Here is a 330,962-nt window from a genome sequence, read left to right as displayed (position 1 = left end):
CTCCCTCACCCTGCGGGAGAGGGCACCAGACCGCACCATTCCCCTCCTGGGCTTTCTCCGGAACTTACCTTGCTAACGAAATTTGTGATCTCTCTCGCAATGTTATTTATAACAAAATAATAACATTTAATTTACAAGGTATTGAGTTCCTTCAGAGCTCAACATGCCGTTGTTTATGGCAGGAGTATAATCATAATGACCGAAAGCATTACATCGAACGGGACGCTGGTTGCCAGTGATACCCGAAGAAGGGTATGGGCAATTGTTAGTGCCTCATCCGGTAACCTGGTTGAATGGTTCGACTTTTACGTCTACTCATTCTGTTCACTTTACTTCGCACATATTTTCTTCCCGTCAGGAAACACCACAACGCAGCTACTGCAAACGGCAGGTGTATTTGCAGCAGGATTCTTAATGCGACCGATTGGTGGCTGGTTATTTGGCCGTATCGCAGACCGTCGCGGGCGTAAAACCTCCATGCTGATCTCGGTCTGCATGATGTGTTTTGGTTCCCTTATCATCGCCTGTCTGCCGGGGTATGACGCTATTGGAACCTGGGCGCCCGCCCTTTTATTGCTGGCTCGTTTATTCCAGGGACTCTCCGTTGGGGGAGAGTACGGCACCAGCGCCACGTACATGAGTGAAATTGCACTTGAAGGTCGGAAGGGTTTTTACGCCTCTTTCCAGTATGTCACGCTCATCGGCGGTCAACTGCTGGCCATTCTGGTTGTCGTGATCCTGCAGCAGATCCTCACAGACAGCCAGCTTCATGAATGGGGATGGCGAATTCCTTTCGCGATGGGAGCTGCACTGGCGATCGTGGCGCTTTGGCTGCGCCGTCAGTTAGACGAAACCTCGCAAAAAGAGGTCAGGGCGCTGAAGGAAGCGGGATCGTTTAAAGGACTGTGGCGAAACCGCAAAGCTTTCCTGATGGTTCTCGGTTTCACCGCCGGTGGTTCACTCAGTTTTTATACTTTTACCACCTACATGCAAAAGTATCTGGTGAATACTACGGGAATGCACGCCAACGTCGCCAGCGTCATCATGACCGCCGCGCTCTTCGTCTTTATGCTGATACAGCCGCTAATCGGTGCGCTCTCAGATAAGATCGGCCGTCGCACATCAATGTTGATTTTTGGTGGTATGTCCGCCTTATGTACCGTCCCCATTTTAACCGCGCTTCAGCACGTCTCATCACCTTATGCCGCATTTGCTTTGGTGATGCTGGCGATGGTGATTGTGAGTTTCTACACTTCGATCAGCGGGATACTCAAGGCTGAGATGTTCCCGGCACAGGTGCGTGCTTTGGGAGTAGGGCTTTCTTATGCGGTCGCCAATGCCCTGTTTGGTGGTTCGGCGGAGTACGTTGCGCTGTCCCTGAAATCATGGGGAAGCGAAACGACATTCTTCTGGTATGTGACGATCATGGGGGCGCTGGCCTTTATCGTATCCCTGATGCTGCATCGCAAAGGGAAAGGTATTCGTCTTTAATAATGCGCCATCTGCCACACGGCATAGCCGGTCGTGGCACCGGCAACATCCCAGGCAAAATCTTTCCAGCTCCAGCCGCTCCCTGAGGGGCGGCTATCCCATAATTCTTTCGATGCCCCAAGGCTGACTGAGAACATCAGGCCGATTGCCGCACTACGATCCCGGCTATATCCCTGGTGCTGGGCGTACTCATTACCGGCAGCGGACAACATCGCGGATGCGAGGAAGTGTTGCGCTTTATCCTGGCCGGACCAACTATCGTTCGCCATATGGCTACAGCCGGTTAAACAGAGGGTCATGACTAACAGAGGAAGACGCATCAACAGCTCCATAAAAAAGCCCTGCGGGTGGCAGGGCCTGGATATTACAGAATACGGCTGATAAGACGATCGATACGGATGCGACGCAAACGGCGAATAAGCTTACGAACCTTCACCGGATAATCGGCAATGCTCTGTAGCTCGCGGTAATGACGAACAACCGTCGTATGTGTACGAATAAGTTCCAGTTCACGTTCACGCTGCGCGGCCAGCTCATGTTGTGGATCGTGGATCAGAATTGCGTTTTCCAGATCCAGACGCCAGGCACGAGGGTTCAGGTTGTTGCCGGTCAGCAGCATCCATTCATCATCAACCCACATTCCTTTGAGATGATAACTGTTATCTTCATCTTTCCAGAGACGCACCACCAGCTGGTCGGTGTTTACGTAATACTGTAAGCGACTGAGGAAACGACGCAGGTTAATCTCATAAAGGTAGGGCAGGGCGCCGATGATTTTGAAGGGTTGATCTTCTGGAATGAAAAAGTCATTTGCCGTTTTATCACCGACAATGATTTCCACTTTTTTACCGTCGCGCAGCAGCTGAATGATATTGCGCACCAGCACGGCGGGAAGGTTAAAGTACGGCGTACAGATAGTGAGCTTCTGCTCTGCGCACGGCATCAGATGGAAAATCGTTTTGTTCAGCAGGCTGGATTTGCCTAAGCCCACCAGAGGTGTAACGGACAGCTCTTCGTTGTTTGCATCGCCCTGGAAATGATAAACCGCATCTCGCAGTTCCTGGCGAAAAGCGCGAACGTCGTTTTTGATTTCCGGGCTTTTCGGGCGATGAGGATCGTCAAGGCGATTCACACCACGGCCATGTACCAGATGCTTATCCACCCAGTTAAACATGATGTCGGCCATCTGCGAATTACGGATCAGATGGTAGCGGTCGTAGCGATACTTATCGAGCTGATGAAGGTAAACATCATTCAGACTCGCGCCACTATAAAGCACGCTGTCATCGATGATGAACCCTTTGAAATGGAGTACGCCAAGCGCTTCACGGGTATTCACCGGCACCCCGTAAACAGGGACATCAACGCCAGGATTTTCCTGCGCCGTGCGGCAATACCAGTCTGCGTTTGTATTTGAAGCAGCAGCGCCAATACGGCCACGCTGAGCGCGGTGCCAGTCAACCAGCACGCGAACATCCAGTTCAGGACGCTGACGCTTGGCTTCGTAGAGCGCATTCAGGATCGCGCGGCCACCTTCATCTTGTTCAAGATAGAGTGCCACAATGCAAATGCGTCGCGTGGCGCTGGCAATCTTTTCCAGAAGCGTCTCCCGAAAATGAGCGGGAGCGTAAAAGAACTCTACATCATCAACTGACTGAGAAATCTTCGGTAGTTGAGCAAGGTGTTGTTGATGTTTATTACGCTTAAATTTTGACAACATCACAGTGCGTTTCTTCTCTGTTCATTGAAGGGTTGTCTGTACCATGCAAACAACATAAGCGGACAATGATACCACCAGTCCCGTCCAAAGTGGGTAACATTTCCAGTAGCTTACTCGGGTTTATCCGGCGATTTCAGAGTGAGGGAGAGGGCAACAATCCCCTCGTCCAGCTGAATATCAACGTCAAAACCGAGTTTTCGCGCCAGGGTCACCATACCGCGATTGTTTGGCATAGTAATGCCATTCAGGCGTAACAATCCGTGATCGCGCGTATAACTGATGAGTTTTTCCAGTAGCCGCCGCCCAAGGCCCAGGCCTTTAAGATCGGAGCGCACCAGTACGGCAAACTCCGCATCGACGTTATCCGGATCTGAAATAGCACGCGTCACGCCAAGGATCTCATCACCGTTTTCGGAACGACGAACGGCGACAAAGGCCATTTCTCGATCGTAGTCGATCTGGGTCATATTGGCTAAATCATCGTGGGTAAATTCGTTGATTTCGCTGAAGTAGCGATAGTAAAGATCCTCTTTCGTGACCTGAGAGATAAACGTCCGCAGTTGCGGTTCGTCTTCCGGCAAAATGGGGCGAAACAGCGAACGCTCACCGTTCTTCATCTCCACCCACTCTTCCAGTTGCAGAGGATAAGGACGGATCGCCAGACGGCTCTCTCTGTCGCCTTCGAATGGCGCGATATCCAGGGTGACGTCCAGCGCCGTGAACTCATTGCCGGAGGCGAGCAGAGGATGAATGTCCAGCCGCTGGATCTCCGCGCAATCGACTATCAGGTTAGAGACCTGCACCAGGAACTGGCTTAACCCCGCAATGTCGAGCGGACGCAGGGCGCTCCGGCCACGGATTTTTTTGCTTTTGATGGCCTGAATAATCAGATAGCGAGCAAGGTTCATGTTCAGCGGCGGTAAGGCCACCACGGCTTGTTCTTCAGGGCGCCATTCCACGCCACCTTCTCCCAGCATGATGAGCGGGCCAAAAACCGGATCGTGCTCAACAACCACCCGCAATTCCTGTGCGCCCGCGCGGTTCGCCATGCTTTGCACCAGCAGTCCGTGGATCCTGGCCTGAGGCCAGGCCATTTTTACGCGGTCGAAAATAGCATCTGCCGCTTGCTGAACTTCAGCCGCGGTTCGAAGATACAGCATTACCCCCTGCACATCGGACTTGTGGGGAATATCCGGTGAGCGAAGCTTAAGGGCGACCGGATAACCAATCTGTTCGGCAATATGTACCGCTTCCGCGCTGTCGCTGGCGATCCAGGTGGGCAGCGTCTGCATCCCATAGCTACCAAGAATGGGTTGCACTTCGTGAGTGTCCAGCGATGTCGCACCTTCATCGATAGCCTGCTGCAACAGCCGGTGAACGTCGACGGAATTTGCCGTCAGATTGCCGGGCAATGCTGGGGTTTCACGCAACTGTTTCTGGTTACGACGGTACTCCACCATATGCATAAAGGCGGTAATAGTCCCTTCCGGGGTGCGGTACGTTGGCAACCCCGCTTCGCTGAACAGTCGCCGCGCCTCCTGAGAGGAGAACTCACCGCACCAGTTGGTGAGCAGAGTGACGTATTTACCACGCGGATGGTTACGCACTGCTTCAATGAGGGCTCGCGCGCTCTCGCTGCCAGGAGCGACCGCGCTGGGGGAGTGGATAATCATCAGCGCATCGAAATCCTGACTATCCAGCAAAATAGAAATGGCTTTGATATAGCGATCGCTACTGGCATCATCGCGTAGATCAAGGGGATTCCCGGGGGCAACGCTGATGGGTAAAGCCTCTCTCAGGCGCTGAAGCGTCTCTTCACCGAGCGTGGCCAGCTTGCCATTACGTAACCACAGTTCGTCCAGCGCCAGCGCCGCCGGAGCTGCACCGTTACTGACGATCATTAATTTCTCTCCGCGCAACGGACGCATATGACTCAACGTCTCGACGGCGGAAAAAAGTTCGTGCGTGTCCTGTACCCGCAGTAAACCCGCGCGCTGGATAGCCGCATCCCAGGCGGGATCCATCCCGGAATGGGAATGCAGCAGGCTTTGTGCTGCAGGGCTGCGTCCGCTTTTGATGACCAGGATGGGTTTATTACGTGACGCGCTGCGCGATGCCGACACAAAACGACGGGCGTCGCTGAGGTGTTCAAGATAAAGCAGGATCGCACTGGTTTTGCTGTCACGCGCCAGAAAATCCAGCAGTTCATCCACGTCGATATCCAGGCTGTCACCCAGGGCGATGAAGTAGGAGAACCCCATCTCACGCTGCTGCGCCCAGTCAAGGATTGTGTTGGATACCGCAGCCGACTGCGAAATAAAAGCAAGTTTGCCTTTACGGATCGGCACTGGAGAAAAGCTGGCATTCAGTCCTTGCCAGGGGGCGAGCAGCCCCAGACTGTTCGGCCCGAGAATACGCATTTGATAGCGGCTGGCGCACGCCAGAAGCTCGGGCTGCTGTTCAGGAGGAGATGAGAGGATAATGCAGGTCTTACACCCTTTCTTGCCGAGCGATTCCAATAATTCCGGGTTACGTTTCGCATTTGTACAGAGTACGGCCAGATCGGGTACGAAAGGCAGGCTCTGAACATCAGGCCATGCAAGTACCCCCTGAACGGCCTTATAGGCCGGTGTAACGGGCATAACGGGGCCATTAAATCCGCCGGCCAGCAGGTTGCGCATCATCAGATAGCCAGCGCGATCCGGTTTCATTGATGCGCCGATAACGGCTATGGATTTAGGACGTAGTAGCGCTTCTAACCCTCGCTGGCTCATGCAGGCCTCCTGTGAATGCAAGCGACCTGATGATTTTAAACGTTTTCTGTCCCGGTTGCTGTGACACTGCCCTTATGAACGGTTTTTCCCGCCAGATAGCGTTCGCGAAAACGGGAGAAATGGCTGCCCAGCGCGGCAGCCGCCTCGGTATCACCCGCTAAATCCAGCAGTGCGATCGCCACTTCGGCGGTGCAGTATTGTCCCTCGGCATGGGCTTCACGTAAGCGGTAGGCCGATACGCGAGAGAGGTCGACAGAAATGATCGGCAGCGCGTCAAGGTAAGGACTTTTACGGAACATTTTCCGCGCTTCTGTCCAGGTGCCATCCAGCATAATAAACAGCGGTGGTTTTCCGGATGGTGGGGCTGACAGTACCTGACGGTCGGCGCCTGCATAGGAGGCGGGGAAAACGACCATCGGCTGATAGTCCGGGCTTGCCACTAAGTCGAGCAGGGCCTGAGGAGGCTCCGTTCGCGACCACTGAAACGCGGCCGTATCAGGCAGAATATCGGCGATCAGACGGCCCGTATTGCTGGGTTTCATCGGTTCGGTATCAAACATGACCAGGCAAAAACGGCTTTCCGCCGTGGCCGGTTCCAGCGTGTCGCACAGGCACACTTTTAACGGCAGCAGGCAGCGCTGGCAGCGACGGATGCGGTTGCCACGAGCGAGAAAAGGGCGAGTCGCGCGGGCAAGGCGTTCGGCGCGTAATTGAAGTACAGCGTTATCAGTCATGGGCGAAAGGACAGGAAAAACCCCATTTTCGCAGAGGCGGGAACGGGGCACAAGATGTGCCCCGTGAATGTTACAGCGACTCGTTCAACCAGCTCTCGAAAGGCGCTTTGGGTACTGCGCCGTTGAGCATGTCGATGACTTCACCATTTTTGAAAATCATGATGGTCGGAATGCTACGAATACGAAAACGGGCGCTGAGCTCGCGTTCTGCCTCCGTATTCACCTTCACAAAACGCATCTTCCCGCTGCGCTCTTCGGCGACATCTTCGAAGATTGGCGCGAAGTTACGGCACGGGCCACACCATGGTGCCCAGAAATCGACAACCACCGGGAGATCGTCCTTGAGGAGTTTGTCCAGCGTAGCACCTGTAGCGTTAATCACATCGCCATCAAACAACTCATGGCCACAACGCCCGCATTTCGCACCATCCTCGATCCGAGCGTCCGGAATGCGGTTAAGAGCCTGACAGTTGGCACATACGGTATTCATAACTAACCTCTGATAGAACCATGGGACAGCGGCAGTATGCCGATAATGTTTCTAATATGTTACATATTATCAATGAGCCTGTTTGAAACGACAATGCGTTTTATTCAATGAGAACAATAGTCACAGGCTTTTGTACGAAATTATGGCTATGCGCTTGCACATCGGGTAATCTGCGCGCTTCGCGCAGCGCTGGTGGAGAAAAGCATGAACGACGAAATGAAAAATAAAAGCGGCAAGGTCAAAGTGATGTATGTCCGCAGTGATGATGACTCTGATAAACGCACCCAAAATCCGCGTACCGGAAAAGGTGGCGGGCGTCCGGCGTCCTCTCGTGCAGACGGTGGCCGTCGCCCCGCCCGCGATGACAGAAACAACCGCGGCGATGACCGCAAACGTGATGACCGCAAGCGTGACGATCGCAAACGCGATGATTTTGCACGTGAGGGTTCGTCACCATGGCGTACCGTGTCCCGCGCGCCTGGCGATGAGACGCCTGAAAAAGCCGATCATGGCGGCATCAGCGGTAAAAGCTTTATCGATCCGGAAGTGCTGCGCCGTCAGCGTGCGGAAGAGACACGCGTGTATGGCGAAAACGCCTGTCAGGCTCTGTTCCAGAGCCGCCCTGAGTGTATCGTTCGTGCATGGTTTATCCAGAGCGTCACCCCTCGCTTCAAAGAAGCCCTGCGCTGGATGGCGGCAAACCGTAAAGCCTACCATGTGGTTGATGATGCTGAGTTGACGAAAGCGTCAGGCACCGAACACCACGGTGGTGTCTGCTTCCTGATCAAAAAACGCAACGGCACAACGGTGCAACAGTGGGTCAGCCAGGCCGGTGCCGATGACTGCGTGCTGGCGCTGGAAGATGTGGGTAACCCGCACAACCTGGGTGCGATGATGCGCAGCTGCGCGCACTTCGGCGTTAAAGGAGTACTGCTGCAGGATGCTGCGCTGCTGGAATCCGGTGCTGCGATCCGTACTGCGGAAGGCGGTGCCGAGCACGTTCAGCCGATCACCGGCGACAGCGTTCTGGATGCCATCGAGCAGTTCCGTAAAGCTGGCTATTCCATTGTGACGACCTCCAGCCATGCCGGTACGCCGCTGTTTAAAGCGACGCTGCCGCGCAAGATGGTGCTGGTGTTAGGTCAGGAACGTGATGGTCTGTCAGACGCGGCACTCTCAAGTGCGGATCTGAGCGTCTCTATTGACGGGACGGGCAATGTGGAAAGTCTGAACGTTTCCGTCGCGACCGGCGTACTGCTGGCGGAGTGGTGGCGTCAGAACAAAGCATAAGCTCTTTATGTGCCGGGCCAGCCCGGCACATTCATTTCTTACTCGCTTTCTGCCGGTAACACGGGCATCCAGTCAATCGGCGTTTCGCCACGTTTTTCCAGCCACTCATTCGCCAGAACAAAATGATTACAGCCAAAGAAACCACGATGGGCTGACAGCGGAGACGGGTGTGGTGCTTTCAACACGTGATGACGCTGACGGTCAATAATCGCCCCTTTCTTCTGCGCATGCGATCCCCAGAGTAAAAACACTACCCCCTCACGATGTTCATTGATAAGGCTGATGACTTTATCCGTAAAGGTTTCCCACCCAAGGCTGGCGTGAGAGTGCGCCTGACCTGCTCGTACGGTTAAGACAGTATTCAGTAACAGCACGCCCTGGCGCGCCCAGCTTTCCAGATAACCATGATTGGGCCGGGTAAAACCGGGGATCGTTCCTTCAAGCTCTTTATACATGTTCAGCAGAGAAGGGGGGATAGCCACGCCCGGGCGCACAGAGAAGGCCAGCCCATGAGCCTGACCAGGGCCGTGGTAAGGATCCTGACCCAGGATCACGACTTTGACATCGCTCAGTTCGGTATAGCGAAACGCGTTAAATACGTCTTTCTGGGGCGGATAAATCGTCTGGCCAGACTGCCGCTCTGCCGCAACGGTACTGAGAGTGTTGATAAAATAGGGCTGCTGTTTCTCTTCTGCCAGCACATCGTGCCATGTCAGCGGTGTCGTCATCTCGCTCTCCTGCGAATCTCATTCTGCGCCTAGCTTAACCGCTAAATCCTGCGGTGCAAAATTCCATGCGGAAATTAGCCCTAACTCCTTAAATTATGGTTGAAAAATTACAGATTGATTTGAATTGGTAAGGCTGGGAAATTGATCTGAAACAATAAAACCAGACCACACTCTTTGTGTGGTTGGTGATTTTGTTGATTTAAATCAATAAATCACTGGGGTGTGAATGATATATATACACACAAGAAACAATGGTTTTACCAATTGGCCGCGAAAGGCCGACACCAGTTAATGTAGCCTAAGGGAGGCAACACATGATTACAGGTATCCAGATTACTAAAGCTGCAAACGACGATCTGCTCAACTCTTTCTGGCTGCTGGACAGCGAGAAAAACGAAGCACGCTGTGTGGTAGCAAAAGCGGGTTTTGCGGAAGATGAAATCGTTCCAGTTAATAAGCTGGGCGAAATTGAATACCGCGAAATCCCAATGGAAGTGAAACCAGAAGTGCGTGTTGAAGGTGGTCAGCATCTGAACGTGAACGTACTGCGTCGCGAAACGCTGGAAGATGCGGTTAAGCATCCTGAAAAATACCCACAGCTGACTATTCGTGTGTCTGGCTACGCGGTGCGTTTCAACTCCTTGACCCCGGAACAGCAGCGCGACGTTATCGCGCGTACCTTTACTGAAAGCCTGTAAGGTTTTTAGCCACGGGGGTGGAACAAAAAGCCGGGATATTTCCCGGCTTTTTTTTACTCTTCAGTTTTCGCTTCTGACGCAGTACCGCTTGGCTTACGGCGTTTACCAATATTCTTGGTATCGCGATGACGCTGCTTCACGCGCGGCTTCTCTTTTTCTTTCTCTTTTCTCTCCGCACGTTTCGCCAGTGCTTTTTTAGACGGTTTGCCCGTCATTTTTTCACTCGGTGCACGCGTGCTTGGGCGCAGGCCATCGACAACGCGGGATTTCAGCGGCTCGTCGATATAGCGACCAATTTTCTGCAGCAGCAGATGGTCGTGCGCTTCAACCAGGGAGATCGCTGTACCTTTACGCCCGGCGCGGCCGGTACGGCCGATGCGGTGCAGATAGGTATCACCGCTGCGCGGCATATCGAAGTTGATCACGTGGCTGACGTCCGGAATGTCAATCCCGCGAGCAGCAACATCTGTTGCCACCAGCACGTTAACGCGGCCATCGGTCAGACGCTTAATGCCTTCGGTACGTTTGATCTGTGCCATCTCGCCTTCGAGGTAGCAGTTGTTAATCCCGGCATTACGCAGCATTTCAGCCAGCTCATGCACACGCTCGCGCTTACGCACAAAGACGATAGTGCGGGTGGCCTCTTCCTGCTTCAGCAGGTGCTTGAGCAATTCAACCTTGTGCTCAAGGTTGTCCGCGCGATAGTACCACTGATGGATCTTCTTGCGTTCACGGGTAGAAGGCGTTGCCGACACTTCCACCGGATCTTCCAGCAGGCGCTCTGCGAAGTCTTTGATCGCGTCCCCTTCGAGGGTGGCAGAGAAGAGCATTGTCTGGTTGCGCCAGCGCGTCTCGCCGGCGATGTGTTCGATATCCTGCGCGAAGCCCATGTCCAGCATACGGTCGGCTTCGTCCAGAATCAGGGTTTCTACCGCGCGGCAGTCAAAGTTCTCTTCTTTAATGTATTGCATCAGACGGCCTGTCGTCGCAACGACGATATCCTGGTTTTCGCTGAACACTTCGGCGTGGTTCATATACGCAACGCCGCCGGTGATTGTTGCGATATCCAGATGGGTATTCGCTGCCAGCTCGCGTGCGTGATCGGCAACCTGCATAGCCAGTTCACGGGTAGGCGTCAGGATCAAAATACGCGGCGGGCCTGATTTTTTACGAGGAAAATCGAGCAGGTGCTGCAACACAGGCAGCAAGTAGGCTGCTGTTTTCCCCGTGCCGGTTGGCGCAGAACCGAGCACATCGCGGCCCTCAAGTGCAGGCGGAATGGCCGCTGCCTGAATGGCGGTCGGGCGTGTAAAGCCTTTGCTCTCAAGTGCATTGAGCAGGCTTTCATCGAGTTCAAGTTCGGAAAAAGTCGTTACAGTCATGTTCTACCTCTGTGTGGGGCGCTGATTATAGACGTTACGGCTGTAATCTTCATCTGTTTGTATGGATATCGCTTTTCGGCCACTTCGCTTTCCCCTATGCTACTCCAGTTTCACTTAGAAGGTTGCTCTGACATGTCTCAACTCAAAGCGCAATTGCGCCGCGATGGTTTTACGTTTAAACAATTTTTTGTTGCTCACGATCGCTGTGCCATGAAAGTCGGTACAGACGGTATTCTACTGGGAGCGTGGGCGCCTGTCGCAGGGGTTAAGCGCATTCTGGATATTGGCACCGGCAGTGGTCTGCTGGCATTAATGCTGGCTCAGCGCACGGATGAACATGTCACCATTGATGCGGTTGAACTGGATGCACAGGCAGCAGGGCAGGCGAGTGAAAATGCGCTCGAATCCCCCTGGGCAACCCGAATAAAAGTTGAATGCGCGGACGTACTGGCCTGGGCGCCAGAGCAAACGGCGCGTTATGATTTGATTGTCAGTAACCCTCCCTACTACGCGCCCGGCGTGGAGTGCGGTACGCCTGAGCGCGAACAGGCTCGCTATACCGGTTCGCTCAATCATAAAGCCCTGTTAACCAGCGCGGCGAATTTAATTTCCGAAGAAGGGTTCTTCTGCGTGGTTCTTCCCGAAAGCACCGGCAATACCTTTATTGAGATCGCACGGGAGATGGGCTGGAACTTACGGCTGCGTACCGATATCTCGGATACGGAAGGGCGGTTACCACACAGGGTCTTGCTGGCGCTTTCGCCAAAAGAGGGTGAATGTTTTAACGACAGGATGGTTATCCGTGGGCCAGACCAGCGTTACTCCGAAGATTACACTGCGCTGACCCAGGCATTTTATCTGTTTATGTGACGCTGCGGGGAGAGAACCGACGGGCCGGATTCAGGCAGCGTGTCGGGATAGTCCAGGGTGTAATGTAAACCCCGACTCTCTTTACGCATCATCGCGCAGCGAACAATCAACTCGGCAACCTGCACCAGGTTACGCAGCTCCAGCAGATTGTTGGAAACGCGGAAATTGGCATAATACTCATCAATTTCCTGCTGCAGCATGGTGATACGGCGTAAGGCTCGCTCAAGACGCTTCGTCGTGCGTACAATGCCAACGTAGTCCCACATAAATAGCCGAAGCTCATGCCAGTTATGCTGGATCACAACCAGCTCATCCGGGTTTTCCACGCGGCTCTCATCCCAGGCTGGTAAGTGCTCAGCGTGGCGGGCATACGGCATGCGTTTGGTTATATCCACCGCTGCGGACCAGCCGTAAACCAGGCACTCCAGCAACGAGTTGGATGCCATGCGGTTCGCGCCATGCAGCCCGGTATAGCTCACCTCGCCGATCGCATACAGACCATCCACATCCGTACGCCCATGATCGTCAACCATGACGCCACCACAGGTATAGTGAGCGGCTGGCACAATCGGTACCGGGTCACGCGTCAGATCAATCCCAAGGCTGAGCAGCTTTTCATAAATCATCGGGAAATGCTGACGGACAAACTCAGCCGGTTTGTGGCTGATATCCAGATACATGCAATCCACGCCAAGACGTTTCATCTCGTGATCGATAGCGCGGGCGACGATATCACGCGGCGCGAGCTCGCCTCGCGGGTCAAAGTCCGGCATAAAACGTGAGCCGTCCGGGCGCTTCAGATACGCGCCTTCACCGCGCAGGGCTTCCGTCAGCAGGAAATTGCGCGCCTGCGGATGAAACAGCGCGGTCGGGTGAAACTGGTTGAACTCAAGATTGGCAACACGACACCCGGCGCGCCAGGCCATGGCGATACCATCACCAGAGGCAATGTCCGGGTTGGTGGTGTATTGATATACTTTGGAGGCGCCACCTGTTGCCAGCACCACGGCTTTCGCCTGACAGGTTTCGACCTTTTCTTTGTTACGATTCCAGACCCAGGCCCCCACCACCCGGCGCGTGCCTGGCAGGCCGATTTTGTCAGAAATAATCAGGTCAACGGCATTACTGCGCTCAAGCACCCGAATATTAGGATGGCTGAGCGCCTTGCTGACCAGGGTGGTTTCCACCGCTTTACCGGTGGCATCTGCAGCGTGCAGGATCCGGCGGTGGCTGTGTCCGCCTTCGCGGGTAAGGTGGTAACTCTCTTTGCCGTTTGGCTGAACCTGAGTATCAAAGAGTACACCCTGGTCAATAAGCCACTGGACGCAGTGACGCGCATTGCTGGCGACAAATTCCGCAGCATGTTCATCGACGATCCCGGCTCCGGCAATCAACGTATCTTCGACGTGTGACGCAATGCTGTCTGTTTCATCAAACACGGCGGCAATTCCGCCCTGGGCATAAAATGTGGAGCCTTCGCTCATCGGTCCTTTACTCAGAACAATTACGCTCTGATGCTCAGCCAGACGCAACGCCAGCGAGAGTCCTGCCGCGCCGCTACCGATGATCAGTACATCACAATGTAGTTCAGGTGTTGTGTTCATGATTTTTGTTTAATTTACTAAACAGTGTTTGGGCAGAATAGCACCTCAGTGCGAGATATCGCACGTTTTTTTTATTCTCAGTTGCAATGACTAAACGCGCATGCGCGGATTTCCGGCATGTAAAAGAAGGAAAATATTTTGCGAAGCAGGTCGTTAGCTTCAGATTTTGTGGTGAAATAAAGCCTGGGTTGCGTTACTCTTCTGACCGGATAAGAGATGTTTGAAGTCAGAAAGTGGGTATGTATCGTGAACAGACTTATAATGAGAGAAAATAAACAGTCTGTGACGCGATGAACAAAAACAAAGGCGTTACGGAACTTATTGAAGAATAGACACTCCAACTCGGTGCTTGCTCAAAAGTGCGGGATTTGTAGAGTGGCGTTTCGATAACGCGTGGAATTTTGGTTTGGGGAGACATTACCTCGGATGAGCGAGCAGTTAACGGACCAGGTCCTGGTTGAACGGGTCCAGAAGGGAGATCAGAAAGCCTTTAACCTACTGGTGGTGCGCTACCAGCATAAGGTGGCGAGTCTGGTTTCCCGCTATGTACCGTCAGGTGATGTGCCTGATGTTGTACAAGAGTCTTTTATTAAGGCCTATCGCGCGCTGGACTCGTTCCGGGGAGATAGTGCTTTTTATACCTGGCTGTACCGTATTGCGGTCAATACGGCAAAGAATTATCTGGTCGCTCAGGGCCGTCGTCCGCCTTCAAGTGATGTGGACGCAATCGACGCCGAAAACTTCGAAAGTGGCGGTGCGCTGAAAGAAATTTCGAACCCTGAGAACTTAATGTTGTCAGAAGAACTGAGACAAATTGTTTTTCGCACGATCGAGTCGCTCCCGGAAGATTTACGCATGGCAATTACGTTACGGGAGCTTGATGGTCTGAGCTATGAAGAGATAGCCGCTATCATGGATTGTCCGGTCGGCACGGTACGTTCACGAATTTTCCGTGCGCGAGAAGCTATTGATAATAAAGTTCAACCGCTTATCAGGCGTTGACGATAGCGGGATACTGGAAAAGGTATTAGGCATGCAGAAAGAAAAACTTTCCGCTTTAATGGATGGTGAAACGCTGGATAGTGAGCTGCTCAATGAGTTGTCTCATTCTCCCGAAATGCAAGAGACCTGGGAGAGTTACCATCTCATCCGTGACACCCTTCGTGGTGACACCAGCGAGGTTATCCATTTCGATATCTCAGCCCGCGTGATGGCGGCTATTGAGAATGAGCCTGTTCATCAGACCACTCCGCTGATTCCTGAAGCTCAACCTTCACCACACCAGTGGCAGAAAATGCCGTTCTGGCAGAAGGTGCGTCCGTGGGCCAGTCAACTTACCCAAATGGGTGTGGCGGCATGCGTATCGCTTGCAGTTATCGTTGGCGTCCAGCACTATAATACTCAGTCTGAAACTAATCAGCAGCCAGAAGCGCCAGTGTTCAATACACTGCCGATGATGGGCAAAGCCAGCCCGGTAAGTTTGGGTGTACCGGCTGATGCCTCCGCCAGTGGCGGTCAGCAACAGCAGGTTCAGGAGCAGCGCCGTCGCATTAATGCGATGTTGCAGGATTATGAGTTGCAGCGTCGTCTGCACTCAGAACAGCTTCAGTTTGAGCAGGCACAAACCCAGCAGGCTGCTGTGCAGGTGCCAGGAAACCAAACTTTAGGAACGCAATCGCAGTAATGAAGCAACTTTGGTTCGCCATGTCTCTGATGGCGGGTAGCCTGTTCTTCTCTGCCAACGCCTCGGCTGATGTTTCATCCGGGGCGTTGTTGCAGCAAATGAATCTGGCCAGCCAGTCACTCAATTACGAGTTGGCATTTATCAGCATCAATAAGCAGGGCGTCGAGTCGTTACGCTATCGCCATGCCCGTCTTGATAATCAGCCGCTCGCGCAACTTTTACAGATGGATGGCCCGCGTCGGGAAGTGGTTCAGCGTGGTAACGAAATCAGCTATTTCGAGCCAGGCCTTGAGCCTTTCACCCTCAATGGCGACTATATCGTTGATTCTCTGCCATCGCTCATCTACACCGACTTCAAGCGCCTTGCCCCTTACTACGATTTTATTTCGGTAGGGCGTACGCGCATCGCTGACAGATTGTGTGAAGTGATCCGCGTTGTCGCCCGCGACGGGACGCGTTACAGCTACATTGTCTGGATTGATGCCGAAACCAAGCTTCCAATGCGTGTAGACCTGCTTGATCGCGATGGCGAAACGCTGGAACAGTTCCGCGTTATCTCCTTTAGCGTCAATAATCAGGTGGGTAATAGCATGCAGAATCTGGCGAAAGCCAGCCTGCCGCCGCTGCTCTCCGTTCCGGCGGGAGATTCCGTGAATTTCAACTGGGTTCCTTCCTGGATCCCGCAAGGCTTTACGGAAGTATCAAGCAGCCGCCGACAACTGCCTACCATTGAAACGCCGGTTGAATCGCGCCTCTACTCCGATGGCTTGTTCAGCTTCTCGGTGAACATCAATCGCGCGACGGCAAACAGTGCCGAACAAATGCTGCGTACCGGACGTCGAACAGTCAGTACCACGGTACGCGACAACGCGGAGATCACCATCGTCGGCGAATTACCCCCGCAAACGGCGAAGCGTATTTCTGACAGCATCAAATTCAGGGCTGCACAATGATTAAAGAGTGGGCTACGGTTGTATCATGGCAGGACGGTGTTGCGCTGGTAAGCTGTGATGTTAAGGCCTCCTGTAACAGTTGTGCATCCCGGGCGGGTTGCGGCAGCCGCGTGCTAAATAAGCTCGGGCCGCAAACCTCGCACACGCTTTCCGTGCCAAGTGAGCAACCGCTGGTGGCAGGACAGAAGGTGGAACTGGGCATTGCCGAAGGCAGCCTGTTGGGTTCCGCAATGCTGGTTTATCTCTCCCCGCTGGTGGGGCTCTTTGTGATGGGCGGCGTGTTTCAGATGCTGTTTGGTACCGATGCGGCGGCTATGTGCGGCGCTGCATTGGGAGGTGTGGGTGGTTTCTGGCTTGCCAAAGGTTTCTCCCCAAGGCTCGCAGCCCGCGAAGCGTGGCAGCCTGTTATTCTCAGCGTAGGGCTGGCACCAGACCAACTTCGTGTTGAGACGCTCTCCTCTGAGGCCCGGTGATCCATCGGGCTTTATCATCATTTACATCTTAAAAAAGAAAACACCATTTCTTCACGCTATACCTGGCGCTAAGTGCATTTCCAGGTAACGGAGATGTAGTGTAGAATGCTGCGTTTTCGCACTGAAAAACGTCAGGCTAAGAACAGCGGCCTCCAGGAATTCGTAAGGCATAATTATTTAACTATATGAAGAACATACGTAACTTTTCGATCATTGCTCACATTGACCACGGTAAGTCGACGCTGTCTGACCGTATTATCCAGATTTGCGGTGGCCTGTCTGATCGTGAAATGGAAGCCCAGGTTCTGGACTCCATGGACCTGGAACGCGAACGTGGTATCACCATTAAAGCACAGAGCGTCACGCTCGATTACAAGGCGGCTGATGGTGAAACCTACCAACTGAACTTTATCGACACCCCAGGCCACGTTGACTTCTCCTATGAAGTTTCTCGCTCGCTGGCAGCCTGTGAAGGCGCGCTGCTGGTGGTGGATGCGGGGCAGGGCGTAGAAGCCCAGACCCTGGCAAACTGCTACACGGCGATGGAAATGGATCTTGAGGTGGTGCCGGTTCTGAACAAGATCGACCTGCCAGCCGCTGACCCTGAGCGCGTGGCGGAAGAGATTGAAGATATCGTCGGAATTGACGCGACCGATGCCGTGCGTTGCTCGGCCAAAACTGGCGTGGGCGTTACCGATGTGCTGGAACGTCTGGTGCGTGATATTCCGCCACCAGAAGGTGACCCGGATGCCCCACTGCAGGCGCTGATTATCGACTCCTGGTTCGATAACTATCTGGGCGTTGTCTCGCTGGTGCGTATTAAAAACGGCACCATGCGTAAAGGCGACAAAATTAAGGTGATGAGTACCGGCCAGGTCTATAACGCAGACCGTCTCGGGATCTTCACACCAAAACAGGTTGACCGTACCGAGCTGAAATGCGGCGAGGTGGGCTGGCTGGTTTGTGCCATTAAAGACATTCTCGGTGCGCCAGTGGGCGATACCCTGACCGGCGCGCGTAACCCGGCAGAAAAAGCGCTGCCAGGCTTTAAAAAGGTGAAACCACAGGTTTATGCCGGCCTGTTCCCGGTCAGCTCTGACGACTACGAGAACTTCCGTGATGCGCTCGGCAAGCTCAGCCTTAACGACGCCTCGCTGTTCTACGAGCCAGAAAGCTCCACGGCGCTCGGCTTCGGCTTCCGCTGCGGCTTCCTTGGTCTGCTGCACATGGAGATCATTCAGGAACGTCTGGAGCGTGAATACGATCTGGATCTGATCACCACCGCGCCGACCGTAGTGTACGAAGTGCAGACCACCAACAAAGAGATCGTCTACGTCGACAGCCCTTCCAAGCTGCCGCCGCTGAACAACATCGATGAGTTGCGTGAGCCAATCGCAGAGTGTCATATGCTGCTGCCGCAGGAATATCTGGGTAACGTTATCACGCTGTGCGTGGAGAAACGTGGCGTTCAGACCAACATGGTTTACCACGGTAACCAGGTCGCGCTGACCTACGAAATCCCAATGGCGGAAGTGGTTCTCGACTTCTTCGACCGTCTGAAGTCTACGTCTCGTGGCTATGCGTCACTGGATTACAACTTCAAACGCTTCCAGGCTTCGAACATGGTACGTGTGGACGTGCTGATCAACGGCGAACGTGTTGATGCGCTGGCCCTGATCACCCACAACGACAATGCCCCGTACCGTGGCCGTGAGCTGGTTGAGAAGATGAAAGATCTGATCCCGCGTCAGCAGTTTGATATCGCGATTCAGGCGGCCATCGGCAACCACATTATCGCCCGCTCTACCGTGAAACAGCTGCGTAAAAACGTTCTGGCGAAATGCTATGGCGGTGACGTCAGCCGTAAGAAAAAGCTGCTCCAGAAGCAGAAAGAAGGTAAGAAGCGTATGAAGCAGGTCGGTAACGTCGAACTGCCGCAGGAAGCATTCCTTGCCATTCTGCATGTTGGTAAAGACGGCAAATAACCCTAAGGAGTTGGCATGGCGAACATGTTTGCCCTGATCCTGGTCATCGCTACCCTGGTGACAGGTCTGTTGTGGTGTCTGGATAAGTTTATTTTCGCCCCAAAACGCCGTGAACGTCAGGCTGCCGCGCAGGCAGCCACAGGTGATGGGCTTGATGCGAAAACCCTGAAGAAAGTTGGCCCGAAACCGGGCTGGCTGGAGACCGGGGCATCGGTATTCCCGGTGCTGGCGATTGTGCTGGTGGTGCGTTCGTTTATTTACGAGCCGTTCCAGATCCCGTCAGGCTCCATGATGCCAACGCTGCTGATTGGTGATTTTATTCTGGTCGAGAAGTTTGCCTATGGCATTAAAGATCCGATCTACCAGAAAACGCTGATCGAAACGGGCCATCCGAAACGTGGCGACATTGTGGTGTTTAAATACCCGGACGATCCACGCCTTGACTACATCAAGCGCGCGGTGGGTCTGCCGGGTGATAAAGTCACCTACGATCCGGTTGCCAAAGAAGTGACCGTTCAGCCTGGCTGCAGCTCCGGTACCGCGTGTGAAAACGCGCTGCCAATCACCTACTCAAACGTTGAGCCAAGTGATTTTGTGCAGACCTTTGCCCGTCGTAACGGCGGCGAAGCGACCAACGGTTTCTTCCAGGTGCCGAAAGATGAAACCAAAGAGAACGGTATTCGTCTGGTCGAACGTAAAGAGACGCTGGGTGATGTGACGCACCGGATCCTGACCGTGCCAATTGCGCAGGATCAGGTCGGGATGTATTACAAACAGCCAGGTCAGCAGCTGGCCACCTGGATCGTACCGCCGGGACAGTACTTCATGATGGGCGATAACCGCGATAACTCCGCGGACAGCCGTTACTGGGGCTTTGTGCCGGAAGCGAATCTGGTGGGTAAAGCAACCGCAATCTGGATGAGTTTTGAGAAACAGGAAGGCGAATGGCCGACCGGGGTACGCCTGAATCGTATTGGCGGGATCCATTAATTCTCAATAATTGAACACGTAGTCGCTTTAATTAGCGGCTACGTGAATTATTTCAGCGATAAATCTCTTCGAACTAACGACATCCCCTGTCGTTGTGTATAGAATATTCCCCCGAAGTTTAAGGTTGGCCCTGCAAGGGTGCCACGGCACACGAAACCGCGTTGGTTTTCTCAGGTCGGTTTCGTGTGCTGCATTTTTGACGCATTCATTTATTGGTATCGCATGAACCCCATCGTAATTAATCGGCTTCAACGGAAGCTGGGCTACACTTTTCATCATCAGGAGCTGTTGCAACAGGCATTAACCCATCGCAGTGCCAGCAGCAAACACAATGAGCGCCTCGAATTTTTAGGTGACTCTATTTTGAGTTTCGTGATTGCTAATGCGCTTTATCATCGTTTCCCGCGTGTGGATGAAGGTGATATGAGCCGCATGCGCGCCACGCTGGTAAGGGGTAACACCCTTGCGGAAATCGCACGCGAATTTGAACTGGGCGAATGTCTGCGTCTTGGGCCGGGTGAACTGAAAAGCGGCGGCTTCCGTCGTGAATCTATTCTTGCCGATACGGTTGAGGCATTAATCGGTGGCGTGTTCCTGGACAGCGATATCCAGACCGTAGAAAAACTGATCCTGAACTGGTATCAGACCCGTCTGGATGAAATCAGTCCGGGCGATAAACAAAAAGATCCGAAAACGCGTTTGCAGGAATATTTGCAGGGTCGTCACCTCCCGCTGCCATCTTATCTGGTGGTGCAGGTGCGTGGTGAAGCGCACGATCAGGAATTTACCATCCATTGCCAGGTCAGTGGCCTGAGTGAACCGGTGGTGGGCACAGGTTCAAGCCGTCGTAAGGCTGAACAGGCTGCCGCCGAACAGGCGTTAAAAATGCTGGAGCTGGAATGAGCGAAGAAAAAACCTATTGCGGATTTATTGCCATCGTCGGACGTCCGAACGTGGGTAAATCCACCCTGCTGAATAATCTGCTTGGGCAGAAGATTTCGATCACCTCGCGTAAGGCACAGACCACACGTCACCGCATTGTCGGTATCCATACTGAAGGCGCGTATCAGGCGATCTACGTCGATACCCCTGGCCTGCACATGGAAGAGAAGCGTGCCATTAACCGTCTGATGAACAAAGCGGCGAGCAGCTCGATTGGTGACGTGGAGCTGGTTATTTTCGTTGTGGAAGGCACCCGCTGGACGCCGGACGACGAAATGGTCCTGAACAAGCTGCGTGACGGTAAAACGCCGGTGATCCTCGCGGTCAACAAAGTGGATAACGTACAGGAAAAAGCCGATCTGCTGCCGCACCTGCAGTGGCTGGGTAGCCAGATGAACTTCCTCGACATCGTTCCGCTGTCTGCAGAGACCGGTCTGAACGTGGATACCATCGCCGGTATCGTGCGTAAGCATCTGCCGGAAGCGACTCACCACTTCCCGGAAGATTACATCACCGATCGTTCTCAGCGCTTTATGGCTTCTGAAATCATCCGCGAAAAGCTGATGCGTTTCCTTGGCGCAGAATTGCCGTACTCCGTGACGGTCGAGATCGAGCGTTTCCAGAGTAACGAGCGTGGCGGTTACGACATCAATGGTCTGATCCTCGTTGAGCGTGAAGGGCAGAAGAAGATGGTCATTGGCAACAAAGGCGCCAAGATCAAAACCATCGGTATCGAAGCCCGTAAAGACATGCAGGAGATGTTTGAAGCACCGGTTCACCTGGAGCTGTGGGTGAAAGTGAAATCTGGCTGGGCCGATGATGAGCGTGCTCTGCGCAGCCTCGGTTACGGCGAAGATCAGTAAACCAAGACGACGCGCAAATGGAAGGCTGGCAGCGCGCTTTTGTTCTGCATAGTCGTCCCTGGAGCGAAACCAGCCTGATGCTGGACGTCTTCACGGAAGAGTCGGGTCGCGTGCGCCTTGTTGCAAAAGGCGCACGTTCCAAACGTTCCAACCTCAAAGGCGCCTTACAGCCCTTTACGCCGCTGCTGGTCCGCTTTGGCGGGCGTGGGGAAGTCAAAACCCTGCGCAGCGCTGAAGCCGTCTCTCTGGCGCTTCCCCTTTCTGGCATCACGCTTTACAGCGGTCTGTACGTCAATGAACTCATTTCACGCGTTCTTGAACATGAGACTCGCTTCTCTGAACTTTTCTTCGATTATCTGCACTGTATCCAGGCCCTTGCTGGCGCAACCGGTTCGCCTGAACCCGCCCTGCGCCGTTTCGAGCTGGCGCTGCTGGGGCACCTGGGATATGGCGTCGATTTTCTGCATTGTGCGGGGAGTGGAGACGAGGTCGAAGACGGGATGACCTACCGGTATCGGGAAGAAAAAGGGTTTATCGCCAGCGTCGTGATTGATAACAACACCTTTACCGGACGCCAGCTCCGGGCGCTGTATGAGCGCGAATTTCCGGACCAGGATACCCTTCGTGCAGCAAAACGCTTTACCCGGATTGCGCTCAAGCCGTATCTTGGGGGCAAACCCCTGAAGAGCCGCGAATTGTTCAGGCAGTTTATGCCGAAACGATAACGTTTTATCCCTCACCCCAGCCCTCTTCCGGAGGGAGAGAGGGAAGGAAAATGAATCAAAATACCGAGGATTGTCATGGCTGAATTACTGTTAGGCGTCAACATCGATCACATCGCCACGCTGCGTAATGCTCGCGGTACGGCTTACCCCGATCCGGTTCAGGCGGCGTTTATCGCTGAGCAAGCTGGCGCCGATGGCATTACCGTTCATCTGCGCGAAGACCGTCGCCACATCACTGACCGTGACGTGCGTATTCTGCGACAGACGCTGGATACCCGGATGAACCTGGAGATGGCGGTCACGGAAGAGATGCTGACGATTGCCTGTGACACCAAACCGCATTTCTGCTGCCTGGTACCGGAAAAGCGTCAGGAAGTGACCACCGAAGGCGGTCTGGACGTGGCGGGGCAGCGTGACAAAATGCGCGATGCCTGCAAACGCCTGGCGGACGCGGGTATCCTGGTTTCTCTGTTCATTGACGCTGATGCGGAGCAGATCAAAGCGGCGGCTGACGTGGGCGCACCGTATATTGAAATTCACACCGGCTGCTACGCCGATGCCAAAAACGATGCCGAGCAGGCTAAAGAGCTGGAGCGTATCGCGAAAGCGGCTACTTACGCCGCGAGCCTGGGTCTGAAGGTTAACGCAGGGCATGGGCTGACCTACCACAACGTTAAAGCCATCGCCGCCCTGCCGGAAATGCATGAGCTGAACATCGGCCACGCCATTATTGGCCGTGCGGTGATGAGTGGCCTGAAAGAGGCGGTTTCAGAAATGAAACGCCTGATGCTGGAAGCGCGTCAGTAATGGCTATTCTGGGCTTAGGTACCGACATCGTCGAGATGGCCCGCATTGAAGCGGTGATCGCCCGTAGTGGCGATCGCCTGGCAAGGCGCGTGCTGAGCGATAACGAATGGGCCATCTGGGAAGCGCATCAGCAGCCGGTACGTTTCCTGGCCAAGCGCTTTGCCGTTAAAGAGGCAGCGGCCAAAGCCTTTGGCACCGGTATTCGTAACGGTCTGGCGTTTAACCAGTTTGAAGTGTTTAACGATGAGCTGGGTAAGCCGCGCCTGCGTTTATGGGGCGAGGCCTTGAAGCTGGCAGAGAAACTCGGCGTGGCGCACATGCACGTGACAATCGCGGATGAACGGCACTATGCCAGCGCAACGGTGATTATCGAGAGTTAAAGTTTGTCCGCGTGATGCATCAGGACAAACTTATCCCACAGCTGCTCTTCGCTTTCGACGTGTGCCGGATCCTTCAGGATGGTATTGGGGATCGGGCACACCTTCTGGCAGGTCGGCGTTTCATAGTGGCCAATGCACTCGGTGCAACGGTCGCTGTTAATCTCATAAATGCTGTCGCCCATCGAAATGGCCTGGTTAGGGCATTCCGGTTCGCACATATCGCAGTTGATGCATTTTTTGGTGATTAACAGCGCCATCAGGAAATTCTCAGAAACAACACAAACAGGGCGGGCATTATACGCTCATTCGTTGTTCAAACCAGTTTTTTTACCAGCTCTTCGCTGTGACGAATCCGCTCAGGCGCATGCTCCAGATCCTGCTGCACCAGCGCCATAAACAGCAGATCCGTCAGCATCATTTGCGCGCTGGTGGACGAAATAGCCGCGCTGCGCGTGGCCTGCTCCTCGGCAATGGTATACAAACAGCGCGTTGCCCGCTGTTGCAGTGCATTGGGCGTAAAACCGGTAATAGCCAGAATTTTACCACCCACACGCAGGGCCTCGTCGGTGGCCATGTTGATTTCACGGCGTTCCCCGGTATAGGAGATCGCCAGCAGCAGATCGTCCGGATCCATGGCCTGCACTGTCGCCAGCAGGGCATGCATATCCTGTTCGACGATGGCGTTATACCCGATTTTCGTCAGCTTCCAGCCAAAATTACGCGCCACCAGCCCGGACGCGCCGATGCCGGTCAAAATGATCCGTCGTGCCGCACGCAGCATTGCCACGCTTTCCAGTAATTTTTCTTCAGTGTTGACATCGAGAGTGGCGTGCATGGCCGCGACGTTCTCTTTGATCAACTTCTCGCCCACCAGACGCATGGGATCATCGCCACGGATCTGATTATGCACTGGCATGGATTGCGGATTGGGGTTACTCGCCAGGGCTTCGCTGATTGCCAGTTTCAGTGCCGGGAAGCCCTTAAAGCCAATCTTCTGGGCAAACTTCACCACGCTGGACTGGCTCACACCCGCTTCACTTGCCAGCTGCTGAGAGCTGAGATGGCGGGCATGGTCGGGCTGAGAAAGCAAAAAATCCGCCAGCTTTTTGTCGCTTTGAGCAAAGCCTGCATAACGCTGGCGAATGCGAATTAAACAGTTCATACGTTCTCCTGGCGAAAATGTGATTGTCTGCGCAAATACGAATTTTGCTCGCCTGAATGAATTTTATATTCCATTATAGTGCGATTATTATGAATTAAAAATTCCAGAGGTAAAAAAGATGAATCTTGGCTCACTTGTATCAGAAACGCGTAACCCGCAAACCATGGATCTGGATGCTCTTTCCACCCTTGAGCTGGTTAACCGTTTTAATCAACAGGATACGCTGGTCGCACTGGCAGTGAAAGAGACATTACCAGAGGTGGCAAAGGCCGTCGATGCTGCGGCACAGGCGCTCAAGGCGGGGGGCCGCATTATTTATATGGGTGCCGGAACCAGCGGACGACTCGGCGTGCTGGATGCCTCTGAATGTCCGCCAACGTTCGGCGTTCCGCACGGGCTAGTGGTCGGTCTCATTGCCGGTGGGCCTGGCGCACTGCTGAAGGCGGTAGAAGGGGCGGAAGACAACAAACAGCTCGGTGAAGATGACCTGAAAGGGCTTAACCTCAACGCAAACGACCTGGTGGTCGGACTGGCCGCTTCCGGGCGCACACCTTACGTCATTGGTGGCCTGGAATATGCCAATCAGACGGGCTGCACTACCGTGGCTATCTCCTGTAATCCAGGCTCGCCCATTGCGCAGGTGGCCCACATCGCTATTTCGCCGGTTGTCGGGCCCGAAGCGCTCACCGGCTCCACGCGCCTTAAATCCGGGACCGCGCAAAAACTGGTGCTCAATATGATCTCCACCGGCGCGATGGTGAAGTTCGGTAAGGTGTATCAGAACCTGATGGTGGATATGCAGGCCACCAACGTCAAGCTGGTGGACCGGGCCTGTCGCATGGTAATGGAAGCGACCGGTGCGAGCCGCGAAGAGGCGGAAGCCGTACTCAAACAAACCGATCACGATGTGAAACCGGCCATTCTGATGATCCTGAGCGGGCTGGATGCCGCCGCCGCGCGAGCCAGGCTTGCCGAGCATAATGGATTCTTACGGGCGGCATTAGAAAACTAACACAGAGGCGTGTATGGAAAAAACAGCAGCGCTCGCCAGCCATATTTTGCAGGGGATCGGCGGAGAGAAGAACATTCAGCGTCTGGAAAACTGCATGACGCGTGTGCGCGTCGAGGTGCATGACGACGACCAGCTTGATATCGCGCACCTTAAGCAGCTTCCTGGCGTCAGCGGATACGTAAAGCAGGGGCAGCAGCATCAGCTGATCGTCGGGCCGGGAAAAGCGGCGCAGGTCGTTGATGCCATGCGCGCATTGATGGGCGGAGGGGCGGCCGTGCCGGTTGACGATGCCGAGCGCACCAAAGCGCAGGCAAAGGCCAAATACAAAGCCCCCATGAGCGATGCGCTGCGACAGCTGGCAAACGTCTTTATTCCACTTATTCCGGCGTTTATTGCCTCCGGGTTGATCACCGGGATCATCAATATCCTCAAGCGGCCGGATATTGTCGGCGATTTTGCCACGCACTATCCGAACCTGCTCGGCATTCTGGGGATCTTTGGTAGCGCTGTCTTCGCCATCATGAACATTCTGGTTGGGGTTAACACCGCCAAAGTGTTTGGCGGCTCAATGGCGATGGGCGGGGTGATGGCCGGTATTCTCTCCAGCCCGCAGCTTGCGCAGATAACCCTGTTTGGCGAGGCTCTCCAGCCCGGGCGCGGCGGGGTGATTGCGGTGCTGTTGGTGGTCATCCTGATGTGCTGGATTGAGAAAAAGCTGCGCGCCGCTCTGCCCGGTTCCATTGAGCTGATCCTCAATCCGCTGCTGACCACGCTTATCACCGGCTGTGTGGCGATTGTGGCCCTGCAGCCGCTGGGCGGCTGGATCTCTGAGGTGATTGCCCACGGCGCTTCTCTGGCTATCGATCGCGGCGGGTTATTAGTGGGCGCTGTGCTGTCAGGGACCTTCCTGCCGCTGGTGCTGACCGGCCTGCATCAGGGGCTGGTGCCGATCCACGTGGAGCTGGTGCAGGCTCATGGTTATAACGCGCTGCTGCCCATTCTGTCGATGGCGGGGGTAGGTCAGGTTGGTGCGGCGATTGCCGTGCTGATGAAAACCCGTAACGCGCGCCTGAAAAAAGTGATTAAAGGGGCGCTACCGGTTGGATTGCTGGGCATTGGCGAGCCGCTGATTTTTGGTGTCACGCTGCCGCTCGGTAAGCCTTTTCTCGCGGCCTGTCTGGGCGGGGCGGTGGGCGGGGCGCTAATCAGCTACTGGAAAGTTGCCACTGTTATCACCTTTGGTCTCTCCGGTTTACCGCTGGCGCTCACCATCGTGACCGGAAAAGTCATGCTCTATCTGTTAGGCTATCTGGTAGCGGTGATCGCCGGGTTCCTGTTTACCTGGCTGGCAGGATTCAACGACCCAGAGGAGTAAGGTTTGGCTAATCACGAGCGTCGTGTTGTCTTTTTCGACCTGGATGGAACGCTACATCAGCAGGATATGTTCGGTACGTTTATGCGCTACCTGCTGCGGCGTCAGCCCCTGAACGCACTGCTCGTCTTACCTTTGTTACCCCTGATTGGCCTTGCGCTGCTGGTGAAAGGCCGGGCAGCGCGCTGGCCAATGAGCCTGCTGCTCTGGGGCTGTACCTTCGGCCACAGTGAAGCCCGGCTCAAACAGCTTGAGCAAGACTTTGCGCACTGGTTTCGCGATCATGTGACGGCGTTTCCGGTTGTGCAGGCACGGCTGACCAGCTACCTCGATGCGAACGACGCCGATATCTGGTTGATTACCGGCTCGCCGCAGTCGCTGGTAGAGCAGGTCTATTTTGATACGCCGTGGTTGCCGAGAGTGAACCTGATCGCCACGCAGATCTCTCGTGGTTACGGCGGGTGGGTATTGAGCATGCGCTGTCTGGGGCATGAAAAGGTGGCCCAGCTGGAGATGCGCATTGGCACGCCGCTGCGCCTGTATAGCGGTTACAGTGACAGTAAGCAGGACAACCCGCTGCTCTATTTTTGCCAGCACCGCTGGCGCGTCACGCCTGCGGGTGAACTTCAGCAACTCGAATAGTTTTATCCATAGCGGGTGTGTATAATGCCGCCCGCTTTTCGACTGGAGTATCAACCGTTGTCCAACCCTGAATTCTCACACGAATACTGGATGCGCCATGCGCTCACCCTTGCCCGGCGCGCCTGGGACGAGGGAGAAGTGCCCGTGGGTGCGGTGCTTGTCCATAACAACCAGGTGATTGGAGAAGGGTGGAACCGCCCGATTGGTCGCCACGATCCTACCGCTCACGCAGAAATCATGGCGCTTCGTCAGGGTGGGCTGGTACTGCAAAACTACCGTCTGCTCGACACCACGCTGTATGTCACGCTTGAGCCATGCGTCATGTGTTCCGGCGCGATGGTGCACAGTCGTATCGGTACGCTGGTCTTTGGCGCGCGGGATGAAAAAACCGGTGCTGCGGGCTCGCTGATGGACGTGCTTGGACACCCGGGAATGAACCATCAGGTGAAGACTATCGGTGGGGTGCTTGCACCAGAGTGTTCGGGGCTATTAAGTGATTTCTTTCGAATGCGCCGTCAGCAGAAAAAGCAACAAAAGGCAGAATTGAAGTCGTCGGACGATTAATTTCGTCCGGTGCCACAACCGGATAGCTTTGCGCCAGCTGTTTCGCCTCTGTCGCCTCTTTTTCCTTCTCCAGCAGATACCCCACCAGGCTAATCTGATATTTACGAATATTTTCCACGTAGGCATAAGCCTCATGCCCGCGCGCATAGCCGTAGGTGAGCTTGTTGTACCACGGCTTCTGGCTCAGGAGCGGCAGACGCTGTTTTACGTCAGACCAACTGTCGGGGTTGCCTTTTGTTTTTGCCGTCAGGGCCCGGGCGTCGAGCATGTGGGCATAGCCCATGTTGTAGGCGGCCAGCGCGAACCAGATACGCTCTTCTTCCGGCACCGTCTCGGGCACTTTGGCCATCATATCCTGCAGGTAGCGCGCGCCGCCGCTGATGCTCTGTTCCGCATCGGTACGGTCGGTTAGCCCGAGGCTCTGCGCGGTATTTTTAGTCAGCATCATCAGGCCGCGCACGCCGGTGGGGGAGGTGGCCTGGGTGTCCCAGTGGGACTCCTGATACGAGATAGCCGCCAGCAGTTTCCAGTCAATCTCCTGCGCATATTTTTCGAACAGAGGCTGCAGGTCAGGCAGGACGCTGTCTACCGCGCGCAGGAAGCTGCGGGTGTCAACGTAGTCAAAGTCATCACCATGGCCGAGGTACTTCTCTTCCAGGCGTGCCAGGGTGCCGTCTTCATTAATGGTGTTATAAAAATCGAGCATGGCCGCAGAGAGGGTCTGATCGTCATCAAGATGGGTAAACCAGGTCACGGGCTGTTCGTCCGTCACGTCCAGCGCCACGGCGATTTCAGGATGCACGCGCTGGAACAGGCTGATCGCCACGGAGTCGGCGATGGTGTAAGGCAGTTTCTGATCTTTGACCTGGTCCAGCAGCTCGGTCGTGCCGAGTTTAGGGTCAACGGTCCAGCTCAGGTCAGGGTATTTCTTCTCCTTCAGCTCACGCAGATCGTCAATCACCACATGGCCAGGGGCAATCGTCAGTTGTTGAGCGTTGATCGAGGCCAGCGTACGCGGGCGCAGGCTACCGACGCGATAGACCAGCTGCTGTGAAACGGAGTAATAGGTCGGGCCCGGCTGGTAATTCTTGCTGCGCTCGCTGTTGTACACCAGCCCGGCGGCGAGGATATCGGCATCGTTGTTATCCAGGTCATCAAACAACTGGCTGATGTTCTGGCGCACGGTGATTTTGAGCTTCACGCCGAGGTAATCGGCAAACTGCTGAGCCAGCTCATAGTCCAGACCGATGGTTTTGCCGTTGATGTCGCTGTAAATCAGCGGAGAGTTAAGCGTGCTGACACGCAACTCCCCCCGCTCCTGAATGGCGGCGATACGGTTTTCGGCTTTGCCGAACCAGGGGATGGAAGGCCAGAGGGCCACTGCCAACAGCAACGTTACAATGCCGATGAGCAGATAATTAATCTTTAATTTTTTCAATTAGTTAATTCTCTGCGACGCCGGTTGCCTTAGTATGCTGTAGCCATGTTAAAAATAAGGTTTGCCATTGATTGAGCGGCATTTTGCGTAAAGTTACGCCACTTGGCAACAAATTAGAGAGAGAGGTCACATCTATTGTTAAACGATGCCGTCGATTTTATTTCGACGCAAACGGTTTCGTCGACGCTCAGGATTCTCTATAATGACGCCCGTTTTCCCCCCTTGCGCACACTGTAAGCGCCCCGGCGCTTCGAAGACGAGAGACTTATGATGGAAATTCTGCGTGGTTCGCCTGCACTGTCTGCCTTCCGTATTAACAAACTGCTGGCACGTTTTCAGGCAGCCGACCTTCCGGTAAGCAATATTTACGCTGAGTATGTCCATTTTGCTGACCTGAATGCCCCCCTGAATGCAGAGGAGCGCGTACAGCTGGAACGCCTGCTCAAGTATGGCCCAAGTCTGAGCAGCCATACCCCAACCGGTAAACTGATCCTTGCGACGCCTCGTCCAGGCACCATCTCCCCCTGGTCTTCCAAAGCGACTGACATCGCTCACAACTGTGGTCTGAACCAGATTAACCGTCTGGAACGCGGCGTGGCGTATTACGTTGAAGCCTCCACCCTGAGCGACGCCCAGTGGCAGGCGGTGGCCGCAAAGCTGCATGACCGCATGATGGAGAGCGTATTTGCTTCTCTGGATGATGCGCAGAAACTTTTCTCCCACCATCAGCCTGCGCCAGTACTGAGCGTGGATTTGCTGGGGCAGGGCCGTCAGGCGCTGATTGACGCTAACCTGCGTCTCGGCCTGGCACTGGCAGAAGACGAGATTGACTACCTGCAGGATGCGTTCGTTAAGCTGAACCGCAATCCGAACGACATCGAACTCTATATGTTCGCGCAGGCTAACTCTGAGCACTGCCGCCACAAGATTTTCAACGCCGACTGGATTATTGACGGTGAACAGCAGCCGAAGTCGCTGTTCAAAATGATCAAAAACACCATGGAGAAAACCCCTGACCACGTGCTGTCTGCTTATAAAGATAACGCCGCGGTGATGGAAGGTTCCGAGGTGGGCCGCTTCTTCGCCGATCGCGAAGCGGGGCGCTATGACTTCCATCAGGAGCCGGCGCATATCCTGATGAAGGTAGAAACTCACAACCACCCAACGGCGATCTCTCCGTGGCCGGGGGCGGCGACCGGTTCCGGCGGTGAAATCCGTGACGAAGGGGCGACGGGCCGTGGTGCGAAACCAAAAGCGGGCCTGGTCGGTTTCTCTGTTTCCAACCTGCGTATCCCGGGCTTTGAACAGCCGTGGGAAGAAGATTTCGGCAAGCCAGAGCGCATCGTGACCGCGCTGGACATCATGACCGAAGGTCCACTGGGCGGTGCGGCATTCAACAACGAATTTGGTCGTCCGGCGCTGAACGGTTACTTCCGTACCTATGAAGAGAAAGTGGACAGCCACAATGGCGAAGAGCTGCGCGGCTACCATAAACCGATCATGCTGGCGGGCGGGATCGGTAACATTCGCGCCGATCACGTGCAGAAAGGTGAGATCGTCGTCGGTGCGAAGCTGATCGTCCTCGGTGGACCGGCGATGAACATCGGCCTGGGCGGCGGTGCGGCCTCTTCAATGACATCCGGTCAGTCTGACGCCGATCTCGACTTTGCCTCCGTTCAGCGTGACAACCCGGAAATGGAGCGTCGTTGCCAGGAAGTGATCGACCGCTGCTGGCAGCTGGGTGATGCAAACCCAATCCTCTTTATTCACGACGTTGGCGCGGGCGGCCTGTCCAACGCCATGCCGGAGCTGGTGAGTGACGGTGGTCGCGGTGGTCGTTTCAACCTGCGCGACATTCTGAGCGATGAGCCGGGCATGAGCCCGCTGGAGATCTGGTGTAACGAATCTCAGGAGCGTTATGTGCTGGCCGTCGCAGCCGATCAGCTGCCGCTGTTTGACGAGCTGTGCCGCCGCGAGCGCGCGCCGTACGCGGTAATCGGTGAAGCGACCGAAGAGAAACATCTCACCCTGAGCGATACCCATTTCGACAACCAGCCAATCGACCTGCCGCTGGACGTGCTGCTCGGCAAAACGCCGAAGATGACCCGCGACGTGCAGACTTGCAAAGCGGCGGGCAACGCGCTGGATCGTCAGGGCATTACCGTAGCAGACGCGGTGAATCGCGTGATGCACCTGCCTGCAGTGGCGGAGAAAACCTTCCTGGTCACCATCGGCGACCGTACCGTGACCGGTATGGTCTCGCGCGATCAGATGGTGGGGCCATGGCAGATCCCGGTGGCGAACTGCGCCGTGACCACCGCGAGCCTCGACAGCTACTACGGTGAAGCGATGGCGCTGGGCGAACGTACCCCGGTAGCGCTGCTGGACTTCGCGGCCTCTGCTCGTCTGGCCGTCGGTGAAGCACTGACCAACATCGCCGCGACCCAGATTGGCGATATCAAACGTATCAAATTGTCCGCGAACTGGATGGCCGCTGCCGGTCACCCGGGCGAAGACGCGGGCCTGTATGAAGCTGTGAAAGCGGTGGGTGAAGAGCTCTGTCCTGCGCTCGGCCTGACCATTCCAGTGGGTAAAGACTCCATGTCGATGAAAACCCGCTGGCAGGAAGGCAACGAGCAGCGCGAAATGACTTCACCGCTGTCGCTGATCATCTCCGCGTTTGCCCGTGTGGAAGACGTGCGCCATACCGTGACCCCACAGCTCTCGACCGAAGACAACGCCCTGCTGCTGATTGACCTGGGTAAAGGTCACAACGCGCTGGGTGCCACTGCGCTGGCACAGGTTTACCGTCAGTTGGGTGATAAACCGGCGGACGTGCGTGATGTGGCCCAGTTAAAAGGCTTCTACGATGCCATTCAGGCGCTGGTGGCGCAGCGTAAACTGCTGGCCTACCACGACCGTTCCGACGGCGGCCTGCTGGTGACCCTGGCGGAGATGGCCTTCACCGGACATTGCGGTGTTGAAGCGAACATCGCGACGCTTGGCGAAGATCGTCTGGCGGCACTGTTTAACGAAGAACTCGGCGCGGTGATTCAGGTGCGCGCGGCCGATCGTGACGCGGTTGAAGCCCTGCTGGCTCAGCACGGCCTGGCAGACTGCGTACACTACCTGGGTAAAGCCGTTCAGGGTGACCGTTTCGTCATTGAAGCGGATGGCCATGCGGTGTTCAGCGAAAGCCGCACCACGCTGCGTATGTGGTGGGCCGAAACCACCTGGCAGATGCAGCGCCTGCGTGATAACCCGGACTGTGCCGATCAGGAACACAACGCCAAGGCCAACGACAACGATCCTGGCCTGAACGTGAAGCTCTCCTTCGACATCAACGAAGACATCGCTGCACCGTACATTGCGACCGGCGCGCGTCCGAAAGTCGCCGTGCTGCGTGAGCAGGGCGTCAACTCCCACGTTGAGATGGCCGCGGCCTTCCACCGTGCGGGCTTTGATGCCATCGACGTTCATATGAGTGACCTGCTGGCAGGTCGCACCGGTCTGGAAGATTTCCATGCGCTGGTGGCGTGCGGCGGTTTCTCCTACGGTGACGTGCTGGGTGCCGGTGAAGGCTGGGCGAAGTCCATTCTCTTCAACAACCGCGTGCGCGATGAGTTCGAAAGCTTCTTCCATCGTCCGCAAACCCTGGCGCTTGGCGTGTGTAACGGCTGCCAGATGATGTCTAACCTGCGCGAGCTGATCCCGGGCAGTGAAGCGTGGCCACGCTTTGTGCGTAACCAGTCCGACCGCTTTGAAGCACGTTTCAGCCTGGTAGAAGTGACTCAGAGCCCGTCTCTGCTGCTGCAGGGAATGGTAGGGTCGCAGATGCCAATCGCCGTTTCTCACGGTGAAGGTCAGGTAGAAGTGCGTGATGCCGCCCATCTGGCTCAGCTTGAGAGCAAAGGCCTGGTGGCGCTGCGCTTTGTTGATAACTTCGGTAAGGTGACGGAAACCTATCCGGCTAACCCGAACGGCTCAGTGAACGGGATCACGGCGGTCACCAGCGAAAGCGGCCGTGCGACCATCATGATGCCACACCCCGAGCGTGTGTTCCGCACCGTGAGCAACTCCTGGCACCCGGAAAACTGGGGCGAGGACAGCCCGTGGATGCGTATCTTCCGCAACGCACGTAAACAGTTGGGTTAATCGATATTGCCCTTTAAAGCCCGGTACGCGAAAGCGCTACCGGGCTTTTTTATGTGTGTCGCAATTTCGCGACAGACCCGTAATACCACTGTCTCCAAAAGGAGACATTTAACTCATTGATTTATATATGGCTGGGGCGGTTCCCGTTAAGGTGTTGCTGATTAGCGACACTTAGCCTGGAAATCATTCAGCGAGCAATTAACGGTGGAAACCCATAAATTACATAAATATCAATGCGATAATATATTTATTTGCATTCTGGCACATCTATTGCATAATATTAATCAGTGGCTCATTCACCTTCTTATGTCAGCCCCTTCGGGACGTGCTACATAAACTTCGAATGACGCACAAAAAGGTGCCTGCCGTCCAACTACTGATCATAGCGTTGCTTTATCAGGACAGGGCGAAACGTCGAGTTAGGCACCGCCTCATTCCATGACAAAGCCGGGTTTTTACCCGGCTTTGTTGTATCTGAAGGGCAGACTCAGTTACGCTCTCCTCAAACCCATTCAAAGAGAGTAATGCGTTGAAACGCTGGCCCGTTTTCCCCCGTTCCCTGCGTCAACTCGTAATGATGGCCTTTTTGCTGATCCTGCTGCCTTTACTGATCCTGGCCTGGCAGGCGTGGCAAAGCCTGAACGCGCTCAGTGCTCAGGCGGCACTGACTAACCGCACGACGCTCATTGACGCCAGACGCAGTGAGGCGATGACCAACGCCGCGCTGGAGATGGAGCGTAGCTATCGTCAGTATTGCGTGCTTGACGATCGCACGCTGGAAAAGGTCTACCAGAATCAGCGTAAACGCTATAGCGAGATGCTGGATGCGCATGCCGGCGTGTTGCCGGACGATAAGCTCTACCAGGCATTACGTCAGGATTTGAACGATCTGGCCCAGCTGCAGTGTAAGAACAGTGGCCCTGATGCCGCCGCAGCCGCGCGCCTTGAAGCTTTTGCCAATGCCAATGCTGAGATGGTGCAGTCTACCCGTGCGGTGATTTTCTCTCGCGGTCAGCAACTGCAGCAGGAGATTGCCGAACGCGGTCAGTTCTTTGGCTGGCAGGCGCTGGTGCTGTTCCTGGTCAGCCTCGCGCTGGTGTTACTTTTTACCCGAATGATCATCGGCCCGGTGAAGGGCATCCAGCGGATGATCAATCGTCTGGGGGAGGGGAAATCACTGGGCGATACGGTGGCCTTTAAAGGCCCGCGCGAGTTGCGTTCCGTGGGGCAGCGGATTATCTGGCTTTCGGAGCGCCTGTCGTGGCTGGAATCCCAGCGTCATCAGTTTTTACGTCATATTTCCCACGAGCTCAAAACGCCGCTGGCCAGCATGCGCGAAGGCACGGAATTGCTGGCAGACGAAGTGGCGGGGCCGCTGACGGTGGAGCAGAAAGAGATTGTTGAGATCCTCGACGCCAGCAGCCGCAATCTGCAGAAATTAATTGAGCAACTGCTCGATTACAACCGCAAGCTGGCGGATGGGGCGGTCGTCCTCGAAAATGTCGAGATTGAGCCGCTGGTGGATATGGTGATCTCTGCCCACAGCTTGCCTGCAAGAGCTAAAATGATGCATACCGGGGTGACGCTTAATGAGCCAACCTGCCTGGCTGAACCGATGTTATTGATGAGCGTTCTGGATAATCTTTATTCCAATGCGGTGCACTATGGTACTGAATCCGGTAACATTTATATCCGAAGCTATACGAATGGTTCACGGGTCTTTATTGATGTCGCCAACACCGGCACCCCGATCCCCGATGACGAAAGAGAGATGATATTTGAACCCTTCTTCCAGGGAAGTCATCAGCGAAAAGGTGCGGTTAAAGGAAGCGGTCTGGGGTTAAGTATCGCCCGGGACTGTATACGACGCATGCAGGGGGAGCTAAACATTGTCACGGATGAACGTTCCGATGTTTGCTTCCGTATCGAACTGCCCCTGAGCCGGAAAAACCAATAAAATGAAGCTATGTCTGGTGAGTATGTCACACGTCTTTTTCCGCGCCATACGCGCGGTGTTTTCCCGTAAAACGTTGCGCCTGAGTCTGCCTTGTTTATTGCTGGCGGGGTGTGTTTCCCATGTGCCAAAAAGTGCCATTAGCGATAAACAGGAAGATAAATGGCCAGAGAATCAGCTTGCAGATTTTCTCTCAACCCGCTGCGACGACATCTGGAACCTGTCGGGGCATGACGTCGAAACCAATCCTCTGTTCTGGCTACGCGGAATAGACTGCGCGCAGCGTCTGGCTCCGGTTGAAGCCCGCTCAAAAGCGGCGATGCTGGACGACGATACCTGGCAGGACGCCTTCAAGCGCGGAATATTGCTTGGAGATGCCAAAATTACCCCTGTCGAACGACGCACGAACGTCACGCGGCTCGACACCTTTGTCGCAACGCTTCCCGCTCAGGTACGCCCGATTTACCAGCTCTGGCGCGATGGGCAGACATTACAACTTCAGCTGTCTGAAGAGCGCTCCCGTTACAGCAAGCTGCAACAGTCAACCGACAGCGAGCTGGATACCCTGCGTCAGCAGCAACAACATTTGCGTACGCAACTGGATACCACGACCCGTAAGCTGGAGAACCTGACCGATATCGAAAGACAGCTCTCGTCGCGTAAATATCAGCCTGGGAGTTCATCTGCTGCACCGGACAGCGATACACCGAAACAAGAGGATGTGAAGCATGACGAGCCGTAAACCTGCCCATCTCCTGCTGGTGGATGACGATCCCGGTTTGCTCAAGCTGTTGGGAATGCGTCTGGTCAGTGAAGGCTACAGCGTCGTGACGGCTGAAAGCGGGCTGGAGGGGCTGAAAATTCTCGCCCGGGAGAAAATTGACCTGGTGATAAGCGACCTGCGGATGGATGAAATGGATGGCCTGCAGCTGTTCGCAGAGATCCAGAAGCAGCAGCCGGGCATGCCGGTGATTATCCTGACGGCGCACGGCTCGATCCCGGATGCCGTCGCGGCGACACAGCAGGGGGTTTTCAGCTTCCTGACCAAGCCGGTAGACAAAGACGCGCTGTATAAGGCCATCGACAGTGCGCTGGAACATGCTGCCCCGTCGAGCGATGAGGCGTGGCGGGAGCCGATTGTCACGCGTAGCCCCATCATGCTGCGTCTGCTGGAACAGGCCCGGATGGTGGCGCAGTCTGACGTCAGCGTCCTGATTAACGGGCAGAGTGGCACCGGGAAAGAGATCCTGGCACAGGCCATCCATAATGCCAGCCCACGCAGCAAAAACGCTTTTATTGCCATTAACTGCGGCGCACTGCCGGAACAACTGCTCGAATCTGAACTCTTCGGCCACGCCCGCGGTGCGTTCACCGGTGCAGTCAGCAGCCGGGAAGGCCTATTCCAGGCGGCGGAAGGCGGTACGCTTTTCCTGGACGAGATTGGCGACATGCCTGCGCCGCTGCAGGTCAAATTACTGCGCGTGCTGCAGGAGCGAAAAGTGCGCCCGTTGGGCAGCAACCGCGATATCGACATTAACGTGCGCATCATCTCCGCCACGCACCGTGATTTACCGAAGGTGATGGCGCGCAATGAGTTTCGTGAAGATCTTTACTACCGCCTGAACGTCGTGAACCTGAAAATTCCGGCGCTGGCCGAACGTGCGGAAGATATCCCTTTGCTGGCGAATCACCTGCTGCGCCAGTCTGCGGATCGCCACAAACCGTTTGTGCGGGCGTTTTCCACCGATGCGATGAAGCGGCTGATGGCCGCAAGCTGGCCGGGAAACGTGCGCCAGCTGGTCAACGTGATAGAGCAGTGCGTGGCGCTGACGTCGTCACCTGTCATCAGTGACGCGCTGGTGGAGCAGGCGCTGGAAGGCGAGAACACGGCACTGCCGACGTTTGCCGAAGCGCGTAACCAGTTCGAGCTAAACTATCTGCGTAAGCTGTTGCAGATCACCAAAGGTAATGTGACCCACGCGGCACGCATGGCCGGACGCAACCGCACCGAGTTCTATAAGCTGCTGTCACGCCATGAGCTGGAAGCCAACGATTTTAAAGAGTAGTACCGCAAACTTCGAATGAATATGATACTGTGAGCAATCGATTACGACGCAGCTTACAGGCAAGAGTTTAAGGACCCACCATGAAAAAGATTGATGCGATTATTAAACCTTTCAAACTGGATGATGTACGTGAAGCGCTGGCGGAAGTGGGCATCACCGGTATGACCGTGACCGAAGTGAAAGGTTTTGGTCGTCAGAAGGGCCACACCGAGCTTTACCGTGGTGCAGAGTACATGGTGGACTTTCTGCCGAAAGTGAAAATTGAAATCGTGGTAAGCGACGATATTGTCGATACCTGTGTGGATACCATTATTCGTACGGCGCAAACGGGTAAAATTGGCGACGGTAAAATTTTCGTCTTTGACGTGGCGCGCGTCATCCGTATCCGTACCGGCGAAGAAGACGACGCTGCGATTTAACATTGCCAGCGGTTTTGCAGACCGGGTCAGGCGCAGCCGCCATCCGGCAAAAAAAGCCCCTCGAACGAGGGGCTTTTTGTATTACAGCACTTTATGTGGACCAAAACATTCGTAATGGATGTTGTCTTTATTGACGCCCAGTTCAACCAGCTGTTTCGCGGCATACTGCATAAACGCCACCGGACCGCAGACGTAGAATTGCATCTCCGGCGCGCTGAACGCACCTTCATGCTGGCGTAAATCCATCAACCCTTCGCTGTCAAAGCGGGCCGCTGTACGATCGGCATCCGTTGGCAGACGATACCAGGTGTGCGCGGTGAAACGCGGCAGGGTAGCACCCAGCGTTTTCACCTCATCAGCAAAGGCGTGCACATCCCCGTTTTCAGCGGCGTGGAACCAGTTAACCTGCGCGCTGTGGCTGGATTTCGCCAGCGTGTCCAGCATCGCCAGCATTGGCGTTTGACCCACACCCGCAGAGATCAGCGTCACCGGGGTATTTGCCTCAACGGCCATAAAGAAATCGCCCGCCGGCGCAGCCAGATGAACCACGTCGCCCACGCTGGCTTCGTTATGCAGCCAGCTGGAAACCTGACCGCCGTCCTCGCGTTTCACCGCAATACGGTAGCCTTTGCCGTTTGGCTTACGGGTGAGGGAGTACTGGCGGATCTCCTGATGCGGGAAACCTTCAGGCTTCAGCCAGACGCCGAGATACTGCCCCGGCTGATAATCGGCAACGGGTTGACCATCCACTGGCTCGAACTTAAAACTGGTAATCAGCGCGCTACGCGGCGTTTTCTCAACAATGCGGAAGGCACGGGTCCCTTCCCAGCCACCGTTCTTGCTGGCGTTTTCGCTGTAGATCTGCGCTTCACGGTTGATAAAGACATTTGCCAGCACGCCGTAAGCTTTGCCCCAGGCGTCCAGTACCTCCTGGCCCGGGCTGAACATCTCGTCCAGCGTCGCCAGCAGGTGACCGCCCACAATGTTGTACTGCTCGGGTTTGATTTGGAAACTGGTATGCTTCTGCGCGATTTTCTCCACCGCAGGCAGCAGGGCTGGCAGATTTTCAATGTTGCTGGCGTAGGCCGCGATGGCATTGAAAAGCGCTTCCCGCTGATCGCCGTTACGCTGGTTACTCATGTTGAAAATCTCTTTCAACTCCGGGTTGTGCGCGAACATGCGGTCGTAGAAATGAGCGGTGAGCTTAGGGCCTGTCTCCACCAGCAGGGGAATGGTGGCTTTAACGGTAGCGATGGTTTGAGCGTCGAGCATGAGCGCGTCCTTCTGATGTGAACTTAATGATGTATTTTAAATGCATCTTATAAAAATAACCCTTCGATGTAAATGGTTCTTTGCAAGATGAAATATATGCATCACAAACCTGAAAAGAAATCCGTTGAAAATGACGAGGGCTTTATTCCTCAAACCCTTGCGTGGCGTGAAGGAAAACGTTTGCGTAAAATCGTTTGTCAAGACCTGTTATCACAGAACTATTCAGTTATACTGTTGCCCGTCGTCCAACAGGACTGCCTTTTCAGGCCAAATTTTACTTGTTAGCTGAGTCAGGAGATGCGGATGTTAAAGCGTGAAATGAACATTGCCGATTATGATGCCGAACTGTGGCAGGCTATGGAGCAGGAAAAAGTACGTCAGGAAGAGCACATCGAACTGATCGCCTCCGAGAACTACACCAGCCCGCGCGTCATGCAGGCGCAGGGTTCTCAGCTGACCAACAAATATGCTGAAGGTTACCCGGGCAAGCGCTACTACGGCGGTTGCGAGTACGTTGATATCGTTGAGCAACTGGCGATTGACCGTGCGAAAGAACTCTTTGGCGCTGACTACGCTAACGTCCAGCCGCATTCCGGCTCTCAGGCAAACTTCGCGGTCTACACCGCGCTGCTGCAGCCGGGCGATACCGTTCTGGGTATGAACCTGGCGCAGGGCGGTCACCTGACTCACGGCTCCCCGGTAAACTTCTCTGGCAAACTGTACAACATCATCCCTTACGGTATTGATGAGTCAGGCAAAATTGACTACGAAGACATGGCGAAGCAGGCTAAAGAGCACAAGCCGAAGATGATCATCGGTGGTTTCTCTGCTTACTCCGGTATCGTTGACTGGGCAAAAATGCGTGAAATCGCAGACAGCATCGGTGCTTACCTGTTCGTGGATATGGCGCACGTTGCCGGTCTTATCGCCGCGGGCGTTTACCCGAACCCGGTTCCTCATGCTCACGTTGTGACCACCACCACGCACAAAACCCTGGCGGGTCCACGCGGTGGCCTGATCCTGGCGAAAGGCGGCGATGAAGAGCTGTACAAAAAACTGAACTCCGCTGTGTTCCCAAGCGCACAGGGCGGCCCGCTGATGCACGTGATCGCGGCAAAAGCTGTCGCGCTGAAAGAAGCGATGGAGCCAGAGTTCAAAGTCTACCAGCAGCAGGTTGCCAAAAACGCCAAAGCGATGGTGGAAGTGTTCCTGAACCGTGGTTACAAAGTGGTGTCCGGCGGTACTGAAAACCACCTGTTCCTGCTGGATCTGGTTGATAAGAACCTGACCGGTAAAGAAGCTGACGCCGCCCTGGGCCGCGCCAACATCACCGTGAACAAAAACAGCGTACCAAACGATCCGAAGAGTCCGTTCGTGACCTCCGGTATCCGTATCGGTTCTCCGGCTGTTACTCGCCGCGGTTTCAAAGAAGCGGAAGTGAAAGAGCTGGCTGGCTGGATGTGTGACGTTCTGGACAACATCAATGACGAAGCGGTTATTGAGCGCGTAAAAGCGAAAGTTCTGGATATCTGCGCACGCTTCCCGGTATACGCATAATTCTTCTGCTTAGCAGAAATAAAAAGGCCGCGTTTGCGGCCTTTTTTTATGTCTTAACGTCGGTCGAGGGATATTGCTCCCGGTCCCACAATCGCCAACAGGATAAATGCGCCAGCAATACTGACGTTCTTGTAGAAATTAATCATATTCGGCACAACCGCATCCCCGGTCATGTCCCAGTAATGGTGACCAATAACTGCCGTGCCCAGCGTGTAGAACACAAACAATACGGCGAGAGGGCGGGTGAAAAAGCCCAGCACGATCAGGATGGCGGCAGGGACTTCCATCACCACGGCGATAATGGCCGCCAGCATGGGCATTGGCGCGCCAAGCGACGTCATATATTGTACGGTGCCGTTAAACCCCGTCAGTTTTGGATAGCCGAAGATAATAAAGAGTACGACAAGCGCGATGCGGGCAATCAACAACAACAGGTGGCGTGACTGACCGAAATCGAAATAGCGAAGTGAGTTCATGGCAGAAAACCTCTGCAAGTGGAGTAATTTAAACGTAATACACATTTTCGTTCCCTGCCATAAGCCAGACGATTGCACTGAATGTTAATTTTTCGTTAATTTATAGCAGGCTATCTACTTGCTTAATTTTTATATTCTCGCCAGACTATGGCCTCCATTTCGGGAGGGATTCATGGTCTTGCATTCCACGCGCTGGCTGGCGCTCAGCTATTTCACCTATTTCTTTAGTTACGGTATTTTTCTGCCTTTCTGGAGCGTCTGGCTCAAGGGCATTGGCCTTACTCCGGAAACCATCGGTGTCCTGCTGGGGGCGGGGCTGGTGGCGCGTTTCCTTGGCAGCCTGCTGATTGCACCGCGCGTCAGCGATCCCTCCTTACTCATCAAAGCGGTGCGTATTCTTGCCCTGTTAACGCTGGTCTTTGTGGCCTGCTTCTGGGTCAGCCATCAGTTTGCCTGGCTGATGGTGGTGATGGTCGGCTTTAACCTGTTCTTCTCCCTGCTGGTTCCCCTGACGGACGCCCTGGCAAACACCTGGCAAAAGCAGATCACCATGGACTACGGTCGCGTGCGCCTGTGGGGCTCCATTGCGTTTGTGATTGGCTCTGCGCTGGTGGGGAAACTGGTCAGCCTTTACGATTACCGCGCCATTCTTGCCCTGTTAAGCATCGGTATCGCCTCGATGTTGCTGGGCATGCTGCTGCGACCGTCTGTCATGCCGCAAGGCGAAAGTCGCCATCAGGAAAGCGCAGGCTGGCCCGCCTGGCGAAGCCTGGTGGCGCAAAGCTGGCGTTTTCTGGCCTGCGTCTGCCTGCTTCAGGGGGCGCACGCGGCGTATTACGGCTTCAGCGCAATTTACTGGCAGGGCGCCGGTTACTCTGCCTCTGCCGTGGGCTACCTGTGGTCGCTTGGCGTGGTGGCCGAAGTGATTATCTTTGCGCTCAGCAAGAAACTGTTTCGCCGCTTCGGCGCGCGCGACCTGCTGCTGCTCTCCGCCGTGTGTGGCGTGGCGCGGTGGGGCATTATGGGCTGGACGACCGAACTGCCCTGGCTGATCGTGGCGCAAATTCTGCACTGCGGCACCTTTACCGTCTGCCATCTGGCGGCCATGCGCTATATCGCCGCGCGTGAAGGCGGGGATGTGATTCGCTTGCAGGCGGTCTATTCTGCGGTGGCGATGGGCGGCAGCATTGCCGTGATGACGGTCTTTGCGGGCTTCCTGTATCAACATCTGGGACACGGCGTGTTCTGGGTAATGGCACTGGTCGCGCTACCGGCGATGTTTATTCGCCCGAAAGTGGCCGCGCGCGCCTGACTACGATTCCAGCATGGCGCGAATATGTTCTTGCTGCTGTGCGTTCAGCGATTCCACGGCGTGGATCAGCGGCGGCGAGAACAGGGGCAGGGCGGTGGGGTAGGGGGTAATGACCAGCGCCGCTTCGCGCGGAGCCCCCTCTTTCTGAAAAGCCTGCAGCGTCAGATAACGAATATTGAGCGGCAGCAGCGTTAGTTCGCGCAGCTGTTGTTCAATCACCTCTTCACAGGATTTGTCCTCTCCGGTTAATAACACCACCTGTTTTTCGTGCAGATCGGTCTCCTGCATCAGCCAGGCGCCAAAAATCACCGCCACCAGACTCATCTCTTCATCAGAAAAACGCAGGCCAAACTCCGCCTCCAGCTCAAACAACGCCTCCTTGGTGGTGCGTAACAGACGGGGGTAAAGGCGATGGATCTCTTCTGGCAGGCTGTTGTCGATGCCGATCTCAAACAGCGACCGGTCCAGCGCCTGTGCCAGATGAACGTAGAGCTGATCGGTCAGCCCTTGTTCATCGCTGAAGTTCATTCCTGTCTGGGCGCGAAAACGGGCAATCATCCGCACGATGGCCCGGCGCAGACGCTGATCCTGCTGATGTTTATCGAGCACCGGATCGGGCGTGCGCAGCATCATAAACAGCAGCGCGAGGAACAATTGTTCGTCGCTGTGGGTGCCCTGCGGCACGCGGCGTTTCCAGTGACGCACAATTTCCTGCGCCGTAAAGTATTCCCCTCGCGACTGTGTCCAGTTGCGCTGAACGGGGGAAAACTGCGGCGTATTGCCCAGGTGATGCTGGATCAGACAATACTGCAAGAAGAGCTGTAAAAATTGCACGTCACGGCAGTCAAAGGGGCGCTGTAGCTTTCGCGAACAGAAGCTGATCAACGCCCGCAGATTCGTATCGTCATAAAGCGGACGCGCGATGCCCTGCTGTTTAAGCGCGGTTTTAAGCGCCGGGGTAAACTGTTGCGAAACAAAATGTGGGCACAGGCGGAGCGCCCTGCGCAGCCAGTGCAGCAGACATAAACGCTGATTCAGGACCGTGCCTTCAATCCGGTAGCTGCCGTCATGGTGCGTGACAATGTCCAGCCGGTGATAGCGCTGGATTTCATCGCGCGTCTCGGCTATATCTTGCCGTGCCATGGCGTCGTCCACGCCGTTGGTTGCGATTATGCTCTGTGCGGTGACGGCAGCATCGGGCAGGTAAAGCATCAAAAGCACCTGGCAGCGGCGCTGCGAACTGGAAAGCACAGATGGAATTTCAAGCGTTGTCATCATCTGTTGGGTATCCAGTGTGAATGTCTGGTAAGAATAGCTAAAGGATCGACGCTGAAAAGCGTACCGGCAGCCCTTTCACTCAGGATTGCTGGCGAACATCACAGAATTTTTGACGTGAGGAATTGATGCAAACAGTTAAACACAGCGCGATGGCGTTATTTTTGGCGGTTATCACTTTCACCGCCGGCGCGCATCCTCACAGTTTTATCAGTCTCAAAACCGAGCTGGTGACTGACGGAACCCAGTTGAGCGGCCTGAAAATGCGCTGGACGATGGATGAAATCACCTCGGCCGATCTCCTGTATGACGCGGGAAATGCAAAGCCAGGCGATGAGATCTGGAAAAAGCTGGCGGCGGAGGTCATGGCCAACGTGCTGGGACAGCACTACTTCACCGAGTTCTGGCATAACGGACAAAAGGTGAAGTTTATGAATCGCCCGACGGAGTACGGCATGTCGCGCGACGGTCATCAGGCGGTGCTGACGTTTGTTCTCCCGCTGGCGCATCCTCAGCCGCTGGCAGGACAGACGTATACCTTTTCCACCTTCGACCCCACCTATTACGTCGATATGAGCTATGCGAAGGAGAGTGACGTGACGCTACCGACTACCCTGCAAAAATCCTGCAAACTCGCTGTTCATACGCCAAAACCCAGCGAAGAGACGCTCAACTTCGCCGTCTCTCTGGATAAAGAGGATGCCCCTCCTGAAGATATGGAACTGGGTAAACAGTTTGCACAGCAGGTGACGTTACAATGTCAGTGATCCCCTCTTCCGCCCGCAAACCACGTCGCTGGCTTCATCTCTGGCCGCTGGCGCTCTTTTTATTGTTGGCCGTGTGCGGCGCGCTGTGGTTATGGCAGGCCTGGCCGCAGGTTATGATGAAAAGCATTCTCTGGCAGCGTGACGTTAACCAGCAGATGAGCGGGTTACTCAAGGCGGTGGCGGATAACCCAACAAAAGCAGGTGGTTCCCTGCTGGCATTCAGTTTTGTCTACGGGGTGCTGCATGCGCTGGGGCCGGGGCACGGCAAGATTGTGATCACTACCTGGCTTGCCACGCATCCCTCGAAGCTGAAATCGAGCATCGGTCTGACACTGGCCTCTTCGCTGCTGCAGGGCGGCGTCGCTATCGGGCTGGTAGTGGTCGTCCTCTCGCTGTTACAGCTTCCCGCTCGTCAGCTGCACCTGAGCAGTTTCTGGCTGGAGAAGGGAAGTTATGCGCTGGTGGGCGTGCTGGGGGTGATCCTCTGCTGGCGGGCGCTGAAAAAATTGCGCGTCCTGCTGCAAAAGCCAACCTTCAAATCCTTTACGCCACATCATGTTCATGGTGCCCACTGCGGCTGCGGACATCAGCATCTGCCTACGCAGGCGCAGTTGCAGAGCGGCGACGACTGGCGTGCGCGGGTGATGATTGTTCTTTCAATGGGGATGCGACCATGTTCAGGCGCGATCATGGTGCTGCTGTTCAGCAAAGTGATTGGCGTATTCGGCTGGGGCATGCTCTCTGCGCTGGCTATGGCGGCAGGAACGTCCCTGACCATTTCGTCACTGGCATTACTGGTTCACAGCTTCCGTCAACTGGCGGTAAAACTCAGCGGCAATAAGACGCCGGTGCTGTGGCGACAGGTAGGCTGGACGACGCTCGCGCTGGCGGGCGGGGTGATTCTGCTGGTAGCGGCGGTGACGATGTGGATGAGTGCGGTGCCGGTGGGAAGGGGATTACGGCCGTTTTAGTAGGGTGCGGTCTGATGCCCTCACCCTGACCCTCTCCCACCGGGAGAGGGAATTACCGGGATTAACGCTTCAGCGCATCGCTCAGTTCATCACGCATGTTTGCCAGCATGGCTTTAACAACGCGTGGGTTACCTGCAACGATGTTGCCGGTAGACATATAGTTATGGCCGCCGGTGAAATCGCATACCAGTGCGCCTGCTTCACGCGCGATCAGCTCGCCCGCAGCAAAGTCCCACGGCTTCAGCGCCAGCTCGAAGTAACCGTCAACGCGGCCGGTCGCCACGTAGGCCAGATCCAGCGCGGCTGAGCCGGAGCGACGGAAGTCCGCGCATTCGGTGAACAGTTTGCCGAGGATATTCATGTAGGTGGTTGCGTGCTGTTTCGCCTTGAACGGGAAACCGGTCGCCAGAATGGTGCCGTCCAGATCGCGTGCATTGCTGCAGCGCAGACGGTAACCGTTCAGCTGCGCGCCCTGACCGCGGGTAGCGGTGAACAGTTCGTTACGCATTGGATCATAAACAACGGCAACTTCAGTACGGCCTTTAATGCGTACTGCGATAGACACAGAGAAGTGTGGCAGGCGTTTAACGAAGTTGGTGGTGCCATCCAGTGGATCGATAACCCATTGAACATCCTGATCGGTACCTTCATGTTCACCGCTTTCTTCGGTGATGATGGTATGCTGTGGGTAAGATTTGCGGATCGTTTCGATAATAATCGCTTCTGCGGCTTTATCGACGTTAGTCACGAAATCATTGCTGCCTTTCTGGCTGGTTTCTACGGAGTCTGGCGTTTCGTAGTGTTTGGCAATTACATTACCCGCCTTGCGCGCTGCGCGCACGGCGATGGTCAGCATCGGATGCATCGGTCTCTCTCACTGGATGTTAAAGAACAGGAAAATCGGCGCAGAGTATAGCAGCGGGATCGGAATATGTCTCTCGTTTATGATAATATGCCCGAATATTCTTTAGACACTGAATTCAGACATCCAAAACTATGCTGCAAAACATTCGAATCGTGCTGGTCGAAACATCGCATACCGGCAATATGGGCTCCGTTGCCCGCGCTATGAAAACTATGGGCTTAACGAATCTGTGGCTGGTTAATCCGCTGGTGAAACCGGACTCTCAGGCCATCGCACTGGCCGCCGGTGCCAGCGACGTGATTGGCAACGCGCAAATTGTTGATACCCTGGACGAAGCGCTGGCGGGTTGCAGCCTGGTCGTCGGTACCAGCGCACGTTCCCGTACGCTGCCGTGGCCAATGCTCGACCCGCGCGAATGCGGCCTGAAAAGTGTCTCAGAAGCGGAACAGGCGCCTGTGGCGCTGGTGTTTGGGCGTGAGCGCGTCGGCCTGACCAATGACGAACTGCAGAAGTGCCATTACCACGTCGCGATTGCGGCGAACCCGGAATACAGCTCGCTGAACCTGGCGATGGCGGTACAGGTCATTGCCTACGAAGTGCGGATGGCCTGGCTGGCGACCCAGGAGAAAGTGGCAGAACCGAAAGAAGAGACCGCCTATCCGCTGGTGGACGATCTGGAGCGCTTCTATGGTCACCTGGAGCAGACGCTGCTCTCTACCGGTTTTATCCGCGAAGGCCATCCGGGGCAGGTGATGAATAAGCTGCGTCGCCTGTTCACCCGTGCGCGCCCGGAAAGCCAGGAGCTAAACATCCTGCGTGGGATTCTGGCGTCGATTGAGCAGAAGAATAAAGAGTAGTGTCGTCTGTTCGCCGGGTGGCGCTGCGCTTACCCGGCCTACAAAACCCGTAGGCCCGTGCAAGCGCAGCGCCGCCGGGCAAAAGAATACGGCACGGAAGGTTAAATACCTGACTAAAACAGTCAAGTAAATAGTTGACCAATTTAGTCAGGAATGTCAGACTTGGCCCTGCTATGCAATACCCCATTTTACTATAAAAAACCCCGGGCAGGGGCGAGTTTGAGGTTAAGTAAGACATGAGACTGACATCTAAAGGGCGTTATGCCGTAACCGCGATGCTGGACGTTGCGCTCAACTCCGAAGCGGGCCCGGTTCCGTTGGCTGATATTTCTGAACGACAAGGGATCTCCCTCTCTTATCTGGAACAGCTGTTCTCCAGACTGCGTAAAAATGGACTGGTTTCCAGCGTTCGTGGCCCAGGCGGCGGTTATCTGCTGGGTAAAGACGCGGGCAGTATTGCGGTTGGCGAAGTCATTAGTGCGGTTGACGAATCCGTTGATGCGACCCGTTGCCAGGGTAAAGGTGGCTGCCAGGGCGGCGATAAGTGCCTGACCCACGCGCTGTGGCGCGATCTGAGCGACCGCCTGACCGGCTTCCTGAACAACATCACCCTCGGTGAACTGGTGAATAACCAGGAAGTTCTGGATGTATCGGGCCGTCAGCACAGCCAGGAATCTCAACGCAGCACCCGCGCGCAGGACGCTATCGACGTTAAATTACGCGCGTAATAAAAAGATAAGTATTTCAGAATCAGGCCGGGGCGAAGCTGCCCCGAGTACTCGGTCGTACATCCAGCCGGTTGCCTGATTCCTTGCATTGAAGCGATGTACGGAGTTTATAGAGCAATGAAATTACCGATTTATCTCGACTACTCCGCAACCACGCCGGTGGACCCGCGTGTTGCCGAGAAAATGATGCAGTGTCTGACCCTGGACGGAAATTTTGGTAACCCAGCTTCCCGTTCACACCGTTTTGGCTGGCATGCTGAAGAGGCGGTGGATATCGCCCGTAATCAGATTGCTGACCTGGTGGGTGCCGACCCGCGTGAGATTGTGTTCACCTCCGGTGCGACCGAATCCGACAACCTGGCGATCAAAGGTGCAGCCAACTTTTATCAGAAAAAAGGCAAGCACATCATCACCAGCAAAACCGAACATAAAGCTGTGCTGGACACCTGCCGTCAGCTCGAGCGTGAAGGCTTTGAAGTCACTTACCTGGCGCCACAGAGCAACGGTATTATTGACCTGAAAGAGCTCGAAGCGGCGATGCGTGATGACACCATCCTGGTTTCCATCATGCATGTAAACAACGAAATCGGCGTGGTGCAGGATATCGCGACCATCGGCGAAATGTGCCGTGCGCGCGGCATCATCTATCACGTTGATGCGACTCAGAGTGTGGGCAAACTGCCTATCGACCTGAGTCAGCTGAAAGTCGACCTGATGTCCTTCTCCGGCCACAAAATCTATGGCCCGAAAGGCATTGGCGCGCTGTACGTTCGTCGTAAGCCACGTATCCGCATTGAAGCGCAGATGCACGGTGGCGGACACGAGCGCGGCATGCGTTCCGGTACGCTGCCTGTTCACCAGATTGTGGGCATGGGCGAAGCTTACCGCATTGCGAAAGAAGAGATGGAAACCGAGATGGCGCGCCTGCGCACGCTCCGTAACCGTCTGTGGGACGGCGTGAAAGATATGGAAGAAGTGTATCTGAACGGCGATCTCGAGCAGGGCGCACCCAACATCCTCAACGTGAGCTTCAACTATGTTGAAGGCGAATCGCTGATCATGGCGCTGAAAGACCTGGCGGTCTCTTCCGGTTCTGCCTGTACGTCTGCAAGCCTGGAGCCATCCTACGTGCTGCGCGCGCTGGGTATGACTGACGAGCTGGCACACAGCTCTATCCGTTTCTCTTTAGGTCGTTTCACTACCGAAGAAGAGATTGACTACACCATCAAGCTGGTTCGCAACTCCATTGGCCGTCTGCGTGACCTTTCTCCACTGTGGGAAATGTTCAAGCAGGGCGTGGATCTGAACAGCATTGAATGGTCACATCACTAATCGGTACATAAGGAGAATTCAATCATGGCATACAGCGAAAAAGTTATCGATCATTACGAGAACCCGCGCAACGTTGGCTCTTTTGACAACAGCGACGAGAGCGTAGGTAGCGGTATGGTTGGCGCGCCAGCTTGTGGCGACGTGATGAAGTTGCAGATTAAAGTCAACAATGAAGGTATCATTGAAGACGCGCGCTTCAAGACCTACGGCTGCGGTTCTGCTATCGCGTCCAGCTCCCTGGTCACCGAGTGGGTGAAGGGCAAGTCTCTGGACGAGGCACAGGCAATCAAGAACACGGATATTGCTGAAGAACTCGAACTGCCACCGGTGAAAATTCACTGTTCTATCCTGGCAGAAGACGCGATCAAAGCCGCCATTGCGGATTACAAAAGCAAACGTGAAGCAAAATAATTGAGGTTTGAGTATGTCGATTACCCTTAGCGACAGCGCTGCCGCGCGAGTAAGCTCTTTTCTGGCGAACCGTGGTAAAGGCTTTGGCCTGCGACTGGGCGTACGTACCTCCGGCTGTTCTGGTATGGCTTACGTACTGGAGTTTGTTGACGAACCAGCGTCCGATGACACTGTGTTTGAAGACAAGGGCGTGAAGGTGGTGGTCGATGGCAAAAGCCTGCAATTCCTCAACGGCACTCAGCTGGACTTTGTAAAAGAAGGCCTGAACGAAGGGTTCAAATTCACGAACCCGAACGTCAAAGACGAGTGTGGTTGCGGCGAAAGCTTCCACGTTTAATCGCGCGTCATCCGAAACCCCACCGTGGCTTTATTTGCTACGCGTGGGGTTTGTTCTAACAGGCTACCCCTGAGATTGTTATGGATTACTTCACTCTCTTCGGTTTACCCGCTCAATACCCGATTGATCTCCAGGCGCTGACGATCCGTTTTCAGGACCTGCAGCGTCAGTATCATCCGGACAAATTCGCCAGCGGTACTCAGGCTGAACAACTGGCTGCGGTGTCGCAATCCGCGACCATCAACCAGGCCTGGCAGACGCTGCGCCATCCGCTGGCGCGTGCAGAATATCTGCTTTCGCTCCACGGCTTTGATCTGGCGAGCGAACAACACACCGTACGCGACACGGCGTTTCTGATGGAACAGCTTACGCTTCGCGAAGAGCTGGATGAGATTGAACAGGCCAAAGACGAAGCGCGTCTGGAAAGGTTCATCACGCGCGTGAAGGGCATGTTTGATACCCGCCATCAGCAGATGGTGGCGCAACTGAACAATGAGACCTGGGACGTGGCGGCAGACACTGTGCGCAAACTCCGTTTTCTCGATAAACTGCGAAGCAGTGCTGAACAACTCGAAGAAAAGCTGCTCGATTTTTAATTTCGGAAGCAATTATGGCCTTATTACAAATTAGTGAGCCTGGCTTAAGTGCCGCACCGCACCAGCGTCGTCTGGCGGTGGGTATTGATCTCGGCACCACCAATTCCCTCGTGGCAACCGTGCGTAGCGGCCAGGCGGAGACGCTGGCTGACGAGCAGGGCCGCCATCTGCTGCCTTCCGTGGTCCACTACCAGCAGCAGGGCCACGTGGTGGGCTTTGATGCCCGCGCTAACGCCGCGCGCGATCCGGCGAATACCATCAGCTCCGTTAAGCGGATGATGGGCCGCTCGCTGGCCGATATTCAGACCCGTTACCCGCATCTGCCGTATCAGCTGCAGGCCAGTGAAAACGGCCTGCCGATGATTGCGACTGCGGCCGGGCTGCTGAACCCAATTCGCGTATCCGCTGACATCCTAAAAGCGTTGGCGGAGCGTGCGACGGCAACGCTCGGCGGCGATTTAGACGGTGTGGTGATTACCGTTCCGGCTTACTTTGATGACGCACAGCGTCAGGGCACCAAAGACGCCGCGCGTCTGGCGGGCCTGCACGTGCTGCGCCTGCTGAACGAACCGACAGCGGCAGCGATTGCCTACGGCCTCGACTCCGGTCAGGAAGGGGTGATCGCGGTTTACGATCTCGGCGGCGGTACCTTTGATATCTCGATCCTGCGCTTAAGCCGTGGGGTGTTTGAAGTGCTGGCGACCGGCGGGGACTCCGCGCTGGGCGGCGATGACTTTGACCATCTGCTGGCGGATTACATTCGCGAGCAGGCGGGTATCAGCGATCGCAGCGATGCCCGCGTACAGCGTGAAGTGCTGGATGCGGCCATCGAGGCCAAAATTGCGCTAAGCGATGCTGAGTCAGTCAGTGTGAACGTGGCGGGCTGGCAGGGTGAGATCGCCCGTGAACAGTTTAACGATCTCATCGCCCCCCTGGTGAAACGCACGCTGTTAGCCTGCCGTCGTGCGCTGAAAGATGCCGGCGTTGAGGCGGATGAGGTGCTGGAAGTGGTCATGGTGGGTGGCTCCACCCGCGTACCGCTGGTGCGTGAGCGTGTAGGCGAATTCTTTGGCCGCACGCCGCTGACCTCCATTGATCCGGACAAAGTGGTTGCCGTGGGCGCGGCGATTCAGGCGGATATTCTGGTCGGCAACAAGCCGGACAGTGAAATGCTGCTGCTGGACGTTATCCCGCTGTCGCTGGGTTTAGAGACCATGGGCGGACTGGTGGAGAAAGTCATTCCGCGCAACACCACCATTCCGGTGGCACGTGCGCAGGAGTTCACTACCTTTAAAGACGGTCAGACGGCCATGTCCATTCACGTGATGCAGGGCGAACGCGAACTGGTGCAGGACTGCCGTTCTCTGGCGCGCTTTGCGCTGCGGGGCATTCCGGCGCTGCCTGCGGGCGGGGCGCATATTCGCGTCACCTTCCAGGTGGATGCGGACGGCCTGCTGAGCGTCACGGCGATGGAAAAATCGACTGGTGTCGAATCGTCCATTCAGGTGAAGCCGTCCTACGGCCTGACCGATGGCGAAATCGCCTCCATGATTCAGGACTCAATGAGCTACGCCGAGCAGGATGTGAAGGCGCGTATGCTGGCCGAACAAAAAGTGGAAGCCGCACGCGTGCTGGAAAGCCTGAACGGCGCGCTCGCTGCCGATGCCGCGCTGTTAAGCGCCGCTGAGCGTCAGGTGATTGACGAGGCTGCTGCGCACTTAAGCGTGGTCGCCCAGGGCAATGACGCTGATGCAATAGAAGAAGCCATTAAAAACGTTGATAAACAAACCCAGGACTTTGCTGCTCGCCGCATGGACAAATCTGTCCGCGTCGCGCTGAAAGGCCAGTCCGTGGACGAGGTTTAATATGCCAAAGATTGTTATTTTGCCTCATGCGGACCTCTGTCCGGATGGCGCTGTTCTGGAAGCGAAGACCGGTGAAACCATTCTCGATGTTGCCCTGCGTGCAGGTATCGAAGTGGAACACGCCTGTGAAAAATCCTGTGCCTGCACGACGTGCCACTGCATCGTGCGTGAAGGTTTCGACTCGCTCGCCGAGAGCACCGAAGACGAAGATGACATGCTGGATAAAGCATGGGGTCTGGAGCCCGACAGCCGCTTAAGCTGCCAGGCAGCGGTGACCGACGAGGATCTGGTCGTGGAGTTCCCACGCTACACCATCAACCACGCACGCGAGCATTAATATGGGACTGAAGTGGACAGACAGCCGTGAAATCGGCGAAGCGCTCTACGACGCTAACCCGGATCTCGATCCAAAAACCGTACGTTTCACCGATATGCATCAGTGGATCTGCGATTTAGAGGATTTTGACGACGATCCCAACGCATCCAATGAAAAAATTCTGGAGGCGATTCTGTTAGTCTGGTTAGATGAAGCAGAGTAAATCACGTAACGGGCTGCCTTCAGGCGGCCCGTTTGCTAATAAGGATAAATAAAATGACCGAAGCGATGAAGATTACGCTCTCTACGCAACCCGCCGATGCGCGTTGGGGCGAAAAAGCCACTTACAGTATCAACAACGACGGTATTACCCTGCATCTGACGGGCAACGACGATTTGGGCCTGATCCAGCGCGCCGCGCGTAAAATTGATGGGCTCGGCATTAAGCATGTCTCTCTGGCAGGCGAGGGCTGGGACACCGACCGCAGCTGGGCGTTCTGGGCCGGTTATAAAGGGCCAAAAGGCACCCGCAAAATTGAGTGGGCCAACCTTGACGAAGCCGGTCAAAAAGAGCTGGAAAGCCGCCTGACCATTATCGACTGGGTACGTGACACCATTAACGCACCGGCAGAAGAGCTGGGGCCGGAACAGCTGGCACAGCGCGCCGTTGACCTGCTGTGCGGCGTGGCTGGCGACAACATGTCTTATCGCATCACCAAAGGTGAAGACCTGCGCGAGCAGAACTACATGGGCATTCACACCGTGGGTCGTGGCTCTGAGCGTCCACCGGTGCTGCTGGCGCTGGACTACAACCCAACCGGCGATAAAGACGCGCCAGTGTTTGCCTGCCTGGTCGGGAAAGGTATCACCTTCGACACCGGTGGCTACAGCCTGAAGCAGAGCGCGTTCATGGACTCCATGAAATCCGACATGGGCGGGGCGGCAACCATCACTGGTGCGCTGGCGTTTGCGATTACCCGTGGCCTGAAAAAACGCGTGAAGCTGTACCTGTGCTGCGCGGACAACATGGTAAGCGGTAACGCCTTCAAGCTGGGCGACATCATTCGCTACCGCAACGGCAAAAATGTTGAAGTGATGAACACCGATGCAGAAGGCCGTCTGGTGCTGGCTGATGGCCTGATCGACGCTTCTGCCCAGAAGCCAGAGTTGATTATCGATATGGCCACCCTGACCGGCGCGGCAAAAACGGCGCTGGGTAACGACTACCATGCGCTGTTCAGCTTTGATGACAAGCTGGCGGCCCGCCTGCTGGCAAGCGCCGCGGCAGAAAACGAACCGTTCTGGCGTCTGCCGCTGGCGGAGTTCCACCGCAGCCAGCTGCCGTCTAATTTTGCCGAACTGAATAACACCGCGAGTGCGGCATACCCGGCGGGTGCAAGCACCGCAGCTGGCTTCCTGTCCCACTTCGTTGAGAACTATCACGAAGGCTGGCTGCATATCGACTGCTCCGCAACCTACCGTAAAGCGGCAGTTGAGCAGTGGTCTGCGGGCGCGACCGGCCTGGGCGTGCGTACCGTGGCGAACCTGCTGACGGCTGAATAATCGTCATTGCCCTCACCCTAACCCTCTCCCACGGGGAGAGGGGATGGTTTGCTCCCTCTCCCTTGAGGGAGAGGGCCGGGGTGAGGGGGGGAAATGCATTATCTGGAATTGTTATGTCCGAAACCAAAAACGAATTAGAAACCCTGCTGGAACAGGCGGCGACCGAGCCCGCCCACCGTCCGGCATTTTTCCGCACGCTGCTGGAATCCACCGTCTGGGTGCCAGGAACCGCGGCGGAAGGTGAGCAGGTTGTTGAAGATAGCGCGCTGGATCTGCTGCACTGGGAGAAAGACGACGGCACCTCGGTGATCCCGTTCTTTACCTCGCTTGAAGCGCTGCAGACCGCCGTTGAAGACGAACAGGCGTTCGTGGTGATGCCGGTGCGCACGCTGTTCGAAATGACGCTGGGCCAGACGCTGTTCCTTAATGCGAAACTGCCGACCGGGAAAGAGTTCACGCCGCGTGAAATCAGCCATCTGATTGGTGAAGAGGGTAACCCGCTCAGCACCCAGGAAGTGCTGGAAGGGGGCGAAACGCTGCTGCTCTCTGAAGTGGCCGAACCGCCAGCGCAGATGATCGATTCCCTGACCACGTTGTTCAAAACCCTGAAGCCGGTAAGACGCGCGTTCCTCTGTTCGATTAAAGAGCAAGCGGATGAACAGCCGGTACTGTTGATTGGTATTGAAGCTGACGGCGATATCGATGAAATCATCCAGGCGGCGGGCAGTGTGGCCACTGATACGTTGCCGGGCGATGAGCCAATTGATATCTGCCAGGTGAAGAACGGTGAGAAGGGCATCAGCCACTTTATTACCGAGCACATCACACCGTTTTATGAGCGTCGCTGGGGCGGTTTCCTGCGCGATCTCAAAACCAACCGCATCATCTGATTACAGCGGGGTGACTGTCACCCCGTTGCTTCCAGCAGCAGTAAATCCATCAGCAGTACCAGATTCGACTCAAACGACGTCACCCCTGCGGCTTCCGCGGCGTAATGCACCGCCTCGTCATAGAGAGCGAAGTGCACGTCCGCCATGCCCGCCAGGGTATTGGCCGAGGCGCGGGTAAACGCGACAATCGTCATCCCGACGTTTTTGGCGATCCGCGCTTTATCCAGCACCTGCTCTGTTTCGCCGCTGCGCGAGACGGCAATAAATACCTGATAACGGGCGGCGTTACTGAGAAAGATGTTCCGGCTGTCACCCGGCCCGGAGATAAACGCGGTTTTCCCCAGCACCTGCAGTTTTTTGGTCAGGTATTCGGCAAACAGATAGGAAAACCCGGCACCGTAGAGAAAGAAGCTCTCTTTGTGACGCAGCAGGTCGGCAAACTGCAGACGCTTCTCATCGGTCACCCACTGGAATGTCTGCTGATAGTTGGCAATAAACTGGCTGAACAGCGCGGGCAACTGCGGAAGGGCGTTTCCTTGCGTCGTAATATGCGGCGTGTCGGTGAGGAGCTGTTTGCAGTGCCAGATAAACTCGCTAAACCCGCTGAACCCCAGCTTCTGACACAGCCGCATAATCGTCGCGGTAGAGACAAATGTCGCCTGTGCCAGTTCCCGCACCGTGATGTTACCCACCAACAGCGGATGCTCCGTGAGGTGGGCGAGTACGCGATACTCCGCGCGGGTCAGCGATTCCCCGCGCGTTAACAGCGTGGCCAGGCGGTTATCCATTATTTCGCGGGTTCAACCGGCAGGTCGTCTCGCGCACCCCACTCACTCCAGGCGCCGTCGTACAGCGTGACGTCGTTTACGCCGAGCGTGGCGAGCGCCAGGATCACCACGCAGGCCGTTACGCCGGAACCGCAGCTGGCAATAATCGGACGGTGTAAATCCACGCCCTGACGATCAAAAATCGCGCGTAGCTCATCGGTGGTTTTCAGCTCGCCCTCAAACACCAGATCGCCCCACGGCACGTTCAACGCCCCCGGAATGTGTCCGCGTTTCAGGCCAGGGCGAGGTTCGTCCGCTTCAGCGTTAAAACGTGCGGCAGGACGCGCATCGACGATTTGAGCAGTGTTTTCATGGCTGACGACCAGCACGTCGGTCAGGCGTTTCACCACATTTGCGTCAAACGTCGCGTCAAAATCCCCCTCCGGCAGCGTCACATCTCCCTGCTGCAGCGGCAATTCGTCGCGCTTCCAGCCAGCCAGACCCCCCGCCAGAATCGAGACTTTCTCGACGCCGAAGTTTTTCAGCATCCACCACGCGCGCGGGGCAGAGAAGAGGTTACCTTCATCATAAACAACGAGGTGTTTGTCTTTGCTGATGCCCAGCTCGCGCATCGCTACGGAGAAGGCTTCCGGGCGCGGCAGCATGTGCGGCAGAGAGGAGGTGTGATCGGAGAGGGCTTCGATATCAAAAAATACCGCGCCCGGCAGGTGCCCTGCGCGGTATTCACCGGGAACGTCACGATGCTCCTGGCCCGGAGGAGCCATACGCGCGTCAATAATCTGCACTTCAGGATCGTCGCCGTGCTCAATCAGCCAGTCGGCGGCGACAAAATATGAGGTGGACATGGGTTGCCTCCATTCTTTTCCGTAAAAAAGGATTGTCGGTGTTTTTTCTGACACCGACAAGCAAACCACGTTCAACTCGCGAGCAAGCCCCTATTTTTTCACCGCTTCGCCGTTCTGCCAGGCTTTTTGCAGCGCAGGCCAGTACTCGCGGTTAGCCTCGATCATCTCATCCAGAATCGCTTTCGCGTGCTCCATGGTCGGCACGGTGCGATTCAGGGTAAATGCCTGCAGCGCTTTCTCATAGCTCCCTTCAATGGTTGCTTCCACCAGCAACTGTTCAGAGGCGAGCTGCTGTTGCAGCAGCGTCTGATGGAACAGCGGCACCTGGCCCACGCGGACAGGCTCTGGCCCCTCGGATGTGATATAAGCGGGAACCTCGACGACCGCATCGTACGGCAGATTGGTAATTGCCCCGCGGTTTTCCACCATCACCAGATGACGGCTCCGCAGGTTGAAGGCCAGCGAGCAGGCGACATCGACGATAAACTCGCCGTGAACGCCAACGTGGAAGGCGTCCGGCAGGATCCCGGTACGCTTATATTCTTCGGCTGCGGCAAACAGCTTTTTCTCACGCCCGTTCATCACTTCGTTAGCGCGAGTGTAGTCCGGGTTCTGATGCTCGACAATCTGGTTCGGCATCAGGTAGTACTGCAGATACGGGTTCGGCAGATACTCCGGGAAGTTATCCATGATCGGCTTGATGTTGCGCCAGGTTTTCACCCACGACGGATCGGAGTGCTGCGGGTCGGTTTTGGCGGCATCTTCCGTCAGCAGACCAAACTTCGCGATATGTTTACGCAGCTCCGGCAGCTTGTCCTCGCCGTCCACCAACACACGGGTAAACCAGCCGAAGTGATTCAGCCCAAAGTAGTCCACCTCCAGCTTGCGGCGATCGACCCCCAGAATGGCTCCCATGTTACGCATTGCAGCAACCGGCATATCGCAAATATTCAGCACGCGGGCGTTCGGTCGCAGGCGACGCACCCCCTCTGCGACGATTGCCGCCGGGTTGGAGTAGTTTACGATCCATGCTTTTTCATGCGCGTAGCGATCCACCAGATCGATAAGCTCGACCATTGGCAGGATCGTACGCAGCCCATAAGCCAGCCCGCCGGGGCCGCAGGTCTCCTGACCAACCACGCCGTGGCGCAGCGGGATCTTCTCATCCTGCTCGCGCATTTTATACTGGCCAACGCGCATCTGGGCGAAGACGAAGTGTGCGCCGCTGAAGGCCACTTCCGGGTCATTGGTGACGGTAAATTTGATGCTCTGGCTGTGGTCGCGGATCACTTTTTCCACCACCGGGGCAATCGTGTTCTGACGCGCCTCGTCGATGTCGTAGAGGCGGATTTCGGCCAGTGGGAAGTCCTGCAGACGCACCATCAGGCTTTTCACAATACCTGGCGTGTAGGTGCTACCGCCGCCAGCAATCGACAGAATGAATGGGGGTGTAAACATCTTTAGCTCCTTTCAGAGAAACGTCTCAACGGCTTCTCGCATTTTTTTGACATGCAGCCCGTAGACCACCTGAACGTTGTTACCTTGTTTGATAATCCCTTTTGCGCCGGTCGCTTTCAGGCGCGGCTCATCAATGATGGCGACATCCTTCACCGTCACACGTAAGCGGGTGTAGCAGTTATCCACCACTTCAATATTTTCCCGGCCGCCCAGACCGACGACGATGGATTCACCCAGCCCGTCGTTATTGCCCTTCGCCTGGTACTCCTGTTTGCTGTAAAGGCGCGTCTCCTGGTCCTCATCTTCACGGCCTGGCGTTTTCATGTTGAAACGCAGGATCAGGAAGCGGAACACCACGAAGTAGAGGGCAAACATGATCAGCCCGACCACGATGTACATCGGCCAGTTGGACTTCTCCGTGCCGAGCGGCAGGTTGTAGAGAATAAAATCGATAATCCCGTTAGCGCCGATGGCGTGAACACCCAGCAGGGAGAACAGCATCATCCCGATACCCGTCAGCACCGCGTGCACCACGAACAGCAGCGGGGCGACAAACAGGAAGGAGAACTCAATGGGCTCGGTGACGCCGACCAGCAGTGAAGTGAGCGCCGCCGGGATCAGAATCGCTTTTGCTGCCGCTTTACGCTCCGGCTTTGCGGTCATGTACATCGCCAGCGCCGCCGCCGGCAGGCCAAACATCTTGCTGATGCCGCGCGCATCCCATACCACCGTGCTGCTGAGCTGTTTCACCTCCGGGCAGGCCATTTCCGCGAAGTAAATGTTGCGCGCGCCCTGATAAACCGTACCGCACACCTCTTGCGTGCCGCCCAGTTCGGTATACAGGAACGGGGTATAGACCAGATGATGCAGGCCGGTGGGCACCAGAATGCGCTCAAGGAAGCCGTAGATCGCCACGCCGAACGGACCAGAACCTTTGATGGCAAGCGCCATTGCGCTAATGCCGTGCTGGGCAAACGGCCACAGCTCGCTCATCACTACGCCGAGCAGCATGGAAACGGGCAGCATCACAATGGCGACAAAACAGTGACCAGAGTAAATCGCCATCGCGCCGTTAAACTGTACGCCGGAGTATTTGTTGTACAGGTATCCGGAAAGCGCGCCGGTCAGGATCCCGGCGAACACGCCCATCTCCAGCACCTGAACGCCCAGCACCATGGTCTGCCCGGCGGCTTTCATCTGTGCTGCGGGTGCCAGTTCGCCCTGAAGCTGTAGCGTGACGTTCATGGCGTTGATAAACACCACAAACGTTACCAGCCCAATCAGCGCCGCGTAGCCTTTGTCCCGTGTTGCCAGACCAATCGGGATGCCGACGGCAAACACCAGGGCCAGGTTAACCAGCACCGACACGGCAGATTTGGCGATCAGCTGGCCGATATTCTGGATCAGCGGATGGCCGAGAAACGGCAGATACTCGGCCAGGTTGCCATTGCCCAGCACATTGCCAAAGGCGATAAACAGACCGACGATCGGTAAAATAAGTACCGGTCCGTACAATGATTTTCCGAAATTTTGTAGGGCGTTCACGGCTCGTTTCATGGCTTTCTCTCTTATTGAACCGCGCACTCGGGGTGCGTCTTGAGCTTAAAACTAGCAGGCTCCCGGCGAGCTTATCCAGCTATCTTCTTGTTTTAAAAACAAATGACGTGAAAGGTAACATGTGACGTTTGACGTTGTGATCGGCGTAACATCACCACGTTGACGATGCGAGCCGCCTTCCAGATCCTAAAAATGGACTTTTTGTATTAACGAAACTTGCGGATAATACTTATCCGGAAGACGACCAACAGGCTCCATGGGCCAGGGACAAAGGATGAAACCGTTTCGCTTAGCCGCGCTCTCTCTTGCGCTGCTCACCACGTTTACGCTTGTCGGCTGTGATAACAGCGACGATAAACCTCAGGCTGCGGCTCCCGCGGCATCTACAGCAACCACACCAAAAGCGGCGGAAAAGCCAGACGCTGACAAGCTGGCAAAACTGGCGGCACAAAGTCAGGGCAAAGCGCTCACTCTGCTTGATGCCTCTGAAGTGCAGCTGGACGGCGCCGCCACGCTGGTGCTGACATTCTCTGTTCCACTGAATCCGGATCAGGATTTCTCGAAAACCGTGCATGTCGTGGATAAGAAAAGCGGCAAGGTTGACGGGGCGTGGGAACTGGCGCCAAACCTGAAAGAGCTTCGTCTGCGCCATCTGGAGCCTAACCGCAATCTGGTCGTCACCGTGGAACGCGATCTGCAGGGGTTAAACAAAGCGACTTTTGGCATCGACTACGAAAAAGCCCTGACCACCCGGGATGTCGAGCCGACGGTCGGCTTCGCCAGCCGCGGGTCACTGCTGCCGGGTAAAGTGGTGGAAGGCTTGCCGGTCATGGCGCTCAACGTCAATAACGTGGACGTGAACTTCTATCGCGTGAAACCGGAGTCGCTGGCTTCATTCGTCAGCCAGTGGGAATACCGTAACTCGCTGACCAACTGGGAATCTGACAATCTGCTGAAGATGGCCGAGTTGGTTTATACCGGTCGTTTCGATCTTAACCCGGCACGCAACACGCGTGAAAAATTGCTGCTGCCGCTGAAAGATATCAAGCCGCTCCAGCAGTCGGGCGTCTATATCGCGGTGATGAATCAGGCAGGGCATTACAACTACAGCAATGCCGCCACGCTCTTCACCTTAAGCGATATTGGGCTGTCCGCTCACCGTTATCATAACCGTCTCGATATCTTCACCCAGAGCCTGGAAAACGGTGCGGCGCAATCCGGTGTAACCGTCACGCTGTTAAACGATAAAGGGCAGACCCTGGCTGAGGCGAACAGCGATGCCGACGGCCATGCAAAGCTCGAAACGGACAAAGAAGCCGCGCTGATCCTTGCCAGTAAAGATGGTCAGACTACGCTGCTTGACCTCAAGCTGCCGGCGCTCGATCTGGCGGAGTTCGACATTGCTGGTAGCCCGGGCTACAGCAAACAATTCTTTATGTTTGGCCCGCGTGACCTCTATCGCCCAGGCGAAACGGTGATCCTGAACGGCTTACTGCGCGACAGCGACGGTAAACCGCTGCCCGCGCAGCCGGTGAAGCTGGATGTGCTTCGTCCGGACGGGCAGGTAGCGCGTACCGTCGTCGTCCAGCCGGAGAACGGTCTCTATCGCTTTAACTATCCGCTGGACAGCGGGGGGCAAACCGGCATGTGGCATATCCGCGCCAATACGGGCGATAACCAGCAGCGTCTGTGGGACTTCCATGTCGAAGATTTTATGCCAGAGCGTATGGCGCTGAATCTGAGCGGACAAAAAATGCCGGTTTCACCGCAGGATAACGTCGACTTTAACGTGGTGGGATATTACCTGTACGGCGCACCGGCCAACGGTAATGCCCTGCAGGGGCAGCTCTTTTTGCGTCCACTGCGTGAAGCGGTTCCGGCGCTGCCTGGCTTCCAGTTTGGCGATATCGCCGAAGACAACCTGAGTCGCAGCCTGGATGAAGTGCAGCTTACGCTTGATGAACAGGGGCGTGGGCAGGTCTCTACAGAAAGCCAGTGGAAAGAGGTGCACTCTCCGCTTCAGCTGATCCTGCAGGCCAGCCTGCTGGAATCAGGCGGTCGTCCGGTGACGCGTCGTGCTGAACAGGCTATCTGGCCAGCAGCCGAATTAACGGGTATTCGTCCTCAGTTCGCCAGCAAGGCTGTGTATGACTACCGCACCGATACCACCGTTAACCAGCCTATCGTCGATGAAAACGGCAACGCCAGTTTCGACATTGTCTATGCCGATGCCAGTGGGGCGAAAAAGGCTGTTTCCGGGTTACAGGTGCGCCTGATCCGCGAACGCCGCGACTACTACTGGAACTGGTCAGAAAGCGATGGCTGGCAGTCTCAGTTTGATCAAAAAGATCTCATTGAAGGCGAGCAGGAGCTGACCCTCAAGGCCGATGAAACGGGTAAAGTGACGTTCCCGGTAGAGTGGGGCTCCTATCGTCTGGAAGTGAAAGCGCCTGATGACATGGTCAGCAGCGTACGTTTCTGGGCCGGGTACAGCTGGCAGGATAACAGTGACGGCACGGGAGCAGCGCGCCCCGACCGCGTGACCCTGAAACTGGATAAGCCTTCTTACCAGCCGGGTGACACCATCCAGCTGCATATCGCCGCACCTGCCGCGGGTAAAGGCTATGCGATGATCGAATCCAGCGAAGGGCCGCTGTGGTGGAAAGAGATCGACGTTCCGGCCAACGGACTGGATCTCTCTATTCCGGTAGACAAAGCCTGGAAACGCCACGACCTCTATCTCAGCACGCTGGTGGTTCGCCCTGGCGATAAATCCAAATCCGCCACGCCGAAGCGGGCGGTTGGCCTGCTGCATCTGCCGATGGGGGATGAAAATCGCCGTCTGAATATCGCGCTGGATAACCCGCAGAAAATGCGCCCTAACCAGACGCTTTCCGTGAAAGTAAAAGCCAGCGTGAAAGAGGGCCCGGTACCACAGAAAGTGAACGTGCTGGTCTCCGCGGTGGACAGCGGCGTGCTGAACATTACCGATTACGTCACGCCGGATCCGTGGCAGGCCTTCTTTGGTCAGAAGCGCTATGGCGCGGATATCTACGATATCTACGGCCAGGTGATTGAAGGCCAGGGACGTATGGCCGCGCTGCGTTTTGGTGGTGACGGCGATGAGCTTAAACGCGGCGGTAAGCCGCCGGTGAACCATGTCACCATTATCGCCCAGCAGGCACAGCCAGTGACGCTTGATGCGAATGGTGAAGGGTCCATCACCCTGCCAATTGGAGACTTCAACGGCGAGCTGCGTCTGATGGCGCAGGCCTGGACGGAAGAAGATTTCGGCAGCAGCGAAAGCAAAGTGATTGTGGCCGCGCCGGTCATTACCGAGCTTAATACGCCGCGCTTCCTGGCAAGCGGCGATACCTCACGGTTGACGCTGGATCTCACTAACCTGACCGATCAGCCGCAAACGCTAAATGTGGCCTTAACCACGACCGGCAAGCTGTCGCTGGAAGGGGCACAGCCGCAGCCTGTCAAACTGCCACCGGGTGCGCGCAGCACGCTGTTTATTCCGGTGCGTGCACTGGAAGGTTACGGTGACGGCGAAGTGACGGCGCAGGTAACAGGACTTCAGCTGCCTGGCGAGACCTTCGCTCCGCAGCAGAAGAGCTGGAAAATCGGCGTCCGTCCTGCGTTCCCGGCGCAGACGGTGAATACCGGGGCCATGCTGAACCCGGGTGAGTCCTGGACTGCGCCAGGGCAGCATATCAACGGCTTCTCTCCCGCTACATTGCAGGGACAACTGCTGCTTAGCGGCAAACCGCCGCTTAATCTGGCGCGCTATATCCGTGAGCTGCAGGCATATCCTTATGGCTGTCTTGAACAAACCACCAGTGGCCTGTTCCCGTCGCTCTATACCAACGCGTCACAACTGAAGGCGCTTGGCATTAAAGGCGACACGGACGACAAACGTCGTGCTGCCATTGATATTGGCATCTCCCGCCTTCTGCAGATGCAGCGTGATGACGGTGGTTTTGCGCTCTGGGATAAAAACGGTCCGGAAGAGTACTGGCTGACTGCCTATGTCACTGACTTCCTGGTGCGTGCCGGTGAGCAGGGCTACAGCGTGCCGACGGATGCGGTCAATAATGCCAATAGCCGACTGCTCCGCTACCTGCAGGATCCGGGCATGATGTCCATCCGCTACAGCGACAATACTCAGGCCAGCAAATTTGCCGTGCAGGCCTATGCCGCACTGGTACTGGCGCGCCAGCAAAAAGCCCCGCTGGGTGCGTTGCGTGAAATCTGGGATCGTCACGGGCAGGCGGCTTCCGGTCTGCCGCTGATGCAGCTCGGTATGGCACTCAAACTGATGGGGGATGCCCCGCGCAGCCAGCAGGCGCTGGATCTGGCCCTCAAAACACCGCGCAACGACAGCAGAAACTGGATGGCGGATTACGGTAGCGCGCTTCGTGATAACGCGCTGATGCTCTCCCTTCTGGAGGAGTACAAGCTGCTGCCGGATGCGCAAAATAGGCTGCTGAATGCCCTGTCTGAACAGGCCTTCAGCCAGCGCTGGCTGTCTACGCAGGAGAGTAACGCGCTGTTCCTGGCCGGACGTTCGCTACAAACTCTGTCCGGAGCATGGCAGGCGGAAACCTCACTCTCGGGTAGCGCATTGAGCGGTGACAAGGCGCTGGTGCAGAATATGAATGGCGATCAGCTTGGTGCGCTGCAGGTGACCAACACCGGCACGACACCGCTGTGGGTGCGTCTGGATAGCACCGGTTACCCGGACTCAGCCCCTCAGCCATCCTCGAATGTTCTACAGATTGAACGCCATATTCTGGCAACCGACGGCAGTTCGAAATCGCTCTCTTCGCTGAAGAGCGGTGAGCTGGTGCTGGTATGGCTGGAAGTGAAGGCCAGCCAGGACGTGCCGGATGCGCTGGTGGTGGATCTCCTCCCGGCGGGTCTGGAGCTGGAGAACCAGAACCTGGCGAGCAGCAGCGCCAGCCTGCAGGACAGCGGCAGCGAAGTGCAGAACCTGCTTAGCCAGATGCAGCAGGCGGATATTCAGCATATGGAGTTCCGCGACGACCGCTTTGTGGCCGCAGTGCCGGTAAACAAAGGGCAGCCGGTTACGCTGGTTTATCTGGCGCGCGCCGTGACGCCGGGAACGTACCAGGTACCGGTGCCGTTGGTGGAGTCCATGTATGTTCCGCAGTGGCGGGCAACGGGTGCGGCCAGTGGCCCGCTGATTGTTGTACCGTAATATGTCAGTTGCACGTCTGATACGCTCCCGCTGGCTGTGGCTGGCGGGGGCGCTTCTCATTTTATGGGGGCTGATTGTCGCCGCCGACCGCCTCTGGCCGTTGCCGCTGAAAGAGGTTAACCCCGCCCGGGTGGTGGTGGATGAGAAGGGCACGCCGCTCTGGCGTTTTGCCGACAGCGAAGGGATCTGGCGTTATCCGGTCACGATTGAAGAGGTCTCTCCTCGCTATCTTGAGGCCCTGATCCAGTATGAAGATCGCTGGTTCTGGGAGCATCCAGGCGTGAATCCTTTCTCTGTGCTGCGCGCTGCCTGGCAGGATCTGACGTCCGGTAAGGTGGTCTCCGGGGGCAGCACGCTGACCATGCAGGTTGCGCGTCTGCTGGATCCGCATCCGCGCACCTTTGGCGGTAAAATTCGTCAACTCTGGCGGGCGATGCAGCTTGAATGGCACCTCTCCAAGCGCGAGATCCTCACCCTATACCTTAACCGCGCCCCGTTTGGCGGGACGCTCCAGGGAATAGGTGCTGCAAGCTGGACCTATCTGGGTAAACCGCCATCACAGCTCAGCTATTCCGAAGCGGCCCTGCTGGCGGTGCTACCTCAGGCCCCCAGCCGTTTACGCCCGGACCGCTGGCCGGCGCGGGCGGAAGCGGCGCGCAACAAAGTGCTCGACCGGATGGTAACGCAGGGCGTCTGGTCAGCCCGACAGGTTAACGAATCCCGTGAAGAGCCTGTATGGCTGGCTCCCCGGCAGATGCCCCAGCTGGCGCCGCTCTTCGCACGCATGATGCTGGGAAAAAGCCGTGATACCAAAATTGTCACCACTCTGGATGCCGCCTTACAACGGCAGCTGGAAGAGCTGGCAATGAACTGGAAATCCCGCCTGCCGGCGCGCAGTTCGCTGGCGATGATCGTCGTGGATCATACCAATATGAAAGTGCGCGGCTGGGTCGGTTCGGTGGATATTAACGATGACACCCGCTTCAGCCATGTGGATATGGTGAATGCGATCCGATCCCCGGGATCGGTACTGAAACCTTTTATCTACGGTATGGCGCTCGACGATGGATTGATCCATCCCGCTTCGCTGCTTCAGGATGTCCCCAGGAAAACCGGTGATTATCGTCCCGGTAACTTTGACAGCGGATTCCATGGGCCGGTGAGCATGAGCGAAGCGCTGGTGCGCTCCCTTAATCTGCCTGCCGTGCAGGTGCTGGAGGCGTACGGGCCTAAGCGTTTTGCCGGCATGCTCAGCAACGCAGGGTTGCCGCTTATTTTGCCTGCGGGGGCGCAGCCAAATCTGTCGTTGATCCTGGGCGGGGCGGGAGCGCGGCTGGCTGATATTACTGCTGCCTACAGCGCTTTTGCCCGCCACGGTAAAGCGGGAAGGCTGCGCTTACAGCCAGGTGATGCGCTGGTTGAACGTCCGCTGTTGTCACCCGGCTCGGCCTGGATTATTCGCCGTATTCTGGCGAATGAAGCCCAACCGTTACCGGATAACGCACTGCCGCAGGTAGCGCCGCTGGCATGGAAAACGGGCACCAGCTACGGCTACCGCGATGCCTGGGCCATTGGCCTGAATGCGCGTTACGTGATTGGCATCTGGACCGGAAGGCCGGACGGCACGCCCGTGGCGGGACAGTTTGGTTTTGCCAGTGCCGTGCCGCTGTTAAATCAGGTGAATAACCTGCTTCAGTCGCGCTCAACGATAGACGAAGCGCGCCTGCCACGCGATCCGCGCCCGGAAAGCGTCGGGCGAGGCGTGATCTGCTGGCCTGGCGGGCAATCGTTGCCGGAGGGCAGTGAAAACTGCCGTCGACGCCTGTCGACCTGGCTGCTGGAAGGTAGTGAGCCGCCGACGCTGTTGCTGCCGGAGCAAGAGGGCATCCGCGGGATCCGTTTCCCGATCTGGCTGGATAAAACCGGCAAACGCGTGGCGGCAGATTGCCCGGATGCCATAGAGAAAGTGCTGGACGTCTGGCCGTTACCCCTGGAGCCGTGGCTGCCCGCAGCGGAAAAAAGAGCGGCACGTCTTCCCGCACCCTCAACGGTTTGTCCACCGCTGGATGATAACAATGCGGCACCGCTAATGATTTCGGGTGTCAGAGAGGGGGCGGTCATTAAGCGTCTTCCGGGTGAGGAAAAAGTGACAATTTCCGTCACGACCAGCGGGGGAGAAGGGCAGCGATGGTGGTTTTTAAATGGCGAGCCTCTTGAACATAAAAATCGGAATTTTTCAATGCAGTTATCTTTGCCCGGTAAATATCAATTAGTTGCAATGGATGAGGCCGGGAAATTGGCTACGCTTAATTTTGAATTAAGCCGCTAACCCCTACTCCCTATTAATTAGCTTGATAATAATCAATGTTCGTTCCTGCGAAAAAACGAGAATGCGTTTTTATTTGAAGGAATGAGCAATGACAAAAATAAAAAGCCAGGGAGACGGCCTTTTACCCGCTGTATCCCGACGTCAGTTTATCCAGGCCGGGTCGGCGCTTGCTGCCCTGCCGTTTGTCGCCCGCGTAGGCAAAGCAGAAGCGAGTGAAGGCACCGCCGCACAAGACGAGCCTGCGGAAAACATTATTCAGACCTGCAGCACATTTGACTGCGGGGGGAAGTGTGATATTCGGGCCCACGTCAACGATGGCGTAGTGACCCGAATTTCCACGCGCCCGGATAATGAGCTGGATCCGCAAATGCCAGTGATGCGCGCCTGCGTTCGTGGCCGGGCTTACCGGAAATTTGTTTACCATCCTGACCGTTTAAAATATCCGATGAAACGCGTGGGTAAGCGCGGTGAAGGAAAATTTGAACGTATTTCGTGGGATGAAGCTACCACGCTTATTGCCGAACGGTTAAAAACGATCACGCAACAATATGGCGCAGCCTCGCGCTATGTTCATGTGGGTACGGCGGTTTCCGGGGGCACCTTTTCCGGGGATAAGATGGTCCGTCGTTTGCTCAACTTAACCGGCGGATACCTTGAAAGCTATCATTCGGTCAGTATGGGCAATACAGCTGCCGCGACGCCTTACACCTACGGCACCGCCGCCAGCGGCAGTTCGCTGGATACACTGCAGGATACCCGGCTGGTGATCCTCTGGGGTCATAACCCAACGGAGACCATTTTTGGTCACAGCAACTACTATTTCCAGAGGATGAAGCAAAACGGCACGCGTTTTATCGTGGTTGATCCACGCTACTCAGATACCGTTTCATCCCTTGCCGATCAATGGATCCCCTTATTACCGACGACCGATAACGCGCTGATGGACGCGATGATGTACGTTATCGTCACGGAAAACCTGCACGATCGTGAATTTATTCAGCGCTATACGCTGGGCTTCGATGAAGCCTCAATGCCTGAAGGTGTGCCCGCCAACGAGTCTCTTGTCGCCTATCTGACCGGTGCGAAAGATGGAGTGGTGAAAACTCCCGAATGGGCAGAGCAAATTACCCATGTGCCAGCGCAGACCATCCGGCAGCTGGCACGCGACTATGCCACAACAAAACCTGCCGCGTTAATTCAGGGCTGGGGTCCACAGCGCCACAACTGCGGCGAACGCACTGCGCGTGGCTCTACGCTGCTGGCAACGCTGACGGGCAATGTTGGCGTAAAAGGTGGGTGGGCTGCAGGATATGGTGGTTGTGCCAACCGGAAATTTGCGGTCGGTCCTGACATGCCGGATAACCCGGTCAAAGCAAAAATATCGGTGATGAACTGGGTTCAGGCCGCTGACGATGCCTCACAGGTCACACCGGATGTCGGCCTGAAGGATGCTGAAAAGCTCGACAGTAATATCCGCATTCTGTTTTCTCTGGCGGGTAACTATCTTGCTAACCAGAACCCCGATCTGCACCAGGCGACACGGGTACTGGAAGACGAGTCGAAAATTCAGTTCATCGTTGCAAGCGATCTCTTCATGACGCCGAGTGCCCGCTATGCCGATCTTCTGCTGCCGGAAACCAGCTTTATGGAACGCTGGAATATCGGTGAAACCTGGGGGACCGCAAGCTATCTGATCCTGTCGGAAAAGCTGATCAAACCCGAATTTGAACGCCGTTCAGACTATGACTGGCTGCGCGAAGTAGCCGCTAAGCTGGGTATCGAACCGGCCTTCAGCCAGGGGTGGGATGAAAAGGCGTGGATTGAACACATATGGGAGCAGACACGCCTGGCGATGCCAGAGGAAAACTTGCCTGACTTCGCGACGCTGCAAAAGACGCGGCAACATCTCTTCAAAAGCGCACCGTATGTCGCTTTTGAGGACAATATTCGCGACCCGCAAAATCATCCCTTCCCGACGCCATCCGGAAAAATTGAGATCTTCTCGAAGCGTCTTTACGACATGCATCACCCGGAAATCCCTGCGCTGTCGCATTACGTGCCAGCCCATGAAGGACCGGAGGATGAACTGGCGAAGACGTTCCCGCTACAGCTCATTACCTGGAAGGGGAAAAACCGCGCCAACTCCACTCAGTATGCCAACCCATGGCTGATTGAGGTTCAACAGCAAAGGTTATGGATTAACCCACAGGACGCGCAAAAACGCGGTATTGCGCAGGGAGATACCGTGCGTATTCACAATGCACGGGGGATATGTGAAATCCCGGCCGAAGTCACGCCGCGCATCATGCCTGGCGTTGTTGCCATGCAGGCTGGCGCCTGGTGGCAGCCGGACGAGCGGGGCATTGATAAAGGTGGCTGCGCGAACGTGCTCAGCTCCGCCCGTATTACCGCACTTGCGAAAGGGAATTCTCATCAAACCATGCTGGTGGAGGTAGCAAAAGCATGAGTCAGTTTAAACACTACGCGCCGGTGAGCGACAAACAGCTGGGCTTCTATATCGACTCATCCCGCTGCTCGGGCTGCAAGGCCTGCCAGGTGGCATGCAAAGATAAAAACAACCTTGAACCCGGGCGTCGTTTCCGTCGCGTGTACGAAATCAACGGCGGGAATTTCATCCCAACCGGCCAGGGCGGCGTCAGCAATAACGTTTTTGCCTACACACTTTCTGTCTCCTGCAACCACTGTGCGGATCCTGTCTGCACCAAAAACTGCCCGACCACCGCGATGCATAAGCGTCCGGGTGACGGCATCGTGCGCGTCGATACGGATAAGTGCGTCGGCTGTGGATATTGTGCGTGGTCATGCCCCTATGGCGCGCCGCAGCTCAACGAGCAGACCGGGCAGATGTCCAAATGCGATTTTTGCGTGGATCTGCAGGCGAAAGGCGAACAGCCTGTCTGCGTGGCAACCTGTCCCCTTGAAGCAATCAAATTCGGGCCGATTGATGAACTTCGGGCGAAATACGGTGTGGTCTGTGACGTGAAGGGATTGCCTGATTCCTCCATCACCAAACCGAACCTGGTGATCAAAGCACATCAGGGCGCAGAGAAAGAGGGGACACGTCATGCATGAGTTACCGTTGCTGATTTTTACCCTGTTCCTTCAGGGATCGGTAGGCGTTACGCTCTGGCTGGTGCGCGGAGGCGCGCAGGCTTCGCCGCGTAACGCGCTGCTGCCTGCTGCCGGGGCATTCGTGCTGGCCTGCCTGGGGCTGCTCGCCTCGACGCTGCATATGGGCTACCCGCTCAATGCTCTTAACGCGCTGCGCCACGTATCCAGCTCCTGGCTGAGCCGTGAGATTGTATTTGCCAGCCTTTACCTTGCGGCGCTTGGTCTTGCGACGCTGCTGATGTTCGCGAAAAAACCAGGCTGGAAGCCGCTTCTGGCGGTGGCGGGTCTTGTCGGGCTGGTGGACGTGTTCTGCATGGCGCAGATTTATATCCATACGTCGGTTGTCACCTGGCAGCACATCAACACGCTGGTGCTGTTCATCGGCTCGGTGGGAATCATTGGCTCAGCCTGCGTGGCCGTTGGGGCGCCTTCCCGGATTAACCTGCGTGCGGCGGTTGTGATTATTACGCTGCTGGTGCTTGTGCGTCTGGTGATGCAGCCCGTCTGGCTGGCCGACATTACAGCCATGGACAACACCGTGGTGACATTCCCTCACGCTCCGTTACGGATGCTGGAGCAACTGCGCACGATGCATCTGCTGAGCTGGTGCGTTTCCGTTGCGGGCATGCTGTGTTTTGCCGCGGGCGGTCTGAAGGCCGCGCGAGGCCCGGTGCTGCTGGGCAGCGCATTACTGATTGTGGGTGAGCTAATGCTGCGCTTCGTTTTCTTCAGTATTGGCTGATGGACGGATTAACGCTTATCCCGGCGATGGACGTGACGCATGCGTGCGTTTGTCGCCGTTTCCGCCATGCCTCCTGCCACGCCTGTGCGGACGCTTGCCCTGTGCAGGCGTTCTCTTTTACGGACTCGGGCGTTCTGATTGATGACAGCCGTTGTATTGAATGCGGTGACTGCCTGTTTGTCTGCCCAGCCGGAGCCATTACCGGCATCGTACCGCGAAAACGCTTTTTGCGTGGAGATACGCTTGTCGGGCCGTTTACAAAACGCGCACCTGGAGTGAATGAGCTGCTACTGTGGCACGCGCAATACCGCGTTCGTTTTATCAGTATTGAGGTGGAGCACCATCCTGACTGGCTGCTGGCGCTTGCCCGGCTTAATCTTACGCTTCGCCGACGCGGTGAAGCGGCGTGGGCATTTAAGCTCATCCCGCACAACGAGGTGAATCTCGCCCGCCGTGCGCTAATGCACGTTCCCCGCGAGGATGTTCGTGCCTGTCGCGTCATGCCTGGCATGCGTGAGTTGCGAAGGGCTTTTCCCGCGTTTAGCGAGGCAGAGATCGCTCTCGACGCCGGAAAGTGCGTGCTGTGCGGGGCGTGCTGGCGAAGCTGTCAGGAAAAGGCGATTCGTTTTGAGAACGCCAGTCTGAGGGTGGAAACCGAATATTGCACCGGTTGCGGTGGTTGTGAAGCGGTTTGCCAGCATGCGGCGATAAAAGTGACACAAACAGAGGGAATAGCGAAAACGGTAACCATGCCCGCATATGAGGCCAATTGCCAGACGTGCCGCCGTCAGTTCTGGTCATTTACGCCGGAAGAAAAGCAGTGCCCGCTCTGTTTCCACCATCACTACGGGATGCGAAATCTGTCCTGTTGCTAATCTTCGTCTCATTTTAAAAAAATGTTATGTATAACCATAGGCAATGGCGCTATTGCTCTTTATAATCCGCGCCACACCATACTCAGGTATGCAAAAACAACAGAACATTTTACAGAGGTTATCAATGGCTATTGAACGTACTTTTTCCATCATCAAACCAAACGCGGTGGCAAAAAACGTTATTGGCAGCATCTTCGCTCGCTTTGAATCAGCAGGGTTTAAGATCGTTGGCACCAAAATGCTGCATCTGACCGTTGAGCAGGCTCGCGGTTTCTACGCTGAGCATGAAGGTCGCCCATTCTTTGACGGTCTGGTTGAGTTCATGACCTCTGGCCCGATCGTGGTATCCGTGCTGGAAGGCGAAAATGCGGTACAGCGTCACCGTGACCTGCTGGGTGCAACCAACCCGGATAACGCGCTGGCAGGTACGCTGCGCGCTGACTACGCTGACAGCTTCACCGAGAACGGCACCCACGGTTCTGACTCTGTTGAATCTGCAGCGCGCGAAATCGCTTTCTTCTTCGCAGAAGGCGAAGTGTGTCCACGTACCCGTTAATTTAACGGTTTCGTTTACACATTATTTTCGTAAATGCCACGTGCAAACGTGGCATCCCTGCGCCAGACTTTGTACAATGCAACGCCCCGGACGAGCAGAACGCTTTCCGGGGCGTTTCTTTTCAACCCTCCATGGGCCATAACGTGTAACAACGAGGCCGGAAAATATTATGTCTGAATTAGTGAATACCTCCGAAGTCGCCACGCCTGCGGTTCCAAATAAAAATGGAAAAATTAACCTGCTGGATCTGAACCGTCAGCAGATGCGCGAGTTCTTTAAAGAGTTGGGCGAGAAGCCGTTTCGTGCCGATCAGGTCATGAAATGGATGTACCACTATTGCAGCGACAACTTTGATGACATGACTGATATCAACAAAGTGCTGCGCAACAAGCTCAAAGAAGTGGCTGAAATCCGCGCACCGGAAGTGGTGGAAGAACAACGCTCTTCAGATGGCACCATCAAATGGGCGATTGCCGTTGGCGATCAGCGTGTTGAAACCGTGTATATCCCGGAAGACGATCGCGCCACGCTGTGCGTCTCTTCTCAGGTTGGCTGTGCGCTGGAGTGCAAATTCTGCTCAACCGCGCAGCAAGGTTTTAACCGTAACCTGCGTGTATCGGAAATCATTGGCCAGGTCTGGCGTGCCGCGAAAATCGTTGGCGCGGCGAAAGTGACCGGAACCCGCCCAATTACCAACGTGGTGATGATGGGGATGGGTGAACCGCTGCTGAACCTGACTAACGTGGTTCCGGCAATGGAAATCATGCTGGACGATTTCGGTTTTGGCCTCTCCAAACGTCGCGTGACGCTCTCTACGTCAGGCGTGGTTCCGGCTCTGGATAAGCTGGGCGACATGATTGATGTGGCGCTGGCCATCTCTCTGCATGCGCCAAACGATGAAATCCGCGACGAAATTGTGCCGATCAACAAAAAGTACAATATCGAAACCTTCCTTGCGGCGGTGCGTCGCTACCTGGAAAAATCCAACGCTAACCAGGGCCGCGTAACCATCGAGTACGTGATGCTCGACCACGTGAACGACGGTACCGAGCATGCGCATGAACTGGCTGCACTGCTGAAAGATACGCCGTGCAAAATTAACCTGATCCCATGGAACCCGTTCCCGGGAGCGCCGTATGGCCGCAGCTCGAACAGCCGTATCGACCGTTTCTCGAAGGTGTTGATGGAGTACGGTTTCACCACCATCGTGCGTAAAACCCGTGGTGATGATATCGATGCCGCATGCGGTCAGCTGGCGGGTGATGTGATTGACCGAACCAAACGTACCCTGCGTAAACGCATGCAGGGCGAGACGATTGCGGTCAAAGCTGTTTGATTATTATGCAATCACGGCGCATTATTGCGCCGTGAAGCATAATCTTACTGAATAATCAGTCAGATTCGTGATGACTGAGTAATAATTACGGTGCGTTTCATACGACTTTCGGGCAGTATGTAACGACGTAACAACAGTTTAGCTTCACGGGCAGGGCGCACTGTCATCTCCGGGCTGACAGTCTTATACTGACTGTTCAAGGTTAACTGACCAGAAGTTTCGCGGTGCGGGTGGCATTGTGACTCACCGGCACCTGAACCCTTATTTTTCACGTACCAGTAGTTGTAGCGAATGAATACTGAAGCCACTCACGACCAACATGAAGCACTCTCCACTGGCGTTCGTCTTCGCAACGCCCGTGAACAACTCGGACTCAGCCAGCAAGCCGTTGCAGAACGCTTGTGCCTGAAGGTTTCCACGGTTCGCGATATTGAAGAAGATAAGGCACCTGCCGATCTGGCTTCAACATTCTTGCGCGGGTATATCCGCTCTTACGCAAAACTGGTGCACATCCCCGAAGACGAATTACTGCCAATGATGGAGAAGCAGGCACCGGTTCGTGCAGCCAAAGTTGCACCGATGCAGAGCTTCTCTTTGGGCAAACGTCGTAAAAAACGTGATGGCTGGCTGATGAGCTTCACCTGGCTGGTGCTGTTTGTGGTGGTCGGCCTGACCGGCGCATGGTGGTGGCAAAACCACAAGGCGCAGCAGGAAGAGATCACCACGATGGCCGATCAATCCTCCGCCGAACTTAACCAGGCCGGAAACGGTAACGCGCAGAGCGTTCCACTGAGCACCGACAGCGCGGCAACGACCAGCGAACCACAAACCGCGACGACCGATACGCCAGCTACCGACGCTGCGCAGACCCCAGCGGCAACGGCTAACACGTCAGCGCCTCAGACGCAGGCTCCAGCGCAGGATCAAAACGCGGTGGTTGCACCTTCTCAGGCTCCTGTGGATACCGCAACGAACGCACCGGCGGCGAACACCGCTGCCTCCCTGCCGACCGATCAGGCCGGTGTCGCAACGCCCGCGGTTGACCCTAACGCGCTGGTGATGAATTTCACTGCAGACTGCTGGTTAGAAGTCACTGACGCAACAGGTAAAAAACTGTTCAGCGGCCTGCAGCGTAAAGATGGCACGTTAAACCTAACCGGTCAGGCACCGTATAAACTTAAAATCGGCGCTCCGGCAGCGGTACAGATCCAGTATCAAGGAAAACCTGTCGATCTGAGCCGCTTTATCAGAACTAACCAGGTTGCACGTCTTACCGTTAATGCCGAACAATCAGCAGCACAGTAACAGACGGGCTACGCGGGAGATTTTTCATGCATAACCAGGCTCCGATTCAACGTAGAAAATCAAAACGGATTTACGTTGGGAATGTGCCAATCGGCGATGGGGCGCCTATCGCCGTCCAGTCGATGACCAATACGCGCACCACGGATGTGGAAGCGACGGTCAACCAAATCAAAGCCTTAGAACGCGTAGGCGCGGACATTGTTCGCGTCTCCGTGCCGACCATGGACGCCGCAGAGGCGTTCAAACTGATCAAACAGCAGGTCAGTGTGCCGCTGGTTGCAGACATCCACTTCGACTACCGCATTGCGCTTAAAGTTGCCGAATACGGCGTCGACTGCCTGCGTATCAACCCAGGCAACATCGGTAACGAAGAGCGTATCCGCATGGTGGTGGACTGCGCACGCGATAAGAACATCCCCATCCGTATCGGCGTGAACGCCGGTTCTCTGGAAAAAGATCTGCAGGAAAAGTACGGCGAACCCACGCCGCAGGCGCTGCTTGAATCCGCGATGCGTCACGTTGATCATCTGGATCGTCTTAACTTCGATCAGTTCAAGGTCAGCGTAAAAGCCTCTGATGTCTTCCTGGCGGTAGAGTCCTATCGTCTGCTGGCGAAGCAGATCGAGCAGCCCCTGCACCTTGGGATCACCGAGGCGGGTGGCCTGCGCAGTGGCTCTGTCAAATCAGCCATCGGCCTGGGTCTGCTGCTCTCGGAAGGGATCGGCGACACCCTGCGCGTTTCGCTGGCGGCCGATCCGGTCGAAGAGATCAAAGTTGGCTTCGACATACTGAAATCACTGCGTATCCGCGCACGTGGGATCAACTTCATTGCCTGTCCAACCTGTTCACGTCAGGAGTTTGACGTCATCGGAACCGTGAATGCCCTGGAGCAACGTCTTGAAGACATCATCACCCCAATGGACGTCTCCATCATCGGTTGTGTGGTGAATGGCCCGGGTGAAGCGCTGGTGTCAACGCTGGGCGTCACCGGCGGTAACAAGAAAAGTGGTCTCTATGAAGATGGCGTTCGTAAAGATCGTCTGGATAATAGTGATATGATCGACCAGCTTGAAGCGCGCATTCGTGCCAAAGCGTCGATGATGGACGAAGCGCAGCGTATCAGCGTTCAGCAGGTTGAAAAATAACGTGATGGGAAGCGAAGTGCTTCCCATGTATGATTGAACCCATTCTTTGGGTTCTTTTTTGTATATAGAAAGAGAATAAACGTGGCAAAAAACATTCAAGCCATCCGCGGCATGAACGATTATCTGCCTGGCGAAACCGCCATCTGGCAGCGCATTGAAGGCACACTGAAACAGGTGCTCGGCAGCTACGGTTACAGCGAAATCCGTTTGCCGATTGTAGAGCAGACCCCGTTATTCAAACGCGCGATCGGCGAAGTGACCGACGTGGTTGAAAAAGAGATGTACACCTTTGAGGACCGCAACGGCGACAGCCTGACGCTGCGTCCTGAAGGTACGGCGGGCTGCGTACGCGCCGGCATCGAACATGGTCTCCTGTACAATCAGGAGCAGCGCCTGTGGTATATCGGCCCGATGTTCCGCCACGAACGTCCGCAGAAAGGTCGTTATCGCCAGTTCAACCAGCTGGGTGTGGAAGTGTTTGGCCTGCAAGGCCCCGACATTGACGCTGAGCTGATCATGCTGACCGCCCGCTGGTGGCGTGCGCTGGGCATCTCCGAGCACGTCTCTCTTGAGCTGAACTCTATCGGCTCTCTGGAAGCGCGTGCTAACTACCGCGATGCGCTGGTGGCGTTCCTTGAAGAGCACAAAGAGAAGCTGGACGAAGACTGCAAACGTCGCATGTACAGCAACCCGCTGCGCGTGCTTGATTCCAAAAATCCGGACGTGCAGGCGCTGCTGAACGATGCGCCTGCATTAGGCGATTATCTGGACGACGAGTCTCGCGAACACTTTGCTGGTCTTTGCAAACTGCTCGAAGCAGCAGGCATTGCCTATACCGTTAATCAGCGCCTGGTGCGCGGTCTGGACTACTATAACCGTACCGTGTTTGAGTGGGTTACCACCAGCCTCGGTTCGCAGGGCACCGTGTGTGCTGGCGGCCGTTATGACGGTCTGGTTGAGCAGCTTGGCGGCCGTGCCGCGCCTGCGGTTGGCTTCGCAATGGGCCTTGAGCGACTTGTTTTGCTGGTTCAGGCAGTTAATCCGGAATTTAAAGCAGATTCCGTTGTCGATATATACCTGGTGGCCTCAGGCGCGGAAACGCAGTCTGCGGCGATGCAGCTTGCTGAACGCGTGCGCGATGCACTGCCGGAGGTTAAGCTGATGACCAACCATGGCGGCGGCAACTTCAAAAAACAGTTTGCTCGTGCCGATAAGTGGGGCGCAAGTATTGCACTGGTGCTGGGTGAGTCCGAAGTGGCCAACGGCGAAGTGGTAGTGAAAGACCTGCGCTCTGGTGAGCAGACAACGGTAACGCAGGACGGCGTTGCGACGCACTTGCGCACTCTATTGGGCTAAGGAGAAGGACTGCGTGGAAATTTACGAGAACGAACACGACCAGGTCGACGCGATCAAACGCTTCTTTGCTGAAAACGGCAAAGCGCTGGTTGTTGGGGTTATTTTAGGTGTAGGTGCATTGATTGGCTGGCGCTACTGGAACAATCATCAGGCGGATTCCGCGCGCGGCGCGTCTCTGTCCTATGAAAATACCGTGAGCGCCATTCGTGCCGATCAGCCGCAAACGCTGACGGCAGCAGAGAAATTTGCCGCTGACAACAAAAACACCTACGGTGCGCTGGCCGCGCTGGAAGTGGCTCAGCAGTACATTGATAAGAACGAACTGGATAAAGCGGCTGCCCAGCTGTCGCAGGGGCTTGCGGCCGCCAGCGATGACAACCTGAAAGCGGTTATCAATCTGCGCCTGGCCCGTATCCAGGTTCAGCAGAAAAAAGCTGATGAAGCGCTGAAAACGCTCGATACCATCAAAGGCGAAGGTTTTGCTGCCATCGTTGCCGATCTGCGCGGTGAAGCACTGCTGAGCAAAGGTGATAAAGCGGGCGCGCGTAAAGCGTGGCAAGCTGGTGTAGATAGCAATGCATCCCCTGCGCTGAGCGAAATGATGCAGATGAAAATAAATAATTTGTCCGTCTGAGAGGGACCCGATGCAATTGCGTAAATTACTTCTGCCAGGACTGCTTTCTGTTACGTTATTGAGTGGCTGTTCACTGTTCAGTGGCGAAGAAGACGTTGTGAAAATGTCCCCGCTGCCGACGGTTGAAAACCAGTTTACCCCGTCAACCGCGTGGAGTACTTCCGTGGGCGATGGAATTGGTGATTTCTATTCCAACCTGCACCCGGCTTTTGCTGACAGCGTTATCTATGCGGCTGACCGTAAAGGTACCGTAAAAGCGCTTAACGCCGATGACGGAAAAGAAGTGTGGTCCGTTAACCTGGCGGAAAAAGACGGCTGGTTCTCCCGTAAACCTGCACTGCTGTCTGGCGGCCTGACCGTTGCCGGCGGTCACGTATATGTGGGAAGCGAAAAAGCACAGGTCTATGCCCTGAACACCAGCGACGGTTCTGTTGCCTGGCAAACCACGGTTGCCGGTGAGTCTCTGTCTCGTCCGGTGGTGAGCGACGGCCTTGTGCTGATCCACACCAGCAACGGCCAGCTGCAGGCGCTGAACGAAGCCGATGGTCTGGTGAAGTGGACCGTCAACCTGGATATGCCATCACTCTCCCTGCGCGGCGAATCTGCCCCGGCGACAGCCTTTGGTGCTGCCATTGTGGGTGGTGATAACGGTCGCGTGAGCGCAGTACTGATGCAGCAAGGTCAGATGATCTGGCAGCAGCGTATCTCTCAGGCGACGGGGTCAACTGAAATCGACCGTCTGAACGACGTCGACACGACGCCTGTTATTGTCAACGGTGTGGTTTATGCGCTGGCGTACAACGGCAACCTGACCGCGCTCGATCTGCGCAGTGGCCAGATCATGTGGAAACGTGAACTGGGCTCAGTGAATGATTTCATTGTTGATGGTAACCGCATCTATATGGTTGACCAGAACGACCGTCTGCTGGCGCTGAGCACCGATGGCGGCGTGACGCTGTGGACGCAAAGCGATCTGCTGCACCGTCTGCTGACCGCACCGGCGCTGTACAACGGTAGCCTGGTGGTGGGTGATAGCGAAGGCTACATGCACTGGATCGATCCGGAGACGGGCCGCTTTACTGCGCAGCAAAAAGTCGACAGCTCTGGCTTCCTCACCGACCCGGTTGTGGCTGACGGCAAACTGCTGATTCAGGCAAAAGACGGCACGCTGTACGCGATCACGCGTTAATTACCCGGCGGTTGTAGTATACTAAACGGCTCCTGTTCACTCAGGAGCCGTTTTGACATTTTTAAAAACGCTGCGAAAGCGACGTTATTTTGAATTTTATGAGGCTTCAAACATGGTACCTGTGGTCGCGCTTGTCGGGCGCCCTAACGTTGGAAAATCCACTCTTTTTAACCGTTTAACACGCACCCGTGATGCGCTGGTTGCGGATTTCCCGGGGCTGACGCGTGACCGTAAGTACGGTCGTGCAGAGGTGGAAGGACGCGAGTTCATCTGTATCGATACCGGTGGTATCGACGGGACAGAAGACGGCGTTGAAACCCGCATGGCGGAGCAGTCTCTGCTGGCAATCGAAGAGGCAGACGTGGTGCTGTTTATGGTGGATGCCCGTGCTGGCCTGATGCCTGCGGATTCCGCCATTGCTAAACATCTGCGTTCGCGTGAAAAACCGACCTTCCTGGTGGCGAACAAAACTGATGGTATCGATGCCGATCAGGCGATCGCCGATTTCTGGTCTTTAGGTCTGGGTGATATCTACCCGATCGCCGCATCGCATGGCCGCGGCGTGACCAGCCTGCTGGAAACCGTTCTGCTGCCGTGGGTTGACGAAGTGAACCCGCCGGAAGAGGTGGACGAAGACGCGGCATACTGGGCGCAGTTCGAAGACGGTGAAGAAGGCGAAGAAGAAGAGCCTGAAGAGACATTCAACCCGCAGGATCTGCCGATTAAGCTGGCCATTGTGGGGCGTCCAAACGTAGGTAAGTCTACGCTCACTAACCGTATTCTGGGCGAAGAGCGTGTGGTGGTATACGACATGCCGGGCACCACCCGCGACAGCATCTACATCCCGATGGAGCGTGATGAGCGTGAGTATGTACTCATCGACACCGCGGGCGTGCGTAAGCGCGGAAAAATCACCGATGTGGTGGAGAAATTCTCCGTCATTAAAACCCTTCAGGCGATTGAAGATGCCAACGTTGTGCTGCTGGTTATCGACGCGCGTGAAGGTATATCCGATCAGGACTTGTCGCTGCTCGGCTTTATCCTCAATAGTGGGCGCTCACTGGTTATCGTGGTGAACAAATGGGATGGCCTGAGCAATGAAGTTCGTGAGCAGGTGAAAGAGACGCTGGACTTCCGTCTGGGCTTCATCGATTTTGCTCGCGTGCACTTTATCTCTGCGCTGCACGGCAGCGGTGTGGGTAACCTGTTCGACTCCGTGCGTGAAGCGTATGATAGCTCCACCCGTCGTCAGAGCACCGCTATGCTGACCCGCATCATGAACATGGCAGCAGAAGACCATCAGCCGCCGCTGGTACGTGGCCGTCGCGTGAAGCTCAAATACGCCCACGCCGGTGGTTATAACCCGCCAATCGTGGTGATTCACGGCAACCAGGTGAAAGACCTGCCGGATTCCTACAAGCGTTATCTGATGAACTACTTCCGTAAATCGCTGGACGTGATGGGCACCCCTATCCGTATCCAGTTCAAGGAAGGGGATAACCCGTTTGCTAACAAGCGCAACACCCTTACGCCAAACCAGATGCGTAAGCGTAAGCGTTTGATTAAGCACATTAAGAAAAGCAAATAAACTTTGCCTGTCTCACGAAAACCCGCGCCTGTCGCGGGTTTTTTTCGCCCATACAAAACGCCTGCCTTCCTTGTGTGAAGTCAATCACTATTCGCTTTTAACCATGTTTAAATCTAAGAAAGTAGACAATCGTCGAATTTTCATCTTAAAGTCCAGGGTCTGGTACTAGACAAAACTAGCGCCTGGTTATCAAATGGTTAACTCATTTTTCGCCGCATGTAAAAAATCGGTCAGATACGTAACTGGCCGGCGTACGCGCGGTGCTTTCAGCACAACGACATACCTTTCGGGAGAATTATGCAATCCTCTGTTAATCAAAAAGAAAGCCGAACGTTCTTCGGCCATCCTTATCCGCTCGGTTCGCTGTTCTTTACCGAGATGTGGGAGCGTTTCTCGTTTTACGGCATTCGTCCGTTACTGATCCTCTTTATGGCCGCCACTGTCTATGACGGCGGCATGGGGCTGGCGCGTGAAAACGCCTCGGCGATTGTCGGTATCTTCGCCGGTACCATGTACCTGGCCGCGCTGCCGGGTGGCTGGCTGGCCGATAACTGGCTCGGCCAGCAGCGAGCCGTATGGTACGGTTCGATTCTGATTGCGCTCGGCCACCTGTCGATTGCGCTCTCGGCGGTGATGGGGAACAACCTGTTCTTTATCGGCCTGATGTTTATTGTGCTGGGATCGGGCCTGTTCAAGACCTGTATCTCCGTGATGGTCGGCACCCTGTATAAAAAAGGCGATGCGCGTCGTGACGGCGGATTCTCGCTGTTCTATATGGGCATCAACATGGGCTCGTTCATTGCGCCGCTGATTTCCGGCTGGTTGATTAAAACCCACGGCTGGCACTGGGGCTTTGGTATTGGCGGCATCGGGATGCTGGTGGCGCTGATTATCTTCCGCGTGTTTGCTGTCCCGTCCATGAAGCGCTACGACAGCGAAGTGGGCCTCGATTCCACCTGGAACAGCCCGGTGGTCAAACGCAACGGCGTGGGCCCGTGGCTGCTGGCGCTGGCGGTTGGGGTGGCGGTTTTCGTCACGCTGATCGCCCAGGGGGTCATTGTGATTAACCCGGTCGCGGTGGCCAGTATGCTGGTCTATGTGATTGCGGCATCCGTTGCGCTCTACTTCATTTATCTGTTCATCTTCGCGGGTCTGACCCGTAAAGAGCGCGCCAGACTGCTGGTCTGCTTTATCCTGCTGGTTTCCGCTGCGTTCTTCTGGTCCGCGTTTGAACAGAAACCGACTTCCTTTAACCTGTTTGCCAACGACTACACCAATCGCATGATCGGTGATTTCGAAATTCCGGCAGTATGGTTCCAGTCGATCAACGCCCTGTTCATCATTCTGCTGGCACCGGTATTCAGCTGGGCGTGGCCGAAGCTTGCCACCATGAACATTCGCCCGAGCAGTATCACCAAGTTTGTTATTGGTATTCTCTGTGCGGCGGCGGGCTTTGGCCTGATGATGCTGGCGGCGCAGAATGTGCTGGGCAACGGCGGGGCAGGCGTTTCGCCGTTCTGGCTGGTAGGCAGTATTTTGATGCTGACGCTGGGTGAGTTATGTCTGAGCCCGATTGGTCTGGCTACCATGACCCTGTTGGCACCAGAAAGAATGCGCGGTCAGATGATGGGGCTGTGGTTCTGCGCAAGTGCGTTGGGTAACCTGGCTGCCGGTCTGATTGGCGGCCACGTGAAGGCAGACCAGCTGGATATGTTGCCGGATCTCTTCGCGCGTTGCTCCATCGCGCTGCTGATTTGTGCTGCGGTACTGATCGTTCTCATTGTGCCGGTTCGTCGCATGCTGGAAAATGCCCGGACGAAACCTGCCACTGAGGCGGTATAATCGATCCGCCGGGGCGACCGCTTCGCCCCGGCAACCTGCTTAAGGAGTTACTATGTCGATCGCCTGTCCAACCTGCCATGCCGAGCTGGAGCCGCAAAACGGCGTGGCTTACTGCGAACACTGTCACAAAGATATTGCGCTCGAAGCCCGCTGCCCGGAGTGCCATCAGCCACTCCAGGTATTAAAGGCCTGCGGTGCGGTGGACTATTTCTGCCAGAACGGCCACGGCCTGATCTCTAAAAAACGCGTGGAGTTCGTCCCTGTCGGGGCTTAATCACACACGCAGCCTTCGCCTTTCTTCCAGAGTTCAACCAGCGATTCGGGCGCTTCCTGCTCCGGTACCAGCACAATAATATCGGTATACTGCGCTTCGTTGTGCCGGGTCCAGAAGATCTGGATACGAAAATAACGCTGGTCACCGCTGCCTGGTGACGACGTCTGACCAGGCGGTTGCCCACGCGGAATGGCTTGCTCCAGAATACTTACCACGCGCTGACGCTGCGCCTCATTGAGAGATGAGAGCGTGATGGTACGCTGGCCGCTCAGCCTGGGAATAAAAGCGACGCCGCCTTCCCGGGCCAGCTCAACCACGGCGTCATCCGTCAGTTCCGGAACCTGCATTTACAGCACTCCCACCTGTTCCCAGGCTTGTCTTATCGCCGCCCCGACGTCGCTGCCCGAGCGCTTTTCGCCGTGGGCTATCGTCAGTTTTGCGAAGGCATCAAAATCCGCATCTTGTGGCAGATTGCGATCGCAAACTGTGTCGTACCAGGCATAACCCGCTTTTTCCCAGGCATAGCCGCCGATTGCCGTTGCGGCCAGATAAAACGCCCGGTTGGGAATGCCTGAGTTCAGGTGGACGCCGCCGTTATCTTCACGCGTTTTGATGAAATCCTTCATGTGCGCCGGTTGCGGATCTTTACCGAGCAGAGGATCATCATAGGCGGTGCCCGGCTCCGACATGGAGCGCAGCCCTTTGCCGTTAATCCCTTTCGCCAGCAGACCTTCGCCAATCAGCCAGTCGGCCTGGTCGGCGGTTTGCTTCAGGTGATACTGTTTAACCAGCGAGCCAAACACGTCCGACAGGGACTCATTCAGCGCACCCGATTGTTCAAAATAGATCAGCCCGGCTTCGGTCTCGGTAACGCCATGGCTGAGTTCGTGCGCCACAACGTCGATGGCAATGGTAAAACGGTTAAATATTTCCCCGTCGCCATCGCCAAAGACCATCTGCTGACCGTTCCAGAAGGCGTTCTGGTATTCCCGGCCATAATGCACGGTGCCGGTGAGGATCAGCCCTTTATTATCGAGCGAGTCACGCTGGTATTCATTCCAGAAGAAATCGTGGGTGATGCCTAAATAGTCATAGGCTTCATCGACGGCCACATCCCCATTGGACGGCTGGCCTTCATAGCGCACCTGCGTGCCTGGCAGCTCCTGGGTCTGTTTCGCATCGTAGATATCACGCTCCAGTTGTCCGGCTTTGCTCACGTGCGGCGCGGCAGGTTTGCCAGGCATGTGGGCCATCAGCGTCTGAACATGGGTTAAAGTCTGGCGGGCGCAGCGCTGCTGCGGCTCTGAACCGCTTTCGATAATACGACGAAGAATATAGGGGGGGATCACGCTGTGAAGATGGGACATGCTGCTCTCCTTATTAAAAAAGGGAATAGCAGCAGTATAGTTTCTAACCGGCGAAGAATTATCCGTTTTTTCGCTGACGCGTCTTTTTAACAGGGGTAATGGCTTTCACTTCGCTTTCCACCCAGCCGTCCGACAGACGGGTGGTCAGCACGTCTCCGGCTTTCACCTGTATGGTTTGCTTCAGCACTTTGCCGTCAGTGGCGGTGGTAACGCTATAGCCGCGTGCCAGGGTAGAAAGTGGGCTAACCGCTTCAAGATGGGTCACCGCATTGCCAAAGCGTTCGCGGGTGGTGCTAAGTCGTGCCCGGACAGTTTCTGCCAGACGATACTCCAGCTGCTGAATGCGCGTTTGTGCGCGGTAAATTTTCGGCTGCGGGTTTTGCTGATTCAGGCGCTGCGTCACGCGCTGCTGACGCGACATAGCGCGCTTGAGCTGATTATCCAGCGCGAAGTTCATCCGCTGGCGCAGACGCTCCAGCACGGTTTGCTGACGCGCAAGGCGAAGCTGTGGATGCTGCTGCTGCAGGCGGTGATGAAGCTGGGTAAAGCGGCGGGTACGGTTAGCGAGGAAGTAGTCCATCGCCATCTCCAGGCGCTGCTGGCCGTTCTGGATCTGACGCAGCAGCTCCAGCTGATTGCGGCTCACCACTTCTGCCGCAGCAGACGGCGTAGGCGCGCGTAAATCCGCAACGAAATCGGCTATCGTCACATCCGTTTCATGCCCGACCGCACTCACGATGGGAATAGCGCTCGCAAAAATCGCCCGTGCCACGCGCTCGTCGTTGAAGCTCCACAAATCTTCCAGCGAGCCGCCGCCACGCCCAACGATTAATACGTCGCACTCCTGACGCGCGTTCGCCAGCTCAATGGCACGCACAATCTGGCCTGGCGCATCGTCACCCTGAACAGCGGTCGGGTAGATGATAACGGGCAGGGAAGGATCGCGACGCTTGAGGACGTGCAAAATATCGTGCAGTGCGGCACCGGTTTTCGAAGTGATTACCCCAACGCAGTGGGCTGGTGAGGGCAGGGGCTTTTTATACTGCTGGTCGAACAACCCCTCTTGCGAAAGCGCAGCCTTAAGCTGTTCATACTTCTGCTGGAGTAAGCCTTCGCCCGCAGGTTGCATGCTCTCGACGATGATCTGGTAGTCGCCGCGCGGTTCATACAGCGTAATATTGGCGCGCACCAGCACCTGCTGGCCATGCTGAGGACGAAACGTCACGCGGCGGTTGCTGTTGCGGAACATGGCGCAGCGCACCTGGGCGGTGTCGTCTTTTAAAGTAAAGTACCAGTGGCCGGAAGCGGGCTGCGTGAAGTTAGAGATCTCACCGCTGATCCAGACCTGCCCCATTTCCTGCTCAAGCAGCAAACGCACCGTCTGATTCAGGCGGCTGACAGTATAAATTGAGGGGGATTGAGAGGATAACATGTGAGCGGGATCAAATTCTAAATCAGCAAGTTATTCAGTCGATAGTAACCTGCTGAGAGGGGAGTGCAAGGTTTTTTTATAAAAAAGTGTGGATGCAATCGGTTACGCTCTGTATAATGCCACGGCAATATTTAACCACCCAGGTCAGAGATATTGCCCATGCTACGTATCGCTAAAGAAGCACTGACGTTTGATGACGTCCTCCTCGTTCCCGCTCACTCCACCGTTCTGCCGAATACTGCCGATCTCAGCACGCAGTTGACGAAAACCATTCGCCTGAACATTCCTATGCTCTCTGCGGCAATGGACACCGTGACTGAAGCGCGCCTGGCTATTGCCCTGGCACAGGAAGGTGGCATTGGCTTTATTCACAAAAACATGTCTATCGAGCGTCAGGCGGAAGAAGTTCGCCGCGTGAAGAAGCATGAATCCGGCATCGTATCCGATCCACAGACCGTTCTGCCAACCACCACCCTGCACGAAGTGAAAGCCCTGACCGAACGTAACGGCTTTGCCGGTTACCCGGTGGTGACCGAAGAGAACGAGCTGGTGGGTATCATCACCGGCCGTGACGTGCGTTTCGTGACCGACCTGAACCAGCCGGTTAGCGTATATATGACACCAAAAGAGCGTCTGGTGACCGTGCGTGAAGGTGAAGCGCGTGATGTCGTCTTCGCAAAAATGCACGAAAAACGCGTTGAGAAAGCGCTGGTTGTGGATGCGAACTTCCACCTGCGCGGTATGATCACCGTTAAAGACTTCCAGAAAGCAGAACGTAAACCTAACGCCTGTAAAGACGAGCATGGCCGTCTGCGCGTTGGCGCTGCGGTTGGCGCAGGTGCCGGTAACGAAGAGCGTGTTGATGCGCTGGTTGCCGCAGGCGTTGACGTGCTGCTGATTGACTCCTCCCACGGCCACTCCGAAGGCGTTCTGCAGCGTATTCGCGACACCCGTGCGAAATATCCTGATCTGCAGATCATCGGCGGTAACGTGGCGACGGGCGCAGGTGCTCGCGCGCTGGCTGACGCAGGTTGCAGCGCGGTGAAAGTGGGTATCGGCCCTGGCTCCATCTGTACAACCCGTATCGTGACCGGTGTAGGTGTTCCACAGATCACTGCGGTTTCTGACGCGGTTGAAGCGCTGGAAGGCACCGGTATTCCGGTCATCGCAGACGGCGGTATCCGCTTCTCTGGCGACATCGCTAAAGCGATCGCCGCAGGTGCTTCCGCGGTGATGGTTGGCTCCATGCTGGCAGGGACTGAAGAATCCCCGGGTGAAATCGAACTCTACCAGGGCCGTTCTTACAAATCTTACCGTGGTATGGGCTCTCTGGGCGCGATGTCTAAAGGTTCTTCTGACCGTTACTTCCAGACCGATAACGCCGCTGACAAACTGGTGCCGGAAGGTATCGAAGGGCGCGTTGCCTACAAAGGCCGTCTGAAAGAGATCATTCACCAGCAGATGGGCGGCCTGCGCTCCTGTATGGGTCTGACCGGCTGTGGTACCATTGACCTGCTGCGTACTAAAGCGGAATTCGTACGCATCAGCGGTGCGGGTATCCAGGAGAGCCACGTTCACGACGTGACGATCACCAAAGAGTCCCCGAACTACCGTCTGGGCTCCTGATAAGTTTCCGCGCCCGGCTCATGCCGGGCGCTCTGTTTTTGTTTCACTTGCCTCGGAATTAGCGTCAATGACGGAAAACATTCATAAACATCGCATTCTCATCCTGGACTTTGGTTCTCAGTACACTCAGCTGGTGGCGCGTCGCGTGCGTGAACTGGGCGTTTACTGTGAACTGTGGGCGTGGGATGTCACGGAAGCACAGATTCGCGAATTCAATCCTAGCGGCATTATCCTGTCCGGCGGCCCGGAAAGCACCACCGAAGAGAACAGCCCGCGCGCACCGCAGTACGTGTTCGAAGCGGGTGTGCCGGTATTCGGCGTCTGCTACGGTATGCAGACCATGGCAATGCAGCTGGGCGGCCATGTAGAAGGCTCTAACGAGCGTGAGTTTGGCTACGCACAGGTTGAAGTGGTGAACGACAGCGCGCTGGTGCGCGGTATCGAAGACTCTCTGACCGCAGACGGCAAACCGCTGTTGGACGTGTGGATGAGCCACGGCGATAAAGTGACCGCTATCCCGTCCGACTTCGTGACCGTTGCCAGCACCGAAAGCTGCCCGTTCGCGATTATGGCGAACGAAGAGAAACGCTTCTACGGCGTGCAGTTCCACCCGGAAGTGACCCACACCCGTCAGGGTATGCGCATGCTGGAGCGCTTCGTGCGCGATATCTGCCAGTGTGAAGCCCTGTGGACCCCGGCTAAAATCATCGACGACGCCGTTGAGCGTATCCGTCAGCAGGTTGGCGATGACAAAGTTATTCTCGGCCTGTCCGGTGGCGTTGACTCCTCCGTAACCGCGATGCTGCTGCACCGCGCTATCGGTAAAAACCTGACCTGCGTATTCGTGGACAACGGTCTGCTGCGTCTGAATGAAGCCCAGCAGGTCATGGACATGTTTGGTGACCACTTCGGTCTGAACATCGTTCACGTGGAAGGCGAACAGCGCTTCCTGGACGCGCTGGCCGGTGTCAACGATCCGGAAGCCAAACGTAAGATCATCGGCCGCGTCTTCGTGGAAGTGTTCGACGAAGAAGCGCTGAAGCTGGAAGACGTGAAGTGGCTGGCACAGGGCACAATCTACCCTGACGTGATCGAGTCTGCGGCATCCGCAACCGGTAAAGCACACGTCATCAAATCTCACCACAACGTTGGCGGCCTGCCGAAAGAGATGAAGATGGGTCTGGTTGAACCGCTGCGTGAGCTGTTCAAAGACGAAGTGCGTAAGATCGGTCTGGAACTGGGTCTGCCGTACGATATGCTCTACCGTCACCCGTTCCCGGGTCCGGGTCTGGGCGTGCGTGTGCTGGGCGAAGTGAAGAAAGAGTACTGCGACCTGCTGCGTCGCGCGGATGCTATCTTCATCGAAGAGCTGCACAAAGCTGACCTGTATAACAAAGTGAGCCAGGCGTTCACCGTGTTCCTGCCAGTTCGCTCCGTCGGCGTTATGGGCGATGGCCGTAAGTACGACTGGGTTGTTTCCCTGCGTGCGGTGGAAACCATCGACTTCATGACCGCGCACTGGGCGCACCTGCCGTATGACTTCTTAGGCCGCGTGTCTAACCGCATCATCAACGAAGTGAACGGTATTTCCCGCGTGGTGTATGACATCAGCGGTAAGCCGCCGGCTACGATTGAGTGGGAATAATCCCCCTCTGAGTTAACACCAAAACCCTCTGCCTGCGCAGGGGGTTTTTTATTTCCTTACTTCCCTTCACCCAACCTATACGCCAGCGCCACCACCAGCGACTGCACCAGGCACAGCGTTGCCGATTGAGATCGAAACGCATCCACCTGCGCCTCTTTCACCACAAAGCAGAGATCGCTAAACGTCGCCAGCGGGCTAATCTGGCTGTCCGTAATCACAATCTGCCGCGCGCCGACGCTGGCGGCGGTTTCGCTGACCATCACCGTCTCTTCCGCGTATGGGGAGAAGCTGATCGACACCACAATGTCGCGCGCCTTAATGCGGCTGATCTGCTCGCGCAGCATGCCGCCCATGCCGTCGAGCAGAATCGGGCGGCACTCCAGGTGGCTTAAAGCATAGGTGAGATAAGCAGCGACGCTAAAGGAGCGGCGCAGTCCGGCGATGTAGATGGTGTCCGCGTCGGCCAGAAGCTGTACGGCGCGCTCCAGCATCTCCGGTTCGGCGCGGGCGGCCAGCTGCTGCAGCGCCTGCGCGTTCGAGCGGGCAAACTCCTGCAGGATATCGAGCGGCGTTTCCGGCACGGCTTCGCTCTCCATTTCGCGGAACAGCCGCGCGCGATCGCTGTAGCTGGCGGTCTCCTCCACCAGGTTCATACGAAACAGCTGTTTCATCTCGTTGAAGCCGGTGAAGTCAAAGGCATTGGCAAAACGGATCAGCGTCGAGGGCGGCACATCGGCACGCTCGGCAATGACCGCAACCGTATCAAACGCCACACTGTTCGTATTATCCAGCACATAGCGGGAGACCTGCTGCAGCCTCTTGCTCAGGCTATCGTAGCGATCGCGGATTTGCTGCTGCAGTTCGTTCAGGCTGGTTGCTGTCGTCATGTTATCCCCCAAATACAGTCTTATGATTCTAAACGCAAAACCGCGTCTTTTAAATGTTGGCCATCCATCTGGCAGCAAAAATGAAACAGAAACTTCACACATTTCATCGCCTGAAAATCCTTAATAGCGCACGCTGCGTCAGTGTTGTTGGCTGTTAACATAAAAATCCATCCTTGATCACAATAATCATCATTTATTTTATTTCAACTTAAAATGGAATATTTGTTTCATATATAGTGTTCAGTACACAGTGTTCAGGTAACAGTCACGTATCAACAGCGAGAGGTTAAGGATGGAGACGGTAGCGAATTTTATTCACGGCGAATGTGTCACCGGTTCAGGCCAGCGCGTTCAGGCGATCTTCAACCCGGCCACCGGCGAGCAGATCCGTCAGGTGGTGATGAGTACGGCACAGGAAACGGAGCAGGCGATTGCCGCCGCGCAGCAGGCGTTTCCGGCGTGGGCGCGTCATTCTCCGCTTAAGCGCGCGCGTGTGATGTTCCGCTTCAAAGCGCTGCTGGAAGAGAATATGGAACGTCTGGCCCGTCTTATCAGCGAAGAGCACGGCAAGGTCTTCTCCGACGCGGTAGGCGAGCTGACCCGTGGCCTGGAAGTGGTGGAGTTCGCCTGTGGCATTCCGCATCTGCAAAAGGGTGAACACTCTGCCAACGTGGGCACCGGTGTGGACAGCCACTCGCTGATGCAGCCGCTCGGCGTCTGCGCCGGGATCACGCCGTTTAACTTCCCGGCGATGGTTCCGATGTGGATGTTCCCGATTGCGCTGGCGACCGGCAATACCTTCGTGCTGAAACCATCAGAAAAAGATCCCTCTCTGGCGCTCGCGCTGGCAAAACTGCTGAAAGAGGCCGGCCTGCCGGACGGCGTGTTTAACGTGGTGCAGGGGGATAAAGAATCCGTTGATGTGCTATTGACCGACCCGCGCGTGCAGGCCGTGAGCTTTGTTGGCTCTACGCCGATTGCGGAATACATCTACCAGACAGCGTCCGCCCACGGCAAACGCTGTCAGGCGCTGGGTGGGGCGAAAAACCACTGCATTTTAATGCCGGATGCCGACATGGAGATGGCAACCAACGCCATTATGGGCGCGGCCTACGGCGCGGCGGGGGAACGCTGTATGGCGCTTTCAGTTGTACTGGCGGTGGGCGATAAAACCGCCGATGACCTCTGCGCCCGTCTGGAAAAACAGATTGCCGCGCTGCGCGTTGGGCCAGGGCTGGACCAGACGCCAGAAAACGAAATGGGGCCGCTTATCTCCTCCGCGCACCGCAGCAAGGTGCTGGGCTACATCGACAGCGGGGAAGCGCAGGGGGCGAATCTGCGCGTGGACGGCCGCAGCTTTAGCGTGCAGGGTCACGAGAAGGGCTATTTTGTCGGGCCGACGCTGTTCGATAACGTCACCCCGGAGATGACGATCTATAAGGAAGAAATTTTCGGCCCGGTGCTTTCTGTGGTACGCGTAGCAGATTACGCCAGCGCGGTGGATCTGATTAACCGCCATGAATATGGTAATGGTTCAGCCATTTTCACCCGCGACGGCGGCTGCGCGCGCCGCTTCTGCGAAGAGGTGCAGGCGGGCATGGTAGGGGTTAACGTGCCGATCCCGGTGCCGATGGCGTTCCACAGTTTCGGCGGCTGGAAGCGCTCGATTTTTGGCGCACTCAACGTGCACGGTAACGACGGCGTGCGTTTCTACACCCGAATGAAAACCGTCACCGCACGCTGGCCGGAAATGCAGCAGGAGACAGGCGCTGCGTTCTCCATGCCGACGCTGGGCTGACAGGAGGTTTTATGCAAACCGAACGTATGACCATGGCCCAGGCGCTGGTCCGGTTCCTTAATCAACAGTACGTCAGCATTGATGGCATTGAAACACCCTTCGTGGAGGGCGTGGCGACCATTTTTGGTCATGGCAACGTGCTGGGCATCGGCCAGGCGCTGGAACAGGATCCGGGCCATCTGCAGGTAATGCAGGGCTGTAATGAGCAGGGCATCGCCCACATGGCGACGGGATTCGCCAAACAGCATCGCCGTCAGCGCATTTTCGCCGTGACTTCTTCCGTCGGGCCGGGAGCCGCCAATATGATCACCGCGGCGGCAACCGCCACGGCGAACCGTATTCCGCTGCTGCTGCTGCCGGGGGATATCTACGCCAGCCGCCAGCCGGACCCGGTGTTGCAGCAGATCGAGCAGTATCACGATCTCAGCATCAGCACCAACGACTGCTTCCGCCCGGTCTCCCGCTACTGGGACCGCATCAATCGCCCGGAGCAGTTAATGAGCGCCATGTTAAACGCGATGCGAACGCTCACTGACCCCGCAGATACCGGTGCGGTAACCCTTTGCCTGCCGCAGGACGTGCAGGGCGAAGCCTGGGATTACCCGCTGAGCTTCTTCGCGCGTCGCGTGCATCACATCGAGCGTCGACCGCCAGATCCGCAGCGTCTGGCGCAGGCGCAGGCGTTGATTGCGCGCAAACGCCGTCCGCTGGTGGTGTGCGGCGGCGGCGTACGCTACTCCGGCGCGCATGAGGCGTTGCGCGAATTTGTCGAGACGCTGCATCTGCCGTTTGCCGAAACCCAGGCCGGAAAAGGGGCGCTGGTAAGTGACCACCCACTTAATATGGGCGGGGTGGGCGTGACGGGCGGAATGGCCGCCAACCAGCTTGCGCCGCAGGCCGACTTAGTGATTGGCGTGGGGACACGTCTTACCGATTTTACCACCGGCTCCAAGGCGCTCTTTTCCCACCCGGACGTCGAGTTTCTGCTGCTCAACGTGGCCGAGTTTGACGCCCTGAAGCTTGACGCCACCGCGCTGATTGCCGATGCCCGGACCGGACTGCAGGCCTTAACCCACTCGCTCAGGGAGTATCGCAGCGGCTGGGGAGAGGAGATTGCGCAGGCGAAAGCCGCCTGGCATGACGAGTGCCGCCGTCTCTGGGATCGCCAGTGGCGCCCGGACGAGGCACCGGAAGTGGCGGGCCATCTTGATGCCCAGCTGACGGAATATGGCGAGACGCTCAACACCTGCCTGACCCAGACGCGGGTACTGGGGCTGATTAATCAGCATGTTGAAGATAACGCCATCGTGGTTGGCGCAGCCGGTTCGCTGCCGGGAGATTTACAGCGCCTCTGGCAGGTCAAAATGCCTGATACCTATCATCTGGAGTACGGTTACTCCTGCATGGGTTACGAGATTGCGGCGGCGCTTGGCGCGAAGCTTGCCCGACCCGGGCAACCGGTTTACGCCATGGTGGGGGATGGCTCTTACATGATGTTGCACTCCGAGTTGCAAACCGCGGTGCAGGAGGGCATTAAAATCACCGTTCTGCTGTTTGATAACGCCAGCTTTGGCTGCATTAATAACCTGCAGATGGGACATGGAATGGGAAGCTTTGGCACGGAAAATCGCCACCGTAACCCGCAGACCGGGCAGCTTGACGGGCCGCTGGTGAAGGTCGATTTCGCGCAAAACGCGGAAAGCTACGGCTGTCGCGCGTGGCGGGTACATGATGAGCAAAGCCTGCTGGCGGCGCTGGAGGCGTCCCGCGCCCATCCAGGCCCGACGCTGCTGGACATCAAAGTGCTGCCGAAGACCATGACCCACGATTACGCCTCCTGGTGGCGAACCGGCGATGCGCAGGTAGCAGCGTCTACTGCCGTGCGCGAAGCCGCGGCGCAGACGCAGGCGCAGGTGAAAAAAGCTCGTCAGTATTAAGATTTCCCGCCTTAACGAAATTTTCATTTCATTTTTCTTTTTCCCCTCACCCTAACCCTCTCCCACTGGGAGAGGGGATAGTTCGATGCGGTTTTCCCTCCCTCTCCCTGAGGGAGAGGGCCGGGGTGAGGGGAAGATGTCCTCCCTCCCATGTTGTGAGATTGATAACAAAATTTATCTCATTCATCTCAAAAGTGTTAACCCACACTCAAAAACATAATTTTCACTATTTATAAAAATGAAATAAATGTTTTATTTAAAGGGTCGTTAGTTCACAGCATTCACCAACACCGGGAGCCGTTATGTTTAACATTGCTTTACTGGGCGCTGGCCGAATTGGCCAGGTACATGCAGCTAACATCGCCAGCCACAGCGCGACCACACTCTGGTCCGTGGTTGACCCGAATCAGGAATTTGCCACCCGTCTCGCCACGCAGTATCAGGCCCGCCAGCAGAGCCTGATTGAGGCGATGACCGACCCTGACGTTCATGCCGTGCTGATCGCCTCGGCGACCGATACCCATGCGGACCTGATTGAAATGGCCGCCCGTCATGGCAAAGCCATCTTCTGTGAAAAACCGGTACACCTCGACCTCGCCCGCGTGCGTGACTGCCTGAAAGTAGTCAAAGAGTACGACGTGCTGCTGTTCATCGGCTTTAACCGTCGCTTTGACCCGCAGTTCCGCCGTGTGAAAACCGACGCCCAGGCCGGGCGTATCGGCAAACCGGAATCGCTGCTGATCATCTCCCGCGATCCGTCTCCACCACCGGCGGAGTATGTCCGCGTCTCTGGCGGCATGTTCCGCGATATGACCATTCACGACTTTGATATGGCGCGCTTCATCATGGGTGAAGAGCCGGTGTCAGTGTATGCCCAGGGCAGTAACCTGGTGGATCCGGCGATTGGCGAGGCGGGGGACATCGACACCGCATTTATCGTTCTGAAATATGCCTCCGGCGCAATGGCGACCATCGTCAACAGCCGCCGCTCCTCTTACGGCTACGACCAGCGCCTGGAGCTACACGGTTCTGAAGGGCTGCTCTGCGCGGGCAATATTCTTGAAAATCAGGTGCAGCACTACGGCAAACAGGGCTGCACCAGCGCGCTGCCGGAACACTTCTTCCTGCAGCGCTACAAATCCGCTTACGCCGCGGAATGGGAACACTTTGTTGCGGTATTGCGCGGCGAAGCGGTGCCTGACTGCAGCGGCGATGATGGTGAACGTGCGCTGTACCTCGCGGATAAAGCGCTGGAGTCGCTGCGTAGCCAGCGCGAGATCGTCCTCTAAACACAACCACCCTACACAGAGAGACATAATAATGAAAAAGCTGATCTTAGCCGCCCTCATCGCCATGACGTCCGGGGCCGCCCTCGCCGAAAACGAGCAAATTGTTTTCAGTACGCCAAACCTGGCGATGCCGTTTGAAGTTCACATGCAGCGCACGGCGGTGAAAGCCGCAAAAGAGATGGGCGTCAAGTTGCAGGTGCTGGACGGGCAGGGCAGTTCACCAAAACAGGTGGCTGACCTGGAAAACGCCATCACCCGCGGAGCGCAGGGGTTCATCGTCTCCCCGAACGACGTGAACGCGGTCTCCAGCGCGGTGGATGAAATTCAGGATGCGAAGCTGCCGGTGGTCACCCTTGACCGCTCCGTCGACAGTCAGAAGAAAGTGCCGCACTTTGGTGCCAATAACTACAAAGGCGGCCAGGCGATTGGCGACTTCGTGAAAAGCAAATTCCCCGACGGGGCAGAGATCATTCTGCTCACCGGTCAGCCGGGCTCCTCTTCCAACATCGAACGCACCAAAGGGATCCGCGACAGCCTGAAAGCGGGTGGCGATAAATACAAGATCGTCGCCGATCAGACCGGCAACTGGATGCGTTCTGAAGGGATGCGCATTGTAGAAAGCGTTCTGCCGTCACTGCCGAAACGCCCGCAGGTGATCCTCTCTGCCAACGATGATATGGCGCTGGGGGCGATTGAAGCCCTGCAGAGCCAGGGCGTGAAGCCCGGTGAAATCCTGGTAACCGGCTTTGATGCGGTTCCTGAAGCGCTGGCTCGCGTGCGTGACGGCTGGCTGGCGGTGACTGCGGATCAGCGCCCGGGCTTTGCGGTGCAAACGGCAATGAGCCAACTGGTGGCCAACGTGCGTGAGAAGAAAGCCATCACCGGCGCGGACTACCCGCCAACGCTTATCACCAAAGAGAACCTGCAGCAGGCTGAGCGTATCGGTGAGGCCGGTAACTAATATGTCCCGAGCCGCCTTTGGCGGCTCATCATGAGGAGGAGCAGACTGATGTCGCAACCCTTACTGAAAGTGACCGAGCTGGCGAAAAGCTTTTCCGGCGTCTGGGCGCTGAGCAATGCCCAGTTGACCGTCGGGCCAGGAGAAATCCACGCCCTGCTGGGGGAAAACGGGGCGGGAAAATCCACGCTGCTGAAGGCGCTTGCGGGCGCGCAGCCGCAAACGCGCGGGGAGATCTGGTTCAACGGCGAAACGCTGCCGGTAGATGACTCCCCGGTGGAACGACAGAACAAGGGCATTATAACCATCTATCAGGAATTTAACCTGCTGCCCAACATGACCGTCGCGGAAAACATGTTCCTTGGGCGCGAGCCGCGCAAGCGGAACCTGATCGTCGATGAAAAAGCGGTAAACCAGGAGGCGCAGGTCATTCTCGATTACCTGCAGCTGAACGTCGCGCCGACCACACCCGTTGCCCGCCTGAGCGTGGCCCAGCAGCAGATGGTCGAGATCGCGAGAGCGCTGACCCTCAACGCCAGGCTGATCATCATGGATGAACCTTCCGCCGCGCTGAGCGACAGCGAAGTAGAAAGCCTGCACCGTGTGGTGCGGGAGCTTAAAAACCGCGGGGTGAGCATTATTTATGTGACGCACCGCCTGCATGAAGTTTTCCAGCTTTGCGACCGTTTCACCGTTTTCCAGGATGGCCGTTTCACCGGCACCGGCGCGGTGGCAGAAACGAACGTAGAGCAGCTGATCCGCCTGATGGTCGGGCGCGACGTGGCGTTTAACCGCCGTCCCGCCAGCGAAACCCACCATGAGGATAAACCCATCCGTCTGGCCGTGAAGGGGCTGAGCCGCGAAAAGCCGCCGCTGGATCCGCACGGTATTGCCCTGCATGACATCAGCTTTCATGTCCACGCGGGTGAGGTGCTGGGTATCGCCGGACTGGTGGGGGCCGGACGCACCGAAGTGGCCCGCTGCCTGTTTGGCGCAGACGCGTTTACCTCTGGCAGCTTTGAGCTGGACGGCGTGCCGTACCAGCCGCGCGACCCGCTGTATGCCCTCGATCAGGGCGTGGCGCTGGTGCCGGAAGATCGCAAAAAAGAGGGGGCGGTGCTGGGGCTGTCGATTCGCGACAACCTGTCGCTCTCCTGCCTTTCGTCACTGCTGCACTGGCGCTGGTTCGTCAATACCCGCAAAGAGGACGATCTGATTGAGTCCTACCGCCAGGCGCTGCAGATCAAGATGGTCAACAGTGCGCAGGAGGTGCGCAAGCTCTCCGGCGGTAACCAGCAAAAAGTGATCCTCGCGCGCTGCATGGCGCTCAACCCGCGGGTGCTGATCGTCGATGAGCCAACGCGTGGCATCGACGTGGGGACCAAATCAGAAGTGCACCAGGTGCTGTTTGACATGGCGAAAAAGGGCGTGGCGGTGATTGTGATCTCCTCCGATCTGCCTGAAGTGATGGCGGTGTCTGACCGGATCATCACCCTGAGCGAAGGCCGGGTCACCGGCGAGATCCACGGCGATGATGCCAACGAAGAGCGGCTGATGACGATGATGGCCATCAACCACAACGCCCTGAACGCGGCATAACGGAGTTTCTCATGACGCAGATGATTTCTAAAACGAAGGCCCCGGTCAAACGCGCCGGACGCATCGATCCCATCGCCTTCTTCGAGCGCTTTGGGGTGCTGATTTTCATGATTCTGCTGCTGATCTTCTTCCAGTCGCAGAACAGCAATTTTTTCTCGGAACGCAACATTTTCAACATCCTGACCGAAGTCTCCATCTACGGGATCATGGCCGTGGGGATGACCTTCGTCATCCTGACCGCCGGGATCGACCTCTCCGTCGGATCCATTCTGGCGGTGTGCGCCATGACCGCGGCGTACGTGATTAAAGGCGACAACTTTACCACCGTCGACCCGAACGCCTGGGGCGGCATGAGCTGGCTGATAGGGCTGGGGATTTGTCTGGCGATGGGCACGGCGATTGGTTTTCTGCACGGTCTGGGCGTCACCCGCCTGCGTCTGCCGCCGTTCATCGTCACCCTCGGGGGGATGACCATCTGGCGCGGCCTGACCCTGGTGATTAACGACGGCGCGCCAATCGCCGGTTTCGATCAGGGCTACCGCTGGTGGGGACGGGGCGAGCTGCTCGGTATCTCCATTCCGATCTGGATCTTCGCCATCGTCGCCGTTGGCGGTTATCTGGCGCTGCACAAAACCCGCTGGGGGCGCTTCGTTTACGCCATCGGTGGCAACCCGGAGGCGGCGCGTCTGGCGGGTGTGAACGTGAAGCGCGTACTGGTCAGCGTCTATGTGCTGATTGGCTGTCTGGCGGGGCTGGCGGGCTTTATTCTCAGCGCGCGTCTGGGGAGCGCCGAGGCGGTGGCCGGGATCTCCTTTGAGTTGCGCGTCATTGCCTCGGTGGTGATTGGCGGCACCTCGCTGATGGGCGGCTACGGACGCATCGGCGGCACCATTATCGGCTCCATCATTATGGGCATTCTGATTAACGGCCTGGTGCTGATGAACGTCTCGGCTTACTACCAGCAGATTATCACCGGGTTAATTATCGTTCTGGCGGTGGCGTTCGACACCTACGCCAAGAGCCGTCGCGGCGCACTGTGAGGATCACGATGAAAGAGGTTCGTATTGGATTAATTGGCACCGGGTATATCGGCAAGGCGCATGCCATCGCTTATGCCCAGGCCCCTACGGTATTCAACCTGCGCGGCAAGCTGGTGCGTGAGATGGTGGCCGAGGTAAACCCGACGCTGGCGGCAGAGCGCGCGCAGGCGTTTGGCTTTAACCGTTCAACGGGAGACTGGCGGGCGCTGGTGGCCGACCCGGCCATTGATGTAGTGGATATTTGCTCGCCCAACCATCTGCATAAAGAGATGGCGCTGGAGGCGATCCGCCACGGCAAGCACGTTTACTCGGAAAAACCGCTGGCGCTGAACGCCCACGACGCGCGTGAGATGGTCGAGGCCGCTAAGCGGGCTGGGGTGAAAACCCTGGTGGGCTTCAACTACATGAAAAACCCGACGGCGCAGCTGGCGAAAGAGATTATCGCCCGCGGCGAAATAGGCGAGGTGATCCACTTCTACGGCACCCACAACGAAGACTATATGGCCGACCCGCTTTCGCCCATTCACTGGCACTGCTTCAAAGAGACTGCCGGGCTGGGGGCGCTGGGCGATCTGGCGGCGCATATCGTCAATATGGCGCAGTACCTGGTGGGGGAGATTGAGCAGGTTTGCGGCGACCTGAAGATTGTGGTCCCGGAACGTCCGGCGAAGGCCGGGTCGTCGGACATGATTGCCGTCGAAAACGAGGATCAGGCCCACGCGATGGTACGTTTCGCGGGCGGGGCGCAGGGTGTGATTGAAACCTCCCGCGTCGCCTGCGGCCGCAAGATGGGGTTGTCATATGTGATCACCGGAACGAAAGGCGCCATCAGCTTCACTCAGGAGCGCATGGCCGAGCTGAAGCTCTATCTGCATGACGATCCGGTCAACCGTCAGGGATTCCGCACGCTGCTGGTTGGCCCGGCACACCCGGACTACGGCGCGTTCTGTATGGGCGCAGGCCACGGTATTGGCTTTAACGATCAAAAAACGGTGGAAGTGCGTGACCTGGTGGATGGCATTGCCGCCGACGCACCGATGTGGCCGGACTTTGAAGAGGGCTGGAAGGTCTCGCGCGTGCTGGACGCCATCGCACTCTCACACCAGCAAGGCCGCTGGCTGAACGTGAATGACATTGTCTGAAGAGGTATCAACGTGGAAAAGCAGTTTGATGTGATATGCATGGGCCGCGTGGCGGTAGACCTCTACAGTCAGCAGATTGGTGCGCGGCTGGAGGATGTGTCGAGCTTTGCCAAATATCTCGGTGGCTCGTCCGGCAACGTGGCGTACGGCACGGCGCGGCAGGGGTTGCGTTCGTCGATGCTGGCGCGCGTGGGCGACGAGCATATGGGCCGATTCCTGCGCGAAGAGCTAAATCAGGTGGGCTGTGATACCAGCCATCTGATCACCGATAAAACACGCCTCACGGCGCTGGTGCTACTCGGCATTAAAGACCGGGACACCTTTCCTCTGATTTTTTATCGCGATAACTGCGCGGATATGGCCATTACGGCCAGCGATGTGGACGAAAACTACATCGCCTCCGCACGGTGTCTTGCCATCACCGGGACTCACCTTTCTCATCCGCAGACCCGCGAGGCGGTGCTGACGGCGCTGGGCTACGCCCGTCGTCACGGCGTGCGCACGGTGCTGGACATTGATTACCGCCCGGTGCTGTGGGGGCTGACCTCCTTAGGCGACGGCGAAACGCGCTTTATCGCGGCCGATCAGGTCACCCGTGAACTTCAGGAGGTGCTGCACCTCTTCGACGTTATTGTCGGCACCGAGGAGGAGTTTCACATTGCGGGCGGCAGCACGGACACCCTGCTGGCGCTGGCGCAAGTGCGTGCCGTGAGCCAGGCCACGCTGGTCTGCAAACGCGGCGCGCTTGGCTGTTCGGTCTATACCGGTGCCATTCCGGCCCGTCTGGATGACGGCCTGACGGTGACCGGCGTGCGCGTGGAGGTGCTGAACGTCCTCGGCGCGGGCGATGCCTTTATGTCTGGCCTGCTGCGCGGCTACCTGAACGATGAGGGCTGGGAGCAGGCGTGCCGCTATGCCAACGCCTGCGGCGCGCTGGTGGTCTCGCGCCACGGCTGCGCCCCGGCGATGCCGAGCAAAATTGAGCTGGATGACTATCTCTCGCGCGCCGCGCTCGTTCCACGCCCGGATCTCGACCCGCGTCTGAACCATCTGCACCGGGTCACCACCCGTCGCCGCGAATGGCCGGAATTGTGCGTAATGGCGTTCGATCACCGCAGTCAGCTTGAAGATATGGCACTGCAGTGCGGGGCGTCGCTCAAACGTATTCCGGCGCTCAAGCAGCTGATCCTGCAGGCCAGCCGCGAGGCGGCGAGCCGTGCCGGGCTGGCAGGCAAAGCGGGCCTGCTGTGTGACGGTACGTTTGGTCAGGACGCGCTCAACGCCATTACCGGTGAAGGGTGGTGGATCGGGCGGCCCATTGAGCTGCCGGGCTCCCGTCCGCTGGAGATGGAGCACGGCAACATCGGCACCCAGCTTATCAGCTGGCCGCAGGAGCATGTGGTGAAGTGCCTGGTCTTTTTCCACCCGGAAGATGCCCACGGCCTGCGCCTGGAGCAGGAGCAGAAAATTGCCGAGGTCTACCACGCCTGCTGCCAGTCCGGGCATGAGCTGCTGCTGGAGGTGATATTGCCCGCCAGCATGCCGCGCAGCGATGAACTTTATCTGCGTGCCATCTCCCGCTTCTACAACCTGGGTATTTACCCGGACTGGTGGAAATTGCCGCCGCTGACGTCCGATGGCTGGACGGCACTGAGCGAGATTATCCGGCGTCGGGATCCGCACTGCCGTGGGGTGGTGATCCTTGGGCTGGATGCGCCTGCCGAGCAGCTGCGTGCCGGGTTTAACGCCGCGGCAGGGCACGAACTGGTGAAAGGATTTGCCGTGGGGCGCACGCTGTTTGGCGAAGCTTCCCGCGCATGGCTGAAACACGATATCGACGATGCGCAGCTGGTGGCGCGCATCCGGGACAATTACCTGCAGCTTATCGCCTGGTGGCGCGAGCGCGGACACGCATAATGGAGACGACAATGAGTGTGCAATTAGGCATTAACCCCCTGACGTGGACTAACGACGATCTGCCTTCCCTTGGTGCCGAAACGCCGCTGGAGACCTGTCTGAGCGAGGGGAAAGAGGCCGGTTTTGCCGGTTTCGAACTGGGCAACAAATTCCCGCGTGAAGCGCGCCTGCTTGGCCCTATTTTGCAGCGCCACGATCTGCAGCTGGTCTCTGGCTGGTACTCCGGCCGCCTGCTGGAGCGCAGCGTGGAAGAGGAGATTGCCGCCGTGCAGTCCCACCTGACGCTGCTGCGTGAGCTGGGGGCAAAGGTGCTGGTATTTGCGGAGGTGAGCGGCTGCATTCATGGCGAGCAGCAGACGCCGGTGCATCTGCGCCCGCGCTTCCCGCAGGCACGCTGGAAGGAGTATGGCGAGAAGCTCACGGAATTTGCCCGCTACACTCAGCAGCAGGGGGTGCAGATTGCCTATCACCACCATATGGGGACGGTGATTGAGTCCGCCGACGACGTGGACAACCTGATGACCCATACCGGCGAAGAGGTCGGGTTGCTGCTGGACACCGGTCACCTGACCTTTGCCGGGGCCGACCCGCTGACGGTGGCGCAGCGCTGGGCGTCGCGCATCAACCACGTTCACTGCAAAGACGTGCGTGCCGACGTGCTGGCGGATGTCAAAAACCGCAAAACCAGCTTCCTCGATGCGGTGCTGAGCGGTGTATTTACCGTGCCGGGCGACGGCTGCGTGGATTATCCGCCGATCATGCAACTGCTGAAAGCGCAGGATTATCACGGCTGGCTGGTGGTGGAGGCGGAGCAGGATCCGGCGATTGCCCATCCGCTGACCTATGCCCGTCTGGGGTATAACAACCTGAGCCGTCTGGCGCGCGACGCCGGGCTTATCTGAGGAGGTGACATGTCACGTCTGCTATCACGCTGGCAACAGCCGAACGATGAAGGGCGGACCCAGTCCGTCACGCCGGAACGCGCCGGGTGGGGATATGTTGGCTTTGAGGCCTATGAGTTGCAGGAGGGGCAGCAGTTGACGCTGCCCGCTGTCAGCGAAGAGCGCTGTCTGGTGCTGGTGGCCGGGCGCGCCTCCATCAGCACGCCTTCCGAGCAGTTTAACGATATTGGCGAGCGGATGAGCCCGTTCGAGCGCATCAAGCCGTGGGCGGTGTACGTTACCCCGCAGGAGACGGTGCAGGTGAAGGCGCTCACGAAGCTGGAACTGGCGATTTGTGCCGCTCCGGGTAAAGGTAGCTGGCCGACGCGGCTGATTGCACCGCAGGATATCGACGCTGAAGCGCGCGGCAAAGGCCATAACCAGCGCTATGTGCACAACATTCTGCCGGAAGACAAACCGGCTGACAGCCTGCTGGTGGTGGAGGTCTGGACCAACGAAGGCTGCACCAGCTCGTACCCGAGCCATAAGCACGACACGGATAATCCGCCCCAGGAGACGTATCTGGAGGAGACCTATTACCATCGCCTCAACCCGGAGCAGGGGTTCTGCATGCAGCGGGTCTACACTGACGACAGAACGCTGGATGAATGCATGGCGGTCTACAACCGTGACGTGGTGATGGTGCCGAAGGGCTACCACCCGGTGGCAACCATGGCGGGGTATGACAGCTACTACCTCAACGTGATGGCCGGGCCGGTGCGCAAATGGATGTTCACGTGGGAAGAGGACCACGCGTGGATTAACCGGGATTATCCCGCAGAGAATGGGGGCTGAAGCGGCCTTTCTTGTCGGGTGGCGCTGTGCTGACCCGACCTACGAAACCGTAGGCTCGCGCAAGCACAGCGCCGCTGGCCGAATTGTCTTCAGTGCATCTGCCTCGCCTGCTCAATCGTGCGGGCAATGGCTTCCGGCTGGCTCACCATCGACACGTGGCTTGCCGCGACCTCGGTGGTGTTCGCGTGGATGGCCTTCGCCATCGCGCGTTCAAGCTCAGGATTGATCATCCGGTCGTTCTTGCTTACCACATACCAGCTCGGCTTCGCGTGCCACGCCGCGCGAGTGACTTTTTCGCCAAACGCATCGCCCTTTATTGGCCCCTGTGTGGCGGCGATGATCTGTTGTTCACCCGGTTTCACATCCGGTGCGAAATCCTTACTGACCGACGCAGGCGGCAGGTATAAAAAGCCGTCCGCGGTTTTCGCGATACCCGCGCTCCCCGGTGGCGCCGGGTAGCTATTCGCCAGCTCTGCCGTTGACTGACCGGCGTCCGGCGCGAACGCCGCCACATACACCAGCGATTTCACCCGCGCATCGTTGCCGGCCTCGCTAATCACGGTGCCGCCCCAGGAGTGACCTACCAGTACCACGTCCCCGTGTGCACGAGCGATGGCGCGCCGGGTGGCTGCTACGTCATCTTTTAGTGAGGTCAGCGGCAGCTGGACGGCTATGACTTCGGTGTGGCGTTTCTGCAAAAGGGAAATCACCTTGTTCCAGCTGCTACCGTCGGCAAAGGCGCCATGCACCAGCACCACGCTGGTTTCACTCTGCGCAAAGGCGCTGGCCGACATCGCCAGCAGACCCGCCGTCAGTATCGATAGTGTTTTCATCTTCAGGCTCCTCAGAAATGGTGGACCGGCGCATGCGGCGGCACGGTGAATTCAAGGGTTTTATGGTCGAGAGGCTTATGCGTCGGGTCGGCCAGAATAATGGTCACCTTGTGTTTTCCGGCGGGCAGTCCCACCAGAATCACCGGCTCACCGCTGGTGTCCGCCCAGTGCCAGGGTGCGTCATCCACCACAACGTGAATATGGCCGATGCGCGGAGTGACTTTCAGCGCGTCGGGCCCAAAGACAGGTTCAATGCGCAGGTTTTCAACACGGTACTGAATAAAGACAGCCCCCTTACTCAGCGGGCCTGCCAGCGGCGGATCGACAATCAGCCTGGCGGGTGGCTGGGGCTGCTCAAGCGGGGCAACGGCAGCCGGACCGTTGACGTCGGCGGCGCTGAGATTATCCAGTGGTGCCCCCCAGGAGCTGACCGATGCCACGGCCAGGGCCGGGAGCAATAAATATCGGCGAATCATCTGTGTCTCCTTATCGGTTCATAGTGATAACGAACACAGAAGACCATTTTTATGTATCAGAGATGTTTGCTGCGGGCGGCTTTTTGTACCGGCTTGTCTGCGGGGCGTTCTCGATACAGTGTGATACATTCTGCGTGCCCGAACGGCGTACAATGGCGATCGCCAGCCCGGCAATTACCAGCGTTAACCCGGTAGACACCCACATAGCGCCCGCGATCCCCAGCGTTTTGTTAAGCCATGCGTATGCAAACGGCGACGCTGCTGCCATCAGTTGTGCAGGGATCAGAAGCAAACCAGTGCGCCGGGCATAGCTTTCAGCGCTGAACAGCGCCAGCGGTAGCGTGGCTTTGACGATTGTCACCAGCCCGTTGATGGCGCCATAGCCCAGCACAAATCCGGCAGCACACCAGGCATACAGGGTACTGCTTAGCCCAAGAAGAAAGCAGAGCGGCATCGCGAGGGCGGTAAAGCGTGTAAGGGAGAGTGGGGTTGAGCGGGCTCCCGCCATGACCTCGATTGCGCGCGCCCCCGTCTGGCCGACTCCCCACAGCATGCCGAGGGCGATCGGCAGGCCGACGCTGGCGATAAACTCCGGCAGGTGGGTGGATGTGCCGTTAGAGACAAACGTAATTAGGGCGATAAACGTTGCGTAAAGCCAGCCGTTACGCCGTTCACCGGCCGGGATGGGGGCATTTACGCTGCGGGTAATCGCCAGACGCTGTTGGGGGAGGGTTCGAATGCATACCGCGCTCAGCAGTCCAAAAAGAGCGTAAATTTGCAGCGCATGCTGCCAGCTCATCACCTTCAGCAGCGTGTCTCCCAGCGGCCAAAAAACAGCAGACGCCAGCCCACCAGCCAGCGTAATGCGTGAGATCGTTTTTCGCGCCTGCTGTCCATACAGGTTTACCAGCGCGGCGAATAGCGCATCGTAGAGCGACAGGCGCATCCCGATACCGGTCACCAGCCAGGCGCTGTACCAGCCGAGAAGGGTCTGGGTGTATGCCATCCCCGCGCAGCTTACGGCGATCAGCAGCGTTCCACTCATCACCACGTTTTGCCCGCCAAAGCGTGCCAGCAGACGGGCGACAAAAGGGGAGACGGCGGCCATCACCAGCATCGCCAGCGTCAGGCCGAGATAGAGCTGGGGCGATGTCCATCCCCTGTCGGCGATAATGGCGAGGGCAAAAGTGCCGGGCATATAAAAAGAGATCCCCCAGTTGATAAGTTGATTACATCCGGCGGTGAGAGCGAGGCGGCGGGGAAGTGCAGGTGTTTCCATGAGTTTTCATTCCGTTATTCAGTTGTCCTGAGCATAACGGGCGCGGTATTGTGCTGGCAGTGCCGTATCTTTATGACCCGTATAAGAGAAACTTTGCATGACGACGCTCAATCTGGGACATCTTGCGACCTTCCGTCTGGTGATCCAGCGCGGCAGCTTTTCGGCTGCAGCGGATCTGCTCGGTATTTCCCAGCCCGCCGTTAGTCTGCAAATACGTCAGCTGGAACAGTTTCTGCAAACGCGGCTGGTAGAACGAACCGGGCGTGGTATCAAGGCTACACCTGCCGGACAGGCTCTGCTGCTCCACGAAGAGCGTATTCAGCAGGCGGTAGATGAAGCGGTTCGTTCCGTGAGTGAGTTCAGCCACGACGTGAGCGGCACCGTGACGCTTGGCACTGGCGCAACGGCCTGTATCCATCTTTTACCGCCATTGTTGCAGCAGTTACGCAGCGACTACCCACTCCTGAAAGTGGGGGTAACCACGGGCAACACCCTCGACATTGTCAGGGCGATAGAAGAAAACCGTCTCGATCTGGGGCTGGTGACCCTGCCTGTCAGTGGTAAAAGTCTGGACGTCGTGACGGTGATGGACGAAGAGTTTGTTTTTATTGCCTCGCTTATGCAGCAGGAGCGATTTTCGCGTTTAACCCCTGAGGCGTTGCACCTTCAGCCGCTGATTGCCTTTGAATCCGGCAGTGGCACCCGCGCGCTGATAGATGGCTGGTTTGCGGCATGTGGGTTAGCGATTGCGCCGGTGATGCAGCTTGGCAGCATTGAGGCCATTAAACGGATGGTTCGCGCGGGGTTGGGTTATAGCATTGTACCGCGAATGGCGGTTGAACATGCCGCTGACCGCGAAGGGCTAAGCGTCATGTCGCTTGAACCCGTATTGCAACGGCAGCTGGCTGTTGTGATGCGTCAGGATAAGATCCTCAGCAAAGGGATCGCGGCCATTATTCGGATAATACAAAACCCACCGGTGGATTAGCGATCGGCAGTATCGACGTTCAGGCTGGTTTGCTGCGACTGAAGTTTGTCCTGATGGTGATACCAGGCACCAATGGAGGAATAAACGAAGCGGCCAAAGAAAAACAGGAAGCTGATAAGCAATATGATGCGGGTCATTCGAGTGTTAAATCGATGTCGTTTTCGCATACGTGTGGCCTGACTCACTGTGTTTTTCCTGGACATACCCTTTTGGGCGACGCGGATATTAAGGCACAGCGGGAAGGGTGGGTCAATTCTGCGATGTGTAAATAACCGTCAACATATACATTAACCGATGTTATTAAAAATAATAATTGCATTTACGATATTGATAACACGAAGAAAATTAACCGGAAAAAAACAGAAGAAAGGAAATTTTGAATTAAATAGTTTGATTTAAGTCAACGGATTCCCCGCAGTGGTATTTAAAATCCCTCCTCCATACTGCTTGCCCCGGGTGTTAGCGGGCAGCACGTACGTCAGGTCGGATGCCTGTCTTCATTTTCCCTCAGGAGAAAGGGGGTTTAACCGGGCATCTATGAACACTATTGCTTTCCTGAAACAGAATAAAGACCGCTGGTGGGCGCTGCCGCTTATTTTACCGGTGGTGTTGCTGCCCGTGCTGAGCGCGGCCAATACCCTGACGCAACTGGGCGACGGCATTGTGGCACTCTATTATCTGCCGCTCTTTTTCCTGCTCACCTTAATGCTGTTTTTCGGCGTTGGGGCTATTCCCGGAATAGTGCTGTCGCTGTTTATTCGCTATTACCCGCAAGTTGGGCTGTTTGAAACCGTTGCCGGGATCTTCCATTTTATTATTCCCTTAGTGCTGAGTTGGGGCGGTTATCGCGTCTTTGCCCCCAGACGCAGTATGACGGCTTACGGCGATATACGGCTGATGGCGCAGCGCATTTTCTGGCAGGTGTTATGTCCGGCAACGCTGTTTCTGGTGCTGTTTCAGTTTGCGGTTTATCTGGGCGTGTATGAGAGTCGCCAGAGCCTGGCGGGGCTGAACCCGCTTAATATTCACACGCTGATCAACTATCAGGCGCTGCTGGTCAGCGGCTTAACGGGCGTACCGCTGAGTTACCTGATAATCCGTCTGATTCGCCATCCGCGTTATTTCAGGGCATTGGTTTCACAGAGCCGCGCGCAGATCGATAAAAAGGTGACGCTCATCGAGTTTCTGGTCTGGTTGATCATACTGGGCGGGCTGCTGCTGTTGCTGCTGATACCAATGAATGAGAACAGCTCTATCTTCACCACTAACTACACGCTGTCGCTCCTGATGCCGGTGATGCTCTGGGGCGCGATGCGCTTTGGTTACAGGCTGACATCCCTCATCTGGACGCCGGTCCTGCTGGTCTCTATTCACTATTTTTACCGTTATATCCCTGTGAATCAGGGCTACGACATTCAACTGGCGATCACCTCTTCCAGCTACCTGGTCTTCTCGTTTGTGGTGGTCTATATGTCGATGCTGTCGACCCGCCAGCGTGCCGTGAATAAGCGCTCCCGCAGGCTGGCGCTCCTCGACCCGGTTGTCCATATGCCTAACCTGCGGGCGTTGTTACGCGATCTGGCCCGGAACCCGTGGTCGGCGCTCTGTTTACTGCGTATTCCTGAACTGGAAGTGCTGGGCCGAAATTATGGCGTATTGCTGCGAATTTTATACAAACAGCAGCTGGCACAGTGGGTTAATGACACACTCCAGCCCAATGAACGGGTGTATCACCTTACCGGGTATGATCTGGCAGTGCGACTCAACGCGGAATCGCACCAGCAGCGAATCGAAACGCTGGATGAGCATATCAAACAGTTCCGTTTTATCTGGGATGGCATGCCGCTACAGCCGCAGGTGGGCATGAGTTACTGCTATGTGCGCTCACCCGTGAACCATCTCTATCTGGTGCTGGGGGAGCTCGGAGTCATTGCCGATCTGTCGCTCTCAACCAACCACCCGGAAAACCTTCAGCAGCGTGGTGCTGTCCATCTGCAGCGCAGCCTGAAGGATAAAATCGCGATGATGAGCCGCCTGCAAAAGGCACTCGACAACAACGAATTCACCCTGCTGGCGCAGCCCGTTCGCGGCCTGCGTGGCGATCGCTATCATGAAGTGCTGCTGCGGATGCCGGATGCGGACGGCGCGTTACTTACTCCCGATCGGTTCCTGCCCGTCGCTCAGGAGTTTGGCCTGTCGTCGCGGGTCGATTTGTGGGTGCTGGAGCGCACGCTGCGTTTCCTGGCCGAACACCGTGACAGGCTGCCCGGCCAGCGCTTTGCCATTAATCTTGCGCCCTCAACCGTTTGTCGGGTGCAGTTCCCGCTGGAGGTGAGCCGTCTGCTGAATAAATACGCCGTGGAGGCGTGGCAGTTGATCTTCGAGGTGACCGAGTGCAGTACCTTCGGCAGCGCGGAGCAGGCGATGCATACCCTCCGGCAGCTACAAAAAATGGGCGTACGCATTGCGATAGATGATTTTGGTACCGGCTATGCAAGCTATGCGCGGCTGAAAAGCGTGGACGCAGACATCCTCAAGATTGACGGCAGCTTTATTCGCAATATCGTCAGTAACAGCCTGGATTACCAGATTGTGGCCTCTATTTGCCATTTAGCGCGAATGAAAAAGATGCTGGTGGTTGCGGAATATGTGGAGACCGAAGAGATACGTAGCGCGGTTCACGCGCTCGGTATCGACTATGTGCAGGGCTATCTGATAGGTCGGCCGGAGGCACTTGAGTCACTGCTGGAGGCAGAGGCGTCCTTGACGGACGCCTGAGCCGTTACGCCGCGACGTCGGCGCTCTCTTCTTCGATTTTGAGCAGCCAGCCGGTGACCGCTTCCCAGTACTGCTGCTCTTTTTCCAGATCCAGCAGAACCAGCGCATTCTGGCTAAACCAGTCGTGCGGGAAGCTCAGCGTCCAGTGATGGTCATCCGTTTTGAGTTTCAGCGTGGGCGGCGTGGTTGTGGCCTGACGCTGGTTATTCAGCAGCACGCCCAGACGCAGCAGCTGAATCAGCGGCAGGAACTGCTTTTTCTTGAACAGCGTGAAGCGCGGCAGATCGACGAGCTTAATGGCTTTGCGATGATAGCGCACCAGCGTCGCCATCATGGTTTGCTGCTCCTGGTTGAAGCCCGGCAAATCGCTGTTTTGCAGAATGTAGGCGGAATGACGGTGCATGCCGCTGTGGTTGATGTTCAGGCCCACTTCGTGCAGCATCGCGGCCCATTTCAGCAGGGCGGCAAGCTGCGGATGGGCAAGCTTCGGATTCTGCTCCTGCCACTGATCGTACATCTGAACGGTCGTTTCCAGTACCCGCTTCGCCTGTTCGCGGTCGATGTTGTACTGGTTTGCCAGGCTTTGCGCGGTGCGGCTGCGAATATCCTGATGGCGGAAGCGGCCTTCCATCTCATACAGCACGCCTTCACGCAGCGCGCCGTCAGAGAGACGCAGCTCCTTAATGGCCAGCGCATCGAATACGCCGCACAGGATAGCCAGCCCCGGTACAAACACCGCTTTACGCTCGTCGGAAAGACCCGGCAGGCTTAACGCGTCGAAACATTTATGTTTCAGCACCTCTTCGGTCAGCAACGTCAGGCGTTCGGGGGTGATAAAACCGTCTTTTTCACCCATCGCCAGCAGCACTTCATGGGCCGCTTTGATGGTGCCCGAGGCCCCCAGCGCGACGTTCCAGCCCTGGATACGGTACTGCCAGGCCAGATTTTCTAGCTTCTGAACGGCGGCCATGCGCGCCCGCTGGAAGTTTTCCCGCGAAATCGCGCCGCCCGGGAAATACATCTGCGCAAAGCTGACGCAGCCCATACGGCGGCTTTCCACCAGACGCGGTTCAAAGTCTTCACCAATGACCAGCTCTGTGGAGCCGCCGCCGATATCAATCACCAGCTTGCGGCCTTTTTCCGGCTGCGTGTGCTCAACGCCCATAAAAATCAGACGCGCCTCTTCGTTACCGGAGATGATCTCAATGGGGTAGGGGATCACTTTTTCCGCACGCTTGAGGAATTCAGGGGCATTCAGCGCCTGGCGCAGGGTATGCGTTCCCACAATGCAGACGCTGGAGGGTGAGAAGCCCTGCAGGCGTTCGGCAAACAGCGACAGGCAGTTCAGGCCGCGCTCCATCGCCTCTTCGCTGAGCATGCTGCGTTCATCAAGACCATCTGCCAGGTGTACGCGCTGCTTCAGACGACCGATGATCTGCAGCGCGCCATCCACCTCACGGGCGATGACCATGTGGAAACTGTTAGAACCAAGGTCGACCGCGGCGAATTCCTGTGGTCGTGGGGTCTTATCATTTATCGGCATAGGTTAATCGGGTTGCTCGAGTGATTTGATATAGTCGTAAATCGCCAGTTGCGACCGCACTTTGCGGCGGTTGCCGCGCGGTACATAGCGGTTACTGAGTTCTTTGTCGATATAGCGCGCTTTCACCGTGTCGCTAAACAGAATCTCGATAATGTCGAGAATACGCTGTTTCAGGCGCGGATCCAGCAGCGGCGCTGCGACTTCAATTCGATAATCAATATTGCGCGTCATCCAGTCTGCCGAAGAGAGATAGACCTGTTTATCTCCCGCATTATCGAAAATATAGACCCGATCGTGCTCCAGGTAGCGGTCGACAATGCTGATGACGCGAATATTATCGCTGATACCTTCCAGTTCCGGGATGAGGGAGCACATGCCGCGGATCAGCAGGTTAACCGGAACGCCGGAGCTGGACGCCGCATAGAGTCTGTCCACGAGACCTTTGTCGACCAGATTGTTGAGCTTCAGCGTGATGCCGGACGACAAGCCTTTCTGGGCGTTGGCAATTTCTTTGTCGATCATATCGTACAGCAGGCGGCGCGAGTTCTGCGGTGACACCAGCAGATAATCGAAGCTCACCGGGCGGTACGGGTTCTCAATAAAGTTGAACACCCGACGCACCTCGTTGGTGATGCGCGCGTCGGCGGTCAGCAACGAATAGTCGGTATAAATTCGTGCGGTTTTCTCGTTAAAGTTCCCGGTACCGATGTGGGCATAGCGCACCACGTCGTCACCCTCTTTACGGGAGATAAGGAACAGCTTGGCGTGAATTTTCAGCCCCGGGGCGGAGAAGATAACGTGTACACCCGCTTCCGTCAGACGGCGCGCCCAGTGGATATTGGCCTCTTCGTCGAAACGTGCCTGCAACTCAACCACCACGGTCACTTTTTTGCCGTTGTGCGCGGCGTGGATCATCGCGTCGATGATGCGGGAGTCTTTCGCCACGCGGTAAATATTGATTTTGATTGCCAGCACGCTCGGGTCAAAGGAGGCCTGACGCAGCAGCTCCAGCACGTGTTCAAACGTGTGATACGGATAGTAGAGCAGGACGTCGCGTTCGCGGATGGCATCGAAACCGTTACGGAACTTATCGAACCAGAGATGACGCAGGCGCGGCAGTGGTTTATTCACCAGATTGGCTTTGCCGACGTTCGGGAAGCCAATAAAGTCTTTAAAGTTATGGTAACGACCGCCCGGCACAATGGAGTCATAGCGCGAGATAGTCAGCTTGTCGCGCAGCATTTCCACCATCGCGTCTGGCATATCACGCTGATAGACAAAGCGCACCGGTTCGGCCGTCAGACGCTGCTTGAGGCTGGAGGACATCAGCTCCATCAGGCTGGCTTCCATCTCGTGCACCAGGTCATATTCGGCGTCACGGGTCATCTTCATCGAGTAGGCGTTTAACGCGTCGTAATCGAAGAAGCCTTTGAAGATATCGTCCAGACAGTAGCGCAGGATGTTATCCAGCAGGATCATCGGCTTGCGTCTGCGCGGGGTTTCCGGCGGCAGGTTCACAAAACGTGGCACCTTGTCGGACGGGATCTCCAGCAGCGCGTAACGGATGGATTCACCGCGAATAATTTCCACCGCCAGGTAGGTGTAGTCATCTTTCAGGAACTGCACCAGATCGGTTTCGCGGTTGATCAGAATAGGGGTGATGTGCTGGCGCAGATACTGTTTAAAGTAGTGGCGCAGCCAGTTTTGTTGGTTAACGGAGAGCTGACGTTCGTTAATCAGGAAGATTTGATTGCGTGCCATCTCCAGCAGCAATTCGTTATAGAGGCCGTCAAATTCCTGATCGGCTTTCAACACGCGGGACTGAATTTTGCCTAACAGATGGCGAGAGTGAGAGTTTAAGCCCTGCTCTTCGCTGATGATGATCCGCCGTTTCAGCTCGGCAAAGCGAACCTTGTAGAATTCATCAAGGTTGTTGGAATAAATGCCCAAAAAACGCATGCGCTCAATAAGCGGGTTGCTTTTGTCCGCCGCTTCCTGGAGTACGCGTTCGTTGAATGCTAACCAGCTTAGCTCTTTCTCGATATATAACTTTTCCTGACCCATTACAGCTCACACTCCAGTTCAATCACAGGACGTGGTAAATCCGTCTCGTCCTTATTATGGCGAGCATTTCCACGATATGTCCAACAGTGCCAGAAAAGTATGACAGTTATTTTTTTGTTGGAGATTTTAGAAGGTTGGAGAAGGGAATATCGGGTAATGCGCTTTGTTGGTCGGGTACGCGCTGCTGCGCCACCCGACAGAACAGACTACTCTTCGGCCGCGTAACCCTGCGGGGGCAGTTTCACGCCATCCAGCCAGGCAGCCCCGTCGCGCATCGCCAGACGCCCGTCGACAAACCAGCTGACCACCAGTGGATAAATGGCATGTTCCTGGCTCTGCACCCGTTCGGTGATGTCGTCTTCGGTGTCGCCGTCAAAGACCGGGACTTTCGCCTGCAGGATCACCGGTCCGCCGTCCAGCTCATCGGTCACGAAATGCACCGAGGTCCCGTGCTCTTCATCGCCGTTTTCCAGCACCTGACGATGGGTGTGCAGGCCGGGATATTTCGGCAGAAGCGAAGGGTGGATATTCAGCAGACGCCCGGCGTAGTGCCCGACAAACGCCGGGCTCAGGATACGCATATACCCCGCCAGCACCACAACGTCCGGCGCGTAGGCATCAATCTCCTGAACCAGCTCGCGGTCAAATGCTTCACGGCCAGCGAACTGACTGGCCTCCAGCGCGTGCGCGGGAATGTTTGCTTCCCGGGCGCGCTCAAGGCCGAACGCGTCGGCCTTGTTGCTGAATACTGCCCGAATGGTGCCATTGATTTTCTTCTGTTTGCAGGCGTCAATGATGGCCTGCAAATTGCTTCCGTTGCCGGAAATGAGCACCACGATGTTTTTCATTCAATGACCACACGCTGTTCGGAATCGGAAGCTTTGATAATACCGATTTTCCACGCGTTTTCACCTTTGTCCGTCAGCAGCTTAACGGCTTTATCCGCTTCGCTCGCTGGCAGGGCGATCACCATACCTACGCCACAGTTAAAGGTGCGGTACATTTCGTGAGAACTCACGTTGCCCGCGGTTTGCAGCCAGTTAAAGACCGCTGGCCACTGCCAGGACGATTCGTCGATTACCGCCTGGGTGTTGTCCGGCAGTACGCGCGGAATGTTTTCCCAGAAGCCGCCACCGGTCAGGTGGGCAATGGCGTGAACGTCAACGTTCTCAATCAGCTCCAGCACGTTTTTCACGTAGATGCGGGTCGGTGCCAGCAGATGGTCAGCCAGAGGTTTACCTTCAAGTTCGGTGGTTTGTGGGTCGCAACCGCTTACTTCGAGGATTTTACGCACCAGCGAGTAGCCGTTAGAGTGCGGGCCGCTGGAGGCCAGCGCAATCAGCACATCACCATCAGCCACTTTACTGCCGTCGATAATTTCTGATTTTTCTACCACACCCACGCAGAAGCCTGCGACGTCATAATCTTCGCCGTGATACATGCCTGGCATTTCTGCGGTTTCACCGCCAACCAGCGCGCAGCCAGACTGCAGACAGCCTTCGGCAATACCGTTGATCACGCTGGCTGCGGTATCCACATCCAGTTTGCCTGTCGCGTAGTAGTCGAGGAAGAACAGCGGCTCAGCGCCCTGTACCACCAGGTCGTTTACACACATCGCGACCAGATCGATACCGATCGTGTCGTGACGTTTTAAATCCATCGCCAGGCGCAGTTTTGTGCCTACACCGTCAGTACCCGAGACCAGAACAGGTTCACGATATTTTTGCGGCAGCGCGCACAGTGCGCCGAAGCCACCCAGACCACCCATCACTTCCGGGCGGCGGGTTTTTTTCACCACACCTTTGATTCGGTCAACCAGCGCATTACCTGCGTCAATATCAACACCGGCATCTTTGTAGCTGAGAGAAGTTTTGTTGGTCACGGCTCAAGTCCCCACGCGATTGCATAGCTAGTAAGAAAAATCGGCGCAATTCTAACAGTCCAGGCAAACGTTTGCGAGCCTATTCTCGGCGCGAGGATCTTTTTTTCTGCTCCGCCCCCGGCGGCGCGCAAACTTGACTCCGTTCACGAAAATGAAACCGGTTTCGGCGATCTGCTTGCATGCGGTTTAGGGAATGAACATCATGAAATGAAACCGGTTTCAGTTTCATTTAGGAGGAATGAAGGCCATGAACATCGCCGCATTTGATATCGGTGGCACCGCGTTAAAAATGGGCATTGCGACAGCGCAGGGAGAGCTACTGCAAACGGATAAGGCCGCCATCAGGAACAGCGACGGTGACGCCATTCTTGCGCAGATGCTGAACTGGGTAACGGCCCATCCCGGGCTTAAGGGGATCGCCATCAGCGCGCCGGGGTATGTTAATCCGCATACCGGCTTTATTGAGATGGGCGGGGCCATTCGCCGCTTCGACCAGTTCGCAATGAAAGGCTGGCTTGAGGCGAAAACGGGTTTACCGGTCACCGTCGAGAATGACGCTAACTGCGTGCTGCTGGCGGAGCGCTGGCAGGGCAAGGCGAAGGATATCGATAACTTTCTGGTACTGACCATCGGCACCGGGATCGGCGGGGCGATTTTCTGCAACGGCAGGCTGGTTCACGGGGCGCGTTTTAGCGCCGGAGAGTTCGGCTACATGCTCACGGAAAGGGCAGACTCAAGACGTGTTGCCCGCCACTCCATGAATGAAAACTGTACGTTACGCACGCTTCGCAAGCGCTATGCCGACTTTCACGGTCTGACGCTTGAGAGCGTCACCGGCGAGGCCATTTTTGATGGCTATGACGCAGGCGACACCGTATGCCACCGCCTGGTGGATGATTTTCTTAACGGCATTGCGACAGGGCTCTACAACCTGGCGAATGTGTTCGACCCGCAGACCATCTTCATTGGCGGCGGTATCGCGGAGCGGCCCGGGTTTATGGATCTGCTTCGCACTCATCTTGCGTGGTTTGGCATCGCGGATATCGCCGATGTCGTCAGCCACGGCAACCGGGCCGGTCTTGTCGGCGCGGTTTACCACTTCAGACAGCAGTATCCGTCAGCAATCAGCAACATCGAATGAGGGAAAGAGTATGTCAGGATTTAAAGAAGGTTTTCTGTGGGGCGGCGCGGTGGCCGCGCACCAGCTGGAAGGTGGCTGGAAAGAGGGCGGTAAAGGCGTAAGCGTCGCCGATGTTATGACCGCTGGCGCCCACGGCGTGCCGCGTGAAATCACCGACGGCGTGCTGCCAGGAAAAAACTACCCGAACCACGAAGCCATCGATTTTTACCATCGCTATAAAGAAGACATCAAACTCTTTGCGGAGATGGGGTTCAAATGCTTCCGTACCTCCATTGCCTGGACGCGTATTTTCCCGAAAGGGGATGAGCTGGAGCCGAACGAAGCGGGCCTTCAATTCTACGATGACCTTTTCGATGAATGCCTCAAATACGGCATCGAACCGGTTATCACCCTGTCGCATTTTGAGATGCCGTATCATCTGGTCACCGAGTACGGCGGCTGGCGCAACCGTAAGCTGATCGACTTCTTTGTCCGCTTCGCAAAAGCGGTCTTCCAGCGCTATCAGCATAAGGTGAAGTACTGGATGACCTTTAACGAGATCAACAACCAGGCTAACTTCCACGAAGATTTTGCGCCGTTTACCAACTCCGGGCTGAAGTATGCGCCGGGTGAAGACCGTGAGCCGGTGATGTTCCAGGCCGCGCACTATGAGCTGGTGGCCAGCGCGCTGGCGGTAAAAGCCGGGCGCGAGATTAATCCTTCCCTGCAGATCGGCTGCATGATTGCCATGTGCCCCATTTATCCGCTGACCTGCGCGCCTGACGACATCATGATGGCGATGAACGCGATGCATCGTCGCTACTGGTTCACCGACGTTCACGTGCGCGGCAAATATCCGCAGCATCTGCTTAACTACTTTGCGCGTCGTGGTTTCACGCTGGACATTACCGAAAAAGACAAAGCGGCGCTGACGCAGGGCTGCGTGGATTACATCGGCTTTAGCTATTACATGTCCTTTGCCACCAAAGCGACGGCGGATAACCCGGAACTGGATTACGATGAAAGCAAGAGTCTTGTCTCCAACCCGTACGTGCAGAAATCTGACTGGGGTTGGCAGATTGACCCGGTTGGCCTGCGCTACTCCCTGAACTGGTTCTGGGATCACTACCAGCTGCCGCTGTTCATCGTTGAGAACGGCTTCGGCGCGATTGACGTGCAGGAGAGCGACGGCACGGTGAACGACCAGTACCGCATTGATTATCTCTCGGCGCACATCCGTGAGATGAAAAAAGCGGTGGTGGAAGATGGCGTGGATCTGATGGGCTACACCCCGTGGGGCTGTATTGATCTCGTTTCTGCCGGCACCGGCGAGATGAAGAAACGCTACGGGTTTATCTTTGTTGATAAAGACAACGAAGGGAACGGCACGCTGAACCGCAGCAAGAAAAAGTCGTTTGACTGGTATAAGCAGGTGATTGCGAGCAACGGCGATAACCTGTAATTGTCGGGTGGCGCTTACGCTTACCCGACCTACACTACACGTAGGCCCGCGTAAGCGCAGCGCCACCGGGCAGAACCCCGCACCCAAGCCGGAGTCTCGCCTCCGGTTTTTTTTGTCTCTAAATCACTTTGCTTGATATACGTCAAGCAAGATGGGTATGGCCTAATCCGCAAAAAGCGGTATAATCCCGCGATTTTTTTGCGGACGCCACCTCAGAGGAGAAAGAGAATGAAGATTGTGGAAGTGAAACACCCACTCGTTAAACACAAGTTGGGCCTGATGCGTGAGCATGACATCAGCACGAAGCGTTTTCGCGAACTGGCATCTGAAGTCGGCAGCCTGCTGACCTACGAAGCGACCTCTGACCTCGAAACGGAAAAAGTGACCATCGAAGGCTGGAACGGCCCGGTGCAGGTTGAGCAGATCAAAGGTAAGAAAATTACCGTGGTGCCAATCCTGCGTGCTGGTCTTGGCATGATGGAAGGCGTGCTGGAGCACGTACCGAGCGCGCGTATCAGCGTGGTGGGGATCTACCGTAATGAAGAAACCCTGGAGCCGGTTCCGTACTTCCAGAAGCTGGTGTCTAACATCGACGAGCGTATGGCGCTGGTGGTTGACCCGATGCTGGCGACCGGCGGCTCAATGATTGCCACCATCGACCTGCTGAAGAAAGCAGGCTGCAGCAGCATCAAAGTGCTGGTGCTGGTTGCGGCACCGGAAGGGATCGCGGCGCTGGAAAAAGCACACCCGGATGTGGAGCTGTACACCGCGTCTGTCGACCAGGGGCTCAACGAGCACGGGTACATCATCCCGGGGCTGGGCGATGCCGGCGATAAGATCTTTGGTACGAAATAATCGAATAACGATAAAAAAGCCGACTTTGAAAGTCGGCTTTTTTTTGAATAAAACACACATAACTAACCATCTCAGAGGAAAACACTATGACGCGCCGTGCTATCGGGGTGAGTGAAAGACCGCCGCTTTTACAGACTATCCCGCTTAGTTTGCAGCACCTGTTCGCTATGTTTGGCGCAACCGTGCTGGTGCCAATCCTGTTTCACATTAACCCGGCTACCGTGCTGTTGTTCAATGGTATCGGGACGCTGCTGTACCTCTTTATCTGTAAAGGCAAAATCCCGGCGTATCTGGGGTCGAGCTTTGCCTTTATCTCGCCGGTGTTGCTGCTGCTGCCCCTGGGGTATGAAGTGGCGCTGGGCGGCTTTATCATGTGCGGCGTGCTGTTCTGCCTGGTCTCATTCATTGTGAAGAAGGCCGGTACCGGCTGGCTGGACGTGATGTTCCCACCGGCGGCGATGGGGGCCATCGTTGCCGTCATCGGTCTGGAGCTGGCAGGCGTGGCGGCGAATATGGCTGGCCTGCTGCCTGCTGATGGGCAGTCGCCGGACTCCAAAACCATCATCATCTCACTGGTGACGCTGGGCGTGACGGTATTTGGCTCCGTGCTGTTCCGCGGTTTTATGGCGATTATCCCGATCCTGATCGGCGTGCTGGCGGGTTATGCACTCTCCTTCGTGATGGGTGTTGTCGATACCACGCCAATTGCTCAGGCGCACTGGTTTGCCCTGCCAACCTTCTATACGCCACGCTTTGAATGGTTTGCTATCTTCACTATTCTTCCTGCCGCGCTGGTGGTTATTGCTGAACACGTTGGCCACCTTGTGGTGACGGCGAACATCGTCAAACGTGACCTGATCCGCGACCCGGGTCTGCACCGTTCGATGTTTGCAAACGGCTTCTCGACGATCATCTCCGGTTTCTTTGGCTCCACGCCAAACACCACCTACGGTGAGAACATCGGCGTCATGGCGATCACCCGCGTTTACAGCACCTGGGTTATCGGCGGCGCGGCAATTATCGCAATCCTGCTCTCCTGCGTGGGTAAACTGGCGGCAGCGATCCAGATCATCCCGGTTCCGGTGATGGGCGGCGTGTCTTTGCTGCTGTACGGCGTAATTGGCGCATCCGGTATTCGCGTGCTGATTGAGTCCAAAGTGGACTACAGCAAAGCGCAGAACCTGATCCTGACTTCCGTTATCCTGATCATCGGCGTGAGCGGCGCGAAGGTACACATCGGCGCGGCCGAGCTGAAAGGCATGGCGCTGGCGACCATCGTTGGTGTGGGCCTGAGCCTGATTTTCAAGCTGATTTCCGTGATCCGCCCTGAAGAGGTGGTGCTGGAGGCTGACGAAAGCGAAAAAGCGTCACACTGATCGTAAAACCGGGTGGACGATCCGCCCGGTTCTCTCCTGGCAGGTTCCGTGCTAAACTCCGTTCCGATTTTATGTAAGATCTGGTTGAGGTACTTCTGAACGGACCGGCACAGCTCTCTCTGCCACTCTATCTCCCTGACGACGAAACTTTCGCGAGTTTCTGGCCGGGTGATAACCCCTCTTTACTGGCTGCACTGCAGAACGTGCTGCGCCAGGATCACAGCGGATACATCTATATCTGGTCACGCGAAGGCGCGGGACGCAGTCATCTGTTGCATGCCGCCTGTGCTGAGCTTTCAGCGCGGGGGGATGCGGTAGGCTATGTACCGCTGGATAAACGTACCTGGTTTGTGCCTGACGTGCTGGAGGGAATGGAACATCTCTCCCTGGTCTGCATTGATAATATCGAATGCGTGGCGGGGGATGAGCCGTGGGAAATGGCGATCTTTAACCTCTATAACCGTATCCTGGAATCGGGCAAAACCCGGCTGCTGATCACCGGCGATCGTCCGCCGCGCCAGCTGAATCTGGGGCTGCCGGATCTGGCCTCCCGACTCGACTGGGGGCAAATCTACAAACTGCAACCGCTGTCAGATGAAGACAAACTCCAGGCGCTTCAGCTGCGCGCCAGACTGCGCGGATTTGAACTGCCGGAAGACGTAGGGCGCTTCCTGCTCAAGCGTCTGGACAGGGAGATGCGCACGCTGTTTGATACGCTCGATCAGCTCGATCGCGCCTCCATTACCGCCCAGCGCAAGCTCACCATTCCGTTTGTGAAAGATATTCTGAAGCTTTGAGTTTTTTTGCCCGGTGGCGCTGCGCTTACCGGACCTACGGGATCGAGTAGGCCGGGTAAGGCGTAGCCGCCACCCGGCTAGAGATCTCCCATCAGGTGCTCCACCAGCAGCGGAATCGGCCTCCCTGAGGCCACGCTTCTGCCACCCTCACGCCACAGCGCCGTACCGCTAATATCCAGATGCGCCCACGGGATTGTCGGCGGGCAGAAGTGATGCAGCAGCCACGCCGCCGAGGCACTGATCGCCGCATTGTTGGGCGGCGTATTGCACAGATCGGCGATGGCGCTGTCGGTCTGCTTTTTCAGCCGCGCATCCAGCGGCAGGGACCACACTTCATCTCCGCTCTGTTTTCCTGCCTGCGTCAGCGCCTGGCGCAGTGGCTCGTCCTGGGTCATCAACCCGCTCAGCTCATATCCCAGCGCTTTGACCACCGCACCCGTCAGCGTTGCCATATCGATAATGTAGCGCGCCTGCGGATGGCGCTGGCTGGCCCAGGCGATAGCGTCTGCCAGCACCAGTCGGCCTTCGGCATCGGTATTGTTGATTTCAACCGTGGTGCCGTTGCAGGCTCTGGCTACCGTGCCGGGCTGCATGGCGTCCGGGCCGATGGCGTTTTCTGCCAGCGCCAGCACGCCCATGAGGCGCACGGGGAGCGCCAGCTCTGCAACGGTCAGCATCAGCCCCAGCACGTTCGCTGCCCCGCACATGTCATATTTCATGGTGTACATGCCCGCGCCATCCTTGAGCCACAGGCCGCCGGTATCGAAGGTAATGCCTTTACCTACATAGCAGCGCACCGGGCCGTCAGAAACACCGTCATAGTGAATAGCCAGCAGTCGTGGCGGGCAGGAGGCGCCTTTGCCAACGGCGTGAAGCAGCCCCAGACCCTGCTCAACGATCTGCTTTTCATCCAGCACTTCACAGCGCAGGGCAGGGAAGGCCGCGCACAGCGTCTGCGCCTCCTGCACCATAAACTGCGGCGTGCAGCGGTCGGAGGGGATATCGGCCAGACGGCGTGCGGCGACCATTCCACGGCCAATGGCGAGCTGCTGGCGGAAGATAACGTCCAGCCGCGCCTGCTGTTCTGGCAGGCAGAGGGCGGTAACGTGCTCAACGCGCAAAGTGACATCGTCCGCTTTCTTCAGCTGCAGATCGCTAAGCCTGTGCGACTGATTAAAAAGAAAACGCAGGACCTGTTGCAGCACAACGTCGTCAATGTGGGTGACATCCAGGACCACGTCGGTGCTGACGGGCGTGGCCAGGAGCGGAAGGAGTGCCGTAAGCAATCCTTCGGTAAGGCTATCCTGCCAGAGAGCATCTGGCACCAGCGTGATGCGTGCAAAAGGCGCACAGCCAAAACGGGTGTCGGCAACGGCATCTTGCCCGCGCATTTCCGCAATCAGTGGCGTGTCCGGCAACAGCGCAGACGTGCTGCGGGCGATGAGGTGGCCGTGTGGCTTTACGTCAGAAAGGGCGGTTATCAGCTGATACGTCATCATCATTACTCCTCAATCGGTGCGCGGATCCGTACGGCATAGGCCTGCATCCATTCATAATCCACCGCCTGATAGTGCGTTTTTTCCCGCAGGCGTTCGGCGCGAAACACGGTCAGCGGCTGGCGTGCCGTCGCCACCACAAAGGAGAACGTTTTAATGTTGGTGGCGGCGCCAAATTCACCTTTGTTATTCATGCATACCACGGAGAGATCCCCCGCGCGGCCAAAGCGCGACATCAGCCTGTCTTCCAGCTCGAACACCACGGAATCTGCCGCCTGCTGCGGAGACATCCCCTGCGCCATGCGGCGAACAATTTCGTAGCTGGTGCAGCCTTTCATCAGATCTTCGCCCACGCCCGTGGCGGTGGCGGCGCCGGTTTCACTGTCGCAGTAGAAGCCGGAGCCGATGATCGGCGAATCGCCAAGTCGGCCGCGCTTTTTCATAAACAGGCCGCTGGTGGAGGTCGCCACGCTCATGGATCCCTGTTTGTCGAGACCGATAATCCCGACCGTGTCATGGCCATCGTAGGGGCTTAAGCCTTTATCCAGCGTCTCCCGGCAGCGCTTGCGGTAGTGCTGCATGGCCCGGTCGGTGAGCATCGTTTTGTCGGCAAAACCCTGGCTCAATGCCCACTCGCGTGCGCCCTGGCCGACCAGCAGGCTGTTATAGCGCTGGCGGCTTAACGCCTGCGCCACGCGTACCGGGTTGGCGATATCCACCAGATTTCCCACGGCGCCAAACGCCAGCGTGTCGCCGTCCATGTAGGCGGCGTCCAGTTCCACCTCGCCATTTTCGGTTGGTAGCCCGCCGTAGCCGACCGATTTATAGAACGGGAAGTCCTCGACGGCGGCAACGGCATCCACGACCGCGGCAGCCACCGGTTTCCCTGCTGCCAGCGCAGAGGCCGACTCGGTTACGCCTTCAAGCGCCATTCGCCAGGTGGCGATAATTCCCCACATGCTTTACTCCTGTTTTGCAAGGGTGGTGTCGGTTTGCGTCACGGTGGCAATCTCCGCGGCGCGGTACTGTTTATCCACGATACGCATGAATGGCAGATACAGCATGGCGCCAATCAGCAGGTTGATAAGCTGCATGATGCTGCCGCTGAGATGCCCGGTGACGATAAAACCGCTGATAACAGGCGGCAGCGTCCAGGGGATAAACACCCCGGTGGTGACGGCGACCGCACCAATTTTCATTGCCACGTACTGCACGGTGACCAGCACCAGCGGTACCAGATTGAACGGAATGAGCATGATCGGGTTCATGATCACCGGCAGGCCGAACAGAATCGGCTCGTTGATGTTAAACACCGAGGCCCCCGCGCCCAGGCGTGCCACTTCGCGCATGTTTTTACTGCGGGCGAAAATCAGCATCGCAATCACCAGCGACAGCGTGGCCCCTGCGCCGCCCATCCAGATCATGTCAAAAAACTGTTCGGTGATAATGTGCGGTGGGGTAGCGCCGGCCTGAATGGCGGCGATGTTATCGGTCTGGTTCTCCATCCACAGCGGGCGAATAATGCCGTTGATCATCGAACCGGAGTTAATGCCCACTGACCACAGAATGGTGATGCTGAAGACCGTCATCAGCGCGCCAAAATAGGAAGTGCCGTAGTGGCGAACCGGGGTTGCTACTACCTCGTAAATAAACTGATGGATGGTGTTGTAATGGGTGTTTTCAAAGCCGATGCGGATCATCAGCACCAGGATCATCACCAAGAGGGCAGGGATCAGCGCCGCGAACGACTCCTGCACCGCAGGCGGCACGCCATCCGGCATTCTGATAACCAGTTTTTTGCGCTTCAGCCAGCAGAACAGCTCCGTCCAAAGCAGAGAGCCAATCATCGCCACGAATAACCCTTTACTGCCAATCCACTCTACCGGCATGACGGTGATGCCACCCTGTTCCGCCACTTTGATAAAAGGGGTCAGGATCAGAAAGGCGACCAGCGCCAGAATGCCGCAGGAGATACGGTCTTCGCCATAGTGTTCAGCCAGGCGATAGGCGACCAGGAAGCTGATAAACAGCGACATGGTCGAGAACACCGCGTTGAACGGGATTTCGATAATCGCGCTCCAGCTTTCCCCAAACGCCTGAGACATAAACTGCTGATAGGTTTGATTGGGAAAGGAGGAGATCACCAGCAGGATGGAGCCGACGATGATAAACGGCATGAATGAAACGTAGGCACCGCGAATGGCACCAAGATGACGCTGCTGGGCCGTTTTGGCCGCCAGCGGCATCAGTTTTGCTTCAAGAAATCCCAGAACATTGTTCATTGTGAACTCCGTACAAGATTGAGAGGTGTTGTTTATGTTATCTCTGGGGATTATCAGTGAAGCGCGGCGAGCGAAAGGTGAAATCGGTCACAAAGCAATCGCTGGTGTATTATAAATCTCATAAGATTAGTTCTGGAGTTTGTTGCGATGGAAATCAAACTGCACGCCAATGCGACCACGACGCCGCGCATCCGCCGTTATCTTCAACAGTCTGAGAAGAGCGACAGAGAGCTGGCCGTAGAGCTGGGGATTTCGGTCACCACCGTCAGACGCTGGCGCAATCGCGACCAGGTGTCGGATAACCATACGACGCCTAAAGTGATACACAAAGCGATGAGACAAGAGCAGGTTGCGCTGGTGAATGCCCTGCGTGACATCCTGGGCGCGCCGTTGGATGACCTGCTGCTTATGGTTAACGACGTCCTGGGCATTGCCGTTTCCCGCGCCACCCTGAACCGCTATCTCAAACCGGCCGCTGCAAAGCAAAAAGGGATCCCCTTGCAGGGGAAAAAGGCGCTGAAAGCGGGTATTACGCCCCATGCACTGGAACTGCACCATTTGCCTTTGTCGCTGCATATGGACGACGGCGGGGAGCAGCATCTGCTTTGGGCGCGAGAGCCGGTGAGCGGCTGGTGCTATGCCCGGCTTTATGCGGGGCTGTCGCCTCAACGACTGAATACCTGGACGCAGGAGGTGCTGGCGGCGTGTCCGGCTGCTATACAATCTATTGAGACTTTTGGTTTTGAGGCGACGCTGGCTGTTAACAACATTGCGGTGAAGGCACATCAACGTACCTGCAGTGCACTTCAGGTGATGGTGCCCTTACGCGATATTATTCCGCGGGTGAATGTGGAACCGGCGGGGGCGCTATTGATGACCTTGTGCGAGTTTTACAACCGGGGTAAAGCGCAGAAAAAACTGGGGGAAAGTACGCCGCAGGCCTTTCTGGAAGGGCTGCGGCGCGAGGCTTAAAGAATGTCGAGCACATCTTCCGGCGGACGCCCAATGCGCGCCTTGCCGTTTGCCACCACAATTGGGCGTTCAATGAGCTTCGGGTTGTCAACCATCGCCTGCACGAGCTCAGCTTCAGTGAGACGCGTGTCGTCCAGGTTAAGTGACTTATAGAGATCCTCTTTCTGGCGCATCAACTCACGTGCACTGCCCATGCCCAGCATATACAGGAGCTGGCGGATCGTCTGCGCGTCTGGTGGTGTCTCCAGATACAGCACCACCTCAGGCTCTACGCCGTTGGATTTCAGCAGGCTGAGGGTGTCGCGGCTCTTGGAGCAGCGAGGGTTATGGTAGATTTTTACCGCGTCAGTCATATTTTCTTCCTTTTTACATCTTTTCGTACGGCTTGAAGCGCTGCTGTAGCGCGCGCAGCTGATCGATACGCGCATCGTAACGGGCCTGTTGCAGGCTGCCAAGTTTGACCTGTGAACTGGCGCTGCTGAGCATCGAAATGGCCTGATCCAGACGCCCCACCAGGGCAAACCCTTCGGCGCGTGCCGCCAGCTCCTGATCGCGGTTGCCCAGCTGGGCTTCTGCCTGAGCGAGCAGATCCCAGCCGTTTTGATCGTCTTTATTGTCGAAGGTGTAGCGGTTCAGAATGGTGGCCGCTTCACCCGGCTGGCCGCCCTGCAGATAAGCGTTCGCCAGGTTAAGCTGCAGCACCGGGTTGGTCCGCACCTCTTTGGCACCTTTCAGGCGGTTAATCGCATCGGCAGGTCTCTTCTGCCCCAGATCGATATCCGTGGAAAGATCGAGATACCACGGGTTATTCGGGTCGGCGGCCAGCAACGGTTGCAGCGTTTTTCGCGCTTCGTCGTATTTGCTGGCTTCCATCGCCTGCAGGGCACGGCCGTATTGCGCCGCGTTCTTCTCGCGCACGTTGCCTTTTGCCAGGGCATCCAGCAGGTCGCTGGTGAGCTGGTTGCGCCCGGAATTGTACATGCCCAGCGTTCTCACTTTCGCCATGTAGAAATCCTGTGAGGATTGCACCACCACCGGACGCATCTGATTGGCACGGTTACGCGCATCGGACAGACGGCTTTCCGGTAACGGGTGGGTGAGCAGAATTTCGGGTGGACGTGACGAGTAGCGTGCCTGATCGAGCAGTTTTTCCAGGAAGCTGGGCATGGCCTGTGGGTCAAAGCCCGAGCGCTGTAACACCTGGATGCCAATGCGGTCCGCTTCCTGTTCGTTTTGCTGGGTGAAACTGATCATCCCCTGGCGCGTGCCTGCCAGCGTGCCGGTTAATGCGGCCATCCCGGCCTGCGGGCTGGCCATAGCCAGCAAAATAGAGCCCAGCGCACCCACCCAGGTCAGGGGCGCGTTGCGTTTCTGGTCTTCCATCGCACGGGCCAGATGGCGCTGGGTCACGTGGGAAATTTCGTGCGCCATGACCGACGCCAGCTGGCTTTCGTTATCGGAATAACGGAATAACGCCGAATGCAGCACCACGTTACCGCCAAAGAAGGCGAAGGCGTTGATTTCGTCGTTATTGATTAAATAGAAGTGGAAGGGGGTTTTTACCGAGTTGGCGTGCGCGACCAGGCGCATCCCCAGACCATTAATGTACTGCACCAGCAATGGGTCATTGATCAGCGGAGCACTGCCGCGCAACTGGCGAACATAGTAATCACCCATCTGCATCTCCTGACCAATGGAGAGCGTGCTTCCTGCTGTGGTGCCCATGTCCGGCAATGAATCGGACGAATCAGCGAAAGCTGGCAACACCTGACCGACCGTTACGGCGGCAATCAGTGTCGCAACCACTGTTTTTTTCAACTGCCTGAACATAACCACTGTCCTGTATTTTGGATGTGCTAATTTGACCGATGAACCCGCATATCGTTCATCTCCACTGCCCTGCGAGTGTAGCCGTGTTGTGGCATGAAGAAAATCCCATTCATCAGGCTTTTGCGGATTGTGACAGCGATACAAAAAGCGAAAGTCTTTTTTGTGACAGTTAGATACAATTCACCTTCTGACTCCCGTCATTCGATTCAGGGAAGGGTTGTATGCTCGAAATGTTAATGCAGTGGTACCGGCGCCGGTTTAGCGACCCGGAAGCCATTGCTTTGCTGGTTATTCTGGTTGCCGGGTTCGGTATTCTGTTCTTCTTCAGCGGCCTTCTGGCACCACTGCTGGTGGCCATTGTGCTGGCCTATCTGCTGGAGTGGCCAACCGCGCGGCTGGAGAATATCGGCTGCTCCCGACGCTGGGCGACCAGCATCGTGCTGGTGCTGTTTGTTGGCATTCTGCTGTTGATGGCGTTTGTGGTCATGCCCGTCGCCTGGCAGCAGGGGATCAACCTGATCCGCGATATGCCCGGCATGTTAAATAAGCTTTCCGATTTTGCCGCCACGCTGCCGCGTCGTTATCCGGCGCTGATGGACGCGGGGATCATCGATGCGATGGCCGAAAACATGCGCGCCCGCATCATGACCATGGGCGATTCGGTGGTGAAATACTCCCTGGCGTCGCTGGTTGGGCTCCTTACGCTCGCCGTCTACCTGGTGCTGGTGCCGTTGATGGTGTTCTTCCTGGTGAAGGACAAAGACCAGATGCTCAACGCCGTGCGGCGTATTCTGCCGCGTAATCGCGGGCTGGCCGGGCAGGTGTGGGAAGAGATGAATCAGCAGATCACCAACTACATTCGCGGCAAGGTGCTGGAGATGATTGTGGTTGGGGTCGCGACGTGGATTGGCTTCCTGATCTTCGGACTTAACTACTCGCTGCTGCTGGCGGTGCTGGTGGGGCTGTCGGTCCTTATTCCGTATATTGGCGCTTTTGTGGTCACCATTCCGGTTGTTGGGGTCGCGCTGTTCCAGTTTGGCCTGGGCACCGAGTTCTGGAGTTGCTTCGCGGTGTACCTGATTATTCAGGCCCTGGATGGCAACCTGCTGGTGCCAGTGCTGTTCTCAGAAGCAGTGAATCTGCATCCGCTGGTGATTATCTTATCGGTGGTGATTTTCGGCGGGCTGTGGGGATTCTGGGGCGTGTTCTTTGCCATTCCGCTGGCGACGCTGATTAAAGCCGTCGTCCATGCATGGCCGGATGTGCCAGCGGTGGAGGAGAAGTAGTTTTTGTGCGGCCTGATGCCCTTCTCTCACGGGGGAGAGGGGGAAAACACTAAAAACGGCAACCAGGTTGCCGTTTTGCATTTATCTTGTAGGTCGGGTAAGGCGAAGCCGCCACCCGACACTCACTTTCAGGCACTTTGTTTCAGCCAGTTCAGCACCACGTCGTGGTGGTTGCTGGTTTTGAAGTCGTCAAAGACATGTTCCACTTTACCGTCAGCGTCAATCAGGAAGCTGATGCGGTGAATGCCGTCATAGGTTTTGCCCATAAACGTCTTCTCGCCCCAGACGCCGAACTGCTCACAGACCTGATGATCTTCGTCGGAAAGCAGCGTGAAGTTCAGCAGCTCTTTTTCAGCAAATCGTGACAGCTTTTCTGGCTTATCGGTGCTGATGCCCAGCACTTCCACGCCGGCTTTTTTCAACTCGTCCATGTTGTCGCGTAAGCCGCAGGCCTGCACGGTGCAGCCCGGGGTCATGGCTTTCGGGTAGAAATAGACCAGAACACGCTGTCCCTGGAAGTCGGTCAAATTTACTTGCTCACCATCCTGATCCGGTAAGCTAAATTTCGGTGCGATGTCACCGGCTTTCAGTGGGTTCATTACTCAACTCCATCCTGTTCATGCTGCGAATAATTTACGACGCTTATACTGCCTTGCGCGTGTAATTCTGTACAGAGGGCTTTGAACGCTTGCTCGATATTTGACGCATCCTGTGATGCAGGACTGTGGGCGGTGATTTGAATAAAGAGGGTAGGAACGGCACTCTCATCAGCCGGTTGTGTGCGGGAAACCAGCTCGGCAATGTTCATCTGATGGCTGTCAAACAGCGCGGTAAAACGCTCGATCAGATGAGGGGAATCAGGAACTTCAACCTGTACCCAGACGGTGGCAGGCATGGCCGGACGCGGACGCGCATTGGTGCGTTTCATCACGATCAGCAAATCCAGCTCTGCGCCTTTCAGCGGCAGGGTAGATTCGATAAGCGTGATGGCGTTCCATGTCCCGGACAGCAGCATAATAAACGTGAACTCTTCGCCCAGCATCGCCAGACGGCTGTCCTCGATATTACAGCCGCAGCTGCTCACGTGGCGGGTAATGGTGTTCACGATACCCGGCCTGTCAGCACCCAGCGCAGTGATAACCAGGTAATGTTGTGATGAGGTTGTCAAACCTGTTCTTCCTTTGCTTGGTTAAGTCTTCCTAAGGAAAGCATAAAAAAAACATGCATACAACCGCCTGAGGGCCTCAGGTCGCTTGCTTTTATTACAGTTCCAAACGTACCATTGAGGCTCTTGTTCGCACAGAGGATGGCTCATGTTCACGGGAAGTATTGTCGCGCTTGTAACACCGATGGATGAAAAAGGTAATGTCTGCCGGTCAAGCATGAAGAAGCTGATTGATTACCATGTCGCCAATGGAACCTCGGCGATCGTTTCGGTAGGGACTACCGGTGAATCTGCAACGCTGAGCCACGAAGAGCACGGCGATGTGGTGATGTTGACCCTCGAACTGGCTGACGGACGTATTCCGGTCATCGCGGGAACGGGCGCGAATGCAACCGCAGAAGCGATCAGCCTGACCCAACGTTTTAACGACAGCGGCGTTGTTGGTTGTCTGACGGTCACCCCTTACTACAACCGTCCTACTCAGGAAGGTTTGTTCCAGCATTTCAAAGCCATCGCTGAACATACTGACTTGCCACAAATTCTGTATAATGTGCCGTCCCGTACTGGCTGCGATATGCTGCCGGAAACCGTTGGTCGTCTCTCGAAAGTAAAAAATATTATCGGGATTAAAGAGGCGACAGGGAACTTAAGCCGCGTTCATCAGATCAAAGAGCTGGTTTCAGACGACTTTATCCTGTTGAGCGGTGACGATGCGACCGCGCTGGACTTCATGCAGCTCGGTGGTCATGGCGTGATCTCCGTAACGTCGAACGTTGCGGCCCGCGATATGGCGGAAATGTGCAAGCTGGCGGCGGCAGGTCACTTTGATGAAGCCCGTCTCATTAATAAACGTCTGATGCCGTTGCACAATAAATTATTTGTCGAACCCAATCCGATCCCGGTGAAATGGGCATGTAAGGAGTTGGGACTTGTAGCAACCGATACGCTGCGTCTGCCAATGACACCGATTACCGACCACGGTCGTGAAATCGTCACTGCAGCGCTGAAGCATGCCGGTTTGCTGTAAAGTTTAGGGAGATTTGATGGCTTATTCAGTACAGAAGTCGCGCCTGGCGAAGGTTGCGAGTGTTTCGCTTGTTATGCTGCTCGCTGCCTGTAGTTCAGACTCGCGCTACAAGCGCCAGGTGAGCGGTGATGAATCCTATCTGGATGCGACCCCGCTTGCTGAACTTCATGCACCGGCTGGCATGATCCTGCCGATTCAGAACGGCGATTATAATATCCCCGTGACCAACGGCAGCGGCCCGGTGGGCAAAGCGCTTGATATTCGTCCGCCAGCACAGCCTCTGGCGCTGGTGAGCGGGGCGCGCACCCAGTTTACCGGTGATACCGCGTCTCTGATGGTGGAAAGCGCACGTGGCAGCACGCTGTGGCCACAGGTGGTGAGCGTCATTCAGTCGAAGAACTACACGATTGACAAGCGCGATGACGCCAGCCAGACGTTAACCACCGACTGGATCGAGTGGAACCGTCTGGATGAAGACCAGCAGTACCGTGGTCGTTATCAAGTCTCCGTTAAACCGCAGGGCTATCAGCAGGCGGTTACCGTTAAGCTGTTGAACCTGGAGCAGGCGGGCAAACCGGTGGCGGATGCTGCCTCTATGCAGCGTTACAGCACTGAAATGCTGAACGTGATTGCGGCGGGTCTGGATAAGAACGCCACAGACGCGGCTAACGCCTCACAGAACCGCAACGGCATGACGTTTGATGTCCAGAGCGGCGCGGATGATACTGGCCTGCCAATGCTGGTTGTTCGTGCGCCATTCAACCAGACCTGGCAGCGCCTGCCAGCGACGCTGGAGAAAGTGGGCATGAAGGTGACCGACAGCACGCGTTCAACCGGTAGCATAACCGCAACGTATAAGCCGCTGTCCGACAGCGCATGGCAGGAGCTGGGCGCACGCGATCCACAGCTCGCTTCCGGCGACTACAAGATTCAGGTAGGCGACCTTGATAACCGCAGTAGCCTGCAGTTTATCGATCCGAAAGGTCACACGCTGACCCAGTCGCAGAACGATGCGCTGGTCGCGGTCTTCCAGGCTGCATTCAGCAAATAAATACGAGGGCTGGTGAATCCAGCCCTTTTTATTTTCGTGCTACGCAAACGTGTGCGTGGCATAATATGCCCAGTTTTGAACACAAATCATCACACCAGGAGTAATCAAGATGCAGAAGCAAGCTGAGTTGTATCGTGGCAAAGCGAAGACCGTATACAGCACGGAAAACCCGGATCTGTTGGTGCTCGAGTTCCGCAATGATACGTCAGCAGGGGATGGCGCACGCATTGAGCAGTTCGATCGTAAAGGCATGGTGAACAACAAGTTCAACCACTTCATTATGACCAAACTGGCCGAAGCGGGTATCCCGACTCAGATGGAAGCGTTGCTGTCCGATACGGAATGTCTGGTGAAAAAACTGGATATGGTTCCGGTTGAGTGCGTCATTCGTAACCGTGCCGCGGGCTCCCTGGTGAAGCGTCTGGGCATTGAGGAAGGCATCGAGCTGAATCCACCGCTGTTCGATCTGTTCCTGAAAAACGACGCCATGCACGATCCGATGGTCAATGACTCCTACTGCGAAACCTTCGGCTGGGTGAACAAAGAGAACCTGGCGCGCATGAAAGAGCTGACCTACAAAGCCAACGACGTGCTGAAAAAACTGTTTGATGATGCTGGCCTGATCCTCGTCGACTTCAAGCTGGAGTTCGGTCTGTTCAAAGGCGAAGTGGTACTCGGCGACGAGTTCTCACCGGACGGCAGCCGTCTGTGGGACAAAGAAACGCTGGATAAAATGGATAAAGACCGTTTCCGTCAGAGCCTGGGTGGCCTGATTGAAGCGTACGAAGCAGTGGCTCACCGTTTAGGCGTTAAGCTCGACTAACTCCCCCATCGCCAAAGGATGTTCATATCCTTTGGCGTCTTACCTTTGTTTCCTATGGTAATCTTGCCGTTAACCGCCTACGATCATAGCTATTATTAATGGAATAGTTCGAGGTAGTTATGCGCTGGCAAGGGCGTCGTGAAAGTGACAATGTAGAAGACAGACGTGGTGATAGCGGTGGCGGCCCTTCCATGGGTGGCCCCGGCTTCCGTTTACCCAGCGGAAAAGGCGGAATCATTCTGCTGATTGTGGTGCTGGTTGCGGGTTACTACGGGGTCGATCTCACCGGGTTAATGACCGGTCAGCCGCTGCAGCAACAGCAGCAATCTCAGCGCTCCATCAACCCAAATGAAGATGAAGCGGCCAAATTTACCTCCGTTATTCTCGCGACCACTGAAGACACGTGGAGCCAGCAGTTTGAGAAAATGGGACGCAGCTACCAGCAGCCGAAGCTGGTGATGTACCGTGGTGCTACCCGCACCGGCTGCGGCACCGGACAGTCGGTGATGGGGCCGTTCTACTGTCCGGCAGACAGCACCGTCTATATCGATCTCTCTTTTTATGATGACATGAAACGCAAACTAGGAGCCGACGGTGATTTTGCACAGGGCTACGTGATTGCGCATGAAGTGGGGCATCACGTGCAAAAATTGCTGGGCATTGAGCCTAAGGTTCGCCAGCTTCAGCAAAACGCCTCGCAGGCGGAGGTCAATCGCCTTTCCGTGCGTATGGAGCTGCAGGCGGACTGCTTCGCGGGCGTCTGGGGTAACAGCATGCAGAAGCAGGGCGTGCTGGAATCTGGCGACCTGGAAGAGGCGTTAAATGCCGCAGAGGCCATTGGTGACGACCGTCTCCAGCAGCAGAGCCAGGGCCGGGTTGTGCCGGACAGCTTCACTCACGGGACGTCAGAACAACGTTACACCTGGTTTAAACGCGGTTTTGACAGCGGTGACCCGGCGCAGTGCAATACCTTCGGTAAAGCCATGTAATGGTGGCGTTTGACCAACTGATTAGCCAGCTTGAGCGCACCGGCCAGCGTCGGCTGGTGGTGCTCAGCGGTGATGCGCAGTGGTCCCTGGCGCAGGCCGGGGCGCTGCGTGATACGCTTTCCGGGGATTGGGTGTGGCTGGATGAAAACCCTTCCCGGGAGATAAGCGGGCTGCTGGGGCGCGAGTTCCGGCATGCTGTTTTTGATGCCCGCGCCGGGTTTGATGTCTCAGCCTTTGCCGCCCTGAGCGGAACGCTGCGTGCCGGGAGCCTGCTGGTGCTGTTGGCTCCCCCGCTTGCGGTGTGGGCAGACACGCCCGACAGTGATTCCCTGCGCTGGAGCGACAGCGCGGAACCCATTCCCACGCCGAATTTCATTCGCCACTTTTGTCAGACGATTACCCGCGATCCCGATGCAATCGTCTGGCAGCAAAACCAGCCGTTAACCCTTCCTCCGTTTCCTGATGCCCCTGACTGGCAACCCGCTAACGGCGCACCCCAGCGCGAGCAGGCGGAGATCCTGCACGCACTTCGTGCAATGCCGAAAGGCGTTGCGGCCGTTACCGCCCCGCGCGGGCGGGGAAAGTCGGCGCTTGCCGGCATGCTGCTGAACAGCATTGAGGGCAGAGCAGTTGTCACCGCACCGGCAAAGGGAGCAACGGAGGTCATCGCACGGTTTGCGGGTGAACATTTTCACTTTATGGCACCGGATGCGCTGCTGGCCTCCTCACACCATGCCGACTGGCTGATTGTCGATGAGGCGGCGGCCATACCCGGCCCTGTGCTGGAGAAGCTGGTTGCGCGCTTTCCACGGGTACTGTTAACCACGACGGTACAAGGGTATGAAGGAACCGGAAGAGGGTTTTTGCTTAAATTCTGCGCGCAGTTCAGCGCCCTGCAGCGTTATACCTTATCCACCCCCGTTCGCTGGGCTGCGGGATGTCCGCTTGAGCGGGTGGTCGCCAGCGCGCTGCTGTTTGACGACACGCTCATCGACCAGCAGCCGAAAGGAGAGGTGCAACTGACCTCTCTGGCCCCCGACGCATGGGAGCACACGCCTGCAATCGCCGCGAGTGTCTACGAGCTGCTTTGTGCGGCCCATTACCGTACCTCGCCGCTGGATCTGCGCCGTATGATGGACGCCCCCGGTCAGCACGTTGCCGTCGCGCAAACGGACCCGGTCATTGCGGGCGCGCTGTGGCTGGTAGACGAAGGCGGGTTAAGCCCGGCGCTAAGTCGCGCAGTATGGGCGGGTTTTCGTCGACCTCGCGGCAACCTTGTCGCGCAGTCTCTGGCCGCGCATGGCGGCACGCCTCTGGCAGCAACGCTGAAAGGTCGACGGATCACGCGCATCGCTGTTCACCCTCACCGGCAACGGGAAGGGATCGGCCGGGCGCTCATCCGCGAGGCCTGCGGGGAGGATTATCTCTCGGTGAGCTTTGGCTTTACCAACGCGCTGTGGCATTTCTGGCAGCAGTGCGGCTTTGTGCTGGTACGGATGGGCAGCCACCGCGAAGCCAGCAGCGGCTGCTACACCGCAATGGCATTATTGCCGCAAAGTGAGGCGGGGCATCGTCTGTGTGAACAGGCCCGGCTGCGCCTGCATCGCGATGCGCGCGTCTTATCATTGTGGAATGGCGAAAAGATCCCGGTGGCAGATGAGTGGGAAGCTACCCTTAATAGTGACGACTGGCTGGAGCTGGCAGGCTTTGCCTTTGCACACCGGCCCTTTGCTACGTCCGTTGCCGCATTGACGCGTTTGCTGCTCGCCGTCGATCTGCCGCTTCCGGCCCTGCGCGGTAAAATTGAGGCACGAAGAGAGGACGCTGCGCTCAGTGCTGAACTGTCGCTCACCGGGCGAAAAGCGGTGCTGGCAAGATTACGCGCTGAAACGGCGCAGGCCCTTGAATGTCTTGATAAAGCACGCAGTCAGCAGCTCAAAAGCGACATTTTGCAATGGCAATTTTTTCAATGACTTCTTCAGTAAAGTGGCATGGTCATTCCCCCCGCAAGGCGTAGAATCCAGGTCATCAATTAAGGAGACCGCCATGAAACACGATCATTTTGTTGTTCAAAGCCCCGACAAACCGGCTAAACAGTTACTGCTGCTGTTTCATGGCGTTGGCGATAACGCCGTCAATATGGGAGAGATTGGTCGCTGGTTTGCACCTGTTTTTCCTGAGGCGCTGATTGTCAGTATCGGCGGCGTGGAGCCGTGTGGCCCAGACGGACGGCAGTGGTTCTCCGTTCAGGGCGTGACGGAAGAGAACCGTCAGACGCGCATTGATGCCATTATGCCGGTCTTTATCGAAACCGTGCGTTACTGGCAGCAGCAGAGCGGCGTCGGTGCCGACGCGACCGCGCTGATTGGCTTTTCACAGGGGTCAATTATGTCGCTGGAGAGCGTGAAAGCAGAGCCGGGTCTGGCTTCGCGCGTGATTGCCTTTAACGGCCGTTTCGCGACGCTACCGACGAGCGCGACCACGCAGACAACGATCCACTTGATCCACGGTGGCGAAGACCGGGTGATTGAGCTTTCGCATGCCGTAGCTGCCCAGGAAGCCCTGATCCGGGAAGGCGGGGATGTGACGCTGGATATCGTTGACGATCTGGGTCATGCGATTGACGATCGCAGCATGCAGTTTGCGCTCGACCATCTGCGCTATACCGTACCGAAGCACTACTTTGATGAAGCGCTCAGCGGCGGTAAGCCGGACGATGATGATATTGTTGAGTTTATGTGATTATTTCCCCTCACCCTAACACTCTCCCCTAAGGGGAGAGGGAACATGGCACCCCTCGCCCCTCTGGGGAGAGGGGCTGGGGGGGAGGGGATTACTTCTTCTGGTCTTTCTTCGGCCAGTCGTCGTCGTCATCCCACTTGTCGTTAAAATCACGATGAGGCGGAAGATCCGGCTTGTTGGCGAGGAATTTTTTATGGTCAACGCGCTTAAGATCTTTAATCACGTTAAGCAATACGCCTACCAGAAACACTAACACCAGAATCCACCAGTACTTTGCAAGCCAATCCATTCGCTATTCCTCTCAGAGCGCTCGTCAGGCGACGATTTGCTCCATAATACGTTGATACATACGGGCCAGCAGTTGTAAATCCGCGGCATTTACACACTCATTGATTTTATGAATGGTCGCGTTCACTGGCCCCAGTTCGACAACCTGAGCTCCCATGCGGGCGATAAAGCGTCCGTCTGAAGTGCCACCCGTCGTCAGCAGTTGTGGCTTAATTTCATTATAGTGCTCGATGGCGTTCACCACCGCATCCACCAGTTTGCCACGCTGTGTCAGGAACGGCTGGCCGGAAAGCCACCAGTCCACGGTGTAACGCAGTTGATATTTTTCCAGCAGGGCGATAACGCGCGCTTTGATCATCTCATCGGTCAGTTCCGTGCTGAAACGGAAGTTAAACTGAACGAAACAATCGCCCGGGATCACGTTGTTGCTGCCGGTTCCTGCCTTCACGTTCGCAATCTGCATGCTGGTTGGCGGGAAGAACTCATTGCCTTTGTCCCACTCAATGCTCACCAGTTCACTCAGCATCGGCGCTGCGCGGTGAACTGGGTTATCGGCCAGATGCGGGTACGCCACGTGTCCCTGTACGCCGTGAATGGTCAGGTTACAGGTTAACGAACCGCGGCGGCCATTTTTCACCACATCGCCCACCACCTCGGTGCTGGACGGCTCGCCGACCAGACAGTAGTCCAGACGCTCGTTGCGGGCCATCAGGGCCTCAACAACCTTGACGGTGCCGTTATGGGCGCTGGCTTCTTCATCAGAGGTAATGAGAAACGCGAGACGGTTTTTATGGTTCGGGTGCTGGGCGACAAAGCGCTCAGCCGCCACAACCATTGCCGCCAGGGAACCTTTCATGTCTGCGGCGCCGCGGCCAAACAGCATGCCATCGCGGATGGTTGGTTCAAATGGAGGGTTGATCCAGCGGTCCGCATCACCTGCGGGAACCACGTCGGTATGCCCGGCAAAGGCCAGCGTTTCGCCCTGGCCACGCCACGCCCAGAAATTCTGGGTGTCGCCAAAATCCATACGCTCCACGGTAAAACCGATGGCACGCAGGCGCTCAATCATTAATGCCTGACAACCTGCGTCGTCCGGGCTAAGGGAAGGACGGCGAATAAGCTGCTGAGTCAGCTCAATGACCGGGCATGACATAAACTACACCTCAACGAAAAAAGTCGGAATAAAGGGTTTCACTGAAACCCAGCAGCATAGGCTGCCCGGGCGCGCAGAGCAATGGGCGTTTGATGATTGCTGGCATTTCAAGCATCAGATTTGCTGCGCTGTTGGCATCCTTGATGCTGGCACGCAGTGATTCGTCCAGCTTGCGCCAGGTCGTGCCGCGGGTGTTCAGCAGCGCGTCCCACCCCAGTTCGTTAATGGCGGTATGCAGAAATTCTGCATCAAGCCCATCGGCACGGTAATCGTGGAAGCGGTACTCGACGTTGTTAGCTTCGAGCCAGCGACGGGCTTTTTTGATCGTGTCACAATTTTTAATGCCGTACATGACAACCATGTTGAATCCTTTTGTTCTTATGACCATTAAATGTTCAGTAAATTCGAAGATATATCCTTAAACGGAATATAACACATTCAGAAACGCTCTGGATTAACACCTCTTTTTAATTCAACTCACACCTGTACGCTGAATATTCTTTCATCATTTAAGCATAGATGTCCATCAGGTATAAATTGCCTGTAAACTCAGCGGGTAAAATAAAACTCACCCGTGCGTAGGGTTATTTCAAAATATTGCTGGCCGTCACACAAAATTTAAGGTTCTCCGTTCATATTTATCATAAATCCAGCGCGCAGACGGGGTACAATCACAGCAATCGGTTAAATTGTCTTCACAATGATGATACGTTTTCGTAGAATGCGCATAATAATAAGAGAGGTTGTTATGATTGAACGTGAACTGGGGAACTGGAAAGATTTTATCGAAGGCATGCTTCGTAAATGACATTCAGTAAGAATTGCAAGAGCACTTAAATAAGTAAAATAACCATAGTGTGAATTAATCGCACAGTAAAAAGGCGGCCTACTGAGCCGCCTTTTTTATTTTCACTATCTTATTCAGGCCGTTCCTTGAGCGGGAAGCGGCGACGCACCAGCACGAAGAACAGCGGCACAAAATAAATGGCCAGGATCGTGGCTGAAATCATTCCTCCCATGACGCCTGTACCTACCGCATGCTGGCTGCTGGAGCCTGCACCTGAGCTGGTTGCCATTGGTAACACCCCGAAGACAAACGCCAGCGAGGTCATCAGGATTGGACGTAAGCGCTGACGGCAGGCATGCAGCGTGGAAGCCATCAGCTCATGGCCTTTCGCATTCATCTCATTGGCAAACTCAACAATCAGGATGGCGTTTTTCGCCGACAACCCAATCACGGTGAGCAGCCCCACCTGAAAGTAAACGTCGTTCTCCAGACCGCGCATCCAGGTGGCGAGCAGCGCGCCAATCACGCCAAGCGGCACCACCAGCATGACCGAGAACGGGACTGACCAGCTTTCATACAGCGCCGCAAGACAGAGGAAGACCACCAGCAGCGAAAGCGCGTAAAGCGCGGGAGCCTGCGCCCCGGAGAGCCGCTCCTGATAAGACATGGCCGTCCACTGCAGACCAAAGCCAGCGGGCAGCTGTTGCACCAGCTTTTCCATGGTGTCCATCGCCGTACCGGTGCTGACGCCCGGCGCGGCTTCACCGACGATCTCAACGGCGGAATAGCCGTTATAGCGCTCCAGACGCGGAGAACCGCTCTCCCAGTGCGAGGAGGCGAAGGCGGAGAACGGCACCATGCCGCCCGCATTGTTGCGGACATACCAGCGGTTAATATCGTCCGGCAGCATGCGGTATGGCGCGGCGGATTGCACATACACTTTTTTAACGCGACCGCGATCCATAAAGTCATTCACATAGCTTGAACCCCACGCCGTTTGCAGGGTGTCGTTAATATCGTCGATGGAAACGCCCAGCGCCTGCGCCTTACGCTGATCAATATCGACCTGCAGCTGCGGGCTGTCATCCAGACCGTTGTGACGGACGCGGGTCAGACCCGGATCTTTACCGGCCAGCTCTAACAGCTTGTCGCGCGCCGCCATCAGCGCCGTGTGGCCCGCACCGGCATGGTCCTGCAACTCCATGTCAAACCCGGCAGAACTGCCGAGACCGCTGATGGCCGGTGGGCTGCTGGCAAAAACGCGAGCCTCTTTGATACGGGAGAAGGCTTTGGTCGCGCGTTCGATAATGGCAAACGAGGTGCCCGTTTTCGTATCGCGTGCGTCCCAGTCTTTCAGGCGCACAAACATACGTGCAACGTTCTGCCCGTTCCCGCCCGGGCCGGAGCCGACGGTGGAGAAGACCGACACCACGTTATCTTTCTCTTTGGTAAAGAAGTACTGCTCCACCTTCTGAACTACCTTCAGCGTTTGCTGCTGCGTTGACCCGCTCGGGAGCTGCACCGAAGTGATGAACATCCCCCGGTCTTCCTGCGGCAGGAACGAAGTCGGCAGATGCAGGAACAGCCATACCATACCGCCCAACAGCACAACATAAATCATCATCCAGCGCAGGCTGCGGTGCAGCACCTTGCCGACGGCGGTTTCATAACGCGCGGCACTGCGGTTGAACATGCGGTTAAACCAGCCAAAAAAGCCTTTCTGACCGTGCTGCTCCCCTTTATGTAGCGGCTTGAGGAGGGTGGCGCAGAGGGCAGGCGTGAGGATCAACGCCACCAGCACCGACAGCACCATTGCGGAGACGATGGTGATTGAAAACTGACGATAAATGGCGCCGGTTGTGCCACCGAAAAACGCCATCGGGATAAAGACCGCCGAGAGCACCATCGCGATGCCAACTAACGCCCCCTGAATTTGTCCCATCGATTTACGTGTGGCCTGGCGCGGGGAAAGCCCTTCCTCGCTCATGATGCGCTCGACGTTTTCGACCACCACGATGGCATCGTCCACCAGCAGGCCAATCGCCAGCACCATTGCAAACATCGTCAGGGTGTTAATGCTGTAACCAAACGTGTAAAGCACCGCGAAGGTACCCAGCAGCACCACCGGAACGGCAATGGTCGGGATCAGCGTTGCGCGGAAGTTTTGCAGGAACAGGTACATGACCAGGAAGACCAGCGCGATCGCTTCCAGCAGCGTTTTCACCACATCTTCAATAGAGGCTTTAACGAAGGAGGTGGTTTCGTAGGCGACTTTATATTCCAGCCCGTGGGGAAAATAGTGCGACAGCTCATCCAGACGATCCAGCACCAGCTGCGCGGTGGCCATTTCATTGGCCCCGGAGGCCAGTTTTACCCCCAGACCGGAGGCCGGGTTACCGTTAAAGCGGCTGAGATAATCATATTTCTCTGCCCCCATTTCTACCGTGGCGACATCGCCCAGGCGGACCTCTGAACCATCCTGATTTACGCGCAGGGTAATGTTGCGAAACTGCTCCGGGGTCTGAAGCAGCGACTGTGAGTTAATGGTGGCATTCAACGCTTGTTTATCGACAGAGGGCGTTCCCCCCAGTTGTCCCACCGCAATCTGGGCGTTCTGGGATTTAATGGCATCCGTCACGTCGGTTGCCGTCATCTGGAAGCTGTTCAGCTTATTCGGATCAAGCCAGATACGCATTGAATACTGAGAGCCGTAAGCATCGATATCACCGACGCCGTTAATACGGCTGAGGGGATCCTGAATATTACTGGCGACGTAGTCCGCAATGTCCTGCTTATCCATGGAACCGTCGGTAGAGACAAACGCAATAGTCAGGATGTTGGTGTCACCGGTTTTACGTACGGTAACCCCCTGATTCTGCACCGCCTGAGGCAGTTTACGCATCGCCGACTGCAGCTGGTTTTGCACCTGCTGTACGGCTTCGTCTGGATCCGTACCGGCGGTAAAGCTCAGGGTGACGGTCGCCTGGCCCGTGGCGCTACTCTGCGAGGACATGTACATCAGGTTATCCAGACCCGTCATGTTCTGCTCGATAACCTGCGTAACGGTATTTTCCAGCGTTTGTGCTGAAGCTCCGGGGTAGTTTGCCGTGACGCGCACGTTTGGTGGTGCCAGGTCGGGATATTGCTCAACAGGAAGTGAAGTAATGGCCAGGACACCTGTCAGACACAACAGAATGGCAAGTACCCAGGCAAAAATGGGGCGATCGATAAAAAAATTCGCCATGAAAATGAGACCTCGTTTTGCTGCACGTCATTATTGTTTATTGCCCGCATCACTTTAGCGGCAAGACGAAGACCAAACGTGGAGAAATAAAGGAGATAGTGTAAATTATCATGCACTTTTCTCTGCGCTTCACCTTTTACCGTTATTTACCTCCCGGCACCGTTTGTCGGGAAGATCACGCTCACCAGCGTCCCCCCGTTTTGCGGCTGGGAAAAGTGCAGCGTTCCGCCGAGTCGCGCCGCCCGTTCGCGCATAATATTCAGCCCGTAATGTCCCGGCGGCTCGCTGGCTTCGCCAATCCCGATACCGTTATCGCGAATGCTGACGCTGTGGGTGCCGTCAGCAGACGTCACGCAGCTGACGGTTATCTCGCTGGCCTGGGCGTGCTTCATCGCATTCAACACCGCTTCACGCACGATCTGCAGCAAATGCACCTGTTTCTGGGCATCCAGCGCCAGCGAGGAGAGGCGGCAGTCGAGGTGCAGCTTTGCCTGCGTCTGGCTCTGTAACCCGTCCAGTGACTCCTGTAGGGCCGCGGGCAGATTGGCGTGGTTAAGCGTCAGGCGGAAGGTGGTAAGCAGCTCGCGCAATTGATGCCAGGCGTTGTTAAGCTCGCGGGAAAAGTCGGTGATAATGGTCTGCGCCGGGGCATTCTCCTGCGGGATAGCGCGTTTCAGCAGCGCCAGCTGAATACGTAAATACGACAGTACCTGCGCCAGGGAATCGTGCAGCTCGCGGGCGATCGTCGCGCGCTCTTCCATCAGCAGCAACTGCTGGTAGTGCTTTTGCGCCTGGTTGAAATACAGTCCGCGTCCGAGCATTGTCGCCACGCTTTCCATCAGCGGCAGAGGAACGTGGCCCGTCTCGCTTTGCCAGCGTAATTCCCCGTACAGGGTATCCTGCATCAGCACGGGCAGCGTTTGGACAGGGCTCCCGTTTGATTCGATACCCTCACTGAGCCGCCAGTCGTCGCTGGTGCGCAACTCCAGGTAGTTCATCTGCGTGTACTCATGCACTATCTGCAAAATATGCCGGAAACAGTGGCTGTCTATCTGGCCGGTATTCAGTGCCTGAGAGCATTTAAACAGCATCTCGAGTTGCTGATGCGCCTCATTCAGATGCTGCGTCTTTTCCGCTACGGAGTGTTCAAGCGAGCGATACAGTGTATGCAGCTCGGCAGACATGTGGTTGAACGCCCGGGAAAGTTGGCCCAGTTCGTTTGGCAGCGCGGTATCCGGTGCAGGCGTATCGAATTGCCCCCGCTCAATGCGCTCGCTGGCCGCCACCAGATTATTCAGCGGTAACACCACCTGGCGGCGGATGCGTCGCAGGGTAAAGATCGTCAGGATCAGGATGCCCATCCCGCCCGCCAGGGAGATCAGAATCACCGCCCGGATTTTATGTTCGGTGTAGTGCTGAAGGGCGAGCACAAAGGCGTCAATCCGGCCGACAAAGTCTTCAATGTGGGCCTGATACCACCCGATATCGCCGCGAGCGATGTGGTTGTCCATCTCCTGCCATGCCAGATGCAGCTGCTGATAGCGCGCCTTAACATCGTCCGGCACGTACCAGCGGCTCAGCTTCTGTAGCGCAGGGGCGCTCAGCGTCTGCTGCCAGCTCTCGCGATGCGCCGCCAGGGCATCGCTGTTGCGTTGCATCTCATAGCCCAGACGGTAGCTCTGCATTCGCAGGGAACCGGCAATATTGATGGCTTCTGCATCCCGCTGGCTGCTGGCAAGCGTGAACAGTGCGACGGTGCTGGTCAGAACGGACAGCACGATAATGGAAATGAAAGCCCGGGCCAGGCTTCCGGAAACGGGTCGTTTAACGGTCACAGAACAGCTTCCTGAAAAAAATTGATCTGCCACAGGTTCACTGGAGATAGTTCGGCTTCCTGGGCATTTGTACATTGCCTGATAGCGCCGCCGTGGGTAAATACAATATTCCTATAAAGAATAAGGTTATTGAACCAAAAACAGGTGTCGTTATGAATCGTTTTATTATGGCCAACAGCCAGCAGTGTATAGGGTGCCGTGCCTGCGAAGTGGCCTGCGTGATGGCGCACAACGATGAACAACACGTGCTGAGCGAACGCCATTTTCATCCCCGCATCACTGTCCTGAAATCTGGCGCGAAGAGCACGCCTGTAACCTGCCACCATTGCGAAAATGCGCCCTGCGCGCAGAGCTGCCCTAACGGGGCCATCAGCAAATGCGATGACAGCGTACAGGTGAATCAACAAAAATGCATTGGCTGTAAAGCCTGCGTGGTTGCCTGTCCGTTCGGCACGATGGAGATCGTTGTTACGCCTCTCGACAAGGGCAACGTAAAAGCCTCGGCGCATAAATGCGATCTTTGCCACACGCGCCCACAGGGCCCGGCCTGCATCGAAAATTGTCCGGCACAGGTGCTTACCCTGGCGACGCCCGCCGTACTGAATAACCTGGCGAAAACCCGCCGCCAGCGCACCGCCCGTCAGGAGGCGCAGCCCTGGCACGGCGAGGTGGTAAGGCCAGACCTGCCGCACACCCGCCTTGAGCAGATGAGAAACACACCGCGACGCGGGGAGCCGGATAAACTCGCCGCGAGTGCACGCGTCAGCCATTTTCAGGAGATCTACCTGCCGTTTCGGGCAGAGCAGGCCGCGCGTGAGGCATCGCGCTGCCTGAAGTGCGGCGAACACAGCATTTGTGAATGGACCTGTCCGTTGCACAACCATATCCCCCAGTGGATTGAACGCGTTAAAGCGGGGGATATCGCCGGGGCGGTTGAGCTTTCACACCAGACCAACTGTTTACCTGAAATTACCGGCCGCGTCTGCCCGCAGGACCGATTATGTGAAGGCGCCTGCACCGTGCGTGATATCTCAGGCGCGGTGACTATTGGCAACATCGAGCGCTACATCTCTGACCAGGCGCTGGCGATGGGCTGGAAGCCGGATCTGAGCGGCGTGACGCCGGTTGATAAACGTGTGGCGGTGATCGGCGCGGGGCCTGCGGGGCTTGCCTGTGCCGACGTGCTGGCGCGCAGCGGTGTCAGCGTCACGGTCTATGACCGGCACCCGGAGATTGGCGGCTTGCTGACGTTTGGTATCCCGGCCTTTAAGCTCGATAAATCGCTGCTCGCACGGCGCAGGGAGATATTCACGGCCATGGGGATCCAGTTCGTTCTGAACTGCGACGTCGGACAGGATGTGCCGCTGTCACAGCTGCAACGCGAATACGATGCACTGTTTATTGGTGTGGGAACCTATCGTTCCATGAAAGCGGGTATCGCGCATGAAGATGCGCCCGGCGTCTATGACGCGTTACCTTTCCTGGTGGCAAACACCCGCCACGTGATGGGGCTTGAGGCAACAACCAAAGCGCCATTTATCGATACCCGGGGGCTGAACGTGGTGGTGCTCGGCGGGGGCGATACCGCCATGGACTGTGTCCGCACCGCGTTACGTCACGGTGCGGCGAAGGTAACCTGCGCCTACCGCCGGGATGAAGCCAATATGCCGGGCTCGAAAAAAGAGGTGAAGAATGCGAAGGAAGAGGGCGCCGCGTTTGAGTTTAACGTTCAGCCCGTGGAGTTAACTCTGGCACCTGACGGACAGGTCAACGGCATTCGCATGCTGCGTACCGAACTCGGCGAACCGGATGCTCAGGGCCGTCGTCGGCCGGTACCGATAGCGGGGAGCGAGTTTGTGATGCCTGCGGATGCGGTGATCATGGCATTTGGTTTCAATCCGCACGAGATGCCGTGGCTGCAGGCGCAGGGCGTGGAGACGGATAGCTGGGGACGAATTATCGCCTCGGTGGAGAGCCGCTATCGCTATCAGACCTCTAACCCGCAAATTTTCGCAGGCGGTGACGCCGTACGCGGCGCAGATTTAGTGGTCACCGCCATGGCGGAAGGGCGACATGCTGCGCAGGGTATCCTCGACTGGCTGGGCGTCAGCGCGTTAAAAACGCATTAAATCGGGTGGGCGACAAAGCGGGGTTCACGGCGTAATATAGGCAGACTCATTGTGTCGTGGAGCCCGTATGACCCTGAAAATTGACGTTATCAAAGACAAAATCCTTTCTGATAATTACTTTGTCCTGCGTAACATCACCTATGATTTAACGCGTAATAACGGGGACGTGATCCGCCACAAACGTGAGGTTTACGACCGCGGCAATGGGGCAACCATTCTGCTTTATAACCGTGAAAAGCAGAGCGTGGTACTGATCCGCCAGTTCAGGGTGGCGACGTGGGTCAATGGCAATCCGGACGGACGGCTGATTGAAACCTGCGCAGGTCTGCTGGATGACGATGAGCCGGAAGTGTGTATCCGCAAAGAAGCCATCGAGGAGACGGGCTTTGAAGTGGGTGAGGTGAAAAAAGTTTTCGAACTGTTTATGTCACCCGGCGGCGTGACGGAAATCGTCCATTTCTTTATTGCCGAATACAGCGATGCGCATCGTATCCATCAGGGCGGTGGGGTGGAAGATGAAGATATCGAGGTGCTGGAGATACCGTTTGTCCAGGCGCTGGCGATGATCCGTTCCGGGGAAATTAAAGATGGTAAGGCTGTAATATTACTGCAGTATTTACAAACAACCGGGCTGATGGTTCCCTCTTTCGAACGGATGTAGTTTGTTTTTCGGATAAATCTATCCGATAAATCCGATTGAGCAACCCCGGCGGGAACACGAAGATACTGCCCAGTTAAGCGTTTTCGTTCCGGGATTGTGCCATTCATGCGCTACTGCGTTTTTATTTTTTTCCTGATTTGTGTGCTCCCCGCACCGCGGGTGTGGGCTGCGCCTGCACAGCAATCATTCTCAGACTGGCAGGTGACCTGCAATAACCAGAATTTTTGCCTGGCACGCAACACCGGTGAACACCGTGGTCTGGTGATGACGCTTAGCCGCAGCGCTGGCGCGAAAACCGATGCCTCGTTACGTATCGATCTCGGCGGTCTTTCAGACCCGTCTGTCAAAGAGCCTGCAATTGCGCCGCGCCTGCTGCTGGATGGGGTGCCCGTGACACTGGAGCGTCAGCACTGGCAGTTAACGCCATGGCATCTGAAAACGGACGATGCTGCGACCATCACTGCATTTCTTAAGCATATCCAGGAAGGGAAAGCGCTAACCCTGCGTGATGGCAAGCAGGCGATCTCCCTCAGTGGCCTGAAAGCGGCGCTGTTGTTTATCGATGCGCAGCAAAAGCGCGTCGGCAGTGAAACCGCCTGGATTAAAAAAGGTGACGATCCGCCGTTAAGCGTGCCGCCCGCACCGGCCCTGAAAAAGGTGGCGGTTGTGAATCCCACCCCGACACCGCTCTCCCACAGCGAACTGAACGATCTGCTGGATTATGGTACCTGGCGGATGAATAACAGCCAGTGCTCGCTCGACCCCAACCGTCGGGAAGTGCGCGTCACTGCGCTTACCGATGACAAAGCGCTGCTGATCGTCAGTTGCGAAGCGGGGGCCTATAACACCGTCGATCTGGCCTGGCTGGTATCACGTAAAAAACCGTTTTCTTCCCGTAGCGTCAGGCTGCGTCTGCCGTTTACGCCTTCCAGCGGCAGCAGTGAAATGGAGTTAATGAACGCTCGCTTTGATGAGAAAACGCGTGAGTTGACCACCCTGGCGTTAGGGCGGGGGATTGCCGACTGCGGTATCCAGACGCGCTGGCGCTTTGACGGCCAGCGCTTCCGTCTGGTGCGTTATGCCGAGGAGCCCAGCTGCGATAACTGGAATGGGCCAGATGCCTGGCCCACGTTGTGGATCACACGCTAGTTTTGCCGGGTGGCGGTTACACCTTACCCGGCCCACGTTTCGAACCATGTAGGCCCGGTAAGCGTAGCGCCACCGGGCACGCAGGCCGCACTAAAGTACGCTTAACGCCTTCTCAACGACGTTCTCAACGGTAAAACCGAAATACGGGAACAGCTTGTCGGCCGGCGCCGATTCACCGTATCCCCGCATGCCGACAATGGCCCCTTTCAGCCCGACATATTTGTACCAGTAGTCGGCAATACCCGCCTCAACCGCCACGCGGGCCGTCACGCTGGATGGCAGGACCGATTCACGATATGCCTCATCCTGCGCGTCAAAGATGTCGGTTGAAGGCAGGGAAACCACGCGTACCGCGTGACCTTCGGCAGTCAGCTTCTCCGCCGCTTTGACGGTAATCTCCACCTCGGAACCGGTGGCAATCAGGATCACATCCGGCTTGCCGCCGCTGTCCTTCAGAATGTAACCGCCGCGGGCAATGTCTTTCACCTGCTCCGGCGTGCGTTCAATCTGCGCCAGGTTCTGACGTGACAGGATCAACGCCGTCGGTCCATTATGGCGCTCTACTGCCAGCTTCCAGCCCACCGCGGCCTCGACCTGATCGCACGGACGCCAGGTGCTGAAGTTTGGCGTCAGGCGCAGGCTCGCCAGCTGTTCAACGGCCTGGTGGGTTGGCCCGTCTTCCCCAAGCCCGATGGAGTCATGGGTGTAAACCATAATCTGCCGCGCTTTCATCAGGGCCGCCATGCGCGCGGCGTTACGGGCGTATTCCACAAACATCAGGAAGGTGGCGGTGTAGGGGACAAATCCCCCGTGATGAGCGATACCGTTGGCAATGGCGGTCATGCCGAACTCGCGTACGCCATAGTGAATATAGTTTCCGGCGATATCCTCTTTCAGCGATGTCGAGCCAGACCAGATGGTCAGGTTGCTGGGGGCCAGATCCGCCGAGCCGCCCAGCAGCTCAGGCAGGATTGGGCCAATCGCATTCAGGGTGTTTTGCGACGCCTTACGGGTGGCGATTTTGGCCGGGTTAGATTGCAGGTTTTCAATCAGCGCCTGGGTTTTCTCTTCCCAGTCCTCCGGTAGACCTCCGCTCATGCGGCGGGTGAATTCGGCCGCCAGCTCCGGGTAGGCCTTTTTGTAGGCGGCAAATTTCTCGTTCCAGGCGTGCTGGGCCTTTTCACCCTCTTCACGGGCATCCCATGCGCGGTAAATCTCTTTCGGAATTTCGAACGGCGGATATTTCCATCCCAGTTTCTGCCGGGTCAGCGCCACTTCCTCATCACCCAGCGCCGCACCGTGCGCCTCTTCTTTACCTGCTTTGTTCGGCGAACCAAAGCCGATAACCGTGCGGCAGATAATCAGCGACGGTTTGTCCTTCACGCTTTGCGCTTCCTGAATTGCTTTTTTCACCGCCTCGGGATCGTGGCCGTCAATTTCATGCACCACATGCCAGTGGTAGGCCTCAAACCGTTTTGCCGTGTCGTCGGTAAACCAGCCCTCGGTTTCCCCGTCTATGGAGATGCCGTTGTGGTCATAGAAGCCAATCAGCTTGCCCAGCCCCAGCGTGCCCGCGAGCGAACAGACCTCATGGGAGATCCCCTCCATCAGACAGCCGTCACCCATAAAGACGTACGTGTAGTGATCGACGATGTCATGCCCCGGCTGGTTAAACTGCGCACCCAGCGTGCGTTCCGCGATGGCCAGCCCAACGGCGTTGGCTAAACCCTGTCCCAGCGGCCCGGTGGTGGTTTCCACCCCTGGCGTATAGCCGATCTCCGGGTGGCCGGGGGTTTTCGAATGCAGCTGGCGGAAGTTTTTCAGCTCTTCGAGCGGCAGATCGTAGCCGGACAAATGCAGCAGGCTGTAGAGCAGCATCGACGCGTGGCCGTTAGAGAGAATAAAACGGTCGCGATCGTACCAGGTGGGGTCGTTAGGGTTGTGCTTCAGGAAGTCATTCCACAATACTTCGGCAATATCTGCCATGCCCATTGGTGCGCCAGGGTGGCCGGAATTGGCTTTTTGCACGGCATCCATGCTGAGGGCGCGAATGGCATTGGCTAACTCTTTACGGGACATAGTTCACTCCGTGGCAAGGTTAAAGTTTGGCGGCGAGAAGATCTTCAAGTTTGCGCTGGTCGACGGCGAACTGGCGGATGCCGTCCGCCAGTTTTTCCACGGCCATTGGGTCCTGATTGTGCTCCCAGCGGAATTCCGCTTCGGTCATGGCTTTCGGTTTGGGCAGTACGGTGGAGGTCGGCACCAGTTTACGGATCACCGTCTCTTCTTTGTCCTGCAGCTTTTTCAGCAGGTCAGGGGAGATGGTCAGGCGGTCACACCCTGCCAGCGCCAGGATCTGCTCGGTGCGGCGGAAGCTGGCCCCCATTACGATGGTTTCGTAGCGGTGCTGCTTGTAATAGTCGTAGATATTACGTACCGACTTCACGCCCGGGTCTTCTTCTACCACGTACGGATCCATCGGCTGTTTTGCCTGATACCAGTCGTAGATGCGCCCGACGAACGGTGAGATCAGGAATACGCCCGCTTCGGCACAGGCGCGCGCCTGTGCAAACGAGAACAGCAGCGTCAGGTTGCAGTGGATCCCCTCTTTTTCCAGCACTTCCGCCGCGCGGATGCCTTCCCAGGTGGAGGCGAGCTTAATCAGAATGCGTGATTTGTCGATCCCCTGCTCCTGGTAGAGTTCGACGAGGCGGCGGGCTTTATTGATGCTCTTCTCTTTATCGAAAGAGAGGCGGGCGTCGACTTCGGTGGAGACGCGCCCCGGGATGCTTTTCAGAATTTCCGCACCGAAATTAACCGCCAGCTTGTCACTGGCTTCGGCAACCTGTTGTTCCTGGGTTTTGCCGCGCTGTTTGCCATAGGCAATGGCGTCATCAATCAGATGACTAAAATGGGAAAGCCCTGCCGCTTTGAGCAGCAACGACGGGTTGGTGGTTGCGTCTTCAGGCTGGTAGTGCCGAATCGACTCGATATCGCCGCTGTCTGCAACCACGGTAGTGAATTGTTTGATGCCGTCAAGTTGGTTCATAAGTCATGACTCCTTGAAAATAAAAGCGTTAGACGAGTGCGTTAGTTCACACTTCTGGAAAAATCATGATGGACTTAACAAAAAAGCATAGCAGACGGGGGAGGCATTGCTTTTGAGACGGGTAACATGGCTGTTATAAATTGATAACAATTTTTAATGTGTGATGGTGAGAGTTTGGCAGCCTTCAAAGTTTATGCGGCAGCCTGCGGCGATACTATCTGACCGATACGTAAAAGGAATAACAAGATGGACGATCAGTTAAAACAGAGTGCCCTCGATTTTCACGAGTTTCCTGTCCCGGGTAAAATTCAGGTCTCCCCGACAAAACCGCTGGCAACCCAGCGCGACCTGGCGCTGGCCTACTCGCCGGGCGTGGCGGCACCGTGTCTCGAAATTGAAAAAGATCCGCTCGCCGCTTACAAATATACCGCGCGCGGCAACCTGGTCGCCGTGATCTCTAACGGTACGGCGGTGCTGGGCCTGGGCAACATTGGTGCGCTGGCCGGTAAGCCTGTGATGGAAGGGAAGGGCGTTCTGTTCAAGAAATTCGCCGGTATCGACGTGTTTGATATCGAAGTGGACGAACACGATCCCGATAAATTCATCAACGTCGTGGCGGCGCTGGAGCCGACCTTTGGCGGTATTAACCTCGAAGACATCAAAGCGCCGGAATGTTTCTACATTGAGCAGAAACTGCGTGAACGTATGAACATTCCCGTGTTCCATGACGACCAGCACGGGACGGCGATTATCAGCACCGCCGCCATTCTTAACGGCCTGCGCGTGGTGGAGAAAAATCTCTCTGACGTGCGCATGGTAGTCTCCGGCGCGGGTGCGGCGGCCATTGCCTGTATGAACCTGCTGGTGGCGCTCGGGATGCAGAAACACAACATTGTGGTCTGCGACTCCAAAGGCGTGATCTACAAAGACCGCGAGCCTAACATGGCGGAAACCAAAGCAGCCTACGCGGTGGACGACGACGGCAAGCGTACGCTTGAGGATGTCATTGACGGCGCGGATATCTTCCTGGGCTGTTCAGGCCCGAAAGTGCTGACCCAGGAGATGGTGAAGAAGATGGCGCGTGCGCCAATGATTCTGGCGCTGGCGAACCCCGAGCCGGAAATCCTGCCGCCGCTGGCGAAAGCGGTGCGTGAAGATGCCATCATCTGTACCGGTCGCTCCGACTACCCGAACCAGGTGAACAACGTGCTCTGCTTCCCGTTCATCTTCCGTGGGGCGCTGGACGTAGGCGCGACGGCCATTAACGAAGAGATGAAGCTCGCGGCGGTGCACGCCATTGCGGAACTGGCACACGCCGAGCAGAGCGAAGTGGTCGCTTCAGCCTATGGCGATCAGGATCTGAGCTTTGGCCCGGACTACATCATTCCAAAACCGTTCGACCCGCGTCTGATTGTCAAAATCGCGCCAGCGGTTGCGAAAGCGGCGATGGACTCCGGCGTGGCGACGCGCCCGATAACCGATTTCGATGCTTACGTGGATAAGCTCACCGAGTTTGTCTACAAAACTAACCTGTTTATGAAGCCGATTTTCTCTCAGGCTCGTGCCGACGCGAAGCGGGTGGTGCTGGCGGAAGGGGAAGAGGCGCGCGTGCTCCATGCCACGCAGGAGCTGATCACCTTAGGGCTGGCGAAGCCGATCCTGATTGGCCGCCCGAGCGTTATCGAGATGCGTATCCAGAAGCTGGGCCTGCAGATCAAACCGGGTGTTGATTTTGAGATCGTTAACAATGAATCCGACCCGCGCTTTAAAGAGTACTGGAGCGAATACTACGCGATCATGAAACGTCGCGGGATCACTCAGGAGCAGGCGCAGCGGGCGGTGATCAGCAACACCACGGTGATTGGCGCAATCATGGTTCATCGCGGCGAGGCGGATGCGCTGATCTGCGGCACCATCGGTGATTACCACGAGCACTTCAGCGTAGTGCAGGAGATCTTCGGCTATCGCGACGGGGTGCACACGGCCGGTGCGATGAACGCGCTGCTGCTGCCAAGCGGTAACACCTTTATCGCCGATACCTACGTCAACGACGATCCAACCCCGGACGAGCTGGCGGAGATCACCGTGATGGCGGCTGAAACCGTGCGTCGCTTTGGTATCGAACCGAAGGTGGCGCTGCTGTCGCACTCTAACTTCGGCTCCTCTAAATCTGCGGCGGCCTGCAAAATGCGACAGACGCTGGAGCTGGTTCGCGAGCGTGCACCGGAGCTGATGATTGACGGTGAGATGCACGGCGACGCCGCGCTGGTGGAGAGCATCCGCAATGAACGTATGCCAGACAGCCCGCTGAAAGGCTCAGCGAATATCCTGATTATGCCAAACGTGGAAGCGGCGCGTATCAGCTACAACCTGCTGCGCGTCTCGAGCTCTGAAGGGGTGACCGTGGGGCCGGTGCTGATGGGTGTGGCAAAACCGGTGCATGTGTTAACGCCAATTGCCTCTGTACGCCGTATCGTGAATATGGTGGCGCTGGCGGTGGTTGAGGCGCAGACGCAGCCGCTGTAAGCGCGTGGTGTCGGGTGGCGCGTTCGCTTACCCGACCTACGGGTTGACCAGGACGGATAAGCGCAGCGCCATCCGGCAGTTAAACCCAGTCCCGAACCTTAATAAACTCACTCAAGGCAGCCTCGGGGCTGCCTTCTTTTGGCTCGTAGCAGTACTCCCAGCGCACCAGCGGCGGCATCGACATCAGAATCGACTCCGTGCGCCCGCCGGTTTGCAGGCCAAACAGCGTCCCGCGATCCCACACCAGGTTAAACTCCACGTAGCGCCCGCGACGGTAAAGCTGGAACTCGCGTTCGCGCACGCCGTAGTCGGTGTTTTTACGCCGTTCAACAATGGGCAGATAAGCGTCGGTATAGCCTTCGCCCACCGCACGCATAAAGCTGAACGCGGTATCAAAATCAGGCGTGTTCAGATCGTCAAAGAACAGCCCGCCAATGCCGCGCTGTTCGTCGCGGTGTTTGAGGTAAAAGTAGTCGTCGCACCACTTTTTGTATTTCGGGTAAACGTCTTCGCCAAACGGCAGGCAGAGATCGCGTGCGGTCGTATGCCAGTGCACGGCATCCTCTTCAAAGCCGTAGTAGGGGGTCATGTCGAAACCGCCCCCAAACCACCAGACCGGATCGGCCCCCGGTTTTTCCGCAATGAAAAAACGCACGTTGGCGTGGCTGGTTGGCACAAACGGGTTGTGCGGGTGTACCACCAGCGAAACGCCCATCGCCTGGAAGCTGCGGCCCGCCAGTTCAGGACGATGCGCCGTTGCAGAAGCGGGCATGGCTTCCCCGTAAACGTGGGAAAAATTGACGCCCGCCTGTTCAAAAATACCGCCGTTACGCAACACGCGGCTACGCCCGCCGCCGCCGGCCTCGCGCTGCCAGTTATCTTCCTGAAAATTACCGCCATCTGCAGCGGCCAGTTTCTGGCAAATCTCATCCTGCAACTGCAGCAGGAAGGTTTTTACCCGCTTTGCATTCGGTTTCATTAACGTTTCCTGGAGTGCGCTTTTTGATTATCGAACCAGTTAAAGTAACTGATGATGCCGGAGGCGATGGCATTGGCGATTTTCTGACGAAACGCCGCAGTACCAAGCAGACGCTCTTCTTCCGGGTTAGTGATGAAAGAGGTCTCCACCAGCACGGACGGAATCGACGGTGATTTCAGCACCACAAACGCGGCCTGCTCCGTGCTCTTGCTGTGCAGACGGTGCACCGGCTTAATCCGTTTGAGGATATGCGAGCCCAGCGTCAGACTGTTTTTGATGGTATCGGTCTGCACGAGGTCGAACAGCACCTGCTGTAACAGGTGATCTTTATCGGTGGCCTTCTTCCCGGCGACTTCATCCGCACGGTTTTCACGGTCGGAGAGATATTTCGCCATGGCGCTACTGGCGCCGCGATTGGAGAGGGCAAATACCGACGCGCCCGCAGCGGAAGGGTTTGTAAAGCCATCCGCGTGAATGGACATAAAGAGATCGGCACCATGCTTATGGGCAATTTCCACGCGGTCATACAGCGGAATAAAGGTGTCGCCCGTGCGCGTCAGGCGGGCGTCAATGCCGTTGCTGCGTAAAATCGATCGCACATTTTTTGCAATTGCCAGCACGACGTGTTTTTCTTTTGACCCGTTTTTGCCAATGGCGCCGGTATCAATGCCGCCGTGACCCGGGTCGAGCATGACCAGACGCTTCGCGCCTGGTTTTTTGGCTTTGGGTTTGCTGTGTCCGTTACTGGTTTTAAGCGTGCTCTCTTCTTTTGCCTGAGCCTGCTGTGCGATGCCCGTTAACGTTAAGGCCGCCAGCCCCGCTTTGAGAACCTGACGACGCGATGTGAGTGCTTTTAATGGTTTGAATGTGCTCATGCGGCCTGAATAGTAAAAATTGCGGTCCTGGTGTTATATCGTATCGCGTTTAGCGTTACGACAGTCCTTATTGAGAATTGTTTTACTTTTCATTTCAATACGTGACAAAGTGACATTATGCCAAATTTTGGCGAGATTTTCCCCGGTTATTGGCTAAATGCCCTGTTCGCGCCATAATCACTGTTTTTAAACCCGAAAAGGCGGTTAATACCATGGAGATACGCGTTTTTCGCCAGGAAGATTTCGAAGAGGTGATCACCCTTTGGGAGCGCTGCGATTTGCTGCGTCCGTGGAACGATCCAGAGATGGACATTGAGCGTAAGCTGAATCACGACGTCAGTCTGTTTCTGGTGGCGGAAGTGAACGGCGAAGTGGTGGGCACGGTGATGGGCGGTTACGACGGCCATCGCGGCTCTGCTTATTATCTGGGCGTTCACCCGGAATACCGGGGGCGCGGCATTGCCAATGCGCTGCTCAATCGTCTTGAGAAAAAACTGATCGCTCGCGGTTGTCCAAAAATTCAGATCATGGTGCGCGAAGATAACGACGTGGTGCTGGGCATGTATGAACGTCTGGGCTATGAACACGCTGACGTGCTGAGCTTAGGTAAGCGTCTGATCGAAGATGAAGAGTATTGAGATCCACCCGGCAGATTACGACGCGCAGGGGCGTGTCAGGCTGCCTTTCTTATTCTGGTGCGTACTGCTGCTGCAGGCCCGCACCTGGGTGCTGTTTGTCATGGCCGCCGCGTCCCGCGGGCAGGGCGATACATTACTGACGCTCTTTTATCCCGATCACGACGCCTTTTGGCTCGGCCTGTTACCGGGCGTACCGGCGGTGGTGACGTTTTTGTGCAGCGGCCGACGACAGGCGATCCCACGGCTTTGGCGTGCGCTTCGCTGGCTGCTGATCCTGGCCCAGATTGCGCTGCTCTGCTGGCAGCCTGTGCTCTGGTGGTACGGTGAACCGCTTACGGGCATCGGCATTGCGCTGGTGGTGGCCGATATCGTGGCGCTGCTGTGGCTGCTGACTAACCCCCGCTTACGCGCCTGTTTTACGCATGAGTCAGATTAACGCGGCACTTTTTGCCGATGCTGCACTCCAACAAGCGTTGATTTAACACGTAAGGACGTTTCAATGAAATCGCTGCGTTTACTTTTATGCGCTCTCCCGCTGGCGTTAACCGGCTGTTCAACGCTCTCCTCCATTAACTGGTCGGCCGCTTATCCGTGGAACTGGTTTGGCTCTTCGCTGGAAGTGACCGAGCAGGGCGTGGGCAACATTACCGCCGCGACGGCGCTGGATCAGGACGCGCTTCAGGCGGCCCTGAGCAGCGACTATCGTCTGCGCAGCGGCATGAAAACTGAAAACGGCACTATCGTGCGTTACTTCGAAGCGCTGAAAGGAGACAAACTGGCTCTGGTGATTAACGGCGATAAAGGCACGGTAAACCGTATTGCCGTGCTGGACGATGCTATCCCGACGGCGAGCGGCGTGAAGGTTGGTACGCCGTTTAGCGATCTCTATAAACAGGCTTTCGGCAATTGCGCCAGCGCGCCTTCAGACGATGGCGTGGCGGTGCAATGTAAAGCACCGGACAGCCAGCACATCAGCTATCTCTTTACCGGAACCTGGAGCGGTCCTGAAGGCTTAATGCCGTCTGACGATACGCTGAAAAACTGGAAAGTGAGCAAAATTATCTGGCAGCAGTAATTTGCGCCTGAACAATCCGTCTCGCTGAAATCCGGGTATAATACCCGCCATCAATGCCACGTTGTCGTGGCATCTTTATTTCAGGAGGAGCGATGTCTCAGGTTCAGAGTGGCATTTTGCCAGAACATTGCCGCGCGGCGATTTGGATTGAAGCCAATGTGAAAGGGGATGTGGATGCCCTGCGTGCGGCCAGCAAAGTCTTTGTGGATAAACTGGCCACCTTCCAGGCCAAATTCCCGGATGCCCATCTGGGCGCTGTGGTGGCCTTTGGCAATAACGTCTGGCGTCAGCTGAGCGGTGGCGAAGGGGCGGAAGAGCTCAAAGACTTTATCCCTTATGGCAAAGGCCTGGCACCGGCAACCCAGTACGACGTGTTGATCCATATTCTCTCTCTGCGCCACGACGTGAACTTCTCCGTTGCTCAGGCGGCGGTAGCGGCGTTTGGTGACAGCATTGACGTTCAGGAAGAAGTCCACGGTTTCCGCTGGGTGGAAGAGCGCGACCTGAGCGGCTTTGTCGACGGGACGGAAAACCCGGCAGGTGAAGAGACGCGCCGTGAAGTGGCGGTCATCAAGGATGGCGTGGATGCCGGCGGCAGCTACGTATTTGTTCAGCGCTGGGAGCATAACCTTAAGCAGCTTAACCGCATGAGTGTGCAGGACCAGGAGATGATGATTGGCCGTACCAAAGAGGCCAACGAAGAGATCGACGGCGATGTACGCCCGGTGACCTCTCACCTGAGCCGCGTTGACCTCAAGGAAGACGGTAAAGGGCTGAAGATTGTTCGCCAGAGCCTGCCGTATGGCACCGCAAGCGGAACCCATGGCCTTTATTTCTGCGCCTACTGCGCGCGTCTGTACAATATTGAGCAACAGCTGCTGAGCATGTTCGGCGATACCGACGGCAAGCGTGACGCCATGCTGCGCTTCACCAAACCGGTCACCGGCGGCTACTACTTCGCACCATCCATTGAGCGTCTGCTGGCGTTGTAATTCCCTTCCTCCCTCTCCCTTTGGGAGAGGGTTGGGGTGAGGACAACAGGCCACACCCTTATTCCCTTTTCTGCTTGTAAATCACCAAACGGTATATAAAACCGTTACTCCTTTCGACCTCGTTATAAATATTATGACAATAAGATAGTCATCACATTTATAAGGGTGCGCAATGGCCGTTACTGTACTGAAAAAAGGATCCCTGGCACTGGCAGGTTTACTGCTGGTGGCACAGGCGCAGGCGACTGAGCTGCTGAACAGTTCATATGACGTCTCCCGCGAGCTGTTTGCCGCCCTTAACCCGCCGTTTGAGCAGCAGTGGGCGAAAGACAATAACGGCGACAAGCTGACCATTAAACAGTCTCACGCCGGTTCGTCCAAACAGGCGCTGGCGATCCTCCAGGGGCTTAAAGCGGACGTGGTGACCTATAACCAGGTGACCGATGTGCAGATCCTGCATGACAAAGGCAAGCTCATCCCGGCCGACTGGCAGAGCCGTCTACCAAACAACAGTTCGCCGTTCTACTCCACCATGGGCTTCCTGGTGCGTAAAGGCAATCCGAAGAATATCCACGACTGGAGCGATCTGGTTCGTTCTGACGTAAAGCTGATTTTCCCGAACCCTAAAACTTCCGGTAATGCGCGTTATACCTATCTGGCGGCGTGGGGTGCAGCGGACAAAGCAGACGGTAACGATAAAGCCAAAACCGAGCAGTTCATGACCCAGTTCCTGAAAAACGTCGAAGTGTTTGATACCGGCGGTCGCGGAGCAACCACGACTTTCGCAGAACGCGGTCTGGGCGATGTGCTGATTAGCTTTGAATCGGAAGTGAACAACATCCGCAAACAGTATGAAGCGCAGGGCTTTGAAGTCGTTATCCCGAAAACCAACATCCTGGCCGAGTTCCCGGTGGCGTGGGTGGATAAAAACGTGCAGGCAAACGGCACTGAGAAAGCGGCAAAAGCCTATCTCAACTACCTGTACAGCCCACAGGCGCAGACCATCATTACTGATTACTACTATCGCGTGAACAACCCTGACGTGATGAACAAACTGAAAGATAAATTCCCCCAGACCGCGCTGTTCCGCGTGGAGGATCATTTCGGCTCCTGGCCTGAGGTGATGAAAACGCATTTTGCCAGCGGCGGTGAATTAGACAAATTGCTGGCGGCGGGGCGTAAGTAATGTTTGCCCTCTCGACTAAACGCGTGCTGCCGGGGTTTACCTTAAGCCTCGGAACCAGCCTGCTGTTCGTCTGCCTGATTTTGTTGTTGCCGCTCAGCGCGCTGGTGATGCAGCTTGCGCAGATGAGCTGGTCCCAGTACTGGGAAGTGGTCACCAACCCACAGGTCGTTGCGGCCTATAAAGTGACGCTGCTGTCGGCGTTTGTGGCCTCGCTTTTTAACGGCGTGTTTGGCCTGCTGATGGCGTGGATTTTAACCCGCTATCGTTTTCCGGGCCGCACGCTGCTCGACGCGTTAATGGATTTACCGTTTGCACTGCCGACGGCCGTTGCCGGTTTGACGCTGGCGTCACTTTTCTCTGTAAACGGTCTGTACGGCGAGTGGCTGGCGAAATTTGACATCAAAGTGACCTATACCTGGCTCGGTATCGCGGTGGCGATGGCCTTTACCAGCATTCCGTTCGTGGTACGTACCGTACAGCCGGTGCTGGAAGAGTTAGGCCCGGAATATGAAGAAGCGGCAGAAACGCTGGGGGCTACGCGCTGGCAGAGCTTCCGTAAAGTTGTCCTGCCTGAGCTTTCCCCGGCGCTGATGGCGGGAGTGGCGCTGTCGTTTACCCGTAGCCTCGGCGAGTTCGGTGCGGTCATTTTTATCGCCGGTAATATTGCGTGGAAAACGGAAGTGACGTCGCTGATGATTTTTATCCGTTTGCAGGAGTTTGATTACCCGGCAGCGAGCGCCATTGCCTCGGTCATTCTTGCCGCATCGTTGCTGCTGCTCTACACAATCAACACTCTGCAAAGTCGCTTTGGTCGACGTGTGGTAGGTCACTGATGGCGGAAGTTACTCAATTGAAGCGATACGATGCGCCCCGCATCAACTGGGGTAAATGGTTTTTGATTGGTACGGGCGTGCTGGTTTCTGCTCTCATCCTCGTGGTACCGACAATCTATATTTTCGTGCAGGCGTTCAGCAAAGGGATTATGCCCGCGCTGGAAAACCTGGCGGACCCGGATATGCTGCACGCCATTTGGCTGACGGTGCTGATTGCGCTGATCACCGTGCCGGTCAACCTGGTATTCGGTACGCTGCTGGCCTGGCTGGTGACGCGCTTTACCTTCCCGGGGCGTCAGATGCTGCTGACGCTGCTGGATATCCCGTTCGCCGTCTCACCGGTGGTGGCGGGTCTGGTTTACCTGCTCTTTTACGGCTCTAACGGCCCGCTCGGTGGCTGGCTGGATGAGCACAACCTGCAGGTGATGTTTGCCTGGCCGGGTATGGTGCTGGTGACTATCTTTGTAACCTGTCCGTTTGTGGTACGCGAACTGGTACCGGTGATGTTAAGCCAGGGGAGCAACGAAGACGAAGCGGCTGTGTTGCTGGGCGCGTCAGGCTGGCAGATGTTCCGCCGCGTCACGCTGCCGAATATTCGCTGGGCACTGCTCTATGGGGTGGTGCTGACCAACGCCCGCGCAATTGGCGAGTTTGGGGCGGTGTCGGTTGTATCCGGTTCCATTCGAGGTGAAACCCTGTCGCTGCCGTTACAGATTGAACTGCTGCAGCAGGACTATAACACCATCGGCTCCTTTACCGCCGCAGCGTTGCTGACGCTGATGGCTATTTTGACCCTGTTTTTGAAGAGTGTGGTGCAGTGGCGTTTAGAAAATCAGGAAAAACGTCAGCATCAGGAGGGAAATCATGAGCATTGAGATTGCCAATATTAAGAAGTCTTTTGGTCGCACCCAGGTGCTGAATGATATCTCGCTGGATATCCCTTCCGGACAAATGGTGGCGCTGCTGGGGCCGTCTGGCTCGGGTAAAACCACGCTGCTGCGTATCATCGCCGGTCTTGAACATCAGACCAGCGGACATATCCGTTTTCACGGCACCGACGTGAGCCGCCTGCATGCCCGCGATCGTAAAGTCGGCTTCGTGTTCCAGCATTACGCGCTGTTTCGCCACATGACGGTGTTCGACAACATTGCGTTTGGCCTGACCGTGCTGCCGCGTCGCGAACGCCCGGATGCGGCAACCATCAAAGCGAAAGTGACCAAACTGCTGGAAATGGTGCAGCTGGCCCACCTGGCTGACCGTTTCCCGGCGCAGCTTTCGGGCGGCCAGAAACAGCGTGTCGCACTGGCGCGCGCGCTGGCCGTGGAGCCACAAATACTGCTGCTTGATGAGCCGTTTGGCGCGCTGGATGCGCAGGTGCGTAAAGAGCTGCGCCGCTGGCTGCGTCAGCTGCATGAAGAGCTGAAGTTCACCAGCGTCTTCGTCACCCACGACCAGGAAGAGGCGATGGAAGTCGCGGACCGCGTGGTGGTCATGAGCCAGGGGAACATCGAGCAGGTGGACGAGCCAGAGCAGCTCTGGCGTGAACCTGCCACCCGTTTTGTCCTGGAGTTTATGGGCGAAGTTAACCGTCTGCAGGGCACCGTACGCGGCGGACAATTCCACGTCGGGGCACACCGCTGGCCGCTGGGATACACGCCTGCCCATCAGGGGCCGGTGGATCTGTTCCTGCGCCCGTGGGAAGTGGATGTCAGCCGTCGTACCAGCTTGGATTCACCGCTGCCGGTGCAGGTACTGGAAGCTAGCCCTAAAGGTCACTACACACAAATGGTGGTACAACCGCTGGGCTGGTATACCGAGCCGCTGACGGTGGTGATGCGCGATGAAGAGGCGCCACACCGGGGTGAACGCCTGTTTGTGGGGTTGCAGCATGCCCGTATTTATCACGGTAACCAGCGCATCGAGACGCGCGAGGATATTGCTCTGGCGGAGTCAGCCTGATAGGTTATTAGGATGTTTATCGCCCGGTGGCGCTGCGCTGACCGGGCCTACAGCTAAAACTGCGTCTTGTAGGCCGGGTAAGCGAAGCGCCACCCGGCTTTTTTATTGAGTAAAAATCGTGAATACACTCGAACACACCATTGGCAACACTCCACTGGTCAAGCTTCAGCGCATGGGGCCTGACAACGGCAGCGAAATCTGGGTCAAACTCGAAGGCAATAACCCGGCGGGGTCAGTCAAAGACCGCGCGGCGCTGTCGATGATTGTCCAGGCTGAGAAGCGCGGTGAAATTAAGCCAGGCGACGTGCTCATTGAGGCCACCAGCGGGAATACCGGCATTGCGCTGGCGATGATTGCCGCGCTGAAAGGCTACCGCATGAAGCTGCTGATGCCGGACAACATGAGTCAGGAGCGCCGCGCCGCGATGCGGGCTTACGGTGCTGAACTGATACTGGTGACCAAAGAGCAGGGGATGGAAGGGGCGCGCGACCTGGCGCTGGCGATGGCTGAGCGCGGTGAAGGCAAACTGCTGGATCAGTTCAATAATCCGGATAATCCCTACGCCCACTATACGACCACTGGCCCGGAAATCTGGCAACAAACCGACGGGCGTATCACCCATTTTGTCTCCAGCATGGGCACCACCGGCACCATCACCGGCGTGTCGCGTTTTCTGCGCGAGCAGGAAAAACCGGTCGCCATTGTCGGCCTGCAGCCGGAAGAGGGGAGCAGCATTCCGGGTATTCGTCGCTGGCCTGCGGAATACATGCCGGGCATTTTTAATGCTCAGCTGGTGGATCAGGTGCTGGATATTCATCAGCGCGAGGCGGAAAATACCATGCGCGAGCTGGCGGTACGCGAAGGCATCTTCTGCGGGGTTAGCTCGGGTGGCGCGGTAGCAGGTGCGATGCGTGTGGCGCAGGAGAACCCTGGTGCAGTGGTGGTGGCGATTATCTGCGATCGCGGCGATCGTTATCTGTCTACCGGCGTCTTTGGCGAAGAGAGTTATTCGCAGGGGGCGGGGATTTAAGCGTCATGGAGATGATTTTATTCCGGGATAAGACCCGGGCGCAGCAAACCGATATTGTCGCGGTGCAGTCGCAGGTGGTGTACGGCAGCGTGGGGAACAGCATTGCGGTACCCAATATTCGTACCCACCGGCTTAACGTGACCGCCGTACCGACGGTGCTGTTCAGCAACACGCCGCACTATGACACCTTTTACGGCGGGGTGATCCCCGATGAGTGGTTCAGCGGCTACCTGAGGGCGCTGGAAGAGCGCGAGATCCTGCGCGAGCTTAAGGCGGTCACCACGGGCTACATGGGCAGCGCCAGCCAGATTGTTCTGCTGGCGCAGTGGCTGAAGGCAATCAAAGTGCAGCACCCGGAACTGCTGGTGCTGGTTGACCCGGTGATCGGGGATATCGACAGCGGTATGTACGTTAAACCTGATATTCCTGAGGCGTATCGTGAGCATCTGCTGCCGCTGGCGCAGGGCATTACGCCCAACGTATTCGAACTGGAAGTGTTAAGCGGTAAACCGTGCCGCACGCCAGAGAGCGCCATCGCCGCCGCGCAGGGGCTGCTTTCCGATACGCTGAAATGGGTGGCGATAACCAGTGCGCCAGTGGCCGACGACCAGCAGAATATTCACGTCGTGCTGGTGAGTAAAGAGGGCGTTACGGTAAGCGCACACCCGCGCGTCGAGACGGATCTGAAAGGAACGGGCGATCTGTTCTGTTCAGAACTGGTCAGCGGTATCGTGGGGGGAAAAACCGTTGCTGACGCCATACGCATGGCAGGCGATCGGGTGACTGACGTCATGATCTATACGCAGTCGAAAGGTTACGACGAGCTTATCCTCCCCGCATAAACAAAAATGGCGCCCGAAGGCGCCATTTTTCTGTGCGGCAAGAATTACTTCTTGATGCGGATAACCGGGGTTTCACCCACGGTGACGCTGCCAGACAGTTTGATCAGCTCTTTGATTTCGTCCATGTTGGAGATAACAACCGGCGTCAGGGTAGACTTGGCTTTTTCTTCCAGCAATGGCAGATCGAATTCAATCACCGGGTCGCCAACTTTAACACGCTGGCCTTCTTCTGCGATACGTTTGAAGCCTTCGCCTTTCAGTTCAACGGTGTCGATACCGAAGTGAACGAACAGTTCGATACCGCTATCAGATTCGATAGAGAACGCATGGTTGGTTTCAAAAATTTTACCGATGGTGCCGTCAACTGGAGCAACCATTTTGTTGCCAGTTGGTTTGATAGCAATGCCATCACCAACGATTTTCTCAGCAAACACTACATCCGGCACGTCTTCGATGTTGACGATCTCGCCGGAGAGCGGAGCAACAATCTCAATAGTTCCGGAGTCTTTCTTATCATCAGAAACCAGAGATTTCAGTTTATCGAACAAACCCATGATCTTCTCCTAAGCAGTAATTTGGGCCGCATCTCGTGGATTAGCAGATTGTTTTTTCTTCAATGAACTTGTTAACCAGCGTCATTAACTCGTCCGTTGTCGGTTGAGCAAGAGCCTGCTCTGCTAACACCTTCGCATCTTCGAAGTTCGTGTTACGGATAATCTTCTTAATGCGCGGGATGGAAATGGCGCTCATAGAGAATTCGTCCAGACCCATACCCAGCAACAGAAGTGTAGCACGTTCGTCGCCTGCAAGCTCACCACACATGCCAGTCCATTTACCTTCTGCATGAGAAGCATCAATAACTTGCTTGATCAAGTTCAGTACGGACGGTGACATTGGCTGGTAGAGATGTGAAATCATATCATTACCACGGTCAACTGCCAGGGTGTACTGCGTTAAATCATTGGTGCCGATACTAAAGAAATCAACTTCTTTGGCTAAATGACGCGCAATGGTCGCGGCTGCTGGTGTTTCCACCATTACGCCGATCTCAATTGACTCGTCAAATGCTTTACCTTCGTCACGCAGTTCCTGTTTGTAAATCTCGATCTCTTTCTTCAGTGCACGCACTTCTTCAACAGAGATGATCATCGGGAACATAATGCGCAGCTTACCGAAAGCAGAGGCACGCAGAATCGCACGCACCTGGTCACGCAGGATCTCTTTACGATCCATGGCGATACGCACTGCACGCCAGCCCAGGAATGGGTTCTCTTCTTTCGGGAAGTTCATGTACGGCAGCTCTTTGTCGCCACCGATGTCCATGGTACGGACGATAACGGCCTGAGAGCCACAGGCTTCAGCCACCGCTTTGTACGCCGCAAACTGCTCTTCTTCAGTTGGCAGGGCGTCACGGTCCATGAACAGGAATTCAGTACGATACAGACCCACACCTTCCGCGCCGTTGCGCTCAGCGCCATCGACGTCGCGTACGGTACCGATGTTAGCGCACACTTCTACCTGATGGCCGTCCAGCGTGATGGCTGGCAGGTCTTTCAGTTTAGCGAGTTCCGCTTTCTCGGTGGCAACCTGCTCCTGAACGGTACGCAGTTGCTCGATCACATCGTTAGTTGGGTTGACGTAAACCACGTTGTTTACGGCATCCAGAATCAGATAGTCGTCGTTTTTCACCTGAGTGGTGACGTTACCGGTACCCACGATGGCAGGCAGTTCCAGAGAACGCGCCATGATTGAGGTGTGGGAGGTACGGCCACCGGCGTCGGTGATGAAACCCAGCACCTTGTTCAGGTTCAGCTGTGCGGTTTCAGACGGGGTCAGATCAGCGGCAACCAGGATCACTTCGTCCTGAATCGCGCTCAGATCGATGATGGCCAGACCCAGGATGTTGCGCAGCAGGCGCTTACCGATGTCACGTACGTCAGCCGCACGCTCTTTCAGGTATTCATCGTCCAGCTCTTCCAGGGCAGATGCCTGACCTTCGATAACTTCATGCGCAGCCGCGTCGGCCGTCATGCCTTTATCTTTAATCAGGGCTATGATTTCCTGCTCCAGCTCCTCATCTTCGAGCAGCATGATGTGCCCTTCGAAGATAGCTTCTTTTTCTTCACCGAAAGTTTCGCCAGCTTTAGTTTTGATTGCTTCCAGTTGCGCAGATGCCTTGGCACGACCGCTCAGAAAACGTTCAACTTCCTGATCAACCTTGTCGGCAGAAATTTTTTTCCGGTCGATGACGATCTCGTCTTCTTTCAGCAGCAATGCTTTGCCGAAAGCGATACCCGGGGATGCTAAAATGCCTGAAATCATAACCCTACCTTACTTGTGACTGATATTTAAAAGAACCCGGAAATTTACTCGAGCTCAGCCATCAGTTTTACCAGATGCTCAACTGCTTTCTGCTCGTCTTCACCTTCAGCAGAGATAGTGACAACGGTGCCCTGAGTCAGGCCCAGAGTCTGCAGTTTGAACAGGCTTTTTGCGCTAGCGCTTTTGCCGTTGGAAGTCACAGTGATTTCAGAAGTGAAGCCTTTCGCTTCTTTAACAAACTGAGCAGCAGGGCGGGTGTGCAGACCGTTCGGAGCGGTAATGGTAACTTCTTGCTGGAACATTGTATTTCCCCAACTTATAGGTTTAGTGTTGTGGAACTAAAGTCTAGCCTGGCGACTGAACTTTAGCCTGTATTGTTAGCGCTGACGTTTCGATCGTCATTAAACATTATGCAGCGAAAGCAAGACTTGAACCAAATCATAAAATCGATTCAGCAAGGGTATTTCGTTCGCTGATTAATTTCACGCATCAAAATAATTGCTGGTTTAAATACCAGACCCAACGGGGTGAATCAATGCCAGGAGGGGTAAAACTTTGAAGCAGGCCACAAAAAAGCACCTAAAAAGGTGCTTTTTTACGCGTTATTAACATGCTGGCATTACTGTTGCAGTTCTTTCTCGGTAAACAGATCGGCAAACAGTGCAGTGCTTAAGTAACGCTCACCTGACGAAGGTAGGATAACCACAATATTCTTGTTGGTAAAGGACTCATCTTCCTGAAGTTTGAGCGCCGCCGCAACGGCAGCACCGGAAGAGATACCGGCCAGAATACCTTCTTCATCCATCAGGCGGCGTGCCGTCGAGATGGCTTCTTCGTTCGTGATCGTGACGACTTTATCGATAAGCTTCAGATCCAGGTTACCCGGAATAAAGCCTGCGCCGATACCCTGAATCTTGTGCGGGCCCGGCTTGAGCTCTTCACCCGCCAGCGCCTGGGTGATAACCGGCGAGTCGGTCGGCTCAACGGCCACGGTGATCAGGTCTTTTTTACCTTTCGTGCCTTTAATATAGCGTGACACACCGGTCAGCGTACCGCCGGTACCCACGCCGGAGATAAACACATCAACCTGGCCATCGGTATCTTCCCAGATTTCAGGCCCGGTGGTTTTCTCGTGAATTTCCGGGTTTGCCGGGTTGCTGAACTGCTGAAGCAGCAGGTATTTCGCCGGATCGCTGGCAACAATCTCTTCGGCTTTCTGAATGGCACCTTTCATGCCTTTCGCGCCTTCGGTCAGCACCAGGTTTGCGCCCAGCGCTTTGAGCAGCTTGCGGCGTTCGATGCTCATGGTTTCAGGCATGGTCAGCGTCAGCTTATAGCCACGCGCCGCAGCCACATAGGCCAGCGCAATACCGGTATTGCCGCTGGTAGGCTCCACCAGCTCAACGCCTGGCTTGAGCACGCCACGTTTTTCGGCATCCCAAATCATATTTGCACCGATACGGCATTTTACGCTGAAGCTCGGGTTGCGGGATTCGACCTTCGCCAGAATGCGTCCATTACCGATACGGTTCAGTCGAACCAGGGGCGTATGACCGATAGTCAGCGAGTTGTCTTCATAAATCTTACTCATGGCCTGTCCTTAACTGTATGAAATTGGGATACCGACCCAGCATACCTGCTAAGCAGGTATGGGGAAGTAAGGAATTCGCATATCTATATACTGCAAGGAAATAATGGGGATCAGTATGGAATAAGGGATAGCATAAGCCATCCCTTGTTTACACATTTTTGCATTACTTCCATAACGCGTGCTTAGCACGGTAGCAGTCGACCCACATTGCCGTTGCGCCGCACACCGCAACGGGCATGATGAAAAGATTAAGGAAGGGGACCAAGGTGAACAGGCTGGTAAGCGCGCCAAACTGCATATTGGCCATTTTCTGCGTGCGCAGCGCGGTACGCATCTCTTTAAAGGGCACCTTGTGGTTATCAAACGGGTAGTCGCAGTACTGAATAGCCAGCATCCAGGCGCTGAACAGGAACCACAGCACGGGCGCAACCGTCTGGCCGATACCGGGCACCAGATAAAGGAGAAGCAGTACAATTGCACGGGGGAGATACCAGGCGAATTTTTGCCATTCGCGCTTCATGATGCGCGGAATATCTTTCATGATCCCCAGTACGCCCGTGTCCGGTGGTGTGGCACCGGTCAGACGCGCTTCGAGCTGTTCCGCCAGCAGGCCGTTAAACGGCGCCGCAATCCAGTTGGCAATCGTTGAGAAGAAATAGCCGAACACCAACAGCACAGAAATCACCGCGAGTGGCCACAGCAGATAGCTCAGCCACTGCAGCCAGTCAGGTACATAACTCATCATGGCCGGGACCCAGCTTTCAAGCTTCGTGAAAAGCCACCAGAAGGCGCCGCCCATAAGAATAATGTTGATCAGCAAGGGCAGAATGACGAAACGTCGAATACCCGGCAGGGAGACCAGTTTCCAGCCCTGAGAAAAATACCAGACGCCGCTGCGTGGGGGAGAAGATGATGTTGAAACCATAACCAGGCTGTACTCCTTTTTTCACAACCAGTGGAATTGCCCGCCTATATTATCCAGTTACGGACCAATGACCAGTTCGGAAATGTTCGAAAAAACAGCAAAAAGCACGATTTAGTTCATCTTTATGCTGTGAATGCTCTGCACACACTTGCACTTGACGTAAACGGCAAATACTCTTAGTGAGTAAATGTTTGCCGTGGTGGCAAGGTGTTAGAACAACAGAGAATATAATGATGCAGGATTTGCGTCTGATATTAATCATTGTTGGCGCGATCGCCATAATCGCTTTACTGGTACATGGTTTCTGGACCAGCCGTAAAGAGCGTTCTTCTATGTTTCGCGATCGCCCACTGAAGCGCATGAAGTCCAGTCGTGACGACGATGAAAGTGAATATGACATCGACGATCGCGATGACGACGGCGTGGGTGAAGTTCGTGTTCATCGGGTCAATACTGCGCCCGGCGCGGCTCATGGGGAGCATGAAGCCCCCCGTACTGCGCAGCACCAGTATCAACCGCCGTATGCTTCTGCACAGCCGCGCCAGCCTGCGCCGCAGCCGGTTCCACAGCAACCCGTGCAGCAGCCTGTACAACCGCAGCCTGCTCAGCCGGTACAGCAACCGCCGCAACAGCCTGTTCAGGCGCAGCCTGCACCACAGCCAGCCCCGGCACCGCAGGTTGAGCCAGAGCCCGTTGTAGAGCCAGAACCGGTTGTTGAAAAACCGCAGCGTAAAGAAGCGGTGATCATCATGAACGTGGCCGCCCATCACGGCAGCCATCTGAACGGTGACGTGCTGCTTAACAGTATTCAACAGGCTGGCTTCAAGTTTGGCGACATGAATATTTTCCATCGCCACCTGAGCCCGGACGGTAGCGGCCCGGCGCTGTTTAGCCTGGCCAACATGGTTAACCCTGGCACCTTCGACCCTGAAATGACGGGCGATTTCGTGACGCCGGGCGTGACGATCTTTATGCAGGTTCCATCTTACGGTGACGAACTGCAAAACTTTAAGCTGATGCTGCAGTCCGCTCAGCACATCGCTGACGAAGTCGGTGGTGTGGTGCTCGACGACCAGCGTCGCATGATGACGCCGCAGAAACTGCGCGAGTATCAGGACCGCATCCGCGAAGTTAAGGAAGCCAACGCGTAATCGACGCGTTTTCTTCAACTCCTCCTCAACCCCCGCCTGTCGGGGGTTTTTTCTCATTGATGGTGCGATATGGACTCAATCGAACAACAAATCACTGAACTGCGAACCACGCTTCGCCATCATGAATATCTTTATCATGTGATGGACGCACCGGAAGTGCCGGATGCGGAGTACGATCGCCTGATGCGTGAACTGCGCGATTTAGAGGCGCAGCACCCGGAGTTGATCACCCCGGACTCCCCAACCCAACGTGTCGGCGCTGAACCGCTAGGTGCGTTCAGCCAGGTACGTCATGAAGTGCCGATGCTCTCTCTGGATAACGTCTTCGATGAAGAGAGCTTTCTCGCCTTTAATAAGCGTGTGCAGGATCGACTCAAAAGCAGCGACGCCCTGACCTGGTGCTGTGAGCTGAAGCTGGATGGCCTGGCCGTCAGCATCCTCTACGAAAACGGCGTGCTGGTCCGTGCCGCAACGCGCGGTGATGGCACCACCGGGGAAGACATCACCACCAACGTGCGTACCATCCGCGCGATCCCGCTGAAGTTGCACGGCGACAATATTCCTGCTCGTCTGGAAGTGCGCGGTGAAGTTTTCCTGCCGCAGGCGGGCTTCGAGAAAATCAACGAAGAGGCGCGTCGCACCGGTGGGAAGGTGTTTGCGAACCCGCGCAACGCGGCGGCAGGCTCTTTACGCCAGCTGGACCCGCGCATTACCGCGAAGCGACCGCTTACTTTCTTCTGCTATGGCGTCGGTATTCTGGAGGGAGGGGAACTGCCGGACACCCACCTCGGGCGTTTGCTGCAGTTTAAAGCGTGGGGCTTGCCGGTCAGCAACCGCGTGCAGCTTTGCGACTCACCGGAGGCGGTTCTTGCGTTTTATCGCAAGGTTGAAGAAGACCGCCCAACGCTCGGTTTTGATATCGATGGTGTGGTGATAAAGGTTAACTCGCTTGCGCTTCAGGAGCAGCTAGGCTTTGTGGCGCGAGCACCGCGCTGGGCTGTGGCGTTTAAATTCCCGGCCCAGGAGCAGATGACCTTTGTCCGCGATGTGGAGTTCCAGGTGGGTCGTACCGGAGCCATCACGCCGGTTGCACGTCTGGAGCCGGTGCACGTGGCCGGTGTGCTGGTGAGCAACGCCACGCTGCATAACGCGGATGAAATCGATCGTCTTGGCCTGCGTATTGGTGACAAAGTGGTGATTCGCCGGGCGGGAGATGTGATCCCGCAGGTCGTCAACGTGGTTCAGTCAGAGCGCCCTGATGATACGCGCGCCATCGTGTTTCCGACGCATTGCCCGGTATGTGGCTCAGACGTAGAGCGTGTGGAAGGCGAAGCGGTGGCTCGCTGTACCGGGGGATTAATCTGTGGCGCGCAGCGTAAAGAGTCACTCAAGCACTTCGTTTCCCGACGGGCAATGGACGTTGACGGCATGGGCGACAAAATTATCGACCAGTTGGTTGAGAAAGAGTATGTCCATACGCCTGCGGATCTTTTCAAACTGACGGCGGGTAAGCTGACCGGTCTTGACCGCATGGGGCCGAAGTCGGCTCAGAATGTAGTGAATGCGCTGGAAGCCGCCAAAGAGACCACGTTTGCCCGTTTCCTCTATGCGCTTGGTATTCGTGAGGTGGGTGAAGCCACCGCAGCAGGTCTGGCGGCGTACTTTGGCACGCTGGACGCGCTGGAGAAAGCGAGCATTGAGGAGCTGCAAAAAGTGCCTGATGTCGGCATTGTGGTGGCCACGCACGTCTTTAACTTCTTTGCCGAAGAGAGCAACCGCGACGTCATCGGAAAACTGCTGGAGCAGGGCATTAAATGGCCTGCGCCGGTCGTCGTCAATGCCGAAGAGATCGACAGCCCGTTTGCCGGTAAAACGGTAGTACTGACCGGCAGTCTCAGCCAGCTTTCACGGGATGATGCGAAGGCGCGTCTGGTGGCACTGGGGGCAAAAGTGGCGGGCAGCGTGTCGAAGAAAACGGATCTGGTGATCGCCGGGGAAGCCGCCGGTTCCAAGCTTGCAAAAGCGCAGGAGCTCGGGATTGAGGTAATCGATGAAGCAGAAATGATGCGTCTGCTGGGAGAGTAACGTGGAAAAAGAGCAGCTCGTCGAGATCGCCAATACAGAGATGCCGTTCGGTAAATATAAGGGCCGCAGGCTGATTGATTTGCCGGAAGAGTACCTTCTGTGGTTTGCCCGAAAGGATGAATTCCCGGCGGGACGACTGGGCGAGCTGATGGCCATCACGCTATTGATTAAAACCGAGGGGCTGACCCAGCTGGTTCAGCCCCTGAAACGTCCTTAAGCCTTCGCGGCGCGGGTCTCTTCCTGCGCCAGTTTTTCCGTCTGACGTTTATAACGACGCGCCAGTACTGCACAGACCATCAGCTGGATCTGATGGAAAATCATCAGCGGCAGTACCATCATCCCAATCACCGAGGTCGGGAACAGAATGTTGGCCATCGGGATGCCGTTTGCCAGGCTTTTCTTCGAGCCGCAGAACACAATGGTGATTTCGTCTGCTTTGTTGAAGCCACATTTGCGTGCCACAAAGACGTTTACCGCAATGACAATCGCCAGCAGGACGATACTGACCACCACGATAAACAGCAGCGAGCCTGCGCCCACCTTATGCCAGATACCATTCACCACGGCTTCGCTGAAGGCGGAGTAAACCACCAGCAGGATCGACGTCTGATCGGTTTTTGAGATCCATTTCTTGTGCTTCGCCACAAACGCCCCCGTCCACGGACGAGAAAGATGACCAAGGACAAATGGCAGAAGCAGCTGCAGACAGATTTTCCCGACCTGCTCCAGATTACCGCCTGCACCGTGCATATTCATCAGCAGGCCAACCAGCAGCGGCGAGACGAAAATCCCTAACAGGCTTGATGCCGATGCCGAGCAGACAGCGGCCGCGACGTTGCCGCCTGCCAGCGAAGTAAAGGCAATCGCGGACTGGACGGTGGCTGGCAAAATACAGAGGTAGAGGAAACCGGTATAGAGCGCCGGGTCAACATTGACCGGAGCCCACCACGCAAACAGCACGCCGAGTATTGGGAAAAGAATAAAGGTGCTGCACATGACCCACAGGTGGAGTCGCCAGTGGCTTCCCCCTGCGATAATGGCTTCGCGGGAGAGTTTGGCGCCGTGCATAAAGAACAGCAGCGCGATGGCCGCGGTAGTGAGTCCTTCAAAGAATGGCACAAAACCGCCGCGCGCGGGGAAGAAGGAGGCCAGTAAAACAGTGACGACCAGGGTAAGTGTAAACGGATCAAGAATACGAAATAGTTTCATAATGACTCCTGAAAACAGATGTCGCTATTGTGCTTTGTTCCCTTTGAGAAATAAAATTGATTTATTGCATCTATTCATGAATTAAACAGATGAATTATTCCTTACGTCAGCTTCGCGTTTTTGTCACCGTGGCCCATGCCCGCAGCTTCAGCCGGGCAGGGGAGATCATTGGCCTGAGCCAGTCGGCCGTCAGCCACAGTGTGAAAGAACTGGAACTCCAGACAGGTGTGCGTCTACTCGACCGCACCACGCGTGAAGTGGTATTAACCGAAGCCGGACAGCAGCTGGCGCTGCGACTGGAGCGGTTACTGGATGAACTGAACAGCACGCTCAGGGATGTCGGGAGACTGGGGCAGCAGCTTTCTGGCACCGTACGGGTGGCAGCAAGCCAGACGATTTCGGCGCATCTTATTCCGCAGTGTATTGCTGAGGGTAACCAGCGCTATCCGGATATCGATTTTGTGCTGCACGACAGGCCGCAACAGTGGGTGCTGGAGAGCATCCGCCAGGGCGATGTGGATTTTGGCATCGTCATCGATCCCGGCCAGGTGAGTGACCTGGAGTGTGAGATTGTGCTTTCTGAGCCTTTTTTGCTGCTCTGTCGGGACGACGATCCGCTGGCAATGCTGCCTCATGTTAGCTGGCAGACGCTGCAGGGCGCGAAACTGGTTTTACAGGATTATGCATCGGGCAGCCGTCCGTTGATTGACTCCGCGCTGAATGCTCAGGGGGTAAAAGCAACCATCGTGCAGGAGATTGGTCATCCGGCTACGCTGTTTCCTATGGTTGAGGCAGGCATTGGGATCAGCGTATTGCCTGCCCTGGCGCTGCCGTTGCCACAGGGGAGCCGGCTGGCTGTAAGACGGTTGACCCCGGTGGTTGACAGAAAGCTGATGCTGGTTCGACGAAAAAATCGTTCTCTTTCGGGGGCGGCACAGGCTATCTGGGAAGTGGTGCGTATCCAGGCGCAACGGTTAACCGAAGCCCGCATACGCGACCCACTGTTTAATGCTGCAGATGATTAGATGTAAATATCGATCTGATTGACATCTGATGGGTTGTTTACGCCTTCCACTTTGCCCTGCTTCTGGTCTTGTTTCTTCTGGGCCTCTTCCGCCTGCTGGCGCAATAGTTGTGCAAGCTGTGTCTGCAGCACTTTAAGCTGTGCCTGAATGAGCTCCTGCTGTTTTTTCTTCTCTTCCGGGCTGCCGGCACTCTCTGGCAGCTCTTTTAGCTGTTGAGTCAGTTTGGTGATTTGCTCCGTAATGCGGCTGATTTGGGCAGCAATATCGTTGCCACTGGAAGCACTCCCACCACTGTTACTGGTTTGAATAGGGTGGGTTGATGTCTGAATGGTCGTCATAGTCTTTCCTCTTACCATAAAACAGAGATATCGGCACCGATGGTGGGAGCTTGAGGAAAACTGCTATATCTGGCAGGGCGTTAGGCTGGCTGGAGCGGCTACAGGAAGTTTCTGTGCAAAAGATTCGAACCGTCCATATCGCAGATAGCAAAAAAGCGCCTTTAGGGCGCTTTTTTACATTGGTGGGTCGTGCAGGATTCGAACCTGCGACCAATTGATTAAAAGTCAACTGCTCTACCAACTGAGCTAACGACCCGAAATGGTGGGCGATGACGGGCTCGAACCGCCGACCCCCTCCGTGTAAAGGAGATGCTCTACCAACTGAGCTAATCGCCCATTTCGGAACTGCTGCGATAAGGTGAGAATGGTGGGCGATGACGGGCTCGAACCGCCGACCCCCTCCGTGTAAAGGAGATGCTCTACCAACTGAGCTAATCGCCCAATCTCAATTCTTATCTACACTGCGAGTCTACGTGAAGTAGATGGTGGGTGATGACGGGCTCGAACCGCCGACCCCCTCCGTGTAAAGGAGATGCTCTACCAACTGAGCTAATCACCCCCGCTGTGTGGAGTCGCATTATAGGGAGAGTTGAAAATGAGTCAACGCATTTTCTAAAGTTTTTATTCGTTCGTCGTAAAATTAAACAAAACGATCGTGAAATGGGCTGTGGCGCATGATTTCTAAACAAAAACAGCAAACTCGGTCACGATAAAGGGATCGACATTGAGGAATCGCCGCACAGTGATAGAATATTGCCCATCGTTTTTTCCCCAGGATTTGCCGATTGCCGGCATCTTTATAACGTAAGGCCATTTAATGAAAATCAAAACTCGCTTCGCGCCCAGCCCGACAGGCTACCTGCACGTCGGTGGTGCACGTACTGCTCTCTATTCCTGGCTTTTTGCACGCCACAACAAAGGTGAGTTCGTGCTGCGTATTGAAGACACCGATCTCGAGCGCTCCACGCCGGAAGCAATTGAAGCCATTATGGATGGGATGAACTGGCTGAATCTGCAGTGGGATGAAGGTCCTTACTTCCAGACCAAACGTTTTGACCGTTATAACGCGGTGATAGACGAGATGCTGGTCGCGGGTACGGCATACAAATGCTATTGCTCTAAAGAGCGCCTGGATGCGCTACGTGAAGAGCAGATGGCGAACGGCGAAAAGCCGCGTTATGACGGCCGCTGCCGCCATGACCACGGCGAGCATGCCGCTGATGAACCTTGCGTGGTGCGTTTTGCCAACCCACAGGACGGCTCTGTTATTTTTGACGACCAGATCCGTGGCCCAATCGAATTCAGCAACCAGGAGCTGGACGATCTGATCATCCGCCGTACCGACGGTTCTCCAACCTATAACTTCTGCGTGGTGGTTGACGACTGGGACATGGAAATCACCCACGTTATCCGTGGCGAAGACCATATCAATAACACCCCGCGCCAGATCAACATCCTGAAAGCGTTAAATGCCCCTGTTCCGGTCTATGCGCACGTTTCAATGATCAACGGTGACGACGGTAAAAAGCTGTCTAAACGTCACGGTGCGGTCAGCGTTATGCAGTATCGCGACGACGGCTATCTGCCGGAAGCGCTGCTGAACTACCTGGTGCGTCTGGGCTGGGCTCATGGCGATCAGGAAATTTTCAGCCGCGAAGAGATGATCGATCTGTTCTCTCTGAACTCTGTGAGCAAATCCGCCAGTGCGTTTAACACTGACAAGCTGCTGTGGCTGAACCACCACTACATCAATACCATGCCGCCGGAATATGTGGCGACTTACCTGCAGTGGCACATTGAGCAGGCCAATATTGATACCCATACTGGCCCTGAGCTGGCGGACCTGGTGAAACTGCTCGGCGAGCGTTGCAAAACGCTGAAAGAGATCGCCGAGAGCTGCCGCTACTTTTATGAAGAGTTTGATGAGTTCGATGCGGATGCCGCGAAGAAACATCTGCGTCCTGTTGCGCGTCAGCCGCTGGAAGTGGTACGTGACAAACTGGCTGCCCTCACTGAGTGGACCGCAGAGAATGTGCATCATGCGATTCAGGCTACCGCTGATGAACTGGAAGTCGGTATGGGTAAAGTGGGTATGCCACTGCGCGTAGCGGTGACCGGTGCGGGTCAGTCTCCGGCGCTGGATGTTACCGTTCACGCGATCGGTAAGTCTCGCAGCGTGGCGCGCATTAACAAGGCTCTGGGATTTATTGCTGAACGCGAAAACCAGCAGTAAAACAGCCTGAGATGCAAAAACGGCAGGGTAACCTGCCGTTTTTTTATGCGTGTAATTCAGCAATACCCAAGCGCGTAAGAAAACCACTGATGCCTTCGCGTTTTAGCAACACGTGCAGTCGTTCCTGTTCCAGCTGCGTCATGTTTTCAAGCGTGTCGACAATCTGCACGAGCAGATTCGACGACGCAGGATCGCCATAGGGCATCGTTGCTTCTGCCAGGTGGTAAACCGCCTGACGGTTGCGAATGGCCGGGAGGTTCATGATATGCTCCTTCACCCGAGCATCAATGTGGATCAGCCGCGCCCGTCCCCCTTTCACGCCATTGATCCCTTCGGTTTTCCAGCCCTGCTGACGAATCCAGCGGTTAACGGTTTGCCGGGCAACACCCAGGCTGTTCGCCAGCTCTTCCGTGGTCATTTTGCTGCGTAATCTTTTCATATCAGTTATGGTCGCGAATCCCTAAACGTTGCAACAATCCGGTAATCCCTTCCCGCAGTAACAGCGATGTCATCTGCTTTTGCTCTTCCGGCGTCATTTCATTCGCCAGCGTCAGAAGTAATGTGTGCAGAGAACCGTTTTGCAACGCATTTTCCGGCATATCTGCGGTTTCCGTTGCCCGGCGCGCGCTGCGGATAAAGTCACGCACTTTCTCGTTCACATGTACCAGGCGCGCTTTCCCGCCCTGAACTCCCGGTTTTGGCGATGTAATCCAACCCTCTTTGCGTACCCATTTATTGATGGTCTGGCGGCTATAGCCAGTGAGGAGGGCTAACTCTTCTGGCGTCATTCGTTCCTTGATCATACAATTTCCTGAATATTTGTGGGGTCAATTAACGGTTCATTTTATAGCACCGTTTTAGGTGAAAACGTGACAGGCTTAACTCCTGACTGCGAGGCGGCTCGCAAAGTGGTTCATTTGCATGATTTTTCGGCGATTGAACGGCAGTGAATGATTTTGCCGTTGACACTCCGCAGCGGAATTCATATTATGCCGCCCGTCAACATGACAGCTTTACGATGGGGCTATAGCTCAGCTGGGAGAGCGCTTGCATGGCATGCAAGAGGTCAGCGGTTCGATCCCGCTTAGCTCCACCAAACTCTGAACCCAACAGAGTAGGGTAAGTAAAGTAACATGTGGGGCTATAGCTCAGCTGGGAGAGCGCTTGCATGGCATGCAAGAGGTCAGCGGTTCGATCCCGCTTAGCTCCACCAAAATTTGAACCCTCGTCGAAAGACGGGGGTTTTTTTTATGTCTTTGTAACGACCTTCACCCTCTTTTGTTGCCAAATTAGCAGCGTTCCTATACCTCGCCTCAATCCAAATCAATAAACGAGTCTATAAATGGACTTCAACTTGATTCGAGCAATTAATAAACCTATTATCCGTCCGGCCAATAATTTGCATGGTAAAACAGATTATCCAACTTAATGAATAGAAAAACTTACAATAATGTAAAGATATTTATGATTGCTCTGGCGCTGTGTTTGATTACGGTGCCCTTTTCCCGTTATATCTCTCCACGCGCTATAGTAAATGGTCATGATGTTTATCTGGCATGGCTGCCGTTAAGCGTTATGCTGGCCGTGATTTTGTTATTTGGGCGTCGGGCAATCATTCCCATTCTTTTAAGTTTCACTATTGCTAACATCTACAATATTAATTTAGCGCCACTACAATATTTAGTATTATTGATCTGTCAGACGTTTTCTGTTTTTGCTGCCTGTGGCGTCCTGCGCCTTGTGCTGGGCAAGCGCTGGCGTCACTGCGTGCCGAACAAACACATTGGGCAACGTATATTCTGGCTGGGCTTTATGGTGCCGATAGGCATTAAAGGGTTGATGTATCTGGCTGGCTTTTTATTTGATTTTCCCGTGACTATCTCAACATTCTTTGGCGAAGGCACCGTAATTTATAACATCGTTGATATTCAAAGCTTGATATGCGCAGCGTTGATTTTCACCATGATGTTCTATTATCCATTAAGAATGATAATTAATCCCCGCTATGTCAGAACCTTCTGGCTGCGGAGCGTGAAGCCAGTGTTTTTTCATAAAAAATCTTTGTATGTATTCATCTGGCTGGTTTTTTTAATTTTCACCCTTGCCGTGTTATGTGCGCCATTTGAGTCACCGGTTATTGCTGGCTATTTAATGCCAGTCATTTTTATTCTCTTTACGCTAGGTATCAGTCGCCTCAGCTATGCGCTCATCTCTTTACTGTGGGCGGCATCCGCTCTGCTGCTGTTGACCTATAACTACAACTTCCTTAATGGCGTCGAATCTGGGCATTCACTCTCCTTTATCCTGTCTGTGCTGATCTCTTTCGCTATCTGTCTGCTTTACATGTCGCGGCTCTACCAGCGAAGCAACTGGTTGAAGCAGGACTGGCAGGACAGGGCGCTGACCGACCCGCTGACTGGTTTACCGAATATTCGAGCGCTGGAAGAGTTTCTTCAGGCTCAGCCGGATGCAAAAATCTGCTGCCTGCGGATGGATAACCTGGAATTTTTAAGCCGCCACTACGGCATTCTCATGCGGGTGCATTGCAAACGTAGGGTAACCACCTCCCTGCAGTCGCTGTTGCAGAAAGATGAGAAGCTCTTCCAGTTGCCAGGCAGCGAGCTGGTCATTGTATTGTTGGGGCCTGAAACCGCTGAACGGCTGCAGCATATGGTTGATCAATTAAACAGCCGTAAAATTTACTGGAACAACACGGGGCTGGATATCGAGTTTGGCGCATCCTGGGGAATGGTCGAAAACGGCGAGAACTTGCACCATACGCTGGGCCAACTGAGCTGGCTGGCCGAGCAGTCATGCGGAGCGCATAACGTACTCGCGCTCACCAATAGCCTGGAGGCCGCATCAGGGCAAACCACAGAACGGGTGCTGATGTTAGCGCGTATCAAACATGCCCTGGATGCCGGTCAGTTTCATTTATATGCTCAGCCAATCCAGAAAGCGGACGGCAGCGGTTATTACGAAATACTGGCGCGCATGGAAAGCGAGGGAGAGATTATCACGCCTGACCGCTTCATCCCGCTGATTGCCCAGTTTAACCTGAGCCACCGGTTTGATATGTGCGTGCTGGAAAAACTGTTGTTGTGGTTGCGCGATCATCCTGCGTCGCAGGGTGGCACTCGCTTTTCTGTCAACCTGATGCCTCTGACGTTGATGCAAAAAGAGGTGGCTACCGAGATTAGCGCGTTGTTCGAACACTATGGTATCGCACCGCAGGAGGTTGTCCTGGAGATCACGGAAGAGCAGGCCTTCTCGAACTCTGGCAGCAGTATCAAAAACCTTCAGCAGCTGCGGGATCGTGGTTTCCGTATCGCGATTGATGATTTTGGTACCGGCTATGCCAACTACGAACGACTCAGACGCCTTCAGGCGGATATCATTAAAATAGATGGCTGCTTTGTTAAAGATATCTGTACCGACGACATGGACGCGATGATTGTGCAGTCGATTTGTAATCTGGCAAAAACCAAATCACTGAGTGTGGTGGCAGAATATGTGGAGACGCCGGCGCAACGCGACATGCTGCTGCGCTTTGGTGTGGATTACCTGCAGGGATACCTGATAGGCAAACCGACGCCGCTTGACGCACTGCAGGCATAAAAAAACCGGGAGCCAGGCTCCCGGTTCTCATATAACGTGACGGGTTACAGTACCAGTGCTGCGATAGATGCTGACAGTACGCTCACCAGCGTTGAGCCGTAAACCAGTTTCAGACCGAAGCGAGAAACAACGTTACCCTGTTCTTCGTTCAGACCTTTAATCGCACCGGCGATGATACCGATGGACGAGAAGTTCGCGAAGGAAACCAGGAAAACGGACAGGATGCCTTCCGCACGTGGAGAGAGCGTGCTGGCGATTTTCTGCAGATCCATCATTGCAACGAATTCGTTAGAAACCAGTTTGGTCGCCATGATACTGCCAACCTGCAGCGCTTCGTGAGCAGGGACACCCATCACCCATGCAACAGGGTAGAAGATGTAGCCCAGGATGCCCTGGAAGGAGATGCCCAGAACCGCGGCGAACAGGGCGTTCAGGGCAGAGATCAGGGCGATGAAGCCGATCAGCATCGCGGCAACGATAATCGCCACTTTAAAGCCCGCCAGAATATATTCACCCAGCATTTCGAAGAAGCTCTGACCTTCGTGCAGATTTGCCATCTGCAGGTTCTCTTCGCCTTCCTCAACACGGTATGGGTTGATCAGTGACAGCACGATAAAGGTACTGAACATATTCAGCACCAGAGCAGCAACCACATATTTTGGTTCCAGCATGGTCATATACGCGCCCACGATAGACATGGAAACGGTGGACATTGCTGTTGCGGCCATGGTGTACATACGGTTACGGGACATCTTGCCGAGAATATCTTTATACGCGATAAAGTTCTCTGACTGGCCCAGAATCAGGGAGCTGACGGCGTTGAATGATTCCAGCTTACCCATACCGTTAACTTTGGACAGTACGGTACCAATGGCGCGGATCACAATCGGCAGAACACGGATGTGTTGCAGAATACCGATCAGCGCAGAGATGAAGACGATTGGGCAAAGTACTTTCAGGAAGAAGAATGCCAGCCCTTCGTCGTTCATTTTACCGAAGACAAAGTTCGTCCCTTCGTTGGCGAATCCGAGCAGTTTTTCGAACATTTCGGAGAAGCCTTTTACGAAGCCAAGCCCCACGTTGGAGTTCAGGAAGAACCACGCGAGCAAAACTTCAATAATGAGAAGCTGAACAACAAAGCGAATGCGGATTTTTTTACGGTCATGGCTGACCAGCAACGCAAGCGCAGTAACGACAACGAGTGCCAGGACAAAGTGAAGGACGCGGTCCATATTTGCTCCAAATATGAGGCAGGTTTAATTTTCGTGCACATTCTATGTAACAACCGAAAAGAAAACGAGATCAAGGACACACTATAGTTACATCCTGTGACGAGTCTCAAAAATAGTGATCCACAATACATTTTTGTTATGTTAGGTAAATGAGTGAAAAGTTAAGTTTGTGTGCTAGTCTTCACAAAAGAGCGCGCGATTTCGGTTTCTGTTAGAGCGCCCCCGCTTACCCGCCTGTCTATCGTTCAAAGCTATCAGAGAAATCACTGCAACCGTTACAAATGATCTTGATAATCATTCTCATTTTGATAGCATTAAACATAGCAAAGGCTATATTTCAGAGGCAGAAATGACAAACAGTCGCGTAGAGGGTAGCAGTGGCAGAGCAGCGCGCAAGTTGCGGTTCGCATTAATGGGACCTGCGTTCATCGCTGCCATTGGCTATATCGATCCAGGCAATTTTGCAACCAATATTCAGGCCGGGGCCAGCTTTGGCTATAAACTTCTGTGGGTGGTTGTCTGGGCTAACCTGATGGCTATGCTGATTCAGATGCTTTCCGCGAAACTGGGTATTGCCACCGGTAAAAACCTGGCGGAACAGATCCGTGATCATTACCCGCGCCCGGCGGTATGGTTGTACTGGGTCCAGGCGGAAATCATTGCGATGGCAACCGATCTTGCCGAATTCATTGGTGCGGCAATTGGTTTCAAGCTGATCCTCGGCGTATCACTGCTGCAGGGGGCGGTACTTACCGGCATTGCCACCTTCCTTATTCTGATGCTGCAGCGTCGGGGGCAAAAACCGCTGGAAAAAGTCATCGGCGGCCTGCTGCTGTTTGTCGCTGCGGCCTATATTGTCGAACTGATTTTCTCGCAGCCAAACCTGGCGCAACTCGGTAAAGGGATGGTAATCCCAAGCCTGCCAACCTCTGAAGCGGTGTTCCTCGCCGCCGGGGTGCTGGGGGCGACCATCATGCCACATGTGATTTATCTTCACTCCTCGTTAACCCAGCACCTGCACGGTGGGACGCGTAAAGAACGCTATTCGGCAACCAAATGGGATGTTGCTATCGCCATGACGATTGCCGGTTTTGTGAATCTGGCGATGATGGCTACCGCTGCCGCAGCGTTCCACTTTAACGGTCACACCGGCATTGCCGATCTCGATCAGGCCTATCTGACGCTGGAGCCGTTACTGAGCCATGCGGCTGCGACTATATTTGGCTTAAGCCTGGTGGCGGCAGGTCTCTCCTCTACGGTGGTAGGAACACTGGCCGGGCAGGTGGTCATGCAGGGGTTCGTCCGTTTCCATATACCGCTGTGGGTACGTCGCACCGTCACAATGTTGCCGTCATTTGTGGTGATCCTGATGGGGCTGGACCCAACACGCATTCTGGTCATGAGCCAGGTGCTGCTGAGCTTCGGGATCGCACTTGCGCTGGTGCCGCTGCTGATCTTTACCAGCAACAAACATCTGATGGGCGAACTGGTTAACACCACGCTGGTGAAACGGACCGGATGGGTCATCGTGGTTGTGGTAGTGGCGCTGAACCTGTGGTTACTGATAGGCACGGCATTGGGGTTATAAAAGAAAAAGGAGCCGGGAGGCTCCTTTTTTAGATTAGTGACGACCGTGGCCGTGACCATGTCCACCGCGACCTTTACCGCCGCGATCCCAGCCGCCACGGCGATCATCACGGTCGTTCCAGCCTTCGCGATAACCACGCTCGTAGGCGTTGTTTTTGTACCAGCCGCGGTGCAAACCATTATCATGTTTCCACCAGCGGTCGCCGCGCCACTCATAGTGACGGTGCCAGTAGTCACGGTCGCGCCAGTAGCCACCGTCCCAGTATCTGCCGTAGTCGTCACGATCGCCAATTTGTAATTTTACTGATGGCAACAGGGTGATTTCGCCAGCAGTGGCGACCAGCGGGGCCGAAGCCAGTAATACCGCTGCAAGAATCAGTGACCTGAACATACTCTTCTCCTTCACGATCGGGGCCTTAGGGGGCCTGTTAACGCAATTTTACGAGTTGGGAAAGCCTCGTTTCATCGCCTCAACTCCGAATTCAGACGTGATAGCACTTTTTGCTAAAGCAGGATTTATTTTGAGCTATTCAGGATCGCGTCAATGGTGGCAAGCTCTTCCGCCGTGAAATGGCGGTTCTCCAGCATGCCCACTGCATCGTCTATTTGCCCGGTTTTACTGGCGCCAATCAGTACGGAAGTTACCGCCTCGTGGCGCAAAATCCAGGCCAGCGCCATCTGAGACAGCTTCTGTCCCCGGCTTTCTGCCAGCGCGTTCAACTTTTTGACTTTTTCCAGTTTCTCCTGGGTTATCTGATCCGGGTTCAGGAACTTACTCCCGCTCGCGGCACGGGAGTCAGCCGGAATGCCGTTCAGATAACGATCGGTCAGTTGACCACCCGCCAGCGGCGAGAACGGAATGCAGCCGACACCTTTTTCCTGCAAAACGTCCAGCAAGCCCGCTTCCGGCGCACGTTCAAACATTGAATATTTCGGCTGATGGATCAGACACGGCGTGCCGAGGTCATGAAGTATGTCGATAGCCTGCCGTGCAAGCTCGGCCGGGTAATTGGACAAACCGACATACAGGGCTTTCCCCTGACGCACCAGATGGTCAAGCGCTTTCATTGTCTCCTGCAGCGGCGTTTCCGGGTCTGGACGGTGGTGATAGAAGATATCAACATACTCCAGCCCCATACGTTTCAGACTTTGATTCAGGCTTGCGATGAGATATTTGCGCGATCCCCAGTCACCGTAAGGGCCGTCCCACATGGTATAGCCCGCTTTCGTCGAGATGATCAGTTCATCGCGCCACGGCAGAAAATCTTCCTGCAAAATGCGGCCGAAATTGCGCTCGGCGGAACCGGGAGGCGGACCATAGTTATTGGCAAGGTCGAAGTGTGTAATACCAAGATCAAACGCGCGCTGTAAAAGTTGACGGCTGTTTTCGATAAGCGTGGCGTCACCGAAGTTGTGCCAGAGCCCAAGAGAGACGGCGGGTAATTTAACGCCACTTTGCCCACAGCGACGATATAGCATTGTCTGATAACGGTTTTTATCTGGCTGATAGTGCATTCTCATGACCTCTGGCGCTGAAAAGTAAGAACAGTGTATGCGTTTACACTGATGCGAAAAAACAGAGCATAGCGCAGCCTTTTTTGTAAAGCATTCTTTCCATACTCTTCTTTCTGCCATTTCTGGACAGCCATCACGCTTATTTAATACTCAAAGTGAGGTCAACGTCAGAAGGACACCTGTTATGCGAACCCCGTACTGCGTCGCCGATTACCTGCTGGACCGTCTTACAGATTGTGGTGCCGATCATCTGTTTGGCGTGCCGGGCGACTATAACCTGCAGTTTCTCGATCATGTCATCGACAGCCCGGATATCTGTTGGGTGGGCTGTGCCAATGAGCTAAACGCATCTTATGCCGCTGACGGATATGCCCGATGTAAGGGCTTTGCCGCGCTGCTGACAACATTTGGCGTAGGGGAATTAAGTGCCATGAACGGCATGGCCGGCAGCTTTGCCGAGCATGTTCCGGTGTTACACATTGTGGGGGCACCGGGTACGGCCTCACAGCAAAAAGGTGAGCTGCTGCACCACACGCTGGGTGATGGTGAGTTCCGTCACTTCTACCATATGAGTGAACCGATCACGGTCGCGCAGGCGATCCTGACCGAACAAAACGCCTGCTACGAAATCGACAGAGTGTTAACAACCATGCTGCGGGAGCGACGTCCAGGCTACCTGATGCTGCCTGCTGATGTGGCTAAAAAATCAGCCACGCCGCCTGTAAACGCTCTCACGTTAAAGACAGCGCATGCCGATAACGCCTGCCTGAAAGCGTTCCGAGACGCCGCCGAGAGCAGGCTGAAAACAAGCAAGCGTACCGCGCTGTTGGCCGATTTCCTGGTCCTGCGCCACGGCATGAAACATGCCCTGCAGAAATGGGTGAAAGAGGTGCCCATTGCCCACGCCACCATGCTGATGGGCAAGGGCATTTTTGACGAACGCCAGCCCGGTTTTTATGGCACGTACAGTGGTTCGGCAAGCGTCGGGGCGGTAAAAGAGGCCATCGAAGGGGCGGATACGGTACTGTGCATTGGCACGCGTTTTACTGATACTCTGACGGCGGGGTTTACCCATCAGCTGACGCAGGCGCAAACGATAGAAGTGCAGCCCCATGCCGCACGGGTGGGGGATGTCTGGTTTACCGGTATCCCTATGTCTGACGCGATCGAGACGCTGGTGGCTCTCTGCAAACAGTATGTCCACGATACCCTGGTGCCAGTCTCTCACAGCGGTATCGCCTTCCCGCAATCCGAGGGCTCGCTCACTCAGGAGAATTTCTGGAGCACCCTGCAAACCTTTATTCGCCCGGGTGACATTATTCTTGCCGACCAGGGGACGTCAGCCTTTGGTGCGATCGATCTGCGTCTGCCGGCAGACGTGAATTTTATCGTCCAGCCGCTGTGGGGCTCCATTGGCTACACCCTGGCCGCGGCGTATGGTGCCCAAACCGCCTGTCCAGACCGGCGCGTCATTGTGCTCACGGGGGATGGCGCCGCGCAGTTGACCATTCAGGAACTGGGCTCGATGCTGCGTGATAAACAGCACCCCATTATCCTGGTGCTCAACAATGAAGGGTACACCGTAGAAAGGGCCATTCATGGACCGGAACAGCGCTATAACGACATTGCCTTATGGAACTGGACGCAAATTCCGCAGGCACTGAGCCTGGATCCTCAGGCACAGTGCTGGCGGGTCAGTGAAGCGGAACAGCTGGCGGAGGTGCTCGAAAAAGTGGCACACCACGAGCGACTATCATTGATTGAAGTGATGCTACCCAAAGCGGATATCCCGCCGCTGTTAGGGGCGATTACCAAAGCGCTGGAAGCGCGTAACAACGCCTGATCACTTGTCGTTACGCCAGGCCATCATCATCGGTTTGCCCGCCAGCAGGAGCCAGGCGGGCAACATCACGATGCAAAGTAACGGGATGAGAGTAGTATCCGGAACCACCACCGCGGCCATAAACAGGCTCAGCCAGGCATCACGCGTCACCACCAATACCAGCCCCAGAATAGAGCAAGAGACGGTTATCGCCGCCGGAACGGCATCCACATGTTCATGCAGCATCAGCCCCAACGCGACGCCAACAAAGACCGCCGGGAAGATCCGTCCGCCACGGAAACCGCACGCTGCCGCCACCACCAGCGCAGCCAGCTTTATGAGCGCAAACAGCAAATAATCGGACACGCTAAATACCTGACTGAAGGCCAGCTGTTGCATCTCATCCAGACCTTTAAACAGCGTTACCTTACCGCCGATGGCCCCTAAAATGCCGAGGATCAATCCGCCAACCCCGAGGATAAGCACCGGATGTTTGAGCTTATGCACCAGCCGGTGCAGACGCGGCAGACACCATACGGCGATCATCCCCAGCGCAATGGCAATAGCGACCACAACCGCACCGCTGAAGATATCGGCTATCTGCATCTGGCCGTAGTGGGGAAGGGAGAGCGAGAAGTGTGGATTGAAAAACAGACTGGTGGTGAGCGCACCGGCCGCGGCGGCCATCAGTGGCGCAAAGAGTTTATCCCAGAGCGGCACGTCGTTATTGCTGGAAAGCGTCTGCGAGAAAATCAGCGCGGCCGCGACCGGCGTACCGAAGAGCGCGCCAATGGTGCCAGCCGATGCCAGAATCGTCCAGTCCAGGGCCCCGACGCGGGGTAAAATGCGTGAACCGAGATACACCGCCAGACCGATGTTGACCGCCATGATCGGGTGTTCCGGCCCCAGGCTAACGCCGCCCGCCAGACCGATAATCAACGCGATAATGAGCCCTGGCAGCGCTGCAGGTGCGACCGGAGCACCAATCAGCGGTTCCAGCGCCGGATCTGGCCCGGCGTGCCCTGGGCTAAAGCGGATCACCAGACCCACCGCAATCCCCGTCAGGGTCAGCATCATAATGATCCACGCCGGCGAATCAACGCTGATACCCACCTGAGCCGGAAGCGCAGTCCATAACATCGTTTGCAGCACCGAGGCGACTTTCATCACGACGATAAGCACCAGGCTTGAGACAATACCAATAATTAAGGCCGGGATTGCCAGCAACAGCATGGTTCTGGCTCGCGGGTGGAGCATGATAATTTCCTTGTACAAAAAGGTATTACGTTACTTTGCACAATCAGCATTGTGGCAATAGTGCAAAAGGTGCTGAAACGGTAAAGTTATTCTGTGACGAAGATCGATAATCCCGGGGCATTCACCTTCCGGTCGTTGTTGTTATCACGCCTTGAATTTACAGTGTTCCAAAGATTTATTCTGACTTTAGCGGAGCAGTAGAAGAATGACAAAGTATGCTTTGGTAGGAGATGTGGGCGGCACTAACGCGCGCCTGGCATTATGCGATGTAAGTAGCGGTGAAATTTCCCTGGCGAAAACCTATTCAGGGCTGGATTACCCCAGCCTTGAGGCCGTTGTACGCGTCTATCTGGAAGAGCACAAGGTCAGCGTTGAAGATGGCTGTATCGCGATTGCCTGCCCGATTACCGGCGACTGGGTCGCGATGACCAACCATACCTGGGCATTTTCCATTGCCGAGATGAAAAAGAACCTCGGCTTTGCACATCTGGAAATCATCAACGACTTTACTGCGGTGTCGATGGCCATCCCGATGCTGAAGCCAGAGCACCTGACTCAGTTTGGCGGTACTGCCCCGGTAGAAGGCAAGCCGATTGCCGTATACGGTGCTGGTACAGGGCTGGGCGTTTCGCATCTGGTTCATGTTGATAAGCGCTGGGTGAGTCTGCCGGGTGAAGGTGGCCACGTGGACTTTGCACCGAACAGCGAAGAAGAGGGCATTATTCTGGAAGAGCTACGCGCTGAGATCGGCCACGTGTCGGCTGAGCGCGTGCTTTCCGGCCCGGGGCTGGTAAACCTGTATCGTGCCATTGTGAAGTCTGACGGCCGTCTGCCGGAAAATCTGCAGCCGAAAGACGTGACCGAGCGCGCACTGGCAGATAGCTGCATCGACTGCCGTCGCGCACTGTCGCTGTTCTGCGTGATAATGGGGCGTTTTGGTGGCAACCTGGCGCTTACGCTCGGCACCTTTGGTGGCGTTTACATTGCCGGTGGCATTGTGCCGCGCTTCCTGGAGTTCTTCAAAGCGTCAGGCTTCCGCGGCGGGTTCGAAGACAAAGGACGTTTTAAAAGCTACGTGCAGGACATTCCTGTTTATCTGATTGTGCACGACAACCCGGGTTTACTTGGCTCGGGCGCCCACCTGCGTCAGGTGCTCGGCCAGATCCTCTAAAACCCAGCCCCTCTCTTGCGGGAGAGGGGATTTACAGGTGCATTAACTGGCGGAACTCTTTGACCTTGCTGCGGCTCACTGGCACCTGAAAATCAAGATCCTTCAGGCGCAAAATGTAGGTATTGTTAAACCACGGCTCGATCTCGCGGATCTTGTTTAAATTCACACAAAACGAGCGGTGACAGCGGAAGAAATGCGCTGTCGGCAGCTTGCTGCAAAACTCGGTAATGTTCATCGCCATCACGTACGATTCCCGCCGCGTATAAACAAACGTCATCTTTTCATGGGCTTCGGCATAGTAGATATCGTTAACCGGCGTCACGATGATACGTTCATCCTTCACCAGGTTAATCGTGTCATTCTCACGTACTGCGGGGCTTGCGGTGACAGGGGCGTTCTGCTGTTGCCACGCGGCCTCCAGCTTTTGCAGCATGGTGACGATGCGCGACTCCTGGTAAGGCTTAAGGATATAGTCAAACGCCTCCAGCTCGAAGGCTTCAACCGCGTGCTCCTTCCAGGCGGTGACGAAGACAATAAACGGCTTATGGGCAAACTGATTGATGTTTTGCGCCAGTAATACGCCATCCAGCGACGGAATGTTGATATCAAGAAAAATGGCATCAACGCGGTTATGCTGCAAAAACTTCAGCACGTCCAGACCATCGTCAAACGTGCCCACGATCTCCATCTGACTGTGCGTTTTGATGAGCCAGCTCAGCTCCTGTTGAGCCAGAAACTCATCTTCTACAATGATCACTTTCACGGGTTACTCCGGCCTAAGGCAACAGGGATGTAGACGCATGAACGGGAGAGCGTTCATTCGGAATATAAAAGGCGATCTCGGTGCCCGGTTCAAGGCGCTGAATATGCAGCCCGTCGCCGTACAGCAGTTTGACCCGGTGGTGGACATTCAGCAGCCCAATCTTATTCCCCGGCATCTCGTTGGCCTCAACGCGCTCAATGACTTTAGGATCAATTCCGTGGCCGGTATCGCGCACGGCAATTCGCACGCGGTTGCCGCTTTCGGTCACGCTAATGGTCACCACCCCTTTCCCTTTACACGGCTGAATCCCGTGGACAATAGCGTTCTCAACCAGCGGCTGGATCAGCAGGCTTGGGATCACACAGTTGACCTCTTCATCAATATCGTAAATGACCGTGAGTTTGTCACCAAAGCGCGCCTGCTCAATCGCAATGTAATCCTTGATCTGATAAAGCTCTTTTTTAATGTCGATCTGCTCGTCATCTTTTAGCTCAATGTTGTAGCGCAGGTAGCGTGACAGATTGAAAATCAGCTGACGTGCGGTATCCGGATTAAGTCGAATGGACGAGGAGATCGCATTCAGCGCGTTAAACAGAAAATGAGGATTAATTTTACTCTGCAGCGCGCGCAGCTCTGCCTTATTTGCCATCTCGCGCAGCTGTTCCGCGCGGGAGACCTCCAGCTGGGTAGAGATAATCTGCGACAGCCCGATGGCCATCTCCTGCAGGGAGGAGGTGATCTGGTGCGCGTGGCAGTAGTAAATTTTCAGGGTTCCCGTCACCACGCCTTTCTCCCACAGCGGGATCACCAGCATGGAGTGAATTTCTGGGGTTCTGTGGGCTTCATCATTGTTTTTAATGATGATTTTACCGTAATTGATCGCCTGCCTGGTGGTGGGGCTGATGGTGTCATCGCTGTCCTGATAGTTATGCTCACCCACGCCAACATAGGCCAGGACGTGGTCGATATTGGTAATGGCCACGGCATCGGCATGAATATCGCGACGGATGATATCGCAGACCTGACGTAAGGATTCAGCGTTAACATGGCGGAAGAGCGGCAGCGTTTTGTTGGCGATATCCAGCGCCAGCTTGGCCTGACGTGCGGCGCTGGCCTCTTTTTCCCCTTCAACGCTTTGCACCAGCAGCACAATAAAACCGATACAGACGCTGCCGAGGATCATCGGAATGCCGATTTTAGAGACAATATCCAGCCCCAGCGCGATGGTGGGAGCCCAGACGACCACCAGAACCATGGTCAGCGTTTCGCACAGCATGCCCGCGATGATCCCGGCGCGCCAGTGCTGCTTTTTCGGGATTTTGCGGTTAATCCAGCCGGAAAGGACGCCGGCGATGATGCTGGTGATAAAACACGGCACCGCCGTCACGCCGCCGATATCTATCAGGTAACGATGTGTCCCGGCAATGAGACCCGTAATAATGCCCACCCAGGGGCCAAACAAGATCCCACCGGACATCACGGCGATAACACGCACGTTGACCAGCGACCCTTCTACCGGCACCCCGGACCAGGTGCTGAACAGCGCGAAAAGTGAAAAGATGGCGGTAACGGCCAGCAGCTCTTTTGCCGAGTGGGCGGACTTGTGCAAAAGCTCGCGGAACAGGCGAATACGAATGAGGAAAAACAGGCAAATCAGCATTAATGCCGCACGGTCAAAAACCGCCAGCAGCATATCGAATATTTCGTGCACGAGTCGACCAGCGAAAAGAGGAAAGCCCAATGATAAAAAACCTGACGCCTGTTGACCAGCTATCCGTCGGGTTTATCAAATGAGGAAAAACCATAATCTTCAAAGGGGATTGAGGGTGGCTTCCTGAAGATGCCAGTTTTTTTACTCCTGGAGAACGACAAGGTAACAGTTTTGATATCATCATGTTAAAGACTGGGTATTAAAATTGCACAATAAGCAGGAACGCTTCCGCTTTCGGTATCTGAAGGTTCCCGTTTTTAACGCGACATCTTTTTTTTTGCTTAACCCCTCGACAGCATGTTTTTTTTCAGGTTATTTTCTAAACACGCCACATAAGTGGCAGCGTCGCTCGGACGGTCCGGGCGCTAACGTTAATCTGAGGAATCTATGGCTGAATTCAGTCCTGAACGCCGTTTTACGCGTATCGATCGTCTCCCCCCTTATGTTTTCAATATCACTGCTGAACTGAAGATGGCTGCGCGTCGTCGCGGCGAAGATATTATCGATTTCAGCATGGGTAACCCTGACGGCCCAACGCCTGCGCATATTGTTGAGAAGCTCTGCACGGTCGCCCAGCGCCCGGATACGCACGGTTACTCCACTTCTCGCGGCATTCCTCGATTACGTCGTGCGATCTCTCGCTGGTATCAGGATCGCTATCAGGTTGATATCGATCCGGAAAGTGAAGCCATTGTCACCATTGGCTCGAAAGAGGGGCTGGCGCACCTGATGCTGGCTACGCTGGATCATGGTGATACGGTGCTGGTGCCTAATCCAAGCTACCCCATCCATATTTACGGCGCGGTGATTGCCGGGGCGCAGGTTCGCTCTGTGCCGCTGGTGGAAGGGGTCGATTTCTTTAACGAGCTGGAACGTGCGATTCGTGAAAGCTATCCGAAACCGAAGATGATGATCCTCGGCTTCCCGTCTAACCCTACGGCGCAGTGTGTAGAACTCGACTTCTTTGAGAAAGTCGTCGCACTGGCGAAGCGTTACGATGTGCTGGTGGTACACGACTTAGCCTACGCCGATATTGTGTACGACGGCTGGAAAGCGCCTTCCATCATGCAGGTTCCGGGCGCACGAGATGTGGCGGTGGAGTTCTTTACCCTGTCGAAAAGCTACAACATGGCGGGGTGGCGTATTGGCTTTATGGTGGGTAACAAAACGCTGGTAAGTGCACTGGCGCGTATTAAGAGTTACCACGATTACGGCACCTTTACCCCACTGCAGGTGGCCGCTATCGCCGCGCTGGAAGGCGATCAGCAGTGTGTTCATGATATTGCCGCCCAGTATAAACGCCGTCGCGATGTGCTGGTAAAAGGGCTGCATGAGGCTGGCTGGATGGTGGAAATGCCGAAAGCGTCAATGTATGTCTGGGCAAAAATCCCTGAGCCTTACGCGGCGATGGGGTCACTGGAGTTTGCCAAAAAGCTGTTGCAGGACGCGAAAGTCTGCGTCTCGCCGGGCATTGGCTTCGGTGATTATGGCGATACCCATGTACGGTTCGCGCTGATTGAAAACAGCGACCGTATTCGCCAGGCGGTGAGGGGCATTAAGAGTATGTTCCGCGCCGACGGGCTTCTCGCATCAAAGAGTGCCGTTGAACAGCACGAATCTTAATGACATAAAAAAACAGGAGCCAACGGCTCCTGTTTTTTTGACTGCATGTTCTTCGCTAGATCATCAGGGCGAAGGTTCCGGCCCACACTAAAACAATCACCGAAATGCCCATAAAGAAATATTTCACGTTTCATCGCTCCGCGTATCTTCTGGTACGCACTTAAAAACAGAGTCCACCTGATTATAGAGAACTGACATTTGCCTGAGACGGAAATGAGAATTATCCCGTTACGATGCAAACTCCAGCTCAGAATTCTGTGCTTTCCTGTTGCCAGACGGCGCTAATGTACGCCTAAAAATGAGGGGTGACAAGAGGCATTTTTTTAAATACTTTCCGTAACTTACGGGTGTCGTGGAACGGCGACAGTTTGATTTCAGAGCGCAATAAATCCACGTTGAGCGACGGCAAGAAAAGACAATTACTCAGGGTGATTACAGGTGATTGAAAAGGTTAGTTTCTTAGCGAAACTAACCTTTCTCCACATTAAATATAGAGAGACGCTTCGCCATGCGGCCGCGTTTTGAAACGGCGATGCATCCACAGATACTGCTCCGGCGCGCGCATAATTTCGGTCTCGATAACTTTATTGATGAACGCTGCAGCTTCGCATTCATTTTCCGGATAGTTTGCCATCTCCGGTGAGATGTGCAGACGATAGCCAGATTTATCAACCTTTCTCACCATTGTTACGGTCAGCATTGCGGCGCCTGACAGACGCGAAATCACGAACGTGCCGTTGGTGGTGGCGACATTTTTAACCGCAAAGAAGGGCGCAAAACTGCTGCCTTTACGTCCGTAGTCCTGATCGGGTGCAAACCAGACGGCTTCGCCTTTCTTCAGGGCGCCGACCATACCGCGCAGATTGTTACGGCTGATCATCGCCTTATTGGAACGCATGCGACCACGGGTTTGTACCCACTCCATCAGCGGACTGTTGTGCGGGCGGTAGGTGGCCATCATCGGCTGACAAAGCCCCATTACTCGGCCGCCCAGCTCCAGCGACATAAAGTGGACACCAACCACCATCACGCCACGGTTTTGCATTTGCGCGCGTTTCAGGTTTTCGAGACCTTCCACGTCAAACCATTTGCGGACGCGCTCATCAGGCCAGAACCAGGCCATGCCGGTTTCAAGCAATGCCATGCCGATAGATTTAAAGTTCTCGGCAATCAGTGTTTCGCGCTGCTGCGCATTATACTGGGGAAAGCACAGTTCGAGATTTTTACGGGCAATAGATTCACGACGTTTGAGGAAGTGGCGGGACGCGCTGCCGAGCCTGGAGCCCAGTACGCGGATCACAGGATAAGGAAGTTGAACCAGAAGCCAGAGTACGCCAAGACCAAACCATGTAAACCAGTAACGCGGGTGTAAAAACGCACGTTTGAAGTGGGATTGAGACAAAATAGTGAACCTATGTAAAGCCTTTGAAAGTAACGCATAAAGCGATACCACGTGCCAATTAGACCGTTGGACAAGGTCATGGTTGCAGGCTTTACCGATCTTTACGGCGTTGCCTGACCACTGCTGACGTTGGGTGGGCGGCGTAATGTAGCACCGTTATACGATATGTGCTATTACTCGTTTTTGATTAAAAAAGCGGCACCTGGAAAGGGTGTTGATTTTGTTGCTGTTGTTGATTATCACGCATGCCAGACGGTGAATCCGGGCGCTTAATTCCCGTCGGACAAGCTAACGATCTCCCCTGGAGGGTGTAAATGGAAACCTATTTACAAACCGTAAGGGATGAGTGGATTCAGTTAATCAATGAAACGGATCCCCTCGTTCATCAACTTACTGCGCAACTGGCCAGCGATCATGCTTCTGGTCTGATTACGGAGTTTTATCGTGTGGTCCTGGCCGACCCTCATGCAGCGGAGTTTCTGACCACTGAGCAGGTTGAAAGGCAGCTGCAGGAAGCGCTGCGCCGTTGGCTTGTTGATGTTCTCTCCTGCCGGGTTGAACAGGTTGATGAACAGATGCGGGCTCAGCAGCGCGCCGCCGATGTTCACGCCCGAATAGGTATATCAGTCGACCTGGTTGAGATGGGTTTTCGGATCCTGAAAAAGCTGTTGTTACCCCTTATTAATGCCACACCACACCCTTCTGAGACCAAGTTAAGCATCTATCACTACGCCATTAACAGCATTGATCTGGCAATGGAGGTGATGTCGCGCGCCTATGTCTTCAGCGAGAACAATGCGGCAAAAGAGGACGAGAACTATCGAATCTTCTCGCTGATGGAAAATGCGGAAGTCGAGAAGGAACGGCAGACCGCCGCATTACTGACGTGGGAACTGTCGCTGCTCTATAAAGTGATGCTGGACTCCAGCATCGACAATAGCCGGCCGCTCGGGCAGTCCGACTTTGGGCTGTGGTTCAGTCATAAGGGACGTCACTACTTCAGTGGTATTGCCGAAGCAGGGCATATCTCTCGTCTTATCCAGGAGTTCGACGCGGCTTTTCATGACGTTCGTCAGACAGACGATGCCCTTCACGACAGACTGCGGCAGGTGCAATTTTTGCGGCTGACGCGAACGACCTTCTCGCAAATCGTGACCCTGCTGCATGAGCTGTTTGATGAGGTAGCCCGGCACGAAGTGGGCGTGGATGTGCTCACGCGTCTGCTCAACCGTCGCTTCCTGCCAACCATTTTTAAACGTGAAATTACCCAGGCAAGTCGTTCTGGTACGCCGCTGTCGGTGTTGCTTATTGATGTCGATAAGTTCAAGCAAATCAACGATACCTGGGGGCACAACACGGGAGATGAAATATTAAGAAAGGTTGCCGGGGCGTTTTATGACAACGTTCGCACCTGTGACTATGTCTTCCGCTACGGCGGAGATGAGTTTTTGATTGTGCTAACGGAAATCACCGAAGCCGATACCCTGCGCATTGCCGAGCGGATCCGCCGACGCGTGGAAAAAATTAAGGTTCATTCCCCGACAGGCGAGCCGATACCGTTGTCGCTTTCGATTGGGGCGGCCATGTTTAATGGTCATCCTGACTACGAACGTCTGATTCTGGCTGCGGATGAGGCGTTGTATGGGGCAAAACGACGGGGGCGAAACTGCGTGGAGTTATGGAAAGCGCAGTGATGTTTACTATCAAAGTGTCCCCTGCAGGAATCGAACCTGCAACTAGCCCTTAGGAGGGGCTCGTTATATCCATTTAACTAAGGGGACGAGGCGGCACGAGTATACCGTTATTTACACTTTGCGTTAAGCGCATTGCCGCCCGACTGCTCAAAGAGTCACCATTCAGGCCGATTTATTTGCCGATTTTTCATCATTTTCCTGCGCTTTCAGCTCGGCTTTACGCTTATTAGACATGTCGTTACGGATCTGGGCATGACTCAACAGCGCAAAAATAAAGGTTCCGCCGCAGATGTTGCCCGCAAGCGTGGGTAGTGCAAATGGCCAGAAGAAATCGGTCCAGTGAAGCGTGCCGTTAAACACCAGATAGAGGATTTCTACAGTACCCACCACGATATGGGTGGTGTCGGCCAGCGCAATCAGCCACGTCATTAATATGATTACCACAATTTTGGCACTGCCTGCGGAAGGGAACATCCAGACCATTGTCGCGATAATCCAGCCAGAGATAATGGCGTTAGAGAACATCTCCACGGGCGTGTTTTTCATCACTTCCATACCGATTTTCACAAACGCATCCCGGGTGGGTTCATCAAATATCGGCATATATTCAAACGCCCAGGCGGCGATACCCGTGCCGATGAGGTTGCCCAGCAGGACCACGCTCCACAGACGCATCAGTAAGCCAAAGTTACCCAGAGTCGGGTTTTGCATGACAGGCAGAACGGCGGTGACCGTGTTTTCAGTAAAAAGCTGCTGGCGGGCCATAATGACGATGATAAAGCCGAAGGTGTAGCCCAGGTTCTCCAGCAAAAAGCCACCGGGTACACCTTCAAGCTGCACATGGAAAATGCCCTTCGCAAGTAGCGATGCCCCCATGGAGAGGCCTGCCGCGATAGCGGACCACAGCAGGGCCATGGCATCGCGCTCCATCTCCTTTTCTCCATCCTGACGGATATGTTCATGGATCGCCATAGCACGGGAGGGAAGGCGATCTTCATCAATTTCTATCTCTTCACCGCGCTCTTTTTCCTCGCTCTCAATTTCAAGTTCTTCATTGCTCTCGCCAATTTTCTCTTCGCCCACGTCTTTCATAACCGCTCCAGTTGGATGTTCTTTCTTTTAAGCGTAGCGGCTTTTAACAAAATGCCCGTGGGGATGCTCTTAAAGTGAGGGTAATGGCAACAAAGGTGAGACATCTCATTCAAAGCCATTATAAAATTGCCAGCGAAACGAATTCTAAAAGCCAGGCTATGCTGAGATCAGAGTGACGGTGGTTACTGCCCGTAATTGTGCTCATAGACATCGGTAAACGTGCTGATACAATCACTTGCACGTTTACAGACGGAGCATCAAATGCTCCGTTACGGATGGCAATCAACGATAGCCATACTGAACAGGGAGAATTTTATGAAACTTCGGCTGTCGGCGCTTGCGCTGGGCGCGACGATGCTTGTGGGCTGCGCCAGCTCCGGGGAGCAAACGGGACGCTCCGATCCTCTCGAAGGATTTAACCGCTCAATGTATAGCTTCAACTATAACGTGCTGGATCCGTATGTGGTTCGCCCGGTGGCGGTTGCATGGCGTGATTATGTTCCCCAGCCTGCGCGTAACGGGTTGAGCAATTTCACCAGTAACCTTGAAGAGCCAGCGGTGATGGTCAACTACTTCCTGCAAGGCGATCCGTATCAGGGGATGGTGCACTTTACTCGCTTCTTCCTGAACTCCCTGCTGGGGATGGGGGGCTTTATCGATGTCGCCGGCATGGCGAACCCGAAACTGCAGCGTGAACAGCCGCACCGCTTCGGGAGTACGCTGGGTCATTATGGCATCGGTTACGGCCCGTACGTTCATCTGCCGTTCTATGGCAGCTTTACCGTGCGTGATGATGGCGGTGATATGGTGGATACGCTGTATCCGGTTCTTTCGTGGCTGACCTGGCCGCTGTCGATTGGTAAATGGACGGTAGAAGGGATTGAAACACGTGCGCAACTGCTCGATTCCGACGGTCTGCTGCGTCAGTCTTCCGATCCATACATCATGGTGCGTGAAGCTTACTTCCAGAATCATGACTTTATTGCCAATGGTGGCAAGCTGAAGCCGGAAGAGAATCCAAACGCGAAGGCAATCGAGAACGAATTAAAAGATATCGATTCGGAATAAATAAAAAAGGTGAGCGATGCTCACCTTTTTTGATCCCTGCGCGAATTAGAACGCGTAGTTGAAGTTCAGGCCATACAGCCAGGCTTTACCTTCGGAAGAGAACTCATACGGACCTTCCTTGAAGCTGACTTTTTGACCGTGCATATACGAAACACCCGCATCGACAGAGGCATCTTTGTTGAATGCATAGGTCGCACCGGCGCTCAGCCAGAAGCGGTCCTGATCCGGAATGGAGATAGAACGTTTGTCAGCCGGAACCGGGCTATCATCGAAGGCAATACCGGTACGGAACGTCCAGTTGTCATCCATATAGTAGGTGGTACCCAGTGCGATGCGGTAGGCATCACGGAAGCTTTCATCTTTATAGAACAGCGTGTCGCCTTTGCTGTTGGTCGCTTTCAGCTCCTGGAACTGGCTCCAGCTGGTGTAGGTCAGGCTATAGTGAATCGCCCACTGTGGTGCCACGCGGTTATAACCGGACAATTCCCACATTTCCGGTAAGTGCAGACTCAGAGAACCGCCAGTGGTACGGCCATCGGTGCCCATTGGCAGGCCGAAGGTGCCGAGGATCTGGTTATAAGCAGAAGGCAGGCTGCTCTTGTAGTCGCCGTCAAAGTCGATTTTCACTTCGGAACGGTAGGTGAAACCGTAACGGTTGTTTTTATCGAGTTCATAAAGGATACCGGCGTTCCAGCCAAAGCCCCACTCGTCACCCTTCAGATACGCGATCTGGGTGTCTGCCGGGATCCCTGCAACCTGTTGTGCCAGAGGCGGCGGCAGTGCGCCGGAGCCCGCAACGATTTTGCCGAGATCGCCCGCGTAACGTTCGATTTTCGCTTTAGCATAAACGGCATCAAAGCCAACGCCGAAGCTCCAGTTACTGTTCAGACGGTAAGCACCGCTCAGGTTCAGGTTCAGAGTCTCAAGGTCGGTCTTACCGCCATAGGCTCCTGCTGCGTAGTCGTTATTAAACTCGGTCGCTAAACCATAGTTAGAGGTTACGGATGCACCCCAGCCAAACTGGTCGTTGATTGGCGCAACGAAGTGCAGGTTTGGCACCCATGCCGTTGGTGCGATGTTATCGGAATTCAGGCTGGCTCCGCTCGGGGAACGGCCCGTAATATCCACACCCGGATCAACAAAGATGGCGCCCGCTGAGAACGTTGGGCGATCAAACATCATGATCAGCGCAGGGTTACGACTGGCGTTACCTGCATCATCAGCAATTGCACCTTCCCCGGAATACGCACGGCCAAGGCCAGAGGAAGAAAATTCGTTTAACTGGAAGCCCGCTGACCAGGCGGACGTAGAGACGATTGCCACTGCGACTGCCAGCGCAGTCTTGTTGAACAGGGTTTTCTGGCTCATGACCATAACCTCATTGAGTTATTTTTATTCAATAATTGTTACATACCGTAACAGGAGCGCGAAGTGTAGGGTCTGAGGTATGACTTACAAATCAGACCAGTGGCCAGAGTATAGGTCTGACCAGCTAGAATGTTGCAAGTTTGTTTATTAATATTTTCAAACATGTTTCTTGAAACGAGATCTGGTTGGCAAAAATGTGACCATCACGACTCACCCAAAAGGGCGAATTTTGTTTTAGATCATTTTTTAGTGTGATATTGGTCACTTATCCCGTTTTGCGCCATTAACGGCTGGAGAGCGTCTGCATCGGGGCGTAAAATATCAGCATTGTGTTTGTCTCGCGTCCTGCGCGAATACAGAGGAAATTGAGATATGAGTAAATGCAGTGCTGATGAAACCCCGGTTTGCTGCTGTATGGATGTTGGTACCATCATGGACAACTCCGATTGCACCGCCTCTTACAGCCGCGTGTTCACCAACCGTGCCGAAGCGGAAGAAACCCTGGCGGCGCTGAGCAAGCGCGCGCGCGACGTAGAATCCGATCCGTGTGAAATCAAGTCCACCTTCACGGAAGTGGACGGCGGCGTGAAGCTGGATATCGACTTTGTCTTCGCCTGCGAAGCTGAAACGCTGATTTTCCAACTCGGTCTGCGTTAATCTCCGCGGCCTGATGCCCTCTCCTACGGGTGAGGGTGCAAACACTCAAAACGGTAACCTCTGGGTTACCGTTTTGTTTTTACCTCGGGGCATTTTCTTTTTTCTTCTCTGTGTTTTAGTTCGCATTTTTTCGTTTCCCCAATTGGCTGAATGTAAAAAAATGGTTAAGACTATTTATCAGGTCAGACCACTTTATGTTTGCAAAATTTTTACAGGGGAATGTTATGAGTCAGGCATTACCGCTTATCACCCGACAAGGTGACCGCATTGCCATTGTCAGTGGATTGCGTACGCCGTTTGCGCGTCAGGCGACAGCATTTCACGGCATACCGGCCGTTGACCTGGGGAAAATGGTGGTGGGGGAGATGCTGGCTCGCAGCGAAATACCGCCTGACGTCATTGAGCAGCTGGTTTTTGGCCAGGTTGTTCAGATGCCAGAAGCTCCCAACATTGCACGAGAAATTGTCCTCGGCACCGGAATGAACGTGCATACGGATGCTTACAGCGTCAGCCGTGCGTGTGCAACCAGCTTTCAGGCGGTGGCAAACGTGGCCGAAAGCCTGATGGCGGGCACCATTCGCGCGGGGATCGCCGGCGGGGCAGACTCGTCCTCCGTGCTGCCGATAGGGGTCAGTAAAAAGCTGGCCCGCATTCTGGTGGATGCAAATAAAGCGCGCACCACCGGGCAAAAACTCAAGCTCTTCTCGCGTTTACGCCTTCGTGACCTGATGCCTGTTCCACCTGCGGTGGCTGAATACTCCACCGGCCTGCGCATGGGCGACACCGCCGAGCAGATGGCCAAAACCTACGGCATTACCCGGGAGCAGCAGGATGCGCTGGCTCACCGTTCCCATCAGTTGGCGGCGAAAGCCTGGTCGGAAGGCAAGCTGAACGACGAGGTGATGACCGCGTATATCCCGCCTTACCGCGAACCGCTGGTGGAAGATAACAACATTCGTGGCACTTCGACGCTGGCGGACTACGCCAGACTGCGTCCGGCATTCGACCGCAAACACGGCACCGTTACGGCCGCCAACAGTACTCCGCTGACGGATGGTGCTGCCGCGGTGATCCTGATGACCGAATCGCGAGCCAAAGAGCTGGGTCTTACCCCGCTCGGTTATCTGCGCAGCTACGCGTTCACGGCGATCGACGTCTGGCAGGACATGCTGTTAGGCCCGGCCTGGTCCACGCCGCTGGCGCTGGATCGCGCAGGGTTGACCCTCGCTGATTTAACGCTGATTGATATGCATGAGGCCTTTGCCGCACAAACCCTGGCCAACGTCCAGCTACTGGCCAGCGAACGTTTTGCTCGCGATGTGCTTGGCCGCGCCCATGCCACCGGAGAAGTGGATCAAAGCAAATTTAACGTACTGGGCGGCTCTATCGCCTACGGTCATCCGTTTGCGGCGACGGGGGCGAGGATGATCACCCAAACATTACATGAGTTACGTCGCCGTGGCGGCGGTTTTGGCCTCGTCACCGCCTGCGCGGCGGGCGGTCTTGGGGCAGCAATGGTTCTGGAGGCTGAATAATGGCAATGGCATCTGCATTTAATCTGACGGTTCGCCTCGATAACGTGGCTGTGATTACCATTGATGTCCCCGACGAAAAGATGAATACCCTGAAGGCGGAATTTGGCGTTCAGGTGCGCGAGATGTTAAAGCAGATCCGCGAGAACAAAGCGATTCGCGGCCTGGTGTTTATCTCGGCAAAGCCAGACAACTTTATTGCCGGGGCCGATATCAACATGATCGCCCGGGCGCAAAGCGCGCAGGAGGCGGAAGAGCTGGCGCGCCAGGGGCAGCAGGTGATGGCGGAGATCCACTCGCTGCCGATCCCGACGATCGCCGCGATCCACGGTGCATGCCTGGGCGGTGGGCTGGAGCTGGCGCTGGCCTGTCACAGCCGTATTTGTACTGACGACGCGAAAACCGTTCTTGGGTTGCCGGAAGTACAGCTAGGGCTGCTTCCCGGCTCCGGTGGAACGCAGCGTCTGCCGCGGCTGGTTGGCGTTAGTACAGCACTGGAGATGAGCTTAACCGGCAAACAGCTGCGTGCCCGTCAGGCGCTGAAAGCGGGGCTGGTTGATGACGTCGTTCCGCATTCCATTTTGCTGGAAGCCGCCGTAGAGCTGGCGCTGAAGGGACGTCAGGCAAGACGTGCTCTGCCGGTGCGTGAGCGCATCCTGGCCGGGCCGCTGGGGCGGGCGCTGCTGTTTAGCATGGTGGGCAAGAAAACCGAACAAAAGACCAAAGGCAACTATCCGGCGGCGAAGCGCATTCTTGAGGTGATTGAAACCGGGTTGTCGCAGGGCAGCAGCAGCGGTTATGCCGCGGAGGCAAAAGCCTTTGGTGAACTGGCGATGACGCCGCAATCGCAGGCGTTGCGCAGCATCTTCTTTGCCAGCATTGACGTTAAAAAAGATCCGGGTAGTGACGCGGAACCTGCACCGCTCAACGCCGTTGGCGTTCTCGGGGGCGGACTGATGGGCGGTGGTATTGCGTTTGTCACAGCCAGCAAAGCCAAATTGCCCGTACGTATCAAAGACATCAACCCGAAAGGGATCAACCACGCGCTGCAGTACAGCTGGCAGAACCTTGATCGGAAGGTTAAACGCCGCCATATCAAGGCAAGCGAGCGGGATAAAACCGTGGCCATGATCAGCGGCACTACGGACTACCGTGGTTTTGCCCATCGCGATCTGGTGATTGAAGCGGTGTTTGAAGACCTGGCGCTTAAGCAGCAGATGGTTGCGGACGTTGAGCAACATTGTGCGCCGCACACGATTTTCGCCTCGAACACCTCTTCATTACCGATCGGTGATATCGCAGCGAAAGCCGCGCGTCCTGAGCAGGTGATTGGCCTGCACTTTTTTAGTCCGGTTGAAAAAATGCCGCTGGTTGAAGTTATTCCACACGCGTCAACCAGCCCGCAGACTGTCTCTACGGTAGTGAAACTGGCGAAAAAGCAGGGCAAAACCCCGATCGTCGTGGCGGATAAAGCGGGATTCTACGTCAACCGAATTCTGGCGCCGTATATCAACGAAGCGATGCGCCTGCTGGTGGAAGGGGAGAAGATCGAACACGTCGACGAGGCGCTGGTCAAGTTTGGTTTCCCCGTTGGCCCAATCCAACTTTTGGATGAGGTAGGAATAGACACTGGCACTAAAATTATACCTGTGCTGGAGGCCGCATATGGCGAGCGTTTTAGCCCGCCTGCAAACATTGTTTCTGCAATTTTGAAGGACGATCGCAAAGGCAGAAAAAATGAACGCGGTTTCTATCTTTACGGTGCAAAAGGGCGTAAAAGCAAGAAACAGGTCGACCCTTCGGTCTATGGGCTTATCCCAACAACCGGACAGGCGAAACTGTCTGCCGTTCAGTGTGCTGAACGCTGTGTGATGATGATGCTTAATGAAGCCGCACGCTGTTTTGGCGAGCAGGTGATTAAAAGCGCACGCGATGGCGATATTGGCGCCGTATTTGGTATTGGTTTCCCGCCGTTTCTTGGCGGCCCGTTCCGTTACATGGACACCCTCGGAGCGGGTGAAGTGGTTGCGATTCTGCAACGTCTTGCCACGCAGTATGGTCCCCGGTTTACACCCTGTGACGAATTATTGCAGATGGCGGAACGGGGCCAGACATTTTGGCCAGCAAGGGAAACTGTCCTCGTAAGTTGAGGTCAAAGAAGGGTAAATCCGGCGGTGAATGAATCTGATTTGGCGATTTTGTAAACAGAGATTGACTATACTTACGCCATTGAGGTAAAAAACAGCGTTTCATTCACCGAATGGATCAGGCACAATGCCCGGCCATCGGGTTTTCTACCTCAAGCATTAATCGCGGGTAGTTAACGCCGGTGATTCTGGTTAACAAAAGCGGTGCAATATGCAAGTTTTTATCATGCGTCACGGCGACGCGGCACTCGATGCCGCCAGTGACTCAGTACGTCCTTTAACCGTCTGTGGCTGCGACGAATCTCGTCAGATGGCGAACTGGCTTAAAGGTCAAAAAGTGGACATTGAACGCGTTCTGGTGAGTCCGTTCCTGCGTGCTGAACAGACGCTGGATGTGGTAGGGGAGTGTATGAACCTGCCGACCAGCGTGGATGTTCTCCCTGAACTCACGCCGTGTGGTGATGTCGGCCTTGTCAGTGCCTACCTGCAGGCGCTGTGCAATGAAGGTGTCGCTTCTGCACTGGTCATTTCCCACCTGCCACTGGTTGGCTATCTGGTATCTGAACTGTGCCCGGGCGAGACGCCACCGATGTTTACAACCTCCGCCATTGCCAACGTCACCCTCGACGAAACCGGCAAAGGGGTCTTCAACTGGCAAATGAGTCCATGCAATCTCCGGATGGCGAAAGCAATCTGAGGTGACGTGCGATAAGGCGGGAGCCACTATGTCTCCCGCCATGTTTTCAGGGCAGTTCTGGCGGTTGCCACTCTTCAACTTCAATCAACACCAGCAAGGCGGCATCTCCGCCGTACTCTTTGGGCGCCTGATGAAACGCCATCACGTGTGGATGCTGAGCCAGCCACAGCGGCGTTTGTTGCTTAAGAACATGTTTACCGTGGCCGTGCATCACGCAGGCACAAAACACATGTTCGCGGCGACAGGCGGCAATCAACGCCCCCAGCTCCTGTTTCGCCTGCATCTGCGTCAAACCATGCAAATCGAGAAACAGCTCGGGTGAATAATCTCCCCGGCGTAATTTTTTCAGCTCAAAGTGGCTGACATCTTCGCGAACGTACTTGACCGCACCCTGCGTGTTAAGCAGCGGCTGAAACTCATCGGAAAAATAGTGGCTATTATCCGCCTGCTCCTGCAATAGCCTTTTGACCGGTACTTCGCTGACTTTTTTGCGCATCGGCCGGTGGACAATCGTATCCTGCTTGATTTGACGCGTCCCGGTCATGAGCTGACGGAAGAGCGCCTGATCCTCCTCGCTGAGCGATGTTTTCTTTTTCATTCGTCGTTCTCATCTCGTATTTCCGATAGTGTACCCGACTAAACGCATTTTTTAACCTCAAGCGGTATGCGTCATTGCTGATTTATCGCCGTCTTCATGGCAAACTAGCCGCCGAAAATTATGCGAGCATGCCCTGGAGGAAAGAGTGGATAAAATTTTTGTCGATGAAGCAGTAAACGAGCTGCATACCATACAGGACATGTTGCGCTGGTCGGTTAGCCGCTTCAGCGCCGCCAATATTTGGTACGGACACGGTACGGATAACCCGTGGGATGAAGCTGTTCAACTGGTGCTGCCTTCTCTCTACCTGCCGCTCGATATTCCGGAAGACATGCGCACCGCGCGTCTGACCTCCAGCGAAAAGCACCGCATCGTTGAGCGTGTGATCCGCCGCGTGAACGAGCGTATTCCGGTAGCCTATCTGACCAACAAAGCCTGGTTCTGCGGTCACGAATTCTATGTAGATGAACGCGTGCTGGTGCCGCGCTCGCCGATTGGTGAGCTGATCAACAACCACTTCGAAGGGCTGATTAACCGTCAACCGCAGCACATTCTGGATATGTGTACCGGCAGCGGCTGCATTGCCATTGCCTGCGCTTATGCCTTCCCGGAAGCGGAAGTGGACGCGGTGGACATCTCCACCGACGCACTGGCGGTAACCGAGCACAACATTGAAGAACACGGGCTGATCCACCATGTTACGCCTATCCGCTCCGATCTGTTCCGTGACCTGCCGACGCTGCAATACGATCTTATCGTAACCAACCCGCCGTACGTGGATGCGGAAGATATGTCCGATCTGCCAAACGAATACCGTCACGAGCCAGAATTGGGCCTGGCATCGGGTTCTGACGGCCTGAAGCTGACCCGCCGCATTCTGGCCTGCGCACCGGATTATCTGACCGACGACGGTGTTCTGATTTGTGAAGTGGGCAACAGCATGGTACATCTGATAGAGCAGTACCCGGATGTGCCGTTCACCTGGCTTGAGTTCGACAACGGCGGTGACGGCGTCTTTATGCTGACCAAAGCGCAGCTGCTCGACGCGCGCGAACATTTCAGCATCTACAAAGATTAATCCAGCGGGCTTCGGCCCGTTTCACAACGCTCACACACAAATAACGACATCGGAGCCGTGATGGCAGGAAACAGTATTGGACAAATATTCCGCGTGACCACCTTTGGTGAGTCGCACGGGCTGGCACTGGGCTGTATCGTTGACGGCGTACCGCCAGGCATCGAACTCACCGAAGCCGATTTACAGCACGACCTTGACCGTCGTCGTCCGGGCACCTCTCGCTACACCACGCAGCGTCGCGAGCCGGACCAGGTCAAAATTCTCTCAGGCGTTTTTGAAGGCCGCACCACCGGGACCAGTATTGGTCTGCTGATTGAAAACACCGACCAACGTTCTCAGGACTACGGTGCCATCAAAGATGTGTTCCGTCCGGGCCACGCTGACTACACCTACGAACAAAAGTACGGTTTTCGCGACTATCGCGGCGGTGGACGCTCCTCCGCCCGTGAAACTGCGATGCGCGTCGCCGCAGGGGCGATTGCCAAGAAATACCTGCAGCAGAAATTTGGCATCGTGATCCGCGGGTGCCTGACCCAGATGGGTGACATTCCGCTGGCCATTAAAGACTGGGAGCAGGTTGAACAAAACCCGTTCTTCTGTGCTGATGTTGAGAAGCTGGAGGCGCTGGACGAGCTGATGCGTGGCCTGAAAAAAGAGGGCGACTCTATCGGTGCAAAAGTGACCGTGGTGGCTGACGGCGTACCGCCAGGCTGGGGTGAGCCTGTATTTGACCGTCTGGACGCGGACATTGCCCACGCGCTGATGAGCATCAACGCGGTGAAGGGCGTCGAAATTGGCGACGGTTTTGACGTGGTTCAGCTTCGCGGCAGCCAGAACCGTGACGAAATTACAAAAGAGGGCTTCCAGAGCAATCATGCGGGTGGCATTCTCGGCGGCATCAGCAGCGGGCAGCAGATTATTGCCAATATCGCGCTGAAGCCAACGTCCAGCATTACCGTGCCGGGCCACACAATTAACCGCTCTGGTGAAGAAGTTGAGATGATCACCAAAGGACGTCACGATCCGTGTGTCGGAATCCGCGCGGTGCCAATCGCAGAAGCCATGCTGGCAATCGTGTTGATGGATCACTTCCTGCGCCAGCGTGCGCAGAATGCGGATGTGACGACCACCATTCCACGCTGGTAACTATGAAAAAAACCGCAATTGCTCTGCTGGCGCTACTCGCCAGTGGGGCCAGTCTGGCCGCCACGCCATGGCAAAAAATCACTCACCCGGTGGCGGGAAGCGCGCAGTCGATTGGTGCGTTCTCCAATGGCTGTATCGTTGGTGCGCAGGAGCTTCCTCTGCAGTCGGATACTTATCAGGTGATGCGTACCGACCAGCGTCGTTACTTCGGCCACCCGGATCTGGTGCTGTTTATCCAGCGTCTGGGCAACCAGGTGCATAACCTGGGGCTGGGTACGATGCTGATTGGCGATATGGGTATGCCTGCTGGCGGTCGTTTCAACGGTGGGCACGCCAGTCACCAGACCGGGCTGGATGTGGATATTTTCCTGCAGTTGCCTAAAACGCGCTGGACCTCGGCCCAACTGCTGAAGCCGCAGGCGCTGGATCTGGTGGCGCGCGACGGCAAAAGCGTTGTGCCGTCGCTGTGGACCCCGGATGTTTTCAGCCTGATTAAGCTGGCAGCTAAGGACAACGAGGTCACGCGGATCTTCGTTAACCCGGCCATCAAGCAGCAGCTCTGCCTGGATGAGGGAACCGATCGCGACTGGCTGCGCAAAGTGCGTCCGTGGTTCCAGCATCGTGCGCATATGCACGTACGTCTGCGCTGCCCGGCAAACAGTCTGGAATGTGAAGATCAGCCGCTACCACCGCCAGGCGATGGCTGCGGTGCGGAACTGCAAAGCTGGTTTGAACCGGCAAAACCTGGAACCTCTAAGCCTGAGAAGAAGACACCGCCTCCGTTGCCGCCTTCCTGCCAGGCGCTACTGGATGAGCATGTACTTTAATGGATAATTTCGTCGACCTGTTTATGGTGTCACCGCTGCTGCTGGTGGTGCTGTTCTTTGTGGCAATGCTGGCCGGTTTTATCGATGCCCTCGCGGGCGGTGGCGGGTTGCTTACCGTTCCGGCGCTGCTGGCGGCGGGCATGAGCCCGGCTCAGGCGCTTGCCACCAACAAGCTTCAGGCCTGCGGCGGGTCCCTTTCCGCGTCGCTCTATTTTATTCGCCGTAAGGTGGTTAATCTTGCCGACCAGAAGCTCAATATTCTGATGACCTTCATCGGCTCAACCTCCGGTGCGCTGTTGGTTCAGCACGTACAGTCTGACATTCTGCGTCAGATCCTGCCGGTGCTGGTCATCTGTATTGGCCTCTACTTTCTGCTGATGCCTAAGCTTGGTGAAGAGGACAGGCAGCGTCGGCTGCATGGTCTGCCGTTCGCGCTTATCGCAGGCGGCTGCGTCGGGTTTTACGATGGCTTCTTTGGCCCAGGCGCCGGGTCGTTCTATGCCCTGGCGTTTGTCACGCTGGCCGGATTTAACCTCGCCAAATCTACCGCCCACGCTAAAGTGCTGAATGCCACCTCGAACGTCGGCGGCCTGCTGCTGTTTATCATCGGCGGCAAGGTTATCTGGGCAACCGGGTTTGTGATGATGGCGGGGCAGTTTTTAGGCGCGCGCGCGGGCTCGCGTCTGGTATTAAGCAAAGGACAGAAGCTGATTCGCCCGATGATCGTCATCGTCTCGGCGGTGATGAGCGCCAAGCTTCTTTATGACAGCCATGGACAGGAGATCCTCACCTGGCTGGGGATGAACGCATGAACAGTACGCATAACTATGAACAGCTGATTGAGATTTTTGACGGCTGTTTTGCTGATGATTTTAATACCCGTCTGATTAAAGGCGACGACGAACCGATCTATCTTCCTGCTGATGCAGAGGTGCCCTATAACCGCATCGTATTTGCGCACGGTTTTTACGCCAGTGGCCTGCATGAGATTTCACACTGGTGCATTGCGGGAAAAGCGCGTCGCGAGCTGGTGGACTTTGGTTACTGGTACTGTCCGGACGGACGTGACGCGGCCACGCAGGGTCAGTTTGAAGATGTGGAAGTCAAACCGCAGGCGCTGGAGTGGCTGTTCTGCGTGGCGGCGGGTTTCCCGTTCAACGTCAGCTGTGACAATCTCGAAGGGGATTTCGAGCCAGACCGTATTCTCTTCCAGCGCCGCGTACATGCGCAGGTGATGGAGTATCTTGAGAAAGGCATCCCGGAACGCCCGGCACGCCTGATCAAGGCTTTACAGTATTATTACCATACGCCGGAGATCACGGCGGAATGCTTCCCGTGGCCGGAAGATCTTTAACAGAGGAAAGAAGATGATCGCAGAATTTGAATCACGCATTCTGGCGTTAATTGATGACATGGTGGAACACGCCAGTGATGATGAGCTGTTCGCCAGCGGTTATCTGCGTGGTCACCTGACGCTGGCCGTTGCCGAGCTGGAAGCCGGGGACGATCACTCTGCCGAGGCCATTCATGATGAAGTGAGCCGCAGCCTGGAAAAAGCCATCCAGGCGGGCGAGCTTTCTCCCCGCGACCAGTCTCTGGTGCTGGGTATGTGGGACAACCTGTTCAAGCAGGCGAAAGCGAAGTAAGCGTTTCACCTCCCTCTCCCGGTGGGAGAGGGCACCCTATTTAACCTGCTTCCCCTTCAGCAATTTCCGCACCCACAAACGATTCGGATTCAGCCCTGCGAGCGTGGTGCTGTCCAGCGGAATGGGCTCATCGCTCATTTGCGCCGCTAACGCTTCAGCCAGCAGCGGTGCAGAACACAACCCGCGCGAGCCCAGCCCGCCCAGCATAAACAGCTCCGGATAGACCGGTGAGACCACAGCCGTCTCCTTGTGTTCAGCCAGATCCTGATACGCCTCAAGCGTTGCCTCATAGTCCGGTACATTTCCCGCCATGGGCAGATGATCGCGGGTGGCGCAGCGTACGCCGCAGCGCGCTTCGCCCTCGCTGACGTCAACCTCTCTCGCCCACGCCGCGTCCGGGAAGCAGTCAATCAGGCGCTGGCGGTTCTGCTGCTGATCCTCCTCACGGTAATGCGTGTCAGTTTCACCGCGATGGTAACTGGCACCAATGCAATGATGAGCATTAGACGGATTTTGCGGCGTCAGGTAGCCGTCATAGCACAGCACCTGGCGCAGTTGGCTCAGTGCAGGCGCGGTCGGAATATGGCTCACCTGGCCGCCAACCGGATAAACGGGCAATGTCTCTGTCTGGACAAACTGACTGATGTGATGTCCGTTTGCCAGCACAACGCTGGCATGCGTGGCCTCTTTGCCATCGGCAAAGCGCAGGATCCAGTGGGCTGTCCGGCTAAGCGATGCAACCTTATGAGCATAATGCACCGTCAGCCCGCGTGACTGTGCCAGGGTAATCGCCGCAGTGGTCAGTTCGGCAGGGCACAGCCAGCCGCCGAGCGGATACTGAATACCGCCACAGCCCGTCTCAACGCCTGTGGTGTCTGTCACCGTTTGCGCACTTACCGCGCGGGCAATCTCTTCCGGCAGGCCCAGCGACAGCATCTGCGCGATTTTTTGCTGGCTCTTTTCATCCCAGCCGAGCTGCGTCACGCCGCACCAGTCATGATCGAACGCCACCGGAAGGGTGTCGTATACGCGACGGGCAAAGGTAAAGGCCGCGGGGAAAAACTGGAACAGTGCCGGGTCGTGCGCGCTTAAAAGCGGATAAAGGGCTCCCTGACGGTTGCCGGAGGCGCCGTTTGCCGGAGCCGGGTCAGCACAGTAGAGCGTCACCTGCCAGCCGCGGTGTAAAAGCGCGAGCGAAAGCAGGGCGCTGGCAATCCCTCCGCCGATTATCGCCACCTCACGGGAGGCGCTGGCGCGGCGTGCAAACCAGGGCGCCCGGGCGGGGATCGCCAGCGTCTGCTCCATCGTCCCGACCAGCATGTCGCGCTTGCGGCCAAACCCTTTGGTTTTTCGCATCGTAAAGCCTGCTTCCTGTAAGCCGCGGCGGACAAACCCCGCCGAGGTAAAGGTCGCGAGCGTTGCGCCAGGCCGCGCCAGACGCGCCATGGCGCTAAACAGATGCTGACTCCACATCTCCGGGTTTTTGGCTGGCGCAAACCCGTCAAGGAACCACGCGTCCACCTTCTGGTTCATTGAATCATCAAGCTTATCGGTCAGTTCGTTGATATCGCCGAGCCATAAGTCCAGCGTGACGCGTCCACCGTCCAGCAGCAGACGATGGCAACCGCCGATGGCGGGCGGCCACTGCGCCTGAAGCTGTTCAGCCCACGGGGCAAGCTCCGGCCAGCGCTGGTGCGCCAGGTGCAGGTCGTGCGCGGTGAGTGGAAATTTTTCGAAACTGATGAAATGTAATCTTTGTAGCGTAGCCTCAGGATGGGCAGCGTGAAACTGGTCGAAAGCCTGCCAGAGGGTCAGAAAATTCAGGCCGGTACCGAACCCGCTCTCTGCGACGACAAACAGACTGCGCGGATGGGCGGGAAAGCGTGCGCTGAGCTGATTTCCGTCGAGGAAAACATAGCGGGTTTCTTCCAGTCCGTTATCATTAGAAAAATAGACGTCATCAAAATCTCGGGAAACAGGTGTACCCTCAGCGTTGAATTCGAGGTTGGCGGGTTGTATAGCGTTTTGTTTCACGTAAGTTACTCGTCTGACAGGCAGTGGCACGATCTTAACGATGTGAGTCCATCGGTGCAAATTTCCGCAGAAAATGTCTGATCGGACTTGTTCGGCGTACAAGTGTACGCTATTGTGCGACTCGAAACTTACTATAGTGCGACTTACAGAGGTATTGAATGAAACGTGCAGTGATTACTGGCCTGGGCATTGTTTCCAGCATCGGTAATAACCAGCAGGAAGTCCTGGCATCTCTGCGTGAAGGACGCTCCGGGATCACTTTCTCTGAAGAGTTTAAAGATTCAGGTATGCGTAGCCACGTATGGGGTAACGTCAAACTGGACACCACCGGTTTGATTGACCGTAAAGTGGTTCGTTTCATGAACGATGCCTCTATTTATGCTTATCTCTCCATGCAGGAAGCGATCAAAGATTCTGGCCTGAGCGAAGAGGTTTACCAGAACAACCCGCGCGTGGGTCTGATTGCCGGTTCCGGTGGTTCATCCAAAGCGCAGGTATTCGGTGCTGACGCCATGCGTAGCCCGCGTGGTCTGAAAGCAGTAGGTCCGTACGTGGTAACCAAAGCCATGGGTTCTGCGGTCTCCGCGTGCCTGGCAACCCCATTCAAAATTCACGGTGTGAACTACTCCATCAGCTCTGCATGTGCGACGTCCGCACACTGCATCGGTAATGCTGTTGAGCAGATCCAACTGGGTAAACAGGACATCGTATTTGCTGGCGGCGGCGAAGAGCTGGGCTGGGAAATGGCTTGTGAATTCGACGCAATGGGTGCCCTGTCTACCAAATACAATGAAACCCCGGCTAAAGCATCCCGTACCTATGATGCGCACCGTGACGGTTTTGTTATCGCAGGCGGCGGCGGTATGGTTGTGGTTGAAGAGCTGGAACACGCTCTGGCACGTGGCGCGCACATCTACGCTGAGATCGTGGGCTACGGTGCAACGTCTGACGGCGCTGACATGGTTGCTCCATCCGGCGAAGGCGCGGTGCGCTGCATGAAGATGGCGATGCACGGCGTTGATACCCCAATCGACTACCTGAACTCCCACGGGACTTCTACGCCGGTAGGCGATGTGAAAGAACTGGGTGCGATCCGTGAAGTCTTCGGCGACAACAGCCCGGCAATCTCCGCGACCAAAGCCATGACCGGTCACTCTCTGGGGGCAGCTGGCGTGCAGGAAGCAATCTACTCTCTGCTGATGCTGGAAAATGGCTTTATCGCGCCAAGCATCAACATCGAAGAGATGGACGAGCAGGCAGCGGGCCTGAACATCGTGACCGAAACCACCGAACGTGAGCTGACGACCGTAATGTCCAACAGCTTCGGTTTTGGTGGCACCAACGCCACGCTGGTCATGCGCAAGCTGAAAGCGTAAGCGTTTGAAGGTATAGTAGAAGGGAGCCGCGAGGCTCCCTTTTTTTATGCCTGAACACGGAGTTACGCATGAAGGCCGTTATCCCTGAGAAGAGTACCCCTTCCGGGAACCTTTCCCTTTTCCGTATCGCCTTTGCGGTATTTCTGACCTACATGACCGTTGGCCTGCCGCTGCCTGTTATCCCGCTGTTTGTTCACCAGGAGCTGGGCTACGGCAATACCCTGGTTGGCATCGCCGTGGGTATTCAGTTTTTAGCTACCGTATTAACCCGCGGCTACGCCGGGCGTCTGGCGGACCAGCACGGTGCCAAACGCTCAGCGCTGCAGGGCATGTTTGCCTGCGGGCTGGCGGGCGCAGCGTGGCTGCTTGCCGCGCTTCTGCCGGTCGACGCGGCGTATAAATTTGCCCTGCTGGTGGTGGGACGTTTGATTCTCGGCTTTGGTGAAAGCCAGCTGCTGACCGGCACCCTGACCTGGGGAATGGGGCTGGTAGGCCCTGCGCGCTCGGGCAAGGTGATGTCCTGGAACGGTATGGCTATCTATGGCGCACTCGCGGCAGGTGCGCCGCTGGGGCTGTTGATCCACAGCCAGTTCGGTTTTGCCGCGCTGGCGGCCACCACCATGCTGTTACCGCTGCTGGCATGGGCATTTAACGGCTCGGTGCGCAAAGTACCTGCCCATAAAGGTGAGCGTCCTTCCCTGTGGAGCGTAATAGGTCAAATCTGGCAGCCGGGGCTGGGGCTGGCGCTACAGGGTGTGGGCTTCGCGGTGATTGGGACATTCGTTTCGCTGTACTTTATGAGCCGCGGCTGGGCGATGGCGGGCTTTACGCTAACCGCCTTTGGTGGCGCGTTTGTCCTGATGCGCGTGCTGTTCGGCTGGATGCCGGATCGCTTTGGTGGCGTGAAGGTGGCCGTGGCGTCGCTGGTGATTGAGACCCTCGGTTTGCTGCTGCTGTGGTATGCCCCTGTGGCCTCCGTTGCCCTTCTCGGAGCGGCACTGACCGGCTGTGGCTGTTCCCTGATCTTCCCGGCGCTGGGGGTTGAGGTGGTAAAACGCGTCGCGCCACAGGTGCGCGGTACGGCGTTGGGCGGTTATGCGGCGTTTCAGGACATCTCATACGGTGTCACCGGACCGCTGGCGGGGCTCCTGGCCACGTCGTTTGGTTATCCGTCCGTCTTCCTGGCAGGTGCGGTTTCAGCGGTGGTGGGGATTGTGGTGACGCTGGTGGCGTTTCGCAGGTCTTGAGCCGTTGTTGCCGGGTGGCGGCTTCGCCTTACCCGGCCTACGGTTCGGGTCGTTGTAGGCCCGGTAAGCGCAGCGCCACCGGGCATAACATCAGGCAACCAGCCAGAAAATTGCCAGCGCAATCAGTAACGCAATAAACAGTAATCCCGGACGGGCAGAGAGGTTTCTGAAGGTCTCCACCACCGGCGCAAACAGCGGGCTGTAGATCGGTTGAATATCCCTGACTTCCGGCACGCCGCCTTCGCGCTCGGCGCGGCGAATAAAGATCTGATTCAGCAAATCTTGCACCTGCGCGGTGGTCAGTACCGTTTGCGGCGTGGCCTGCCAGGTCTGCTGGGCGTAATCCCGAATCACCTCAAATTCATGCGGCTCCAGCGGCTGCTTCAGTGCCGCCTGTAGCGTATGCAGGGTAGGGGTACTTTGGGTGCTCAGCGTCTGGCGAGCCTGTAGCCAGGTGACCAGATGCGTAAACTGTTTGGCCGGGATCAGCTCACCCGCCTTCACGCCGGAAAGCTCGAGCATCGACTGCCATATAAGCTTCGTTGACTCGCCGGTGGCGGCGGCCAGCCTGGTCACCATCTGGTTCAACGTATTGTGTTCAGCAGGCAGCAGCGGACGCTCGGTTGACGGACGCTGTTGCGGTTGCGGGATGGTCAACTGATTGGTTTGCAGCAGTGTCAGCACGGTTTTCAGCTGCTCTGGCGTTAGCTGGCTCAGGGCGGTCTGGCCAAACTGCTGTCGAATGAAATCACTGACTGCCTGACGGTTGTTGCCCTGGCTCAACAACTCGGTCAGTTGTGAAACTATCTGGCGAGTGGTGTGATTTTGCTGTGCGGTGGTAATACGCTGATTCAGATTTTGCTCGGCCGCAGGGAAGTGGCGCGACTGCAACGGTGCATCGTTCCGGACGCCTAAATCATGCTTTACCCCGGCCCAGACTTCCGCATTTTGCTGTGAAGTGAGCGCGATCAGGCGCGTGATCAGGCGCTCCAGCACGGTGCGCTGTTGCGTGGAAAGCGGTTGTTCACCTGCAACGTTTGGCGTGACAGGGCCTTCACCCGGAGGGCGTGGTGGCGTACCTGAAATAGGCTGCATCGTCAAAAATCCTTAAAGTCAAAACTCAGCGTAAACCCGGCATGCATATATGCCTGGCGGCCAGATTATGGCACACTTGGCAGGTTTTCTTCCTCTCAAACAGGTACTCAGACGTGAAAATCCTCGTTGATGAAAATATGCCTTACGCCCGCGAGCTCTTTAGCCGCCTTGGTAATGTTAAGGCTGTCCCTGGTCGACCCATTCCGGTAAACGAGCTGGATGATGCCGATGCCCTGATGGTGCGCTCGGTGACCAAAGTAAATGAGGTGTTGCTCTCCGGCAAAGCGATTAAATTCGTCGGAACCGCAACGGCCGGGACGGATCATGTGGATGACAAATGGCTTACGCAGGCGGGGATCGGATTTTCCGCCGCGCCTGGCTGTAACGCCATTGCGGTAGTGGAATACGTTTTCTCTTCTCTGCTGATGCTGGCAGAGCGCGACGGTTTTGCGCTGAAAGACCGCACCGTAGGCATTGTCGGGGTGGGCAACGTGGGAGGACGCCTGCAAAAACGCCTTGAGGCGTTTGGCATTCGCACCCTGCTGTGTGATCCGCCGCGTAAAGACAACGGTGATGAAGGCGACTTCCGCCCCCTGGATGAGCTGGTTGAAGCATGTGACGTCATCTCCTTCCATACGCCCCTCTTCAAAGAGGGGGCCTATAAGACGCTCCATCTTGCTGACGAGGCGCTGATCCGTCGTCTGAAGGCTGGCACTATTCTGATAAACGCCTGTCGTGGCCCGGTCGTCGATAACGCCGCGCTGCTGAAATGTCTGGAAGAGGGGCAGGATCTCAGCGTGGTGCTGGACGTCTGGGAGCCGGAGCCCGATCTCAACGTTGCGCTGCTGAACAAGGTCGACGTTGCAACCGCGCATATAGCGGGTTATACGCTCGAAGGAAAGGCCCGTGGCACCACCCAGGTCTTTGAGGCCTATAGCGCCTTTATTGGCCGTCCGCAGCAGGTGGCGCTGGACACTTTACTCCCCGCGCCTGAATTTGGCCGCATTACCCTGCATGGCCCGCTCGATCAGGCAACGCTGAAAAGGCTGGTTCATTTGGTGTATGATGTGCGCCGCGATGATGCGCTGCTGCGTAAAGTGGCGGGGATCCCGGGGGAGTTTGACAAGCTGCGCAAGAATTACGTTGAGCGCCGTGAATGGTCTTCTCTGTATGTCATGTGCGATGACGCGGCGGCGGCAACGCTGCTGCATAAACTGGGTTTTAACGCCGTTCATCACCCGGCGCATTAATGTCTTCTTAACGCTCCCTGTTGGATACTCCGACAGGGACGCTTTTTTATTTCTGGAGTAAACCACCATGTCTGAAGGCTGGAACATTGCCATTTTAGGTGCCACGGGTGCCGTGGGTGAAGCCCTGCTCGAAACCCTTGCTGAGCGTCAGTTCCCGGTGGGTGATATCTATGCACTGGCGCGCACTGACAGCGCCGGTGAGCATCTGCGTTTTGGCGGCAAATCCGTCATGGTTCAGGATGCCGCCGAATTCGACTGGACGCAGGCGCAGCTGGCCTTTTTTGCGGCAGGTGCTGAAGCCACCGCGTCGTACATTGAAGACGCGACGAATTCTGGCTGTCTGGTGATCGATCTGAGCGGCCTGTTCTCGATGGAGCCGGATGTCCCGCTGGTGGTGCCGGACGTGAACCCGTTTGTCCTGGCCGACTACCGTAACCGCAATATCATTGCGGTTCCCAATAGCCTGACCAGCCAGCTGCTGACCGCTCTTAAACCTTTAATCGACGATGGCGGTCTGTCGCGTATCACCGTGACCAGCCTGCTTTCCGCTTCTGCGCAAGGCAAAAAGGCCGTCGACGCGCTGGCCGGACAGAGTGCGAAGCTCCTGAACGGCATCCCGATTGACGAAGACGATTTCTTCGGCCGTCAGCTGGCATTCAATATGCTGCCGCTGCTGCCGGATCGTGAAGGCTCCGTGCGTGAAGAGCGCCGTATCGTCGACGAAGCGCGCAAAATTCTGCAGGACGAGGGGCTGATGATCTCCGCAAACGTCGTGCAGTCGCCGGTCTTTTACGGTCATGCGCAGATGGTAGGTTTCGAAGCCCTGCGTCCGCTGGCCGCTGAAGAAGCGCGTGATGCGTTCGGCCGCGGTGAAGACATTGTGCTCTCCGAAGAGAGTGAATTCCCGACGCAGGTTGGCGATGCCACCGGCAGCGCACACCTCTCGGTGGGCTGCGTACGGAATGATTACGGTATGCCGGAGCAGGTTCAGTTCTGGTCCGTAGCCGATAACGTGCGCTTCGGCGGCGCGCTGATGGCGGTCAAAATCGCTGAAAAACTGGTGCAGGAGTATCTGTACTGATGTCAGACGTGGAACAAAAGCCGGTTCATAAAGTCGCCCTCGGTATCGAGTACGACGGCAGTAAATATTATGGCTGGCAGCGTCAAAATGAGGTGCGCAGTGTCCAGGAAAAACTGGAGAAAGCGCTCTCTCAGGTGGCGAACGAACCGATTAACGTCCTGTGTGCAGGACGCACTGACGCCGGTGTCCACGGAACGGGGCAGGTGGTTCACTTTGAAACCACCGCCGTGCGCAAGGACGCTGCCTGGACGTTGGGTGTAAATGCGAATTTACCTGGTGACATTGCGGTGCGCTGGGTGAAAGCTGTGCCGGATGATTTTCATGCGCGTTTCAGCGCCACTGCGCGCCGTTATCGCTATGTCATCTACAATCAGCGTCTTCGTCCGGCGGTGTTAAGCCAGGGCGTGACGCATTTTTATGAACCGCTGGATGCAGAACGTATGCATCGTGCGGCGCAGTGTCTGATTGGTGAAAATGACTTTACCTCGTTCCGTGCGGTGCAGTGTCAGTCCCGCACGCCGTGGCGTAACGTCATGCACATAAACGTCAGCCGTTTTGGCGCGTATGTGGTGGTGGATATCAAAGCCAATGCCTTTGTACATCATATGGTGCGGAATATTGTGGGCAGCCTGATGGAAGTGGGTGCCGGACACCAGCCGGAGAGCTGGATTGCAGAACTGCTGGCAGCGAAGGACAGAACGCTTGCGGCAGCAACGGCGAAAGCGGAAGGGCTGTATCTGGTCTCGGTGGACTATCCGGACCGGTTTGACCTGCCAAAACCGCCAATGGGCCCGCTGTTCCTGGCGGACTAAACAAAGGTGCAATTAAGGCTTAGACAATATGGACGTAATACGTTTTCTGATTGATTTCATTCTGCATATTGATGTTCACCTGGCGGAGCTGGTCGCGCAGTATGGCGTCTGGGTGTATGCCATTCTGTTCCTCATTCTGTTCTGTGAAACCGGTCTGGTAGTCACGCCGTTTCTACCGGGGGATTCGCTGCTGTTCGTCGCGGGGGCGTTATCTGCGCTGCCTGGCAACGATTTGAATGTGCACATAATGGTGGTGCTGATGGTGATCGCCGCAATTGTCGGTGACGCGGTCAACTACACCATTGGACGGGTCTTCGGTGAGCGCTTATTCAGCAATCCGGACTCAAAAATATTCCGTCGTAGCTATTTAGATAAAACCCATGCGTTTTATGAGCGCCACGGTGGAAAAACTATTATCCTTGCGCGTTTTGTGCCTATTGTGCGTACATTTGCGCCATTTGTGGCGGGAATGGGGCACATGTCCTATCGTCATTTTGCGGCATACAACGTCATTGGCGCGCTGCTGTGGGTGCTGCTCTTTACCTATGCAGGCTACCTGTTTGGCGATCTCCCTGTAGTTCAGGAAAACCTTAAGTTACTGATTGTAGCGATTATTGTGCTTTCTGTTTTACCGGGTGTTATCGAAATTATTCGTCACAAGCGCGCGGCAGCAAAGCAAGCGAAGTAAATGCACGCAGGCGGTTCGACCACTTTTTTATCCAAAGTTTCGGGCTGTTATGTTTTAATGTGCAACATTCATGGTCTGTTGGAGGCAAAAATGGCATTATTCGCCTCTTACAGCAAAACTGGCATACGACCAGGTTCAGGCAGAAAGGTTATCAATGAGCTGGATTGAACGAATTAAAAGCAACATTACCCCAACGCGTAAAGCGAGCATTCCTGAAGGGGTATGGACGAAGTGTGATAGCTGTGGTCAGGTTCTGTATCGCGCAGAACTGGAACGCAATCTTGAGGTGTGTCCGAAGTGTGACCACCACATGCGCATGACGGCGCGTAATCGCCTGCACAGCCTGCTGGACGAAGGTTCTCTGGTAGAACTGGGTAGCGAGCTTGAGCCAAAAGATGTGCTCAAGTTCCGTGATTCCAAAAAATATAAAGATCGTCTGGCCTCTGCACAGAAAGAGACCGGCGAGAAAGACGCGCTGGTCGTGATGAAAGGCACCCTGCACGAGATGCCGGTAGTGGCCGCCGCGTTTGAGTTCTCCTTCATGGGTGGCTCAATGGGTTCCGTGGTCGGTGCGCGCTTTGTGCGTGCTGTTGAGCAGGCGCTGGAAGACAACTGCCCGCTGATCTGCTTCTCCGCCTCTGGCGGTGCACGTATGCAGGAAGCGCTGATGTCGCTGATGCAGATGGCGAAAACCTCTGCTGCGCTGGCTAAAATGCAGGAGCGCGGTCTGCCGTACATCTCTGTACTGACCGACCCAACCATGGGTGGCGTTTCTGCAAGCTTTGCGATGCTGGGCGATCTGAACATCGCTGAGCCAAAAGCGCTGATCGGCTTTGCTGGTCCTCGCGTTATCGAGCAGACCGTACGTGAAAAACTGCCGCCGGGCTTCCAGCGCAGTGAGTTCCTTATTGAGAAAGGCGCGATTGACATGATCGTCCGCCGCCCGGAAATGCGCCTGAAACTGGCGAGCATCCTGGCGAAGCTGATGAATCTGCCGGCGCCGAACCCGGATGAGCCGCGCGAAGGTGTGGTAGTACCGGATCAGGAACCCGAGGCCTGATAACTGAAAAGGGCAGGGCCGGTTGGCGCTGCCCTTTTGCTTTATAAACTGTTAATGACAACCGGGCATCATGGAAAATAAAAGCATTCCCCAAGCCACGTCGCCCCTGGCCACGTGGCTTTCTTATCTGGAAAACCTGCACAGTAAAACCATCGATATGGGGCTTGAACGCGTAAGCCAGGTTGCTGCGCGTCTCGATGTGCTGAAACCTGCGCCGTTTGTTTTTACCGTCGCCGGAACCAACGGTAAAGGCACCACCTGCCGTACGCTGGAAGCTGTCCTGATGGCTGCCGGTTACAAGGTTGGTGTCTACAGCTCTCCGCACCTGGTACGTTATACCGAGCGGGTTCGCGTGCAAAACAGCGAACTGCCAGAGTCTGCGCATACGGCGTCGTTCGCAGAAATTGAAGCGGCGCGCGGTGAGATCTCATTAACCTATTTCGAATACGGCACCCTGTCGGCACTGTGGCTGTTTAAACAGGCGCAACTGGACGTGGTGATTCTGGAAGTGGGCCTCGGCGGGCGTCTGGATGCCACCAATATGGTGGATGCCGATGTGGCGGTGGTCACCAGCATTGCCCTGGATCATACCGACTGGCTGGGCCCCGATCGCGAAAGTATTGGCCGTGAGAAGGCCGGTATTTTCCGCACGAATAAGCCCGCGGTGGTTGGCGAGCCGGATATGCCGCACACCATTGCCGACGTGGCAAAAGAGAAGGGCGCTCACCTGCTGCGCCAGGGTGTGGACTGGCAGTATGAGGTTCAGAACAACGGCTGGCGCTATCGCGATGCGCAGGGAACGCTGGAAAATCTGCCCCTGCCGCAGGTACCGCAACCTAATGCCGCCACCGCCCTGGCGGCACTGCGCGCAAGCGGGCTGGCGGTGAGCGAACAGGCCATCCGCGACGGTATTCAGAATGCGATTCTGCCCGGGCGTTTTCAGATTGTCAGCGACGCTCCGCGGCTGATACTGGATGTCGCACATAACCCGCATGCTGCGGCGTATCTCGCCGCGCGTCTCAAATCGTTACCAAAAACCGGGCGCGTGCTGGCGGTTATCGGTATGCTTCATGATAAAGATATCGGCGGTACGCTGGCCTGCATGGAGAGTGTGGTCGATAGCTGGTATTGTGCTCCTCTGGAGGGGCCGCGCGGTGCGACGGCCGAGCAGTTGCTGGAACATCTCGGCAAAGGCGCAATCTACAATAGCGTGGCTCAGGCCTGGCAAGCTGCGATGGCGGATGCTAAACCAGAAGATACCGTGCTGGTGTGTGGTTCGTTCCACACGGTGGCACATGTCATGGAAGTGATGGACGCGGGGAGAACCGGTGGCGAGTAAGTTTCAGAACCGTTTAACAGGAACCATTGTGCTGGTCGCGCTCGGGGTGATTATCCTCCCGGGTCTGCTCGACGGGCAGAAAAAGCATTACCAGGATGAATTTGCAGCCATTCCGCTGGTGCCGAAGCCGGGCGATCGCGACGAACCGGATATGCTGCCTGCGGCGACCCAGGCGCTGCCTGCTCAGCCGCCGGAAGGGGCGGCTGAAGAAGTGCGTGCCGGGGATGCGGCCGCGCCGTCCCTCGATCCGTCTCGTCTGGCGGCGAATAACAACATCGAAATCGATCCGGTGCCGGTAGAGCAGCCGAAGCCGGTTGAAAAACCGAAGCCGGTGGAAAAAACACAGCCGAAACCGCAGCGGGATAAAGCAGCAGAACAGCTGGCCGCGGCTTCAGAGACGCCGCCTGCGGCAAAACCGGCCCAGCAAGAGGCTGCACCGACGGGGAAAGCCTACGTTGTGCAGTTGGGTGCGCTGAAAAATGCCGATAAGGTCAATGAGGTAGTGGGTAAGCTGCGCAGTGCGGGTTATCGCGTTTACACTTCACCTTCCACGCCGGTGCAGGGTAAAATCACCCGTATCCTTGTGGGGCCAGAAGCGTCTAAGGATAAGCTCAAAGGCTCGCTCGGTGAGCTGAAGCAGATCTCTGGCCTGAGCGGTGTGGTGATGAACTACAGCGCCAATTGATAAGGTTCCCCTCACCCCGGCCCTCTTCCCAAAGGGGAGAGGGTGAGGGGGAGTGGCAGACGTCCAAAGAGACGTAATAAGCCAACGGCGTTGAACATTTTTTCAGCGCCTTTTTTATTTACGCGCGGGAAGGAAATCCCTACGCAAACGTTTTCTTTTTCTGTTAGAATTCGCCCCGAACTGGATGACAGGGCGTTAAATCGTGGGACACATATGGTCTGGATTGATTACGCCATCATTGCGGTGATTGGTTTTTCCTGTCTGGTTAGCCTGATCCGTGGCTTTGTTCGTGAAGCGTTATCGCTGGTGACTTGGGGTTGTGCTTTCTTTGTTGCCAGTCATTACTACACTTACCTGTCTGTCTGGTTCACGGGCTTTGAAGATGAACTGGTCCGAAATGGAATCGCCATCGCGGTGCTGTTTATCGCGACGCTGATTGTCGGCGCTATCGTGAATTACGTGATAGGTCAACTGGTCGAGAAAACCGGTCTGTCAGGAACGGACAGGGTGCTCGGGATCTGTTTCGGGGCATTACGAGGCGTGCTGATTGTGGCCGCGATACTGTTCTTCCTGGATACCTTTACCGGGTTCTCCAAAAGCGAAGACTGGCAGAAATCGCAGCTCATTCCAGAGTTCAGCTTCATCATCAGGTGGTTCTTTGACTATCTGCAAAGCTCGTCGAGTTTCTTGCCCAGAGCGTAACTCGCTCTGAGATGTGGCTTAACGAGGAAAAGACGAATGTGCGGTATTGTCGGTATCGCCGGTTTCATGCCGGTAAACCAGTCGATTTATGACGCGTTAACGGTGCTTCAGCACCGTGGGCAGGATGCTGCGGGTATCATCACCATTGATGCAAACAACTGCTTCCGTTTACGTAAGGCGAATGGCCTGGTAAACGATGTGTTTGAAGCCCGCCATATGCAGCGTCTGCAAGGTAATATGGGGATCGGTCACGTTCGTTATCCTACTGCTGGCAGTTCCAGCGCCTCTGAGGCACAGCCTTTCTACGTCAACTCACCGTATGGCATCACGCTTGCTCACAACGGCAACCTGACCAACGCGCATGAGCTGCGTAAAAAGCTGTTTGAAGAGAAACGTCGCCACATTAACACCACCTCTGATTCAGAAATCCTGCTCAACGTGTTCGCGAGCGAGCTGGATAATTTCCGCCACTATCCGCTGGAAGCAGACAATATCTTTGCCGCCGTTGCTGCGACAAACCGCCAGATCCGCGGTGCCTATGCCTGCGTGGCGATGATTATTGGTCACGGAATGGTCGCCTTCCGCGATCCAAACGGTATCCGCCCGCTGGTGCTTGGTAAGCGTGACCTGGGTGATGGCCGTACCGAATATATGGTTGCCTCTGAAAGCGTGGCGCTGGACACCCTGGGCTTCGAATTCTTGCGTGATGTAGCCCCTGGCGAAGCGGTCTATATCACTGAGAAGGGCCAGCTGTTTACCCGCCAGTGTGCAGACAACCCGGTCAGCAACCCGTGCCTGTTCGAATACGTGTATTTCGCCCGTCCGGACTCGTTTATCGATAAGATCTCCGTCTACAGCGCCCGCGTGAACATGGGAACCAAGTTGGGTGAGAAGATTGCCCGCGAGTGGGACGATCTGGACATCGACGTGGTCATTCCTATCCCGGAAACGTCCTGCGATATCGCGCTGGAAATCGCCCGCATTCTGGATAAGCCATACCGTCAGGGCTTCGTGAAGAACCGCTACGTTGGCCGTACCTTTATCATGCCGGGTCAGCAGCTGCGCCGTAAGTCCGTGCGTCGTAAACTGAACGCTAACCGTGCTGAGTTCCGCGACAAGAACGTGCTGCTAGTGGATGACTCCATTGTACGTGGCACCACCTCAGAGCAGATTATCGAGATGGCGCGTGAAGCCGGTGCGAAGAAAGTGTATCTGGCCTCTGCGGCGCCAGAGATTCGCTTCCCGAACGTGTATGGCATTGATATGCCTACCGCGAACGAGCTGATTGCCCACGGCCGTGAAGTGGACGAGATTCGCCAGATCATCGGTGCCGATGGCCTGATTTTCCAGGATCTGAACGATCTTATCGACGCGGTGCGCGCCGAGAACCCGGATATTCAGCAGTTTGAATGTTCCGTGTTTAACGGGGTTTACGTCACCAAAGATGTTGATCAGCAGTATCTGGACTATCTCGATTCGCTGCGCAACGACGATGCGAAAGCCGTCCAGCTGCAAAACGATCTCGAAAGCTTAGAGATGCACAACGAAGGTTAATTGTGCAGGCAAGTGAGGGCCTTCGCCCTCACTTGCAACTCCCCGCAAAATCCTGCACAGTCTGCCCTGAAATCAGTAAGGGCGAAAATCATGAAACGACTCATTGTTGGGCTTAGCGGCGCCAGTGGCGCGATCTACGGCGTGCGTCTGTTGCAGGTGCTGCGTGACGTGGCGGAAGTCGAAACCCATCTGGTGATGAGCCAGGCGGCGCGTCAGACCCTCTCCCTCGAAACCGATCTCTCCCTGCGCGATGTCCAGGCGCTGGCGGATGTCGTACACGATGCCCGCGATATCGCTGCCAGCATCTCCTCCGGCTCGTTTAAAACCGCGGGCATGGTGATATTGCCTTGTTCAATTAAGACCCTCTCCGGCATCGTTAACAGCTATACCGACACGCTGGTGACGCGTGCGGCGGACGTGGTGCTGAAGGAGCGTCGTCCTCTGGTGCTTTGCGTGCGCGAAACGCCGCTGCATCTGGGGCATCTGCGTTTAATGACCCAGGCCGCTGAACTGGGCGCGGTGATCATGCCGCCGGTGCCGGCGTTTTATCATCGTCCGGCCTCGCTCGATGACGTGATTAATCAGACAGTGAACCGCGTGCTGGATCAGTTTGATATCCACCTGCCCGAAGACCTCTTCACCCGCTGGCAGGGCGCCTGATTCTGTGCACAAACAGCGTGCATGAACAGAGACGATGCCCTGTTTCAGGGCAAAATTGCAACGGCGATCATATCCTCGACATTTAATTCGTTTTTTCCCTTTTTCTCTTTCCGGTTCGTTCGGCAGACCTGCTATCTTTCACCATTAAGGCAATATCGCAACGTTTTATTAACATATTTAACGTCGAAGTTTTGACCCGACGGCAATGTGGCATAAGACCTGCAAGAGAAGCCTGCAACACAACACACAACACAATACATAATAAAATCACGGTACTTGAGGGTAAATGTATGAAGAAGACGGTTCTGGCTCTGTCTTTGCTGGTGGGGTTAAGTGCAGCCGCAGGTAGCTACGCAGCGCTTCCACAGACAGTGCGTATCGGTACAGACGCAACCTACGCGCCATTCTCTTCCAAGGATGCGAAAGGCGATTTCGTAGGGTTTGATATCGATCTGGGTAATGAGATGTGCAAACGCATTGCGGTGAAATGCACATGGGTGGGCAGCGACTTTGACGCGTTAATTCCGTCGCTCAAAGCCAAGAAAATCGACGCCATTATCTCTTCTCTTTCCATCACCGAAAAACGTCAGCAGGAGATTGCCTTCTCTGACAAGCTCTACGCCGCGGATTCCCGTCTGATTGCGGCAAAAGGCTCCCCCATTCAGCCAACCATTGACTCCCTGAAAGGCAAGCATGTCGGCGTGCTGCAGGGGTCGACTCAGGAAGGTTATGCCAATGCAAACTGGCGTGAGAAGGGCGTTGACGTGGTGGCTTACCAGAACCAGGATCTGATTTATTCTGACCTGGCGGCCGGTCGTCTGGATGCGGCATTCCAGGATGAGGTTGCCGCAAGTGAAGGCTTCCTGAAACAGCCGGCAGGTAAAGACTACGCCTTTGCTGGCCCGTCCGTGAAAGACAAAAAATACTTTGGTGACGGCACCGGTATTGGCCTGCGTAAAGATGATACCGAGCTGAAAGCCGCCTTCGACAAAGCGTTTGCAGAACTGCGCAAAGACGGTACCTACGACAAACTGGCGAAGAAATACTTCGACTTCAACGTCTACGGTGATTGATACTCGATGATGGTGCACTGTTCTGGTGCATTGCGGGTGTGATTGATCCAATATGGTGCGTTTCGTGCACCGTATTGGATCGCTGTGTGCATACTTACGCATTTATCATGCAAAAAATCTCGCCTGAAAGGCATTAATCTTTGCCTGATGGCGTGGATTGATGGCACATTAGCACCACCCCGTCGTCGTAAAAATCACGTAAGAAGACAGTTTGTTGAGGACAGATATGAAAAAACTCGTGTTGTCGTTATCTCTGGTGCTGGCCTTTTCCAGCGCTACCGCGGCGTTCGCAGCAATTCCGCAGAAAATCCGTATTGGTACCGACCCTACCTATGCCCCGTTCGAATCTAAGAATTCGAAGGGTGAACTGGTCGGTTTTGACATTGATCTGGCCAATGAGCTGTGCAAACGCATCAAAGCGCAGTGTACCTACGTCGAGAACCCGCTGGATGCACTGATCCCATCGCTGAAAGCCAAAAAAATCGACGTTATCATGTCCTCGCTTTCCATCACTGAAAAACGTCAGCAGGAGATTGCCTTCACCGACAAACTCTATGCGGCAGATTCTCGTCTGGTGGTGGCTAAATCGTCTGATATCCAGCCTACCCTTGAATCACTGAAAGGCAAACGCGTGGGCGTGCTGCAGGGCACTACCCAGGAAACCTACGGTAATGAACACTGGGCACCGAAGGGGATAGAAATCGTCTCTTATCAGGGCCAGGAAAATATCTACGCTGATCTGACGGCAGGCCGTATCGACGCCGCTTTCCAGGATGAAGTCGCCGCGAGCGAAGGCTTCCTGAAGACGCCGGTAGGTAAAGATTACAAATTTGGCGGCCCATCCATTAAAGATGTGAAGTTGTTTGGTGTCGGCACCGGTATGGGTCTGCGTAAAGAAGACAACGAGCTGCGCGAAGCGCTGAACAAAGCATTCGCTGAAATGCGCGCGGATGGCACGTACGACAAACTGGCGAAAAAGTACTTCGATTTTAATGTTTACGGCGGCTAATCGCCCCGTCAAATAACGTGCGGCCCCTCCCGCTCAGGGAGGGGATAAGACACGGTCCATCACTCACGATACGACAGGGCTCGCGGTATGCTGTACGGATTTTCTGGCGTTATTTTACAGGGCGCGCTTGTCACCCTTGAGCTGGCTATCAGCTCCGTGGTGCTGGCGGTGCTGATAGGTCTGGCAGGCGCAGGGGCGAAGCTTTCGGCAAACAAACCGCTGGCGCTGATTTTTGAAGGTTATACCACGCTGATTCGCGGCGTTCCCGATCTGGTGCTGATGCTGCTTATCTTTTACGGGCTGCAGATCGCGCTTAACAGCGTGACGGACGCCATGGGAATGGGACAGATCGATATCGACCCGATGGTGGCCGGTATTATCACTCTCGGTTTTATCTACGGCGCGTACTTTACCGAAACTTTCCGCGGCGCTTATATGGCGGTACCGAAAGGACACATAGAAGCGGCGACCGCCTACGGTTTTACCTCCTCCCAGACGTTTCGCCGGATTATGTTCCCGGCCATGATGCGCTACGCGCTTCCGGGCATTGGCAACAACTGGCAGGTTATCCTCAAGGCCACGGCGCTGGTCTCTCTGCTGGGTCTGGAAGATGTGGTAAAGGCCACGCAGCTTGCCGGTAAAAGTACCTGGGAGCCGTTCTACTTTGCGGTGGTGTGTGGCGTGATCTATCTGGTCTTTACGACCGTCTCCAATGGTGTGCTGCTTCTGCTCGAACGTCGCTACTCCGTGGGTGTGAAGAGGGCTGACCTGTGATTGAGATTATTCAGGAATACTGGAAATCGCTGCTGTGGACGGACGGCTATCGCTTCACCGGCGTGGCCATTACGCTGTGGCTGCTGATCTCTTCGGTGGTGATGGGTGGCATTCTGGCGGTGTTTCTTGCCATTGGCCGCGTGTCGAACAATAAATTTATTCAGTTCCCGATCTGGCTGTTTACCTACGTATTCCGTGGTACACCGCTTTACGTACAGCTGCTGGTGTTCTATTCGGGCATGTATACGCTGGAGATTGTGAAAGGCACCGAGATGCTGAACGCCTTCTTCCGCAGCGGCCTGAACTGTACGGTGCTGGCGTTGACGCTCAACACCTGCGCCTACACCACCGAGATTTTCGCCGGGGCCATCCGCTCCGTTCCTTACGGAGAAATCGAAGCGGCGCGCGCGTACGGCTTCTCGTCGGTGAAACTGTACCGCTGCATTATTCTGCCGTCGGCGCTGCGTATCGCATTGCCAGCCTACAGTAACGAAGTGATTTTAATGCTCCACTCCACCGCGCTGGCCTTTACCGCCACGGTGCCCGACCTGCTTAAAATCGCCCGCGATATTAACTCTGCGACCTATCAGCCGTTTACCGCGTTTGGCATTGCGGCAGTGCTCTATTTGATTATTTCATACGTCCTGATTAGCCTGTTCCGTAAGGCAGAAAAGCGCTGGTTGCAGCATATAAAACCCTCTTCGACGCACTGAGAATGATGATGGCTGAGAACAAATTAAACGTAATTGATTTGCACAAACGCTACGGCGAACATGAAGTGCTGAAAGGGGTGTCGCTGCAGGCAAATGCAGGCGACGTGATCAGTATTATCGGATCATCTGGCTCGGGGAAAAGTACCTTCCTGCGCTGCATCAACTTCCTCGAAAAGCCGAGTGAAGGCTCAATTGTGGTGAGCGGGCAGAATATCAATCTGACCCGGGATAAAGACGGCCAGCTGAAGGTGGCAGATAAGAACCAGCTGCGCCTGCTGCGCACGCGACTGACAATGGTTTTCCAGCACTTCAACCTCTGGAGCCACATGACGGTGCTGGAGAACGTGATGGAAGCGCCGGTTCAGGTGCTGGGTTTAAGCAAGCAGGAGGCCCGTGAGCGCGCGGTGAAATACCTGGCGAAAGTGGGTATCGATGAGCGACAGCAGATAAAGTACCCGGTGCATCTCTCTGGTGGTCAGCAGCAGCGTGTCTCTATCGCCCGCGCGCTGGCGATGGAGCCTGAAGTATTGCTGTTCGACGAACCGACCTCAGCACTTGACCCGGAACTGGTTGGCGAAGTACTGCGCATCATGCAAAAGCTGGCGGAAGAGGGTAAAACCATGGTCGTAGTAACGCACGAGATGGGCTTTGCCCGCAACGTCTCGAACCACGTGATCTTCCTGCATCAGGGGAAAATCGAAGAGCAGGGACATCCGGATGAGGTGCTGGCGAATCCGCAAAGCCCGCGTTTGCAGCAGTTCCTGAAGGGCTCTTTGAAGTAGGTTTTGCCTTTCTCCCTCTCCCCCTGGGAGAGGGCCGCAGTGCAGCCCAATCGCCCGGTGGCGCTTCGCTTACCGGGCCTACAGGCTGGGTTTTCTCCCTCTCCTGTGGGAGAGGGCCGGGGTGAGGGCATCAGACCGCACCGCACTCCAGCCGATACACCCAGTCGTCATACCGTACGCCGTCAATCTCGTACGCCTTCTCCAGCACCTGCGTACGCACAAACCCCGCTTTCTCCAGCACCCGCACCGACCCGCCGTTGTCCGCCAGTACGTAGGCGTTAATCGCTTTCACGCCGGTCTGGTTAAACGCATACTCACATACCGCCCGCAACGCCTCACTGGCGATACCTTTCCCCTGTGCAGCAGGCACAACCGTATAGCCAATATCAGCCTCTTCACGATTCTCTGGGCTGATCTGCAGGCCGATATCGCCCAGCGGCGTGTCATCATCATGAAAACGAATCACAAAAACGTGCGCCGCCGTTAAGCGCGCAGCAAATACGCGCCGGGTCTCTTTTTCCGGCGCGATGGCGGCCATGTAACGCATGATATTGCGATCTTCCCGCAACGAGCGGAAGAAGGCCCAGTCAGTGGGTTCGAAAGGGGTGAGGTGAAGCCGGGGTGTGGTGATGGTTGCCATTGTTACGCCATTTCATCGGGACATGGCGTACAAATGTAACATATTCATCCCACCACATCCCTCAACGCCTCTTCTAAGTCATACCAGCGAAACGCAAACCCGGCCGCTTCGAGTCGTTTAGGCAGCGCGCGCTGCCCGCCCAACACCAGCACAGACGCTTCACCCATCATCAGGCGAATCACCGTTGCGGGCACGCGTAAAATCGCCGGGCGATGCAGAGCATGGCCCAGCGCGTGGGCAAACTGCTCGTTACGCACCGGGTACGGCGCAACCATATTGAACGGCCCACGCAGATCGTTATCCAGCAGCCAGAGAATGCCGTTGACCATATCGTCGATGTGGATCCACGGCAGATACTGACGGCCATTACCGATGGGGCCGCCCAGTCCGAGCCGGAACGGAGGAAGCATTTTCGCCAGAATGCCGCCTTTCGGCGCGAGAACGACGCCGGTACGCAGCAGGCACACGCGGGTATTATCGCTCTGGGCAGCACAGGCAATACGTTCCCACTGGGCGCAGAGCTTATGGGTAAACTCGTTGTGCGGCGGCTCTTCTTCGGTCACGACCACCTCACCGAGATCGCCGTAATAGCCTACCGCAGAACCGGAAATCAGTACCGATGGCGGGGTATGGCTGTTACGGATGAGCTCGACCAGCTTTTCGGTGATGTTCCAGCGGCTGCTGCATAACAGCTGTTTTTGCTCTTCCGTCCAGCGTTTGTCGGCGATGGGTTCACCGGCCAGGTTGATGACGGCGTCAAAGCCGTCCAGATTCTGCCGGTCAGCCAGATTTTTCCAGATGTCGATACCGGCACCCAGCACCTGGCGCGCTTTCTCAGGGCTGCGCGTTACCACGGTAATGTCGTGATGTAACGCCTGCAGGCGCGCAATGAGATGACGGCCAATCAGGCCTGTACCGCCGGTCAGCAGAATCTTCATACAACCTCCAGGTTTACGCCCGGCGCTGCCAGCTTAACGTCATGGAGACGGAGTCGGCATAACGCAGGGCGTGAAGTTTATCGATCTCTACTTCAGCATAAGTGACCCAGTGATGTTCGCGTGCGATGTCGAGCACATCCTGAGTTAATTTTTCCAGCAGAGAGAAGCGGTTATTTTCCACGTACTGAATGATGCTTTTCGTAATCGTGCGATAGTTCAGCGCGTCATTGATATCTTCACTGCCTCTCGCCTTGTCTGCCGGATAGTGGATAACCACATTAATCACGATATCCTGACGGTTGGCGATCTCCTCGTCTTTGATACCGATAAAAGTACGTAAGCGTAAATTTTTTATACGAATAATAGCGTCATGCTGCGACATTGCAGGTCTTCTCCGTGTCAGTATTTCCTCCCCATAATACATGAGAGCCTGACACGCGCCCAACCGGGCGCAGGCCTAAATCTCCTGGATTTTTTTCATCGCACGCTCGGTCGCCGGGCGGGTGCGGATACGTTCAAACCAGTTGTTAACCGCCGGGTAAGAGGCTAAATCAATACGGTGACGTTCATGGGTATTCACCCACGGCCAGCAGGCGATATCGGCGATACTGTAATGATCGCCCCCGAGCCACGGTGATTTCTCCAGCCGACGGTTCAGTACGCCGTACAGCCGCTGCGTTTCCACCTGATAGCGCTCTATCGCATACGGGATGGGTTGTGGCGCGTAAGCGGTAAAGTGGTGGTTCTGCCCCAGCATTGGGCCCAGGCCGCTTGTCTGCCAGAACAGCCACTGTAGCGTGTGGTGACGCTCGCGCAGTTCCCCGCTCAGCAGTTTGCCGGTTTTCTCCGCCAGATAGAGCAAAATCTCCCCGGATTCAAACAGGCTCAACGGTTTGCCGCCATCAGCTGGCAGGTTATCGATGATGGCCGGGATTTTGTTGTTCGGTGAGATGGCCAGAAAGAGAGGCCTGAACTGATCGCCTTTGCTGATATCCACGCGGATGATCCTGTATTCCAGCTCGGCTTCTTCAAGAAAGAGGGTGATCTTATGGCCGTTTGGAGTAGGGGCGTAATAAAGGTCGATCATTCTCAACTCCTGTCAGTGTGAAGTGTAATGCCATGACCAATCAGTATAGGTGGTTGTGCAAAATCGTGAGTTTTCATCAAGTGACAGCGGCGTAAAGAGACTATATGTTGAGGGAATATCGATCAGCCGATGAGGATGTTATGAACCAGCCTGTAATCACGTTGTGGTCCGATGCCCAATTCTTTTCACCCTATGTCATGAGCGTGTACGTGGCGCTGGCGGAAAAAGGGCTGTCATTTAGCCTGAAAACCGTTGATCTGGACGGCGGTGAACATCTGAAACCGCAGTGGCAGGGTTACGATCTGACCCGGCGCGTGCCGGTACTGGACATTGATGGTTTCGCCCTGAGCGAATCGTCTGCGATCGATGAATACCTGGAAGATCGGTTCGCGCCACCAGAGTGGGAGCGTATTTATCCTCACGATCTGCAAAAGCGGGCCCGGGCACGGCAAATCCAGGCGTGGCTACGCAGCGATTTGGTGCCGATTCGCGTTGAACGCTCCACGGATGTGGTATTTGCGGGTGTGAAAAAGCCCGCCCTGAGTACTGAGGGGGCGCAGAGCGCGCAAAAGCTGATTGACACCGCCACCTCGCTGCTGGCCCACGGTAACCCGAACCTGTTTGGCGAATGGTGTATTGCCGATACCGACCTGGCGCTGATGCTGAACCGCTTGATCCTTAACGGCGATGACGTTCCCCAGCTGCTGGTGGATTACGCCACTTTCCAGTGGCAACGTGCGTCGGTGCAGCGCTATGTGGCACTCTCCGCTAAGCGCGTCGGCTGATAAGCCCTGGCGCTTAAGGTATGATAAGGGCAGTCTGTTTTTCTGAGGAGTGACTGATGAAACTGATGTTTGCGTCGGATATCCATGGATCGCTGCCCGCGACCGAGCGCGTTCTTTCCCTGTTCGCACAAAGTGGGGCGCAGTGGCTGGTTATTCTGGGTGACGTGTTGAACCATGGCCCACGTAACGCATTGCCGGAAGGCTATGCCCCTGCGCAGGTGGCGGAAAAACTCAACCCCTATGCCTCGCGCATTATTGCCGTGCGCGGTAACTGCGACAGCGAAGTGGACCAGATGCTGCTGCACTTCCCCATGACCGCTCCGTGGCAACAGGTGCTGCTGGAAAAATGCCGTCTGTTCCTCACCCATGGTCATCTTTTTAGCCCGGATAATCTCCCGGCGCTGGCCGCTGGCGATGTCCTGGTTTACGGCCATACTCATATTCCGGTAGCAGAAAAACGCGGGGAGATTTATCACTTCAACCCAGGTTCGGTCAGCATCCCGAAAGGCGGATACCCGGCGAGCTATGGCATGCTTGATGAGCATACGTTAAGCGTTATCGCACTTAATGATCAGCAAGTTATTGCACAGGTAGCGATTAATCCGTAAGTTACACCTCAACTGTAAACGCGCCGTAAGAGCGCTTAGACGAGAAGGTTTCCCGATGGTGGAGCAGAGTCATTTGGCAAGTACAGAGTGGGTTGACATTGTCAACGAAGAGAATGAAGTGATCGCGCAGGCCAGCCGCGAACAAATGCGCGCTGAACGCCTGCGTCATCGTGCGACGTATATTGTTGTTCATGACGGCATGGGCAAAATTTTGGTTCAACGCCGCACGGACACCAAAGATTTTCTCCCTGGTATGCTGGATGCCACTGCGGGCGGTGTCGTTCAGGCGGATGAGGTCCTGCTGGATTCCGCACGCCGTGAAGCGGAAGAAGAGTTAGGCATTGCGGGCGTACCGTTTGCCGAACATGGGCAGTTCTATTTCGAAGACGAACATTGCCGTGTCTGGGGCGGGCTGTTTAGCTGCGTTTCCCACGGGCCGTTCGCCCTGCAGGAAGAAGAAGTAAGCGAAGTGAGCTGGATGACGCCGGAAGAGATCACCGCGCGTTGTGACGAGTTCACGCCGGATTCGTTAAAAGCGCTGGCGCTGTGGATGACCCGCAACGCCAAAAACGAATCGACCAAATCTGAGAAAGAAGAAGAGGCCGAATAAGCTTTAGCAGCTCTCCCTCAGACACAGACTGGATGCGATGGGTTTCTGATCGCGCCAGTCTCCGTCATTCAGACGTTCCAGCAATGCACGTCCCGCTTCAATACCAATCTTACGATGGGGTACTGCCATCGTCGTCAGCGGCGGCTGACAGACACGGCTGACGTCGCTGTCGCCAAACCCGACCACGGCCAGATCGTCCGGCACCTTGATACGCCTGCGCTGGCACTCGTACAGCGCGCCACAGGCCAGTTCATCTGAGACGCAAACCAGCGCATCCAGCTCCGGCCACGCCAGCAGAAATTCAGGAAGTTGTGCGGCCCCCGTCGAAAAGCTCGGCGGCATGGCGGCGTTAATCACCCGGTTAGGCGACATATGGTGGCGCAGCATCGCTTTGTACCAGCCCTGCAAATGCTGCTGGAAAATCCACTGCTCCTGGTTGGCACACAGCAGGCCGATGTTCTGGTAGCCGCGTTTGATGACCATTTCCGTGAGTTCATACATGGCCGCGACGTTATCAATCCCGATATTCATATCGATAGGATCGGCGCGCATGGCGCCCATCTCCATCACCGGAATCGAGGCGTTTTTTAGCCAGTGACGCACGGTGTCAGTATGTTCGACGCTGAGCAAAATCGCTGCGGCGATATTTGACGCCAGCAGCGTTTCCAGCAATTTCTCTTCCTGTTCAAGGCGATGCTGGGATTCGGCCAGCATGATCTGATAGCCGGCGGGCTGTAACACCTGCTGGAGCCCGGCGAACATTTCTGAACAACCGGCTTCGGAAAGATTGGGGACGACCATCGCGATCGTCCATGACGAGGCCGAAGCCAGCGCACTGGCTGCAAGATTCGGCATATAGCCTAACTCTTGTACCGCGGCTTCTATTTTTTCTCGCAGTTTATCGGAAACCTGTTCAGGCGTGCGGAGAGCACGGGACACGGTCATTGTGCCCACACCGGCAAGCTGTGCGACATCGGCAAGTGTCACTTTACCGGTACTGCGCCGTTTTCGGGTTAGAGACATACACCTTCCTGCTGACAGGACGCCACTCATTTCATCCTTCGCTTCACGTGACAGGCAGTATACGCCTTAAATCCCTTTTTTTGCTGTGATTTCGCGCCAGGATGTTAATTTGATAGCGCTATCACACTTCTGAATGTTAGATCTTGGTAGCGCTATCTTTGTGATCCCGATCGCAGCCAATTCGTTATGCGTTGAATAAAGTTTGTTCATCTTTAGCGCGATGTCGGGAGGGAAAATGCTCAAAAAGTGGATATATGATACAACCATCACGCTGCAGGATAGCGTTGAGAGTTGGCCGCAGGCGCTGGAGATATGCGCGAAACCGTTGCTGGAGCTGCAGGTCATTGCGCCGGGATACGTAACGGCCATCATTGAGCAGCACCACACTTTAGGACCCTATTATGTGCTGGCACCAGGGCTGGCCATGCCGCATGCGCGGCCGGAAGAGGGGGCAAAAGGACTGGGCCTCTCATTATTAAAACTCAGGAAGGGCGTTTCATTCGGTGCAGGCGAATTTGATCCCGTCGATGTGATCGTTATGCTGGCGGCACCGGATAAACACAGCCATATCGAAATGATCTCCGCGCTGGCTGAATTATTTTCAAGCGATGAGGATATGGCAGAATTACATCAGGCGAATACCCTGGAGGAAATAAAAAAGATAATCGACCGCTTCTGATTTAATTATTTAATCCGACTCGTCACACACATTACGCGCAAGCGTGATGGGACATACTCTACGCAAAAAAGGGGACAACAATGAAAATCATGGCTATATGCGGTTCTGGCCTGGGCAGTAGTTTTATGGTCGAAATGAATATTAAAAAAGTGCTTAAGAAGCTGGACATTGACGCCGAGGTTGAGCACTCCGATCTCTCTTCAGCCACGCCCGGTGCGGCCGATCTTTTCGTGATGGCGAAAGATATTGCCTCCAGCGCCAGCGTGCCGGAAAACCAGTTGGTGGTGATCAACAACATCATCGATATCAACGAACTTGAAGCGCAGCTGCGTGCCTGGTTCGAAAGACAATAACCCTGATAAGGCGAGGTGGATATGTTTATCCTTGAAACGCTGAATTTCGTTGTCGATATTTTAAAAGTCCCTTCCGTGCTGGTAGGCCTGATTGCCTTAATTGGTCTCGTTGCGCAGAAAAAAGCCTTTTCTGACGTTGTAAAAGGGACCATTAAAACTATTCTCGGGTTTATTGTGCTGGGCGGTGGCGCCACCGTGCTGGTGGGGTCTTTAAATCCATTAGGCGGTATGTTTGAACACGCCTTTAATATTCAGGGCATTATTCCCAATAATGAAGCGATTGTTTCCATTGCGCTGGAAAAATATGGGGCCTCGACTGCGCTGATTATGGCGTTTGGGATGGTGGCCAATATTCTCGTCGCCCGCTTTACCCGTCTGAAGTATATCTTCCTGACCGGACACCACACGTTCTACATGGCGTGCATGATTGGGGTTATCCTCACGGTTGCGGGCTTTGAAGGGGTCGGTCTGGTCTTTACGGGGTCGCTGATCCTCGGGCTGGTCATGGCCTTCTTCCCGGCGATTGCGCAGCGTTACATGAAGCGCATTACCGGCAACGATGATATTGCTTTCGGCCATTTCGGCACCCTGGGCTACGTGCTGTCCGGCTGGATTGGCAGTAAGGTCGGCAAAGGTTCACGTTCAACCGAAGAGATGAACCTGCCGAAGAACCTGAGCTTCCTGCGTGACAGCTCGATCTCCATCTCTCTGACCATGATGATTATCTACCTGATCATGGCGGTGAGCGCCGGGCGTGAATACGTCGAGGCGACCTTCAGCGGCGGTCAGAACTACCTGGTCTACGCCATTATCATGGCAATCACCTTCGCCGCAGGGGTGTTCATCATCCTGCAGGGTGTACGCCTGATTCTGGCAGAAATCGTCCCGGCCTTTACCGGCTTCTCAGAAAAACTGGTGCCCAATGCGCGTCCGGCCCTGGACTGCCCGGTGGTCTATCCGTATGCGCCCAACGCGGTGCTGATTGGCTTCCTGTTCAGCTTCCTCGGGGGAATTGTGGGGTTAATTATCTGCGGCCAGTTTAACTGGGTGCTGATCCTGCCGGGCGTGGTGCCGCACTTCTTCACCGGCGCAACCGCGGGCGTGTTTGGTAACGCCACCGGTGGACGTCGCGGGGCAATGATTGGCGCCTTTGCCAACGGGCTCTTAATCACCTTCCTGCCGGTGCTGCTGCTGCCTGTACTGGGAGCCATTGGCTTTGCCAATACCACTTTCTCGGACGCTGATTTCGGCGCCGTCGGGATTGTGCTTGGCAACCTGGCGCGCTTCCTGTCACCGCTGGCCATCACCGGGCTTGTCGTTGCGTTGTTCGCGCTGCTGGTGGCGTACAACGTGTTCGCGAAAAACAAATCTGCGGGTGGTAATGCGCAGGAAAACACCGGAGCCAAATCATGAATGAGAATGAGATAACCGAACTCGCGCGTCAAATTCGACTCGAGACCCTGAAATCGCTGACGCAGCTGGGATTTGGTCACTACGGCGGCAGTATGTCGGTCGTCGAAACCCTGGCCGTACTGTACGGCGCGGTAATGAAAATTGACCCGGCAGACCCGGACTGGCCAGAACGAGACTACTTTGTTCTGTCGAAGGGCCATGCGGGACCGGCCCTGTACAGTACGCTGGCGATTAAGGGCTATTTCCCGATGGAAGAGCTGAGCACGCTTAACCAGAATGGCACACGCCTGCCAAGCCATCCGGACCGGCTAAAAACACGCGGTGTGGATGCCACGACCGGTTCGCTTGGCCAGGGGATCTCCATCGCGGGCGGCATGGCGCTGTCGCATAAGCTGGCCGGGCGGTCAAATCGGGTCTTTTGCATCGTCGGTGACGGCGAGCTGAACGAAGGGCAGTGCTGGGAAGCGTTCCAGTTTATTGCCCACCATCGTCTTAACAACCTGACGGTGTTTGTGGACTGGAATAAACAACAGCTTGATGGCGAGCTGGATGAGATCATCTGCGCGTTCGATCTGGAAGGGAAATTCCGCGCCTTTGGTTTTGACGTGGTGACGGTGAAAGGAGATGACATCCCGGCACTGCTGAAGGTCACTGCACCGGTTCCGCCAGCGGATGCGCGTCCGCGGGTGGTGATCCTCGACAGCATCAAAGGACAGGGAGTGGCGTATCTGGAACAGCTGGGTAATTCGCACCATCTGCGATTGACCCCGGAGAGCAAAGCGGCCCTCGACGAGGCGATCCGCCAGCTGGAGGTAACTCATGATTAAGGTTGCACCTGCAGGACAGAAAGATGCCATAGAGATGCGTAAGATCTACGCGGGCTTTGTGGCAAAACAGATTGAAGCCGGCAGCGAGATCATCGCCCTGGAAGCGGATCTGATGAGCTCAATGGCGATGGACGGCGTGGCGCGCGATTATCCGCAACATGTGATCAACTGCGGCATTATGGAGGCCAACGTGATCGGTACCGCGGCCGGGCTGTCACTCACCGGCCGCAAGCCGTTTGTTCATACCTTTACCGCCTTTGCCAGCCGTCGCTGCTTCGACCAGCTGTTTATGTCCCTGGACTACCAACGAAATAACGTGAAGGTCATTGCCTCGGATGCGGGCGTGACGGCCTGCCATAACGGCGGGACGCATATGTCGTTCGAGGATATGGGCATTGTGCGCGGTCTGGCGCATTCGGTAGTGCTGGAGGTGACCGACGCGGTGATGTTTGAAGACATACTGCGCCAGCTTATCGACCTCGACGGGTTCTACTGGGTACGTACTATCCGTAAGCAGGCGCCGAGCGTGTATGCCCCGGGTTCAACGTTTACCATCGGCAAAGGCAATGTGCTGCGCGAAGGAAGCGACATTACCCTGATTGCCAATGGCATTATGGTGGCCGAAGCGCTGGAAGCGGCCCGTCAGCTTGAGCAGGAGGGCGTTAGCGCGGCAGTGATAGACATGTTTACCCTGAAGCCCATCGACCGGATGCTGGTGAAAAACTACGCCGAGAAAACCGGGCGGATCGTGACCTGCGAAAACCATAGCATTCACAACGGGCTGGGCTCGGCGGTGGCGGAAGTGCTGGTGGAGACCTGCCCGGTGCCGATGCGTCGCGTGGGGGTGAAGGAGCGTTATGGCCAGGTAGGGACGCAGGACTTCCTGCAGAAGGAGTATGGCCTGACGGCGCATGACATTGTTTCAGCGGCGCGAGAGTTGCTGTAAATAAAAAAGGCGACCCGTGAGTGGTCGCCTTTTTGTTGCCCGGTGGCGCTAGCGCTTACCGGGCCTACGGTCCTGTAGGCCGGATAAGCGCTAGCGCCATCCGGCAAGACCTTATTTACTGCTGCTGCGAAGACTGGATCGCCGTCAGCGCGATGGTGTAGACGATATCGTCTACCAGCGCGCCACGGGACAGGTCGTTCACAGGTTTGCGCATACCCTGCAGCATTGGCCCGATGGAGATCAGGTCTGCTGAACGCTGTACCGCTTTGTAGGTGGTGTTACCGGTGTTCAGATCCGGGAAGATGAACACGGTAGCGCGACCTGCAACCGGGGAGTTTGGCGCTTTGGATTTCGCAACGTCAGCCATAACTGCGGCATCGTACTGCAGCGGGCCGTCGATCATCAGATCAGGGCGTTTTTCCTGTGCAATACGGGTCGCTTCACGCACTTTCTCTACGTCGCTACCTGCACCAGAAGTGCCGGTAGAGTAGGAAAGCATCGCGACGCGTGGTTCGATACCGAAGGCAATCGCGGAGTCCGCGGACTGGATTGCGATTTCAGCCAGCTGCTCTGCGGTTGGATCCGGGTTGATCGCACAGTCGCCGTAAACGTAAACCTGTTCAGGCAGCAGCATGAAGAACACGGAGGAAACCAGAGAGCTGCCTGGAGCCGTTTTGATCAGCTGCAGCGGTGGGCGGATGGTGTTCGCGGTAGTGTGAACTGCACCGGACACCAGACCGTCAACTTCGTCCTGCTCCAGCATCAGCGTACCCAGCACCACGTTGTCTTCCAGCTGCTCACGCGCAACGGCTTCGGTCATGCCTTTGTTCTTACGCAGTTCGACCAGACGGGCAACGTAGCTTTCGCGAACCACTTCTGGATCAACGATTTCGATGCCAGCACCCAGCTCAACGCCCTGGGATGCCGCAACGCGGTTAATCTCATCCGGGTTACCCAGCAGCACACAGGTCGCGATGCCGCGCTCTGCACAGATAGCTGCCGCTTTCACGGTACGTGGTTCGTCGCCTTCTGGCAGAACAACACGTTTGCCCGCTTTACGCGCCAGCTCGGTCAGCTGGTAACGGAAGGCCGGAGGAGACAGACGACGGCTGCGCTCGGAGGTTGCGGTCAGGGATTCGATCCAGTCTGCGTTGATGTAGCTTGCAACGTATTCCTGAACTTTCTCGATACGCTCGTGGTCATCAACCGGCACTTCCAGGTTGAAGCTCTGCAGGCTCAGGGAGGTCTGCCAGGTGTTGGTGTTGACCATGAATACCGGCAGGCCAGTCGCGAACGCGCGTTCGCACAGCTTGCTGACGCGTGGATCCATCTCGTAAGCACCGGTCAGCAGGATAGCGCCGATTTCTACGCCATTCATCGCGGCCAGGCAGGCAGCAACCAGCACGTCTGGACGGTCTGCGGAGGTCACCAGCAGGGAACCAGCACGGAAGTGCTCCAGCATATGCGGAATGCTGCGGGCGCAGAAGGTCACGGATTTCACGCGGCGGGTATTGATGTCGCCTTCGTTGATCACGGTGGCGTTCAGGTGACGCGCCATATCGATGGCACGGGTGGCAATCAGATCGAAGCTCCACGGCACCGCGCCCAGAACCGGCAGCGGGCTGGATTCCTGCAGTTTAGCCGGGTCAACTTTAATGACTTTCGCTTTGGAAGAGTCGTCGAAGATCTCAGACAGGTCAGGACGCGTACGGCCCTGCTCATCCACCGGCGCATTCAGTTTGTTGACGATAACGCCCGTGATGTTGGTGTTTTTAGTACCACCGAAGCTGCTGCGGGTCAGTTCGATACGCTCTTTCAGCTGCTCTGGGGTATCTGTGCCCTGAGACATCACAAAGACGATCTCGGCGTTCAGGGTTTTCGCAATTTCGAAGTTCAGCGACTGGGCAAACTGGTGTTTGCGGGTCGGAACCAGGCCTTCAACCAGCACCACTTCCGCGTCTTTTGTATTGGCGTGGTAGTTGGCGATGATCTCTTCCATCAGCACGTCTTTCTGGTTGCTGGAGAGCAGAGATTCAACGTGGTTCATCTTCAGCGGTTCGGCCGCTGGCAGATTGGAGTTCTTACGAACGATGGTGGTGGTCTGGTCTGGCGCATCGCCACCGGCACGTGGCTGGGCGATTGGCTTAAAGACGCTCAGACGAACGCCTTTGCGTTCCATAGCACGGATCACGCCAAGGCTGACGCTGGTCAGGCCGACGCTGGTTCCGGTAGGGATCAGCATAATAGTACGGGACACGGTTTATCCTCTTTCGTTACCGCCTGATTGTGGCGGGTGACAAAACAGCACCGCCAGCAGAGCTGGCGGTGTGGAATCAAGCAGTCAGACGGTGCGCGTCTTGCGCGATGACCAGCTCTTCGTTTGTTGGGATAACGAGAGCAGGGCGGGTGCCTTCTTTGTTGATGAAGCCAGACTTGCCGAAGCGGGCAGCCAGGTTACGCTCGTGATCAACCTCAAAGCCCAGAACGCCCAGTTTGCCCAGGGACAGTTCGCGAACCATTGCCGCGTTCTCACCGATACCACCGGTGAAGACAACAGCGTCAAGACGGCCATCCATCAGCGCAGTGTAAGAGCCGATGTATTTCGCCAGACGGTGGCAGTAAACGTCCATTGCACGTTTAGCGTCTTCTTTCTCTGCGTAGTTGTCTTCAACGTAACGGCAGTCGCTGGTGACTTCGGTCAGACCCAGCAGGCCAGACTCTTTGGTCAGCATTTTGTTGATCTGGTCAACGCTCATGCCCAGGGTGTCGTGCAGGTGGAAGATAATCGCCGGGTCGATGTCACCGGAACGCGTACCCATCACCAGACCTTCCAGCGGGGTCAGACCCATGGAGGTATCAACACATTTACCGTTGCGGATTGCAGAAACGGAACCACCGTTGCCCAGGTGGCAGGTGATGATGTTCACTTCTTCAACCGGTTTGTTCAGCACTTTTGCCGCTTCCTGAGTCACATAGAAGTGGCTGGTGCCGTGCGCGCCATAGCGACGAACACCGTGCTCTTTGTAGAGGCTGTATGGCAGGGCATAGAGGTAAGACTCTTCCGGCATGGTCTGATGGAACGCGGTGTCAAACACGGCCACGTTTTTGTCTTTCAGATTAGGGAAGGATTTCAGCGCTTCAGCGATACCGATCAGGTGCGCCGGATTGTGCAGCGGTGCAAAAGATGCAGAGTCTTTGATGCCCTGGATAACAGAGTCGTCAATCACGACGGAACTGGTGTATTTCTCGCCACCATGGACGATACGGTGACCAATCGCAGTCAGCTGAGCAGACAGTTCTGGTTTTTGTGCCAGAATAGTGTTAACGATAAAGTTCAGCGCTTCACTGTGAGCGGCGCCTGCACCTAAAGCCGCTTCTTGTTTGCTGCCGTCCATCTTCCACTTGATACGTGCTTCAGGCAGATGGAAACATTCGGCCAAACCAGAGAGGTACTCGTCACCGTTGAGCGCATCGATGATGGCGAATTTCAGTGAGGAGCTACCGCAGTTCAGAACCAGTACTAACTTACTCGACATGGAAGTACCTATAATTGATACGTGGCTAAAAAAACGTCAAAGAGTCTAAAAGCGTAACGCATGCTGACCCAGACATTTATGATTAACATCATGCCAAACGAACATTCTGGCAGGATGGAAGAAATACCTATGATTTTAAGCCATTTTGAACATTTTTCAGACAATGGCATAATATGCGATAATTTGACGAGTTAACGATTCTCGTCTACGGCCCTATCAGGCTGGCACAGGATACCCGATACGGGGTAGTGATGACAAAATATTTTGAACGTTGTCATAGCTTGTTGTGGTTTTGCACGAAAATTTTAATTTTTATATGTGAAGTTGAGGTATGCCATGTCGACACCTGAGATCCCGTCCGTGAATTTTTTTAGTCTGTTTCGTCGGGGACAGCATTACGCGAAGACGTGGCCGATGGAAAAACGCCTTGCGCCCATGTTCATTGAGAATCGCACAATCCGCGCCACGCGCTACGCGATTCGCTTCATGCCTCCTGTCGCTATTTTTACCCTCTGCTGGCAAATTGCGCTGGGCGGACAGCTCGGCCCTGCCGTGGCGACGGCGCTTTTTGCGTTGAGCCTGCCGATGCAGGGGCTGTGGTGGTTAGGTAAGCGTTCAATCACACCTCTGCCGCCTTCTATTTTACACTGGTTTTATGACGTTCGCGGGAAACTGGAAGAAGCCGGTCAGGCGCTCGCTCCGGTTGAAGGCAAGCCCGATTATCAGGCGCTGGCTGACACGCTTAAGCGAGCTTTTAAGCAACTTGATAAAACATTCCTCGATGATTTGTGATTGATCATCGAAACGACTAATAAAAGAAGGCACAGTAACACACCGTTACCGTGTCTTTTTTTTCAAGTGCCATGCGCTACAGGAGTCGAAAGATGGAAATGACCCATGCTCAACGTCTGATTTTGTCCAACCAGTACAAAATGATGACTATGCTTGATCCCGATAACGCTGAGCGCTACAGCCGCCTGCAGACCATCGTCGAACGCGGCTTTGGTTTGCAGATGCGTGAACTGGACCGCGAGTTTGGCGAGCTGAAAGAAGAAACCTGCCGCATCGTGATCGACATTATGGAGATGTACCACGCGCTTCACGTGTCCTGGACCAACCTGAAAGATCAGCAGTCCATTGACGAGCGCCGCGTCACTTTCTTAGGCTTTGATGCCGCAACGGAAGCGCGCTATCTGAGCTATGTCCGCTTTATGGTGAATACAGAAGGGCGTTATACGCACTTTGATGCGGGCACCCACGGCTTTAACGCGCAGACCCCTATGTGGGAAAAATACCAGCGCATGCTGAGCGCATGGCACGCCTGCCCGCGCCAGTACCACTTAAGCAGCAACGAAATTCAACAAATCACTAATGCCTGACGGAGGTGCGTGTGCAGTGTAGAGGTTTTCTGTTTGATCTGGACGGTACGCTGGTGGATTCGCTACCGGTTGTAGAGCGTTCATGGTGCCATTGGGCGGACAGACATGGCATCGACCATCAGGACGTGCTGAATTTTATCCACGGCAAACAGGCCATAACCTCGCTCCGCCATTTTCTGGCGGGACGCTCTGAGGACGAAATTCAGGCAGAGTTTAAATATCTGGAACACATTGAAGCCACTGATACGGACGGCATTACTGCGTTACCCGGTGCTCGTGAACTGCTTGAGCATTTGAATGAAGCGCAAATTCCGTGGGCCATTGTCACCTCCGGCTCGGTTCCCGTGGCTCACGCTCGTCATAAGGCGGCGGGTTTACCCACGCCGGACGTGTTCATTACCGCTGAGCGCGTAAAACGCGGCAAACCGGAACCTGATGCCTTTTTGCTGGGTGCAGAACTGCTGGGCATCCCCCCGGCGGAGTGCGTGGTGGTGGAAGATGCGGCAGCGGGCGTGCTGGCCGGATTGAACGCCGGCAGCCACGTTATTGCCGTCAACGTTCCGGCCGATTCTCCCCGTCTGGACGAGGCGGACTTTGTGCTCAATACGCTGACCGCGCTTGATATCGCTAAGGCGCCAGACGGTATTGTAACCGTCTCGCTAAAAATGTAATCCCATGATTTAGCCCCACGCTGCTGGGGCTTTTTTATGGCACAATTTCGCATCTCTCTCTGACAAGGACATGTTGTGAACGGTGAACTGATTTGGGTGCTCAGCCTGCTTTTAATCGCCATCATTCTGTTTGCTACAGGCAAAGTGCGCATGGATGCCGTCGCTTTGTTTGTTATCGTTGCGTTTGCGCTGAGCGGTACGCTCACGCTGCCGGAAGCCTTCTCGGGGTTTAGCGATCCCAACGTCATTCTGATTGCCGCGCTGTTTATTATCGGCGACGGGCTGGTGCGCACTGGCGTGGCGACACTCGTGGGGGCATGGCTGGTGAGGGTGGCCGGCAACAGCGAAACCAAAATGCTGATCTACCTCATGCTTACGGTCGCCGGGCTGGGAGCCTTTATGAGCTCGACGGGCGTCGTTGCCATCTTTATCCCGGTGGTGTTGAGCGTCTCCATGCGGATGCAAACCTCACCGTCGCGCCTGATGATGCCCCTGAGCTTTGCCGGGCTCATCAGCGGTATGATGACCCTGGTGGCCACGCCGCCAAACCTGGTGGTCAACAGCGAGCTGATACGTGAAGGGCTGGAGGGCTTTAGCTTCTTCAGCGTCACCCCGCTTGGGCTGGTCATTTTGTTGATGGGTGTGGTGTATATGCTGCTGACTCGCTTCGCCCTGAAAGGCGAGAAGCAAGATAAAACTAAAGATGGCTGGAAACGACGCACCTTCCGCGATCTGATCAAACAGTACCGTCTGGCCGGCCGCGCCCGCCGTCTGGCCATTCGTCCCGGTTCGCCAATGGTCGGCCAGCGCCTGGATGACCTGAAGCTGCGCGAACGGTATGGCGCGAACGTGATCGGCGTGGAGCGCTGGCGTCGCTTTCGTCGGGTCATCGTCAACGTGAACGGGGTGTCCGAATTCCGGGCGCGTGACGTTCTGCTGATCGATATGTCCACCGCAGAGGTCGATCTGCGTGAGTTTTGCAGTGAGCAGCTGCTGGAGCCGATGGTGCTACGCGGAGAGTATTTCTCCGACCAGGCGCTGGATGTGGGCATGGCGGAAGTGTCGCTGATCCCGGAATCGGAATTGTTGGGCAAAACCGTGCGTGAAATGGGGTTCCGTACCCGCTACGGCCTTAATGTCGTCGGCCTGAAGCGTGATGGCGTGGCGATGGAAGGGGCAGTGGTGGATGAGCCCATCCTGCTGGGCGATATTTTTCTCGTGGTGGGTAACTGGAAGCTTATCAGCCAGCTCGGCCAAAAAGGCCGCGATTTTGTGGTACTCAACATGCCCGTTGAGGAGAGCGATGCCTCTCCGGCCCACAGCCAGGCGCCTCACGCCATTTTTTGTCTGGTGCTGATGGTGGCACTAATGCTCACCGACGAGATCCCGAACCCGGTGGCGGCGATTATTGCCTGCCTGTTAATGGGCAAGTTTCGCTGTATTGATGCCGAGAGCGCCTATAAAGCAATTCACTGGCCAAGCATCATTTTGATTGTCGGGATGATGCCATTCGCCCTTGCCCTGCAAAAAACTGGTGGGGTGGATTTAGTGGTTAAAGGGCTCATGGACATCGGTGGGGGATACGGTCCATATATGATGATGGTGTGCCTGTTCGTGATGTGCGCCACGATAGGGCTGTTCATTTCCAATACCGCCACGGCGGTGCTGATGGCGCCTATTGCACTGGCGATGGCGAAATCGATGGGCGTGTCGCCGTACCCCTTTGCGATGATGGTGGCGATGGCGGCCTCTGCGGCGTTTATGACGCCGGTCTCTTCGCCGGTTAACACGCTGGTACTGGGGCCGGGGAATTACCGCTTTAGCGATTTCGTGAAGATTGGCGTACCGTTCACCATACTGGTGATGCTGGTATGTGTGGTGCTGATTCCGGTGTTATTCCCGTTTTAGCGTGAGCGCAGAAACGTTGGCCGGGTAAGGCGAAGCCGCCACCCGGCGAAAAATTACAACGGAGAATCCTGGCTGATCTCATCCAGCGATAAATGGAAGCTCGGCACAAACACCTGCATAAAATAATCCATCTCTTCGCTGCGGCGGGAGTCCAGCGTCTTCTCCAGACGCGTTTTGGCCAGTAAAAATTCGTTATTCCCCGCGGACAACTCTTCCAGACATTTCAGATAGGCACACAGCGCGTCCGCCTGCTTCACCAGTGACTTTTCCTCTTCCGTATACTGATGTTCGTCAATCAGCGGCTCAAAGACGTCACGTAGCTCTTCCGGGACCATCTCAATCAGTTTCTGCTGGGCAATCTTCTCAATGGCCTTATATTCCTGTGCAATCTGCGAGTTGAAGTATTTCACCGGCGTGGGGAGATCCCCGGTCAGCACTTCGGACGCATCGTGATACATCGCCAGCAGCGCGATACGTTCCGCATTGACCTGACCGTTGAATTTGCGGTTTTTAATGGCCGCAAGGGCATGCGCGACCATTGCAACCTGCAGACTATGTTCTGAGACATTTTCGGTGCGCACATTGCGCATCAAAGGCCAGCGGTTGATGAGTTTCAGGCGGGAGAGGTGGGCAAAAAAATGACTCTGACTCATAGGTTACCTTTTGTCTTCACTGCGACAGACTTCATTGTGCGGGGAGGGGAGGGAAGATGCAAATTTGCGGATTTTGAAGGCCGGGTTAGCGTAGCGCCACCCGGCAGAATGATTGTGTTACTGGTGGTAGCCGGAGAGGAATCGCCCGAAGCGGCTGATGGCCATTTCGAGGTCGTCTTCGCGCGGCAACGTCACGATACGAACGTGATCCGGCCATGGCCAGTTAAAGGCCGTGCCCTGAACCAGCAGCACTTTTTCCTGCAGCAGGAAATCAAGCACCATTTTTTGGTCATCGTGAATGTTGAAGCGCTTCGCGTCGATTTTCGGGAACATGTAAAGCGCACCGTTAGGCTTCACGCATGAGACGCCAGGGATGTCGTTGATCAGCTCCCAGGCGCGGTTACGCTGTTCGTACAGGCGGCCGCCGGGCACGATGAACTCGCTGATGCTCTGATAACCGCCCAGCGCCGTCTGGATCGCGTGCTGAGCCGGAACGTTGGCACACAAACGCATGGAAGCCAGCATCTCCAGCCCTTCAATGTAACCTTTCGCATGTTTTTTCGGACCGTTCAGGACCATCCAGCCCTGGCGGAAACCGGCCACACGGTAAGTTTTAGACAGGCCGTTAAAGGTGACGGTCAGCAGGTCTGGCGCCAGCGCGGCGATAGAGTGGTGCTGCGCGGCGTCATACAGGATCTTGTCGTAAATTTCATCAGCGAAGATGATCAGGTTATGCTGACGGGCGATCTCCACGATCTCCATCAGCAGCGCTTTAGAGTAGACGGCACCCGTCGGGTTGTTCGGGTTAATAATCACGATGCCGCGCGTACGCGGGGTGATTTTTGCACGAATATCATCGAGGTCCGGGAACCAGTCAGAGGATTCGTCGCAGAGATAGTGCACCGCCTTACCGCTTGAGAGTGATACGGCCGCCGTCCACAGCGGGTAATCCGGGGCGGGTACCAGCATTTCGTCGCCGCTGTTCAGCAATGCCTGCATGGCCTGCACGATCAGCTCAGAGACGCCGTTGCCGATATAAATATCCTCAACGGTAACGTCACGCATACCGCGTGCCTGGTAGTGCTGCATAATGGCTTTGCGTGCGGAGTAGAGTCCTTTTGAATCACAATAGCCTTGTGCAGTAGGCAGGTTGCGGATCACATCAACCAGGATTTCGTCCGGCGCTTCAAAACCAAACGGCGCAGGGTTACCAATGTTGAGTTTCAGAACCTTATTGCCTTCTTCTTCCAGGCGTTTTGCCTCTTTGAGAACCGGGCCACGGATGTCGTAACAGACGTTATCTAGCTTGCTGGATTTTTCGATAGGGGACATGAACCTTTAACCTTTTCGCTATTATTGCCGCTCCCTGCCGTGGAAGTCAGCACGGAACAATGTACTCCCCCCTCGCTTCGTTTTGAAGGGTAAACAGAAGAAGATTTTGTGCAATAGAAAAACTTCTGGTGAATCTCTTTCGCTGCCTGCGTTGAAATTTTCTGGTCTAAAGTTATGCATGAAAGCGTTTTATTAGGTTAATTGTGCTGTTAATTTTAATCTTTGTTGCATATTGTGCTATTAAAAATAAAATAGCGGCCAGGGTTAAGGCGGAAGTTTACCTGAGTGACTTTTCGTAAAATCTGAGTGCTTCAATAGATCACGCTGTAATAGCAGGCTTTGGTTAAAAGTTGCTCATGTGAAATTAATGTTAAGTGTTATTAATGATTGGCCTTAATCTAAATTAAAATTTATTTATTATTAACCTACAAAATGCAACTTTAGTTAATTTTAATAAAATTAGTTTAGAAGCCTAACAACAACCTTTAATCCTGAATATTGCGATAAGACTTATAAATAAAGTGGATTTGAGTTAAGATGTCTTTAAGGAAAGCAGAGGAAAGACGTATGTGATTTGTATATCTTGCCCTGATTTTCTGAATTAATTGATTGTTATTGTTGGAGTTATCTCTGGCTGGCGTGTGCAAAGCACAACCTGCAACGTTGACAGCGCTGCGATAAAGATGGCAGAAAAGGTGTCATACCTTTAATGTAATTTACATTAACCTGCGATCATCTAAATATCCTGAACGTTTAAGAGAATAAAAATAACGTCATGAAACGTGCTTTCTGACTGTTGATATATACACTAAAGCAGCACAATAACTATCTGTCAGGCAGTCTGCCGGGCCGGGATGCGAGGGAAAACTCCAGAAGGAATTGCTTAACTGTTACACACAGCTTCAACCCGGGCAGCTCCGCACGAGCAACCTGAAAGTGAATAGATATGATAAATGCAAATCGTCCGATAATGAATCTCGACCTCGATCTGCTGAGAACGTTTGTTGCGGTCGCAGACCTCAACACTTTTGCAGCAGCTGCTGCCGCAGTTTGCCGAACCCAGTCCGCCGTCAGTCAGCAAATGCAGCGTCTGGAACAACTGGTTGGTAAAGAGCTTTTTGCCCGTCATGGCCGTAATAAGCTCTTAACGGAACACGGTATTCAGCTACTGGGTTATGCCAGGAAAATACTTCGCTTTAATGACGAAGCATGTATGTCATTAATGTTTAGCAACCTTCAGGGTGTGCTAACGTTAGGTGCATCTGATGAGTCAGCGGATACTATATTGCCGTTCCTTCTTAATCGAATCAGTTCGGTTTATCCGAAGCTTGCGCTGGATGTTAGCGTGAAGCGTAATGCTTTTATGATTGAGATGTTAAAAGAGAACGAGGTTGACCTCGTGGTCACCACGCATCGTCCCGGCCAATTTAATTGCCTGACGCTGCGAACGTCTCCTACGCATTGGTATTGCGCGGCGGAATATGTGCTTCAGCAAGGCGAGCCGGTTCCTCTGGTCTTACTGGACGATCCGAGCCCATTCCGCGATATGGTGCTGGCGGCGCTCAACGAGGCCAACATTCCGTGGCGACTGGCGTATGTGGCCTCCACATTGCCTGCCGTTCGCGCAGCGGTCAAAGCCGGCCTTGGCGTAACGGCGCGTCCGGTGGAGATGATGAGCCCGGATCTGCGGGTGCTGGGAAAATCCGATGGACTCCCTCCGCTGCCGGATACGGAGTATCTGCTGTGCCACAACACGTCCAGTAACAACGAGTTGGCGAAAGTGGTGTTCGAAGCAATGGAGAACTACCATAACCCGTGGCAGTTCGAGCATGTTACCCACGAAGGGGGGGATGACTCCCTGATCGTTGAAGGTGACTTTGAGTGATCGAGAGCTCAAAATTCTGGTAACAAAATGTAAGTGTAAAAAAATGCCACTCGCGCGATTTTCGCATGGAGTGGCTTTTTTTTTGCACAAATTCTCTCCGCTAAAGCGAGTTAAATGAAAAGAGTTCTTAATTATCAATGAGTAAAATACAGTTGATTAAAGTCTGAACAAATTCTTTTCTCACTTCCTTCCCGCGCCAGGCATGTTAATAAAACAGGAAAGATGTTGCCGTTTTACTGGTTGAATTAACAAAAGCGTGTCTCAGATCAAGAAAATACTCCCATTTAGGGGGAGGAATCGTTGGCAAATCCTGTCAAAATAGGAGGGTTATTTTTTTTACTTCCAAAACGGACACGATTCAACAACATGCATTTGACGAAAAGTCAGGTAACCACCAGGGTTAAAGGGCACCAAATGTTAATGAGAATCGCTCGATGTAATTTAATGTGAAGAAACCTTTGTTAAAGTTGACAATAGGTTATAGAAAGGAGTAAAAAACCCCATCATTTTGCTGTCTACGTCTCATTTCTGACAGTTAGTGTAAGGTTATTTGTTCCTCCCCATGAATCGATGTGATGCCCATCTGCCAGCAAGAGCAGTGTCGTTGGTATCACTTTTGATGAGTAAGCAATGAGTATGTCAACATCCACAGAAGTCATCGCTCATCACTGGGCATTCGCAATCTTTCTTATTGTAGCCATTGGCCTGTGCTGCCTGATGTTAGTCGGCGGCTGGTTCCTGGGCGGTCGCGCCCGCGCAAGGCACAAAAACACCCCTTTCGAATCAGGTATTGATTCAGTAGGTTCCGCTCGCTTACGCCTGTCTGCCAAGTTCTATCTGGTAGCCATGTTCTTCGTCATCTTTGACGTGGAAGCGCTTTACCTTTTCGCATGGTCGACCTCCATCCGCGAAAGTGGTTGGGTAGGCTTTGTCGAGGCCGCAATTTTCATTTTAGTGCTACTGGCCGGTCTGGTTTATCTGGTGCGTATTGGCGCGCTTGACTGGACGCCTGCGCGTTCACGTCGTGAACACATCAACCCGGAAAACAGTATCTCTAATCGTCAGCAGTAACAGCGAGGCAATAAGATGGATTATACGCTCACCCGCATAGATCCTAACGGTGAGAATGACCGTTACCCCCTGCAAAAACAGGAGATCGTAACCGACCCCCTGGAGCAAGAAGTCAATAAAAGCGTGTACATGGGCAAGCTCGAACATGCCATGCACGATATGGTCAACTGGGGTCGTAAGAACTCCATCTGGCCATACAACTTTGGCCTTTCCTGCTGCTACGTTGAAATGGTGACGTCATTCACTGCGGTGCATGACGTTGCGCGTTTTGGGGCAGAGGTACTGCGTGCATCCCCACGTCAGGCTGACCTGATGGTGGTGGCCGGTACGTGCTTTACCAAGATGGCACCGGTTATTCAGCGTCTTTATGACCAGATGCTGGAGCCAAAATGGGTTATCTCCATGGGCGCATGTGCAAACTCTGGCGGTATGTACGACATTTATTCCGTTGTGCAGGGCGTAGATAAGTTTATTCCAGTGGATGTATACATCCCCGGTTGCCCGCCACGTCCGGAAGCTTACATGCAAGCGCTGATGCTGCTGCAGGAGTCTATCGGTAAAGAACGCCGCCCGCTGTCGTGGGTTGTTGGCGATCAGGGTGTCTATCGCGCGAACATGCAGTCTGAGCGCGAGCGTAAACGTGGTGAACGTATTGCCGTCACCAACCTGCGTACGCCTGACGAAATTTAATTTGCGCCTGTGGGCCTGGAGAACACCTTCGCATATCACTACTCAAATAGCGCGAAGCCAGGCTTAACAGTCACCACGGACCATTTGCAATGGTGAACAATATGACCGACTTAACCGCGCAAGAAGCCGCCTGGCAGACCCGGGATCATCTGGATGACCCCGTCATTGGCGAACTGCGCAACCGTTTTGGGCCGGATGCCTTTACTGTTCAGGCGACCCGCACCGGGGTACCCGTTGTTTGGGTGAAGCGTGAACAATTGCTGGAAGTTGTCGATTTCCTCAAGAAATTGCCAAAACCTTACGTCATGCTGTTTGACTTACACGGCATGGATGAACGTCTGCGCACGCACCGCCAGGGTCTCCCTGCTGCGGATTTCTCCGTTTTCTACCACCTGATCTCAATAGACCGCAATACGGATATCATGCTCAAGGTGGCATTGTCTGAAAACGACATGCATCTGCCGACGCTCACCAAACTTTTCCCGAACGCCAACTGGTACGAGCGTGAAACCTGGGAAATGTTCGGTATGACCTTCGACGGCCACCCGCATCTGACGCGAATCATGATGCCGCAGACCTGGACCGGCCACCCGCTGCGTAAAGACTACCCGGCACGTGCGACTGAATTCGATCCGTTTGAGCTGACCAAAGCCAAGCAGGATCTGGAGATGGAAGCGCTGACCTTCAAGCCGGAAGACTGGGGCATGAAGCGCGGTACCGAAAACGAGGACTTCATGTTCCTCAACCTCGGTCCAAACCACCCGTCTGCGCACGGTGCATTCCGTATTATTCTTCAGCTTGATGGCGAAGAGATTGTCGACTGCGTTCCGGATATCGGTTACCACCACCGTGGTGCTGAGAAAATGGGCGAGCGTCAGTCCTGGCACAGTTACATTCCGTATACCGACCGTATCGAGTACCTCGGCGGCTGCGTAAACGAAATGCCTTATGTGCTGGCCGTTGAGAAACTGGCAGGCATCACTGTGCCGGATCGCGTTAACGTGATTCGCGTTATGCTGTCAGAACTGTTCCGTATTAATAGCCATCTGCTGTACATCTCCACGTTCATTCAGGACGTTGGCGCGATGACCCCGGTCTTCTTCGCCTTTACCGACCGTCAGAAAATTTACGATCTGGTGGAAGCGATTACCGGTTTCCGTATGCACCCGGCCTGGTTCCGTATCGGCGGTGTGGCACACGATCTGCCGCGCGGCTGGGACCGTCTGCTGCGTGAATTCCTTGACTGGATGCCGAAACGTCTGGCCTCGTATGAGAAAGCCGCGCTGCGTAACTCCATCCTGAAAGGCCGTTCCCAGGGCGTTGCTGCCTACGGCGCGAAAGAGGCGCTGGAGTGGGGGACCACCGGTGCTGGCCTGCGTGCGACCGGTATTGATTTCGACGTGCGTAAAGCGCGTCCTTACTCTGGCTATGAGAACTTCGACTTTGAAGTCCCGGTTGGCGGCGGTGTTTCCGACTGCTATACCCGCGTGATGCTGAAAGTAGAAGAGCTGCGCCAGAGTCTGCGCATCCTTGAGCAGTGCCTCAACAACATGCCGGAAGGCCCGTTCAAGGCGGATCACCCGCTGACGACGCCGCCACCGAAAGAGCGCACGCTGCAACATATCGAAACCCTGATCACCCACTTCCTGCAGGTTTCCTGGGGCCCGGTCATGCCGGCACAAGAATCCTTCCAGATGATCGAAGCGACCAAGGGTATTAACAGTTACTACCTGACCAGTGACGGCAGCACCATGAGCTACCGTACCCGCGTGCGTACGCCGAGCTTTGCGCACCTGCAGCAGATCCCGTCCGCCATCCGCGGCAGTCTGGTCTCCGACCTGATTGTGTATCTGGGTAGTATCGATTTTGTTATGTCAGATGTGGACCGCTAATTATGCACGAGAATCAACAACCACAAACCGAGGCTTTTGAGCTGAGTGAAGCAGAGCGTGCCGCCATTGAGCACGAGATGCACCACTACGAAGACCCGCGTGCGGCGTCCATTGAAGCGCTGAAAATCGTACAGAAACAGCGTGGTTGGGTGCCGGATGGGGCGATCTATGCGATCGCAGAAGTGCTGGGTATCCCGGCCAGTGACGTAGAAGGCGTAGCCACGTTCTACAGCCAGATCTTCCGTCAGCCGGTGGGCCGCCATGTGATCCGCTACTGTGACAGCGTTGTCTGCCACATTACCGGTTATCAGGGCATTCAGGCTGCGATTGAGAAAAAACTCAATATCAAGCCGGGCCAGACCACGTTCGATGGTCGCTTTACTCTGCTGCCAACCTGCTGCCTGGGTAACTGCGACAAGGGGCCGACCATGATGATTGATGAGGATACTCACAGCCATCTGACGCCGGAAGCCATTCCTGACCTGCTGGAGCAGTACAAATGAAAACTGTAATTCGTACTGCTGAGACACATCCGCTGACCTGGCGTCTGCGCGATGACAAACAGCCGGTATGGCTCGACGAATACCAGAGCAAAAACGGCTATGCCGGGGCGCGTAAAGCCCTGGGCGGCATGGCGCCAGACGACATCGTTAATGCGGTGAAAGAGTCGGGTCTGAAAGGCCGCGGCGGCGCGGGCTTCTCCACCGGTCTGAAGTGGAGCCTGATGCCAAAAGATGAATCCATGAACATCCGTTACCTGCTGTGTAACGCGGATGAAATGGAGCCGGGTACCTATAAAGACCGTCTGCTGATGGAGCAACTGCCGCACCTACTGGTGGAAGGCATGTTGATCTCCGCGTTCGCGCTGAAAGCGTACCGTGGTTACATCTTCCTGCGCGGTGAGTACATCGAAGCGGCGGAAAACCTGCGTCGCGCGATTGCCGAAGCGACCGAAGCGGGCCTGCTTGGCAAAAACATTCTCGGCACCGGGTTTGACTTCGAGCTGTTCGTGCACACCGGTGCAGGGCGTTATATCTGCGGTGAAGAGACCGCGCTGATTAACTCCCTGGAAGGCCGCCGTGCGAACCCGCGTTCCAAGCCGCCGTTCCCGGCAAGCTCCGGTGTGTGGGGTAAACCGACCTGTGTGAACAACGTCGAAACCCTGTGTAACGTTCCGGCTATCCTCGCCAACGGCGTGGAGTGGTATCAGGGCATCTCCTCAAGCAAAGATGCCGGTACCAAGCTGATGGGCTTCTCCGGCCGCGTGAAAAACCCTGGCGTCTGGGAACTGCCGTTCGGTACCACCGCCCGCGAAATTCTTGAAGACTACGCCGGTGGCATGCGCGATGGCCTGAAATTTAAAGCCTGGCAGCCGGGTGGGGCAGGGACAGACTTCCTGACCGAAGCCCACCTTGATCTGCCGATGGAGTTCGAAAGCATTGGTAAAGCAGGCAGCCGTCTGGGTACGGCGCTGGCGATGGCCGTCGACCACGAGATCGGCATGGTCTCGCTGGTGCGTAACCTGGAAGAGTTCTTCGCCCGTGAGTCCTGCGGCTGGTGTACACCGTGCCGTGACGGTCTGCCGTGGAGCGTGAAGATCCTGCGTGCTATCGAACGCGGCGAAGGCCAGCCTGGTGATATCGAGACACTTGAGCAACTGTGTCGATTCTTAGGGCCGGGCAAAACCTTCTGTGCCCACGCACCGGGTGCCGTCGAGCCGCTGCAGAGCGCGATTAAATATTTCCGCGACGAATTCGAAGCAGGCATCAAGCAGCCGTTCAGCAATACCCATTCAATCAATGGTATTCAGCCGAACCTGCTGAAAGCACGCTGGTAAAAACAGAATTTTGATTAACGCTCGAAGCAATTCGAGACAACTGGAAGCATGCTAATGGCTACGATTCATGTAGACGGCAAAGAATACGAAGTCAACGGGGCGGACAACCTGCTGGAAGCTTGTCTGTCTCTTGGCCTCGATATTCCGTACTTTTGCTGGCATCCGGCGCTGGGCAGCGTCGGTGCTTGCCGCCAGTGTGCGGTGAAGCAATATCAAAACGCGGAAGACACGCGTGGTCGCCTGGTGATGTCCTGTATGACGCCAGCCACCGAAGGCACCTTTATTTCGATTGATGACGAAGAAGCAAAACAGTTCCGCGAAAGCGTTGTGGAATGGTTGATGACCAACCACCCGCACGACTGCCCGGTCTGTGAAGAGGGCGGCAACTGCCACCTTCAGGATATGACCGTAATGACCGGTCACAGCTTCCGTCGCTATCGCTTTACTAAACGTACTCACCGTAACCAGGACCTGGGGCCGTTCATCTCTCACGAAATGAACCGCTGCATCGCCTGCTACCGCTGCGTGCGTTACTACAAAGATTACGCAGACGGTCAGGATCTGGGTGTGTATGGCGCACATGACAACGTCTACTTCGGTCGTCCGGAAGACGGTACGCTTGAGAGCGAATTCTCCGGTAACCTGGTAGAAATCTGTCCGACCGGCGTATTCACCGATAAAACTCACTCCGAGCGTTACAACCGTAAGTGGGACATGCAGTTTGCACCAAGCATCTGCCAGCAGTGTTCGCTGGGCTGTAACACCAGCCCGGGTGAGCGCTACGGCGAACTGCGTCGTATCGAAAACCGTTACAACGGTACCGTAAACCATTACTTCCTGTGCGACCGCGGTCGTTTCGGCTATGGCTATGTGAACCTGAAAGACCGTCCGCGTCAGCCGGTTCAGCGCCGTGGCGACGACTTTATCACCCTGAACGCTGAACAGGCGATGCAGGGTGCGGCAGATATTCTGCGCCAGTCGAAGAAAGTGATCGGTATCGGCTCCCCGCGTGCCAGCATCGAAAGCAACTTCGCGCTGCGTGAGCTGGTGGGGGCGGAAAACTTCTACACCGGTATCGCTCAGGGCGAGCAGGAACGTCTGCAGCTGGTACTGAAAGTGCTGCGCGAAGGCGGTATTCATACCCCTGCGCTGCGCGAAATCGAATCGTATGATGCGGTTCTGGTGCTGGGCGAAGATCTGACGCAGACCGGCGCTCGCGCGGCTCTGGCGGTTCGCCAGGCGGTGAAGGGTAAAGCACGTGAAATGGCAGCGGCACAGAAAGTGGCTGACTGGCAGATTGCGGCAATCCTCAACATCGGCCAGCGCGCGAAGCATCCTCTGTTTGTGACGAACGTCGACAACACCCGTCTGGACGATATCGCCGCGTGGACCTACTGCGCGCCGGTTGAAGATCAGGCGCGTCTTGGCTTCGCCATTGCTCATGCGCTGGACAACAATTCTCCGGCCGTTGAACTGGATCGTGACCTGCAAAGCAAAGTCGACGTGATTGTTCAGGCGCTGGCGGGGGCGAAGAAACCACTGATTATCTCCGGGACTAACGCCGGTAGCGCCGAGATCATTCAGGCTGCAGCGAACGTCGCCAAAGCCCTGAAAGGCCGCGGTGCGGACGTTGGTGTCACCATGATTGCCCGTGCGGTGAACAGCATCGGTCTGGGTATGATTGGCGGCGGCTCGCTGGAAGAAGCGTTAAGCGAACTGGAGTCCGGTGCTGCTGACGCCGTTGTGGTGCTGGAAAATGACCTGCATCGCCATGCCTCTGCCGCGCGTGTTGACGCTGCGCTCTCTAAAGCACCGCTGGTGATGGTAATCGACCATCAGCGCACCGCGATTATGGATAAAGCGCACCTGGTGCTCTCTGCGGCAAGCTTCGCAGAAAGCGACGGTACGGTTATCAACAACGAAGGCCGCGCACAGCGTTTCTTCCAGGTTTATGACCCGGCGTACTACGACAGCAACACCGTGATGCTGGAAAGCTGGCGCTGGCTGCACTCCCTGCACAGCACCGTGCAGAGCCGTGAAGTGGACTGGACGCAGCTCGACCACGTTATCGATGCGGTAGTCGAAAAACTGCCTCAGCTGGCGGGTATTAAAGATGCTGCGCCTGAAGCGAGCTTCCGTATTCGCGGCCAGAAACTGGCGCGTGAACCGCACCGTTACAGTGGCCGTACCGCGATGCGTGCCAATATCAGCGTGCACGAACCGCGTCAGCCGCAGGATAAAGACACCATGTTCGCCTTCTCCATGGAAGGGAACAACCAGCCGTCTGCGCCGCGTTCACAGATCCCATTCGCATGGGCGCCGGGCTGGAACTCCCCGCAGGCGTGGAACAAGTTCCAGGCGGAAGTGGGCGGTTCACTGCGTCACGGCGATCCGGGCGTGCGTCTGATTGAAGCCTCCGAAACCGGTCTGGACTTCTTCACCACCGTTCCGGCGAGCTTCCAGGCGCAGGACGGTAGCTGGCGTATTGCGCCGTACTACCATCTGTTTGGTAGCGACGAGCTGTCCCAGCGTTCACCGGTATTCCAGCAGCGTATGCCGCAGCCGTACATCAAGCTCAACCCGGCAGACGCCGCGAAGCTTGGCGTGAACGCGGGTGCGAACATTGCCTTTAGCTACGAGGGCCAGACCATCAGCCTGCCGCTGATTATCTCTGAAAGCCTGACAGCAGGGCAGGTCGGTCTGCCGATGGGTATGCCTGGCATCGCGCCGGTATTGGCGGGTGCGCGTCTTGATAACCTGCAGGAGGCAAAAGCATGAGTTGGTTAACGCCGGATCTTATCGACATCCTGCTGAGCATTCTGAAAGCGATTGTCATTCTGCTGGTGGTGGTCACCTGTGGTGCGTTCATGAGCTTTGGTGAACGTCGTCTGCTTGGTCTGTTCCAGAACCGTTATGGACCAAACCGCGTTGGCTGGGGGGGATCACTCCAGCTGGTTGCGGACATGATCAAGATGTTCTTCAAAGAGGACTGGATCCCACGCTTCTCGGATCGCGTGATCTTTACGCTGGCACCGATGATCGCCTTCACCTCGCTGCTGCTGGCGTTTGCTATCGTTCCTGTCAGCCCGACCTGGGTGGTGGCTGACCTGAACATCGGCATTCTGTTCTTCCTGATGATGGCAGGGCTCGCGGTTTACGCGGTACTGTTCGCAGGCTGGTCCAGTAACAACAAATACTCGCTGCTGGGTGCGATGCGTGCTTCCGCGCAGACGCTGAGCTACGAAGTGTTCCTGGGGCTCTCCCTGATGGGCGTGGTGGCGCAGGCCGGTTCATTCAACATGACCGACATCGTTAACAACCAGGCCGACATCTGGAACGTTATCCCGCAGTTCTTTGGTTTTGTTACCTTTGCTATCGCGGGCGTGGCGGTGTGTCACCGTCACCCGTTTGACCAGCCAGAAGCCGAACAGGAACTGGCCGACGGTTACCACATTGAATATTCCGGTATGAAATTCGGTCTGTTCTTCGTGGGCGAGTACATCGGTATCGTCACCATTTCCGCATTGATGGTAACGCTGTTCTTTGGTGGCTGGCATGGCCCGTTCTTACCGCCGTTCATCTGGTTCGCGCTGAAAACCGCGTTCTTCATGATGATGTTCATTTTGATTCGCGCAGCGTTACCGCGTCCGCGTTATGACCAGGTAATGTCCTTCGGCTGGAAAGTGTGCCTGCCGCTGACGCTCGTCAACTTGTTGGTAACGGCGGCTGTCATTCTCTGGCAGCAGCCATAAGGGGCTATAGACCATGACCTTAAAAGAATTACTGGTAGGCTTTGGTACCCAGGTACGCAGTATCTGGATGATCGGCCTGCACGCGTTTGCCAAACGCGAAACCCGGATGTACCCGGAAGAGCCGGTATATCTGCCGCCGCGCTACCGTGGCCGTATCGTGCTGACGCGCGACCCGGACGGCTCCGAGCGCTGCGTTGCCTGTAACCTGTGTGCGGTAGCGTGTCCGGTAGGCTGTATCTCTCTGCAGAAAGCAGAGACGGTAGACGGCCGCTGGTACCCTGAGTTCTTCCGCATCAACTTCTCACGCTGCATCTTCTGTGGTCTGTGTGAAGAAGCGTGCCCAACCACGGCGATTCAGCTCACCCCAGACTTCGAACTGGGTGAGTACAAGCGTCAGGACCTGGTGTACGAGAAAGAGGATCTGCTGATTTCCGGTCCGGGCAAATACCCGGAATATAACTTCTACCGGATGGCGGGTATGGCAATCGACGGCAAAGATAAGGGCGAAGCAGAGAACGAAGCCAAGCCTATCGACGTCAAGAGCCTGTTACCGTAAGGAGAGGGCAATGGAATTCGCTTTTTATATCTGTGGCCTTATCGCCATCCTGGCTACGCTACGAGTGATTACGCACACCAATCCGGTGCATGCGCTGCTGTACTTAATCATTTCGCTGCTGGCTATTTCCGGGGTGTTCTTTGCGCTCGGCGCGCACTTTGCCGGTGCGCTGGAAATCATCGTTTACGCCGGTGCCATCATGGTGCTGTTCGTCTTCGTGGTGATGATGCTGAACCTGGGCGGCTCTGAAATTGAGCAGGAACGTCAGTGGTTAAAACCGCAGGTGTGGATTGGCCCGGCAATTTTGTCGGCCATCATGCTGGTGGTGATTGTTTATGCCATTCTCGGCGTGAACGACCAGGGCATCGACGGTACGCCAATCGGCGCGAAAGAAGTGGGTATCACGCTGTTTGGCCCATACGTTCTGGCGGTTGAACTGGCCTCTATGCTGCTGCTGGCGGGTCTGGTTGTTGCCTTCCACGTTGGCCGCGAAGAGCGTGCTGGTGAGGTGCTGAGCAACCGCACTGACGACCGCGCGAAAAGAAAAACGGAGGAACGCGCATGATCCCCTTAACACATGGACTGATCCTCGCTGCGATTTTATTCGTTCTGGGCTTAACCGGTCTGGTTATCCGCCGCAATCTGCTGTTTATGCTGATCGGTCTGGAAATCATGATTAACGCCTCCGCGCTGGCCTTCGTGGTCGCCGGAAGCTACTGGGGCCAGACCGATGGTCAGGTGATGTACATTCTCGCCATCAGCCTCGCGGCTGCCGAAGCGAGTATTGGCCTGGCGCTGTTGCTGCAGCTCCATCGTCGCCGCCAGAACCTGAACATCGATTCAGTAAGTGAGTTGCGTGGATGAACATGCTTGCCTTAACCATTATTTTTCCGCTGATTGGCTTCGTGCTGCTGGCGTTTTCTCGCGGCCGCTGGTCTGAGAATCTGTCTGCGACCGTCGGCATGGGATCTGTCGGTCTGGCTGCGCTGGTAACAGCGTATGCGGGTATCGATTTCTTCAACAACGGGCGTCAGGCCTTCAGCGTGCCGCTGTGGACCTGGATGTCGGTCGGTGATTTCAACATCGGTTTTAACCTGGTGCTGGATGGTCTCTCGCTGACCATGCTCTCCGTGGTGACCGGCGTGGGCTTCCTGATCCATATGTTCGCCTCCTGGTACATGCGCGGTGAAGAGGGCTACTCCCGCTTCTTCGCCTACACCAACCTGTTTATCGCCAGCATGGTGGTTCTGGTGCTGGCCGATAACCTGCTGCTGATGTATCTGGGCTGGGAAGGCGTGGGTCTCTGTTCGTACCTGCTGATCGGGTTCTACTACACCGATCCGAAGAATGGCGCAGCGGCCATGAAAGCGTTCGTCGTGACCCGTGTGGGTGACGTCTTCCTCGCGTTCGCGCTGTTCATTCTCTACAACGAACTGGGCACGCTGAACTTCCGCGAAATGGTGGAACTGGCGCCGGCACACTTCGCCGCAGGCAACAACATGCTGTGGTGGGCAACGCTGATGCTGCTGGGTGGTGCTGTGGGTAAATCTGCACAGCTGCCGTTGCAGACATGGCTGGCCGACGCGATGGCGGGTCCAACCCCTGTCTCCGCGCTGATCCACGCCGCGACCATGGTCACCGCCGGTGTGTACCTGATTGCGCGTACCCATGGCCTGTTCCTGATGACCCCGGAAATTCTGCATCTGGTGGGTATCGTTGGTGCGGTCACGCTGGTGCTGGCAGGCTTTGCCGCGCTGGTGCAGACCGACATCAAACGCGTTCTTGCTTATTCCACCATGAGCCAGATTGGCTACATGTTCCTGGCGCTGGGCGTTCAGGCGTGGGACGCGGCGATTTTCCACCTGATGACGCACGCGTTCTTTAAAGCGCTGCTGTTCCTCTCATCCGGTTCCGTGATCCTGGCCTGCCATCACGAGCAGAACATCTTCAAGATGGGCGGACTGCGTAAGTCCATCCCGCTGGTGTATGTCTGCTTCCTGGTGGGCGGCGCGGCGCTGGCGGCACTGCCGCTAATTACCGCGGGCTTCTTCAGTAAGGACGAAATCCTTGCCGGTGCCATGGCGAATGGTCATATCAATCTGATGGTTGCGGGTCTGGTCGGTGCGTTCATGACCTCCCTGTATACCTTCCGTATGATTTTCATCGTATTCCACGGTAAAGAACAAATTCACGCTCATGCAGGGCAGGGGATTACTCACCACCTGCCGCTGATTGTGCTGCTGGTCCTGTCCACCTTCGTTGGCGCGATGATTGTGCCGCCGCTGCAGGGTGTACTGCCAGACACCACCGAGCTTGAGCACGGCCGCGTTCTGACGCTTGAAATCACCTCTGGTGTGGTCGCTATCGCGGGTATCCTGATTGCTGCATGGCTGTGGCTGGGCAAACGCACGCTGGTGACTGCCGTTGCCAACAGTGCGCCAGGCCGCCTGCTGGGCACCTGGTGGTACAACGCGTGGGGCTTCGACTGGCTGTACGACATGATCTTCGTTAAGCCGTTCCTGGGCATTGCGTGGCTGTTGAAGCGCGACCCACTGAACAGCCTGATGAATATCCCGGCGATCCTCTCCCGCTTTGCAGGTAAAGGCCTGCTGTACAGCGAGAACGGTTACCTGCGCTGGTATGTGGCGTCCATGAGCATCGGTGCGGTTGTCGTGCTGGCGCTGCTGATGGTGTTGCGTTGATCGTAAAGTGAATTTTATTCGAATTCGTTGAAAATCAGGCCCCTTCTGTGGGGGCCTTAAAAAGGAATGTAAATCGCCATGTTACTACCCTGGCTAATATTAATTCCCTTCATCGGCGGCTTCCTGTGCTGGCAGACTGAACGCTTTGGCGTGAAGATGCCGCGCTGGATCGCGCTGATCACCATGGGATTGACGCTCGCGCTTGGTCTGCAACTTTGGTTGCAGGGTGGCTACTCCCTGACCCAGTCTGCAGGCATTCCGCAGTGGCAGTCTGAGTTTATCCTGCCTTGGATCCCGCGTTTCGGCATTACGATCCACCTGGCGATTGACGGTCTGTCGCTGCTGATGGTGGTGCTGACCGGTCTGCTCGGCGTTCTGGCGGTACTTTGCTCCTGGCGAGAAATCGAAAAATACCAGGGCTTCTTCCACCTGAACCTGATGTGGATCCTGGGCGGCGTAATCGGCGTGTTCCTTGCCATCGACATGTTCCTGTTCTTCTTCTTCTGGGAGATGATGCTGGTGCCGATGTACTTCCTGATCGCGCTGTGGGGCCATAAGGCGTCCGACGGTAAAACGCGTATCACGGCGGCCACCAAGTTCTTCATCTATACCCAGGCGAGTGGTCTGGTGATGCTGATTGCCATTCTGGCGCTGGTGTTTGTGCACCACAATGCGACCGGTGTCTGGACCTTCAACTACGAAGACCTGCTGAAGACCCCGATGTCTCACGGTGTGGAATACCTGCTGATGCTCGGCTTCTTCATCGCCTTCGCGGTGAAAATGCCGGTCGTACCGCTGCACGGCTGGCTGCCAGATGCGCACTCTCAGGCGCCAACCGCAGGTTCTGTTGACCTGGCGGGCATCTTGCTGAAAACAGCAGCCTACGGTCTGCTGCGTTTCGCGCTGCCACTGTTCCCGAACGCGTCCGCTGAGTTCGCACCGATTGCCATGTGGCTGGGTGTGATTGGTATCTTCTACGGTGCCTGGATGGCGTTCACGCAGTACGACATCAAACGTCTGATTGCGTACACCTCCGTTTCCCACATGGGCTTCGTGCTGATTGCTATCTACACCGGCAGCCAGCTGGCGTACCAGGGCGCGGTGATCCAGATGATTGCGCACGGTCTGTCCGCAGCCGGTCTCTTCATCCTCTGTGGTCAGCTGTACGAACGTCTGCATACCCGTGACATGCGTATGATGGGCGGTCTGTGGAGTAAAATTAAGTGGCTGCCGGCGCTGTCCATGTTCTTCGCGGTGGCGACCCTGGGTATGCCAGGTACCGGTAACTTCGTCGGCGAATTTATGATTCTGTTCGGCAGCTTCAAAGTGGTACCGATGATTACCGTCATCTCCACCTTTGGTCTGGTGTTCGCGTCCGTCTACTCGCTGGCGATGCTGCACCGTGCTTACTTCGGTAAAGCGAAGAGCGAAATTGCTGCACAAGAACTGCCGGGGATGTCGCTGCGTGAGCTGTTCATCATCCTGCTGCTGGTCGTACTGCTGGTGCTGCTGGGCTTCTTCCCGCAGCCGATTCTGGATACCTCGCACTCCGCGATGGGTAATATCCAGCAGTGGTTTGTTAATTCTGCTTCTACTACAAGGCCGTAATTCGCCATGACAATAACTCCACAACAACTGATCGCGCTGCTACCGCTGCTGATCGTCGGATTGACGGTGGTGGTTGTGATGCTCTCCATTGCGTGGCGACGCAATCACTTCCTGAATGCCACGCTGTCGGTCATCGGACTGAACGCCGCGTTAGTCTCTCTCTGGTTTGTTGGCCAGGGCGGGGCGATGGACGTCACCCCGCTGATGCGCGTTGACGGCTATGCCATGCTGTACACGGGGCTGGTTCTGCTGGCGAGCCTGGCGACCTGTACCTTTGCCTATCCGTGGCTCGAAGGCTACAACGACAACAAAGAAGAGTTTTACCTGCTGGTACTGATTGCCGCACTCGGCGGCATTCTGCTGGCGAATGCAAACCATCTGGCTGCGCTGTTCCTCGGCATTGAGCTTATCTCTCTGCCGCTGTTCGGCCTGATTGGTTACGCCTTCCGTCAGAAGCGCTCTCTGGAAGCGAGCATCAAGTACACCATCCTGTCTGCTGCTGCCTCGTCCTTCCTGTTGTTTGGTATTGCGCTGCTGTACGCGCAGACCGGTAACCTTTCGTTCATGGCGCTTGGCAAGAGCCTCGGCGACGGCATGCTGCACGAGCCGCTGCTGCTGGCGGGTCTGGGCATGATGATTGTTGGCCTCGGCTTTAAACTCTCTCTGGTTCCGTTCCACCTGTGGACCCCGGATGTTTACCAGGGCGCACCGGCGCCGGTTTCTACCTTCCTGGCGACGGCGAGCAAAATCGCTATCTTCGGTGTGGTCATGCGCCTGTTCCTGTACGCACCGGTAGGTGACAGCGAAGCAGTTCGCACGGTGCTGGGGATTATCGCGTTCGTCTCCATCATCTTTGGTAACCTGATGGCGCTGAGCCAGACCAACATTAAACGTCTGCTGGGTTACTCCTCCATCTCTCATCTGGGCTACCTGCTGGTGGCACTGATTGCGCTGCAGAGCGGTGAGATGTCGATGGAAACCGTAGGCGTTTACCTGGCCGGTTACCTGTTCAGCAGCCTCGGCGCGTTCGGCGTGGTGAGCCTGATGTCCAGCCCGTACCGTGGCCCGGATGCAGATTCACTGTTCTCCTACCGTGGCCTGTTCTGGCACCGTCCGATCCTGTCTGCGGTGATGACCGTGATGATGCTCTCTCTGGCGGGTATCCCAATGACGCTGGGCTTCATCGGTAAGTTCTACGTGCTGGCTGTCGGTGTGCAGGCGCACCTGTGGTGGCTGACTGCGGGCGTGGTTATCGGCTCGGCAATCGGTCTGTACTACTATCTGCGTGTGGCAGTGAGCCTGTACCTGAGCGCGCCTCAGCAACTCAACCGCGACGCACCAGGCAACTGGCAGTACAGCGCCGGTGGTATTGTGGTGCTGATCTCCGCGCTGCTGGTGCTGATCTTCGGTATCTATCCGCAGCCGCTGATTGATATCGTGCAGCGAGCAATGCCGCTGATGTAAAAGCAAAAAACCCGCCTCGGCGGGTTTTTTTATGGTTTTCGCCCTCTCCCTGTGGGCTGAGGGATCTCCAGTAATTTTTTACCAAAAGCGATGAATGTTGTTTCAGGAAAATGAATAACTTACAGCGATGCCCTGGTCCGGCTGTAAATCGCTGAGGCGTTTCCTGCAGGCCGGGGCGAGGCGCATGGATGCGCCGAGAGGGCGGCTTTACAGGGATGTTACATCCGCCCGTCCCCGATAAGCCGGAAGGAATAAGCCGAAGGCACCGCGCAGCGGCGATTTACCGCCGGGAGCCCGGGTCGCCAGGGCGGCGGCGATTGAGCCGCCCTGGCACGTTCACGGGTCATGTTGTTACAGAGTAGCAAGGAACATAAAGTGAACGGAATTACCCCTACAGCCGTATGTTCCCCCTCACCCCAACCCTCTCCCTCAAGGGAGAGGGGGTCCTCCGTGCAGGCATTATTTTATGGGGATCCCTCAGCCCGCACCAGACTTAAGCCAGCTGTTTCCTGCTAATCAACGGCCCGTCAATCTTCTTCATCGAACGGTCCAGCACCTCTTCAATCACCGACGACAGCTCGTTCAGCTCAAACTTCGCCACGTAGCCGTCGGCCTTCACTTTACGAATATGATCTTCGTTGGCGTTGCCCGAAAGCGAAGAGTGGATCACAACAGGAATATCTTTCAGCAGCGGGTCGGTTTTGATTTTGCGCGTCAGCGTGAAACCGTCCATCTCTGGCATTTCGAGGTCGGTCAGCACCAGGGCAATTTTATCGGTGATCGGCACCCCTTCAGCCTGCGCCTGCGCGGCCAGCACGCCAATTTTCTCCCATGCGTCTTTACCGGTGATATGCAGCTGCGCCGGGATCTCCATAGCCTGTAATCCCTTCTCCAGCATGGAGCGCGCGACTTTGGAATCTTCCGCCACAATCGCCACAGCGCCAGGCTTGATGTGGAACTTAGTGGTCTGCAGATTCGTGGCGTGCAGATCGTGGTTGGCCGGCGTGATGTCATACAGGATCTGCTCAACGTCCAGCACCATCGCCAGCTCGTTGGTATCGGTCTTTTCGTCCAGACAGGCGATACTGGTGATGTAACGTCCGCTGACGGCGGTTTCCGCCGCGTGAACCTGCTTCCAGTCGAGGCGCATGATGTTCTCAACCGATTCCACCGCAAACGCCTGCACGCTGCGGGCATATTCGGTGATCAGCAGGATGTTGAGCCCCGTCGTCGGCTTACAGCCTGCCACCGCGGCCAGGTCGATCACCGGGATCACCTGATCGCGGATATTCACCATCCCCATCAGCGGGGACTTCATCCCTGCGGGTTTGGTGAACTCCGGCATCGGCACAATTTCACGCAGCTTAAAGACGTTAATGCCAAACAGTTCGGATTTATTTTCATTCAGAGACGTGCCCAGACGGAACAGCAACAGCTCAAAACGATTCGACAGGGTGAGATTTGCCCTGTCATCAATATCTTTCTGGAAATTATCCATTCTACCCTCAAGTGAAATGCTGCCCTTTTAATCGTTATCGGCATCCTGAGAGAAAAATGAAGGACTAAACGCTGACCTTAGTGAAATCGTTGGCCAGCTCACATGCCGGGAATACGTCGCGGCACTCTGCCAGCAGTTTTTCACAGCCGCGGGCGTCATAGCGCGAGCTGACATGGGTGACAATCAATCTTCCGACGTTCGCTTCACGGGCAAGCGCCGCCGCCTGACGTGTTGAGCTGTGACCCCGGCTGTTGGCTTTCTCTTCCATCGCCGTTTCAAGCGTGGCTTCGTGCACCAGCACATCCACCTCTCGCGCCAGTTGCAGGGCCGCAGGGCAGGGCGCGGTATCGCCAAAAATCGCCAGTTTTTTCCCTGGCTGCGGTGGGGCGAGATAGTCCTGGCCATTAATCGTGCGGCCGTCCTCAAGCGTGACGGTTTCGCCCTGTTTCAGGCGCTGAAAAAGCGGTCCGGGCTTCACACCATCGGCAATCAGCGCAGCGGCGTCGAGCGCGCCGGGCTTATCATGCGCTTCGATGCGGTAGCCATAGCACTCAACCGGATGATTCAGCGGCCGGGCGGTGACGGTATAGTCCCCGTCATCCAAAACCAGCCCCTCGGTTATCTCAATCACTTCCAGCGGATAATCCGTCCACGACCCGCTCAGGCGCAGCGTGGTTTCAACAAACTCACCAGTACCCGCCGGCCCGTAAATCGTCAGCGGGTTGGCATTACCCGCCATCGAACGGCTGCACAGCAGGCCCGGCAGGCCAAACAGGTGATCGCCATGCAGATGCGTGATAAAGATCTTATCCAGCTTACCGGGATGATAAGCGGTGTGTAACAGTTGATGCTGCGTTCCTTCGCCACAGTCAAACAGCCACAGTCCGCCACGGGTTGGGTGCTGCAGATCCAGCAGGATCGCGGTCACGTTTCGTGTGCGTGTTGGCACGCCAGCGGACGTACCCAGAAAAATCAGTTCCATAACGCAATCAGCCCTTTGCCGAATGGGGGAGGGTTTAGTATAACGTGATGAACCCAGGAAGGAGACCGACATGATCCAGTGGCAAGATTTACACCATAGTGAACTCACCGTTCAGACACTGTACGCCCTGCTCAAACTGCGCTGCGAAGTGTTTGTTGTGGAACAAACCTGCCCGTATCAGGACATCGATGGTGATGATCTGGTGGGCGAGAACCGTCATATTCTCGGCTGGAGGGATAACGAGCTGGTGGCGTATGCGAGGATTCTGAAAAGCGAGGACGATTTTGAGCCTGTCGTTATCGGTCGCGTCATTATTAGCGGCAAGGCGCGCGGTGAAAAACTGGGCTATCAACTGATGGAAAAAACGCTGGAGGCATGCCAAAAACAGTGGCCAGACAAGGCGTTATACCTTGGTGCACAGGCGCACCTTCAGTCTTTCTACGGCCACTTTGGCTTTATGCCGGTCACGGACGTGTACGACGAAGACGGCATTCCTCATATCGGTATGGCGCGGGAAGTGAAACAGGCGTAATGGCAGGTCGTTGGCTATAGTTAGCGGACTGGTGTACTAACATGGAGAAAAATATGTCATTTCAATCCTGGGATACCCGTGTCGATGACGACCTGACGTTACTGAGCGAAACGCTGGAAGAGGTGTTACGTTCGTCCGGCGACCCTGCCGATCAGAAATATATCGAACTCAAGGCGCGTGCCGAACAGGCGCTACATGACGTCAAAACCCGCGTCAGCCATGCCTCCGACAATTACTACTACCGCGCAAAAAAAGCGGTGTATCGCGCCGATGATTACGTCCATGAAAAACCGTGGCAAGGCATTGGTGTCGGTGCGGCGGTCGGTCTGGTGCTGGGGCTGCTTCTGGCCCGTCGTTAACCCCTGAATCGGACGCTTAACCCCTCCCTATACGTGGGTACTGATATTTCTAATGGTACCCCGTATACTAAGCGTTTTTACAGGGAGAGGTTCGCGTGCATTCGATTTCCAACGCGCTGGAACGTCTGCGTACTCAGCTTGCGCAAGCGTTACCCGCTACACCCGGCTTACGTCACGTCGACGTCTCTTTCCCGTTAAACGACGCTTTCGACCCTCTCGCCTGGCTTGGTGCTCAGTGCCTGTTTCCCCAGTTTTACTGGCAGCAGCGTAACGGTGATGAAGAGCTGGCTGCGCTGGGCGCCGTGATCCATTTTTCCTCTCTGGCTCAGGCTTCGCAGTTTTTACAGCAACAGCCTGTAGCGAACGACACGCGGATCTGCGGCCTGAATGCCTTCACCCCGGAGCAGGGCAGTCTCTTTTTACCCCGCCTGCTGTGGCGACGTTCTGCCGGGACCGCCACGTTGCGTCTGCAGCTGTGGAGTGACCGTTCCCTTCAGGAGGATGCCGACGCGGCGCTGGCGTTCTTACAGCAGCTTCGCGATGCCCGCCCAATCCGCCCGCTCTCCGCCCAGGTAGTGCAGGAGACCCATCAGCCGCAAAAACCGGAATGGCTGCGCCTTATCCGTCAGGCGACAGAGACCATTGCGCGCGGCGAAGTCGAAAAGGTGGTGCTCGCCCGGGCAACCGATCTGCAGTTCAGTCAGCCGGCGAATGCCGTGGCGCTGTTGGCGGCCAGCCGTGCCCTGAATCTGAACTGCTATCATTTCTGCATGGTTTTCGATGCCAGCAACGCGTTTCTTGGCTCCACACCTGAACGGCTGTGGCGGCGGCGCGGCAACCTGCTGCGTACCGAAGCGCTGGCCGGTACCGTCGCCAGCCATCCCGATGACAAGCAGGCCCGCCTTCTGGGCGACTGGCTGATGAACGATGATAAAAACCAGCGTGAAAACATGCTGGTGGTAGAGGATATCTGCCAGCGGCTGCAGCACCATACCCGGACGCTGGAGGTCCTTCCAGCACAGGTTATGCGGTTGCGCAAAGTGCAGCATCTTCGCCGCTGCATCTGGACCGAGCTCAAGCATGCGGATGATGAGCAATGTCTGCATGTGCTGCAGCCGACGGCTGCGGTTGCCGGGTTACCGCGCCAGCCAGCACGCGAATTTATACACCGCGTTGAACCTTTCGACCGGGAATGGTATGCCGGATCCGCCGGATATCTGTCGCCAGAACAAAGCGAGTTCTGCGTGGCCCTGCGCTCGGCACGCGTCCATGACGCCACCGTCCGTCTTTACGCCGGGGCGGGGATCGTCAGCGGTTCCGATCCGGAACAGGAATGGCAGGAGATCGAAAATAAAGCCGCAGGCTTGCGCTCTCTGCTCCTGAAGGATTAGTACTGATTCGCGCAATCCCGATTCATATCAAAATTCTATTTTTTTCTATTATTTATACTGTGTCGCATTCTTGATACCGGACAATCTCATGTCAGTAAGTTCTTTTAACCGACGCTGGGCGACGGTGATCCTTGAAGCCCTGACTCGCCATGGCGTCAGGCATGTGTGTATTGCGCCGGGCTCACGCTCCACACCGCTGACGCTGGCGGCAGCAGAGAACCGGGTATTTATTCACCACACCCATTTTGACGAGCGCGGCCTGGGCCACCTGGCTCTGGGGCTGGCAAAGGTCAGCAAGGAACCGGTGGCGGTGATCGTCACCTCCGGTACTGCCGTGGCAAACCTCTATCCGGCCCTTATTGAAGCCGGGCTGACCGGTGAGAAACTGGTTCTGCTGACGGCCGATCGCCCGCCCGAGCTTATTGACTGCGGAGCGAACCAGGCTATTCGTCAGCCGGGCCTCTTTGCCTCGCATCCTTCGCAGACGGTTTCGTTACCCCGACCCACGCAGGACATTCCCGCAAGCTGGCTGGTCTCGACCGTCGATCATGCCATGGAGACGTTGCGCAGCGGGGCGTTACATATTAACTGTCCGTTTGCCGAGCCGTTGTACGGCGAAATGGACGACACCGGTCTTGCCTGGCAGCAGCAGCTTGGGGACTGGTGGGAGAGCGAAAAGCCGTGGCTGCGCGAGCAGACACACCTTGAGAGCGCAAAGCAACGTGACTGGTTCTTCTGGCGACAAAAACGCGGCGTGGTTATTGCCGGGCGCATGAGCGCCGCCGAAGGCAGGCAGGTGGCCGAATGGGCACACACCCTTGGCTGGCCGCTGATTGGCGACGTGCTGTCCCAGACCGGACAGCCGCTGCCGTGTGCCGATCTCTGGCTCGGGAATGCGAAAGCGGTGACTGAACTGGCGCAGGCGCAGATTGTGGTTCAGCTGGGCGCAAGCCTGACCGGCAAACGGTTACTGCAGTGGCAGGCAACCTGTAGCCCGGAAGAGTACTGGCTGGTGGATCCACTGGAAGGGCGGCTCGATCCGGCGCACCATCGCGGTCGTCGTCTGGTGAGCGACATTGACGCCTGGCTGGCGCTCCACCCGGCGGAAAAGCGCGCCCCGTGGGCCGTTGAGATCCCGGCGCTGTCGCGTCAGGCGTGGGAGTTGACCCGTGCACAATGCGAAGAATTTGGTGAAGCGGAGCTGGCGCACCGTATTCACCGGTATCTGCCGGAGCAGGGGCAACTGTTTGTCGGCAACAGCCTGGTGGTGCGTCTGATTGATGCGTTCTCAAAACTGCCTGCGGGCTATCCGGTCTACAGTAACCGGGGAGCCAGCGGCATTGACGGGCTGATCTCCACGGCGGCGGGTGTGCAGCGAGCCAGCGCGAAATCCACGCTGGCGATCGTGGGCGATCTTTCAGCGCTGTACGATCTCAATGCGCTGGCGCTGCTGCGGCAGGTGTCGGCGCCGTTTGTGCTGATTGTGGTCAACAATAACGGCGGGCAGATCTTCTCCCTGCTGCCGACACCGCAGAGCGAACGCGAGCGCTTCTATCTGATGCCGCAGAACGTGCAGTTTGAACATGCCGCAGCGATGTTTAACCTGAAATACCACCGCCCGGAAAACTGGGAAGCGCTGGATGCAGTCCTGAGCAGCGCCTGGCGACAGCCCGGTGCAACGCTGATTGAACTGGTCGTCAACGAGGCTGACGGTGCGCAGAAGCTGCAAAGTCTGCTGGCGCAGGTGAGCCACCTGTGATCCACGCAGGCGCGCAACAGGCCGGTAAGCCAGGTTACCCCTGGCTGGTCTTTTTGCATGGATTTTCTGGCGATTGCCGCGAGTGGCAGACGGTCGGCGAGGCGCTCAGCGATTATCCCCGGCTTTATCTCGACCTGCCGGGGCATGGGCGGTCCGCCAGTATGGCCGTCACGGGGTTCAAAGAAATGAGTGACGTGCTTACCCGAACCCTTGTTAGTTACAACATACTTAACTACTGGCTGGTGGGGTACTCCCTTGGCGGCCGTATTGCGATGTTTCATGCCTGCCAGGATCCTGCGGGGCTTTGCGGCATCGTCGTGGAAGGCGGACATCCGGGCCTGAAGGGGGTCGCAGCACGAGAGGCAAGAGCAGCATCCGACCATCTGTGGGCGCAGCGTTTTCGCACGCAGCCTCTCTCAAACGTCTTTGCCGACTGGTATCAACAGCCTGTCTTTGCCTCCCTGACGGACAGCCAGCGCAGGGCGCTCATCGCCCTGCGCTGTCGCAACGCGGGCACAAACCTGGCGATGATGCTTGAGGCAACCTCGCTCGCCGTGCAACCAGACCTGCGTGCCGCCCTCAGCGCGCGACATTTCCCTTTTGATTATCTCTATGGCGAACGTGACGAGAAGTTCGCGGCCCTGGCCGCTGAACTGAACGCTGTTCGCCATGTCATTCCAAACGCCGGACACAACGCCCACCGGGAAAATCCCGGGGCGGTTAGCGCGAGTCTGGCTCAGATACTGCGTCGTCGAATAAAGGACACTCTATGATCTATCCTGATGAAAACATGCTCTATGCACCGGTTGAATGGCAAGACTGCTCCGAAGGTTACACCGACATTCGTTACCACAAATCGGCTGACGGTATCGCCAAAATCACCATTAATCGTCCGCAGGTGCGTAACGCCTTCCGTCCCCTGACCGTAAAAGAGATGATTCAGGCCCTGGCGGATGCGCGCTATGACGACAACATCGGCGTTATCGTCCTGACCGGGGAAGGTGAAAAAGCGTTCTGCTCCGGCGGCGATCAGAAAGTACGCGGTGACTACGGCGGATACCAGGACGATGCGGGTACCCATCACCTGAACGTGCTTGATTTCCAGCGTCAAATCCGTACCTGCCCAAAACCCGTGGTGGCCATGGTGGCAGGCTACTCCATCGGCGGCGGCCACGTGCTGCACATGATGTGCGATCTGACCATTGCCGCAGAGAACGCCATCTTCGGTCAGACGGGCCCGAAAGTCGGCTCCTTTGACGGCGGCTGGGGAGCTTCTTACATGGCGCGCATTGTCGGTCAGAAAAAAGCCCGCGAAATCTGGTTCCTGTGCCGTCAGTACAACGCCCAGGAAGCGCTGGATATGGGCCTGGTTAACACCGTGGTGCCGATTGCCGATCTTGAAAAAGAGACCGTTCGCTGGTGTCGCGAAATGCTGCAGAACAGCCCAATGGCGCTGCGCTGCCTGAAAGCGGCCCTGAACGCTGACTGTGACGGTCAGGCGGGGCTGCAGGAGCTGGCGGGTAACGCCACTATGCTGTTCTACATGACCGAAGAGGGTCAGGAAGGACGCAACGCGTTTAACGAAAAACGCCAGCCAGACTTCAGTAAATACAAACGGAACCCGTAATGCGTCGCGCGCAGGTATACCGCTGGCAGATACCGATGGACGCGGGCGTGGTGCTGCGTGAACGGCGGTTAAAAACCCGTGATGGCTTCTTCGTGCAACTGCAGCAGGGCGAAGGGCAGGGCTGGGGCGAGATTTCGCCTCTGCCGGGCTTTAGCCTGGAGTCGCTGGAGGAGGCGCAGGCTGCGCTGATGGCATGGGTAGAGGAATGGCGTACAGGCCTGAATCCGCCGCTGCCCGATCTCCCTTCCGCCGCGTTTGGCATCAGCTGCGCGCTCGCGGAGCTCGACGGCAGCCTCCCTGATGAGGCCGATTACCGTGCCGCGCCGCTCTGCACGGGCGATCCGGATGAGCTGTTTGCCTTGCTCAGCGCAATGCCCGGCGAGAAAGTGGCGAAAATCAAAGTCGGTCTTTACGAAGCGGTACGCGACGGCATGGTCGCTAACCTCTTGCTGGAGGCGATCCCCGATCTGCGCCTGCGTCTGGATGCCAACCGCGCCTGGACGCCGCTTAAGGCGCAACAGTTCGCGAAGTACGTCAACCCGGCGTACCGCAGCCGCATCGCTTTTCTGGAAGAGCCGTGCAAAACCCGTGAGGATTCACGCGCTTTTGCCCGAGAAACCGGCATTGCTATCGCCTGGGATGAAAGCCTGCGCGAGGCGGACTTTGCCTTTAGCGCCGAGCCAGGCGTCAGCGCCGTGGTCATAAAACCGACGCTAACGGGCAGTCTTGCGAAGGTGCGCGAACAGGTGGCGGCAGCGCATGAGGCAGGGCTGACGGCGGTGATCAGCTCCTCCATCGAATCCAGCCTTGGGCTGACGCAGCTGGCGCGCATTGCCGCCTGGTTAACGCCCGACACCATCCCGGGGCTGGATACGTTAAACCTGATGCAAACCCAGCTCATTCGCCCGTGGCCGGGGAGCGCGCTGCCGTGCGCGGGCGTTGAGGCGCTGGAGCCGTTGCAATGAGTTTTAGCGACTGGCCGTGGCGGCACTGGCGCGAGCAGCGTGCTGATACACCGGCTCTGCGTCTCAACGACGAGGTGCTGAGCTGGCAACAGCTCTGCACCCGCATCGACAATCTGGCTGCAGGGTTTCATCAGCAGGGCGTGGAGACGGGTGACGGCGTGCTGTTGCTCGCCCATAATCACCCGCAGACCCTGCTGGCATGGCTGGCGCTGCTCCAGTGCGGCGCGCGAATTCTTCCGGTTAATCCCCAGCTCCCGCATCCCCTGCTGGAGGTATTACTTCCTCAGATGACGCTGCGTTTTGCGCTGGTGCTGGACGGCCACTATGACGGGCTCGCCGCGCTTAGCATGCATGCTCCGTCCGGCGAATACCGCGTGGCATGGCAGCCTGAGCGGCTGGCCTCAATGACGCTCACCTCCGGCTCCACCGGGCTGCCGAAAGCGGCTGTTCATACCTGCGGGGCGCATCTTGCCAGCGCTGAGGGCGTCCTCGCGCTGATGCCCTACGGCGACGATGACGACTGGCTGCTTTCGCTGCCGCTGTTTCATGTCTCCGGGCAGGGGATCTTATGGCGCTGGCTGCAGGCTTGCGCGCGCTTAACCGTACGCGAGAAGCAGCCGCTGGAGCAGGCCTTGCAGGGGTGTACGCATGCCTCGCTGGTGCCAACTCAGCTCTGGCGTCTGCTCAATACCCACCAGCGGATCGCGCTGAAAGCGGTACTGCTGGGCGGGGCCGCCATCCCCGTTGAGTTGACGCAACAGGCGCGCGCGCAGGGTATTTCTACGTTTTGTGGCTATGGCCTGACGGAGTTTGCCTCTACCGTCTGCGCGAAAGAGGCTGACGGTGAGCCGGACGTGGGCAGCGCATTGCCGGGCAGGGAGGTTCAGGTCGTTAACGGTGAAGTGTGGATCAAGGCGCAAAGCATGGCCTCAGGCTACTGGCGCGACGGCGCGTTGCTGCCGCTCACGAATTCAGAGGGCTGGTTTGCCACCCGCGATCGCGGCGAACTGCATGACGGTCGCCTGACGATCCTCGGTCGGATGGATAACCTCTTTTTCAGCGGAGGCGAGGGCATTCAGCCGGAGAGTCTTGAGCGGATAATCGCGACCCATCCGCACATCAGCCAGGTTTTCATTGTTCCGTTGAATGACGCCGAATTTGGTCAGCGTCCGGTAGCGGTGGTGGAGTGTGAACCGGGAACGGATATCACCCGCTTGCCGGAATGGGTACAGGGCAAACTGGCGCGATTTGAGCAGCCCGTGCACTGGCTGGTACTGCCTGCGGAGTTAAAAAATGGCGGGATTAAGATCTCCCGCCAGGCGTTAAAACAGTGGGTGAATGCCCAGCTGTCTGGTTAATTAGCCGACATCGGGCTGCGGCTTACGCTGACGACGCAGCAGGCGCAGCACCGGCGGCACGACCACCACCACAATAGCCAGCACCAGCAGGATCTTCGCCACATTGCTGTCCCACAGAATGGCGACATCGCCATTGCTGATGGACAGGGCGCGGCGCAGGTTCTGCTCCAGCATCTCACCCAGCACAAAGCCCAGAATCAACGGCGACATCGGGAAGTGCATTTTACGCAAGATGTAGCCGAACACCCCCAGCACCACCATCAGAATCAGGTCGAAGGTGGTGCTGTGTACCGCATACACCCCCACCGCCGAGACGGCTGCGATTGCGGGTACCAGGAACCACAGCGGAATGGTCAGCATACGGGTGAACAGGCCAATCAGCGGAATGTTCATGACCAGCAACATCACGTTGGCAATCAGCAGTGCCGCAATCAGCCCCCAGACGATATCCGGCTGTTCGGTGAACATCGCCGGTCCTGGCGTGATGTTATAGAGCGTCAGCGCCCCCATCATCACCGCCGTGGTACCGGAGCCGGGCACGCCGAGCGTCAGCATGGGAATAAACGAGCCACAGGCCGAGGCATTGTTAGCCGCCTCGGGTGCGGCGACGCCGCGAATATCACCTTTACCAAAGCTGTCGCTGTTGCCGCTGAGTTTTTTCTCCGTCATGTAGGTGATGGCGCTGGCGATGGTCGCCCCGGCGCCCGGCAGAATGCCGACAAAGAAGCCAATGACCGCTGAACGCAGCGTGGTACCGATACACTGCACCCCCTCTTTGGCGTTAAAGAGCATCCGGCCGGTTTTACGCACCAGCGTCTGCCCGCTGCTGGTATGTTCCAGCATCAGTAAGATCTCAGAGACAGAGAACAGACCAATCACGACCACGATAAACTGCACGCCGTCGGACAGGTGAACGCTGTCGAAGGTAAAGCGATAGACCCCGGTGTTGGCATCCACGCCGACGGTGGCTAACCCTAAGCCAATCAGCGCAGACAAAAACGATTTCAGTGGGTTTTGTGCCATCATGCTGCCGAGACAGGCAATGGCGAAGACCATCAGGGCAAAATATTCTGCTGGGCCAAACGCCAGCGACCACTGGGCCAGCGCAGGCGCAAACAGAATGATGCCGCCAATGGCAATCAGCGAGCCAAAGAACGAACTGACGGCGGAAATAGACAGCGCCACGCCGCCGCGCCCCTGCCGCGCCATCGGGTAACCATCCAGCGCGGTCATAATGGCCGCCGCATCCCCGGGCACGTTGAGCAGTATTGACGAGATTCGGCCGCCATATTCACAGCCGATGTAGACCGTCGCCAGCAGGATCAGCGCTGATTCCGCAGGCAGATGCAGGGCAAACGCCAGCGGGAGCAAAATAGCGACCCCGTTGATGGGCCCAAGCCCAGGCAACAGACCGACGATCGTCCCGACGAAGCAGCCGATCAGGGCGATCACCAGGTTTTCCGGGGTCATCGCCACAGCGAACCCCTGTGAGAGGTAAATCCAGGTATCCATAGCGTGCTCCGTTAATTAAGCCAGGCGCCAAGCGGCAGCGTCACATCCAGCAGGCGGTCAAAGGCGTACCACAGGAAAATGCCCATCACCACGCCCGAGATCCCCGCCGCAGGCAGGCTGGCGTTAAACAGCGTGCCGATCACCATCGTCAGGATGGCGGTCGCCACCGGGAAGCCGAGCCATTCAAAGCCCCAGGCATACATCAGCAGCACAATGACCATCACCAGCAGCCGCTGCAAAATGCGCTTAGGCGGCCACTCTACGGTATCCGGGTGGCGTAACAGCATGGCCACCGAGCAAAGCAGCATCAGGCCGACAATGCCCATTGGAAAGGGGCGGGGCCCCACGGGTTCATAGCTGTATTCGCTGTGGATCTGCCAGGCGACGAACATCCCGCCAATGCAGAGCAACAACCAGATCCCGGCAAAAATGCGATCGCTCATAGCGCCTCCGGTTATTTGGCCAGGCCAAACGCTTTTGCTTTCTCGCGGTAGTCATTCACCTGTTTTTTGACATACTCGTCCAGCTGCTTGCCGTTCAGGTTGAACTCAAACAGTCCGCGCAGATCGCGCTGCTTTTTAAATTCGTCTGTCTGCTGCAATTTGTTAAAGGTGTCGACCCACCACTGGTATTCGGCATCGGTCACTTTTGGCCCGACAAAGAAGCCGCGGATAATCGGCCAGACGAGGTCATAACCCTGTTCTTTTGCAGTCGGCACGTTTGCCAGCTGTCCCGGCAGACGGTTTTCGGAGAAGACCGCCAGCACGCGGATTTTATCGCCGTTCAGGTAGGGCACCATTTCACTGAGGTCACCGGAAACTGCCTGCACGTGGTTGCCCATCAGCGCCGTCACCGGTTCACCGCCGCCCTCAAACGCCACGTAACGCATTTTGTGCGGATCCACTTTCGCCTGCTGCGCCAGCAGGGCGGCTTTCATCCAGTCCTGGCTGCCGATGGAGGCGCCTGCACCAATCACCACGCTGTTGGGGTCTTTTTCCATGGCGGTGAGCAAATCTTTCAGGGATTTCCACGGGGAATCTGCACGCACGGCAATCATGCCGTAGTCGGTACCGACGGTGGCCAGCCAGCGCACGTCATCCACGCCGTAGCGGCCAAACTTACCCTGGGAGAGGTTAAGCAGCGAGCCGCCGGAGAAGGCCACCACCGTGCCGGCTTCCGCCGGACGTTGCGCGACAATTGCGTTATAGGCCACCGCGCCCACGCCGCCTGGCATGTAGGTCACGCGCATCGGTTTTTCAATGGCCTTCGTCTCCAGCAGGCTGACCTGAATCAGCTTGCAGGTGAGATCGAAACCGCCGCCCGGTTTGGCCGGAGCGATACATTCGGTGCGGGACGGGGCGTCCTGCGCCTGGACAACAGAGGCACTCAACATTAATACGCTTGCAGCAATCGTTGAAAGTAATTGTTTTTTCATCGTTTATCCTCACGCCGGCGATCCGGGGGTACGGGTACGGGTTTTTTTCTGATTATGTGAACCACCTTGTAGCGGTTCCGTTGCGTGATTGTTAAAACAATAACCTTTCATTTCCCTTTCAACGCGACACCAACTTTACAGGATGTGATATGCGTCTCTTACTGGCGGAAGATAATCGTGAGCTGGCTCACTGGCTGGAGAAAGCGCTGGTGCAGGAGGGCTTTGCTGTAGACTGCGTTTCTGACGGGCGCGCGGCCGATCATCTGCTGCAGGGGGAAAACTACGCGGTAGCGATACTGGACATCGGTATGCCCGGTTTTGACGGCCTGGAGGTGGTGCACCGTTTACGTAAACGCGGCCAGACCTTGCCGGTGCTGTTTCTCACCGCACGCAGCAACGTGGCGGATCGGGTGAAAGGCCTGAACGCCGGGGCGGATGATTATCTGCCAAAACCGTTTGAGCTGGAGGAGCTGGACGCCAGGCTTCGCGCCCTGCTGCGCAGAAGCGAGGGGAGAACCCAGGAACGCCAGCGCCTTGGGGAGCTGGAGTATGACGACGACGGTTTTTTCCTGCTGCGCGACGAGCCGCTCTCGCTCACCCCGCGCGAACTGTCGCTGCTGAAGGTGCTGATGCATCGTCGCACCCGCCCCGTTTCCCGGCAGCAGTTGTTCGATCAGGTGTTTAGCCTGAACGACGACGTCAGCCCGGAGAGTCTCGATCTTTACATTCATCGCCTGCGCAAAAAGCTGAGCGGCAGCGGCGTGCGGATCACCACCCTGCGCGGACTGGGCTATGTGCTGGAGTGCGGCGATGAAATGGGTTAAGCCTCAGTCGCTTTATCTGCAGCTGCTGCTTTTTCTCGGCCTGCCGCTGCTGTTGTTATGGGGATTATCGGCTTTTAACAGTTACGTCAGCGCCCTGCAGGCGGCGACCCAGGCGTACGACCGCACGCTGTTATCTTCGGCGCGTACCGTCTCTGAGCGGCTGGAGGTGCACAACGGCAAGCTGCTGGTTGATGTTCCCTGGGTGGTGCTCGACAGCTTTGAGCTGAACATGAACGATCGTCTCTATTACAAGGTGGTTGACCCGGAGGGGCGGGTGATCTCCGGCTATGACGATCTGCCGAACATGCCCCCCTCCACGTCGCGCACCACGCACTATCCCGCGCTGGCCTGGTTTTATCATACTGAGTATCGCGGCCAGGCGATCCGCGTGGCGAAGCTACTCCAGCCGATTAACGAAGACAATGTTTCCGGTATGGCGGAGATCTACGTCGCCGAAACCTTGCAGTCGCGGCGCTATCTCGCCACTCAGCTTCTGTTTTCATCGCTCGTTTCGCAGGGGCTACTGGTGCTGCTGACGCTGGTCTTAACCGCCTGGCTGCTGCGCCGCGTGCTGCGCCCGATGCGTCAGCTCTCTTCGCTGATGGTGCGCCGTGAGCCAGGGCTGCTGGCCCCGCTGCCGGAGCTGCTGCCCTGGTCGGAAACGCGGCTGCTGATCGTGGCCTTTAACCGTTATATCGACAGGTTACGCGGCGTACTTTCCCGCCAGGAGCGCTTCAACGCCGATGCGTCTCACCAGCTCAAAACGCCGCTGGCGGTGCTCAAAACCCAGGTTTCCGTTGCCCTGACGCGAAACGATCCGGCCCTGTGGCAGGAGAGTTTACGCGCCATGAACGTGACGCTGGATAACACCATCGTCCTCACCGAACGGCTGCTGCAACTCTCCACGGTGAGGCGCAAAGAGCAGGGGGATCGCCAGTTTGCGCCGGTGGACCTGGTTCAGGTGGTGCAGAACTGCTGTTTCTCCAGACTGACGCAGGCGCGCAGCAAGGCGATCGATTTGGGTTATGACGGCATTCAGCAACCCGTCTTGATAGACGGTGATGAGGTGCTGCTGGGGGAGCTGTGCGCCAACCTGCTTGAGAACGCGATCAAGTACACCCCGGCAGGAGGCATCGTCACCGTGTTCCTGCACACCGACGCGGGCGGCGTTGAGCTCAGCGTGGAGGATAGCGGGCCCGGCATCGAAGACAGCCAAATTCATCAGGCAGTACTGCCTTTCCATCGGCTGGACAACGTCGGGGACGCCAGCGGATCGGGTATCGGGCTGGCGCTGGCGAGCGATATCGCCCGGCTTCACCGAAGCCACCTGCAGCTTTCCCGCAGTGAGGCACTGGGAGGGCTGAGCGTAAAAATGCGCTTTCTGTTGCTGACGTAAAAAAACCGCGCGTTTCAAATCGTTACAATCTACTTGCCCGCCGCACGCAGAGTGCTTGATCGCCAGGCGTCTCAGGTTAAAATCTCGCGGTTTTTTTGGGACTTTTCTATAAATTGCGCGGGAACACGATAATGAAAAAAGTGGCATTGATGGGCTTAGGCCTGATATTCGTTTCGGCGGCAGCTAACGCCATCAGCTTTAACGGCTCAGCGGGTCAGGATTACACCCATCTGGGCTTTGGCCTGGGTACCGAGACCGCCGGTCTGGCGATGACCGGCGGCTGGACGCATAACGACGACGATGGCGATGCGGCAAGCCTCGGCCTGGGTCTGAATATTCCTCTTGGCCCGTTCCTGGCCACCGTCGGCGGTAAAGGCATCTACACCAACCCGAACGACGGCGACGAAGGGTATGCGGCAGCGGTGGGCGGCGGTCTGCAGTGGAAAATTGGCGACAGCTTCGGCCTGTTTGGTGAGTACTACTACTCTCCGGACTCCCTCTCCAGCGGTATCGACAGCTATGAAGAAGCCAACGCGGGTGCGCGCTGGACCATCATGCGCCCAATTACCATTGAAGCGGGTTATCGTTATCTGAATCTGGCGGGCAAAGACGGCAACCGCGACAACGCGCTGGCTGACGGCCCGTACGTGGGCGTCAGCGCAGGCTTCTAACCCCTCCGGCGCGGCGTCCGTCGCGCCAGTTTCTCTCCTCTCCATGCCGGTGATTGCGCTATAGTGTTTTCACCATATAAGCGGGAGAACACAATGATTAATGTGGAGATGTTATCCACCGGCGACGAAGTGCTGCATGGACAGATTATTGATACCAATGCTGCCTGGCTTGCCGATCTTTTCTTTGAGCAAGGATTACCGTTAACGCGCCGCAATACCGTAGGCGACAGTCTTGAGTCGCTGGTGACCGTTCTGCGCGAGCGTAGCGAACACTGCGACGTGCTGATTGTGAACGGTGGGCTGGGCCCCACCAGCGACGATCTCAGCGCGCTGGCTGCCGCGACCGCCAAAGGCGAAGGGCTGGTATTGCACGAGGAGTGGCTGGCCCACATGGAGCGTTTCTTCTCCGAACGTGGCCGCGTGATGGCACCCAGCAACCGCAAACAGGCTGAAATCCCGGCCAGCGCCGAACTGGTCGATAACCCGGTGGGTACCGCCTGCGGTTTCGCCGTTCAACTGAACCGCTGCCTGATGTTCTTCACGCCGGGTGTCCCGTCTGAATTTAAAGTGATGGTCGAACAGCAGATCCTGCCGCGCCTTCGTCAACGTTTTACCCTGCCTGAACCGCCAGTCTGCCTGCGCCTGACCACCTTTGGCCGTTCGGAAAGCGATCTGGCGCAGAGCCTCGATCACCTGCCGCTGCCGCCTGGGGTATCCATGGGCTATCGCTCTTCCATGCCGATCATTGAACTCAAGCTCACCGGGCCTGCCACGCAGAAAGCGGCGATGCTGGCGCTCTGGCCGGAAGTGCAGCGCGTGGCGGGCGAAAGTCTGATTTTCGAGGGCACGGAAGGGCTACCGGCGCAGATTGCGAAGCATCTGCAGTCGCGCCAGCTGAGCGTCACCCTCAGCGAGCAGTTCACCGGCGGCCTGCTGGCGCTGCAACTGTCGCGCGTTAATGCTCCTCTGCTGGCCAGCGAGGTGGTGCCGTTCCAGCAGGAGACGCTGGCGCAGACGGCGCGCTGGGCGTCAGAACGCCGGGTCAACCATTTTGCCGGGCTGGCGCTGTTTGTCGGGGGTATGGATGAGGAATATCTCAACTTTGCGCTGGCTACGCCGGAAGGGACGCATGCCTTAAGAGTCAAAATGAGTATCACCCGCCACAGCCTGGCGGTGCGTCAGGACGTCTGCGCCATGATGGCGCTGAACATGCTGCGTCGCTGGCTGGCAGGTAAAGAGGTGGCCAGCGAGCACGGCTGGATCAACGTGGTGGAATCGCTGTTCGTTGAGTGACCGGTTTGCCGGGGCGGCGGCCCCGGCGATACCTAACCCAGGGCCTTCGCCAGCAACGTGATCGGATGCTCGCAGCGCTTGCTGGTGGACATCTCTATCTGCCACTTGCAGGTTTCGCAGTCGGTCACCACGATATCCGCGCCGCTCTCCTCAATCTGGCGGAACAGCGGCGCGCCAATTGCCTGTGATGTTTCGTAATTTTCACGCTTAAAGCCGTACGTCCCCGCAATGCCGCAGCAGCGCGAATCCAGCACCGTCAGCTCCAGCCCCGGAATTAGCCGCAACAGTTCCAGCGTGTAAAGCGCCCAGCCCATTTTTTCCATATGGCATGGCGTGTGATAGACCACTTTCAGGGGTAAATTTTTCAGCGGTAGCGTCTGCCCGCTGTCCAGCTTGCGCCACAGGAAACGGGTTGCCAGCTCGATATGTTCGCGCAGGCCGGTATTGTCCACGTCCAACAGGTGCGGATACTCATCGCGCAGCGTGAAGGTACAGGTCGAGGAGGTGGCCAGCACCGGAATGCCTTTATCGACGATGGCCTCGCGCAGCGACGAGACGTTGCTTCTGGCCTGTTTGCGCGCTTTATCGGTAAACCCGTTGGCGATCAGCGGCACGCCGCAGCATTTCTCCTTGTTCAGTAACTGCACGCCTGTACCCATGGCGTTCAGCACTTTCAGCAGATCTTTACCCAGCTGCGGATGGTTGTAGTTCACGTAGCAGCCATGGAAGAACGCGACCTGGTCGGCATACCGCGCCTGGTCTGCCGCTACGGATTTGTACCAGCGGCGGAAAGTGCCGTGGGAATATTTGGGCAGACTGCGGTGATGGTCGATCTTAAGCGTGGCATCCAGCAGCTGGCGCACCGGTTTCAGCGAGGTCGCGGCGTTCACCAGCGGGGCAAATGGCGTAGAGACGCTGCCCATCAGATCGGTATGGCTAAGAATGGCATCGCGCAGCGACGGTTTTTGCGTGCTATAGCGTGCCCGGGCGCGCTGAATAATGTCGCCGATTTTCACATCCGACGGGCAGGCGACTTCACAACGTTTGCAGTTGATGCAGTATTTCAGCGCGTCATCGTACAGCGCGCCGTCCTTCAGACGAAGGCGCTCGCCGTCCGGCCCGGCCTGTTTCGGCCCGGGATAGCGCGGGTTAACGCCGCTGACCGGGCAGACGGTGGTGCAGACCGTGCATTTGATGCAGCTTTCAAAGCGGGTATCGTTCATTGTTCAGCCTCCGTGCGCTGGCAAATCTGCTCTGCCACATAGAGCGCCGTTATGGCGCAGACGCCGCCGCCGCAGCCCTGGGCGATAGGATCGTATCCGCCCAAAAGCGAGCCGATGGCGTAGAGATTCGGTACTGACTTTCCTGAAAGTTGCGGATGCAGCTGGTTATTCACGATTACGCCGAACTGCTGCCACGGCTGCGGGGCAAAGAAATCGCTCTGATACCAGTCCGCGCGAGAGGCGCTCTGGCGGACGTCCAGCCCCATAATCGCCTCGCGAATGCCGTCCCGGCTGCTCAGCAGACCGTTGCTGAAGAAACTGCCGCTTGCCAGCACCGCGTAACGCGTACGAAGCGGAATATCGTCGTGGTTGCGGGTCCAGATTTCGCTCACCGAGCCGTCAGTCAGGGTGATTTTTTTCACTTCATCACCCGCCATCCACACGCCTCCCTGGGCCACAAACTGGCGCTGAAGCTGGGTATGCAGGCGAATGCCGGGCACCGACGGAGGAAGCGTTGGCAGCAGGCCGAGCGAGCAGGGCAGGCGATCGGACAGCCAGCGCCACAGCCGGTTGTCCTGTAAGCCAAAGCAGGCGGGCATAAACAGCGCATCGCATCCCTCTGCAAGCGGTTTGAGCGCCTCATACAGCAGCGGCCATTTCTCTTCGTTATCGAGCAAACGGGCAATATTCACCGCACGGAACTCGCTGGGGTTGTCGCGCAGGACATCCAGCTCAGGAAGGTCAATCTCTGCCGTTTCAGCGTTGACCCCCTGGCGACTGAGCGAGGCCGCCGCCAGATGGGGCTGAAAATCCAGAAAACCGCTAATGCCCACCACCCGTACGCGCGTGGCCTTGAACGGGGCAACGGGCACCTCCTCCGGACTGAGCCAGGCGGAACGCAGGGTGCCAAGCGGCGTGACGCGCGCGTGATTTTGCCTGGCACTCCCCTGCATACGTGCGCCGCAATCAGCCAGCAGCGCTTCGGTCTCCAGGGCAAAGCGGTCAATGTGCTGCGCGCCAGTCAGGTGATAAGGATGCTCTGCCGGCAGTTTTTCGCGGTACGTTTCGTCCACCAGATCCAGCGAGCCCGACGAGAAGTGCAGGGCGCTCTGGCCCCGGGTGATAATGGCGCAGCGCAGTCCCTGCTTCGTGAGTTTGATGCCACAGAGCAGACCCGCCAGCCCGCCGCCGACGATCACCGTATCAAATTTCATCGCGTTGCTCCTTCTCAAGACCGCAAAGCCCCTGGTACACCCAGCGGGTAAATTCGCTTTCACGCAGGGCATCGCCCCAGGCGACAGGCTGAATGCCTTTCCAGCGCTCGTTCAGAAAATCGCTGAGCTGATCGAGCGACTGGGTGGCGGTGGTGGTATGAAAACGCTGCAGCAGCCCGGCGGCACGGCAGGCACACAGCTCCCCCTGACAGGTACCCATCCCGACACGGGTGCGGCGGCGGAGATCGAGCAGGCTATTCACCGTCAGATTCTCCACCGCGTATTGCACTTCCCCGGCGGTAACGGCCTCGCACTCGCATACCAGACTGCGGCTCAGCCGTCCTTCACCCAGCCAGACCGGTGTTCTGTCGCCATGGCGATAGACAGCCGAACCACGCAGGGGAGCAGGCAGGGAGATAATTTTTTGCAGCGTTTTCTCGGTGGACTGGCGCGAGCCGGGCAGGGGCTGTTCTGCGGTCACGCACGGTTCGCTATTGCCCAGTTTGCGGCAGACAGCATCCGTCGCCCATTCGGCCATCAGGCGGTAGGTCATCAATTTACCGCCGGTGATGGTGATGAAGCCGTCCAGCCCGTCGCGCGCGGCATGGTCAAGCAGCACAATGCCGCGGCTGACATTGCGTCCGCTCGGGTCGTTATCGCTGGCGACAAGCGGACGCACACCCGCGTAGGCGCGCAGGATGCGGGTCTGGGCCATCACCGGCGCCAGTTTTTCTCCTTCGCGCAGCAGGATGTCGACCTCTTCTGCGGTGACCCGATTGTAGTCAATCTCGCTGTAGTCAACATGGGTGGAGGTGGTTCCGATTAACGAAATGGTATCGCCGGGGACAAGGATGTCTGCGTCAGACGGTTTACGGCAGCGGTTGATGACATGGTTATTAATGCGGTGGTCGAGGATCAGCAGCGAGCCTTTGGCCGGGAACATGCGCACAGATAAATCGGCGTATTCTGCGATGCGTTGCCCCCAGATCCCCGCCGCGTTGACCACCACGGCGGCATACAGCTCGCTGTGTTCGTTGTACTGCGTATCCAGGACCCGCACGCCCACGATGCGATGCCCCTCACGGATAAGCCCGGTGACCTGATGGCCGGTCAGGATCCGGGCGCTGTGCTCGCGGGCGTCCAGCATGTTGGCCGCCGTCAGACGAAACGGATCCACGGTGCCGTCCGGGACTTTTACTGCACCCGTCAGTGCCGGATTAACCGAAGGTTCGATGCGGCGTGCAAGGGCCGGGTCAATGGCTTGCGCCTGAATTCCCGCGGCCTGGCAGGCGGTAATGAAAGTTGACTGAAAGGCGAGATCGTCTTCGGGAAGCGTAATAAACAGGCCGTCGGTCGGTTCAATACAGTGGCGGGCGATACGTCGCAGGATCTGATTTTCGGCGATACATTCGCGTGCCGATTCGCCGTCGGTAACGGCGTAGCGGGCGCCGCTGTGCAGCAGGCCATGATTGCGTCCGGTAGCGCCGGTCGCAATATCATGGCGCTCCAGGAGCGTGACGCTCAGCCCTCTGAGCGCACAGTCGCGTGCGATGCCAGCGCCGGTCGCGCCCCCGCCAATGATAATCACATCGCTGTAGCGTGGATCGTGAATTGTCATTGTCATCCCTCTGTGTTCGTTTTTTATCATTTAGCCACATGAAAACTGTGGTTTGTTTGATTTCGAACACAAACGAGCGAAATTCGAAAGTGAAACGTGATTCCATGCGCTTTTTTGCGCATGTTGTCATATTTCTGTAACAATTTGTGCGTTGATTCACAGTAACAATCACCGTGATTTCTTAACATCCCCGCCTTGCTGGAGTTTGGGGCAGTTAAACCCCTGTAAATTCAATATATGGCCACGGAGGCTGTCATGCTCAGTATCTTTAAACCTGCGCCGCACCGGGCGCGTCTGCCTGAGGCAGAAATAGATCCGCTTTACCGCCGCCTGCGCTGGCAAATCTTCCTGGGGATCTTCTTCGGGTATGCGGCGTATTACCTTGTGCGTAAAAACTTTGCCCTCGCCATGCCTTATCTGGTTGAGCAGGGCTTTTCGCGTGGCGATCTCGGGTTCGCGCTGTCGGGGATCTCCATCGCCTACGGCTTTTCGAAATTCATCATGGGATCGGTGTCGGATCGCTCGAATCCGCGCGTGTTCCTGCCAGCCGGTCTGATCCTGGCGGCGGCGGTGATGCTGTTTATGGGCTTTGTGCCATGGGCAACGTCCAGCATCGCTATTATGTTTGTGCTGCTGTTCCTGTGCGGCTGGTTCCAGGGGATGGGATGGCCGCCATGCGGGCGTACCATGGTGCACTGGTGGTCGCAAAAGGAGCGTGGTGGCATCGTGTCGGTGTGGAACTGCGCGCATAACGTGGGTGGCGGCATTCCGCCTCTGCTGTTCCTGCTGGGGATGGCCTGGTTCAACGATTGGCACGCTGCGCTCTATATGCCTGCCTTTGGCGCCATTCTGGTGGCGATTATCGCCTTTGCGCTGATGCGCGATACACCGCAGTCCTGCGGCCTGCCGCCGATTGAGGAGTACAAAAACGACTATCCGGATGATTACAGCGAGAAGCACGAAGAAGAGCTGACGGCAAAGCAGATCTTCATGAAGTACGTGTTGCCGAACAAACTGCTGTGGTACATCGCGGTTGCGAACGTGTTTGTTTACCTGCTGCGTTACGGCATCCTCGACTGGTCACCGACCTACCTGAAAGAGGTGAAGCATTTCGCGCTGGATAAATCCTCCTGGGCCTACTTCCTGTACGAATACGCGGGGATCCCGGGGACGCTGATTTGCGGCTGGATGTCGGACAAAGTATTTAAGGGCAACCGTGGCGCAACGGGCGTCTTCTTTATGACGCTCGTGACCATTGCCACCGTCGTCTACTGGCTCAACCCGCCGGGTAACCCGGGCGTGGATATGACCTGTATGATCGTCATCGGCTTCCTGATTTATGGTCCTGTTATGTTGATCGGTCTGCATGCGCTGGAACTGGCACCGAAAAAAGCAGCCGGTACGGCGGCAGGCTTTACCGGTCTGTTTGGCTACCTGGGCGGTTCGGTCGCGGCGAGCGCCATCGTGGGCTATACCGTTGACTTCTTCGGCTGGGACGGCGGCTTTATGGTGATGATCGGCGGCAGCGTGCTGGCGGTACTGCTGCTGATTGTTGTGATGATTGGTGAAAAACGTCACCACGCGGACGTGCTGGCGCGTCGTCAATAAGGAGCATTGCCATGAAATTAACTCAATTAGCGACCGGTCTGCTGCTGGCGGGCCTGATGACCGGCTCCGCGCTGGCGGCGGATAAAATCGTTATTGCCCATCGCGGCGCAAGCGGCTATCTGCCGGAGCATACGCTGCCGGCGAAAGCGATGGCCTACGCGCAGGGGGCCGATTATCTTGAGCAGGATCTGGTGATGACAAAGGACGACCAGCTGGTCGTCCTGCATGACCACTATCTTGATCGCGTGACCGATGTGGCGGAGCGTTTCCCGGACCGTGCCCGTAAAGATGGTCGTTTTTACGCCATCGATTTTACTCTGGATGAAATCCGCTCTCTGAAGTTTACCGAAGGCTTCGAGATTGAAAACGGCAAGAAGGTGCAGGTTTATCCGGGACGTTTCCCAATGGGCAAATCTGACTTCCGTATCCATACCTTCCAGGAAGAGATTGAGTTTGTTCAGGGGCTGAACCACTCGACAGGCAAAAATATCGGTATCTATCCGGAAATTAAAGCCCCGTGGTTCCATCACCAGGAAGGGAAGGATATTGCCGCGAAGACGCTGGAGGTGCTGAAGCAATACGGCTACACCAGCAAGAAGGACAAAGTTTATCTCCAGTGTTTTGACGCCGCAGAACTGAAGCGCATCAAAACCGAGCTGGAGCCTAAGATGGGGATGGATCTCAATCTGGTCCAGCTGATTGCCTATACCGACTGGAACGAAACCCAGGAGAAGCAGGCAGACGGCAAGTGGGTAAACTATAACTACGACTGGATGTTCAAACCGGGCGCCATGAAGCAGATCGCGCAGTACGCCGACGGGATCGGGCCGGATTACCACATGCTGGTGGCGGAAGGTTCAATCCCGGGCCACGTGAAGCTGACGGCTATGGTAAAAGAGGCACACGCCAGCAAGATGCAGGTGCATCCGTATACGGTGCGTGCTGACCAGTTACCGCCGTACGCCACGGACGTGAATCAGCTTTACGAGGTGTTGTATAAGCAGGCGGACGTAGACGGGTTGTTTACGGATTTCCCGGATAAAGCAGTCGAATTCATTCACCGGAAGTAGGTTTTGTAGGTCGGGTAAGGCGAAGCCGCCACCCGACAATCAGGCTCTGCGGCCTGATGCCCTCACCCTAACCCTCTCCCACCGGGAGAGGGAACCAGGGCAATCACATCTCGATTTCAATATCACCTTTTGCCCGGCAGCAGCAGGGCAAAATTTCCCCTTCATTGATAAAGGCCAGCGGTTCGGTCAGCCAGTCCACCTGGCCGGTGACCAGGCGGCAGCGGCAGGAGCCGCAATAGCCTTCACGACACTGATACTCTACCGTCACCTGATTCGCCTCAAGGGCTGCCAGCAGGGAAGGGTGCTCTTCCTGGCACAGCACTTCTGTGCCCGAAAGACTCAGCGTTACGCGCGTCATCAGAGCTGGAAATTGCTCAGGTCGTCAGTGTTGACTTCAGAATCAATCTGACCGACCAGGTAAGAACTCACTTCCACTTCCTGTGGCGCCACCTGCACGTTATCGGACACCAGCCAAGTGTTGATCCACGGGATCGGGTTGGAACGCGTCTGGAATGGCAGATCGAGACCGACCGCCTGCATACGGATGTTGGTGATGTACTCAACGTACTGGCACAGAATGTCTTTGTTCAGGCCAATCATGGAGCCGTCGCGGAACAGGTAGTCTGCCCACTCTTTCTCCTGCTGTGCGGCCAGCACGAACAGGTCGTAGCACTCCTGCTTGCACTCTTCAGCGATTTCCGCCATCTCCGGGTCGTCTGCACCGCTGCGCAACAGGTTCAGCATGTGCTGGGTGCCGGTCAGGTGCAGGGCTTCGTCACGGGCGATTAGACGGATGATTTTGGCGTTACCTTCCATCAGCTTGCGCTCGGCAAACGCAAAGGAGCAGGCAAAGCTCACGTAGAAGCGGATGGCTTCCAGGGCGTTAACGCTCATCAGGCACAGGTACAGCTGCTTTTTCAGCGCGCGCAGGTTCACGGTGACGGTTTTGCCGTTCACGTTGTGGGTCCCTTCGCCCAGCAGGTGCCAGTAGCTGGTCATCTCGATCAGCTCGTCGTAGTAGTGGGCAATCCCTTCCGCGCGTTTCTGAATCTGCTCGTTGGTGACGATATCGTCAAACACCACCGCCGGATCGTTAACGATGTTGCGGATAATGTGGGTGTAAGAGCGGGAGTGGATCGTCTCCGAGAACGCCCAGGTTTCCACCCAGGTTTCCAGTTCCGGAATGGAGATCAGCGGCAGCAGGGCAACGTTCGGGCTGCGGCCCTGAATGGAGTCCAGCAGCGTCTGGTACTTCAGGTTGCTGATGAAAATGTGTTTTTCATGCTCCGGCAAGGCCTGGAAATCGATACGATCGCGGGAAACGTCCACTTCTTCCGGACGCCAGAAGAAGGAGAGTTGCTTTTCAATCAGCTTTTCGAAGATGTCATATTTTTGCTGATCGTAGCGTGCCACATTGACCGGCTGGCCGAAGAACATCGGCTCTTTGAGCTGGTCGTTTTTCGTCTGTGAAAAGGTGGTATATGCCATGAGTGTGTCCTGTGGTGTTATTTCCCCCTCATCCCGGCCCTCTCCCACAGGGAGAGGGGGAAAGAGTTCCCTCTCCCTGTGGGAGAGGGTTAGGATGAGGGGATTTATTAGATCTTACATGCGCCGCTTTCGCAGCCATCATCCTGAATTGACGGTGCCAGATCGTCCTGCGCGTCTTCTGCACCATCACGGGTGTTGTGATAATACAGGGTTTTCACGCCAAATTTGTACGCGGTGAGCAGGTCTTTCAGCAGTTGCTGCATTGGCACTTTACCAGACGGGAAACGCGTCGGGTCGTAGTTGGTATTGGCAGAGATCGACTGATCGATGAATTTCTGCATGATACCCACCAGCTGCAGATAGCCGTCATTGTTTGGCATTTCCCACAGCAGCTCGTAGTTGTCTTTCAGCAGTTCGTAATCCGGCACCACCTGGCGCAGGATGCCGTCTTTCGACGCTTTAATGCTGACGTGACCGCGCGGCGGCTCGATACCGTTGGTGGCGTTAGAGATCTGCGAAGAGGTCTCAGATGGCATCAGGGCAGAGAGCGTGGAGTTGCGCAGGCCGTGAGTCTTAATGGACTCGCGCAGTGCTTCCCAGTCCAGATGCAGCGGCGCGTTTGCAATCGCATCCAGGTCTTTCTTGTAGGTGTCGATTGGCAGAATGCCTTTCGCATAGGTGGTTTCGTTAAACCACGGGCATGCGCCTTGCTCTTTCGCCAGCTCGTTAGACGCTTTCAACAGGTAATACTGGATCGCTTCGAACGTTTCGTGGGTCAGGTTGTTCGCGCTGCCGTCGGAGTAACGCTTACCGTGTTTCGCCAGCCAGTAGGCGAAGTTGATGACGCCGATACCCAGCGTACGACGGCCCATTGCGCCGCGTTTCGCCGCAGGGATTGGGTAATCCTGGTAGTCCAGCAGGGCGTCGAGCGCACGGACGGCCAGCACTGCCAGCTCTTCCAGCTCGTCCAGGCTCTTAATCGCGCCCAGGTTGAACGCAGACAGCGTACACAGCGCAATTTCGCCGTTTTCGTCGTTCACGTCTTCCAGCGGTTTGGTCGGCAGGGCGATCTCCAGGCACAGGTTAGACTGGCGCACTGGCGCAACAACCGGATCAAACGGGCTGTGGGTGTTGCAGTGGTCAACGTTCTGGATGTAGATACGGCCGGTAGAGGCACGTTCCTGCATCATCAGGGAGAACAGATCGACCGCCTTCACGCGCTGTTTACGGATGCTGTCGTCTTTTTCGTATTTGGTGTACAGACGTTCAAACTCGTCCTGATCGGCGAAGAACGCGTCATACAGACCCGGGACATCGGACGGGCTGAACAGGGTAATGTCTTCGCCTTTCAGCAGACGGGTGTACATCAGTTTGTTGATCTGTACGCCGTAGTCCATGTGACGCACGCGGTTACCTTCAACCCCACGGTTGTTTTTCAGTACCAGCAGGCTTTCGACTTCCAGGTGCCACATTGGGTAGAACAGGGTTGCCGCACCACCGCGCACGCCGCCCTGAGAGCAGGATTTTACTGCCGTCTGGAAGTGCTTGTAGAACGGGATACAACCGGTATGGAAGGCTTCACCGCCGCGAATTGGGCTGCCCAGGGCACGAATGCGACCGGCGTTGATACCGATACCGGCACGCTGGGAGACGTATTTGACAATCGCGCTGGAGGTCGCGTTGATGGAATCCAGGCTGTCACCGCACTCGATCAGTACGCAGGAGCTGAACTGACGGGTTGGGGTACGCACGCCAGACATAATCGGCGTCGGCAGAGAAATCTTGAACGTAGAGACCGCATCATAGAAACGCTTAACGTATTCCAGACGGGTGTCACGCGGGTAGTTTGAGAACAGGCAGGCGGCCACCAGAATATAGAGGAACTGGGCGCTCTCGTAGATTTCGCCCGTGACACGGTTCTGGACCAGGTATTTGCCTTCGAGCTGTTTCACCGCTGCGTAGGAGAAGTTCATATCACGCCAGTGGTCGATAAACCCGTTCATCTGCTCGAACTCTTCTTCCGTATAGTCTTCCAGCAGATGCGTGTCGTATTTACCCAGCTCAACCATTTTCACCACGTGGTCGTAAAGCGCAGGCGGCTCGAACTGGCCGTAGGCTTTTTTACGCAGGTGGAAAATCGCCAGACGTGCAGCGAGGTACTGATAATCCGGCGCTTCGCGGGAGATCAGATCCGCCGCCGCTTTGATGATGGTTTCGTGGATATCAGACGTTTTGATGCCGTCGTAGAACTGAATATGGGAACGCAGTTCAACCTGGGAGATAGATACGTTGTTCAGGCCTTCTGCTGCCCAGTCGAGAACTCGATGGATTTTGTCCAGATTGATACGCTCGGTAGTACCGTCGCGCTTTGTCACCAGCAGACTCTGATTCATGTGGGTTTTACCTGTCCGTGAAATAAAAAAATATCCCCCGTTTATCCACAGATCCGCCTTGTGACTAACTCTGTGGATAAATACTACATATAGGGGGTTTGCGATAAGAGAAACGCTATATGGTGAGTATTCTAGTAAGGATTCTTTTCAGTACAAGGGTTGATTTTGACGTTAAATTGAGGTTGTGAAAGGGTAAAAAAGGCTAAGTCCTCATGCTGTAAGGCCTGGAAGAGATGTCAATAATTAAGAAAAAAAATTCAAAATTTGATCGAGTGCTGATTTCTTCAACGGGAGGTCAGAATTGCGCAACATGATGTCGCGCAATCTTTATAAGAATAATGGATGACGTTAGTCGTTTTTGGCGGTGGTGTGCAACATATAGTTAACATCCACGCCCGGGGCGAGTTTGAATTTATCGGTCAGCGGATTGTAGTGCAGACCGGTGATGTGCTGCTCCTTGAGCCACGTCTGGTCAACCCAGCCCAGTAACTCGGCAGGCTTGATGAATTTCTTCACGTCGTGTGTGCCTTTGGGCACCATGCGCAGTACATACTCTGCGCCGACGACGGCCATCAGCCAGGCTTTGCCGTTACGGTTGATGGTCGAGAAGAAGACCTGGCCGCCCGGTTTCACCAGTTTTGCGCAGGCGTTGACGACGGACTGCGGGTCGGGAACGTGCTCCAGCATCTCCATGCAGGTGACCACGTCGTACTGGTGCGCATGTTTTGCCGCGTGTTCCTCAACGGTTTCCTGCACGTACTCCACCTGAATCCCGGACTCCAGGGCATGCAGACGGGCAACCTGCAACGGTTCAAAACCCATATCCAGGCCGGTGACAGTGGCCCCTTCGCGCGCCATGCTCTCTGCCAGGATGCCGCCGCCGCAGCCGACGTCGAGCACTTTTTTACCGAACAGACCGCCGGAACGCTCCGCGATATAGCCCAGACGCAGCGGGTTGATGCGATGCAGAGGTTTGAACTCACCTTCGAGATCCCACCAGCGGGACGCCACCGCTTCAAATTTGGCAATCTCTTCGTGGTCTACGTTGTGAGCCACCGGGGATTTTTCGGCATTCATGGGCGCTTTTACTCCTTATTTAGCAAGACGAATGAGTATATCAGGCAATCCCTGTGAATAAAGCGTATAGGTTTACCTGTATCACCGTGGCTGTGTTATAATTTGCGACCTTTGAATCCGGGATACAGTAGAGGGATAGCGGTTAGATGAGCGACCTTGCGAGAGAAATTACACCGGTTAACATCGAGGAAGAGCTGAAGAGCTCCTATCTGGACTATGCGATGTCGGTCATTGTTGGCCGTGCGCTGCCGGACGTCCGCGATGGCCTGAAGCCGGTACACCGTCGCGTACTATACGCCATGAACGTATTGGGCAATGACTGGAATAAAGCCTACAAAAAATCTGCCCGTGTCGTTGGTGACGTAATCGGTAAATACCATCCCCATGGTGATTCCGCGGTGTACGACACCATCGTTCGTATGGCGCAGCCTTTCTCGCTGCGTTACATGCTGGTAGATGGTCAGGGTAACTTTGGTTCTATCGACGGCGACTCCGCCGCGGCAATGCGTTATACGGAAATCCGTCTGGCGAAAATTGCCCATGAGCTGATGGCCGACCTGGAAAAAGAGACGGTTGATTTCGTTGATAACTACGACGGCACGGAAAAAATTCCTGACGTCATGCCAACGAAGATCCCTAACCTGCTGGTGAACGGTTCGTCCGGTATCGCCGTAGGGATGGCGACCAACATTCCGCCGCACAACATCACCGAAGTGATCAACGGCTGCCTGGCCTATATCGACGATGAAGACATCAGCATTGAAGGGCTGATGGAACACATCCCGGGCCCGGACTTCCCGACGGCGGCCATCATCAACGGTCGTCGTGGTATTGAAGAAGCGTACCGCACCGGTCGCGGCAAGATTTACATCCGTGCCCGCGCCGAAGTGGAAGCAGATGCCAAAACCGGCCGTGAAACCATCATTGTTCACGAGATCCCGTATCAGGTGAACAAAGCGCGACTGATTGAAAAAATCGCCGAGCTGGTAAAAGAAAAACGTGTTGAAGGCATCAGCGCGCTGCGTGACGAGTCTGATAAAGACGGTATGCGCATCGTGATTGAAATCAAACGCGACGCGGTGGGCGAGGTTGTGCTGAACAACCTGTACTCTCAGACCCAGCTGCAAGTCTCCTTCGGTATCAACATGGTTGCACTGCACCATGGTCAGCCGAAGATCATGAACCTGAAAGAGATCCTGAGCGCGTTTGTCCGTCACCGCCGCGAAGTGGTGACCCGTCGTACTATTTTCGAACTGCGTAAAGCGCGTGACCGTGCCCACATCCTTGAGGCACTGGCCGTGGCGCTGGCCAACATCGACCCGATCATTGAACTGATCCGTCGCGCGCCAACCCCGGCGGAAGCGAAAACCGCGCTGATTTCCCGTCCGTGGGATCTGGGCAACGTTGCGGCAATGCTGGAGCGTGCCGGTGATGACGCCGCGCGTCCTGAGTGGCTGGAACCTGAATTCGGCGTGCGTGATGGTCAGTACTACCTGACTGAACAGCAAGCCCAGGCGATTCTGGATCTGCGTCTGCAGAAACTGACCGGCCTTGAGCATGAAAAACTGCTCGACGAATATAAAGAGCTGCTGGAGCAGATCGCTGAACTGCTGCACATCCTGGGCAGCGCAGAGCGCCTGATGGAAGTGATCCGCGAAGAGCTGGAGCTGATCCGCGATCAGTTCGGCGATGAGCGTCGCACCGAAATCACCGCCAACTCCGCAGATATCAACATCGAAGACCTGATCAACCAGGAAGACGTTGTTGTGACCCTGTCTCACCAGGGCTACGTGAAGTATCAGCCGTTAACTGACTACGAAGCACAGCGTCGTGGTGGTAAAGGCAAATCTGCGGCACGTATTAAAGAAGAAGACTTTATCGACCGTCTGCTGGTGGCGAACACCCATGACACCATCCTCTGCTTCTCCAGCCGGGGTCGTCTGTACTGGATGAAGGTCTACCAGCTGCCGGAAGCGAGCCGTGGTGCACGTGGTCGTCCGATCGTTAACCTGCTGCCGCTGGAAGCGAACGAACGTATCACCGCCATTCTGCCGGTACGCGAGTACGAAGAGGGCGTGAACGTCTTTATGGCGACTGCCAGCGGTACCGTGAAGAAAACCGCGCTGACCGAGTTCAGCCGTCCACGTTCTGCCGGTATCATCGCGGTGAACCTGAACGAAGGCGATGAGCTGATTGGCGTCGATCTGACTTCAGGCAAAGATGAAGTCATGCTCTTCTCCGCAGCCGGTAAAGTGGTGCGCTTCAAAGAAGACGCCGTCCGTGCAATGGGTCGTACCGCAACGGGCGTTCGCGGTATCAAACTGGCGGGCGAAGACAGCGTCGTTTCTCTGATTATTCCGCGCGGGGAAGGGGCTATCCTGACCGTGACGCAGAATGGTTACGGTAAACGTACCGCGGAAGGGGAATACCCAACCAAGTCGCGTGGCACGCAGGGCGTTATCTCTATCAAGGTGACCGAGCGCAACGGTTCCGTTGTGGGCGCGGTGCAGGTAGACGATGCCGACCAGATCATGATGATCACCGATGCCGGTACGCTGGTGCGTACCCGCGTGTCGGAGATTAGCGTGGTGGGTCGTAATACCCAGGGCGTTATCCTCATCCGTACGGCGGAAGATGAAAACGTGGTGGGTCTGCAACGTGTTGCTGAGCCAGTGGACGACGAAGAGCTCGACTCCATCGACGGTAGCGTCGCGGAAGGTGATGATGATATCGCACCGGAAGTGGACACCGACGATGATGCAGCGGATGATGCTGACGAGTAATGTCTCCTGACGCATAAAGGGCCGGATTCCGGCCCTTTTCTTTTGTAGATGCAGACAAGTCAACGTTGCGACAAGCCGCGTTTACCGCTACCTTAACCACATTCTTTTTGACCCCGACGGCGGAGCCTCGCCCCTTTGAAATACCTCGTCTCCTTTCGAACCACGCTGAAAGTCTCTCGCTATCTGTTTCGGGCGCTGGCGCTCTTGCTTTGGTTACTGGTGGCCTTGTCCTCGGTGTTTTACATCGTCAACGCGCTGCACCAGAAAGAAGCGGAGATCCGTCAGGAATTTAACCTAAGTTCCGATCAGGCCCAGCGCTATATTCAGCGCACCTCCGACGTGATGAAGGAGCTGAAGTACATTGCCGAAAATCGCCTGACGGCGGAAAACGGTATTCTTGCCATCCGCGGCCGTAATGACAAAACCGAAGTACCGGATTTCGAGCCGCTGTTCCCGGATTCCGACTGCTCCGCCATGAGCAACACCTGGCGCGGTTCCCTGGAATCGCTCTCCTGGTTTATGCGCTACTGGCGCGACAACTTCTCCGCCGCCTATGACCTGAACCGCGTATTCCTGATTGGCAGTGAAAACCTCTGCATGGCCGACTTTGGCCTTCGCGATGTGCCCGTCGAACGTGATGATGCGCTGAAAAGCCTGCATGAACGCATTTTGAAATACCGCAATGCGCCGCAGGACGAGCGCGGGAATAACATCTTCTGGATAAGCCAGGGGCCGCGCATGGGCGTGGGCTATTTCTATGCGCTGACGCCGGTTTATCTGGGCAATCGCCTGCAGGCGCTGCTGGGCATTGAACAGACCATCCGCATGGAAAACTTCTTCACGCCGGGCAGTCTGCCGATGGGAGTGACCATTCTGGATGAGAACGGCCATCCCCTGATTTCACTCACCGGGCCGGATAATCGCCTGAACGTCGATCCGCACTGGATGCAGGAGCGTTCGTGGTTTGGCTATACCTCAGGATTCCGTGAGCTGGTGCTGAAGAAAAGCTTACCGCCATCGTCGCTGAGTATCGTCTATTCCCTGCCTGTGGATATGGTGCTTGAGCGGATCCGTATTCTTATCATGAATGCCATCCTGCTGAACGTGCTGGCCGGTGGCGCGCTGTTTACCCTGGCGCGGATGTATGAGCGGAAGATTTTTATCCCCGCTGAAAGCGATGCCCAGCGTCTGGAGGAACACGAGCAGTTTAACCGTAAGATTGTTGCCTCCGCACCGGTGGGGATCTGTATCCTGCGCACCCAGGACGGCACCAATATCCTCAGTAATGAACTGGCGCATAACTACCTGAACATGCTGACGCACGAGGACCGGCAAAGGCTGACGCAAATTATCTGTGGTCAGCAGGTGAATTTTGTCGACGTGCTGACGAGCACCCACACTAACTTACAGATAAGCTTCGTGCATTCGCGCTATCGCAATGAAAACGTGGCGATTTGCGTGCTGGTGGATGTCTCCGCACGTGTGAAGATGGAAGAGTCTTTGCAGGAGATGGCCCAGGCGGCAGAGCAGGCCAGCCAGTCGAAATCCATGTTCCTTGCCACCGTCAGTCACGAACTGCGTACGCCGCTGTACGGGATTATCGGCAACCTCGATCTGCTGCAAACCAAAGAGCTGCCGAAAGGCGTTGATCGCCTGGTGACGGCGATGAACAACTCCTCAAGCCTGCTGCTGAAAATCATCAGCGACATTCTCGATTTCTCGAAAATTGAGTCCGAGCAGCTGAAAATTGAACCGCGAGAGTTCTCTCCGCGCGAGGTGATGAACCACATCAGCGCCAACTATCTGCCGCTGGTGGTACGTAAACAGCTGGGTCTCTATTGCTTTATTGAGCCAGACGTACCGCTGACGCTGCATGGCGATCCTATGCGTCTGCAGCAGGTCATTTCGAACCTGCTCAGTAACGCCATCAAGTTCACCGACATCGGCTGTATCGTGTTGCATGTGTGCCGGGCAGGGGACTACCTGAGCATTCGCGTGCGGGATACCGGTGTTGGGATCCCGGCGAAGGAAGTGGTTCGTCTGTTTGACCCGTTCTTCCAGGTTGGTACCGGCGTGCAGCGTAACTTCCAGGGGACCGGACTGGGGCTGGCAATTTGTGAGAAGCTCGTCAGCATGATGGACGGCGATATCTCGGTGGATACCGAACCCGGCATGGGCAGCCAGTTCACCATTCGTATTCCGCTCTATTCTGCGCAGTATCCGGCGAAAACGACGGTTGACGGCCTGAGCGATAAGCGCTGCTGGCTGGCGGTGCACAACGCCTCGCTGAATGATTATCTGACGGCACTGCTGAACCACAGCGGCGTGCGGGTTTCCCGTTATGAAGGCCAGACGCCGGACGTGGACGATGTATTGATCACCGATGACACGCTGGCGCAACCGTGGCAGGGAAGGGGCGTGGTGATGTTCTGTCGTCGCCACATCGGTATTCCGGTTGAGCGTGCGCCGGGCGAGTGGGTTCATAGTGTGGCGACGCCACATGAGCTGTTGGGGCTGCTGGCGCGCATCTACAGCGTGCAGCTCGAAGAGAACGATGGCGCGGCGACCCTGCCGTCACCGGAATCGCTGGCGTCAGTAAACGACGATATGATGATTCTGGTCGTGGATGACCATCCGATTAACCGTCGCCTGCTGGCTGACCAGCTGGGCTCGCTGGGTTATCAATGTAAAACCGCTAATGACGGCGTGGATGCGCTGAATGTGCTGAGTAAAAACCATATTGATATCGTTCTCAGCGACGTGAATATGCCCAATATGGACGGCTATCGTCTGACGCAGCGTATCCGCCAGCTTGGTCTGACGTTGCCGGTGGTTGGCGTCACGGCGAATGCGCTGGCGGAAGAGAAACAGCGCTGCCTGGAGTCAGGAATGGACAGCTGTCTGTCGAAACCGGTTACGCTGGACGTACTGAAGCAGACATTGTCGATTTACGCGGATCGGGTGAGAAAAACGCGGACATAAAAAAGGCCCGTAAGGGCCTTTTACTTTTCACCCTCTCCCCGTGGGAGAGGGACAGGATGAGGGCATCAGGACGCACACCCGTTCTGGATCAATCCTTATCCGTCGCGCTCAGCGTCACGGAGGAGAGATAGTTCAGCAGCGCGATATCGTTGTCCACGCCCAGTTTCATCATGGCTGATTTCTTCTGGCTACTGATGGTTTTAATACTGCGGTTCAGCTTCTTGGCAATCTCGGTCACGAGGAAACCTTCAGCGAACAGACGCAGAACTTCGCTCTCTTTTGGCGACAGGCGTTTGTCACCGTAGCCACCTGCACTGATTTTTTCCAGCAGACGAGAGACGCTCTCAGGGGTGAACTTTTTGCCTTTCTGCAGCGCAGCCAGCGCTTTAGGCAGGTCAGTTGGTGCGCCCTGTTTCAGTACAATCCCTTCGATATCCAGATCCAGCACGGCGCTCAGAATCGCCGGGTTGTTATTCATGGTCAGAACAATGATCGAGATGTCCGGGAAGTGACGTTTAATATATTTGATGAGCGTGATCCCATCACCGTATTTGTCTCCAGGCATGGAGAGATCGGTAATGAGCACGTGTGCATCAAGTTTTGGGAGGTTATTGATCAGTGCTGTAGAGTCTTCAAATTCACCGACTACATTCACCCACTCGATCTGTTCAAGTGATTTGCGAATACCGAACAGTACAATCGGATGGTCATCGGCAATAATTACGTTCATATTGTTCATGTATTAGGCTACCTTGCTACAGCAAGCTTTTGACGTAGGCGTCAATGTCGCTGATGTATTTTTCAATGCCAGAGGCATCTTTCTCACGAATTAGATGTTCCAGCGTTTCACATAACTGCTTGCCGGGAACCAGATTAAGCATGGCAAACACCCCTTTAAGCCGGTGTGCTGTCTGCGCCAGCGCTGCAAAATCATTCGCAGCGGACTCAGTATACAACCGCTTAACATCATCTGGTACTGTATCAACAAAGAGTGAATAATATCCGCTGGCGTGAAGCTCGGCATTTTCATTGCCGCCTAACGGGGATTCCGCTATCTCTTCCTGCGCCAGTTGCTCTTCTATTAGTTGTAGTACAGCTTCCTGCATCGCATTGCTTATATTAAAGTTGACGCGCAGCTGGCCTGGGCCGATTTTTCGCACGCCTGGCTCATCATCGCTTAAAAGCAAGCCGGAGGCAGTAAGATTAGACGGATTATCAGTTAAAAACAGATCAAATTCTTGACTTGAGAGTCTTTCATCCGGCGTGATGCAGGCCGCACCCCAGTTTTCCAGCAGGCGTACCACGATATTGCGGATCTCGTTCGAGGTCACATCCACCATCACAACCACATCGTCCAGCAGGCGTTCTTCATCTTCTTCCTGAGGATTGGCGGCCATTTTTACGTGCAGCGAATAACGGGTGCCAAGCGATTCACGGGCTTTAATGTTCAGATGGCCGCCAAGCTTACGCGCCAGCTGATCGCACAGCCAGAAGGTCAGGGCATTGGCCTTACCGTAGCGATCGCTTTGGGTATCGTTCAGGAACGGGAAGTGCAGATTATCAATCTCACTGGTTGTTACGCCTTCACCGGTATCGAGGATACGGAACGTCAGACGATCCTCCGCGGACTCGTCGGTATTGACCTCAAGCGTGATTTTGCCAATTTGCGTGGTGGTGACGGCGTACTGAATAATCATCAGCAGAATTCGACGCAGCGCCTCACGATCGCCGTGACGTTCGTCGTTGGCCGGCAGATGGTTATTAATCAGCAGCTGCAGACCTTTGCGCTTAATCACCGGCAGAACTTCCGGCACCACTTCGTCAATCAGATCCTGAATCGAGAAGAGGGTCGGCGTGCCTTTCCAGAAGTCGTTCTCAAGCATGTTCGCGAGCTGGATCTCATCCACCATCCGCACCAGCGAATCCGCCTGGCTTGCCAGCTGTTGACTTCCAGGCGTGCTCAACGCCGCTGCCTGCGTCGCCAGCGTTCTTAACGGCTGCTTGAAGGCATCACCAATATTTTGCATAAACGCGGCGCGACCCTGCTGATTTTTCTCATACAGTCTTTGCGCCTGCTTCAGTTTTTTGTTCACCAGCACTTCGCGATCCTGATCGCGAATAATGAAGATCTGCGTGCGGGAGGCGACCTGGCTGCGGAACTGACGGATCTCATACAGTTCATTATTGATGGTGGCCTGGATCACCCCCTGATGCTGATCCGCCATGGTGGTGATGTTCTGCAGGTTAAGATGCGGCAGCAGATGGTCGGCAATTTTATTGCTCATCACCGTGCGGTTGGCTTCCTGGTCGTGAACCAGCACACCCAGCGGCAGTACTGAGATGATTTCTTCATTCAGGGCACGTAATACGCGCAATTCATTACTGGTTCTGGCCGGGACCGTTGAGGCATCGCTCTGACGCCCGGGCTGGAAACGGAACGTACTGTAGCCAAACAGCGCCAGCGCCAGTAGTCCAATATTCAGCAGCAGCGGTAACAGGATATTTTGCAGGGTATCGAGCAGCAGCGTGCCAAACGGCACCTGCCACACCAGGCGCATACCGGTTGAGTTCAGCGAAGAGGCAATTTCAATCTTCGAGCCGTTAAAGGAGATAGAAACGCTTTCTGCGGCCTCTTTATCCGAGGCAGCACGCATGTTCTGGGTACTGCTGTCCGGCTCCAGACGGAAGCTGTCGAGCGGCATATCCGGCGGGATCAGATCGTTAATTGGCAGATCGAACGCCACAACCGTCGCCAGATGTCCTGGCTGGTTAAAGGTGGTGCGCAGGGTAAAGTAATGGCCATTTTGCCAGGCCAGACGGCGCAGGGAAGAGAAACTTTCGCGTTCATCAAGGGCGTTCGCCTGTTGCAGCATTTCTGCCCGGCGGGAATCAACAATGCTGCCCACGGTCGTCTCTTTAAAACCCGAGGAGAGATCTTTAAGCGGCAGGGTCGAGATCAGGATCATGCTGTTATCCTGACCGTTCAGATAGTACATCGACCATGGCACCGTCTCGGCACCCCAGAGGGTATCGAGATAGGTCGAAATGCGCTGCGTCATCTCAAGCGTCGCGCTGTCGTGCGAGCCGAAAATAAGCGCTTCCGTTTTACGCTGCGGCTTTTCCAGGTAGTAAACGTCCTGTTTCAGGCGCGTTTCCTGCAGCCCTTCACCTGAGGATGTCGCCGGGGCGGCTGCGATATTGTCGTAAATCTGCCAGGTGGCGTAGCGCCAGGTGTCAATGCGCTTGTGCACGGCATGCGTGATATCAACGACCTGATAGCTCTTATCCTTCAGCCAGGCGTTCACCGCGCTCTGAACCATAACCCCCATCGTGACCAACAGCACAACGATCAAAAGAAGAAAGAAACGGGTGATGCTCCCGGGGAGAAGGGAGAATTTGCTCGGGGCGGTAGTTTCAGTCTGACTCATTGATATGTTTAACCCGTAATGGCCGTGCTTTATGGCGATAGGGCAGTATAAAGGGTAATAACTGAATTTCCAGCCTCATAGCCTTTGAACACGCGACTTTTTCCTCTGTGAGTACTCCTGAATGGTCTGTATTAAATGTGTACATACCCGAGGTGAATGTACAGATTACGCTCGATATCAGACAGAGAATAGCACGAATAAACAAGAAATTATGTTTTGTTGCGTTGCGTTTTATGCGGAAGGGGTTTCAGGCGAATTTAGTTAATAGTCGTTATGATTTCTGTGCGGTAGCACAAAAAAAGAATAATTACGTAAAGAAAGGTAAAAAAAACCGAATGCGAAGCATCCGGTTGAATTAGGGATAAACAGACATTCAAAGCTGAATGACGGTAATAAATAAAGTTAATGATGATAGCGAGAGTTATTTTAGTGATTACGCACGATCTTGTTTTGTCATTCAGTGCTGTAATTTTCTTTATCGCAAGCGATTGATTTATATGAGCATATATTTTCGCTTGATTATGAGTGCTAATTTTCTAAGCGCTTTGTGCTTTGTAAAAGTTCCTTGATGTTTACAAATTGAAACATCTTGATAGTGAAATGAAACATTTTCAAAGTTTTCGTATCATATTCCTGTTGGATTATTCTGTAATTTTGAGGAGAATGAAATTGCCGACTGGTTAAGAGGGTTAACCGGTAAGCAGTGGTAATAATAAGGCATATAACAGAGGGTTAATAAAATGAAAGTTAAAGTACTGTCCCTCCTGGTACCAGCACTGCTGGTAGCAGGCGCAGCAAATGCGGCTGAAATTTATAACAAAGACGGCAACAAATTAGATCTGTACGGCAAAGTCGATGGTCTGCACTATTTCTCTGATGACGACAGTCAGGATGGCGACCAGACCTACATGCGTCTTGGCTTCAAAGGCGAAACTCAGGTTAACGATCAACTGACCGGTTACGGCCAGTGGGAATACCAGATTCAGGGTAACTCTGGTGAGAACGAAAACAACTCCTGGACTCGTGTGGCGTTCGCCGGTCTGAAATTTGGTGACGCGGGTTCTTTCGACTACGGTCGTAACTACGGTGTTGTTTACGATGTGACTTCCTGGACCGACGTTCTGCCAGAATTTGGCGGCGACACCTACGGTTCTGACAACTTCATGCAGCAGCGTGGTAACGGCTTCGCGACCTACCGTAACAGCGATTTCTTCGGCCTGGTTGATGGCTTGAACTTCGCTGTTCAGTATCAGGGTAAAAACGGTAGCGTGAGTGGTGAAGACCAGACTAACAATGGTCGTAATGAACTGCGTCAGAACGGTGACGGCGTTGGCGGTTCTATCACTTATAACCTGGGCGAAGGCTTCGGTATCGGTACTGCCATCAGCAGCTCTAAACGTACCAACTCTCAGAATGACTACGGCTTAGGTAACGGCGATCGCGCTGAAACCTACACCGGTGGTCTGAAATACGACGCCAACAACATCTATCTGGCTGCTCAGTATACTCAGACCTACAACGCAACTCGCATCGGTGATCAAGGCTGGGCCAACAAAGCACAGAACTTCGAAGTGGTTGCTCAGTACCAGTTCGACTTCGGCCTGCGTCCTTCCGTGGCATACCTGCAGTCCAAAGGTAAGGACATTGAAGGTTACGGCGATCAGGATCTGCTGAAATATGTTGATGTGGGTGCGACTTACTACTTCAACAAAAACATGTCTACCTACGTGGACTACAAAATCAACCTGCTGGATGACAAAGAGTTCACCCGTAACGCAGGTATCAGCACTGACGATATCGTAGCACTGGGTCTGGTTTACCAGTTCTAATCGCTTTTCAGTGTAACAAAGGGGCCGGCTGGCCCCTTTTTATTGCCTTTTTTAAGGCCTTTCAATTCCCGCATTTTGGTGTACTCTTGCCGCCCTGGCATGAGGATAATAATGAATGGACATGACTTTTTTACGCGCCAGCGTCCTGGCAACCTTTTTTTTCCTGACCGCATGTGACTCTTCCACGCCTGTGGCACACACCGACGCGCCAGCGGCGACGGTGCTGGAAGGCAAAACGATGGGGACATTCTGGCGCGTCAGCGTAATGAACCTTGATAAAGCACGCGCAGAAGAACTTCGCGGCAAAATTCAGTCTCAGCTGGATGCCGACGATCAGCTGCTATCCACCTACAAAAACGACTCGGCGCTGATGCGCTTTAACCTCTCTACCAGCACGTCCCTGTGGCCGGTGAGCGAGGAGATGGCCGATATCGTGACCGAATCGATGCGCGTGGGCTATAAAACCCACGGTGCGATGGACGTGACCGTGGGGCCGTTAGTTAACCTCTGGGGATTCGGCCCAAATAAGCAGCCGGTGACCACCCCCGATCAGGCGGCCATTGACGACGCCCGTGCCCGGACAGGGCTTCAGCACCTGACGGTGATCAACCAGTACGGGCAACAGTATCTGCAAAAAGACATCCCCGACCTGTTTGTTGACCTGTCGACAGTCGGGGAAGGTTATGCGGCGGATCATCTGGCCGCACTGATGGCTCAGGAAGGCATCCCGCGTTATCTGGTCTCCGTGGGTGGCGCATTGGTCAGCCGGGGGATGAACGCCAGCGGCAAACCGTGGCGTGTGGCGATTCAAAAACCGACCGACCAGCAAAATGCGGTGCAGGCAATTGTCGATATTAACGGCCATGGCATCAGCACCTCCGGCAGCTACCGTAACTATTACGAGCTCGACGGGAAGCGGATCTCGCATGTTATTGACCCCCAGACCGGGCGACCTATTACGCATAATCTGGTCTCGGTTACGGTGATTGCCCCGACGGCGCTGGAAGCCGATGCCTGGGATACCGGGTTAATGGTGCTCGGTACTGAGAAAGCCAAAGAGGTGGTTCGCCAGCAAGGGCTGGCGGTGTATATGATCACCAAAGAGGCCGACGGCTTTAAGACCTGGAGTTCACCGCAGTTCGACAGCTTCCTGGTGAGCGAAAAGAATTAAAAAGCAAGGTTGCGGGTTTTTGATTGCTGGCGCTCAGGCAAGCTGTAGGTATGCTTGTAAGAGGAGCCGATGATGAAAAACCCGACCTATATGACCGATGAGGATCGCTGGCAGGCTGTGCTGGCCCGCGATCCGCGTGCTGACGAACAATTTGTCTTTGCCGTCCAGACGACAGGGATCGTATGTCGTCCGTCCTGTCGCGCCCGACACGCGCTGCGTAAAAATGTCCACTTTTACCCCGATGTGCACCATGCTGTTCAGGCTGGGTTTCGGCCGTGCAAGCGCTGCCGACCGGACAAACGCGACCCGCAGGAAGAGAAGCTGGAAAAAGTGGAGCGCGCCTGCCGCCTGCTGGAGCAGGATCCCGCGTTAACGCTGGAAATGCTGGCGCAGCAGGTTGCCATGAGTCCTTTCCATTTTCACCGCCTGTTTAAATCCGTAACCGGGATGACGCCAAAAGCCTGGCAGCAGGCGGCGCGGGGACAGCGCCTGCGCAATGCGCTTGCCCACGGGGATAAAATAACCGATGCCGTGCTGGCGGCAGGGTTCCCGGACAGCAGCAGCTACTATCGTAAAGCCAATGACGCGCTGGGCATGACGGCAAAGCAGTACCGTAAAGGGGATGTCGCAGTGCGCTATGCCATCAGCGAGTGTGCCTTAGGCCGCTGTCTGGTGGGCGAAAGCAAGCGGGGGATCTGCGCAATATTGCTGGGCGATGATGATGCCAAAGTCACCCAGGAGATTTTGTCGCTGTTTCCGGACGCGGAGCGCGCGCCGCTGGAAGGCGAATTTGCCCGACGTATTGCTCAGGTTATTCATACTATCGATAACCGTGGCGTGCCGCTGGCTCTGCCGCTGGATATTCGCGGAACCGCTTTCCAGCAGCTGGTCTGGCAGGCCCTGCGCAATATTCCCTGCGGTGAAACAGCCAGCTACCAGCAGGTGGCGCAGGCGATTGGCAAACCTGGCGCGGTACGTGCGGTGGCCGCAGCGTGTGCCGCAAATAAACTGGCGATCGTCATCCCTTGCCATCGTGTTGTACGCCAGGACGGAGCGCTTTCGGGCTATCGCTGGGGGACGGAACGAAAGGCGCTATTATTGAAACGTGAGTCCAGGAATCAGGAGGGATAATGCTCGATCTCTTTGCGGATGCAGAACCCTGGCAGGAGCCGCTAGCGCCTGGCGCAGTGATCCTGCGCCGGTTTGCACTCTCCCGGGCCTCGGCGCTGCTGGCCGGGATCCAGTACGTCGCGGCCGTTTCGCCATTCCGACATATGGTGACGCCTGGCGGCTACACCATGTCGGTGGCGATGACCAACTGCGGTACGGCAGGATGGGCAACCAACGAACGGGGCTATCTCTATGCCCCGGACGATCCCGTCACCGGCAAGCCCTGGCCGCCCATGCCTGCGGTTTTTCAGGCGCTCTGCCATGATGCCGCCGTCGAGGCCACCTATCCCGATTTTCAACCGGATGCCTGTCTTATCAACCGCTATGGTGTTGGGGCGAAACTCTCGCTGCATCAGGATAAAGATGAACCCGATCTGCGTGCGCCGATCGTCTCGGTATCCCTGGGTCTGCCCGCCATATTCCAGTTCGGCGGATTACGCCGCAACGATCCTCTCCAGCGTCTGATGCTGGAGCATGGGGATGTGGTGGTGTGGGGCAGGGAGTCGCGGCTCTATTACCACGGCATTCAGCCACTGAAGCCTGGCGTCCATCCGCAGACGGGCGAGTTCCGCTTTAACCTGACTTTCCGCCAGACCGCGCCAGACAAACAAAAATAAGAATTATTCTTGATGTAAACGCAGGGCAGTTTACACTGCTGGCTGATTTTTATTGTCCGGATTGCCTGCATGCAACTACTTCTTCTTGTCTGGCGTCAGTATCGCTGGCCCTTTATTGCGGTAATGGCGCTAAGCCTTGCCAGCGCCGCATTAGGTATTGGTCTTATCGCCTTCATCAACGTGCGTTTGATCGAAATGGTCGACACCTCGCTGTCCGTTCTGCCGGAATTTCTGGGGCTATTATTGCTGCTGATGGCGGTCACGCTGGGTTCCCAGCTGGCGCTGACGGCCCTCGGGCATCATTTCGTCTTCCGCCTGCGCAGCGAGTTTATCAAGCGGATCCTGGATACCCAGGTGGAACGCGTCGAGCAGCTCGGCAGCGCCTCTTTGCTGGCGGGACTGACCAGCGACGTGCGCGCCATCACCATTGCGTTTGTCCGTCTGCCGGAGCTGGTACAGGGCATTATCCTGACTGTTGGCTCGGCGGCCTATCTCGCCTGGCTCTCCAGCAAGATGCTGGCCGTTACGGCACTGTGGATTACTATTACCATCTGGGGTGGTTTTCTGCTGGTTTCCCGCGTCTACAAACACATGGCGGTACTGCGTGAAACCGAGGACAAACTCTATAACGATTACCAGACGGTACTGGAAGGGCGTAAAGAGCTGACCCTGAACCGCGAGCGTGCCGAGCATATCTTCAACAACCTCTACATCCCGGACGCGCGTGAATACCGGCACCATATTATCCGTGCCGATACCTTCCACCTGAGCGCGGTTAACTGGTCGAACATTATGATGCTGGGCGCGATTGGCCTGGTCTTCTGGATGGCCAACAGCCTGGGCTGGGCCGATACCAATGTAGCGGCAACTTACTCCCTGACGCTGCTGTTTTTGCGCACACCGCTGCTCTCTGCCGTCGGTGCATTGCCCACCTTGCTGAGTGCGCAGGTGGCGTTTAATAAGCTCAAAAAGTTCGACCTTGCGCCGTTCAAAGCCGAGTTCCCGCGCCCTCAGGCCTTCCCGAACTGGCAAACGCTGGAACTGCGTAACGTCACATTCCGCTACCAGGACAACGCCTTTTCCGTGGGGCCGGTCAATCTGACGATTCATCGCGGCGAACTGCTGTTTCTCATTGGCGGTAACGGCAGCGGGAAATCGACGCTGGCGATGTTGCTGACGGGGTTATATCAGCCGCAATCGGGTGACATTCTGCTGGATGGCCGCGCGCTCAGCGCAGAGAAGCCTGAGGATTATCGCAAGCTGTTCTCGGCGGTATTCACCGATGTCTGGCTCTTCGATCAGCTACTGGGGCCGGAAGGGCAACAGGCTAACCCGGCGCTGGTGGAGAAGTGGCTGGCGCATCTGCAGATGTCGCACAAGCTTGAGCTGCAGGACGGCAAGATCCTCAACCTGAAGCTCTCGAAAGGCCAGAAAAAACGCGTGGCGCTGCTGCTGGCCCTGGCGGAAGAGCGCGACATCATTCTGCTGGACGAGTGGGCGGCGGATCAGGACCCGCATTTCCGCCGCGAGTTCTACCAGGTGCTGCTGCCGCTGATGCAGGCGATGGGCAAAACCATCTTTGCCATCAGCCATGACGATCACTACTTCATTCACGCCGACCGGCTGCTGGAGATGCGTGACGGCAAGCTGAGCGAGCTGACCGGTGAGGAGCGCGATGCGGCGTCTCGCGATGCGGTGGCGCGCACGGCCTGAAGCCTTCACTCTAACCCTCTCCCACGGGGAGAGGGGATAAATCGTGCATGTTATGCTGATTTTTTCTCCATCCCGCCCCGTTGTTTATTCTTATTTACATATCTCCGCGCTATGCTTAAAGCCAACTTATTTCATGGATTTATGATTAATGTCGGTTTTAAAGAAAAACAGTGCCAGGCAGCGCGACCAGGAACGTGCGCGTCTCATCTGGCTCCTCACGACGGATAAAGCGGTCACCTCTGCGTTACTGGGCAAACTGACCCTGGCTGAGCAATATGATGTCGGCACGCTGGCCGACGATATTGCTGAGGTAGGTGCGCTGGTTGCTCATTTACCTCCGCCGGATCTGGCGGATACCCTGGAAGCCCTCCCCTCGGAAGAGCGTCACGCCCTGTGGCGTCTGGTGCAGGATCACGAGCGCGGGCAGGTGTTGCTGGAAGCCTCTGAAAACGTCTGGGACGATCTCATTGATGAGATGAGCGACCGGGATATCCTCGATGCCCTGCAGACGCTGGACATTGACGAGCAGATTTACCTCGTTCAGCACCTGCCGCGAAACCTGACCGGGCGACTACTGGCTTCGCTGCCTGCGGAAGAGCGGGCACGCGTGCGTCAGGTGATGCACTATGACAAACACAGCGTGGGCGCCATTATGGAGTTTGGCGTCATCATGGTGCGCCCGGATGTGACTCTCGGTACGGTGCAGCGCTATCTGCGTCGCCTGGGCAGCATGCCGGACAACACCGATAAGCTGTTCGTCACCTCCCGGGATAAAACCCTGCTTGGCGAGCTGGAGCTTAAAACGATCCTGCTCAACAGCACCCAGCGGCGGGTGAGTGAGGTGATGGAAACCGAGCCGATGGTCTTCTCCCCGGAAGACGACGCGGAAAAAGCGGCCCGTACCTTCGAACGTGACGACCTTGTGAGCGCGGCGGTCGTCGATTCTGTGGGTAAACTGATGGGGCGTCTGACCATCGATGAGATCGTTGACGTGGTTTACGAAGAGACCGATAACGATTTACGTGCGCTCGGCGGGATCAGCGCCGAAGATGACGTCCACGCCTCCGTCGGCAAGGCAGTGAAAACCCGCTGGGCATGGCTCGCCATTAACCTCTGCACTGCATTTATCGCCTCACGGGTGATCGACGGCTTTGAACACACCATTTCACAACTGGTCGCGCTGGCCTCGCTGATGCCGATTGTGGCCGGCATTGGCGGCAACACCGGCAACCAGACCATTACCATGATCGTCCGTGCACTGGCGCTGGAGAACATTCAGCCGGGTAACTTCGCCTTCCTGATCTTCAGGGAGATGGGGGTGGCGCTGATTAACGGCCTGGTGTGGGGCGGCATTATGGGCGGCATTACCTGGTGGCTGTACGATGATATGGCGTTAGGCGGGGTGATGATGCTGGCGATGGTGCTGAATCTGCTGGTGGCCTCCATGATGGGGGTCATTATCCCCCTGACGATGACCAAACTGGGGCGCGACCCCGCGGTGGGGTCGAGCGTGATGATTACCGCCATCACCGATACCGGCGGTTTCTTTATTTTTCTTGGGCTAGCAACGATTTTTCTTCTTTAAGCCGACGCTTGAGCCGGGCGGGAAGCAATGCCATCACAATAATCCCGCCCAGCACGCCAATGGCCAGGTTACCGGTTGAAACCGTTGCTGCAACGGTAATCAGCATCACAACCGTTTCGGCAATGGGCGCGCTTTTTAACGTGGCAGGCTGAAGGCTGTGCCAGTTAAACGTTTTGATGGCAACAATCGCCATGATCCCGGCCAGCACGGCCATCGGGATTTTTGCCATCACCTCACTGAGGGCGGTGACCAGCACCAGCAGCACCATGCCCGCTGCAAAAGTTGAGACGCGACTGCGACCTTTGCCCATCTCCACGTTGACGATGGTTTGTCCGATCATGGCACAGCCCGCGATACCGCCGTACAACCCGGCAAGAATATTCCCTGCGCCCAGACCGATACTTTCACGGCGTTTGCTGGACGTCGTCGCGGTCAGTTCATCCACCAGTTTTGCCGTCAGCAGTGATTCCAGCAGGCCGACAAAAGCGATACTCAGCGCGCATGGCCAGATGATGCTGAGCGTTTCCATGTTCAGCGGAACGAGCAGCTGTGTCAGCCCTGGCAAACCACTGCTCATAGAACCTTCATCCCCCACCGTCGGGAGAACCTGTCCGCTGGTCACGGTGAACAGGGTGAGCAGTACAATCGCAATAAGCGGTGACGGGATGCTTTTAACAAAGCGCGGCACCCACAGCACAATCAGCAGCGTCAGCACGAACAGGCCCACAATCAGCGGGCTGCGGCTCCAGAAGTGGGGAACCTGCGCGAAGAAAATTAACAATCCCAGCGCATTTACGAAGCCGGTCATCACCGACTGGGGAATAAAGCGCATCAGGCGCGCCATTCCGAGCACGCCGAACAGAATCTGGATTATCCCCGCCATCAGGACCGCCGGCAGGATGTACTGCACGCCGTGCTGATGCACCATCGGGCCAATCACCAGCGCGACGGAGCCCGCAGCTGCTGTGACCATCGCACGACGACCGCCGAACGCTGAAAGGGTCAGACACAGCACCACAGAGGCAATCAGGCTGACCTTTGGGTCAACGCCTGCGACCACGGAAAAGGAGATCACCTCAGGAATGAGGGCCAGAGCGGTAATTACGCCTGCCAGCGTTTCGCGTAGCAGCAGTTGAGGGGAACGCAGCACCGTGGCGACCTGGTCTTCACGGGAAAGAGAAGCATGGGGTAATGACATAACAATTCGCAGATTAGGGCGGGCTTCCGTGCGCGCGATCACAAAGTGCAGCATAGTAACCAGAAATAACGCGCCTTGCCAGTTTCATCCGGCAATCCCGCACAAACAATCCATCATTAAATTTCACAATTACAATAATTTCGTAACCTTTAAACAATATTTAAAAGTTGCTACCGTTCCCCCCGCAGCTTTTTTCACCTGCAATTTCCACGCTTCAAGCACTACTCAACTAAGGCAAAATTATGAAAAAAATGACTGCCATGCTCTTTTCTCTGGCCGTGGGGCTGAACACCGTCTCCATGGCGGCGAAAGCTGACGCACCAAAAGAGCAGGAAACGGACGTCCTTTTAATTGGCGGCGGCATCATGAGCGCCACGCTGGGAACCTATCTGCAAGAGCTTCAGCCGGACTGGTCAATGACCATGGTCGAGCGCCTCGATGGCGTGGCGCAGGAAAGCTCAAACGGCTGGAATAACGCCGGTACCGGACATTCGGCACTCATGGAACTGAACTATACGCCGCAGAAAAAGGACGGTTCCATTAGTATCGAGAAGGCGGTAGAGATCAACGAAGCATTCCAGATTTCTCGCCAGTTCTGGTCTCACCAGGTGAACAGCGGCGTGTTGCACGATCCGCACTCCTTCATCAACACCGTGCCGCACATGAGCTTTGTGTGGGGCGAGCAGAATGTGAACTTCCTGCGCGCGCGCTACGCGGCGCTGCAGCAGAGCACGCTGTTCCGCGGCATGAAATATTCTGAAGATCACGCGCAGATCAAAGAGTGGGCACCGCTGGTGATGGAAGGTCGTGACCCGAACCAGAAGGTGGCGGCAACCCGTACTGAGATTGGCACTGACGTCAACTATGGCGAAATCACCCGTCAGCTGGTGGCCTCTCTGAAGAAAAAAGAGAACTTCAATCTGCAGCTCAGCACCGAAGTGCGTGGCTTTAAGCGCAACGCTGACAACAGCTGGAGCGTGACCGTTGCCGATCTGAAAAACAACGAAGCCGAGCACGTTATCAAGGCAAAGTTTGTCTTTATTGGTGCGGGCGGTGCGGCGCTGAAACTGCTGCAGGAGTCCGGTATTCCGGAAGCGGACGACTACGCGGGCTTCCCGGTGGGCGGTCAGTTCCTGGTGTCGGAAAACCCGGAAGTGGTGAACCGTCATCTGGCAAAAGTGTATGGTCAGGCCTCCGTGGGGGCGCCGCCAATGTCCGTTCCACACATCGATACCCGTATGCTTGATGGTAAGCGTGTGGTGCTGTTCGGGCCGTTTGCAACCTTCTCCACTAAGTTCCTGAAAAACGGCTCGTTGTGGGATCTGCTGAGCGCAACCACCACCTCAAACGTGAAGCCAATGATGGATGTCGGTCTGGATAACTTCGATCTGGTGAAATACCTGATTAGCCAGGTGATGCTTTCTGATGAAGAACGCTTCGAGGCGCTGAAAGAGTACTATCCGCAGGCGAAGAAAGAAGACTGGCGTCTGTGGCAGGCGGGTCAGCGCGTACAGATCATCAAACGCGATCCGAAAGAGGGCGGTGTGCTGCGTCTGGGTACCGAAGTGGTAAGCGATAAAGACGGCACTATTGCCGCGCTGCTGGGGGCTTCCCCTGGTGCCTCTACCGCTGCACCTATCATGCTGCACCTGATGGAAAAAGTGTTTAAAGATAAAGTCGCCACACCGGAATGGCAGGCGAAGCTGAAAACGATTATTCCATCCTACGGAACGAAGCTGAACGGTAACGTGGACGCGACGGAGCAGGAGCTGGAATACACCAGCCGCGTACTGCAACTGCAATACGTTAAGCCGCAGGCTGCTGATGCTGCACCAAAAGCGGAGCTGAAGCCGCAGGCAGAAAACAAACCGGTGGCGGATATCGCGCTGTAAGGTAAAAGCAAAACGGTAACATCCGTTACCGTTTTTAGTGTTTTCTCCCTCTCCCGGTGGGAGAGGGTTGGAATGAGGGCACCAGAGCACACCCATTCCGGGTCGGGTAAGGCGAAGCCGCCACCCGACTTATTCTTAACGTACTACCGCTTGTCCGATGTTTTCATCCGCCTTCCACACGCGATATTTCACTTCCACGTTTTCCGGCGTATACACCACGATTGGCAGCTTGCTGTTGTAGCGTAACAGGCTGTTATCACCCAGATACGCGGTCACGAATTTCTTCTCTTTCTTGCCATCCGGGCAGGCCATCATGGTGGAAACCGGTGACGTCATTTTATCAAAGATAAAGTAGTCGTAGCCCCAGCCTTCCAGCGTTTTGCTTTCCAGCTGTCCGCCGAGACGATGCTGGTTGCAATCCACTTCCAGCGTCTGGCCGATCAACAGTTCCACTTTGAAATTCGCTTCATTTTGCTGAGCCGGTAACTGGATCACCTGACGCTTCATGCCTTTTTCCGCTTGCGGATAAGGCGCGATTTTTTCCAGAGGTTGTACCTTCTGGCTTTCAGTTGCGAAGGCGCTGGTGCTGACGCACGCGGCGGCGATCAGGGCAAGGGCAAATTTAGGTGCGTTTTTCACAGTCATTCCTTTATGTCAAAACCATCCTGATGAGATTAGCATAACGCCCATGAATGATTAGCGTAATTTACTTACATTTTCAATAAAAGCAGTGTAATGAGCTAATGCAGTGCCATTTTTGTGGTGGTTTGTACTTCTGTGGAGTCTGGCGGCAGATCGTGTTATTTTAAGGCATACATAATGTTATTCATCTGTAAAGGGAAGAGAGATGATTCGTGCAAAACTGAAAACACCTGAAGGCCGTAAGTTCCTCCTGGCGCTGCTGGTTGTGTTTATGATTGCGGCCGCGTGCGTGGGCCGGGCAACTATTGTCGGCGTCATCGAACAGTACAACATTCCACTCTCTGCGTGGACGACCAGCATGTATGTCCTGCAGTCGGCGATGATCTTCGTTTACAGCCTGGTGTTCACCGTCCTGCTTGCCATTCCGCTGGGTATTTTCTTCCTTGGCGGGCGCGACAAGCACTAAGCGTTCACTTGCGATCTCAAAAGCCAGCCTGCGGGTTGGCTTTTTTTGTGCACAAAAAAACCAGCCATATGGCTGGTTTTTAAATAGTTTTGGTCGGCACGAGAGGATTTGAACCTCCGACCCCCGACACCCCATGACGGTGCGCTACCAGGCTGCGCTACGTGCCGACGCATGAAATGAATACTACTCGATTCCGTTTTGAATGCAAGGGAATCTGAGGCTAACTGGTTTATAATTAATCAGTTAGCGATAAACCGTTTCTCATCCGTCAGAACCTGTAGCAGCAGATTCAACTGTGGTTTCTGGTCTTTCAGCCGTTCACCCTGCAGATTATACGTCTGATAGTTTCCGTTATTGTTCAATACCAGCGTCAGCATTGGCGTGGTGACCGCCAGCGTATCATTGCCCGCTGCCGTGACCCAGTTGTGGCGACGCGTGGCGCTGAAGAGATCCTGCCCCTGTGAATACTCATTTGCCGGCGTACTGACGTGCAGCAGCCGTTGCATCAGCGTGGTCATCACATCTTTATGTTCGGTGAGCATGTTAATGCGCTGAGCGGGGGTGCCCGGCCAGTGGATCACCAGCGGAACATGCAGATTCGGCCGCGACCAGCTCATACTCTTCGCTTCGTCGCCCAGCGGTACGCCGTGGGCTGCCGTCACGATCACCACGGTGTTTTCGAGCTTGCCGGATTCGCGTAAGGCATCAAGCACGCGGCTAATCTGGTCATCAACATTGCCTGCTGCACGGCTGTAGCGGCGCGCAAAGCCTTTCTGATTGCTGTCATCGAGCGTGGTGCCATTAAAGGCAACCCAGGAGAACCAGCGGTTATCTTCCTGCGCATAACGCTGCAACCAGTTAATCCACTGACTGGCGGTCTGCTCGTCCGACTGGCTTTCTGCGGCTGGCAGGGAGAAATCAGACAGCAGCGCCTGGCGGTACAGCGCGCTGTTAAAGCCGTCTGAGGAGAACAACCCTAACTGATATCCTTGCTGATTGAGCCCGGTGATCAGCGCTGCAGGAATGCGCGCAGAAAGCACGCCGTCCATGTAGGCGGCAGAAATGCCATAGAACAGGCCAAAAATGCCCGCATCGGCGGTGTTGCCGGAGCTCATATGCTGGGTGAACGTCACGTTCTTGCTGGCGAACTCGGCCAGCGCGGGCATCTGCTTCTCGTAACGGGAGTAGTTCAGACCATCGACGGTGATCAGCAGGACGTTCTGTCCGCGTCCCATATCGCGATAGCGCAGATCGCTCAGCGGATACTGCACGCTAACCGCTTCCGGATTCCCTTGCTCAATCAGACGACGCTGGTACTCCTGCGCGTCCAGCAGCCCGTGCTTCTCAAGGAAACGACGCGCCGTCATTGGATAAGAGAGCGGCAGGTTCGCCCGCTGCATGGTGATCGGGCGATAGAAGTTCGCATCCGCCCAGATATACATGATGTGCGAACTGATAAAGGAGACGAAAAAGATCGCGGCCACCGGTTTCGCGTAATGGCGTCGGCGGGTCAGGCTGCGCAGTTTTTGCCAGCTCCAGGTGGCAAACAGCATCTCTATCAGAAGGATCACCGGGACGCTGATAAACATCAGCTGCCAGTCACGGGCCGTTTCGTTCTGATCGGGGTTAATCACCAGCTCCCAGACGATGGGATTGAGATGCAGGTGGAAGCGGGTGAACACTTCACTGTCGATAAGCAGCAGCGTCATCCCTGCCGTTGCAAGGATGGCGGATAAAAATCGCATCAGACGCTGCGACATGACGATAAACGTCAGCGGGAAGAGGATCAGCAGATAGGTGGCGAAAACCAAAAAGCTAAAGTGCCCTACAACGCTTATCCAGGAGTAAATACGCCCGGTTAGCGTCGTCGGCCAGTCTGCGACAAACAGATAACGACAGCCGATAAGCGTCGCCAGCAGAATGTTGAACAGGGCAAACCAGTGCCCCCAGCTGACCATCTGGGAGACTTTTTCACGGTAGCGCTGACGATTCGTCACCATAAACTGTTGTTCGTTTCCCTTAATGGGCCTGGTCGTCGCTAACGGAAGACTGTAAAGCCTGGGCGAAAGATTTGGCGATCGCCTGACGCTGAGCCGGAGCAACGCTGGTATTGATAAGGTTGGTGACCATATTTCCCAAAACCATCAGGGAGAGATCGGTCGGTGTTTTATGTTTTTCCAGTACGTTGACCAGCTCACTGAGCAATTGTTCAACGTGTTCATCACTGTAGCGGGAATGTTGTGGCATAAATCAAAATCAGTTTGTTGATGAAAGGGCAACATATTACCGTAGCAACAGCTTTTTTTCCCCTTTTTTATCAGTTGTTGCACACATGTCCTGGTGGTGGTTGAATACCGCCCGGTCTAAAAGGAGAGTTTATCATGAGTCTGGAAATCAACCAGATTGCCTTGCACCAGCTTATCAAGCGTGATGAGCAAACCCTTGAAGTGGTGCTGCGCGATTCGTTACTGGAACCCACGGCAACCGTTGTGGAAATGATGGCGGAACTGCACCGCGTCTACAGTGCAAAAAATAAAGCCTATGGTCTGTTCAGCGACGAGAGTGAACTGGCTGATAGCCTGCGCCTGCAACGTCAGGGTGAAGAAGATTTCCTGGCGTTTAGCCGCGCGGCAACCGGACGTCTGCGCGACGAACTGGCAAAATACCCGTTTGCCGACGGCGGTATCGTTCTGTTCTGCCACTATCGCTACCTGGCGGTTGAGTATCTGCTGGTCACCGTGCTGAACAATTTAAGCAGTATGCGCGTGAATGAGCAACTGGATATCAGCTCCACCCATTATCTGGATATCAACCATGCGGATATCGTTGCGCGTATTGATTTGACCGAGTGGGAAACCAATCCAGAGTCGACGCGCTACCTGACCTTCCTCAAAGGGCGTGTTGGCCGTAAAGTGGCCGATTTCTTTATGGACTTCCTCGGTGCCAGCGAAGGTCTCAACGCCAAAGCGCAGAACAAAGGGCTGCTGCAGGCGGTGGATGACTTCACGGCGGAAGCGCAGCTCGATAAATCTGAGCGCCAGAACGTGCGTCAGCAGGTTTACAGCTACTGCAACGAACAACTGCAGGCGGGGGAAGAGATTGAGCTGGAGTCGCTGTCAAAAGAGCTGGCCGGCGTCAGTGAAGTCAGTTTCCAGGAATTTACTGCTGAGAAAGGGTATGAGCTGGAAGAGAGCTTCCCGGCGGATCGCAGTACGCTGCGTCAGTTAACCAAATTTGCCGGAAGCGGCGGCGGGTTAACCATCAACTTTGATGCCATGCTGCTGGGGGAACGTATCTTCTGGGATCCGGCCACCGACACGCTGACCATTAAAGGTACGCCACCCAACCTGCGCGATCAGCTGCAGCGTCGCACCGCTGGCGGTAAATAACCGCCATAAAAAAACCCCGCCGAAGCGGGGCTTTTTTTCGACATGTTTGCGATTACGCGCGAACGAAGTCGATGTGAGTCAGTTTTGGCTTGAACGCGTGACGCTGAACAGCCTGAACTTTCACTTTTTCTTCTTTACCGCCAACAACGATGGTCAGAACTTCGCTGTAGAATTCAGCTTTGGTCTGCATGTTCCATACTTTGTCGTGATCCAGTTCGATAGAAACTGGAGCAGCTTCGCCACCGTAAACGATAGCCGGGAACTTGTTAGCGGTACGCAGGCGGCGGCTCGCACCCTTACCCTGCACGTTACGTACTTCTGCTTCGATAGTGAACATTGATTTCTCTCTGTATTTAAAACCCTACTACAGGCGACCCAGCAGCAGGTGAGTGTTCTGCTTTGCGGATGCAAAAGCGGGCGGCATTATAGCCCCCAATCCACCTCAGGGCAATGAATTAATCCCCACTAAAGAAACCGCTTAGGGCGTCGGCGACGGCCTGAGGCTGCTCTTCTGGCTGAAAATGGCCGCAACGGGGGATCACGCGCCCGTCAACGCGTTCTGCAAACGCCCTCAGCGGCGAGGCCATATCAGGAATCGAACCCTGCTCGGCACTGAGTGCCAGAACATGAACAGAGAGTTTACCCCGTTCGCTAAGCGCCCGGTTTTGCGCGGCGGAGAGGGCGGCAGCGCGATAGTAAGCCAGCCCTGCGCGCAAGCCACCTTCGCGCGTAAAAATGCGCAGATACTCGTCAAGATCCGCCTCGCTGAAGGTGAGGGGATTCGCCGCTTTGCGACGCAGAAACCACTCCAGATAGCCACGTTCTTTGCCCCTGATGAGGAATTCAGGCAGGTCGGCAATCACGTGAAAGGCAAAATGCCAGGTGCGCCAGGCGCGGTCCGCGGTGACGGGGAGGGCATCGGGTAAGGTAATACCCGGAATGCCGGCGTCCAGCAGCGCCAGCTTTATCACCTCATCGCTGTACATCGCCGCATAAGGCCAGGCAACCCAGGCTCCCACGTCGTGACCGGCCAGATAGTAGCGATGCACGCCAAGCTGGGTCAGCAGTTCATGAACATGGCTGGCGAGGGTGTGGGTGTCATACCCCTCTGACGGACAATCGGTATCACCCTGTCCGGGTAAGTCCGGGGCGATGACATGATAACGCTCGGCCAGCAAAGGGATAACATGGCGCCAGGCGTACCAGCTTTCGGGGAAACCTGCCAGCAGGACAACCGTCTGCGCGTGCTGTTCTCCGGCGGTGACGTAGTGCGTACGGATGCCATTGATGAGCGTGAAATGGTGCTGCGGGGCGATGGGCATGGTCATAACGATCTCCGGAATAATAGGAAATAATCGTTTCCTAATTGGTTAAAAAAACTCAGCCGAGCAGGCTGAGTGCCGCGTTAACGGCGCTATTGATTTCGTCCTCAGACAGGCCTTTTTTGCCGATCACGCGGTAACCCTGCAGCAGCGCGAAAAGATTACGTGCCGTTTGCTCCGTGGGCAGCGCGCGGGAAAGGCTACCGTCCCGCTGGCCTTCCTGAACCAGTTCGAGCAACAGCTGCTCGGTACGCTGCATGGCGGCTTTGATGTACTGCGCGGTTGCCTCATCAAAAACCGCCAGCTCGGTCGCGCTGGCGACCACCAGACAGCCGCGTATGCCCTCAGGACCGTGGCTGCTCTCGGCGTAAAAACGTAACACCGCCGCGATTTTATCTCGCCCGCTGCGTGCCGCCTCGGTACGCTGGCACAGGGCGGCGCTGCGCGTCCGGATGTAACGGTCGAACGCCGCGAGAAACAGGCCATTCTTGCTGCCAAAGGCTTTATACAGGCTTCCCGCCGTAAGGCCCGTCGCGTCACTCAGCTCTTTGATTGAGGTAGCATGGTAGCCGCGCTCGCGGAAAACGAGCAGGGCGCTGTCGATGGCGGCGTCGGTGTCAAATTCACGCGGGCGACCGGGAAGACGTGACATGAGTGAGTCCTGTTGTAATGCGATAATGCATAATAGGAAACAATTGTTTCCTATTCAAGGCCTGTCTGTCGTTAACGCAGTTCGTTGGCCCGACGAAAACGGCCTTCATAGTCAAAAACCTTTTCACGGACTTGCCAGTACTGGCCTTTCTTGCGGGCGACAACAAAATCCGGATGGCGCAGCAGCACCTGCTGATGCACGATATCCGCCACGGTTATCCAGCGCAGCGGTACGCCCGGCGTGCGGGTATGCGGGCGGATAAAGAGCTGTTCGAAAGCCATGCGCTGAGCCGGAGTGTGCACCCGGAAGCGCTCGCTGACGTCGGCACCGTCCTCATCGTAATAGGTGATTTTCAGCCATTCGCCTTTTTCATCCGCTCCCGGTTGCAGCGCCATGCCAGAGCAGCGCAGCACCAGGGCATCCTTTAACTTCAGCGCGGCCTTCAGCATGTCATCAGGGTCGACCAGAACCGTGTCACATTCGCGGCAGCGGCGGGCGGCAATATCATTTTCAGCGTTGCACTGGGGGCAGTTTTTAAAGCGGAAACGGAAATCGCACTGCTCGCGATGCCCTTCATCATCTTCAAACCAGCCCTGACAGCGGCGGCCAAAATGTTCGATCAGCGTACCGTCAGCCGTCGTCTTGCCCCAAAAGGTGTTGGCAAAGCCACAGGCAGGGCAGAAGACCTGTACCGGCACGTTGTCACTTTTTCCTTTCGGCGTACCCACTTCAGGCGAGTAGAGATCGTGCGGGTTACCGGCGTAATCCAGGATCAGGCAGTCGGTTTTACCGGGGGCCAGACGCAGACCGCGGCCAACGATTTGCTGATACAGGCTGACCGATTCGGTCGGACGCAGAATAGCAATCAGGTCGACGTGGGGGGCATCAAACCCGGTGGTGAGTACCGAGACGTTTACCAGATAGCGAAACTGCTGTGCTTTAAACGCCTCAATCAGGCTGTCGCGCTCCGGGCCGGGCGTCTCGCCGGTGATCAGCGCCGCGTCGCCAGCGGGCAGTAAGCCGGTGATTTCGCGCGCATGCTCAACGGTGGCAGCAAAAATCATTACCCCTTTGCGCGTTTCAGCGAACTCTTCAATCTGGCTGATAATGTGCGGAGTGATGCGCTTTTGCTTTTTCAGCTCCTGGTTCAAATCCGCTTCGCTAAATAAACCGTTGCTCTGCGCCTGTAAGCGGCTGAAATCGTACTGGACGACCGGCATATCCAGGCGTTCAGGCGGGGTCAGGTAGCCGTGTTTAATCATATAGCGCAGCGGAAGTTCATAGATACAGTCGCTGAACAGCGCCTTCTCATCCCCTCGCACCATACCGTGATAATGAAAGCGGTAAATCCAGCCTTTACCCAGGCGAAACGGGGTTGCCGTCAGGCCCAGCAGGCGTAAGTGAGGGTTCACCTCTTTCAGGTGAGTGAGGATTTGCTGATACTGGCTATCGTCGTCATCACTGATGCGATGGCACTCGTCGACAATCAGCAGCGAAAATTCGCTGCGAAACAGCTCAAGGTTGCGGGCAACAGACTGCACGCTGCCAAACACCACTTTGCCGTGGCTCTCTTTCCGCTTTAGCCCGGCGGCGAAGATATCGGCCTCCAGACCAAGCGCGCAATACTTGGCATGGTTTTGCGCAACCAGCTCTTTGACGTGCGCCAGCACCAGCACGCGGCCGCGCGCCAGGCGGGCAAGTTCGGCGATCACCAGGCTTTTGCCTGCGCCAGTCGGGAGCACAATGGCCGCGGGCTCACGGTGTTTGCGAAACCAGGCCAGGGTGGCGTCAACGGCTTCCTGCTGATAGGGGCGAAGTGTAAAAGTCATGGGGTCTCTGTATCGTTATTCCGCATATAGTATGCCACGAAACTTTTTCCCTTGAGTGGCGCAACCAGACCATTATACTGAACCGTTCCTGACTGCTTCTTTTTCGGACGCATTGTCCGACTTCCAGCACCATTAAGGCTAAAAAGATTTCATGCGACTTGATAAGTTTATCGCTCAGCAACTCGGCGTAAGCCGTGCTATTGCCGGGCGCGAGATCCGCGCCAGCCGCGTTACCGTGGATGGCGACATTGTGAGAGACAGCGCGTTCAAACTGCAACCTGACCATCAGGTGGAGTATGACGGCAACCCGCTCACCCAGCAGCACGGCCCGCGCTATTTCATGCTCAATAAGCCGGAAGGCTACGTCTGTTCTACGGACGATCCGGATCACCCGACGGTGCTCTATTTCCTCGACGAACCGGTTGCGCACAAGCTGCATGCGGCTGGCCGCCTCGATATCGACACCACCGGTCTGGTGCTGATGACCGATGACGGTCAGTGGTCCCACCGCATTACCTCTCCGCGTCATCACTGTGAAAAAACCTATCTGGTGACGCTGGAATCGCCGGTGGCAGATGACACGGCAGAACAATTTGCCAAAGGCGTTCAGCTGCATAATGAAAAAGACCTCACCAAACCGGCGGTGCTGGAAGTCATTACCCCGACCGAAGCCCGTCTGACCATCAGCGAAGGGCGTTATCATCAGGTGAAACGTATGTTCGCCGCGGTGGGTAACCACGTTGTGGGTCTGCATCGTGAACGTATTGGGGCAATTGAACTCGATCCCGATCTGGCGCCTGGCGAATATCGCCCGCTGACGGAAGAAGAGATCGCCAGCGTCGGTCTGCCCTCGCATTAATTTCAGGAGAACCCTGTGACCACCAGGCCACACTCGTCTTTCAAAATCGTGTTCATTCTTGGCCTGCTGGCCATGTTGATGCCGCTGTCGATTGATATGTATCTGCCTGCGCTGCCGGTGATTTCGGCGCAGTTTGGCGTACCGGCTGGCAGCGCACAGATGACGCTCAGTACCTATATTCTCGGTTTTGCCCTTGGCCAGCTGTTTTATGGCCCGATGGCCGACAGCCTCGGACGTAAGCCGGTTATTCTGGGCGGAACGCTGATCTTTGCAGCCGCAGCCGTGGCCTGTGCGCTGGCACAGAGTATCGATCAGCTGATCGTGATGCGTTTATTCCACGGCCTCGCGGCGGCGGCGGCAAGCGTGGTGATTAACGCCCTGATGCGTGATATCTACCCGAAAGAAGAGTTCTCCCGCATGATGTCATTTGTCATGCTGGTGACCACCATTGCGCCGCTGGTGGCGCCGATGGCCGGTGGCGCGGTGCTGGTATGGTTCAGCTGGCATGCCATTTTCTGGATCCTGGCGCTTGCCGCACTGCTGGCCTCGGCGATGATTTTCTTCTTTATTGATGAAACGTTAGCCGTCGAGCGCCGCCAGAAATTCCACATCCGTACCACAATGGGGAATTTTGCCTCGCTGTTCCGCCACAAGCGCGTGCTGAGCTACATGCTGGCAAGCGGCTTCAGCTTTGCCGGCATGTTCTCCTTCCTGAGCGCCGGGCCATTTGTCTATATTGAGCTGAACCACGTTTCCCCTCAGCACTTTGGGTATTACTTTGCGCTGAACATTGTGTTCCTGTTCATCATGACCATCATCAACAGCCGCTTTGTTCGCCGGATTGGAGCACTGAACATGTTCCGTGCCGGGCTGTGGATCCAGTTTGTGATGGCTATCTGGCTGGTGGTCAGCGCGTTTTTCGGCGTGGGCTTCTGGGCGCTGGTGGTGGGGGTTGCCGCTTTTGTTGGCTGCGTCTCGATGATCTCATCCAATGCGATGGCGGTTATCCTTGATGAGTTCCCGCATATGGCTGGCACCGCGTCATCGCTGGCGGGGACGTTCCGCTTCGGGATTGGTGCCGTGGTGGGGGCGTTACTCTCAATGGCGACCTTTAACACGGCCTGGCCAATGCTGTGGGCGATGGCGTTCTGTGCCACCAGCTCCATTCTCTTCTGTCTTTATGCCAGCCGACCGCGAAAAGCCGCTCATTAATCTGCACATCAGGCCCGATACGGGCCTTTTTGTTGACCCATATCAACCAAACTTGCGTTCGTTTACCCTGTGTTTGTTTCTTTTATGTAAAATCTATTTGTGTAAAAAGTCACATCATTGTATTTAAAAAGGTTGAGTTAGATCGCAGAAACGGGTACATATAGCGCCGACGCGAGCCTGGATACCGATAAAAAAGCGCTGAATAGTGCAGGTTGGCGATGATGTGTTACTATAAATGTAAATAAATTGTGAAGTAAATTTGCTTCCGGGGATCGAACGTGAATACATTACAACTCTCCATAGTCCATCGCTTGCCCCAGAGCTATCGCTGGTCGGCGGGTTTTGCAGGTTCGAAAGTTGAACCGATTCCGCAAAACGTTGCAGGTTGCGAGAATTGTCTGGTCGCGCTCAAACTGCTTAGCCCGAGCGACGAAGATGCATGGCCGGTAATGGAACGCTTAAGCCAGGCGCTGTCGGATATCGAAGTGGACAGCTCCGTACTGGAGTGTGAAGGCGAGCCGTGCCTGTTTGTTAAAAGTCAGGATGAATTTGCCGCAACCTGCCGCCTGAAAAACTTCGGCGTGGCCATTGCTGAGCCTTTCTCGGGCCAGTATCCCTTCTGAGTGCTAGTCTGCCGATAACAGCTGGCGCGTGTAGCTCTGCGTCGGTGCAGTAAATACGCGCTGGCACTCACCTTGCTCGACCACTTCTCCCTGCCGTAGCACAATCACCTGATGGCATAACGCCCGCACTACCTGTAGATCGTGGCTGATAAAGATATAGGCCAGCCGGTGCTTTTCCTGTAACCCTTTTAACAGGGTCAGGATCTGTGCCTGCACGGTTCTGTCCAGCGAGGAGGTCGGTTCATCCAGGATGATCAGCTCAGGTTTGAGGATCAGCGCGCGGGCAATGGCGATACGCTGGCGCTGTCCGCCAGAAAATTCAGCCGGGTAGCGATGCCGCGTCTCGGGATCTAACCCTACCTCTGCCATCACACGCCTGACCTCATTTTCACGTTGCAGAGCCGTCAGGGTAGGCTGATGGACGCGCAATCCTTCTTCGATGATCTGCAAAATACTCAGCCTTGGATTGAGCGAGGAGTTGGGATCCTGAAACACCACCTGCATGCGGGGACGTACCGGCAGCATCTGCCGACGGTTCCAGTGGTGCAGCGGCATGCCGTCAAACAGGATCTCGCCCTGCGAGGCAATTAAACGCAGCAGTGCCAGGCCGGTGGTGCTTTTGCCTGAACCTGACTCGCCCACCAGTCCCAGCGACTCGCCCGGGCGCAGTGAAAAACGGATGTTCTTCAGCACGGCGTTCTGGTCGACCACGCGGCGCAGAATACCTTTACGGATGGGGAAGGAGACAGACAGCCCCTCGACGTTGAGCAGCGGCGCGCTGTCCCCCCGGAGAGGCACAGGATCGCCTGAGGGTTCACTGTCGAGCAGCCGCTGCGTATAGGGGTGCTGAGGCGCGTTCAGCAGTGCGGCGGTGGTGTTCTGCTCTACACAGCGTCCGTTTTGCATTACGGCGACGCTGTCGGCCAGCTTTTTCACAATGCTCAGGTTATGGGTGATAAACAGCAGACTCATGTTCAGCTCGCTACGTAGCTCCCGCAGCAGCTGCAAAATCTGCGCCTGCACCGTGACGTCCAGCGCGGTGGTGGGCTCATCGGCGATCAGCAGTTCCGGGCGCGTCAGTAGCGCCATGGCAATCATCACACGTTGACGTTCACCGCCGGAAAGCTGATGCGGGAAATCGCTCAGCCGTTTTGCCGCGTTGCGGATGCCGGTTCTCTCGAGGCAGTCGAGGATTTCCCCGCGCGCGGCCTCTTTGCGCATGCCCCGGTGCAGGGAGAGCACCTCGTAAAGCTGTTTTTCCAGAGTATGCAGCGGGTTGAGTGAGACCATCGGCTCCTGGAAAATCATCGCAATTTTATTGCCGCGGACGCCCCGCAGGGTCTGTTCGTCGGCGTGCAGCAGCGAGCTGCCGTGAAACAGAATATCTCCTTGCGGGTAGCTCACTGGCGGAGACGGGAGCAGGCGCAGAATGGAGAGTGCCGAGACGCTCTTGCCGGAGCCGGATTCCCCCACCAGCGCCAGCGTTTCGCCACGCTGGATCTGCAGCGACAGATCGCTGACCACGGTGCGCGTCTCACCCTGTTTCGAAAAGGCAATCGACAGATTCTCGATACTGAGAAGGGGCTGCGTCATGTTACACCGCCTTGTTGGGATCGAAGGCGTCGCGCACGGCTTCGCCAATAAAAATCAGCAGCGAAAGCAGTACCGCCACGGAAAGAAAGGCTGTAATGCCCAGCCACGGTGCCTGCAGGTTGTTTTTGCCCTGCAGCAACAGCTCGCCGAGCGAGGGGGAACCGAGCGGTAGCCCGAAGCCCAGAAAATCGAGCGAGGTGAGGGTGGTGATGGAGCTGCACAAAATAAACGGCAGAAAGGTCAGTGTCGCCACCACGGCGTTCGGCAGCATATGGCGGAAGATGATCCCACGGTCGCTCACGCCCAGTGCCTGCGCGGCACGAATATAGTCAAAATTACGGGTGCGCAGAAATTCTGCGCGCACGACGCCCACCAGCGCCATCCAGCCAAACAATACGGTGATCCCCAGCAGCCACCAGAAGTTTGGCTGCACCACGCTCGACAGCAGGATGATCAGAAACAGCGTTGGCATACCTGACCACACCTCAATCACGCGCTGACCCCAGAGGTCAATTTTACCGCCATAGTAGCCCTGGACGGCACCTGCCACCACGCCCATCACGCTGGAGAAGAGCGTCAGCATCAGCCCAAAGAGGATCGAGATTCGGGTACCGTAGAGGATGCGCGCCAGCACGTCGCCACCGTTGGCATCCGTTCCCAGCCAGTTTTGCGTGGACGGGGGAGAAGGGAAGGGGGTCGTGGTGGCGAAATTGATACTGTTGGCGCCAAAACGGATCGGGGCCCACAGTGCCCAGCCGTGTTGATCAATCTGCTGGCGCAGCCACGGATCCTGATACTCCGCCGGTGTTGCAAACGGGCCGCCAAAGTCACTTTCACTGTAGTTGTTAAGCACGGGTACATACCAGCGGTCGTTGAAATGCACCAGCAAGGGTTTATCGTTGGCAATCAGCTCTGAGCACAGGCTTAACACAAACAGGACGGCAAAAATCCATAACGACCAGTAGCCACGACGGTTATGGCGAAAACGGGCCCAGCGGGCCTGATTGACGGGGCTTAAACGCGGCATCATCGGCCCTCAAAATCGATTCGGGGATCGACCAGCGTATAGCTGATATCACTGACGATATTCAGCAGCAGGCCAATCAGGGTAAAAATGTAGAGTGTGCCAAACATCACCGGATAATCCCGCG

At 55.9% G+C, this 330,962-nt stretch carries 294 protein-coding genes and 8 tRNA genes (1 of these 302 only partly in view); 193 read left to right on the top strand and 109 right to left on the bottom strand.

Features of this window, described 5'->3' with window-relative positions; genetic code table 11:
• The first annotated feature begins 195 nt into the window (after nucleotides 1-195).
• The gene (locus tag VF709_RS05235) at nucleotides 196-1,491 is read left to right on the top strand and encodes an MFS transporter (RefSeq protein WP_013098335.1); all 1,296 of its coding nucleotides are present in this window, start codon (nucleotides 196-198) and stop codon (nucleotides 1,489-1,491) included.
• On the opposite strand, the gene VF709_RS05230 is transcribed toward VF709_RS05235, so the two are convergent.
• The 5 genes from VF709_RS05230 to trxC all read right to left on the bottom strand — a co-directional run bounded on the left by VF709_RS05230 (nucleotide 1,488) and on the right by trxC (nucleotide 7,209).
• Nucleotides 1,488-1,811: a YfiM family lipoprotein gene (locus tag VF709_RS05230; protein WP_040023403.1), complete on the bottom strand. Its 324-nt coding sequence runs from the start codon at nucleotides 1,809-1,811 to the stop codon at nucleotides 1,488-1,490. The genes VF709_RS05235 and VF709_RS05230 overlap by 4 nt on opposite strands.
• 44 nt (nucleotides 1,812-1,855) lie before the next feature.
• Nucleotides 1,856-3,211, bottom strand: a complete 1,356-nt coding sequence (pssA, locus tag VF709_RS05225) for a CDP-diacylglycerol--serine O-phosphatidyltransferase (RefSeq protein ID WP_029882218.1) — start codon at nucleotides 3,209-3,211, stop codon at nucleotides 1,856-1,858.
• A gap of 110 nt (nucleotides 3,212-3,321) precedes the next feature.
• Nucleotides 3,322-5,985, bottom strand: coding sequence for a bifunctional acetate--CoA ligase family protein/GNAT family N-acetyltransferase (locus tag VF709_RS05220; protein WP_013098332.1), 2,664 nt, complete (start codon nucleotides 5,983-5,985; stop codon nucleotides 3,322-3,324).
• A gap of 35 nt (nucleotides 5,986-6,020) precedes the next feature.
• Entirely contained in the window at nucleotides 6,021-6,719 is a 699-nt protein-coding gene (gene tapT, locus VF709_RS05215; RefSeq protein ID WP_058678283.1) for a tRNA-uridine aminocarboxypropyltransferase, read from the bottom strand.
• A 70-nt stretch (nucleotides 6,720-6,789) separates the two neighbouring features.
• On the bottom strand, nucleotides 6,790-7,209 hold the full coding sequence (trxC, locus tag VF709_RS05210; RefSeq protein ID WP_058678282.1) for a thioredoxin TrxC: 420 nt from the start codon (nucleotides 7,207-7,209) through the stop codon (nucleotides 6,790-6,792).
• A 204-nt stretch (nucleotides 7,210-7,413) separates the two neighbouring features.
• Here trxC and VF709_RS05205 point away from each other — a divergent pair, with 204 nt between their 5' ends.
• A complete protein-coding gene (locus VF709_RS05205) occupies nucleotides 7,414-8,499 on the top strand; it encodes a tRNA/rRNA methyltransferase (protein WP_023620103.1) in 1,086 nt (361 codons plus the stop codon).
• A 38-nt stretch (nucleotides 8,500-8,537) separates the two neighbouring features.
• On the opposite strand, the gene ung is transcribed toward VF709_RS05205, so the two are convergent.
• On the bottom strand, nucleotides 8,538-9,227 hold the full coding sequence (gene ung / locus VF709_RS05200; protein WP_029882221.1) for a uracil-DNA glycosylase: 690 nt from the start codon (nucleotides 9,225-9,227) through the stop codon (nucleotides 8,538-8,540).
• 314 nt (nucleotides 9,228-9,541) lie between these two features.
• Here ung and grcA point away from each other — a divergent pair, with 314 nt between their 5' ends.
• On the top strand, nucleotides 9,542-9,925 hold the full coding sequence (grcA, locus tag VF709_RS05195) for an autonomous glycyl radical cofactor GrcA (protein ID WP_013098327.1): 384 nt from the start codon (nucleotides 9,542-9,544) through the stop codon (nucleotides 9,923-9,925).
• Between the two features lie 53 nt (nucleotides 9,926-9,978).
• On the opposite strand, the gene srmB is transcribed toward grcA, so the two are convergent.
• Nucleotides 9,979-11,307 (bottom strand): ATP-dependent RNA helicase SrmB, encoded by a 1,329-nt coding sequence (srmB, locus tag VF709_RS05190; RefSeq protein ID WP_149896166.1) that lies wholly within the window; start codon nucleotides 11,305-11,307, stop codon nucleotides 9,979-9,981.
• Nucleotides 11,308-11,439: 132 nt separating this feature from the next.
• On the opposite strand from srmB, the gene trmN reads away from it, so the two are divergent.
• Nucleotides 11,440-12,177 carry a tRNA(1)(Val) (adenine(37)-N(6))-methyltransferase TrmN gene (gene trmN, locus VF709_RS05185; RefSeq protein WP_058678280.1) on the top strand — a complete coding sequence of 246 codons (738 nt, stop codon included), beginning with the start codon at nucleotides 11,440-11,442 and terminating at the stop codon, nucleotides 12,175-12,177.
• Here trmN and nadB read toward each other — a convergent pair.
• On the bottom strand, nucleotides 12,162-13,781 hold the full coding sequence (gene nadB / locus VF709_RS05180; RefSeq protein ID WP_114519210.1) for an L-aspartate oxidase: 1,620 nt from the start codon (nucleotides 13,779-13,781) through the stop codon (nucleotides 12,162-12,164). The two genes, trmN and nadB, sit on opposite strands and share 16 nt — an antisense overlap.
• A 349-nt stretch (nucleotides 13,782-14,130) precedes the next feature.
• Between nadB and rseD the strand changes: the two genes are divergently transcribed.
• The 12 genes from rseD to acpS all read left to right on the top strand — a co-directional run bounded on the left by rseD (nucleotide 14,131) and on the right by acpS (nucleotide 23,583).
• Complete coding sequence (gene rseD, locus VF709_RS05175) at nucleotides 14,131-14,211, top strand: rpoE leader peptide RseD (protein WP_225368419.1); 81 nt, start codon at nucleotides 14,131-14,133, stop codon at nucleotides 14,209-14,211.
• Entirely contained in the window at nucleotides 14,208-14,783 is a 576-nt protein-coding gene (gene rpoE / locus VF709_RS05170; protein ID WP_006176728.1) for an RNA polymerase sigma factor RpoE, read from the top strand. The genes rseD and rpoE overlap by 4 nt, the downstream gene beginning before the upstream one ends.
• Nucleotides 14,784-14,814: 31 nt before the next feature.
• The gene (gene rseA, locus VF709_RS05165) at nucleotides 14,815-15,465 is read left to right on the top strand and encodes an anti-sigma-E factor RseA (protein WP_114519211.1); all 651 of its coding nucleotides are present in this window, start codon (nucleotides 14,815-14,817) and stop codon (nucleotides 15,463-15,465) included.
• Nucleotides 15,465-16,418, top strand: coding sequence for a sigma-E factor regulatory protein RseB (rseB, locus tag VF709_RS05160; protein ID WP_013098322.1), 954 nt, complete (start codon nucleotides 15,465-15,467; stop codon nucleotides 16,416-16,418). The genes rseA and rseB overlap by 1 nt, the downstream gene beginning before the upstream one ends.
• Nucleotides 16,415-16,891, top strand: a complete 477-nt coding sequence (rseC, locus tag VF709_RS05155; RefSeq protein WP_038420411.1) for a SoxR-reducing system protein RseC — start codon at nucleotides 16,415-16,417, stop codon at nucleotides 16,889-16,891. The genes rseB and rseC overlap by 4 nt, the downstream gene beginning before the upstream one ends.
• 185 nt (nucleotides 16,892-17,076) lie before the next feature.
• Complete coding sequence (gene lepA / locus VF709_RS05150) at nucleotides 17,077-18,876, top strand: translation elongation factor 4 (RefSeq protein ID WP_013098320.1); 1,800 nt, start codon at nucleotides 17,077-17,079, stop codon at nucleotides 18,874-18,876.
• Between the two features lie 15 nt (nucleotides 18,877-18,891).
• The gene (gene lepB / locus VF709_RS05145; protein ID WP_013098319.1) at nucleotides 18,892-19,866 is read left to right on the top strand and encodes a signal peptidase I; all 975 of its coding nucleotides are present in this window, start codon (nucleotides 18,892-18,894) and stop codon (nucleotides 19,864-19,866) included.
• A 222-nt stretch (nucleotides 19,867-20,088) separates the two neighbouring features.
• A complete protein-coding gene (gene rnc, locus VF709_RS05140; RefSeq protein ID WP_003860711.1) occupies nucleotides 20,089-20,769 on the top strand; it encodes a ribonuclease III in 681 nt (226 codons plus the stop codon).
• Nucleotides 20,766-21,671, top strand: a complete 906-nt coding sequence (gene era, locus VF709_RS05135) for a GTPase Era (RefSeq protein ID WP_013098317.1) — start codon at nucleotides 20,766-20,768, stop codon at nucleotides 21,669-21,671. Before rnc ends, era begins: the two co-directional genes overlap by 4 nt.
• Nucleotides 21,672-21,688: 17 nt before the next feature.
• Nucleotides 21,689-22,396, top strand: coding sequence for a DNA repair protein RecO (gene recO / locus VF709_RS05130; RefSeq protein ID WP_013098316.1), 708 nt, complete (start codon nucleotides 21,689-21,691; stop codon nucleotides 22,394-22,396).
• 75 nt (nucleotides 22,397-22,471) lie between these two features.
• The gene (pdxJ, locus tag VF709_RS05125) at nucleotides 22,472-23,203 is read left to right on the top strand and encodes a pyridoxine 5'-phosphate synthase (protein ID WP_013098315.1); all 732 of its coding nucleotides are present in this window, start codon (nucleotides 22,472-22,474) and stop codon (nucleotides 23,201-23,203) included.
• The gene (gene acpS / locus VF709_RS05120; RefSeq protein ID WP_149896167.1) at nucleotides 23,203-23,583 is read left to right on the top strand and encodes a holo-ACP synthase; all 381 of its coding nucleotides are present in this window, start codon (nucleotides 23,203-23,205) and stop codon (nucleotides 23,581-23,583) included. Before pdxJ ends, acpS begins: the two co-directional genes overlap by 1 nt.
• Here the strand turns inward: acpS and VF709_RS05115 are convergent.
• Together VF709_RS05115 and VF709_RS05110 are read right to left on the bottom strand one after the other, a co-directional pair.
• A complete protein-coding gene (locus VF709_RS05115) occupies nucleotides 23,580-23,840 on the bottom strand; it encodes a YfhL family 4Fe-4S dicluster ferredoxin (protein ID WP_008502177.1) in 261 nt (86 codons plus the stop codon). The genes acpS and VF709_RS05115 overlap by 4 nt on opposite strands.
• Before the next feature lie 56 nt (nucleotides 23,841-23,896).
• The gene (locus VF709_RS05110; protein ID WP_149896168.1) at nucleotides 23,897-24,745 is read right to left on the bottom strand and encodes a MurR/RpiR family transcriptional regulator; all 849 of its coding nucleotides are present in this window, start codon (nucleotides 24,743-24,745) and stop codon (nucleotides 23,897-23,899) included.
• Nucleotides 24,746-24,863: 118 nt separating this feature from the next.
• Between VF709_RS05110 and murQ the strand changes: the two genes are divergently transcribed.
• Genes murQ through tadA form a run of 4 tightly spaced genes read left to right on the top strand, consistent with a single transcriptional unit; the run spans nucleotide 24,864 to nucleotide 28,335 of the window.
• Nucleotides 24,864-25,757: an N-acetylmuramic acid 6-phosphate etherase gene (gene murQ, locus VF709_RS05105; RefSeq protein ID WP_013098312.1), complete on the top strand. Its 894-nt coding sequence runs from the start codon at nucleotides 24,864-24,866 to the stop codon at nucleotides 25,755-25,757.
• Nucleotides 25,758-25,770: 13 nt separating this feature from the next.
• Entirely contained in the window at nucleotides 25,771-27,132 is a 1,362-nt protein-coding gene (locus VF709_RS05100) for a PTS transporter subunit EIIC (RefSeq protein ID WP_020690049.1), read from the top strand.
• 3 nt (nucleotides 27,133-27,135) lie between these two features.
• Nucleotides 27,136-27,771, top strand: a complete 636-nt coding sequence (yfhb, locus tag VF709_RS05095) for a phosphatidylglycerophosphatase C (protein ID WP_095455392.1) — start codon at nucleotides 27,136-27,138, stop codon at nucleotides 27,769-27,771.
• Nucleotides 27,772-27,795: 24 nt separating this feature from the next.
• Nucleotides 27,796-28,335: a tRNA adenosine(34) deaminase TadA gene (gene tadA, locus VF709_RS05090; protein WP_032618416.1), complete on the top strand. Its 540-nt coding sequence runs from the start codon at nucleotides 27,796-27,798 to the stop codon at nucleotides 28,333-28,335.
• Here tadA and mltF read toward each other — a convergent pair.
• Nucleotides 28,223-29,773 carry a membrane-bound lytic murein transglycosylase MltF gene (gene mltF / locus VF709_RS05085; RefSeq protein ID WP_013098308.1) on the bottom strand — a complete coding sequence of 517 codons (1,551 nt, stop codon included), beginning with the start codon at nucleotides 29,771-29,773 and terminating at the stop codon, nucleotides 28,223-28,225. The two genes, tadA and mltF, sit on opposite strands and share 113 nt — an antisense overlap.
• 267 nt (nucleotides 29,774-30,040) lie before the next feature.
• Here mltF and purL point away from each other — a divergent pair, with 267 nt between their 5' ends.
• From purL to glnB, 5 genes are all read left to right on the top strand, one after another.
• Nucleotides 30,041-33,928 (top strand): phosphoribosylformylglycinamidine synthase, encoded by a 3,888-nt coding sequence (purL, locus tag VF709_RS05080; protein ID WP_149896169.1) that lies wholly within the window; start codon nucleotides 30,041-30,043, stop codon nucleotides 33,926-33,928.
• Between the two features lie 529 nt (nucleotides 33,929-34,457).
• Nucleotides 34,458-35,885, top strand: coding sequence for a two component system sensor histidine kinase QseE/GlrK (qseE, locus tag VF709_RS05075; RefSeq protein WP_029882227.1), 1,428 nt, complete (start codon nucleotides 34,458-34,460; stop codon nucleotides 35,883-35,885).
• Between the two features lies 1 nt (nucleotide 35,886).
• Nucleotides 35,887-36,624, top strand: coding sequence for a two-component system QseEF-associated lipoprotein QseG (gene qseG / locus VF709_RS05070; RefSeq protein WP_013098305.1), 738 nt, complete (start codon nucleotides 35,887-35,889; stop codon nucleotides 36,622-36,624).
• Nucleotides 36,611-37,948: a two-component system response regulator GlrR gene (gene glrR / locus VF709_RS05065; protein ID WP_013098304.1), complete on the top strand. Its 1,338-nt coding sequence runs from the start codon at nucleotides 36,611-36,613 to the stop codon at nucleotides 37,946-37,948. Before qseG ends, glrR begins: the two co-directional genes overlap by 14 nt.
• Nucleotides 37,949-38,028: 80 nt before the next feature.
• The gene (gene glnB, locus VF709_RS05060) at nucleotides 38,029-38,367 is read left to right on the top strand and encodes a nitrogen regulatory protein P-II (RefSeq protein WP_003860685.1); all 339 of its coding nucleotides are present in this window, start codon (nucleotides 38,029-38,031) and stop codon (nucleotides 38,365-38,367) included.
• 81 nt (nucleotides 38,368-38,448) lie between these two features.
• Here the strand turns inward: glnB and hmpA are convergent, their stop codons facing one another.
• A complete protein-coding gene (gene hmpA / locus VF709_RS05055) occupies nucleotides 38,449-39,639 on the bottom strand; it encodes an NO-inducible flavohemoprotein (protein ID WP_187170714.1) in 1,191 nt (396 codons plus the stop codon).
• A gap of 303 nt (nucleotides 39,640-39,942) precedes the next feature.
• On the opposite strand from hmpA, the gene glyA reads away from it, so the two are divergent.
• On the top strand, nucleotides 39,943-41,196 hold the full coding sequence (gene glyA, locus VF709_RS05050; RefSeq protein ID WP_013098302.1) for a serine hydroxymethyltransferase: 1,254 nt from the start codon (nucleotides 39,943-39,945) through the stop codon (nucleotides 41,194-41,196).
• 53 nt (nucleotides 41,197-41,249) lie between these two features.
• Here the strand turns inward: glyA and VF709_RS05045 are convergent, their stop codons facing one another.
• Nucleotides 41,250-41,672 carry a DoxX family protein gene (locus VF709_RS05045; RefSeq protein WP_013098301.1) on the bottom strand — a complete coding sequence of 141 codons (423 nt, stop codon included), beginning with the start codon at nucleotides 41,670-41,672 and terminating at the stop codon, nucleotides 41,250-41,252.
• 172 nt (nucleotides 41,673-41,844) lie between these two features.
• On the opposite strand from VF709_RS05045, the gene VF709_RS05040 reads away from it, so the two are divergent.
• The gene (locus tag VF709_RS05040; RefSeq protein ID WP_440230997.1) at nucleotides 41,845-42,984 is read left to right on the top strand and encodes a 3-phenylpropionate MFS transporter; all 1,140 of its coding nucleotides are present in this window, start codon (nucleotides 41,845-41,847) and stop codon (nucleotides 42,982-42,984) included.
• On the opposite strand, the gene csiE is transcribed toward VF709_RS05040, so the two are convergent.
• Entirely contained in the window at nucleotides 42,985-44,262 is a 1,278-nt protein-coding gene (gene csiE, locus VF709_RS05035) for a stationary phase inducible protein CsiE (protein WP_045293500.1), read from the bottom strand.
• Nucleotides 44,263-44,387: 125 nt separating this feature from the next.
• Here csiE and VF709_RS05030 point away from each other — a divergent pair, with 125 nt between their 5' ends.
• Both VF709_RS05030 and VF709_RS05025 read left to right on the top strand, forming a co-directional pair.
• Nucleotides 44,388-45,026, top strand: a complete 639-nt coding sequence (locus tag VF709_RS05030) for a DUF1007 family protein (protein WP_023620117.1) — start codon at nucleotides 44,388-44,390, stop codon at nucleotides 45,024-45,026.
• Nucleotides 45,017-45,997 (top strand): nickel/cobalt transporter, encoded by a 981-nt coding sequence (locus VF709_RS05025; RefSeq protein ID WP_045293498.1) that lies wholly within the window; start codon nucleotides 45,017-45,019, stop codon nucleotides 45,995-45,997. The genes VF709_RS05030 and VF709_RS05025 overlap by 10 nt, the downstream gene beginning before the upstream one ends.
• Before the next feature lie 61 nt (nucleotides 45,998-46,058).
• On the opposite strand, the gene suhB is transcribed toward VF709_RS05025, so the two are convergent.
• Nucleotides 46,059-46,862: an inositol-1-monophosphatase gene (gene suhB / locus VF709_RS05020; protein ID WP_045293496.1), complete on the bottom strand. Its 804-nt coding sequence runs from the start codon at nucleotides 46,860-46,862 to the stop codon at nucleotides 46,059-46,061.
• A gap of 131 nt (nucleotides 46,863-46,993) precedes the next feature.
• Between suhB and trmJ the strand changes: the two genes are divergently transcribed.
• The 11 genes from trmJ to sseB all read left to right on the top strand — a co-directional run bounded on the left by trmJ (nucleotide 46,994) and on the right by sseB (nucleotide 55,757).
• Nucleotides 46,994-47,719: a tRNA (cytosine(32)/uridine(32)-2'-O)-methyltransferase TrmJ gene (gene trmJ, locus VF709_RS05015; protein WP_013098295.1), complete on the top strand. Its 726-nt coding sequence runs from the start codon at nucleotides 46,994-46,996 to the stop codon at nucleotides 47,717-47,719.
• A gap of 236 nt (nucleotides 47,720-47,955) precedes the next feature.
• Nucleotides 47,956-48,447 carry a Fe-S cluster assembly transcriptional regulator IscR gene (gene iscR / locus VF709_RS05010; protein WP_013098294.1) on the top strand — a complete coding sequence of 164 codons (492 nt, stop codon included), beginning with the start codon at nucleotides 47,956-47,958 and terminating at the stop codon, nucleotides 48,445-48,447.
• A 117-nt stretch (nucleotides 48,448-48,564) separates the two neighbouring features.
• Nucleotides 48,565-49,779 (top strand): cysteine desulfurase, encoded by a 1,215-nt coding sequence (iscS, locus tag VF709_RS05005; protein ID WP_003860663.1) that lies wholly within the window; start codon nucleotides 48,565-48,567, stop codon nucleotides 49,777-49,779.
• A gap of 24 nt (nucleotides 49,780-49,803) precedes the next feature.
• The gene (iscU, locus tag VF709_RS05000; protein WP_003860661.1) at nucleotides 49,804-50,190 is read left to right on the top strand and encodes a Fe-S cluster assembly scaffold IscU; all 387 of its coding nucleotides are present in this window, start codon (nucleotides 49,804-49,806) and stop codon (nucleotides 50,188-50,190) included.
• 13 nt (nucleotides 50,191-50,203) lie between these two features.
• Nucleotides 50,204-50,527 (top strand): iron-sulfur cluster assembly protein IscA, encoded by a 324-nt coding sequence (iscA, locus tag VF709_RS04995; RefSeq protein ID WP_003860659.1) that lies wholly within the window; start codon nucleotides 50,204-50,206, stop codon nucleotides 50,525-50,527.
• An 80-nt stretch (nucleotides 50,528-50,607) separates the two neighbouring features.
• On the top strand, nucleotides 50,608-51,123 hold the full coding sequence (hscB, locus tag VF709_RS04990; protein ID WP_045293494.1) for a co-chaperone HscB: 516 nt from the start codon (nucleotides 50,608-50,610) through the stop codon (nucleotides 51,121-51,123).
• A gap of 14 nt (nucleotides 51,124-51,137) precedes the next feature.
• Nucleotides 51,138-52,988, top strand: a complete 1,851-nt coding sequence (hscA, locus tag VF709_RS04985; protein WP_149896171.1) for a Fe-S protein assembly chaperone HscA — start codon at nucleotides 51,138-51,140, stop codon at nucleotides 52,986-52,988.
• Nucleotide 52,989: 1 nt separating this feature from the next.
• On the top strand, nucleotides 52,990-53,325 hold the full coding sequence (gene fdx / locus VF709_RS04980; protein ID WP_003860652.1) for an ISC system 2Fe-2S type ferredoxin: 336 nt from the start codon (nucleotides 52,990-52,992) through the stop codon (nucleotides 53,323-53,325).
• Between the two features lies 1 nt (nucleotide 53,326).
• Nucleotides 53,327-53,527, top strand: coding sequence for a Fe-S cluster assembly protein IscX (gene iscX, locus VF709_RS04975; protein WP_003860650.1), 201 nt, complete (start codon nucleotides 53,327-53,329; stop codon nucleotides 53,525-53,527).
• A gap of 53 nt (nucleotides 53,528-53,580) precedes the next feature.
• The gene (gene pepB, locus VF709_RS04970; protein ID WP_013098291.1) at nucleotides 53,581-54,867 is read left to right on the top strand and encodes an aminopeptidase PepB; all 1,287 of its coding nucleotides are present in this window, start codon (nucleotides 53,581-53,583) and stop codon (nucleotides 54,865-54,867) included.
• 113 nt (nucleotides 54,868-54,980) lie between these two features.
• Nucleotides 54,981-55,757, top strand: a complete 777-nt coding sequence (gene sseB / locus VF709_RS04965) for an enhanced serine sensitivity protein SseB (protein ID WP_020690031.1) — start codon at nucleotides 54,981-54,983, stop codon at nucleotides 55,755-55,757.
• Nucleotides 55,758-55,774: 17 nt separating this feature from the next.
• On the opposite strand, the gene VF709_RS04960 is transcribed toward sseB, so the two are convergent.
• The 4 genes from VF709_RS04960 to VF709_RS04945 all read right to left on the bottom strand — a co-directional run bounded on the left by VF709_RS04960 (nucleotide 55,775) and on the right by VF709_RS04945 (nucleotide 60,405).
• Nucleotides 55,775-56,545, bottom strand: coding sequence for a MurR/RpiR family transcriptional regulator (locus tag VF709_RS04960; protein WP_013098289.1), 771 nt, complete (start codon nucleotides 56,543-56,545; stop codon nucleotides 55,775-55,777).
• Complete coding sequence (gene sseA, locus VF709_RS04955; protein WP_038420386.1) at nucleotides 56,545-57,390, bottom strand: 3-mercaptopyruvate sulfurtransferase; 846 nt, start codon at nucleotides 57,388-57,390, stop codon at nucleotides 56,545-56,547. Before sseA ends, VF709_RS04960 begins: the two co-directional genes overlap by 1 nt.
• A gap of 90 nt (nucleotides 57,391-57,480) precedes the next feature.
• On the bottom strand, nucleotides 57,481-58,848 hold the full coding sequence (locus VF709_RS04950; protein ID WP_023620126.1) for a 6-phospho-alpha-glucosidase: 1,368 nt from the start codon (nucleotides 58,846-58,848) through the stop codon (nucleotides 57,481-57,483).
• A gap of 12 nt (nucleotides 58,849-58,860) precedes the next feature.
• The gene (locus tag VF709_RS04945) at nucleotides 58,861-60,405 is read right to left on the bottom strand and encodes a PTS transporter subunit EIIC (protein ID WP_045293487.1); all 1,545 of its coding nucleotides are present in this window, start codon (nucleotides 60,403-60,405) and stop codon (nucleotides 58,861-58,863) included.
• A gap of 274 nt (nucleotides 60,406-60,679) precedes the next feature.
• On the opposite strand from VF709_RS04945, the gene VF709_RS04940 reads away from it, so the two are divergent.
• The 16 genes from VF709_RS04940 to VF709_RS04865 all read left to right on the top strand — a co-directional run bounded on the left by VF709_RS04940 (nucleotide 60,680) and on the right by VF709_RS04865 (nucleotide 83,935).
• Nucleotides 60,680-65,632, top strand: a complete 4,953-nt coding sequence (locus VF709_RS04940) for an alpha-2-macroglobulin family protein (protein WP_440230992.1) — start codon at nucleotides 60,680-60,682, stop codon at nucleotides 65,630-65,632.
• Nucleotide 65,633: 1 nt separating this feature from the next.
• Nucleotides 65,634-67,961 (top strand): peptidoglycan glycosyltransferase PbpC, encoded by a 2,328-nt coding sequence (gene pbpC / locus VF709_RS04935; RefSeq protein ID WP_045293483.1) that lies wholly within the window; start codon nucleotides 65,634-65,636, stop codon nucleotides 67,959-67,961.
• Between the two features lie 88 nt (nucleotides 67,962-68,049).
• A complete protein-coding gene (locus VF709_RS04930; protein ID WP_045293481.1) occupies nucleotides 68,050-70,428 on the top strand; it encodes a DMSO/selenate family reductase complex A subunit in 2,379 nt (792 codons plus the stop codon).
• Nucleotides 70,425-71,054, top strand: a complete 630-nt coding sequence (locus tag VF709_RS04925; RefSeq protein ID WP_013098282.1) for a DMSO/selenate family reductase complex B subunit — start codon at nucleotides 70,425-70,427, stop codon at nucleotides 71,052-71,054. Before VF709_RS04930 ends, VF709_RS04925 begins: the two co-directional genes overlap by 4 nt.
• Nucleotides 71,047-71,835, top strand: coding sequence for a dimethyl sulfoxide reductase anchor subunit family protein (locus tag VF709_RS04920; protein WP_149896175.1), 789 nt, complete (start codon nucleotides 71,047-71,049; stop codon nucleotides 71,833-71,835). The genes VF709_RS04925 and VF709_RS04920 overlap by 8 nt, the downstream gene beginning before the upstream one ends.
• Nucleotides 71,835-72,710, top strand: coding sequence for a 4Fe-4S binding protein (locus tag VF709_RS04915; RefSeq protein ID WP_440230991.1), 876 nt, complete (start codon nucleotides 71,835-71,837; stop codon nucleotides 72,708-72,710). Before VF709_RS04920 ends, VF709_RS04915 begins: the two co-directional genes overlap by 1 nt.
• Before the next feature lie 124 nt (nucleotides 72,711-72,834).
• Nucleotides 72,835-73,266: a nucleoside-diphosphate kinase gene (gene ndk / locus VF709_RS04910; RefSeq protein WP_003860625.1), complete on the top strand. Its 432-nt coding sequence runs from the start codon at nucleotides 72,835-72,837 to the stop codon at nucleotides 73,264-73,266.
• 169 nt (nucleotides 73,267-73,435) lie between these two features.
• On the top strand, nucleotides 73,436-74,602 hold the full coding sequence (locus VF709_RS04905; protein ID WP_013098279.1) for a bifunctional tRNA (adenosine(37)-C2)-methyltransferase TrmG/ribosomal RNA large subunit methyltransferase RlmN: 1,167 nt from the start codon (nucleotides 73,436-73,438) through the stop codon (nucleotides 74,600-74,602).
• Nucleotides 74,603-74,893: 291 nt separating this feature from the next.
• A complete protein-coding gene (gene rodZ / locus VF709_RS04900; protein ID WP_440230990.1) occupies nucleotides 74,894-75,907 on the top strand; it encodes a cytoskeleton protein RodZ in 1,014 nt (337 codons plus the stop codon).
• Between the two features lie 26 nt (nucleotides 75,908-75,933).
• Nucleotides 75,934-77,052: a flavodoxin-dependent (E)-4-hydroxy-3-methylbut-2-enyl-diphosphate synthase gene (gene ispG, locus VF709_RS04895; RefSeq protein ID WP_020690022.1), complete on the top strand. Its 1,119-nt coding sequence runs from the start codon at nucleotides 75,934-75,936 to the stop codon at nucleotides 77,050-77,052.
• Nucleotides 77,053-77,133: 81 nt separating this feature from the next.
• Nucleotides 77,134-78,408 (top strand): histidine--tRNA ligase, encoded by a 1,275-nt coding sequence (gene hisS / locus VF709_RS04890; RefSeq protein ID WP_038420371.1) that lies wholly within the window; start codon nucleotides 77,134-77,136, stop codon nucleotides 78,406-78,408.
• Between the two features lie 13 nt (nucleotides 78,409-78,421).
• Nucleotides 78,422-79,042 carry a YfgM family protein gene (locus tag VF709_RS04885; RefSeq protein ID WP_013098275.1) on the top strand — a complete coding sequence of 207 codons (621 nt, stop codon included), beginning with the start codon at nucleotides 78,422-78,424 and terminating at the stop codon, nucleotides 79,040-79,042.
• A gap of 10 nt (nucleotides 79,043-79,052) precedes the next feature.
• Nucleotides 79,053-80,231, top strand: a complete 1,179-nt coding sequence (gene bamB / locus VF709_RS04880) for an outer membrane protein assembly factor BamB (protein ID WP_029882244.1) — start codon at nucleotides 79,053-79,055, stop codon at nucleotides 80,229-80,231.
• A 112-nt stretch (nucleotides 80,232-80,343) separates the two neighbouring features.
• Complete coding sequence (gene der, locus VF709_RS04875) at nucleotides 80,344-81,819, top strand: ribosome biogenesis GTPase Der (RefSeq protein ID WP_029882245.1); 1,476 nt, start codon at nucleotides 80,344-80,346, stop codon at nucleotides 81,817-81,819.
• A gap of 297 nt (nucleotides 81,820-82,116) precedes the next feature.
• A complete protein-coding gene (locus VF709_RS04870; protein ID WP_440230988.1) occupies nucleotides 82,117-83,661 on the top strand; it encodes a peptide MFS transporter in 1,545 nt (514 codons plus the stop codon).
• Nucleotides 83,662-83,713: 52 nt separating this feature from the next.
• Nucleotides 83,714-83,935 (top strand): zinc ribbon domain-containing protein, encoded by a 222-nt coding sequence (locus tag VF709_RS04865; RefSeq protein WP_020690017.1) that lies wholly within the window; start codon nucleotides 83,714-83,716, stop codon nucleotides 83,933-83,935.
• On the opposite strand, the gene VF709_RS04860 is transcribed toward VF709_RS04865, so the two are convergent.
• The 3 genes from VF709_RS04860 to xseA are packed head-to-tail and all read right to left on the bottom strand — an operon-like array spanning nucleotide 83,932 to nucleotide 86,734.
• Nucleotides 83,932-84,282 carry a protealysin inhibitor emfourin gene (locus VF709_RS04860; RefSeq protein ID WP_149896179.1) on the bottom strand — a complete coding sequence of 117 codons (351 nt, stop codon included), beginning with the start codon at nucleotides 84,280-84,282 and terminating at the stop codon, nucleotides 83,932-83,934. The two genes, VF709_RS04865 and VF709_RS04860, sit on opposite strands and share 4 nt — an antisense overlap.
• A complete protein-coding gene (locus VF709_RS04855) occupies nucleotides 84,283-85,302 on the bottom strand; it encodes a M4 family metallopeptidase (protein WP_149896180.1) in 1,020 nt (339 codons plus the stop codon).
• A gap of 58 nt (nucleotides 85,303-85,360) precedes the next feature.
• A complete protein-coding gene (gene xseA / locus VF709_RS04850; RefSeq protein ID WP_063252685.1) occupies nucleotides 85,361-86,734 on the bottom strand; it encodes an exodeoxyribonuclease VII large subunit in 1,374 nt (457 codons plus the stop codon).
• A 159-nt stretch (nucleotides 86,735-86,893) separates the two neighbouring features.
• Between xseA and guaB the strand changes: the two genes are divergently transcribed.
• Nucleotides 86,894-88,360 (top strand): IMP dehydrogenase, encoded by a 1,467-nt coding sequence (gene guaB, locus VF709_RS04845; protein ID WP_013098265.1) that lies wholly within the window; start codon nucleotides 86,894-86,896, stop codon nucleotides 88,358-88,360.
• A 67-nt stretch (nucleotides 88,361-88,427) separates the two neighbouring features.
• Complete coding sequence (gene guaA, locus VF709_RS04840) at nucleotides 88,428-90,005, top strand: glutamine-hydrolyzing GMP synthase (RefSeq protein WP_013098264.1); 1,578 nt, start codon at nucleotides 88,428-88,430, stop codon at nucleotides 90,003-90,005.
• 56 nt (nucleotides 90,006-90,061) lie between these two features.
• Here guaA and VF709_RS04835 read toward each other — a convergent pair whose 3' ends face one another.
• Nucleotides 90,062-90,892 (bottom strand): MurR/RpiR family transcriptional regulator, encoded by an 831-nt coding sequence (locus VF709_RS04835; RefSeq protein WP_008502123.1) that lies wholly within the window; start codon nucleotides 90,890-90,892, stop codon nucleotides 90,062-90,064.
• Between the two features lie 292 nt (nucleotides 90,893-91,184).
• On the opposite strand from VF709_RS04835, the gene VF709_RS04830 reads away from it, so the two are divergent.
• The 10 genes from VF709_RS04830 (at nucleotide 91,185) to iolB (ending at nucleotide 104,308) form a co-directional block, all read left to right on the top strand.
• A complete protein-coding gene (locus VF709_RS04830; RefSeq protein ID WP_045293461.1) occupies nucleotides 91,185-92,690 on the top strand; it encodes a CoA-acylating methylmalonate-semialdehyde dehydrogenase in 1,506 nt (501 codons plus the stop codon).
• Between the two features lie 11 nt (nucleotides 92,691-92,701).
• On the top strand, nucleotides 92,702-94,627 hold the full coding sequence (gene iolD, locus VF709_RS04825; protein WP_045901237.1) for a 3D-(3,5/4)-trihydroxycyclohexane-1,2-dione acylhydrolase (decyclizing): 1,926 nt from the start codon (nucleotides 92,702-92,704) through the stop codon (nucleotides 94,625-94,627).
• 302 nt (nucleotides 94,628-94,929) lie between these two features.
• The gene (iolG, locus tag VF709_RS04820) at nucleotides 94,930-95,916 is read left to right on the top strand and encodes an inositol 2-dehydrogenase (protein ID WP_149896181.1); all 987 of its coding nucleotides are present in this window, start codon (nucleotides 94,930-94,932) and stop codon (nucleotides 95,914-95,916) included.
• A gap of 31 nt (nucleotides 95,917-95,947) precedes the next feature.
• The gene (locus tag VF709_RS04815; protein ID WP_013098256.1) at nucleotides 95,948-96,877 is read left to right on the top strand and encodes a sugar ABC transporter substrate-binding protein; all 930 of its coding nucleotides are present in this window, start codon (nucleotides 95,948-95,950) and stop codon (nucleotides 96,875-96,877) included.
• Nucleotides 96,878-96,925: 48 nt separating this feature from the next.
• Nucleotides 96,926-98,473 carry a sugar ABC transporter ATP-binding protein gene (locus VF709_RS04810; protein ID WP_029882255.1) on the top strand — a complete coding sequence of 516 codons (1,548 nt, stop codon included), beginning with the start codon at nucleotides 96,926-96,928 and terminating at the stop codon, nucleotides 98,471-98,473.
• An 11-nt stretch (nucleotides 98,474-98,484) separates the two neighbouring features.
• The gene (locus VF709_RS04805) at nucleotides 98,485-99,513 is read left to right on the top strand and encodes an ABC transporter permease (protein ID WP_440230983.1); all 1,029 of its coding nucleotides are present in this window, start codon (nucleotides 98,485-98,487) and stop codon (nucleotides 99,511-99,513) included.
• Between the two features lie 8 nt (nucleotides 99,514-99,521).
• Nucleotides 99,522-100,655 (top strand): Gfo/Idh/MocA family protein, encoded by a 1,134-nt coding sequence (locus tag VF709_RS04800; protein ID WP_045293452.1) that lies wholly within the window; start codon nucleotides 99,522-99,524, stop codon nucleotides 100,653-100,655.
• A gap of 12 nt (nucleotides 100,656-100,667) precedes the next feature.
• A complete protein-coding gene (locus VF709_RS04795) occupies nucleotides 100,668-102,572 on the top strand; it encodes a bifunctional 5-dehydro-2-deoxygluconokinase/5-dehydro-2-deoxyphosphogluconate aldolase (RefSeq protein WP_045901240.1) in 1,905 nt (634 codons plus the stop codon).
• Nucleotides 102,573-102,583: 11 nt separating this feature from the next.
• Nucleotides 102,584-103,474 (top strand): myo-inosose-2 dehydratase, encoded by an 891-nt coding sequence (iolE, locus tag VF709_RS04790; RefSeq protein WP_045293448.1) that lies wholly within the window; start codon nucleotides 102,584-102,586, stop codon nucleotides 103,472-103,474.
• Between the two features lie 9 nt (nucleotides 103,475-103,483).
• Complete coding sequence (gene iolB, locus VF709_RS04785; protein WP_062935189.1) at nucleotides 103,484-104,308, top strand: 5-deoxy-glucuronate isomerase; 825 nt, start codon at nucleotides 103,484-103,486, stop codon at nucleotides 104,306-104,308.
• An 89-nt stretch (nucleotides 104,309-104,397) separates the two neighbouring features.
• Here the strand turns inward: iolB and VF709_RS04780 are convergent, their stop codons facing one another.
• From VF709_RS04780 to VF709_RS04770, 3 genes are read right to left on the bottom strand one after another with little or no spacing between them, the layout of a single operon-like run.
• Entirely contained in the window at nucleotides 104,398-105,141 is a 744-nt protein-coding gene (locus tag VF709_RS04780) for an alpha/beta fold hydrolase (RefSeq protein ID WP_013098249.1), read from the bottom strand.
• Between the two features lie 11 nt (nucleotides 105,142-105,152).
• A complete protein-coding gene (locus VF709_RS04775) occupies nucleotides 105,153-105,617 on the bottom strand; it encodes a DUF6130 family protein (protein WP_014832874.1) in 465 nt (154 codons plus the stop codon).
• 49 nt (nucleotides 105,618-105,666) lie between these two features.
• A complete protein-coding gene (locus VF709_RS04770) occupies nucleotides 105,667-106,896 on the bottom strand; it encodes an MFS transporter (protein ID WP_128311637.1) in 1,230 nt (409 codons plus the stop codon).
• Nucleotides 106,897-106,993: 97 nt separating this feature from the next.
• Between VF709_RS04770 and VF709_RS04765 the strand changes: the two genes are divergently transcribed.
• Nucleotides 106,994-107,884 (top strand): LysR family transcriptional regulator, encoded by an 891-nt coding sequence (locus tag VF709_RS04765; RefSeq protein ID WP_095427655.1) that lies wholly within the window; start codon nucleotides 106,994-106,996, stop codon nucleotides 107,882-107,884.
• On the opposite strand, the gene VF709_RS04760 is transcribed toward VF709_RS04765, so the two are convergent.
• Entirely contained in the window at nucleotides 107,881-108,051 is a 171-nt protein-coding gene (locus tag VF709_RS04760) for a YfgG family protein (RefSeq protein WP_028027964.1), read from the bottom strand. The two genes, VF709_RS04765 and VF709_RS04760, sit on opposite strands and share 4 nt — an antisense overlap.
• A gap of 370 nt (nucleotides 108,052-108,421) precedes the next feature.
• On the opposite strand from VF709_RS04760, the gene VF709_RS04755 reads away from it, so the two are divergent.
• Nucleotides 108,422-110,662: an EAL domain-containing protein gene (locus VF709_RS04755; protein WP_129328120.1), complete on the top strand. Its 2,241-nt coding sequence runs from the start codon at nucleotides 108,422-108,424 to the stop codon at nucleotides 110,660-110,662.
• A gap of 4 nt (nucleotides 110,663-110,666) precedes the next feature.
• On the opposite strand, the gene ppx is transcribed toward VF709_RS04755, so the two are convergent.
• From ppx to purM, 4 genes are all read right to left on the bottom strand, one after another.
• Nucleotides 110,667-112,205 (bottom strand): exopolyphosphatase, encoded by a 1,539-nt coding sequence (ppx, locus tag VF709_RS04750; protein WP_440230977.1) that lies wholly within the window; start codon nucleotides 112,203-112,205, stop codon nucleotides 110,667-110,669.
• A gap of 3 nt (nucleotides 112,206-112,208) precedes the next feature.
• Nucleotides 112,209-114,269, bottom strand: a complete 2,061-nt coding sequence (ppk1, locus tag VF709_RS04745; protein ID WP_013098243.1) for a polyphosphate kinase 1 — start codon at nucleotides 114,267-114,269, stop codon at nucleotides 112,209-112,211.
• A 206-nt stretch (nucleotides 114,270-114,475) separates the two neighbouring features.
• Nucleotides 114,476-115,117 carry a phosphoribosylglycinamide formyltransferase gene (gene purN, locus VF709_RS04740; protein WP_020689985.1) on the bottom strand — a complete coding sequence of 214 codons (642 nt, stop codon included), beginning with the start codon at nucleotides 115,115-115,117 and terminating at the stop codon, nucleotides 114,476-114,478.
• The gene (gene purM / locus VF709_RS04735) at nucleotides 115,114-116,151 is read right to left on the bottom strand and encodes a phosphoribosylformylglycinamidine cyclo-ligase (protein WP_013098241.1); all 1,038 of its coding nucleotides are present in this window, start codon (nucleotides 116,149-116,151) and stop codon (nucleotides 115,114-115,116) included. The genes purN and purM overlap by 4 nt, the downstream gene beginning before the upstream one ends.
• 247 nt (nucleotides 116,152-116,398) lie before the next feature.
• On the opposite strand from purM, the gene bglK reads away from it, so the two are divergent.
• From bglK to VF709_RS04710, 5 genes are all read left to right on the top strand, one after another.
• Nucleotides 116,399-117,292: a beta-glucoside kinase BglK gene (gene bglK / locus VF709_RS04730; RefSeq protein WP_114519224.1), complete on the top strand. Its 894-nt coding sequence runs from the start codon at nucleotides 116,399-116,401 to the stop codon at nucleotides 117,290-117,292.
• A gap of 10 nt (nucleotides 117,293-117,302) precedes the next feature.
• On the top strand, nucleotides 117,303-118,733 hold the full coding sequence (locus VF709_RS04725) for a 6-phospho-beta-glucosidase (protein WP_440230974.1): 1,431 nt from the start codon (nucleotides 117,303-117,305) through the stop codon (nucleotides 118,731-118,733).
• Between the two features lie 228 nt (nucleotides 118,734-118,961).
• Entirely contained in the window at nucleotides 118,962-119,588 is a 627-nt protein-coding gene (gene upp, locus VF709_RS04720) for a uracil phosphoribosyltransferase (protein WP_003860560.1), read from the top strand.
• An 86-nt stretch (nucleotides 119,589-119,674) separates the two neighbouring features.
• Nucleotides 119,675-120,964: a uracil permease gene (gene uraA / locus VF709_RS04715; RefSeq protein ID WP_038986262.1), complete on the top strand. Its 1,290-nt coding sequence runs from the start codon at nucleotides 119,675-119,677 to the stop codon at nucleotides 120,962-120,964.
• A 95-nt stretch (nucleotides 120,965-121,059) separates the two neighbouring features.
• Nucleotides 121,060-121,761, top strand: a complete 702-nt coding sequence (locus VF709_RS04710) for a DnaA inactivator Hda (RefSeq protein ID WP_211944493.1) — start codon at nucleotides 121,060-121,062, stop codon at nucleotides 121,759-121,761.
• 77 nt (nucleotides 121,762-121,838) lie between these two features.
• On the opposite strand, the gene VF709_RS04705 is transcribed toward VF709_RS04710, so the two are convergent.
• From VF709_RS04705 to celB, 3 genes are read right to left on the bottom strand one after another with little or no spacing between them, the layout of a single operon-like run.
• Nucleotides 121,839-123,260, bottom strand: a complete 1,422-nt coding sequence (locus VF709_RS04705) for a leucyl aminopeptidase family protein (RefSeq protein WP_114519225.1) — start codon at nucleotides 123,258-123,260, stop codon at nucleotides 121,839-121,841.
• A 2-nt stretch (nucleotides 123,261-123,262) separates the two neighbouring features.
• A complete protein-coding gene (locus VF709_RS04700) occupies nucleotides 123,263-124,216 on the bottom strand; it encodes a N(4)-(beta-N-acetylglucosaminyl)-L-asparaginase (protein ID WP_114519226.1) in 954 nt (317 codons plus the stop codon).
• 3 nt (nucleotides 124,217-124,219) lie between these two features.
• Nucleotides 124,220-125,539, bottom strand: a complete 1,320-nt coding sequence (gene celB, locus VF709_RS04695; RefSeq protein WP_023620393.1) for a PTS cellobiose transporter subunit IIC — start codon at nucleotides 125,537-125,539, stop codon at nucleotides 124,220-124,222.
• A gap of 147 nt (nucleotides 125,540-125,686) precedes the next feature.
• Here celB and VF709_RS04690 point away from each other — a divergent pair, with 147 nt between their 5' ends.
• Nucleotides 125,687-126,511 carry an XRE family transcriptional regulator gene (locus VF709_RS04690; protein WP_114519227.1) on the top strand — a complete coding sequence of 275 codons (825 nt, stop codon included), beginning with the start codon at nucleotides 125,687-125,689 and terminating at the stop codon, nucleotides 126,509-126,511.
• Here the strand turns inward: VF709_RS04690 and arsC are convergent.
• Both arsC and bepA read right to left on the bottom strand, forming a co-directional pair.
• Nucleotides 126,508-126,864 (bottom strand): arsenate reductase (glutaredoxin), encoded by a 357-nt coding sequence (arsC, locus tag VF709_RS04685; RefSeq protein WP_114519228.1) that lies wholly within the window; start codon nucleotides 126,862-126,864, stop codon nucleotides 126,508-126,510. The genes VF709_RS04690 and arsC overlap by 4 nt on opposite strands.
• 13 nt (nucleotides 126,865-126,877) lie before the next feature.
• Nucleotides 126,878-128,341 (bottom strand): beta-barrel assembly-enhancing protease, encoded by a 1,464-nt coding sequence (gene bepA / locus VF709_RS04680; RefSeq protein ID WP_013098231.1) that lies wholly within the window; start codon nucleotides 128,339-128,341, stop codon nucleotides 126,878-126,880.
• A gap of 221 nt (nucleotides 128,342-128,562) precedes the next feature.
• Here bepA and VF709_RS04675 point away from each other — a divergent pair, with 221 nt between their 5' ends.
• Nucleotides 128,563-129,627: an AI-2E family transporter gene (locus VF709_RS04675; RefSeq protein ID WP_013098230.1), complete on the top strand. Its 1,065-nt coding sequence runs from the start codon at nucleotides 128,563-128,565 to the stop codon at nucleotides 129,625-129,627.
• Between the two features lie 128 nt (nucleotides 129,628-129,755).
• On the opposite strand, the gene bcp is transcribed toward VF709_RS04675, so the two are convergent.
• Nucleotides 129,756-130,226 (bottom strand): thioredoxin-dependent thiol peroxidase, encoded by a 471-nt coding sequence (gene bcp / locus VF709_RS04670; RefSeq protein WP_013098229.1) that lies wholly within the window; start codon nucleotides 130,224-130,226, stop codon nucleotides 129,756-129,758.
• Nucleotides 130,226-130,795 (bottom strand): glycine cleavage system transcriptional repressor, encoded by a 570-nt coding sequence (locus VF709_RS04665; RefSeq protein ID WP_013098228.1) that lies wholly within the window; start codon nucleotides 130,793-130,795, stop codon nucleotides 130,226-130,228. Before VF709_RS04665 ends, bcp begins: the two co-directional genes overlap by 1 nt.
• Nucleotides 130,796-130,940: 145 nt before the next feature.
• Between VF709_RS04665 and dapA the strand changes: the two genes are divergently transcribed.
• From dapA to ypfH, 6 genes are all read left to right on the top strand, one after another.
• On the top strand, nucleotides 130,941-131,819 hold the full coding sequence (dapA, locus tag VF709_RS04660) for a 4-hydroxy-tetrahydrodipicolinate synthase (RefSeq protein WP_013098227.1): 879 nt from the start codon (nucleotides 130,941-130,943) through the stop codon (nucleotides 131,817-131,819).
• Between the two features lie 16 nt (nucleotides 131,820-131,835).
• Entirely contained in the window at nucleotides 131,836-132,870 is a 1,035-nt protein-coding gene (gene bamC, locus VF709_RS04655; protein ID WP_013098226.1) for an outer membrane protein assembly factor BamC, read from the top strand.
• A gap of 109 nt (nucleotides 132,871-132,979) precedes the next feature.
• Entirely contained in the window at nucleotides 132,980-133,693 is a 714-nt protein-coding gene (gene purC / locus VF709_RS04650; RefSeq protein ID WP_008501631.1) for a phosphoribosylaminoimidazolesuccinocarboxamide synthase, read from the top strand.
• A 119-nt stretch (nucleotides 133,694-133,812) separates the two neighbouring features.
• Complete coding sequence (gene ypfJ, locus VF709_RS04645) at nucleotides 133,813-134,682, top strand: KPN_02809 family neutral zinc metallopeptidase (RefSeq protein WP_029882266.1); 870 nt, start codon at nucleotides 133,813-133,815, stop codon at nucleotides 134,680-134,682.
• The gene (locus VF709_RS04640; protein WP_149896185.1) at nucleotides 134,682-136,655 is read left to right on the top strand and encodes a tRNA(Met) cytidine acetyltransferase TmcA; all 1,974 of its coding nucleotides are present in this window, start codon (nucleotides 134,682-134,684) and stop codon (nucleotides 136,653-136,655) included. The genes ypfJ and VF709_RS04640 overlap by 1 nt, the downstream gene beginning before the upstream one ends.
• Before the next feature lie 73 nt (nucleotides 136,656-136,728).
• Entirely contained in the window at nucleotides 136,729-137,424 is a 696-nt protein-coding gene (gene ypfH, locus VF709_RS04635) for an esterase (protein WP_149896186.1), read from the top strand.
• Between the two features lie 91 nt (nucleotides 137,425-137,515).
• Here ypfH and VF709_RS04630 read toward each other — a convergent pair whose 3' ends face one another.
• Genes VF709_RS04630 through VF709_RS04620 form a run of 3 tightly spaced genes read right to left on the bottom strand, consistent with a single transcriptional unit; the run spans nucleotide 137,516 to nucleotide 139,226 of the window.
• Nucleotides 137,516-137,713 (bottom strand): YpfN family protein, encoded by a 198-nt coding sequence (locus tag VF709_RS04630; protein WP_013098222.1) that lies wholly within the window; start codon nucleotides 137,711-137,713, stop codon nucleotides 137,516-137,518.
• Nucleotides 137,714-137,737: 24 nt separating this feature from the next.
• Nucleotides 137,738-138,865, bottom strand: a complete 1,128-nt coding sequence (gene dapE / locus VF709_RS04625; RefSeq protein WP_013098221.1) for a succinyl-diaminopimelate desuccinylase — start codon at nucleotides 138,863-138,865, stop codon at nucleotides 137,738-137,740.
• A gap of 10 nt (nucleotides 138,866-138,875) precedes the next feature.
• Nucleotides 138,876-139,226, bottom strand: a complete 351-nt coding sequence (locus tag VF709_RS04620) for an ArsC family reductase (protein WP_020689972.1) — start codon at nucleotides 139,224-139,226, stop codon at nucleotides 138,876-138,878.
• A gap of 387 nt (nucleotides 139,227-139,613) precedes the next feature.
• Here VF709_RS04620 and ypfM point away from each other — a divergent pair, with 387 nt between their 5' ends.
• Nucleotides 139,614-139,673: a protein YpfM gene (ypfM, locus tag VF709_RS04615; RefSeq protein ID WP_015572204.1), complete on the top strand. Its 60-nt coding sequence runs from the start codon at nucleotides 139,614-139,616 to the stop codon at nucleotides 139,671-139,673.
• Nucleotides 139,674-139,782: 109 nt separating this feature from the next.
• Here the strand turns inward: ypfM and acrD are convergent, their stop codons facing one another.
• Nucleotides 139,783-142,896, bottom strand: coding sequence for a multidrug efflux RND transporter permease AcrD (acrD, locus tag VF709_RS04610; RefSeq protein ID WP_440230966.1), 3,114 nt, complete (start codon nucleotides 142,894-142,896; stop codon nucleotides 139,783-139,785).
• Between the two features lie 146 nt (nucleotides 142,897-143,042).
• Entirely contained in the window at nucleotides 143,043-144,731 is a 1,689-nt protein-coding gene (narQ, locus tag VF709_RS04605) for a nitrate/nitrite two-component system sensor histidine kinase NarQ (RefSeq protein ID WP_058679511.1), read from the bottom strand.
• 152 nt (nucleotides 144,732-144,883) lie between these two features.
• Between narQ and aegA the strand changes: the two genes are divergently transcribed.
• The 3 genes from aegA (at nucleotide 144,884) to VF709_RS04590 (ending at nucleotide 148,670) form a co-directional block, all read left to right on the top strand.
• Nucleotides 144,884-146,860 (top strand): formate-dependent uric acid utilization protein AegA, encoded by a 1,977-nt coding sequence (gene aegA / locus VF709_RS04600; RefSeq protein ID WP_149896187.1) that lies wholly within the window; start codon nucleotides 144,884-144,886, stop codon nucleotides 146,858-146,860.
• A gap of 67 nt (nucleotides 146,861-146,927) precedes the next feature.
• On the top strand, nucleotides 146,928-147,521 hold the full coding sequence (nudK, locus tag VF709_RS04595) for a GDP-mannose pyrophosphatase NudK (protein WP_057071634.1): 594 nt from the start codon (nucleotides 146,928-146,930) through the stop codon (nucleotides 147,519-147,521).
• 105 nt (nucleotides 147,522-147,626) lie between these two features.
• A complete protein-coding gene (locus VF709_RS04590; protein WP_020689967.1) occupies nucleotides 147,627-148,670 on the top strand; it encodes a DUF1176 domain-containing protein in 1,044 nt (347 codons plus the stop codon).
• Nucleotides 148,671-148,760: 90 nt separating this feature from the next.
• On the opposite strand, the gene tkt is transcribed toward VF709_RS04590, so the two are convergent.
• On the bottom strand, nucleotides 148,761-150,749 hold the full coding sequence (tkt, locus tag VF709_RS04585; RefSeq protein ID WP_013098214.1) for a transketolase: 1,989 nt from the start codon (nucleotides 150,747-150,749) through the stop codon (nucleotides 148,761-148,763).
• Nucleotides 150,750-150,768: 19 nt separating this feature from the next.
• Nucleotides 150,769-151,719, bottom strand: coding sequence for a transaldolase (gene tal, locus VF709_RS04580; protein ID WP_013098213.1), 951 nt, complete (start codon nucleotides 151,717-151,719; stop codon nucleotides 150,769-150,771).
• Between the two features lie 246 nt (nucleotides 151,720-151,965).
• On the opposite strand from tal, the gene maeB reads away from it, so the two are divergent.
• Nucleotides 151,966-154,245, top strand: a complete 2,280-nt coding sequence (gene maeB / locus VF709_RS04575; protein WP_013098212.1) for an NADP-dependent oxaloacetate-decarboxylating malate dehydrogenase — start codon at nucleotides 151,966-151,968, stop codon at nucleotides 154,243-154,245.
• A gap of 79 nt (nucleotides 154,246-154,324) precedes the next feature.
• Here the strand turns inward: maeB and hemF are convergent, their stop codons facing one another.
• Both hemF and amiA read right to left on the bottom strand, forming a co-directional pair.
• Nucleotides 154,325-155,224, bottom strand: a complete 900-nt coding sequence (gene hemF / locus VF709_RS04570; RefSeq protein WP_038420320.1) for an oxygen-dependent coproporphyrinogen oxidase — start codon at nucleotides 155,222-155,224, stop codon at nucleotides 154,325-154,327.
• Nucleotides 155,224-156,099, bottom strand: coding sequence for an N-acetylmuramoyl-L-alanine amidase AmiA (amiA, locus tag VF709_RS04565; RefSeq protein WP_013098210.1), 876 nt, complete (start codon nucleotides 156,097-156,099; stop codon nucleotides 155,224-155,226). The genes hemF and amiA overlap by 1 nt, the downstream gene beginning before the upstream one ends.
• Before the next feature lie 212 nt (nucleotides 156,100-156,311).
• Here amiA and VF709_RS04560 point away from each other — a divergent pair, with 212 nt between their 5' ends.
• From VF709_RS04560 to pdxK, 10 genes are all read left to right on the top strand, one after another.
• Nucleotides 156,312-156,737: a GNAT family acetyltransferase gene (locus tag VF709_RS04560; protein ID WP_014832842.1), complete on the top strand. Its 426-nt coding sequence runs from the start codon at nucleotides 156,312-156,314 to the stop codon at nucleotides 156,735-156,737.
• The gene (locus tag VF709_RS04555; RefSeq protein ID WP_014832841.1) at nucleotides 156,724-157,173 is read left to right on the top strand and encodes a DUF2919 domain-containing protein; all 450 of its coding nucleotides are present in this window, start codon (nucleotides 156,724-156,726) and stop codon (nucleotides 157,171-157,173) included. The genes VF709_RS04560 and VF709_RS04555 overlap by 14 nt, the downstream gene beginning before the upstream one ends.
• 63 nt (nucleotides 157,174-157,236) lie before the next feature.
• A complete protein-coding gene (locus VF709_RS04550) occupies nucleotides 157,237-157,812 on the top strand; it encodes an RpoE-regulated lipoprotein (protein WP_013098207.1) in 576 nt (191 codons plus the stop codon).
• Nucleotides 157,813-157,904: 92 nt separating this feature from the next.
• Complete coding sequence (locus VF709_RS04545) at nucleotides 157,905-158,804, top strand: Dyp-type peroxidase (protein ID WP_013098206.1); 900 nt, start codon at nucleotides 157,905-157,907, stop codon at nucleotides 158,802-158,804.
• A gap of 172 nt (nucleotides 158,805-158,976) precedes the next feature.
• Nucleotides 158,977-159,990, top strand: coding sequence for a thiosulfate/sulfate ABC transporter substrate-binding protein CysP (gene cysP / locus VF709_RS04540; RefSeq protein WP_013098205.1), 1,014 nt, complete (start codon nucleotides 158,977-158,979; stop codon nucleotides 159,988-159,990).
• Nucleotides 159,990-160,823, top strand: coding sequence for a sulfate/thiosulfate ABC transporter permease CysT (gene cysT / locus VF709_RS04535; protein ID WP_013098204.1), 834 nt, complete (start codon nucleotides 159,990-159,992; stop codon nucleotides 160,821-160,823). Before cysP ends, cysT begins: the two co-directional genes overlap by 1 nt.
• Entirely contained in the window at nucleotides 160,823-161,698 is an 876-nt protein-coding gene (gene cysW / locus VF709_RS04530; RefSeq protein WP_013098203.1) for a sulfate/thiosulfate ABC transporter permease CysW, read from the top strand. The genes cysT and cysW overlap by 1 nt, the downstream gene beginning before the upstream one ends.
• Nucleotides 161,688-162,782: a sulfate/thiosulfate ABC transporter ATP-binding protein CysA gene (gene cysA, locus VF709_RS04525; RefSeq protein WP_013098202.1), complete on the top strand. Its 1,095-nt coding sequence runs from the start codon at nucleotides 161,688-161,690 to the stop codon at nucleotides 162,780-162,782. The genes cysW and cysA overlap by 11 nt, the downstream gene beginning before the upstream one ends.
• 118 nt (nucleotides 162,783-162,900) lie before the next feature.
• The gene (gene cysM / locus VF709_RS04520) at nucleotides 162,901-163,812 is read left to right on the top strand and encodes a cysteine synthase CysM (RefSeq protein ID WP_013098201.1); all 912 of its coding nucleotides are present in this window, start codon (nucleotides 162,901-162,903) and stop codon (nucleotides 163,810-163,812) included.
• Between the two features lie 5 nt (nucleotides 163,813-163,817).
• Complete coding sequence (gene pdxK / locus VF709_RS04515) at nucleotides 163,818-164,654, top strand: pyridoxine/pyridoxal/pyridoxamine kinase (protein ID WP_114519234.1); 837 nt, start codon at nucleotides 163,818-163,820, stop codon at nucleotides 164,652-164,654.
• A 44-nt stretch (nucleotides 164,655-164,698) separates the two neighbouring features.
• Here pdxK and crr read toward each other — a convergent pair whose 3' ends face one another.
• The 5 genes from crr to cysZ form a co-directional block, all read right to left on the bottom strand.
• Complete coding sequence (gene crr, locus VF709_RS04510; RefSeq protein WP_003861316.1) at nucleotides 164,699-165,208, bottom strand: PTS glucose transporter subunit IIA; 510 nt, start codon at nucleotides 165,206-165,208, stop codon at nucleotides 164,699-164,701.
• A 40-nt stretch (nucleotides 165,209-165,248) separates the two neighbouring features.
• Nucleotides 165,249-166,976 (bottom strand): phosphoenolpyruvate-protein phosphotransferase PtsI, encoded by a 1,728-nt coding sequence (gene ptsI, locus VF709_RS04505; RefSeq protein ID WP_013098199.1) that lies wholly within the window; start codon nucleotides 166,974-166,976, stop codon nucleotides 165,249-165,251.
• A 44-nt stretch (nucleotides 166,977-167,020) separates the two neighbouring features.
• The gene (gene ptsH, locus VF709_RS04500; RefSeq protein WP_000487600.1) at nucleotides 167,021-167,278 is read right to left on the bottom strand and encodes a phosphocarrier protein Hpr; all 258 of its coding nucleotides are present in this window, start codon (nucleotides 167,276-167,278) and stop codon (nucleotides 167,021-167,023) included.
• 317 nt (nucleotides 167,279-167,595) lie between these two features.
• A complete protein-coding gene (gene cysK / locus VF709_RS04495) occupies nucleotides 167,596-168,567 on the bottom strand; it encodes a cysteine synthase A (RefSeq protein WP_013098198.1) in 972 nt (323 codons plus the stop codon).
• A gap of 163 nt (nucleotides 168,568-168,730) precedes the next feature.
• A complete protein-coding gene (cysZ, locus tag VF709_RS04490; RefSeq protein ID WP_038420311.1) occupies nucleotides 168,731-169,492 on the bottom strand; it encodes a sulfate transporter CysZ in 762 nt (253 codons plus the stop codon).
• A 230-nt stretch (nucleotides 169,493-169,722) separates the two neighbouring features.
• On the opposite strand from cysZ, the gene zipA reads away from it, so the two are divergent.
• The 3 genes from zipA (at nucleotide 169,723) to VF709_RS04475 (ending at nucleotide 172,945) form a co-directional block, all read left to right on the top strand.
• Complete coding sequence (gene zipA, locus VF709_RS04485) at nucleotides 169,723-170,643, top strand: cell division protein ZipA (protein WP_440230958.1); 921 nt, start codon at nucleotides 169,723-169,725, stop codon at nucleotides 170,641-170,643.
• A gap of 69 nt (nucleotides 170,644-170,712) precedes the next feature.
• The gene (gene ligA / locus VF709_RS04480; protein ID WP_013098195.1) at nucleotides 170,713-172,728 is read left to right on the top strand and encodes an NAD-dependent DNA ligase LigA; all 2,016 of its coding nucleotides are present in this window, start codon (nucleotides 170,713-170,715) and stop codon (nucleotides 172,726-172,728) included.
• A 1-nt stretch (nucleotide 172,729) separates the two neighbouring features.
• Nucleotides 172,730-172,945: a DUF3820 family protein gene (locus tag VF709_RS04475; RefSeq protein ID WP_003861328.1), complete on the top strand. Its 216-nt coding sequence runs from the start codon at nucleotides 172,730-172,732 to the stop codon at nucleotides 172,943-172,945.
• Here the strand turns inward: VF709_RS04475 and VF709_RS04470 are convergent.
• Nucleotides 172,942-173,937, bottom strand: coding sequence for a bile acid:sodium symporter family protein (locus VF709_RS04470; RefSeq protein WP_029883927.1), 996 nt, complete (start codon nucleotides 173,935-173,937; stop codon nucleotides 172,942-172,944). The two genes, VF709_RS04475 and VF709_RS04470, sit on opposite strands and share 4 nt — an antisense overlap.
• An 89-nt stretch (nucleotides 173,938-174,026) precedes the next feature.
• Here VF709_RS04470 and VF709_RS04465 point away from each other — a divergent pair, with 89 nt between their 5' ends.
• On the top strand, nucleotides 174,027-174,962 hold the full coding sequence (locus VF709_RS04465) for a LysR family transcriptional regulator (protein ID WP_013098193.1): 936 nt from the start codon (nucleotides 174,027-174,029) through the stop codon (nucleotides 174,960-174,962).
• Here VF709_RS04465 and VF709_RS04460 read toward each other — a convergent pair.
• The 5 genes from VF709_RS04460 to VF709_RS04440 all read right to left on the bottom strand — a co-directional run bounded on the left by VF709_RS04460 (nucleotide 174,959) and on the right by VF709_RS04440 (nucleotide 175,859).
• On the bottom strand, nucleotides 174,959-175,300 hold the full coding sequence (locus VF709_RS04460; protein ID WP_013098192.1) for a FlxA-like family protein: 342 nt from the start codon (nucleotides 175,298-175,300) through the stop codon (nucleotides 174,959-174,961). The genes VF709_RS04465 and VF709_RS04460 overlap by 4 nt on opposite strands.
• Before the next feature lie 180 nt (nucleotides 175,301-175,480).
• Nucleotides 175,481-175,556 (bottom strand) — tRNA-Lys (locus VF709_RS04455).
• Nucleotides 175,557-175,560: 4 nt separating this feature from the next.
• Nucleotides 175,561-175,636, bottom strand: a tRNA-Val gene (locus VF709_RS04450).
• Between the two features lie 29 nt (nucleotides 175,637-175,665).
• Nucleotides 175,666-175,741 (bottom strand) — tRNA-Val (locus tag VF709_RS04445).
• Nucleotides 175,742-175,783: 42 nt separating this feature from the next.
• Nucleotides 175,784-175,859, bottom strand: a tRNA-Val gene (locus VF709_RS04440).
• Nucleotides 175,860-176,117: 258 nt separating this feature from the next.
• On the opposite strand from VF709_RS04440, the gene gltX reads away from it, so the two are divergent.
• The gene (gltX, locus tag VF709_RS04435) at nucleotides 176,118-177,533 is read left to right on the top strand and encodes a glutamate--tRNA ligase (RefSeq protein ID WP_149896190.1); all 1,416 of its coding nucleotides are present in this window, start codon (nucleotides 176,118-176,120) and stop codon (nucleotides 177,531-177,533) included.
• A 43-nt stretch (nucleotides 177,534-177,576) separates the two neighbouring features.
• Here the strand turns inward: gltX and VF709_RS04430 are convergent, their stop codons facing one another.
• Together VF709_RS04430 and VF709_RS04425 are read right to left on the bottom strand one after the other, a co-directional pair.
• Nucleotides 177,577-177,972 carry a YfeC-like transcriptional regulator gene (locus tag VF709_RS04430; protein WP_013098190.1) on the bottom strand — a complete coding sequence of 132 codons (396 nt, stop codon included), beginning with the start codon at nucleotides 177,970-177,972 and terminating at the stop codon, nucleotides 177,577-177,579.
• Between the two features lies 1 nt (nucleotide 177,973).
• Entirely contained in the window at nucleotides 177,974-178,336 is a 363-nt protein-coding gene (locus VF709_RS04425; RefSeq protein ID WP_020690601.1) for a YfeC-like transcriptional regulator, read from the bottom strand.
• 217 nt (nucleotides 178,337-178,553) lie between these two features.
• Between VF709_RS04425 and VF709_RS04420 the strand changes: the two genes are divergently transcribed.
• The 3 genes from VF709_RS04420 (at nucleotide 178,554) to VF709_RS04410 (ending at nucleotide 181,151) form a co-directional block, all read left to right on the top strand.
• A tRNA-Ala gene (locus VF709_RS04420) sits at nucleotides 178,554-178,629 on the top strand.
• A gap of 41 nt (nucleotides 178,630-178,670) precedes the next feature.
• Nucleotides 178,671-178,746 (top strand) — tRNA-Ala (locus VF709_RS04415).
• A gap of 215 nt (nucleotides 178,747-178,961) precedes the next feature.
• Entirely contained in the window at nucleotides 178,962-181,151 is a 2,190-nt protein-coding gene (locus tag VF709_RS04410) for an EAL domain-containing protein (RefSeq protein WP_149896191.1), read from the top strand.
• A gap of 44 nt (nucleotides 181,152-181,195) precedes the next feature.
• Here the strand turns inward: VF709_RS04410 and VF709_RS04405 are convergent, their stop codons facing one another.
• Nucleotides 181,196-182,383 carry a NupC/NupG family nucleoside CNT transporter gene (locus VF709_RS04405; RefSeq protein WP_440230954.1) on the bottom strand — a complete coding sequence of 396 codons (1,188 nt, stop codon included), beginning with the start codon at nucleotides 182,381-182,383 and terminating at the stop codon, nucleotides 181,196-181,198.
• Nucleotides 182,384-182,732: 349 nt separating this feature from the next.
• Here VF709_RS04405 and VF709_RS04400 point away from each other — a divergent pair, with 349 nt between their 5' ends.
• Nucleotides 182,733-183,971: an Nramp family divalent metal transporter gene (locus tag VF709_RS04400; RefSeq protein ID WP_038420300.1), complete on the top strand. Its 1,239-nt coding sequence runs from the start codon at nucleotides 182,733-182,735 to the stop codon at nucleotides 183,969-183,971.
• A gap of 33 nt (nucleotides 183,972-184,004) precedes the next feature.
• On the opposite strand, the gene VF709_RS04395 is transcribed toward VF709_RS04400, so the two are convergent.
• Nucleotides 184,005-184,361 (bottom strand): DUF2502 domain-containing protein, encoded by a 357-nt coding sequence (locus VF709_RS04395; RefSeq protein ID WP_013098185.1) that lies wholly within the window; start codon nucleotides 184,359-184,361, stop codon nucleotides 184,005-184,007.
• A gap of 125 nt (nucleotides 184,362-184,486) precedes the next feature.
• Nucleotides 184,487-185,485: an L-glyceraldehyde 3-phosphate reductase gene (gene mgrA, locus VF709_RS04390; RefSeq protein ID WP_013098184.1), complete on the bottom strand. Its 999-nt coding sequence runs from the start codon at nucleotides 185,483-185,485 to the stop codon at nucleotides 184,487-184,489.
• Nucleotides 185,486-185,669: 184 nt separating this feature from the next.
• On the opposite strand from mgrA, the gene ipdC reads away from it, so the two are divergent.
• Nucleotides 185,670-187,328 (top strand): indolepyruvate decarboxylase, encoded by a 1,659-nt coding sequence (gene ipdC, locus VF709_RS04385; protein WP_029881752.1) that lies wholly within the window; start codon nucleotides 185,670-185,672, stop codon nucleotides 187,326-187,328.
• On the opposite strand, the gene VF709_RS04380 is transcribed toward ipdC, so the two are convergent.
• A complete protein-coding gene (locus tag VF709_RS04380) occupies nucleotides 187,329-188,564 on the bottom strand; it encodes an ion channel protein (RefSeq protein WP_013098182.1) in 1,236 nt (411 codons plus the stop codon). It abuts the gene before it with no gap.
• Between the two features lie 205 nt (nucleotides 188,565-188,769).
• Here VF709_RS04380 and glk point away from each other — a divergent pair, with 205 nt between their 5' ends.
• A complete protein-coding gene (glk, locus tag VF709_RS04375) occupies nucleotides 188,770-189,735 on the top strand; it encodes a glucokinase (protein WP_149896192.1) in 966 nt (321 codons plus the stop codon).
• 31 nt (nucleotides 189,736-189,766) lie between these two features.
• Here the strand turns inward: glk and VF709_RS04370 are convergent, their stop codons facing one another.
• Nucleotides 189,767-190,498 carry a LytR/AlgR family response regulator transcription factor gene (locus VF709_RS04370; RefSeq protein WP_013098180.1) on the bottom strand — a complete coding sequence of 244 codons (732 nt, stop codon included), beginning with the start codon at nucleotides 190,496-190,498 and terminating at the stop codon, nucleotides 189,767-189,769.
• A 13-nt stretch (nucleotides 190,499-190,511) separates the two neighbouring features.
• The gene (locus VF709_RS04365) at nucleotides 190,512-192,209 is read right to left on the bottom strand and encodes a sensor histidine kinase (protein WP_032618314.1); all 1,698 of its coding nucleotides are present in this window, start codon (nucleotides 192,207-192,209) and stop codon (nucleotides 190,512-190,514) included.
• A 387-nt stretch (nucleotides 192,210-192,596) separates the two neighbouring features.
• Between VF709_RS04365 and alaC the strand changes: the two genes are divergently transcribed.
• Nucleotides 192,597-193,832 carry an alanine transaminase gene (alaC, locus tag VF709_RS04360; RefSeq protein ID WP_020690608.1) on the top strand — a complete coding sequence of 412 codons (1,236 nt, stop codon included), beginning with the start codon at nucleotides 192,597-192,599 and terminating at the stop codon, nucleotides 193,830-193,832.
• A 55-nt stretch (nucleotides 193,833-193,887) separates the two neighbouring features.
• On the opposite strand, the gene ypdK is transcribed toward alaC, so the two are convergent.
• Nucleotides 193,888-193,959 (bottom strand): membrane protein YpdK, encoded by a 72-nt coding sequence (ypdK, locus tag VF709_RS04355; RefSeq protein WP_099458937.1) that lies wholly within the window; start codon nucleotides 193,957-193,959, stop codon nucleotides 193,888-193,890.
• 357 nt (nucleotides 193,960-194,316) lie between these two features.
• Nucleotides 194,317-195,237 (bottom strand): kdo(2)-lipid IV(A) palmitoleoyltransferase, encoded by a 921-nt coding sequence (gene lpxP / locus VF709_RS04350; RefSeq protein WP_167816581.1) that lies wholly within the window; start codon nucleotides 195,235-195,237, stop codon nucleotides 194,317-194,319.
• A 311-nt stretch (nucleotides 195,238-195,548) separates the two neighbouring features.
• Here lpxP and VF709_RS04345 point away from each other — a divergent pair, with 311 nt between their 5' ends.
• A complete protein-coding gene (locus VF709_RS04345) occupies nucleotides 195,549-196,928 on the top strand; it encodes a diguanylate cyclase (protein ID WP_149896193.1) in 1,380 nt (459 codons plus the stop codon).
• A 15-nt stretch (nucleotides 196,929-196,943) separates the two neighbouring features.
• On the opposite strand, the gene VF709_RS04340 is transcribed toward VF709_RS04345, so the two are convergent.
• Nucleotides 196,944-197,015: transfer RNA gene (locus VF709_RS04340), tRNA-Arg, on the bottom strand.
• Between the two features lie 75 nt (nucleotides 197,016-197,090).
• Nucleotides 197,091-198,020, bottom strand: coding sequence for a formate/nitrite transporter family protein (locus tag VF709_RS04335; protein WP_149896194.1), 930 nt, complete (start codon nucleotides 198,018-198,020; stop codon nucleotides 197,091-197,093).
• Nucleotides 198,021-198,335: 315 nt separating this feature from the next.
• On the opposite strand from VF709_RS04335, the gene mlaA reads away from it, so the two are divergent.
• Entirely contained in the window at nucleotides 198,336-199,088 is a 753-nt protein-coding gene (mlaA, locus tag VF709_RS04330; RefSeq protein ID WP_149896195.1) for a phospholipid-binding lipoprotein MlaA, read from the top strand.
• 45 nt (nucleotides 199,089-199,133) lie between these two features.
• Here the strand turns inward: mlaA and fadL are convergent, their stop codons facing one another.
• Nucleotides 199,134-200,456, bottom strand: a complete 1,323-nt coding sequence (gene fadL, locus VF709_RS04325) for a long-chain fatty acid transporter FadL (RefSeq protein ID WP_014832806.1) — start codon at nucleotides 200,454-200,456, stop codon at nucleotides 199,134-199,136.
• Nucleotides 200,457-200,828: 372 nt separating this feature from the next.
• Between fadL and VF709_RS04320 the strand changes: the two genes are divergently transcribed.
• The 4 genes from VF709_RS04320 (at nucleotide 200,829) to sixA (ending at nucleotide 205,489) form a co-directional block, all read left to right on the top strand.
• The gene (locus VF709_RS04320; protein WP_014832805.1) at nucleotides 200,829-201,113 is read left to right on the top strand and encodes a YfcZ/YiiS family protein; all 285 of its coding nucleotides are present in this window, start codon (nucleotides 200,829-200,831) and stop codon (nucleotides 201,111-201,113) included.
• A gap of 224 nt (nucleotides 201,114-201,337) precedes the next feature.
• Nucleotides 201,338-202,648 (top strand): acetyl-CoA C-acyltransferase FadI, encoded by a 1,311-nt coding sequence (fadI, locus tag VF709_RS04315; protein WP_045903402.1) that lies wholly within the window; start codon nucleotides 201,338-201,340, stop codon nucleotides 202,646-202,648.
• Entirely contained in the window at nucleotides 202,648-204,795 is a 2,148-nt protein-coding gene (gene fadJ, locus VF709_RS04310) for a fatty acid oxidation complex subunit alpha FadJ (protein ID WP_440230950.1), read from the top strand. Before fadI ends, fadJ begins: the two co-directional genes overlap by 1 nt.
• A gap of 208 nt (nucleotides 204,796-205,003) precedes the next feature.
• Entirely contained in the window at nucleotides 205,004-205,489 is a 486-nt protein-coding gene (gene sixA / locus VF709_RS04305; RefSeq protein ID WP_014832802.1) for a phosphohistidine phosphatase SixA, read from the top strand.
• A 46-nt stretch (nucleotides 205,490-205,535) separates the two neighbouring features.
• Here sixA and smrB read toward each other — a convergent pair whose 3' ends face one another.
• Nucleotides 205,536-206,087, bottom strand: coding sequence for an endonuclease SmrB (gene smrB / locus VF709_RS04300; RefSeq protein ID WP_013098153.1), 552 nt, complete (start codon nucleotides 206,085-206,087; stop codon nucleotides 205,536-205,538).
• 145 nt (nucleotides 206,088-206,232) lie between these two features.
• Here smrB and prmB point away from each other — a divergent pair, with 145 nt between their 5' ends.
• From prmB to VF709_RS04270, 6 genes are read left to right on the top strand one after another with little or no spacing between them, the layout of a single operon-like run.
• Entirely contained in the window at nucleotides 206,233-207,165 is a 933-nt protein-coding gene (gene prmB / locus VF709_RS04295) for a 50S ribosomal protein L3 N(5)-glutamine methyltransferase (protein WP_013098152.1), read from the top strand.
• A gap of 60 nt (nucleotides 207,166-207,225) precedes the next feature.
• Nucleotides 207,226-208,311: a chorismate synthase gene (gene aroC, locus VF709_RS04290; RefSeq protein WP_023619788.1), complete on the top strand. Its 1,086-nt coding sequence runs from the start codon at nucleotides 207,226-207,228 to the stop codon at nucleotides 208,309-208,311.
• A 2-nt stretch (nucleotides 208,312-208,313) separates the two neighbouring features.
• A complete protein-coding gene (gene mepA, locus VF709_RS04285; protein ID WP_020690615.1) occupies nucleotides 208,314-209,138 on the top strand; it encodes a penicillin-insensitive murein endopeptidase in 825 nt (274 codons plus the stop codon).
• Nucleotides 209,138-209,950 carry a sulfite exporter TauE/SafE family protein gene (locus tag VF709_RS04280; protein WP_013098149.1) on the top strand — a complete coding sequence of 271 codons (813 nt, stop codon included), beginning with the start codon at nucleotides 209,138-209,140 and terminating at the stop codon, nucleotides 209,948-209,950. The genes mepA and VF709_RS04280 overlap by 1 nt, the downstream gene beginning before the upstream one ends.
• Nucleotides 209,947-210,492, top strand: coding sequence for an elongation factor P hydroxylase (locus VF709_RS04275; RefSeq protein WP_038984385.1), 546 nt, complete (start codon nucleotides 209,947-209,949; stop codon nucleotides 210,490-210,492). Before VF709_RS04280 ends, VF709_RS04275 begins: the two co-directional genes overlap by 4 nt.
• 13 nt (nucleotides 210,493-210,505) lie before the next feature.
• On the top strand, nucleotides 210,506-210,784 hold the full coding sequence (locus VF709_RS04270; RefSeq protein WP_149896197.1) for a YfcL family protein: 279 nt from the start codon (nucleotides 210,506-210,508) through the stop codon (nucleotides 210,782-210,784).
• 36 nt (nucleotides 210,785-210,820) lie between these two features.
• Here the strand turns inward: VF709_RS04270 and mnmC are convergent, their stop codons facing one another.
• Nucleotides 210,821-212,818 carry a bifunctional tRNA (5-methylaminomethyl-2-thiouridine)(34)-methyltransferase MnmD/FAD-dependent 5-carboxymethylaminomethyl-2-thiouridine(34) oxidoreductase MnmC gene (gene mnmC / locus VF709_RS04265; RefSeq protein ID WP_149896198.1) on the bottom strand — a complete coding sequence of 666 codons (1,998 nt, stop codon included), beginning with the start codon at nucleotides 212,816-212,818 and terminating at the stop codon, nucleotides 210,821-210,823.
• A gap of 158 nt (nucleotides 212,819-212,976) precedes the next feature.
• Here mnmC and fabB point away from each other — a divergent pair, with 158 nt between their 5' ends.
• Together fabB and VF709_RS04255 are read left to right on the top strand one after the other, a co-directional pair.
• On the top strand, nucleotides 212,977-214,194 hold the full coding sequence (gene fabB, locus VF709_RS04260) for a beta-ketoacyl-ACP synthase I (protein ID WP_013098145.1): 1,218 nt from the start codon (nucleotides 212,977-212,979) through the stop codon (nucleotides 214,192-214,194).
• Nucleotides 214,195-214,262: 68 nt separating this feature from the next.
• Complete coding sequence (locus tag VF709_RS04255) at nucleotides 214,263-215,441, top strand: MFS transporter (protein ID WP_013098144.1); 1,179 nt, start codon at nucleotides 214,263-214,265, stop codon at nucleotides 215,439-215,441.
• Between the two features lie 90 nt (nucleotides 215,442-215,531).
• Here VF709_RS04255 and flk read toward each other — a convergent pair whose 3' ends face one another.
• Complete coding sequence (gene flk / locus VF709_RS04250) at nucleotides 215,532-216,536, bottom strand: flagella biosynthesis regulator Flk (RefSeq protein WP_148790865.1); 1,005 nt, start codon at nucleotides 216,534-216,536, stop codon at nucleotides 215,532-215,534.
• Between the two features lie 113 nt (nucleotides 216,537-216,649).
• Between flk and pdxB the strand changes: the two genes are divergently transcribed.
• The 15 genes from pdxB (at nucleotide 216,650) to hisP (ending at nucleotide 230,718) form a co-directional block, all read left to right on the top strand.
• A complete protein-coding gene (gene pdxB, locus VF709_RS04245; RefSeq protein ID WP_149896199.1) occupies nucleotides 216,650-217,786 on the top strand; it encodes a 4-phosphoerythronate dehydrogenase PdxB in 1,137 nt (378 codons plus the stop codon).
• Between the two features lie 67 nt (nucleotides 217,787-217,853).
• The gene (locus tag VF709_RS04240) at nucleotides 217,854-218,867 is read left to right on the top strand and encodes an aspartate-semialdehyde dehydrogenase (RefSeq protein WP_013098141.1); all 1,014 of its coding nucleotides are present in this window, start codon (nucleotides 217,854-217,856) and stop codon (nucleotides 218,865-218,867) included.
• Nucleotides 218,867-219,679 carry a tRNA pseudouridine(38-40) synthase TruA gene (gene truA, locus VF709_RS04235; protein ID WP_013098140.1) on the top strand — a complete coding sequence of 271 codons (813 nt, stop codon included), beginning with the start codon at nucleotides 218,867-218,869 and terminating at the stop codon, nucleotides 219,677-219,679. Before VF709_RS04240 ends, truA begins: the two co-directional genes overlap by 1 nt.
• A 28-nt stretch (nucleotides 219,680-219,707) precedes the next feature.
• On the top strand, nucleotides 219,708-220,367 hold the full coding sequence (locus VF709_RS04230) for a DedA family protein (RefSeq protein ID WP_013098139.1): 660 nt from the start codon (nucleotides 219,708-219,710) through the stop codon (nucleotides 220,365-220,367).
• 154 nt (nucleotides 220,368-220,521) lie between these two features.
• Nucleotides 220,522-221,427 carry an acetyl-CoA carboxylase, carboxyltransferase subunit beta gene (accD, locus tag VF709_RS04225; RefSeq protein WP_013098138.1) on the top strand — a complete coding sequence of 302 codons (906 nt, stop codon included), beginning with the start codon at nucleotides 220,522-220,524 and terminating at the stop codon, nucleotides 221,425-221,427.
• 70 nt (nucleotides 221,428-221,497) lie between these two features.
• On the top strand, nucleotides 221,498-222,766 hold the full coding sequence (gene folC, locus VF709_RS04220; RefSeq protein WP_029881741.1) for a bifunctional tetrahydrofolate synthase/dihydrofolate synthase: 1,269 nt from the start codon (nucleotides 221,498-221,500) through the stop codon (nucleotides 222,764-222,766).
• Entirely contained in the window at nucleotides 222,756-223,451 is a 696-nt protein-coding gene (gene dedD, locus VF709_RS04215; RefSeq protein ID WP_014832787.1) for a cell division protein DedD, read from the top strand. Before folC ends, dedD begins: the two co-directional genes overlap by 11 nt.
• A 213-nt stretch (nucleotides 223,452-223,664) precedes the next feature.
• The gene (cvpA, locus tag VF709_RS04210) at nucleotides 223,665-224,153 is read left to right on the top strand and encodes a colicin V production protein (RefSeq protein ID WP_000262116.1); all 489 of its coding nucleotides are present in this window, start codon (nucleotides 223,665-223,667) and stop codon (nucleotides 224,151-224,153) included.
• A 36-nt stretch (nucleotides 224,154-224,189) separates the two neighbouring features.
• The gene (gene purF / locus VF709_RS04205; RefSeq protein ID WP_014832786.1) at nucleotides 224,190-225,707 is read left to right on the top strand and encodes an amidophosphoribosyltransferase; all 1,518 of its coding nucleotides are present in this window, start codon (nucleotides 224,190-224,192) and stop codon (nucleotides 225,705-225,707) included.
• Between the two features lie 90 nt (nucleotides 225,708-225,797).
• Nucleotides 225,798-226,367: a UbiX family flavin prenyltransferase gene (locus VF709_RS04200; protein ID WP_013098133.1), complete on the top strand. Its 570-nt coding sequence runs from the start codon at nucleotides 225,798-225,800 to the stop codon at nucleotides 226,365-226,367.
• Between the two features lie 290 nt (nucleotides 226,368-226,657).
• Nucleotides 226,658-227,440, top strand: coding sequence for a lysine/arginine/ornithine ABC transporter substrate-binding protein ArgT (gene argT / locus VF709_RS04195; protein ID WP_013098132.1), 783 nt, complete (start codon nucleotides 226,658-226,660; stop codon nucleotides 227,438-227,440).
• A gap of 226 nt (nucleotides 227,441-227,666) precedes the next feature.
• On the top strand, nucleotides 227,667-228,449 hold the full coding sequence (gene hisJ, locus VF709_RS04190) for a histidine ABC transporter substrate-binding protein HisJ (RefSeq protein ID WP_008502592.1): 783 nt from the start codon (nucleotides 227,667-227,669) through the stop codon (nucleotides 228,447-228,449).
• An 87-nt stretch (nucleotides 228,450-228,536) separates the two neighbouring features.
• A complete protein-coding gene (locus VF709_RS04185) occupies nucleotides 228,537-229,223 on the top strand; it encodes a histidine ABC transporter permease HisQ (protein WP_013098131.1) in 687 nt (228 codons plus the stop codon).
• A complete protein-coding gene (locus VF709_RS04180; protein WP_008502590.1) occupies nucleotides 229,220-229,936 on the top strand; it encodes an ABC transporter permease in 717 nt (238 codons plus the stop codon). Before VF709_RS04185 ends, VF709_RS04180 begins: the two co-directional genes overlap by 4 nt.
• An 8-nt stretch (nucleotides 229,937-229,944) precedes the next feature.
• Nucleotides 229,945-230,718 carry a histidine ABC transporter ATP-binding protein HisP gene (hisP, locus tag VF709_RS04175; RefSeq protein WP_020690627.1) on the top strand — a complete coding sequence of 258 codons (774 nt, stop codon included), beginning with the start codon at nucleotides 229,945-229,947 and terminating at the stop codon, nucleotides 230,716-230,718.
• A gap of 130 nt (nucleotides 230,719-230,848) precedes the next feature.
• Here the strand turns inward: hisP and VF709_RS04170 are convergent, their stop codons facing one another.
• The 4 genes from VF709_RS04170 to yfcG all read right to left on the bottom strand — a co-directional run bounded on the left by VF709_RS04170 (nucleotide 230,849) and on the right by yfcG (nucleotide 233,383).
• The gene (locus tag VF709_RS04170; protein WP_013098129.1) at nucleotides 230,849-231,358 is read right to left on the bottom strand and encodes a GNAT family N-acetyltransferase; all 510 of its coding nucleotides are present in this window, start codon (nucleotides 231,356-231,358) and stop codon (nucleotides 230,849-230,851) included.
• A 44-nt stretch (nucleotides 231,359-231,402) separates the two neighbouring features.
• Nucleotides 231,403-232,296: a TIGR01777 family oxidoreductase gene (locus tag VF709_RS04165; protein ID WP_013098128.1), complete on the bottom strand. Its 894-nt coding sequence runs from the start codon at nucleotides 232,294-232,296 to the stop codon at nucleotides 231,403-231,405.
• 13 nt (nucleotides 232,297-232,309) lie between these two features.
• The gene (gene folX / locus VF709_RS04160) at nucleotides 232,310-232,678 is read right to left on the bottom strand and encodes a dihydroneopterin triphosphate 2'-epimerase (protein ID WP_013098127.1); all 369 of its coding nucleotides are present in this window, start codon (nucleotides 232,676-232,678) and stop codon (nucleotides 232,310-232,312) included.
• Between the two features lie 75 nt (nucleotides 232,679-232,753).
• Complete coding sequence (gene yfcG / locus VF709_RS04155; protein ID WP_023621684.1) at nucleotides 232,754-233,383, bottom strand: GSH-dependent disulfide bond oxidoreductase; 630 nt, start codon at nucleotides 233,381-233,383, stop codon at nucleotides 232,754-232,756.
• Between the two features lie 140 nt (nucleotides 233,384-233,523).
• Between yfcG and yfcF the strand changes: the two genes are divergently transcribed.
• The 3 genes from yfcF to yfcD are packed head-to-tail and all read left to right on the top strand — an operon-like array spanning nucleotide 233,524 to nucleotide 235,386.
• Nucleotides 233,524-234,168, top strand: a complete 645-nt coding sequence (yfcF, locus tag VF709_RS04150; RefSeq protein WP_013098125.1) for a glutathione transferase — start codon at nucleotides 233,524-233,526, stop codon at nucleotides 234,166-234,168.
• 56 nt (nucleotides 234,169-234,224) lie between these two features.
• Entirely contained in the window at nucleotides 234,225-234,776 is a 552-nt protein-coding gene (gene yfcE / locus VF709_RS04145; RefSeq protein ID WP_013098124.1) for a phosphodiesterase, read from the top strand.
• A gap of 55 nt (nucleotides 234,777-234,831) precedes the next feature.
• Entirely contained in the window at nucleotides 234,832-235,386 is a 555-nt protein-coding gene (gene yfcD, locus VF709_RS04140; protein WP_013098123.1) for an NUDIX hydrolase YfcD, read from the top strand.
• A 3-nt stretch (nucleotides 235,387-235,389) separates the two neighbouring features.
• On the opposite strand, the gene VF709_RS04135 is transcribed toward yfcD, so the two are convergent.
• On the bottom strand, nucleotides 235,390-236,409 hold the full coding sequence (locus VF709_RS04135; RefSeq protein ID WP_013098122.1) for a LacI family DNA-binding transcriptional regulator: 1,020 nt from the start codon (nucleotides 236,407-236,409) through the stop codon (nucleotides 235,390-235,392).
• A 235-nt stretch (nucleotides 236,410-236,644) separates the two neighbouring features.
• On the opposite strand from VF709_RS04135, the gene VF709_RS04130 reads away from it, so the two are divergent.
• From VF709_RS04130 to VF709_RS04110, 5 genes are all read left to right on the top strand, one after another.
• Entirely contained in the window at nucleotides 236,645-237,088 is a 444-nt protein-coding gene (locus tag VF709_RS04130; protein ID WP_040022368.1) for a PTS sugar transporter subunit IIA, read from the top strand.
• A gap of 80 nt (nucleotides 237,089-237,168) precedes the next feature.
• Nucleotides 237,169-237,441, top strand: coding sequence for a PTS sugar transporter subunit IIB (locus tag VF709_RS04125; RefSeq protein WP_013098120.1), 273 nt, complete (start codon nucleotides 237,169-237,171; stop codon nucleotides 237,439-237,441).
• A 21-nt stretch (nucleotides 237,442-237,462) separates the two neighbouring features.
• A complete protein-coding gene (locus VF709_RS04120; protein WP_023622509.1) occupies nucleotides 237,463-238,854 on the top strand; it encodes a PTS ascorbate transporter subunit IIC in 1,392 nt (463 codons plus the stop codon).
• Nucleotides 238,851-239,681 carry a transketolase gene (locus VF709_RS04115; RefSeq protein ID WP_029881737.1) on the top strand — a complete coding sequence of 277 codons (831 nt, stop codon included), beginning with the start codon at nucleotides 238,851-238,853 and terminating at the stop codon, nucleotides 239,679-239,681. Before VF709_RS04120 ends, VF709_RS04115 begins: the two co-directional genes overlap by 4 nt.
• Nucleotides 239,674-240,627, top strand: a complete 954-nt coding sequence (locus tag VF709_RS04110) for a transketolase family protein (RefSeq protein WP_013098117.1) — start codon at nucleotides 239,674-239,676, stop codon at nucleotides 240,625-240,627. The genes VF709_RS04115 and VF709_RS04110 overlap by 8 nt, the downstream gene beginning before the upstream one ends.
• Nucleotides 240,628-240,742: 115 nt before the next feature.
• On the opposite strand, the gene pta is transcribed toward VF709_RS04110, so the two are convergent.
• Nucleotides 240,743-242,884 carry a phosphate acetyltransferase gene (gene pta / locus VF709_RS04105; RefSeq protein WP_013098116.1) on the bottom strand — a complete coding sequence of 714 codons (2,142 nt, stop codon included), beginning with the start codon at nucleotides 242,882-242,884 and terminating at the stop codon, nucleotides 240,743-240,745.
• Nucleotides 242,885-242,960: 76 nt separating this feature from the next.
• Nucleotides 242,961-244,163, bottom strand: a complete 1,203-nt coding sequence (ackA, locus tag VF709_RS04100; protein WP_013098115.1) for an acetate kinase — start codon at nucleotides 244,161-244,163, stop codon at nucleotides 242,961-242,963.
• Nucleotides 244,164-244,499: 336 nt separating this feature from the next.
• Between ackA and yfbV the strand changes: the two genes are divergently transcribed.
• The 4 genes from yfbV (at nucleotide 244,500) to VF709_RS04080 (ending at nucleotide 248,121) form a co-directional block, all read left to right on the top strand.
• On the top strand, nucleotides 244,500-244,955 hold the full coding sequence (gene yfbV, locus VF709_RS04095; protein ID WP_020690637.1) for a terminus macrodomain insulation protein YfbV: 456 nt from the start codon (nucleotides 244,500-244,502) through the stop codon (nucleotides 244,953-244,955).
• Between the two features lie 92 nt (nucleotides 244,956-245,047).
• On the top strand, nucleotides 245,048-245,542 hold the full coding sequence (locus VF709_RS04090) for a YfbU family protein (protein ID WP_440230939.1): 495 nt from the start codon (nucleotides 245,048-245,050) through the stop codon (nucleotides 245,540-245,542).
• Nucleotides 245,543-245,553: 11 nt separating this feature from the next.
• Nucleotides 245,554-246,213: a sugar phosphatase gene (locus VF709_RS04085; protein ID WP_040022372.1), complete on the top strand. Its 660-nt coding sequence runs from the start codon at nucleotides 245,554-245,556 to the stop codon at nucleotides 246,211-246,213.
• A gap of 75 nt (nucleotides 246,214-246,288) precedes the next feature.
• On the top strand, nucleotides 246,289-248,121 hold the full coding sequence (locus tag VF709_RS04080; RefSeq protein WP_040022374.1) for an SLC13 family permease: 1,833 nt from the start codon (nucleotides 246,289-246,291) through the stop codon (nucleotides 248,119-248,121).
• A 53-nt stretch (nucleotides 248,122-248,174) separates the two neighbouring features.
• Here VF709_RS04080 and yfbR read toward each other — a convergent pair whose 3' ends face one another.
• A complete protein-coding gene (gene yfbR, locus VF709_RS04075) occupies nucleotides 248,175-248,774 on the bottom strand; it encodes a 5'-deoxynucleotidase (protein WP_038420264.1) in 600 nt (199 codons plus the stop codon).
• Between the two features lie 117 nt (nucleotides 248,775-248,891).
• Nucleotides 248,892-250,106 (bottom strand): alanine transaminase AlaA, encoded by a 1,215-nt coding sequence (gene alaA / locus VF709_RS04070; RefSeq protein WP_013098109.1) that lies wholly within the window; start codon nucleotides 250,104-250,106, stop codon nucleotides 248,892-248,894.
• 946 nt (nucleotides 250,107-251,052) lie between these two features.
• Here alaA and lrhA point away from each other — a divergent pair.
• The 14 genes from lrhA to nuoN all read left to right on the top strand — a co-directional run bounded on the left by lrhA (nucleotide 251,053) and on the right by nuoN (nucleotide 267,563).
• Nucleotides 251,053-251,991: a transcriptional regulator LrhA gene (gene lrhA, locus VF709_RS04065; protein ID WP_029881734.1), complete on the top strand. Its 939-nt coding sequence runs from the start codon at nucleotides 251,053-251,055 to the stop codon at nucleotides 251,989-251,991.
• Nucleotides 251,992-252,621: 630 nt separating this feature from the next.
• Nucleotides 252,622-253,062 carry an NADH-quinone oxidoreductase subunit NuoA gene (gene nuoA, locus VF709_RS04060; protein WP_014171000.1) on the top strand — a complete coding sequence of 147 codons (441 nt, stop codon included), beginning with the start codon at nucleotides 252,622-252,624 and terminating at the stop codon, nucleotides 253,060-253,062.
• A 15-nt stretch (nucleotides 253,063-253,077) separates the two neighbouring features.
• Nucleotides 253,078-253,752 (top strand): NADH-quinone oxidoreductase subunit NuoB, encoded by a 675-nt coding sequence (gene nuoB, locus VF709_RS04055; protein ID WP_003861482.1) that lies wholly within the window; start codon nucleotides 253,078-253,080, stop codon nucleotides 253,750-253,752.
• Nucleotides 253,753-253,841: 89 nt separating this feature from the next.
• Complete coding sequence (gene nuoC, locus VF709_RS04050) at nucleotides 253,842-255,644, top strand: NADH-quinone oxidoreductase subunit C/D (RefSeq protein WP_013098106.1); 1,803 nt, start codon at nucleotides 253,842-253,844, stop codon at nucleotides 255,642-255,644.
• Between the two features lie 2 nt (nucleotides 255,645-255,646).
• The gene (gene nuoE, locus VF709_RS04045; protein WP_003861486.1) at nucleotides 255,647-256,147 is read left to right on the top strand and encodes an NADH-quinone oxidoreductase subunit NuoE; all 501 of its coding nucleotides are present in this window, start codon (nucleotides 255,647-255,649) and stop codon (nucleotides 256,145-256,147) included.
• Nucleotides 256,144-257,481, top strand: a complete 1,338-nt coding sequence (gene nuoF / locus VF709_RS04040; RefSeq protein WP_003861487.1) for an NADH-quinone oxidoreductase subunit NuoF — start codon at nucleotides 256,144-256,146, stop codon at nucleotides 257,479-257,481. Before nuoE ends, nuoF begins: the two co-directional genes overlap by 4 nt.
• 54 nt (nucleotides 257,482-257,535) lie before the next feature.
• Nucleotides 257,536-260,259, top strand: a complete 2,724-nt coding sequence (gene nuoG, locus VF709_RS04035; RefSeq protein WP_023621514.1) for an NADH-quinone oxidoreductase subunit NuoG — start codon at nucleotides 257,536-257,538, stop codon at nucleotides 260,257-260,259.
• A complete protein-coding gene (gene nuoH, locus VF709_RS04030) occupies nucleotides 260,256-261,233 on the top strand; it encodes an NADH-quinone oxidoreductase subunit NuoH (protein ID WP_013098104.1) in 978 nt (325 codons plus the stop codon). Before nuoG ends, nuoH begins: the two co-directional genes overlap by 4 nt.
• A 13-nt stretch (nucleotides 261,234-261,246) precedes the next feature.
• Nucleotides 261,247-261,789, top strand: a complete 543-nt coding sequence (nuoI, locus tag VF709_RS04025) for an NADH-quinone oxidoreductase subunit NuoI (protein WP_003861491.1) — start codon at nucleotides 261,247-261,249, stop codon at nucleotides 261,787-261,789.
• A 10-nt stretch (nucleotides 261,790-261,799) separates the two neighbouring features.
• Nucleotides 261,800-262,354 (top strand): NADH-quinone oxidoreductase subunit J, encoded by a 555-nt coding sequence (gene nuoJ / locus VF709_RS04020; RefSeq protein ID WP_008500212.1) that lies wholly within the window; start codon nucleotides 261,800-261,802, stop codon nucleotides 262,352-262,354.
• Complete coding sequence (gene nuoK, locus VF709_RS04015; protein WP_003861496.1) at nucleotides 262,351-262,653, top strand: NADH-quinone oxidoreductase subunit NuoK; 303 nt, start codon at nucleotides 262,351-262,353, stop codon at nucleotides 262,651-262,653. Before nuoJ ends, nuoK begins: the two co-directional genes overlap by 4 nt.
• Nucleotides 262,650-264,491 (top strand): NADH-quinone oxidoreductase subunit L, encoded by a 1,842-nt coding sequence (gene nuoL / locus VF709_RS04010; protein WP_057071666.1) that lies wholly within the window; start codon nucleotides 262,650-262,652, stop codon nucleotides 264,489-264,491. Before nuoK ends, nuoL begins: the two co-directional genes overlap by 4 nt.
• Nucleotides 264,492-264,569: 78 nt before the next feature.
• On the top strand, nucleotides 264,570-266,099 hold the full coding sequence (gene nuoM / locus VF709_RS04005; protein ID WP_013098102.1) for an NADH-quinone oxidoreductase subunit M: 1,530 nt from the start codon (nucleotides 264,570-264,572) through the stop codon (nucleotides 266,097-266,099).
• Between the two features lie 6 nt (nucleotides 266,100-266,105).
• Nucleotides 266,106-267,563, top strand: a complete 1,458-nt coding sequence (nuoN, locus tag VF709_RS04000) for an NADH-quinone oxidoreductase subunit NuoN (RefSeq protein ID WP_014832756.1) — start codon at nucleotides 266,106-266,108, stop codon at nucleotides 267,561-267,563.
• Between the two features lie 493 nt (nucleotides 267,564-268,056).
• Here the strand turns inward: nuoN and VF709_RS03995 are convergent, their stop codons facing one another.
• Both VF709_RS03995 and rbn read right to left on the bottom strand, forming a co-directional pair.
• Nucleotides 268,057-269,061 carry a chemotaxis protein gene (locus VF709_RS03995; RefSeq protein ID WP_013098100.1) on the bottom strand — a complete coding sequence of 335 codons (1,005 nt, stop codon included), beginning with the start codon at nucleotides 269,059-269,061 and terminating at the stop codon, nucleotides 268,057-268,059.
• Between the two features lie 64 nt (nucleotides 269,062-269,125).
• On the bottom strand, nucleotides 269,126-270,043 hold the full coding sequence (rbn, locus tag VF709_RS03990) for a ribonuclease BN (protein ID WP_149896200.1): 918 nt from the start codon (nucleotides 270,041-270,043) through the stop codon (nucleotides 269,126-269,128).
• Between the two features lie 70 nt (nucleotides 270,044-270,113).
• On the opposite strand from rbn, the gene VF709_RS03985 reads away from it, so the two are divergent.
• The 8 genes from VF709_RS03985 (at nucleotide 270,114) to menE (ending at nucleotide 278,034) form a co-directional block, all read left to right on the top strand.
• Nucleotides 270,114-270,575 (top strand): GNAT family N-acetyltransferase, encoded by a 462-nt coding sequence (locus tag VF709_RS03985; protein WP_038983959.1) that lies wholly within the window; start codon nucleotides 270,114-270,116, stop codon nucleotides 270,573-270,575.
• 53 nt (nucleotides 270,576-270,628) lie between these two features.
• Nucleotides 270,629-270,934, top strand: coding sequence for a stress response protein ElaB (elaB, locus tag VF709_RS03980; RefSeq protein ID WP_028028061.1), 306 nt, complete (start codon nucleotides 270,629-270,631; stop codon nucleotides 270,932-270,934).
• 95 nt (nucleotides 270,935-271,029) lie between these two features.
• A complete protein-coding gene (menF, locus tag VF709_RS03975; protein ID WP_040022381.1) occupies nucleotides 271,030-272,325 on the top strand; it encodes an isochorismate synthase MenF in 1,296 nt (431 codons plus the stop codon).
• 88 nt (nucleotides 272,326-272,413) lie between these two features.
• Nucleotides 272,414-274,084 (top strand): 2-succinyl-5-enolpyruvyl-6-hydroxy-3-cyclohexene-1-carboxylic-acid synthase, encoded by a 1,671-nt coding sequence (gene menD / locus VF709_RS03970; RefSeq protein WP_149896201.1) that lies wholly within the window; start codon nucleotides 272,414-272,416, stop codon nucleotides 274,082-274,084.
• Complete coding sequence (gene menH, locus VF709_RS03965) at nucleotides 274,081-274,857, top strand: 2-succinyl-6-hydroxy-2,4-cyclohexadiene-1-carboxylate synthase (protein WP_440230928.1); 777 nt, start codon at nucleotides 274,081-274,083, stop codon at nucleotides 274,855-274,857. The genes menD and menH overlap by 4 nt, the downstream gene beginning before the upstream one ends.
• The gene (gene menB, locus VF709_RS03960; protein WP_013098093.1) at nucleotides 274,854-275,711 is read left to right on the top strand and encodes a 1,4-dihydroxy-2-naphthoyl-CoA synthase; all 858 of its coding nucleotides are present in this window, start codon (nucleotides 274,854-274,856) and stop codon (nucleotides 275,709-275,711) included. Before menH ends, menB begins: the two co-directional genes overlap by 4 nt.
• Entirely contained in the window at nucleotides 275,711-276,676 is a 966-nt protein-coding gene (gene menC, locus VF709_RS03955; RefSeq protein WP_038983967.1) for an o-succinylbenzoate synthase, read from the top strand. The genes menB and menC overlap by 1 nt, the downstream gene beginning before the upstream one ends.
• Nucleotides 276,673-278,034 (top strand): o-succinylbenzoate--CoA ligase, encoded by a 1,362-nt coding sequence (menE, locus tag VF709_RS03950; RefSeq protein WP_149896202.1) that lies wholly within the window; start codon nucleotides 276,673-276,675, stop codon nucleotides 278,032-278,034. The genes menC and menE overlap by 4 nt, the downstream gene beginning before the upstream one ends.
• Here the strand turns inward: menE and VF709_RS03945 are convergent, their stop codons facing one another.
• The 3 genes from VF709_RS03945 to VF709_RS03935 are packed head-to-tail and all read right to left on the bottom strand — an operon-like array spanning nucleotide 278,035 to nucleotide 280,981.
• The gene (locus tag VF709_RS03945; RefSeq protein ID WP_013098090.1) at nucleotides 278,035-279,546 is read right to left on the bottom strand and encodes a tripartite tricarboxylate transporter permease; all 1,512 of its coding nucleotides are present in this window, start codon (nucleotides 279,544-279,546) and stop codon (nucleotides 278,035-278,037) included.
• A gap of 11 nt (nucleotides 279,547-279,557) precedes the next feature.
• A complete protein-coding gene (locus VF709_RS03940; protein WP_013098089.1) occupies nucleotides 279,558-279,989 on the bottom strand; it encodes a tripartite tricarboxylate transporter TctB family protein in 432 nt (143 codons plus the stop codon).
• 11 nt (nucleotides 279,990-280,000) lie between these two features.
• The gene (locus tag VF709_RS03935) at nucleotides 280,001-280,981 is read right to left on the bottom strand and encodes a Bug family tripartite tricarboxylate transporter substrate binding protein (RefSeq protein ID WP_029881726.1); all 981 of its coding nucleotides are present in this window, start codon (nucleotides 280,979-280,981) and stop codon (nucleotides 280,001-280,003) included.
• Between the two features lie 149 nt (nucleotides 280,982-281,130).
• Here VF709_RS03935 and tctD point away from each other — a divergent pair, with 149 nt between their 5' ends.
• The 4 genes from tctD to VF709_RS03915 all read left to right on the top strand — a co-directional run bounded on the left by tctD (nucleotide 281,131) and on the right by VF709_RS03915 (nucleotide 285,165).
• The gene (gene tctD / locus VF709_RS03930; RefSeq protein WP_149896203.1) at nucleotides 281,131-281,805 is read left to right on the top strand and encodes a transcriptional regulator TctD; all 675 of its coding nucleotides are present in this window, start codon (nucleotides 281,131-281,133) and stop codon (nucleotides 281,803-281,805) included.
• Nucleotides 281,792-283,201, top strand: a complete 1,410-nt coding sequence (locus tag VF709_RS03925; protein ID WP_023621534.1) for a sensor histidine kinase — start codon at nucleotides 281,792-281,794, stop codon at nucleotides 283,199-283,201. The genes tctD and VF709_RS03925 overlap by 14 nt, the downstream gene beginning before the upstream one ends.
• Before the next feature lie 131 nt (nucleotides 283,202-283,332).
• A complete protein-coding gene (locus VF709_RS03920; RefSeq protein ID WP_013098023.1) occupies nucleotides 283,333-283,872 on the top strand; it encodes a YfaZ family outer membrane protein in 540 nt (179 codons plus the stop codon).
• A gap of 93 nt (nucleotides 283,873-283,965) precedes the next feature.
• Nucleotides 283,966-285,165, top strand: a complete 1,200-nt coding sequence (locus tag VF709_RS03915; RefSeq protein ID WP_020690657.1) for a nicotinamide mononucleotide deamidase-related protein YfaY — start codon at nucleotides 283,966-283,968, stop codon at nucleotides 285,163-285,165.
• Between the two features lie 32 nt (nucleotides 285,166-285,197).
• Here the strand turns inward: VF709_RS03915 and glpC are convergent, their stop codons facing one another.
• Genes glpC through glpA form a run of 3 tightly spaced genes read right to left on the bottom strand, consistent with a single transcriptional unit; the run spans nucleotide 285,198 to nucleotide 289,220 of the window.
• A complete protein-coding gene (gene glpC / locus VF709_RS03910; protein WP_020690658.1) occupies nucleotides 285,198-286,388 on the bottom strand; it encodes an anaerobic glycerol-3-phosphate dehydrogenase subunit GlpC in 1,191 nt (396 codons plus the stop codon).
• A complete protein-coding gene (glpB, locus tag VF709_RS03905; RefSeq protein ID WP_029881723.1) occupies nucleotides 286,385-287,602 on the bottom strand; it encodes a glycerol-3-phosphate dehydrogenase subunit GlpB in 1,218 nt (405 codons plus the stop codon). The genes glpC and glpB overlap by 4 nt, the downstream gene beginning before the upstream one ends.
• Nucleotides 287,592-289,220, bottom strand: coding sequence for an anaerobic glycerol-3-phosphate dehydrogenase subunit A (gene glpA, locus VF709_RS03900; RefSeq protein ID WP_013098019.1), 1,629 nt, complete (start codon nucleotides 289,218-289,220; stop codon nucleotides 287,592-287,594). Before glpA ends, glpB begins: the two co-directional genes overlap by 11 nt.
• 255 nt (nucleotides 289,221-289,475) lie before the next feature.
• Between glpA and glpT the strand changes: the two genes are divergently transcribed.
• Both glpT and glpQ read left to right on the top strand, forming a co-directional pair.
• Nucleotides 289,476-290,828 (top strand): glycerol-3-phosphate transporter, encoded by a 1,353-nt coding sequence (glpT, locus tag VF709_RS03895; protein WP_013098018.1) that lies wholly within the window; start codon nucleotides 289,476-289,478, stop codon nucleotides 290,826-290,828.
• 11 nt (nucleotides 290,829-290,839) lie between these two features.
• Nucleotides 290,840-291,898 (top strand): glycerophosphodiester phosphodiesterase, encoded by a 1,059-nt coding sequence (gene glpQ / locus VF709_RS03890; protein ID WP_149896204.1) that lies wholly within the window; start codon nucleotides 290,840-290,842, stop codon nucleotides 291,896-291,898.
• 103 nt (nucleotides 291,899-292,001) lie between these two features.
• Here the strand turns inward: glpQ and yfaE are convergent, their stop codons facing one another.
• From yfaE to ubiG, 4 genes are all read right to left on the bottom strand, one after another.
• Complete coding sequence (gene yfaE / locus VF709_RS03885; protein ID WP_014832737.1) at nucleotides 292,002-292,256, bottom strand: class I ribonucleotide reductase maintenance protein YfaE; 255 nt, start codon at nucleotides 292,254-292,256, stop codon at nucleotides 292,002-292,004.
• On the bottom strand, nucleotides 292,256-293,386 hold the full coding sequence (gene nrdB / locus VF709_RS03880) for a class Ia ribonucleoside-diphosphate reductase subunit beta (RefSeq protein ID WP_013098012.1): 1,131 nt from the start codon (nucleotides 293,384-293,386) through the stop codon (nucleotides 292,256-292,258). Before nrdB ends, yfaE begins: the two co-directional genes overlap by 1 nt.
• Before the next feature lie 107 nt (nucleotides 293,387-293,493).
• Nucleotides 293,494-295,779, bottom strand: coding sequence for a class 1a ribonucleoside-diphosphate reductase subunit alpha (gene nrdA, locus VF709_RS03875; RefSeq protein WP_020690664.1), 2,286 nt, complete (start codon nucleotides 295,777-295,779; stop codon nucleotides 293,494-293,496).
• A 348-nt stretch (nucleotides 295,780-296,127) separates the two neighbouring features.
• Entirely contained in the window at nucleotides 296,128-296,856 is a 729-nt protein-coding gene (gene ubiG / locus VF709_RS03870) for a bifunctional 2-polyprenyl-6-hydroxyphenol methylase/3-demethylubiquinol 3-O-methyltransferase UbiG (RefSeq protein WP_020690665.1), read from the bottom strand.
• Nucleotides 296,857-297,002: 146 nt separating this feature from the next.
• On the opposite strand from ubiG, the gene gyrA reads away from it, so the two are divergent.
• The gene (gyrA, locus tag VF709_RS03865) at nucleotides 297,003-299,639 is read left to right on the top strand and encodes a DNA topoisomerase (ATP-hydrolyzing) subunit A (RefSeq protein ID WP_013098009.1); all 2,637 of its coding nucleotides are present in this window, start codon (nucleotides 297,003-297,005) and stop codon (nucleotides 299,637-299,639) included.
• 135 nt (nucleotides 299,640-299,774) lie between these two features.
• Nucleotides 299,775-302,621, top strand: a complete 2,847-nt coding sequence (gene rcsC / locus VF709_RS03860) for a two-component system sensor histidine kinase RcsC (RefSeq protein WP_020690666.1) — start codon at nucleotides 299,775-299,777, stop codon at nucleotides 302,619-302,621.
• An 88-nt stretch (nucleotides 302,622-302,709) separates the two neighbouring features.
• On the opposite strand, the gene rcsB is transcribed toward rcsC, so the two are convergent.
• Nucleotides 302,710-303,360 (bottom strand): response regulator transcription factor RcsB, encoded by a 651-nt coding sequence (gene rcsB, locus VF709_RS03855; protein WP_003859405.1) that lies wholly within the window; start codon nucleotides 303,358-303,360, stop codon nucleotides 302,710-302,712.
• Between the two features lie 16 nt (nucleotides 303,361-303,376).
• Nucleotides 303,377-306,049: a phosphotransferase RcsD gene (gene rcsD / locus VF709_RS03850; RefSeq protein WP_440230923.1), complete on the bottom strand. Its 2,673-nt coding sequence runs from the start codon at nucleotides 306,047-306,049 to the stop codon at nucleotides 303,377-303,379.
• A gap of 740 nt (nucleotides 306,050-306,789) precedes the next feature.
• On the opposite strand from rcsD, the gene VF709_RS03845 reads away from it, so the two are divergent.
• The 6 genes from VF709_RS03845 (at nucleotide 306,790) to mgtE (ending at nucleotide 314,134) form a co-directional block, all read left to right on the top strand.
• Nucleotides 306,790-307,878, top strand: a complete 1,089-nt coding sequence (locus VF709_RS03845; protein ID WP_038420237.1) for a porin OmpC — start codon at nucleotides 306,790-306,792, stop codon at nucleotides 307,876-307,878.
• A gap of 115 nt (nucleotides 307,879-307,993) precedes the next feature.
• Nucleotides 307,994-309,049, top strand: coding sequence for an FAD:protein FMN transferase ApbE (gene apbE / locus VF709_RS03840; RefSeq protein ID WP_013098005.1), 1,056 nt, complete (start codon nucleotides 307,994-307,996; stop codon nucleotides 309,047-309,049).
• A gap of 72 nt (nucleotides 309,050-309,121) precedes the next feature.
• Nucleotides 309,122-310,180 (top strand): bifunctional DNA-binding transcriptional regulator/O6-methylguanine-DNA methyltransferase Ada, encoded by a 1,059-nt coding sequence (gene ada, locus VF709_RS03835; RefSeq protein WP_038420235.1) that lies wholly within the window; start codon nucleotides 309,122-309,124, stop codon nucleotides 310,178-310,180.
• A complete protein-coding gene (alkB, locus tag VF709_RS03830) occupies nucleotides 310,180-310,836 on the top strand; it encodes a DNA oxidative demethylase AlkB (protein WP_038420233.1) in 657 nt (218 codons plus the stop codon). Before ada ends, alkB begins: the two co-directional genes overlap by 1 nt.
• Nucleotides 310,837-310,905: 69 nt before the next feature.
• The gene (locus VF709_RS03825) at nucleotides 310,906-312,549 is read left to right on the top strand and encodes a multidrug ABC transporter permease/ATP-binding protein (RefSeq protein WP_029883099.1); all 1,644 of its coding nucleotides are present in this window, start codon (nucleotides 310,906-310,908) and stop codon (nucleotides 312,547-312,549) included.
• Nucleotides 312,550-312,697: 148 nt separating this feature from the next.
• Nucleotides 312,698-314,134 (top strand): magnesium transporter, encoded by a 1,437-nt coding sequence (gene mgtE / locus VF709_RS03820; RefSeq protein WP_013098001.1) that lies wholly within the window; start codon nucleotides 312,698-312,700, stop codon nucleotides 314,132-314,134.
• Here mgtE and VF709_RS03815 read toward each other — a convergent pair.
• The gene (locus tag VF709_RS03815; RefSeq protein ID WP_038420232.1) at nucleotides 314,097-315,386 is read right to left on the bottom strand and encodes a SulP family inorganic anion transporter; all 1,290 of its coding nucleotides are present in this window, start codon (nucleotides 315,384-315,386) and stop codon (nucleotides 314,097-314,099) included. The genes mgtE and VF709_RS03815 overlap by 38 nt on opposite strands.
• Nucleotides 315,387-315,574: 188 nt before the next feature.
• Here VF709_RS03815 and mqo point away from each other — a divergent pair, with 188 nt between their 5' ends.
• Nucleotides 315,575-317,224, top strand: coding sequence for a malate dehydrogenase (quinone) (gene mqo / locus VF709_RS03810; RefSeq protein WP_020690675.1), 1,650 nt, complete (start codon nucleotides 315,575-315,577; stop codon nucleotides 317,222-317,224).
• A 135-nt stretch (nucleotides 317,225-317,359) separates the two neighbouring features.
• Here mqo and eco read toward each other — a convergent pair whose 3' ends face one another.
• Nucleotides 317,360-317,869, bottom strand: coding sequence for a serine protease inhibitor ecotin (gene eco, locus VF709_RS03805; protein ID WP_038420230.1), 510 nt, complete (start codon nucleotides 317,867-317,869; stop codon nucleotides 317,360-317,362).
• A 202-nt stretch (nucleotides 317,870-318,071) separates the two neighbouring features.
• Between eco and VF709_RS03800 the strand changes: the two genes are divergently transcribed.
• A complete protein-coding gene (locus VF709_RS03800; RefSeq protein ID WP_013097997.1) occupies nucleotides 318,072-318,332 on the top strand; it encodes a DUF2534 family protein in 261 nt (86 codons plus the stop codon).
• Between the two features lie 90 nt (nucleotides 318,333-318,422).
• On the opposite strand, the gene VF709_RS03795 is transcribed toward VF709_RS03800, so the two are convergent.
• The 3 genes from VF709_RS03795 to VF709_RS03785 all read right to left on the bottom strand — a co-directional run bounded on the left by VF709_RS03795 (nucleotide 318,423) and on the right by VF709_RS03785 (nucleotide 320,579).
• Nucleotides 318,423-318,499, bottom strand: a tRNA-Pro gene (locus tag VF709_RS03795).
• A 72-nt stretch (nucleotides 318,500-318,571) separates the two neighbouring features.
• Nucleotides 318,572-320,332: an LPS biosynthesis-modulating metalloenzyme YejM gene (gene yejM / locus VF709_RS03790; protein ID WP_020690103.1), complete on the bottom strand. Its 1,761-nt coding sequence runs from the start codon at nucleotides 320,330-320,332 to the stop codon at nucleotides 318,572-318,574.
• Between the two features lie 19 nt (nucleotides 320,333-320,351).
• Nucleotides 320,352-320,579: a YejL family protein gene (locus VF709_RS03785; protein ID WP_001135586.1), complete on the bottom strand. Its 228-nt coding sequence runs from the start codon at nucleotides 320,577-320,579 to the stop codon at nucleotides 320,352-320,354.
• 134 nt (nucleotides 320,580-320,713) lie between these two features.
• Here VF709_RS03785 and yejK point away from each other — a divergent pair, with 134 nt between their 5' ends.
• Complete coding sequence (gene yejK, locus VF709_RS03780; protein WP_013097995.1) at nucleotides 320,714-321,721, top strand: nucleoid-associated protein YejK; 1,008 nt, start codon at nucleotides 320,714-320,716, stop codon at nucleotides 321,719-321,721.
• Nucleotides 321,722-321,773: 52 nt separating this feature from the next.
• On the opposite strand, the gene rplY is transcribed toward yejK, so the two are convergent.
• From rplY to VF709_RS03760, 4 genes are all read right to left on the bottom strand, one after another.
• Nucleotides 321,774-322,058 carry a 50S ribosomal protein L25 gene (gene rplY / locus VF709_RS03775; RefSeq protein WP_013097994.1) on the bottom strand — a complete coding sequence of 95 codons (285 nt, stop codon included), beginning with the start codon at nucleotides 322,056-322,058 and terminating at the stop codon, nucleotides 321,774-321,776.
• A gap of 118 nt (nucleotides 322,059-322,176) precedes the next feature.
• Complete coding sequence (locus tag VF709_RS03770; RefSeq protein ID WP_149896206.1) at nucleotides 322,177-323,049, bottom strand: alpha/beta fold hydrolase; 873 nt, start codon at nucleotides 323,047-323,049, stop codon at nucleotides 322,177-322,179.
• A 52-nt stretch (nucleotides 323,050-323,101) separates the two neighbouring features.
• The gene (locus VF709_RS03765; protein WP_161669978.1) at nucleotides 323,102-323,695 is read right to left on the bottom strand and encodes a TetR/AcrR family transcriptional regulator; all 594 of its coding nucleotides are present in this window, start codon (nucleotides 323,693-323,695) and stop codon (nucleotides 323,102-323,104) included.
• Nucleotides 323,696-323,766: 71 nt separating this feature from the next.
• Nucleotides 323,767-325,524, bottom strand: a complete 1,758-nt coding sequence (locus VF709_RS03760; protein WP_040022423.1) for a DEAD/DEAH box helicase — start codon at nucleotides 325,522-325,524, stop codon at nucleotides 323,767-323,769.
• 151 nt (nucleotides 325,525-325,675) lie between these two features.
• On the opposite strand from VF709_RS03760, the gene rsuA reads away from it, so the two are divergent.
• The 3 genes from rsuA (at nucleotide 325,676) to VF709_RS03745 (ending at nucleotide 328,218) form a co-directional block, all read left to right on the top strand.
• Nucleotides 325,676-326,383, top strand: coding sequence for a 16S rRNA pseudouridine(516) synthase RsuA (gene rsuA, locus VF709_RS03755; protein ID WP_440230916.1), 708 nt, complete (start codon nucleotides 325,676-325,678; stop codon nucleotides 326,381-326,383).
• Between the two features lie 15 nt (nucleotides 326,384-326,398).
• Nucleotides 326,399-327,595: a Bcr/CflA family multidrug efflux MFS transporter gene (locus VF709_RS03750; protein ID WP_013097989.1), complete on the top strand. Its 1,197-nt coding sequence runs from the start codon at nucleotides 326,399-326,401 to the stop codon at nucleotides 327,593-327,595.
• Between the two features lie 278 nt (nucleotides 327,596-327,873).
• Nucleotides 327,874-328,218, top strand: a complete 345-nt coding sequence (locus VF709_RS03745; protein WP_013097988.1) for a YejG family protein — start codon at nucleotides 327,874-327,876, stop codon at nucleotides 328,216-328,218.
• 3 nt (nucleotides 328,219-328,221) lie between these two features.
• Here the strand turns inward: VF709_RS03745 and yejF are convergent, their stop codons facing one another.
• The 3 genes in view from yejF to VF709_RS03730 are tightly spaced (at most 1 nt apart) and all read right to left on the bottom strand, a layout consistent with a single transcriptional unit that may run on beyond the window.
• Nucleotides 328,222-329,811 carry a microcin C ABC transporter ATP-binding protein YejF gene (yejF, locus tag VF709_RS03740; RefSeq protein WP_038984013.1) on the bottom strand — a complete coding sequence of 530 codons (1,590 nt, stop codon included), beginning with the start codon at nucleotides 329,809-329,811 and terminating at the stop codon, nucleotides 328,222-328,224.
• A gap of 1 nt (nucleotide 329,812) precedes the next feature.
• On the bottom strand, nucleotides 329,813-330,838 hold the full coding sequence (locus VF709_RS03735) for an ABC transporter permease (RefSeq protein ID WP_014832713.1): 1,026 nt from the start codon (nucleotides 330,836-330,838) through the stop codon (nucleotides 329,813-329,815).
• On the bottom strand, nucleotides 330,838-330,962 hold the 3' portion of the coding sequence (locus VF709_RS03730) for a microcin C ABC transporter permease YejB (protein ID WP_038420221.1). 970 nt of this gene lie beyond the right edge of the window; only the last 125 of its 1,095 coding nucleotides appear in the window; its start codon lies off the right edge, out of view; the stop codon is at nucleotides 330,838-330,840. The genes VF709_RS03735 and VF709_RS03730 overlap by 1 nt, the downstream gene beginning before the upstream one ends.

Origin of the sequence: Enterobacter sp. Lyrl_3 (assembly GCF_051948675.1) — a bacterium.
Taxonomy (GTDB): domain Bacteria; phylum Pseudomonadota; class Gammaproteobacteria; order Enterobacterales; family Enterobacteriaceae; genus Enterobacter; species Enterobacter cloacae.
The sequence above is the reverse complement of the archived record's forward strand: the minus strand, read 5'-3'. Positions and strand labels throughout refer to the sequence as shown.

What these genes read in the sequence shown, in the direction of transcription:
- VF709_RS05235 (WP_013098335.1), top strand. Translation starts at nt 196, where the DNA reads ATGACCGAAAGCATTACATCGAACGGGACGCTGGTTGCCAGTGATACC.
- VF709_RS05230 (WP_040023403.1), bottom strand. Translation starts at nt 1,811, where the DNA reads ATGCGTCTTCCTCTGTTAGTCATGACCCTCTGTTTAACCGGCTGTAGC.
- pssA (WP_029882218.1), bottom strand. Translation starts at nt 3,211, where the DNA reads ATGTTGTCAAAATTTAAGCGTAATAAACATCAACAACACCTTGCTCAA.
- VF709_RS05220 (WP_013098332.1), bottom strand. Translation starts at nt 5,985, where the DNA reads ATGAGCCAGCGAGGGTTAGAAGCGCTACTACGTCCTAAATCCATAGCC.
- tapT (WP_058678283.1), bottom strand. Translation starts at nt 6,719, where the DNA reads ATGACTGATAACGCTGTACTTCAATTACGCGCCGAACGCCTTGCCCGC.
- trxC (WP_058678282.1), bottom strand. Translation starts at nt 7,209, where the DNA reads ATGAATACCGTATGTGCCAACTGTCAGGCTCTTAACCGCATTCCGGAC.
- VF709_RS05205 (WP_023620103.1), top strand. Translation starts at nt 7,414, where the DNA reads ATGAACGACGAAATGAAAAATAAAAGCGGCAAGGTCAAAGTGATGTAT.
- ung (WP_029882221.1), bottom strand. Translation starts at nt 9,227, where the DNA reads ATGACGACACCGCTGACATGGCACGATGTGCTGGCAGAAGAGAAACAG.
- grcA (WP_013098327.1), top strand. Translation starts at nt 9,542, where the DNA reads ATGATTACAGGTATCCAGATTACTAAAGCTGCAAACGACGATCTGCTC.
- srmB (WP_149896166.1), bottom strand. Translation starts at nt 11,307, where the DNA reads ATGACTGTAACGACTTTTTCCGAACTTGAACTCGATGAAAGCCTGCTC.
- trmN (WP_058678280.1), top strand. Translation starts at nt 11,440, where the DNA reads ATGTCTCAACTCAAAGCGCAATTGCGCCGCGATGGTTTTACGTTTAAA.
- nadB (WP_114519210.1), bottom strand. Translation starts at nt 13,781, where the DNA reads ATGAACACAACACCTGAACTACATTGTGATGTACTGATCATCGGTAGC.
- rpoE (WP_006176728.1), top strand. Translation starts at nt 14,208, where the DNA reads ATGAGCGAGCAGTTAACGGACCAGGTCCTGGTTGAACGGGTCCAGAAG.
- rseA (WP_114519211.1), top strand. Translation starts at nt 14,815, where the DNA reads ATGCAGAAAGAAAAACTTTCCGCTTTAATGGATGGTGAAACGCTGGAT.
- rseB (WP_013098322.1), top strand. Translation starts at nt 15,465, where the DNA reads ATGAAGCAACTTTGGTTCGCCATGTCTCTGATGGCGGGTAGCCTGTTC.
- rseC (WP_038420411.1), top strand. Translation starts at nt 16,415, where the DNA reads ATGATTAAAGAGTGGGCTACGGTTGTATCATGGCAGGACGGTGTTGCG.
- lepA (WP_013098320.1), top strand. Translation starts at nt 17,077, where the DNA reads ATGAAGAACATACGTAACTTTTCGATCATTGCTCACATTGACCACGGT.
- lepB (WP_013098319.1), top strand. Translation starts at nt 18,892, where the DNA reads ATGGCGAACATGTTTGCCCTGATCCTGGTCATCGCTACCCTGGTGACA.
- rnc (WP_003860711.1), top strand. Translation starts at nt 20,089, where the DNA reads ATGAACCCCATCGTAATTAATCGGCTTCAACGGAAGCTGGGCTACACT.
- era (WP_013098317.1), top strand. Translation starts at nt 20,766, where the DNA reads ATGAGCGAAGAAAAAACCTATTGCGGATTTATTGCCATCGTCGGACGT.
- recO (WP_013098316.1), top strand. Translation starts at nt 21,689, where the DNA reads ATGGAAGGCTGGCAGCGCGCTTTTGTTCTGCATAGTCGTCCCTGGAGC.
- pdxJ (WP_013098315.1), top strand. Translation starts at nt 22,472, where the DNA reads ATGGCTGAATTACTGTTAGGCGTCAACATCGATCACATCGCCACGCTG.
- acpS (WP_149896167.1), top strand. Translation starts at nt 23,203, where the DNA reads ATGGCTATTCTGGGCTTAGGTACCGACATCGTCGAGATGGCCCGCATT.
- VF709_RS05115 (WP_008502177.1), bottom strand. Translation starts at nt 23,840, where the DNA reads ATGGCGCTGTTAATCACCAAAAAATGCATCAACTGCGATATGTGCGAA.
- VF709_RS05110 (WP_149896168.1), bottom strand. Translation starts at nt 24,745, where the DNA reads ATGAACTGTTTAATTCGCATTCGCCAGCGTTATGCAGGCTTTGCTCAA.
- murQ (WP_013098312.1), top strand. Translation starts at nt 24,864, where the DNA reads ATGAATCTTGGCTCACTTGTATCAGAAACGCGTAACCCGCAAACCATG.
- VF709_RS05100 (WP_020690049.1), top strand. Translation starts at nt 25,771, where the DNA reads ATGGAAAAAACAGCAGCGCTCGCCAGCCATATTTTGCAGGGGATCGGC.
- tadA (WP_032618416.1), top strand. Translation starts at nt 27,796, where the DNA reads ATGCCGCCCGCTTTTCGACTGGAGTATCAACCGTTGTCCAACCCTGAA.
- purL (WP_149896169.1), top strand. Translation starts at nt 30,041, where the DNA reads ATGATGGAAATTCTGCGTGGTTCGCCTGCACTGTCTGCCTTCCGTATT.
- qseG (WP_013098305.1), top strand. Translation starts at nt 35,887, where the DNA reads ATGAAGCTATGTCTGGTGAGTATGTCACACGTCTTTTTCCGCGCCATA.
- glrR (WP_013098304.1), top strand. Translation starts at nt 36,611, where the DNA reads ATGACGAGCCGTAAACCTGCCCATCTCCTGCTGGTGGATGACGATCCC.
- glnB (WP_003860685.1), top strand. Translation starts at nt 38,029, where the DNA reads ATGAAAAAGATTGATGCGATTATTAAACCTTTCAAACTGGATGATGTA.
- hmpA (WP_187170714.1), bottom strand. Translation starts at nt 39,639, where the DNA reads ATGCTCGACGCTCAAACCATCGCTACCGTTAAAGCCACCATTCCCCTG.
- glyA (WP_013098302.1), top strand. Translation starts at nt 39,943, where the DNA reads ATGTTAAAGCGTGAAATGAACATTGCCGATTATGATGCCGAACTGTGG.
- VF709_RS05045 (WP_013098301.1), bottom strand. Translation starts at nt 41,672, where the DNA reads ATGAACTCACTTCGCTATTTCGATTTCGGTCAGTCACGCCACCTGTTG.
- VF709_RS05040 (WP_440230997.1), top strand. Translation starts at nt 41,845, where the DNA reads ATGGTCTTGCATTCCACGCGCTGGCTGGCGCTCAGCTATTTCACCTAT.
- csiE (WP_045293500.1), bottom strand. Translation starts at nt 44,262, where the DNA reads ATGATGACAACGCTTGAAATTCCATCTGTGCTTTCCAGTTCGCAGCGC.
- VF709_RS05030 (WP_023620117.1), top strand. Translation starts at nt 44,388, where the DNA reads ATGCAAACAGTTAAACACAGCGCGATGGCGTTATTTTTGGCGGTTATC.
- VF709_RS05025 (WP_045293498.1), top strand. Translation starts at nt 45,017, where the DNA reads ATGTCAGTGATCCCCTCTTCCGCCCGCAAACCACGTCGCTGGCTTCAT.
- suhB (WP_045293496.1), bottom strand. Translation starts at nt 46,862, where the DNA reads ATGCATCCGATGCTGACCATCGCCGTGCGCGCAGCGCGCAAGGCGGGT.
- trmJ (WP_013098295.1), top strand. Translation starts at nt 46,994, where the DNA reads ATGCTGCAAAACATTCGAATCGTGCTGGTCGAAACATCGCATACCGGC.
- iscR (WP_013098294.1), top strand. Translation starts at nt 47,956, where the DNA reads ATGAGACTGACATCTAAAGGGCGTTATGCCGTAACCGCGATGCTGGAC.
- iscS (WP_003860663.1), top strand. Translation starts at nt 48,565, where the DNA reads ATGAAATTACCGATTTATCTCGACTACTCCGCAACCACGCCGGTGGAC.
- iscU (WP_003860661.1), top strand. Translation starts at nt 49,804, where the DNA reads ATGGCATACAGCGAAAAAGTTATCGATCATTACGAGAACCCGCGCAAC.
- iscA (WP_003860659.1), top strand. Translation starts at nt 50,204, where the DNA reads ATGTCGATTACCCTTAGCGACAGCGCTGCCGCGCGAGTAAGCTCTTTT.
- hscB (WP_045293494.1), top strand. Translation starts at nt 50,608, where the DNA reads ATGGATTACTTCACTCTCTTCGGTTTACCCGCTCAATACCCGATTGAT.
- hscA (WP_149896171.1), top strand. Translation starts at nt 51,138, where the DNA reads ATGGCCTTATTACAAATTAGTGAGCCTGGCTTAAGTGCCGCACCGCAC.
- fdx (WP_003860652.1), top strand. Translation starts at nt 52,990, where the DNA reads ATGCCAAAGATTGTTATTTTGCCTCATGCGGACCTCTGTCCGGATGGC.
- iscX (WP_003860650.1), top strand. Translation starts at nt 53,327, where the DNA reads ATGGGACTGAAGTGGACAGACAGCCGTGAAATCGGCGAAGCGCTCTAC.
- pepB (WP_013098291.1), top strand. Translation starts at nt 53,581, where the DNA reads ATGACCGAAGCGATGAAGATTACGCTCTCTACGCAACCCGCCGATGCG.
- sseB (WP_020690031.1), top strand. Translation starts at nt 54,981, where the DNA reads ATGTCCGAAACCAAAAACGAATTAGAAACCCTGCTGGAACAGGCGGCG.
- VF709_RS04960 (WP_013098289.1), bottom strand. Translation starts at nt 56,545, where the DNA reads ATGGATAACCGCCTGGCCACGCTGTTAACGCGCGGGGAATCGCTGACC.
- sseA (WP_038420386.1), bottom strand. Translation starts at nt 57,390, where the DNA reads ATGTCCACCTCATATTTTGTCGCCGCCGACTGGCTGATTGAGCACGGC.
- VF709_RS04950 (WP_023620126.1), bottom strand. Translation starts at nt 58,848, where the DNA reads ATGTTTACACCCCCATTCATTCTGTCGATTGCTGGCGGCGGTAGCACC.
- VF709_RS04945 (WP_045293487.1), bottom strand. Translation starts at nt 60,405, where the DNA reads ATGAAACGAGCCGTGAACGCCCTACAAAATTTCGGAAAATCATTGTAC.
- VF709_RS04940 (WP_440230992.1), top strand. Translation starts at nt 60,680, where the DNA reads ATGAAACCGTTTCGCTTAGCCGCGCTCTCTCTTGCGCTGCTCACCACG.
- pbpC (WP_045293483.1), top strand. Translation starts at nt 65,634, where the DNA reads ATGTCAGTTGCACGTCTGATACGCTCCCGCTGGCTGTGGCTGGCGGGG.
- VF709_RS04930 (WP_045293481.1), top strand. Translation starts at nt 68,050, where the DNA reads ATGACAAAAATAAAAAGCCAGGGAGACGGCCTTTTACCCGCTGTATCC.
- VF709_RS04925 (WP_013098282.1), top strand. Translation starts at nt 70,425, where the DNA reads ATGAGTCAGTTTAAACACTACGCGCCGGTGAGCGACAAACAGCTGGGC.
- VF709_RS04920 (WP_149896175.1), top strand. Translation starts at nt 71,047, where the DNA reads ATGCATGAGTTACCGTTGCTGATTTTTACCCTGTTCCTTCAGGGATCG.
- VF709_RS04915 (WP_440230991.1), top strand. Translation starts at nt 71,835, where the DNA reads ATGGACGGATTAACGCTTATCCCGGCGATGGACGTGACGCATGCGTGC.
- ndk (WP_003860625.1), top strand. Translation starts at nt 72,835, where the DNA reads ATGGCTATTGAACGTACTTTTTCCATCATCAAACCAAACGCGGTGGCA.
- VF709_RS04905 (WP_013098279.1), top strand. Translation starts at nt 73,436, where the DNA reads ATGTCTGAATTAGTGAATACCTCCGAAGTCGCCACGCCTGCGGTTCCA.
- rodZ (WP_440230990.1), top strand. Translation starts at nt 74,894, where the DNA reads ATGAATACTGAAGCCACTCACGACCAACATGAAGCACTCTCCACTGGC.
- ispG (WP_020690022.1), top strand. Translation starts at nt 75,934, where the DNA reads ATGCATAACCAGGCTCCGATTCAACGTAGAAAATCAAAACGGATTTAC.
- bamB (WP_029882244.1), top strand. Translation starts at nt 79,053, where the DNA reads ATGCAATTGCGTAAATTACTTCTGCCAGGACTGCTTTCTGTTACGTTA.
- der (WP_029882245.1), top strand. Translation starts at nt 80,344, where the DNA reads ATGGTACCTGTGGTCGCGCTTGTCGGGCGCCCTAACGTTGGAAAATCC.
- VF709_RS04870 (WP_440230988.1), top strand. Translation starts at nt 82,117, where the DNA reads ATGCAATCCTCTGTTAATCAAAAAGAAAGCCGAACGTTCTTCGGCCAT.
- VF709_RS04865 (WP_020690017.1), top strand. Translation starts at nt 83,714, where the DNA reads ATGTCGATCGCCTGTCCAACCTGCCATGCCGAGCTGGAGCCGCAAAAC.
- VF709_RS04860 (WP_149896179.1), bottom strand. Translation starts at nt 84,282, where the DNA reads ATGCAGGTTCCGGAACTGACGGATGACGCCGTGGTTGAGCTGGCCCGG.
- VF709_RS04855 (WP_149896180.1), bottom strand. Translation starts at nt 85,302, where the DNA reads ATGTCCCATCTTCACAGCGTGATCCCCCCCTATATTCTTCGTCGTATT.
- xseA (WP_063252685.1), bottom strand. Translation starts at nt 86,734, where the DNA reads ATGTTATCCTCTCAATCCCCCTCAATTTATACTGTCAGCCGCCTGAAT.
- guaB (WP_013098265.1), top strand. Translation starts at nt 86,894, where the DNA reads ATGCTACGTATCGCTAAAGAAGCACTGACGTTTGATGACGTCCTCCTC.
- guaA (WP_013098264.1), top strand. Translation starts at nt 88,428, where the DNA reads ATGACGGAAAACATTCATAAACATCGCATTCTCATCCTGGACTTTGGT.
- VF709_RS04835 (WP_008502123.1), bottom strand. Translation starts at nt 90,892, where the DNA reads ATGACGACAGCAACCAGCCTGAACGAACTGCAGCAGCAAATCCGCGAT.
- VF709_RS04830 (WP_045293461.1), top strand. Translation starts at nt 91,185, where the DNA reads ATGGAGACGGTAGCGAATTTTATTCACGGCGAATGTGTCACCGGTTCA.
- iolD (WP_045901237.1), top strand. Translation starts at nt 92,702, where the DNA reads ATGCAAACCGAACGTATGACCATGGCCCAGGCGCTGGTCCGGTTCCTT.
- iolG (WP_149896181.1), top strand. Translation starts at nt 94,930, where the DNA reads ATGTTTAACATTGCTTTACTGGGCGCTGGCCGAATTGGCCAGGTACAT.
- VF709_RS04815 (WP_013098256.1), top strand. Translation starts at nt 95,948, where the DNA reads ATGAAAAAGCTGATCTTAGCCGCCCTCATCGCCATGACGTCCGGGGCC.
- VF709_RS04810 (WP_029882255.1), top strand. Translation starts at nt 96,926, where the DNA reads ATGTCGCAACCCTTACTGAAAGTGACCGAGCTGGCGAAAAGCTTTTCC.
- VF709_RS04805 (WP_440230983.1), top strand. Translation starts at nt 98,485, where the DNA reads ATGACGCAGATGATTTCTAAAACGAAGGCCCCGGTCAAACGCGCCGGA.
- VF709_RS04800 (WP_045293452.1), top strand. Translation starts at nt 99,522, where the DNA reads ATGAAAGAGGTTCGTATTGGATTAATTGGCACCGGGTATATCGGCAAG.
- iolE (WP_045293448.1), top strand. Translation starts at nt 102,584, where the DNA reads ATGAGTGTGCAATTAGGCATTAACCCCCTGACGTGGACTAACGACGAT.
- iolB (WP_062935189.1), top strand. Translation starts at nt 103,484, where the DNA reads ATGTCACGTCTGCTATCACGCTGGCAACAGCCGAACGATGAAGGGCGG.
- VF709_RS04780 (WP_013098249.1), bottom strand. Translation starts at nt 105,141, where the DNA reads ATGAAAACACTATCGATACTGACGGCGGGTCTGCTGGCGATGTCGGCC.
- VF709_RS04775 (WP_014832874.1), bottom strand. Translation starts at nt 105,617, where the DNA reads ATGATTCGCCGATATTTATTGCTCCCGGCCCTGGCCGTGGCATCGGTC.
- VF709_RS04770 (WP_128311637.1), bottom strand. Translation starts at nt 106,896, where the DNA reads ATGGAAACACCTGCACTTCCCCGCCGCCTCGCTCTCACCGCCGGATGT.
- VF709_RS04765 (WP_095427655.1), top strand. Translation starts at nt 106,994, where the DNA reads ATGACGACGCTCAATCTGGGACATCTTGCGACCTTCCGTCTGGTGATC.
- VF709_RS04760 (WP_028027964.1), bottom strand. Translation starts at nt 108,051, where the DNA reads ATGCGAAAACGACATCGATTTAACACTCGAATGACCCGCATCATATTG.
- VF709_RS04755 (WP_129328120.1), top strand. Translation starts at nt 108,422, where the DNA reads ATGAACACTATTGCTTTCCTGAAACAGAATAAAGACCGCTGGTGGGCG.
- ppx (WP_440230977.1), bottom strand. Translation starts at nt 112,205, where the DNA reads ATGCCGATAAATGATAAGACCCCACGACCACAGGAATTCGCCGCGGTC.
- ppk1 (WP_013098243.1), bottom strand. Translation starts at nt 114,269, where the DNA reads ATGGGTCAGGAAAAGTTATATATCGAGAAAGAGCTAAGCTGGTTAGCA.
- purN (WP_020689985.1), bottom strand. Translation starts at nt 115,117, where the DNA reads ATGAAAAACATCGTGGTGCTCATTTCCGGCAACGGAAGCAATTTGCAG.
- bglK (WP_114519224.1), top strand. Translation starts at nt 116,399, where the DNA reads ATGAACATCGCCGCATTTGATATCGGTGGCACCGCGTTAAAAATGGGC.
- VF709_RS04725 (WP_440230974.1), top strand. Translation starts at nt 117,303, where the DNA reads ATGTCAGGATTTAAAGAAGGTTTTCTGTGGGGCGGCGCGGTGGCCGCG.
- upp (WP_003860560.1), top strand. Translation starts at nt 118,962, where the DNA reads ATGAAGATTGTGGAAGTGAAACACCCACTCGTTAAACACAAGTTGGGC.
- uraA (WP_038986262.1), top strand. Translation starts at nt 119,675, where the DNA reads ATGACGCGCCGTGCTATCGGGGTGAGTGAAAGACCGCCGCTTTTACAG.
- VF709_RS04705 (WP_114519225.1), bottom strand. Translation starts at nt 123,260, where the DNA reads ATGATGACGTATCAGCTGATAACCGCCCTTTCTGACGTAAAGCCACAC.
- VF709_RS04700 (WP_114519226.1), bottom strand. Translation starts at nt 124,216, where the DNA reads ATGTGGGGAATTATCGCCACCTGGCGAATGGCGCTTGAAGGCGTAACC.
- celB (WP_023620393.1), bottom strand. Translation starts at nt 125,539, where the DNA reads ATGAACAATGTTCTGGGATTTCTTGAAGCAAAACTGATGCCGCTGGCG.
- VF709_RS04690 (WP_114519227.1), top strand. Translation starts at nt 125,687, where the DNA reads ATGGAAATCAAACTGCACGCCAATGCGACCACGACGCCGCGCATCCGC.
- arsC (WP_114519228.1), bottom strand. Translation starts at nt 126,864, where the DNA reads ATGACTGACGCGGTAAAAATCTACCATAACCCTCGCTGCTCCAAGAGC.
- bepA (WP_013098231.1), bottom strand. Translation starts at nt 128,341, where the DNA reads ATGTTCAGGCAGTTGAAAAAAACAGTGGTTGCGACACTGATTGCCGCC.
- VF709_RS04675 (WP_013098230.1), top strand. Translation starts at nt 128,563, where the DNA reads ATGCTCGAAATGTTAATGCAGTGGTACCGGCGCCGGTTTAGCGACCCG.
- bcp (WP_013098229.1), bottom strand. Translation starts at nt 130,226, where the DNA reads ATGAACCCACTGAAAGCCGGTGACATCGCACCGAAATTTAGCTTACCG.
- dapA (WP_013098227.1), top strand. Translation starts at nt 130,941, where the DNA reads ATGTTCACGGGAAGTATTGTCGCGCTTGTAACACCGATGGATGAAAAA.
- bamC (WP_013098226.1), top strand. Translation starts at nt 131,836, where the DNA reads ATGGCTTATTCAGTACAGAAGTCGCGCCTGGCGAAGGTTGCGAGTGTT.
- purC (WP_008501631.1), top strand. Translation starts at nt 132,980, where the DNA reads ATGCAGAAGCAAGCTGAGTTGTATCGTGGCAAAGCGAAGACCGTATAC.
- ypfJ (WP_029882266.1), top strand. Translation starts at nt 133,813, where the DNA reads ATGCGCTGGCAAGGGCGTCGTGAAAGTGACAATGTAGAAGACAGACGT.
- VF709_RS04640 (WP_149896185.1), top strand. Translation starts at nt 134,682, where the DNA reads ATGGTGGCGTTTGACCAACTGATTAGCCAGCTTGAGCGCACCGGCCAG.
- ypfH (WP_149896186.1), top strand. Translation starts at nt 136,729, where the DNA reads ATGAAACACGATCATTTTGTTGTTCAAAGCCCCGACAAACCGGCTAAA.
- VF709_RS04630 (WP_013098222.1), bottom strand. Translation starts at nt 137,713, where the DNA reads ATGGATTGGCTTGCAAAGTACTGGTGGATTCTGGTGTTAGTGTTTCTG.
- dapE (WP_013098221.1), bottom strand. Translation starts at nt 138,865, where the DNA reads ATGTCATGCCCGGTCATTGAGCTGACTCAGCAGCTTATTCGCCGTCCT.
- VF709_RS04620 (WP_020689972.1), bottom strand. Translation starts at nt 139,226, where the DNA reads ATGGTTGTCATGTACGGCATTAAAAATTGTGACACGATCAAAAAAGCC.
- acrD (WP_440230966.1), bottom strand. Translation starts at nt 142,896, where the DNA reads ATGGCGAATTTTTTTATCGATCGCCCCATTTTTGCCTGGGTACTTGCC.
- aegA (WP_149896187.1), top strand. Translation starts at nt 144,884, where the DNA reads ATGAATCGTTTTATTATGGCCAACAGCCAGCAGTGTATAGGGTGCCGT.
- nudK (WP_057071634.1), top strand. Translation starts at nt 146,928, where the DNA reads ATGACCCTGAAAATTGACGTTATCAAAGACAAAATCCTTTCTGATAAT.
- VF709_RS04590 (WP_020689967.1), top strand. Translation starts at nt 147,627, where the DNA reads ATGCGCTACTGCGTTTTTATTTTTTTCCTGATTTGTGTGCTCCCCGCA.
- tkt (WP_013098214.1), bottom strand. Translation starts at nt 150,749, where the DNA reads ATGTCCCGTAAAGAGTTAGCCAATGCCATTCGCGCCCTCAGCATGGAT.
- tal (WP_013098213.1), bottom strand. Translation starts at nt 151,719, where the DNA reads ATGAACCAACTTGACGGCATCAAACAATTCACTACCGTGGTTGCAGAC.
- maeB (WP_013098212.1), top strand. Translation starts at nt 151,966, where the DNA reads ATGGACGATCAGTTAAAACAGAGTGCCCTCGATTTTCACGAGTTTCCT.
- hemF (WP_038420320.1), bottom strand. Translation starts at nt 155,224, where the DNA reads ATGAAACCGAATGCAAAGCGGGTAAAAACCTTCCTGCTGCAGTTGCAG.
- amiA (WP_013098210.1), bottom strand. Translation starts at nt 156,099, where the DNA reads ATGAGCACATTCAAACCATTAAAAGCACTCACATCGCGTCGTCAGGTT.
- VF709_RS04560 (WP_014832842.1), top strand. Translation starts at nt 156,312, where the DNA reads ATGGAGATACGCGTTTTTCGCCAGGAAGATTTCGAAGAGGTGATCACC.
- VF709_RS04555 (WP_014832841.1), top strand. Translation starts at nt 156,724, where the DNA reads ATGAAGAGTATTGAGATCCACCCGGCAGATTACGACGCGCAGGGGCGT.
- VF709_RS04550 (WP_013098207.1), top strand. Translation starts at nt 157,237, where the DNA reads ATGAAATCGCTGCGTTTACTTTTATGCGCTCTCCCGCTGGCGTTAACC.
- VF709_RS04545 (WP_013098206.1), top strand. Translation starts at nt 157,905, where the DNA reads ATGTCTCAGGTTCAGAGTGGCATTTTGCCAGAACATTGCCGCGCGGCG.
- cysP (WP_013098205.1), top strand. Translation starts at nt 158,977, where the DNA reads ATGGCCGTTACTGTACTGAAAAAAGGATCCCTGGCACTGGCAGGTTTA.
- cysT (WP_013098204.1), top strand. Translation starts at nt 159,990, where the DNA reads ATGTTTGCCCTCTCGACTAAACGCGTGCTGCCGGGGTTTACCTTAAGC.
- cysW (WP_013098203.1), top strand. Translation starts at nt 160,823, where the DNA reads ATGGCGGAAGTTACTCAATTGAAGCGATACGATGCGCCCCGCATCAAC.
- cysA (WP_013098202.1), top strand. Translation starts at nt 161,688, where the DNA reads ATGAGCATTGAGATTGCCAATATTAAGAAGTCTTTTGGTCGCACCCAG.
- pdxK (WP_114519234.1), top strand. Translation starts at nt 163,818, where the DNA reads ATGGAGATGATTTTATTCCGGGATAAGACCCGGGCGCAGCAAACCGAT.
- crr (WP_003861316.1), bottom strand. Translation starts at nt 165,208, where the DNA reads ATGGGTTTGTTCGATAAACTGAAATCTCTGGTTTCTGATGATAAGAAA.
- ptsI (WP_013098199.1), bottom strand. Translation starts at nt 166,976, where the DNA reads ATGATTTCAGGCATTTTAGCATCCCCGGGTATCGCTTTCGGCAAAGCA.
- ptsH (WP_000487600.1), bottom strand. Translation starts at nt 167,278, where the DNA reads ATGTTCCAGCAAGAAGTTACCATTACCGCTCCGAACGGTCTGCACACC.
- cysK (WP_013098198.1), bottom strand. Translation starts at nt 168,567, where the DNA reads ATGAGTAAGATTTATGAAGACAACTCGCTGACTATCGGTCATACGCCC.
- cysZ (WP_038420311.1), bottom strand. Translation starts at nt 169,492, where the DNA reads ATGGTTTCAACATCATCTTCTCCCCCACGCAGCGGCGTCTGGTATTTT.
- zipA (WP_440230958.1), top strand. Translation starts at nt 169,723, where the DNA reads ATGATGCAGGATTTGCGTCTGATATTAATCATTGTTGGCGCGATCGCC.
- ligA (WP_013098195.1), top strand. Translation starts at nt 170,713, where the DNA reads ATGGACTCAATCGAACAACAAATCACTGAACTGCGAACCACGCTTCGC.
- VF709_RS04470 (WP_029883927.1), bottom strand. Translation starts at nt 173,937, where the DNA reads ATGAAACTATTTCGTATTCTTGATCCGTTTACACTTACCCTGGTCGTC.
- VF709_RS04465 (WP_013098193.1), top strand. Translation starts at nt 174,027, where the DNA reads ATGAATTATTCCTTACGTCAGCTTCGCGTTTTTGTCACCGTGGCCCAT.
- VF709_RS04460 (WP_013098192.1), bottom strand. Translation starts at nt 175,300, where the DNA reads ATGACGACCATTCAGACATCAACCCACCCTATTCAAACCAGTAACAGT.
- gltX (WP_149896190.1), top strand. Translation starts at nt 176,118, where the DNA reads ATGAAAATCAAAACTCGCTTCGCGCCCAGCCCGACAGGCTACCTGCAC.
- VF709_RS04430 (WP_013098190.1), bottom strand. Translation starts at nt 177,972, where the DNA reads ATGAAAAGATTACGCAGCAAAATGACCACGGAAGAGCTGGCGAACAGC.
- VF709_RS04425 (WP_020690601.1), bottom strand. Translation starts at nt 178,336, where the DNA reads ATGATCAAGGAACGAATGACGCCAGAAGAGTTAGCCCTCCTCACTGGC.
- VF709_RS04410 (WP_149896191.1), top strand. Translation starts at nt 178,962, where the DNA reads ATGAATAGAAAAACTTACAATAATGTAAAGATATTTATGATTGCTCTG.
- VF709_RS04405 (WP_440230954.1), bottom strand. Translation starts at nt 182,383, where the DNA reads ATGGACCGCGTCCTTCACTTTGTCCTGGCACTCGTTGTCGTTACTGCG.
- VF709_RS04400 (WP_038420300.1), top strand. Translation starts at nt 182,733, where the DNA reads ATGACAAACAGTCGCGTAGAGGGTAGCAGTGGCAGAGCAGCGCGCAAG.
- VF709_RS04395 (WP_013098185.1), bottom strand. Translation starts at nt 184,361, where the DNA reads ATGTTCAGGTCACTGATTCTTGCAGCGGTATTACTGGCTTCGGCCCCG.
- mgrA (WP_013098184.1), bottom strand. Translation starts at nt 185,485, where the DNA reads ATGCACTATCAGCCAGATAAAAACCGTTATCAGACAATGCTATATCGT.
- ipdC (WP_029881752.1), top strand. Translation starts at nt 185,670, where the DNA reads ATGCGAACCCCGTACTGCGTCGCCGATTACCTGCTGGACCGTCTTACA.
- VF709_RS04380 (WP_013098182.1), bottom strand. Translation starts at nt 188,564, where the DNA reads ATGCTCCACCCGCGAGCCAGAACCATGCTGTTGCTGGCAATCCCGGCC.
- glk (WP_149896192.1), top strand. Translation starts at nt 188,770, where the DNA reads ATGACAAAGTATGCTTTGGTAGGAGATGTGGGCGGCACTAACGCGCGC.
- alaC (WP_020690608.1), top strand. Translation starts at nt 192,597, where the DNA reads ATGGCTGAATTCAGTCCTGAACGCCGTTTTACGCGTATCGATCGTCTC.
- VF709_RS04345 (WP_149896193.1), top strand. Translation starts at nt 195,549, where the DNA reads ATGGAAACCTATTTACAAACCGTAAGGGATGAGTGGATTCAGTTAATC.
- VF709_RS04335 (WP_149896194.1), bottom strand. Translation starts at nt 198,020, where the DNA reads ATGAAAGACGTGGGCGAAGAGAAAATTGGCGAGAGCAATGAAGAACTT.
- mlaA (WP_149896195.1), top strand. Translation starts at nt 198,336, where the DNA reads ATGAAACTTCGGCTGTCGGCGCTTGCGCTGGGCGCGACGATGCTTGTG.
- fadL (WP_014832806.1), bottom strand. Translation starts at nt 200,456, where the DNA reads ATGAGCCAGAAAACCCTGTTCAACAAGACTGCGCTGGCAGTCGCAGTG.
- VF709_RS04320 (WP_014832805.1), top strand. Translation starts at nt 200,829, where the DNA reads ATGAGTAAATGCAGTGCTGATGAAACCCCGGTTTGCTGCTGTATGGAT.
- fadI (WP_045903402.1), top strand. Translation starts at nt 201,338, where the DNA reads ATGAGTCAGGCATTACCGCTTATCACCCGACAAGGTGACCGCATTGCC.
- fadJ (WP_440230950.1), top strand. Translation starts at nt 202,648, where the DNA reads ATGGCAATGGCATCTGCATTTAATCTGACGGTTCGCCTCGATAACGTG.
- sixA (WP_014832802.1), top strand. Translation starts at nt 205,004, where the DNA reads ATGCAAGTTTTTATCATGCGTCACGGCGACGCGGCACTCGATGCCGCC.
- smrB (WP_013098153.1), bottom strand. Translation starts at nt 206,087, where the DNA reads ATGAAAAAGAAAACATCGCTCAGCGAGGAGGATCAGGCGCTCTTCCGT.
- aroC (WP_023619788.1), top strand. Translation starts at nt 207,226, where the DNA reads ATGGCAGGAAACAGTATTGGACAAATATTCCGCGTGACCACCTTTGGT.
- mepA (WP_020690615.1), top strand. Translation starts at nt 208,314, where the DNA reads ATGAAAAAAACCGCAATTGCTCTGCTGGCGCTACTCGCCAGTGGGGCC.
- VF709_RS04280 (WP_013098149.1), top strand. Translation starts at nt 209,138, where the DNA reads ATGGATAATTTCGTCGACCTGTTTATGGTGTCACCGCTGCTGCTGGTG.
- VF709_RS04275 (WP_038984385.1), top strand. Translation starts at nt 209,947, where the DNA reads ATGAACAGTACGCATAACTATGAACAGCTGATTGAGATTTTTGACGGC.
- VF709_RS04270 (WP_149896197.1), top strand. Translation starts at nt 210,506, where the DNA reads ATGATCGCAGAATTTGAATCACGCATTCTGGCGTTAATTGATGACATG.
- fabB (WP_013098145.1), top strand. Translation starts at nt 212,977, where the DNA reads ATGAAACGTGCAGTGATTACTGGCCTGGGCATTGTTTCCAGCATCGGT.
- VF709_RS04255 (WP_013098144.1), top strand. Translation starts at nt 214,263, where the DNA reads ATGAAGGCCGTTATCCCTGAGAAGAGTACCCCTTCCGGGAACCTTTCC.
- flk (WP_148790865.1), bottom strand. Translation starts at nt 216,536, where the DNA reads ATGCAGCCTATTTCAGGTACGCCACCACGCCCTCCGGGTGAAGGCCCT.
- VF709_RS04240 (WP_013098141.1), top strand. Translation starts at nt 217,854, where the DNA reads ATGTCTGAAGGCTGGAACATTGCCATTTTAGGTGCCACGGGTGCCGTG.
- truA (WP_013098140.1), top strand. Translation starts at nt 218,867, where the DNA reads ATGTCAGACGTGGAACAAAAGCCGGTTCATAAAGTCGCCCTCGGTATC.
- VF709_RS04230 (WP_013098139.1), top strand. Translation starts at nt 219,708, where the DNA reads ATGGACGTAATACGTTTTCTGATTGATTTCATTCTGCATATTGATGTT.
- accD (WP_013098138.1), top strand. Translation starts at nt 220,522, where the DNA reads ATGAGCTGGATTGAACGAATTAAAAGCAACATTACCCCAACGCGTAAA.
- folC (WP_029881741.1), top strand. Translation starts at nt 221,498, where the DNA reads ATGGAAAATAAAAGCATTCCCCAAGCCACGTCGCCCCTGGCCACGTGG.
- cvpA (WP_000262116.1), top strand. Translation starts at nt 223,665, where the DNA reads ATGGTCTGGATTGATTACGCCATCATTGCGGTGATTGGTTTTTCCTGT.
- purF (WP_014832786.1), top strand. Translation starts at nt 224,190, where the DNA reads ATGTGCGGTATTGTCGGTATCGCCGGTTTCATGCCGGTAAACCAGTCG.
- VF709_RS04200 (WP_013098133.1), top strand. Translation starts at nt 225,798, where the DNA reads ATGAAACGACTCATTGTTGGGCTTAGCGGCGCCAGTGGCGCGATCTAC.
- argT (WP_013098132.1), top strand. Translation starts at nt 226,658, where the DNA reads ATGAAGAAGACGGTTCTGGCTCTGTCTTTGCTGGTGGGGTTAAGTGCA.
- hisJ (WP_008502592.1), top strand. Translation starts at nt 227,667, where the DNA reads ATGAAAAAACTCGTGTTGTCGTTATCTCTGGTGCTGGCCTTTTCCAGC.
- VF709_RS04185 (WP_013098131.1), top strand. Translation starts at nt 228,537, where the DNA reads ATGCTGTACGGATTTTCTGGCGTTATTTTACAGGGCGCGCTTGTCACC.
- hisP (WP_020690627.1), top strand. Translation starts at nt 229,945, where the DNA reads ATGGCTGAGAACAAATTAAACGTAATTGATTTGCACAAACGCTACGGC.
- VF709_RS04170 (WP_013098129.1), bottom strand. Translation starts at nt 231,358, where the DNA reads ATGGCAACCATCACCACACCCCGGCTTCACCTCACCCCTTTCGAACCC.
- VF709_RS04165 (WP_013098128.1), bottom strand. Translation starts at nt 232,296, where the DNA reads ATGAAGATTCTGCTGACCGGCGGTACAGGCCTGATTGGCCGTCATCTC.
- folX (WP_013098127.1), bottom strand. Translation starts at nt 232,678, where the DNA reads ATGTCGCAGCATGACGCTATTATTCGTATAAAAAATTTACGCTTACGT.
- yfcG (WP_023621684.1), bottom strand. Translation starts at nt 233,383, where the DNA reads ATGATCGACCTTTATTACGCCCCTACTCCAAACGGCCATAAGATCACC.
- yfcF (WP_013098125.1), top strand. Translation starts at nt 233,524, where the DNA reads ATGAACCAGCCTGTAATCACGTTGTGGTCCGATGCCCAATTCTTTTCA.
- yfcE (WP_013098124.1), top strand. Translation starts at nt 234,225, where the DNA reads ATGAAACTGATGTTTGCGTCGGATATCCATGGATCGCTGCCCGCGACC.
- yfcD (WP_013098123.1), top strand. Translation starts at nt 234,832, where the DNA reads ATGGTGGAGCAGAGTCATTTGGCAAGTACAGAGTGGGTTGACATTGTC.
- VF709_RS04135 (WP_013098122.1), bottom strand. Translation starts at nt 236,409, where the DNA reads ATGTCTCTAACCCGAAAACGGCGCAGTACCGGTAAAGTGACACTTGCC.
- VF709_RS04130 (WP_040022368.1), top strand. Translation starts at nt 236,645, where the DNA reads ATGCTCAAAAAGTGGATATATGATACAACCATCACGCTGCAGGATAGC.
- VF709_RS04125 (WP_013098120.1), top strand. Translation starts at nt 237,169, where the DNA reads ATGAAAATCATGGCTATATGCGGTTCTGGCCTGGGCAGTAGTTTTATG.
- VF709_RS04120 (WP_023622509.1), top strand. Translation starts at nt 237,463, where the DNA reads ATGTTTATCCTTGAAACGCTGAATTTCGTTGTCGATATTTTAAAAGTC.
- VF709_RS04115 (WP_029881737.1), top strand. Translation starts at nt 238,851, where the DNA reads ATGAATGAGAATGAGATAACCGAACTCGCGCGTCAAATTCGACTCGAG.
- VF709_RS04110 (WP_013098117.1), top strand. Translation starts at nt 239,674, where the DNA reads ATGATTAAGGTTGCACCTGCAGGACAGAAAGATGCCATAGAGATGCGT.
- ackA (WP_013098115.1), bottom strand. Translation starts at nt 244,163, where the DNA reads ATGTCGAGTAAGTTAGTACTGGTTCTGAACTGCGGTAGCTCCTCACTG.
- yfbV (WP_020690637.1), top strand. Translation starts at nt 244,500, where the DNA reads ATGTCGACACCTGAGATCCCGTCCGTGAATTTTTTTAGTCTGTTTCGT.
- VF709_RS04090 (WP_440230939.1), top strand. Translation starts at nt 245,048, where the DNA reads ATGGAAATGACCCATGCTCAACGTCTGATTTTGTCCAACCAGTACAAA.
- yfbR (WP_038420264.1), bottom strand. Translation starts at nt 248,774, where the DNA reads ATGAGTCAGAGTCATTTTTTTGCCCACCTCTCCCGCCTGAAACTCATC.
- alaA (WP_013098109.1), bottom strand. Translation starts at nt 250,106, where the DNA reads ATGTCCCCTATCGAAAAATCCAGCAAGCTAGATAACGTCTGTTACGAC.
- lrhA (WP_029881734.1), top strand. Translation starts at nt 251,053, where the DNA reads ATGATAAATGCAAATCGTCCGATAATGAATCTCGACCTCGATCTGCTG.
- nuoA (WP_014171000.1), top strand. Translation starts at nt 252,622, where the DNA reads ATGAGTATGTCAACATCCACAGAAGTCATCGCTCATCACTGGGCATTC.
- nuoB (WP_003861482.1), top strand. Translation starts at nt 253,078, where the DNA reads ATGGATTATACGCTCACCCGCATAGATCCTAACGGTGAGAATGACCGT.
- nuoC (WP_013098106.1), top strand. Translation starts at nt 253,842, where the DNA reads ATGGTGAACAATATGACCGACTTAACCGCGCAAGAAGCCGCCTGGCAG.
- nuoE (WP_003861486.1), top strand. Translation starts at nt 255,647, where the DNA reads ATGCACGAGAATCAACAACCACAAACCGAGGCTTTTGAGCTGAGTGAA.
- nuoF (WP_003861487.1), top strand. Translation starts at nt 256,144, where the DNA reads ATGAAAACTGTAATTCGTACTGCTGAGACACATCCGCTGACCTGGCGT.
- nuoG (WP_023621514.1), top strand. Translation starts at nt 257,536, where the DNA reads ATGGCTACGATTCATGTAGACGGCAAAGAATACGAAGTCAACGGGGCG.
- nuoH (WP_013098104.1), top strand. Translation starts at nt 260,256, where the DNA reads ATGAGTTGGTTAACGCCGGATCTTATCGACATCCTGCTGAGCATTCTG.
- nuoI (WP_003861491.1), top strand. Translation starts at nt 261,247, where the DNA reads ATGACCTTAAAAGAATTACTGGTAGGCTTTGGTACCCAGGTACGCAGT.
- nuoJ (WP_008500212.1), top strand. Translation starts at nt 261,800, where the DNA reads ATGGAATTCGCTTTTTATATCTGTGGCCTTATCGCCATCCTGGCTACG.
- nuoK (WP_003861496.1), top strand. Translation starts at nt 262,351, where the DNA reads ATGATCCCCTTAACACATGGACTGATCCTCGCTGCGATTTTATTCGTT.
- nuoL (WP_057071666.1), top strand. Translation starts at nt 262,650, where the DNA reads ATGAACATGCTTGCCTTAACCATTATTTTTCCGCTGATTGGCTTCGTG.
- nuoM (WP_013098102.1), top strand. Translation starts at nt 264,570, where the DNA reads ATGTTACTACCCTGGCTAATATTAATTCCCTTCATCGGCGGCTTCCTG.
- nuoN (WP_014832756.1), top strand. Translation starts at nt 266,106, where the DNA reads ATGACAATAACTCCACAACAACTGATCGCGCTGCTACCGCTGCTGATC.
- VF709_RS03995 (WP_013098100.1), bottom strand. Translation starts at nt 269,061, where the DNA reads ATGGATAATTTCCAGAAAGATATTGATGACAGGGCAAATCTCACCCTG.
- rbn (WP_149896200.1), bottom strand. Translation starts at nt 270,043, where the DNA reads ATGGAACTGATTTTTCTGGGTACGTCCGCTGGCGTGCCAACACGCACA.
- VF709_RS03985 (WP_038983959.1), top strand. Translation starts at nt 270,114, where the DNA reads ATGATCCAGTGGCAAGATTTACACCATAGTGAACTCACCGTTCAGACA.
- elaB (WP_028028061.1), top strand. Translation starts at nt 270,629, where the DNA reads ATGTCATTTCAATCCTGGGATACCCGTGTCGATGACGACCTGACGTTA.
- menD (WP_149896201.1), top strand. Translation starts at nt 272,414, where the DNA reads ATGTCAGTAAGTTCTTTTAACCGACGCTGGGCGACGGTGATCCTTGAA.
- menB (WP_013098093.1), top strand. Translation starts at nt 274,854, where the DNA reads ATGATCTATCCTGATGAAAACATGCTCTATGCACCGGTTGAATGGCAA.
- menC (WP_038983967.1), top strand. Translation starts at nt 275,711, where the DNA reads ATGCGTCGCGCGCAGGTATACCGCTGGCAGATACCGATGGACGCGGGC.
- menE (WP_149896202.1), top strand. Translation starts at nt 276,673, where the DNA reads ATGAGTTTTAGCGACTGGCCGTGGCGGCACTGGCGCGAGCAGCGTGCT.
- VF709_RS03945 (WP_013098090.1), bottom strand. Translation starts at nt 279,546, where the DNA reads ATGGATACCTGGATTTACCTCTCACAGGGGTTCGCTGTGGCGATGACC.
- VF709_RS03940 (WP_013098089.1), bottom strand. Translation starts at nt 279,989, where the DNA reads ATGAGCGATCGCATTTTTGCCGGGATCTGGTTGTTGCTCTGCATTGGC.
- VF709_RS03935 (WP_029881726.1), bottom strand. Translation starts at nt 280,981, where the DNA reads ATGAAAAAACAATTACTTTCAACGATTGCTGCAAGCGTATTAATGTTG.
- tctD (WP_149896203.1), top strand. Translation starts at nt 281,131, where the DNA reads ATGCGTCTCTTACTGGCGGAAGATAATCGTGAGCTGGCTCACTGGCTG.
- VF709_RS03925 (WP_023621534.1), top strand. Translation starts at nt 281,792, where the DNA reads ATGAAATGGGTTAAGCCTCAGTCGCTTTATCTGCAGCTGCTGCTTTTT.
- VF709_RS03920 (WP_013098023.1), top strand. Translation starts at nt 283,333, where the DNA reads ATGAAAAAAGTGGCATTGATGGGCTTAGGCCTGATATTCGTTTCGGCG.
- VF709_RS03915 (WP_020690657.1), top strand. Translation starts at nt 283,966, where the DNA reads ATGATTAATGTGGAGATGTTATCCACCGGCGACGAAGTGCTGCATGGA.
- glpC (WP_020690658.1), bottom strand. Translation starts at nt 286,388, where the DNA reads ATGAACGATACCCGCTTTGAAAGCTGCATCAAATGCACGGTCTGCACC.
- glpB (WP_029881723.1), bottom strand. Translation starts at nt 287,602, where the DNA reads ATGAAATTTGATACGGTGATCGTCGGCGGCGGGCTGGCGGGTCTGCTC.
- glpA (WP_013098019.1), bottom strand. Translation starts at nt 289,220, where the DNA reads ATGACAATTCACGATCCACGCTACAGCGATGTGATTATCATTGGCGGG.
- glpT (WP_013098018.1), top strand. Translation starts at nt 289,476, where the DNA reads ATGCTCAGTATCTTTAAACCTGCGCCGCACCGGGCGCGTCTGCCTGAG.
- glpQ (WP_149896204.1), top strand. Translation starts at nt 290,840, where the DNA reads ATGAAATTAACTCAATTAGCGACCGGTCTGCTGCTGGCGGGCCTGATG.
- yfaE (WP_014832737.1), bottom strand. Translation starts at nt 292,256, where the DNA reads ATGACGCGCGTAACGCTGAGTCTTTCGGGCACAGAAGTGCTGTGCCAG.
- nrdB (WP_013098012.1), bottom strand. Translation starts at nt 293,386, where the DNA reads ATGGCATATACCACCTTTTCACAGACGAAAAACGACCAGCTCAAAGAG.
- nrdA (WP_020690664.1), bottom strand. Translation starts at nt 295,779, where the DNA reads ATGAATCAGAGTCTGCTGGTGACAAAGCGCGACGGTACTACCGAGCGT.
- ubiG (WP_020690665.1), bottom strand. Translation starts at nt 296,856, where the DNA reads ATGAATGCCGAAAAATCCCCGGTGGCTCACAACGTAGACCACGAAGAG.
- gyrA (WP_013098009.1), top strand. Translation starts at nt 297,003, where the DNA reads ATGAGCGACCTTGCGAGAGAAATTACACCGGTTAACATCGAGGAAGAG.
- rcsB (WP_003859405.1), bottom strand. Translation starts at nt 303,360, where the DNA reads ATGAACAATATGAACGTAATTATTGCCGATGACCATCCGATTGTACTG.
- rcsD (WP_440230923.1), bottom strand. Translation starts at nt 306,049, where the DNA reads ATGAGTCAGACTGAAACTACCGCCCCGAGCAAATTCTCCCTTCTCCCC.
- VF709_RS03845 (WP_038420237.1), top strand. Translation starts at nt 306,790, where the DNA reads ATGAAAGTTAAAGTACTGTCCCTCCTGGTACCAGCACTGCTGGTAGCA.
- apbE (WP_013098005.1), top strand. Translation starts at nt 307,994, where the DNA reads ATGGACATGACTTTTTTACGCGCCAGCGTCCTGGCAACCTTTTTTTTC.
- ada (WP_038420235.1), top strand. Translation starts at nt 309,122, where the DNA reads ATGAAAAACCCGACCTATATGACCGATGAGGATCGCTGGCAGGCTGTG.
- alkB (WP_038420233.1), top strand. Translation starts at nt 310,180, where the DNA reads ATGCTCGATCTCTTTGCGGATGCAGAACCCTGGCAGGAGCCGCTAGCG.
- VF709_RS03825 (WP_029883099.1), top strand. Translation starts at nt 310,906, where the DNA reads ATGCAACTACTTCTTCTTGTCTGGCGTCAGTATCGCTGGCCCTTTATT.
- mgtE (WP_013098001.1), top strand. Translation starts at nt 312,698, where the DNA reads ATGTCGGTTTTAAAGAAAAACAGTGCCAGGCAGCGCGACCAGGAACGT.
- VF709_RS03815 (WP_038420232.1), bottom strand. Translation starts at nt 315,386, where the DNA reads ATGCTGCACTTTGTGATCGCGCGCACGGAAGCCCGCCCTAATCTGCGA.
- mqo (WP_020690675.1), top strand. Translation starts at nt 315,575, where the DNA reads ATGAAAAAAATGACTGCCATGCTCTTTTCTCTGGCCGTGGGGCTGAAC.
- eco (WP_038420230.1), bottom strand. Translation starts at nt 317,869, where the DNA reads ATGACTGTGAAAAACGCACCTAAATTTGCCCTTGCCCTGATCGCCGCC.
- VF709_RS03800 (WP_013097997.1), top strand. Translation starts at nt 318,072, where the DNA reads ATGATTCGTGCAAAACTGAAAACACCTGAAGGCCGTAAGTTCCTCCTG.
- yejM (WP_020690103.1), bottom strand. Translation starts at nt 320,332, where the DNA reads ATGGTGACGAATCGTCAGCGCTACCGTGAAAAAGTCTCCCAGATGGTC.
- VF709_RS03785 (WP_001135586.1), bottom strand. Translation starts at nt 320,579, where the DNA reads ATGCCACAACATTCCCGCTACAGTGATGAACACGTTGAACAATTGCTC.
- yejK (WP_013097995.1), top strand. Translation starts at nt 320,714, where the DNA reads ATGAGTCTGGAAATCAACCAGATTGCCTTGCACCAGCTTATCAAGCGT.
- rplY (WP_013097994.1), bottom strand. Translation starts at nt 322,058, where the DNA reads ATGTTCACTATCGAAGCAGAAGTACGTAACGTGCAGGGTAAGGGTGCG.
- VF709_RS03770 (WP_149896206.1), bottom strand. Translation starts at nt 323,049, where the DNA reads ATGACCATGCCCATCGCCCCGCAGCACCATTTCACGCTCATCAATGGC.
- VF709_RS03765 (WP_161669978.1), bottom strand. Translation starts at nt 323,695, where the DNA reads ATGTCACGTCTTCCCGGTCGCCCGCGTGAATTTGACACCGACGCCGCC.
- VF709_RS03760 (WP_040022423.1), bottom strand. Translation starts at nt 325,524, where the DNA reads ATGACTTTTACACTTCGCCCCTATCAGCAGGAAGCCGTTGACGCCACC.
- rsuA (WP_440230916.1), top strand. Translation starts at nt 325,676, where the DNA reads ATGCGACTTGATAAGTTTATCGCTCAGCAACTCGGCGTAAGCCGTGCT.
- yejF (WP_038984013.1), bottom strand. Translation starts at nt 329,811, where the DNA reads ATGACGCAGCCCCTTCTCAGTATCGAGAATCTGTCGATTGCCTTTTCG.
- VF709_RS03735 (WP_014832713.1), bottom strand. Translation starts at nt 330,838, where the DNA reads ATGCCGCGTTTAAGCCCCGTCAATCAGGCCCGCTGGGCCCGTTTTCGC.